At 57.0% G+C, this 454030-nt stretch carries 448 protein-coding genes, 10 tRNA genes and 12 other annotated features (2 of these 470 only partly in view); of the genes, 278 read left to right on the top strand and 180 right to left on the bottom strand.

The genetic code is table 11. The features are described from left to right. Positions 1-263, bottom strand: the 5' portion of a protein-coding gene (locus KPHS_35200) for a 4-oxalocrotonate tautomerase (protein YP_005227820.1). 127 nt of this gene lie to the left of the window's left edge; the window shows 263 of its 390 coding nt (coding positions 1-263); it begins with the start codon at positions 261-263; its stop codon lies beyond the left edge, outside the window. A 115-nt stretch (positions 264-378) separates the two neighbouring features. Between KPHS_35200 and KPHS_35190 the strand changes: the two genes are divergently transcribed. Then, positions 379-1335, top strand: a complete 957-nt coding sequence (locus KPHS_35190; RefSeq protein ID YP_005227819.1) for a putative LysR-family transcriptional regulator — start codon at positions 379-381, stop codon at positions 1333-1335. On the opposite strand, the gene KPHS_35180 is transcribed toward KPHS_35190, so the two are convergent. After that, the gene (locus tag KPHS_35180) at positions 1295-2035 is read right to left on the bottom strand and encodes a hypothetical protein (RefSeq protein YP_005227818.1); all 741 of its coding nucleotides are present in this window, start codon (positions 2033-2035) and stop codon (positions 1295-1297) included. The two genes, KPHS_35190 and KPHS_35180, sit on opposite strands and share 41 nt — an antisense overlap. 46 nt (positions 2036-2081) lie before the next feature. Continuing rightward, positions 2082-3401, bottom strand: a complete 1320-nt coding sequence (locus tag KPHS_35170; RefSeq protein ID YP_005227817.1) for a shikimate transporter — start codon at positions 3399-3401, stop codon at positions 2082-2084. A gap of 343 nt (positions 3402-3744) precedes the next feature. Between KPHS_35170 and KPHS_35160 the strand changes: the two genes are divergently transcribed. Continuing rightward, entirely contained in the window at positions 3745-4206 is a 462-nt protein-coding gene (locus tag KPHS_35160; RefSeq protein YP_005227816.1) for a molybdopterin-dependent oxidoreductase, read from the top strand. 10 nt (positions 4207-4216) lie between these two features. Next, a complete protein-coding gene (locus KPHS_35150; RefSeq protein YP_005227815.1) occupies positions 4217-6127 on the top strand; it encodes an EAL domain-containing protein in 1911 nt (636 codons plus the stop codon). Here KPHS_35150 and KPHS_35140 read toward each other — a convergent pair. After that, positions 6124-6252 (bottom strand): hypothetical protein, encoded by a 129-nt coding sequence (locus KPHS_35140; RefSeq protein ID YP_005227814.1) that lies wholly within the window; start codon positions 6250-6252, stop codon positions 6124-6126. The two genes, KPHS_35150 and KPHS_35140, sit on opposite strands and share 4 nt — an antisense overlap. A gap of 96 nt (positions 6253-6348) precedes the next feature. On the opposite strand from KPHS_35140, the gene KPHS_35130 reads away from it, so the two are divergent. Beyond that, a complete protein-coding gene (locus tag KPHS_35130) occupies positions 6349-6681 on the top strand; it encodes a putative tellurite resistance protein (protein ID YP_005227813.1) in 333 nt (110 codons plus the stop codon). A gap of 6 nt (positions 6682-6687) precedes the next feature. Further along, positions 6688-7023, top strand: a complete 336-nt coding sequence (locus KPHS_35120; protein ID YP_005227812.1) for a DUF1869 domain-containing protein — start codon at positions 6688-6690, stop codon at positions 7021-7023. Positions 7024-7028: 5 nt separating this feature from the next. Here the strand turns inward: KPHS_35120 and KPHS_35110 are convergent, their stop codons facing one another. Beyond that, the gene (locus KPHS_35110; RefSeq protein YP_005227811.1) at positions 7029-7943 is read right to left on the bottom strand and encodes a LysR family transcriptional regulator; all 915 of its coding nucleotides are present in this window, start codon (positions 7941-7943) and stop codon (positions 7029-7031) included. 131 nt (positions 7944-8074) lie between these two features. Between KPHS_35110 and KPHS_35100 the strand changes: the two genes are divergently transcribed. From KPHS_35100 to KPHS_35080, 3 genes are all read left to right on the top strand, one after another. Next, positions 8075-8650, top strand: a complete 576-nt coding sequence (locus KPHS_35100; protein ID YP_005227810.1) for a hypothetical protein — start codon at positions 8075-8077, stop codon at positions 8648-8650. A 192-nt stretch (positions 8651-8842) separates the two neighbouring features. Further along, entirely contained in the window at positions 8843-9679 is an 837-nt protein-coding gene (locus tag KPHS_35090) for a putative non-heme chloroperoxidase (RefSeq protein YP_005227809.1), read from the top strand. Between the two features lie 206 nt (positions 9680-9885). Continuing rightward, positions 9886-10857, top strand: a complete 972-nt coding sequence (locus tag KPHS_35080) for a sensor domain-containing diguanylate cyclase (RefSeq protein YP_005227808.1) — start codon at positions 9886-9888, stop codon at positions 10855-10857. Here KPHS_35080 and KPHS_35070 read toward each other — a convergent pair. Both KPHS_35070 and KPHS_t00440 read right to left on the bottom strand, forming a co-directional pair. Next, complete coding sequence (locus KPHS_35070; RefSeq protein ID YP_005227807.1) at positions 10854-11957, bottom strand: hypothetical protein; 1104 nt, start codon at positions 11955-11957, stop codon at positions 10854-10856. The genes KPHS_35080 and KPHS_35070 overlap by 4 nt on opposite strands. 280 nt (positions 11958-12237) lie before the next feature. Beyond that, positions 12238-12313: transfer RNA gene (locus tag KPHS_t00440), tRNA-Asn, on the bottom strand. Positions 12314-12318: 5 nt separating this feature from the next. Between KPHS_t00440 and KPHS_35050 the strand changes: the two genes are divergently transcribed. From KPHS_35050 to KPHS_t00690, 3 genes are all read left to right on the top strand, one after another. Further along, complete coding sequence (locus KPHS_35050; RefSeq protein ID YP_005227806.1) at positions 12319-12471, top strand: hypothetical protein; 153 nt, start codon at positions 12319-12321, stop codon at positions 12469-12471. A 34-nt stretch (positions 12472-12505) separates the two neighbouring features. After that, complete coding sequence (locus KPHS_35060; RefSeq protein YP_005227805.1) at positions 12506-13942, top strand: putative MATE family transport protein; 1437 nt, start codon at positions 12506-12508, stop codon at positions 13940-13942. A gap of 128 nt (positions 13943-14070) precedes the next feature. Then, positions 14071-14146: transfer RNA gene (locus KPHS_t00690), tRNA-Asn, on the top strand. 161 nt (positions 14147-14307) lie between these two features. Here KPHS_t00690 and KPHS_35040 read toward each other — a convergent pair. Both KPHS_35040 and KPHS_35030 read right to left on the bottom strand, forming a co-directional pair. Continuing rightward, positions 14308-15762 (bottom strand): AMP nucleosidase, encoded by a 1455-nt coding sequence (locus tag KPHS_35040; RefSeq protein YP_005227804.1) that lies wholly within the window; start codon positions 15760-15762, stop codon positions 14308-14310. A 129-nt stretch (positions 15763-15891) separates the two neighbouring features. Next, entirely contained in the window at positions 15892-16137 is a 246-nt protein-coding gene (locus KPHS_35030; protein ID YP_005227803.1) for a polymyxin resistance protein B, read from the bottom strand. A gap of 272 nt (positions 16138-16409) precedes the next feature. On the opposite strand from KPHS_35030, the gene KPHS_35020 reads away from it, so the two are divergent. Both KPHS_35020 and KPHS_35010 read left to right on the top strand, forming a co-directional pair. Next, positions 16410-18032: a putative lysophospholipase gene (locus KPHS_35020; protein ID YP_005227802.1), complete on the top strand. Its 1623-nt coding sequence runs from the start codon at positions 16410-16412 to the stop codon at positions 18030-18032. Positions 18033-18777: 745 nt separating this feature from the next. Next, positions 18778-18921, top strand: a complete 144-nt coding sequence (locus KPHS_35010) for a hypothetical protein (RefSeq protein ID YP_005227801.1) — start codon at positions 18778-18780, stop codon at positions 18919-18921. A 74-nt stretch (positions 18922-18995) separates the two neighbouring features. On the opposite strand, the gene KPHS_35000 is transcribed toward KPHS_35010, so the two are convergent. Beyond that, entirely contained in the window at positions 18996-19799 is an 804-nt protein-coding gene (locus KPHS_35000) for a putative dehydrogenase (protein YP_005227800.1), read from the bottom strand. 49 nt (positions 19800-19848) lie between these two features. Beyond that, positions 19849-20673, bottom strand: a complete 825-nt coding sequence (locus KPHS_34990) for a putative regulatory protein TetR (protein YP_005227799.1) — start codon at positions 20671-20673, stop codon at positions 19849-19851. Between the two features lie 591 nt (positions 20674-21264). Here KPHS_34990 and KPHS_34980 point away from each other — a divergent pair. Next, positions 21265-22899: a putative sodium:hydrogen antiporter gene (locus KPHS_34980; RefSeq protein YP_005227798.1), complete on the top strand. Its 1635-nt coding sequence runs from the start codon at positions 21265-21267 to the stop codon at positions 22897-22899. Positions 22900-22917: 18 nt separating this feature from the next. Then, entirely contained in the window at positions 22918-23061 is a 144-nt protein-coding gene (locus KPHS_34970) for a hypothetical protein (RefSeq protein YP_005227797.1), read from the top strand. Positions 23062-23270: 209 nt separating this feature from the next. On the opposite strand, the gene KPHS_34960 is transcribed toward KPHS_34970, so the two are convergent. Then, positions 23271-24371 (bottom strand): putative Retron-type reverse transcriptase, encoded by a 1101-nt coding sequence (locus KPHS_34960; RefSeq protein YP_005227796.1) that lies wholly within the window; start codon positions 24369-24371, stop codon positions 23271-23273. Positions 24372-24485: 114 nt separating this feature from the next. Next, positions 24486-26732 carry an ATP-binding protein gene (locus tag KPHS_34950; RefSeq protein ID YP_005227795.1) on the bottom strand — a complete coding sequence of 749 codons (2247 nt, stop codon included), beginning with the start codon at positions 26730-26732 and terminating at the stop codon, positions 24486-24488. 1398 nt (positions 26733-28130) lie between these two features. On the opposite strand from KPHS_34950, the gene KPHS_34940 reads away from it, so the two are divergent. Next, positions 28131-29150 (top strand): DUF4917 family protein, encoded by a 1020-nt coding sequence (locus KPHS_34940; RefSeq protein ID YP_005227794.1) that lies wholly within the window; start codon positions 28131-28133, stop codon positions 29148-29150. A 283-nt stretch (positions 29151-29433) separates the two neighbouring features. Here KPHS_34940 and KPHS_34930 read toward each other — a convergent pair whose 3' ends face one another. The 4 genes from KPHS_34930 to KPHS_34900 all read right to left on the bottom strand — a co-directional run bounded on the left by KPHS_34930 (position 29434) and on the right by KPHS_34900 (position 33882). Next, positions 29434-31314, bottom strand: coding sequence for an AAA family ATPase (locus KPHS_34930; protein ID YP_005227793.1), 1881 nt, complete (start codon positions 31312-31314; stop codon positions 29434-29436). Next, a complete protein-coding gene (locus KPHS_34920) occupies positions 31311-31565 on the bottom strand; it encodes a hypothetical protein (protein ID YP_005227792.1) in 255 nt (84 codons plus the stop codon). Before KPHS_34920 ends, KPHS_34930 begins: the two co-directional genes overlap by 4 nt. A gap of 236 nt (positions 31566-31801) precedes the next feature. After that, positions 31802-32890: a hypothetical protein gene (locus KPHS_34910; RefSeq protein YP_005227791.1), complete on the bottom strand. Its 1089-nt coding sequence runs from the start codon at positions 32888-32890 to the stop codon at positions 31802-31804. Next, positions 32887-33882 carry a restriction endonuclease gene (locus KPHS_34900; protein YP_005227790.1) on the bottom strand — a complete coding sequence of 332 codons (996 nt, stop codon included), beginning with the start codon at positions 33880-33882 and terminating at the stop codon, positions 32887-32889. The genes KPHS_34910 and KPHS_34900 overlap by 4 nt, the downstream gene beginning before the upstream one ends. 1005 nt (positions 33883-34887) lie before the next feature. Here KPHS_34900 and KPHS_34890 point away from each other — a divergent pair. After that, positions 34888-35832: a putative Antirestriction protein ardC gene (locus tag KPHS_34890; protein ID YP_005227789.1), complete on the top strand. Its 945-nt coding sequence runs from the start codon at positions 34888-34890 to the stop codon at positions 35830-35832. A 192-nt stretch (positions 35833-36024) separates the two neighbouring features. Here KPHS_34890 and KPHS_34880 read toward each other — a convergent pair whose 3' ends face one another. The 7 genes from KPHS_34880 to KPHS_34820 form a co-directional block, all read right to left on the bottom strand. Then, positions 36025-36771 (bottom strand): putative MobC mobilization protein, encoded by a 747-nt coding sequence (locus KPHS_34880; RefSeq protein YP_005227788.1) that lies wholly within the window; start codon positions 36769-36771, stop codon positions 36025-36027. 9 nt (positions 36772-36780) lie between these two features. After that, positions 36781-38640 (bottom strand): putative MobB mobilization protein, encoded by a 1860-nt coding sequence (locus KPHS_34870; RefSeq protein ID YP_005227787.1) that lies wholly within the window; start codon positions 38638-38640, stop codon positions 36781-36783. 709 nt (positions 38641-39349) lie between these two features. Then, the gene (locus KPHS_34860; RefSeq protein ID YP_005227786.1) at positions 39350-39505 is read right to left on the bottom strand and encodes a hypothetical protein; all 156 of its coding nucleotides are present in this window, start codon (positions 39503-39505) and stop codon (positions 39350-39352) included. 927 nt (positions 39506-40432) lie between these two features. Further along, positions 40433-41458: a type IV secretory pathway VirB11 component gene (locus KPHS_34850; RefSeq protein YP_005227785.1), complete on the bottom strand. Its 1026-nt coding sequence runs from the start codon at positions 41456-41458 to the stop codon at positions 40433-40435. Then, positions 41448-42698 (bottom strand): type IV secretory pathway VirB10 component, encoded by a 1251-nt coding sequence (locus tag KPHS_34840; protein YP_005227784.1) that lies wholly within the window; start codon positions 42696-42698, stop codon positions 41448-41450. Before KPHS_34840 ends, KPHS_34850 begins: the two co-directional genes overlap by 11 nt. 43 nt (positions 42699-42741) lie before the next feature. Continuing rightward, a complete protein-coding gene (locus KPHS_34830) occupies positions 42742-43650 on the bottom strand; it encodes a type IV secretory pathway VirB9 component (RefSeq protein ID YP_005227783.1) in 909 nt (302 codons plus the stop codon). Further along, complete coding sequence (locus KPHS_34820; RefSeq protein YP_005227782.1) at positions 43647-44330, bottom strand: type IV secretion system VirB8 component; 684 nt, start codon at positions 44328-44330, stop codon at positions 43647-43649. Before KPHS_34820 ends, KPHS_34830 begins: the two co-directional genes overlap by 4 nt. Positions 44331-44359: 29 nt before the next feature. Between KPHS_34820 and KPHS_34810 the strand changes: the two genes are divergently transcribed. After that, a complete protein-coding gene (locus KPHS_34810; protein ID YP_005227781.1) occupies positions 44360-44479 on the top strand; it encodes a hypothetical protein in 120 nt (39 codons plus the stop codon). A gap of 72 nt (positions 44480-44551) precedes the next feature. Here KPHS_34810 and KPHS_34800 read toward each other — a convergent pair whose 3' ends face one another. The 16 genes from KPHS_34800 to KPHS_34650 all read right to left on the bottom strand — a co-directional run bounded on the left by KPHS_34800 (position 44552) and on the right by KPHS_34650 (position 77162). Beyond that, positions 44552-45625 carry a type IV secretion system protein gene (locus KPHS_34800; protein ID YP_005227780.1) on the bottom strand — a complete coding sequence of 358 codons (1074 nt, stop codon included), beginning with the start codon at positions 45623-45625 and terminating at the stop codon, positions 44552-44554. Between the two features lie 253 nt (positions 45626-45878). Beyond that, on the bottom strand, positions 45879-46586 hold the full coding sequence (locus KPHS_34790) for a type IV secretion system protein (protein YP_005227779.1): 708 nt from the start codon (positions 46584-46586) through the stop codon (positions 45879-45881). Between the two features lie 17 nt (positions 46587-46603). Next, positions 46604-49342 (bottom strand): putative type IV secretory pathway VirB4 component, encoded by a 2739-nt coding sequence (locus KPHS_34780; RefSeq protein YP_005227778.1) that lies wholly within the window; start codon positions 49340-49342, stop codon positions 46604-46606. 12 nt (positions 49343-49354) lie between these two features. After that, positions 49355-49534: a TrbC/VirB2 family protein gene (locus KPHS_34770; protein ID YP_005227777.1), complete on the bottom strand. Its 180-nt coding sequence runs from the start codon at positions 49532-49534 to the stop codon at positions 49355-49357. A 113-nt stretch (positions 49535-49647) separates the two neighbouring features. After that, on the bottom strand, positions 49648-50358 hold the full coding sequence (locus tag KPHS_34760; RefSeq protein ID YP_005227776.1) for a putative type IV secretory pathway VirB1 component: 711 nt from the start codon (positions 50356-50358) through the stop codon (positions 49648-49650). Positions 50359-50430: 72 nt separating this feature from the next. Continuing rightward, positions 50431-50664, bottom strand: a complete 234-nt coding sequence (locus KPHS_34750; protein YP_005227775.1) for a hypothetical protein — start codon at positions 50662-50664, stop codon at positions 50431-50433. 568 nt (positions 50665-51232) lie between these two features. Then, complete coding sequence (locus tag KPHS_34740) at positions 51233-51361, bottom strand: hypothetical protein (RefSeq protein YP_005227774.1); 129 nt, start codon at positions 51359-51361, stop codon at positions 51233-51235. 441 nt (positions 51362-51802) lie between these two features. Continuing rightward, positions 51803-52384 carry a DUF2857 domain-containing protein gene (locus tag KPHS_34730; protein ID YP_005227773.1) on the bottom strand — a complete coding sequence of 194 codons (582 nt, stop codon included), beginning with the start codon at positions 52382-52384 and terminating at the stop codon, positions 51803-51805. Between the two features lie 513 nt (positions 52385-52897). Further along, positions 52898-53824, bottom strand: coding sequence for a hypothetical protein (locus tag KPHS_34720; RefSeq protein YP_005227772.1), 927 nt, complete (start codon positions 53822-53824; stop codon positions 52898-52900). 871 nt (positions 53825-54695) lie between these two features. Continuing rightward, positions 54696-56717, bottom strand: coding sequence for a pesticin/yersiniabactin TonB-dependent receptor (locus tag KPHS_34710; RefSeq protein ID YP_005227771.1), 2022 nt, complete (start codon positions 56715-56717; stop codon positions 54696-54698). A 130-nt stretch (positions 56718-56847) separates the two neighbouring features. Further along, a complete protein-coding gene (locus KPHS_34700) occupies positions 56848-58425 on the bottom strand; it encodes a yersiniabactin siderophore biosynthetic protein (protein YP_005227770.1) in 1578 nt (525 codons plus the stop codon). Between the two features lie 3 nt (positions 58426-58428). Then, positions 58429-59166, bottom strand: a complete 738-nt coding sequence (locus KPHS_34690; RefSeq protein YP_005227769.1) for a putative thioesterase YbtT — start codon at positions 59164-59166, stop codon at positions 58429-58431. 62 nt (positions 59167-59228) lie between these two features. Continuing rightward, positions 59229-60329 (bottom strand): irp3 protein, yersiniabactin siderophore biosynthetic protein, encoded by a 1101-nt coding sequence (locus tag KPHS_34680; RefSeq protein YP_005227768.1) that lies wholly within the window; start codon positions 60327-60329, stop codon positions 59229-59231. Beyond that, positions 60326-69817: a High-molecular-weight nonribosomal peptide/polyketide synthetase 1 (HMWP1) gene (locus KPHS_34670; RefSeq protein YP_005227767.1), complete on the bottom strand. Its 9492-nt coding sequence runs from the start codon at positions 69815-69817 to the stop codon at positions 60326-60328. Before KPHS_34670 ends, KPHS_34680 begins: the two co-directional genes overlap by 4 nt. 87 nt (positions 69818-69904) lie before the next feature. Beyond that, positions 69905-76012, bottom strand: a complete 6108-nt coding sequence (locus KPHS_34660; RefSeq protein YP_005227766.1) for a High-molecular-weight nonribosomal peptide/polyketide synthetase 2 (HMWP2) — start codon at positions 76010-76012, stop codon at positions 69905-69907. Positions 76013-76202: 190 nt separating this feature from the next. After that, positions 76203-77162 carry an AraC-type transcriptional regulator gene (locus tag KPHS_34650; RefSeq protein ID YP_005227765.1) on the bottom strand — a complete coding sequence of 320 codons (960 nt, stop codon included), beginning with the start codon at positions 77160-77162 and terminating at the stop codon, positions 76203-76205. A gap of 256 nt (positions 77163-77418) precedes the next feature. On the opposite strand from KPHS_34650, the gene KPHS_34640 reads away from it, so the two are divergent. Genes KPHS_34640 through KPHS_34610 form a run of 4 tightly spaced genes read left to right on the top strand, consistent with a single transcriptional unit; the run spans position 77419 to position 83525 of the window. After that, positions 77419-79131, top strand: a complete 1713-nt coding sequence (locus KPHS_34640) for a lipoprotein inner membrane ABC-transporter (protein YP_005227764.1) — start codon at positions 77419-77421, stop codon at positions 79129-79131. Next, complete coding sequence (locus KPHS_34630) at positions 79118-80920, top strand: permease and ATP-binding protein of yersiniabactin-iron ABC transporter YbtQ (RefSeq protein ID YP_005227763.1); 1803 nt, start codon at positions 79118-79120, stop codon at positions 80918-80920. The genes KPHS_34640 and KPHS_34630 overlap by 14 nt, the downstream gene beginning before the upstream one ends. Next, on the top strand, positions 80913-82193 hold the full coding sequence (locus KPHS_34620; protein YP_005227762.1) for an MFS superfamily transporter signal transducer: 1281 nt from the start codon (positions 80913-80915) through the stop codon (positions 82191-82193). Before KPHS_34630 ends, KPHS_34620 begins: the two co-directional genes overlap by 8 nt. 27 nt (positions 82194-82220) lie before the next feature. After that, positions 82221-83525 (top strand): salicylate synthase Irp9, encoded by a 1305-nt coding sequence (locus tag KPHS_34610; RefSeq protein ID YP_005227761.1) that lies wholly within the window; start codon positions 82221-82223, stop codon positions 83523-83525. A gap of 193 nt (positions 83526-83718) precedes the next feature. On the opposite strand, the gene KPHS_34600 is transcribed toward KPHS_34610, so the two are convergent. Further along, on the bottom strand, positions 83719-84981 hold the full coding sequence (locus KPHS_34600) for an integrase (protein YP_005227760.1): 1263 nt from the start codon (positions 84979-84981) through the stop codon (positions 83719-83721). Between the two features lie 161 nt (positions 84982-85142). Beyond that, positions 85143-85218, bottom strand: a tRNA-Asn gene (locus KPHS_t00430). A 330-nt stretch (positions 85219-85548) separates the two neighbouring features. Here KPHS_t00430 and KPHS_34590 point away from each other — a divergent pair. From KPHS_34590 to KPHS_34570, 3 genes are all read left to right on the top strand, one after another. Beyond that, the gene (locus KPHS_34590) at positions 85549-86466 is read left to right on the top strand and encodes a nitrogen assimilation transcriptional regulator (RefSeq protein ID YP_005227759.1); all 918 of its coding nucleotides are present in this window, start codon (positions 85549-85551) and stop codon (positions 86464-86466) included. 106 nt (positions 86467-86572) lie between these two features. Further along, positions 86573-87523: a transcriptional regulator Cbl gene (locus tag KPHS_34580; RefSeq protein YP_005227758.1), complete on the top strand. Its 951-nt coding sequence runs from the start codon at positions 86573-86575 to the stop codon at positions 87521-87523. Positions 87524-87601: 78 nt separating this feature from the next. After that, on the top strand, positions 87602-88543 hold the full coding sequence (locus tag KPHS_34570) for a L,D-transpeptidase (protein YP_005227757.1): 942 nt from the start codon (positions 87602-87604) through the stop codon (positions 88541-88543). Between the two features lie 384 nt (positions 88544-88927). Here the strand turns inward: KPHS_34570 and KPHS_34560 are convergent, their stop codons facing one another. Then, positions 88928-89848, bottom strand: a complete 921-nt coding sequence (locus tag KPHS_34560) for a LysR family transcriptional regulator (RefSeq protein YP_005227756.1) — start codon at positions 89846-89848, stop codon at positions 88928-88930. 140 nt (positions 89849-89988) lie between these two features. Here KPHS_34560 and KPHS_34550 point away from each other — a divergent pair, with 140 nt between their 5' ends. Further along, positions 89989-90378 (top strand): RidA family protein, encoded by a 390-nt coding sequence (locus KPHS_34550; protein ID YP_005227755.1) that lies wholly within the window; start codon positions 89989-89991, stop codon positions 90376-90378. A gap of 489 nt (positions 90379-90867) precedes the next feature. Here the strand turns inward: KPHS_34550 and KPHS_t00420 are convergent. Together KPHS_t00420 and KPHS_34540 are read right to left on the bottom strand one after the other, a co-directional pair. Further along, positions 90868-90943: transfer RNA gene (locus KPHS_t00420), tRNA-Asn, on the bottom strand. 100 nt (positions 90944-91043) lie between these two features. Continuing rightward, positions 91044-91844 carry a DgsA anti-repressor MtfA gene (locus tag KPHS_34540; RefSeq protein ID YP_005227754.1) on the bottom strand — a complete coding sequence of 267 codons (801 nt, stop codon included), beginning with the start codon at positions 91842-91844 and terminating at the stop codon, positions 91044-91046. A gap of 90 nt (positions 91845-91934) precedes the next feature. On the opposite strand from KPHS_34540, the gene KPHS_t00700 reads away from it, so the two are divergent. Further along, positions 91935-92024: transfer RNA gene (locus KPHS_t00700), tRNA-Ser, on the top strand. 272 nt (positions 92025-92296) lie between these two features. Here KPHS_t00700 and KPHS_34530 read toward each other — a convergent pair. Then, positions 92297-93442 carry an outer membrane pore protein S1 gene (locus KPHS_34530; protein ID YP_005227753.1) on the bottom strand — a complete coding sequence of 382 codons (1146 nt, stop codon included), beginning with the start codon at positions 93440-93442 and terminating at the stop codon, positions 92297-92299. A 391-nt stretch (positions 93443-93833) separates the two neighbouring features. After that, complete coding sequence (locus tag KPHS_34520) at positions 93834-94100, bottom strand: hypothetical protein (protein ID YP_005227752.1); 267 nt, start codon at positions 94098-94100, stop codon at positions 93834-93836. Here KPHS_34520 and KPHS_34510 point away from each other — a divergent pair. From KPHS_34510 to KPHS_34480, 4 genes are all read left to right on the top strand, one after another. Next, positions 94086-94262, top strand: a complete 177-nt coding sequence (locus tag KPHS_34510) for a putative outer membrane protein N precursor (RefSeq protein ID YP_005227751.1) — start codon at positions 94086-94088, stop codon at positions 94260-94262. The genes KPHS_34520 and KPHS_34510 overlap by 15 nt on opposite strands. Before the next feature lie 42 nt (positions 94263-94304). Next, positions 94305-95012, top strand: a complete 708-nt coding sequence (locus KPHS_34500) for a phosphohydrolase (RefSeq protein YP_005227750.1) — start codon at positions 94305-94307, stop codon at positions 95010-95012. A 76-nt stretch (positions 95013-95088) separates the two neighbouring features. After that, positions 95089-96489 (top strand): DNA cytosine methylase, encoded by a 1401-nt coding sequence (locus tag KPHS_34490; RefSeq protein YP_005227749.1) that lies wholly within the window; start codon positions 95089-95091, stop codon positions 96487-96489. After that, complete coding sequence (locus tag KPHS_34480) at positions 96470-96964, top strand: DNA mismatch endonuclease, patch repair protein (RefSeq protein ID YP_005227748.1); 495 nt, start codon at positions 96470-96472, stop codon at positions 96962-96964. Before KPHS_34490 ends, KPHS_34480 begins: the two co-directional genes overlap by 20 nt. On the opposite strand, the gene KPHS_34470 is transcribed toward KPHS_34480, so the two are convergent. After that, positions 96939-97850: a putative transmembrane protein gene (locus KPHS_34470; RefSeq protein YP_005227747.1), complete on the bottom strand. Its 912-nt coding sequence runs from the start codon at positions 97848-97850 to the stop codon at positions 96939-96941. The two genes, KPHS_34480 and KPHS_34470, sit on opposite strands and share 26 nt — an antisense overlap. Positions 97851-98033: 183 nt before the next feature. Here KPHS_34470 and KPHS_34460 point away from each other — a divergent pair, with 183 nt between their 5' ends. Next, entirely contained in the window at positions 98034-98945 is a 912-nt protein-coding gene (locus KPHS_34460; RefSeq protein YP_005227746.1) for a DUF808 domain-containing protein, read from the top strand. 354 nt (positions 98946-99299) lie between these two features. Continuing rightward, entirely contained in the window at positions 99300-100739 is a 1440-nt protein-coding gene (locus KPHS_34450; RefSeq protein YP_005227745.1) for a cellulose biosynthesis regulator YedQ, read from the top strand. Positions 100740-101038: 299 nt separating this feature from the next. On the opposite strand, the gene KPHS_34440 is transcribed toward KPHS_34450, so the two are convergent. After that, positions 101039-101260 (bottom strand): YodD family protein, encoded by a 222-nt coding sequence (locus tag KPHS_34440; protein ID YP_005227744.1) that lies wholly within the window; start codon positions 101258-101260, stop codon positions 101039-101041. Positions 101261-101393: 133 nt separating this feature from the next. Here KPHS_34440 and KPHS_34430 point away from each other — a divergent pair, with 133 nt between their 5' ends. Next, positions 101394-101585: a protein DsrB gene (locus KPHS_34430; RefSeq protein ID YP_005227743.1), complete on the top strand. Its 192-nt coding sequence runs from the start codon at positions 101394-101396 to the stop codon at positions 101583-101585. Between the two features lie 32 nt (positions 101586-101617). Here the strand turns inward: KPHS_34430 and KPHS_34420 are convergent, their stop codons facing one another. Then, positions 101618-102241 carry a positive regulator for ctr capsule biosynthesis, positive transcription factor gene (locus KPHS_34420; protein ID YP_005227742.1) on the bottom strand — a complete coding sequence of 208 codons (624 nt, stop codon included), beginning with the start codon at positions 102239-102241 and terminating at the stop codon, positions 101618-101620. Between the two features lie 372 nt (positions 102242-102613). On the opposite strand from KPHS_34420, the gene KPHS_34410 reads away from it, so the two are divergent. Next, positions 102614-103048, top strand: coding sequence for a lipoprotein (locus KPHS_34410; protein YP_005227741.1), 435 nt, complete (start codon positions 102614-102616; stop codon positions 103046-103048). A gap of 41 nt (positions 103049-103089) precedes the next feature. On the opposite strand, the gene KPHS_34400 is transcribed toward KPHS_34410, so the two are convergent. Next, a complete protein-coding gene (locus tag KPHS_34400) occupies positions 103090-104634 on the bottom strand; it encodes an alpha-amylase (RefSeq protein YP_005227740.1) in 1545 nt (514 codons plus the stop codon). A 143-nt stretch (positions 104635-104777) separates the two neighbouring features. Here KPHS_34400 and KPHS_34390 point away from each other — a divergent pair, with 143 nt between their 5' ends. From KPHS_34390 to KPHS_34350, 5 genes are all read left to right on the top strand, one after another. Next, complete coding sequence (locus KPHS_34390) at positions 104778-105578, top strand: cystine transporter subunit (protein ID YP_005227739.1); 801 nt, start codon at positions 104778-104780, stop codon at positions 105576-105578. Positions 105579-105673: 95 nt separating this feature from the next. After that, complete coding sequence (locus KPHS_34380; RefSeq protein ID YP_005227738.1) at positions 105674-106660, top strand: D-cysteine desulfhydrase; 987 nt, start codon at positions 105674-105676, stop codon at positions 106658-106660. 15 nt (positions 106661-106675) lie between these two features. Further along, the gene (locus KPHS_34370) at positions 106676-107344 is read left to right on the top strand and encodes an amino acid ABC transporter membrane protein (RefSeq protein ID YP_005227737.1); all 669 of its coding nucleotides are present in this window, start codon (positions 106676-106678) and stop codon (positions 107342-107344) included. A gap of 46 nt (positions 107345-107390) precedes the next feature. After that, positions 107391-108092 carry a putative amino-acid ABC transporter ATP-binding protein YecC gene (locus tag KPHS_34360; protein ID YP_005227736.1) on the top strand — a complete coding sequence of 234 codons (702 nt, stop codon included), beginning with the start codon at positions 107391-107393 and terminating at the stop codon, positions 108090-108092. A 317-nt stretch (positions 108093-108409) separates the two neighbouring features. Then, positions 108410-109132, top strand: a complete 723-nt coding sequence (locus KPHS_34350) for a LuxR/UhpA-family transcriptional activator for cell division (protein ID YP_005227735.1) — start codon at positions 108410-108412, stop codon at positions 109130-109132. Positions 109133-109199: 67 nt separating this feature from the next. On the opposite strand, the gene KPHS_34340 is transcribed toward KPHS_34350, so the two are convergent. Next, on the bottom strand, positions 109200-109424 hold the full coding sequence (locus tag KPHS_34340; RefSeq protein ID YP_005227734.1) for a DUF2594 family protein: 225 nt from the start codon (positions 109422-109424) through the stop codon (positions 109200-109202). 410 nt (positions 109425-109834) lie between these two features. On the opposite strand from KPHS_34340, the gene KPHS_34330 reads away from it, so the two are divergent. The 8 genes from KPHS_34330 (at position 109835) to KPHS_34290 (ending at position 115292) form a co-directional block, all read left to right on the top strand. Beyond that, positions 109835-110542: a response regulator gene (locus tag KPHS_34330; RefSeq protein YP_005227733.1), complete on the top strand. Its 708-nt coding sequence runs from the start codon at positions 109835-109837 to the stop codon at positions 110540-110542. Beyond that, positions 110539-112371 (top strand): excinuclease ABC subunit C, encoded by a 1833-nt coding sequence (locus tag KPHS_34320; protein ID YP_005227732.1) that lies wholly within the window; start codon positions 110539-110541, stop codon positions 112369-112371. Before KPHS_34330 ends, KPHS_34320 begins: the two co-directional genes overlap by 4 nt. 116 nt (positions 112372-112487) lie before the next feature. Further along, a complete protein-coding gene (locus KPHS_34310; RefSeq protein ID YP_005227731.1) occupies positions 112488-112976 on the top strand; it encodes a phosphatidylglycerophosphate synthetase in 489 nt (162 codons plus the stop codon). Between the two features lie 150 nt (positions 112977-113126). Further along, positions 113127-113202: transfer RNA gene (locus KPHS_t00710), tRNA-Gly, on the top strand. A 40-nt stretch (positions 113203-113242) separates the two neighbouring features. After that, a tRNA-Cys gene (locus tag KPHS_t00720) sits at positions 113243-113316 on the top strand. Positions 113317-113329: 13 nt separating this feature from the next. Further along, a tRNA-Leu gene (locus KPHS_t00730) sits at positions 113330-113416 on the top strand. Positions 113417-113643: 227 nt separating this feature from the next. Beyond that, positions 113644-114525 (top strand): dihydrodipicolinate synthase, encoded by an 882-nt coding sequence (locus KPHS_34300; protein YP_005227730.1) that lies wholly within the window; start codon positions 113644-113646, stop codon positions 114523-114525. A 113-nt stretch (positions 114526-114638) separates the two neighbouring features. Next, positions 114639-115292: a YecA family protein gene (locus tag KPHS_34290; RefSeq protein YP_005227729.1), complete on the top strand. Its 654-nt coding sequence runs from the start codon at positions 114639-114641 to the stop codon at positions 115290-115292. Between the two features lie 24 nt (positions 115293-115316). On the opposite strand, the gene KPHS_34280 is transcribed toward KPHS_34290, so the two are convergent. Next, complete coding sequence (locus KPHS_34280; protein ID YP_005227728.1) at positions 115317-116528, bottom strand: tyrosine-specific transport protein; 1212 nt, start codon at positions 116526-116528, stop codon at positions 115317-115319. A gap of 191 nt (positions 116529-116719) precedes the next feature. On the opposite strand from KPHS_34280, the gene KPHS_34270 reads away from it, so the two are divergent. Then, complete coding sequence (locus tag KPHS_34270; protein YP_005227727.1) at positions 116720-116959, top strand: YecH family protein; 240 nt, start codon at positions 116720-116722, stop codon at positions 116957-116959. A gap of 35 nt (positions 116960-116994) precedes the next feature. Here the strand turns inward: KPHS_34270 and KPHS_34260 are convergent, their stop codons facing one another. Further along, positions 116995-117492, bottom strand: a complete 498-nt coding sequence (locus tag KPHS_34260) for a ferritin (RefSeq protein ID YP_005227726.1) — start codon at positions 117490-117492, stop codon at positions 116995-116997. Positions 117493-117549: 57 nt separating this feature from the next. Beyond that, positions 117550-117729, bottom strand: a complete 180-nt coding sequence (locus KPHS_34250; RefSeq protein ID YP_005227725.1) for a hypothetical protein — start codon at positions 117727-117729, stop codon at positions 117550-117552. 171 nt (positions 117730-117900) lie between these two features. Between KPHS_34250 and KPHS_34240 the strand changes: the two genes are divergently transcribed. Continuing rightward, positions 117901-118539, top strand: a complete 639-nt coding sequence (locus KPHS_34240) for an RpiB/LacA/LacB family sugar-phosphate isomerase (protein ID YP_005227724.1) — start codon at positions 117901-117903, stop codon at positions 118537-118539. A gap of 49 nt (positions 118540-118588) precedes the next feature. On the opposite strand, the gene KPHS_34230 is transcribed toward KPHS_34240, so the two are convergent. Beyond that, complete coding sequence (locus KPHS_34230; RefSeq protein YP_005227723.1) at positions 118589-120010, bottom strand: MFS family transporter; 1422 nt, start codon at positions 120008-120010, stop codon at positions 118589-118591. A gap of 150 nt (positions 120011-120160) precedes the next feature. Here KPHS_34230 and KPHS_34220 point away from each other — a divergent pair, with 150 nt between their 5' ends. Continuing rightward, entirely contained in the window at positions 120161-120412 is a 252-nt protein-coding gene (locus KPHS_34220) for a DUF2766 domain-containing protein (protein YP_005227722.1), read from the top strand. Between the two features lie 37 nt (positions 120413-120449). Here the strand turns inward: KPHS_34220 and KPHS_34210 are convergent, their stop codons facing one another. Continuing rightward, positions 120450-121961, bottom strand: a complete 1512-nt coding sequence (locus KPHS_34210) for a putative oligogalacturonide transporter (RefSeq protein YP_005227721.1) — start codon at positions 121959-121961, stop codon at positions 120450-120452. Positions 121962-122025: 64 nt separating this feature from the next. Here KPHS_34210 and KPHS_34200 point away from each other — a divergent pair, with 64 nt between their 5' ends. Next, positions 122026-122184, top strand: a complete 159-nt coding sequence (locus KPHS_34200; protein ID YP_005227720.1) for a succinate dehydrogenase — start codon at positions 122026-122028, stop codon at positions 122182-122184. A gap of 70 nt (positions 122185-122254) precedes the next feature. Here the strand turns inward: KPHS_34200 and KPHS_34190 are convergent, their stop codons facing one another. Then, positions 122255-122764, bottom strand: a complete 510-nt coding sequence (locus tag KPHS_34190; protein ID YP_005227719.1) for a ferritin-like protein — start codon at positions 122762-122764, stop codon at positions 122255-122257. A gap of 386 nt (positions 122765-123150) precedes the next feature. After that, positions 123151-123294, bottom strand: coding sequence for a hypothetical protein (locus tag KPHS_34180; protein ID YP_005227718.1), 144 nt, complete (start codon positions 123292-123294; stop codon positions 123151-123153). A 361-nt stretch (positions 123295-123655) separates the two neighbouring features. Between KPHS_34180 and KPHS_34170 the strand changes: the two genes are divergently transcribed. The 5 genes from KPHS_34170 to KPHS_34130 all read left to right on the top strand — a co-directional run bounded on the left by KPHS_34170 (position 123656) and on the right by KPHS_34130 (position 129557). Beyond that, positions 123656-124636 (top strand): L-arabinose-binding periplasmic protein, encoded by a 981-nt coding sequence (locus KPHS_34170; RefSeq protein YP_005227717.1) that lies wholly within the window; start codon positions 123656-123658, stop codon positions 124634-124636. A 62-nt stretch (positions 124637-124698) separates the two neighbouring features. Next, a complete protein-coding gene (locus KPHS_34160) occupies positions 124699-126213 on the top strand; it encodes an L-arabinose transporter ATP-binding protein (protein ID YP_005227716.1) in 1515 nt (504 codons plus the stop codon). Positions 126214-126227: 14 nt separating this feature from the next. Beyond that, complete coding sequence (locus KPHS_34150) at positions 126228-127208, top strand: L-arabinose transport system permease component (protein YP_005227715.1); 981 nt, start codon at positions 126228-126230, stop codon at positions 127206-127208. A gap of 161 nt (positions 127209-127369) precedes the next feature. After that, positions 127370-128158 carry a trehalose-6-phosphate phosphatase gene (locus KPHS_34140; protein YP_005227714.1) on the top strand — a complete coding sequence of 263 codons (789 nt, stop codon included), beginning with the start codon at positions 127370-127372 and terminating at the stop codon, positions 128156-128158. After that, positions 128133-129557, top strand: a complete 1425-nt coding sequence (locus KPHS_34130) for an alpha,alpha-trehalose-phosphate synthase (protein ID YP_005227713.1) — start codon at positions 128133-128135, stop codon at positions 129555-129557. The genes KPHS_34140 and KPHS_34130 overlap by 26 nt, the downstream gene beginning before the upstream one ends. 23 nt (positions 129558-129580) lie before the next feature. Here KPHS_34130 and KPHS_34120 read toward each other — a convergent pair whose 3' ends face one another. Next, positions 129581-130009 (bottom strand): universal stress protein C, encoded by a 429-nt coding sequence (locus KPHS_34120; RefSeq protein YP_005227712.1) that lies wholly within the window; start codon positions 130007-130009, stop codon positions 129581-129583. A 352-nt stretch (positions 130010-130361) separates the two neighbouring features. Between KPHS_34120 and KPHS_34110 the strand changes: the two genes are divergently transcribed. Further along, positions 130362-131945 carry a putative oligogalacturonide transporter gene (locus tag KPHS_34110; RefSeq protein YP_005227711.1) on the top strand — a complete coding sequence of 528 codons (1584 nt, stop codon included), beginning with the start codon at positions 130362-130364 and terminating at the stop codon, positions 131943-131945. Between the two features lie 4 nt (positions 131946-131949). Further along, on the top strand, positions 131950-133089 hold the full coding sequence (locus KPHS_34100) for a putative cytoplasmic protein (RefSeq protein YP_005227710.1): 1140 nt from the start codon (positions 131950-131952) through the stop codon (positions 133087-133089). Positions 133090-133150: 61 nt separating this feature from the next. On the opposite strand, the gene KPHS_34090 is transcribed toward KPHS_34100, so the two are convergent. After that, positions 133151-134884, bottom strand: a complete 1734-nt coding sequence (locus KPHS_34090) for an arginyl-tRNA synthetase (RefSeq protein YP_005227709.1) — start codon at positions 134882-134884, stop codon at positions 133151-133153. 235 nt (positions 134885-135119) lie between these two features. Between KPHS_34090 and KPHS_34080 the strand changes: the two genes are divergently transcribed. Both KPHS_34080 and KPHS_34070 read left to right on the top strand, forming a co-directional pair. Next, complete coding sequence (locus KPHS_34080) at positions 135120-135689, top strand: VOC family protein (RefSeq protein YP_005227708.1); 570 nt, start codon at positions 135120-135122, stop codon at positions 135687-135689. Positions 135690-135765: 76 nt separating this feature from the next. Further along, a complete protein-coding gene (locus KPHS_34070; protein ID YP_005227707.1) occupies positions 135766-136509 on the top strand; it encodes a copper homeostasis protein in 744 nt (247 codons plus the stop codon). Between the two features lie 81 nt (positions 136510-136590). On the opposite strand, the gene KPHS_34060 is transcribed toward KPHS_34070, so the two are convergent. From KPHS_34060 to KPHS_34020, 5 genes are read right to left on the bottom strand one after another with little or no spacing between them, the layout of a single operon-like run. Continuing rightward, positions 136591-137595 (bottom strand): putative methyltransferase, encoded by a 1005-nt coding sequence (locus KPHS_34060; RefSeq protein ID YP_005227706.1) that lies wholly within the window; start codon positions 137593-137595, stop codon positions 136591-136593. Further along, complete coding sequence (locus tag KPHS_34050; RefSeq protein ID YP_005227705.1) at positions 137592-138335, bottom strand: putative methyltransferase; 744 nt, start codon at positions 138333-138335, stop codon at positions 137592-137594. The genes KPHS_34060 and KPHS_34050 overlap by 4 nt, the downstream gene beginning before the upstream one ends. Positions 138336-138374: 39 nt before the next feature. Beyond that, positions 138375-138770: an MAPEG family protein gene (locus KPHS_34040; protein ID YP_005227704.1), complete on the bottom strand. Its 396-nt coding sequence runs from the start codon at positions 138768-138770 to the stop codon at positions 138375-138377. Between the two features lie 52 nt (positions 138771-138822). Next, entirely contained in the window at positions 138823-139641 is an 819-nt protein-coding gene (locus KPHS_34030) for a DUF72 domain-containing protein (protein YP_005227703.1), read from the bottom strand. After that, positions 139638-140204, bottom strand: a complete 567-nt coding sequence (locus KPHS_34020) for a hydrolase (protein ID YP_005227702.1) — start codon at positions 140202-140204, stop codon at positions 139638-139640. Before KPHS_34020 ends, KPHS_34030 begins: the two co-directional genes overlap by 4 nt. Positions 140205-140471: 267 nt before the next feature. Between KPHS_34020 and KPHS_34010 the strand changes: the two genes are divergently transcribed. The 6 genes from KPHS_34010 to KPHS_33960 all read left to right on the top strand — a co-directional run bounded on the left by KPHS_34010 (position 140472) and on the right by KPHS_33960 (position 145738). Further along, positions 140472-142259 (top strand): aspartyl-tRNA synthetase, encoded by a 1788-nt coding sequence (locus KPHS_34010; protein YP_005227701.1) that lies wholly within the window; start codon positions 140472-140474, stop codon positions 142257-142259. A gap of 1 nt (position 142260) precedes the next feature. Continuing rightward, on the top strand, positions 142261-142704 hold the full coding sequence (locus KPHS_34000) for a dATP pyrophosphohydrolase (RefSeq protein ID YP_005227700.1): 444 nt from the start codon (positions 142261-142263) through the stop codon (positions 142702-142704). Between the two features lie 27 nt (positions 142705-142731). Beyond that, positions 142732-143472, top strand: coding sequence for a YebC/PmpR family DNA-binding transcriptional regulator (locus KPHS_33990; protein YP_005227699.1), 741 nt, complete (start codon positions 142732-142734; stop codon positions 143470-143472). Between the two features lie 34 nt (positions 143473-143506). Beyond that, the gene (locus KPHS_33980; RefSeq protein YP_005227698.1) at positions 143507-144028 is read left to right on the top strand and encodes a Holliday junction resolvase; all 522 of its coding nucleotides are present in this window, start codon (positions 143507-143509) and stop codon (positions 144026-144028) included. A 79-nt stretch (positions 144029-144107) separates the two neighbouring features. After that, entirely contained in the window at positions 144108-144719 is a 612-nt protein-coding gene (locus KPHS_33970; protein YP_005227697.1) for a Holliday junction DNA helicase motor protein, read from the top strand. Positions 144720-144727: 8 nt separating this feature from the next. Beyond that, on the top strand, positions 144728-145738 hold the full coding sequence (locus KPHS_33960) for a Holliday junction DNA helicase B (protein ID YP_005227696.1): 1011 nt from the start codon (positions 144728-144730) through the stop codon (positions 145736-145738). A gap of 63 nt (positions 145739-145801) precedes the next feature. Here the strand turns inward: KPHS_33960 and KPHS_33950 are convergent, their stop codons facing one another. Next, positions 145802-146587, bottom strand: coding sequence for a high-affinity zinc uptake system membrane protein (locus tag KPHS_33950; protein ID YP_005227695.1), 786 nt, complete (start codon positions 146585-146587; stop codon positions 145802-145804). Beyond that, positions 146587-147306, bottom strand: a complete 720-nt coding sequence (locus tag KPHS_33940; protein ID YP_005227694.1) for a high-affinity zinc transporter ATPase — start codon at positions 147304-147306, stop codon at positions 146587-146589. The genes KPHS_33950 and KPHS_33940 overlap by 1 nt, the downstream gene beginning before the upstream one ends. A gap of 111 nt (positions 147307-147417) precedes the next feature. Between KPHS_33940 and KPHS_33930 the strand changes: the two genes are divergently transcribed. The 3 genes from KPHS_33930 to KPHS_33910 all read left to right on the top strand — a co-directional run bounded on the left by KPHS_33930 (position 147418) and on the right by KPHS_33910 (position 150789). Continuing rightward, positions 147418-148362, top strand: coding sequence for a high-affinity zinc uptake system periplasmic protein (locus KPHS_33930; RefSeq protein YP_005227693.1), 945 nt, complete (start codon positions 147418-147420; stop codon positions 148360-148362). A 15-nt stretch (positions 148363-148377) separates the two neighbouring features. Beyond that, the gene (locus KPHS_33920) at positions 148378-149697 is read left to right on the top strand and encodes a murein DD-endopeptidase MepM (protein YP_005227692.1); all 1320 of its coding nucleotides are present in this window, start codon (positions 148378-148380) and stop codon (positions 149695-149697) included. Positions 149698-149814: 117 nt separating this feature from the next. Then, positions 149815-150789, top strand: a complete 975-nt coding sequence (locus KPHS_33910; RefSeq protein ID YP_005227691.1) for a lipid A biosynthesis (KDO)2-(lauroyl)-lipid IVA acyltransferase — start codon at positions 149815-149817, stop codon at positions 150787-150789. A gap of 39 nt (positions 150790-150828) precedes the next feature. Here KPHS_33910 and KPHS_33900 read toward each other — a convergent pair whose 3' ends face one another. Both KPHS_33900 and KPHS_33890 read right to left on the bottom strand, forming a co-directional pair. Continuing rightward, a complete protein-coding gene (locus KPHS_33900; protein YP_005227690.1) occupies positions 150829-152271 on the bottom strand; it encodes a pyruvate kinase in 1443 nt (480 codons plus the stop codon). 125 nt (positions 152272-152396) lie between these two features. Then, positions 152397-153302, bottom strand: coding sequence for a transcriptional regulator HexR (locus KPHS_33890; RefSeq protein YP_005227689.1), 906 nt, complete (start codon positions 153300-153302; stop codon positions 152397-152399). Positions 153303-153461: 159 nt separating this feature from the next. Between KPHS_33890 and KPHS_33880 the strand changes: the two genes are divergently transcribed. The 6 genes from KPHS_33880 (at position 153462) to KPHS_33830 (ending at position 157809) form a co-directional block, all read left to right on the top strand. Beyond that, positions 153462-153611: a hypothetical protein gene (locus KPHS_33880; protein YP_005227688.1), complete on the top strand. Its 150-nt coding sequence runs from the start codon at positions 153462-153464 to the stop codon at positions 153609-153611. Positions 153612-153621: 10 nt separating this feature from the next. After that, entirely contained in the window at positions 153622-155097 is a 1476-nt protein-coding gene (locus tag KPHS_33870; RefSeq protein YP_005227687.1) for a glucose-6-phosphate 1-dehydrogenase, read from the top strand. Between the two features lie 222 nt (positions 155098-155319). Then, positions 155320-156402, top strand: a complete 1083-nt coding sequence (locus KPHS_33860) for a phosphogluconate dehydratase (protein YP_005227686.1) — start codon at positions 155320-155322, stop codon at positions 156400-156402. Then, positions 155320-156587 (top strand) — a sequence feature (potential frameshift: common BLAST hit: gi|288934619|ref|YP_003438678.1| 6-phosphogluconate dehydratase). (Overlaps the previous gene by 1083 nt.) Next, complete coding sequence (locus KPHS_33850) at positions 156387-156587, top strand: phosphogluconate dehydratase (RefSeq protein ID YP_005227685.1); 201 nt, start codon at positions 156387-156389, stop codon at positions 156585-156587. It overlaps the preceding feature by 201 nt. The genes KPHS_33860 and KPHS_33850 overlap by 16 nt, the downstream gene beginning before the upstream one ends. Next, positions 156387-157129, top strand: a sequence feature (potential frameshift: common BLAST hit: gi|238895427|ref|YP_002920162.1| phosphogluconate dehydratase). It overlaps the preceding gene by 201 nt. Then, the gene (locus KPHS_33840) at positions 156581-157129 is read left to right on the top strand and encodes a phosphogluconate dehydratase (protein ID YP_005227684.1); all 549 of its coding nucleotides are present in this window, start codon (positions 156581-156583) and stop codon (positions 157127-157129) included. It overlaps the preceding feature by 549 nt. The genes KPHS_33850 and KPHS_33840 overlap by 7 nt, the downstream gene beginning before the upstream one ends. A gap of 38 nt (positions 157130-157167) precedes the next feature. Continuing rightward, entirely contained in the window at positions 157168-157809 is a 642-nt protein-coding gene (locus tag KPHS_33830) for a keto-hydroxyglutarate-aldolase/keto-deoxy-phosphogluconate aldolase (RefSeq protein YP_005227683.1), read from the top strand. A gap of 57 nt (positions 157810-157866) precedes the next feature. Here the strand turns inward: KPHS_33830 and KPHS_33820 are convergent, their stop codons facing one another. Beyond that, entirely contained in the window at positions 157867-159045 is a 1179-nt protein-coding gene (locus tag KPHS_33820; RefSeq protein YP_005227682.1) for a phosphoribosylglycinamide formyltransferase 2, read from the bottom strand. Positions 159046-159189: 144 nt separating this feature from the next. On the opposite strand from KPHS_33820, the gene KPHS_33810 reads away from it, so the two are divergent. From KPHS_33810 to KPHS_33780, 4 genes are all read left to right on the top strand, one after another. Then, complete coding sequence (locus tag KPHS_33810; RefSeq protein ID YP_005227681.1) at positions 159190-159537, top strand: SOS regulon DNA damage-inducible protein; 348 nt, start codon at positions 159190-159192, stop codon at positions 159535-159537. 139 nt (positions 159538-159676) lie between these two features. Further along, complete coding sequence (locus tag KPHS_33800; protein YP_005227680.1) at positions 159677-160336, top strand: tellurite resistance TerB family protein; 660 nt, start codon at positions 159677-159679, stop codon at positions 160334-160336. A gap of 153 nt (positions 160337-160489) precedes the next feature. After that, a complete protein-coding gene (locus KPHS_33790) occupies positions 160490-162067 on the top strand; it encodes a protease 2 (protein ID YP_005227679.1) in 1578 nt (525 codons plus the stop codon). Further along, positions 160490-162516 (top strand) — a sequence feature (potential frameshift: common BLAST hit: gi|152970908|ref|YP_001336017.1| protease 2). It overlaps the preceding gene by 1578 nt. Further along, positions 162067-162516, top strand: coding sequence for a protease 2 (locus tag KPHS_33780; protein YP_005227678.1), 450 nt, complete (start codon positions 162067-162069; stop codon positions 162514-162516). (Overlaps the previous feature by 450 nt.) Before KPHS_33790 ends, KPHS_33780 begins: the two co-directional genes overlap by 1 nt. Positions 162517-162519: 3 nt before the next feature. Here the strand turns inward: KPHS_33780 and KPHS_33770 are convergent, their stop codons facing one another. Together KPHS_33770 and KPHS_33760 are read right to left on the bottom strand one after the other, a co-directional pair. After that, positions 162520-163179: an exodeoxyribonuclease X gene (locus KPHS_33770; RefSeq protein ID YP_005227677.1), complete on the bottom strand. Its 660-nt coding sequence runs from the start codon at positions 163177-163179 to the stop codon at positions 162520-162522. Positions 163180-163257: 78 nt separating this feature from the next. Then, a complete protein-coding gene (locus tag KPHS_33760; RefSeq protein YP_005227676.1) occupies positions 163258-163488 on the bottom strand; it encodes a DNA polymerase III subunit theta in 231 nt (76 codons plus the stop codon). Positions 163489-163600: 112 nt separating this feature from the next. On the opposite strand from KPHS_33760, the gene KPHS_33750 reads away from it, so the two are divergent. Genes KPHS_33750 through KPHS_33730 form a run of 3 tightly spaced genes read left to right on the top strand, consistent with a single transcriptional unit; the run spans position 163601 to position 165203 of the window. Further along, a complete protein-coding gene (locus KPHS_33750; RefSeq protein ID YP_005227675.1) occupies positions 163601-163975 on the top strand; it encodes a CopC domain-containing protein YobA in 375 nt (124 codons plus the stop codon). 3 nt (positions 163976-163978) lie between these two features. Beyond that, the gene (locus KPHS_33740) at positions 163979-164848 is read left to right on the top strand and encodes a putative resistance protein (RefSeq protein ID YP_005227674.1); all 870 of its coding nucleotides are present in this window, start codon (positions 163979-163981) and stop codon (positions 164846-164848) included. Between the two features lie 16 nt (positions 164849-164864). Next, entirely contained in the window at positions 164865-165203 is a 339-nt protein-coding gene (locus KPHS_33730; protein YP_005227673.1) for a YebY family protein, read from the top strand. Positions 165204-165838: 635 nt separating this feature from the next. On the opposite strand, the gene KPHS_33720 is transcribed toward KPHS_33730, so the two are convergent. Together KPHS_33720 and KPHS_33710 are read right to left on the bottom strand one after the other, a co-directional pair. Beyond that, a complete protein-coding gene (locus KPHS_33720) occupies positions 165839-165982 on the bottom strand; it encodes an Ecr family regulatory small membrane protein (RefSeq protein YP_005227672.1) in 144 nt (47 codons plus the stop codon). Between the two features lie 104 nt (positions 165983-166086). Beyond that, on the bottom strand, positions 166087-167055 hold the full coding sequence (locus KPHS_33710) for a DUF535 domain-containing protein (protein ID YP_005227671.1): 969 nt from the start codon (positions 167053-167055) through the stop codon (positions 166087-166089). A gap of 156 nt (positions 167056-167211) precedes the next feature. On the opposite strand from KPHS_33710, the gene KPHS_33700 reads away from it, so the two are divergent. Further along, positions 167212-167865 (top strand): protein phosphatase 1, encoded by a 654-nt coding sequence (locus KPHS_33700; protein ID YP_005227670.1) that lies wholly within the window; start codon positions 167212-167214, stop codon positions 167863-167865. Here KPHS_33700 and KPHS_33690 read toward each other — a convergent pair. The 5 genes from KPHS_33690 to KPHS_33650 all read right to left on the bottom strand — a co-directional run bounded on the left by KPHS_33690 (position 167862) and on the right by KPHS_33650 (position 173948). After that, entirely contained in the window at positions 167862-168053 is a 192-nt protein-coding gene (locus tag KPHS_33690) for a YebW family protein (protein YP_005227669.1), read from the bottom strand. The two genes, KPHS_33700 and KPHS_33690, sit on opposite strands and share 4 nt — an antisense overlap. 97 nt (positions 168054-168150) lie before the next feature. Further along, the gene (locus KPHS_33680; protein ID YP_005227668.1) at positions 168151-168459 is read right to left on the bottom strand and encodes a YebV family protein; all 309 of its coding nucleotides are present in this window, start codon (positions 168457-168459) and stop codon (positions 168151-168153) included. Between the two features lie 46 nt (positions 168460-168505). Beyond that, the gene (locus KPHS_33670) at positions 168506-169939 is read right to left on the bottom strand and encodes a putative methyltransferase (protein YP_005227667.1); all 1434 of its coding nucleotides are present in this window, start codon (positions 169937-169939) and stop codon (positions 168506-168508) included. Positions 169940-170062: 123 nt separating this feature from the next. Then, positions 170063-172696, bottom strand: coding sequence for a PqiB family protein (locus KPHS_33660; RefSeq protein ID YP_005227666.1), 2634 nt, complete (start codon positions 172694-172696; stop codon positions 170063-170065). After that, positions 172665-173948: a membrane integrity lipid transport subunit YebS gene (locus KPHS_33650; protein YP_005227665.1), complete on the bottom strand. Its 1284-nt coding sequence runs from the start codon at positions 173946-173948 to the stop codon at positions 172665-172667. The genes KPHS_33660 and KPHS_33650 overlap by 32 nt, the downstream gene beginning before the upstream one ends. A 132-nt stretch (positions 173949-174080) precedes the next feature. Between KPHS_33650 and KPHS_33640 the strand changes: the two genes are divergently transcribed. From KPHS_33640 to KPHS_33610, 4 genes are all read left to right on the top strand, one after another. Beyond that, positions 174081-174593 (top strand): GAF domain-containing protein, encoded by a 513-nt coding sequence (locus KPHS_33640; protein YP_005227664.1) that lies wholly within the window; start codon positions 174081-174083, stop codon positions 174591-174593. 81 nt (positions 174594-174674) lie between these two features. Then, positions 174675-175352, top strand: a complete 678-nt coding sequence (locus tag KPHS_33630; protein ID YP_005227663.1) for a ProP effector protein — start codon at positions 174675-174677, stop codon at positions 175350-175352. A gap of 19 nt (positions 175353-175371) precedes the next feature. Continuing rightward, positions 175372-177420 carry a carboxy-terminal protease gene (locus KPHS_33620; RefSeq protein ID YP_005227662.1) on the top strand — a complete coding sequence of 683 codons (2049 nt, stop codon included), beginning with the start codon at positions 175372-175374 and terminating at the stop codon, positions 177418-177420. Positions 177421-177655: 235 nt separating this feature from the next. Continuing rightward, complete coding sequence (locus tag KPHS_33610; RefSeq protein ID YP_005227661.1) at positions 177656-178540, top strand: heat shock protein HtpX; 885 nt, start codon at positions 177656-177658, stop codon at positions 178538-178540. Positions 178541-178605: 65 nt separating this feature from the next. Here the strand turns inward: KPHS_33610 and KPHS_33600 are convergent, their stop codons facing one another. Beyond that, complete coding sequence (locus KPHS_33600; protein YP_005227660.1) at positions 178606-180027, bottom strand: putative transport protein; 1422 nt, start codon at positions 180025-180027, stop codon at positions 178606-178608. Positions 180028-180153: 126 nt separating this feature from the next. On the opposite strand from KPHS_33600, the gene KPHS_33590 reads away from it, so the two are divergent. Beyond that, positions 180154-180945 carry an IclR family transcriptional regulator gene (locus KPHS_33590; RefSeq protein ID YP_005227659.1) on the top strand — a complete coding sequence of 264 codons (792 nt, stop codon included), beginning with the start codon at positions 180154-180156 and terminating at the stop codon, positions 180943-180945. 56 nt (positions 180946-181001) lie between these two features. On the opposite strand, the gene KPHS_33580 is transcribed toward KPHS_33590, so the two are convergent. Both KPHS_33580 and KPHS_33570 read right to left on the bottom strand, forming a co-directional pair. Beyond that, positions 181002-181241, bottom strand: a complete 240-nt coding sequence (locus KPHS_33580) for a putative outer membrane or exported (protein ID YP_005227658.1) — start codon at positions 181239-181241, stop codon at positions 181002-181004. A gap of 180 nt (positions 181242-181421) precedes the next feature. Then, a complete protein-coding gene (locus KPHS_33570) occupies positions 181422-181658 on the bottom strand; it encodes a hypothetical protein (RefSeq protein YP_005227657.1) in 237 nt (78 codons plus the stop codon). Here KPHS_33570 and KPHS_33560 point away from each other — a divergent pair. From KPHS_33560 to KPHS_33520, 5 genes are all read left to right on the top strand, one after another. Then, complete coding sequence (locus KPHS_33560; RefSeq protein YP_005227656.1) at positions 181619-181909, top strand: YebO family protein; 291 nt, start codon at positions 181619-181621, stop codon at positions 181907-181909. The genes KPHS_33570 and KPHS_33560 overlap by 40 nt on opposite strands. Positions 181910-181935: 26 nt before the next feature. Then, complete coding sequence (locus KPHS_33550; RefSeq protein ID YP_005227655.1) at positions 181936-182061, top strand: succinate dehydrogenase; 126 nt, start codon at positions 181936-181938, stop codon at positions 182059-182061. Positions 182062-182656: 595 nt separating this feature from the next. After that, positions 182657-182866, top strand: a complete 210-nt coding sequence (locus tag KPHS_33540) for a cold-shock protein (RefSeq protein YP_005227654.1) — start codon at positions 182657-182659, stop codon at positions 182864-182866. A gap of 187 nt (positions 182867-183053) precedes the next feature. After that, positions 183054-184802, top strand: a complete 1749-nt coding sequence (locus tag KPHS_33530; RefSeq protein YP_005227653.1) for a division-specific transpeptidase — start codon at positions 183054-183056, stop codon at positions 184800-184802. A gap of 61 nt (positions 184803-184863) precedes the next feature. Further along, a complete protein-coding gene (locus tag KPHS_33520; protein YP_005227652.1) occupies positions 184864-185658 on the top strand; it encodes a ribosomal RNA large subunit methyltransferase A in 795 nt (264 codons plus the stop codon). A gap of 3 nt (positions 185659-185661) precedes the next feature. On the opposite strand, the gene KPHS_33510 is transcribed toward KPHS_33520, so the two are convergent. The 5 genes from KPHS_33510 to KPHS_33470 all read right to left on the bottom strand — a co-directional run bounded on the left by KPHS_33510 (position 185662) and on the right by KPHS_33470 (position 189860). Further along, positions 185662-186228: a manganese efflux pump MntP gene (locus KPHS_33510; RefSeq protein ID YP_005227651.1), complete on the bottom strand. Its 567-nt coding sequence runs from the start codon at positions 186226-186228 to the stop codon at positions 185662-185664. A gap of 418 nt (positions 186229-186646) precedes the next feature. Continuing rightward, positions 186647-187105 carry a DUF986 domain-containing protein gene (locus KPHS_33500; RefSeq protein ID YP_005227650.1) on the bottom strand — a complete coding sequence of 153 codons (459 nt, stop codon included), beginning with the start codon at positions 187103-187105 and terminating at the stop codon, positions 186647-186649. Between the two features lie 62 nt (positions 187106-187167). Next, a complete protein-coding gene (locus KPHS_33490; protein ID YP_005227649.1) occupies positions 187168-188019 on the bottom strand; it encodes a mannose-specific PTS system protein IID in 852 nt (283 codons plus the stop codon). Between the two features lie 12 nt (positions 188020-188031). After that, entirely contained in the window at positions 188032-188832 is an 801-nt protein-coding gene (locus KPHS_33480; RefSeq protein YP_005227648.1) for a PTS enzyme IIC, mannose-specific, read from the bottom strand. Between the two features lie 56 nt (positions 188833-188888). Continuing rightward, positions 188889-189860, bottom strand: a complete 972-nt coding sequence (locus KPHS_33470) for a PTS enzyme IIAB, mannose-specific (protein ID YP_005227647.1) — start codon at positions 189858-189860, stop codon at positions 188889-188891. Positions 189861-190318: 458 nt separating this feature from the next. Here KPHS_33470 and KPHS_33460 point away from each other — a divergent pair, with 458 nt between their 5' ends. Beyond that, positions 190319-191866 (top strand): putative transmembrane protein, encoded by a 1548-nt coding sequence (locus tag KPHS_33460; protein YP_005227646.1) that lies wholly within the window; start codon positions 190319-190321, stop codon positions 191864-191866. 33 nt (positions 191867-191899) lie between these two features. On the opposite strand, the gene KPHS_33450 is transcribed toward KPHS_33460, so the two are convergent. From KPHS_33450 to KPHS_33410, 5 genes are all read right to left on the bottom strand, one after another. Next, positions 191900-193477: an EAL domain-containing protein gene (locus tag KPHS_33450; protein ID YP_005227645.1), complete on the bottom strand. Its 1578-nt coding sequence runs from the start codon at positions 193475-193477 to the stop codon at positions 191900-191902. 40 nt (positions 193478-193517) lie between these two features. Further along, positions 193518-193652, bottom strand: a complete 135-nt coding sequence (locus KPHS_33440; RefSeq protein ID YP_005227644.1) for a hypothetical protein — start codon at positions 193650-193652, stop codon at positions 193518-193520. Between the two features lie 7 nt (positions 193653-193659). Then, the gene (locus tag KPHS_33430) at positions 193660-195024 is read right to left on the bottom strand and encodes an L-serine ammonia-lyase 1 (protein YP_005227643.1); all 1365 of its coding nucleotides are present in this window, start codon (positions 195022-195024) and stop codon (positions 193660-193662) included. 162 nt (positions 195025-195186) lie between these two features. Next, on the bottom strand, positions 195187-195765 hold the full coding sequence (locus tag KPHS_33420) for a CoA pyrophosphatase (RefSeq protein YP_005227642.1): 579 nt from the start codon (positions 195763-195765) through the stop codon (positions 195187-195189). A gap of 3 nt (positions 195766-195768) precedes the next feature. After that, positions 195769-197124, bottom strand: a complete 1356-nt coding sequence (locus KPHS_33410) for a para-aminobenzoate synthase (protein ID YP_005227641.1) — start codon at positions 197122-197124, stop codon at positions 195769-195771. A gap of 88 nt (positions 197125-197212) precedes the next feature. Between KPHS_33410 and KPHS_33400 the strand changes: the two genes are divergently transcribed. Beyond that, positions 197213-197398 (top strand): YoaH family protein, encoded by a 186-nt coding sequence (locus KPHS_33400; RefSeq protein YP_005227640.1) that lies wholly within the window; start codon positions 197213-197215, stop codon positions 197396-197398. Here KPHS_33400 and KPHS_33390 read toward each other — a convergent pair whose 3' ends face one another. Then, positions 197399-197743 (bottom strand): endoribonuclease L-PSP, encoded by a 345-nt coding sequence (locus KPHS_33390; RefSeq protein ID YP_005227639.1) that lies wholly within the window; start codon positions 197741-197743, stop codon positions 197399-197401. A gap of 131 nt (positions 197744-197874) precedes the next feature. On the opposite strand from KPHS_33390, the gene KPHS_33380 reads away from it, so the two are divergent. The 5 genes from KPHS_33380 (at position 197875) to KPHS_33340 (ending at position 204334) form a co-directional block, all read left to right on the top strand. Further along, positions 197875-199785 carry a putative ATP-dependent helicase gene (locus KPHS_33380; protein YP_005227638.1) on the top strand — a complete coding sequence of 637 codons (1911 nt, stop codon included), beginning with the start codon at positions 197875-197877 and terminating at the stop codon, positions 199783-199785. A 145-nt stretch (positions 199786-199930) separates the two neighbouring features. Next, positions 199931-200626 (top strand): putative glycoprotein endopeptidase, encoded by a 696-nt coding sequence (locus KPHS_33370; protein YP_005227637.1) that lies wholly within the window; start codon positions 199931-199933, stop codon positions 200624-200626. Between the two features lie 38 nt (positions 200627-200664). Then, complete coding sequence (locus KPHS_33360) at positions 200665-201246, top strand: Slp family lipoprotein (protein ID YP_005227636.1); 582 nt, start codon at positions 200665-200667, stop codon at positions 201244-201246. A 151-nt stretch (positions 201247-201397) separates the two neighbouring features. Then, entirely contained in the window at positions 201398-203137 is a 1740-nt protein-coding gene (locus tag KPHS_33350) for a long-chain-fatty-acid--CoA ligase (RefSeq protein YP_005227635.1), read from the top strand. Positions 203138-203218: 81 nt separating this feature from the next. Continuing rightward, complete coding sequence (locus tag KPHS_33340) at positions 203219-204334, top strand: ribonuclease D (protein ID YP_005227634.1); 1116 nt, start codon at positions 203219-203221, stop codon at positions 204332-204334. Positions 204335-204411: 77 nt separating this feature from the next. On the opposite strand, the gene KPHS_33330 is transcribed toward KPHS_33340, so the two are convergent. The 3 genes from KPHS_33330 to KPHS_33310 are packed head-to-tail and all read right to left on the bottom strand — an operon-like array spanning position 204412 to position 206219. Beyond that, the gene (locus KPHS_33330; RefSeq protein YP_005227633.1) at positions 204412-204681 is read right to left on the bottom strand and encodes a cell division topological specificity factor MinE; all 270 of its coding nucleotides are present in this window, start codon (positions 204679-204681) and stop codon (positions 204412-204414) included. Positions 204682-204684: 3 nt separating this feature from the next. After that, positions 204685-205497: a cell division inhibitor MinD gene (locus tag KPHS_33320; protein ID YP_005227632.1), complete on the bottom strand. Its 813-nt coding sequence runs from the start codon at positions 205495-205497 to the stop codon at positions 204685-204687. Between the two features lie 23 nt (positions 205498-205520). Further along, positions 205521-206219, bottom strand: a complete 699-nt coding sequence (locus tag KPHS_33310; RefSeq protein YP_005227631.1) for a septum site-determining protein MinC — start codon at positions 206217-206219, stop codon at positions 205521-205523. Between KPHS_33310 and KPHS_33300 the strand changes: the two genes are divergently transcribed. The 4 genes from KPHS_33300 to KPHS_33270 all read left to right on the top strand — a co-directional run bounded on the left by KPHS_33300 (position 206179) and on the right by KPHS_33270 (position 207844). Beyond that, positions 206179-206295 carry a hypothetical protein gene (locus tag KPHS_33300; RefSeq protein ID YP_005227630.1) on the top strand — a complete coding sequence of 39 codons (117 nt, stop codon included), beginning with the start codon at positions 206179-206181 and terminating at the stop codon, positions 206293-206295. The two genes, KPHS_33310 and KPHS_33300, sit on opposite strands and share 41 nt — an antisense overlap. 143 nt (positions 206296-206438) lie before the next feature. Continuing rightward, on the top strand, positions 206439-206627 hold the full coding sequence (locus KPHS_33290; protein ID YP_005227629.1) for a YcgL domain-containing protein: 189 nt from the start codon (positions 206439-206441) through the stop codon (positions 206625-206627). A 16-nt stretch (positions 206628-206643) separates the two neighbouring features. Continuing rightward, positions 206644-207303 (top strand): fumarylacetoacetate hydrolase family protein, encoded by a 660-nt coding sequence (locus KPHS_33280; RefSeq protein YP_005227628.1) that lies wholly within the window; start codon positions 206644-206646, stop codon positions 207301-207303. A gap of 94 nt (positions 207304-207397) precedes the next feature. Beyond that, positions 207398-207844, top strand: a complete 447-nt coding sequence (locus KPHS_33270; RefSeq protein YP_005227627.1) for a YcgN family cysteine cluster protein — start codon at positions 207398-207400, stop codon at positions 207842-207844. Positions 207845-207850: 6 nt separating this feature from the next. On the opposite strand, the gene KPHS_33260 is transcribed toward KPHS_33270, so the two are convergent. The 3 genes from KPHS_33260 to KPHS_33240 form a co-directional block, all read right to left on the bottom strand. Further along, positions 207851-208195 (bottom strand): DUF1971 domain-containing protein, encoded by a 345-nt coding sequence (locus KPHS_33260; RefSeq protein YP_005227626.1) that lies wholly within the window; start codon positions 208193-208195, stop codon positions 207851-207853. A 150-nt stretch (positions 208196-208345) separates the two neighbouring features. Beyond that, positions 208346-208876, bottom strand: coding sequence for a disulfide bond formation protein B (locus KPHS_33250; RefSeq protein YP_005227625.1), 531 nt, complete (start codon positions 208874-208876; stop codon positions 208346-208348). Positions 208877-209004: 128 nt separating this feature from the next. Next, entirely contained in the window at positions 209005-210555 is a 1551-nt protein-coding gene (locus KPHS_33240) for a sodium/proton antiporter (RefSeq protein YP_005227624.1), read from the bottom strand. A gap of 247 nt (positions 210556-210802) precedes the next feature. On the opposite strand from KPHS_33240, the gene KPHS_33230 reads away from it, so the two are divergent. Beyond that, a complete protein-coding gene (locus KPHS_33230) occupies positions 210803-211522 on the top strand; it encodes a fatty acid metabolism regulator (RefSeq protein ID YP_005227623.1) in 720 nt (239 codons plus the stop codon). A gap of 73 nt (positions 211523-211595) precedes the next feature. Here KPHS_33230 and KPHS_33220 read toward each other — a convergent pair whose 3' ends face one another. Further along, entirely contained in the window at positions 211596-213128 is a 1533-nt protein-coding gene (locus tag KPHS_33220; protein ID YP_005227622.1) for a SpoVR family protein, read from the bottom strand. A gap of 76 nt (positions 213129-213204) precedes the next feature. Between KPHS_33220 and KPHS_33210 the strand changes: the two genes are divergently transcribed. The 3 genes from KPHS_33210 to KPHS_33190 all read left to right on the top strand — a co-directional run bounded on the left by KPHS_33210 (position 213205) and on the right by KPHS_33190 (position 215828). After that, positions 213205-213351: a hypothetical protein gene (locus KPHS_33210; protein ID YP_005227621.1), complete on the top strand. Its 147-nt coding sequence runs from the start codon at positions 213205-213207 to the stop codon at positions 213349-213351. A 173-nt stretch (positions 213352-213524) separates the two neighbouring features. After that, a complete protein-coding gene (locus tag KPHS_33200) occupies positions 213525-214748 on the top strand; it encodes a D-amino acid dehydrogenase small subunit (RefSeq protein ID YP_005227620.1) in 1224 nt (407 codons plus the stop codon). Positions 214749-214757: 9 nt separating this feature from the next. Beyond that, positions 214758-215828, top strand: coding sequence for an alanine racemase (locus tag KPHS_33190; protein YP_005227619.1), 1071 nt, complete (start codon positions 214758-214760; stop codon positions 215826-215828). 16 nt (positions 215829-215844) lie between these two features. Here the strand turns inward: KPHS_33190 and KPHS_33180 are convergent, their stop codons facing one another. Together KPHS_33180 and KPHS_33170 are read right to left on the bottom strand one after the other, a co-directional pair. Continuing rightward, a complete protein-coding gene (locus tag KPHS_33180; protein ID YP_005227618.1) occupies positions 215845-217578 on the bottom strand; it encodes a potassium/proton antiporter in 1734 nt (577 codons plus the stop codon). Between the two features lie 92 nt (positions 217579-217670). Further along, complete coding sequence (locus KPHS_33170) at positions 217671-218051, bottom strand: muramoyltetrapeptide carboxypeptidase (protein YP_005227617.1); 381 nt, start codon at positions 218049-218051, stop codon at positions 217671-217673. Between the two features lie 100 nt (positions 218052-218151). Here KPHS_33170 and KPHS_33160 point away from each other — a divergent pair, with 100 nt between their 5' ends. Together KPHS_33160 and KPHS_33150 are read left to right on the top strand one after the other, a co-directional pair. Next, positions 218152-218604 (top strand): hypothetical protein, encoded by a 453-nt coding sequence (locus tag KPHS_33160; protein YP_005227616.1) that lies wholly within the window; start codon positions 218152-218154, stop codon positions 218602-218604. Positions 218605-218761: 157 nt separating this feature from the next. Further along, on the top strand, positions 218762-219373 hold the full coding sequence (locus KPHS_33150; protein YP_005227615.1) for a membrane-bound lytic murein transglycosylase E: 612 nt from the start codon (positions 218762-218764) through the stop codon (positions 219371-219373). Between the two features lie 41 nt (positions 219374-219414). Here KPHS_33150 and KPHS_33140 read toward each other — a convergent pair whose 3' ends face one another. Together KPHS_33140 and KPHS_33130 are read right to left on the bottom strand one after the other, a co-directional pair. Continuing rightward, entirely contained in the window at positions 219415-221535 is a 2121-nt protein-coding gene (locus KPHS_33140; protein ID YP_005227614.1) for a TonB-dependent siderophore receptor, read from the bottom strand. Positions 221536-221785: 250 nt separating this feature from the next. Next, positions 221786-223531, bottom strand: coding sequence for a periplasmic trehalase (locus KPHS_33130; protein ID YP_005227613.1), 1746 nt, complete (start codon positions 223529-223531; stop codon positions 221786-221788). Positions 223532-223915: 384 nt separating this feature from the next. On the opposite strand from KPHS_33130, the gene KPHS_33120 reads away from it, so the two are divergent. The 7 genes from KPHS_33120 (at position 223916) to KPHS_33060 (ending at position 231125) form a co-directional block, all read left to right on the top strand. After that, complete coding sequence (locus tag KPHS_33120; protein ID YP_005227612.1) at positions 223916-225355, top strand: circularly permuted type 2 ATP-grasp protein; 1440 nt, start codon at positions 223916-223918, stop codon at positions 225353-225355. Beyond that, positions 225349-226278, top strand: coding sequence for an alpha-E domain-containing protein (locus KPHS_33110; protein YP_005227611.1), 930 nt, complete (start codon positions 225349-225351; stop codon positions 226276-226278). The genes KPHS_33120 and KPHS_33110 overlap by 7 nt, the downstream gene beginning before the upstream one ends. After that, complete coding sequence (locus KPHS_33100; protein ID YP_005227610.1) at positions 226275-227090, top strand: transglutaminase family protein; 816 nt, start codon at positions 226275-226277, stop codon at positions 227088-227090. The genes KPHS_33110 and KPHS_33100 overlap by 4 nt, the downstream gene beginning before the upstream one ends. A 16-nt stretch (positions 227091-227106) precedes the next feature. Beyond that, entirely contained in the window at positions 227107-227853 is a 747-nt protein-coding gene (locus tag KPHS_33090; RefSeq protein ID YP_005227609.1) for a proteasome-type protease, read from the top strand. 479 nt (positions 227854-228332) lie between these two features. Further along, positions 228333-229190, top strand: a complete 858-nt coding sequence (locus tag KPHS_33080; RefSeq protein ID YP_005227608.1) for a GIY-YIG nuclease family protein — start codon at positions 228333-228335, stop codon at positions 229188-229190. Between the two features lie 155 nt (positions 229191-229345). Next, positions 229346-230332: a putative fatty acid desaturase gene (locus tag KPHS_33070; protein ID YP_005227607.1), complete on the top strand. Its 987-nt coding sequence runs from the start codon at positions 229346-229348 to the stop codon at positions 230330-230332. Continuing rightward, a complete protein-coding gene (locus KPHS_33060; RefSeq protein ID YP_005227606.1) occupies positions 230325-231125 on the top strand; it encodes a phosphate/phosphonate ABC superfamily ATP binding cassette transporter, binding protein in 801 nt (266 codons plus the stop codon). Before KPHS_33070 ends, KPHS_33060 begins: the two co-directional genes overlap by 8 nt. Before the next feature lie 37 nt (positions 231126-231162). On the opposite strand, the gene KPHS_33050 is transcribed toward KPHS_33060, so the two are convergent. Then, the gene (locus tag KPHS_33050) at positions 231163-231285 is read right to left on the bottom strand and encodes a putative nitrilotriacetate monooxygenase (protein ID YP_005227605.1); all 123 of its coding nucleotides are present in this window, start codon (positions 231283-231285) and stop codon (positions 231163-231165) included. 297 nt (positions 231286-231582) lie between these two features. Continuing rightward, a complete protein-coding gene (locus KPHS_33040; protein ID YP_005227604.1) occupies positions 231583-231726 on the bottom strand; it encodes a hypothetical protein in 144 nt (47 codons plus the stop codon). Positions 231727-231901: 175 nt separating this feature from the next. On the opposite strand from KPHS_33040, the gene KPHS_33030 reads away from it, so the two are divergent. From KPHS_33030 to KPHS_32980, 6 genes are all read left to right on the top strand, one after another. After that, a complete protein-coding gene (locus KPHS_33030) occupies positions 231902-232843 on the top strand; it encodes a DNA-binding transcriptional activator TdcA (protein ID YP_005227603.1) in 942 nt (313 codons plus the stop codon). A gap of 93 nt (positions 232844-232936) precedes the next feature. Then, positions 232937-233926 carry a threonine dehydratase gene (locus KPHS_33020; RefSeq protein ID YP_005227602.1) on the top strand — a complete coding sequence of 330 codons (990 nt, stop codon included), beginning with the start codon at positions 232937-232939 and terminating at the stop codon, positions 233924-233926. Positions 233927-233951: 25 nt separating this feature from the next. Next, a complete protein-coding gene (locus tag KPHS_33010; RefSeq protein ID YP_005227601.1) occupies positions 233952-235283 on the top strand; it encodes a threonine/serine transporter TdcC in 1332 nt (443 codons plus the stop codon). Positions 235284-235310: 27 nt separating this feature from the next. Continuing rightward, positions 235311-236519 carry a propionate kinase gene (locus tag KPHS_33000; protein YP_005227600.1) on the top strand — a complete coding sequence of 403 codons (1209 nt, stop codon included), beginning with the start codon at positions 235311-235313 and terminating at the stop codon, positions 236517-236519. A gap of 28 nt (positions 236520-236547) precedes the next feature. After that, complete coding sequence (locus KPHS_32990) at positions 236548-237834, top strand: formate C-acetyltransferase (RefSeq protein ID YP_005227599.1); 1287 nt, start codon at positions 236548-236550, stop codon at positions 237832-237834. Continuing rightward, positions 236548-238841 (top strand) — a sequence feature (potential frameshift: common BLAST hit: gi|288934785|ref|YP_003438844.1| formate acetyltransferase). (Overlaps the previous gene by 1287 nt.) After that, complete coding sequence (locus KPHS_32980; protein ID YP_005227598.1) at positions 237828-238841, top strand: putative formate acetyltransferase; 1014 nt, start codon at positions 237828-237830, stop codon at positions 238839-238841. It overlaps the preceding feature by 1014 nt. Before KPHS_32990 ends, KPHS_32980 begins: the two co-directional genes overlap by 7 nt. Positions 238842-238891: 50 nt before the next feature. On the opposite strand, the gene KPHS_32970 is transcribed toward KPHS_32980, so the two are convergent. Then, a complete protein-coding gene (locus KPHS_32970) occupies positions 238892-239038 on the bottom strand; it encodes a hypothetical protein (RefSeq protein YP_005227597.1) in 147 nt (48 codons plus the stop codon). 289 nt (positions 239039-239327) lie between these two features. Between KPHS_32970 and KPHS_32960 the strand changes: the two genes are divergently transcribed. The 6 genes from KPHS_32960 to KPHS_32910 all read left to right on the top strand — a co-directional run bounded on the left by KPHS_32960 (position 239328) and on the right by KPHS_32910 (position 244293). Then, the gene (locus tag KPHS_32960; RefSeq protein YP_005227596.1) at positions 239328-240386 is read left to right on the top strand and encodes a high-affinity branched-chain amino acid ABC transporter substrate-binding protein; all 1059 of its coding nucleotides are present in this window, start codon (positions 239328-239330) and stop codon (positions 240384-240386) included. A 109-nt stretch (positions 240387-240495) separates the two neighbouring features. Next, positions 240496-241410 (top strand): high-affinity branched-chain amino acid ABC transporter membrane protein, encoded by a 915-nt coding sequence (locus KPHS_32950; protein ID YP_005227595.1) that lies wholly within the window; start codon positions 240496-240498, stop codon positions 241408-241410. Between the two features lie 9 nt (positions 241411-241419). Beyond that, entirely contained in the window at positions 241420-241782 is a 363-nt protein-coding gene (locus KPHS_32940) for a high-affinity branched-chain amino acid transport (protein ID YP_005227594.1), read from the top strand. Next, positions 241420-242705, top strand: a sequence feature (potential frameshift: common BLAST hit: gi|238895343|ref|YP_002920078.1| ABC-type high-affinity branched-chain amino acid transport system). It overlaps the preceding gene by 363 nt. Next, positions 241785-242705, top strand: coding sequence for a high-affinity branched-chain amino acid transport (locus KPHS_32930; RefSeq protein YP_005227593.1), 921 nt, complete (start codon positions 241785-241787; stop codon positions 242703-242705). It overlaps the preceding feature by 921 nt. Continuing rightward, positions 242702-243577, top strand: a complete 876-nt coding sequence (locus KPHS_32920; protein ID YP_005227592.1) for an ATP-binding component of high-affinity branched-chain amino acid transport system — start codon at positions 242702-242704, stop codon at positions 243575-243577. The genes KPHS_32930 and KPHS_32920 overlap by 4 nt, the downstream gene beginning before the upstream one ends. Continuing rightward, positions 243574-244293 carry an ATP-binding component of leucine transport gene (locus tag KPHS_32910; protein YP_005227591.1) on the top strand — a complete coding sequence of 240 codons (720 nt, stop codon included), beginning with the start codon at positions 243574-243576 and terminating at the stop codon, positions 244291-244293. Before KPHS_32920 ends, KPHS_32910 begins: the two co-directional genes overlap by 4 nt. A gap of 5 nt (positions 244294-244298) precedes the next feature. Here the strand turns inward: KPHS_32910 and KPHS_32900 are convergent, their stop codons facing one another. Then, positions 244299-245192: a LysR family transcriptional regulator gene (locus KPHS_32900; protein YP_005227590.1), complete on the bottom strand. Its 894-nt coding sequence runs from the start codon at positions 245190-245192 to the stop codon at positions 244299-244301. A 283-nt stretch (positions 245193-245475) separates the two neighbouring features. On the opposite strand from KPHS_32900, the gene KPHS_32890 reads away from it, so the two are divergent. Further along, a complete protein-coding gene (locus KPHS_32890) occupies positions 245476-247119 on the top strand; it encodes a phosphoenolpyruvate carboxykinase (RefSeq protein ID YP_005227589.1) in 1644 nt (547 codons plus the stop codon). Between the two features lie 49 nt (positions 247120-247168). Here KPHS_32890 and KPHS_32880 read toward each other — a convergent pair whose 3' ends face one another. Then, the gene (locus tag KPHS_32880; RefSeq protein ID YP_005227588.1) at positions 247169-247645 is read right to left on the bottom strand and encodes a putative acetyltransferase; all 477 of its coding nucleotides are present in this window, start codon (positions 247643-247645) and stop codon (positions 247169-247171) included. 98 nt (positions 247646-247743) lie between these two features. On the opposite strand from KPHS_32880, the gene KPHS_32870 reads away from it, so the two are divergent. The 4 genes from KPHS_32870 (at position 247744) to KPHS_32840 (ending at position 251092) form a co-directional block, all read left to right on the top strand. Further along, positions 247744-248670 (top strand): transcriptional regulator LysR, encoded by a 927-nt coding sequence (locus KPHS_32870; RefSeq protein ID YP_005227587.1) that lies wholly within the window; start codon positions 247744-247746, stop codon positions 248668-248670. A 207-nt stretch (positions 248671-248877) separates the two neighbouring features. Then, on the top strand, positions 248878-249603 hold the full coding sequence (locus KPHS_32860; RefSeq protein YP_005227586.1) for a major facilitator superfamily permease: 726 nt from the start codon (positions 248878-248880) through the stop codon (positions 249601-249603). Then, positions 248878-250271, top strand: a sequence feature (potential frameshift: common BLAST hit: gi|152970829|ref|YP_001335938.1| major facilitator superfamily permease). It overlaps the preceding gene by 726 nt. After that, complete coding sequence (locus tag KPHS_32850) at positions 249651-250271, top strand: major facilitator superfamily permease (protein YP_005227585.1); 621 nt, start codon at positions 249651-249653, stop codon at positions 250269-250271. (Overlaps the previous feature by 621 nt.) Before the next feature lie 11 nt (positions 250272-250282). Further along, positions 250283-251092 (top strand): molybdate ABC transporter periplasmic substrate-binding protein, encoded by an 810-nt coding sequence (locus KPHS_32840; protein YP_005227584.1) that lies wholly within the window; start codon positions 250283-250285, stop codon positions 251090-251092. On the opposite strand, the gene KPHS_32830 is transcribed toward KPHS_32840, so the two are convergent. Then, positions 251067-251966: a LysR family transcriptional regulator gene (locus KPHS_32830; RefSeq protein ID YP_005227583.1), complete on the bottom strand. Its 900-nt coding sequence runs from the start codon at positions 251964-251966 to the stop codon at positions 251067-251069. The two genes, KPHS_32840 and KPHS_32830, sit on opposite strands and share 26 nt — an antisense overlap. Before the next feature lie 109 nt (positions 251967-252075). After that, a complete protein-coding gene (locus KPHS_32820; protein ID YP_005227582.1) occupies positions 252076-252558 on the bottom strand; it encodes a cold shock protein E in 483 nt (160 codons plus the stop codon). A 97-nt stretch (positions 252559-252655) separates the two neighbouring features. Between KPHS_32820 and KPHS_32810 the strand changes: the two genes are divergently transcribed. Then, the gene (locus KPHS_32810; protein ID YP_005227581.1) at positions 252656-253447 is read left to right on the top strand and encodes a putative ribosomal large subunit pseudouridine synthase A; all 792 of its coding nucleotides are present in this window, start codon (positions 252656-252658) and stop codon (positions 253445-253447) included. A gap of 25 nt (positions 253448-253472) precedes the next feature. On the opposite strand, the gene KPHS_32800 is transcribed toward KPHS_32810, so the two are convergent. Together KPHS_32800 and KPHS_32790 are read right to left on the bottom strand one after the other, a co-directional pair. Beyond that, on the bottom strand, positions 253473-254012 hold the full coding sequence (locus tag KPHS_32800) for a putative nucleoprotein/polynucleotide-associated enzyme (RefSeq protein ID YP_005227580.1): 540 nt from the start codon (positions 254010-254012) through the stop codon (positions 253473-253475). A 114-nt stretch (positions 254013-254126) separates the two neighbouring features. Then, positions 254127-254456 carry a gamma-glutamylcyclotransferase gene (locus KPHS_32790; protein ID YP_005227579.1) on the bottom strand — a complete coding sequence of 110 codons (330 nt, stop codon included), beginning with the start codon at positions 254454-254456 and terminating at the stop codon, positions 254127-254129. A 170-nt stretch (positions 254457-254626) separates the two neighbouring features. On the opposite strand from KPHS_32790, the gene KPHS_32780 reads away from it, so the two are divergent. The 17 genes from KPHS_32780 to KPHS_32620 all read left to right on the top strand — a co-directional run bounded on the left by KPHS_32780 (position 254627) and on the right by KPHS_32620 (position 269561). After that, the gene (locus tag KPHS_32780; protein YP_005227578.1) at positions 254627-254788 is read left to right on the top strand and encodes a hypothetical protein; all 162 of its coding nucleotides are present in this window, start codon (positions 254627-254629) and stop codon (positions 254786-254788) included. Between the two features lie 237 nt (positions 254789-255025). Then, entirely contained in the window at positions 255026-256366 is a 1341-nt protein-coding gene (locus KPHS_32770) for a type VI secretion system baseplate subunit TssK (protein ID YP_005227577.1), read from the top strand. Beyond that, positions 256363-257016 carry a membrane protein gene (locus KPHS_32760; RefSeq protein YP_005227576.1) on the top strand — a complete coding sequence of 218 codons (654 nt, stop codon included), beginning with the start codon at positions 256363-256365 and terminating at the stop codon, positions 257014-257016. Before KPHS_32770 ends, KPHS_32760 begins: the two co-directional genes overlap by 4 nt. 3 nt (positions 257017-257019) lie before the next feature. Further along, on the top strand, positions 257020-258717 hold the full coding sequence (locus KPHS_32750) for an OmpA family protein (RefSeq protein ID YP_005227575.1): 1698 nt from the start codon (positions 257020-257022) through the stop codon (positions 258715-258717). A gap of 183 nt (positions 258718-258900) precedes the next feature. Then, complete coding sequence (locus KPHS_32740) at positions 258901-259026, top strand: hypothetical protein (RefSeq protein YP_005227574.1); 126 nt, start codon at positions 258901-258903, stop codon at positions 259024-259026. A gap of 150 nt (positions 259027-259176) precedes the next feature. Further along, positions 259177-261663: a type VI secretion system tip protein VgrG gene (locus KPHS_32730; RefSeq protein ID YP_005227573.1), complete on the top strand. Its 2487-nt coding sequence runs from the start codon at positions 259177-259179 to the stop codon at positions 261661-261663. A 23-nt stretch (positions 261664-261686) separates the two neighbouring features. Beyond that, a complete protein-coding gene (locus KPHS_32720; RefSeq protein YP_005227572.1) occupies positions 261687-263042 on the top strand; it encodes an S-type pyocin domain-containing protein in 1356 nt (451 codons plus the stop codon). Then, positions 263043-263552, top strand: a complete 510-nt coding sequence (locus tag KPHS_32710) for a hypothetical protein (protein ID YP_005227571.1) — start codon at positions 263043-263045, stop codon at positions 263550-263552. Beyond that, entirely contained in the window at positions 263549-264145 is a 597-nt protein-coding gene (locus KPHS_32700; protein YP_005227570.1) for a hypothetical protein, read from the top strand. The genes KPHS_32710 and KPHS_32700 overlap by 4 nt, the downstream gene beginning before the upstream one ends. 76 nt (positions 264146-264221) lie before the next feature. Then, the gene (locus KPHS_32690; RefSeq protein YP_005227569.1) at positions 264222-264746 is read left to right on the top strand and encodes a hypothetical protein; all 525 of its coding nucleotides are present in this window, start codon (positions 264222-264224) and stop codon (positions 264744-264746) included. Between the two features lie 65 nt (positions 264747-264811). After that, entirely contained in the window at positions 264812-265339 is a 528-nt protein-coding gene (locus KPHS_32680) for a hypothetical protein (protein ID YP_005227568.1), read from the top strand. A gap of 364 nt (positions 265340-265703) precedes the next feature. Continuing rightward, a complete protein-coding gene (locus KPHS_32670) occupies positions 265704-266732 on the top strand; it encodes a hypothetical protein (protein ID YP_005227567.1) in 1029 nt (342 codons plus the stop codon). A 17-nt stretch (positions 266733-266749) separates the two neighbouring features. Beyond that, on the top strand, positions 266750-267061 hold the full coding sequence (locus tag KPHS_32660) for a hypothetical protein (RefSeq protein YP_005227566.1): 312 nt from the start codon (positions 266750-266752) through the stop codon (positions 267059-267061). A gap of 21 nt (positions 267062-267082) precedes the next feature. Beyond that, a complete protein-coding gene (locus KPHS_32650) occupies positions 267083-267976 on the top strand; it encodes a sulfatase modifying factor 1 -like protein (protein YP_005227565.1) in 894 nt (297 codons plus the stop codon). Positions 267977-268021: 45 nt separating this feature from the next. Continuing rightward, positions 268022-268138, top strand: a complete 117-nt coding sequence (locus tag KPHS_32640; RefSeq protein ID YP_005227564.1) for a hypothetical protein — start codon at positions 268022-268024, stop codon at positions 268136-268138. Positions 268139-268159: 21 nt separating this feature from the next. Then, positions 268160-269053 carry a sulfatase modifying factor 1 gene (locus KPHS_32630; RefSeq protein ID YP_005227563.1) on the top strand — a complete coding sequence of 298 codons (894 nt, stop codon included), beginning with the start codon at positions 268160-268162 and terminating at the stop codon, positions 269051-269053. Positions 269054-269348: 295 nt separating this feature from the next. Then, a complete protein-coding gene (locus tag KPHS_32620; RefSeq protein ID YP_005227562.1) occupies positions 269349-269561 on the top strand; it encodes an SUMF1/EgtB/PvdO family nonheme iron enzyme in 213 nt (70 codons plus the stop codon). 121 nt (positions 269562-269682) lie between these two features. Here KPHS_32620 and KPHS_32610 read toward each other — a convergent pair whose 3' ends face one another. Then, entirely contained in the window at positions 269683-270651 is a 969-nt protein-coding gene (locus tag KPHS_32610) for a transposase InsC for insertion sequence IS903 (protein ID YP_005227561.1), read from the bottom strand. 78 nt (positions 270652-270729) lie between these two features. On the opposite strand from KPHS_32610, the gene KPHS_32590 reads away from it, so the two are divergent. The 18 genes from KPHS_32590 (at position 270730) to KPHS_32430 (ending at position 285094) form a co-directional block, all read left to right on the top strand. Then, positions 270730-270852 carry a hypothetical protein gene (locus KPHS_32590; protein ID YP_005227560.1) on the top strand — a complete coding sequence of 41 codons (123 nt, stop codon included), beginning with the start codon at positions 270730-270732 and terminating at the stop codon, positions 270850-270852. Between the two features lie 77 nt (positions 270853-270929). Next, positions 270930-271187, top strand: coding sequence for a hypothetical protein (locus KPHS_32600; RefSeq protein YP_005227559.1), 258 nt, complete (start codon positions 270930-270932; stop codon positions 271185-271187). A gap of 175 nt (positions 271188-271362) precedes the next feature. Beyond that, positions 271363-271716: a sulfatase modifying factor 1 gene (locus tag KPHS_32580; protein ID YP_005227558.1), complete on the top strand. Its 354-nt coding sequence runs from the start codon at positions 271363-271365 to the stop codon at positions 271714-271716. Continuing rightward, positions 271363-272252: a sequence feature (potential frameshift: common BLAST hit: gi|238895322|ref|YP_002920057.1| sulfatase modifying factor 1 precursor-like protein), on the top strand. (Overlaps the previous gene by 354 nt.) Next, positions 271680-272252: a sulfatase modifying factor 1 gene (locus KPHS_32570; RefSeq protein YP_005227557.1), complete on the top strand. Its 573-nt coding sequence runs from the start codon at positions 271680-271682 to the stop codon at positions 272250-272252. (Overlaps the previous feature by 573 nt.) The genes KPHS_32580 and KPHS_32570 overlap by 37 nt, the downstream gene beginning before the upstream one ends. A gap of 133 nt (positions 272253-272385) precedes the next feature. Further along, positions 272386-272613 (top strand): hypothetical protein, encoded by a 228-nt coding sequence (locus KPHS_32560; protein ID YP_005227556.1) that lies wholly within the window; start codon positions 272386-272388, stop codon positions 272611-272613. Beyond that, a complete protein-coding gene (locus KPHS_32550; RefSeq protein ID YP_005227555.1) occupies positions 272597-272731 on the top strand; it encodes a hypothetical protein in 135 nt (44 codons plus the stop codon). The genes KPHS_32560 and KPHS_32550 overlap by 17 nt, the downstream gene beginning before the upstream one ends. A 19-nt stretch (positions 272732-272750) precedes the next feature. Next, positions 272751-272864 (top strand): hypothetical protein, encoded by a 114-nt coding sequence (locus tag KPHS_32540; protein ID YP_005227554.1) that lies wholly within the window; start codon positions 272751-272753, stop codon positions 272862-272864. Between the two features lie 68 nt (positions 272865-272932). After that, a complete protein-coding gene (locus tag KPHS_32530; RefSeq protein ID YP_005227553.1) occupies positions 272933-273175 on the top strand; it encodes a hypothetical protein in 243 nt (80 codons plus the stop codon). A gap of 297 nt (positions 273176-273472) precedes the next feature. After that, positions 273473-273739 carry a PAAR domain-containing protein gene (locus KPHS_32520; RefSeq protein ID YP_005227552.1) on the top strand — a complete coding sequence of 89 codons (267 nt, stop codon included), beginning with the start codon at positions 273473-273475 and terminating at the stop codon, positions 273737-273739. Positions 273740-273742: 3 nt separating this feature from the next. Beyond that, positions 273743-274900 carry a hypothetical protein gene (locus tag KPHS_32510; RefSeq protein YP_005227551.1) on the top strand — a complete coding sequence of 386 codons (1158 nt, stop codon included), beginning with the start codon at positions 273743-273745 and terminating at the stop codon, positions 274898-274900. After that, positions 274884-278294 (top strand): type VI secretion protein VasK, encoded by a 3411-nt coding sequence (locus tag KPHS_32500; RefSeq protein YP_005227550.1) that lies wholly within the window; start codon positions 274884-274886, stop codon positions 278292-278294. Before KPHS_32510 ends, KPHS_32500 begins: the two co-directional genes overlap by 17 nt. A gap of 133 nt (positions 278295-278427) precedes the next feature. After that, the gene (locus KPHS_32490) at positions 278428-280191 is read left to right on the top strand and encodes a type VI secretion system baseplate subunit TssF (RefSeq protein YP_005227549.1); all 1764 of its coding nucleotides are present in this window, start codon (positions 278428-278430) and stop codon (positions 280189-280191) included. Between the two features lie 29 nt (positions 280192-280220). Continuing rightward, complete coding sequence (locus tag KPHS_32480) at positions 280221-281237, top strand: type VI secretion system baseplate subunit TssG (RefSeq protein ID YP_005227548.1); 1017 nt, start codon at positions 280221-280223, stop codon at positions 281235-281237. A gap of 28 nt (positions 281238-281265) precedes the next feature. Continuing rightward, complete coding sequence (locus KPHS_32470; protein YP_005227547.1) at positions 281266-281754, top strand: type VI secretion system lipoprotein TssJ; 489 nt, start codon at positions 281266-281268, stop codon at positions 281752-281754. A 2-nt stretch (positions 281755-281756) separates the two neighbouring features. Then, a complete protein-coding gene (locus KPHS_32460; RefSeq protein ID YP_005227546.1) occupies positions 281757-282200 on the top strand; it encodes a type VI secretion system lysozyme-like protein in 444 nt (147 codons plus the stop codon). Between the two features lie 19 nt (positions 282201-282219). Beyond that, on the top strand, positions 282220-283635 hold the full coding sequence (locus KPHS_32450; RefSeq protein YP_005227545.1) for a type VI secretion system ImpA family N-terminal domain-containing protein: 1416 nt from the start codon (positions 282220-282222) through the stop codon (positions 283633-283635). A 131-nt stretch (positions 283636-283766) separates the two neighbouring features. Continuing rightward, entirely contained in the window at positions 283767-284681 is a 915-nt protein-coding gene (locus KPHS_32440) for a putative periplasmic sugar-binding protein (protein YP_005227544.1), read from the top strand. 83 nt (positions 284682-284764) lie between these two features. Beyond that, positions 284765-285094: a DUF1869 domain-containing protein gene (locus tag KPHS_32430; RefSeq protein ID YP_005227543.1), complete on the top strand. Its 330-nt coding sequence runs from the start codon at positions 284765-284767 to the stop codon at positions 285092-285094. Positions 285095-285177: 83 nt separating this feature from the next. On the opposite strand, the gene KPHS_32420 is transcribed toward KPHS_32430, so the two are convergent. Both KPHS_32420 and KPHS_32410 read right to left on the bottom strand, forming a co-directional pair. Next, the gene (locus KPHS_32420; RefSeq protein YP_005227542.1) at positions 285178-286269 is read right to left on the bottom strand and encodes a translation-associated GTPase; all 1092 of its coding nucleotides are present in this window, start codon (positions 286267-286269) and stop codon (positions 285178-285180) included. Positions 286270-286386: 117 nt separating this feature from the next. Beyond that, the gene (locus tag KPHS_32410; RefSeq protein YP_005227541.1) at positions 286387-286971 is read right to left on the bottom strand and encodes a peptidyl-tRNA hydrolase; all 585 of its coding nucleotides are present in this window, start codon (positions 286969-286971) and stop codon (positions 286387-286389) included. 272 nt (positions 286972-287243) lie between these two features. On the opposite strand from KPHS_32410, the gene KPHS_32400 reads away from it, so the two are divergent. Both KPHS_32400 and KPHS_32390 read left to right on the top strand, forming a co-directional pair. Then, positions 287244-287519, top strand: coding sequence for a stress-induced protein YchH (locus KPHS_32400; RefSeq protein ID YP_005227540.1), 276 nt, complete (start codon positions 287244-287246; stop codon positions 287517-287519). Positions 287520-287740: 221 nt separating this feature from the next. Next, the gene (locus KPHS_32390) at positions 287741-288787 is read left to right on the top strand and encodes a putative albicidin resistance protein (RefSeq protein ID YP_005227539.1); all 1047 of its coding nucleotides are present in this window, start codon (positions 287741-287743) and stop codon (positions 288785-288787) included. On the opposite strand, the gene KPHS_32380 is transcribed toward KPHS_32390, so the two are convergent. The 4 genes from KPHS_32380 to KPHS_32350 all read right to left on the bottom strand — a co-directional run bounded on the left by KPHS_32380 (position 288788) and on the right by KPHS_32350 (position 293182). After that, a complete protein-coding gene (locus tag KPHS_32380) occupies positions 288788-290467 on the bottom strand; it encodes a putative sulfate transporter (RefSeq protein YP_005227538.1) in 1680 nt (559 codons plus the stop codon). Positions 290468-290591: 124 nt separating this feature from the next. Next, complete coding sequence (locus KPHS_32370; RefSeq protein ID YP_005227537.1) at positions 290592-291539, bottom strand: ribose-phosphate pyrophosphokinase; 948 nt, start codon at positions 291537-291539, stop codon at positions 290592-290594. 183 nt (positions 291540-291722) lie between these two features. Continuing rightward, the gene (locus KPHS_32360) at positions 291723-292571 is read right to left on the bottom strand and encodes a 4-diphosphocytidyl-2-C-methyl-D-erythritol kinase (protein YP_005227536.1); all 849 of its coding nucleotides are present in this window, start codon (positions 292569-292571) and stop codon (positions 291723-291725) included. Further along, the gene (locus KPHS_32350) at positions 292571-293182 is read right to left on the bottom strand and encodes an outer membrane lipoprotein LolB (protein YP_005227535.1); all 612 of its coding nucleotides are present in this window, start codon (positions 293180-293182) and stop codon (positions 292571-292573) included. The genes KPHS_32360 and KPHS_32350 overlap by 1 nt, the downstream gene beginning before the upstream one ends. A 270-nt stretch (positions 293183-293452) precedes the next feature. Here KPHS_32350 and KPHS_32340 point away from each other — a divergent pair, with 270 nt between their 5' ends. Genes KPHS_32340 through KPHS_32290 form a run of 6 tightly spaced genes read left to right on the top strand, consistent with a single transcriptional unit; the run spans position 293453 to position 298784 of the window. Then, positions 293453-294709, top strand: coding sequence for a glutamyl-tRNA reductase (locus KPHS_32340; RefSeq protein ID YP_005227534.1), 1257 nt, complete (start codon positions 293453-293455; stop codon positions 294707-294709). A 42-nt stretch (positions 294710-294751) separates the two neighbouring features. Next, positions 294752-295834, top strand: coding sequence for a peptide chain release factor 1 (locus KPHS_32330; protein YP_005227533.1), 1083 nt, complete (start codon positions 294752-294754; stop codon positions 295832-295834). Then, positions 295834-296682, top strand: coding sequence for a N5-glutamine S-adenosyl-L-methionine-dependent methyltransferase (locus KPHS_32320; protein ID YP_005227532.1), 849 nt, complete (start codon positions 295834-295836; stop codon positions 296680-296682). Before KPHS_32330 ends, KPHS_32320 begins: the two co-directional genes overlap by 1 nt. After that, positions 296682-297074 (top strand): putative transcriptional regulator, encoded by a 393-nt coding sequence (locus KPHS_32310; protein YP_005227531.1) that lies wholly within the window; start codon positions 296682-296684, stop codon positions 297072-297074. Before KPHS_32320 ends, KPHS_32310 begins: the two co-directional genes overlap by 1 nt. 3 nt (positions 297075-297077) lie before the next feature. Beyond that, positions 297078-297890: a putative transcriptional regulator gene (locus KPHS_32300; RefSeq protein YP_005227530.1), complete on the top strand. Its 813-nt coding sequence runs from the start codon at positions 297078-297080 to the stop codon at positions 297888-297890. Positions 297891-297929: 39 nt separating this feature from the next. Further along, positions 297930-298784, top strand: coding sequence for a 2-dehydro-3-deoxyphosphooctonate aldolase (locus tag KPHS_32290; RefSeq protein ID YP_005227529.1), 855 nt, complete (start codon positions 297930-297932; stop codon positions 298782-298784). Between the two features lie 86 nt (positions 298785-298870). On the opposite strand, the gene KPHS_32280 is transcribed toward KPHS_32290, so the two are convergent. Next, complete coding sequence (locus KPHS_32280; RefSeq protein YP_005227528.1) at positions 298871-299971, bottom strand: calcium/sodium:proton antiporter; 1101 nt, start codon at positions 299969-299971, stop codon at positions 298871-298873. A 242-nt stretch (positions 299972-300213) separates the two neighbouring features. Here KPHS_32280 and KPHS_32270 point away from each other — a divergent pair, with 242 nt between their 5' ends. Both KPHS_32270 and KPHS_32260 read left to right on the top strand, forming a co-directional pair. Beyond that, complete coding sequence (locus KPHS_32270; RefSeq protein YP_005227527.1) at positions 300214-300465, top strand: cation transport regulator; 252 nt, start codon at positions 300214-300216, stop codon at positions 300463-300465. A 136-nt stretch (positions 300466-300601) separates the two neighbouring features. Next, positions 300602-301282, top strand: coding sequence for a cation transport regulator (locus tag KPHS_32260; protein ID YP_005227526.1), 681 nt, complete (start codon positions 300602-300604; stop codon positions 301280-301282). A 217-nt stretch (positions 301283-301499) separates the two neighbouring features. Here KPHS_32260 and KPHS_32250 read toward each other — a convergent pair whose 3' ends face one another. Together KPHS_32250 and KPHS_32240 are read right to left on the bottom strand one after the other, a co-directional pair. After that, complete coding sequence (locus tag KPHS_32250; RefSeq protein YP_005227525.1) at positions 301500-301742, bottom strand: DUF1883 domain-containing protein; 243 nt, start codon at positions 301740-301742, stop codon at positions 301500-301502. A gap of 236 nt (positions 301743-301978) precedes the next feature. After that, a complete protein-coding gene (locus KPHS_32240; protein ID YP_005227524.1) occupies positions 301979-302332 on the bottom strand; it encodes a putative phosphatase in 354 nt (117 codons plus the stop codon). A gap of 67 nt (positions 302333-302399) precedes the next feature. On the opposite strand from KPHS_32240, the gene KPHS_32230 reads away from it, so the two are divergent. From KPHS_32230 to KPHS_32140, 10 genes are all read left to right on the top strand, one after another. Continuing rightward, the gene (locus KPHS_32230) at positions 302400-303581 is read left to right on the top strand and encodes a nitrate regulatory protein (RefSeq protein ID YP_005227523.1); all 1182 of its coding nucleotides are present in this window, start codon (positions 302400-302402) and stop codon (positions 303579-303581) included. A 22-nt stretch (positions 303582-303603) separates the two neighbouring features. Continuing rightward, positions 303604-303717: a hypothetical protein gene (locus KPHS_32220; RefSeq protein ID YP_005227522.1), complete on the top strand. Its 114-nt coding sequence runs from the start codon at positions 303604-303606 to the stop codon at positions 303715-303717. A 107-nt stretch (positions 303718-303824) separates the two neighbouring features. Then, positions 303825-305081 carry a nitrate transporter component gene (locus tag KPHS_32210; RefSeq protein YP_005227521.1) on the top strand — a complete coding sequence of 419 codons (1257 nt, stop codon included), beginning with the start codon at positions 303825-303827 and terminating at the stop codon, positions 305079-305081. A gap of 1 nt (position 305082) precedes the next feature. Next, complete coding sequence (locus tag KPHS_32200) at positions 305083-305502, top strand: putative nitrate transporter component, NasE (protein ID YP_005227520.1); 420 nt, start codon at positions 305083-305085, stop codon at positions 305500-305502. Further along, positions 305083-305965, top strand: a sequence feature (potential frameshift: common BLAST hit: gi|238895282|ref|YP_002920017.1| nitrate transporter component). Its footprint overlaps the gene before it by 420 nt. Further along, on the top strand, positions 305615-305965 hold the full coding sequence (locus KPHS_32190) for a nitrate ABC transporter, inner membrane subunit (protein YP_005227519.1): 351 nt from the start codon (positions 305615-305617) through the stop codon (positions 305963-305965). (Overlaps the previous feature by 351 nt.) A 9-nt stretch (positions 305966-305974) precedes the next feature. Beyond that, a complete protein-coding gene (locus KPHS_32180) occupies positions 305975-306763 on the top strand; it encodes a putative nitrate transport protein nasD (protein YP_005227518.1) in 789 nt (262 codons plus the stop codon). Positions 306764-306773: 10 nt separating this feature from the next. Next, positions 306774-309248, top strand: a complete 2475-nt coding sequence (locus KPHS_32170; protein YP_005227517.1) for a putative nitrite reductase — start codon at positions 306774-306776, stop codon at positions 309246-309248. Then, positions 306774-310842, top strand: a sequence feature (potential frameshift: common BLAST hit: gi|238895280|ref|YP_002920015.1| putative nitrite reductase [NAD(P)H] large subunit). (Overlaps the previous gene by 2475 nt.) Next, positions 309298-310842, top strand: coding sequence for a putative nitrite reductase (locus tag KPHS_32160; protein ID YP_005227516.1), 1545 nt, complete (start codon positions 309298-309300; stop codon positions 310840-310842). Its footprint overlaps the feature before it by 1545 nt. Next, positions 310842-313442: a putative nitrate reductase gene (locus KPHS_32150; protein YP_005227515.1), complete on the top strand. Its 2601-nt coding sequence runs from the start codon at positions 310842-310844 to the stop codon at positions 313440-313442. Before KPHS_32160 ends, KPHS_32150 begins: the two co-directional genes overlap by 1 nt. A 181-nt stretch (positions 313443-313623) precedes the next feature. Beyond that, positions 313624-314976, top strand: coding sequence for a YchO/YchP family invasin (locus KPHS_32140; RefSeq protein YP_005227514.1), 1353 nt, complete (start codon positions 313624-313626; stop codon positions 314974-314976). Here the strand turns inward: KPHS_32140 and KPHS_32130 are convergent. Next, positions 314973-315623, bottom strand: a complete 651-nt coding sequence (locus KPHS_32130; protein ID YP_005227513.1) for a transcriptional regulator NarL — start codon at positions 315621-315623, stop codon at positions 314973-314975. The genes KPHS_32140 and KPHS_32130 overlap by 4 nt on opposite strands. A gap of 10 nt (positions 315624-315633) precedes the next feature. After that, complete coding sequence (locus KPHS_32120; RefSeq protein ID YP_005227512.1) at positions 315634-317412, bottom strand: two-component nitrate/nitrite sensory histidine protein kinase; 1779 nt, start codon at positions 317410-317412, stop codon at positions 315634-315636. Between the two features lie 311 nt (positions 317413-317723). Here KPHS_32120 and KPHS_32110 point away from each other — a divergent pair, with 311 nt between their 5' ends. The 6 genes from KPHS_32110 to KPHS_32060 all read left to right on the top strand — a co-directional run bounded on the left by KPHS_32110 (position 317724) and on the right by KPHS_32060 (position 326177). After that, positions 317724-319112, top strand: coding sequence for a nitrite extrusion protein (locus tag KPHS_32110; RefSeq protein YP_005227511.1), 1389 nt, complete (start codon positions 317724-317726; stop codon positions 319110-319112). A gap of 125 nt (positions 319113-319237) precedes the next feature. Next, positions 319238-319351 (top strand): hypothetical protein, encoded by a 114-nt coding sequence (locus tag KPHS_32100; protein ID YP_005227510.1) that lies wholly within the window; start codon positions 319238-319240, stop codon positions 319349-319351. 166 nt (positions 319352-319517) lie between these two features. Continuing rightward, entirely contained in the window at positions 319518-323261 is a 3744-nt protein-coding gene (locus tag KPHS_32090) for a nitrate reductase 1 subunit alpha (RefSeq protein ID YP_005227509.1), read from the top strand. Further along, entirely contained in the window at positions 323258-324793 is a 1536-nt protein-coding gene (locus KPHS_32080; RefSeq protein YP_005227508.1) for a nitrate reductase 1, Fe-S (beta) subunit, read from the top strand. The genes KPHS_32090 and KPHS_32080 overlap by 4 nt, the downstream gene beginning before the upstream one ends. Beyond that, a complete protein-coding gene (locus KPHS_32070; RefSeq protein ID YP_005227507.1) occupies positions 324790-325500 on the top strand; it encodes a nitrate reductase 1, delta subunit, assembly function in 711 nt (236 codons plus the stop codon). The genes KPHS_32080 and KPHS_32070 overlap by 4 nt, the downstream gene beginning before the upstream one ends. Then, positions 325500-326177, top strand: coding sequence for a nitrate reductase 1, cytochrome b(NR), gamma subunit (locus KPHS_32060; protein ID YP_005227506.1), 678 nt, complete (start codon positions 325500-325502; stop codon positions 326175-326177). Before KPHS_32070 ends, KPHS_32060 begins: the two co-directional genes overlap by 1 nt. On the opposite strand, the gene KPHS_32050 is transcribed toward KPHS_32060, so the two are convergent. Continuing rightward, the gene (locus KPHS_32050; protein ID YP_005227505.1) at positions 326174-327070 is read right to left on the bottom strand and encodes a DMT family transporter; all 897 of its coding nucleotides are present in this window, start codon (positions 327068-327070) and stop codon (positions 326174-326176) included. The genes KPHS_32060 and KPHS_32050 overlap by 4 nt on opposite strands. A 107-nt stretch (positions 327071-327177) precedes the next feature. Here KPHS_32050 and KPHS_32040 point away from each other — a divergent pair, with 107 nt between their 5' ends. Further along, complete coding sequence (locus tag KPHS_32040; protein ID YP_005227504.1) at positions 327178-327621, top strand: AsnC family transcriptional regulator; 444 nt, start codon at positions 327178-327180, stop codon at positions 327619-327621. Positions 327622-328263: 642 nt separating this feature from the next. On the opposite strand, the gene KPHS_t00410 is transcribed toward KPHS_32040, so the two are convergent. The 4 genes from KPHS_t00410 to KPHS_32020 form a co-directional block, all read right to left on the bottom strand. Further along, positions 328264-328348: transfer RNA gene (locus KPHS_t00410), tRNA-Tyr, on the bottom strand. A 215-nt stretch (positions 328349-328563) separates the two neighbouring features. Beyond that, positions 328564-328648 (bottom strand) — tRNA-Tyr (locus tag KPHS_t00400). Positions 328649-328807: 159 nt separating this feature from the next. Next, positions 328808-329650, bottom strand: a complete 843-nt coding sequence (locus tag KPHS_32030; protein YP_005227503.1) for a formyltetrahydrofolate deformylase — start codon at positions 329648-329650, stop codon at positions 328808-328810. A 42-nt stretch (positions 329651-329692) separates the two neighbouring features. Next, entirely contained in the window at positions 329693-330025 is a 333-nt protein-coding gene (locus KPHS_32020) for an SEC-C domain-containing protein (RefSeq protein YP_005227502.1), read from the bottom strand. A 238-nt stretch (positions 330026-330263) separates the two neighbouring features. On the opposite strand from KPHS_32020, the gene KPHS_32010 reads away from it, so the two are divergent. The 3 genes from KPHS_32010 (at position 330264) to KPHS_31990 (ending at position 333369) form a co-directional block, all read left to right on the top strand. Continuing rightward, complete coding sequence (locus tag KPHS_32010; protein ID YP_005227501.1) at positions 330264-331166, top strand: patatin-like phospholipase RssA; 903 nt, start codon at positions 330264-330266, stop codon at positions 331164-331166. 89 nt (positions 331167-331255) lie between these two features. Continuing rightward, positions 331256-332269, top strand: a complete 1014-nt coding sequence (locus KPHS_32000) for a response regulator of RpoS (RefSeq protein YP_005227500.1) — start codon at positions 331256-331258, stop codon at positions 332267-332269. Between the two features lie 197 nt (positions 332270-332466). Continuing rightward, positions 332467-333369, top strand: a complete 903-nt coding sequence (locus KPHS_31990) for a UTP--glucose-1-phosphate uridylyltransferase subunit GalU (RefSeq protein ID YP_005227499.1) — start codon at positions 332467-332469, stop codon at positions 333367-333369. Positions 333370-333490: 121 nt separating this feature from the next. Here KPHS_31990 and KPHS_31980 read toward each other — a convergent pair whose 3' ends face one another. Beyond that, positions 333491-333898 carry a global DNA-binding transcriptional dual regulator H-NS gene (locus KPHS_31980; RefSeq protein YP_005227498.1) on the bottom strand — a complete coding sequence of 136 codons (408 nt, stop codon included), beginning with the start codon at positions 333896-333898 and terminating at the stop codon, positions 333491-333493. Positions 333899-334320: 422 nt separating this feature from the next. Then, positions 334321-334452, bottom strand: coding sequence for a hypothetical protein (locus KPHS_31970; protein ID YP_005227497.1), 132 nt, complete (start codon positions 334450-334452; stop codon positions 334321-334323). A gap of 97 nt (positions 334453-334549) precedes the next feature. Here KPHS_31970 and KPHS_31960 point away from each other — a divergent pair, with 97 nt between their 5' ends. After that, a complete protein-coding gene (locus KPHS_31960) occupies positions 334550-335077 on the top strand; it encodes a thymidine kinase (RefSeq protein YP_005227496.1) in 528 nt (175 codons plus the stop codon). 147 nt (positions 335078-335224) lie between these two features. Here KPHS_31960 and KPHS_31950 read toward each other — a convergent pair whose 3' ends face one another. Continuing rightward, positions 335225-337900, bottom strand: a complete 2676-nt coding sequence (locus tag KPHS_31950) for a bifunctional acetaldehyde-CoA/alcohol dehydrogenase (RefSeq protein YP_005227495.1) — start codon at positions 337898-337900, stop codon at positions 335225-335227. Positions 337901-337977: 77 nt separating this feature from the next. Between KPHS_31950 and KPHS_31940 the strand changes: the two genes are divergently transcribed. Both KPHS_31940 and KPHS_31930 read left to right on the top strand, forming a co-directional pair. Further along, positions 337978-338193: a hypothetical protein gene (locus KPHS_31940; RefSeq protein YP_005227494.1), complete on the top strand. Its 216-nt coding sequence runs from the start codon at positions 337978-337980 to the stop codon at positions 338191-338193. A gap of 183 nt (positions 338194-338376) precedes the next feature. Then, entirely contained in the window at positions 338377-339024 is a 648-nt protein-coding gene (locus KPHS_31930) for a YchE family NAAT transporter (protein YP_005227493.1), read from the top strand. 46 nt (positions 339025-339070) lie between these two features. On the opposite strand, the gene KPHS_31920 is transcribed toward KPHS_31930, so the two are convergent. After that, positions 339071-339187 (bottom strand): hypothetical protein, encoded by a 117-nt coding sequence (locus tag KPHS_31920; protein ID YP_005227492.1) that lies wholly within the window; start codon positions 339185-339187, stop codon positions 339071-339073. A 574-nt stretch (positions 339188-339761) separates the two neighbouring features. Between KPHS_31920 and KPHS_31910 the strand changes: the two genes are divergently transcribed. The 6 genes from KPHS_31910 to KPHS_31860 all read left to right on the top strand — a co-directional run bounded on the left by KPHS_31910 (position 339762) and on the right by KPHS_31860 (position 346234). Continuing rightward, positions 339762-341396, top strand: coding sequence for an oligopeptide ABC transporter substrate-binding protein (locus KPHS_31910; protein YP_005227491.1), 1635 nt, complete (start codon positions 339762-339764; stop codon positions 341394-341396). An 85-nt stretch (positions 341397-341481) separates the two neighbouring features. Continuing rightward, positions 341482-342402 carry an oligopeptide transporter permease gene (locus tag KPHS_31900; RefSeq protein YP_005227490.1) on the top strand — a complete coding sequence of 307 codons (921 nt, stop codon included), beginning with the start codon at positions 341482-341484 and terminating at the stop codon, positions 342400-342402. A gap of 14 nt (positions 342403-342416) precedes the next feature. After that, positions 342417-343325 carry an oligopeptide transport permease gene (locus KPHS_31890; protein YP_005227489.1) on the top strand — a complete coding sequence of 303 codons (909 nt, stop codon included), beginning with the start codon at positions 342417-342419 and terminating at the stop codon, positions 343323-343325. A gap of 11 nt (positions 343326-343336) precedes the next feature. Beyond that, the gene (locus tag KPHS_31880) at positions 343337-344350 is read left to right on the top strand and encodes an oligopeptide ABC transporter ATP-binding protein (protein ID YP_005227488.1); all 1014 of its coding nucleotides are present in this window, start codon (positions 343337-343339) and stop codon (positions 344348-344350) included. Then, positions 344347-345351: an oligopeptide ABC transporter ATP-binding protein gene (locus tag KPHS_31870; protein YP_005227487.1), complete on the top strand. Its 1005-nt coding sequence runs from the start codon at positions 344347-344349 to the stop codon at positions 345349-345351. Before KPHS_31880 ends, KPHS_31870 begins: the two co-directional genes overlap by 4 nt. A gap of 55 nt (positions 345352-345406) precedes the next feature. Next, positions 345407-346234, top strand: coding sequence for a putative potassium channel protein (locus KPHS_31860; RefSeq protein ID YP_005227486.1), 828 nt, complete (start codon positions 345407-345409; stop codon positions 346232-346234). A gap of 62 nt (positions 346235-346296) precedes the next feature. Here KPHS_31860 and KPHS_31850 read toward each other — a convergent pair whose 3' ends face one another. Both KPHS_31850 and KPHS_31840 read right to left on the bottom strand, forming a co-directional pair. After that, positions 346297-346626, bottom strand: a complete 330-nt coding sequence (locus KPHS_31850; RefSeq protein YP_005227485.1) for a dsDNA-mimic protein — start codon at positions 346624-346626, stop codon at positions 346297-346299. Positions 346627-346660: 34 nt separating this feature from the next. Then, complete coding sequence (locus tag KPHS_31840; protein YP_005227484.1) at positions 346661-348121, bottom strand: cardiolipin synthetase; 1461 nt, start codon at positions 348119-348121, stop codon at positions 346661-346663. 179 nt (positions 348122-348300) lie between these two features. Between KPHS_31840 and KPHS_31830 the strand changes: the two genes are divergently transcribed. Next, entirely contained in the window at positions 348301-348438 is a 138-nt protein-coding gene (locus tag KPHS_31830; protein ID YP_005227483.1) for a YciY family protein, read from the top strand. A 165-nt stretch (positions 348439-348603) separates the two neighbouring features. Then, complete coding sequence (locus KPHS_31820) at positions 348604-348729, top strand: hypothetical protein (RefSeq protein ID YP_005227482.1); 126 nt, start codon at positions 348604-348606, stop codon at positions 348727-348729. Positions 348730-348941: 212 nt separating this feature from the next. On the opposite strand, the gene KPHS_31810 is transcribed toward KPHS_31820, so the two are convergent. The 3 genes from KPHS_31810 to KPHS_31790 form a co-directional block, all read right to left on the bottom strand. Then, positions 348942-349589, bottom strand: coding sequence for a polyisoprenoid-binding protein (locus tag KPHS_31810; protein ID YP_005227481.1), 648 nt, complete (start codon positions 349587-349589; stop codon positions 348942-348944). Positions 349590-350017: 428 nt separating this feature from the next. Then, positions 350018-350158, bottom strand: coding sequence for a hypothetical protein (locus tag KPHS_31800; protein YP_005227480.1), 141 nt, complete (start codon positions 350156-350158; stop codon positions 350018-350020). Positions 350159-350270: 112 nt separating this feature from the next. Further along, positions 350271-350567: a YciI domain protein gene (locus tag KPHS_31790; RefSeq protein ID YP_005227479.1), complete on the bottom strand. Its 297-nt coding sequence runs from the start codon at positions 350565-350567 to the stop codon at positions 350271-350273. A gap of 168 nt (positions 350568-350735) precedes the next feature. Between KPHS_31790 and KPHS_31780 the strand changes: the two genes are divergently transcribed. Further along, positions 350736-351524, top strand: coding sequence for a transporter (locus KPHS_31780; RefSeq protein ID YP_005227478.1), 789 nt, complete (start codon positions 350736-350738; stop codon positions 351522-351524). Between the two features lie 43 nt (positions 351525-351567). Here the strand turns inward: KPHS_31780 and KPHS_31770 are convergent, their stop codons facing one another. The 3 genes from KPHS_31770 to KPHS_31750 form a co-directional block, all read right to left on the bottom strand. Next, positions 351568-352440: a protein kinase-like protein gene (locus KPHS_31770; protein YP_005227477.1), complete on the bottom strand. Its 873-nt coding sequence runs from the start codon at positions 352438-352440 to the stop codon at positions 351568-351570. Positions 352441-352545: 105 nt separating this feature from the next. Next, complete coding sequence (locus KPHS_31760; protein YP_005227476.1) at positions 352546-352830, bottom strand: type V toxin-antitoxin system endoribonuclease antitoxin GhoS; 285 nt, start codon at positions 352828-352830, stop codon at positions 352546-352548. A gap of 94 nt (positions 352831-352924) precedes the next feature. Continuing rightward, entirely contained in the window at positions 352925-353857 is a 933-nt protein-coding gene (locus tag KPHS_31750; protein YP_005227475.1) for a 6-phosphofructokinase, read from the bottom strand. A 389-nt stretch (positions 353858-354246) separates the two neighbouring features. On the opposite strand from KPHS_31750, the gene KPHS_31740 reads away from it, so the two are divergent. The 8 genes from KPHS_31740 to KPHS_31670 all read left to right on the top strand — a co-directional run bounded on the left by KPHS_31740 (position 354247) and on the right by KPHS_31670 (position 363077). After that, a complete protein-coding gene (locus KPHS_31740; RefSeq protein ID YP_005227474.1) occupies positions 354247-354972 on the top strand; it encodes a YdiY family protein in 726 nt (241 codons plus the stop codon). A gap of 271 nt (positions 354973-355243) precedes the next feature. After that, positions 355244-355477: a hypothetical protein gene (locus KPHS_31730; RefSeq protein YP_005227473.1), complete on the top strand. Its 234-nt coding sequence runs from the start codon at positions 355244-355246 to the stop codon at positions 355475-355477. Positions 355478-355908: 431 nt separating this feature from the next. Then, positions 355909-357837 carry a threonyl-tRNA synthetase gene (locus tag KPHS_31720; protein YP_005227472.1) on the top strand — a complete coding sequence of 643 codons (1929 nt, stop codon included), beginning with the start codon at positions 355909-355911 and terminating at the stop codon, positions 357835-357837. 204 nt (positions 357838-358041) lie between these two features. After that, positions 358042-358383, top strand: coding sequence for a translation initiation factor IF-3 (locus tag KPHS_31710; protein ID YP_005227471.1), 342 nt, complete (start codon positions 358042-358044; stop codon positions 358381-358383). A 92-nt stretch (positions 358384-358475) separates the two neighbouring features. After that, the gene (locus KPHS_31700; RefSeq protein ID YP_005227470.1) at positions 358476-358673 is read left to right on the top strand and encodes a 50S ribosomal protein L35; all 198 of its coding nucleotides are present in this window, start codon (positions 358476-358478) and stop codon (positions 358671-358673) included. A gap of 713 nt (positions 358674-359386) precedes the next feature. Then, the gene (locus KPHS_31690) at positions 359387-360370 is read left to right on the top strand and encodes a phenylalanyl-tRNA synthetase subunit alpha (protein ID YP_005227469.1); all 984 of its coding nucleotides are present in this window, start codon (positions 359387-359389) and stop codon (positions 360368-360370) included. Between the two features lie 15 nt (positions 360371-360385). Then, complete coding sequence (locus KPHS_31680; protein YP_005227468.1) at positions 360386-362773, top strand: phenylalanyl-tRNA synthetase subunit beta; 2388 nt, start codon at positions 360386-360388, stop codon at positions 362771-362773. 4 nt (positions 362774-362777) lie between these two features. Continuing rightward, positions 362778-363077, top strand: coding sequence for an integration host factor subunit alpha (locus KPHS_31670; RefSeq protein YP_005227467.1), 300 nt, complete (start codon positions 362778-362780; stop codon positions 363075-363077). Positions 363078-363129: 52 nt separating this feature from the next. On the opposite strand, the gene KPHS_31660 is transcribed toward KPHS_31670, so the two are convergent. From KPHS_31660 to KPHS_31640, 3 genes are read right to left on the bottom strand one after another with little or no spacing between them, the layout of a single operon-like run. Further along, a complete protein-coding gene (locus KPHS_31660) occupies positions 363130-363483 on the bottom strand; it encodes a putative translation initiation inhibitor (RefSeq protein YP_005227466.1) in 354 nt (117 codons plus the stop codon). Then, positions 363480-364733: a putative glycine/D-amino acid oxidase gene (locus KPHS_31650; RefSeq protein YP_005227465.1), complete on the bottom strand. Its 1254-nt coding sequence runs from the start codon at positions 364731-364733 to the stop codon at positions 363480-363482. The genes KPHS_31660 and KPHS_31650 overlap by 4 nt, the downstream gene beginning before the upstream one ends. 49 nt (positions 364734-364782) lie before the next feature. After that, the gene (locus KPHS_31640) at positions 364783-365697 is read right to left on the bottom strand and encodes a LysR family transcriptional regulator (protein YP_005227464.1); all 915 of its coding nucleotides are present in this window, start codon (positions 365695-365697) and stop codon (positions 364783-364785) included. A gap of 280 nt (positions 365698-365977) precedes the next feature. Between KPHS_31640 and KPHS_31630 the strand changes: the two genes are divergently transcribed. After that, complete coding sequence (locus KPHS_31630) at positions 365978-367411, top strand: putative H+/gluconate symporter (protein ID YP_005227463.1); 1434 nt, start codon at positions 365978-365980, stop codon at positions 367409-367411. Between the two features lie 123 nt (positions 367412-367534). Further along, positions 367535-368521 (top strand): vitamin B12 ABC superfamily ATP binding cassette transporter, permease protein, encoded by a 987-nt coding sequence (locus tag KPHS_31620; protein ID YP_005227462.1) that lies wholly within the window; start codon positions 367535-367537, stop codon positions 368519-368521. A gap of 36 nt (positions 368522-368557) precedes the next feature. On the opposite strand, the gene KPHS_31610 is transcribed toward KPHS_31620, so the two are convergent. Beyond that, on the bottom strand, positions 368558-369349 hold the full coding sequence (locus KPHS_31610) for a putative outer membrane lipoprotein (RefSeq protein ID YP_005227461.1): 792 nt from the start codon (positions 369347-369349) through the stop codon (positions 368558-368560). Between the two features lie 245 nt (positions 369350-369594). On the opposite strand from KPHS_31610, the gene KPHS_31600 reads away from it, so the two are divergent. The 4 genes from KPHS_31600 to KPHS_31570 all read left to right on the top strand — a co-directional run bounded on the left by KPHS_31600 (position 369595) and on the right by KPHS_31570 (position 372995). Further along, positions 369595-370146, top strand: coding sequence for a vitamin B12 ABC transport system periplasmic component (locus KPHS_31600; RefSeq protein ID YP_005227460.1), 552 nt, complete (start codon positions 369595-369597; stop codon positions 370144-370146). Beyond that, positions 370146-370895, top strand: coding sequence for a vitamin B12 ABC transport system ATP-binding component (locus KPHS_31590; RefSeq protein ID YP_005227459.1), 750 nt, complete (start codon positions 370146-370148; stop codon positions 370893-370895). Before KPHS_31600 ends, KPHS_31590 begins: the two co-directional genes overlap by 1 nt. A gap of 79 nt (positions 370896-370974) precedes the next feature. Next, positions 370975-371439, top strand: a complete 465-nt coding sequence (locus KPHS_31580) for a lipoprotein (protein ID YP_005227458.1) — start codon at positions 370975-370977, stop codon at positions 371437-371439. Positions 371440-371552: 113 nt separating this feature from the next. Further along, positions 371553-372995, top strand: coding sequence for a YdiU family protein (locus KPHS_31570; protein ID YP_005227457.1), 1443 nt, complete (start codon positions 371553-371555; stop codon positions 372993-372995). Positions 372996-373024: 29 nt separating this feature from the next. Here the strand turns inward: KPHS_31570 and KPHS_31560 are convergent, their stop codons facing one another. From KPHS_31560 to KPHS_31530, 4 genes are all read right to left on the bottom strand, one after another. Further along, positions 373025-373204 carry a hemin uptake protein HemP gene (locus KPHS_31560; protein YP_005227456.1) on the bottom strand — a complete coding sequence of 60 codons (180 nt, stop codon included), beginning with the start codon at positions 373202-373204 and terminating at the stop codon, positions 373025-373027. 155 nt (positions 373205-373359) lie between these two features. Then, entirely contained in the window at positions 373360-374502 is a 1143-nt protein-coding gene (locus KPHS_31550; protein ID YP_005227455.1) for a phospho-2-dehydro-3-deoxyheptonate aldolase, read from the bottom strand. A gap of 58 nt (positions 374503-374560) precedes the next feature. Next, complete coding sequence (locus KPHS_31540; RefSeq protein ID YP_005227454.1) at positions 374561-375394, bottom strand: kinase/pyrophosphorylase; 834 nt, start codon at positions 375392-375394, stop codon at positions 374561-374563. A gap of 144 nt (positions 375395-375538) precedes the next feature. Next, positions 375539-375658, bottom strand: a complete 120-nt coding sequence (locus tag KPHS_31530; protein YP_005227453.1) for a hypothetical protein — start codon at positions 375656-375658, stop codon at positions 375539-375541. 75 nt (positions 375659-375733) lie between these two features. Between KPHS_31530 and KPHS_31520 the strand changes: the two genes are divergently transcribed. Beyond that, positions 375734-378112 (top strand): phosphoenolpyruvate synthase, encoded by a 2379-nt coding sequence (locus KPHS_31520; RefSeq protein YP_005227452.1) that lies wholly within the window; start codon positions 375734-375736, stop codon positions 378110-378112. A 382-nt stretch (positions 378113-378494) separates the two neighbouring features. Here KPHS_31520 and KPHS_31510 read toward each other — a convergent pair whose 3' ends face one another. Continuing rightward, positions 378495-379607, bottom strand: coding sequence for an inner membrane protein YdiK (locus KPHS_31510; protein YP_005227451.1), 1113 nt, complete (start codon positions 379605-379607; stop codon positions 378495-378497). 218 nt (positions 379608-379825) lie between these two features. Between KPHS_31510 and KPHS_31500 the strand changes: the two genes are divergently transcribed. The 4 genes from KPHS_31500 to KPHS_31470 all read left to right on the top strand — a co-directional run bounded on the left by KPHS_31500 (position 379826) and on the right by KPHS_31470 (position 383743). Next, complete coding sequence (locus KPHS_31500; RefSeq protein YP_005227450.1) at positions 379826-381421, top strand: putative oxidase; 1596 nt, start codon at positions 379826-379828, stop codon at positions 381419-381421. Beyond that, positions 379826-382883, top strand: a sequence feature (potential frameshift: common BLAST hit: gi|238895212|ref|YP_002919947.1| putative oxidase). It overlaps the preceding gene by 1596 nt. Continuing rightward, positions 381375-382883 carry a putative oxidase gene (locus KPHS_31490; protein ID YP_005227449.1) on the top strand — a complete coding sequence of 503 codons (1509 nt, stop codon included), beginning with the start codon at positions 381375-381377 and terminating at the stop codon, positions 382881-382883. It overlaps the preceding feature by 1509 nt. The genes KPHS_31500 and KPHS_31490 overlap by 47 nt, the downstream gene beginning before the upstream one ends. Next, on the top strand, positions 382880-383290 hold the full coding sequence (locus tag KPHS_31480; RefSeq protein ID YP_005227448.1) for a 1,4-dihydroxy-2-naphthoyl-CoA hydrolase: 411 nt from the start codon (positions 382880-382882) through the stop codon (positions 383288-383290). Before KPHS_31490 ends, KPHS_31480 begins: the two co-directional genes overlap by 4 nt. Positions 383291-383494: 204 nt before the next feature. Next, entirely contained in the window at positions 383495-383743 is a 249-nt protein-coding gene (locus KPHS_31470) for a GlsB/YeaQ/YmgE family stress response membrane protein (RefSeq protein YP_005227447.1), read from the top strand. A gap of 97 nt (positions 383744-383840) precedes the next feature. Here the strand turns inward: KPHS_31470 and KPHS_31460 are convergent, their stop codons facing one another. Continuing rightward, positions 383841-384161 carry a hypothetical protein gene (locus KPHS_31460; RefSeq protein ID YP_005227446.1) on the bottom strand — a complete coding sequence of 107 codons (321 nt, stop codon included), beginning with the start codon at positions 384159-384161 and terminating at the stop codon, positions 383841-383843. A gap of 569 nt (positions 384162-384730) precedes the next feature. On the opposite strand from KPHS_31460, the gene KPHS_31450 reads away from it, so the two are divergent. Beyond that, positions 384731-385711, top strand: a complete 981-nt coding sequence (locus KPHS_31450; protein YP_005227445.1) for a DUF1852 domain-containing protein — start codon at positions 384731-384733, stop codon at positions 385709-385711. A 23-nt stretch (positions 385712-385734) separates the two neighbouring features. Then, the gene (locus KPHS_31440) at positions 385735-386766 is read left to right on the top strand and encodes a 5-methyltetrahydropteroyltriglutamate/homocysteine S-methyltransferase (protein ID YP_005227444.1); all 1032 of its coding nucleotides are present in this window, start codon (positions 385735-385737) and stop codon (positions 386764-386766) included. A gap of 82 nt (positions 386767-386848) precedes the next feature. Here KPHS_31440 and KPHS_31430 read toward each other — a convergent pair whose 3' ends face one another. From KPHS_31430 to KPHS_31380, 6 genes are all read right to left on the bottom strand, one after another. Continuing rightward, positions 386849-388036, bottom strand: a complete 1188-nt coding sequence (locus tag KPHS_31430) for a permease protein (protein YP_005227443.1) — start codon at positions 388034-388036, stop codon at positions 386849-386851. A gap of 56 nt (positions 388037-388092) precedes the next feature. After that, complete coding sequence (locus KPHS_31420) at positions 388093-388416, bottom strand: iron ABC transporter ATP-binding protein (protein ID YP_005227442.1); 324 nt, start codon at positions 388414-388416, stop codon at positions 388093-388095. Beyond that, positions 388093-388853 (bottom strand) — a sequence feature (potential frameshift: common BLAST hit: gi|348589205|ref|YP_004870008.1| iron ABC transport system ATP-binding protein). Its footprint overlaps the gene before it by 324 nt. After that, positions 388443-388853 carry an iron(III) dicitrate transport ATP-binding protein gene (locus KPHS_31410; protein ID YP_005227441.1) on the bottom strand — a complete coding sequence of 137 codons (411 nt, stop codon included), beginning with the start codon at positions 388851-388853 and terminating at the stop codon, positions 388443-388445. Its footprint overlaps the feature before it by 411 nt. Then, complete coding sequence (locus KPHS_31400; RefSeq protein YP_005227440.1) at positions 388853-389890, bottom strand: iron compound ABC superfamily ATP binding cassette transporter, binding protein; 1038 nt, start codon at positions 389888-389890, stop codon at positions 388853-388855. The genes KPHS_31410 and KPHS_31400 overlap by 1 nt, the downstream gene beginning before the upstream one ends. Next, positions 389890-390888: an iron ABC transporter periplasmic iron-binding protein gene (locus KPHS_31390; RefSeq protein YP_005227439.1), complete on the bottom strand. Its 999-nt coding sequence runs from the start codon at positions 390886-390888 to the stop codon at positions 389890-389892. The genes KPHS_31400 and KPHS_31390 overlap by 1 nt, the downstream gene beginning before the upstream one ends. 158 nt (positions 390889-391046) lie before the next feature. Next, complete coding sequence (locus KPHS_31380; protein ID YP_005227438.1) at positions 391047-391958, bottom strand: LysR family transcriptional regulator; 912 nt, start codon at positions 391956-391958, stop codon at positions 391047-391049. Positions 391959-392054: 96 nt separating this feature from the next. Here KPHS_31380 and KPHS_31370 point away from each other — a divergent pair, with 96 nt between their 5' ends. The 4 genes from KPHS_31370 (at position 392055) to KPHS_31340 (ending at position 398033) form a co-directional block, all read left to right on the top strand. Further along, positions 392055-393050, top strand: coding sequence for an NAD dependent epimerase/dehydratase (locus tag KPHS_31370; RefSeq protein ID YP_005227437.1), 996 nt, complete (start codon positions 392055-392057; stop codon positions 393048-393050). 173 nt (positions 393051-393223) lie between these two features. Beyond that, complete coding sequence (locus tag KPHS_31360) at positions 393224-393760, top strand: putative TetR family transcriptional regulator (protein YP_005227436.1); 537 nt, start codon at positions 393224-393226, stop codon at positions 393758-393760. Between the two features lie 74 nt (positions 393761-393834). Beyond that, a complete protein-coding gene (locus KPHS_31350; RefSeq protein YP_005227435.1) occupies positions 393835-394944 on the top strand; it encodes an HlyD family secretion protein in 1110 nt (369 codons plus the stop codon). Beyond that, positions 394941-398033: a putative efflux protein gene (locus tag KPHS_31340; protein YP_005227434.1), complete on the top strand. Its 3093-nt coding sequence runs from the start codon at positions 394941-394943 to the stop codon at positions 398031-398033. The genes KPHS_31350 and KPHS_31340 overlap by 4 nt, the downstream gene beginning before the upstream one ends. 55 nt (positions 398034-398088) lie before the next feature. Here the strand turns inward: KPHS_31340 and KPHS_31330 are convergent, their stop codons facing one another. The 4 genes from KPHS_31330 to KPHS_31290 form a co-directional block, all read right to left on the bottom strand. Beyond that, a complete protein-coding gene (locus KPHS_31330) occupies positions 398089-399273 on the bottom strand; it encodes an L-lactate dehydrogenase (RefSeq protein YP_005227433.1) in 1185 nt (394 codons plus the stop codon). A gap of 254 nt (positions 399274-399527) precedes the next feature. After that, positions 399528-400160 carry a TetR/AcrR family transcriptional regulator gene (locus tag KPHS_31320; protein YP_005227432.1) on the bottom strand — a complete coding sequence of 211 codons (633 nt, stop codon included), beginning with the start codon at positions 400158-400160 and terminating at the stop codon, positions 399528-399530. Next, positions 400157-400552, bottom strand: a complete 396-nt coding sequence (locus KPHS_31310; protein YP_005227431.1) for a DoxX family protein — start codon at positions 400550-400552, stop codon at positions 400157-400159. The genes KPHS_31320 and KPHS_31310 overlap by 4 nt, the downstream gene beginning before the upstream one ends. 100 nt (positions 400553-400652) lie before the next feature. Beyond that, on the bottom strand, positions 400653-400790 hold the full coding sequence (locus KPHS_31290) for a hypothetical protein (protein ID YP_005227430.1): 138 nt from the start codon (positions 400788-400790) through the stop codon (positions 400653-400655). Here KPHS_31290 and KPHS_31300 point away from each other — a divergent pair. Further along, entirely contained in the window at positions 400789-400986 is a 198-nt protein-coding gene (locus KPHS_31300; protein ID YP_005227429.1) for a hypothetical protein, read from the top strand. The two genes, KPHS_31290 and KPHS_31300, sit on opposite strands and share 2 nt — an antisense overlap. Positions 400987-401520: 534 nt before the next feature. On the opposite strand, the gene KPHS_31280 is transcribed toward KPHS_31300, so the two are convergent. Both KPHS_31280 and KPHS_31270 read right to left on the bottom strand, forming a co-directional pair. After that, on the bottom strand, positions 401521-401643 hold the full coding sequence (locus KPHS_31280) for a hypothetical protein (RefSeq protein YP_005227428.1): 123 nt from the start codon (positions 401641-401643) through the stop codon (positions 401521-401523). Next, entirely contained in the window at positions 401624-402886 is a 1263-nt protein-coding gene (locus KPHS_31270; protein ID YP_005227427.1) for a transposase, read from the bottom strand. Before KPHS_31270 ends, KPHS_31280 begins: the two co-directional genes overlap by 20 nt. 243 nt (positions 402887-403129) lie before the next feature. Here KPHS_31270 and KPHS_31260 point away from each other — a divergent pair, with 243 nt between their 5' ends. The 7 genes from KPHS_31260 to KPHS_31200 all read left to right on the top strand — a co-directional run bounded on the left by KPHS_31260 (position 403130) and on the right by KPHS_31200 (position 409740). Beyond that, positions 403130-403507: an iron-sulfur cluster assembly scaffold protein gene (locus KPHS_31260; protein ID YP_005227426.1), complete on the top strand. Its 378-nt coding sequence runs from the start codon at positions 403130-403132 to the stop codon at positions 403505-403507. A 2-nt stretch (positions 403508-403509) separates the two neighbouring features. Further along, on the top strand, positions 403510-404997 hold the full coding sequence (locus KPHS_31250; protein ID YP_005227425.1) for a cysteine desulfurase activator complex subunit SufB: 1488 nt from the start codon (positions 403510-403512) through the stop codon (positions 404995-404997). 16 nt (positions 404998-405013) lie between these two features. After that, positions 405014-405760, top strand: a complete 747-nt coding sequence (locus KPHS_31240) for a cysteine desulfurase (RefSeq protein ID YP_005227424.1) — start codon at positions 405014-405016, stop codon at positions 405758-405760. Continuing rightward, a complete protein-coding gene (locus tag KPHS_31230; protein ID YP_005227423.1) occupies positions 405735-407009 on the top strand; it encodes a cysteine desulfurase activator complex subunit SufD in 1275 nt (424 codons plus the stop codon). Before KPHS_31240 ends, KPHS_31230 begins: the two co-directional genes overlap by 26 nt. Continuing rightward, positions 407006-408226 (top strand): selenocysteine lyase, encoded by a 1221-nt coding sequence (locus KPHS_31220; RefSeq protein YP_005227422.1) that lies wholly within the window; start codon positions 407006-407008, stop codon positions 408224-408226. The genes KPHS_31230 and KPHS_31220 overlap by 4 nt, the downstream gene beginning before the upstream one ends. Before the next feature lie 11 nt (positions 408227-408237). Beyond that, a complete protein-coding gene (locus KPHS_31210; protein ID YP_005227421.1) occupies positions 408238-408654 on the top strand; it encodes a cysteine desufuration protein in 417 nt (138 codons plus the stop codon). Between the two features lie 99 nt (positions 408655-408753). Continuing rightward, on the top strand, positions 408754-409740 hold the full coding sequence (locus KPHS_31200) for a putative ATP synthase subunit (protein YP_005227420.1): 987 nt from the start codon (positions 408754-408756) through the stop codon (positions 409738-409740). Positions 409741-409801: 61 nt separating this feature from the next. On the opposite strand, the gene KPHS_31190 is transcribed toward KPHS_31200, so the two are convergent. Both KPHS_31190 and KPHS_31180 read right to left on the bottom strand, forming a co-directional pair. Then, positions 409802-410038 (bottom strand): murein lipoprotein, encoded by a 237-nt coding sequence (locus KPHS_31190; protein ID YP_005227419.1) that lies wholly within the window; start codon positions 410036-410038, stop codon positions 409802-409804. 312 nt (positions 410039-410350) lie between these two features. Then, entirely contained in the window at positions 410351-411763 is a 1413-nt protein-coding gene (locus tag KPHS_31180) for a pyruvate kinase (protein YP_005227418.1), read from the bottom strand. A gap of 137 nt (positions 411764-411900) precedes the next feature. On the opposite strand from KPHS_31180, the gene KPHS_31170 reads away from it, so the two are divergent. The 3 genes from KPHS_31170 (at position 411901) to KPHS_31150 (ending at position 412481) form a co-directional block, all read left to right on the top strand. Further along, positions 411901-412032 (top strand): hypothetical protein, encoded by a 132-nt coding sequence (locus KPHS_31170; protein YP_005227417.1) that lies wholly within the window; start codon positions 411901-411903, stop codon positions 412030-412032. Between the two features lie 88 nt (positions 412033-412120). Further along, entirely contained in the window at positions 412121-412279 is a 159-nt protein-coding gene (locus KPHS_31160; protein ID YP_005227416.1) for a hypothetical protein, read from the top strand. Next, positions 412269-412481, top strand: a complete 213-nt coding sequence (locus KPHS_31150; protein ID YP_005227415.1) for a fumarate hydratase FumD — start codon at positions 412269-412271, stop codon at positions 412479-412481. The genes KPHS_31160 and KPHS_31150 overlap by 11 nt, the downstream gene beginning before the upstream one ends. A gap of 17 nt (positions 412482-412498) precedes the next feature. Here KPHS_31150 and KPHS_31140 read toward each other — a convergent pair whose 3' ends face one another. After that, the gene (locus tag KPHS_31140) at positions 412499-413137 is read right to left on the bottom strand and encodes a putative regulatory protein TetR (RefSeq protein ID YP_005227414.1); all 639 of its coding nucleotides are present in this window, start codon (positions 413135-413137) and stop codon (positions 412499-412501) included. A 126-nt stretch (positions 413138-413263) separates the two neighbouring features. Here KPHS_31140 and KPHS_31130 point away from each other — a divergent pair, with 126 nt between their 5' ends. The 4 genes from KPHS_31130 (at position 413264) to KPHS_31100 (ending at position 418163) form a co-directional block, all read left to right on the top strand. After that, a complete protein-coding gene (locus tag KPHS_31130; RefSeq protein YP_005227413.1) occupies positions 413264-415117 on the top strand; it encodes a putative 4-hydroxyphenylpyruvate dioxygenase in 1854 nt (617 codons plus the stop codon). Between the two features lie 71 nt (positions 415118-415188). Further along, entirely contained in the window at positions 415189-416511 is a 1323-nt protein-coding gene (locus KPHS_31120; RefSeq protein YP_005227412.1) for a major facilitator superfamily permease, read from the top strand. Positions 416512-416526: 15 nt separating this feature from the next. Beyond that, a complete protein-coding gene (locus tag KPHS_31110; RefSeq protein YP_005227411.1) occupies positions 416527-417363 on the top strand; it encodes a shikimate 5-dehydrogenase in 837 nt (278 codons plus the stop codon). 56 nt (positions 417364-417419) lie between these two features. Continuing rightward, on the top strand, positions 417420-418163 hold the full coding sequence (locus tag KPHS_31100; protein YP_005227410.1) for an ABC transporter substrate-binding protein: 744 nt from the start codon (positions 417420-417422) through the stop codon (positions 418161-418163). On the opposite strand, the gene KPHS_31090 is transcribed toward KPHS_31100, so the two are convergent. From KPHS_31090 to KPHS_31060, 4 genes are all read right to left on the bottom strand, one after another. After that, complete coding sequence (locus tag KPHS_31090) at positions 418147-418896, bottom strand: putative ABC transporter ATP-binding protein (protein YP_005227409.1); 750 nt, start codon at positions 418894-418896, stop codon at positions 418147-418149. The genes KPHS_31100 and KPHS_31090 overlap by 17 nt on opposite strands. Continuing rightward, a complete protein-coding gene (locus KPHS_31080) occupies positions 418893-419900 on the bottom strand; it encodes an ABC transporter permease (RefSeq protein ID YP_005227408.1) in 1008 nt (335 codons plus the stop codon). Before KPHS_31080 ends, KPHS_31090 begins: the two co-directional genes overlap by 4 nt. Further along, on the bottom strand, positions 419890-420948 hold the full coding sequence (locus KPHS_31070; RefSeq protein ID YP_005227407.1) for an ABC transporter substrate-binding protein: 1059 nt from the start codon (positions 420946-420948) through the stop codon (positions 419890-419892). Before KPHS_31070 ends, KPHS_31080 begins: the two co-directional genes overlap by 11 nt. 91 nt (positions 420949-421039) lie before the next feature. Further along, the gene (locus tag KPHS_31060; RefSeq protein YP_005227406.1) at positions 421040-421852 is read right to left on the bottom strand and encodes a DNA-binding transcriptional activator MhpR; all 813 of its coding nucleotides are present in this window, start codon (positions 421850-421852) and stop codon (positions 421040-421042) included. Positions 421853-422029: 177 nt separating this feature from the next. Here KPHS_31060 and KPHS_31050 point away from each other — a divergent pair, with 177 nt between their 5' ends. From KPHS_31050 to KPHS_30970, 9 genes are all read left to right on the top strand, one after another. Continuing rightward, positions 422030-423694, top strand: coding sequence for a 3-(3-hydroxyphenyl)propionate hydroxylase (locus KPHS_31050; RefSeq protein YP_005227405.1), 1665 nt, complete (start codon positions 422030-422032; stop codon positions 423692-423694). Between the two features lie 49 nt (positions 423695-423743). Beyond that, positions 423744-424205: a 3-(2,3-dihydroxyphenyl)propionate dioxygenase gene (locus KPHS_31040; protein ID YP_005227404.1), complete on the top strand. Its 462-nt coding sequence runs from the start codon at positions 423744-423746 to the stop codon at positions 424203-424205. Further along, positions 423744-424639: a sequence feature (potential frameshift: common BLAST hit: gi|152970670|ref|YP_001335779.1| 3-(2,3-dihydroxyphenyl)propionate dioxygenase), on the top strand. It overlaps the preceding gene by 462 nt. Further along, entirely contained in the window at positions 424166-424639 is a 474-nt protein-coding gene (locus KPHS_31030; protein ID YP_005227403.1) for a 3-(2,3-dihydroxyphenyl)propionate dioxygenase, read from the top strand. Its footprint overlaps the feature before it by 474 nt. The genes KPHS_31040 and KPHS_31030 overlap by 40 nt, the downstream gene beginning before the upstream one ends. A 17-nt stretch (positions 424640-424656) precedes the next feature. After that, complete coding sequence (locus KPHS_31020; protein YP_005227402.1) at positions 424657-425523, top strand: 2-hydroxy-6-oxononadienedioate; 867 nt, start codon at positions 424657-424659, stop codon at positions 425521-425523. A 10-nt stretch (positions 425524-425533) separates the two neighbouring features. Then, on the top strand, positions 425534-426340 hold the full coding sequence (locus KPHS_31010; protein ID YP_005227401.1) for a 2-keto-4-pentenoate hydratase: 807 nt from the start codon (positions 425534-425536) through the stop codon (positions 426338-426340). Then, positions 426333-427283, top strand: coding sequence for an acetaldehyde dehydrogenase (locus tag KPHS_31000; protein YP_005227400.1), 951 nt, complete (start codon positions 426333-426335; stop codon positions 427281-427283). The genes KPHS_31010 and KPHS_31000 overlap by 8 nt, the downstream gene beginning before the upstream one ends. 25 nt (positions 427284-427308) lie before the next feature. Next, positions 427309-428295: a 4-hydroxy-2-ketovalerate aldolase gene (locus KPHS_30990; RefSeq protein YP_005227399.1), complete on the top strand. Its 987-nt coding sequence runs from the start codon at positions 427309-427311 to the stop codon at positions 428293-428295. 75 nt (positions 428296-428370) lie between these two features. Then, positions 428371-429567 (top strand): putative 3-hydroxyphenylpropionic transporter MhpT, encoded by a 1197-nt coding sequence (locus KPHS_30980; protein YP_005227398.1) that lies wholly within the window; start codon positions 428371-428373, stop codon positions 429565-429567. A gap of 102 nt (positions 429568-429669) precedes the next feature. Further along, positions 429670-430395 (top strand): polyphenol oxidase family protein, encoded by a 726-nt coding sequence (locus tag KPHS_30970; protein ID YP_005227397.1) that lies wholly within the window; start codon positions 429670-429672, stop codon positions 430393-430395. Between the two features lie 12 nt (positions 430396-430407). On the opposite strand, the gene KPHS_30960 is transcribed toward KPHS_30970, so the two are convergent. Together KPHS_30960 and KPHS_30950 are read right to left on the bottom strand one after the other, a co-directional pair. Continuing rightward, positions 430408-431988 carry a putative rhodanese-related sulfurtransferase gene (locus KPHS_30960; protein ID YP_005227396.1) on the bottom strand — a complete coding sequence of 527 codons (1581 nt, stop codon included), beginning with the start codon at positions 431986-431988 and terminating at the stop codon, positions 430408-430410. A 5-nt stretch (positions 431989-431993) separates the two neighbouring features. After that, positions 431994-432335 carry a putative cysteine dioxygenase type I gene (locus tag KPHS_30950; protein YP_005227395.1) on the bottom strand — a complete coding sequence of 114 codons (342 nt, stop codon included), beginning with the start codon at positions 432333-432335 and terminating at the stop codon, positions 431994-431996. 368 nt (positions 432336-432703) lie between these two features. Here KPHS_30950 and KPHS_30940 point away from each other — a divergent pair, with 368 nt between their 5' ends. The 7 genes from KPHS_30940 (at position 432704) to KPHS_30880 (ending at position 439719) form a co-directional block, all read left to right on the top strand. Continuing rightward, positions 432704-433597 carry a putative LysR family regulatory protein gene (locus tag KPHS_30940; protein ID YP_005227394.1) on the top strand — a complete coding sequence of 298 codons (894 nt, stop codon included), beginning with the start codon at positions 432704-432706 and terminating at the stop codon, positions 433595-433597. A gap of 144 nt (positions 433598-433741) precedes the next feature. Continuing rightward, positions 433742-434836, top strand: a complete 1095-nt coding sequence (locus KPHS_30930; protein YP_005227393.1) for a putative lavin-dependent oxidoreductase — start codon at positions 433742-433744, stop codon at positions 434834-434836. Then, positions 434823-435974 carry a putative acyl-CoA dehydrogenase gene (locus KPHS_30920; RefSeq protein YP_005227392.1) on the top strand — a complete coding sequence of 384 codons (1152 nt, stop codon included), beginning with the start codon at positions 434823-434825 and terminating at the stop codon, positions 435972-435974. Before KPHS_30930 ends, KPHS_30920 begins: the two co-directional genes overlap by 14 nt. A gap of 5 nt (positions 435975-435979) precedes the next feature. Further along, positions 435980-436942: a putative ABC transporter periplasmic solute-binding protein gene (locus KPHS_30910; protein YP_005227391.1), complete on the top strand. Its 963-nt coding sequence runs from the start codon at positions 435980-435982 to the stop codon at positions 436940-436942. Continuing rightward, positions 436939-437976, top strand: a complete 1038-nt coding sequence (locus tag KPHS_30900; RefSeq protein YP_005227390.1) for a putative ABC-type taurine transport system periplasmic binding component — start codon at positions 436939-436941, stop codon at positions 437974-437976. The genes KPHS_30910 and KPHS_30900 overlap by 4 nt, the downstream gene beginning before the upstream one ends. Beyond that, the gene (locus tag KPHS_30890; protein ID YP_005227389.1) at positions 437957-438952 is read left to right on the top strand and encodes an ABC transporter permease; all 996 of its coding nucleotides are present in this window, start codon (positions 437957-437959) and stop codon (positions 438950-438952) included. The genes KPHS_30900 and KPHS_30890 overlap by 20 nt, the downstream gene beginning before the upstream one ends. Then, positions 438946-439719, top strand: a complete 774-nt coding sequence (locus KPHS_30880) for an ABC transporter ATPase (RefSeq protein YP_005227388.1) — start codon at positions 438946-438948, stop codon at positions 439717-439719. The genes KPHS_30890 and KPHS_30880 overlap by 7 nt, the downstream gene beginning before the upstream one ends. 227 nt (positions 439720-439946) lie before the next feature. On the opposite strand, the gene KPHS_30870 is transcribed toward KPHS_30880, so the two are convergent. Further along, positions 439947-442019, bottom strand: a complete 2073-nt coding sequence (locus KPHS_30870; RefSeq protein YP_005227387.1) for a TonB-dependent receptor — start codon at positions 442017-442019, stop codon at positions 439947-439949. Between the two features lie 505 nt (positions 442020-442524). On the opposite strand from KPHS_30870, the gene KPHS_30860 reads away from it, so the two are divergent. From KPHS_30860 to KPHS_30820, 5 genes are all read left to right on the top strand, one after another. Next, complete coding sequence (locus KPHS_30860; RefSeq protein YP_005227386.1) at positions 442525-443346, top strand: ferric enterobactin transporter ATP-binding protein; 822 nt, start codon at positions 442525-442527, stop codon at positions 443344-443346. Beyond that, positions 443343-444368, top strand: a complete 1026-nt coding sequence (locus KPHS_30850) for a putative iron compound ABC transport system permease component (RefSeq protein ID YP_005227385.1) — start codon at positions 443343-443345, stop codon at positions 444366-444368. The genes KPHS_30860 and KPHS_30850 overlap by 4 nt, the downstream gene beginning before the upstream one ends. 94 nt (positions 444369-444462) lie before the next feature. Continuing rightward, complete coding sequence (locus KPHS_30840; RefSeq protein YP_005227384.1) at positions 444463-445416, top strand: iron ABC transporter permease; 954 nt, start codon at positions 444463-444465, stop codon at positions 445414-445416. Next, positions 445406-446383, top strand: a complete 978-nt coding sequence (locus tag KPHS_30830) for a putative iron compound ABC transport system periplasmic binding component (protein YP_005227383.1) — start codon at positions 445406-445408, stop codon at positions 446381-446383. Before KPHS_30840 ends, KPHS_30830 begins: the two co-directional genes overlap by 11 nt. Then, positions 446349-447281: a putative transcriptional regulator gene (locus KPHS_30820; protein ID YP_005227382.1), complete on the top strand. Its 933-nt coding sequence runs from the start codon at positions 446349-446351 to the stop codon at positions 447279-447281. Before KPHS_30830 ends, KPHS_30820 begins: the two co-directional genes overlap by 35 nt. Here KPHS_30820 and KPHS_30810 read toward each other — a convergent pair. Beyond that, positions 447247-447375, bottom strand: a complete 129-nt coding sequence (locus tag KPHS_30810; protein YP_005227381.1) for a hypothetical protein — start codon at positions 447373-447375, stop codon at positions 447247-447249. The two genes, KPHS_30820 and KPHS_30810, sit on opposite strands and share 35 nt — an antisense overlap. On the opposite strand from KPHS_30810, the gene KPHS_30800 reads away from it, so the two are divergent. The 4 genes from KPHS_30800 (at position 447374) to KPHS_30770 (ending at position 450563) form a co-directional block, all read left to right on the top strand. Further along, complete coding sequence (locus KPHS_30800; RefSeq protein YP_005227380.1) at positions 447374-448141, top strand: amino acid ABC transport system periplasmic binding component; 768 nt, start codon at positions 447374-447376, stop codon at positions 448139-448141. The two genes, KPHS_30810 and KPHS_30800, sit on opposite strands and share 2 nt — an antisense overlap. A gap of 63 nt (positions 448142-448204) precedes the next feature. Continuing rightward, complete coding sequence (locus tag KPHS_30790) at positions 448205-448969, top strand: amino acid ABC transporter (protein ID YP_005227379.1); 765 nt, start codon at positions 448205-448207, stop codon at positions 448967-448969. Continuing rightward, positions 448956-449678, top strand: a complete 723-nt coding sequence (locus KPHS_30780; RefSeq protein YP_005227378.1) for a putative ABC transporter — start codon at positions 448956-448958, stop codon at positions 449676-449678. The genes KPHS_30790 and KPHS_30780 overlap by 14 nt, the downstream gene beginning before the upstream one ends. 297 nt (positions 449679-449975) lie before the next feature. Beyond that, positions 449976-450563 carry a DUF1062 domain-containing protein gene (locus KPHS_30770; RefSeq protein ID YP_005227377.1) on the top strand — a complete coding sequence of 196 codons (588 nt, stop codon included), beginning with the start codon at positions 449976-449978 and terminating at the stop codon, positions 450561-450563. A gap of 128 nt (positions 450564-450691) precedes the next feature. On the opposite strand, the gene KPHS_30760 is transcribed toward KPHS_30770, so the two are convergent. From KPHS_30760 to KPHS_30730, 4 genes are all read right to left on the bottom strand, one after another. Further along, positions 450692-451084 carry a glyoxalase I, nickel isomerase gene (locus KPHS_30760; RefSeq protein ID YP_005227376.1) on the bottom strand — a complete coding sequence of 131 codons (393 nt, stop codon included), beginning with the start codon at positions 451082-451084 and terminating at the stop codon, positions 450692-450694. A gap of 36 nt (positions 451085-451120) precedes the next feature. Beyond that, positions 451121-452353, bottom strand: a complete 1233-nt coding sequence (locus KPHS_30750) for a putative sugar transport protein (RefSeq protein YP_005227375.1) — start codon at positions 452351-452353, stop codon at positions 451121-451123. Between the two features lie 565 nt (positions 452354-452918). Next, a complete protein-coding gene (locus KPHS_30740) occupies positions 452919-453353 on the bottom strand; it encodes a glyoxalase I, nickel isomerase (protein YP_005227374.1) in 435 nt (144 codons plus the stop codon). A 115-nt stretch (positions 453354-453468) separates the two neighbouring features. Then, positions 453469-454030, bottom strand: the 3' portion of a protein-coding gene (locus KPHS_30730; RefSeq protein YP_005227373.1) for a putative transporter protein. 638 nt of this gene lie beyond the right edge of the window; the window shows 562 of its 1200 coding nt (coding positions 639-1200); the start codon falls outside the window, past its right edge; the stop codon is at positions 453469-453471.

Here is a 454030-nt window from a genome sequence, read left to right as displayed (position 1 = left end):
AAAATGGCGAAGAAGCGCTGCTTCTGCGCCTCGCTGCGCGGGCTGGTATAGACCCGCACCACCACCAGATCCCGCGTGCGGGTCAATCCGAGGCCGGTATCTTCAATCACCATATGGTGGGCTTTGTTTTCATGAACAATCTGGTAACGGTCGCGTTCTGGTACCTCGAAGGCGCGCAGCACGGCGCGATGGGCGGCATCCAGCAGGGTTTTGACCTCCTGTTCCGTACGGCCTTCAATCAGGTCAAATGTCAGTAATGGCATGCAGGTGCTCCTTATCGTTAGGGAATAATGATGGGCTCAACAAGATGCTAGCCGATGCCGCCGCCGGCAAAAACCGCTATAGTTGAATACATTGTTTTTACTGGTGAACAATCACATGAGCGAGAGTCGTCCGGAGAGTTACTGGCCCCATCTGTACTGGCTGACGGTGCTGGAAGAACAAAAAAGCTATACCCGGGCCGCGGAAAAGCTGGGGATCAGCAAGTCGGCTATCAGCCAGAAAATCAGCGAGCTGGAGCGGGTGACCGGTAAAACCCTCGTCCATCGCACCACCCGCAGCGTGAGCCTCAGCGACGACGGACTGCGGCTGGTGGCGGAGCTCAACGAGCCGTTTGGTCAGCTGCGGGATATTTTCACCGGCGCCTGCGATGAGGGCGGGCCGCTGCGGGGAACGCTGCGCCTGACCGCGCCGGTGGCCTTTTCCCGCCAGCAGCTGGTCCCGGCAATCGCGCCTTTTTTGCATCAGCATCCCCAGCTGCATCTGCAGCTTGAGGTCACCGACCGGCTGGTCTCTCTGGCCAGCGAAGGGTTCGATCTCGCCATCCGCCACTGTCGGCGCGAGGCGCTCCCCGATACCCACGTCGCCTGGCCGCTGTGTCACACCGCGACGCTTACCGTCGCGTCCGCAGACTATATTCGCCGCCATGGCCGCCCGGAGACCCCCGAAGATCTGCGCCACCACCAGTGCCTGACCTATCCCCGTGGGCCACAGCGCCCGCAGTGGACGTTCGCCTCCCGTCAGTCGCCCGATGCTCGGGTGACCATCAACGTGCAGGGGCCATTCGCCACCAATAACAGCGAGTCGCTACGTGATGCGGTGCTGGCGGGGCTTGGGGTGGCGCTGTTGCCGGATTTCAGCGCCCGGGAGGCCATTGGCCGCGGGCTGGTGCAGGAGCTGCTGCCGGCGTGGCAGCCGGTGGAGGTGTTTGCCGATCGGCTGTACGTCATCCGGCCCTATACCCCGCGCGTGTCGCGCGCGGTGGAAACCTTCAGCCGCTACCTGAAAGCGACCTTCAGCGAGCCGCGTCCAGCTCCTGCGCCAGCGTCTCGCTAAAGCGGGGCAGCAGATGGCGCTCGCCGGGAAGCAGCTGCGCGAGAGTAACGGTCTTGTCAGCGCAATAGACCCGCTCGCTGCCGAGCTGCGCTTCGAAGGCGTTCGCCGCCTGATGCGCCGCGCTCAGATCGGCGTCAATAAGGATCACCGCATGGGCCAGCACCACGTGGCCGCCGCCCGCCGCCAGCGGCCGCCAGTACTGGGCGGTACCGACAATCTTGCGCGCCTCCGCGCCTTCTCCACAGGCAAGATTATACCGGCCATCGCAAAAGGAACCGCTCACCGCCCGGGGGTGGCTGGCAACGCCGAAGCGCGCGAGGGTGCGCTGCAGCACAGCGCACAGCGAATGATAGATCGGTTCGGCGGCTTCGCCGAGCGGCTGCTGCACCGGCCAGGCGAGGCTAAGGTTGATAATGCCCGGCCCCTGGGGCACCAGACCGCCGCCGGAGCGGCGAAGCCATACCGGCCAGCCGCGCGCGGCAAAATGCGCGCTGATCGCCGGCAGATCCGTAAACTGACGATAGCTCCCCGGCACCACCAATCCCTGCGGCGCCTGCCAGAGCTGGGCGACGGCCTCGCCGGCGCTGGCTTTGGCAAACAGCGGCTGTTCGGCCTGGGTGGGATCCTCGCAAAACTGCAGCGCCAGCGAGGAGGGGGAAAAACGGCGAGGCCAGCAGTCGGCCAGAGTTAACTGAGACATGCATTCTCCTTACCGGAGGGCGCGGGTTACGCCCTCCGCTGGTGGGTCAGTCGACGGGGTGCTTTTTCATCAGCAGCGCGGTGAGCGCTGACAGCAGGCATCCTGCGGTCAGATAGAGGGCCACGCTGTGCCACGATCCGCCGGAGAAGGTGACCAGCGCCGCGGCAATAAACGGGGTAAAGCCGCCGCCGACCACGCTCGCCACCTGGTAGCCGACGCCGGCGCCGCTATAGCGATAGCTGGCGCCGAACAGCTCGGTAAACATCGGCTGCTGGACGCAGACCACCATATCATGGGCGATATTGGCCAGCATCAGGGCGAAGAACAGGATCCAGAAAACGGACTGACTCTCCAGCGCCATAAAAAACGGGAAACCGCTCAAAGTGCCGATCAGCGCCCCGGTGATATAGATCCGCCGACGGCCAAAGCGGTCTGCCAGCCAGGCGAAGCAGGGGATAGTCAGGCAGCTAAGACCGCCCACCAGCAGGCCAATGTTGAGAAACAGCTCGCGCGGCAGGCCGAGGTTTTGCGTGGAGTAGTTGAGGGCGAAGGCGGTGACGATATACATCGTCAGCAGTTCACACAGGCGCAGGGCGATAATCAGTAAAAACGCTCCCGGATGGCGAAGCAGCGCTTCCACTACCGGCAGCCGCTTTTTCATCTGCGGCGCGTTGTCCTGGCTCTGCTGCGCTTCAAACTCCTGCGATTCCGCCATGCCGTTACGGATCCACAGCGCAATAAGGACCAGCACCACGCTGAACAGGAACGGTACGCGCCAGCCCCAGCTGAGGAACTGCTGGTCGCTGGTCAGGCTGCTAATCAGCGATACCAGCCCGGTAGAGAGCAGGAGGCCGACGCCGTAGCCCACCTGCACCCCGCTGCTGTAAAAGGCTTTTTTCCCCTGTGGGGCATTCTCCACCGAGAGCAGCGCCGCGCCGCCCCATTCGCCGCCGACGGCGAATCCCTGAACCGCACGCAGGAACACCAGCAGCACCGGCGCCCACCAGCCGATCTGGTTGAACGAGGGGAGCAGGCCGATGCAGGCAGTGGCGATACCCATCATCCAGACGGTCATCATCAGCATCCGTTTCCGCCCGAGGCGATCGCCGAAGTGGCCAAAAATAATTCCGCCGAGCGGGCGAAAAAGAAACCCAACGCCGAAGGTGGCAAAGGCGGCAAGCGTTCCCATCGCCGGGCCGATTTGCGGGAAAAATTCGCGGTTGAACACCAGCGCGGCGGTAATGCCATAGAGAAGAAAATCGTACCAGTCGACCACCGCGCCGGCAAAACTACCCCAGGCCGCCCGCCGGGCCCGATGTAGTGAATCTGGCGCCTCGCCGGGCTGCACGCTTATTGTTGAATCCATACCCTGTCCTGTCAGTCACGTACTTCATTGTTATTGGAATGAGACGCTTTTACCGTTGCGTCTGCTCTGAGACTACCGCGCAGCGGCCGTGGAGGAAAGTAGTTTGCCTGCTAAGCGGGGGAGTTGGCGCAAAAAAGAATCGATGGGAAAGGCGGTCGAAATCACACCCTGGACTTAACATTCTGGCAATTTGCCATCGAGCTTATACTTTTAATTAAATCAACAGATAACAAAGATGGACACCTTTTAAGAATCGACGTAAATGGTTTACACTTAACGTGTCTCCCTCTCTGGAATGGTGAGTAAAATGCGTCTACTTCTTGCAGTTTTATTTTGTTCTGTCATGTTGCCTTCTGCTTATGCTGAAAAACTGCCTGCGCCGACAGGAAAACCTGTACTGACCATTTCCGGAAAAATCGGAAATATGAATGTCGGCGACAAGGCCGTTTTTGATCTCGCAATGCTGGAAAAACTGGGGATGAAGACGATAGAAACCACCACCCCCTGGTACACCGGCAAGGTTCGTTTTGACGGTATTCCCCTTAGTAAACTCATGGATTTAGTCGGCGCGAAAGGCACATCGGCCCGCGTGCTGGCGCTGAACGACTACACCACCATTATCCCGATTGATGATTTTTATAAATTCCCGGTCATTATGGCGTTAAAAATGAACGGTCAATATATGCGCATTCGTGATAAAGGCCCGTTATTTATTGTCTACCCTTACGACAGCAGTGCTGAATTACAGAACCAGATCTATTATTCCCGATCGGCCTGGCAAGTTTCAAAGATGATTATAGAATAAGGGTTGGATCTTGAATCGAATACTCACGGCTATTATTTTGTCGTTATTTGTTGTCACCGGATATATTACTTATCTGGTGCATGAGCGACAAAGTGAGTTGCAAAAATTTACCCGCTATACGGACTCGTGGTCAATGTCGCAGATGGTATCGGAATATATGCGGCTGGAGTCTCGTCTGGCGGGAATGGCGATTGGGGCCGAAGGGGCGGACCACGATGAGGTGCGCCTGCGTCTTGAGATCATGATGAGCCAGATCGAGCTTCTGCAGGAGGGCGATCTGGGTAAATTTATCAATAAAAGCGAGCAGCGGAAGACGGTGGTTGCGACGCTGATTCGTAATCTTCATCTGCTCGATAAACAAGTTGATACCATGACGCCGGAGCAGGTCAGACAGATCCTGCCGGTGTTAAGCGAGCTTGATGGTCCGCTGACCTCAATGGCCGCCGCCACCCTGACGCAAGATATCAATATCGTTAATATCACCCATGATAAAATCCAGCATCTCTATTATATCTACTCGGTGATCTCCATTCTGCTGATCGCCATGTGTATAACTCTCGGTCTGCTGATGCTCCGACAGAATAATAATCTGCGTCGCGCCCATGTTCGTATGAAAACGCTGGCCAACGATCTGCAGGCCTCGAAAGAGAAGCTGCAGGTGCAGAACCGCCGGCTGCAGTACGACGCCTACCATGATTCGCTGACCGGTATGCCCAACCGTCTCTCTTTCTGGCAGCGGCTGCAGGAGATCGTCAACCAGGTGCGTCCCTATAAGGGATGCGCCGTGGTGATGCTTTTCGACCTCGACAGCTTTAAGGATGTGAACGATACCCTTGGCCATGATGCTGGCGATAAGCTGCTGCAGGATCTGGCCAGTCGCCTCTCTTTTTTCCGCAAAACCTCCGAGACGCTGTATCGCCTTGGCGGTGATGAGTTTGCGATGCTCTCCTACGATCTCACTGAGGAGATGGCCCTTGAGCGGGCCAATGTTATCCGGGAGAAGATCAGCCAGCCCTATCAGATCTACGATGCGCAGATTAATATCGACGCCTGCATTGGGATCGTGATCTCGGACGGTGAAAGTCGTACCGATTATCTGTACAAGTGCGCCGACCTCGCGCTGTATGAGGCGAAAAAAGAGGGTAGCGGCCATGTGCAAATCTTCCGGCCGGGGATGCTGCAGCGCCTGCAGGAGAACAAATCGTTTGAAGACGATCTGCTGCAGGCCCTGGCCCATGACGAATTCAAAGTCTACTATCAGCCGATCGCCGATACCGTCACGCGCGAAATCTACGGCTATGAAGCGCTGGTTCGCTGGTTCCATCCGGTGCGCGGCGCCGTGCCGCCGACGGTGTTTATTCCGGTGGCAGAGAAAATCGGTCTTATTAATGCCCTTGGCGAATGGGTGCTGAAAACCGCCTGTGCCGAAGCGGCCAGCTGGGCGACGCCGCTGAAGGTCTCGGTCAACGTTTCACCAATTCAGTTGATGAATACATCGCTGACCGACACCATTATCGAGGTGCTGCATCAGACCGGCCTCGATCCGCGACGTCTTGATCTGGAGATCACCGAGTCGGACGTATTCAATGAGAACACCCGTTCGCTGGAAATTCTCAGCCAGCTGCGCGAGCAGGGCATTCAGATCTCCATCGATGACTTTGGTACCGGCTATTCTTCCCTGTCCCGTTTAAGCTACTTCCCGTTCGATAAAATTAAAATCGACCGCTCGTTTGTCATCAATATTCCGGAGCAAAAAGACGATCTGGATATCGTCCGCCTGATTATCAGCATGGGAAAGAGCCTGCATATGCGCATTGTGGCGGAAGGTGTAGAGACCGAAGAGCAGTTGGCTTCGCTGCAGGCGCTGGGATGTGACCTGGTTCAGGGATATTTAATCGGCAAACCGAGTCCGCTGCGCTAACAAATTTTTAACGTGTCTACTTTTATTCTCCCGGGCGATTTCAGGATCCTGAAATCGCCTTTTTTATTTTCTCTTAGCGCTAATCCCTGCGAGGTATAAAAAGGAGTAGGCGTAAAATTCCACAACAAAAAATATCCTTAACGTTTAAAAGGGGTATATGATATGCATCATATAGGCTATTTCTGAACGTCGCGTTTGAGACGGTAAAGTGAGGCACAATTATGCAGCGAATCATTATTCCCACCCATTACGTTCACACCCGCAGCACGCCGCTGTGGACCAAAGAGACCGCCCCGGCCTCTATCTGGCGCCGCCATCTGGATGCCGGCACCCGGCAGGGCGTCTACCCTCGTCTCTCGGTGATGCAGGGGGCGATCCGCTATCTCGGCTATGCCGATGAAACCAGCCCCGAGCCCGTTGAAACCCTGACTATTGAAGCCGGCCAGTTTGGCGTCTTTCCGCCGGAGAAGTGGCACTGTATTGAGGCCCTCTCAGAGGACACGGTTTTTAATGTCGACTTTTATGTTGATCCAAAAATTCTCATCGAGGGATAACAAGAGATGACCAGTGAAAATAAAGGTTATACCTTAGCGCTAGAGAATGGCCGACTTCACCAGAAGCAGGAAAAAATATTTCTCAAACCAATGGTGTTGTATATTCCACAGCAGGCGGTGGAGGCCGTTAATGACCTGCTGAGCAAGTTGCCGGACGACAGGGAAGAGGGGGAGTTTCTGTTGACGGTCACCAATAACAATAACGGCGTCTCGGTTGATAAAACCTTTTCCTCGCTGGCGGCGCTGCGAGACCCACTCACCGCGGCTGATGCGGTGAAGGATCTGATCAATATCGTTCGCGGCTACGAGTCCGATGAAGAGACCAACGTCTGCGGCTGGTAAGCCCGCTATCCCGCAGTCGGATGGCCGCCGTCGCCCGACGCCATCTGGCTGAGCAGCCACTCCCGCAGAGCGATAATATCCGCCCGCTGCGCTACCGCTTCGGTAGTGACCAGGTAGTAGCGGGCGCCAGGCAATGCGTTGCTGAACGGCGCGGACAATACCCCGCGCTGCAGCAGATCCCGCGCCAGCAGTTCGCTGGCGATCACCACTCCCTGACCGGCCACCGCCGCCTGCAGGGCATGCGTCTCATCGCTAAAGGTTAACCCCGCATCAATATTCAGCGTCGGCGGTCCATAGCGCCGACGCCAGTTCTCCCAGCTCGGCGAATCAGCTGGCACGCGCCGGTTGGCAACGTGAAACAGCGTCACCCGCTGCAGATCTTCAGGCCGGCTGAGGCCCAGAGTCGGGCTGGCGACCACGATAAAGCGATCCTCATACAGCAGCGTGCAGTACAGGTCCGGCTCCGACGTTTCACGATAGCGAATCGCGGCGTCTACCGTGCCCAGATGCAGATCCACTCGTTCGACGCTGGTGTGTAGCCGCAGGTCGATAGCCGGAAAGCGGGCGGTGAAATCCGCCAGCCGCGGCACCAGCCAGTGGGTGAGAAAATTGGAGGTGGTGGTGACGGTTAAGGATGGCGGCTGACGGGCATGAGCGATCTGGACGACGGCCTGTTCCAGGGCGCTAAAGGCGCGTTGGGTGGCGGCGTAAAGGATCTCGCCATCAGCTGTCAGACTGACGCCCTGCGCGCTGCGTTCGCAGACCCGGCACTCCAGCACCGACTCCAGCAGTTTAATCTGATGGCTGACCGCCGTCGCGCTGACGCCGAGCGCCTCGGCGGCCTGTTTAAAACTGCGGTGGCGGGCGACGGCATGAAAAGCGCGTAGCGCGACCAGCGGCGGCAGACGGGGCGGTCTCATGGCTGAGTTTTTCTCATCTATGGCTGAAAACTATGCGTTTGTGTAAAGCGATATTGTGGCGATAGGCTACGGGCATGTAAAGACAATGACATGAATTAAATTCATGTAGCTTCGCCTGTCAGGAGTCAACTATGCACGTTGTAAGCCGCTACACCGCCGCGGAAGCCGCGGCAACGATTGACCCCCGCGGCCGCGCTATCGCCCTTAGCGTGGTCATCGCCGCCGGGGCCTTGCTGTTAATCATGCCCCCGGTTATCGGGGTGACCGGCACGCTGAGTCTGCTGACGGCGCTGATTGTGGCCTTTGGCGTCGGGTGGGGATTTACACGCGGACAATCCTGGCTTTATCGCTCACCCCTGGCGGCGACGCGCTGGGCCTTTCTGCTGTCAGCGGCCGGCTGGCTGCTGGCGCTGGTGGCCTGGTATGGCGGGCAGGACTGGCCGGCACTGCTGCCGGGCGTGGCGTGCGGTGGGGCGGGAGCGGCTGTCGCCTGGCGCATTGCGGCGGGTAGGACGGCGCTGCCGGGGATGCGGGTCAGCGGCGCCACGGTGCTGAGCGTAGCTATCGCCATCGCGGCGACGCTGCTGACCTGGCATACTGCGGGAGGAGGACGCCATGGCGTCTGCTTTGCCTTCGCCGTGCTGCTTGACTGGGCGCTGCTCGGCGCGCTGATGGTGCGGATCCGCCAGCAGGAGAGTGCGGCCTGATACCAGACGCGGTCTGGTCCAGGATCGGCGAATCAAGCGAGACAGGGTAAGTTGTCCCGCCCGGCGTTAAATATCTTCTACACTGTTACAGGCATCACATTCCTGTGCGGTCGGCACTCCTGCCGGCCGCCGTCGGCGTTCAGCCCAGGCACGGGCCTGCAGGCTGGTTATCCTGAAAGAGGAGTCTGTAATATGGCATTTGTCACCACCCAAGACGGCGTCAACATTTACTTTAAAGACTGGGGACCAAAGGAAGCTCAGCCGATTGTCTTTCATCACGGCTGGCCGTTAAGCGCTGACGACTGGGATAACCAGATGTTATTTTTCCTTGCCGAAGGGTTCCGGGTCATCGCTATCGATCGTCGGGGTCATGGCCGCTCCGATCAGGTTAGCGAGGGGCACGATATGGACCATTACGCGGCGGACGTCTCGGCGGTGGTGGAGCATCTGGATCTGCACAATGTGGTCCACGTCGGGCACTCCACCGGCGGCGGCCAGGTCGCCCGCTACGTCGCCCGCTACGGTCAGCCGCAGGGGCGGGTGGCGAAGGCGGTGTTAATTAGCGCCGTCCCGCCGCTAATGGTGAAAACCGAGCAGAATCCGGGCGGGACGCCGATCGAGGTGTTTGACGGTTTCCGCAAAGCGCTGGCGGCGAACCGCGCCCAGTTCTATCTCGACGTCGCCTCTGGCCCGTTCTATGGCTTCAATCGTGATGGAGCAGAGATATCCCAGGGGACGATCCAGAACTGGTGGCGACAGGGGATAATCGGCAGCGCCAAAGCCCATTATGAAGGCATTAAGGCGTTTTCAGAGACCGACCAGACGGAAGACCTTAAGTCGATCACTTTGCCGGTGCTGGTGATGCAGGGAGATGACGACCAGGTGGTGCCCTATAAAAATGCGGCCATCCTGCAGGACAAGCTGCTGCCGAACAGCCAGCTGAAAATTTATCCTGGCTTCCCGCACGGGATGCATACCTCCCACGCCGATACTATCAACGCCGATCTGCTGGCGTTTATCCGCGCCTGATCTGCCCTATTTGCCGGGCAGAGTGCCGTTAATGGCATTCCGCCAGCGCCCTGGGCGCCAGTCGCCTGGGGCGCGCCGGTTGACGTGCAGAGGAAATCTGCTTAACTCATGGGGTACCTGACGACTATTTTCCCCTCGCAGGATAAAACGCCGGGTTTCTCTGCGGAAACCCGGCGGAATTCTGCGCAAGAGACAAGTGAGAGACAATGAAATTAGCCGGACTTCATCCCGACGAGCAGCGTCGCCTGCAATCGCTACGCTCTTCCGGGCTGTTGAATAGCGGAAAAGAAGAACGCTTCGATCGCCTGACCAGGCTTGCCCGTTCGCTGTATAACCTGCCGGTGGCGTCCATCAGTCTGGTGGGGGAAGATCTCCTGCATATCAAGTCCTGTGCCGGTCTCGATGTGGACACGGTGCCGAGAGATATTTCATTTTGCGCCCATACCATTCTGCAAACCGACCCGCTTATCGTCAACGACATGCAGCAGGACGAGCGCTTTCACGATAACCCGCTGGTTATTGAGGCGCCGTTTATCCGCTTTTACGCCGGGTATCCGGTGCAACTGCCGGATGGCGCGACCGTCGGGTCGTTCTGTCTGATGGATCACCAGCCGCGATCGTTTTCCGCCCATGAAATGCAGATCTTAAGCGATCTGGCGGCGATCGTGGAGGATGAGTTCAAGGTGCTGGATGCGGCAACCTCGGATGAGCTGACGGGACTGTTTAATCGCCGGGGGTTCCTCACCCTGGCAGAGTATGCCCTGCTGACGGCCCAGCGCCGCCATGAGCCGGTGAGCCTGGCGTTTGTCGACCTCGATCGCTTCAAGCACATCAATGATACCTGGGGGCATGAAGAGGGCGATCGCGCGCTGATCGCCATCGCCGACTTGATGAAAGCGGCCTTCCGCGAGTCCGATATCCTCGCGAGGCAGGGGGGGGACGAATTTATCATTCTGTTCGCCAATACCAGCCGCCACGATGCCGCGACGGCGATGGAGACGCTCAGCCACAACGTGGCGCGTTTCAACCAGCAGGCGGCCAATCCCTGGCAGCTGGCGTTCTCCTGGGGCTGCGTCGAATACGATCCCGCCAGCCATCCCAGTCTCAACGCGCTGGTGGCCACCGCTGACCGCCTGATGTACCAGGCGAAGCAGAAGCAGGGACGCGAGCGCCGTTAATCCTTCGCGGCGGTGGCCTTCAACATGTACTGCTGCGCCTGCTGCCGCTTCTGCGCATAGCTGCTGAGCAGCGCCTGCTGCGATTTCCCTTCGTTATCGTAAAACAGGCCGCCTTCGTCGGCGATAAAGCGATAATGCTGTTCCAGCTGGTTTATCACCCAGTCAATGTGTTGCAGGGTGAGTAAGGTACAGGACTGACCATGCAGGTCGTCTTCAATATCCAGCACATGTGAGCGAAAGGCCTCTACGGCAAACAGCCGGCTCAGCGCGGCAGGGTCCGCCAGCGCCGACTCCCAGCGCGCCGTCAACTGCTGAAAGTGAGCCAGCACCTGCGGGTCAGCGCGCCGGGCGCGAAGCCAGACGAGCTTCCGGCGGTAGCTTTCGACCGCCAGCCGCTTCATCTCGCGATAGTGCGCCAGCTGCTGTTCGGCGCCAGGGATCCGGGTCATCAGCCAGCTAAAAAAAAAGCGAGTCTCAAAACGTTCGACAAAGTGGAACAGCGGGTCGGCCAGACCATTGCTGTTGAATTCTCTCAGCGGGTCGAAGGGATACATATAGCCAAAATCGAACAGCCACAGCTGCTCCTGCCGGTCCACCAGCAGATTCCCGCTACAGAGATCCCACTCCATCAGCCCCTGCTCTTCGCAGGCTTCCAGAGTAGTAAATAGCTGGGCGATCAGCGGCGGGGTCAACTGGTGTATCGGCTCGCCGTCGATCCAGGGGGAGAGCAGGATGCCGAGGCGATAATCGGCATACAGCGTTGGGACGATGTGGGTGAAGCGCGGCGCGGTGACCGGGTCATCCTTCAGCTGTTGCAATGCCTGCCGACGCTGTACCTCGTTTAAAAACGACAGCTGGCCGTTGAGGTTGGCAACGCCGGCGACGGCGCGACGTTTCTTTAAATTGTACTCCTTGCCGGCGATGCGCAGACGATAAACCTCGCCGGTCAGGCCTGAGCCGTATACCTGCACCACATAGGGGGAATCGGGGCCCAGTGCGGCGAGGGTCTCCGGCGGCAGCGGGCAGTGGCTGACGTTGCCGACGATAAGAGGTTCTCCGCTGCGATCGAACGCCTGCTGTTGCTGTTGTCTGAGGTTCATGGTGCCTCCGGGTATAACGTTAGACAGAGTGGATAATCCACGCTATCTCACCCGCAAACGGTAGTGAATTCATCCTACTGGCAGGCGCTTTTTCAGGCTGAGCTGGGGTGCGTTCACGGAGGACACGCGGGGCGTAGGGAGGCGGTAGGGAAAGGCAAGCGTCTGGAACGCATACCTGACGCCGTTGTCAATGAGGTGCTTGCCAGGCTGGATGCGATGCTGAGTTAACGTCAGCGACGCAAAAAGCAAAAAGCCTGCTCGAAAGCAGGCTTCTTAAATTTGGCTCCTCTGACTGGACTCGAACCAGTGACATACGGATTAACAGTCCGCCGTTCTACCGACTGAACTACAGAGGAATCGTGTGGAGTCGTATCTTAGCGGCGAAAAAACTTTTGTCAAACATCAATTCGCCTGTTCAGGTGCAACTGCCGCTTCCATCGACAATTTGTTGTCATTTCCGACAATTATTACGGAAAATACTTTGCAGGATATCCATTTCTCAATCATCATTTGAAATGTTGTTTCAACATCTCTCACTAAGGTCTCTCTTGAACGTCACCTCCGCCGTACGCCAGGCTGTCGAACGGACATCCTGGTTTAAAAAACGTCAGCGTTATCGTGTGCTGTACTGGCGCGAAATCAGCCCTCTCGCTGTGCCCATTCTGCTGGAAAATGCCTGTGTGCTGCTGATGGGGGTGTTGAGCACCTTCCTTGTCAGCTGGCTGGGAAAAGAGGCCATGGCCGGTGTGGGGCTGGCCGATAGCTTTAACATGGTCATCATGTCCTTCTTTGCCGCCATCGACCTGGGCACCACGGTGGTGGTGGCCTTTAGCCTCGGCAAGCGCGATCGGCGGCGGGCGAGGGCGGCCGCGCGCCAGTCGCTGGCCATTATGACCCTGTTTTCCATTTTGCTGGCGGGGGTGATCCATGCCTTTGGCCAGGAGATTATTGATTTTGTCGCCGGCGATGCCACCGCCCAGGTCAAGGACCTGGCGCTGACCTATCTGGAACTGACGGCGCTGAGCTACCCGGCGGCGGCGATTGCGCTGATCGGCAGCGGGGCGCTGCGCGGCGCCGGCACCACCAAAATCCCGCTGCTGATCAACGGCGGGATGAATATCCTCAATATCTTAATCAGCAGCGTGCTCATCTACGGCATCTTCTCCTGGCCGGGGCTGGGGTTTGTCGGCGCCGGGCTTGGGCTGACCATTGCCCGCTATATTGGCGCGATAGCCACGATCTGGGTGCTGATGGTGGGCCTCAATCCGGCGCTGCGGCTGTCGCTGAAGGGTTACTTCAAACCCTTTAACTTCGCCATTATCTGGGAGGTGATGGGGATCGGCATCCCGGCCAGTATCGAATCTGTCCTCTTCAATGGCGGCAAGCTGCTGACCCAGATGTTTGTCGCCGGGATGGGCACCAACGTTATCGCCGGCAACTTTATCGCCTTTTCGGTGGCCTCGCTAATTAACCTGCCGGGCAACGCCCTCGGCTCCGCCTCGACGATCATTACCGGCAAGCGGCTGGGAAAAGGGCAGATTGGTCAGGCTGAATTCCAGGCCTGGCACGTATTTTGGCTGTCGACGATTATTCTGACGCTGATCGCCTGGGGCAGCGCCCCCTTCGCCGGCTTTATCGCCTCGTTCTACACCCATGAAGAAGATGTAAAAGAAGTGGTTAAACAGCTGCTGTGGCTCAACGCCCTGTTTATGCCGATCTGGTCGCTGTCGTGGACTTTACCCTGCGCTTTTAAAGGCGCCCGTGACGTACGCTACACCATGTGGGTGTCGATGCTCGGCATGTGGGGCTGCCGGGTGGTGGCGGGCTATACCCTGGGCATCGTGCTGGGGATGGGGGTGATTGGCGTCTGGTTAGGGATGGTGCTCGACTGGGCGGTGCGCGGCGTGCTGTTTTATTTCCGCATGGTGAGCGGCCGCTGGCTGTGGAAATACCCGCGCGTGAAGGCTTCGTCGGAGGAAAGCTGAGCCGTATGCGAGGCTAAACGCCATTTTTTGCGCAAAGTGAAGAATAATTCGGCAAACGATTCATTTTATTGAAAACAGGCTTTGACAGCGCCGGGCGTCATCGATAATATGCGCCCCGTTCACACGATTCCTCTGTAGTTCAGTCGGTAGAACGGCGGACTGTTAATCCGTATGTCACTGGTTCGAGTCCAGTCAGAGGAGCCAAATTTAAGAAGCCTGCTTTCGAGCAGGCTTTTTGCTTTTCTGTCTACCACCTTTCTTCCGTGGACAAACACCGCCGGGTCGTTTGTTTCGCTTATCCGGACGCTGACGCTCCCCAGCGGGTAACGTCAGCGTTTATCTCACGATTCCCACGTCATCGACGATTAACGGAACGGCGGCTCGTTGAAGGTGCGCAGCTTACGCGAGTGCATGTGATCTCCCTCGGCGCGCAGCAGGTCAATCGCCCGGATGCCTATCTGCAGATGCTCGGAGATAGCGCCCTCGTAAAAGCGGTTAGCCTGGCCGGGGAGCTTGATTTCACCGTGCAGCGGCTTGTCCGAGACGCAGAGCAGCGTGCCGTAGGGGACGCGGAAGCGATAGCCCTGGGCGGCGATGGTCGCGCTCTCCATATCGATAGCTACCGCCCGGCTGAGATTAAAGCGCAGCGCCGAAGCGGAATAGCGCAACTCCCAGTTACGGTCGTCGGTGGTGACCACCGTCCCGGTACGCAGCCGCTGCTTAACCTCTTCGCCGGGCATCCCGCTCACCTGCTTGGTGGCGTCGTAGAGGGCGCGCTGCACTTCGGCAATGCTGGGGATCGGAATATCTGGCGGCAGCACCGCATCCAGTACATGATCGTCACGCAGATAGGCGTGGGCCAGCACATAGTCGCCGATGGCCTGGCTTTCGCGCAGGCCGCCGCAGTGGCCGATCATTAACCAGACGTCCGGCCGCAGTACCGCGAGATGATCGCAGATGGTTTTGGCATTGGCCGGGCCGACGCCAATGTTAATCAGGGTGATCCCTTTGCCGTCGTGGGTGATCAGATGCCAGGCCGGCATCTGGTGCTTCTTCCACGCCAGATCGGAAATGGCCTGTTCCGGCGCTTCGGTCTCGGCGGTGATCCAGATCCCGCCGGCGCAGGAGAGAGCGATATAGGGGCTGTCGGGATCGAGGATCTGGCTGCAGCCCCAGCTGACGAACTCATCCACGTAGCGGGTATAGTTGGTGAACAGCACGTAGGGCTGGAAGTGTTCCGCCGGCGTGCCGGTGTAGTGACGCAGACGCGCCAGCGAAAAATCGACGCGGCGGGCGTCAAAGTGCGACAGCGGATAGAACTCGGTGGGATGGAACAGGCCATCCGCGGTCTCATCGCCAATTTGTGACAGCTCGGTGGTAGGGAAATAGCGCGTCAGACCGGCGCTCATCGAGCGGTCGAGTGTCAGGGTGGAACCATCTATCACGTAAGGATAGGGGATCTCATGCTGCGACAGCTCGACGCTGATATGTGCGCCATAGTCCTGATACAGCAGGGTCAGCTGTTCCAGCAAATAGTTGCGGAACAGTTTCGGATTCGTAATGGTGGTGGTATAGCAACCGGCATGGGTGAAACGTCCCCAGGCGCGCGTTTTGAGGGCTTTATGATCGGCGCCGTCCCAGGAGACCGACAGCTGCGGATAGACAAAAAGGCCTTCCGCGCGGGCTTCGGTATCGGGGAGCGTATTATGGTCGATATAGTCGCCGATGGCTTTGCGTAACGCCGTGACCGAGGCTTCATAGCGCGCTTCCAGCTCGGCAAGCGCTTGTTCCGGGGTCAGACTGGCGGCCTTGATATTCATGATTCGCTCCTTGTTTCAGGTCTGCTGACATTCCCGATAGTATGTCACAGCGGGAAAATGGCGAAGGAGAATTTATCTGTCAAATGCGACGATACTCAGACCATAACCAGTAAAGGAAGCGGGTTTGTGTTATTTGCCGGCGTTTGTCCAACGCTCGCTGCTATAATGAGTGGCGTTGCGGATCTTCAAAGTTTGCGTCGGATTATTATTCAGACAATAGCGCGCATCGGCCAGCGGAGTGAGTTTATCCCCTTCCCGCAGGCGGAGGCGACAGGCTTCAATCTCTGCGATCATCTCCAGCGCACCGCTCTGAAGCACGACGCGGCAGAGGCTGGCCGAAGCGTTGTCCTGTACTTTTTTTACCCACCACTCCATCTGTTTTTTATCCTCTCATAGCGACATGTGCGTCGATAATTCATGTTTCTTAAAAATCTGACAATAAGATTATCCCCTTGGTTTATGCAGTGTTTAAAAATACGCAACCGATTGTTGATCTGTGCGCTAGGTTTTTTTATGCCGGGGGGCAATGATCTGCCGGGTTTAATTTGCAGGAAGCGATGACTATGCTGAAAAGCAGACCGTGAGAATAGCCTGTCAGGAAGAGGGCTGATAAGTCCGGCTACGCAATAAATATAAGAGAGAGCGTCATGAAGCATCTATTTCGACACTGGCGAACGTCCGGCGCCGTTATCGGCTCACTGCTGAAAAAAGGGAGCATTGCGGTACTGGCGCTGCTGGTGGTCTTTCTCGCCGGGCGGATCTATGAGTCCCAGCGCGGCCCGGCCCTGCATCGCTGGCATACCTGGAGTGGCAACGAGATGTCGGCCGAAGAGATCGACCAGGCGACCTTTGCCCAGTATCTGGCGCGGGAGAAGACGATTTTCGCCGATCTCCAGCGTGAGGTGACAGAGGCTTTGCCGGAGGAAGATAAAACCCCGGTCAACCGCTTTTATCGTCACAGCCGGGTCTGGCCGGGGCAGTTTCAGCAGGACTGGAACCGTTCTTTTGTGCTGCTGCCGCTGGGCAAGCCGCGCGGCAGCGTGGTGCTCCTCCATGGCCTGACCGATTCGCCCTACAGCGTGCGCTATCTGGCGCAACTCTGGCAGCAGCGGGGTTATGTGGCGGTGGCGCCGCGTTTGCCGGGACACGGCACCGCGCCGGGGGCGTTAACGGCGGTTGACTGGGAGACCTGGCTGGCGGCGACGCGTCTGGCGGTACGCGAAGCGACCCGCCTTGCCGGGGCGGACGTGCCGCTGCATCTGGTCGGCTACTCTAACGGCGGCGCGCTGGCGCTCAAGTATGCCCTCGATAGCCTGGAGGATAGCCACCTGCGTCAGCCGCAGCAGATTATTCTGCTGTCGCCGATGATCGGCGTGACCGCGTTTGCCCGTTTCGCCGGCCTCGCCGGGCTACCGTCTGTCTTCCCGGCGTTCGCCCGCGCGGCCTGGCTGAACGTGGCGCCTGAGTTTAATCCGTTCAAGTACAACTCCTTTCCGGTCAAGGCGGCGAGACAATCGTGGTTATTGAGCCAGGCGCTGCAGCAGCAGATTATCCGCGCGGCCCGGCAGGGCGAGCTGAAAGCGCTGCCGCCGATCCTCACCTTTCAGTCGGTGATGGATTCCACGGTCAGCACCCGCGCGGTGGTGGAGTCCCTGTATCGCTATCTGCCGGATAACGGCAGCGAGCTGGTGGTGTTCGATATTAACCAGGCGGCGGATCTCCGGGTCCTGTTTCGCCCTGCGCTCTATGCGGCGGTGAATACGCTGCTGCCCCCGGCGCCGCGGGCCTATACCACCACGGTGGTGACCAACGCGACGGCGCACACGCTGCAGACCGTCGCCCGGACCACGCTGGCCCAGGAACGGGAAGAGCATCGTTATCCTTTACACCTGGCCTGGCCGGCGGATATGTACTCTTTGTCGCATGTGGCGGTGCCGTTTCCCCTGAGCGACTCGCTGTATGGTCGCGAGCCGGACGAGAAGAACCGCTACGGCATTAGCCTGGGCACCATTTCACTGCGCGGAGAGACCGGGACGCTGAGCGTGGGGCTGGAGACGTTAATGCGCGTCACCTCCAATCCATTCTTTCCATGGATGATGACGCGCGTCGATGAGCGCATCGCCTGCGGCGAACAGGCGGCGGTGGCGGCCTGCCTGAAAGCGCAGGCCAGAGCAGAGGCGTTAAAACAGGATCAGGTGCAGAACGGTACGCAGCAGGATACCGACGATCGCCGCGGGAGCCACGAAGCGGAACAGGCGGACAAACCGTGAGCTGATGCCAAGAAAAATGCCGATACCGGGAAGATCAAAGGTCTGGATCAGTAGACCTGCCGAGGCGTTGACCTGGTCCACGGTGACTTTGCCCTGCTGGATCAGCTCGGAAATGACGCCAAAGTAGGCGGTGCCCCCGGCAACGCACTTCACCAGCGCCGGCAGCACAAAGTTCTGGGGGATGTGCAGCCAGCTGAGAAGCGGCTTCAGCAGCTGCTGCAGCAGGTCGATAGCCCCGGCGCCCTGCAGCAGCCCGACGATGGTTAACGACAGGATCAGCATTGGCACCGCGCCGAGCGCCAGGCGGATGGCGTCGGAGCCGGCGCTATTAATCACGGCCAGAATTCCCTGGCTGTTCTGCTCGGCGTTCGGCAGCGCTTCCGCGCGGGGGTTCTCGGCGACCGATAAGCGCCGTCCGGTGACGTGCCAGGCGACGGCGGCCGCGCACAGGCCGCCGACCACCGAGATAACGATCGAGGCCAGCCAGTGCAGACCAAAAGGGGTAAGAGGATAAAAGACGTTGCCTTGCCCCATGGCGAACACCATGGCCAGCGTGGCGGCCATTTGTCGGTCCGAGACGCCGCGTTTATCCATAATCGACAGCGTGGCGAGCGGGGCGGCAAAGCTGACAAAATTAATCTGGATCAGGGCGAAGGCGCTCATCCCGGTTAAGCCGAAGGGCTTCAGCAGCGGGGCCACCCAGCGAACAATCACATCGAGGATACCGCGGACCTCAAGGTATTTCATGATGATCAGCATGATCACCATGATCGGCAACAGCGTATACAGCGCGACGTCAACGGACGACTTGCCCGCCGCCATAATGATGCTTATGACATCCATTTACTTTTTTTACCACTCGCAGAGCTATTCGTTCGCGTCATCATAATCCCGTGGGGAAGGAAATGATATGCCTTGATCCCTCTCGGGATCCGGCGCCGCACGGGCGCCGGGAGAAGAGGATTACTGGCCGATATTGACCAGCGTCCGACCATGAATATTATTGCTGAGGAAATCTGCGGCATACGCTGGCGCCTGCTCCAGCGTGATTTCAGTGGCCGCCTGCTGGTAGTAGCTCTCCGGCAGAAGCTGGGCCAGACGCAGCCAGACGGCGTCGCGTTCAGCGGTCGGCACCATCACCGAATCCACCCCCTGCAGACGCACATTGCGCAGAATAAACGGCATCACGGTGGTCGGCAGATCGAAGCCCCCGGCCAGACCGCAGGCGGCGACGCAGCCGCGATATTGCGTTTGCGCCAGCACTTTGGCCAACACCGGGCCGCCAACGGTATCCACCGCGCCCGCCCACAGCTGTTTCTCCAGCGGACGGGTCTCCGCGAAGTCGCTGCGCGGCAGGATCGTATCGGCGCCCAGCTGGCGAAGGTAATCGTGTGTCGATTCCCGGCCCGATACGGCCGTCACCCGGTAGCCAAGGGCTTTCAGCAACACCACGGCGGTGCTGCCGACCCCGCCGCTGGCGCCGGTGACCAGGATATCCCCGCTATCAGGGGTGACACCCGCACTAACGAGAGCATCAACGCATAGCATCGCGGTAAAGCCGGCGGTGCCAATGATCATTGCCTGGCGCGCGCTGAGCGTCTCCGGCAGAGCAACCAGCCAGTCGCCTTTAACGCAGGCTTCGGTGGCCAGGCCACCCCAGTGGTTTTCGCCCACGCCCCAGCCGGTGAGGATCACGGCCTGGCCGGGAACAAAGCGCGGATCGCGGCTTTCTTTCACCTGACCGGCAAAATCAATGCCCGGCACCATCGGAAACTGACGGATAATTTTGCCTTTGCCGGTGATCGCCAGAGCGTCTTTATAATTGAGACTCGACCAGTCGATGGCGACCCGGACGTCGCCTTCGGCAAGAGCGGGCAGGTCGATATCTTTGACAGTGGCGACGGTGCGGTTGTCGATCTGGTCCAGAACTAATGCTTTCATGACAGAGTATTCCTCGTCTGAAGGGGGTTATCGGCGCTAGCGCCGTCCTGTGCAGGTGTTTTGTTGTCATACTGTGCGCAAAAAAATCCCAGTACTGGTTAAGCGGTGCGGCAGACTGGACCAGCCTGGCGCGCATCACCGCGCCTTCCCAGCCGATCCAGAACACCTGGGCCAGCGCCTGCGGTGAGGCGTCGCTGGCGATGGCCCCGGCTGCCTGCGCTTCGCGCAGGCAGCGCGCCACGCGCGACTCCCATGCCGCCAGGATAGCCATCAACCGTTGGGGAAACGTCTCGGGTAACAACGGGGCTTCCTGCAGCAGGTTGCCCACCAGGCAGCCGCGGCGAAACTGGAATTTCTCCATTCCCTGACCGGCATGACGCACAAAGGCCGCCATTCGTTCCAGCGGCGGCACGGCGTCGTCCAGCAGGAATTTATCTAATTTATGCGCAAAGAAGTCGCCATAGGCGGCAAGCACGGCGAGGCCAAAAGCCTCTTTGCTTTTAAAGCAATGATAAAACGACCCCTTTGGCACGGCGATATTCTTGATCACCGCATCAATACCCGCCGCGAGATAGCCCGTTTCGGTCAGCACTTCAAGGCCTGAGCGAATCAGCGCCTGACGCGTATCGTCAAACTGGCGATCGACCTTGGGTGGACGGCCGCGGCGGGGCTTCAGGACGGTGGAGGTATTGGGATTCATGATTTAGACCGTGTGGTTTAATTGTTTGTCAGGGTACGCCCAATTCAGGGGGAGGGCAAGCATTGCGCGTAGCGTAAGGCTGGCTGTCCAATCATCCTGAAATGGGGGGGCGTTAAGAATTATTTATCGCAAATACGTGGTTCGCACTGCCGGCGGGGGCACGAAATATAACTCTGCCGGGTATATTAGACTGGTCATTAATATCCATATTCACAATGCATAATACGAATTAATAATATTGGGAATATATAAACAGCGGAGGGCTGGAGCGGTTGAGTGGTTTTGTCCATGTGAAGAGGCTAATTTGCGAAGTCCCCGGTCGACAGTCCTGTGAGGACTTCTCCCCGGAATGCCGGCCGGCGATGATTTGCAGACGATAGCGGATTGACAAACGCGGCTTGATAAAAGACATTGTCACCCCTGATCCGGCACCGCTTGCCACCTCAGTTTAAATATTATCGCCGGCAGACAATGACGTCTGTCTTAAATTATCGGTGACTGGGTAAATAATCTGTTACCGAAACAACACCTGCGAAAAAGGATTAACAGTCTGATGTACAGAATGAATATTGCCGTCAGAGGAGGGGATGAATGTCGCTAATTGCTATCGTGCTGGTCTTTATCATGGCCATCGTGGTGACCGTGTTCCTGTCCCATCTTCTGCCCGTTAAAGTGCCGCTACCGCTGATCCAAATCGCCGCGGGCGCCGCGCTGGCCGCCAGTGGCTTTCAGGTCGATTTTGACCCGCATATTTTTTTACTGCTGTTTATCCCGCCGCTGCTGTTCCTCGATGGCTGGCGCATCCCCAAAGACGCTTTTTTCCGCGATATGAAGCCGATTTTATCGCTGGCGATAGGCCTGGTGATGGTGACTATTCTCGGTATTGGCCTGTTTATTCACTGGCTGATCCCGGCTATCACCGTGGCGGCAGGGTTCGCTCTCGCGGCTATTCTGTCGCCTACCGATCCGGTGGCGGTATCGGCAATGACCGCCAGCTCGCCGCTTCCCTCAAGGATGGCGCATATTCTCGAAGGGGAGTCGCTGTTAAATGATGCTTCAGGGCTCGTCGCCTTTAATTTCGCCATCGCCGCGGTGCTGACCGGCAGCTTCTCCCCGGGAGACGCGGTGGTGAAATTTTTCCTGATGGCCTTCGGGGGCATCCTCAGTGGCCTCGTGGTGGTGTGGGTCACCGGCAAATGTAATAACTTTCTGGTTCGGCGCACCCGCGAGGAGCCAGCCATCCAGATCCTGATCAGCCTGCTTATCCCTTTCGCCGCCTACCTGCTGGCCGAGGCGTTCCATGTCTCGGGCATTCTTGCCGCCGTCGCCGCCGGCATTGCGATGCATTATGAGCAGCTGTCGGGGCCCCGGCTTCCGGCGACGCGCATGAAAAGCAGCGCGGTATGGTCCATGCTGCAGACCACCCTCAACGGGATGATCTTTCTGATGCTGGGCGAGCAGCTGCCGCGCATGCTCAGGACGCTGCCGGCGGTAGCCAGCCAGGCCGGCGTCTCTTCGCCCTGGTATCTGCTGCTGTACGCCGTGGCCATCACCCTGGCGCTCGGTCTGATGCGCTTCGTCTGGGTATGGCTGTCGATGAAGCTGACAATTTTTCGCCGTAAACGTCGGGGCAAGGCCATCACCGTCCGTCCACGATTCAGTATCCTCGCCGTCATGGCGCTGGCGGGAGTGAAGGGCTCTGTGACCCTCGCCGGTATTCTGACGCTGCCGGTGGTGCTGGCCGATGGTTCGCCGTTCCCGGGCCGTGAACTACTGATCTTTCTTTCGATGGCAGTGATCCTGATGTCGCTGGTGGTGGCGGCTATCGGTTTGCCGTTTATGACCCGTTATCTTGCCGATGATCTACCGCATGACACCGGTAAGGACGACATTGGCGCCGTGATGACCGAGGTGGCCATTAACCGTCTTAACGCGCTACTGGACGAACCGGTGGAGGATCCCAGTGAGCAGGCCCTGCGGGCCGATGCCGGCAATATGCTGCTCGAGACCTATCAGCGGCGGCTTCACTATAACGACAATGACGAGGGGCAGGATGTCGGGCTGGAGCTGGCTAAGCGCGCCAGGCTGGAGAAATATATGCAACGAGAGGTCATTATCGCCCAGCGTCAGGAGCTGTTCCGGCTGCGCCGCGCCCATAACATCAGCGATATCACTTTTTATGAGGTGCTGCGGGAGATAGATCTGAAGGAAGAGAGTTTACGCTAAAGCCGCAACCGCCGGAGGGTGGCCATTCGCCTTCCGGCAGAAGTACCGGCGCTGAAAAGCAAAAAGCCTGCTCGAAAGCAGGCTTTTTTAAATTTGGCTCCTCTGACTGGGATCGCCATTGCCAGTAACTGGCTAATAAGTAAGCTAAACCTGAATTGCTAGTCCGTCAAGACCACCAGAATGACCACCATTAAACGCTGTACTGTGGATCACGTGGATGTATTGCTCTGTGAATTCACGGAGCTAAATTGATATAAAAAATTAGTCGAATATTACTAACATCATGGCCACAATGATCATTGTGGCTGATTGTTTATGGTATGAGATTTTTAATTATGACATAGGTAGTGTTAATAAGTTCTTGCTGTTTTTTAAAACTTCCTGTTCATTATAGATTCAATTTCACTTATAAGAAATACGCATTTCTCTAAAAAAATAGGATTAATGCATTTGTATTTTTTATGGAATATTACGAAGGAAAGCAGATAAGAACGATATCCCAAGAGTTTATTTTTCAGTTGCGATGAGTAGAACTTGGCTTCAAATTTTTCTTTATTTTTTTTATATATAAATCTTTTGAGTTTTAGGTTAAATACTTTAATGCATATATGCTTTGAAGAGCTACCTTTCTTGATTTCATATAGTGCTTTATATAAGGGGTTTAATTTTGAAGACGACAATCTAATATTTCCACTGCTGTTATCTTTTAAAATATTTTCAATGACGTATCCACCTAAAGAAATAGTCCCTTCTTTATATAAATACTTCGATTTATTTAACTTGAATTTATTAATGGAGAGAATGGATGAAATCTCATTTATAAAAAAAGTGCTGCTTAATATATTGTTTTCTTTTTTTGTTGAGAACAAAAGATCATCTGCATATCGTGTATAAGTAATTTTATTCTTATCACAAAATTTTTGTATTAAAATGTCAATTTTTCTAAAAATAATATTAGATATTGATGGGGAAGATTTAAATCCCATCGGAATGAATGTTTTTTCGACCCCGTCTAACTCCGCAGTCAGAGTCACACTAGCCATGAATGCATCTAATAAGGATTGTTTCTCTTTTACCAAAAACTCATCGGAAAAGTATACCGAAAAAGTATCACGTACAATATTTACGTCTATGCTATGAAAGAATGAAACAATGTCAAGATGACAATATTTGACATTTTGGGTATGAGGCTCTAAATAATGCAAGTATGAGCGCTCTTTTCTGAATGCAAAACTCGATGCACTTAAAGGTATATTTTTAAGTAAGAATTTTTCAATTCTGGTTTGAATAGAGTAGTGTGGGGATGAGTGAGCTAGAGAATAGAATGTTTTATTTTTGTTACTGATTGTTGATACTTGATTCTTGGCAATTGGTGGTATAACTCCCCCTGCCTCGAATTCATTTTGAAATGATGTTTTAATAAAAATGTCAGTATAGAAATTTTTATCAATCTTGCTTATTTTTTCTTTCATAAAGCTTCTTCTCCGATACCAAGACCATCTTTACACCCCGTGAGGCTTAAAGCGGCCATCGCGACAATTGGCGGCGGCAAACTAGTGTTTGCAGGGGCTAGGAACGACAATCGTTCAGTGAAACTCCCCTATATCTATCGAAGAAGAAGCTTGCTCTATTATAGATATAATTTCAGGGAAAAGGAAGCGTAAATTCTCGGCTATCTTATCAGCATTTTCTTGCTCTAACTTAGCTATCGTAAAATCCAAAAAACTGGTAACCCAGCCACTAGTTTTTGTGGTATAGGGGAGTAAGAATTTAAGCTCATTGCTTTTATATTTCTTTATTGTGGCTGTAATAGATGGGTCTATTCTTTGACAGCTTTTTTTCAGATTCATTTCTAAACTTATAAGTGTGGCAGTTTTTCCTCCAAAAAGAAGTCTAAATAGGGTTGTAATTTCTTTATTGTTTTTAAAATCTCCTTTAATGCTTTTTTTAATTAAAAAAAGAGCCCTTTTTTTAACCTTGAATACCAGCTTTTGCTCCACTGGATCTAATATACTTAAATGAGTTGAGAGAACAAAAGCCGAATTTAATATACTTATAGCTCCATCTTTAAGATTGTACGTTCTCATTAAGCCAGCAAACATTTTTTTAGGGTTTTCATTATTGACGTCTAGCTGGTTAAAAACGATATGACAAATCCATCTGTAAAAGTATTTTAAAGAATGCTCATTTATTAATGCACCCTCTATTGTAGTTGTCATATAATTAAGGTTAAATGATTTTAACAGTTTATTGAAATCCCTCACAAAATTTTCAATTTTAAATGTTTTGAAAAACAAGCCATCAACCGACATTTCCTTCTTAGACTTATCCGCTCTTATTATTTCCTTTGCGCTGTCAATTTTTTTTATTAAGGATGGATTATAAAACTTTAAACTGCCTTTTCGTATTAGTTTATTAACTAGAGAAACATCACCATCCAGACTTAATATTTCATTTTTATAGTCAAGCTTAATCACCTTGTCTATATCTTTAACAATTAAAAAAGGAATTGCTGCTTGAGAATAAGTTGGGTTTATATTTCTCAACATAACATCATCACTGGCGTATATGTCAATCCTGCCTAAATCAGGATAAATTCTAGCTAAAGAACTATTTTGGAAGACTTCCATTTCAGTGGAACCTTCTACGAAAAGAATATACTCACTGAAAAAAAGTCTAGCTTCATTATCGCTAAACATATTTATAAAACGCAAATCACTATATTGTGAGTTTAATTTAGATATCTTTGTGGAGTGTTTATTCTTTTTAGAAAAATGCAAAATCTGCTGATCTGTTGAAAAAAGTTTAATAGTTTGCTTTAAAATATTTGGTGCATGGGTGCTGAAAATTAAACAAGGATAAGGTGTTGAGTATTTTCCTGATTCCTTTTCGGGAACGCTTTTTTTATATCTATTATAAGTTGTGTGAATTGTTGTAATAAATTGCTCGCCAAGTTTTGGATGTAGTCCTATCTCGGGTTCGTCTATATATATGGTAGGTGTTATGAACTCGGTTCGTGATAACGAAATGAGCAACTTAATAATTGTTTCAATATATTTATGTGAATTTGTTCCATCAGACTGATGAAGGATATCTTCACCTGAGTTCGTGAAAATATGACCTTTCAATGCTATCTTAATATAATTAATTACTTTCTCTTTATAGGTGTATGGTTTTGTGTCAATTACATCAGTAATGCGAGTGATGTATTTTTTGTAGTCGCCATCTCTAGATGAAATATTTTCATCTAAAAATTTCAGGATTTCATCTTCGCTTATTTTCTGAAAGTTGAAGGAGTTAATGCTACTTATTATTCTCCATATGTCTTCCCAGTTGTATAAATCCATTCTACGTGTGTCTATATAAAAAAAAGGGAAGATAATTTTAATTAGGGATAAAAGTTTTTTATCTTTCGTAGACCATGATATTGAGTCATCATTTGATATTGTAAGTGTTAAGGAATATTCGCTATTTTGTTTTTTTCTTTCGGGTGCGAAAAGTGCGGTGAATTTATTTTTATTTGGTTCTTTAAAAAGAGTGTTGTATATATGTTTATGAAATCGAGAGTTATTATTAGTGCTGGTTACTATTTTCTTTATCCGGGTTGTATCATATGTAATTGTTATTATTCCAGAGGGCGTGTAATTCGAATTTAGAGTAAGAGGAATGCTCCGTTGCTCGTCTAATTTTTCATAAAAGTATTTAAATACTTTTAAAAGATTTGATTTTCCAGAGTTATTTCTACCAATAATCAAATTAAAATCTTCAAAGCTATCAATATATACGTCATCAAAGGAGAGTATGTTTTTAATCCGTATACTTTTTATTCCCATAAGTAATATACCTGCGGTATTATCATGCATATGTGTATAAGTATTAACTTAATTGATTTTTGAAAAAATAATTCAGTTAATAGGTGAATAGAACCCCCTCTGTTATAAATAAGTCTTATTAGCAAGAGAGGGAGAGATTTTACGTTGGTAATAGATATAACAACTAATTTTTATATAAGTACGCTACCGCCCATAGACCTTATTGTTAATGGCCATGAATATAATAATTAATTTTCTTATTGTACCATGTTATCGCTAATGATTTCAACCAAATTTTTAATATATATTTGATTGTATATATAACACCGATAGTATCTTTGTGTTTGTTCTACATAATTACTAAAAAAAGCAAAACTTCAAAGTGAAGAGTTTTTTATTATTACCTATAAAGGATGAACAAAACTATAAGACCATTTTGAATTTACTATAGTAAATTTTTGGGGGCTCCGTATCATTGAGGTATTATTAAATATGGTCGAATTACGATGTTAATCCAAAAATAACTTTTAATGATGGCGGTGTATGTTTCTAATAACCAATCGCTCTATGATATTACTCCTGTTTGTCGTTAAAAGCAGGCTAACATCTTAGATATGAACTAACGCCTCTAGATCCTACCACAACCTATTTCACCACAGCGGAGCAAGGGGCTCCATGTCCAGCTATACAGAGGCAGATTTTTTCTCCTGTATGCTTTCCATTTTCCATATCAGCTTCTGGTAAATCGTGGATTGACCCCACGATAGTAGATATTTCCTGCCCTCATAACTGGACCTGTTCGAAGTCCTTCGGGATGAAATGGCTTAGATGGCTGTGGTGCCGTTCCAGGTTGTAGAAGACCTCAATGTAATCGAGTATATCAGCGCATACAGCACCAGCTCTCATAAAAATATTGGTTTTATTGCCAGCCCTTCACGTTGTGGACATAGAGGTCGATAACCGACTCTTTAACGTGTCACTGCATCCCGCTACATTACATAGATGCTTGAGACGGGCAGAATGATCTGGCCCAGAGCTTCGCCAACACTTAAAATCCAACATCTGCATTATGAGGAAAAGTGGCTCCCCATCTAATAGGCTGTAGCCCAGAGGCGGACGGACCAGCCGGTATTTTATCTGGATGAAGCCGATATCGATCTGAATCCGAAAATTGGCGTGGACTGGATGCGCAAAGGATAACAGAAGCGTATTACGACGCCGGGACAGAACCAAAAACATTATGTGGCGGTATGATGCATTCGGATATGAGGCAAGTCCATTACGTCGGTGGCGTACCGCGCCGACATGTACAGAAAGGCCTTAAACTCGACCAAAAAGATTTATCCTTAAGAAATTGTGGAAAATGGCTTATCAGTGCTATTTCATAATAAACTGCCAAGGAAAAAGAGAGAATAAGATATGCCACACGCTATTATGCCTTGGGCTCAAATTGCACCTAACTATCATCGGAATACGATATTGTTGGGTAATGGTGCAAGCATTGCTGTTTCACCGGTCCTTGACTACGGTTCTCTACTGGCTTACGCCCACAGGGCAGGTCTGCTTACACATGATATGAATCGACTCTTCCAATTTTTCAGAACATCCGATTTCGAGATGATTCTTCGGCTAGTTTGGCAGGCATCCAACGTAAACAGATCACTTCAAATACCAGACAATCGCACACATCAAGCCTACCTGAATGTCAGAAATTGTTTGATTCAGGCCGTTCGTGATATACACCCTGAATATGAGCAAGTTAGCGATAAATTGCCTAATATGTACCAGTTCCTCAAAGGGTTCGATACCGTTTTATCGTTGAATTACGACTTGTTGATCTACTGGACGATGACCTATGGATTCGACATCCAAGATGGTCATTTATTCAAGGATTGTTTCTTGTGGAACGGCATCTTCGACGATGCTTGGTGGAGATTTCGTGATACTTTTAGAGAGCGTACTAACACCTTGGTTTTCTACCCGCATGGAAGCTTGGCCCTGTGCAGAAATGTTGTGGAGCAGGAGTTCAAGATCCACAACGCTGGAGAAGGCTTGCTTGAGGCAATTCTTGAAGAGTGGCGCAGCGAGCAAGCGGTGCCGCTGTTTGTTAGCGAAGGAACGATGCAGCAGAAAGTATCTTCTATCCAGAATAGCTACTATCTGTCCACCGTGTACCGGGAGGTACTTACGTCGCAGCGACCCTCCTTAACGATACTTGGTTGGGGGCTTGGAGAACATGACCGTCATATTCTGAAGCGGATGCGCGGAACCGGCATCCAACGTGTAGCGGTTTCCGTTTATCGCTGGAATCAGGTCTATTGCAACCATGCGTATCAGGTTATTCAGGACGATCTAGGGCCTGTTCGTGTTGATTTTTTTGACAGTGAAAGTCCTGGATGTTGGGTTCATCCGGTGCAGCCAATTTTGCCCCGATTTTAGACAACTCGCGGGATTAACGTGGTTGCCTGAGCGAGGACAGCTACGGAGATTGAAACTGGGCGCGGCGAATCACAACATCGCCCAGTTTTTTTAAAGCCACCCCGTGGGCAATCTGACGTCGGGCCGGAGGTGTCAGGATACGGAAAACTGGCTAAGCCTGTCAGGGATAAGCGAATAGCAAATCTGGAGCAACCAGACCCGCGAAGGGGAGGTACATATACTATTCGATAAAAAACGCTGGATCGTCACCAAGTCATTGGTGACTTCCCATTTGTATACACATTTATTGTGCAGGGTCGGCTATAAAAGGGAACAAACCGTAACGGCCATGATGCGGATTCTTGCCAAACATAAGAGACTGCTCACGCTTCATGATTGCATCAGGCGGGTCGGTGTTCTCAACAACGATGACTTGGGTGTCCTCAGGCAGCGCTTCAAGGTACGCGTAAAACTGATCTTTAAGGTCAGTACCGGTCAAATCATATTCTGTTCCATCTGGCTCTCTGTATGCCAGCAATGGAGAATCGAGTACAACGAATCCCGTGTGTGGTGTGTGGCGCTCACGGCAGAAAGCAAGCAGCCCGAGGGTGAAAGCTGCATGCGTAATGGCGCGAAGGCCCTTACCAAAAGCACTACGCGACTTTCCAGCAATTACAAGATCTCGAGACTTGGAATCGAAGTACACATCCCCAACCTCTGGGAAGTGCCAACCAGTCAGTATGCCTTCAACAGTCTTAGCAAAACTATGGGCCACAGTGCTTGAGAGATCTGCGTTAGTAACCACCCCAGCCTTCTCGTCCTCAGTGCCCTTCTCAAGATCAGCCCGACGGCGCTCCATGTCTTGAACAGTGGCATAGAGTGCCAGCGCTTCGCGTACCTCGGCCCGCTTGTCGGCAAAGTCTGAATAGGACTTGCGAAGGGTCGAGAGCTTGGGAGCGAGGAATTCTTCAACTGACTCCGAAATCGACTCTAATTCTCGAACAACAGTGGGTATTCTGCGATCAAAGTTGGCGCCTTCGCGCTCAAGGCTTTGGACGGTAGCTACAAGTTCCGTGCGCAAAACTTCGATCTTGGCAATCTCCACACGTGCAGCCTGAACGACGGCATCAGTATCTCCATTACACCCAGTATCGGGGGGATGATGATCGGGGGCCGCTCCGCAAAGAGGACAATGCCCGGCACTCAGTACGCTAAAGAGCGTCCCGCCTTCTTCAATGGCACGTAGCCTTTCAATATCGGACAAGTAGTGTCTATCAAGCAGCCTGAATCGCTCAAGCATCGCACTTACCTCTGCACGTCGCTCTCGGCTTTCTTCCAGTTTTTTGCGTAATTCTCGTCGCTTCCCGGCAGCCTCCTGAAACTCATCTTCGGTGGTGTTTACCTGGGCCGCCTGTTGACGAAGTGAGGTGTTAATCTTCTCTAGCTGCTCCTTGAGTTCCTTAGGACTCTTTGTCAACTCCTTGAGCCGGTCACCATAGTCTTCAAGAAGCTGATCGAGAAGACGCAATTGTGCCTTGCGCGATAACTCTTCCGGCTCACTCTTATTACTGGTGGCGACCAATGCGGAGTCGTCTGCTCCGGTTAAAAGTAACTTGAATGTGGCCAAGTTCGGCGTGTTGGCGGTGGGATTGCCATCAATAAGCGGTGAGCTTTGTTGTGTGATCTCCGTCTCATCGACGATCATCAAACGCGCAATGTTGCGAAAGCTTAAACTGAGGGTTTCGTTCCGGGAATTTTTGCGAACACGCTTGCCACCAAGGCTACATAGATCCAGCAAGAATGATGAAAGGTTCGTATTGTTCTTATCGCTGTGTTTTTCGTCAAGCTGCGTATACGGAATTTCGTTTGTTGGTGGCGTCTGGTGCAAGTCTTCGTAGAGCCGAAAACCACCGCCATCTATGCTGCGCCAGAGTGTAAATGACTTCCCATCAAGGGTTTCAAGCCCCAATAGAACAAGGTCGTAGCCAACGCGCTCAGGGATATCACGCAGAGGCGGCTTTCCACCGAGCATGAAGTCGATGGCTTCGACAATGAAAGATTTTCCAGTGTTTGATGCGCCGTAAATGACATTGAGGCCAGTACCGAAGGTCACTGTAGCGGGTGGCTTTTGTGGCCCAAAAAAACCGAGAAAGCGCAAGCGTAAGCCGGGAGTTACTGTCGTCATGCATCACCTCCTAAGCTTTGCTCAATGCTCTGAAACTGTTCGACCCATTTATCGAAGAAACGGCGCATCATGGCTTTGAACTGTTCATCCGTCAGATCACCAATAGTTTCGACAAGCCATACAGCGCGATCCTTCAGGGACAGCAAATAGTTGGAAGATACTGATGACAGGAACGTTGCAGCATTTTCACCCGCGCCGTACTTGATTCCCTCGGATGTGACTTCGCGCTCAACTAGGTCACGGGTCATCATCAGAAGCAGTGATTGCTCAACTAACTTGCGGCGCACGAGCAATTCAGCAGAGCGCATTGGCGTCGGTGGGTGCAAATTGTCTGGTCCACCAATATCGCCCGTGTGAACAAGAAGGTAGTCAAAGGCCACAAGCCGCTGGAGGTCGTAGGTTTGCGGATAGGCAGCACCCAGAATCGAGACCGCACGTATACCCGCCTCAAGTGGGCTATTGAAGGTAATTGGCTTATGTTCTTGGCTCATGATCGTGTCCACCGAAGGCGCTCTTCGTTCACAAGTTGGTGGCAGATTCCGTCTCTATCCTTGGGGTTAGTACAAATGATGAGGGCGTTTGCCGTAATTTGCATGTCGCGGGCAGCCTTGGTGACAGCGCAGACCTTTTCGTAGCCGTCAGCATGGTTCCCGTCATGTGTATCAATAACGCCATCATGAATGTCATCCAGCAAAGCTTCGAACGTGCCTGGCGGGACACTATCACGTGCGAAGACGCGCAGTGACTCAGCCTCATAGAACGCCTCGCGCTGGCGACGGAAATGATCCTTGAGTTTCGGCAAGGGCAAGGCCGAAGGGTCAGTCACTATTGTTCCTGTGTGTTCGCTGTATGCGCCGAACAACTGCGTCACATAGCGGCTCTCGGTGGCGGCAACTTCTTGGGGCGGCTTTTCAGATGCAGGCCGCGTTGGTAGTCCACCACCAAAGCGCGCTGTGTGAACCGGTGTGGCTCTGTGATCGTCAACAAGCTGAAGCGCAGTCTTGGCGTCGAAGATGGTAAAATCGAATGAGTCTACATAGGCACGAAGCTTCGCGTCGAGTAACACTTCTTGTGTGCTAGTGATTGCATTTTTCACATGCTTATCCCAGTTAGCTAACAATTCCTCACGCAACTTCGTGTCATTCGAAAATAGGCGGCTAAGCGACGTACCAGCACCTCGTGGCGAAACAAAGTAGTAGCGACGAGGGACCGTATATTCACCTTTGTACGAGTACCAGATGATCTTCCCGAACTCAACCCAAACATCACTAGGCCTGATGGCATTGCCGTAGTGCTTGCATTGGAAATTGTCCCAAACCCCCAGCAGGCGTTCATCACCAACGAACCCGGCGACATCAATACCCATATCACCAGCACCAGAGAAACGCAGGACGTGTTCATACTTCGTCGTGAGGCAGTAATAAGCCCATTCCTCGACGAATCCCTCCCACTCGTCTGGTGAGTAGGTCAGTAGTCTTTGCTGCGGTGGAAAAATGGGGCCGTTCGCCACCTGAGCTGCCGTAACAGCGGTTGCTGGGCTCGGCGGCTTATTGATGTCCATCCAACTCGCAGTCATAACGCACCTTGTGCTTGGCTATCGTGTGGGCAGAAATACGGGTTTTTGTGTATCTGCGCAGCCTGGACTTTCTTTGTGAAGAACTCTGAAAGGTCGTCTTGCTGCTCAAGCAGACGGACGATCTCATGAAGCGTGGATAGGACTACAACTTTGTGTTGCAGAAATTCACGTGCCGTAAGAATGGCTGGTTCTGTATAGTCACTGGCAGAAATGAAGATACCTCGAACCTCGGCACGCGACATGAGGCGAACAAGATGCTCTGAAATCTCAGGCTTACCCACCGGATTGCGATACCATTTCATTTCAACGAAATACAGAACACCACTGAGTTCAATGATCCCATCAATCTGCTCGACGATCCCTTCACCAGCCTCACCAACCAAATGAAAGGATTTACGAATGAGAACACCGTAGGCTTGAAAAAGATTGTTGAGAGCCGTCTCCAGCAATTTTCCTCTTTCCTGTGCAGTCGCAGTAGTGCCAAATAATTTATATAAACCCTGCTTGGCATTCTCGATTCTATAACTACGATCACGTTTTTCTGCTGCGATCCGCTGTGACTCAGCGAGGCGGGTTTGCCGTTCTTCTTCGCGGGCATTGTTCATGCGCGTGAAAGCGTCTTTTTGGTTGACGACTTCGCGGATACTGGCGACAAGACCTTTGGCCTTAAGTTGGTCTGCGGGCCAGCACGAATCAAAGTTCGCAAAGTCCACCACGCGCCGCAGCACCTCGCGCCGTTCACGGAGAGCGTGTTCCCCCTTCGCGTTGAGGCGTTCAAGTACCGTGCGAACCATCTGGTACTTGTTGACATCCTTTGGTGCAGCCCTCAAGTGAACTGCAATGTCAGAAGTTATGTTGTCAGGTACTCCTGCGCCCCGGAAGAAAACCAGCACATCCTGCTTAGAGCGATTGAGCAACGGCACAACATCCACCAGGAGATTGAACAGCTCCGGTGGATAGTGAAATATGATGTCTGAAGGTGCATCATTCATGCGCTACTTCCCTCCAAATACACTCATCAATGTAAGCCCTTCCGTCATAAATCTTCCCAATTCAGGCTTCGTATGCTTGTTAATCTTACAATAGTAAACAGTTAGGCCAGTAGGGAGCGATCTGATAGCCATTCCTGATTCAGTTTCGACAAACTCCAAATCGTACAGTGCCTACAAGTGCATCCAGAACTGCGAGTAATCGCTGAACCAATGAGCAAGCCGTAGTGCTTAGTCGCTGGTAATACTGCGTTTGCCGATGATGATCTGGGTGTTCCATTGGCTGGGACACCAAGTTGGCGCGCTAGCTCAATCGTTAACACACCACCAGCCTCATGCCATTGTGTGAGAACTTCATTTGGGTGACGGGCAGCTGCGGTCATATTATGCCACAAAAAGGACAGGCTATTACTCAACGGTAAGGGTTTTGAGGATGTACGTCAATCGTACATAAATTGAGTATAATCAAATACAATAAAAGTAAGCAGCGCATACAGTCGGTATTCCAAAGCGTAGGGAACATGCTGCCACGGAGAATTCAACATAGATCACAGCAAAATGGGGGCCGAAGCTCCCTGCGATCAAAATAACCCCCATTCAGCGAAGGACACCGTGGACTCACCTCCGAAGTAAAGTGAGCCAATGTACGCATGTCGACTATTCCCAATCCTTTTTTAATCTGCACCCTCATCACCTTGCCAGCATGACTGGGCTCAGAGATACCACTCGGATGATTATTTGCAAGTATCACCGCTGCAGTGTTAACCCCCAAACCATTTCACCGCTGCGAACTAAGGGGCGCTAAGTCCGGCTATGCAGGGGCATAGTTTTTCCTCCTGTGTACTTTTCGTTCTTCATATCAGCTTCCGGTTAATCGTTTCCCAACACAACCCGTCCAGCAAGGGTAAATGGCACGCATGCTGCGCCCTTGCTGGACGGAACGATGCCGGGAAAGCGAACCGTCAGGCGATACGAAGACGAAAATCACACACTGACGGAGAAAAAACCATGACGATTTCCCTGCATACCCAGACTAGCGCCCCTAACATCACAGCGGCGACCAGCGTATCCCCGCTGGACCCGTCAGGCTCCTCAAAAACGAAATTTTCTAAAACCAGAGCCGACATTTATCAGACCGTTACCAACAACATCATTGCAGCACTTGAAGGCGGTGTAAAACCGTGGTCCTGCCCGTGGCAACGCGTATCCGGCATATCTGGTCTGCCATCGAATTACGCCACCGGCGTAGCCTACAGCGGTATGAACATCATGTTACTGTGGTGCAGCGCATCTAAGCAGGGTTTCAGCGATTCACGCTGGATGACCTACAAACAGGCACAGGTAGCAGGTGGACAGGTTCGCAAGGGGGAACATGGTACAACAGCTATTTTTTACACCACGCTGGAGAAGGAAAACGACGCCGGAGAAGTTGAACATATCCCGATGCTGAAAACCTTCACCGTGTTTAACGTTCAGCAAATCGACGGCCTGTCCCTGACAACTGAAACTGTCAGCCCGGAAGCAACCTTTGACCCGTTGCCGCAGGCTGAGAACCTGTTGCGGAAGAGTGGCGCAAACATCATCGAGAAAGGACAAAACGCCTTTTTCAGCCCATCAACAGATGAAGTCTGGCTACCGGAGCGCCATCTGTTTTCGGATGCGGCTAATTTCTACGCTACAGGTCTGCATGAGCTGGTTCACTGGAGTGGTGGCAAAAAACGTCTGAACCGTGAAATGAAAGGGAAGTTTGGCAGTGCGGATTATGCAGAGGAAGAACTGGTAGCAGAGCTGGGAAGTGCCTTTCTGATGGCGGATCTTGGGATTGAGGGAGAGGTACAACATGGAAGCTATATTGCTTCCTGGCTGAAAGCGCTAAAAAACGACAAGCGTTATATTTTCAAAGCGGCCAGCGCAGCCTCTAAAGCACATCGTTACCTGATGGATAAACTCTGAGACCGGAATCAGACACCGCAAGGGAATGCGGTTACATGGCTTTTAACCGGCAACGCTGCAAGGCGCAGACTGAGGCGGAACGCAGCACAGCGAGTACCGAACAGTCTGCGGCTCGCAGTGGAATAAAAAATTTCCGGCCTGGCGGTATCGCCGCCAGGCCGGTGAGGCCATCACGATGGCCTGAGTAAAAGCTTACGTATAGCTGCCTAATGACAGGTGTTTCAGTTCATCAAAGGTATAAATGCGAAACACCCTACGGTGGCGTTCTTCCAGCGGGATGTGCTGATGGTTGATGATGACATGCCTGATACTGTCAAACAGCAGTTCAAGCGCACGCTTCTTCTGTGGATCGGGCACAACATAAAAAATGTAAATCCAGTACTTGTTTGTTCGGGCCAGCAGGTGGCTGGCGATAATCGACTGGTAGCGGGCTCGGGTTTTCAGGCGGCGCTCGGTTTCAATGGCAATAACGTTACCGTCAGGCAGGGTCAGTAACCCGTCCGGGCGATGTTTTACCTGATACTGGCTGAGAAAGCTGGCACGGTCGCCGTTAATCCATCCCGAAGCACCTTTCTTCTCCAGAATAAGCCTGGCGGCCTGATTATCAAGATGGTGCTCCAGTGTCCAGCCGGTGATTTTTGATGGTTCAAACCGCGCAGGAAAGATTTTATCATTCGGGGTTAAGACCGCCGCCAGCCCGTCGCTGGTGATCCCCCATAATGAAATCTTGATTGTCCGTGATTCAAGCATATGCTTCTGGATTAACCCCATTCGCTCCATTTTTGCAAGCAGCGAATAAAGCGACTTATGATCTCGGAAGCTAAATAACTGCATCAGCGTTTTAAAATCACTGTAGGTTTCTTCTTTCAGGAAGTTCAGCAGTTGTCTTATTTTCTCGCTGTTGCGCGTCTGGCGCTCGTGATATGACGAAATCAGCATAACCACTCCTTAAAAATCCAGTGGGGAGAAGTGTTCTTCATCATCAGATTGGGACTTTGCCGGTTTTACTTCGCTTTCGTCGAAGAAAAGAGCCGGATGGGTTGTCATCACATCCGGCATGGCTGGTTTATCATCCTCGCCAAAATCCAGCATGATCTTCACCGGGGCTGCCGCTGCGGCAATATCAGGGGAAACCGAGAAGATTTTTAGCTGACGCTTTCTGACCTTTATCGGTGAAATCAAGGAGGCAGAAGGTAGCGTTTTTGTCGTAAAGATAAAGCTGACAAAATCGGGCAGGTTCAGGATCATATTGCTGTCAATAAAGAAACGTTCGGCCTGGCGGATTGTGCGCTCACTGTCGATGGTTTCTGTCAGCATATTATCCGTCTTAGCCTTGCGGAGTTCGTCATCCACCAGAATCGTGCCTGACATTCTTGCCACCCAGCCTGCCGTATCCGGATCCATAACCCGGTAAACCAGTTTGAATTTGGCATTTTCAACGACCGCACCGACAACGGCGTCACCTTTCAAATCTGCCGGGCAGTCTTTTAAATCGGCGATGGACTGGTGGTCCATAATAATGTGTACGCCTTTATCCCGCGCCGCGCCTAAACCTTCCAGCGCTGGCCTGGATAAATGGTATTTCAGTTCGGAAAGATAAACAGCAATGGGGCGGGGTACGTCTGTTACACGGTCGCGCCTTTCTGCTAACTGGTAAAGGCGAACCAGCAGCATGCGCTGGGCGGTAATAATTTTGCTGTTTCGCATGGAGCCGACTACATAACAGCAGCCGCCCTCATCAAATATGTGCTTAAGCGAAAAGCCTTCTGGTGAGTTAATGGCATTGAGTAATGCCAGTTCCTCAATCTTCCCAAAGAACGCTTTGATTTTTTCGGCAATACCCTGAACGTAATCACCGTTATAAATATCACGGAGAGTTGCCGATGGGTTATCACTGACAAATTGCGCGGCCATACGGGCGGCTTTTCGGTCATCAATACGATAGAAGTCCGATTCCTGCCCTTTTTCTGCCAGGCTGAAACCGGCAACGAACAATTCTTCCAGTTCATCTGGCGTAATATCTTCAATCAGGTTTAGCTGGTATTGCTGTTTTCGCAGGTCAATTAAGGCAAAGGGTTTTCCTGCATCCTCGCAGGCTTTGCGGTAAAGGTGTGGTGCCCATTCATCGTCTTTGGGGTCCATAACAAAAACGCCTTCACCGGCAATAATACTTTGATATAGCAATATCCCGGCAGCTACCCCTTTACCGGCTCCGGTGGTGCCAATAATATCCGCGTGCTGTTTCTGCCAGTCTTTTAACGGGAGATACATTGGTTCGTTCTTCCTGTCCATGCCAGTAAAAATGCCTTTATTCAGGTCGATATAATCCAGCGGATCATAATGCAGTGTTTCGGGCAGCAGGGACTTTACGGTGCGGACATCGGTGCGCAATTCCCGTTCAAGGGTGGTTTTTTTAACAAGGCGTTTCTTTATTTTGTCCAGTTCCGGCGTGAATATCCGGCGAAGCATAATATGAAAAATAACCCCGGTTACAGTGAATGCAATCCGTACTGACCAAGCCAGTACCGTATTATCACTGCTGGGTCTGATCTTATACAACCACTGAAAGGGTCCGATAACGACCGGAGCCAGTGTGCCGGAGAGAAAACACAGCAGGGAAAAAGCGATAATCAGCTTTTTCCATAACGGGGCTTTCTGCCGTTCATCGCTTTTCATCGACGCAAAAAACGGCATCGTCAGCCCCGCTAATAACGCCAGCACCAGTTGTTGCTGTTGCACAAAAGCGAGCAGCGCCAGCATCCCGTTCACTATCGGCGACAGTGAAGCGGCAAGCTTATTTAAAATCATGATACCTCCCTCGTCAGCTATTCACCCCATAACATCGCCCCATCAATTCGCCCCACGGTGTCGGGCGAAAAGGCGGGGCGAGCGTATGGGGTAAAGAAGGTGGCCGCTGTGCGGCCATGTGCAGGAAAGCATGCTTTCCTGCACGACACGGCGTGCGCCAGTACATGCGGGCTGGACGCCCTTATTGCCTGTCGCATGGGGGTAATGTCGCGGCTGAACGTCGCGTCAAAACCCCCGGGGTCAACGGCGGCACACCGTCGCACGCTACGCGCGACCAACCCCTTTAAGACGCGCGTTTAGCCTATTTTTTCTTCGCAAGCTCGAAAAAATGGGAACGCTGCTTTAAAGGGGTTGGTCGCGCCTAATCGGCATATTCCCCGCCGGGGCGGGAAATATAGCCTGGCTGCGACGGTGTGCGGGGCAAGCCCCCCACAAAAACCGGCACGTGGGCGTGCCTTATTGCTCGCTGGGGCGGCAAAATTTTTGCGGCTCCCCCCGGCCCGCTTCAATTCGCTGGGGCGAATGTTCGCGGGTGGACGTGGATCCTGAAAATTAGCAATTTCTCCGAAATTGAATTTTCTGTCCACGTTCCACTTCATTATTTTTCGTCTTAACAATTTCTTCGAAATTGAAGCCAAAAATAATGAAGCCTTAAAAACCCGCCGCCTGTCAGCCTGTGTGTTGCACAATACATTTTTGTTCTGTGTGATTACATCTGTTCGCGGTATATTTCAGCCCTGCACTCCCTTTCAGCTTCCAGTGCTTCACTGTAGGACGCATCATCAATTTTCGTGCCTTTGCTTTCGGCATAGCGTCGTAATTTATTTGCGTCAGCTTCATTAAGTTCTAAAAGATGATCGCGCAAAAGACCGATAAGCCTGCTTTCGTATATCTCATAATACAGCCCACAACCACTGTGGGCTTCTTTAGATAACGTGTCATATATCAGGGCTACCGATATCCTGTCCTGATTACGAGAATGTATATTTCGGATAAATAAGTCTTCTTTTTGCATGTTGCACCTTTTACAGTAAACAGGGGGTGTTATGCGGATTATTACTATCCTCTGACCTTGCCGAACTTAGATAGTATTTTATTTACTGCCTCCGGGTCTGCGCTGGGACATTCACCAAGAAATGCTTTTCTCGCATTCAACGTATGGTTAGGTAAGAAACCATGTTTATTCTTTTTGCCTATATTAAAGAAAGCCTTTTCTGCTGAGCGGCATTCACTTCCACCACTATTACCCGTTGCTTTTCCGTACATGCAAAGAACAACTTCGCACGGGTCAGCGGCAAAGGAATAAATCGGCGTTCCTGCGGTCAGGCATAATACAGCCGCCGCGATAACGGTTTTTTTCATGATAAATCCTTATTAGATTGTGTTGCTTAAATGGATTAGCGAGAGAAATAAATAGTGGTTTCTCTGCACGTCAGACAATTAAAGACAGGCTGGTATTCAATAACACCTTTTGCTCCATTCTGCCGAAGCCAGTTTTTGGCATTAAAGAAATCAGTGCCGGATTGTGCAGTGACGACAATTCGTGTTGAATGGGCGACTGCGTAAAATACTGCTGGAGTCCATATTGTATCGTAGAAACTTTGTGCGCTGATTGATGATGTCCATTTACCGTTAACTGTCGGGGAAGGGACTATGACGTTATTGTCACTCCATTGCGGTAAACTGGTATTTAATGGTTCAGCGGCTTTATCCCATTCGACAGGAACGGGAGGCGGCGGCGATGAACATCCGGTAACTATTGCCGCCAACATGATTACTTTAAGTTTCTTTATCATGCTTTCATTTCCTCAAAATACTGGTTTCGATGAATTGGACGAAAATAAATGTCATTCATACGGCGGACATTTCCGTCTAAATCAATGCTCACAATCACGTCCAGGCTATCCAGAACCTTACGTAACATAAATGTATAGGGGAGCTGGGCGCACTGTGGATTTTCATAGCAACGGGTAATAAACCCATCTATAGCTTCTTTCGCTGATCCTGCATGAATGGAGGTCATACTCCCTTCATGGCCGGAACCTGTTATTTTAAGGAAGTCCCAGGCTTCCGCACCGCGAACCTCTGTTAATAAAATGCGGTCAGGGTTCATACGGTAATTCCAGCGTAAAAGGCTCGCCGGGGTAACGATAGAACCTTTTTCATCTGATGATTCTGACGGATAAAAAAGATGGACGTAGTTTTTATGGATAAAGAACGTGATTTCCGGGTTGTCCTCAATGGTTGATATCCGAAGATGTACAGGAATGTACCCTATCAACATTTTCATATAGGTGGTTTTCCCGGTACTTGTTTCCCCGGCGACCGCGAGAGTTTTACCGTACTCGACGCATTTCTCCATAAACAGAGGAATATTTTTTGTATTGTACAATGCAATTAATTCCTCGTCGTGCGTCTCCGTTTTTTCCTCGCCTGTTACCCGGTTATAAAATCCCGCATCGATATACGACTGATGCGGGATTTGTACCTTTGATGGCTTACGGATGGTGATAGACACCGTATCGCGCTCACAGGCCGGGGGAACAATCACCTGGCACCGTTCGCCAGATTCCAGCGTGGCTGACAGCCCCGGCTTAATATCTTCGATATTGTCGCCGTGGTGCTTTGCCAGGCACCGGGCAAAGTTGTAGCAATCCTCATAGGACAAAGGAACGGCGTGCTGCTCCCATACGCCGTTGATTTTGGTATACAGCTCACCTGGACGGTTGACGGCGATCTCCGTCAGGCCGGGAAGCTCCAGAAAGTCGCCAAAGAAACGCTGTTTATAGCGGTCGAGGGAAATATTCTTAGCGGTCATTTTTCAACCTCAGTGTATAGATGTTGGAAAAATCAATATCCTCGCCTGTGATCAGGTTGATGATCTCGCCCTGATTCTTATAGAGCGTTGGGGGAATATTGATGCTGTTCTCCAGCGTAGTACGCGCCATATCTGCCATAGCCTGGCGGCTGTTTTCCGTATAGTCCGTATTGCGGTCTTTTTTACCCGCACTGTTGGATGCCCATGCGCCAATATCGGGGATCATGCCGACCATTAACGCGCCGCCGAACCGTTCCCAGAAGTGCGAATCTATCCAGCCATCAACGCCAGCCTCGCCCAGCTCGCCAGCCGCGCCGGTATCAACCAGCGGGATATCGAGATAAGGCGGCTGGCGGGTGCGTAGCTTCGTCGCAATGATGAATGCCCGCCCTTGCCCGTGCTTCATACCTTCTTCCGCTATGGCGCGGTAAAGTAATGATGCGGTGGTGCCTTTCTCTATCAGCTTCGTGTTGCCGCTGGCGCTCCAGATGTCAGTAGTGACCGTGCAGCGAAGTTTCCCCGCCCGGTCAGATACAAAGCGGCGATCCAGTGAGCAGGGGATCGAGGTATTTTCTGGGATGTATAGGTCAGGGTTATAGGGTATGCGGCGCACTGGTGCGGGGCTTTGTCCCGGCGATGGTGCGGCGGTATTTGTGGCCGCGCTGCTGTCCTGTTGTCCGGTGGTCGTTGCCGATGTCAGCGTCATTTCCTGCTGCCGGGTTTTTACCTGGTTCTGTGTGGTGGCTGAACCATCACGGCGAATAAGGAAGCTGGCTTTGTTGAGTTCTGGCGGGGCGGCCGGAGCCGCCTGCCCTGTTCCCCCCGTGCTGCTCTGGCCGTTATCCTGTTGCTCTGGCTCTTCTTCGGCTGTATCGGTGGACATACCGAGATCGTTACGCTGCCGGTAATCGGTTTTGTTCGTCTGCGGGGCTGTGTCCTGTTTCTTCTCTTCCGTAGGCTGCCACAGGATATTGCGATAAACCCAGTTCCCCCCCCATGCCAGGAAGATAAGCGCGACCGCGACAATGGCAAGAAAGGCGGTTGCTTTGCCCCGTTTGCGCTTTTTCAGCTTGTTAACGGCGGGTTGTACCGGGTCTTTCTCTTCGTCGTCCTGCGCATTGAGAAGCTCGGCTTCCCTTTTAGCGCGGGCTTCCCGCTCAAGCGTGGCAATATCATCCTCAGCGTGTGCCGGGGATGCCTGCGCTTCATCCGGCACAGGCACTTTGTTTTCGTCGTTCATATGCGCGTTTCCTTTTATAAAAATATAAAACTATTTTTATAGGTTAATTGGGTTCCGGTTTTTCCACTCTTTCCACCTGCCGGGATACAGTGGATCCATCGGCGGCGTGTACCTTGCCAAATCCGCTATTTTCCAGACCCACAACGGTATAGCCGGAACGCAGTACCAGGCGTGGCGTCACTTCCTGAATCACCAGTACGGTGAAGTTGCCTTTTTTCTGGATACTGCTGTTAACCACATGCTCTTTACCGTTCAGCTCTTTGGTGACGGAAGGAATGGACTTAGACGGGGAGAAGCCCACGAACGTAAAACGGCCATCGTCGTAAGCAAAATCGGGATCAATGTAGAAACTGCCTTTGCCCGGATATTTGGTGTAATTCCAGTTGCGGGGCGTCTGCGCCGAGTTCAGCGCTTTCTGGACGCTGGCATGTTGCTGCTTCTGCTCCCACTCGCGCTGTCTGGCCGTCGCCTCCCGGCTAGCTTTGTCCCGTTCTTCGCCCGGATAGCGGTAGCTCACCTGGAAAGCGGGTTGCTGTGCCGATTTATCATCGATGACGTTCAGCTCGACGTTGTACAGGCGCTTACTGGTGACAACCAGCATATTGGTATGCCAGTCCCGGCTGTTCGGGGGGATCACGACCTGCGTTGTGTTACCATCTTCTCCGGGCGCTCCCTGCGTGAGCGCGACCGGGCGAACGTTGACTCGGTTTGCATCCGGCGTGGCTTCCCACGCCTCATCAAAGCCGGGTCTGGCGCTTATGACCGCCTCATCGTTATCAAATACCAGCGTTGTCATAAAGCCGGGTTTGGTGTTAACGACGGTGACGTTCTGCGGGTTATAGATAACCTGCTGCACGCGGGAGTCATAGCGGCTTGCCTGCGGTATGGCCGCACCCCATGCCGCGCCGCACATCATCAGTGCCAGTGCGGTAAACGTTAACTTTTTCATCATTCACCTCCCCGGATTTCGCGGTCGGTCTGCCAACTGGTGACGGTAAAGCCGAAGTAGTTGATCTCGCGTTCCGCATCGCTCATTTCCTTGTCAGGGTCAGAATGGAACGTGAACCGGGCATCCCAATATTCGTTGCGGGTGCTGTTATCAGCCAGACGGCGGATAATCTTCTTGTAGCGGATGGTGGCGACCCTATCAGGGGCTGTCGCATCGGTGATCTGGTTGGACAAGATCTCCACTTTCACGGTGTGCGCCCCGTTCTTATAAACCTTGTCCGGGGCGTTTTTCCCGGCGTAAAGCGCCAGGTAGTCATCGTTTACCTGGGGAGCGTTGTAGACCTGTACCGTCTCGTAGTCGTCCTGCAAAGAGGGATAGACATACCGCTCACGCACTTTGACGTAGTTTGCGGCCATCGCCTTTTGATAGGCTTCTGTTGCAGTCAGGCTGGTTTTCGATGTCCGGGTAACGTGTTCCACCCGTCCAGTGTGGTTATCCACGGTATACAGCTCAACGTCCGTCTGTTTCAGCGGCAACATCACGACCACGGCGACGAGCGCCAGTACCGCAATCAGCAGACCCACACCGCCAACAACAAAACCGGCTTTTGTGGCGCGTTTATCCCGCTCAATCATTTGCTGCTCAAAAGTGCGGGATTCAGCTATTAATTTCTGTTCACTCATGACTGTTTAACTCCGCCATAATTTGAGGGGTGTTTACGGGTTCTCCCTTACCGCTAAAGGCAGAGGGAGGCGTGTTCTGGGCGCAGCCAGAAAGCGCGCACAGCAAAGCCAGCGCAATCAAGCGTTTCATCAAAGATTTCCTCAACTGAATTAGGAATATGAAAATATAATTATATTTTCATAGGTTGGTGTTTCGTGGGGATGGACTGGAGACGTCTGGCCTAGCTGTTGAACTTCTTAACCGCGGAATCTCTCGACTGTGCCAGCCTCCGCGCTTCGTTCCGGGCTATCATCTGCTCAATCGCGTACTTCCGCGCTTTAGATGCGTTATAGCCTAACTCACCTCCGGGCTTGCCGGGCTTACCTGCATTCGCATCCTTCCAGCCCTGAATGTTGTCCTGGGCGGAGCGTGTGGTATTCCTTCCGGCACTCGCGGCCAGTTTCCCGGCACCAAAAGCAGCAGCACCGATACCTACAGCGGCCAGCCCCTGCATGGATACGGTAGCGCTTGCCCCGGCCAGAGCTGCGGCTACCTTAGCGGAAATATACACCAGTATTGCAGCGAAAATACCTGCAAGGCAGACTTGAGCACCAAGTTCAACAATTGTTGAACTGTCTGCTACCTTCGTCGCCTTATTAAGAACGAGATTCAAGTAATTCACTACAATTCTCAATGAGAGAGCGGCAAATAGAATTGTTAATATTCCTGCAAATATATTTTGCAACCAGTTATTGAACATGGGGCGGAGGAAACCATACATAAGGCAGAATATGAAAATAGGTGCAGTTATTCCTAATAGTAGAATCATTACTTCGGCAACCATTGAAACAAAGCCCGCTAGAATCATAAGTGCGAATATTCCAAGCCATACACAAAATTGAGCAGTCATCCCCTCATCTTTTACATATGTAGAATTATCCATATCATGTAGCGTTTTCCCTAACACTTTAGCCTTATTCCATAGGGTGTCTAATAACTGCCATATATTATCACTACCAGAAAAACCCTCCTTTATTCCGTTTATGACATCAATAACGCCATCGAGGTAGCCGCCTAAATTAGCCACAAAGGACAGGATGATCGCCATCCTCATGATGTCCCACATCGTGTCTTCCATAGGCGTAGATAGCTTACCAGCCAAAGTCTGGTATCCACGCCACATGATGTAGATGGTAGCTGACGCTGCTGCCAGCCCCATCATCATAGAAGAGTACGACATCATCAATCCCTTTGTGGCGTCTGTAATTCCTCCTATCAGGTATTTCTCAACCCCAACAAAAAGACCGCCACTCATATATTACTCCTCTAAATTATTTAAGTCTGGAGTTGGTGCGTTTAGCTGCTTGATTTGATAGTGGGCTTCATTTGCATTCTTGCAATTTTCAGAAGCGTCACCACTCTTTTGGCACTTTTCATAAACTAGTTTTAATTCGTCAGGGTGATCCCTATACCATTTTGTTGTTTTAGCTTCCTCTTTGCATCCAACAATAGAAAAGCACAGGGTGAGCGTCGAAATTAAAATGACTTTTTTTGATAACATAAACACCTCATAAATTATTAAGGTCAGCAGTTGGCGCGTTTAACTGCTGCTGATTCCACTGCTTAACACGCTCCGCTTCAAGCGCATTTTCGCGCTTCTCTGCTGCTTTCACGCTCATTTCCCATTGGGTGGTAAGCGTGTTCAGCATGACAGATTTTAGCTGAATACTGTTTGCAAGGTCTTGAGATTCTTTTGAATCTTTGGCTAACGCTACCCTGTTGGAGAGACTGTTTATTTCCCCAAGAGTCTGGCTTACCTGGTTCTGAACCTCGTCGGTTTGCTCAAGCTGGATAGCCTTGTTGATGACCTGCTGCTTGCATACGTTGGCATAACTCCCCGATTGCGCAGTGTTGCAGGTGTCGAAAATTTTATACTTCTCGTACAACGCATCGAACTGCCCGGATGAACCGCCGGAGAGAAGTAAATCATTCAGCGCCTGTCCGGGCTTACGCAGCTTTTCAAGGTCAGCTTTCAGGCCTTTGGCCTGGTCAACAAAATCAGCAATATCACGAACGCCAGTGGCCGTCGCCAGTTGGTCTTTATATGCCTGTATTTGTGACTGGTAGTGTCTGGCCGTTTCCATCCAGCGTTTTAACTCCTGCGCCCACTGCACGTCCCGCATAGGGTCAGCATCAACAGCGACGGGAATACCAGCATGAGCCAGTGGGCTTGCAATGACGCAAGCCAGAATAAGAGTACGAAAGCGAGTTTTCATCGTATATCTCCTTTGGGTCAGAGCGCTTTAGCCAGGTAGGTATCGAGCCATTCATGAGGCTGCATTCCTTCCCGGTAAATCGATTCGAATATTTCGAGGTTGGGGGCATCGCCGCTCATGACTTTGGTGTATCTGCCGATACCTGACAGGTCGAGCGTGACGCGAGCGGCAAAACGTTTGGTATCGCCGCGCTTGAACTGATTTTTCACCACAACATACTGGCGGGCTTGCGGGTCAAGCCCTTTCACCACGTCGAACACTTCCGGTTCAAACTTCATGTCGTCAACATAGTGTGCGCGGTCGGCGTTGGGGTTCGCCGCCAGAATCTGTGTCCCGCACTGCTCAATCACTGCCGGGGCGATATCATCTTTGATGATCTCAGCCGGGGATTGAGTGCCGACGACCAGCATCCCGTTCAGCTTACGGATGGTTTTCAGCTTGTTATAAGCAAAGTCCTTAAACACCGGGTCGCGTAACCACTTCCAGAATTCATCCATGAAAATGACCAGGCGTCGCCCGTCAAGCAGGCTGGTAATGCGGTACAGCAGATAAAACGAGATTGGCGCACATACGCTTGCATCGTCCAGGAACTCCGTTCCGTCGATGCCGAAGTTATCGCAGTTGCTGATATCGAACGTGTCAGACTCGTTATCAAACACCCAGCCGAACTCACCGCCCTGCGCCCACTGTGACAACCGAATGCTAAGGCCGTTTTCCTGGGCTTCTTTCGTAGCCGGCTCAGGCAAATTCTCCAGCATTCGGGTAATGCCGTAGACGCGATATTGTGGCTCGTCATTCATCACAGCATTAACCGCATCACTCAGACGGCGTTCATCGCGTGGGAAGATCGTCGAGCCGTTGCGGGTACAAAGGATTTTCATCAGTTGCTTGATGAAATTGATATTGCGTTTGGTTGCTGGCAACGAGAACGGGTTCCACCCTGTAGACTCACCACTGATAACCCGATAGTAACGGCCACCCAGCGCCCGGATGTTCATCTCTGCGCCCCGGTCTTTATCGAGGTAAACGGTTGTCAGCCGTTTGGTTTTGGCATCCGGGGAGAAGCTATCCTCACGCCCGTATTTCTGCTGCATGATCTCAAAGAACGTCATCAACATGGTTTTACCCGAACCGTTCGTACCGAGGATGCAGGTACTGGCCGGGTTCTTTTCGTTGAATTCGTCCTTATCTGCCAGTGTGTTATGCAGGTTGATATAGTAGCCATCTCCTGACGGGGTGCGCAGTAAAGCCATAGCATCCCCCCAGGGGGCTTTATCGCGCTTGCCCGGATAGAAATTATGGAGTGCGGCCAGCTCCACAAAGTTTTGGCTACTTAGCTCCCCTTTACGTGGCCGCAGGTTGTAGTTGCCTGGCAGTTGCGCCATATACGCCGCTGAAAGCGATATTTCTGCCGGAACAGGCGTTATCCCGATGTTGTTCAGCGCATTACTGATTTCGTTAGTATCAGCCACTAGGTTTTCCAGCGACGGGGAATACACCATGATGGAAAAATGGTGCTTTCCGTAAGCGATTTTCCCCGATGTCAGCAGGTCAAGCGCCACATCCAGATCCAGCCGCTGGGAAACAGCATCGTCATCGGCACTCATCAAAAGGCGACGGGTACGCTTAATGGCTTTCTTCGCTTCCTCGCGTGACATGCAGGTATAGGACTGCGTGATCACGTAATCGCAGGGGGCATAAAGAAGGGAGTCCATCATCCCCGTGGCGGTTTCTTCGGAGAACTCTTTAACCTCCAGCCCCCGGAAATATTGCGTACCGTTGGCGTGGTTTATCTGCCCGGATTCAGCCGAAAAGAACAACGCCGCCGCTCCCATCACGTCATAGGCCGGGGTGCGGGTGACGCGCACCTTTCGCCACTGGTGCGTTAACAGATATTCATAGAAAGCCAGTTGCGACGAAAACACCGTGCTTCCTTCGGTAAACGTACCGAGAGGCCGCGCACCATAGCGCGACAGCGCGGTATCGAGCGTGCTTTTTATTTCCAGCATTTCCAGCAAAGCACCGTCCAGTTCCTTTAGTTTCTGGCTGTCTTTCATCCGTTTGCGTTCTGCTTTTTCAAGGCTGACAAACGGGCGATAGCAGACTGTCAGGAACAGGCGGTTACGCCGGAACACCCCGACAGAAGCGTAGTAAAGACGGCTAACTTCATCGGCATACGGGTTGCCGGAATCTTTATGAAGATTGTCGGTAAACGTATTGCGGTCGTTATGGATATAGAAAGTGACGGGCATACCTTCGAATGAGTGGATTAGCCCGTGTAACTGGTTCGTCCCGAACTGGAGTGATTCGTCAGACTCGCAGTCGAACGGCGTTCCCATCAATTCCCAGGTGCAGTACAGATCGCTTTTAGGTGAGCGAACCACATGCTGATGAATGTGCGATGAGTACGGAATATACTTCTTGATGGTGGCACAATGATTTAGTTTCATGGCGTCGAGAAACTCCTTGATATCAACAGCCTCATGCTCAACGGGCATAAGTGTTGTTGCGCCAAATAAACGGTTTGCTACCGGTTTTCCCTTCACTCTCAGCCAAACGGCAATCAGATTGAACCGCATTGGTTCATTTCTGGTGAGGGATTTCATCACCAGAAATTCGACGGGAAGTAAGAACAGGAGTGCGACGGAAGTCCAGACAGCAACGATGATGGTTACACCCGTGACAGCCAGCAGGGGCACCATAGGCACCCCCCACAGCGCCGCCGGGCGTTTCATTGCCTTGAGCAGCTTTGCCATATGTTCAGCCTCTTAGCTCATCAGCAGAGCGCCGATTTCACTGCCTCCGCCAATTAAAATGCCGCCAATGATGATGTAGCCGCACTGCGACAGGCTCTCGCCTTTCCACAGGGTCTTATAGCCAATCCAGATCACGGCCACGGTGATCGTGATTGCCGCCAGACCATGCAGCCCGGTTGACACTTTTTGCATGACAGTATTTGCCCGCTGAAATCCGTCGGCCAGTGCCGGGGTTGCAGAAAAAGTCGTCAGCGTACAGGCCGAAACGGGGGGGACCACAGCTTTTAGCTTGCGGAAAAGTATCATTATTCCTCCTCCTCACGGGGTGACAGGGAGAAACTCCGGCGCACTGACGGCGCGGAGAACGGTGCGATGAAGATTTTTTCTTGGCGGAGTTTCGCAGGGACGCCACGGACGACGACTCCGGGCCAGATCTCGTGGTGACGGGATGAGTCACTGGCAGGGGCGGTTTTCAGGGGAACGGCAACTGATGATTTGTCCTCACGGGTTCCGGGGACCGCATAGCGGGATGATCCCGGCGGATAACCGATTCGCTGGATATAGCTCGTTCCGGAAAACGCCGTTTCAGGTTGTTGCCCGGTACTGAAATTGCCGGAATAATAACAACTCAGCGCCCTTTTCAGCGTGCCGCCGCGCCGGTAGCAGTCTCTGAGAATGTGTTCGAAGACGGACAGATTGGTACAGGGATCAAGTAGCTCTGTGGCGGACACACCATAATGGCGGAAATTGGTGCTGGTGATTTGCATCAGCCCGACAGAGTAACGGCGATCCTGTGCTGTCAGGCGGCGGAGAATATGCTCTGCATCTCCCCGGCTGGCTGGCAGGTGAGAAATAATGTGTTGATCGCCGAAAGAGGGGCCGGCCTTCGGGACAATCTCAGCGATGGCATAAGGGTTAAAACCGGATTCCACCCGTGCCACGTCGAATGCCGTGGACGGATGAATGCTGGCGGCGCACTGCATGGCTATCGCCAGAAAGGCTGTGGTGGAAAGCATGGTGACCTCAGTAAACAAGTGACATGCAGGGTCTGCTGATACTGCATGCTGTGGGAACAGAATTAAGGGTGGTTACGACACGGTTTCGATGGGGCCCGTATTCTGTGGTGGATTATTTTCCTCCCGGGGCTCAAGCAGGACCAGTTTGCCGGAAACGGCAATACCGGGCGTCAGGACAATATTCAGACCGGATTTACCGTGGTGGGGAAAGGCGACTCCGACCTTTGTCCACCAGGTATTTTTCTCACCCTGAGAGTCCGGATGACTTTCCTGGGCAACATACGCGTAATAAACAGGCTTTCTCATAGTGTCCTCGTTTAATTAAAATTGTTGAAGATGATCTCTTCGATCACATTCCGATCCTGCATTCCGGTTTTAACGGGTCAGCGAGAACATTCAGCGGCACCCTGAATTATGGTTGTGTGACAGCCCGCTCCATATTGTTAAAGAGCATGGTCAGGATGCAGGAGGGGGAATGAAATTTTAACGGGAAAATAAATACCGGAAGGAATGATAAAAAAGTATTTGAAATTAACGTATTACTGGCACGGTGTGTGTGTGCATGAATGATGACGGGCGGGCTGATAATAATATTTGTTGATTATTATCAGGTTAAATTAAACATCCGGAGGAAGACTTTCTTTATATGTCAGATGGGGTTGTATGCTGTCTCTGTGGCTGAATTTGGTAACGACAATAATGTGTAAGGCGTGAAAGACAGGAATACAGTAGTCCCTTTTGTTGTAAGGGACGGTCTTTAATCTGGTTAAACGTTTCCCGGCCACTTAGGCCGATACTTACCGGGCCGGGTGGTGAAATTCGTTTTCATGCCGCAGTGGTATCCGTCTGTACCTGTTGCATAAAAAACACAGAGTTATCTGACATATTTCCAGACATTACCGGGAACCTTATCAAAGTACTGGTTTATTACAATCTCTGCGCGGCGATAATCTGCTGCGGCATAAAGCATTTCAAGCTCATTCCCTGTGAGCTTTTCTTCCATATGCCCGACAACCTTTTCCAGCAGGCTGCCGTCATTTATTTACCGCAGTTTTCTGACGAATTCCATCTTGTTTGCCGGTTTGTTCATGTCTGACCTCTGGTGTACTGACTGTAAAAAAGGATTGCCACAGCAGGAGATGTGAGCAGGTTATTCATCCATGACATGGAGGCACGGGAACCTGAAAACAAGCCGGCTGGTGCATATTAAAATGTGCGGAGCTATTCTCCTCCGCACATACAGATTTAACGTCTGCGTTTCTCCAGTATCGACTGACAGTCAGTACAGGTTGTTACACCCGGCAGCGTCTGACGGCGTTTTTCCGGAATAGCCTTGCCGCAAAATCGACAGTGCTGCAGGGAAGGTGTCGGTGTGGGTCTTAACCGGCTTTGTTCAATCAGTGCTTCTAGGCACCGTTCATTAAACGCCTGATCGCGATCGATTTCATCTGGCACGTTGTATTCTCCTTACCGTGTTCTTTCTTTCGCAATGCGTGATGCAGTTCCAGACAACGGTCAGCGAGGGGGCAGTACACGATGAAAGGTTTTCTGTAACCTGCATCATGGCGTCCAGCGCCTCCGGGGAATCAATGTTTTCGACCCGATATTTTTGCCACTGATGCCAGATTGCAGCATCGGTTTCTTCATCCGGAATGGGTGTTCTCCCGTTTGGAACGGAGACACCGAGTAACCGGCGGCGTGCACAGGTTTCTCTGGAGCCAACCCCGAAATAACGGTTCATCAGTGCGATTGAGCCCCCCAGCCTGACAGCTCTGTTCAGTTGTTCCTGACGCCTGTTTTCCTCGTGGGATGATGCCAGTAATTTTTGCAGGACATCATGGCGGATAGTAATATCGACAAGCGGTAAAGGTGCCTGACTGAGGGTGATAAGATCGTTTATTGATAAGCAACCGAGCAAATTCATTTCATCGTAAGTGAATCCCATAGTTTCGCAGTGATGAATATTTCCTTCCCGTAGCGCCTGAAGAGCAACGGTTAATATAATATGATTTAGGGATGGAAGCATGAAATTGACTCCTTAACTGAATAAGTGCTCAGTAATTCAGCTGAATATTCAGTGAATGGTATAGTTTCATATAGCACAATACCGGGCAGGTCTGAAATATACATGCAGGTGCTTTTTTTTATACCTGCAGGATCGAAGTTTATGAGTGCAGGGATATTAATGTTCATCATCTTCTCCTCATTGCGTCTTTATCGGTCAGATAACTTTTTGTTGATCCACTCGTCAATCTCAGACTCGAGCCAGGCAACACTAGCAGGGCCTATTTTTATTGAACGGGGAAATGCACCCTCTTTCATATAAAGGTATATCTGTGAACGCTTCAGCCCTGTTTTTTGCTCAACCTGTCTGAGGCGTAGTAACTGATAAGATGTCATATATCCTCCTGTGACTGAAATAAACGGTGGCCGGAGAATAAAAAAACACAGTGGAAGCCTGAGAGAAAGCTGGTGAGCCCTAAATAAGGGATGCAAAACCCTTATTTAGGGTTGTCGGCCATTACAAATGGGGATGGTATTAGCCGGATAAGGATGTCGAAGATGGCGAACCACGCTTCAGCGCATTTTTCAGTGTTTCAGCGTCCAGTTTTTCCCCGATGCCATCGTCTGATGCCCATTGTTCAAAAATAGAAAGGAGCTTATAGGGATGATTCAGCAGTGGGCTGATAGTATCATTGTGCTTGCAGGCCAGCCAAAACAGGCGTGATAACGGTGTTGTCATACGGGAAGGTGAAATGGGATGACTCTCCCTTTTTTTGTATAAATTAATTAGTCTTTCGACTTCGGTGTGGCGAATAACAAAACAGGCATCAGGCGGTAATGTATAAAGAGGAAAACACCCATTGTGATTATATTTTATGGTCGTCACTTCTGTTAGTTTTTTTATGACATCTAATGCTGTGTTTTTAGGTAGTCTGGAAATTTGTTTTTCTACGCGTTCTTTCCAACTCATCGTTTCGAAAATTTGAAAAAGCTCCTCTGAAAATCTTACTATAATACCATGGTTAGTTTTTCTTGCCCCCACAATTGGGGAGGGAAATTTAAGTTCACGTGCCAGTATGCGCTGAATCAAAACATATTCATAGCCTATCAGGGGGGTATCTATAATTTGTTGCACAGGACAAACATATCTGGCTTCTGTACAGAGTCTTAAATTTTGACCATAAATAAAACCGTCCCTGTCAAGCATGCATAGTTTATCAAGTAGGTCTCCCTCAAACTGCCTGAATTTTATTTTTCCATTAAAAGTTTGTATCTTCTTAAGTATCACAGGAGACTGGAAATAGACCGATAGTAGGATGTTGCCACTCAAGGCATGACGATAAATATCGCTAGGAGTAATTTTTTGTTTTATGGTTTTGGTAGTGATCTCAACTGCTTCCGTTATAGTGACCCATGTTGACATATAATGAGTTATAAGCAATGGCTGATATTTTTTTGACATAATATTATCTCCTTCTACACAACAATTCGTTCCGTTAAGGAAAAAGATTGGTGTCACAAGTATTTATTTATGATTAATCAGAGGGTTTATGACAGAGAAAAGGATGTATATTTCTGAGTGAACATGTACAGGCCTATGGGGTGACTATTTAATGAGTAAATGCCGAATGATTTTCGGGGTGATGATTATAACTTGAGGAAAAATCCCAGCGTGGTTTGAGTAGTGTACCTGAGTGATATTTGTGTTATGTATGCATTGATTGCAGCAGAATAAATATAGTTCAGGCTAGTATAGTTTGTGGTAGCTATGAGAATATATAATCTATTTTACCTATAAAATAATTTATATGTATGGGGTGGTTTTTTTTGTGGCGAATTGGTTTTACTGAACCCTAACTTTTGATTTTTAAGTTTGCACTTATTGATATGTTAATATGATAAATGCTTTATATCAGTTTTACTCTACAGAATTTCAAAAAAATAGATGTGTTAATGACTGTTTTTGCCGATGAAATCTTTGAGTTTTCGAAATTGTTTTGAGTTGAGGGTGTGTAATTGTAAAGGTTTATTAATTCGGGTTGTTTTTTTTAGGTTGTTTGTCTGTGCTTTTATATTCTGGAGATGTGCCTTGTATATAGGATTGTTTGTTGGTTGTATTTTTAATGTTGCACTGTTGTGAATTTTTATTTTGATATGATTATTTCTTTAGTATAAGGAGAGAAAGGAACGAGAAAGTTAAATCTATTTGTCCTAATCGCAATTTCATTGTTTAAATAATCACTATGGATTAATATTTTTTGCGACTCTGCTGAGTTACTGGTTTTAACTAGTGGTGTAAAAGGGATACCTTTTCGGTATCCCTTTTACAATAATCAGAAGAAATCAATTCGCGTATTGATACCGACGGTGCGACCCATATTGACCTGCGCGACGGCGCTGCTGCCGTTCATGTAGCCATAGGTACGGTAACGACGGTCGAACAGGTTATCGACATAGACGGAAATGTTCATCCGTTCAGTCGCCTGCCAGCCCAGGCTGCTGTCCAGGGTGGCATAGGTGCCTTGCCGCAACTGGTTGTCGCCATCGAAATAATGCGGCCCGACCAGATTAACCGCCAGTCGGGGCATCAGTGCGCCATAGCGCGTATCAATCACGCCGTTCACGCTGCTTCCCGCGCCATAACGTGGTACGAACGGCACCCGGTTACCGTGATACAACTCACTGTCATTGGTGAATTCGGAACGGATCACGTTGCCATTGATATCCCATGACCAGCCTGGCGCAAACCGCCACTTCGCTTCAAGCTCAACGCCGGTGGCGTCGGCTTTACCCGCATTGCTTAATGTCTGCATCCCGACCGGGCCAGAGTAAAGCTGCATGTCTTTGGTGTGGGTATAAAACGTCGCGGCTTGCAGCGTGACGTCAGCGGTTTCGTAGCGGGTGCCAAGTTCATAGTTGATGGATTTCTCGGCGACGAACGGTTTGGCATCAAGACCCGCAGTAGGCACGATGTTGTACCCGGAAGGTTTATATCCCTGGGCTACACGGGTATACACTCTCCAGTCATCGGTCAGCATATAGCCTGCGGATAGCTGCCCGAGCACCTGATCGTCATTGCTCTTACCCTGGTCGCCAAACGGGTTGCCGAGCATGCTGCCGTGATATTGTGTACTGGATTTATCATGCGAGAAGCGCACGCCGCCGCCGATATCAAAACGATCGGTTAAATGCCAGGTCAGGTCACTGTATGCGGCCAGCGTTTCAGCGGTGGTATAGCCGGTACTGCTTAAATAAGGCATTGTCGGCATGTCGTAGGCTGAATTTAACTTCTCGCGGGTGTTCTGCCGGTACAGCCCAAACACCATATCAACGGTACGCGCATCGCCCAGGGTTGCGGCGCGCAGCTCCTGCACATCCTGATTCCAGCGCTGAGGCATATTGACGATTAACGAACCGGAAGGGAAGGTGCGCGAATAATGCTGCTGCTGCCAGGCGCTGATCAGGTTGAAAACCCAGTCATCGGTGGTGTATTTCCCACTCAGGGTCTGGCTGTCAGTGCAGCGCCGCATGTACGGGTCTGGTGAACCATCGCTGATCGACAGCTTACGGCCCTTAATATCATTCCATCCCACATAGGCGTCCTGGGTGGCGCGGGTACATTCGCGTGAGGCGGCAAAGCCCATTTCCCAGGGCTGATCGTCCGGCGCCAGACGCAGTTTCACATTCCCTATGCTGGCGCGGGTGCCGCCTAAGTCATCGCTTCCCGTCGCGGGGTTAATCATGTCGCCGTCATCAACCTGGCGTAACAGGGTGACGCTGCCGTACAGCAGGCCATCCTGAATGGGGCCGCTCAGGTTGAACTTACTTCGATAACTGTCGCGGCTACTGACGCCGCCTTCAATATAGCCGCGCGGCGTGCTGTCCGGCTGCTGGGTGACGATGTTGATGATCCCGCCCTGAGCGCTTTTGCCATATAACGTTCCCTGTGGGCCTCGCAGCAACTCCACGCTTTGCACATCGGTAAGCGCCTGGATGGTGTTGGTGGAAAGCTGAGGGACGCCATCGACATACAGGGTGACGGCGGGGTTATAGAAGTCCTGCGCTGAAGAGACGCCGCGTAGCGAGATCGTCGAAAAAAGCATGTTGCCGCTATTTTCAATATTGAGCCCGGGCAAGACTCTGGGGAGTTTGTCGCTGGCGGTGACGCCGGCGTCGCTTAATTCCGGCGCGCTGACAACAGTAGACGAGACGTTGTTGGCTGATGCCGAGCGGGAAGATTGTTTACTGGCGGTAACCACCAGCGTGCTTTCGTCTTGCTGTGAAGTTTGGGCATTAGCAATGGCGGGGAGCAATAATCCCCCCAAGGCCAGAGGATAAAGCCGTGTCATTTTCATTGTTGTGAGTCCCTGTAAGACGGCGAAACGCCAAAAATACCGACAATGGTGAATTGAAAATGATAACTATTTCTAATAGTGGTGCTACCCGAAACGGGTTTATTTCAACCTGTTTCGGGTCGGTTTGCGCTTATTGGGCAGAATGGCGATAACGGTCGACGGCGAGAGCCGTCAGGCGTTTTTTGTCTATCTTGCCGACGGCGGTGAGCGGCCAGTGGTCCAGAAACTCGATTTGGTCAGGAATTTTCCACGCGCTGAGCCCCATACGGGTCAGTTGTTGACGCAACTGCTGATAGTCAGTTGGCACCTGCTGCGCGATGATAAACGCGCAAATCCGCTCGCCAAGCAGCGTGTCCGGCGCGGCGACCACCGCGCAATCTTGCACTTCCGCTAAACGCAGCAGTGCCGATTCCACTTCAGCCGCGGCTATTTTTTCTCCGGCGCGGTTGATCTGCTCTTTTATGCGTCCCTCAACATGCAGGTTTCCCACCTCATCCAGCCTGACATTGTCGCCTGTGCGGTAAAACCCTTGCGCGGTAAAGGCCTGCGCGTTGTGGGCAGGGGCGCGGTAATAGCCCGAAATGGTATAAGGGCCGCGCGTTAACAATTGCCCGGTTTCGCCCGGCGCGACGTCGTTCTCGTCTTGATCAACGATGCGGATTTCATCCAGAGGGGACAACGGGCGCCCCTGGCTGTGGAGAATGGTGGCATGCGGATCGTCCAGCCGGGTAAAACAGAGCAGGCCTTCCGCCATACCGAAAACCTGTTGCAGGGTACAGTCAAAGGTGGCGATAACCTGCTCAGCAAGCGTCGGGTCGAGCCGGGCGCCGCCTGCCTGAATGACGCGCAGCGACGAAAGGTCGCTGTCTTCCCACTCCCTGGCCTGCACCCATAATTGCGCCAGCGCCGGAACCAGGGCGACGTGAGTCACTCTTTCCTGCGCGATTAAAGGCATCACCTCATCACAGCTGGCGCTGTCGGTCAGCACCACTTTTCCGCCGCAGGCAAGCGTTCCCAGAATACCGGGGCAGGCCAGCGGAAAGTTATGCGCCACCGGGAGGACGGCGAGATACACGCTCTGTTGGCTGATGCCGCACAGTTCAGCAGAAGCGCTGAAGTTATAGCTATAGTCGGCATGTCGGCGCGGGATGAGTTTGGGCGTGCCGGTTGTGCCGCCTGAGAGCAACAACAACGCGGTGGCGGAAACATCAGGCTGCGGCCATGCCTGTCGCTCACCGTGAAGGGAGAAGAGCGGCGTAAAATCGTCGCTCACGGTCTCTCCAGCGACCAGAACATGACGCAAGCAGGCGTGTTTGTGCGCCATCTGTCGGGCCAGCTCTGCGTGGTTTTCCCCGTGAATAACGTAAGCGACGGGTTGCGCCAGCTCAATCAGCGCGTCGATATCCAGCGCCCGTTGCGAGGGCATCGCCAGCACGGGGATAACGCCCAGTCTTAACAAGGCGAACAGCAGGGTAACAAACGCGTTGTCGTTGGGAAGCTGCACAATTACATGCTCCCCCGAACGCAAACCCAGTGATGACAGACCTGCGGCAAGTTCGTCAACTTGTGCATCAAGCGCGCTGTAGGTTAACGACCCCTTTGCATCAACGACGGCAATTCGCGAGGCATAACGGGCCGCCCAGTGGCGCAACTGTTCGGCAATGGGTAAGGGATACTGTTCAATCAGAGATTCAAAGGAAGAATTCATGCGTCACCTTTCTGAAGTACTGGGCTGTTTTTGCAACGCGGTCATTGCAGAAAATGCGTGGGGAAAATGGCGGACAATCTGCGTAAAAAAGGACCGGGCTTGTTGAATGGGATAGAAATGATCGCCGTCAATCACCACCGGGCCTGTAACGGGGCTCAGCCACTGACGCCAGGCATCGACCTGCTGCCAGGAGGCTTCGCGATCGTGGCTGCCGCACAATAACAGCGCAGGCGTGCGCAGCGGCGGACAGACGTCGGGCGAGTCGTAGTGATAGCTCTCGGTGGCGTAAAAATCAGCGCGCAGAAGAGGAAGAAACAGCGACATTAATTCCTGGTTTTCCCGCAGTTCAGGAGAACATCCGCCAATGTCTATCAGCTCAGCGATAAAGTCGGCATCATCGCGATGGCTGAGCTGGCGTTCAGAATGCAGATGCGGGGCATGGCACCCGGAAATAATCAGTCCTTGTGGCGCAAGCCCCCGTTGCTCCAGAAGTCGGCAGGTTTCAAACGCCACCTGTGCCCCCATGCTGTGCCCGGCGAGTAAAAGCGGCGTGTCAGGCGATACGGATGCTTCCAGCTCGTTCGCCAGCAGTGCCGCCAGTTGTGTAATGCTTCTGAGCGGTTCCAGATGGCGAAGGCGATCGCGCCCCGGCCAGGTCACCAGAGAAAGCGCGCAATCAGCCAGTTGCTCAGCTTGCCAGTGGCGAAACGCGCTACTGCTGCCGCCAGCGAAAGGGCACATGACTAGATGCGCAGTATTACCGTTTCGGGCGGGCCACAGCGGGATGCACATTGCAGATTGCGTCACAGCGCCTCCTTATCATCATCGTTGTAGAAACCGGCTAACCGGTCGTGGTGTGGCGGCGTCAGGCGTCTGATCTCCGCATTGCCGGTCTTACGTAAAATCTGCTGCCATAAACGTGATAACGCGATCTGATGTACGCTTTGGCAGGCCGCTGGTGGATGTTCGCCCGCCAGATGGCTGCGCAACTGGTGTAGCAACCAGCTGACGCCCTCCGGCCCGACGGTTTCGCAGCAGTCGCGCCAGCTCAGGGGCGCCGCGCTGCGCGTCAGACCCGGCAGATCGCGCAGGATCTCCGGTCTGCGGTAGAGGCTGTGGGCGTTCTCCTGATGGTCTGCGACAAACAGGCTGGATGACCAGATGACGGGGCCGTAGCTCGCCTCCAGCGAAAGATGACCTTCCGGCCAGCCCAGCAGCAGGCGGTGCATGATAAGGCTATGCATATCTGGATCGTCAGGATCGAGATAGCGCTGAAGCAGCAGGCAGGCTTCTCCCTCCGGCCAGAAGAGTCTCAGACAGTGAAAATCGCTAAAGCTGCCAACCACGTCGCACTCCACGGCGGCGGCATCAACGCCCAGAGCCAGCAACAACAAATCCAGAGTGGAGTAGAGCAACTGTCGGCTGGTGGTGGCGTGGACTACCGGCGGCGTCTTAGCCAGGCAGCGACGCAGCTGCTGCGCATCGCGAAGCCATGTGCGTCCCGCGCGCGTATGCGGATAAAACGTGTTTACCCAATAGCAGCAGCCCTGTTCCTGCGCCAGCGTTTGTAAGGAACTGATGTCATCCGGGTGGAGGGGATGCTCCTGAATGACGTGTACGCCGCGCGTCAGAAAGTGTCTGGCAAGCTGCGTACCGGTTCCTCCGGCGACGGTCGAACGCACGACAATACAGGCGATATCCGGCATCCTGGTTATCTGTTCCGGCGAGGTATACAGCGGAATGCCAAACGCATGAGCCAGCTCTCTTGAACGGGCGCTTCCCTGCGCCAGCAGGCCGACCAGTTCCAGCCCCTCCGGGGGCTGCATAAAGGCATTCAGGTACATTTCGCCAAATTTGGCGCCCACAATCAGTACGCGTTGTTTTGGGGAGGCGGACGGCATCATAACGTGTTCTCCGGTTGCGTTGAGGTTGCGCAAAGCCAGCGCGTAATGTGTTGCGCACAAGCCTGAACGTGGGGGGCTTCCATCATGATTTGCCAGTGGCTGGCTTCAATCACAGCGTCGTCGGCGTTGTTTATCCAGCCCTGCCACTCGGTTTCTGCTGGCGTCCAGCGCGCGGGTCTCCCGGCGGCATACACCATGAGACAGGGGACCGGAACGCTTTCGCCCGGCGTATGCTCAGTCAGTAAACGCAGCAGATGCGCGATGTTGTCGAGCCACGTTTCTGCCGCTTGCAGCGTCAGGTTTTGCGGCACCATACCGGCCGTTTTAGCGAGGCTGATAAAGTCGGCAAGCTGGCTGTCGGGCGTCTGCTGGTCGAAATGTTCGGGCAGTGCCAGAGGCGTTTGTCCTTCGGCTAACAGGCGCAGCAGGGCCGCCCGGTTTTCGCAACAGAAATCCTGTCGGCACACGGGATCGATTAACACCATCCGAACCTGCTCGCCTTTGGCGTACAGGCGCTTTGCGGCGCCCGCCGCAAGAAACGCGCCATACGACCAACCCGCCAGCACATAAGGGCCGTGAGGCTGCTGACGACGGATGCACCCGACATACTCATCGATCATCTGGTCGAGCGTGGCAAAGCGCTGCGGCGATTTTGCTTGCAGGCCGAAAACGCGCCTGTTCAACGCGCTAGCGAGCGGCAGCCAGGCGCTGATATCGCCGTCTGAAGCGTGGAAGACAAACAGGGTTTCCTCACCGTCGCCCTGGCAAAGGGGTATCGGGTTGTCCTCTCCTGACGTAGCCGCCTGTAGATGGGCGCAGAAGTCGCTCAGCGTCGAATGGCTGAACAGATCCTGAAGGTTAGCCCTGGCAATCCCTCTCCGGTTTAGCTGCGCGACCATCCTTGTCGCCATCAGGCTGTCGCCGCCCAGTTCGAAAAAGTCGTGATGCCTTGCCACGGGGCGAGACAGCAGCGATTGCCAGAGTTCAGCCACCTGTTTTTCCAGCGCCGGATTCCCCCCGGCAACTGGCGTGGGTTTGGCTGGCTCAGTCGGCGCATCAGACGGGGCATGCAGCGGCGTAAATAACGCTTCTCTTTGCCGGATCTGTAAAATGGGCAGACCGGTGCCAAAGCGCTGCTGTAAATAGCGGCTCACGGCTTTTTTATCCGGGCGATTTACGCCAGGCGAACGCGCCACCAGCAGATGCTGGCGCAGCGGCGACGATTCCTGCGCGGGCCACGCCAGCTCGTTTGCAAACCCGGCCTGAACGAGAACCTCCTGCCATGCGGAGCGGGTGAGCATCGGTTTCTCATCCCGGCGGCGGAAATCGCGGTATCCGCTTAATCCCTCAATAAAGCCCACGCTCGCCAGCTGGAATACGCTGTTTCGCTCCGTCGCTTCAACGATCATCAAAAGTCCGCCGGCTTTCAGCAACAGTTTTAATCTGCGCAACGTCTGGACGACATGGCTGGCGTCGTGGAGCACATTGACGGCAACGATCAGGTCGTAACCCGCCTCCGGGTGGGCGGTGAAATCCAGCGGCTGGTTGATGTCGAACAAGGCATAAGACACCTGCGATTCATCATGGAAACGGGCTCTGGCGTCATTGAGGAACTGCGCGGAGACGTCCGTGAAGTGGTACGACTGCCGCGTGTTCCGCGTGGCCTTCAGCACCGGCGCGGTAGTGGCTGCGGTTCCGGCGCCAACCTCCAGAATCCGTTCTGCGCTGCACAAGGCGGCAATCTGCGCGGTATAGCGATTCAGACAGGCGCTGGCGGGGTTGTCGCGATACAGCGCGTCGGTAACGCGATGCTGCTCGTTGAACAGCAATTCCAGCGGAGAACACTGCCCGGAGAAGAGGGCGTCGTGCCGGGCGATGCAGGTTTCCAGATACTGCGCCAGCGCCTGGCTCCATTGGCTTTGCGGGCACGCTTCCTGAGGCTCAGGAATCTCGCAGAGCGGAATGCGGCAGCGCCAGCTTTCACCTTCGCGGATTAACCACTCTCTTTCCGTCAGACACTGTAGCCACTGGCGCAGCAGACGCTGGTGAGACGCTTGCGCGGACAGCGCCTGTACTATTGCGCTAAAGCGATGGGCGATCTCCGGCGTGGTAAACAGGCCGTGACGATTTAGCGTAGCCGCGATCCCCTGTAGCGCACGCGCCTCCAGCCAGCGCCAGGTCGCCTCCAGCTCATCAAGCTGCGCCTGCTCAGGCAACGGCAGCGCCAGTTGGGTAAGTTCGTGCTCATCAGGCATCGCCGCTGATGGCGACGGATCGTCGGCCATCACGATATCCAGCGTCAACGCGCCCTGTTCGGTTATTTCCGCTCTGGCCTGCCGGATGCCGGGGTATTCGAGCGTCGCCTGCTCAATATCCCGCAGGTCGTAGTCCGCCTGCGCGTTCAGCGGCCAGCGTCGGCGGGGAATGTGCCCGGCGATGCCGCTGGCGAGAGTCTTCAGGCTTTCAGGGGCGGCGATGACGGCTTGCAGGATGGCGCAATAGTCATTAAACATCGCCTCGGCAGCGCCGGGTTCCAGCACGTTGTCCATGCAGTACCAGCTAAACATCAACTCGCCGTCGCTCTCCATGACCTGATGATCCAGCCAGACCTGCGGCGTTTGCGTGAATACATAGCAGGGTTCGCCGAACAGATGGCTCATCGCCTGATCGATAGTCATGCCTTCCAGCGTCATCCCCAGCATACTGGTAAACACTACCGGCATCAGCGGTTGACGTTGTGATCCGCGCAGGCGGCCCAGCTCACGGATCACCTCAACACCGTTCATTTCACTGTGCGCCATGTTTTGCCAGAGGCGCTGTTGGGTCTGTTGCATCTGCTCTTGCAACGTCACCGGCGCTGAGAAGTTAAAATCAACCAGCGTGACGGAGGTAAAATCACCAATCAACTGGTTGATTTGCGGATGGATCGGCTGGCGATTGAAGAACGTCAGGTTCAGCGTAAATGTTGTGGTACGGCTCCAGCGCTCAAGGGTGGCGGCAAACAGCGTGAGCAGCGCGGCAGACGGTGTGACGCCTTGCTGCTGCCAGCGCTGTTTCACGGCCTGCCATTCTGTCTTGCCGATCGTCGATTTGAAGGTGGTGAAGTGTGGCGTTTCCGGGGGCGTCTCAACCACCGGCAGCTCTGGCGCTAAGGGCAGTTGCGGCAGTTTTTCCTGCCAGTAATCCCAGGCATCGTGCCATGCCGATGTCTGTCGGCGCGCCTGTTCAGCCATCACATAATCACGGAAGGTAATAGCGAGCGGCGCCAGCGTTTCACCGCGCCAGACCTGCGCCAGGTCGTCCATCATGACTTTAAAACTCTGCACATCAAACTGCAAAAGGTCGAGGTTCATATGCAGACGGTAATGGCAATCGTCGATTTCGCTGACCACCAGCTCAAAAAGAGGCCACTGGTCGGCAGGCAAAACGCGATAGCTCAGTTCATGCCGCCGTTTTTCCAGCGCGATGCGCTGTTCTTCCGGGGAAAGCGCGCGCAGATCGTCACGCGGGATGTGATACTCCGGCGTTGTCGCCAGGATTCGCTGCTGCCCGTCGGCATCAACCACCATACGCAACATATCGTGGCGTGCGATGAGCTGGTTCCATGCTTTCTCCAGTATGGCGAGATTGAACTCATCGTGGCGTTTATCCCACTCAAACAGGACGTGACAGGCGACGCCGCCATAGCCAATGAGGTGGGTTCGCCCCAGCCAGTAGGCGTGCTGAATGGGCGTCAAAGGGAAGGGCGCATAACGCTCGTCGGCGTCGTGCCGCAACACTTCCGGCTGCGAAGCGGCAGGCGTCGCCTCTGGCTTAGAACAGATAAGCTGCGTGAGTCCATGAGGAGACAGATCCTGCCACGCCCGTTCCGCATTGATGCGTACGCCCAGGTAGTGCTGAATATCGCTACTGAGTTCAAGGAAGAGCAGCGAGTCCATGCCGAGTTGCAACAGATCCTGGTTTGGATGCAGTGACGCCGGATCGCTCAGCCTTAGCTGAACCGCAATCCGCTTTTTCAGCCATGCCATCACCGCTGTTTCATCGCTCAGGCTGCCGTTAAAGGCGTTGTCATCAGCAGGAGGAATGACCGGCGTTGCGGCTTTTTCTGTGGCGCTGATGTTAAACAGAGCCTGTTGTAACGGGGGCATTTTGTCGGTAAAAACGCGCATCGCCAGTCGCCACGGGGCGCCGCGCATCACCGCCTGTTCCAGGTGCCAGCAGCCTTCGGCATCGCTTAACGCGCCCATACCTCGGCTGGCGAGCGTCGCCAGCATTTCCGGCGTGGCCGCCCGACCGCTTTCTCCCCATGCGCCCCAGGCGACAGAGAGCGTTTTCGGCGCATCAAGGGTGGAAAACTGCTGGGCCAGCCCGTCCAGGTAGCCGCAGGCCAGCGCATGGGCGCTCTGACCCGGCGCGCCGAGGGTGGCGGCAGCGGAAGAGTAGAGAATAAGATAGCGTCCGTCGTGGTTGCGCAGGGTTTGCAACAGCTGGCTTGCCGCCTGCGCTTTTACCGCGAAAACGGCAGCCAACTGGTGGTCATCAAGCTCCTGCAAGGGCGCGTCAGCCAATACGCCAGCGGCATGAATCGCTCCGGCAATGCCGCCGTTGGCCGCCAGATCGTCAAGAACCGTGGCCAGTTGCCCGGCATCGCCCACATCACAACGGCAGACGCGCGTCTGCCCGCCCTCCACGTCGCGTAGCCATGACTCATCCACGCGCGGCGCCAGCAGGGCGATGCGTCGCGCCCCTTTTTCTCTGAGCCAGTTCACGGCAAGGCGGCCTAATCCGCCAAACGCTCCGGTCACCAGATGCCAGCGGCTATCGCCGGTAAACACGTTTGCCGGTAATTCAGCGGCGCATCCCGTATTGGGCGCCAGTGAAGGGAGCCAAAGGGTGTCACCCCGTGCGGCGAGCCAGCGCTGTGATAGTGAGACTGCGCTCAACCCTTGATGCAGCGTTTCCCACGGGGTGTTTTCGGCGAGATCGATGGCGGCAAGCAACCGTTCCGGCTGTTCGTTGGCCGCGACGCGAAGCAAGGCCCATAGCGCGTGATGGGATGCAGAGAGTGCTTCATTTTCCTCGACTCGCCACGCGCGGCGAGTAACCACAATCAATCCGGCTGCGCTGGCGGTGAGCGCTGCTATCACTTTCTCCGCTAAGGCCAGCGTATCCTCGCTCTCCTCAACAATCATCAGTCGCGAAGAGGCGTGCGGATCGTGAATGATGCCGTATTGCGCCAGCTCGTCGCTGCGCGCAAGCGTACCGGCGCTGAAGCTAAAGGTAAGCGGATGGTCAATGCTGGCGACGTTGAGGGGCGTCCAGCGCCATTGATAATGCGTCTGCGGCGCAGGAAGAGGCGCGGCGGGCGATAGCGGCAGCCACTCGCCAGCAGGATGACGGGCTTCAACGCGCATCTGACCGCGGGAAAAGGCTTCGTTTTGCCAGCTTAAGCGAACCTTCCCCAGCCACTCCGGGGCGGCGACGGGGGGCGGTTCCACAGGTAGAGCGTCGCCATGACGCTGTGAAAGCAGACGCCAGGCCTCCTGCCAGCGGGCGTTAAACCGTTCGGGCTGACCTGCGCAATCAGACCAGTCGGCGAGATAATCACCGTTATCCGTCAGCGCCTGCCCCAACACGGGTTCTGATGGCGCGGTGAATGTTACGGCGCTAACCGCCTGACCGGGCAGCGTGGCGAGAATGATATGTTCGCTCATCCCGGCGGTCGGGCTGCCATCCTGCGGTAGCCACGCCACTTTGCTGAATCCGGCGTGGCGGCACTGTTGTTGCCACTGAGCGGTGGTGAGGAATAACTCACCTTCGCGGGCGTCGAGATCCTGTAGCGGAAGAACCAGCGGGCCGAAAACGAAGTCAAACAGACGCATTGGCTGGGTGATTTCGCGCATCAGCAGGCGCCCGCCCGGCTTGAGCAGGGGGCGCAGATTATCGAGCGTGCGGCCAATATGGCGGGTGGCGTGAATCACGTTCGCTGCCACGATAAGATCGTAAGACTGTGCCTGGAAACCCTGAGACTGCGCCTCTTTTTCGAGATCCAGCTCGCTATACTTCACAAAATCATAGTCGGCGAATTTCTGCTGGGCGCGACGGGTGAACAGCGCCGAGATATCGGTGAAATGGTACTCCAGTGCCGGAACGCCGTTGAGTTCCGGCAGCAGCCACGCGGTGGTGCCGCCGGTTCCGCCGCCAACTTCAAGAATACGCAACGGCTGGCGGGGCTGACGCGTCTGGACAATGCCGCGTAATACCCCGGCGGCGATTTGGTTGAAATAGCGGCCAAAGCTGAATTCCTGATACAGCACTTCCACGCCGTCGGAGGCGCTTTGCGGGAAGATAATCGCCACCGGTTCTTCCGCGCCGCTCATCATTTCATATAACCGATCGCCGGCACGGGCGATGGTGTCGGGAATAGCCTGAAAACCTTCACAATAACCGGCAAGTTCCGTCAGCAGTGATTCCCGCTGTTGATGTTCAATGGGGCGGGCGCGGACGTATCGCCCGTCGGTGCAGCGGTAATCGCCGTCGACCACGCAGTTATTCAGCAGGCGCTGGAGTAGCTGCTGGTAGCGGGGCAGCAGACGTCCACGGCGCATGATGGTCATGGCGTCCACGCCGTTCTCAATGGCATCGCCGGTACAGCGTTGTACCAGTTGATCGACGTAGATGGCGTGCAGTCGCGTGGCGCACTGTTTAAGCGCTTCCAGGCGAGGGAGATCGAGCGCTGTCGCGGCGCGACTCGCCACCTCCAGCCCGGCAGACAGCGCTGCGTCGGCAGGCTCGCAGGCCGGGGAGACGCGCTCTTTCCAGTAACGCTCAGTATCAAACGGATAACATGGCGCAGCGATACGTTGTCCATCGCCCGCCAGCAGGTCGGCCCACGGTAGGGCGACGCCGGCAGCGTAAAGCTGGAGCAGGGCCTGATTGAGGACATCGCTCGCCTCTTTGTTACGCCGGGCGCTGGCTATCCAGTATGCGTTATCGCGGTATTCGCGCTGCCCGCAAGCAACCAACTGGGCATCGGGCCCCATCTCCAGAAAAACGCGGGCGCCGAGCTGATGCGCCACCTGAATACTCTGGATAAAACGCACCGGCTGGCGCATGTGTCGGCGCCAGTAATCCGCCTGGTTGAGCGTTGACTCATCAATGACGTCGGCGGTGAGCGTGGAAATAATCGGTATTTGCCCCGGCTCCGCGTGCAGTCCCGCGCAGGCTTCCTGGAACCGATCGAGTATCGGCTCCAGTAAAGCGGAGTGCGCCGCACCGGTTACGCTCAGGCGACGATAGTTAATGTCATGCTGCGAGAGCGTGGCGCAAAATACCGCGAGACGGGCTTCCGGCCCGGAAAATACCGTATGTTGCGTACCGTTGTTGGCGGCGAGATCCAGCTCAAACTGGCGAGCCAGCGGCATCAGCGTGTCTTCGTCTGCAAATACCGCCACCATCGCGCCGCTTGCGCACTGCTGCATTAGCGCGCCGCGCCGACAAACCAGTGGCATGACCTGTTCAATCGTATAGTGTCCGCAGACAACGGCAGCGGCAAATTCACCGACGGAATGCCCAATGGCGAAGTCTGGCTTCAGTCCTTCAGCACGCCAGTGCGCCGCCATCGCGATTTCAAACGCGACAATCGCCGGCTGCGCCCAGGCCATATTGTCCAGCTGCGCCGAATCGGGGTTAAACATCGCTTCGCGCAGTGACGGCGTGAGCATTTCGCTACAGGCGGAAAAACAGCGATCCAGCGTGTCGGCAAACGCCGTTGAGTGCTGGTACATCGTTTGACCCATAGTGCGCCAGTGCGAGCCCTGGCCGGTAAACAGCCACACCTGCTTGCCGCTGGCGCCGTGGCCGCTGTAAACCAGCGCCCCCGATTTCTCACCGGCCCAGGCGCTGAGCGCCTCGGCGGTTTCACGGTTTAATGGCGCCGCCAGGCGGAAGGGGAGATCGAGACGGCGCGCGTGCAGGGCTGTGAAGGCCAGAGAGCTGGCATCCGCATCCTCTCTCAGCGCCCCGGCATAATCCGTCGCCAGCCGCCGCAACGCGCTGTCGCTGGCGGCGCTGAGCAGCAGCGCGATACTTTTTCTGCCGCTATCCGTATCGGGGAGGCGCGCGTTGAGCGCGTCGGGCAGCGAGGCGACGATCATATGGCAGTTGGTGCCGCCAATACCAAAGGAGGAGACGCCCGCATAGCGCATTTCGTCCTGCCATGCCTGTGCCGACACCGGTATGGTAAAGGGGCTCTCTTCAAGTTTCAGCGCCGGGTTGGGGGTGTGAAAATTCAGTAAGGGAGGAATTTGCCCGCGACTGACTGCCAGAACGGTTTTCAGCAGTCCGGCAATGCCCGCCGCGGTATCCAGATGGCCCATGTTACTTTTCACGGAACCGAGCGCACAGCGCTGATCCTGCGGGCGAGGCGCATAGACGTTGCGTAACGCTTCAATTTCAATCGCGTCGCCCAGCGGTGTGCCGGTGCCGTGGGTTTCAATGTAACCTACCTGCCTGTCGTCGATGGCCGCCAGCATTAACGCCTCTTCGATGACTGCCTGTTGCCCTGCGACGGAAGGGGCGGTATAGCCGACCTTTCTGTTGCCGTCGTTGTTGACCGCGCTGGAGAGGATCACCGAGATAATCGGATCGCCTGACAGCAGCGCGTCTCTCAGGCGACGCAGCACCACGCAGCCGAGACCGTTACCGGCCCAGGTGCCCTCAGCCGAGGCGTCAAAGGGACGACAGTGACCATCAGGAGAGAAAATCATTCCGGGCTGGTAGCGGTAGCCTGCCTGCTGGGGGAAAGAGAGCGCCACGCCGCCGGCAACCGCCATATCGGATTCGCCTGCGCGCAGGCTTTCACAGGCCAGATGCACTGCAACCAGCGAGCTGGAGCAGGCGGTCTGTACCGATAACGCCGGGCCGTGCAGGTTGAGTTTGTACGCGGCGCGGGTGGCAATATAGTCTTTATCATTGCCCATCAGAGATTGCAGACCTTTTACCTGCGCGACTTCTGTCACGTTCAATGCTTCGCGACCGGGGTAGGTACTCATCCGGGAAGAGGCGAAAACGCCGGTCTTATGGGGGACGGCGCCGGGGGCATAACCGGCATGTTCCAGCGCATGCCAGACCGCCTGCAAAAATAGGCGCTGCTGCGGGTCCATCGACTCCGCTTCCTGTCGCGAATAGCCAAACAGGGTGGCGTCGAAGCAGTCGGCGTTGTCTAACACCGTACCGATATTGACATAATGAGGATCGTCAATGATGGCGGCATCCAGACCGACGGCCAGAAGCTCTTCGCGCGTAAAGCGTCGGCTGCATTCACGACCTTCCAGCAGATTTTGCCAGAACGTTTCGCCATCCGGCGATTCAGGAAAATGGCAGGCGTAGCCGATAACCGCGACAGGTTCGCAGTCCGGGTAGTGTTGAGCGATCGATGCATCAATGGAATCTGCTGTCGGCGCAGAAGAGAAGCGCAAGTTATCCATAATCGGTCCCGTTTCCTAAGATTCACAAAGTCAATGGAACGCCATGCGTTCGCGATGGCGTTCCGGGGAAAATCAGTTTGCTTCGCGCTATATCCGCCGCTGACGACGGCGAACAGGGCGAGGTCGTTTTGTTTTCTCCACCGTGGCGACGCCGGCCAGATAATCGGCCAGGGCAGCAGGAGAAGGGTGGGTGAAGAGGTCAAGCAACGTCAGGGTGGAAAATTCGTGACGTTGTAACAAAACGTGCAGTTGCACCAGATTCAGCGACGTTGCGCCCGCCTCAAAGAAGTTTTCTGCGGGCGTGACAGACTCGCCAACCACCTCGCGGAAGGCGTCGCAAATCAGGCTGACGGTGCTCTCGTCCGCCGCAATGTGTGGCTGAGAGTGCTCAGGGCATACGCGCGGTGAGCGCTCTGCGCATTGCCCTGCGTGTTTAACGGGAGGCACCAGCGCGGCGAGCGGCAGTTGCCAGCCGCTTTCATCCTCGGCCATTCGGTTTAGCAATGCGCAATACTGTTCAAACTGGCGCTCCACCTGCCCGGCAGGAAACAGCGCGGCGACAAAATCCCAGTTAAAGCGCAGTTCGCCTTCGGATTCATAAATCTGGTGATCGAGCCAGACCTGCGGCGTCTGGGAGATGCCCCAGACCGGTTTGAGCAGATTACGCCGGGCGAGGAAGTTATCCTGCTCAAAGCCCAGCGCGCTGGTAAAGACGACGGGCATCGGAACGGCAGGCACGTTTTGCCGTTGCGCCAGTTGACGCATCACGCGGATGGCTGACACATCGCGGTGGTTGAGGTTCTGGCTCAGCCGCTGCTGTAGTGACTGCGCGCTGTGCAGCCAGCTTTCGCCGGGATGCCAGCTCAGCAGCATCAGCGAGGTGAAATCGCCCAGAATCTGGTTGATTTGCGGGTGCAGCGGTCGCCTGTCGAAAAGCGTAAGGTTAAGCGTGAACTCAGGCTGTGCACTCCATGCAGAGAGAACCGTTGACCACACCGACAACAGTACGGCCGACGGAGTGAGATGGGCGTCAGCCGCCCGTTTTTTCAGCCGATGCCAGCGCGTGCTGTCCAGCGCGCCGTTCAGGCGGGCGAAGCGCGGTGTTTCAACCTCCTGAGGCAAGCAGCGCAGCGGCAACGCAGGCGCCGGAGGAATATCATCAAGCTGCGCCTGCCACCATGCCAGAGAATCTGGATTGGGCGACTGTAGCGAGGGTTGTTGCAGATAATCCCTGAAGGTGACGGGCAGCGGCGGAAGCAGCTGTTGCGGGTAGCGGTAGCCGTGCTCCAGCTCCGCCAGCAGGATCTGCATGCTCAGACCGTCAAGCAACAGGTTATCCAGACACAGCCACAGGCGGGCAGGCATCCCGTCCACGTATCCGACCTGGAGATCGAATACCGGCCACACTTCGGGGTTGAGTACCTGATGCGCCAGTTTTTCGCGCACCCGCAACGCCTCTTCAGGCGTATGGAGGGTGTGTGTGGGTATCACCCAGGGGGGCGTCTGTTCGAGCACCTGTTGCTGTCCATCACGCACGATGGCGCGCAGCATATCGTGGCGGGCGATTAATCGGTTCCAGACCGTCTCCAGCCGGGTGAGGTCCAGATCGGCAATTTCAAATTCAACAAAGAAATGTGAGCCGACGCCGCCCAGGGCAAAGCCCGGCTGACGCCCCACCAGGTAAGCCTGCTGCACGTCGGTAAGCGCAAAGGGCTGGTAGCGTTCTTCAGGGGAGTGGACGAATGGTTGTTCGACCGGGACGTCGGTTTTCCGCAGCGTGGCGGCAAAATCCGCCAGCCGGGGATGATTAAACAGGTCGCTTAATTGCGCTTCATAACCTGCCTGATGAAGTTGCCCGGTCAGACGGGTCGCCAGCAGGCTATCGCCGCCTTGCTGGAAGAAGTCGGTTTCTCTGGTGACATTGCCAGTTGATAAGAGTTGCTGCCAGAGGGCGGCAACCTGTTTTTCAATGTCGCCCTGGGGTAAATCCGCTTCGGCCGGGTTTTCCGCTTCAGGGGTATGACGACGCTTCAGCGCCTGGTAGTCAATTTTCCCGTTAGCCGTCAGCGGTAAGGCGTCGAGGAAGACGATCCGTTGCGGCACCATCCACCCCGGCAGACGTCCGGCGAGGGCGGCCTGAAGTTGACGGGGATCGCGGCGCACCTGCCTGTCAGGACATTGTACGAGGAAGCGTTGTAACCCCGCGACCTCATCGCCATGCTGACAGTTGAAGGCGGCCGCGCTAAATAATGCCGCCCAGTCGGCGCTGTTATGCAGCAAGGCCTCCGGCTGCCCATTGGTTAACAGGAGCGTGCTGAGCAGGGCGGACGGCGTTAACTGGCGAAACTCCATCACGTAGAGCAGCGCGCCGGGAACGGCAAGATGTTGTAATGTCGCAAGGAGCCCGGGATCTTCCGGCAGCAGACGATGCAGGGCGTTATTAAGCCAGATAATGTCCGCCGAGTGAGCGTGCGCCGCCAGCGTGTCTGCATTCCAGAGGGACAGACGGGCGCCAGGCCAGGGGGCGAGCCTCTGCCGGGCGCTCAGCAGCATCTCCTGGCTCTGCTCAAGCCCGACATACTCAATCTGTCCGGCGTTGAGCTGTGCTAACAGCGATTCTGCGGCGCGGCCAGTGCGGGTTCCCACATCAAGCAGGCGTACCGGGCGCTGTAAGCGCTGTGCAAGCTGTTGGCAAATTGTCGCCAGTTCCTGAATATACGGGGCGCTGGCCGGATGGTTAAAGGCCAGGCTTTCCGGCGACCACTGCGCGTCGTTCAGTAACGACAGTTCGTTACGGGCACCGCGAAGAATTTGCGATAACGTTAAATCATGTCCGCTGAAGTGCGGGTGCTCATCCTCGTGTTCTTCACCAGCGCAGACCTGATAACCTTCAGCAGCGGGCTTCAGTCGCCGTTGTGTCACCAGAAATGCTAACCAGAGTTCCACCACGGCCTGCCAGCGCGGCTGGATAGCGAGTGAGTTCATCAGGGGGAGAGGATCGGCGCCAGCGGTGTGACCCGGCTTCAGTTTTAGCAGGCGATGCTGAAGGAAATCGGCTACCTGTTCTGCGGAGATCTCTGGCGAGATGGCGCAACAGGGCAACGTTCCCGCAAGCGTGTGCCACGCCTGCGGCAGTGCCGGGTTCCGATGATCGGTAACGCAAAAAGCCTCGCCCTGAGGAACAACGTATGCCGCCAGCGTTTTTTCTTTTTCGCCGATCGCCAGAACGGTTGCTTGTTTCACCCCCGCCAGCTGGCTGAGCGCGCTTTCGATTTCGCCCAGCTCGATGCGATATCCTCCGACTTTGACCTGCTTGTCGCGACGACCGAGGAACTCGATTGTGCCATCTGGCCAGTAGCAGCCGAGATCGCCGGTGCGATACCAGCGCTCGTCCGGGAGCGTCAAAAATTGCTGCTCGCTACGCAGGGGATCGTTGAAATAGCCTTCCGCGACCCCAATGCCGCCAATCCATAATTCACCCGGCACCCAGTCAGGGCAGTCCCGGCCCTGTTCATCCACCACCCGGTAGCGTTGGTTGGTTAGCGGAAAACCGTAAGGGATGGAGCGCCAGTGGGCGGGGACGTCGTGAATTTCGCAGGCGTTAGACCAGATAGACGCCTCGGTGGCGCCGCCCATCGCGATAAATTGTCCTTGTGGCCGGAAGGCCCGATAACGGGCGGGGAGGTCAAGCCCGATCCAGTCGCCGGAAAGCATCACTGCGCGCAGGTTTTCCGGCGTGGCGTCGGCGAAACCTTCACACCAGGTCAGCAGCATATCGAACAGCGCCGGGACGCTGTTCCAGAGCGTGACCTGATGGCGCTGGATCAGCTCACACCATGCGTGAGGATCGCGCCGTTGATTTTCCATCACCATCACCAGCGCGCCGCCCGCGCGCAGTACGCCAAAAATGTCGTAAACCGATAAATCAAAATGTAGGGCGGAGAGGGCCAGCACCCTGTCATGCGGGCCAACCTGATAGCGGGTATTGATATCGCAACAGGTGTTAAGCGCTCCCCGGTGAGAAATGACTACCCCTTTCGGCGTACCGGTAGAGCCGGAGGTGTAGATAATGTAGGCCGGTTGCGTGGGGGCGCGTACTACCGGGTTGGCGATCGGCTCCGCCTCAATGGCCTGCTGCCAGGCAAGGACGGGAATATCGTCTGACCCGGCGCTGGTGTCGTGCTGACAAATGAGCACCAGCCGGACGCTGGCGTCAGCGTAGATTTTCTCGCGCCGTGCGGCAGGCTGATCCAGCGAAACCGGAACGTAAACCGCCCCGGCCAGCAGGACGGCCAGAACCGCAACAAGTTGTCCTGCGCCTTTCGACATCGTGATAGCCACATTATCGCCGGGCTGAACCCCGCACTCGATTAACCTGCCCGCGCAACGGCGGGCATAGTCTGTCAGCTCATGATAATTCCACTGATAACGCATGTCCGTTACCGCCAGCGCCTGCGGCTGTTGCAGAGCGATACGGAAAATGCCTTCATGCAGCAAGCCTTCGGGAATGGGGGCGCCGGTGGCGTTGACCCGTTCGCGTATCGCGCGCTGGCTGGCGGGCATCATATCTGCGAACGGCTTTTGCCAGGCGCTTTCGTCATCGCAGAGTTGGTTAATCAACTGGCAGTAGGCGTCGAACAATGTTTCGACTAACGCCGGAGGGAACAGCGCGTCGTTGCTGTCCCATTGTAGCCAGACCTCGCCGTGATGCTCGAACGCCAGATGATCTATCCAGACCTGCGGCGTTTGCGAGATGCCCCATTCCGGCTCGCCCAACGGCGATTCTGCGCGGCTGCTGTAGAGGGAACGCCCCAGATTGCTGGTAAATACCACCGGGGCGCCGTGGGGGTAGCGCTGCTGGCGTTTGAGTTCACGGAGTAATTCGACGCCGGACCAGTGGCGATGCTCCCAGTCCTCCGTAAACGTGAGCTGGTTTTTACGCGCCAGGTTGCTGACGGTATCGCCATCGCAGGCGGTATCCAGCAGAAGAATATTGGTGAAGTCGGCAAGCATCGCGCCAACCGCCGGGTGCAGCGGCTGGCGGTCGAATAAGGTGATGTTAAGCAGCAGACGCGTCAGGCCGCCCCAGCGAGCCAGCACGGCAGAAAAACAGGTCGCCAGCGCCATTGTCGGCGTCACGCCATACTCGCCGGCCCGGTTGCTAAAGGCGTGCCAGCGTGTTGCCGGGACAATCATGCGGCGTCGGGTATTACGGACTTCACGTAGCGTGGCGGGTTCGCAGGCCAGCGGCAAGACGGGCGCGGGGGGAAGCGTCGATGCTTTCGCCAGCCAGTAAGCGCGCGCGTCGTCTCTCAGTGTTTGATTGATCTTCTGCTGGTGCAGCAAATACGAGCGGAAATCATAGCGGGTGTCGATAGCCGGCAGCGATTCTCCGGCCAGCAGGGCGTTAAGCTCATCGAAGAAAAGCGTAAAGCTGGAGGCATCCATAATCAGCAGGTCAATATTGACATGGAGGCGGTGGCGATTGTCCGGCAAGAGCGTCAGCTGAAAATCAAACGTTTCGCCGATTTCCACGCGTAAAAGACGGTGGCTCAGGCGCTGGCGCAGTGCGTCCAGATAGGCCTGGCGGCTTTCAGCGTCGTTATGGCTTAAATCATGAACGGTGACGCCGTTCCAGTAAGGTTGCGGTAGCCAGACCTGCTGCCCGTCGGGGCGAAAGGCGATATGCAGCATTGGGTGGCGTTGCAGCAAGGTCGTGATGGCCTGCTCCAACTGCGACGCCGTCAGACAATGGCCTTCAAACTCCTGATACAGGTGGCAACCCACGCCGCCAAGCGTCTGCCCCGGCATGCGGCCCGTCAGGTAGGCGTGCTGTACTGGCGTCAATGGGAAGGGGGTACTTTCGGTCATGTTCGGCCAGGATGATTCGTCGGGCGGCGTTTCTTCTTCCGCGTTCTCAGGCGACCGGCTGAGCATTAACTGGTTCCATGCCGCCAGCGTGGGGGCGGCATACAGCTCGCGAAGGGTAAGGCGGTAGCCATTTTTACGAAACCAGTGTAACCATCTCATCAATCTTATGGAATCCAGGCCGGCCTGGATCAGGTTGCTCTCTTCATGTAACTGCTGCGGCGTTAAATTCAGTTCCTGTATGAGCCGCTCGCGTAATTGTTGGTAATCAGCCGCGTGGCGGTTGTCCGGTAACAGCGAATCCTGAGATGGTGCGCCAGAAATCATTCTTCCTCCTGATGGCACGTCTTACCGAAAAGCATTGCTCATATGAGAATAATAATTATTAACAATTGGATGCTACCCGAAACGGGTTTATTTATGCCCGTTTCGGGTTGGTAACAGGCGGAAAGAACAGAGGCCCGGATGGGGTATCCGGGCCTCTGTCAGGGAGGAGTTTAGGGGGGCGCGACCCCGGTTACATCACGCGTTTAAAGGTCGAAGGGGTTACGCCAAACTGTTTCTGGAAGGCGGCAGAGAAATGGCTGGCGTTGGCATAGCCCAGATCGGCCGCCACCGTCATGACGGAGGTATTGCCGTTGGCCAGGCGTCTTCTGGCTTCCTGCATTCGTTCAGCCTGAAACAGGCCATAGACGCTGTTGTTGAACAGAACGCGGAAGCCTCGCTTAATTTTGAGAACGCTCAGACCGGACTCTCTGGCCAGCTCCGCGACGCCCGGCGCTTGCGTCAGATCAGCCAGCAGCAGATCCTTCGCCCGCAGCAGTTTCTGGCGTTCCATCGGGTTGAAGTGGCAGGAGAGGCAACTGGCGTCTTCGCGATGTTCATCCAGCACCAGACTGAGCATGACCAGACTTTGCCCCTGCAACCATAGCGTCGACGGCTTTTGTTCATGACTGAAGCTGCCGTGCATGCGCATCAGCGCGTGACGCAAGGCCTGAGCCGTTAAGTGGGTTTCAGCATTACAACGCTGCTGCTGGCAACAGCAGTGGGAGTCGATCTTATTCTTAATGACCGCGCTAATATCCGGCACCCACAGCGCGAGGGTTTCAGGGCTGAAGGAGAGGGTAATGCTCTCGAATCGGCCACAATAGGAGGCGCTGCCGCGACAGTCTGGCGTATGGGTAATGTAATGGCGATTGCGCGCAAGCTCCCAGTCGGTGTGGCGCCGGAGTCCCTGAATCGCAAAGCGCGATGTGCCTTCCAGGATGCACGAGAAGTTAATCCTGCCCAGATCGTCGTGTAGCTGCAACGTCTCAGGCCGCGCAAAATGGCCCCTCCAGAGCAAAATATCCATACCTTCCTGCAACGAACAGCGCAGCAGTTCACACTGAGCAGGAATATTGCCATCGTTTGCAGGTTTCCCGACCACCAACTGGTGAATAGAGATTTCAGATTGCGTTTGCGGTGACTCCGTCATGACCTGGTTATCTCCCTGTGGCTTAGACCAATGCGGGTATAAATAGAACCGAATGGGGTAGATGAGTTATTGATAATGGTTATTATTCACATTAATTCTCAGAACGCCACCCTGAATTGTCGTTTTTGGCGTCCGTAAAAATTCATCAGGAAATTCAGTTACTCCCATGTCATCTCAATCATCCAATACTGAATCGCTGTCCCGATTTCCTCTCTGGCAGGTGATTACACCGGTTCGCAGGAAGGTTATTTTAGCTATGGCGCTGGCGGGGCTGGCGGCATTAACCAGCCTGGGGGCGCTCCTTTTTCTGGCGTGGAGCCTGCGTGACATTCGCGCGACGCCTGACGCTATTCCGGCCTGGCCGCTGGGCGGCGTGATCGGCTGCGTGGTCTTAACTTTTGTTCTGCGCTTACAGGCGTTCAACACCTCTCATTACGCGGCTTTTCATCTGGAGAACATTCTGCGCAGCAGGTTAGCCCGTAAAGCATTGCAGCTTCCGCCTGGCGTGTTACAGCAAATGGGCAGCGGGTCAGTGGCGAAAGTGATGCTGGATGACGTGAAGTCGTTACATATTTTTGTGGCCGACAGCACGCCGCTCTATGCCCGCGCGATCATCATGCCGCTGGCGACAATCGTTATCTTGTTCTGGCTGGACTGGCGGCTGGCAATCGCGACGCTGGGGGTACTGGCGTTTGGATCGGTTGTTCTCGTGCTCGCCCGCCAGCGTTCGGAAGATATGGCTCAGCGTTATCATAAGGCGCGCGAGCAGGTTAGCGCGGCGGTTATTGAGTTCGTGCAGGCCATGCCCGTGGTGAGAACGTTTGATAGCGGCAGCACCAGTTTTCTGCGCTATCAACGCGCCCTTGAAGAGTGGGTCGATGTGCTCAAAACCTGGTATCGCAAAGCCGGTTTTTCAGCGCGTTTTTCCTTCTCGATTCTGAATCCTCTCCCGACCCTGTTTGTCCTGATCTGGTCGGGATACGGCCTGTTGCACTATGGCAGTTTCGATTTTATCGCGTGGGTGGCCGTTTTACTGCTGGGCAGCGGAATGGCCGAAGCCGTAATGCCAATGATGATGCTCAATAACCTGGTCGCGCAAACGCGTTTAAGCATTCAGCGTATTTATCAGGTTCTCGCGATGCCGGAGTTATCGCTGCCGCAGTCTGACCAGCAGCCGCAAGAGGCGAGCATTACCTTTGAGCAGGTGAGCTTTCATTATCCGCAAGCGCGTACTGGCGCCGCGTTGCAGGAGGTGAGCTTTCATGTGCCTGCCGGGCAAATTGTGGCGCTGGTCGGGCCAAGCGGCGCCGGAAAAAGCACCGTGGCGCGCTTGCTGCTGCGTTACGCCGACCCGGACAAAGGCCATATCCGTATTGGCGGCGTGGATCTGCGTGATATGCAGACGGACACCCTGATGAAGCAACTCTCGTTTGTGTTTCAGGACAACTTCCTTTTTGCCGACACGATAGCCAATAACATTCGTCTGGGCGCGCCGGATACGCCGCTGGAGGCGGTAATAGCGGCGGCCAGAGTGGCGCAGGCCCATGATTTTATTAGCGCTCTGCCAGAAGGTTACAACACACGAGTCGGGGAACGTGGGGTATTTCTCTCCGGCGGCCAGCGGCAGCGCATTACTATCGCCCGGGCGCTTTTGCAGGATCGCCCCATCCTGGTGCTCGATGAGGCGACGGCGTTTGCTGACCCGGAAAACGAAGCGGCGCTTATCAAGGCGCTCGCGGCGGCCATGCGTGGCCGGACGGTCATCATGGTCGCGCATCGTCTCTCAATGGTGACTCAGGCCGATGTGATATTGCTGTTTTCCGACGGACAGCTCAGGGAAATGGGGAACCATACGCAACTGTTGGCGCAGGGCGGCCTGTATCAACGGCTCTGGCAACACTATCAGCAGGCGCAGCATTGGGTGCCGGGTGGAACACAGGAAGAGGTGGTGGAAAATGAAAGACAATAATCCTGCGGATAACCTGGCCTGGCGCGTCATCTGGCGCCAGCTTATCTCCAGCGTTGGCAGTCAGGCCAGGATGCTGCGACGCAGTATGCTGGCGCTGTTGCTGGCGGCATTCATGCAGGGGATCGCCTTTGCCTGTCTTTATCCGATCATTGATGCGCTGTTACGGGGAGACGCGCCGCAACTTCTTAACTGGGCTATGGCCTTCAGCGTCGCCGCAATTGTGACGCTGGTGCTACGCTGGTATGGCCTGGGCTTTGAATACCGTGGTCATCTGGCGCAGGCCACCCATGAGTTGCGCCTGCGACTTGGCGAGCAGTTACGCCGCGTGCCGCTGGAGAAGCTCCAGCGCGGCAGGGCGGGTGAAATGAACGCCTTGCTGCTGGGCAACGTGGATGAAAACCTCAATTATGTTATTGCGATAGCCAATATTTTGCTGCTCACCATTGTCACGCCGCTGACGGCGTCGCTGGCGACATTGTGGATAGACTGGCGGCTGGGGCTGGTGATGTTGCTGATCTTCCCTCTGCTGGTGCCGTTTTATTACTGGCGCCGCCCGGCGATGCGGCGACAAATGCAGACGCTGGGGGAAGCGCACCAGCGTCTGAGCGGCGATATCGTTGAATTTGCTCAGGGGATGATGGTATTGCGCACCTGCGGCAGCGATGCCGATAAAAGCCGGGCGCTGCTGGCGCATTTCAATGCGCTGGAAAACTTACAGACCCGCACTCACCGTCAGGGCGCTGGCGCGACGATGCTGATCGCCAGCGTCGTGGAGTTGGGCCTACAGGTGGTGGTGTTATCCGGGATCGTCTGGGTAGTGACGGGCACTCTGAACCTCGCCTTTTTGATTGCCGCCGTCGCGATGATTATGCGCTTCGCAGAACCGATGGCGATGTTTATCAGCTACACCTCGGTTGTGGAACTGATCGCCAGCGCCCTGCAACGGATTGAGCGGTTTATGGCGATAGCACCGCTTCCCGTCGCAGAGCAAAGCGAGATGCCGGAACGTTACGATATCCGCTTTGACAACGTCAGCTATCGCTACGAAGAAGGCGACGGCCACGCGCTTAATCATGTTTCTTTGACGTTCCCGGCAGCCAGTATGAGCGCGCTGGTGGGTGCCTCCGGCGCAGGCAAAACTACGGTCACCAAACTGTTAATGCGCTATGCCGATCCGCAGCAAGGGCAGATTTCTATTGGCGGCGTCGATATTCGCCGCCTGACGCCGGAACAGCTCAATAGCCTGATTTCTGTTGTTTTCCAGGATGTCTGGCTGTTTGATGACACGCTGCTGGCGAATATCCGTATCGCGCGCCCACAGGCGACGCGGCAGGAGGTAGAAGAGGCCGCCCGAGCGGCGCAGTGCCTTGAGTTTATTTCCCGTCTTCCGCAAGGCTGGCTGACGCCAATGGGAGAGATGGGCGGCCAGCTATCGGGCGGCGAGCGCCAGCGGATTTCCATTGCCAGAGCGTTATTGAAAAACGCGCCGGTCGTCATTCTCGATGAACCGACTGCCGCGCTGGATATTGAAAGCGAGCTGGCGGTGCAAAAAGCGATCGATAACCTGGTTCACAACCGGACGGTGATTATCATCGCTCACCGTTTATCCACCATCGCCGGGGCCGGAAACATTCTGGTGATGGAAGAGGGACAGGTGGTTGAGCAGGGTACTCATGCGCAATTGCTCTCACATCATGGACGTTATCAGGCGCTGTGGCAGGCGCAAATGGCCGCGCGCGTGTGGCGCGACGACGGGGTTTCCGCGTCTGGAGAGTGGGTGCATGAGTGATGTTCAGTCGAATGTGAAACCGCTGACGTTGACGACCGGGCGGGTGATTTTTGCTATTGCCGGCGTCTATGTGACGCAGAGTCTGGTATCGGCGCTGTCTATGCAGTCCTTACCCGCGCTGGTGCGCGCTGCTGGCGGTTCGCTGGCGCTTGCCGGTGCGACAACCCTGTTTATGCTGCCCTGGGCGCTGAAGTTTATTTGGGCGCCATGGATCGAGCGCTGGCGGCTTCCGCCCGGTAGCCAGGAACGCCGTTCCCGCATGTTAATCCTGCGTGGTCAGGTCGCGCTAGCGGCGATCCTGACTATTGCCGCAGCGATTGGCTGGTTTGGGCGAGAAGGGGGATTCCCCGATACGCAAATCGTCGCGTTATTTGTTCTGTTTATGGTGGCAGGCACGGTCGCCTCCACCATTGATATCGCCAGCGACGGCTTTTGCGTCGATCAACTGACCCGCACGGGTTACGGCTGGGGAAACAGCGTGCAGGTCGGCGGCAGCTATCTGGGAATGATGTGCGGCGGCGGGGTGTTCCTGATGCTGTCGGCGGCATCCGGCTGGCCTGTCGCCATGCTGATGATGGCGGTGCTGATTATGGCGCTGTCACTCCCGCTGTGGCGCATTACGGAGCCGACGCGAACAGCGACTATCCCGCATGTTCCGGCGTTAGGTTATGCGCTAAGGAGGAAGCAGGCGCGCCTGGGCTTACTGCTGGTATTGATGCTGAATTCAGGCATGCGGTTTGTGCTGCCTCTTCTGGCACCGCTGTTGTTGGATCATGGGTTGAGCATGTCCGCATTGGGCGCGCTGTTCAGCGGCGGCAATATTGCAGCGGGCATAGCAGGAACGCTGGCCGGCGGATTGCTGATGAAATACACCTCACCCGGCAGAGCGCTGTTGACGGCTTATGGCGTCCAGGGGATCGCGCTGCTGGCGGTGGTGATGACGCTCATGATGGCGCCGGGTCATCTGCTGCTGCCGATTCTCCAGTGTCTGGTCATTGTCCAGTCCATTTCGCTGGCCTGCGCGCTGGTCTGTCTTTACGCCACGCTGATGTCGCTTTCATCGCCTTTGCAGGCCGGTGTCGACTTCACCCTCTTTCAATGTACTGACGCGGCAATCGCCATTCTGGCAGGCGTTATCGGTGGCGTTGTTGCTCAACATTTTGGCTATGCGGCCTGCTTCCTGTTTGCCGGGGCATTCACGTTGCTGGCGGCGTGGGTTGCTTATATCCGGCTGCATTCGGCAAGAGAACTGATGACAAGCGCAATTGATTGATCCGGGAATAACACAGAGAGGTAAGGGATGAAAATCAGTGAATTTCTACATCTGGCGTTACCAGAGGAACAATGGCTACCGACGATTTCTGGCGTTTTACGCCAGTTCGCAGAAGAAGAGTGTTATGTCTATGAGCGTCAACCCTGTTGGTATTTAGGCAAAGGGTGCCAGGCACGGCTGCACATTAATGCCGACGGAACGCAGGCGACATTTATTGATGATGCCGGGGAGCAAAAATGGGCGGTGGATTCCATTGCCGACTGCGCGCGTCGTTTTATGGCGCATCCTCAGGTGAAAGGACGTCGGGTATATGGACAGGTTGGGTTCAACTTTGCGGCGCATGCGCGGGGGATTGCCTTTAACGCCGGGGAGTGGCCGCTGCTGACGTTAACCGTTCCCCGTGAAGAACTTATTTTTGAAAAGGGAAATGTCACCGTTTATGCGGACTCCGCCGACGGGTGCCGACGTTTGTGCGAGTGGGTAAAAGAGGCCGGTACAACGACGCAGAACGCACCACTGGCGGTGGATACCGCCCTCAATGGTGAGGCATATAAACAACAGGTTGCGCGCGCCGTTGCGGAGATCCGCCGTGGCGAGTATGTCAAAGTGATTGTCTCGCGCGCCATTCCCCTGCCATCGCGGATTGATATGCCCGCCACGCTGTTATACGGGCGGCAGGCAAACACACCTGTGCGCTCGTTTATGTTCCGTCAGGAAGGACGCGAAGCGCTGGGCTTTAGCCCGGAACTGGTGATGTCAGTGACGGGCAATAAAGTGGTCACTGAACCGCTTGCGGGCACCCGCGATCGCATGGGAAACCCGGAGCATAATAAGGCGAAAGAGGCAGAACTGCTGCACGACAGTAAAGAGGTGCTTGAGCATATCCTTTCTGTCAAAGAAGCTATTGCTGAACTGGAGGCCGTTTGCCAGCCGGGCAGCGTGGTGGTTGAAGATTTAATGTCGGTTCGCCAGCGCGGCAGCGTTCAGCATCTGGGGTCTGGCGTGAGCGGTCAGCTTGCGGAAAACAAGGATGCCTGGGATGCGTTTACCGTGCTGTTTCCGTCGATTACCGCCTCAGGTATCCCTAAAAATGCTGCTCTGAACGCGATTATGCAAATTGAGAAGACGCCGCGAGAGCTTTATTCCGGCGCAATCCTGCTGCTGGACGATACGCGCTTTGATGCAGCGCTAGTTCTGCGTTCCGTATTTCAGGATAGCCAGCGCTGCTGGATACAGGCGGGGGCGGGAATCATCGCGCAATCTATGCCGGAACGCGAACTGACAGAAACCCGGGAGAAATTAGCGAGCATTGCGCCCTATTTAATGGTGTAGGAGTAACTGTTTTCTAACCTCACAACCAGACTGTCCAAAGACAATTGAGTCGCTCTTTGATTCCTCTGTGACTCTATTGTCTTCTTTTGGGATAAAATAGGTGTTTTTCGTCATGAAGTTGATAAAAGTCTATATAGAACCACCTCCTGTGGAGGTGGTGGTAATTTGCCAGAGTGTGGGATTCGTTAGTATATTATGGGATAAACTTATTTTTACCAATTGTATAAGGCGGTGCATAAGATTCTCGGCATGCTTCCAGATAATCCGACCACCACTGCATCATCGCTTTGCGGGCTTCTAGGTGCTCTGCCTTATGAATATAAGCCATGCGCACGGTATTGCGCTCCTGATGACTCATCTGGCGTTCTACTGCGTCCTTTGCCCATAAACCCGATTCCATCAGCGCACTGCATGCCATTGCCCGGAAGCCGTGACCGCAGATATCCTTTTTCGTGTCGTAACCCATCACCCGCAGTGCCTTATTGACCGTGTTTTCAGACATTGGCTTATACGGGTTATGGTCGCCGGGGAAGATCAGTTCATTATTACCGGTGATATCCTTAATCTGTTTCAGAATGGCGATGGACTGTTCTGAGAGGGGGACGATATGCGGCATTCGCATTTTTGCCCCGCGGCCGGAATAACGCACGCCAATAATGGGTTCTCGCGTCGCGGGTATCGTCCAGACTCGGTTTGTGAAATCAATCTCTGACCAGCGGGCGAAACGCAGTTCACTGGAGCGAATGAACACATGCAGCATCAGCAGAACGGCATGCCGGGTCAGTTCACGGCCCTGATGATATGCCCCAATACGTTCAAGCAGTTCAGGCAGCCGCTCCAGCGGCAGGGCAGGATAGTGCCGTCTGACAGGAGGTGTGGTCACGCCGCCAAGGTTTGCTGCAGGGTTCGTATCGATTAACTCCTGATGGACCGCATGGCGCATTATGTTACTCAGGTGCTGCCGTGTGCGGGACGCAACCTCCAGCAGACCTTTTTCCTCGATCCCTTTCAGCAGGTCAATGAAATGACGGGGTTTAAGTTCTGATACAGGTAGGTTCCCGATGACCGGAAAGATGTGATTGTTCAGGCTGGCAAGCAGACGGTCGGCGGTGTTCTGCGACCATTTCCTGTTACTTTTATGCCACGCCAGCGCCACGTTTTTAAAAACTTTCTCCGGTGTTCGTGAGCCACGTTCAGCAGCCCGCTGCTGTACCGGGTTGATATTCAGCGCCAGCATTTTACGGATACCTTCACGTTGCTGTCGCGCATCAGACAGGGAGATGGCTGGATAGGCACCCAGCGCAATGCGGGATTCTTTACCGCTAATACGGTATTTGAGATACCAGTGGCGGGAGCCACCCGGCTTAACCAGCAGATACAGACCGTGAGAATCGGAGACTTTAAAGGGTTTATCAGAAGGCTTGAGGGTGCGGATTTTTGCGTCGGTAAGGGACATATGGGGGTCACTCCATTATCGAACTAACCTGACCCCAGATTTGACCACCAATTTTTCCCGATGCGTAGGGTAAAATCAAAATGCACCGAGAAGAGTTTTCACACTAACCTGTTGAATCAACATCAGATAAAGATTCGCAAGGATGCATGAAAACAGAAAATTGGCTCCTCTGACTGGACTCGAACCAGTGACATACGGATTAACAGTCCGCCGTTCTACCGACTGAACTACAGAGGAATCGTGTGAACGGGGCGCATATTAACGATGCCATCCGGCCTTGTCAAAGCCTGATTCAAAGAATTGCGTTCGACTGCTGACAATTTCAGCAATCGCCACCCGCGCGCTGTTTTTTTCACCATGTTGCACCGTTGTAGTGCGAATGTACCCCTAATGGGGCATACCACAATCTGCTTACCGGGCAAATAAAAACCGAATTGCTATCACTATCCCTTATAACACTGCCTGCGGCGGGCGACAGCCGAGGAAATGCAAAGCTGGCAAGCAAATTGCAAAAGCCAGTGCATCATACTCCCAGCGTTGACGCTGGCGTTCCTTACAGGAGGCAAAATGAACTTAAGACGACTGAAATATTTTGTGAAAATCGTCGATATCGGCAGTCTGACCCAGGCCGCTGAAGTCTTGCATATCGCCCAACCGGCCCTTAGCCAACAGGTCGCGACCCTGGAAGGTGAAATGGACCAGCAGTTGCTGATACGCACCAAGCGAGGGGTCACGCCAACGGAAGCCGGTAAAATTCTCTACACCCATGCGCGCACTATCCTGCGCCAGTGCGAGCAGGCGCAGCTGGCGGTCAATAACGTCGGCCAGACGCTGCGTGGTCAGGTGTCGATCGGCCTGGCGCCGGGCACCGCGGCCTCCGCCATTACCATGCCGTTGCTGCAAACGGTACGCAATGAGTTGCCCGAGGTGATGGTCTATCTGCAGGAGAGCAGCGGCACAGCGCTGAATGACAAGCTGCTGGCGGGCCAGCTGGATATGGCGGTGCTCTATGAGCGTTCGCCGGTGGCAGGCATCGTCAGCCAGCCGCTGCTGAAAGAAGACCTTTACCTGGTCGGCACCCGCGACTGCCCGGGGCAGAGCGTGGATCTCACGGCGGTGGCGGAGATGAACCTGTTCCTGCCGCGCGATTACAGCGCAGTGCGGGCGCGGGTCACCGAGGCATTCACCCTGCGTCGTCTGTCGGCGAAAATTATCGGCGAGATCGAATCCATTACCACCCTGACCGCGGCCATCGCCAGCGGCATGGGGGCGACGGTGTTACCGGAATCCGCTGCCCGTTCCCTGTGCGGGGCGGCGAACGGCTGGATGGCGCGGATCAGCACGCCTTCAATGAGCCTGTCGCTGTCGCTGAACATGTCGGCTCGCGGCAGTCTGTCGCCGCAGGCGCAGGCGGTGAAAGAGATCCTGCTGTCTCTGGTGAGCCGCCCATCGCTGGAAAACCGTGAACTGCAGCTGGTCAGTTAGGGTATATTCTCTTAAGGAATAAGTTGCTGGTTTTTATTATTTGTTACCTGGGACAACAGACTTTAACAATAGCAGATACGTTAAGTCCATTGGCCCGGAGGAAAGGGTGAACTTCCAGCAGCTGAAAATTATCCGTGAGGCGGCCCGTCAGGATTACAACCTGACGGAAGTCGCGAATATGCTCTATACCTCGCAGTCAGGCGTCAGTCGCCATATCCGGGAACTGGAAGAGGAGCTGGGGATTGAGATCTTTATCCGCCGCGGCAAACGCCTGTTAGGCATGACCGAGCCGGGTAAAGCGCTGTTATCGATTGCCGAGCGGATCCTCAATGAAGCCAGTAACGTTCGGCGACTGGCGGATCTCTTCACTAACGATGCGTCAGGCGTCTTAACTATCGCCACCACCCATACTCAGGCGCGCTACAGCCTGCCGCCGGTCATTAAAGCTTTCCGCGAGCTGTTCTCAGATGTTCGCGTCGAGCTGGTGCAGGGTACCCCGCAGGAAATCGAAGCGCTGCTGCATAACGGCGGAGCGGATATCGGCATCGCCAGCGAGCGCCTGAGCAACGATCCGACGCTGGCGGCTTTCCCCTGGTTCCGCTGGCATCACAGCCTGCTGGTGCCGAAGGATCATCCTTTGACGCAGGTTTCTCCCCTGACGCTGGAGGCGATCGCCCGCTGGCCGTTAATCACCTACCGCCAGGGGATCACTGGCCGTTCGCGCATTGATGAGGCATTCAACCGCAAGGGGTTGATGCCGGATATCGTGCTGAGCGCGCAGGATTCCGATGTGATCAAGACCTACGTGGAGCTGGGGCTGGGCGTCGGGCTGGTCGCCGAGCAGTCCGGTGATGCCCGGGAAGCGGACACCTTTACGCGTCTTGATACCCGCCATCTGTTCGATGCCAATACCGTGTGGTTGGGACTGAAGCGGGGCCAGCTGCAGCGGAATTACGTTTGGCGCTTTATCGAATTGTGCAATGCCGGACTGTCGCTGGATGAGATTAAGCGTCAGGCGATGGAGCCGGAAGAGGCCGCAATCGACTATCAGATTTAAGGAAATGCTGGCCAGCGGGTCGGGGAGTGGAAATAACGCTATAATTCACACACGTGAGTCGCGACTGAGGAAGGGAAAATGACGATGCGGCGTGTGAAATTAGTTTGTTCTGCGCTGATGCTGCTCGCCAGCCACGGCGCGCTGGCCGTCAGCTATCCGCTGCCGCCGGAGGGGAGCCGTTTGGTGGGCAGCGCATTTACCATTGCCGTTCCGGACAATAACACCCAGCCGCTGGAAAGTTTTGCCGCCCAGTACGGCCAGGGGTTAAGCAATATGCTGGAAGCCAACCCCGGGGTCGATGTCTATTTGCCACGCTCCGGTTCGACGCTGACTATTCCGCAACAGCTGATCCTGCCCGACACCGTGCGCGAAGGGATCGTGATCAACGTTGCCGAAATGCGTCTCTATTATTACCCGCCGCTGGGCAATAGCGTCGAAGTCCTGCCAATCGGCATTGGTCAGGCGGGACGCGAAACGCCGCGTAACTGGGTGACGGCAGTAGAGCGTAAGCAGGAAGGCCCCACCTGGGTGCCAACCGCCAATACCCGCCGCGAGTATGCGAAAGAGGGCAAAACGCTGCCGGCGATGGTGCCCCCCGGGCCCGATAATCCGATGGGGCTGTATGCGATCTACATCGGCAGGCTCTACGCCATCCACGGTACCAATGCCAACTTTGGTATCGGGCTGCGCGTCAGCCAGGGATGCATCCGCCTGCGCAATGACGATATTAAATTCCTGTTTGATAACGTGCCGGTTGGGACGCGGGTTCAGCTGATCGATCAGCCGGTGAAGTACAGCGTGGAGCCGGACGGCAGTCACTGGCTGGAGGTGCACGAGCCGCTGTCGCGCAACCGCGCGGAGTTTGAATCCGACAGAAAAGTCCCCTTGCCGATGACCTCGGCGCTGCGCGACTTTACCCAGGGGCCGGGAGTGAGCCCTGCCCAGGTCGAGCAGACCCTGCAGCGCCGCTCCGGCATGCCGGTGAATATCAGCGCCACAGCGGCGCAGGGAAGTTTGTAGCGGGTCGTTTAGTCTGATTAACGGCTATTGTAAGAAGGCTCTTTTGCTGTCGATGCATTCAACGTTGTTGGGAATAAGGATCGGGAAACCGATCCTTAACTTATCAGCAGTGGCGGTGATGGCGTTTTAATGAGGGCGCCAGGAGATGCTCAGGAGGGGATGATAAAGTCTGCAAATATATCTATGGACTTAATATTGTTACTGAGGATCTTTTTTTTGGCTGCCATTGTCCATGAAAGCGAAGATCCCCTTTATGATAGCCATTATCCAGAATATAAGACGGATGAGTTCTGCTGAATCCCTATTGTCAAAACACGCCTGACCACAGTCACTACCGCTGAACCCCATCGTCGTTGATAAGCGAATCAGGGAGCTGGGATGTCGTTACTTATTGTTGGTAATGGGGACATGCTGCTGCATCAATTCAACGATCCAGTCAATAAAAACGCGCAGCTTGGCGTTGACATGGCGGTTCGGTGGAAACGCCAGGTACAGAGGCATTGGGCTAATCCGCCATTGTGTAAATAATGGAATCAAAGCGCCAACGGCCTGATGCGCTGCCGCCATATAGTTGGGCAGCGCAATCACGCCTAAGCCAACTAACCCAGCTTCGAGGTAAGCATTGCCATCATCCACGGCAAGTACGTAGTTGCCCGTGATTTCAATACGTTCATTCTCACTGCACAGTACCAAAGGATCAATCTTACTGGTGCGCGAGGACAAGAATCCCACTATGCAATGGTCAGTATTTTGCAGCTCGCGCGGGTGTGCGGGAGCGCCAAGGCGTTCCACATAGCTGGGGGCGACGTAGACGCCGATTTGCAAATCGCCGACATGGCGTGCGATTAGGGACTGGTCGGTGATTTGACCACCGCGCAGAACGCAATCCACGTTGTCGCCGATCAGATCCACTTCCCGGTCGCTCACACCCATGTCGATCTGGATATCAGGGTAGCGGGCGTGGAAAGCCGGTAGCGCCGGCACCAGAATAAGACGGGCCAGCGGACTCGGTACATCCACCCGTAGCCGTCCCCTGGGCGTCATCGCCGCACTGGACAGGCTGTTTTCAGCATCCTCCATGTCCGCCAGCAGACGAATGACGCGTTCGTAGTAGACCGCGCCATCGGGAGTCACACCGAGCTTGCGGGTGGTGCGATGGAGCAATCTGACGCGCAGGCGCGATTCCAGCTGCTGAATGAGTTGCGTCACCGTGGTTTTGCTCATATGAAGCGTTTGGGCAGCCTTCGTGAAGCTCCCTGCCTCTACCACCCGAGCAAAGGCGCGCATTGCATCGAAACGATCCATTTCTTATCCTGTCTTTCATCGATTGTTTGGATATTACAAACAATGAGGGACAAAGTCGCTTGTTTATCCGCCCGATCTCGTCGTTGTACAGTGTCTTTACATTCACCGGGCTGATTTCGCCCCAGCATAAAGGTACAAACATGACAGCACGCGAAGCCGTTTTTCCCTTCGGTCGTCAGGCGCTCTATGAGCGCAATCGTTATTCACCGGCCATCAAATCCAATGGTTTCTTGTTTGTTTCGGGGCAGGTGGGTAGCCACGAGGATGGTTCGCCTGAGCACGATCTGAAAGCACAGGTCAGGCTGGCGTTCAAAAATCTTAATGCTGTGCTCGCAGCGGCGGGCTGCACGTTTGAGGGCGTGGTTGATGTTACCCTCTTTGTCGTCGATCCTGAGTCAAATCTCGACGCTATCTGGAGTATCCTGCCAGAATATTGGGGAGAAGCGCCTTACCCTACGCTGACCGGGATCGGCGTGACGTGGCTTTATGGATTTAAGTTCGAGATTAAGGTTATTGCCAGGCTACCCTAAGCGTTACGGGTCTTTCCGCCAGTGGAAAATGCATTTGGGCAGCCCGCGCTGTCTGTAAAGATAACTGCCGGATCGGGATCGTCTGCTACGCAGCGGCAGACCCAGCGGTTACCGCCGGATCGAAAGTCTGTAGCCATAAGGTTGGGAGCAGCATCGCTGCTTTTCACCTGCGGGGATCACATACGGAACCTTGGACGGTACCTACGGTACGATGCTGCTTATACCCGCTGGCGGAGAGATGTCAGAAGCGGCGGTGTTGCCGATCTTTTTTGGAACCGCGCATTATTGCCTTACACCCAGGTATGGTCCGGCACGGTTAAACCGCCTTTATTTAAGCCTTTGCGGGAGCGTGGGGCTCACGGCCGTTCAGCTTGCCTCATAGCAAGAAAATAGCACCTACACCAGGATAAGATTGCATGCTTGGGGAGCGGAGAGGAGCACGGAAAGCAAAAATCCCGCTCAGGTTTCCCTGAGCGGGATTTTTAAATTTGGCTCCTCTGACTGGACTCGAACCAGTGACATACGGATTAACAGTCCGCCGTTCTACCGACTGAACTACAGAGGAATCGTGTGAACGAGGCGCATACTACTGGCCTCGCATTTTTGTGTCAACACTAAAATTAAACTGCTGATTCAAATGGCTAAATTTAGCTCAACACGTTGTTTTAGTGAACAATGCGCCGATCGCCTTCGTCCTGCAGGCCATTCTCACGTCTACGCGCCAGCGGATCCTGGCGGTAAAAGTGGCAAAAACGCTGCCACAGGGCCGGGAAGCGAGGCGCGAACAGTTCAGGCGCACTGAAAAAATATTCCGAGAGGACAGCAAAGCATTCTGCGGGATCGGTGGCGGCATAGGCGTCAATACTGGCGGCGCTTTCGCCTACCAGATCGATCTCATCCTGAATGTTGTTCATCGCGGCGTGGAGATCATGCTCCCAGCCGGCAACTTCACGCAACGGGATAAGCGGCACGCCGCTGGCCCGGTCGCCGTTCCGCGTATCAAGCTTATGCGCCACTTCATGCACCACAAGGTTAAAGCCTGACGCATCAAAAGAGTCTTGAATATCCAGCCAGTTCAGCACTACAGGACCCTGTTGCCAGCTTTGTCCCGACTGTACCACCCGCTGGTTGTGGACCAGACCAATATCATCCTCCCATTCATCATCGACGATGAAAGGGGCAGGGTAGATCAGCACTTCATGGAAGCCATCCAGCCACTCAATGCCCAGCTCAAGCACCGGCAGACAAAAGAGCATAGCAATGCGCGCCTGATGCAGCGGGGTCAGCTCCAGCCCCTGCAATGCCACCAACCGCTTTTGCTGTAAAAAACGGGCAGCCATCTGCGTGAGCTTGTGCTGCTCAGTGGACGAAAGATGGGCTAAAACCGGAATGGCAAGCGCTTGCTCCCAGGGCATCTCTGCGTTGCCGGACTCATCATCTGCTTTCCAGGGCCATTTAAACATCATATTGCTCGCAAAGTCGTCACTTGAACACAATTACCGAAACGGGAGCTATTAAAATGCCAAAGATCCTGGCATTATAGCAACCATCACAGCGGAGAGATGCCGGAGCGGCTGAACGGACCGGTCTCGAAAACCGGAGTAGGGGCAACTCTACCGGGGGTTCAAATCCCCCTCTCTCCGCCACTTTTCTTGCTCTAACCTTCCCTTCAATAACACCGTTAGCTTCAGGTATAACGCCTGCGCTGGGGTATCACCATCATCATCGTCCTGGTTTCAGCGTAGAGTCGCGGTAGCGCGCTTTATCCTTTTGGCACCTTATCGCCGCTTTTAGCCCGAACGAGCTTAAACGCATCATAAAGAGGGAAGGTACGCCTGGAAAGCGGCAATGTCGAAAAGAGTGATCTCAACGGAGCGGGAACATAAAAAAGCCCGCTGAACGCGGGCTTTGACGGGGATCAGAACTGATAGACCAGGCCGAGGGCGACGATATCATCGGTCGCGATACCGCTGTTTTTGTAGAAGCGGTCGTCTTCATCCAGCAGGTTGATTTTATAATCCACATAGGTGGACATATTTTTGTTGAAGTAGTAGGTCATGCCCACGTCGACATACTTGACCAGATCCTTGTCGCCGTAGCGAGAATAGGCGTAGAGATCTTTACCCTTCGACTGCAGATAGGCGACGGACGGACGCAGCGGTAAATTAAAGTCGTCGAACTGATACTGCGCGACCACTTCGAAGTTCTGCGTTTTGTTGGCAATTCCGCCAAAACTATCGTTGCCATAGAAGGTCATGTTGCGGGTCTCAGCATACATGGCGGCCAGATAGATGTTATTGGCGTCATATTTCGCGCCGACGGTCCAGGCATCGGCTTTATCGCCGTTGGCATAACGCTGGCTGCTACGCGCGGCCGCCAGCTGGTTATGGGTACGGTCAGAAGACGAATACGCTGCCCCGAAGCTGATGCCCATATCGAGATCGTAGTAGCTGGAGATACCAAAACCGTCGCCATTTTCCCGCGCCAGCTTACGTTTCCCACCGTTATTAGTGCCTTCGCCAGAACCGGCGTTTTCATTATTACCCTGATACTGCAGGGCGAAATGCAGGCCGTCGACGAGGCCGAAGAAATCGCTGTTACGGTAGGTGGCCACGCCGTTAGTACGGCCGGTCATGTAAACGTCGGTCTGGGTGTAGGTATCGCCGCCGAATTCCGGCAGCATATCGGTCCAGGATTCAATGTCGTAGACCACGCCGTAGTTACGGCCATAGTCCAGCGACCCGCAGTCGGCAAACTTCAGGCCGGCAAAGCCGAGACGGGTCCAGGAGTTCGCGCCTTCTTTTTCGCTGGTGTTCGCCTGAATGTTGTATTCCCACTGACCGTAGCCGGTTAACTCGGAAGTAATCTGCGTTTCGCCTTTCAGACCAAAGCGAACATAGGTCTGGTCGCCGTCTTCTGAAGCGTCGTCAGAGAAGTAATGCAGGCCGTCAACTTTCCCGTAGAGGTCCAGTTTATTACCGTTTTTGTTATAGATTTCGGCGGCATTAGCGGCGCTAGCCATTAATAATGCCGGAACCATGAGTGCCAGTACTTTTCTTTTCATTATATATTCCCTTTTAATAATAATTACTATGAATTATGACAATCCCTCCGGAATGACGATCCGATACTAACGACTAAGTTCATCTTTATTTAAAATAAAATATGTAAATAAATAATGTTAAACATTTCAAAATATTTCTAAGTGGTTCTTTATATTAAATTTGGATGTTTGTGCAAAATTTATTATTTTCTTATATAGCAATACCTTATTCTATCTTTGGTTGGTCGTTGTTAATTTTATGAAATAAATTGTACAAATAATAATCAGACGCATTATTCATTATGGAAATTTATTTTTTGTGAATGTAAATATCCAGGGAATTATCAACCCAGCTTGCGATAATTAAGGAATGAATAGCTTTAAGCGTACGGGAGATAATAAGGACATCTCTTCAGCCTGTGCGCATTGGCAGCATAAGTCGCGAGAAGGCGCAGAAGACGAAGATGAAACTGCTGCCTGTGACGCAGGTTAGCGGTATAATGTGATGCGTGTCACGTTTTGAGTGACAGTAGTCTGTTGTGTCACGGAGAGGAATGAGATGGAAGTGCAGGCAAAACGCAGCCCGGGAGGGAAACTTGCGCTCTGGGCGTTGTATGCTTTTTGCGGATATTGTGTCTGGGTCATTGTGCGTTACTGGTGGGTAGTGGGAAAAATTCACAGCGTTCCCGGCGCCAGCGTGGAGGGTGATTTTGGAACAACGGCCGGGAAATGGCTTGGCGCCCTGTTGGGCATGCTGGTCCTCGGCGGCATTGGCTCTATTCTCGGCGCGGTCGTCTGGTATACGCGTCCATCCCGCGGCGAGCAGGATCATCAGCGCTAAAATTGCTATGCTCGAGGCTGACCCGCAGATAAAGGAAAGCCTATGGACCTGGTTGACTGGCAGCAACGATTTGAGCGCTGGATACTGACGCACCATGCGCAGGATGACGCCGCACACGATCTGTCCCATTTTCGTCGCGTCTGGGCGACCGCCACTCAGCTGGCCGCGGGGGAGGAAGTCGACCGGCTGGTACTCCTCACGGCCTGCTATTTTCATGACATCGTCAGCTTGCCAAAAAATCATCCGGAGCGAAGTCGATCCTCGATGATGGCCGCCGAGAAAACCCTCGCCATTCTGCAGTCGGCCTTTGCTGATTTTCCTGCGGATCGTTACCCGGCGGTCAGCCATGCCATCGAGGCGCACAGCTTCAGCGCGGCGATCCCACCGCGCACGCTGGAGGCGAAAATAGTTCAGGATGCCGATCGACTCGAGTCGCTGGGAGCCATTGGTCTGGCGAGGGTCTTCGCTGTCGCCGGCGCTCTGAATACCATCTTGTTTGATGCCGAAGATCCTTTTGCTGATCGGCGGGCGCTGGATGACCGCAAATATGCCCTCGACCATTTCCAGTGCAAACTTCTGCGCCTGCCGGAAACCATGCAAACTGACAAGGGGAAAGCGATGGCGCAGCATAATGCCCGTTTTCTCGTCGAATTTATGGCTAAGCTCAGCGCGGAGCTGCAGGGGGAGCCGCTGGCGCTGGATGAAGCGGTTTTGCGCCGCTTTGCACCGCAGGCGTCAACCGACCGGTGATTTATGGTACTCTCTGCCAAAATCGTCCGCGTTGGTTGAGGATATGCCGCAAAAGTTAAGCAAGGAACACAGGTCGTTGTCGTTGGCTGAACAGGCCGGGGAAGACGCTGAGGCGCTGCTGCGTCAGCTGATGACGATCTACGATGTAAAAACGCTGGTTGCCGAACTGGTGAGCGTCGGCGAACAGCACTGGAGCGCGGCGATCCTCAAGCGCGTGGCGGCGCTTGGCCGCGCGGCGGAGCGTTTGCGCCCGCAGGAAGTTGCTCATCTGGCGACGCTCCTGCCTTCGCCGCCGGCCCATCATCCGCACTATGGGTTCCGTTTTATCGATCTGTTTGCCGGTATTGGCGGGATCCGCAGTGGTTTTGAAGCCATCGGCGGACAGTGCGTTTTCACCAGCGAGTGGAACAAGCACGCGGTACGCACCTATAAGGCCAACTGGTACTGTGATCCGCAGCAGCACCGTTTTAATGAAGATATCCGCGATATTACCCTCAGCCAACGCTCTGACGTTAGCGACGAGGAGGCGGCGCGGCATATTCGCGAATCTATCCCTCAGCATGATGTGCTGCTGGCTGGCTTCCCCTGCCAGCCTTTCTCGCTTGCCGGCGTCTCTAAGAAAAATGCGATGGGCCGTGCGCATGGCTTTGCCTGCGAAACCCAGGGAACGCTGTTTTTTGACGTGGTGAGAATTATCGCGGCTCGTCAGCCAGCGATTTTTGTGCTGGAGAATGTCAAAAACCTCAAAAGCCACGATCAGGGGCGCACCTTCCGTATCATCATGCAGACGCTGGATGAGCTGGGATATGAAGTAGCTGACGCGGGGCATACCGGGCCGGATGACCCAAAGGTGATTGACGGGCGCCATTTCTTGCCTCAGCACCGGGAGCGCATCGTGCTGGTGGGTTTCCGTCGCGATCTGCAGCTGCATGCTGGATTTACGCTGCGCGACATCGCGGCGCAGTACCCGGCGGTGCGGCCAACATTTGGCGAGCTACTGGAGCCGACGGTCGATGCGAAATTTATTCTTACGCCGGTGCTGTGGAAATATCTTTATCGTTATGCCCGCAAGCATCAGGCGCGGGGCAATGGCTTTGGTTATGGCCTGGTTGACCCCGCCAATCCCCACAGCGTGGCCCGGACGCTTTCTGCCCGCTACTATAAAGATGGTGCCGAAATTCTCGTCGATCGCGGCTGGGACCGGCCGCTCGGTGAGAAGCATTTTGACGATCCGCTGAATCAACAGCGGCGCCCTCGCCGGTTAACGCCGCGCGAATGCGCCCGGCTGATGGGCTTTGAATCCCCGCAGGGGGCGCGTTTTCGCATCCCGGTATCGGATACGCAGGCCTATCGTCAGTTTGGCAACTCGGTGGTGGTTCCGGTCTTCGCCGCGGTGGCGAAACTCCTGGCGCCGCGCATCGCTCAGGCGGTGGCGCGCCGCGAAGCGGATGATAATGATGGCGGATGTTCACGATAAAGCGACGCGCAGTAAAAATATGCGGGCGATCGCCACGCGCGATACGGCGATTGAAAAGCGGATAGCGGCGCTGCTGACCGGGGCGGGATTCACCTTTGTCGCCCAGGATCGCGCGCTGCCGGGACGTCCCGATTTCACTTTACCCGACTACCGTTGCGTTATCTTTACTCACGGCTGTTTCTGGCATCACCATGACTGCTATCTGTTTAAGGTGCCGGCCACCCGCACGGCATTCTGGCTGGACAAAATCGCCGGTAACGTGGCGCGCGACGCCCGCGACCGGCAAAAGCTGGCCGAAGAGGGCTGGCGGGTATTAATCATCTGGGAATGCGCCCTGCGCGGGCGCCTTAGGCTGAGTGATGCGGCGCTCACCGAACGTCTGGAAGAGTGGATCTGCGGCGCCGGACACGACGCGCAGATCGATACGCAGGGGATCCGCGAACTGACGACTACTTCGACACCTTACAAGGAGTAGCCTCGCTGCGGACGGGGAAGAGATATTTCCCCAGCGTCACCAGCACTACGGCGAAAATAATCACCGCCAGCGCCAGCCACTCAATGAGCGACAGGCTCTCGCCGCCGAACCCAGTACCGAGGAGCACCGCGACCACCGGATTAACATAGGCGTAGCTGGTGGCGACCGCCGGGGTGACATTGCGGATTAAAAACATGTAGGCGTTAATGGCGATCAGCGAGCCAAAGATGGCCAGATAGGCCAGGGCGGCGATCCCGGACCAGGAAGGGACGCGGGTTAAGGTTTCACCGCTCAGCCATGAGGCCGCCAGCAGGACGATCCCGGCGGCGAGCATCTCGAATGCCCCCGCCATCATGCCGGTCGGCAGTACGATTCGCGAACCGTAAACCGAGCCGAAGGCCCAGCTTAGGGAACCAATCAGGATCAGCAGTGCGCCCCAGGGGTTGCCGTTCAGGTTGCCTCCGCTGTTGAGCATCACGATACCCGCAAGGCCAATGGCAATGCCCAGCCACTCCAGTTTACGGGTGGCGATGCCGAAAAAGCGGCTGAAGCATAAGGTGAACAGCGGTACGGTGGCGACCATCACCGCCGCGATGCCGGAGGGGACGTGCTGATGTTCAGCCAGCGTCACGAAGCCGTTGCCAACCGCAAGCAGCAACACGCCGATCAGCGCAGCGTTAAGCAGCGGACGACGCGCGGGTAGCTTATGGCCGGTGGCCAGTAGCCACCCCAGCAACAGCACGCCGGCAGCGAGAAAACGAATGCCGGCCATCATTAGCGGCGGCCAGCTGGCGACCCCGACGGCGATAGCGAAATAGGTAGAGCCCCAGATGATATACAGCGCAAACAGCGCCCCGATAAGCGGTAAAAGCTGACGGGTAGACATACTTCCTCACGACGGTGCAGAGATAGAAAGGGGACATATAGTAAACGTGAAAACTATCGTGCTGGCGAGTGGTTAATTTGCGTCAGGTTGTTAAATTTATATTGACTAATTGTACCTTGGGCACCGGCCGTTTTTTAACGCATACTCGAGGGAGACATTGATGAAAAGAGAAGGAAAATCATTTTGGCAGGAAGTAGTCTTTTAACATTACTTGATGATATCGCCACGCTGCTGGACGATATTTCCGTGATGGGCAAGGTAGCGGCGAAAAAAACGGCGGGGGTGCTGGGCGACGATTTGTCTCTCAATGCCCAACAGGTTACCGGCGTGCGGGCGAATCGCGAGTTGCCCGTGGTCTGGGGAGTGGCGAAAGGGTCGTTCGTTAATAAGGTGATCCTCGTGCCACTGGCTTTGTTGATCAGCGCCTTCATCCCCTGGGCGATTACGCCATTGTTGATGCTGGGCGGCGCGTTTCTCTGTTTCGAAGGGGTGGAGAAGGTACTGCACAGTCTGGAAGCGCGGAAACACAAAGAGGATCCTGAACGGCGGCAGCAGCGTCTCGCGGCGCTGGCGGAGCGCGATCCGCTGGCCTTTGAGCGTGACAAAGTAAAAGGCGCGATTCGCACCGATTTTATTTTGTCCGCGGAAATTGTCGCCATTACCCTCGGCATCGTGGCGGAAGCTCCGCTGCTTAACCAGATCCTTATTCTCTCGGGGATTGCGATTCTGGTCACTATCGGGGTGTATGGCCTGGTGGGGGTGATCGTCAAGCTGGACGACATGGGTTACTGGCTGGCGGAAAAACGTAGTGCGCTGGCGCAGTGGCTGGGTAAAGGGCTCCTGGCCGTCGCTCCCCGCCTGATGAAGGTGTTGTCCATCGTCGGGACGCTGGCCATGTTCCTCGTCGGCGGGGGGATAGTCGTTCACGGTATTGCGCCGCTGCATCATGCCATCGAGCACTGGAGCGCGGGGTTGGGTGGGGTGATGGCCTCCACGCTGCCGGTCGTCGCCAACCTGGTGCTGGGTTTTATCATCGGCGCGGTGGTGCTGGCGGGCGTTAAGGCGGTGAGCAGCCTGCGTGGCGCTGGAAAGTAGCATGGCGAAACGCAGCGTAACGGCGCCGCGTGTTCTACCCTGAAAACGCCCCGGGTATCGACAGAGACCGGGGCGCTGACGCCGCGAGGTTTGCGCAACGTACTGCGAGAGAAAGATGGATAAGCCACTGCGGTTGAAGTTAAAAAAGTGCTACCACCTGGCTCGCCCGGCGCATGTGGTTAACGCTTGTTTTATCGCAGTGCTGTTTTTCTCCACGTTGCTGATCTGGCGTGAAATCAATGTCCTGGAAGAGGCCTACGTGGCCAACCAGCGTAACAATCTGGCTAACGTCGCTCATGAAATGGATGGGCTGTTGCAGTTCAACATCGACAGAATGATGTTTTTCGCCATGGGATGCAGGCGGCGCTCGAACAGCCGCTCGATATCGATGTATTGCGTAAGGCCAGCCAACGCTATCTGAGCCAGCGCCATCAGCAGGCCTGGCGGGTGGCGCTACCGAATCGGCGTACGCTGCCGGTGTTTGGCATCTCGGGCAGCGTCGCTGGCCACAACCCTATCCTGCTGGTGGACGATCCGCTGGCGGCTGATGAACTAATGGCGACGCTCGAGCTGGGCTATCTGCTAAATCTGACGCAGCACGATCGCGATTTCGCCGAGCGGATGCAGTATATCTCTCGTAGCGGCTTTTTTACCTCGACCCTGCCGCTGCGGGATGAGTCGCAGGTGATAACGCACTATTCCCAAGCCCTCGGCGCTCCGTGGTTTACCCGCCAGACCCAACGAAATAATCCGGGGCGAGGCGTTATCTGGCAAACCTTTCCTGACGATGACCCGCAGCTGGAAGAGCAGGTGGTCACCGCTTCGATACCGTTGGATTTTGCCGGTTACTGGCGCGGCGTGCTGGCGATGGATTTCTCAGTCAGTGAAATCAAAGCGTTTTTGGTTAGCGCCATGCAGGGGGGACAAGAGGGAGAGTACCAACTTTATGATAGCCATTTGAACCTGCTGGCTTCTTCCGCGCCGGGGAATGTCCTGACCCTGCTGTCGCCGCGCGAGCAGGAGCTGCTGAGCCGCGCGTTTGTCCATGATAACCAGGGAGGGCTGCGTCTGCTGACGCGCTATATCAGCTGGGCCAAACTGCGCAATTTTGACGGCGTGCTGCTGCGGATCCACACTCTGCGGGAAGGCGTCCGCGGGAACTTTGGCACCATCACCATCGCCCTGACCCTGATGTGGGTCCTCTTCACCTTGATGCTGTTGCTCTCCTGGCTGGTGATCCGCCGCATGGTCCGCAACATGAGCGTTCTGCAAACCTCTCTGGAGTGGCAGGCATGGCACGATGCCTTGACTCGCCTGCTCAATCGCGGGGCGCTGTTTGAACAGGCGATGGCGGTAGCCAGCGACTGCCAGCGCAGCGGACGGCCGCTGGCGGTGATCCAGCTCGATCTGGATCATTTTAAGCACATCAACGATCGCTATGGTCATCAGGCGGGGGACAGGGTGCTGTCGATGGTGGCCAGTACGCTGTCCAGCGCGGTTCGGCAGGGCGATCTGCTGGGCAGAGTGGGCGGAGAAGAGTTTTGTATCGTGATGCCGAATACCACCCTGCAGGAAGCAGCGGCGGTGGCGGAGCGATTGCGCCAGCGTATCCAGGGACGGGAAGTCTTTTTGCATAACAACGTGACGCTGCGGGTTAGCGCCTCGTTAGGGGTGAGCGCCAGCGAAGAGCGGGGGGAGTATCAGTTTGAAGCGCTGCAGTCGGTGGCCGATGGGCGACTCTATCTGGCCAAGCAAAATGGGCGTAACCAGGTCTGTTTTCGCAGCGCAGCGTGAGTAAAACGTTTCGATGTCGATTGGCAAAATGAGAATTATCTTAAAGTGATCGCAGGCGATCGCGCTATCGAATGAAACCGGTTTGCGGCTAAGCCTTCTCACATCAGCCTTGCAGCCCGGTCAGTCACCAGGCGCCAACATTCTCAATATTTTGCGTCATGAATATCTCTTGTCATGCAAAATAATTGAGGATAATGTTTCAACGCATCGGATTTCCCGGTGTAACGAATTTTCAAGTGCTTCTTGCATTAGCAAGTTTGATCCCGACTCCTGCGAGTCGGGATTTTTTTCGCCTGCCGCTAACGGTTGGCTTCACTGGCGCTGAAATCGTGAATATCGAGTTCGAATGCCTCCGCCAGCTCACGCCAGGTATGTGACCCGCGGCCATCGATGCTGGCGCGCTGCGGGTCGTCCAGCGTGCGATGGACTTCGCTTTCGCTGATCTCATTTATCGCCGCCAGCAGGGCATCTACGTTGACGTCAAGGTCGTCCCCGGTCTGGCCTGTTAATTGGTGCTTCATCATTACCCCCTCGCTGAGCGTTGCTCAAGCCTCTCTAAGTATAGCCGGTCTAAAAAAGCGCCAGTCACGTGCCGCGACGCTGCGAGTTGCGTGGTTTTGTTCTACACTGGCTGAAAATATAGAGGAGATGATTATGCAGGTGAACGATCGTGTCACGGTGAAGACCGACGGTGGCCCACGTCGATCGGGGGTAGTGCTGGCGATTGAGTCGTTTAGTGAAGGAACGATGTATCTGGTTTCACTGGAAGACTATCCTCTGGGGATCTGGTTTTTTAATGAAATAGGCCACCCGGATGGGATTTTCGTGGAAAAAGAGGTCTCGTAAAACTGAACTGGCGGGAGCGCCGCCAGTTTGTTTCAGCGCATATTTACCTGAATACCGGAGGTGATGTTTTCGGTCAGCCGAACGATATGATAAATCACCTGCTTATTATGCGTTTGTATTTTCTTTTTAATATTGCCTTTATGCGACGATACCGTCTTCGCTTTGATGTTCATTTGCGTTGAGATTTGCGAAGTACCATGCCCGGCCATCCACATTTGCAGCATATTTGATTCTGTTTTACTCAGTGACAATGTCGGTAAAGTTAACTGCCCTACACTGGTGTTTTTGTATTTAAGATAATTAACCAGAATAACATCAAGGTCTTTTGGGGTTATCGATTTTGAACTGATTAGCAGATTCTTCCGTACCCGCAAATAGCGGTCAAAATGGATGTTCGCCAGCGACATAAAGATAACAAACAGCGTCGCCGGGTTTTGCGTAATGATCTGGCGAATAATGCCATTACTTTCATCATCATGCACGAAACAGTCTTCATTCAGAAACACCACCGCCGGGCAACACGACGTACAGTGTTTCTGCAGATCCGCAGCACTGTTGACCTCAACGATTTCCTGTTTTTTAATTCCCCGACTGGTCAGATATCCCGTCAATCCCAACCGGGTATAGCTGCACAAATCCATAATCATCGTTGACATGACCCATCCTCAATCAACACGTAACGATATACACTTCGCACTGGCTGTGCGAAGCAGTCCTTGCGGGCGATAATAATAGTAGGTTTAGAAAGAACCCATTAGCTCCATTAAACTATTCCGCATCTGTGCATATAATTTGCCAGGAAAACTCTTAAAGTAAAGTCAAGAACCGGTAGTGTGACCGAATTAAAAACAAAAAGTGCCCGTAGATGCTATGGTTACGCGCCCAGTATTCTTTTACTTTCTGAATTTCCTTACTTCAAATGAAACCCACGTTAGCGGTTGCTAGCTTGCTCGCTTATCCCTTTGCGGTGGGGGTGGAAGGCTTAACGCTTTAATGCCACAATACTTTTTTATCGGCTTGTGGGATGAATGATGAAAAAGTTATTTTTTGCTGGCATGGTGGTGGCGCTGGCCGGTTGCGTACAGGTTGATCGTTATGAGGACGTCGTTAAAGCGCCGGCGCCGGCTGGCCTTGCAGGTTTTTGGCAAACGAAAGGGCCGCAGAGCGCGATGATGAGTCCTGACGCCATTGCCAGCCTGATTGTCACCAAAGAAGGGGACACCTTCGACTGCCGCCAGTGGCAGCGCGTGATTGCGCAGCCGGGGAAACTGATGAATCGTGACAGTGAGATCTACAACGTGACCGCTTCCCTGGACATCTATCCTGTCGAGCGCGAGGGCAACACGATCTCCTACGATCGGATGACGTTGTCCCGTGTTGAACGTCTCACTCCGGAGTGCGAGAAGGCGTGGGCCAAAGCGCGAGCGACGGGGCCCGTTAGCGCGCCGGCCTCCACGCGCTGAGATTTTGGCGGGCCATAGCTGGCCCGCCCGGCGTCAGGGAACTACAGCACCTCCTCTAACACCCACACGCTCACGCTCCCCCCGTTACATGTAAAGGTCGCGCAGCCTTCGCCATCGGTTTCGACAATCTCTTCCCGGTTACCGAGAAAATCCCGCCAGCGTTTGTTGCCATAGTTTTCGCCCAGCGTCAGCGTCTTTTCGCCTTCATCGCCATTGGACATGATCACCACGCAGCCTGGATCGTCGTCAGTACCGCTACGACTAAAGGCGATGCAGTTAGGATGATCGAACCAAAGGGTTTGCACGCCATGGGCAAAACGCTGACGGGCGTCGATCAGCTCGTGGAGTTGTTCGATAACGGGCATCTCAATGGCATATGTCTCTCCGTCGCCGCCGGTATCCTCATAGGAAGCGCCGAAGAGATCGGCATAAAAGACCGAGGGCACGCCATTCTCCCGCAGCAGGATCAGCGCATAGGCGAGGGGCTTGAACCAGGGTTCAACCGGCGCCTCGAGGGCCTGCAGCGGCTGCGTATCATGATTGGTGACCAGAGTGACGGCATGGAAAGGGTCGGCTTCCACCAGCGTCCCGCTGAAAATCTGGCTCATGTCATAATCGCGGCCCTGGCGTGACGCTTCATGAAATTTCATCTGCAGTGGGGCATCAAACAGCATCGTTTTGCCCTCGACCAGGTCGATATACTGCTGGAGCTTCTCCACTTCATGGGACCAGTATTCCGCTACAATAAACAGCGGCTGCGGGGCCACCTCCTGAACATGCTCGATCCACGCTTTATAAAACCAGGCGGGGATATGCTTGACCGCGTCAAGACGAAAACCGTCGCAGCCGGTCTGCTCCATTACCCAGCGCGCCCAGTATTTGATCTCCTCGGTCACTGCATGATTGCGGAAATCGATATTGGCGCCCATCAGATAGTCAAAGTTGCCGAGCTCATCATCGACCTGTTCATTCCAGCCTTCGCCGGTGTAATCGTTGACGATTTTAAACACACCGTCTTCCGTCGGGTTCTCGATGTGGTCAATGCCGCTAAAACATTTGTAGTCCCAGACAAACTGCGAATACTGTCCGGCGCGCACCGGGAAGGTGTAGCGCGTCCATGCCTCGCACTCAATGATCTCCTCGTCAATTTGCGTACGATCCTGCTCATCGACGCGCTGAACGCGCAGAGCCTCTTTTTCATCAGCGCCCATTTTATGGTTGACAACCACATCCAGCAGTACGGCGATATTGTGCTCCTTCAGGGCGTTGATCGCCGCCAGCAACTGCGCTTTGTCGCCATATTTGGTGGCGACAGACCCTTTTTGATCAAACTCGCCGAGGTCAAAGAGATCGTAGGTATCATAGCCGACGGAGTAACCGCCCGAGGCGCCTTTGTAGGCGGGTGGCAACCAGACCATATTGATGCCGATTTCATTCAGGCTGGGCGCCAGCGCTTCGACCTCAGGCCACAGCTCGCCGCCGGTGGGGTAGTACCAGTGAAAACATTGCAATAAGGTGGGGTTTTTCATCTTCCATGCTCCAGACGTCAACAGGCTGACCTTTGCAGTATGGGAGATATCCAGCAAAAAGGGTGAGGAAAGCCCTGATTTTCGCTATACCCTAAAGCGGATCATATATAATAAATTTGCATAAGATGTAGCGTAACGATGTTGGTGTCAGGGCATTAAGCGCCTTACACTACAGGAAAATCCTAACCTTCGGGGTATCTATGAAATTAGCACTTCTGGGTCGTCAGGCGATGATGGGCGCGATGGCCGTTGTTTTGATGGCTGGCGTCAGCGTGAAAACTTTTGCGGCGGAAAACCTGCTCAATCAGATTAAAGAGCGCGGCACCCTACGCGTGGGCCTCGAAGGCACCTACCCTCCCTTTAGTTTCCAGGGGGATGACGGCAAGCTGACCGGGTTTGAAGTGGAATTCGCTAACGAACTGGCGAAACATCTTGGCGTGAAGGCCGATCTCAAACCGACCAAGTGGGATGGTATGCTGGCCTCGCTGGACTCCAAGCGTATCGACGTGGTGATTAACCAGGTCACTATCTCTGACGAACGTAAGAAGAAATACGATTTCTCCACCCCATATACCGTCTCCGGCGTGCAGGCGCTGGTGAAGAAGGGTAACGAAGGCGTGATTAAAACCGCGGCGGATCTGAAAGGCAAGAAAGTCGGCGTCGGACTGGGCACTAACTATGAAGAGTGGCTGCGTCAGAATGTCCAGGGCGTGGACGTCCGTACCTATGATGACGATCCCACCAAATACCAGGATCTGCGTGTAGGTCGTATTGACGCCATTCTGGTAGACCGTCTGGCGGCGTTGGATCTGGTGAAGAAAACCAACAATACGCTGGCGGTAACCGGCGAAGCCTTCTCTCGTCAGGAAGCTGGCGTTGCGCTGCGTAAAGGCAACGACGACCTGCTGAAAGCGGTAGATGGCGCGATTGCAGACATGCAGAAAGATGGCAGCCTGAAGGCGCTGTCCGAGAAATGGTTTGGCGCTGACGTGACGAAATAACGGACAGCGGTGAAAAAAGGCGCTCCTGGAAGCGCCTTTTTTTATTTAGCGCGTAACTGTGTGCATAATGAAGCATAACTGAGTCAGGAGGGGCCATGTCACTGCAAAACTTAACCCGCTTTCCGCGCCTGGAATTGATCGGCGCGCCGACGCCGCTGGAGTATCTCCCGCGTCTGTCCGATCACCTTGGGCGCGAAATTTTTATTAAACGTGATGATACGACGCCGCTGGCGATGGGGGGCAACAAACTGCGTAAGCTGGAGTTTCTCGCCGCCGATGCGCTGCGCGAGGGCGCGGATACCTTAATCACCGCCGGCGCGATCCAGTCTAACCATGTGCGTCAGACGGCGGCAGTCGCTGCGAAACTGGGACTGCATTGCGTGGCGCTACTGGAAAATCCCATCGGCACCAGGGCGGAGAACTATCTGAGCAATGGCAACCGTCTGCTGCTGGATCTCTTTAACACCCAGGTTGAGATGTGTGATGCCCTGACCGATCCCGCCGCCCAGCTCGATGAGCTGGCGACCCGCATTGAGGCGCAGGGGTATCGTCCGTATGTTATTCCGGTCGGCGGCTCCAATGCCCTCGGCGCGTTAGGCTATGTGGAAAGCGCACTGGAAATCAGCCAGCAGTGCGAAGACGCGGTGGCGATCTCGTCAGTCGTGGTCGCCTCCGGCAGCGCCGGCACCCATGCCGGATTGGCGGTCGGCCTTGAACAGCTGATGCCGCAGGCGGAACTGATTGGGGTGACCGTGTCGCGCTCGGTCGCTGACCAGTTGCCGAAAGTGGTGGCGCTGCAGCAGGCCGTGGCCAACAGTCTCGAGCTACAGGCGAAGGCTGAAATTATACTGTGGGATGACTACTTTGCCCCAGGATACGGTACGCCAAACGAAGATGGGATGGCCGCTGTGAAGCTGCTGGCGCAGCTGGAAGGTATTTTGCTCGACCCGGTCTATACCGGCAAAGCGATGGCCGGGCTTATCGACGGCATCACGCAGAAGCGCTTTAAGGATGAAGGGCCGATACTGTTCGTCCACACCGGCGGAGCGCCGGCGCTGTTTGCCTATCATCCTCACCTCTAATACAGAAACGACAGCATGCAAGAAAGTATCCAACTGGTCATTGATTCCGCCCCTTTTCTGCTGAAAGGGGCCGTCTTTACGCTGCAGCTGAGCATTGGCGGGATGTTTTTCGGCCTGGTGCTGGGCTTTATCCTGGCGCTGATGCGCATGTCGCCAGTCTGGCCGGTAAAATGGCTGGCGCGCATGTATATCTCCATTTTCCGCGGCACGCCGCTTATCGCCCAGCTGTTTATGATCTACTACGGCTTGCCGCAGTTCGGCATTGAGCTTGACCCGATCCCGGCGGCGATGATCGGCCTGTCGTTGAATACTGCGGCCTATGCGGCGGAAACGCTGCGCGCGGCCATCGCCTCGATTGATAAAGGGCAATGGGAAGCGGCGGCCAGTATCGGTATGACGCCCTGGCAGACGATGCGTCGGGCCATTTTACCCCAGGCGGCGCGGGTCGCTTTGCCGCCGCTGTCGAACAGTTTTATCAGCCTGGTAAAAGATACCTCGCTGGCGGCAACGATCCAGGTGCCGGAGCTGTTTCGTCAGGCGCAGCTAATCACCTCGCGAACCCTGGAGGTCTTCACCATGTATCTGGCGGCCTCCCTGATCTACTGGGTAATGGCGACAGTGCTCTCCTCGCTGCAGAATTATTTTGAAAACCAGCTGAACCGCCAGGAGCGTGATCCGAAATGAGTGCGATAGAAGTGAAAAGCCTGGTAAAAAATTCCATGGCCAGACGGTGCTCCATGGTATCGACCTGGAGGTACAGAAAGGGGAAGTGGTGGCGATCATCGGCCCCAGCGGCTCGGGCAAAACCACCCTGCTGCGTAGCATCAACCTGCTGGAGCAACCGGAGAGCGGCACTATCCGCGTCGGCGATGTGACGATCGACGCCGGTCGCAGCCTCGGGCCGCAGAAAGGGCTCATTCGCCAGCTGCGCCAGCACGTCGGCTTTGTCTTCCAGAACTTTAATCTGTTTCCCCACCGTACGGTGCTGGAGAACATTATTGAAGGGCCGGTCATCGTAAAAGGTGAAGATAAGCAGGAGTCCATGGCGCGGGCGCGCGAATTGCTGGCGAAGGTGGGGCTCAGCGGAAAAGAGAATAGCTATCCGCGCCGTCTCTCCGGCGGGCAGCAGCAGCGAGTGGCTATTGCCCGCGCGCTGGCTATGCGTCCGGACGTGATCCTGTTTGATGAACCCACCTCGGCCCTCGATCCTGAGCTGGTGGGGGAGGTGCTCAACACCATCCGTCAGCTGGCGCAGGAAAAACGCACCATGGTGATCGTGACCCATGAAATGAGTTTCGCCCGCGACGTAGCCGATCGGGCGATATTTATGGATCAGGGACGCATTGTCGAACAAGGCGAGGCAAAAGCGTTGTTCGCTTCGCCCCAGCAGCCGCGTACCCGTCAGTTCCTTGAAAAATTCCTGATGCAGTAAAGCATGGGCTGGCGCGGCGGCTCAGCTTCGCGGGAGCCGCCGCGTTTAGCCCACTCTCGCGGCGGGGTAACTCCCCCGCGACATGTCTTTGCGCTATTGACTCCCACGGCCGTATACACCGCTTCCCATCGCCCTTGGCAGGGTGTAGAACATGATGGGAGAAAAACGCTATGTTTCTGTGCGGCGAGCGGGAAAATGGCAAGCCTTCAGACTAATAAATGCGACAGCTACGATATTTTATACATATAAATAAGATTTATGTGTTAGTTTTCTGTATTTATAATAATGATTATCAATCAGGAGTTATATGCACAGCTATGAGGGACAATGATTTTTTCAGCTGGCGGCGGGATATGCTGCACCAATTTCAGTCCATGGCCACCGGCGAGGAGGTTTATAATCTCCTGCAACGTGAAACCGAAGCGCTGGAATATGATTACTACACGCTTTGTGTGCGCCACCCGGTGCCTTTCACCCGCCCCCGCGTTACGTTCCAGTCGACTTACCCCCGCGCATGGATGTCGCACTATCAGGCAGAAAATTATTTCGCGATAGATCCTGTGTTACGGCCGGAGAATTTTATGCGTGGCCATCTGCCATGGAACGACAGCCTGTTTCGTGATGCGCCGGCATTGTGGGACGGGGCGCGTGACCATGGTCTGCAAAAGGGCGTGACGCAGTGCCTGACGTTGCCAAACCATGCTCAGGGATTTCTCTCTGTCTCCGCGAACAATCGTCTGCCGGGCGGTTACCCTGAAGATGAGCTTGAGCTGCGTCTGCGAACGCTGACTGAACTAAGCTTGCTGACGCTGCTGCGTCTGGAAGATGAGATGGTGATGCCGCCGGAGATGAAGTTCAGCCGCCGCGAACTGGAAATCCTCAAATGGACGGCGGAAGGAAAGACTTCGGCGGAGGTGGCGATGATTCTCTCGATTTCGGAAAATACGGTGAATTTCCATCAGAAGAATATGCAGCGGAAATTTAATGCGCCGAATAAAACGCAAATTGCCTGCTACGCCGTGGCGACTGGGCTAATCTGAATGCGCCTGCCGTTCTGCGTGTCAGACGTGATACCGGCTGTCAGTGATACTTTCAGCCGGCACAGGATTACTGCCGATAGGCTTGTTTAATCTGCTTAACGGTGCTGGAGAATACGGCGGCCTGAGCCTCATCTTCCATCTGTGAAATCTGCTTTTCCATTTTAATAATCACGCGCCCCGCATCCGCCTGGCCCATCGCCTGCAGCATCAGCGTAATCATCGCTTTCAGGCAGGAGACTTCCTGCGCCAGTTCCTGCTTATTTTCTGCAGTGGAAAAATCTGGTGTGCTCATCGATATCCTCGTTTACTCGCTGCGCTATTGCGCTCTACTCAATGTGAAGGCCGCGCATTATACCACAAGCGACAGAAAAAAAAGGTGTGCTTAATTTCTGTTCTCTCATCTGAGCTGTGAATGTTTTGATGCTTCGGATAATACGTAATAGCCGTCGGCAAGCCAATAATTTCCCCCATCTATTTAGCTCGTTAATAATTGTTACATATTTTGCTTCGTATTTATGCGCTACGTAATCTGTTGTGTTTTTTGTGCCTTCTGTATGAGTATTGTTAAAAAATAAGAGCCGGGCAACTGACTGTTCTCAATGACTTTCCACTTAGTGTGCACAGACATTGCCATAAATGAGAGCCAAATCGAGGCGAGGGCATTTTTTTGCCTTTTAAAATAGCAATAAAACCCGGTAATATGTGGGAGATAAAGTATCAGTAGCGTTATCCCTCATTCTGGAGATTATTCCTTTGATCAACGTTCTTCTTGTTGATGACCACGAACTGGTGCGCGCAGGGATACGACGCATTCTGGAAGATATAAAAGGGATTAAAGTCGCTGGCGAAGCCTGCTGCGGCGAGGACGCCGTCAAGTGGTGCCGGGCTAATTCCGCAGATGTCGTCCTGATGGACATGAACATGCCTGGGATCGGTGGTCTTGAAGCGACGCGCAAAATCGCGCGCTCCGTGGCGGGCACCAAAGTGATCATGTTGACCGTGCATACCGAGAATCCTTTACCTGCCAAGGTCATGCAGGCGGGCGCGGCGGGCTATCTCAGTAAAGGCGCCGCGCCGCAGGAAGTGGTGAATGCCATCCGCTGCGTCGCGTCCGGGCAGCGCTATATTGCCTCCGATATTGCCCAGCAAATGGCGTTAAGTCAGATTGAACCCGAAAAGACAGAATCGCCGTTTGCCAGTTTGTCTGAACGCGAATTGCAGATTATGCTGATGATCACCAAAGGTCAGAAGGTGAATGAGATCTCAGAGCAGCTAAATCTGAGTCCTAAAACGGTTAACAGCTACCGCTATCGGATGTTCAGTAAATTAAACATTCATGGCGATGTCGAGCTGACCCACCTGGCAATTCGCCATGGCCTGTGTAATGCGGAGTCGTTAGCAAGCCAGTGAGTGATGTTTTTGACGCAAAAGCTTTCCTGAAAACGGTGACCAGCCAGCCCGGTGTGTATCGGATGTATGATGCTGGCGGAACCGTCATCTATGTTGGCAAAGCCAAAGATCTGAAAAAGCGGCTCAGTAGCTACTTCCGCAGCAACCTTGCGTCGCGTAAAACGGAAGCGCTGGTAGCGCTGATCGCGCAAATCGACGTGACCGTCACCCACACCGAGACGGAAGCGCTGCTGCTTGAGCACAACTATATTAAGCTGTACCAGCCACGTTACAACGTGCTGTTACGCGACGATAAATCGTATCCTTTTATTTTTCTCAGCGGCGATACTCATCCGCGTCTGGCGATGCATCGCGGCGCCAAACATGCGAAGGGCGAATATTTTGGTCCTTTTCCCAACGGCTATGCCGTGCGCGAGACCCTGGCGCTGCTGCAGAAAATCTTTCCCATCCGTCAGTGTGAAAACAGCGTCTACCGCAATCGCTCCCGCCCCTGTCTGCAGTATCAGATTGGTCGCTGCCTGGGGCCGTGCGTGGCCGGGCTGGTCAGCGAAGAAGAGTATGCTCAGCAGGTAGAGTATGTGCGGCTGTTTCTCGCCGGCAAGGATGACCAGGTGCTGACCCAGCTCATCGCGCGGATGGAGAAGGCGAGCCAGAACCTGGAGTTCGAAGAGGCCGCGCGCATCCGCGACCAGATTCAGGCCGTCCGCCGCGTGACGGAGAAACAGTTTGTCTCCAACACCGGTGACGACCTCGACGTGATCGGCGTCGCCTTCGATGCCGGCATGGCCTGCGTGCATGTGCTGTTTATCCGTCAGGGCAAAGTGCTGGGCAGCCGAAGCTACTTCCCGAAAGTGCCGGGCGGCACCGAGCTGGGAGAGGTCGTGGAGACCTTTGTCGGCCAGTTCTACCTGCAGGGCAGCCAAATGCGCACGCTGCCGGGGGAGATTTTGCTCGACTTTAACCTTGGGGATAAGACGCTGCTGGCCGACTCGCTGTCGGAGCTGGCGGGTCGTCGAATCAATGTGCAGACTAAGCCGCGCGGCGACAGAGCGCGTTATCTTAAGCTGGCGCGGACCAACGCCGCGACAGCGTTAACGACCAAATTGTCTCAGCAATCGACCATTCATCAGCGTTTGCAGGCGCTGGCCAGCGTACTGGAGCTGCCGGCCGTCAAGCGAATGGAGTGTTTTGACATCAGCCACACCATGGGCGAACAGACCGTAGCATCCTGTGTGGTGTTTGACAGCAATGGCCCACTGCGCGCGGAGTATCGGCGCTACAACATCACCGGCATTACCCCTGGCGATGACTATGCGGCGATGAATCAGGTCCTGCGCCGTCGCTATGGTAAAGCGATTGATGACAACAAGATCCCGGATGTGATCCTGATAGACGGCGGCAAGGGACAGCTGGCCCAGGCGAAAGCCGTGTTTGCTGAACTGGACGTCCCCTGGGATAAACATCATCCGCTGCTGCTGGGCGTGGCGAAAGGTAGCGATCGAAAAGCGGGTCTGGAAACGTTATTCTTTGAGCCGGAAGGGGAAGGGTTTAGCCTGCCGCCGGATTCGCCGGCCCTGCATGTGATCCAGCATATTCGCGATGAATCGCACGATCATGCGATCTCCGGGCATCGCAAAAAACGGGCGAAAGTGAAGAGCACCAGCTCGCTTGAGACTATCGAGGGGGTGGGGCCGAAGCGTCGTCAGATGCTGCTGAAGTATATGGGTGGGCTGCAGGGGCTACAGCAGGCCAGCGTCGAAGAAATTGCTAAAGTACCGGGCATCTCTCACGCTCTGGCAGAAAAGATCTTCTACTCGTTGAAACATTAGGGGCTCTGTAGCAACATAGGGCTAATTTTTACTTACAACAGATAGTTACCCGTCACTATGCAATTTAATATCCCTACGTTGCTTACTCTGTTTCGCGTCATCCTGATCCCGTTTTTGTGCTGGCGTTTTATCTGCCCTTTAGCTGGGCGCCGTTTGCCTGCGCGCTGATATTCTTTGTTGCCGCGGTAACCGACTGGTTTGATGGTTTCCTCGCTCGTCGCTGGAATCAGAGCACCCGTTTTGGCGCCTTCCTCGACCCGGTTGCCGATAAAGTCATGGTGGCTATCGCCATGGTGCTGGTTGCCGAACACTATCACACCTGGTGGGTCACGCTACCGGCGGCGACCATGATTGCCCGTGAGATCATTATCTCCGCGCTGCGTGAGTGGATGGCGGAGCTGGGGAAACGCAGCAGCGTGGCGGTCTCATGGATTGGCAAAGTGAAAACGACCGCCCAGATGACCGCCCTGGTATGGATGCTGTGGCGTCCTTATCCGTGGGTGGAGTGGGCCGGGATCGTGCTTTTCCTCGTGGCGGCGGTGCTGACGCTGTGGTCGATGCTGCAGTATTTGAACGCGGCGCGCGGCGATTTGCTTGATCAGTGATCGTTTCGCCGTTATTTTCAGCAAACGATACAAAGTTGCGAAAAATACCGTTGACTCACCGCGAGAGATAAGTAGAATGCAACGCATCGAACGGCGGCACAGTCTTCCAGACGATAACAAAATCAAGTGATTAGCAAATAACTTGATGATGCGGGAATAGCTCAGTTGGTAGAGCACGACCTTGCCAAGGTCGGGGTCGCGAGTTCGAGTCTCGTTTCCCGCTCCAGATTAACAGCATCGGCAGTTGCGGGTGCTTCAGTATTAAAGGCGCGTTAGCAAAGCGGTTATGTAGCGGATTGCAAATCCGTCTAGTCCGGTTCGACTCCGGAACGCGCCTCCACTTTATATCCCGAGCCCGGATGGTGGAATCGGTAGACACAAGGGATTTAAAATCCCTCGGCGTTCGCGCTGTGCGGGTTCAAGTCCCGCTCCGGGTACCATTGGGAAATACAGAATAATCAAAGCAATAAGCAGTGTCGTGAAACCACCTACGGGTGGTTTTTTTGTTTCTGTACTTTCGCTTTCTGATACCTTTCCCGCCAGCCTGACGCCACGGCGTTTTTCGGTTAACTCTTGCCTTACAGTCAATTTCTCATTTGTCCCAGGACAAAACGATCGCGCCTTGCTACTATCAAACGGACTCTCAGCCCAGCCTGCCGGAGGCAGCATGTTCAGTGGACTTTGCGCATTTCCTTTGACACCTTTGCATCAGCAAAATTTTGATGAAAAAGCGTTTATTCGTATTCTCGCCCGTCTTACCGATGCCGGAGTCGACTCTCTGGGCATCTTAGGTTCAACAGGTAGCTACGCTTATCTCAGCCGTGAGCAGCGCAGACGAGTGGTGCAGGTGGCGAAGGCGCATGCGGGGTCGATCCCGATGATGGTCGGCGTCGGCGCCATTGCGACTAACGAGGTGCTACGCCTGGTGGAGGATGCTCAGGAGGCAGGGGCGGATGCGTTATTACTGCCGATGATGTCCTATCAGCCGCTTTCCGCGGAGGAGATCTTTGCCTTTTACGAAGAAGTTTGCCGGCATGTCTCGGTGCCGGTTTGCCTGTATGACAATCCCCGCACTACCCACGTAATGCTGGCGGATGAGCTGCAGGGGCGCATCGCCGCCTTGCCGGCCATTGCCTCGATTAAAATTCCCGGCCTGTCCGCGCCACAGGCGAGCGAACGTGTAGCGGCCCTGCGTCAGCATCTTCCCTCTCGCGTTACGCTTGGCGTTAGCGGCGATGCGTGGGCCACTGCCGGGTTGCAGGCCGGCTGCGAAGCCTGGTATTCGGTCTGCGGCGGACTCTTTCCCCGCTGCTCACTGGCGCTGGTAAGAGCGATACGTAGCGGCGATGTGGCGCAGACTGCGGCACTGAATGAGCAGCTGGCCCCCCTATGGCGATGCTTTGATCGCTATGGTGGTAGCCTGCGAGTGATAGCCAGCGCCGCAGCGATGCTCGGACTCTGCGATCCAGACTCGCTTCCCCGTCCTTTGCTTTCGTTAGGGGAGGAGGCCTGTCGTGAGGTGGCGTCGGCGCTGCGCGGCCTGGCCTGATCGCGTATCGTTGACACCGGCGCAATAGGTATCGCCGGGTGGCTTTCTGTCGGCAATTCGGCTACTGTAGGCCCGATTTTTACCATGCGAGCCTGTGAATGAATACCGGACCTTTGAACGAAAACGAACTGGAATGGCTGGATGACACTCTGGCGAAATACGCCGCCGAAGGCGCCATTCTGGATGTCTCTGAACTGGATGGCCTGCTGACGGCGATCCTCTCTGCGCCGACCGACATCGAACCCGCTCAGTGGCTGCTGGCGATTTGGGGCGGGGCGGATAATGTCCCGCGCTGGGCCAACGATCGCGAGCGCGATCGCTTTGTCAATCTGACGCTGCAGCATATGAGCGATATCGCCGAACGCCTGGAGTCTTATCCCGATCAGTTCGAACCGCTGTTCGGCACCCGCGAAGCGGAAGGTCATGAGCTGACCATAGTTGAGGAGTGGTGCTTTGGCTATCTGCGCGGCGTGGCGCTGAGCGACTTGTCGACGTTGCCCGCTGAACTCCAGCCGGAGCTGGACGCTATCGCGCTCCACGGCAGCGAAGAACAGTTTAGCGCGCTGGATAATCTGACGGCGGATGAATTTATCGCCAGCATCGAGCGTATCACGCCGGCGGCGCTGGCGCTTTACCAGTACTGGATAGCGAATCCGCAGCCGGTGGAGGCCCCGCAGCCAATAAGAAATGAAGCGAAAGTCGGACGCAACGATCCCTGCCCATGCGGCAGCGGTAAAAAGTATAAGCAGTGTTGCTTAGCGAAATGAACAAGGGGCCAGCAGGCCCCTTTTTTATCCCACCGCGGGCAACAACCCGGCAGCGATGCTGAACTGAATAGCCACGATGCCGATCCCGCACAGCAGAACCAGCCATAGCGTCGGTGCGCCGCCGGCGACCCGCCAGGTAGCCTGCGGATGCTCTCGGCGACTCTTCATGACCAGCAGGGCCGGCATTATCAGCGCCAGCACGGCTAATGCCACCCCGGCGTAGCCGAGGGCCATGACGAAACCGCGGGGATAGAACAGGGCGAACGCCAGCGGCGGCAGGAAGGTGATTATCCCGCTCTGCAGACGCCCGCCGACGCTGTTTTTACGCTGAAACATATCCGCCAGATAATCAAACAGGCCGAGCGAGACGCCGAGGAATGACGTCGCCAGCGCAAGGTCGGCAAACAGGTGAACGGCCAGCTCCACATGCGGTGACGCCACCACTTCGCGGATCGCCTCCAGCAGGCCGTTCAGACCAGCGTTATTTGCCAGCAGGGCGGTAAAGGCCGGGGCGTCGATACTGCCCAGCGTCGCCAGCTGCCAGAAAATATAGGCCACCAGAGGAATAAAGCTGCCGATGATAAATACCCGGCGCAATTTGCGAATATCCCCCCCCAGATAGCTGACGATGCTCGGGACGCTGCCGTGAAAACCAAAGGAGGTGAAAATCACCGGAATGGCCGACAGGGCCAGGCCTTGCTCAACCGGCAGCGTCAGCAGGTTCACCTGATGAATGTGCGGCATCAGCAGGGCCAGCATAATCACCAGGAAGACGATTTTGGCGCTAAACAGGAAGCGATTGAACAGATCCACCAGCGCGGTGCCAATGCACACTACCGCCCCGCCGAGGAGGGTGAAGATCAGTACGCCTGCGGCCGGTGGTAGCTGCCAGTCCAGCCACTGGTTGAGGCTGGAAGCGAGTAATTCACCGGCGCCACTGATATAGGCTGCCGTGAGGGCGTACAGCAGAAACAGCATACAGAATCCGGTAACCCACTGCCCATAACGGCCCAGATAGCGCGCCGCCAGAGAACCGAGCCCCATATCGGCAGGGACATGCTGGTAGACTTCCAGCAGCAAAAGGGCGGTATAGCACATCAATGCCCACAGGGTGAAAAGTAAACCCAACGTGACGGTAAAGCCGACGCCTGCGGCGGCCAATGGCATTGCCAACATTCCTGCACCGATGGTGGTGCCAGCTACGATTAAAATACTGCCCAGAGTGCGGTTTTTCACGCTTTTCGCTATCCCTACAGCAAATAACAATAAATTATGCCGCGCAGATTAGGGGATATTACGGCTTTCGTCAAATCGGGATTACAAGTTGTGTAATGAAATGTTTACATAATAAGAGGGCGAAAGCCTGCGCTGGCGCAAGGCGCGGGTTGTCGGTCTGGCCTAAGCTGGCGGTTTTTGCAGGAGGGGTTATGTCTTCTATTCATGGTCATGAAGTTTTACAGATGATGCTCGCCTCGGGTGAATCCTGGACGGTCGCCTCGCTGGAGGCCGCCATTCGCCGCCGCTTTGGCGAAGAGGCGCGGTTTCACACCTGTTCAGCAGAGAATCTAAGCGCCGCACAGCTGGTGGCGTTTTTAGAGAAAAAAGGCAAATTTATTGCCAGAGAGGAAGGTTTTACTACCGCAGAAAATAAGATCTGCCGACATTAAGAGGGCCGCGACACGGACTGTCGCGGCGCGGGGGATTAATTCTGCGCGTCGAGGGTAGCCAGCTCTTTATCGATAAAGTACAGACCTTCGCCGCTTTTTCCAGCGAGGGTCAGTTTATCGATCACCGATTTAAATAATTTCTCTTCTTCATGCTGTTCAGCAACATACCACTGCAGGAAATTAAAGGTCGGGTAATCCTGGCTGGTCATGGCCGCGTGCGCCAGTTCATTTATTTTTTGCGTGATCAGCTGCTCATGCTCGTAGGTCTGGCGGAACAGCTCGTCGAGTGAGGCATATTCGGCAAACGGGGAGGCGATAGCGTTGATCCGCGGCAGGCTGCCGGTGTCGGTTAGATAGTCGAACAGGCGCTGCATATGGGTCATCTCTTCCTGAGCATGGCGACGCAGGAAGGCCGCGGCGCCTTCAAAACTGTGGTAACTGCACCAGGCGCTCATCTGCTGATAAAGAAGAGAAGAATAGAGTTCAAGATTCATCTGTTCATTCAGTTTGTCAATCATGTCCGTTTTCAGCATCGTTGCACTCCTGGAATTAAATAATAGATGTTATTGGCTGCCACTATAATTTGTTATTTAATTATTTGCAAAAAGTAAATTTAAAAATGTTTTATTTAAAATGCTAATGGGAATAACACGCATTGGCAGTTTAATAATAAATGAGAATGCTTTTAATTTATTATTCATTATTGCCTGGGCGGTCAGGATTTTGTCGCCGGCGGGTGGTAAGGGAGGACGAAGCGGATACGCCAGCATGCAGAGGGCTGAGGTCAACAGACAAAGGGAGCCTGCGAAAGTGTGAAGCACTGCGTAAATTTTAAAACAACTTTTCATAAAATTTGAAAGTTTGTTTTCAAGGTAGTAGAGTGCAGTCAACGCCAATGACATTCTGCGGGCAGGCCCGCACAGCATTCAGGAGAGTAAACCATGAAGATTGCACTGATGATGGAGAACAGCCAGGCGAACAAAAACGCCATCATCCTCAAGGAGCTTAACGCGGTTGCCGACGAAAAAGGATTCCCGGTCTATAACGTCGGCATGAGCGATGAGAACGATCATCATCTGACCTACATCCATCTTGGGATCATGGCCAGTATTCTGCTGAATTCGAAAGCAGTTGACTTCGTGGTCACCGGCTGCGGTACCGGTCAGGGGGCGCTGATGTCGCTGAACATCCATCCGGGCGTGGTCTGCGGCTACTGTATCGATCCGGCGGATGCGTTCCTGTTTGCCCAGATCAACAACGGTAATGCGCTGTCGCTGCCGTTTGCCAAAGGCTTCGGCTGGGGCGCCGAACTGAATGTGCGGTTTATCTTTGAAAAAGCCTTTACCGGCCGCAACGGCGAAGGCTATCCGCCGGAGCGCAAAGAACCGCAGGTGCGCAATGCCGGGATCCTCAACCAGGTCAAAGCAGCAGTAGTAAAAGAGAACTACCTCGATACCCTGCGCGCCATCGATCCGCAGCTGGTGAAAACCGCAGTCTCCGGCCCACGCTTCCAGCAGTGCTTCTTCGAAAACTGCCAGGATAAAGCAATCGAAGACTTTGTTCGCCAGATCGTCGCTTAACCGTCATCAGGGCCAGCGCCGCTGGCCCTTCCGTCGTTTATTTTTTCTTCTATTTCTTCTTCTCCGACACGCTGCTGCCGGCCGTTTTGGCCAGATGCAGGCTGTCGATCATCCCTACCAGACATATCAAGGCGATAAACACAAACGACAGGCGGAAGCTGATCCCCGGTAGTTCAGTAAGATGCAGCCAGTCGCCGACCTGCTCGCCCAGGCGAATGCCAATCGCCCCGAGCGTGATCCCCAGCCCTACCGCCAGCTGCGACGCGGTACTGAACAGCGTATTAGCATCGCTCATCTGCGCGGCGGGGACATCGGCGAAGGCCAGCGTGCTTACACCGGTAAACTGGATTGAGCGAAACACCCCGCCGAGATAAAGGATCAGCATGATGGCCCAGACCGGCGTCTGCGGCGTAAGCAGCGCGCAAGCCAGCAGCGAACAGACGTTCAACGCGCCATTGATCAGCAGTAGCCGACGAAAGCCCAGCCAGCGAATGAGCGGTGTGGTGGCGGGTTTAATGGTTAAATTACCGACAAACACCGCCAGCACCAGCAGGCCGGAATGAAAAGGATCCATACCGAATCCCACCTGGAACAGCAGGGGGAGCAGAAAAGGCACCGCGCTGATGGAGGCCCGGAACAACGAGCCGCCGTACATTGTCACCCGGAACGTCGGCACCTGCAGGGCGTCGAGACGAACCATAGGCGCCGCCGCCCGGCGGAAATGACGAATGGAATATAACAGACAGCCGAAGCCAAGCGCGGCGAGAGCCAGCGTCGGCCAGATCTGCGGCTGGCGATCGCCGAGCCGCTCCATCGCGGTCACCAGACTGACCATCGCGACCGAGGTAGTGATAAATCCGCTGAGATCGAAGGAGCGCCGTTCCGTTTCGCGAATATCAGGGATAATGCGCAGCGAAAGGATGATGGCGGCAAGGCCCAGCGGGACATTGATAAAGAATATCCAGTGCCAGCTGGCGTAGCGGGTTATAAAGCCGCCCAAAGGCGGGCCGATAATGGGGGCCACCAGCGCCGGCCAGGTCAGGGTGGCGATGGCCTTGATCAGCTGGTGTTTCGGCGTGGTGCGTAGCACCGCAAGGCGACCAACGGGGACCATCAGCGCGCCGCCGACGCCCTGAAGGATACGCATGGCGACAAAGATATGCACCTCGGTGGAGAGGCCGCAGAAGACCGAGGCAAGGGTAAAGATCGCCAGGGCGAGAGTAAAAATAGCCCGGGCGCCGAAGCGATCGGCGATCCAGCCGCTGGCCGGGATCAGGACCGCAAGGGTAATCAGATAGGCGCTGATGCCGATATTCAGTTCGACCGCGGTGACGCCAAAATCCCTCGCCATATCGGGCAGGGCGGTGGCGATCACCGTCCCGTCGAGAAACTCCATAAAAAAGGCACCTGCCACCAGCAGCGCCGGCGCTGAAAAAGCACGTTCATCGCGGGAAGAGATCGCGGTATTCATGTTGTCACTGCCATCAAGAGTGTGATCCTGTGCAAAGCGGCAGGAGACGACCCGCCAGCCAGTAGGGTAGATAAAAAAACCTGCGACGGCAGGTTTTATTATCGTTAACGATTTAGGGTACTATTACGCTCCTGAAAAAAGGAGTAATTAATGTCTCAACATCTTACCGAACACGACGAGCTGGTTTCCGATGTGGTTGCCTGCCAGCTGGTTATCAAACAGATCCTCGATGTCATTGACGTCATTGCGCCGGTGGAAGTGCGTGAAAAAATGACCACTCAGCTGAAAGCTATCGACTTCGCCAGCCATCCGGCCTCTGCCGATCCGGTGACCCTTCGCGCGGTGCAAAAAGCGATCGCGTTGATTGAGCTGAAGTTTACTCCACAGGAAGAAACGCATTAATACCAGGCCTCGCCGGATACCGGCGGGGCCTTCTTCTTTAATGGGAAACGACGGTCTGCGCAGGCGCAGAGGCAGCATCTTTGAACAATTTGCTGTTGCCCCAGCACTCCTCGTAGCGATGGCCGACCAGATCCTCCACGATAACCCGCACGTCCGGCGCAATATCGCTAATTTTGCCGCCCGCTTTTATCCGCGCGACTTCCTGCAGCACCACCAGATGGGCCTTCCGGTCCAGCTTCATCTGCTTGCTGAAGACGATGGCGGCCAGGGCTAATGCGATCACCCCGACGCAGAATACCACTGCGATAGCGGTCACCGCGCTTTCCGGTTGGCTGTGCGCTTTTGACTGGAAACCGTAGAAGCTCAGGATCGCCCCCATCGAGAACACCACAATCGAGCGCAGAATTTTTCCTGAGAAGGTCATGGCGCCGGCATAGATCCCTTCCCGCCGGCGTCCGGTGTAGATCTCATCGACATCGGCCAGGAAGGTGTAAACGGTCCAGGGTATATAGTAAACCCCGCCGGTACCCAGGCCGAACAGCACGGTAATGCCGAACATCAGCACTGTCGCCAGGCCGGACGGTAGATGGAAAAACCACAGCGAGGTATACAGCAGAACCGCGAAAATCACGATCCCCAGCGCCAGGATATAGGGTTTGCTGAAGCCCTTTTTCACGCACAGGCCGATAAACAGCGCCGTAGAGATCAGCTGCAGAATCGAGTTCAGGCTGTTCAGCCCGGCCACCATCGCTGGATCGTGTTGTAGAACGAAGATCACGAAATAGGTGAAGATGGAGGCAAACAGCCATTCCGCGCCAAAGCCGCACAGGTACATACCAAGATGTTTGCGGAATACGCGTAGATAAAAAGTCGAACGCATATCTTTCGCCAGCGACAGCAGGGTGCTCAGCAGTCCTTTTTTCGCGCTGGTTTCCACCTCTTCCCCGCGCTCACGCTCCCAGCTGCACAACCACAGGCAGGAAATAGCGACGATCAGGATCGCGCCATAGGTCAGACCGGTGAGGAAGAAAGGGGTGGCAGAATCTTTGCCATACAGCAGAATGAACTGGCCGGGAATAAACGCCGCGAGGAAGTTGGCCAGCTTACCAAAGATAGCTTTATAGCCGGTCAGTTTTGAACGCAGTGAGAAATCATCGGTCATCTCTGTCGCCAGCGTTTCATAAGGCACCATGATAGAGGTGTAGATGATCTCAAACACCACATAGGTGCTAAGGTAGTACCAGAAACTCAGGCCTTCCACCCACAGCAGCGGGTAGAACATCATCAGCGGAATACCGATTAGCAGAAAGAAACGCCGGCGGCCGAAGCGCTTGCCCAAGCGCGTTTTGCCAAAATTATCCGTCAGATAGCCCATCAGCGGGTTGCTGATAGCGTCAATGATGCTGGCGACGGAGAAGATAAATGAGGCCTCGATCAGCGTCAGGCCGCAAAAGGTCGTATAAAAATAGAGTAGCCATGCGCCGCTTATCGCCAGTGCGCCGCTCCCTAACAGATTTCCGCCGCCGTAGGCTAACTGATGGCGTAACAAGATCGGTCTTCCCTGCAGCCCTTCAGAGGCTGAAGCCGTGTATCTAGCCATAAAAATAAACCTCGTGTTTTATATTTTTGAAACACTGTTTTTATATTTCTTTATGGTTCGTCAAAAAGTGACCGCGCTCACTAATCCCCCTTATGGGGTAACGGTGATGAGGGAATGGGATCGAGTTAAAACTTTTTTATTCTTGAAAGGAATAATAGGGGAGAAAAAATAGACGTAATGGATTAATAAACCGGGCGGGGCAGCGCAGACGCGCTCCCCCTGGCAGAGCGATAAAGGCTTGATTAATGCGCTTTCTGCGCTTCTCCAACGATAGCCATCAGACGCCGATCGGTCTGCTCCATCCCGAGACCGGCTTTATCGGCATTACGAATTTCCTCAAGCACGCTTTGCAATAGCAGGCCATCCTGCTGCTGCTCTTCCGCCAACAGCGTGAGAAACCGCCAGGTGCTGTCATCGCTTTGCGCTTTGGCTTCCTGAGCGAGACCGCTCAGCAGACGACTGCGCTGTTGGTAATCGCTCAGGGTTTGGGTAAACAGATCTTCCAGCGAGGTGCACTCAGGGTTACAGGCGTGGTCGGGATTGACGATCGGCCAGCTGCCGGCTTTTTTCAGGTAGTCAAATACGCGCATAGTGAGGGTGATGCTGCTTTGCGCGCGGGTGCGCAGAAACGTCGCGGCGCCGTCGAAGCGATGTCGGGCGCACCACTCACTTAAGTTCAGGTAAACGTTAGAGGCGTGAAACTCAAGATTCATTTGGGTGTTTAGCTTTTGTGCCATTCCTGGAACTGCCATAAAAAATATCCTTATTAATCGGGAAGGGGTTACTGGTGCGCGTCAGCGGATCCTGCGGATAACTACAAGATAAAATAGTGACACGCGGCACTGTTGCAGAATAATAAAACTCTACACATTCCGTATGAGTCGGGTATTTTTTCCATTTGCCGACGATTTAAGAATACTCGCTCAACGAAATTAAGAAAACTCTCAAGCGCGGTAATTTACGTTTTGTTACACCATTATTTGTGCAAACTACCAGGGCTGAGATTGTGCGCCGTTGGCAGGGGCTCGCTGGTTTCAGATTGGTTATAAGATATAAGTATTTGACTACGAGATTCGTCGTAGAAGAGAACGGAATAAGTTATTTCATTAGTAATGTTTCAGGTTGATGATCATTATTTTTATTTTTTGTTGCAGGCGCTTTTATCAAGAGGAATATATTTTTTCTTTTCGCAATAAATTACGCCAAAGATCCGTTTTTTCGCGATATTAAGCGGGCCATGTGGCTCAGCGGTGCGAGGTGGGTTGCCATTTGAGTGGCGCACAGGCGATCGCCCGTAGCAGCGCCGTCAATCGCTGATGATAACAGTGCTTTAACCCACCGTTAAACATCCTCTGACAACACAAGGATAAGCCTGCTGATGGTATAGATGATCCTGCTATGCCCCGGTAAAATTGTATGACAATTGTGTCATTTTTTATGTCATTTTTTGCTAAATGTATGTACGCAATTACTGTAATTCCGCGATGTGATAATGCTCTCGTATGGAGAAATAATTTCCGGGTATTACTACTCTAACAACGGCAGTGGGGAATGCGATTTTTCTAATGCCTTGTTTTGATGCCGATTAAATTGTTAATTCCGATTTTTCCCTACATGAAAGCGAATTAAAGCTGGAGTTTACCATGCACAAATTTACTAAAGCGCTGGCGGCCATTGGTCTCGCTGCGGTTATGTCACAATCAGCTATGGCGGAAAATCTTAAACTGGGTTTTCTGGTGAAACAGCCGGAAGAGCCATGGTTTCAGACTGAGTGGAAATTTGCTGATAAAGCAGGAAAAGATTTAGGCTTTGACGTTATTAAAATTGCGGTCCCGGATGGGGAGAAAACCCTGAATGCCATTGACAGCCTGGCGGCCAGCGGCGCGAAGGGCTTTGTCATCTGTACCCCCGATCCCAAGCTCGGGTCGGCGATTGTCGCCAAAGCGCGTGGCTATGACATGAAGGTGATTACCGTCGATGACCAGTTCGTCAATGCGAAAGGCAAACCGATGGAGAGCGTACCGCTGGTGATGATGGCGGCGAGCGAAATTGGCGCCCGTCAGGGGCAGGAACTCTATAAAGAGATGCAAAAGCGCGGCTGGGATGTCAAAGACACCGCCGTAATGGCGATCACCGCCGATGAGCTGGATACCGCGCGCCGTCGCACCACCGGCTCCATCGATGCCCTGAAGGCGGCCGGCTTCCCGGACGCGCAAATCTACCGCGTGCCGACAAAATCCAACGATATCCCGGGAGCGTTCGACGCCGGTAACTCGATGCTGGTCCAGCATCCGCAGGTTAAACACTGGCTGATCGTCGGGATGAACGACAACACCGTCCTCGGCGGCGTGCGCGCGACCGAAGGTCAGGGCTTTAAAGCTCCCGATGTGATTGGCATCGGCATCAACGGCGTGGATGCCGTCAACGAACTGTCGAAGGCGCAGCCGACCGGCTTCTATGGTTCTCTGCTGCCAAGCCCGGATATCCACGGCTACAAAACCAGCGAAATGCTCTACAACTGGGTCACCAAGGGCGTCGAGCCGCCGAAGTTCACGGCGGTGACCGATGTGGTGCTGATTACCCGCGATAACTTCAAAGAAGAGCTGGCGAAAAAAGGGCTGTAACAGCCTGATTAAACTGGCCCCCGCCGCGGCGCGGGGGCTGAGTGCAGAAGAGCGGAGTCGTTATGCAACAGTCTACCCCTTATCTCTCATTTCGCGGCATCACCATGACGTTCCCTGGCGTAAAGGCCTTGTCCGATATCAGTTTTGACTGCTACCCAGGACAGATCCACGCGCTGATGGGCGAAAATGGCGCAGGCAAATCGACGCTGTTGAAAATTCTCAGCGGCAACTATATCCCGACCGCGGGCCATCTGCAGATCGGCGGCCAGCAGATGGCATTCGCCAATACCATGGAGGCGCTGAATGCCGGCGTGGCAATTATCTACCAGGAGCTGCATCTGATCCCGGAGATGACCGTCGCCGAAAATATCTATCTCGGTCAGCTGCCGCACAGAGGCGGCATCGTCAATCGCTCGCTGCTCAACTATGAGGCCCGCCTGCAGCTGGAGCATCTGGGTCTGGATATCGACCCGGAGACGCCGCTGAAATATCTCTCCATTGGTCAATGGCAGATGGTGGAGATTGCCAAAGCGCTGGCGCGTAACGCCAAGATTATCGCGTTCGATGAGCCGACCAGCTCGCTCTCCGCCAGAGAGATCGACAACCTGTTTCGCGTCATCCGCGAGTTGCGGGAGGAGGGAAGGGTCATCATCTATGTTTCACACCGGATGGAAGAGATTTTTGCCCTCAGCGATGCCATCACCGTCTTTAAAGATGGCCGCTACGTTTGCACCTTTGACGATATGCCGAGCGTCAGCCACGACGCCCTGGTCCAGGCAATGGTAGGCCGCAATCTGGGCGATATTTATGGCTGGAAGCCTCGCCCCTATGGCGAGGAGCGGCTGCGCCTGGAGGCGGTCAAAGCGCCGGGCGTGCGCACGCCGGTTAGTCTCTCGGTGCGCAGCGGTGAAATTGTCGGTTTGTTCGGACTGGTAGGTGCCGGGCGCAGCGAACTAATGAAAGGCCTGTTTGGCGGCACGCAGATAACCGGCGGTCAGGTGTATATCGATGGCCAGCCCGTCTCCATTCGCAAACCGGCCCAGGCCATCCAGGCCGGGATGATGCTGTGCCCGGAGGATCGTAAAGCGGAGGGGATTATTCCGGTGCATTCCGTGCGCGATAACATCAATATCAGCGCCCGGCGCAAGCATATTCACGCTGGCTGCCTGATCAACAACGCCTGGGAGGCGGACAACGCCGATCAACATATCCAGTCGCTGAATATTAAAACGCCGGGCCCGGAACAGCTGATTATGAACCTGTCGGGCGGCAACCAGCAGAAAGCGATCCTTGGCCGCTGGCTGTCGGAAGAGATGAAGGTGATCCTGCTTGATGAGCCAACCCGCGGCATCGACGTCGGCGCCAAACATGAAATTTACAATGTGATCTATGGCCTCGCCGCCTCCGGTGTCGCCGTGGTGTTTGCCTCCAGCGACCTGCCGGAAGTGCTGGGCGTCGCTGACCGCATCGTGGTGATGCGCGAAGGACAAATCGCCGGCGAACTGCTGCATGAAGAAGCCAATGAACAGCAGGCGTTAAGCCTTGCGATGCCAACAGTGAGCCAGGCTGTCGCCTGAGTAAGGAGTAAATGATGTCATCAGTGACTACGTCCGGGGCTACCCGCTCAACCTTTAGCTTTGCCCGCATCTGGGATCAGTTTGGCATGCTGGTGGTGTTTGCGGTGCTGTTTATCGGCTGTGTGATTTTTGTGCCCAACTTTGCTTCATTCGTCAATATGAAAGGGCTGGGGCTGGCGATCTCGATGTCCGGGATGGTGGCCTGCGGCATGCTGTTTTGCCTGGCCTCCGGCGATTTTGACCTGTCGGTGGCGTCGGTTATCGCCTGCGCCGGGGTCACCACCGCGGTGGTGATTAATCTCAGCGAAAGCCTGTGGCTGGGGATCGCCGCAGGCCTGTTGCTGGGGGCGCTTAGTGGCCTGGTTAACGGCTTTGTCATTGCGCGCCTTAAGATCAACGCGCTGATCACCACGCTGGCCACCATGCAGATTGTCCGCGGCCTGGCCTATATTATCTCCGACGGCAAAGCGGTGGGGATCGAAGATGAACGTTTCTTCACCCTCGGCTATGCCAACTGGTTTGGTTTGCCGGCGCCGATCTGGCTGACCGTCGCCTGCCTGGTGGTTTTCGGATTATTACTAAACAAAACCACCTTTGGCCGTAATACGCTGGCTATTGGCGGCAATGAAGAGGCGGCGCGCCTGGCCGGCGTCCCGGTGGTGCGCACCAAGATTATTATCTTTGTGCTCTCCGGTCTGGTATCGGCCGCAGCGGGTATCATTCTGGCGTCGCGGATGACCAGCGGCCAGCCGATGACCTCGATTGGCTATGAGCTGATTGTTATTTCGGCCTGCGTGCTGGGCGGGGTGTCGCTGAAGGGCGGGATCGGCAAGATCTCCTACGTGGTGGCCGGGATCCTGATCCTCGGAACCGTGGAAAATGCGATGAACCTGCTGAATATCTCGCCATTCTCACAATACGTCGTGCGCGGGGTGATCCTGCTGGCGGCGGTGATCTTCGACCGCTACAAACAAAAAGCCAAACGTGCGGCCTGAATTTAAACCGAACTTTTTAGTTTACAGAGTAATTGCCGCCAGCGCCCGTTTCGCTGGCGGTAACTATCAAAAATGGCGAGGTTGGTCACACTGTCTATACTTACATGGCTCACATATAATTAACAACCAGCTTCGGCTGGCCATGATAAGGAGGAAACAGGGTGGATAACCAGATATCTGTACCGCCTGCGCTAACCGGAAACTACGCTTTTTTCTTTGACCTCGACGGTACTCTTGCCGATATCCAACCGCACCCCGATCAGGTGGTGATACCCGACAGCACGCTGCAGGCGCTCAATGCGCTGGCCCAGCAGCAGGGGGGCGCGGTGGCATTGATTTCAGGGCGCTCAATGGCTGAACTTGACGCGCTAACCCATCCCTGGCGGCTACCGCTGGCCGGCGTTCACGGGGCCGAGCGCCGTGATATCAATGGTAAAACCTACATCGTCTCTCTGCCGACAGCGCTGCGCGATGAGATCGCGGCTGAGCTGACGTCGGCGCTGGAAGCGCTCCCGGGATGTGAGCTGGAGAGTAAAGAGATGGCTTTCGCGCTCCACTATCGCCAGGCCCCGCAGCAGCAGAGCGCCGTGCTGGAGCTGGCGCAGCGGATTGTTCAGCGCTATCCGCTGCTGGCGTTACAGCTTGGCAAGTGCGTGGTGGAGATTAAACCCCGCGGCGTCAACAAAGGGGAGGCGATTACCGCGTTCATGCAGGAGGCGCCATTCGCCGGCCGCGAACCGGTTTTTGTCGGCGATGATTTGACCGACGAGGCGGGATTCAGCGTCGTTAATCAACTGCAGGGAATGTCGGTAAAAGTTGGCGCCGGGGAAACTCAGGCGCACTGGCGGTTGGCGGATGCCGCCGCTGTAAGGACGTGGTTGCAACATCTGGCGTATGACGCGCAAACCGAAAGGAGGGATGACCATGAGTCGTTTAGTCGTAGTCTCTAACCGTATCGCCTTACCGGACGATAAAAAATCGAGCGCTGGCGGTCTGGCCGTCGGCATCCTGGGGGCACTGAGAGCGGCGGGGGGTCTGTGGTTTGGCTGGAGCGGCGAGATTGGCGATGACCAGCAGCCGCTCAAGCAGGTATCCCGCGGGAATATTTCCTGGGCGTCGTTCAACCTTAATGAACGGGACCATGATGAATACTACAACCAGTTCTCTAACGCCGTGCTGTGGCCGGCTTTCCACTATCGTCTTGATCTGGTCAGCTTTCAGCGCGAAGCCTGGGAGGGATATCTGCGGGTTAACGCCATGCTGGCGGACAAGCTTCTGCCGCTGATTGAGCCAGACGATACGCTGTGGATCCATGATTACCATCTTCTGCCCTTCGCCAGCGAGCTGCGTAAGCGCGGAGTGAACAATCGCATCGGGTTTTTCTTACACATTCCGTTCCCGACGCCGGAGATTTTTAACGCTCTGCCGCCGCACGCTGAGCTGCTGGAGCAACTGTGCGATTACGATCTGCTGGGCTTCCAGACCGAAAGCGACAGAACCGCTTTTCTCGACAGCATTGCTATGCAGACTCGCCTATCCGACCTCGGCGATAAACGCTATCAGGCATGGGGTAAGGCGTTCAGTACCGAGGTTTATCCGATAGGGATCGATCCGGACGAAATTACGCGCAACGCTAAAGGTCCGCTGCCGCCGAAGCTGGCCCAGCTGAAGAACGAGCTGAAAAATGTGAAGAATATCTTCTCCGTGGAGCGTCTTGACTATTCGAAAGGGTTGCCGGAGCGATTCCTCGCCTACGAGACGCTGCTCGAGAAGTACCCTCAGCACCACGGCAAAATCCGTTATACCCAGATCGCGCCGACCTCCCGCGGCGATGTGCAGGCCTATCAGGATATCCGCCACCAGCTGGAAACCGCAGCCGGACGCATCAACGGACAGTTTGGTCAGCTTGGCTGGACACCGCTCTACTATCTGAACCAGCATTTTGATCGTAAGCTGCTGATGAAGGTCTTCCGCTACTCTGACGTCGGGCTGGTGACTCCGCTACGCGATGGTATGAACCTGGTGGCGAAGGAGTACGTCGCGGCGCAGGATCCGGATAACCCTGGCGTACTGGTCCTGTCGCAGTTTGCCGGGGCGGCGCAGGAGCTGACCAGCGCCCTGATCGTCAATCCTTACGATCGCGACGAGGTTGCCGCCGCGCTGGATCGCGCGCTCAGCATGCCGCTGGCGGAACGTATCGCCCGTCATTCAGCGATGCTGGACGTGATCAGAGAAAATGATATTCATAACTGGCAGGCGCGCTTTGTCGAGGATCTGCAGCATATTTCACCGCGCAGCGAGGAGAGCCGTCTGCGGGGGAAGATAGCCACCTTCCCTAAACTGGCCTAGTTCAGGAAAAGGGCTAACCGGCGTTAGCCCTTTTCAAGGGAAACCAACAGGACATCAACGCCGCAGCTGCCGACGATACTTTTCGCCGAGCAGGTGGCGCGTGAAAAGAGGGAATGGTTGTGATTGCCGCAGATCACCAGATCAACACGGTGCGACCGGCAGAAGTCCTTAATATGATGGCCTAGCTCGCCGCAGGCGATGGTCATTCTTTCTATTGGGTAGTCCGCGTGGCGAGCCAGCTCATTGAGAAACTCCCGCGTCTCTTCCTGCATCACTTCGCGCAGATTTTCCATCATCGGTGCGGCGAACTGGTTATACAGCTCCGGATCCGTAGCGAGAGTGATTAAGCTCACTTTCGCGTTAACGGGGCGGGCTATCGACACCGCTTTTTTAATTAACACCTGACTCTCCGGCGTTGGCGCGACGGCAACCAGCAGATGGGTATAAGGCATCTGGCCTCCTTGAGATACGCGGAATAACCCTTTCTTCCATTCTTTACTCCTGTTTCCCCGACTGCGCAAGGGCCGATCCCGGGATTTGCGAGCCTGTTCGTCAGTCGGCGACCTTCCAGCCAGATCACATCAGTGAACCTGTCTTTTGATTAAAAAGAAATGCCGTTTTATAAATGAGTGAAGTGGCGACGTCATCTCTTTGTCATTTTGCCACCGGCGACTGTTCCGTGGCAAAAGTACAAAGGTAACCTCCTTTCACAGCTTTTAGTGTAGCCAGGTACCCACTCCCTTCCGGTGGCAAATCCGGAACGATTGTCGGCGTTCTTTTAAAAAAAGACACAGGATCACGGCGATGAAAACACGAAAAATTGGACTGGCTAACTATCTGGCCTACGGCGCGGGCGATTTTCTCGGCGCCGGCACGACGGCGTTAACCGCCGCATGGCTGCTCTACTTTTACACGACCTTTTGCGGACTGACCCCGATTGAGGCCACGCTTATTTTTGCTGCCGCCCGCGTGCTGGACGCGGTGGTAAGCCCGCTGATGGGCTTTCTCACCGATAACTTTGGCACCACCTGGCTTGGTAAGCGCTTCGGCCGCAGAAAATTCTTTATTCTGCTCGGCATCCCCTGCGTATTCAGCTATTCAGCGATGTGGGTCGGCGAGATGGGCTTCTGGTACTACCTGGCGACCTATCTGCTGTTTGATATGGTCTATACCATGATTCTGGTGCCCTATGAGACGCTGGTGCCGGAGATGACCGATGACTTTAAACAGAAAACCAAATTCTCCGGCGCGCGCATTTCGATGGCGCAGATGTCGGCGATTTTAGCCTCCTTCCTGCCGGGGATCCTTCTCTCCTGGCTCGGCAAAGATAATGCCAGCTCGTTCTTCTATGCCAGTCTGGTGTTCTCGGTGCTGTGCGCGGTGATGCTGACTCTGGTCTGGTGTTTCACCTGGGAACGACCCCGGGAGGCGTGGTCGGAAGCGGCCCTGCGGGCGGAAGCGGAAAAACAAAACTTAACCCTTGCTCAGAGCCTCAATCGCCTGGTGATTGAGCTGAGTTCTACGCTGCGGATAAAAATTTTCCGCCAGCACCTCGGCATGTATCTGGGGGGCTATATCGCCCAGGACGTCTTCAATGCCGTGTTTACCTATTACGTAGTCTTTGTTCTGATGCAGGAAGCCGCCGTCGCCTCGAACCTGCTGGGGACGATGGCCATCTTCCAGTTTATTGCAGTAATCGCCATGATCCCGCTGTGCATTCGTTTTGGCCCCGCGCCGTCGTACCGCATGGTGGTGGTCCTGTTTGGCCTGAGCTCACTCTCCTACGCGCTGCTCTATTACGCCGGACTGAGCGACGTCTATTCCTTATTGCTGCTCATCTCTGCTGTCGCCGGACTGGGACGCGGCGGGATAAATTACGTACCGTGGAATACTTACACCTATATTGCCGACGTCGACGAAGCGATCACCGGCCAGCGCCGGGAGGGGATTTTTGCCGGCATCATGACCCTGACCCGCAAAGCCTCGCAGGCGGGGGCGGTGATGCTGGTGGGGATCATTATGCAGTTGTCGGGGTTTGTTTCCGGGCAAAAAATACAGCCTGAAGGGGTCAGCCATACCATTCTGCTGATCCTCAGCGTCGGCACTCTGGTGGTGTTAGCCTGCGGCTTCCTCGTCTCGCTGCGCTTCAAGCTCAACCTGCACACCCACAGCGTCCTGCGCAGCGAGACCCTCAGAATGCGCGAGCTCGGCTACGCTCAGTCGGAACAGACCAGTGCGGAACACCGTGCGGTGGTCGAGCTGCTGGCGGGGATGCCTTACGACTGTCTGTGGGGCAATAACAATATTGGCTATCTGAATCGTCATAAACCTGCTGCCCCGGCGCTCATTAAGGGCGGCGCTTTGAATTCGACATATACCCGAGGTTAACAACATGAAAGTTTGGCCGGTCAAACATAGCCCATTACTGCGTCAGCCTGAGCGTTTTATCGCCCGCAGCGAACTGCAGGCGCTGATCCGCAACGTGACGCAAAACCTGGTGAATATTAAGGATGAGAGCGGGCAATTTTTACTACGCCTGGATGACGGGCGCGTGATCGATACCAAAGGCTGGGCCGGCTGGGAGTGGACCCACGGCGTTGGGCTGTACGGCATCTATCAGTATTACCAGCAAACCGGCGATATCGAGATGCGTGATATCATCGATCGCTGGTTTGCCGACCGCTTCGCCGAGGGGGCAACGACCAAAAACGTCAATACTATGGCCCCGTTTCTGACCCTGGCTTACCGCTTTGAAGAGACCGGCCGTATGGCGTATCTGCCGTGGCTGGAGAGCTGGGCGGAGTGGGCGATGCACGAGATGCCGCGCACCGAGCAGGGCGGTATGCAGCACATGACTCTGGCGGAGGAGAACCATCAGCAAATGTGGGATGACACGCTGATGATGACCGTGTTGCCGTTAGCCAAAATTGGCAAGCTGCTTAACCGCCCGCAGTATGTGGAGGAGGCAACCTACCAGTTCCTGCTCCATGTGCAGAACCTGATGGACCGGGAGACCGGGCTGTGGTTTCACGGCTGGAACTATGAGGGGCGGCATAACTTTGCCCGGGCGCGTTGGGCGCGGGGCAACAGCTGGCTCACCATGGTGATCCCGGATTTTCTGGAACTGGTGGATCTCCCCGAGGGGAACGCGGTACGGCGCTATCTGATTACAGTCCTCGACGCACAGATTGCCGCCTTGGCAAAATGCCAGGACGACAGCGGCCTGTGGCATACCTTGCTGGACGACCCGCACTCTTATCTTGAGGCCTCGGCGACCGCCGGCTTTGCCTACGGGATTCTCAAAGCGGTGCGCAAGCGTTACGTCGGGCAGCACTACGCCGGGGTGGCTGAAAAAGCGATTCGCGGGATTGTGCAGAATATTTCGCCGCAGGGGGAGCTGCTGCAGACCTCATTTGGCACCGGGATGGGGTCAGACCTCGACTTTTATCGCCAGATCCCGCTTACCTCGATGCCCTACGGTCAGGCGATGGCGATCCTTTGTCTGACGGAGTATCTACGCAAGTACTTCTGAGCAGGGCGCCCCGCTGGCGAGGCGCCGAATAAAACTAACCCGGCTTTCGCCGGGTTGCTTGTTACATACGCTCGACGGTTTCGATACCGAGGGTATCAAGACCCAGCTTGAGGGTTTTCGCCGTGAGCAGCGCCAGCTTCAGACGGCTGTTGCGGGTCTCTTCGCTTTCCGCGCTGAGGATCGGGCAGTGCTCGTAGAAGCCGGAGAACAGGCCCGCCAGATCGTAGAGGTAGGCGCACATCACGTGCGGCGTCCCTTCGCGAGCGACCACGGAGAGGGTCTCTTCAAACTGCAGCAGGCGCGCGGCCAGCTGAGCTTCGCGATCTTCGGCGATGACCACCGGCGCGTCGATCATCGCGTTTTCGTCGATGCCGGCTTTGCGGAACACGGAGAGCACGCGGGTATAGGCATACTGCATATACGGCGCGGTGTTGCCTTCGAACGCCAGCATATTATCCCAGTCGAAGACGTAGTCGGTGGTGCGGTTTTTCGACAGGTCGGCATATTTAACCGCGCCGATACCCACCACTTTCGCCAGATTTTCCAGCTCGTCAGCCGACATATCCGGGTTCTTCTCGGCCACCAGGCGACGGGCGCGCTCCAGCGCTTCGTCCAGCAGATCCGCCAGCTTCACGGTACCGCCGGCGCGGGTTTTAAACGGCTTGCCGTCTTTCCCCAGCATCATACCGAACATATGGTGCTCCAGCGGCACGGAGTCCGGCACGTAGCCTGCCTTGCGCACGATGGTCCACGCCTGCATCAGGTGCTGGTGCTGACGAGAGTCGATGTAGTAGAGCACGCGGTCGGCGTGCAGCGTTTCATAGCGATACTTCGCACAGGCGATATCGGTGGTGGTATAGAGGTAGCCGCCATCCTTTTTCTGGATGATGACGCCCATCGGTTCGCCTTCCTTGTTTTTGTACTCATCAAGGAAGACCACGGTAGCGCCTTCGCTCTCAACCGCCAGCCCTTTGGCTTTCAGATCGGCGACGATCCCCGGCAGCATCGGGTTGTACAGGCTCTCACCCATCACGTCATCGCGGGTCAGGGTGACGTTCAGGCGATCGTAGGTGATCTGGTTTTGCGACATGGTGATGTCGACCAGCTTACGCCACATCTGCAGGAAGTACTCATCACCGCCCTGCAGCTTAACCACGTAGCTGCGCGCGCGCTCGGCGAAGGCTTCGTCTTCGTCATAGTGCTTTTTCGCTTCGCGATAGAAACCTTCGAGGTCGGCCAGGGCCATCTCGCCGGCGTTTTCCTGCTGCTGTTTTTCCAGATACGCGATCAGCATCCCGAACTGGGTGCCCCAGTCGCCGACGTGGTTGGCGCGGATCACCTTATGACCCAGGAACTCCAGGGTACGGACTGAAGCATCGCCAATGATGGTCGAACGCAGATGGCCGACGTGCATCTCTTTCGCTACGTTGGGTGCCGAGTAGTCGACGACGATAGTCTGCGCCTGCGGTTTCGTGACGCCCAGGCGCTCAGACTGCAGCGCGCGGTTGACGTTGTCCGCCAGAAACGCGGGGTCGAGGAAAATATTGATAAAGCCCGGCCCGGCGATTTCAACCTTGTTGGCAATGCCGTTGAGGTCAAGATGAGACAGTACCTGCTCTGCAAGTTGTCGCGGCGCCATACCCAGCTTTTTGGCGACAGCCATCACGCCGTTGGCCTGATAGTCGCCGAACTGAACTTTTGCTGACTGGCGGACCTGGGGTTCGCAATCGGCAGGCGCGCCTGCCGCGATCAGGGCCTGGCTGACTTTTTCTGAGAGAAGAGCCTGAATATTCACCGGAATACCTTACGTGTAATGCGCCTGCCCCCGAGGGAGGCGGCGCCATAATGTGGACAAATTAGGGCGGGAGTATACTGCATTTGTCCCCGTCCGTCAGCATTGCGCGCGGCGCGCTGGCGTGCGCAATCCATCGCCGGTCAGTTGCCCATCAGCGGGGCGGCGGTTGGTCCGCAGGCCGAAACACGGTAAATTACCTTTTCATTACTGACGAGCATTATTGACGAGCAAACCCATGGCAAACTGGCAGCAAAATGAACAACTGGCCGATATTACGGCGGATCTCCCGCGATTTTCCGATGCGCTTCAGCGCTTCACTGCGCGACTGGGACTGGAGATCGCCGGGCTCGACGCCGACCATATCTCCCTGCGCTGTCATCAGAATACCACTGCGGAACGCTGGCGCCGCGGTCTGGAGCAGTGCGGCACCCTGCTGTCGGAGAATATGATCAACGGCCGGCCCATTTGCCTGTTCAAACTGGCGGAGCCGGTCTGCGTGGCGCACTGGCGCTTCCATATCGTTGAGCTGCCGTGGCCGGGTGAAAAGCGTTATCCCCATGAAGGCTGGGAGCATATCGAAATCGTCCTGCCCGGCGATCCGGCAACCTTAAATGCCCGCGCGCTGGCGCTGCTGGCCGATGACGGACTCAGCCAGCCGGGGATCGTGGTCAAAACCAGCTCGCCGAAAGGGGAGCATGAGCGCCTGCCGAACCCCACCCTGGCGGTGACCGACGGCAGCGTGACGGTCAAATTTCATCCATGGTCTATTGAACAAATCGTCGCCAGCGAGCAAGCCGATACGTAACAGTGTGAAGCCGCGCGGCGTCTGCCGCGTGAAATTGTGACATGCTGCAAAGGTTGTCTGGATCAGGGAGAGAGGAATGGCGGTACTGGAAGTGTGTTGCTACAGCATGGCGTGCGCCCGGGAGGCTGAGCGCTGCGGCGCCGATCGTATTGAGCTCTGCGCCGCGCCGCAGGAAGGGGGATTAACCCCCTCTTATGGGGTGCTGGTCTCGGCCCGCGAGGCGATTACTCTCCCGGTGCATCCGATCGTTCGCCCGCGCGGCGGCGATTTCTGCTACACCGAGGAAGAGTTCGCCGCGATGCTTAACGATATTCGCATGGTGCGGGATCTGGGCTTTCCCGGGCTGGTGACCGGCGTGCTGGATGCTGATGGCCAGGTCGATATCCCGCGGATGAAAAAAATAATGGCCGCGGCGGGGCCGCTGGCGGTGACCTTTCATCGCGCGTTCGATCTGTGCGCCGACCCGCGTCAGGCCTGGAAAACGCTGGGTGAGCTGGGGGTCAAACGTATCCTGACTTCCGGTCAGCAATCCTCGGCGGAGAAAGGTATTTCATTAATTACGGAACTTATTGCCGCAGGGGATACTCCAATCATTATGGCCGGTGCGGGAGTCCGCGCCGCGAACCTGCCGCTGTTTCTGCAGGCGGGGGTGAAAGAGGTCCATAGCTCGGCTGGCCACTGGTTGCCGTCGGAAATGCGCTTTCGTCATCCGGGCGTTTCGATGTCAGCCGATCCCGATGCCGATGAATACAGACGCTACGCCGTGAATGGCGCAGCGGTGGCGGAGATGAAAAGGATTATCTCCGCCAGGAGAAGTTAAACGGTTTTTTGCTGCACATCATGTCGCCCAATATGATGATTGCCCGTACCAGGCCCCTGCCCATTAAACAGGGGCCTTTTTTTATCTCGCTTTTTTCGCCAGCGACTGCTGGGTTTCCGGTTTGGTGGCAATGATCACAGCCCGTAATGGCGCCGGATAGCCTTCCACCGTTTTGCGCTGATCCTGTGGGTCGAGGAAATCGGCCAGCGATTCGGTCGTCATCCATTCGGTGCGTCGCTGCTCCTCTGTCGAGGTGACGCAGGCGTCGACGATGCGCACGTCAATAAACCCGCACTTCTCCAGCCACATTTTCAGGGCCGCCGCCGAGGGGATAAAATAGACGTTGCGCATTTGCGCATAGCGGTCGCCCGGTACCAGCACCGTATTTTCATCTCCTTCAACCACCAGCGTCTCCAGCACCAGCTCGCCCCCTGGCGCCAGCTGATCTTTCAGCTGCCACAGATGGTCCAGCGGCGAGCGGCGGTGGTAGAGCACCCCCATCGAGAACACGGTGTCGAAGGCCTCCAGCGCCGGCAGCTGCTCGATGCCCAGCGGCAGCAAATGCGCCCGCTGGTCGTTACCGAGCAGCTTACGCACCGCTTCAAACTGGCACAGGAACAGCTGGGTGGGATCGATACCGACCGCCAGATGTGCGCCGGCGCCGATCATCCGCCACATGTGATAGCCGCTGCCGCAGCCCACGTCGAGGATAGTCCGGCCAGTGAGATCGGACAGGTGCGGCAGGACGCGCTCCCATTTCCAGTCGGATCGCCATTCGGTATCGATATTGATGCCGTACAGCGAATAAGGGCCTTTGCGCCACGGCATCAGGTTTTTAAGCAGATTTTCGATCCGCCGCTGATGGCCTTCGCTGAGCGGCGTTTCGCTCTCGGCGGTAACGCTGTGCAGAAGATCCAGACGCCAGGGCGTTAGCTCCGGCAGAAATTCTACGGCGCGCTCCCATTCACGAAACTTGCCGTGCAGCGCATCGCGCTGCCAGGCGGCTACCTGGGCAGGCAGCGTCTCCAGCCAGTGAGACAGCGGGCTTTTGGCGATCAGTTGATAGAAGTTACTGAAGTCGATCATGCCTGCTCCCCGGCTTTAACAGCCACCAGCGAGCCAAAGTTAAAGCACTGGAACCACAGTTCGGCATGTTCAAACCCAGCCTGACGCAGGCGGGCTTTATGGGTTTCGACAGAGTCCGTCAGCATCACATTTTCCAGCATGCTGCGTTTCTGGCTGATCTCCAGTTCGCTGTAGCCGTTGGCGCGCTTAAAGTCATGATGCATATTGAACAACAGTTCGCCAACGTGGGCGTCTTCGAAGCTGAATTTTTCCGAGAGCACCAGCGCGCCGCCCCGATTCAGCCCCTGATAGACTTTATTGAGGATCGCCTGGCGATCGCCCGGCTCAAGGAACTGAATAGTAAAGTTCAGGATCACCAGCGAGGCGTTTTCAATGGTCACGTCGCGGATATCCCCTTCAATCACTTCGACCGGCGTCGGCGCTTTATAAGCGTCAATATGGCGACGGCAGCGCTCCACCATCGCGGGCGAGTTATCGATGGCGATAATACGACAGCCCGGATGGCTAATATTGCGGCGCACGGAGAGGGTGGCGGCGCCCAGCGAACAGCCAAGATCGTAAACCTGAGTGTTGGGCTGAACGAAGCGCTCGGCCAGCATGCCGATCATCGAGATGATATTGGAGTAGCCGGGCACAGAACGCTGGATCATATCGGGGAAGACTTCAGCAACCCGTTCATCAAAGGTCCAGTCGCCGAGGCTGGCAATCGGCGCGGAAAAAAGCGTATCGCGGTGAGACATAACGTTAAACCCGAAAAAACGAAAACGGCGTATTGTGCGCTAACGGAGGGAGAAAACCAACTCCCAGGGCATATACCAAAGATTGGCCAGCACCATTAGCAACAACGCGCACCAGGTGGCGCTCATGCCGGAGCGGCGCCAGTAGTAGACGCGGTGATGAAAACCCCAGGAGTGCATCAGTCGCCCGACAATCAATAAAATCCCGCAAACGTGCACCATCCAGGTCTGAGCGCCGTTCATCTCCATAAATAACAGCAAAATGAGGCCAATCGGCACATATTCGACGGCATTGCCGTGAACGCGGATGGCAACCTGCAGCTCGCTAAAGCCGCCGTCACCGTAGCCTACATGGTATTGGGTGCGCAGACGCACCACGTCAAATGAGAACTTCACTAACAATAACGCACCTAAAACGGCATACAGCGCGCTGACCATACGAAAACTCCCTTTAACTCTGGCAGATGGCTCCGGATATGATAGCAGGATATCAGAAAAGAGAAGATTGCTGCGGAATCGACGGCGCATTTCCTGCCGCCGGCAGGGCAGCGCGCAGGTCACCCCACAGGGTATCCACCAGCGCCGGGGCGAAAGCAATGTCCGGGGTATGCAGGAACAACCACGGGGTCCCCGACTGATGCCACTTCGCCAGGGTCTGAAGCCAGACGCGAAACAGTTCCCGGTTATGGACCATATCGTCACCGCCGATAAACCGCACCATTGGCTGTCGGGCGGTCATCACCGCATGTACCGGCACCTTCGGTTTCTTTTGTTGGGCATCGATCATCGCCGGACTGGTGGCCGCAGCGCTATGGACCGGGCGGCTGTCGAGGATCACGCGGTTGACGTTACGCTCGTGCAGCCCGCGGTTGAGCTGCTGTTCCGCTTCCCCTTTGGCGAAAAACTCGGGATGACGAACTTCGACGCCGTAGGTGAAATCCTTCGGCAGTCCGTCGAGAAAATGCCATAGCGCGGGGAGATCGCGTGGACCGAACGTCGCCGGCAGCTGCAGCCAGTACTGGCCGATGCGCGAAGCCAGCGGCGCCAGGCGGGCAAAAAATTCGCTGCTTAACTCGTCGCAATGGCGCAGGGCGGCCTGGTGCGAGATGGTGGCCGGAAATTTGAAGCAGAAGCGGAAGTCATCGTGAGTCTGTTCGTACCAGCGGGCGACAATCTCCGGCTTTGGTAGCGCATACAGGGTGGTGTTGCCCTCCACGCAGTTAAAATGGCGGGCGTACTCTTCAAGGCTGGTGATGCCAAGGCGCACCCATTTCGGGTGCGACCACTGGGGAAGCCCAATATAAATCATAGCGCCGTGAGGATCTCCTCGGTACTGCGCACCCGGCCGATGCGCGGGAAAATATGCGTCATGCTGCCCTGATGCTGTTCGGCGGAGGCGGCGCTGCAGGCATCTTCAGCGATGACCAGGTTAAAACCCAGCTCCCAGGCATTGCGGGCGGTGGATTCGACGCCGATGTTGGTGGAGATGCCGCAGAGAATAATGGTGTCGATCCCGCGGCGGCGCAGCTGAAGCTCAAGGTCGGTGCCATAGAACGCGCCCCACTGGCGTTTGGTCACTTCGATATCGCTCTCCTGCTTACCCAGCGTGGCCGGGTAGGTCCACCAGTTTTCGGGCAGCGTATGCGCCCCGGCCTGAGCGTCGACAGGCTGTTTCAGCGCTTCGGCGAAATCGGCCGACCAGCCCACGCGGACCATGATGACCGGCGAACCCTGTTGCCGGCACTTGTCTGCCAGGCGAGCGGCGCGCGCCACCACCTCGTCAGCCCGATGCGGGCCGCCGGCGAAAGGCAGAATGCCTTCCTGCAGATCGATTACCACCAGCGCCGTGTTTTTTGCATTGAGTTCTAACATGGTATCCCCGTATCTTCATCTGTTGTCAGGCGGCTACAATACCTTTGCGGCTTCAGCAAAAGAGTAACAAATTTTGTTAATTTATGTGAGTGTGGACGTTAAGCGCGCAGCAAAGCAGCGTACATCGTGCGTCGGACTTATCGAACGACAGAATTTCCAGTATAATAGCCGCCTTTTTTCATTCAGTTGTGACATCAGCTAAAGCTGCGACCTCGTCGCCTGCAGGGCAGACGACAATCCGCCGACGGCTAAGTTAAGGGATATCTCATGCGTACAGAATATTGCGGACAGCTTCGACAGTCCCACGTTGGGCAGCAGGTGACTCTGTGTGGTTGGGTCAACCGCCGTCGCGATCTCGGTAGCCTCATTTTTATCGATATGCGCGACCGCGAAGGCATCGTTCAGGTGTTTTTCGATCCGGATCGTGCGGATGCGTTGAAGTTAGCCTCTGAACTGCGTAATGAGTTCTGCATTCAGGTCACTGGCACCGTTCGCGCGCGTGAAGAGAAAAACATCAACGCGGACATGGCCACCGGCGCTATCGAAGTGCTGGCTTCCGATCTGACGATCATTAACCGCTCAGAATCGCTGCCGCTGGACTCCAATCACGTCAACACCGAAGAAGCGCGTCTGAAATACCGCTACCTCGACCTGCGTCGTCCGGAGATGGCGCAGCGCCTGAAAACCCGCGCGAAAATTACCAGCTTTGTGCGCCGCTTTATGGACGACCATGGCTTCCTCGACATCGAAACCCCGATGCTGACTAAAGCCACCCCGGAAGGCGCCCGCGATTACCTCGTGCCTTCCCGCGTGCACAAAGGCAAATTCTACGCGCTGCCGCAGTCGCCGCAGCTGTTCAAACAGCTGCTGATGATGTCCGGCTTCGACCGCTACTATCAGATCGTCAAATGCTTCCGCGATGAAGACCTGCGTGCCGACCGTCAGCCTGAATTCACCCAGATCGACGTGGAAACCTCCTTTATGACCGCGCCGCAGGTGCGTGAGATCATGGAGGCGATGGTGCGTCAGCTGTGGCTGGAAGTGAAAGGCGTCGACCTGGGCGAGTTCCCGATCATGACCTTCGCCGAAGCCGAACGTCGCTATGGCTCCGATAAACCGGATCTGCGTAACCCGATGGAGCTGGTGGACGTCGCCGACCTGCTGAAGTCTGTGGAATTCGCGGTCTTTGCCGGCCCGGCCAACGATCCGAAAGGGCGCGTGGCGGCCCTGCGCGTCCCGGGCGGGGCCTCTCTGACCCGCAAGCTGATTGACGAATACGGCAACTTTGTGAAGATCTACGGCGCGAAAGGGCTGGCCTATATTAAAGTGACCGAGCGTGCCAAAGGCATGGACGGGATCAACAGCCCGGTGGCCAAATTCCTGACCGCTGAAATCGTGGAAGCGATCCTTGACCGCACCGGCGCGCAGGATGGAGACATGATCTTCTTCGGCGCCGACAACAAGAAAGTAGTGGCCGACGCGCTGGGCGCGCTGCGTCTGAAGCTGGGTAAAGACCTGAGTCTGACTGACGAGAGCAAATGGGCGCCGCTGTGGGTGATCGACTTCCCGATGTTCGAAGACGACGGCGAAGGCGGCCTGACGGCGATGCACCATCCGTTCACCTCGCCGAAAGATATGACCGCGGATGAGCTGAAAGCCGCCCCGGAAGAGGCTGTAGCCAACGCCTACGATATGGTTATTAACGGTTATGAAGTCGGCGGCGGTTCGGTGCGAATCCACCGCGGCGAGATGCAGCAGACCGTATTTGGTATTCTGGGCATTAACGAACAGGAACAGCGTGAGAAATTCGGCTTCCTGCTGGATGCGCTGAAGTACGGTACGCCGCCGCATGCAGGTCTGGCCTTCGGTCTTGACCGTCTGACCATGCTGCTGACCGGTACCGATAACATCCGCGACGTTATCGCTTTCCCGAAAACCACCGCGGCCGCCTGCCTGATGACCGAAGCGCCAAGCTTCGCCAATCCGGCGGCGCTCGGTGAGCTGGGTATTCAGGTTGTGGAGAAAGAGGCAAAAGCGTCTCTGGAGAACAAGTAATATGTCATTTAAGCTGCCCGTTTCGGTGCTGGTGGTCATTTACGCCGAAGATACGAAACGGGTGCTGATGTTGCAGCGGCGCGACGATCCCGCGTTCTGGCAGTCGGTCACCGGCAGCCTGGAAGCTGGAGAGACCGCGCTGCAGGCCGCCGCGCGTGAAGTAAAGGAAGAGGTCGCCATTGACGTTGCCTGCGAGCAACTGACCTTAATCGACTGTCAGCGCACGGTGGAGTTCGAGATATTTTCTCATTTGCGTCATCGCTATGCGCCGGGTGTAGAGCGCAATACGGAATTCTGGTTCTGTCTTGCGCTGCCTCATGAGCGGGAGATTACTTTCACCGAACATCTGGCCTATCGCTGGGTCAGCGCGACGGAAGCCGCTGCGCTGACCAAGTCGTGGAGCAACCGGCAGGCGATTGAAGAATTTGTAATTAACGCCGCCTGAAAGGGCGCGCTTTTTGGAGAGTTTTTTATGGCAGGTCATAGTAAATGGGCCAACACCAAACACCGCAAAGCGGCACAGGATGCCAAACGCGGTAAAATCTTTACGAAAATCATTCGCGAGCTGGTCACCGCCGCGCGTCTGGGCGGCGGCGATCCGGCTTCCAACCCGCGTCTGCGTGCGGCCGTTGATAAAGCGCTGTCTAACAACATGACTCGCGACACCCTGAACCGCGCCATCGCGCGCGGCGTCGGCGGCGATGAAGACGCGAACATGGAAACCATCATTTATGAAGGTTACGGCCCTGGCGGCACCGCGGTGATGGTGGAATGTCTGTCCGACAACCGTAACCGTACCGTTGCGGAAGTGCGTCACGCCTTCACCAAAACCGGGGGTAACCTCGGCACCGACGGTTCCGTCTCCTACCTGTTCAGCAAGAAAGGCGTTATCTCCTTCGAGAAAGGCGATGAAGACACTATCATGGAAGCGGCGCTGGAAGCAGGCGCAGAAGACGTGGTGACCTATGACGACGGCGCCATCGACGTCTACACCGCCTGGGAAGAGATGGGCGCTGTGCGCGACGCGCTGGAAGCCGCCGGCCTGAAAGCCGACGCTGCCGAAGTCTCAATGATTCCGTCCACCAAAGCGGATATGGATGCCGAGACGGCGCCGAAGCTGCTGCGTCTGATCGATATGCTGGAAGACTGCGACGACGTGCAGGAAGTGTACCATAACGGCGAGATCTCCGACGAGGTCGCAGCCACCCTGTGATGCAGCCGCATCCACGGTTAACCGGAGGCGCGTGATGGCTATTATTCTCGGCATTGACCCGGGGTCGCGCGTTACCGGTTATGGCGTGATCCGCCAGGTTGGGCGGCAGCTGAGCTATCTGGGCAGCGGATGCATCCGCACCAAAGTGGACGATCTGCCGTCGCGGCTGAAGCTGATCTACGCCGGGGTGACGGAGATCATCACCCAGTTCCAGCCCGACTATTTCGCCATTGAGCAGGTCTTTATGGCCAAGAATGCCGACTCGGCGTTAAAGCTCGGGCAGGCGCGCGGGGTGGCGATCGTCGCAGCGACCAATCAGGCGCTGCCGGTGTTTGAATACGCCGCCCGTCAGGTCAAGCAGACCGTTGTCGGGATTGGCAGCGCCGAAAAGAGCCAGGTCCAGCATATGGTGCGCACCTTGCTCAAGCTGCCCGCCAATCCGCAGGCGGATGCGGCGGATGCGCTGGCGATCGCCATCACCCATTGCCATGTCAGCCAGAATGCCGCTCAGATCAGCGAGACCCGGCTCAATCTGGCGCGGGGGCGCTTACGATAATCGCAAATCAGGCTGGATATCTATCCAGCCTTTTTTTATGATACCGCCTGATACTTAGACCATAACGCAGGAGCCCCACGTGATAGGCAGACTCAGAGGCATCATTCTCGAAAAACAACCCCCGCTGGTGTTGCTGGAAACGGCGGGCGTCGGCTATGAAGTGCATATGCCAATGACCTGCTTCTATGAGCTGCCGGAGGCCGGGCAGGAGGCGATCGTCTTCACCCACTTTGTGGTGCGTGAAGATGCCCAGCTGCTGTATGGGTTTAACAACAAACAGGAACGTACCCTGTTTAAAGAGCTGATTAAAACCAACGGCGTGGGGCCCAAGCTGGCGCTGGCGATCCTCTCCGGCATGTCGGCGCAGCAGTTCGTCAACGCCGTTGAACGGGAAGAGGTCGCCTCGCTGGTGAAGCTGCCGGGGATTGGCAAAAAAACCGCTGAACGTCTGATCGTTGAGATGAAAGACCGCTTCAAAGGGCTGCACGGCGACCTGTTCACCCCGGCGGCCGATCTGGTGCTGGCCTCGCCGGCAGGCCCAACGGCGGACGATGCCGAGCAGGAAGCGGTTGCCGCGCTGGTCGCGCTGGGCTATAAACCGCAGGAGGCCAGCCGGATGGTCAGCAAGATCGCGCGTCCGGACGCCAACAGTGAAACGCTAATTCGCGAAGCGCTGCGCGCTGCGTTGTGAGGTAAGGGATGATTGAAGCAGACCGGCTGGTATCGGCAGACAGCAGCGGCTTTGAAGAGGCCGCTGACCGCGCCATCCGCCCAAAATTGCTGGCAGAGTATGTCGGCCAGCCGCAGGTGAGTTCGCAGATGGAGATCTTTATCCAGGCGGCGAAGCTGCGCGGCGACGCCCTCGATCACCTGCTGATTTTTGGCCCGCCAGGGTTGGGGAAAACCACCCTGGCCAATATCGTCGCCAATGAAATGGGGGTGAATCTGCGTACCACCTCCGGCCCGGTGCTGGAGAAGGCGGGCGATCTCGCCGCGATGCTCACCAACCTCGAACCGCACGATGTTCTGTTTATCGATGAGATCCATCGCCTCTCGCCGGTGGTGGAAGAGGTGCTCTATCCGGCAATGGAAGACTACCAGCTGGATATTATGATTGGCGAAGGTCCCGCGGCGCGTTCCATCAAGATCGATCTGCCGCCGTTTACCCTGATCGGCGCCACCACCCGCGCCGGTTCGTTGACCTCGCCGCTGCGCGACCGCTTTGGCATCGTGCAGCGTCTGGAGTTCTATCAGATCCCCGATCTGCAGCATATTGTCAGCCGCAGCGCCCGCCATATGGGGCTGGAGATGAGCGACGAGGGCGCGCTGGAAGTAGCCCGCCGTTCACGCGGCACGCCGCGTATTGCCAACCGTCTGCTGCGCCGGGTGCGTGACTTTGCGGAAGTGCGCCACGACGGCACCATCTCCGCCGATATTGCCGCCCAGGCGCTGGATATGCTTAACGTCGATGCGGAAGGGTTCGACTATATGGACCGTAAGCTGCTGCTGGCGGTGATAGATAAGTTCTTTGGCGGCCCGGTGGGGCTGGATAACCTCGCCGCCGCGATTGGCGAAGAGCGGGAAACCATTGAAGATGTACTGGAGCCCTACTTAATTCAGCAGGGCTTTCTGCAGCGTACGCCGCGGGGAAGAATGGCGACGGTGCGCGCCTGGAATCATTTCGGGATTACGCCGCCGGAAATGCCGTAGCGCGTTGCGGTTGAGCAGTTCATGGTGAAGCCCGGTCAGCAGCGTGACCGGGCTTTTTCATTTTCAGCTGGCGGCTTTTTTCGTCATGCTGAGAATAAACAGCACCGCGGCGCAGAGCACCACCGACGGCCCGGCCGGGGTATCATAGAAAGCCGAGAAGGTTAACCCGCCGGTAACGGCCAGCATGCCCACGCCCACCGCCACGGCGGCCATCTGCTCCGGCGTACGGGCAAAACGGCGGGCGGTGGCGGCCGGGATAATCAGCAGGGAAGTAATGATCAGCGCCCCGACGAACTTCATCGCCACGCCGATAGTCAGGGCGGTGACCAGCATCAACAGCAGCTTGACCCGCTGCAGCTTCACGCCGTCGACAAACGCCAGGTCCGGACTGATGGTCATCGCCAGCAGATTCCGCCACTGCCAGAGCAGAATGCCAATCACAATCACCACGCCAGTGGCAATGGCGATCAGGTCCTGCGGCGTAACCGCCAGCAGATCGCCGAACAGGTACGCCATCAGATCGACGCGGACGTTAGACATCAGACTGACCACCACCAGCCCCAGGGACAGCGCGCTGTGCGCCATGATGCCCAGCAGGGTATCGATCGCCAGATGCGGTCGTTTTTCCAGCCACACCAGCCCGCCGGCCAGCAGCAGGGTCACGACGATCACCGCATAGAACGGATTGACGTTAAGCAATAAACCGAAAGCGACGCCGAGCAGAGACGCATGCGCCAGCGTGTCGCCGAAATAAGACATGCGGCGCCAGACCACAAAGGAGCCCAGCGGACCAGCGGCGCAGGCCAGCATCATCCCGGCAAGCCAGCCAGGTAACAGAAGTTCAATCATTAGCGGCTGTTTCCCCGACGCAGTACAATTCGCCCCTGAAGGTCGTGGCGGTGATTATGGTGGTGGCGGTATATCCCCAGCTGTTCCGCGCCGCGCGGTCCGAACATGGAGATAAACTCCGGGTGCATGGAGACCACCTCCGGTGCGCCAGAGCAGCAGATATGCTGGTTCAGGCACAAAACTTCGTCGGTTTTGGCCATCACCAGATGCAGATCGTGGGATACCATTAGCACCGCGCAGTCCAGTTCATGGCGCAGCTGGTTGATAAGATCGTAGAGCGCCACCTGGCCGTTGACGTCAACACCCTGGGTCGGTTCATCCAGCACCAGCAGCTGCGGACGGTTGAGCAGGGCGCGGGCCAGCAGTACGCGCTGCGTTTCGCCGCCTGAGAGCTTTTGCATCGGCGCATCGATCAGATGCCCCGCCTGCACGCGCTTCAGCGCCGGCAGGATGTCGTCTTTACGGGTGCCCGGGCGCAAACGCAGGAAGCGGCTAACGGTCAGCGGCAGCGTGGCGTCCAGATGCAGTTTCTGCGGCACATAGCCGATGCGCAGGCGTGCGTCACGCTTGATAACACCCTCTGTCGGTGCTACCAGCCCGAGAACCACCCGCACAAGGGTCGATTTGCCGGCGCCGTTGGGGCCCAGCAGGGTTAAGATTTTGCCTGGCGTGAGAGCCAGCGAGATGTCAGACAACACGCGGCGTTGGCCAAAGGCCACCGAGACATTTTCCAGCGTTACAAGGTTTGTCATAGTAATTTAGGGGTTGCACAAGCTAGTGAATGTTATAATATCACATCACACTCACTTATTTCGATGACTAGACGCATTATGTTACATAAAAATACGCTTCTTTGCGCTGGACTTGGCGCTGTTTTTTTGTTCGCGCAGGTACCGCTGGCCAGCGCCGCCGTGGTGACTTCTATGAAACCGCTGGGCTTTATCGCGGCGGCCATCGCCGATGGGGTGACCGAGACCCAGGTGCTGCTGCCCGATGGCGCCTCCGAGCATGATTATTCCCTCCGTCCTTCTGATGTAAAACGCTTACAGAACGCAGACTTAGTGGTGTGGATTGGTCCGGAAATGGAAGCCTTTATGGATAAGTCGACGCAAAGCATTGCGGCGAATAAAAAGGTGACGATTGCCGAGCTGGATGGGGTCAAACCGCTGCTCATCACCGGGGCGGACGACGATGACGATCACCATGGTCATGGCCATGGCGCAGCAGAAAAAGGTGACGGCGATCACCATCACGGTATTTACAATATGCATCTGTGGTTATCCCCAGAGATAGCGCGGCTTTCGGCGGTTGCAATCCACGATAAATTATTGGAACTTATGCCGCAGAGTCGAGCCAAACTCGACAGCAACCTGCAGCAGTTCGAGACCGCGCTGGCGGCGACCGACAAGCAGGTGAGCAATGAGCTGGCACCGCTGAAAGGGAAGGGCTATTTCGTTTTTCATGACGCCTACGGTTACTTTGAAAAACACTACGGTTTGACCTCGCTGGGGCACTTTACCGTCAACCCTGAAATACAGCCCGGTGCGCAGCGTTTACACGAAATCAGAACACAACTGGTTGAGCAGAAAGCCACTTGCGTTTTTGCTGAGCCACAGTTCAGGCCAGCGGTTATCGAAGCTGTTGCCCGGGGCACGTCTGTGCGCATGGGGACCCTGGATCCACTGGGGACAGGAATTACGCTGGGTAAAACGAGTTACCCGCAATTCCTCACCCAACTGGCGAATCAGTATTCGAGCTGCCTGAAAGGAGATTAACGAGGAAGTGAATACGTGCAACAGATAGCCCGCGCTGTCACTCAGGCATTCAACAATCTGCCACGACCTCATCGCGTCATGCTGGGGTCGCTTAGCGTTCTTACCTTAGCGGTCGCCGTCTGGCGACCCTACATTTACCACCCGGAATCCGCCCCCATCGTCAGAACCATTGAACTGGAAAAAAGCGAGATCCGTTCCCTGCTGCCGGAAGCCTCCGAGCCGATCGACCAGGCCCCGCAGGAAGAAGAAGCCATTCCTCAGGATGAGCTCGACGAAAAAGCCGATAGCGATGCCGGCGGGCACGAATACGTGGTGTCGACCGGCGATACGCTCAGCAGCATCCTGAACCAGTACGGTATCGATATGGGCGATATCGCCCAGCTTTCCTCCGCCGATAAAGAGCTGCGCAACCTGAAGATTGGCCAGCAGCTCTCCTGGACCCTGACCGCCGACGGCGATCTGCAGAGCCTGACCTGGGAGATGTCCCGCCGCGAGACCCGCACCTATACCCGTGTGGATAACGGTTTTAAAATGAGCAGCGAGCTGCAGAAAGGCGATTGGGTCAACAGCGTGCTGAAGGGCACCGTCGGCGCCAGCTTTGTCTCCAGCGCGCGTGATGCCGGGCTGACCAGCACGGAAATCAGCGCGGTGATCAAGGCCATGCAGTGGCAGATGGATTTCCGTAAGCTGAAGAAAGGCGACGAATTCTCGGTATTGATGTCGCGCGAAATGCTCGACGGCAAACGTGAGCAAAGCCAGTTACTCGGCGTGCGTCTTCGCTCTGACGGTAAGGATTACTATGCCATCCGCGCCGAAGACGGCAAATTCTACGACCGCAACGGTACGGGTCTGGCGAAGGGCTTTATGCGCTTCCCAACGGCGCGTCAGTTCCGCGTCTCCTCTAACTTTAATCCGCGTCGTCTGAACCCGGTCACCGGCCGCGTCGCACCGCACCGTGGCGTCGATTTCGCGATGCCGCAGGGAACGCCAGTGCTGGCGGTGGGCGATGGTGAAGTAGTCGTGGCCAAACGCAGCGGCGCTGCCGGGTATTACGTCGCGATCCGCCACGGCCGCACCTATACCACTCGCTACATGCACCTGCGTAAGCTGTTAGTGAAGCCGGGGCAGAAAGTGAAGCGCGGGGATCGCATTGCGCTGTCGGGGAATACCGGACGCTCTACCGGGCCACACCTGCACTACGAAGTGTGGATCAACCAGCAGGCGGTCAACCCGCTGACGGCTAAGCTGCCGCGTACCGAAGGGCTGAGCGGTTCCGACCGGACCGACTATCTGGCGCAGGTCAAAGAGGTCGTTCCGCAGCTGCGGTTTGACTAACCACCGGTCAGTGGAAAGCCGGTGCCCCAGGGCGCCGGCTTTTTCTTTTGTAGGATACCCGACGTCTCGCTACACTATCCCATTATCTTGATTAAGCAGTCGATCTGCGGATTGGGCATGGAAACGAAAAAAAATAATATTGAGTTTATCCCTAAGTTTGAAAAATCCTTTTTACTGCCGCGCTACTGGGGCGCCTGGCTGGGGGTCTTTGCCTTCGCCGGTATTGCGCTGACGCCGCCATCCTTTCGCGATCCGCTCCTCGGCAAACTCGGTCGTCTGGTGGGGCGTCTGGCGAAAAGCTCGCGCCGCCGGGCGCAGATTAATTTGCTGTACTGCTTCCCGGAAAAAAGCGAGTACGAACGGGAAGCGATTATCGACGCCATGTATGCCTCGGCGCCGCAGGCGATGGTGATGATGGCCGAGCTGGGCCTGCGCGATCCGCAGAAAATCCTTGCCCGCGTCGACTGGCAGGGGAAAGCGATCATCGACGAGATGCAGCGCAATAATGAGAAGGTGATTTTTCTCGTTCCGCATGCATGGGGTGTGGATATCCCGGCGATGCTGATGGCCTCCGGCGGGCAGAAGATGGCGGCGATGTTCCATAACCAGGGTAACCCGGTGTTCGATTACGTATGGAATACCGTGCGTCGTCGTTTTGGCGGGCGTATGCACGCGCGCAACGATGGGATCAAACCGTTTATTCAGTCGGTGCGCCAGGGCTACTGGGGCTACTATCTGCCCGATCAGGATCACGGCGCCGAACACAGCGAGTTTGTGGATTTCTTTGCCACCTACAAGGCCACGCTGCCGGCGATTGGCCGCTTAATGAAAGTATGCCGCGCCCGCGTCGTACCGCTGTTCCCGGTCTACGATGGCAAGACGCATCGCCTGACGGTGCTGGTGCGCCCGCCGATGGACGATCTGCTGGACGCTGACGATACGACCATCGCCCGGCGGATGAACGAAGAAGTGGAAGTGTTTGTTAAGCCGCACACCGAGCAGTATACCTGGATCCTGAAGCTGCTGAAAACGCGCAAGCCGGGTGAAATCGAGCCCTATAAACGCAAAGAGCTGTTCCCGAAAAAGAAATAAAAAAAGCCTCCGTCAGGAGGCTTTTTATCTCTACCGTGCTTACTCGACGGTGAGGATACGGGTGGTGTTGGTGCTGCCGATGGTGCTCATCACGTCACCCTGGGTAACGACCACGAGGTCGCCGGAGACCAGATAGCCTTTGTCCCGCAGCAGATTGACGGCGTCGTGCGCGGCGGCCACCCCGTCATTCTGGCTGTCGAAGAACACCGGCGTCACCCCGCGGTAGAGGGCGGTCAGGTTCAGGGTGCGCTCGTGGCGGGAGAGGGCGAAAATCGGCAGACCGGAGCTAATGCGCGAAGTCATCAGCGCGGTACGGCCCGATTCGGTCATGGTGATGATGGCGGTAATGCCTTTCAGGTGGTTGGCGGCATACATCGCCGACATGGCAATCGCTTCTTCCACGTTGTCGAACTGGACGTCCAGACGGTGTTTGGAGACGTTGAGGCTAGGGATTTTTTCCGCGCCCAGACACACGCGCGCCATCGCGGCCACGGTTTCCGAAGGATACTGACCGGCAGCGGTCTCCGCGGAGAGCATCACCGCATCGGTACCATCCAGCACGGCGTTGGCCACGTCCATCACTTCCGCGCGAGTCGGCATCGGGTTGGTGATCATCGACTCCATCATCTGGGTGGCGGTAATGACGGAACGGTTCAGCTGACGGGCACGACGGATCAGCGCTTTCTGGATGCCCACCAGCTCAGGATCACCGATCTCGACGCCGAGGTCGCCACGGGCAACCATTACCACATCGGAGGCGAGGATCACGTCGTCCATCGCATCCTGATCGCAAACCGCTTCGGCACGCTCAACTTTGGCGACGATTTTCGCATCGCAGCCGGCATCGCGCGCCAGGCGACGGGCGTAGTTCAGGTCTTCGCCGCAGCGCGGGAAAGAGACGGCCAGGTAGTCGACGCCGATTTTAGCGGCGGTGACGATATCAGCTTTATCTTTGTCGGTCAGCGCTTCGGCAGACAGGCCGCCGCCCAGCTTGTTGATCCCTTTGTTGTTGGACAACGGGCCGCCGACGGTCACTTCAGTGAACACTTTCATCCCCTGAACTTCGAGGACTTTCAGCTGCACGCGACCATCGTCGAGCAATAAGATATCGCCCGGCACGACGTCCGCCGGCAGGCCTTTATAGTCGATCCCGACTTTCTCTTTGTCGCCTTCGCCTTTGCCAAGGTTTGCGTCGAGCAGGAATTTATCGCCGACGTTGAGGAAAATTTTGCCTTCTTTGAAGGTCGATACGCGAATTTTTGGTCCCTGGAGGTCGCCGAGGATGGCCACATGACGGCCCAGTTTTGCCGCAATCTCACGCACTTTGTCGGCACGGAGCTGATGATCTTCCGGGGTGCCGTGAGAGAAGTTCATACGTACTACGTTTGCGCCCGCGGCGATAACCTTTTCCAGGTTGTTATCGCGGTCAGTTGCCGGGCCTAAGGTAGTAACGATTTTGGTTCTGCGAAGCCTTCTGGACATGTAATACTCCGTTGACTGATACAACTTTGGTGTTGCGTGAACATGGATTCGGTAGCGCCAGCCTGCAACGTCGCACAGCCGGATCGTTATCGAAGGTGTAATGGGGTACTGCTTGTTATCAACTTTTATTGATTATCACTGGGTACGAATGGTTCTTTATCAAAACGCGATTCCTTCAGCGCTTCCTTGACCCTCTTCAAGTTATCTCTGAATTTTGCCCCCCGACGCAAGGTAAAGCCAGTCGCCAACACGTCAATGACGGTCAACTGGGCCAAACGGGAGACCATCGGCATATAGATGTCGGTATCTTCCGGCACATCAAGGGTAATGGCGAGCGTGGCTTCCCTGGCTAGCGGCGTACCGGCGGAGGTGAGCGCGATCACCATGGCATCGTTTTCACGAGCCAGCTGCGCCAGCTCCACCAGGCTCTTGGTTCTTCCGGTATGCGAGATAATCACCACCACATCATCGTCATCGCAATTCATACAGCTCATCCGTTGCAGGACAATGTCGTCGGAATAGATGACCGGCACGTTAAAGCGGAAAAATTTGTTCATCGCGTCGTGAGCGACCGCCGCTGAGGAGCCGAGGCCGAAAAAGGCGATTTTTTTGGCCTGAGTCAGCAGATCCACCGCGCGATTTACCGCCGACATGTCGAGAGAATGGTGCACCTGATCTAAACTCGCCATGGCCGATTCGAATATTTTTCCCGTGTATGACTCAACGCTGTCGTCTTCATCGACATTCCGGTTAACATAGAGCGTGCCGTGCGCAAGGCTCTGGGCCAGATGCAGTTTGAAGTCAGGGAATCCGCGGGTTTCGAGACTACGGCAGAAGCGATTGACGGTCGGTTCGCTAACCCCGGCCTCAAGGGCGAGGGCGGCGATGCTCGAATGAATGGCCTGCTCGGGGGTGGCGAGGATCACTTCCGCCACTTTGCGTTCAGATTTGCTAAGGTGTTCCAGTCGGGACTGGATTTTTTCCAGCATGTTCATTAGTAACAGGGCGCTCATCAATGGAAACGATTTCATTAATGGGTGAAATCATTGGGCGTTTTAGCAAGAATATACCCCTCCGCAAGCGCAAGCGGTGAGGAATGACGTGAAATGATGTTGTTTTTTTTCATTACATGATCAGGGTCGTATTTTACTGACCGGAACCAGGTACAAACAACGAACAATAACGGCCGAATGCCCAAATCATCGCCGAATGTTTTCACCCTGTGCGGTTTTACCGCCGCAAACGAAGGGGAAGGCTTTCGGGAAATACGTAAACACAGTACAGTGCAGTGTAAGAAAATTACAAATATAGCCTGGCAAAAGCACCAGACTATCAACTGAGGAGAATGACATGGCGGTAACGCAAACGGCCCAGGCATGCGACCTGGTCATTTTCGGCGCGAAGGGCGACCTGGCGCGGCGTAAATTGTTGCCTTCCCTGTATCAGCTTGAAAAGGCGGGCCAGATCCACGCTGACACCAGAATCATTGGCGTCGGCCGTGCCGACTGGGATAAAGCGGCTTATACCAAAGTCGTGCGCGAAGCGCTGGAAACCTTCATGAAGGAAAAAATTGATGAAGGTTTGTGGGATACCCTGAGCGGACGCCTGGAGTTCTGTAATCTTGACGTCAATGACACCAGCGGCTTCACCCGCCTGGGTGAGATGCTGGATCAAAAGAACCGTGTCACCATCAACTATTTCGCTATGCCGCCGAGCACCTTTGGCGCGATCTGTAAAGGGCTGGGCGAAGCGAAGCTTAATGCCAAGCCTGCGCGCGTGGTCATGGAAAAACCGCTCGGCACCTCGCTGGAAACCTCCCGTGAAATCAACGACCAGGTCGGCGAGTTTTTTGAAGAGTGTCAGGTCTACCGTATCGACCACTATCTCGGTAAAGAGACGGTCCTCAACCTGCTGGCGCTGCGCTTCGCCAACTCCCTGTTCGTCAATAACTGGGACTGCCGCACCATCGATCACGTCGAAATCACCGTCGCGGAAGAGGTGGGTATTGAAGGGCGCTGGGGTTACTTCGACCAGGCCGGGCAGATGCGCGACATGATCCAGAACCACCTGCTGCAGATCCTGTGCATGATTGCCATGTCGCCGCCGTCCGATCTCAGCGCCGACAGCATCCGTGATGAAAAGGTCAAGGTGCTGAAATCCCTGCGCCGTATTGACCGCTCCAACGTGCGCGAGAAAACCGTTCGCGGCCAGTATACCGCCGGCTTTGCCCAGGGCAAAAAAGTGCCTGGCTATCTCGAAGAGGAGGGGGCCAACAAGACCAGCAACACCGAAACCTTCGTGGCGATCCGCGTCGATATCGATAACTGGCGCTGGGCTGGCGTACCGTTCTATCTGCGCACCGGCAAACGTCTGCCGACCAAATGCTCAGAGGTAGTGGTTTACTTCAAAACCCCGGAACTGAATCTGTTTAAAGAGACCTGGCAGGAGCTGCCGCAGAACAAGCTGACCATTCGCCTGCAGCCGGACGAAGGGGTAGATATCCAGGTACTGAACAAAGTGCCGGGCCTCGATCATAAACATAACCTGCAGATCACTAAACTGGATCTGAGCTACTCCGAAACCTTCAACCAGACGCATCTGGCCGATGCCTATGAACGTCTGCTGCTGGAAACCATGCGTGGTATTCAGGCGCTGTTCGTTCGCCGCGACGAAGTAGAAGAGGCGTGGAAATGGGTTGACTCCATTACCGAAGCCTGGGCAGCCGACCGCGATGCGCCGAAACCGTATCAGGCCGGGACCTGGGGACCGGTTGCGTCGGTGGCCATGATCACTCGCGACGGTCGTTCATGGAACGAGTTCGAGTAAGGCTGGAGGCTAATCCGTCAGGGTTATTTTACCGGTAACATGATCTGACGCAGAAAGTCGCACGCTTTTTAATCTTTTAAGCCCCGTGAGGATTCACCCACGGGGCTTTTTTTATTACACTGCCTGCAGACATTTTGCCCCTGAGCGCTGGTGTTTGTGGCCTTTACCACGTCAACACGTCATCACGCAGCGGCCGGACAGATAAAAATTTGAGGAGCCTTTATGAATTCGACAATGTTACGGGTAACAAATCGCATTATCGAACGGTCGCGTGACACCCGCGCGGCTTACCTCGCAAGGATTAACCAGGCCAAAACCGACACCGTGCATCGTGCGCAACTGGCCTGCGGCAATCTGGCTCACGGATTCGCGGCCTGCCAGGCTGACGACAAAGCCTCCCTGAAGAGCATGTTGCGCAACAACATTGCCATCATCACCTCCTACAACGACATGTTGTCCGCTCACCAGCCCTATGAACACTACCCGGAGATCATCCGCAAAGCGCTGCACAGCGCCAATGCGGTCGGCCAGGTCGCCGGCGGCGTGCCGGCGATGTGCGACGGCGTAACGCAGGGGCAGGACGGGATGGAGCTTTCACTCCTGAGCCGCGAGGTGATCGCTATGTCCGCCGCCATCGGCCTGTCGCATAACATGTTCGACGGGGCCCTGTATCTCGGGGTCTGCGATAAAATTGTTCCCGGTCTGACCATGGCGGCGCTCTCATTTGGCCATCTGCCGTCGGTCTTTATTCCCTCCGGTCCGATGGCCAGCGGCCTGCCGAATAAAGAGAAGGTTCGCATTCGCCAGCTGTATGCAGAAGGGAAAGTTGACCGTATGGCGCTCCTGGAGTCCGAAGCCGCCTCTTATCACGCGCCGGGGACCTGTACTTTCTACGGAACGGCGAACACCAACCAGATGGTGGTCGAATTTATGGGCATGCAGCTGCCGGGCTCGTCCTTTGTCCATCCGGATGCTCCGCTGCGGGAAGCACTGACCGCCGCCGCCGCGCGCCAGGTCACCCGCATGACCGGCAACGGCAATGAGTGGATGCCGCTGGGCAAAATGTTTGACGAAAAGTGGTGGTCAACGGCATCGTGGCGCTGCTGGCGACCGGTGGCTCCACCAACCACACTATGCACCTGGTGGCGATGGCCCGCGCGGCGGGAATTATCATTAACTGGGACGATTTCTCCGACCTGTCAGACGTGGTGCCGCTGCTGGCGCGCCTCTATCCCAACGGCCCGGCGGATATCAACCACTTCCAGGCGGCAGGCGGCGTTCCGGTACTGGTGCGCGAGCTGCTGAAAGGCGGCCTGCTGCATGAGGATGTTCACACCGTGGCCGGCTTTGGCCTGTCGCGCTACACCCTGGAGCCATGGCTGAATAACGGCGAGCTGGACTGGCGCGAAGGGGCGACAGCGCCATTGGACGACCAGGTCATCGCGACCTTTGAAAACCATTCTCCCGCCACGGCGGCACCAAGGTGCTGAGCGGCAACCTGGGACGCGCGGTGATGAAAACTTCGGCGGTCCCGGTGGAGAACCAGGTGATTGAAGCGCCGGCGGTGGTATTTGAGAGCCAGCACGACGTGTTGCCGGCCTTTGAAGCGGGGCTGCTGGACAAAGACTGCGTGGTGGTGGTCCGTCATCAGGGGCCAAAAGCGAACGGGATGCCAGAATTACATAAACTTATGCCGCCACTTGGTGTATTATTGGACCGCCGTTTCAAAATAGCGCTGGTGACCGATGGCCGACTCTCTGGCGCCTCCGGTAAAGTTCCGTCAGCCATTCACGTCACGCCTGAAGCGTATGATGGCGGCTTGCTGGCGAAAGTGCGCGATGGCGATCTTATTCGCGTGAACGGACAGACGGGGGAACTGACGCTGCTGGTGGATGAGGCCGAACTGGCGGCGCGTCAGCCGCATATCCCTGACCTCAGCGCGTCGCGCGTGGGAACCGGTCGGGAGATGTTTGGGGCGCTGCGTGAGAAGCTCTCTGGCGCGGAGCAGGGCGCAACCTGCATCACTTTTTAAGACGATTTAATTTCTAGATCTGGCGAGAGAAAATCCTGATGAAAAACTGGAAAACAACAGCAGAAGCAATCCTCACCTCCGGTCCGGTTGTCCCGGTTATCGTAGTGAAAAAGCTGGAACACGCGGTACCGATGGCGAAAGCGCTGGTGGCGGGCGGCGTTCGCGTGCTGGAAGTTACCCTGCGCACCGAGTGCGCCCTGGAGGCGATCCGCGCGATTGCCAAAGAAGTTCCGGACGCGATTGTCGGCGCGGGCACGGTTACCAACGTTGAGCAGTTGAAAGCGGTAACGGAAGCCGGCGCGCAGTTCGCTATCAGCCCGGGTCTTACCGAATCCCTGCTGAAAGCGGCGACCGAAGACGGCACCATCCCGCTGATCCCGGGGATCAGCACGGTATCTGAGCTGATGCTGGGTATGCAGTATGGCCTGAAAGAGTTTAAATTCTTCCCGGCGGAAGCCAACGGCGGCGTGAAAGCCCTGCAGGCGATTGCGGGTCCGTTCGGCCACATTCGTTTCTGCCCGACCGGCGGTATCTCTCCGGCCAACTACCGTGACTACCTGGCGCTGAACAGCGTACTGTGCATCGGCGGTTCCTGGCTGGTGCCAGCCGACGCCCTCGAAGCCGGCGACTACGATCGCATCACCACCCTCGCGCGAGAAGCGGTGGAAGGCGCGAAATAAACCACGCCTCCAGGTCAACAACCCGGTCTGCGGCAACGCGACCGGGTTTTTTTGTCTTTACCCTTCGACGATGACCGCCGCGGCGGCGGCTTTAGCCCGCGCCACGGCTTCCTCAACCGAATCGGCGACGGCGAGGGTTACCCCCAGGCGGCGGGTACCGTCAATCTCCGGCTTGCCGAACAGACGCAGCTGCAGGCCAGCCCCGACGGCCGACTGCAGCTGGCCAAAGCTGACGTTCTGGCTGGACAACTGCGGAAGGATCACCGCGGAGGCGGCCGGACCATACTGGCGGATAGCGCCGACGGGTAGCCCGAGGAAGGCGCGAACGTGCAGGGCGAATTCCGAGAGATCCTGGGAGATAAGCGTCACCATCCCGGTGTCGTGTGGTCGCGGGGAGACTTCGCTGAAGATCACCTCGTCGCCGCATACGAACAGCTCCACGCCAAACAGACCATAACCTCCCAGCGCCAGCACCACCTCGCGGGCGATGGCCTGGGCACGCTCGAGGGCCAGGTCGCTCATCTGCTGCGGCTGCCAGGACTCGCGGTAATCGCCGTCTTCCTGACGATGGCCAACCGGAGCGCAGAAATGCACGCCATCGACAGCGCTGACGGTGAGCAGGGTGATTTCGAAATCGAAGTTCACCACCCCCTCGACGATCACCCGTCCGGCGCCAGCGCGGCCGCCCTGCTGCGCATAGCGCCAGGCTTCGCTGAGCTGGTCAGCCGAGCGGATAAAGCTCTGGCCTTTGCCGGAGGAGCTCATCACCGGTTTAACGATGCATGGCAAACCGATCTCGGTAACCGCCGCGCGGAAGCCTTCTTCGCTGTCGGCAAAACGATAGCGGGAGGTGGGAAGCTGCAGCTCTTCCGCCGCCAGGCGGCGAATGCCTTCGCGGTTCATGGTGAGCTTTGCCGCCCGCGCCGTGGGGACCACTTTCTGCCCGGCCTGTTCCAGTTCGACCAGGGTGTCGGTAGCGATAGCTTCGATCTCCGGCACGATGTAATCGGGTTTTTCCTGTTCAATCAGGGCGCGCAGGCTCTCGCCGTGCAGCATATTGATGACGTGGGCGCGGTGGGCGACCTGCATCGCCGGGGCATCGGGGTAGCGGTCTACGGCGATGGTTTCAATGCCCAGACGCTGACATTCAATAGCGACTTCTTTACCCAACTCGCCGGAACCTAACAGCATAACTTTGGTGGCTGCCGGGCGCAGCGCGGTGCCTAATACAGTCATAACTCTCATCCGCAGTAAAAAAAGATGGCAGCGATTATAAACGAAAACGTTTGCGTATGTCTTTACGCGCGTAACGCGCGTGAGTTGAGTCCGGGAGGGAAATTTGCTATACTGTATAAAAATACAGTGTTGAGAGGCTGCAGTATGGCGGTTGAAATTAAATATGTGGTGATCCGCGAAGGTGAGGAAAAAATGTCTTTTGCCAGCAAAAAAGAGGCCGACGCTTACGACAAAATGCTCGATCTGGCAGAGGTGCTGAATGACTGGCTGGTGGCATCGCCGCTGGAGATGGATGACGTCCAGCGCGATACCATGGCGATGTGGCTGGCGGAGCGTAAAGAAGCGCTGCAGCATATCCTGCGAGTTGGCCGACTGCCGGAGCAAGAGACGCCCGCACAGGACGCCTCCGCGCCGTCGGCTACCGCCGAAACTTCTCCGGCGGGTGATGACGCCGTGCCGGCGGCCAAAGCGCGCAAAGCCAGGGCAGCCTGAACGCTGGCGGTCAGTCACTGGTCGGTCGGCCCCGATGCTGCCGTCGCACGTACCTTTGCGCATCTTTAGCCATATCTAACATTTCCTGACATCGCGTCGTTTAGGCTGATAACAGTGTTTGTCACCTGAGAGGAAAACCATGGCTAACTGGCTACATCAACTGCAGTCGCTGCTCGGGCAGCAGGGTGCGTCACCGTCCGGCGAGTCGTCAAAAGGGAGCGGCCTGCTGCCCGGCGCCATCGGTGGGCTGGCCGGATTGCTGGTGGCCAGCAAATCGTCACGCAAATTGTTGGCAAAATATGGCACTAGCGCGCTGCTGGCAGGCGGCGGGGCGGTGGCGGGCACGGTGTTATGGAACAAGTATCAGCAGAAAATGCGCGCGCAGAATACGTCCGCCCAGGCGCCTGAGACGGCAGCGGCGCCGTCGGATGTCGATCCGCGTAGCGTGCGGCTGATCACGGCCCTGGTATTTGCCGCGAAAAGCGACGGTCATATTGATGACCACGAGCGGGCGAATATTGAAACTCAGCTGCGGGCGGCCAATATTGACGTTCAGGCCCGGGTGCTAATTGACCAGGCGCTGGCCCAGCCGCTGGATCCGCAGCGTCTCGCCGAGGGCATCATCGACCCGCAGGAGGCGCTGGAGATCTACTACGTCAGCTGCGCGGTGATTGATATCGACCATTTTATGGAGCGTAGCTATCTTAATGCGCTGGGAGACGCCCTGGCGCTGCCGAAAGATGTCCGGGCCGATATAGAACAGGATATCCAGTCACAAAAACAAGCGCTAAGCGTCTAAATCATCACGTTTCGCTTGCATCGCTCGCGTCTTTTGCCACCCTTATAGACACGTCATCATTCAGGCGCCACCCTGCGGCCTGAATGCTCTTGTGTCACGATAAAGCAGCAGAAGAATAACATGCCACCTAAAGCTAAACGGATCCCTCACGCCATGACCTTGCATGGCGATACACGCATCGATAATTATTACTGGCTGCGCGACGATGAGCGCGCGCGACCTGACGTGCTGGAGTATCTGCACGCGGAGAACGCTTACGGCAAGCAAGTGATGGATTCGCAGCTCAGCCTGCAGGAGCGTCTGCTGAAGGAGATTATCGACCGCATTCCGCAGCGGGAAGTCTCTGCCCCCTACAGTAAAAACGGCTTTCGCTACCGTCAGGTGTATGAGCCGGGCTGCGAATACGCTATCTACCAGCGGCAGTCGGTGCTGAAAGAAGAGTGGGATGAGTGGGAGATCCTGCTCGATGCCAACCAGCGGGCGGCGAAGAGCGAGTTCTACACCCTGGGCGGACTGGGCATTGCGCCCAACAACCAGCTAATGGCGGTGGCGGAAGATTACCTTTCCCGCCGCCAGTACGGCCTGCGCTTTTGCGACCTCAGCAACGGCGAGTGGTACCCGGAAATCCTCGAAAATGTCACCTCCGGCTTTGCCTGGAGCAACGATTCACGCTTTGTTTGGTATGTGCGTAAACATCCCACCACGTTGCTCCCTTATCAGGTCTGGCGCCACACCGTCGGGACACCGGCGCAGAGCGACGTGCTGGTCTACGAGGAAAAAGATGAGACCTTCTACGTCAGCGTGCATAAAACCACCTCCCAGCAGTTCGTGGTAATTTATCTCTCCAGCGCCACCACCAGCGAAGTGCTGCTGCTCAACGCCGAACTGCCAGACGCCGAGCCGGTCTGCTTTCTGCCACGGCGTAAAGATCATGAATACAGTCTTGATCACTATCAGCACGCTTTCTATCTTCGTTCCAACCGGGAGGGGAAGAATTTCGGCCTCTACCGTACCGTGCTGCGTGATGAAGAACAGTGGACCACGCTGATCCCGCCGCGTCACGACGTGATGCTCGAAGGATTTACCCTGTTTACCGACTGGCTGGTTGTGGAAGAGCGTCAGCGTGGCCTGACCAGTCTGCGGCAAATTAACCGCAAGACCCGGGAGGTGGTGGGGATCGCTTTTGACGATCCGGCCTATGTCACCTGGCTTGCCTATAATCCGGAGCCCGAAACGTCGCGACTGCGCTACGGCTATTCCTCCATGACTACGCCGGATACGCTGTTTGAACTGGATATGGATACCGGCGAACGAAGAGTGATCAAACAGCAGGAGGTAAAGGGGCTGGATACGAGCTGCTACCAGAGCGAACACCTGTGGGTGACCGCCCGCGATGGCGTCGAAGTCCCGGTCTCTCTGGTCTACCATCGCGAACATTTTCGCAAAGGGAGCAACCCGCTGCTGGTCTATGGCTATGGCTCATATGGCGAGAGTATCGATGCCGATTTCAGCGCCAGCCGGCTGAGCCTGCTCAACCGCGGCTTTGTCTACGCCATCGCCCACGTCCGCGGCGGCGGCGAGCTGGGTCAGCAATGGTATGAAGACGGTAAATTCCTGTGTAAGAAAATACCTTCAACGACTATCTGGACGTCTGTGACGCGCTGCTTGCCCAGGGGTACGGCGATCCGCGGCTTTGCTACGGCATGGGGGGCAGCGCCGGCGGAATGCTGATGGGCGTGGCCGTGAATGAACGGCCAGAGCTGTTCCATGGTGTGATAGCCCAGGTGCCGTTCGTCGATGTGGTGACCACCATGCTGGATGAAACTATTCCGCTGACCACCGGTGAATTTGAAGAGTGGGGAAATCCGCAGGATGAAACCTATTATCACTATATGAAAAGCTACAGTCCCTATGACGGCGTGAGGGCGCAGGCCTATCCCCACATGCTGGTGACTACCGGTCTGCATGATTCCCAGGTGCAATACTGGGAGCCGGCTAAATGGGTGGCGAAACTGCGGGAACTGAAAACCGACGATAACCTGCTGCTGCTCTGCACCGATATGGATTCCGGACATGGCGGAAAATCCGGGCGCTTTAAAAGCTATGAAGGGGTGGCGCTGGAGTACGCCTTTTTCATCGCCCTGGCGCAGGGGACACTGCCGGGAAAAGCGGCAGTGTAGGCGCTATTCCCCGAGGTAATGCCTGAGCGTCAGGCGCAGTTCGGGGCTCATGCGGTCGAGATTGTTGAATAACCAGCGTAGATAGCCTGGATCGTTTTCAGCAATCTCGGCGACGGCCTTACCCCGGTATTTGCCGAAGGTAAAAGTAGTCAGCAGCGCCGGCCGACCGGTGATATCGGCCATTTCGTCAGGGGTCCAGCCGGAAACATTGATGATATCCAGCAGTAGCGCGGCGGTGATATAGCAGTCATACAGCGCCCGGTGGTGATGCAGTCCAGGCGGCGTAGTCACGTTCAGCTTACGTGACTTATATAACCCCATATTGCTGTATTTGATTCCCGGCCACAGGCGTCGGGCCAGCTTCATCGTACAGATCCACTCGCCGTGCATCTCCGGCAACACCCGGCGATCGAAGCTGGCGTTATGCGCGACGTACCACGGGCTGCCATGATAGTGCGGAATAATCTCCTCAATCCACGGCTTATCGGCGACCATCTCTTCCGTGATCCGGTGGATAGCCATCGCCTGCGGGCTGATGGGCCGATCGGGACGCACCAGATGGCTCATGGGATTGGTAATTTGCCCGTCGACTATATCGACCGAGGCGATTTCAACGATGCCCCCCTGCAGGCCGCAGGTTTCGGTATCAATGACGCGCAGCATGGCTCGCTCCAGAGCAAAACAATAAGCGTAATGGAATTGGCCGGGCTTGCCAACCGACGGGGAGGAGGCGAGCGCGCATTATTTCTGTTTCGGCTCCCACGGTAGCCGCGAAAGGGAGACGGAGGCCAACCGATGGGCGATCAGTCGTTCACGGAACCAGTCGCGTAGATGTGCAGGCTGTTCACGCTCGACTAAATCAGCGACCACCGGCATATTGTACCGCTCCTTAAAAGCAACGCCGGCGGCGGCGAGATCGACATTGACTTTATCCATCTCATCTTGCGAAATTTTGGCCAGATTTCTTTCCATCATCCACTCCACTCTGCTTATAAATCCGGTCAGGGCCAGATGCCTGGCTCGACTCTGGCATTATACAGGGTTATTCTCTGTGCTACAGACATAACAAAAGGGAATGACGAATATGCGACTTCTTGCTGGACGCGCGTTGCGTCTCTCCGTTGCGCTTGCCGGGATGTTAACCGCGGCGGGCGCCTTCGCCCACGCTCACCTGCAGCAGCAGATCCCGACCGCCGGGGCGCAGCTTTCAGCTTCCCCACAGACGCTGACGCTCAGTTTTTCCGAAGGTATTGAACCCGCATTCAGCGGCGTGACCGTCACCGGTCCGCAGCAGCATGCGGTGGCTACCGGAAAACTGACCCGCAGCGCCGATAATCCGGCCCAGGTCACGTTACCTTTGGCGGAAGCCTTGCCGCCGGGAGAGTACACCGTGGCATGGCATGTGGTCTCGGTGGATGGTCATAAAACCAAAGGGCAATATACCTTTAGCGTGAAGTAAGCGATGCTGACCGGGCTCTATATTACCCTGCGCTTTGGGCACTTTATCTCCCTGATGCTGGCTTTTGGCTGCGTGCTGTATGGCGCCTGGTGGGCGCCGGTACCGCTGAGACGCGTGCTGATGCTGCGCTTTTATCCACTACTGCGCCCGCTGCTACTGATCGGCGCGATCTCTACGCTGGCGCTGTATCTCCTGCAGGGAGGAATAATGGGCGAGGGCTGGACGGATGTCTGGCGACCCGCCGTCTGGCAGGCGGTGGCCGGGACCCGCTTTGGTGGAGTGTGGATCTGGCAGATCCTACTGGCGTGGATCGCGCTTGCGGTAGTGTGGATCCGTCCCCGTCACGGCGCCCGCCAGCTGGTGGCCCTGCTGGCGGCACAGCTGCTGCTTTCCGCCGGGGTAGGGCACGCCGCTATGCACGATGGTCTCACCGGCGTGCTGCAGCGGACAAACCACGCTGTGCATCTCTTCTGCGTCGCCAGCTGGTTCGGCGGTCTGTTGCCCTTTATCTATTGCCTGCGCCTGGCGCAGGGGCGCTGGCGGCCGGCCGCGGTCAATACCATGGCGCGCTTTTCACGTTACGGGCATCTGGCCGTCGCCGGCACGATTGCCAGCGGAGCGCTCAATGCGCTGTTGATCCAGGGAGGATTGATTGGCGCATCGCCGTGGGGACGCATGTTGTTGATCAAATGTGCGCTGGTCGCCGGGATGGTGGTAATTGCGTTAGTGAACAGGTATGTTCTGGTACCGCGCATGTCGGCAAGCGGTTCGCAGGCGGAAAGCCTGATCCTGCGAACCACGCAGGCTGAAATAGGGCTGGGCGCGCTGGCGCTGCTGGCCGTCAGTCTGTTTGCCACCTGGGAACCTTATTGAATTAACTGGCAAAATCATGAAAAAAATTGTTCTGACCATGTTGTTACTGGCAAGCTCCGGGGCTGCTCTGGCAGCGCCACAAATTATCACCGTGAGCCGTTTTGAGGTGGGGAAGGAGAGCTGGGCGTTCAACCGGGAAGAGGTTATGTTGACCTGTCGACCGGGTAACGCGCTTTACGCCATCAACCCGAGCACGCTGGTTCAGTATCCGCTCAATGAGGTGGCTGAGCAGCAGGTCAAAGCCGGCAAAACCACCGCGCAGCCGATCTCAGTGATCCAGATCGACGATCCGCAGCATCCGGGACAAAAAATGAGCCTCGCGCCCTTTATCGAGCGAGCGCAGAAGCTCTGCTAAACTTTCTCGCTATCCTGCTGTAATAACATTAAAAAAACCGCCCTTGCCGGACAACGGCAGTGGCGGTTTTTTCGCTGGCAGGGGCCCCCTTTCCAGGAATTATGCAGCCACTTTGGCCGCGGACTGGAAAAGCTGACGCGTTAAACTATTCTTATAGTGCAAGGCGACTTAGCCTGCATTAATGCCAACTTTTAGCGCACGGCTCTCTCCCAAGAGCCATTTCCCTGGACCGAATACAGGAATCGTATTCGGTCTCTTTTTATCTTTATCTGTCTTCTTTCCCAAGAGCCAGCGACATCCTGTCAGTCAAACACCCGCTGGCCTCTGGATGTCCCGTTATAGCACACCGTTTTTAGCATACACAATTCATTTACACATAAATCGCATCCTGTGGAAGGGGAGGTGGCAAAGGTGGAACCGTAAACGAGGGCGGAGAAAAGAAAAAACCTGCACCTAAACAGGCCCGGCGTGCAGGTTAACTGGCGGGCCAACATCGGAAGCCTGCTAGTATACATATTTGTATGATAAATAAAATAAGCAAAATCTAAACGATTTGGCAATTCATGCGATTACACCTCGCCGGCTGACGAGGTGGCATAAATAATAAGCACGAGCACTTTTGCGGGCGGAAAATATTATTGCGGAACGCTGAATGTAGGGTATATCTGGCTTTCCAGATAGCAGAGCAATAGCCAAATTTCATCGCTGAAAATAAACCATATGCTCCCGAGCAGAATGACCGCCAGAATAATCAGCAGAAAAATTTCGGTTTTACTCATTATGCAAGCGACTATCCGGTGGCCTTCGGGGACCCTGATAGTAGCGAAATATTGACATAATAAGCAAACGCCATGTTGTAATTCGGCTTCACCGACAGTGCAATTTAGTCACCGGCATGCCGCTGCGTCAATATTGCCACCTGCTCCGTCAGCTGATCCAGCAGCTGGAATCGCCGCCGATATTCAGCCCGTTTTTTACTGGCGATACTCTCCAGCGATTTTCTTTCCAGACATAGCGGTAGCCGCCAGCGCCATGGGCTTTCCGGCTGGCCGTCGATAGACTGCCAGAACTCGTCGTAGCTGGCGTGGAAATGGCGGCCTTTGCTCAGGCGATAGCGCAGGGCGCGGAACACGTGACCGTTATCGCTGACGCCGTAAATAGCCGCGATTTGGCTGCGAGCGGCCAGCTGCCAGATAAACTCCAGCAGCAGGCGCTTCGGAAACAGGCCGTAGCAGGCGCGAGTCGCCTGCTTAATCACCTCATGAGAAACGTGACGTCGTGGCCCCTGCAGACCGCCGATAACCAGCTGCCAGGCATCGTGATCACGGGTTACGCTGAAGGTGGCGCTGGCCAGCAGGGTGTGGTCGCTGTCGCGCAGCCACAGAGTGGTTTCACCCTCACGTTCGGCTTTGCCTGCCGAGGAGGCATAAAGAGTAAACCGGCGGTCCTCTTTTCCGTTTAACGTCAGCAGCGGGACCTCAGACACCGCGGTCATAGCGTGCGCCAGCCGCGATCCGCGTAGGGTGTCGATATAACGATAATGGTTGATTACCGCCACCGCCCGCTGCCAGGCGTTGAGATCGCGGGTCAGATATTGACGGTGTACTTTGCCCGGCAGCGTAGCCTGCGCGGCCAGCAGCTGATTAAAATCATCCCGAGCGCTGAGCGCTTCCAGCATCGCTCTGGTGGCGTTATAAAATAAGGCCGTGCGCAGCAAAAACTTAAAGCGGTAATTTTTTTGCCGCCAGATGGGGGCAGGTGTCAATCTGCCCATCACCAGATCGGCAATAAGATGCGAGCGCGGCGCTAGCACGCCGGATGAATGCAGGCTATTGTCTGTCACGATAAACACCTCGTTGTGATTTCCCCCTATTTTAAAGCGAGCCACTGACAAGCTTAATCCTCTGGCGGACTATATTTGCCGTCTGTTTAAAATTGATTGAGGTGTAAATTAAATTCCGTGGACCTTTGCTGGAATTACCTATAATTACCGCTGAGAGGTAATTATATGTATCAACGTATTAACGGCAGCGACTGGCGTAATATCTGGCTGATGGGCGATCTGCATGGCTGCTTTGTGCTGCTGATGAATCGCCTGCGTCAGTTGCGCTTTGATCCCTGGGCCGATCTGCTGATCTCGGTGGGCGATCTGATCGATCGCGGGCCGCAGAGCGCCGATTGTCTTGGCCTGTTGCGCTGTCGCTGGTTCAGGGCCGTTCGGGGGAATCATGAGCAGATGGCGCTGGAGGCGCTGGAGAGCGGAGATATGCGGCTCTGGCAGATGAACGGTGGCGACTGGTACGTCAAGGGCGATGCGCGGCAGCGGGCCGACGTCGATCGTCTGCTGGCGCACTGTCGGCGGCTACCGTTGATTATTGAAGTGCAATGCGGGAAAGCGCGGCATGTGATCGCCCACGCCGATTACCCGGCGCCGGTCTATCGCTGGCAGCAGCCGGTGGATCCCCAACGGGTACTATGGAGCCGCTATCGTCTGAGTGAACACCTGGCGGGGCGCCATGGCGCTATTGCCGGCGCGGACCATTTCTGGTTTGGCCATACGCCGCTTCAGGCGCGTTATGACCACGATAATCAACACTATATTGATACGGGCGCTGTGTTTGGTGGGACGCTGACGCTGGTGGCGCTGCAGTCGGTAGGCTAAAAGTCGCTGTATTCGCTGGCGGGTTGCCAGAAGCCATCAATAAAATCTTCTATCGGGTAGCAGCCACCGTGGCGGATTCGCTGATCCTCCATCGCCACTAAGCACTGCGTTTCCTCGCGGTAGACGTCAACCACAATGTCCTCGCAGCCGCCATCCAGATAGCAAATAAACAACACTAAGGCAAACATCCTGGCCTCATGCTCGGGTTCACATACTATTTAGTGTAGGGGATGACGGCGGGACGGGGAAATAAATAACCCGTCTCAGGCGACGGGTTCATTGGTGTCAGGCAAGGCGCATGACCCAGGCATCGGACTGGCGGTCGTAATGTTTACGGTAGAGAACGGAATGTTCGCCATTGAGAATCGCGGGCACGCTGGTGTCGGCATCCCAGGCGTCAAGCTGCATACATAAGTCTGGATCGGATTTGCAGGGTATGCTTAACGTTCGCTCACCCTGATGCTCACCGTGCAGTTCGGCATCGTCTATTTCGAACGCGCCGATGCGGACATTGGTTTTACTCATCGCTTCACCCCATTTTTCAGCTGAGTTGTGGTACGACCAGTTATGGCCGTTATTTTTCAGCGTAGTCAATGGGGCGAAAAGCGCCAGTCAAAAAGTGCGCATTTTTTGCGCGGCCTCACACCTTGCCGGCAAAAAGTTTTCCATCGCGCACCAGTTCGCGCGGATAGCTGTTCTTCAGTCGGGAGCCGACGCGCTTCGCCAGGCCCAGCGGAACGCCCTGGAAGGTCACAATGGTTTCATCCTGCCCAGGCGCGGTTTGCGGATAGACGTCGCGCCCGCGATACCATTCCTCCGCTTCCTCCTGCGACAGCTCGAAGGCGCGCTGCGGCGCGGCAAAGGCGATAACCGCCTCATGCTGCCAGCGGTACCCCTTATTGTGCAGTTCCGCCAGGCGCACGCCGATGCGAGAAAAGCGCACCTTGCCGAACAGGGGCTCCAAAGCCAGCGGAAACAGCCACAGCTCTTTATCCCGCTGCCACAGCGTATGGCCTGCGTCCCACTCCAGGCCAACAGCCCTGGCGGCGGCAGTTACCGCGGCGGCCTCCCGGTCCTTCAGCGGCGTAAACGGGAATTTACCGACCTTATAGCCTGGCGCCGGGAGCGGATCGATCGCCGCAGTTTTGCGCAACCTCGCGACAAAGAAGCCTTCGCAATCGTAAATTTGCGGAAAAACGTGCAGAAAACCTTCCGCGGTTAAGGCGTCGGCTGCGCCGGGAAACAACTCTCCCAGCGGCAGGATCTCCACCGCTTGCGGATAGCGGGACAGCAGCCACTCAATGACCGATTGATTTTCTTCACGATTCAGGGTGCAGGTGGAATACACCAGCGTCCCGCCAGGGCGCAGAGCATGGAAGGCGCTGTCGATAAGCTCGCGCTGAGTGGCGGCGATGTCGAGGTTGCTCTCCGGCGACCAGTTTTTCAGCGCGTCGGCGTCTTTACGTACAACCCCTTCGCCGGAGCAGGGGGCGTCAAGCAGGATGGCATCGAAGGTTTCGGGCAAGGCCGCGCCAAAAACCCGGCCGTCGAAGTGGGTCAGAGCGACGTTGCTGATGCCGCAGCGGCTGATGTTAGCATGCAGCACCTTCACCCGGCTGGCGGAGAATTCATTGGCGAGAATGCCGCCCGCGTTGCCCATTCGGGCTGCAATTTGGGTGGTTTTCGATCCCGGGGCGGCGGCAACGTCCATCACCCGTTCGGGCTGCCGGTTATCGGCGAACAGGGCGGCGACCGGCAGCATCGAACTGGCTTCCTGAATATAGAACAGTCCGCTGAGATGTTCGGCGGTACTGCCCAGCGGCAGCGCGTCGTCATCCTCTCGCTCGATCCAGAATCCCTCTGCGCACCAGGGCACCGGCGCGAGCTGCCAGCCGTAGGGGGCAACCAGAGAGAGGAAATCATCGACGCTAATCTTCAGCGTATTGACGCGAATACTGCGGCGTAGCGGGCGCTGACAGGCGGCGATAAAGTCGTCGAAAGAGAGATGCGCTGGCATCGCCGCGCGCATTTGAGCGAGAAACGCTTCAGGGAAATAGACAGTATTTTCAGCCACGGGCAGCGCACCACAGAAAAAAAGGGTGCGCAGTTTAGCACAAACGCCCCGGCGCGTGACACCGGGGCGTGCGGTTTACCCTCTCCCCGCGCCCGGCGTTGCCCGGGGCGGGAGAAGGGGGCATTACTGCGGCAGAGCGGTGCCCCACTCCCGCCACTCTTTCGGCTCGCTCTCCTGCAGCAGGAAGTGCTTGCCATCCTGGGCCTTCGGCGCCAGCGGCGTGCCCGGCGGCGTGGCAAAGGCGATCCCGCCGCGGATAAACTGATTGAAGGTACCGGTTTTCACCACCCCGCCAATCAGGCCGAAGTCGAGGCTGTAACCCGAGGCCAGCCAGAACACCGAGCTATTACGTACCAGGTACTGGTAGCGCTTACTGATGCGCAGCTTAACCATCACCCGGTCAGACATCGACCCCAGCGACAGTCCGGTAACCGTCCCGACTTCCAGTCCGCGGAACAGGACCGGCGTACCGATGCCAAGCGACCCCGCCTCCGGCGCTTCCACCACGATGTTCAGGCCGTCGATATAACGCGAATCGCTGATCGTCGTATCCTGGATCTCAAAATCGCGTCGTGCCGGGCCGCGGCCGGGCTCAACGTTGATGTAGGCCTGGAACAGGGTGTCGAGATGTTCCACGCCCGCGGCGGAGATTTGCGGAGTGATCACCGAGAAGCGGGTCCCGGCGCGGGCGAAGGTGCCGACGTATTCCGGATAGAGCACCGCTTTCGCCTGCACTTCGTTTTTGGCGGTGATTAGCTCCAGCGACTGGATTTGACCGATGTCGATGCCGAGATAACGAATCGGCATCCCGGCCGCCATCTTCCCGGCGTCGTACGCGTGCAGGGTGATTTGGCCGCCCACGGCGCGCGCCGCCGTTTCAGATGCATAAAGGATACGTTTGTTATTCAGCCGTGCTCCGGCGCTGCTGCCATTGAGGTTATCGAAACTGATCGCCCCTTTGATCGCGCGCGCCAGCGGCGAGGCCTGCACGGTGAGTCCGTTACCGTCAAGCTTGACCTTCGCACCGCCTTCCGCCCAGAAGACGCTGTTGTTGGTCAGCAGGTAGCGGTACTCCGGCTTGATATGCAGATCGATATCGAATGCATCCTTGCGCGGTTTGACGGCGATGATCTCGCCGACGGCGAATTTACGATACAGCACCACCGAGCCGGCCTGAACGTCAGGCAGCGTCTCAGCAGACAGGCTCAGGGTAGTGGTCGGCACTTCGCTCAGGCTATTTTCCTGCGCCTTTTCAAGGTTAGCGTACAGCGGATAGCTGCTTTGCATTTTGCCTTTTTCGCCGGGGATCACCCTGATCCCGCCGTTCACCCATTCGCTGGCGCTGGCGCCCAGCACCTGCACGCCGTCGAGCCCCACTTTGACGTCCAGACGACTGTTAACCACAAATTTGCTGTCGCCGTGAATTAGATCGCGGTATTCAGGGTCAATGGCAACCTGAAAGGTTACCCCTTTGGCCGTCAGTTTACGCTCCAGCACCTGGCCGACTTTTACTCCGTGCAGCACCAGCGGCTGACCGCCGTCGATGCCGTAGCTCTCCGGCGCCGAGAGAGTAACGGTGGCGACGTTGGGCTCATCCAGCAGCGCTTTATCCGCCGGCATTACCGAGAAGTGATTGCGTGGCTCGCCTTCGCCGGGCACCAGCTCAAAGGTATTGCCGGTGAGCAGGGTGCTAATGCTGGGGTTATCGAGGGAGAGCTTCGGCTTCTTCATCTGAATCAGCGTTTTCTCCCGCAGCAGCGTCACCACGCTCGGGTCGACGGTCATCTCGCCAGTAACTTTGCCGCCGGGGTTTAGATTCAGTTTGCTTAACTGGCCCACCTCCAGCCCCTGATACATGAGCGGCGTCGAGCCCGCTTTCAGTCCATCGCCATCAGGCAGATCGAGGGTCACTACCACGCCGCGCTGGCTATGCGCCAGATCTTCATACAGGTGATATTCATCGTTTTGCGAGGCGACATGCGAATCGGCGGGGGAGTCGAAGGCGATGGCGCCGTTCACCAGCGCGGACAGGTTCTCCAGTTGCACTTTGGCCCCGCTCAGGCCGACGTCGGCCTTGACGCCTGAGACGTTCCAGAAGCGGCTGCCTTTTTTCACCAGATTGGTAAACCGGCGCTCAATTAGCACATCGATGGTCACCCCCTGATTATTGGCATTCAGGGAATAGTCATACACCCGCCCGACCGGGATTTTTCGGAAGTAGACCAGCGAGCCGCTGTTCAGAGAGCCAAGATCCGGCGCCTGCAGGTGGATCATTAGCTCGCCGTTGTTGATGCGGTATTTAGGTTGGGTGTCGAGGGCGACAAAGTGATCTTCGGGTTCACCCTTGCCCGGCATCATGCCGATGTAGTTCCCGCCCACCAGCGCATCGAGGCCCGATACGCCGGCCAGAGAGGCTTTCGGCGTGACCAGCCAGAACTGGGTCTCTTTGCGCAGCGCATCTTTCATATCGCGTTTGATGCTGGCCGAAACCTCAATCTTACTCAGATCTTTACTGAGGCTAATATCCTGGACGGTGCCGACTTCAACCCCCTGATAGCGGATCGGCGTCCGTCCCGGCACGATGCCGTTCGCGGACTGGAAATCAATCGTAATCGTCGATCCGCGATCGTCAAAGCTGGTCCAGATTAGCCAGGCGGCAATCAGCAACGCGATGACCGGCAGCAGCCAGAATGGCGAAATACGGCGTTTGGTTTTTATTCTGGCTTCAGTCTGCGAAGCGGGCGTTTCCTGACTCATGTGCGTCCCAAAGTAAGCGGCTGTCCAGCCATTCAACTGCAAGAATAGTTAAAATTACCGCGCCGCCAAAGTAAACCGCAGCCGGCCCCATGGTGAAGGCGAGGAGCTGATCGCGATTTATTAGCGACATGGTGAGTGAGATAACAAACAGATCCAGCATCGACCAACGGCCAATCCAGGTGATTAGCCGCAGCAGCAGGATGCGGGTGCGCAATCCCTGCTCGCACTTGAATTGTATGCTGAGCAGCAGGGTAAATAACACTATAACTTTGGTGAATGGCACCAAAATACTGGCGATAAACACGACCCCGGCAATGGCGATATTGCTGCTGGCCAGGGAGATGATCCCCGAGAGGATCGTGTCGTCCTGGCGCGCGCCGTTGACGTAGATGATGGAGATTGGCAACAGGTTGGCCGGAAAGAGGAAAACCAGCGAGGCAATCAGCGCCGCCCAGCTGCGCTGCAGGCTCTGCGGTCGGCGATGATGCAGCGGCGTGTGGCAGCGTCGGCAGCGGCCGCGCGCGTCGCGATAGCCGGTGTAATGACAGCCGGTGCACACCTGCAGATTATTATCGGCGCGGGTCGCCGGACGCTCGGGATAGAAACGCTCCCATAGCTCTTCGACGTTCATATGAATAAGCGTCAGGATGCTCAACAACGTCAGGGAGATAAACGCCACCAGACCGATGCCCGGCTGCAGGAAGGCGTAATCCTGCACCTTGATGGAGGCGACGCCGATGCCCACCAGATAGATATCCAGCATCACCCACTCTTTAAGCTTGCCGAGCATCAGCAGCACCGGCCGCAGGTTCATCCCCAGCACATTGCCCAGCCAGAGATAGCTGATGGAGACCACCAGCAGCACCGGGGCGACCACCGCGCAAAACAGTACCATGGCGGCGGTAATCGGATCGCCCTGCGCGGTCATCTGCCAGATCCCCTGCAGGACGTTGGCGTCGATGCGTACGCCCAACAGATGCAGGCGCAGCAGAGGTTCAGACCAGGCGAAAGGCATGAGCAATAGCATCGCGAGGGCCATGCTGCCCAGGCGGGTCAGCGACCAGTCGCGACCATCGCGCACCTTCGCGTTACAGCGCGGACACCAGGCGCTTTGGTTGCGTTTGAGCACCGGTAAGCGGAAGAGCATGTCACACTGCGTACAGCGCTGATAATGCGCATAGGGAAGCGGCGTGCTGACGGTATGCACGACCATCTTTTTCGCAGGTTTGAGGGTGGGTGTTTTTATCGGCATTTATTACGTACAGGAATGAATGTATCTCACTATCTTAACCTATGAATGAATTCATCTTGAGCCCAAGCGCATTTAATGCTTATTTTAGTAGGCTGTACGTATCAGGCAGTAAGACAACAAAGTGAAGATATAATGAGCAAAACAGAATTTTACGCGGATCTGAACCGCGATTTCCAGGCATTAATGGCAGGTGAAACCAGTTTTCTGGCGATGATCGCCAATACCAGCGCGCTGCTGTTCGAGCGGCTGAGCGAGGTCAACTGGGCCGGTTTCTACCTTCTGGAAGGCGATACCCTGGTGTTGGGACCGTTCCAGGGCAAACTGGCCTGCGTGCGGATCCCGGTCGGGCGAGGCGTATGCGGCGCGGCGGTGGCGCAGGCTCAGGTCCAGCGTGTCGAGGACGTCCACGCCTTTGACGGCCACATTGCCTGTGATGCCGCCAGTAATTCGGAAATTGTCTTCCCTCTGCGCGTGAATGGCCAGATTATCGGCGTGCTGGATATCGATAGTCCGGCTTACGGGCGCTTCACCGCTGAAGATGAGCAGGGGTTGCGCACGCTGGTCGAGCATCTGGAAAAACTCATTGCGGCCACGGATTATCAAAAATCTTTACCCGTGTCGTGGGATAATCAACGGATAACGTAGCATTTAGCGAGGACGTCATTATAATGTCGCCTGTTCATGCCTGCGGCTTGTTGGCTACGTCCGTTGTAATCAGGAAATTTCATGGAAAATCAACCTAAGTTGAATAGCAGTAAAGAAGTTATCGCCTTTCTGGCCGAACGTTTCCCGCAGTGCTTTAGCGCTGAAGGTGAAGCGCGCCCCCTGAAAATCGGAATTTTTCAGGATCTCGTTGAGCGAGTGGGTGGTGAGATGAATCTCAGCAAGACCCAGCTTCGCGCTGCATTACGTCTCTACACGTCCAGCTGGCGTTATCTGTACGGCGTAAAAGCCGGCGCTATTCGCGTTGACCTGGATGGCAATCCGTGCGGCGAACTGGAAGAGCAGCACATTGCCCATGCGCGTCAGCAGCTGGAAGAAGCGAAAGCTCGCGTTCAGGCGCAGCGCGCAGCCCAGCAGGCGAAAAAACGCGAAGCCGCTGCGGCCGCAGGCCAGCAGGATGAAGGCGTTCGCCGCGAGCGTAAACCGCGTCCTCAGCAGCCGCGTCGTAAAGAAGGCGCTGAACAGCGTAAACCGCGTCCTGTTGCGGCCAAAGCCCCGCGTGAAGAGCGTCTTACTCCGGTATCGGATGTTTCCGTTCTGACCGTCGGCCAGGCGCTGAAGGTAAAAGCAGGCAATAACGCCATGGACGCCACCGTTCTGGAAATCACCAAAGATGGCGTTCGTGTACAGCTGACTTCTGGTATGTCAATGATTGTACGCGCAGAACACCTGGTGTTCTGAAACGGAGGCCGGGCCAGGCATGAACACATTTTTTAAAATCACCGCGCTTGCGGGCCTGCTGGCAATAGCAGGCCATGCATTCGCTGTTGATGACATAACCCGCGCAGATCAAATCCCCGTGCTGAAAGAAGAGCCGCAGCACGCGACGGTAAGCGAGCGCGTGACGTCGCGCTTTACCCGCTCTCATTACCGTCAGTTTGATCTCGACAACGCCTTCTCGGCAAAGATTTTTGACCGTTACCTGAACCTGCTGGACTACAGCCACAATGTGCTGCTGGCCAGCGATGTGGCGAAGTTTGCGGCTAAAAAAGACCAAATTGGCGATGAGCTGCGCAGCGGGAAACTGGACGTCTTTTACGACCTCTACAACCTGGGGCAGCAGCGCCGCTTCGAGCGCTATCAGTATGCGCTGAAGGTGCTTGAACGTCCGATGGACTTTACCGGCAATGATAATTTCAACCTTGACCGCTCCAAAGCGCCGTGGCCAAAAGACGAGGCCGAGCTGAACAAGCTGTGGGACGCTAAGGTTAAGTTTGACCAGTTAAGCCTGAAGCTGGCGGGTAAAGACGATAAAGAGATCCGCGACACCTTAACCCGTCGCTATAAGTTTGCTATCCGTCGCCTGGCGCAAACCAACAGCGAAGATGTCTTCTCGCTGGCGATGACCGCCTTCGCTCGCGAAATCGATCCGCACACAAATTATCTGTCGCCGCGTAATACCGAGCAGTTCAACACCGAAATGAGCCTCTCACTCGAGGGGATCGGCGCCGTGCTGCAGATGGATGATGACTATACCGTCATTAATTCGCTGGTGGCGGGCGGTCCAGCCGCGAAAAGCAAAGCGATCAGCGTCGGCGATCGCATCGTTGGCGTTGGCCAGACCGGGAAGTCGATGGTTGATGTCATCGGCTGGCGTCTGGATGACGTCGTGGCGCTGATTAAAGGGCCGAAGGGCAGCAAGGTTCGTCTTGAAATCCTGCCGGCCGGTAAAGGAGCCAAGACGCGTATTGTAACGCTGACCCGCGAGCGCATTCGTCTGGAAGACCGTGCGGTGAAGATGTCGGTGAAAACCGTCGGGAAAGAAAAAGTCGGCGTGCTGGATATTCCAGGCTTTTACGTTGGCCTGACCGATGACGTGAAAGTGCAGCTGCAGAAGCTGGAAAAACAGAACGTCAGCAGCATCATCATTGACCTGCGCAGCAACGGCGGCGGAGCGCTGACAGAGGCGGTATCGCTCTCGGGTCTGTTTATTCCGTCCGGTCCGGTGGTGCAGGTGCGGGATAATAATGGTAAAGTGCGCGAAGACAGCGACAACGATGGCGTGGTTTATTACAAAGGGCCGCTGGTGGTGCTGGTTGACCGCTTTAGCGCCTCGGCGTCTGAGATCTTCGCCGCAGCGATGCAGGACTATGGCCGCGCGCTGATCGTTGGCGAACCGACCTTCGGTAAAGGGACGGTACAGCAGTATCGCTCGTTGAATCGTATTTACGATCAAATGCTGCGTCCGGAGTGGCCGGCGTTGGGTTCCGTCCAGTACACCATCCAGAAGTTCTATCGTATTAACGGCGGCAGTACGCAGCGCAAAGGCGTGACGCCGGATATCATGATGCCAACCGGCAATGAAGATCGCGAAACCGGCGAGCAGTATGAAGACAACGCGCTGCCGTGGGATAGCATCAACGCGGCCACCTATGTGAAGTCCGGGGATCTGACCCCGTTTGGACCGGAGCTGCTCAAGCGCCACGACGAGCGTATTGCGCAGGATCCTGAATTCCAGTACATCATGAAGGATATTGCCCGTTATAACGCGATGAAGGACAAACGTAACATCGTCTCTCTGAACTACGCCCAGCGTGAGAAAGAGAACGAAGAAGATGATGCGATTCGTCTGGCGCGGATTAACGATCGCCTGAAACGCGAAGGCAAGCCGCCGCTGAAAAAACTGGACGATCTGCCGAAGGATTACCAGGAGCCGGATCCGTATCTTGATGAAACGGTCCATATCGCGGTAGACCTGGCGCATCTGGAAAAAGCGCGCCCGGCGGTGGAACCGCCGGCCAGCAAATAAGTTGCTAACGGGCACCCTGAGAGGTGCCCGTTTTTTTTGTGCGCGTTGTCATCGCCATTCAGCTCATCTAACAAAATGTCAACCTGCGCTGCCGCTGTCAGCAAGATGCTACAAAATGTAAAGTTGTGTTTTTATCGTGACTTAGCGGGGGCTGATGGTTGAAAATTGCAGCCTGACCCATACGATGTGGGTAATCGCATAGTGCGTTTTGTTAAATTGAGGTAAAAAGAAAATTATGATGCGAATCGCGCTTTTCCTGCTGACGAACCTGGCAGTGATGGTCGTGTTCGGGCTGGTGTTAAGCCTCACGGGGATCCAATCCAGCAGCATGACCGGTCTTCTGATTATGGCCCTGCTGTTCGGCTTCGGTGGTTCTATCGTTTCGCTGATGATGTCGAAGTGGATGGCGCTGAAGTCAGTGGGTGGGGAAGTGATCGAGCAGCCGCGCAACGAAACGGAACGCTGGCTGATGAATACCGTTGCGCAGCAGGCGCAGCAGGTAGGTATTGCCATGCCGCAGGTAGCTATCTATCACGCGCCTGACATTAACGCCTTCGCCACCGGCGCGCGTCGTGACGCCTCGCTGGTCGCCGTCAGCACCGGGCTGTTGCAAAACATGAGCCGTGATGAAGCGGAAGCGGTCATTGCCCATGAAATCAGCCACATCGCCAATGGCGATATGGTTACCATGACCCTGATCCAGGGGGTGGTGAACACCTTCGTTATCTTTATCTCCCGCGTTATCGCGCAGATTGCGGCCGGTTTCCTCGGCGGCAACCGGGAAGATGAAGGGGAGAGCAGCAATGGCAACCCGCTGATCTACTTCGCGGTCGCTACGGTGCTTGAGCTGGTGTTCGGTATTCTGGCCAGCATAATCACCATGTGGTTCTCGCGTTACCGTGAGTTCCATGCTGACGCCGGCTCGGCGCGTCTGGTAGGCCGCGAGAAGATGATTGCAGCCCTGCAGCGTCTGAAAACCAGCTATGAGCCGCAGGAAGCCAGCAGCATGATGGCGTTCTGCATTAACGGTAAAGCGAAATCCATGAGCGAACTGTTTATGACTCACCCGCCGCTGGATAAGCGTATTGAAGCCCTGCGTAGCGGTGAATATCTGAAATAATCCATCTTCTGACGCTGAAAACGACAATCCGCAGCCCGCAAGCTGCGGATTTTTTTTACCGTCCGTCAGGCTGCGCGCGGCTGAGTGACCCGCAGACCGCTAATTAGCGCGGCGACGATAGCCAGGGTGCCGGCCAGCAGCAGGGCGGTGTGGGTGCCGTTGTTACCGAGCAAATTGAATAGCAGCGCCACCAGCGCCGCGCCGGTGCTCTGTCCGAGCAGGCGAGCGGTGCCCAGCATGCCGCTGGCGCCGCCGCTACGATGGCTCGGAGCCGAGGCGACGATGGTATGGTTGTTCGGCGACTGAAACAGCCCGAAGCCGGCGCCGCACAGCGCCATGCGCCAGATGATATCCAGATCGGAGGGCGACGAGGGCAGCAGCGCCAGGCCGAACAGGCCGCAGGCCATAATCAGCAAACCGATAGCCCCCAGCAGCCCGGCATGACATTTCTCGATCAAATAGCCGGCCAGCGGCGCCATCACCATGGTCGCTAACGGCCACGGCGTTAGCAGCAGACCGGTCTCCACTTCGCTGCGCCCCATCATCGACTGCAGAAAAAAGGGCAGAGAGACCATCGCCAGCATCTGCGCGCAGAAGGAGCAGATGGAAGTGCAGATAGAGAGAGAAAAGAGTGGGATACGCAGCAGGTCGACCGGCAGCAGGGGGACGGGCATCGTGAGCTGGCGGCGAACGAAGAAGAACCCCACCACCAGCATAGCGGCGACCTCCGCCAGCACCAGCTGAGTGGACTGCCCCTGGGCGAAACCGCTCAGGGCGGTGATCAGCAGCCCGAAGGTAAGGGCGTTCATAATGGCGCTCGGCAGATCGAAGCGGATGATTTTGCTGCGCGCGCTGTTGGGCGGCAGAAAGCGCATGGCCAGAACAAAGGCGACGATGCCGAGAGGCACGTTAATTAAAAACAGCCATTGCCATGAGGCGAGGGAGAGGATCGCTGCGGCGATAGTCGGGCCTGCCGCCGAAGAGACGGCAACGACAAAGGAGTTAATGCCCATGCCGCGACCAAGAAAGCGCTGCGGATAAATCAGACGGATCAGCGCGGTGTTGACGCTCATCAGCGCGGCGCCGCCCAATCCCTGCGCGACGCGGGCGAAGGTTAGCATTTCGAGGCTACGCGACAGCGCGCAGGCCAGCGAGGTAAAGATAAACACCACCAGGCCTATCTTATAGATACGCCGATAGCCGACCATGTCGCCGAGGAAGGAGAGCGGCAGCAGGGCGATGACAATGGCGATTTGGTAGGCGTTAACGATCCAGATTGAAGCCGCCGGTGAGGCGTTGAGATCGCTGGCGATAGTCGGCAGCGCGACGTTGGCGATAGCCCCGTCAAGCACGGCCATGGTCAGCCCAAGCACGATGGTCAGAATGGCGCCATAGCGTTGCGGCAACGGCACGCCATCAGAAGAATTTTTATCCATGGTGAATATGAGTCTTAAATGAAACGGTTTTTTGAATGATGAGTTTAGCATTGATTAATTCGCAGTATGTCGCAGATTTGTAACGAAGTGGCAGAAGAATGATTGCGGCTCAGAGGCGGCGAATTTATAATAAAAACCGGTTCTAATTTTTATAAAACAGTTACGACGAGGTGATAAATGGCAGGTGCAGATTTGGATAAACAGCCAGATTCTGTCTCTTCGGTATTGAAGGTTTTCGGCATCCTACAGGCGCTGGGTGAAGAGCGTGAAATTGGCATTACCGAACTGTCCCAGCGCGTCATGATGTCGAAAAGCACCGTTTATCGCTTTTTACAGACCATGAAATCACTGGGCTATGTGGCACAGGAAGGAGAGTCTGAGAAATACTCTCTCACCCTCAAGCTGTTCGAACTGGGCGCGCGCGCGCTGCAGAACGTCGACCTGGTGCGCAGCGCCGATATTCAGATGCGCGAACTTTCGCGACTGACGAAAGAGACCATCCATCTTGGGGCGCTGGATGAAGACAGTATCGTCTACATCCATAAAATTGACTCGATGTATAACCTGCGGATGTACTCGCGTATTGGCCGCCGCAACCCGCTGTACAGTACCGCGATTGGCAAGGTGCTGCTGGCATGGCGCGATCGCAGCGAAGTGGAGCAGATCCTCGACGGCGTGGAGTATAAGCGCAGCACCGAGCGGACCATTACCAGCACCGAGGAGTTGCTAAAAGTGCTGGATGGCGTTCGCGAGCAGGGCTATGGCGAGGATAATGAGGAACAGGAAGAGGGGCTGCGCTGCATTGGCGTGCCGGTGTTTGACCGTTTCGGCGTGGTCATCGCCGGGCTGAGCATCTCTTTCCCAACGCTACGTTTCTCTGAAGAACGCTTGCATGAATACGTGGCGATGCTCCACCAGGCGGCGCGTAAGATTTCTGAACAAATGGGATACAACGACTATCCGTTCTGAGGCGGCGGATACCGGGTTGGCGACCGCGGCGCTACGTCGCGATCGCCGGTTCGATGTTAGCCGTTATCAACCACGGTTGTGCTTTTACGCAGCAGAGGGCAACTGCTGACGCCGATCACTCCGCTGTCGGAATGAACATAAAGTGCGGTGCTGACTCCGCGGGCGGTGAGGTATTGGCACTTAAGACCCAGACCGCCGACGTTTTCCTCACTGTGGAATAACACCCCATAACCGCTCAATAATACGCCAATCCATAAGATAGCCACCAAGATAATAGTACGAATGATTAATCGCATTGATGCCTCATTATTTGTATGATCCCTGGCGTGATTTTGACACGAACACGTTTTGAAACAAGTCGATGATTCCTAAACTTACCTTTCGTAATACAGTTAGCCGCGGTTTAAGAAGGCCGTGCTATCCTGGCGACATTGCGTACTGATGCGGAGAGTGGAGTGAAAAAATTACGGTGGGTTTTACTGATAGTCATCATAGCAGGCTGCCTGTTGCTGTGGACTCAGATGCTTAACGTAATGTGCGACCAGGATGTTCAGTTTTTCAGCGGCATTTGCACTATTAATAAATTTATTCCGTGGTAAGACATTTTTCTGCCGACTGATTTCCTTCTGCGCCGCGGGTGGTAGAATGAACGCCTTCTCTTTGAGGTGGTGAAATGAGTGAGTTACTAAATCCTGGGATTTTAAATCTGGCATCGCTGGCTGTGTCCGTGGCGCTGCTGCTTGTTGGTCTGTTGTTATGGTTCTTCGTCAACCGCGCCAGTTCGCGGGCGAATGAGCAGATAGAGCTGCTGCAAGCGCTGCTGGATCAGCAAAAGCGGCAGAATGCGCTGTTACGTCGCCTGTGCGAAGCTAATGCGCCAGAGAAAGAGGATGTGGCTGAGCCGACCGTCGCCGGCAAGGCGAAAGGGGAGGATGAGTTTATCCGCCTGGTAGCTGAACGTTAAGGCGCCCGACAGGTGTGCATCATAAGATGCGCACCTGCATGATAGCGGGCGGTAATATCTTATTCTTATTCCATTATTCCTTTCTTAGTGCAATATCCTCTTTATTACACGCTGTAAATAAAGTCATTCTCGCCGCGTTTATTGTTGGGTAACGTGACACTGTCATCTTTTTTTCATTATTAAGGTGCAGAATTAGCACTATTTTTAGCGTGACGACTAACAGGTTTTATTATCACTACACTGGCACGGCTTAGCGATTTTTAGTCTGGAGTTATAACGAATTATGCGCATCAATATTCACCGTTGCCCACCAGACGCTTACATCACAGCAGTTCGTGTACGGACATACCTGGACGAAGCGAAGTTGTTGAGCTATGGTAAAAAAGTTGCAGTAATGAGGCAGCGAATGGGCGATATTGGCTGATGCTGTAGCGCCTTGCCAGGGGCGGCAAAGACGCATAAATGTGCAGGCGATCAAATGATTACCTTATAATTTGTGCGAACGATCGAGACACGTTTAAAAATGGCTTGCCATTATTTACGTAGTGTGTGATAACACGTTTCGGGTTAAACGAGGTACAGTTCTGTTTATGTGTGGCATTTTCAGTAAAGAAGTCCTGAGTAAACACGTTGTCGTTGAATACCGCTTCTCTGCCGAACCTTAAATTAGTGCCTCATGCAGTTATGTGTCAGTTTTATCTAGGTAAACGCCAGCAGGCGAAGAAAACAGTCTAAGGAATTTTGCAAATGGCAAAGATTAAAGGTCAAGTTAAGTGGTTCAACGAGTCTAAAGGTTTTGGTTTCATTACTCCGGCTGATGGCAGCAAAGACGTGTTCGTACACTTCTCCGCTATCCAGGGTAACGGCTTCAAAACTCTGGCTGAAGGCCAGAACGTTGAGTTCGAAATTCAGGACGGCCAGAAAGGTCCGGCTGCAGTTAACGTAACTGCTATCTGATACAAGACCACTCTTCTTGTATAAAAGCCTCGCCTGCGCGGGGCTTTTGCATTTTTATTGCAAAGCATGTCATTTTTCCCCCTCCCGTCGCGTCTTGTTGCAAATACTCAACTTTATTAGCATTGTGTAGCAGTCTGTTTTGCTAATTTTCTGTTAAATCAGTTGGTTGCAAAACAATGCCGGAGCTATGGTGCTAAAGAAAAAAACGAAGTCCGCCGCCAGTTTCACCCCGATTCGCTTCGGGTTACTGTGTGTGGCCATTCTCGGTTGTCTGGGGCTGCTGCTGGTCCGCGTGGGCTGGCTACAAATTATCTCCCCCGATAACCTGGTAAAACAAGAAGATATGCGCTCCCTGCGCGAAGAACCCGTAGCGGTTGAGCGGGGGATGATCAGCGACCGGGAAGGACGGCCGCTGGCGGTGAGCGTTCCGGTCAGTGCTATCTGGATCGACCCGCAGACCACTATGGAAAAGGGCGGTGTGGGCTATGGGCCCCGCTGGCAGGCGATGGCCGAAGCGCTGCACCTCAACCTCGGAGAGCTGGCCCAGCGGGTACAGAGTCATCCCCACGCTCGCTTTCTCTATCTGGCGCGTCAGATCAATCCCGAGCAGGCAGAGTGGATCGATAAACTGCATCTGCCGGGCGTCTACCTGCGCGATGAATCGCGACGGTTCTACCCGGCGGGCCACGTGGCTGCCAATCTGCTGGGCTTTACCAATGTTGATAATCAGGGCATCGAAGGGGTGGAGAAAAGCTTTAACGCCCAGTTGACCGGTAAACCCGGGCGACGTCTGGTGCGTAAAGATAAACATGGTAATGTCATTGAGAACATTACCGAAGTGCCGCCGGTACCGGCGCATAATCTGCAGCTGAGTATTGATGAACGCCTGCAGACGGTGACGGAAGACGCCCTCGACAACGCCGTCCGCTGGAACAAAGCAGAGTCCGGGGCGGCGGTATTGATCAAAATTGATACCGGCGAGATCCTGGCGATGGCCAGCTATCCGGACTTCAATCCGAACAATCGCGATAGCGCGACGCTGGATGATTTTCGCAACCGGGCCATCAGCGACACCTTCGAGCCCGGGTCGACGGTCAAACCGCTGGTGATCATGACTGCGCTACAGCAGGGGATTGTCCAGCCAGACAGCGTGGTGGATACCCATCCGTTCGTCCTCGATGGCCATCGTATTCGCGATGTGGGCTATTATCCGGAGCTGAGCCTGACCGGGATCCTGCAGAAATCCAGCGATACCGGCGTGTCCCATCTCTCGCTCGCCATGCCGGTGCAGCATCTGATCGATACCTATAAAGCTTTCGGCTTTGGCGAACCGACGGGGCTGGGGTTGACCGGCGAAAGCGCCGGGCTGATGCCGCATCGCCGCTACTGGGGGCAACTGGATCGCGCCACCTTCGCCTTCGGCTATGGTTTGATGGTCACCCCGCTCCAGCTCGCCCACGTCTACGCCACCATCGGCGGCTTCGGCATTGCGCGACCACTGTCGATTACCCGCATCGATCCGCCGGTGATGGGCACGCGGGTGATGCCGGAGAGTATTGTGCATAGCGTGGAACATATGATGGAGAGCGTGGCGCTCCCGGGCGGGGGCGGTACCAAAGCGGCGGTACGCGACTACCGGGTGGCGGTAAAAACCGGCACGGCGAAGAAAATCGGCCCGGACGGCAAATATATCGATAAGTATGTGGCCTATACCGCCGGCGTGGCGCCCGCCAGTCGACCACAGTTCGCGCTGGTGGTGGTGATGAACGATCCGAGCAATGGTTCCTATTACGGCGGCGCTGTGTCCGCGCCGGTCTTCAGCCAGATCATGGGCGATGTCCTGCGGCTGGAGAACGTCATGCCGGACGGCATGCCGCAAGGGGCGGAGAATCTGATCGTAATGCACGATAGCCACCCACAGGGGCCGGCGCTGTAACAGTGGTCTGCAGGGGCGAATAGCGCTACACTTTCGCCCTTTCAGCAACACCGGAGCCGTCATGTCATACAGTTGCCCCCTTTGTCACGCGCCGCTCAGCCGTAGCGACAACCACTATTCCTGCCCGCAGCGGCACCAGTTCGATCTGGCGAAAGAGGGGTACGTCAATCTGCTACCGGTGCAGTTCAAGCGGTCGCGCGATCCCGGCGATAGCGCCGAAATGATGCAGGCCCGGCGGGCGTTCCTCGACGCCGGACATTATCAGCCGCTACGGGATGCTATCGCTGAGCGGCTGCGACATTACGCCCCTACGGATTTACTGGATATCGGCTGTGGCGAGGGGTATTACACCCACGCGTTTGCCGCCATCGCCAGCCGCAGCTGGGGGCTGGACGTGTCGAAGCCGGCGATCCGCGCGGCGGCAAAACGCTACCCGCAGGTGAATTTTTGCGTGGCCTCCAGCCAGCGCCTGCCATTTTCCGACGCTAGCTTCGACGCGGTAGTGCGCATTTACGCGCCCTGCAACGCCGAAGAGCTGGCGCGGGTGGTGCGTCCCGGTGGTTGGGTGATCACCGCCACGCCGGGTCCCCGTCACCTACTGGAGCTGAAAGGGCTGATTTACGATGAAGTTCGCCTGCATGAGCTGAAGACGGAAGCGATGCTGGGGTTCCGCCTGGAGGCTCAGCAGCAGCTGGCTTATCCGATGATCCTGACGGGAAGTGAAGCGCAGGCCCTGCTGCAGATGACGCCGTTCGCATGGCGGGCTAAAGCCGAAGTGCACGCCGCGCTGCGTCAGCAGCCGACCTTTGGTTGCCAGACCGATTTTATGATCCACTGCTGGCAGCGCGAAGCGTAAAGCTTAACCGGCGAAATGGCTCCAGAGGATTTCGCTGCCGATGCCAATCAGCACGATACCGCCGAGAATTTCGGCTCGTTTGCCAAGCAGCGGGCCGATAAAGCGACCGACCATCATCCCCAGCGTCGACATGATAAAGGTGGCGCAGCCGATCGCCAGCGCGGTGGTCACAATGCTGACCTGCAGGAAGGCCAGACCGACGCCGACGGCCATCGCGTCAAGGCTGGTGGCGAAGGCGGTGGTGACCAGAAGCCAGAAACCATGTCGGTGAGGCGCCTCGCACGCCTCGTCGCTGTCGCCGCGAAAACCTTCGACGATCATTCGCCCGCCGAGAAACACCAGTAAAATAAAGGCAATCCAGTGATTCCACTCGAGGATAAACTGGCTGGCCAGCATGCCAAGCCCCCAGCCGACCAGCGGTGTCAGGGTTTCAATGGCGCCAAAAATCAGCCCGGTGCGTACTGCCTCTGAAAATTTGGGTTTATGCAGGGTGGCGCCTTTGCCGATGGAGGCTGCGAAGGCGTCCATGGACATGCCGAAAGCGAGAAGAATGGTAGCGGATAAATTCATGTGCGTGTCCTGACCGGGGATAATCCATATGACACATCGCTGCCCCCAGTAAACATACGCGGAGCCGCTCAATGGCTGAGCAATACGTACAGCAGTGATGTATCTATGGTCTCGCCTGATTGAATCTCTTCAACCCGTACGTGCCACGTTTTGCAACGAGTATGTTGACACGTACATTTCCTGGCGGGCAGGAAATCGGCTACTCCCCAACGACGGGCGCAACCTTAACATATTTTTAGAATATAAAACAATAACAGAAGAGGGCTATTTTAATAATCAAATGATAACGATTTTCATTTAAATTTATAAGTGAAAAAATAGTTAATAAAAAAGATAAGGTTAGGCGGGAAATATAGCCGTGGCTATAATATTTCTCCGCTGCTAACGGGAATAATATAGCGCTGGCTATATTTTTAAGTCATTGAGTTGTAATGAGAAGTTTGTATATCTTCTCCAGATCGTCGATATTTCGTACGCGTATCAGCAGCCGCCGTTGCTCTAATTGCATCACCAGCACACCGTCCTCGGATAAATTCATCTCTTTAATCCGCTGATATTCTATCCACACGTTGGCGAAGAAAAAGCCGCGCGGTTTAAAAATGATTTTCGGCGTACGGATCCAGAATAAATAGAGCCCCATCAGCGCCAGCGCAGATAATAGCCAGGTGGTGATCGCCGTGCCGTGCTGGGTGATGTTGTTATAGATCAGAATGGCGGTGAGGCCGACAAAGATCATGCCGTCAACGCGACTGCGGCGAAGCAGGGGGATGGCCAGCAGTACCGGGCCGTTTCGCCTCGGCATAATAAACTGGTCATATATCGCGTAGGCCAGTAGCGCAAGGATAAACAGGATGATCACCAGGTCCGTGAAGGTCATTGCTTTGCGTTTCTCCTGATAAAAAAAAGCCGGGGGCAAGCCCCCGGCGTACAGCCTGGAAATTACAGACCCAGCAGGCCGACCGCGTAGCCGGCGATACCGATGACGAAGAAGCCAACGATGATCCACAGCGGGTTAACTTTCTTACGCAGCAGCCACATACAGGCGAAGGTCAACAGCAGCGGCACCAGACCAGGCATCAGCTGATCAAGGATAGTCTGCACCGTGGTGACGTGAACCTGTCCGTCAGAGCCGGTGATTTTTGACACCACCATCGGAATGTTCACATGCGTCCACTTGTTAACCAGCGCCCCCATGACAAACAGGCCGAGGATTGACGCCCCCTCAGTCAGTTTCTGCAGGAAGCCGCCGCCCATATCTTTAACGATATCCACGCCTTTGCGATAACCATAGGCGACACCGTAGTAACGGGTCAGCAGACGCACCGCGTTGAACAGGATAAAGAACAGCAGAGGACCGAGCAGGCTACCGCTCATCGCGATCCCGGCGCCTAAGGCTGCAAACACCGGACGCACGGTACCCCAGAAGATCGGGTCGCCAACGCCGGCCAGCGGTCCCATCAGACCGACTTTGATGCCGTTGATAGCGCCATCGTCAATCTCTGCGCCATTGGCGCGCTGCTCTTCCATCGCCAGGGTTACGCCCAGTACCGGAGCGGCAACGTAAGGGTGGGTGTTGAAAAACTCAAGGTGACGCTTAATCGCCTGCTTACGCGCATCGTTGTTCTCCGGGTACAGACGACGAATCGCCGGAACCATAGAGAAGCAGAACCCCAGCGCCTGCATACGTTCGAAGTTCCATGAACCCTGGAACAGGTTAGAACGAATGAACACGCCACGAATATCACTCTGTGTGAGTTTTTTCTCGGTGGTATTTTTAGTCATATCAACCATTTCGCTCACCTGTTAGTCCAGTTCGTTATCGAGATCGTTGTTACCAGCCGCCTGAGCCGGCGCACCGGCGACGCGGTTATATTTCGGGCTCAGCTGGATGTAGAGGATTGCCATGACCGCACCAATCACACCCAGGGCCACCAGGTTGAAGTTGGTGAAGGCGGCGGTGACGAAGCCGAGGTAGAAGAACGGCATCAGATAGCCTGCGCGCATCATGTTGATGACCATTGCATAACCGACAACCACGATCATACCGCCGGCGATGTTCAGACCGCTGGTGACCACTTCCGGGATAGCATTCAGCAGGCCCTGAACTTCGCTGGTGCCGACGGAAATCGCCACGATAACGGCCGGGATAGCGATACGCATCGCCTGCAGGAACAGGGACGAGACGTGCAGCCACGACAGGGCAGTCAGGTTGCCATTCTCCGCCGCTTTATCCGCCGCGTGCTGGAAGGCCACGGTGATGGTGCGCACGATGATGGTCAGCACCTGGCCTGCCGCCGCCAGCGGGATAGCCAGCGCGATACCGGCGCCGATACTCTGATGGCCGGCAATAACCAGGACGGTGGAAATAATGGACGCCAGCGCGGCATCAGGGGCTACCGCCGCACCGATGTTCATCCAGCCCAGGGCTATCATCTCCAGCGTACCGCCGATGATAATACCGGTTTTCATATCGCCGAGAACGGCGCCGATCAGCGTACAGGCGATCAGGGGACGGTGGAACTGAAATTCATCAAGTACCGACTCCATACCCGCAATACACGCGACGATGAACACCAGCACAATCTGAAGAAGGGTAATCTCCATTGTACTTCTCCTGTTGATTAAGTCTTAAAGTGAAAACTGGGGCGCGATCCGCCGGGTTATTTATCAACCTTAGCGATCAGATCCATCATTTTCAGTTTCGGGTCGGTGGACACTTTACGTGCCTCCAGCTCGATACCGCGGGCGTTCAGCTTTTTAAACGCCTCAATATCTTTGGCATCGACTGAAATCGCGTTGTTAACCTGGGTTTTACCCTGGCGGAACGCCATACCGCCGATGTTGACGCTGGTGATTTTCACGCCGCCCTCGACGATACGTTCAACGTCGGTCGGGTTAGTAAACAGCAGCATAACGCGCTGTCCGGCATACTTGGGGTTGTTGTAGACGCGGATCATTTTGGCCACATCCACCACGTGAGCGGTGACGCCCGGCGGCGCAACCTGGGTCAGCAGAGTTTTACGCACGGTATCCGCGGCCACTTCATCACTGACAACGATGATGCGGGTAACGTTGGTCTCTTTGGTCCAGCGGGTGGCGACCTGACCATGGATCAGACGGTCGTCTATACGCGCAAGGCCAATTACCATGTAGTCGTTCGGGCCCATGGGTTTGGCCGGTGCGGCGGCTTTTGGCGCTGCGGCAGGCGCGGGCGCAGGGGCCGCTTTTTCCACCGGTTTGGCTTTAAGCGCTTTCACGCCTTCGCTGCCGGTTTCAACCGCTAAGGCGACCAGTTCATCAAAGGAAGGATCGTCGTCGCGGGCCATGAAGGTTTCCACCAGCATCGGGATATTGACGCCGGCGATAACTTCGTAATGCTCTTTATCGACGACAATGCGGCTCGCAGCGTTGAAAGGGCTGCCTCCCCATGTATCGACGAGAAATAGCACGCCTTTACTGGTATCCAGTTTTGCCAACTGGGCGTTGTATTTCTCGATCAACGTTTCGGCATTTTCACCCGGAACGAAATCGATCCAGCCAACGTTTTCCTGCTCGCCCAACAGCATTTCTGCTGTTTTCAGCAGCTGTTCTGCAGCCCAACCATGTGTGCCTATTACAATAGCAATCGTCACTTGCTACCTCCTTTATTATCGTGAATGCATCATCTGCTTTGATACATCCTGAATCACTCTTGAGGACAAAATCGATTCAGTTAGGGTGTAAGATAGAAAATAGTTACTACCGCGAATTATTTTAGACAGTGAAAAAATAATTAATGTGATGAAGATCCGTTAATCACGTATCGTCTGCGAATAATTTTGCAGCGCAAAAAATAGCCTTAGTTATTGCAAATTCAGGTAAATTATTTCCAATTTCGATCTATATTTTGCTATGTTTAACTTCCGTTTAATTACTCAGGAGTATAGGGCATAGCCCGCAGTATGGACCGTCATCGACGTCTTTTCACTTTCTGGCATCTGATTGCCACCTCTACGTATCCCGCATTTCTTTCAGCACCTGGTGTCGCGCCCCTGCATGGCATGGCGATGACTGACCTTGCCGCAAACCGGAGTCGTACATGGAATTGTTAATGGATCCCTCAATCTGGGCCGGCCTGTTGACGCTTATCGTTCTGGAAATTGTGCTCGGTATCGACAACCTGGTGTTTATTGCCATCCTGGCGGACAAACTGCCGCCGAAGCAGCGCGATAAAGCGCGTCTGATCGGCCTGTCACTGGCGCTGGTGATGCGCCTGGGGCTGCTGTCGGTCATCTCCTGGATGGTGACGCTGACGAAACCACTGATTACCATCGCCGATTTCTCCTTTTCCGGGCGCGATCTCATCATGCTGCTCGGCGGGATCTTCTTGTTGTTTAAGGCGACAACCGAGCTGCATGAACGGCTGGAAAACCGCCAGCACGATGCCGGTCACGGTAAAGGCTATGCCAGTTTCTGGGTAGTAGTATTGCAGATAGTGGTGCTGGATGCCGTCTTCTCCCTGGACGCCGTGATCACGGCGGTCGGGATGGTTAACCATCTGCCGGTGATGATGGCGGCGGTGGTGATCGCGATGATCTTGATGCTGCTGGCCTCCAAGCCGTTGACGCGCTTTGTCAACCAGCACCCGACGGTGGTCGTGCTCTGTCTGAGCTTCCTGTTGATGATTGGCCTTAGCCTGGTGGCGGAAGGGTTTGGCTTCCATATTCCAAAAGGGTATCTGTACGCGGCGATCGGTTTCTCGATCATTATCGAGTTCTTTAACCAGGTGGCGCGCCGTAACTTTGTTCGCCACCAGTCGACGCTGCCGCTGCGCGCTCGGACCGCGGATGCCATCCTGCGCCTGATGGGCGGCCGCAAACAGGCCTCCGTCAGCCATGACGCAGACAGTCCAGCCGCGGTGCCCGTTCCTGAGGGCGCCTTTGCGGAAGAAGAGCGCTACATGATTAACGGCGTGCTGACCCTGGCCCAGCGCTCCCTGCGCAGCATCATGACCCCGCGCGGAGAAATCAGCTGGGTCGACGCTGAGCAGAGTGAAGATGAAATTCGTCGTCAGCTGCTGTCGTCGCCGCACAGCCTCTTCCCGGTCTGCCGCGGAGAGCTGGATGAAATCATTGGTATCGTGCGGGCGAAAGAGATGCTGGTGGCCCTGGAGTCGGGGGAAAACGTCGCGGCGCTGGCTTCTGCCTCCCCGGCAATTGTCGTTCCGGAAACGCTGGACCCGATCAATCTGCTCGGGGTCCTGCGTCGGGCGCGCGGCAGCTTCGTCATCGTAACTAATGAATTTGGCGTGGTGCAGGGGCTGGTCACGCCGCTGGACGTCCTTGAAGCCATTGCCGGTGAATTCCCGGACGCTGATGAGACGCCAGAGATTGTCATCGATGGCGATGGCTGGCTTATTAAGGGGTCGACCGACCTGCATGCGCTGCAGCAGGCGCTGGGGCTGGATCCACTGATCAATGACGATGAGGATATTGCCACCGTTGCCGGGCTGGTGATCTCCGCCAATGGTCATATCCCGCGCATTGGCGACGTCGTGTCGCTTCCGCCGCTGCATTTTACCGTAGTGGAAGCGAATGATTACCGGGTGGATCTGGTGCGCGCGGTGGTCACTCGTCCGCCGAGCGACGAAGAAGAGTAATCGCCAGGCTCGCCGGCCGCTGCGGCCGGCGAGTTATTCTGTCGTCTCGCTCTCACCCTCACTCTCCTCCCTGCTGGCCAGCCACGCCGGGAACGCCTCCACCGGCATCGGCCGCGCATAATAAAACCCCTGCAGCACATCGACGCCGTGGCTACGCAGGTAGTTTTCCTGCTCCAGCGTCTCCACCCCTTCGGCAACGGTAACAATATGCAGGCGGTTGGCGAGGGCGATAATAATATCTGTCACCGTCGCGTTCACGCTATCTATGCCGACCGAGCTGGTGAACGAGCGGTCGATCTTCAAAACATCCGGGCGCAGCTTTTCCAGCCATGAGAGCGAAGTATTGCCGGTACCAAAATCATCGATCGCCAGCTGTACGCCCTTAAAGTGCAGATGTTCGGCCATATGCTGGTCGCCATCCTGCAGGACATCGCGTTCGGTTAGCTCGACCACCAGCTGCTGCACCGGATCCACGCTGAACCAGTAATTGTGCAGGTCGCGCAGCAGGAGTCCGTTAGCGAAATGGCGCGCGGCGACATTGATCGCGATGTGAAAATGGCGGTCGCGAGGAAAAGCGTCCAGGCGGCGAGCGGTTTCGGCAATCACATAGCGGGTGAGAGGGATGATCAGATTATTGCCTTCGGCGATGGGGATAAATACCTCCGGCGAAATCGTCCCACGGCGGGGATTATTCCAGCGCAGCAGGATCTCCACCCCGCAGCAGAGGCCGCTGCGCGCATCCTGCAGCGGCTGGCACCAGAGGGCAAACTCCCGGGCCGAAATGCCAAGGCTTATTTCCCGCGAGAAACTCATTCTGCCGGCGGTGGCCAGCCAGGCGATGCCGGTCATTAGCAGGCTAAAAATCAGCGCCAGCGGCAGCTCGCCGGGCAGCTCCTCAAGCGCAATCGCCGAGGCGCCAGGGCCGTTAATATTGACAGTAAACGGAAACTCCGTAGAGCGCTGGCGATAAATCACCGTGCCCTGCGGGACATGCGCTTTTTCGAGAAGCCCATGGCGGCTGCTAAAATAACGATCGCCAACCTGCAGGCTGACGTCGCTGATCAGGGCCGATTTTTCATTAAGAATTAAGGTTCCCAGCAGCTCAATATTCACCACCAGCATCACGCCGTCCAGGCCGCTCTCCGCGGCTGGATACCATTGGATCAGTACCGGCGAGCCTTTGAGCAAGGAGCTGTCGTTCGAGAAGAGCAGCAGAGGGCGGGGCGCAGGAAGCGCGGGCTGCAGGCGATGTAAGTCTGCCTGTCGCGGGCCAAAAATACTGGAACAGTAAACGATACCTGACGTGACGAGGGCGACGGAACGAATGGTTTGCAACGAGGCCGCCATTTTGCGCAGCGTCAGATGGATATCAGGGCAGGGTTTGCCCACCAGAGGGAGCAGGGTGGCTCGCTGCGCGCTTAGCGGGCGCAATATGTCATTGAGCGCCGCCACCCGTTGGCTGGCGGCCGTGCGAATATAATCTTCATTTACGCTGCGCTGCGAAATAAATCGGATGGCTAATGTGGCGCCCAGGGTCGCCAGGGCTACCAGCAGGCAGACAATAATGCGTTTGTGACGATAGGCAGTAATGACTTTTTGTGCAGTCTGCATGTGCGACACCCTGTCGACAGGACGAGTGGTTAAGCGTGGCTTATTTGATAGAGCAAGTGTAGTGGCAGAATATCGCCAGGTATAGAAAAAAGAAAATGCGCCGTTGAAGGCGCATCAGGGAGATTTCAGTCACCAGGGTTAACCCCCTGCGCGCTTTGCGGGCGCAGAGGGGCACGAAAAGTTTAGTCACACTGAACTTTAATCGCCAGGCCGCCGCGCGAGGTTTCGCGGTACTTGGCGTTCATGTCTTTACCGGTTTCATACATGGTCTCGATCACCTTATCGAGCGAGACGCGCGGTTCGCTGGTGCGGCGCATCGCCATTCGCGCGGCGTTGATCGCCTTGACGGAGGCGATGGCGTTACGTTCAATGCATGGCACCTGCACCTGGCCGGCGACCGGATCACAGGTCAGGCCGAGGTTGTGTTCCATGCCGATCTCCGCTGCCACGCAAACCTGTTCCGGGCTGGCGCCGAGCAGTTCAGCCAGGCCCGCCGCCGCCATCGAGCAGGCGACGCCCACCTCGCCCTGACAGCCGACTTCCGCGCCGGAAATGGACGCATTCATCTTGTACAGCGCGCCGATCGCCCCGCAGGCCATAAAGTAGCGAATATAAATCTCCGGGCTGACGGACTCGATAAAGTGATCGTAATAGGCGAGTACCGCCGGAACGATGCCGCAGGCGCCGTTGGTCGGCGCGGTTACCACGCGACCGCCGGCGGCGTTCTCTTCATTGACCGCCAGCGCGAACATATTGACCCAGTCAACAACGTTCATTGGATCGCTGGAGAGCTTATCGCTGGCCACCAGCAGACGACGCAGCGCCGAGGCGCGACGCGGTACGCGCAGCGGGCCAGGCAGCACGCCCTCGGTGTTCATCCCGCGGTCGATACAGGCGCGCATGGTCTGCCAAACGTTGGCGAAATAATCCTCGATCTCTTTTTTGCTGTGCAGAGCCAGCTCGTTCTGCATCACCATCCCGGAGAGCGACAGGCCAGTCTCTTTGCAGTAGGCCAGCATTTCCTGCGCCGATTTAAATGGGTAGGGCACCTGCAGTTCGTTGGCGTTTTCCTTACCGAAGTGCTCTTCGTCGACAATAAAGCCGCCGCCGATCGAGTAGTAGGTCTTGCAGTAGATCTCTTTCTCGCCGGCCCAGGCGTGAATGGTCATGCCGTTTTCGTGCAGCGGCAGGTTGTCGCTGCGAAAACGCATGCCGTCATCCGCCGGGAAGTCGACCTCATGCTGGCCGTTGGCCAGCAGCAGACGACCGCGCGCTTCGACGTCACGGATAAAAGCCGGGATCGCGTCAATATCGACCGTATCGGGCTGATTGCCCGCCAGTCCCATGATAATGGCGATGTCCGTATGGTGGCCTTTGCCGGTTAATGACAGTGAACCGTAGACGTCAACCGCCACACGAGTCACTGCATTAAGCAATCCTTTTTCGACCAGGTCATCGACGAACTGTTTTCCGGCCTTCATCGGGCCAACAGTGTGGGAAGATGAGGGACCAATCCCCACCTTGAACATGTCGAATAGACTAATCACGATAATACTCCTGACAGGGTTACCGCGGGTGCGGTAACGATGTAATAACTGCGCATAGTGTAAGAGGGAAGCGCCCTGTCAGTTCAACTATTCACATGAATTAAACTAATGGCTAACCGCGATTTTACTAATAATGAGAGCGCCCTCTCATTATCAGTATAGCTAAGGACGTGCGCCAATTTGCAGCGCCAGCTCGCGAATGATCCCGGCGGTCATTCCCCAGACAAAATAATGCTGGTACCAGGAGAGCCAGACGCGGTGGTCGTTGCCCCGGCGGTGGATATCGAGCGGATGGTAGCGCCCAAGGCGCAGGGCTTCGGCGAGCGGCATTTCAAATACCGCGGAAACTTCGTCCTGGCTGGCGTGATAGTGCAGATCCGGGGGAATAATGCCCACCACCGGCGTCACCTGAAAGCCGGTGACGCTGTCCACCGGCGGCAGGACGCCGATCACCTCGACCGCCTCCGGCGGGATCGCCACCTCTTCCTGAGCTTCGCGCAGGGCGGCGGCGATAAGCGTCGCGTCGGTATTATCTACTGCGCCGCCGGGAAAGGCGACCTGGCCGGCGTGCTTGCGCAGCAGCGGCGAACGCTGGGTCAGCAGCAGGCCGGGCTGCGGCCGGCGCACGATCGGCACCAGCACCGCCGCCTGCCGCTGATTGAGCGCATGGCGCGAAGGCTGCGGGCGCAGAAGCTGAAAGCGGGACAGAAAATCATCCAGATTAAGGGCGCGATCCGCCATGGTCTAGTTCTCCAGTTGCTGCAGGATACGATTAACTTTATCAAAAGTTTCCTGATATTCCGCCGCTTCCTCGCTATCCGCCACAATTCCGCCGCCGGCGGAGCAGTACAGCTGTCCCTGCCATGCCGTCAGGGTGCGAATGGTGATGCTGGTATCCATATTGCCGCAATAGCTCAGGTAGCCAATGCTCCCACACCAGGCGTTGCGACGCTGGGGCTCCAGTTCATCGATAATCTCCATCGCCCGCACTTTCGGCGCGCCGGTGATCGAGCCGCCGGGAAAGGCGGCGCGCAGCAGGTCGCTGGCGTGCAGCGTCATTGGCAGGCGGGCGGTGATGGTGCTGACCAGATGATGGACCGCCGGGAACGGCTCCACCACGAACAGCTCGGGGACCCGCACGCTGCCCGGGACGGCGACGCGGCCGATGTCGTTGCGCATCAGGTCGACAATCATTAAATTCTCGGCGCGATCTTTCGGCGAATTCGCCAGCTTCTCAGCCTGCTGCGCATCTGCCAGCGGCGAATCGAGCCGCGGCAGGGTGCCTTTTATCGGCCGCGTCTGGATCTCCCACTGGCGCAGCTGGATAAAGCGCTCCGGCGACAGGCTTAAAATCGCCCCTTCATCGAGGCGAATAAAGGCGCTAAAGGGGGCGCGGTTGACGGCGTTCAGCTGGCGGAAGGCCTGCCATTCATCACCGACGTAGCTGGCCTGAAAACGCTGGGCGAGGTTGACCTGATAGCAGTCGCCGCTGTGCAGATAGGCCTGTACCTGGCGAAATTTTTCGCCGTACTGCTGGCGGCTCATATTTGACTGCCAGGCAGAGGTCAGGGCGAAGGTTTCACCCGGCGTCGGCGTTTGCGCCTCCAGCCACTGTAGACGCTGCTGCGGGTCGTCATAGCTGAGCAGCGATATCTGTTGGCGCTGGTGGTCGACGATAAGCGCCCAGTCATAGATCCCCACCGCCATATCCGCCAGCGCGATATCGGCCTGCGCGTGCGAAGGGAGACGCTCAAAGCGACGGCCCAGGTCGTAACCGAATAATCCCAGCGCGCCGCCGAGAAACGGCAGATCGTCATGGGGTTGCGGCGTGAACGGCTGACGATCCAACTGCTGCTGCAGGAGCTGCAGCGGATCTTCCGCTGAGACAACAACGGTTTCGCCGTCGTCGACCCACGTCTGTTCACCGCGCGTCAGCAGCGTGGCGCGCGGGGCAGCCACCAGAATATCAAAGCGGTTATGCGGATGGTCGGCAAAGCCGGAATGCAGCAGCATCGCCCAGGGCAGGGCGCTTAACGGCGCAAAATAGTGTTCGGCCGCATCCGGGCGCCAGGGCAGGGTAATAATCGCGGGGGACAACATCTTTCTCGATCCTGAACGTTGCCGCCCCTCTGGCGTAGTTGGGGACGGCGTGAAATAATTACGCCCCACAATGTAGCAGGAGTAAAAGATGTTTGCAGGTTTACCTTCGCTGAGCCACGAGCAACAGCAAAAAGCGGTCGAACGTATCCATGAGCTAATGGCTCAGGGGATAAGCAGCGGCCAGGCGATTGCCCTGGTGGCGGAAGAGCTGCGCGCAACGCATACCGGCGAGCAGATCGTTGCGCGCTTTGAAGATGAGGATGAGGACGAGTAATTACACCGCGGCGATAATTTTGATCTCAACTTTATACTGCGGGTTCATCAGCGTCGCTTCCACCGTGCAGCGTACCGGGGCGTGACCAGCCACCACCCACGCGTCCCAGGCTTTATTCATCGCCGCAAAGTCGCTTTTATCGGCGAGGAAGATGGTGGCGTCAAGAATACGCGACTTGTCGCTGCCCTGTTTTTCCAGCACCGCGTCAATCTGCGCCAGGGTATTGGCGGTCTGCTCGAAAGCGTCGGCATCGAGATTTGCCGGCACGCCGGTGTAGTACAGGGTCTGGTTGTGGATCACCACGTCTGACCAACGGGCTTCGGCATCAATACGCGTAATTGTCATTGCTTTTTCCTCTTTAAGCATTCCATTCGGCTGCGGCAAGACTGCCATAATGTGCCGCTCGCGTCACTACCCGGACTGGCGAAACGCCGTCCTCCCTGACATAATCACTGTCCAAATAACCAGGGGGCAATGTGATCGACGATTTTGCAGCAGACGGCCAGCTAGCCAAAGCCATACCGGGATTTAAACCGCGCGAGCCGCAGCGCCAGATGGCGGTGGCGGTCAGCGAAGCGATTGAGGCCTCCCGGCCGCTGGTGGTGGAAGCGGGGACCGGAACCGGTAAAACCTACGCTTACCTGGCGCCTGCGCTGCGGGCGAAAAAAAAGGTGATTATCTCCACCGGCTCGAAAGCGCTGCAGGATCAGCTTTACAGCCGCGATCTGCCCACCGTCGCCAAAGCGCTCAAATTCACCGGGAAACTGGCGCTGCTCAAAGGGCGCTCCAACTACCTGTGTCTCGAACGTCTTGAGCAGCAGGCGCTGGCGGGCGGCGATCTGCCGGTGCAAACCCTCAGCGATGTGATCCTCCTGCGCTCCTGGTCGAATCAAACCCAGGATGGCGATATCAGCACCTGCGCCAGCGTCGCGGAAGACTCTCAGGCCTGGCCGCTGGTCACCAGCACCAACGATAACTGTCTCGGTAGCGACTGCCCACTGTATAAAGATTGCTTCGTGGTGAAGGCGCGTAAAAAAGCGATGGACGCCGACGTGGTGGTGGTCAACCATCACCTGTTTCTGGCCGATATGGTGGTCAAAGAGAGCGGCTTTGCCGAGCTGATCCCCGAGGCGGAAGTGATGATCTTCGATGAAGCCCATCAGCTGCCGGATATCGCCAGTCAGTACTTTGGCCAGTCGCTCTCCAGCCGCCAGCTGCTGGACCTGGCGAAAGACATCACCATTGCCTACCGCACCGAACTGAAAGACACTCAGCAGCTGCAAAAATGCGCCGACCGCCTGGCGCAAAGCGCGCAGGATTTCCGCCTGCAGCTGGGAGACCCGGGCTACCGCGGCAATCTGCGCGAGCTGCTGGCGGACAGCCACATTCAGCGAGCGCTGCTGCTGCTCGATGACGCGCTCGAGCTATGCTATGACGTCGCCAAACTTTCGCTGGGTCGCTCGGCGCTGCTCGACGCCGCTTTTGAGCGCGCCACCCTCTATCGCGGGCGCCTGAAGCGGTTGAAAGAGATCAACCAGCCGGGCTACAGCTACTGGTATGAGTGTACCTCGCGCCACTTTACTCTCGCGCTGACGCCGCTGACCGTGGCCGAGAAGTTTAAAGAGGTGATGGCGCAGAAGTCGGGGAGTTGGATCTTTACCTCGGCGACGCTGTCGGTGAACGACGATCTGCATCACTTTACCGCCCGGCTGGGGATCGACGAGGCGCAGACTCTGCTGCTGCCGAGTCCCTTTGACTATCAGCACCAGGCGCTGCTCTGTGTGCCGCGCAACCTACCCCTGCCGAACCAGCCCGGCGCAGCGCGACACCTGGCGGCGATGCTCAAGCCGCTGATCGAGGCCAACGATGGTCGCTGCTTTATGTTGTGCACCTCGCACGCCATGATGCGCGATCTGGCGGAGCAGTTCCGCGCCACCATGACGCTACCGGTGCTGCTGCAGGGCGAGACCAGCAAAGGCCAGCTGCTGCAGCAGTTTGTCAGCGCCGGCAACGCGCTGCTGGTGGCTACCAGCAGCTTCTGGGAGGGAGTCGATGTGCGCGGCGACGCGCTGTCGCTGGTGATTATCGATAAGCTACCGTTCACCTCGCCGGACGATCCGCTGCTAAAAGCGCGGATGGAAGATTGCCGGCTGCGCGGCGGCGATCCCTTCGATGAAGTGCAGCTCCCGGATGCGGTGATCACCCTCAAGCAGGGGGTGGGTCGCCTGATCCGCGATATCGACGATCGCGGGGTGCTGGTGATCTGCGACAACCGGCTGGTGATGCGCCCCTACGGCGCGGTGTTCCTGGCCAGTCTGCCGCCGGCGCCGCGAACCCGCGATATCCGTCGAGCGGTGCGCTTTCTCGCCGTACCGCCGGCAAGGTAATCCGCACTAAAATGTGTTAAGCTGCGCGCCATTTTGTTAATTAGCGGTTCCCAATAGACTTCGGGCGGCATGGCGGCGGGTTGGCCGTTTGCCGGAAATCAGGCTGCCTGAAGGCCTGAACTATGTAACGAGAGCGTGACCACCCATGCGAATTTTGGCTATCGATACCGCCACAGAGGCCTGCTCCGCGGCTCTGTGGAATGATGGCACCCTTAGTGCTCATTTCGAAATTTGTCCCCGCGAACATACCCAACGTATCCTGCCGCTGGTGCAGGAGGTCCTCACCGAGAGCGGCACCACGCTGAGCGAGCTGGACGCGCTGGCCTTTGGCCGCGGTCCGGGCAGCTTTACCGGCGTGCGCATCGGCATCGGTATCGCCCAGGGGCTGGCGCTGGGCGCCGAACTGCCAATGATTGGCGTTTCCACGCTGGCCACCATGGCGCAGGGCGCCTGGCGCAAAACCGGCGCCACCCGTGTGCTGGCGGCCATTGATGCGCGTATGGGCGAAGTCTACTGGGCCGAGTACCAGCGCGACGAGCAGGGCGTCTGGCATGGCGAAGAGACGGAAGCGGTGCTCAAACCGGACGCGGTAGCCGAACGGCTGGCACAGCTTTCCGGCGAATGGGCCACCGTCGGCACCGGCTGGCAGGCGTGGCCGGATCTGGCGAAAGCGAGCGGACTGACCTTGAGCAGCGGCGAAATTGAATTGCCGGCGGCGGAGGATATGCTGCCGTTAGCCTGTTACCTGCTGGCGGCGGGGAAAACCGTGGCCGTGGAGAAAGCGGAGCCGGTTTATTTGCGAAACGAGGTGGCGTGGAAGAAACTTCCAGGCCGCGAGTGAATCTCAGTAACAAGAAGACTGAGAAAAGGAGTCGCATCATGGCGGGTCAAAAACAGGGCGTTCGCTGGCTGTTAGCCGCAGCGGTTGCCGTTGCGCTAAGCGGTTGCGTATCGGTGCCGGATGCCATCAAAGGCACCAGCCCGACGCCGCAGCAGGATTTAGTGCGGGTGATGAACGCCCCGCAGCTGTACGTTGGCCAGGAAGCGCGCTTTGGCGGTAAGGTGGTCAATGTGCAAAACCAGCAGGGGAAAACCCGCTTAGAAATCGCCACCGTACCGCTGGACAGCGGCGCGCGGCCAGTGCTGGGCGAGCCGTCCCGCGGAAGGATTTTTGCTGACGTCAATGGCTTCCTCGATCCGGTGGATTTCCGCGGTCAACTAGTGACCGTGGTCGGACCGATCGCCGGGGTGGTTGACGGCAAGGTGGGCAGCACGCCGTATAAATTTATGCTGATGAACGCCACCGGCTACAAGCGCTGGAACGTAGTGCAGCAGGTGGTGATGCCTCCGCAACCTATCGACCCGTGGATGCTGGGTCCGCGCCCCTGGGGCTACGGCTATGGCGGCTGGGGCTGGTACAATCCCGGCCCTGCTGAAGTGAGAAACGTTGTAACCGAATGATTTTGTTGTTTATGTTAGTTCAAAGAAACAGCGGCCGGTCCGCTGTTTCTTTGTTTTCAGTCGAATAAGAAAAAAAATAGTGACGCGCTTCGCAACCTGCTCATTGCCTAATTAATAAACTGGTACGCTGAGTTAATATAATGTTAACAAAATGTATTATCCAGGGGCTGTGATGACGACGAATAACTATTTCAGAGGTGATGCAGTGAAAAAGGTTTGGCTAAACCGTTATCCCGCAGATGTTCCGGCGGAGATAAATCCTGACCGCTATCAATCCCTGGTTGAACTGTTTGAACATGCCACCACCCGTTACGCCGACCAACCGGCGTTTATCAATATGGGTGAAGTGATGACCTACCGTAAGCTGGAGGAGCGTAGTCGCGCCTTCGCCGCTTATCTTCAGGAGGGGTTGGGGTTACAGAAGGGCGATCGCGTGGCCCTGATGATGCCTAACCTGCTGCAGTATCCGGTGGCTCTGTTTGGCATCCTGCGCGCCGGGATGATCGTGGTTAACGTCAACCCCTTATATACCCCGCGCGAACTGGAGCATCAGCTCAACGACAGCGGCGCGGCGGCGATCGTCATAGTCTCCAACTTTGCCCATACCCTGGAAAAAGTGGTGGCGAAAACTCAGGTCCAGCATGTGATCCTGACGCGCATGGGCGACCAGCTTTCCACCGCCAAAGGCACGCTGGTGAACTTTGTGGTCAAGTACATTAAGCGCCTGGTGCCGAAGTACCACCTGCCGGACGCCATCTCGTTTCGCAGCGCGTTGCAGCACGGCTATCGCATGCAGTACGTCAAGCCGGAGATCGTTGCGGAAGATCTGGCGTTTCTGCAGTACACCGGGGGCACCACCGGCGTGGCCAAAGGTGCGATGCTCACCCACCGCAATATGCTGGCTAACCTCGAGCAGGTCAATGCCACCTACGGCCCGCTGCTGCATCGCGGCAAAGAGTTCGTGGTGACCGCGCTGCCGCTGTATCACATTTTCGCCCTGACCATGAACTGCCTGCTGTTTATCGAACTGGGCGGGCAAAATTTGCTGATCACCAACCCACGCGATATCCCCGGGCTGGTGAAGGAGCTGGCGAAGTATCCTTTTACCGCCATGACCGGGGTCAATACCCTGTTCAACGCCTTGCTGAACAACAAAGAGTTCCAGCAGCTTGATTTCTCCTCGCTGCATTTGTCCGCTGGCGGTGGGATGCCGGTGCAGCAGGCGGTGGCCGAGCGCTGGGTAAAACTGACCGGGCAATATCTGCTGGAGGGCTACGGCCTGACAGAGTGTTCCCCGCTGGTCAGCGTTAACCCGCACGATATTGACTACCACAGCGGCAGCATTGGCCTGCCGGTGCCTTCCACCGAAGCCAAACTGGTGGATGATGATGATAACGAAGTGGCGCCGGGTCAGCCGGGCGAGCTCTGTATTAAAGGGCCGCAGGTGATGCTGGGCTACTGGCAGCGCCCTGACGCGACGGATGAGATTATCAAAGACGGCTGGCTGCACACCGGGGATATCGCGGTGATGGATGAAGAGGGGTTCCTGCGCATCGTCGATCGCAAAAAAGATATGATCCTGGTGTCGGGTTTTAACGTCTATCCGAACGAAATCGAAGATGTGGTCATGCAGCATAGCGGGGTGCTGGAAGTGGCGGCCATCGGCGTGCCGTCCGGCAGCAGCGGCGAAGCGGTGAAGATTTTCGTAGTCAAGAAAGATGCTGCGTTAACCGAAGAGGCGCTGATTACGTTCTGCCGTCGCCATTTGACCGGATACAAGGTGCCGAAGCTGGTGGAATTCCGTGACGAACTGCCGAAATCCAACGTCGGGAAAATTTTGCGGCGAGAACTGCGTGACGAAGCGCGCGCTAAAGTGGACAATAAAGGCTAAGTAACGAATGAGTCGCCTGACGCCGGCTACGCCGGCGTTTTTTATGGGCGCAAGTTAAGAGAGTATGCTTTGAACTATCAGATGATCACCACCGACGATGGCCTGCGCGCTGTCTGCGAAGCGGCAAGCACGGCCTCCGCCGTCGCTCTGGATACGGAATTTGTCCGCACCCGCACCTATTACCCGCAGCTGGGCCTGCTGCAGCTGTTCGACGGCCAGCAGGTCTCTCTGATCGATCCCTTGACGATTAACGACTGGGCGCCGATGCGCGACCTGCTGCTCAACCAGGATGTGACTAAATACCTGCATGCCGGCAGCGAAGATTTAGAAGTCTTCCTTAATGCATTTAACCTGATGCCGCAGCCGCTGATTGACACCCAGATTCTGGCGGCCTTCTGCGGCCGCCCAATGTCCTGGGGCTTCGCCTCGATGGTGGAAGAGTATTCCGGGGTAGCGCTGGATAAAAGCGAATCCCGCACCGACTGGCTGGCGCGCCCGCTGACTGAGCGTCAGTGTGAATATGCCGCGGCCGACGTCTGGTATCTGCTGCCGATCGCCAGCCAGTTAATGGCGGAGACCGATCGCGCTGGCTGGCTGCCGGCGGCGCTCGACGAGTGCCGCGTGATGCAGCAGCGTCGTCAGGAGGTGGTCGACCCGGCCGAGGCCTGGCGCGATATCGGCAACGCCTGGCAGCTGCGTACCCGCCAGCTGGGTTGTCTGCAGCTGTTGGCGGAGTGGCGCCTGCGCAAAGCGCGCGAGCGCGACCTGGCGGTAAACTTTGTGGTGCGGGAAGAGCATCTGTGGAGCGTGGCGCGCTATATGCCCACCAGCCTGGGCGAGCTTGACAGCCTCGGGTTGTCCGGTAGCGAAATTCGCTTCCACGGCAAAACGCTGATTAGCCTGGTCGAAAAAGCGCAGGCGCTGCCGGAGTCGGCCCTGCCGGCGCCGCTGCAGAACCTGATCGACATGCCGGGCTACCGCAAAGCCTTTAAAGATATTAAAGCGCTGGTGCAGGAAGTGAGCACGGAGAAGGGCGTAAGCGCGGAGCTGCTGGCGTCGCGTCGGCAGATCAACCAGCTGCTGAACTGGCACTGGCAGCTGAAAACGCAAGCCGGTGAACCTGAGCTGATTTCCGGTTGGCGCGGGGAGCTGATGGCCGAGCGGCTGAAGAGGCTGTTAAACGACTATCCGCGCTAGTTCGCGGCCAGGTTCAGACCATTAAAAAACCGGCGGCGCGTGGCGTAGCCGGTTTTTTTTCGCGATAGCGCGACAGGTCAGGATTTCGACTCTTCCGTTTCGGGTAGGGTCACGTTCAGCTCAAGAATGGATATATCCCCGTCCCGCTGCTCCAGCTGCACGCTGACCATCTCCGGGTCGATCTGTACGTATTTACAGATCACTTCCAGGATATCTTTGCGTAACTGCGGCAGGTAATGCGGCTCCGCGTCTCCGCGGCGGCGCTCGGCGACGATGATTTGCAGGCGTTCTTTCGCAATATTAGCCGTGTTCTTTTTTCGCGAGAGAAAAAAGTCGAGTAAAGCCATAATTTATCCTCCGAACAGGCGTTTGAGGAATCCTTTCTTCTCTTCTTCAATGAAGCGGAAAGGGCGTTCTTCTCCGAGCAGACGTTCAACGGTATCGGCATAGGCTTTGCCTGCGTCCGAGGCGGCATCTAGGATCACCGGCTCACCCTGGTTGGATGCGCGCAGGACTGACTGGTCTTCCGGGATCACGCCTACCAGGTTGATGCGCAGGATTTCCAGCACGTCTTCCATGCTCAGCATATCGCCTTTATTAACGCGGCCTGGATTGTAGCGGGTCAGCAGCAGATGCTCTTTGATTGGCTCTTCGCCATTTTCCGCGCGGCGGGATTTAGAGGCGAGAATGCCAAGGATACGGTCGGAGTCGCGAACGGAGGAGACTTCCGGGTTAGTGGTGATGATGGCTTCATCAGCAAAGTAAAGCGCCATCAGCGCACCGGTTTCAATGCCTGCCGGGGAATCACAGACGATGAAATCGAATTCCATTTTCTTCAGTTCTTCGAGAACCTTGTCGACGCCTTCGCGGGTCAGAGCGTCTTTATCCCGGGTCTGGGAAGCCGGGAGAATGTAGAGATTTTCCGTGCGCTTATCTTTAATCAGCGCTTGGTTCAGTGTGGCATCGCCCTGAATGACGTTGACGAAATCATAAACGACGCGACGTTCGCAGCCCATAATCAGGTCGAGGTTACGCAGGCCGATGTCGAAGTCGATAACGACGGTTTTCTTTCCCTTCTGGGCCAAACCTGTAGCGATGGCCGCGCTGGAGGTGGTCTTGCCAACGCCCCCTTTACCCGAAGTCACAACAATAATGCGTGCCATAGAAATTCCTTGTTAAAAAGGGATTAATTTAACGGTTGAATTGCCAAAGCGCTTTCACCTAAACGCAGGCGCGCCGCTTTGCCATAAAATTCGGCCGGGATGTTATCGCTCAGCCAATATTCCCCGGCGATGGAGACCAGCTCCGCCGCAAGGTGGGTACAAAATATCTGGGCGTCTCTGTCGCCACCGGCGCCTGCCAGCGCGCGTCCTCGCATCATGCCATATACATGGATATTTCCGTCAGCGATAAGTTCCGCACCGGCACTCACATGATTTGTAACAATAAGATCACAGTGTGGCGCATAAATGCGCTGACCGGAACGTACCGGCTGATCAATCAAACGCGTTTTTGTGATCTGACTAGCAACTGGCGGCGGCGGGGTGGGGTCGGACGGTGCCGGACGAGAGGCTTTTTCTTTCCCTTCGGTTAATAACGGGATGCCGGCGCGGTCGATTTCGGTTTTCAGGCGCGGAATTTTGCATCCGCTAACGCCCATAATACGTAAACCGGTCGCGGCGATAGCCTCGTTGATGGCGCGCCATTCTACCTCCTCCTCGATGCTGGCGATATTCACCACCACCGGAGCATGACGTAAAAAGGCGGGAGCCTGGGCGATTTTGTCTTCTAACGCCTGACGAATAACCTCGGGATTTGCATCGTGCAAATGAACGACAGATAACGTGAAGCTACTGCCTTTAAGTTCGATTGGCGTATTTGACATCCTGGCCTTACTCAATTTGCTGTTTATCAACCGCCGAAGTGCGGTGATATTCCGAAGACTAAAAGGCATGTTATAGTCACTCATATATTGAGGCAAGTGACCACGGGTCTAATTCCGAGTAAAACTATGTTTTGTGTGATCTATCGAAGTACTAAACGTGAACAAACCTATTTATACGTCGAAAAAAAGGACGATTTCTCGCGCGTTCCTGACGAGCTAATGCGCAGCTTTGGCACGCCGCAAATGGCGATGCTGCTGCCGCTGGATGGGCGCAAAAAACTGGTTAACGCCGATCTGGAAAAAGTGAAACAGGCGTTAAGCGAACAGGGCTATTACCTGCAACTGCCTCCGCCGTCTGAAAATCTACTAAAGAAACACCTGGCGGAACAGGGGAAACAATCCGATTAACCCACGAGGGAAAATAATGTACCAACATCATAACTGGCAGGGTGCGCTTCTGGATTATCCAGTAAGCAAAGTAGTGTGCGTCGGCAGTAATTATGCGAAACACATCAAGGAAATGGGCAGTGCGACGCCGGAAGAGCCGGTGCTGTTTATTAAACCTGAGACTGCGCTGTGCGATCTTCGTCAGCCGTTGGTGCTTCCTGAGGGGCTGGGCTCGGTGCATCACGAAGTCGAGCTGGCGGTGCTTATCGGCAGCACGCTGCGTCAGGCGACGGAAGAGCATGTGCTGAAAGGGATTGCCGGCTATGGCGTCGCGCTGGATCTCACGCTGCGCGACCTGCAGGCGAAAATGAAAAAAGCGGGACAACCCTGGGAGAAGGCCAAAGGCTTCGATAACGCCTGTCCGATCTCCGGCTTTATCCCGGCCGCTGAGTTCCACGGCGACCCGCAGAATACGTCGTTAAGTCTGAAGATTAATGGCGAAGTGCGCCAGCAGGGCACCACTGCCGACATGATCCATAGGATTGTGCCGCTGATCGCCTATATGTCGCGCTTCTTTACCCTCAAAGCCGGGGATGTGATCCTCACCGGCACCCCGGAAGGCGTGGGGCCGCTGCACAGCGGTGACGAGCTGGAGGTCGGCTTCAACGGCCTGGCGCTCACTACCCGCGTGCTGTAAGCGCTATTTGCCGCCTTTTGGGGCGGCAAAACTTGCATCGGCGTGCCAGACTGGTTATAAGGTGCACCCTTAACTGGCAACGACGGACACTCCGATGAGCGAACAACCTTTCTGGCAACAAAAAACACTGGATGACATGAGCGACGCGGAGTGGGAATCGCTGTGTGACGGCTGCGGCCAGTGCTGCCTGCACAAGCTGATGGATGAAGACACTGACGAGATCTACTTCACCAACGTCGCCTGTCGTCAGCTCAATATCAAAACCTGCCAGTGTCGTAACTACGCGCGTCGCTTTGAGTATGAGCCGGACTGCATCAAGCTTACCCGCGAAAATCTGCCGACCTTCGAATGGCTGCCGCCGACCTGTGCCTATCGCCTGCTGGCGGAAGGCAAGCCTCTGCCGGCCTGGCACCCGCTGCTGACTGGCTCAAAAGCGGCGATGCACGGCGAACGCATCTCCGTTCGCCATATTGCGGTGCCTGAGTCCACGGTGGTCGACTGGCAGGACCATATCCTTAATCTGCCTGACAGGGCGCGCTAAGCGCCGTCACGCTTTCTTCGCGTGGAACAGCCCGTTTTCACCGTCGGTTTCTTCCGCCACCCAGAAGTGAATATTGAAGCGGGCGTCGTCACTGAGTTCGACGCGGTGCCAGTACTGCGGCGGACTGGTAGCAAACTGCCCGGCATGAATCACGACTTTTTTCTCCGGCTCCGTCGCTTGTTCATTGGCAAAACCGTAATAGGTGACCGTGCCCTCCATGACGCACAGCTGGCCGAAGACGCCAGCCGCGGTGTTGTGGTGGCTCAGCAGGGCGGCAGGGACATTCTCTTTGGTAAAGAATGGGGTGGAGCGTTTAACTTTCCAGTCTGCGGGGATCAGTAAAGATGACATGTGAGCTCCTGTGGGGTTTTAAAAGATGTATTTAATATGCACCTTTTGGCAGCTGTGGTCAACCATAGACATGAAACGATTCAGTGATGCGCAGGAGGCATAAAAAAACGCCCCGCAGGGCGTTTCATTGTGGGCTGTACTCGCCGCGGCTTAACGACCAAACAGATCGCGTTTTTTCGCTTTGAAAGGCTGAGCAACGATCACCAGAATAGCGACCAGCAGATAGGCGGCGAAAATCCCCACCAGCCATTGCGGCATCTCCAGCGACAGGAACTGCCACTGACGTACTGAACAGTCTCCGGACGCAACGAAAACCTGCGGCAGCCATTTATCCAGCGGCAGCCAGGTTGGGAAGCGGGCGGCGAAATCGCAGGTCTGGAACGGTGAAGGGTGCAGCTGGATCATCGTATGCTCCCACGCCAGCTGTAGTCCGCGTATCGCGCTGTACAACCAGATTGCCATGGCGACATAGCGCAGCGGCGTTTTGGGGGCGATAGCGCCCACCAGTCCCGCGCCCATGATGCCGAACAGCGCGCAGCGTTCGTAAATACACATGACACACGGCTGCAGCAGCATCACGTGCTGGAACCACAGCGCGACAAGTTCGAGAATAAAAGCGGTCAACGCCATCAGGAGCCAGGCACCGCGTCCTCTTGAGCACTGGTTTAAATATTGCAACATAATCATTTCCCTGGAAGATGCTAAATCATGGCAGTGTAAACGAAAACCGAACCGACGCCAGAGGCGCGGCGGAAAATATTCCGTAACGGGTTATTGATGCGCCCGGGCGAACCCGGGCAAAAACTGACTCAGGGCAGGGTGGGCGTCACCAGCCAGCCGTGCGCCAGCAGCCAGTCGGTGACTGGCATCAGGGTGAACTCGACGCATAACAGGCCGACCAGCGTCAGTACGATGGTGTAGGGCAGCGCCATCCACACCATACGGCCATAGGAGAGCCTAATAAGCGGTGCCAGGGCGGAAGTCAGCAGGAAGAGAAACGCCGCCTGGCCGTTCGGGGTGGCCACCGAGGGCAGGTTGGTGCCGGTGTTGATCGCTACCGCCAGCATCTCAAACTGGGGCAGGCTGATGGCGCCATGTTCGAGCGCCGCTTTCGCTTCGTTGATGTAGACCGTGCCGACAAACACGTTATCCGAAATGGACGACAGCAGGCCGTTGAACAGATAAAACAGCGACAGCTGCGCGTGCGGCGAGGCCTGCAGGACAAACTCGATCACCGGCGTGAACAGCTGCTGATCGATGATAACCGCGACGATGGAGAAGAAGACCGTCAGCAGCGCGGTAAAGGGCAGCGCCTCGGTGAACGCCTTGCCAATGGCGTGCTCATCGGTAACGCCGGTAAAGGTGGTGGCGAGGATGATCACCGACAGGCCAATCAGGCCGACCTCAGCCAGGTGAAAAGCCAGGGCCACGATCAGCCAAACGCCAATGAGCGCCTGGGCAATCAGCCGCAGTCGCTCCTGACGGCTGCGCTGGGCGCGGCTGCGATCGTCAAACTCCTGCAGCACCTTGCGCACCGTCGGCGGTAGCGGTTCGCCGTAGCCAAACAGGCGATACTTTTCGACCAGCAGACAGGTTAACAGACCGCAGACCATCACCGGCAGGGTCACGGGCGCCATGCGAAGAAAGAACTCGCCAAAATGCCAGCCCGCGGCTTTGGCGATAATCAGGTTTTGCGGCTCGCCGACCATGGTCATGACGCCGCCGAGCGCGGTCCCGACGCCGGCGTGCATCATCAGGCTGCGCAGAAAGCCGCGGAACTGCTCCAGCACCTCACGGTAGTGCTGCTCGATATGGCTGTCATCGAGCAGGTCGCTATCGTCCGGGCGCGCCGAGGCGACGCGGTGATAGATGCCGTAGAACCCGACGGCGACGCTGATCACTACCGCCACCACCGTCAGCGCATCGAGAAAGGCCGAGAGGAAGGCTGCCGCCAGGCAGAAGGCCAGCGATAGCAGCATTTTGCTACGGATCCCCAGCAGCAGGCGCGTAAACACGAACAGCAAAAGCTGTTTCATAAAGTAGATACCCGCCACCATGAACATCAGCAGGAGCAGCACCTCCAGATTGCCGGCGATCTCTTCCCGGACGTGCGCCGGGCTGGTCATGCCGATCAGCAGCGCCTCGATAGCCAGCAGACCCCCCGGCAGCAGCGGATAGCACTTCAGCGCCATGGCGAGGGTAAAGATAAACTCAACCACCAGCAGCCAGCCGGCGACAAACGGCGCCACGGCGAACACCAGCGGATTTACGATTAAGAAAATGATTAATGCCAGCTTGTACCAGTCCGGCGACTGGCCAAGAAAATTGCGCCACAGCGCGCGGCCATAAGAAATTTCCACGACAGAATCCTTCCCCGTCAATGAGTGCATGGTTTTGTGCATAACGATTGGCAAGAGTACCAGTTGAGCAAAATGAGAAGCAACTTTCTTCGCGCCGCGCTGGCGGTTTGTCAAGATAAGGAAAAGCGCAAAGTAAAGCGGAAAATGAAACGGCGATCCCTTTTTAATTCACTTGCCATGCTATCTGCGCTATAGCGGCTCTGGTATGATGAGTGCAATTGTAACGCTGTGTAATGGAAATCTTACTATGGTCATTAAGGCGCAGAGCCCTGCGGGTTTCGCGGAAGAGTACATCATTGAGAGTATCTGGAATAACCGCTTCCCTCCCGGATCGATTCTCCCCGCTGAACGCGAGCTTTCTGAGCTGATCGGTGTCACCCGCACAACCCTGCGCGAAGTATTGCAGCGTCTGGCCCGTGACGGCTGGCTGACCATTCAGCATGGTAAGCCCACTAAAGTGAATAACTTTTGGGAAACCTCCGGCCTGAATATCCTCGAAACGCTGGCGCGCCTCGATCACGACAGCGTGCCGCAGCTGATTGATAATCTGCTCTCCGTGCGCACCAACATTTCCACGATTTTTATCCGCACCGCGTTTCGCCAGCATCCGGATAAAGCGCTGGCGGTCCTGGACAGCGCCCGGGAGGTGGAGGATCACGCCGACGCCTTCGCCGAGCTTGATTATAATATTTTCCGTGGTCTGGCGTTCGCCTCCGGCAACCCGATCTACGGTCTGATCCTCAACGGCATGAAGGGGTTGTATACCCGCATCGGCCGCCACTATTTCTCCAGCCCGGAAGCGCGCAGCCTGGCGCTCGGTTTCTATCATCAGCTGGCGAAAGTGTGTGAGGCTGGCCTGCATGACCAGGTTTACGAGCTGGTTCGTCGCTACGGCCATGACAGCGGCGAAATCTGGCACCGGATGCAGAAATCGCTGCCCGGTGATTTAGCCATGAATATGCGTTAAGCAGGCTTTTCGCGATCGATAAACAGAACAAGGGGGCCAATGGCCCCCTTGTTATTTTACTCGCCCCGCAATGTTATAGCGCGTTCGGCCGCGCCGGGCAGCGGTCCAACAGCTCAATGCTGCCGTCGGCGTTCTGCTGCTCCAGCAGCACATCGAACCCCCACAGACGATGCACATGCTTCAGCACTTCGCGCCGGCCTTTGTCCAGCGGGACGCGGTTGTGCGGCACATAGCGCAAGGTCAGCGATCGGTCGCCGCGCAGGTCAACGTTCCACACCTGGATGTTCGGCTCAAGATTGCTGAGGTTATACTGCGCGGAGAGCTTATTGCGGATCTCGCGATAACCCTCTTCGTTGTGAATCGCCGAGATCTCCAGATAATTGTTGTGATCGTCGTCGAGCACGGTAAAGAAGCGGAAATCGCGCATGATCTTCGGCGACAGGAACTGACTGATAAAGCTTTCATCCTTAAAGTCGCGCATGGCGAAATGCAGCGTTTCCAGCCAGTCAGAACCGGCGATATCGGGGAACCAGTACTTATCCTCTTCCGTGGGCGACTGACAGATGCGCTTGATGTCCTGGAACATGGCGAAGCCCAGCGCGTAGGGGTTAATCCCGCTGTACCACGGACTGTTGTACGGCGGCTGGAACACTACGTTGGTATGGCTGTGGAGAAACTCCAGCATAAAGCGCTCAGTCACTTTCCCTTCATCGTAGAGATGGTTGAGGATGGTGTAGTGCCAGAAGGTGGCCCACCCCTCGTTCATCACCTGGGTCTGTTTCTGCGGGTAGAAATACTGGCTGACTTTACGCACGATGCGCAGGATCTCGCGCTGCCACGGTTCGAGCAGCGGGGCGTTCTTCTCCATAAAGTACAGCAGGTTCTCCTGCGGTTCGGAAGGGTAGCGACGAGCGGATTCAATCGCTTTTTCCTCTTCGCGCTTCGGCAGGGTGCGCCACAGCATATTCACCTGGCTTTGCAGATACTCTTCCCGGCTTTTCTGCCGCGCTTTCTCCTCCTGCAGAGAGATTTTTTGCGGACGTTTATAGCGGTCGACGCCGTAGTTCATCAGCGCGTGGCAGGAGTCGAGCAGTTTCTCTACTTCGTCGACGCCATAGCGCTCTTCGCACTCGGTGATGTACTTACGGGCAAAGATCAGATAGTCGATGATCGAGCTGGCGTCGGTCCAGCTGCGAAACAGATAGTTATTTTTAAAAAACGAGTTATGCCCGTAGCAGGCATGGGCCATCACCAGCGCCTGCATGGTGATGGTGTTTTCCTCCATCAGGTAGGCGATACAGGGGTTGGAGTTGATGACTATCTCATACGCCAGACCCTGCTGACCGTGCTTATAGGCCTGCTCGGTCTCAATAAATTTTTTGCCAAACGACCAGTGCGGATAGTTGATGGGCATGCCGACGCTGGAGTAGGCGTCCATCATCTGCTCGGAAGTAATGACTTCGATCTGGTGCGGGTAGGTGTCAAGACGATAGAGCTTGGCGACCCGGTCCACTTCGGCCAGGTAGGTTTCCAGTAACTCGAACGTCCAGTCGGGTCCATCGCTTAAACGGGTGGTGTCCCTGTTCATGGAGTCAATCGTAGCCATTAGCGCGCCCTCGTTGTTGTTGGTTTTCTCTGAACGGAAAACCTCTAAACAAGCATAGAACACGGTGCAGCAAACTGTGCTGTACGCCAATCGCTTTTCTTCGCGATTTCCCCATCTCAAAGCCGTTTTTTTGCCTTGTTTGCAGAATTTAATGCTGGGTAAAAATAAAGCGCAGCATGAGATCGTAAATCTCACAGCGCAGGGCTGGTGCGGTTTGCTGTGAGTTAAGTCACCATAAATAAAGCGTATGTTGAATAATATTTTCAACTGAGTTATCAATTTGTAATTAGATGATTGTTCTTTAACTGTTACGGAGTCGCTATGCGTGTCGTCATACTGGGAAGTGGGGTGGTTGGGGTAGCCAGCGCGTGGTATTTGAGTCAGGCGGGTCATGACGTGACGGTCATCGACCGTCAGCCCGGTCCGGCAGAGGAGACCAGCGCGGCCAACGCCGGGCAGATTTCTCCCGGCTATGCGGCGCCCTGGGCGGCGCCGGGGGTGCCGCTGAAGGCGATCAAATGGATGTTTCAGCGCCATGCGCCGCTGGCGATCGGTCTTGACGGCACCTCGTTCCAGTTGAAGTGGATGTGGCAGATGCTGCGCAACTGCGACACCCGCCACTATATGGAGAACAAAGGCCGTATGGTGCGCCTGGCGGAGTACAGCCGCGACTGCCTAAAGGCGCTGCGCGACACCACCGGCATTCAGTATGAAGGGCGCCAGGGCGGGACGCTGCAGCTGTTCCGTACCGCCAAACAGTATGAAAATGCCACCCGCGACATCGCGGTGCTGGAGGACGCCGGCGTGCCGTATCAGCTGCTGGAAGCGAAGCGGTTGGCGGAGGTGGAGCCGGCGCTGGCGGAGGTCAGCCACAAACTGACCGGCGGCCTGCGTCTGCCAAATGATGAAACCGGCGACTGCCAGCTGTTTACCACCCGTTTGGCGGCAATGGCGGAACAGGCCGGCGTGACCTTCCGCTTCAACACCGCAGTGGATGCGCTGCTGCACGAGGGCGATCGCATTGCCGGGGTGAAATGCGGCGATGAGATTATCAAGGGCGACGCCTATGTGATGGCCTTCGGCTCCTACTCGACGGCGATGCTTAAAGGGCTGGTGGATATACCGGTCTACCCGCTGAAAGGCTACTCATTAACTATTCCGATCGCTCAGGAGGACGGCGCGCCGGTTTCAACTATCCTTGATGAGACTTACAAAATCGCCATCACCCGCTTCGATCAGCGCATTCGGGTCGGCGGCATGGCGGAGATCGTCGGTTTTAACAAAGCGCTGCTGCAGCCGCGTCGCGAAACCCTGGAGATGGTGGTGCGCGATCTGTTCCCGCGCGGCGGCCACGTGGAGCAGGCGACGTTCTGGACGGGCCTGCGGCCGATGACGCCGGACGGCACGCCGGTGGTCGGCCGCACAGCGTATAAAAATCTGTGGCTCAACACCGGCCACGGCACGCTTGGCTGGACCATGGCCTGCGGCTCCGGGCAGCTTATCAGCGATCTGATCTCCGGCCGCACGCCGGCGATCCCTTACGACGATCTGGCGGTTGCCCGCTACAGCCCCGGTTTTACCCCGGCGCGCCCGCAGCACCTGCACGGCGCACACAACTAAGGAGCTTGCATGACCCGTCCGGTAGTGGCCAGCATCGACCTGCTGGCCTTGCGGCAGAATTTACAGATAGTGCGTCGCGCGGCCCCCGGGTCGCGCCTGTGGGCGGTGGTCAAGGCCAACGCCTACGGCCACGGCGTGGCGCGCGTATGGAGTGCGTTAAGCGCGGCGGATGGTTTCGCCTTGCTCAACCTGGAAGAGGCGATCCTGCTGCGCGAGCAGGGCTGGAAAGGCCCGATCCTGCTGCTGGAGGGCTTCTTCCATGCCGATGAGCTGGCGGTGCTGGATCAATATCGTTTAACCACCAGCGTCCACAGCAACTGGCAGATTAAGGCCCTGCAGCAGGCGAAGCTGCGCGCGCCGCTGGATATCTATCTCAAGGTGAACAGCGGCATGAACCGGCTGGGCTTTATGCCTGAGCGGGTCCACACCGTCTGGCAGCAGCTGCGGGCGATAAGCAACGTCGGCGAGATGACGCTGATGTCGCACTTCGCGGAGGCGGAGAACCCGCAGGGAATTGTCGAGCCGATGCGCCGTATCGAACAGGCGGCGGAGGGGCTGGATTGCCCGCGCTCGCTGGCCAACTCGGCGGCGACCCTCTGGCATCCGGAAGCGCATTTTGACTGGGTTCGTCCAGGCATCGTGCTGTATGGCGCGTCGCCTTCCGGGCAGTGGCAGGACATCGCCAACACCGGGCTGAAGCCGGTCATGACGCTGCGCAGCGAGATCATCGGCGTGCAGAACCTGCGTCCCGGCGAGGCGATTGGCTATGGCGGCCTGTACCGCACCACCCAGGAGCAGCGGATCGGCATCGTCGCCTGCGGCTATGCCGACGGCTATCCGCGGGTGGCGCCGAGCGGCACGCCGGTGCTGGTGGATGGCGTACGCACCACTACCGTTGGACGCGTATCGATGGATATGCTGGCGGTCGATTTAACGCCTTGTCCGCAGGCCGGGATCGGCGCGCCGGTCGAGCTGTGGGGCAAAGAGATTAAAATCGACGACGTGGCGGCCAGCAGCGGCACCGTCGGCTATGAGCTGATGTGCGCCCTGGCGCCGCGGGTGCCAGTTGTGACCCTGTAACCTATTCCGGGGCGGATCACTCCGCCTCGTCTTCCGCGACCCGCACCCCAACCTTCAGCACGTGATCGTTCTCTTTTTCAGCTACCGTCCACACCATCCCGGCGAACTCCACCTGGTCGCCCACCACCGGCGCGGCGCCCAGCAGCTGCTGCACCACTTCCCCGAGCGACTGCTGATGCTCGCGGAACTCCTCACCGCCGTCGAGACCGTAGATTTGCGCCACATCGGCGAAGCGGGCCTCAGCATCAAGAATGAAGTCGCCGAAAAAGCGCTGATCGAGCGCCACCGGCGGCGACTGGCTGAACATTTTGCCCAGCGCCGGCAGGTCGTGCTCCCGACCAATAACGCACAGGATATCGCCTTCCCGCAGGCGGGTGCTGCCGGTGGGGTGCAGCAGGACATTGTTGCGAAACAGCGCGGCAATCCGCGTCTCCGGTGGCATGTGCAAGTCGCGCAGCGCCGCGCCGATGCACCACTTATCGGCCCCCAGCTGGTAGACAAACTGCTCCCACGGGTTTTCCGGGTGAATATCCAGCCCGACGCGGGAGATGGGCCAGCTGATGGGCGGCACCACCACTTTGGCTTTTTTCGCCGCCCACGACAGCGAAGTGCCCTGCAGCAGCAGCGACACCAGCACCACGAAGAAGGCGACATTGAAGAACAGGCGGGCGTTGTCCAGGCCGGCCATCATCGGGAACACCGCGAGAATAATGGGCACCGCGCCGCGCAGGCCAACCCAGCTGATAAACACCCGTTCGCGCAGGTTAAAGCCGCGAAACGGCAGCAGGCCGGCAAACACCGACAGGGGCCGGGCAATGAATATCATCCACATCGACAGCAGCAGCGCCGGGATAGCGATCGGCAGCAGGTCGGAGGGCGTCACCAGCAGGCCCAGCACCAGGAACATGGCGATCTGCGCCAGCCACGCCAGGCCGTCGAAGTTCTGCAGGATGCCGTGCCGGTTGCGGATCGGCCGGTTGCCCAGCAGAAAGCCGCAGAGATAGACGGCGAGGATACCACTGCCGTCGAGGGAGGTGGTGACGGCAAAAATCATGATCCCGCCGCTCAGCGCCAGCAGCGGATAGAGGCCGGCGGGCAGCACGATGCGGTTAATCATCTGCAGCAGCAGGTAGCCGCCGCCGAGGCCGATGGCGATCCCGAGGCCGAACTGCTGAATGATATGCACGGCGAACATCCAGCTGAGGCCGGTTTGGTGCTGCTGGATCATTTCGATCAGGGTGATGGTCAGGAAGACCGCCATCGGGTCGTTACTGCCTGACTCTATCTCCAGCGTCGAGCCGACGCGCTCGTTGAGCCCCTTGCCGCCGAGCAGCGAGAAGACCGCCGCGGCGTCGGTGGAGCCGACAATGGCGCCGATCAGCAGGCCTTCGATCAGATCCAGCTTGAACAACCAGGCCGCCATCATCCCGGTCAGCGCCGAGGTGATCAGCACCCCAACCGTCGCCAGCGATAGCGCGGGCCACAGCGCGACGCGAAAGGAGCTGGCCTGGGTGCGCATCCCGCCATCCAGCAGGATCACCGCCAGCGCCAGGTTACTCACCATATAGGCGAAGGGGTAGTTGTCGAAGGGGATGCCGCCGATGCCGTCAATGCCTGCCAGCATCCCGATGGCCAGAAATATGACCAGAATCGGGATGCCAAGGCGCGAAGAAAAGGAGCTCAATAAGATACTGCAGGTTACTAAAACAGAACCCAGAATAAACAGACTAATGACCGCAGCGGCGTCCAATGTTCACGTACTCCCTGACTGGCGTGAAAAAATGGCTAAAAGTGACACTATTTTAACAATTCGCAGGGGATCCGCCTATGCGTTCGGGAAATTTATTCTGTCAGCACCGGATGGCCGCCGATCGTCAGGGTGGTGGCCGTCGCCTGATTCACCAGGCGCGCGCGGGCGCCCAGCGGCAGGGTCACCGTGCGCTGCTCGTGGCCAAACTCCAGTCCGCTAATCAGCGGCAGGGGGAGCTGCTGGCGCAGATAATCAAAGACCTGCGGCAAATCGTATCCCGCGTCATAGTCGTTCGGCGCGCTGCCGGTGAAGCTGCCGAAGATCACCGCTTTCTGCGCCGCCAGCACGCCGCTGTGCAACAGCTGAAGCAGCATGCGCTCGACGCGGAACGGGTGCTCGTTGATATCCTCCACCACCAGGATGCCGTCGCGGATCGCCGGCAGCCACGGCGTGCCGATAAGCGAGGTCAGCATCGCCAGATTTCCCCCCCCACAGGGTGCCTTCCACCCGGCAGTTCGGCCCTTCGCCCGGCCATTCGAGGGTGAATTCCGGCTGGCGTAGCGCCTGCCAGAAATGGTGCTCGGTAAACGGGTCGAGTGTCTCCGCGCCGAAGTTGCCGGCGAGCATTGGCCCGCTGAAGGTGATGACGTTGCCCATGGCCAGCAGGCCCGACTGGATAGCGGTGAAATCGCTGTGGCCGCAAATCAGCAGCGGGTCGCGCTGCTGGCGGGCAACCAGTCCCTGCCAGTCGATATGCGGCAGCAGGCGACTGGCGCCGTAGCCGCCGCGCACGGCGAGGACGATCCGGTTGCGGCCGGGCAACTGGGCCAGCTGGTTAATATCGGCCAGCCGTTCATGTTCAGTCCCGGCGAAACGCTGCTGCCGGCGGGGAATGACCTGCTGGTGGGCCACCTCGTGTCCGGCCTGCTGCAGACGCTCGACGCCGCGGGCTGCCGCCTGCTGGTTGATGCAATACCCGGATGGCGCGACCAGATAAAACTGAGACATGATAATTCCTTGCTATGAATGAAAGGGTTATGATGCCGCCTGGAATGGCGATTGTCATCTCCAGGTGGCTAACTTCAGTCCGCACCCGTCATCCTTCAGGTTGTCGGCAGGCGGGAGACGTACCGCGGCCGTCGTTCTGTAGCATGATGGCGTTTGGGTAGATAAGGATAGATGTGTGAAATTGAGATGGTTGCTTATTTTAGTCGTTTTTCTGGCCGGTTGTAGTTCGAAACATGATTACACTAACCCGCCGTGGAACCCCGAGGTCCCGGTGAAGCGGGCGATGCAGTGGATGCCGATCAGTGAAAAAGCCGGCGCCGCCTGGGGCGTGGATCCGCAGCTGATCACGGCGATCATCGCCATCGAGTCGGGCGGTAATCCTGCGGTGGTGAGTAAATCCGGCGCCGTCGGGCTGATGCAGCTCAAGCCGTCGACCTCCGGACGCGATGTCTATCGGCGGATGGGGTGGCGCGGCGAGCCGTCGGTCAGTGAGCTGAAAAACCCGGAACGTAATATCTCGATGGGGGCCGCCTATCTGAGCATTCTGGAGAACGGTCCGCTGGCGGGGATCAAAGACCCGCAGGTGATGCGCTATGCGGTGGTGGTCTCCTATGCCAACGGCGCTGGCGCGCTGCTGCGTACCTTCTCCTCGAACCGCCAGGACGCCATCGAGGAGATTAACGATCTCGACGCCGATGAGTTCTTCGAACATGTGGTGAAAAAACACCCGGCACCGCAGGCGCCGCGCTATATCTGGAAACTACAGAAAGCGCTGGACGCCATGTAATCCCTCGTTTGGCCTCCGGTAGTCTCCCGGAGGCCACGTCCTCAGAAATCGTAGCCCACGGTGGCTATAACGCTGCGCTCTGCTCCCCAGTAACAGTTGCCGGTGCCATAGCAGCCGGAAATATACTCGCGGTCGCCGATATTGTTGGCGTTAACCTGCACATATGCGCCTTTCAGCGTTGGCGACCAAACGCCGAGGTCGGCCCGCATCATGGCGTCCATCAGCGTGACCGACGGCAGCCGCGCGGTGTTGGCATCATCCGCCCACTGTTTACCGATGTAGCGGACGCCGGCGCCAACGGAGATCCCCGCCGGGAACTGATAGCGCGCCCAGAAGGAGGCCATCTGATCCGGGGTCAGCTGCGGCGTGTTATTGTCGGTCCCATCTTGGGTGTCCTGGAAACGCAGACGATTCCAGGTATACGAGGCGATAGTACTCAGCTGCGGGGTGATCTGGTGGTGCGCTTCCAGCTCAACGCCCTGGGAATGGACCTTACCCGCCGGAATATAGGTGGCGGTGGCGATGTTCGGGTCGCGAGTGGCGACATCCTTTTGCGTCAGGTCGTAAATCGCGATGCTATAGAGATCGCTGCTGCCCGGCGGCTGGAACTTCAGGCCGGCTTCAACCTGTTCGGCGGTGGTCGGTTTCAACGGTTTGCCGTCCGCGCCCGGCAGCATCGCCGGAGTGATCGCCTGGCTGTAGCTCAGGTAGGGCGACAGACCGTTGTCCAGGGCGTACAACAGCGAGGCGCGGCCGCTGATATGGTCGTCTGAACGGCGGTTTGAGGTCCCCTGGGTATCGCTGACCTGCTGGGAAACGATGCGGTCGTAGCGGGCGGAAACATCCACATGCCAGCGGTTCCAGACCATCTCATCCTGCAGATACAGCCCGGTCTGGTAATAGCGGCGATTATTGTCGTCGCTGTAGGTAACGGTATGTCCGGTCTGCGCGGTATAGCCGCTAAACGGGTTAAGGGGCGCCGCGCCGCCGGCGCCGGTCCACAGGTCGTTACGGAAGCGATGATATTCGGCGCCGAGGATCAGGGTGTGCGCCAGGTCGCCTGTATTGAAATCGGCGCGCAGGCGGTTATCGGTTGACCAGCCGTCCAGCGAACCGCGCGAACCGCTGTAGCCGCGGGCCAGCATGTCGCTGTCATCTATCCAGCCGACCTGGTAGACCTGATCGAGGGAGACGTTGGTATGGGTGTAGCTCCCGGCGGAATAGACCGACCAGACGTCGGTGAACTGGTGGTCAAACTCATAGCTGTAGATCTGCTGGCGGCGCTGATAGCCATCTCCCGGATCGCCTTCGTTGGTGCTGGGGGAGAGCTTACGGCCATTGTGCGCGTAGCGGGTGCCGTCCAGCGGCAAAGAGCCGTGGTAGCCGCCGGAAGGATCTTTTTGCAGATAGGCGCGCAGCAGCAGCGAGGTGTCGCTGTCCGGCTGCCACAGCAGGGAAGGCGAAATCGCGTAGCGCTCTTCGCGGGTATGGTCATACTGCGTATCGCTGCTGCGGGTCATCCCGATCAGCCGCCATGCCCACTGGTCATTGATGGCGTCGGTGTAATCGAAGGCCGCGCCTTTGGTATTTTGCGTGCCGCCGGTCAGGCGGATGTGGCCCTGCTGACTGAACTGCGGACGTTTGGAAGTCAGGTTGACCACGCCGCCCGGCACGCTCTGCCCGTAGAGCGCGGAGGAGGGGCCGCGGATCACATCCACGCGTTCGATAAACCACGGGTCGATTTGCAGTACGTTATGGCTGCCGCCGTCGCTCATCAGGCGCATGCCGTCGAGGAACAGGTTATCGACGTCGCCGCCGTGGTAGCCGCGCAGGGAGATGGCGTCGAACCGGGTGGCGCCGCCGCCGAAGCTGGAGTAGACCCCCGGGGTATATTCCAGCGCCTGGCTGATGGTATTCGCCCCCTGATCCGCCATCTGCTGGCGGGTGACCACCGACACCGACTGGGCGGTAGTGATTAACGGCTGGTCGGTTTTCGTCGCCCCGAGCGAGGTGCTGGCGCTGTAGCCCTCCGTCGGCGCGCTGGCGGACGCCGGCGGGGTGGCAGTGACCACCACCGTCTCTTCGGCTTGCGCGGTGAAGGGGAGTGTGACCGCAAGGGCATACAGCAGCCCCGGGCGTTTTCGAGAAATAGCCACGTTCATAAGATCATCCTGAACCAACGCGGTCTGGTACTCCTGTACGCCGCCGCGTGAAAAACGAATCTGTCATTATTCGTTAAAAAGTAATGCGAATTATTATTGTTTGTATTTGTGCGATCAAGCGAAAAGGTGACCTGTTCAACGCGAGGGGGTGGGGAAGTGTTTCCCGCGAGCCGCAGAATGGGTCTGCACGGGACGGTAGTACCAGGGAGACCGCTTCCCCCTACCGATTTTGGTAGGGGGCGGCAAAGCGTCAGGAGCCGGTCTTTTGCGGTTCCGCAGGGGCGGGGTCGTTAGCCGCGGGCGCCGCAACAGGTTTGTCCTGCGGTGAAGGGGTTGTCGCCGGACGGGTAGCGGGCAGCGCATCGCAGGGTTTCTCCTGCGGGCAGATCAGATCCAACATCTTCAGGGTGACGCCGTTGGTCCAGCCAAAGCCGTCCTGCAGCGGATATTCCCCGCCGCCGCCGCCGGTGCCGGTCGAACTCACGTCATACTTCTCCACCAGCTTTTGCTTACTGTCATAGGTATGCTGCACGTTGGTCAGGAAGCGCCAGGTGACCTCCATGGCGATCTTCTGCTGACCATAGTTTTGCAGCCCCTCGACCGCCACCCACTGCAGCGGCGCCCAGCCGTTGGGAGCGTCCCACTGCTGGCCGCTGTTGACGGTGGTGGTGGTCAGCCCGCCGGGTTTAAGCAGGCGCGACTCGGCGGCGGCGGCCACTTTCGTCGCCCGCTCGCGTGACGCGGCATTGACGTACAGCGGGAACAGCGCCGCCGCTGTCAGTTGATTGCGCACCTTGTGGGTTTTCAGATCGTAGTCGGCGTACCATCCCTCTTTATCATTCCACAGGTATTTCTCGATGGCCTGCTGGCGGGCGTTAGCCAGCGCATCGTACTGCGTAGCGCCAGCGCTGTCCCCGGATGCCTTGCTGGCGCGGGCGAGGGTTTTCTCCAGATGGAACATCAGGGCATTGAGATCGACCGGGACAATCGAGGTGGTGCGAATGGTGGCGAGCTGCTGCGGATTGTCCATCCAGCGGGAGCTGAAATCCCAGCCGGAGGCAGCGGCGGAGCGCAGATCGCGATAGATCTCGGTTGCCGGACGATTCGGGTTGCTTTTGGCGGTTTTGACGTCGTCAAGCCAGGACTCGGGACGCGGGGTGTCGTTATCGTCCCAGTAGCGGTTGAGCAGCGCGCCGTCCGCCATCCGCACCGCCCGTTTGTCGGCGCTGCCGGGAGCCAGCGCGTCCGCTCCGGCCATCCAGTAGCGATACTCTTTCTCCAGCTGCGGCTGGTAGGTTTTCAGCACCTGGTCGCCATCGTGCGTCGCCAGCAGGCTCACCATAAAGGAGAAGAAGGGGGGCTGCGAACGGCTGAGATAATAGGTGCGGTTGCCGTTGGGGATATGGCCCCAGGCGTCAATTTCCGCGGCGAAGTTGGCGACCATATCCTCGACTTTATCCCAGTGACCGCTTTCGGCAAGACCCAGCATGGTGAAATAGCTGTCCCAGTAATAGACTTCGCGGAAACGTCCTCCGGGCACCACGTAGGGCTTAGGCAGCGGCAGCAGCGAGTCCCATTTTTCCACCTCGACGGTGCTGCGGGTCAGGACCGGCCACAGGCCATCGATATGTTGACGCAGAGTTTGCCCTTTGGGCGGCACATAGGTGTCGTTCTCTTTCGGCAGCGTGAAGTTCAGTTCGACGAAGTGGCGCAGGTCGAAGCTGGCCTGGTTTTTTTGCATCCGGTAATCGGCAAGGATCATCAGCGGATCGCTGTTAGGGATAGCGTCGGCGAAGGTTTTCTGATCGGCAAACAGCTTCGCGCTCTGGACATCATTGAACAGCGGGCCCAGCAGAATATCCGGCGAGGGGGGCGGCGCGGTTTTGCCGTCTTCCGCCTGAGCGTTCAGGCTCATCAGGGCGATCAGAGCGCCGCCGATCGCCAGGCGCAGGGAACAGGGCAAAGCAGCGGGACGACGTGCATCAGTACTCGTCATGGGGAGTTCTCCTTATCATTATCGACTGCGGGCCACGACGTTTGGCCATCCAAAAACCTTAGACGAATATCTGCCGCTGCGCGTGTCAGGGGTAACATTTTGCGCGAAAACAGAGGATTTACCTGCCAGGTCTCCTGAGACCGCCGCGGGCTGGGCCGCCTGGCTGAGGGCGCTGGCGTCCACGATGGCGCAAAAAACGTCGCCCTGCCTCACGACGGTGCAGCCGCCGCCGGGCGCGGGCGGCTGTTTTGGCGATTTTTTGCACAACCAGACGGCGGGGCTGAACCGATTTGCACAACGCCGCGGCGGCAGAGGACCTGGCATAATTAATGCTTATCTCTTGGCGGGATTACCACAAAGTGAGTACAACCGGAGGGGATAGCCATGATTAAAATTACGCTACCTGACGGGCATTATTATGACGAGATGCTGACCGCGCAGGGTGAACAGCGGCCGCACTATAATGCCTGGTGGCAATGGTTTCGCAATACCGATCAATTCTCTATCCGGCAGAAAAAAGCGCAAGCGGAACTGCTTTTTCACCGTATCGGCATCACCTTTAACGTGTACGGCGAGGATGAGGGGACCGAGCGGCTGATCCCGTTTGACAGCGTGCCGCGGATCATACCCGCCGGGGAGTGGCAGCGCATTGACCGCGGCATACGCCAGCGGGTGAAAGCGCTGAACGCCTTCCTCTATGACATCTATCATGAGCAGAATATCCTGCGCGCGGGGCTGATCCCGGCCGAGCAGGTGCTGGCCAACGAGCAGTATCAGCCGTGCATGCAGGGCATCAACCTGCCAAACAATACCTATGCCCATATCACCGGCGTCGATATGGTGCGCAATAACGACGGTCAGTACTACGTGCTGGAGGATAATCTGCGCACGCCGTCCGGCGTCTCCTACATGCTCGAAAACCGTAAGATGATGATGCGTCTCTATCCGGAGATGTTCGAGCAGCATCACATTGCGCCGGTGGAGCGCTACCCGAGCTACCTCCTGCAGACCCTGCGCGAAAGCTCGCTGGTGGATGATCCCTGCGTCGTGGTGATGACCCCGGGTCGCTTCAACAGCGCCTACTTCGAGCACAGCTTCCTGGCGCAGCAGATGGGGGTCGAGCTGGTGGAGAGCGCCGATCTGTTTATTAAAAACGGCGCGGTGTATATGCGCACCACCGAGGGGCCGCGGCGGGTGGATGTGATTTATCGCCGCATCGACGACGCCTGGCTCGACCCGCTGGCCTTCCGCGCCGATTCGATGCTCGGCGTCCCGGGGCTGCTGTCCGTCTATCGCGCCGGCGGCGTAGTGCTGGCCAACGCCATCGGCACCGGGGTGGCTGACGACAAATCGATCTATCCGTACGTCCCGGAGATGATCCGCTTTTACCTCGGCGAACAGCCGATCCTCAGCAATATCCCCACCTGGCAGTGCCGGAAAGCGGAGGATCTGCGCTACGTGCTGAGCAATCTCGAGCTGATGGTGGTCAAGGAGGTCCATGGCGCCGGGGGCTACGGCATGCTGGTCGGCCCGCGTTCCACCAAAGAGGAGCGGGAGGCCTTCCGCCAGCGCCTGCTGGCCAATCCGGCCAACTATATCGCCCAGGACACCCTCGCGCTGTCGACCTGCCCCACCTTCGTTGATGAAGGGCTGTCGCCGCGACATATCGATTTACGCCCCTACGTGCTGTCCGGGCAGGAGATGCGGCTGGTGCCCGGCGGCCTGACCCGCGTGGCCCTCACCGAAGGGTCGCTGGTGGTCAACTCGTCGCAGGGCGGCGGAACCAAGGATACCTGGGTGATGGAGGATGACGCATCATGCTAAGTCGTACGGCGAGTGAACTGTTCTGGATGGCCCGCTATCTCGAGCGGGCGGAGAGCTACGCCCGGGTGCTGGACGTGACCTGGAAATTATCGATGATCCCCCGTCACAGCCAGCAGTCGCGGGATCTGGCTCTGCCGCTGAATTTGTCGATGACCCACGAGTTGTTTCAGGCGCGCCATGCCCGCTTTACCATGAGCAATCTGCTCAACTTTTTTGCCCTTGATGGCAACAACCCCAGCAGTATTTACAGCTGCGTGGAGATGGCGTGGAACAATGCGCACGCCGTGCGCGGCAGTCTGTCGGCCGAAGTGTGGGAGAGCATCAATGCCACCCGCATTGAGCTGCGAAGCCTGCGCCAGCAGGGGCTGGGCGAGCTGGGGAGCGACGGCTTTTTTGAGTGGGTGAAAGAGCGGGTGCATCTGTTTCGCGGGGCAGTGATCGGCACGCTGCTGCGTAACGACGCCCTGAGTTTTATCGGTATCGGCACGCTGATCGAGCGCGCGTTCGCCACCACCCAGCTGCTGCTGATTAAGGATCAACAGCTGACCAACGACCCGGATCCGGTGCGGGAATACTACCGGCTGGATACCCTGCTCAATGCGGTCAGCGCCCGCGAAGCCTACAACAGCCTCTACCGCCAGCCGGTCAGTCGTGAAACGGTGATGGAGCTGCTGATCCTGCGCAACGATATTCCGCGTTCGCTGCGCGCCAGCATTGCCGACCTGGTGGGCGAACTGGAGAAGATCGCCAACGATCGCTCCTATCAACCGTTGCGCCTCGCCCATCAGCTCAACGTTGACCTGCGCTTCAGCACCCGTGACGACCTGGCGCAGGCGGACCTGCAGACCACCCTTAACGGGCTGCTGGCGAGAATTAACGCGCTGTCCGACAGCATCAGACAAACCTACCTGGAGGCCTTATGAAACTGGTCATCGATCATCTCACCCGCTATGGCTACGATGAAGAAGTGAAGTTTTCCACCCAGTATCTGCGCCTGACGCCGCGCAGTACCGCCCGGCAGACGATCACCGCCTGGACGCTGACCCTGCCGGACGGCGCGGCGGTGACCACTACCGACGGCTGGGGCAATGTGCTGCATGTGCTGACGCTGGATAACCCGCACAAGGAGATCACCATCCGCGCCAGCGGGATTGTCGATATCGCCGACGAAGGGGAGGAGACGTGTGATGAAGAGGCCGAGCTGCTGTCGCCGCTGGTTTTTCTGCGCTGTACGCCGCTAACCCGCGCCGATACGGCGATCCGTGAGTTTGCCCAGCGCCTCTATCGTCCCGATGCGGCGGAAGAGAGTCTGAATCAACTGATGGCGGATCTGCTGTTAAGAATGCCATACTCCCCCGGCGCGACCCAGGTGCAGGACTCCGCCGCCGACGCCTTCGCCCGCGCGAAGGGGGTGTGCCAGGATCATACCCATGTTTTTCTCGCCTGCTGCCGCGCGCTGGAGATCCCGGCGCGCTACGTCAGCGGCTATGTCTACAGCGATAACGCCCAGCATGTGGCGATGCATGCCTGGGCGGAAGTCTGGCTCGACGGCCGCTGGCTGTCGTTTGATATCACCAATAATACCCGTCGCCTGAATCAGCATTTACGGCTGGCGACCGGGCTGGATTATCTCGACGCCTGCCCGGTACGGGGCACCCGGCTGGGCGGCGGCGGGGAGATTATGTTAACTAACGCTGAAGTGCGCGAACACAGCCAGCAGGCGCAGCAGCAATAATACGGGAATAACCGCAATGACCTACTGTGTGGCCATGTGCCTGGCGGATGGACTGGTGTTTGCTTCCGACTCCCGCACCAACGCGGGCGTCGACCATATTGCCACTTTTAAAAAGCTGCACGTTTTCCATCAGGAGGGGGAACGGGTGCTGGTGCTGCAATCCGCCGGCAATCTGGCCACCACCCAGAGCGTGATAAGCCTGCTCAGCGCGCGCATCCGTACCCAGCAGGAGCCGAATCTGATGCAGGTCACTTCCCTCTACGACGCCGCGATGCTGATCGGTAAAACGCTGCTGGAGGTGATCCAGCGCGACAGCAGCAACCAGCAGACCTGCAGTAACACCAACTTCAACTGCAACCTGCTGCTTGGCGGCCAGATCGCCGGCGAAACCCATCGTCTGTTCCATATTTATCCGGAGGGCAACTTTATTGAAGCCACCCGCGACACGCCTTATTTCCAGATTGGCGAAAGCAAATACGGCAAACCGATCATCGATCGGGTGCTGACCATCGACACGCCGCTGGAGCAGGCGATGTGCTGCGCGTTGATCTCCATTGACTCGACGCTGCGCAGTAATCTGTCCGTCGGCCTGCCGCTGGATACGCTGCTCTACCGCAGCGGCAGCTTCAGCAGTGCCGGGCAGCATCGCATCACCGACAGTGATCCCTACTTCAACCGCATTCGCAAGGCGTGGTCCGAAGGGCTGTTGCACACCTTCCAGACTCTGCCGACCTGGGCGCCAGCGGAGCGGGAAGAGGAGTAGTCGCTGTGACGCTCCGCCGGTATCGTCGGCGCGAAGGCGGGTAAGGCGCTGGAGTCCTTAAGTATCCTCGACCTGGCGGTAAAGTATCAGTGGTGTTGAGACCGACTACAGCGAGTTTCAGCAACAGCGGTAAAAAAATTAACGACAGGCAGCACGGATCGTAGGCCGGGCAAGGCGCAGCCGCCGCCCGGCACAAAAGCGACGCCGCTGTTCTTGTCCGGCCTGGGAAAGGGGCTTTCGGGCTGTACTAAGTATTTTCCTGCGTTGTATCTGAGTACGTTGCACGTCTGGCGAGGTTCTCTGCATTTAATTGTGGTGCGAAGGCCAACAGGAGGTCAGCCCGCGAACGAAACGTGATATACAACCGAAACGCAGGTTCGGTGAAACGTAATAAGAAATATGTGATACCAGGATAATTAAAGCATTCATGCCATACCGTATTCTGTTGTAACTGAGGAGAATATGTTGCAGGAGGCAGTATGAATAATGAAAATACGTATGGCTACGTATATATACTGGTATCAGATAAAACACCGTATATTAAAATTGGTGGCACGGATTATTTGCCAGAGAAGCGGTGTAAGGAGATTAATACCCAGCCACCCTATTGTTTATATGCCCCATGGCGGGTAGCAGACTACCGTAGCGTACCTGACTGGCATAATGTCGAAACCTGGCTGCACTATCTTTTTCGCGATTCTCGCGTGCGGACTATTGCAAATCAGAAAGAGCTATTTAATGTCACGCCTGAACTGGCTGCCCATCATCTTGCCAGCCTTGATCAACAACCGTTGACGACTAAACCTAAAATCGACCGACTTTTTCATCACCAGGGGTTGAGAGATTACCTGGTAAAACTATTCGCTATCGCCGGTTGTGAGAAATGGCGACATAAAGAAGGGGTTTGGGTGTTTAGTCTATTCCCAGGGGCGCATAGCGGATGGTCCCGGTATTTTACGCTTAGTATCCATAGCCACGAAGTCGCTTTTTCAACGCGGTCCCGCGATTGTCAAATTCATATGTTATTAGCAGATGAGCTTATCATGGACTATCCCGATATTGTTCAGTGGGTAACGGACCATAAAGGAGGGTTTGAAAAACCAATTTATAAAACAGCCTTATCGCACGCGCAGCAAATCTGGTTTGAGGGTGAGTTTGAAGTGGGTCTTCAGTTACTCTCGTTCCCTGAAGTCCAGCAGGCTGTTGCCACCTACTGGGACCGCGCATTAACAAAATACGATTATAGTCTTCAGGCGAAGTATCATAACCGGATGGCAGTTGAGGAGATCTTCAAACAGTTACAAGTACAACGGCAGCGAGAATCGAGCGCAATGTAAACACCGCCAACCTGTTGCGCCATGGACGGTATTCTCTTTGTCCTGCTGAATACAAACGCGCTTTTTGGCAAAGCTAAGTCAATTAAATACTTTGTTATTTAACGTGTTATCTCACATCTTCGGTGGGAATGAGGCAACACGGCAAGGTATCGGAAGTGACGGAAAAGAAGACGGCTGTCTATGTGGATGACCAACAGCGCATCCTGATCCGCCAGCTGGCGCGCAGCTGGCTGTGGCGCAGCGAGCTGCCGACCTGGCTGCTGATTGTGACGGTTTACGGCGGCTGGTTTGCCTGCGTGGCGGGCTGGCGGACGCTGGGACTGTTTCCGGCCACGCTGCTGTTGATCTGGTTTACCGCCTGGTATATGTCCTTACAGCATGAGCTGATCCATGGGCATCCCACCCGGCTGGCATGGTTTAACCAGCTGTTGGGGACGCTGCCGCTGGCGGTCTGGTATCCCTATGGCGTCTACCGCGACAGCCACCTGGCGCACCATCGCAACCATCTGCTGACGCACCCTGAGGATGACCCCGAATCGTACTACGTAACGGCGGAAAGCTGGCAGCGCTTCTCAGCCTGGCAGCGCCGCCTTATCCACCTGCGCAACACCTTCTGGGGGCGTCTGCTGCTGGCGCCGATGATGGATATTATTCACACCCTGAACAGCGCGCTGCGGGCTTTCCGCGAGGGCGACCGCCGCGCTATCGCCATGTGGAGTCTGCATCTGTTGCTGCTGACGGGCCTGCTGACCTGGATGGCGGCGCAGGGTTTTTCTCCGCTGTGGTTTGTGCTGGCGGTGAGCTACCCGGCGCTGGCCCTGACCAAAGTACGCTCTTTTCTCGAACACCGCGCCGCGGATGACCCGCTGGCCCGCTCGGTGATCAACGAGGCCGGGCTCCCCTGGCGGGCGCTGTTCCTCAATCTCAACTACCATGCGGTGCATCATGATCTGCCAGGGGTCCCCTGGTACGCTTTACGTCAACTGTATCTGCATCGCCAGGCGGCGTATCTGCAGCGTAATCAGGGGTTCCTGGTGCGCGGGTACGGCGAGTGGCGACGCCATTTTAGCCGCCGGGCGGTGGCGGTGAACGCCCATCCGGGCTTTGGCGAGCAGGCGCAGGCGGGAGGAGAATATGGCTGAACGCATGACTTTTCCGATGTATGCCATCCACCGTCAACAGACCCAGGCCCTGTGGCAGGCGGTGCAGTCGCTGCTGGACGAACGCGGCGTGATGGTGGCGGGGGACCCTCCGGCGGCTGACCCCGGGGATCTGCTGGCTCACTGGCGCCAGCCGACGCTGTTGCTGAGCCAGACCTGTGGCTACCCGCTGGTGACCCAATTGCCGGAGGTGCAGACGGTGGGCTGCTTCCACTACGCTGCGCCCGGTTGCGAAGGGCGCCGCTATCGCAGCCTGCTGGTGGTCCGCGAAGCGGATAGCCACCGGATGCTGGGGGACTTTTTGGGCCGTCGGGCGGTGTGCAATGCCGAGCACTCGCAGTCCGGCTACAACGTACTGCGTAAAATGGTCGCGCCGCTCTCCCGGGAGGGGCGTTTTTTTTCAGCGGTGATGTTCAGCGGCAGCCATCGGCAGTCGCTGCGCGAGCTGCAGCAGGAAAACGCCGATATCGCCGCCATCGACTGCGTGACCTACGCTCTGCTGCAGCGCTATCAGCCGCAGGCTCTGGCAGGCCTGGTGGCGATCGGCTGGAGCCCGGCCGCGCCAGGGCTGCCGCTGATCACCGCCGGCGCCACCCCGGCGGCAACGCTGAATAGCCTGCGCGAGGCGCTCCAGCAGCTGGTAAGCGATGATAGCTATCGTTCCCTGTGCGACGCCTTGCTGATCTGCGGCTATAGCGATATGTCGCGGGAGGCCTATGCGCCGCTGCTGGCGTGGCGGGATGAAGCCGCGGCGCTGGGGGTCAGCCAGCTATAGGCGAAATGCCCGGGCCAGCGATCTGCGCCGGGGCGGGCTATAGCGGCTGGTCCCACGGCTGGGCGCTGAGATCCATTCGCAGATAGGAAGAGAGCAGGTCGACAGCCAGCTGGTCGCTCATCAGCTGCTCGTTAAGCTGCTGGCGCAGCCGCGGGATCATCTCTTCACGATAGGCCGGGTCGTTGTTTTATGGATTTGTGATCGGCAACACAAATGACTCTCCAATGGCCGTCGTAAAAGATAAATTACCAGGGTTGATTTTAATCAAAGTATGACCAACTGCGCTATGGCGGAAAAAAGATCGCTGCCTATCGCGACCCAAAAGAAAAATTGTGAATTTAATGTTTCTTTGGTGTAAATAATGACCGTGCATTTTCCCCAACCGCCGGGGATAAAATGTGATGCCCGACCGGCTTGTCGTTAAATAATGGCGTTTATTACGTCTGCTTTTTATTCTTTACAGCATTAATTTAATTTTCGGCTTTCTTCTCAACCTGATAGCGCGGGTCGAATAACGTACAAAAGACGTATTTTTTATCGCCATTTCGCCGTCGATGTTATCGCCATCAATTATTTTTATCCCCGCATTCGGCCACGGCAAAAGGCGCGCAAATAGCGTTCATGATGCTTGTAATGTATTGATTTTAATTTGCTTATTCTGGCTCGTGGATCCTGCTTATCCGCCGCGCGGAGCCTTTGTGAGAGCTCTCACATAACCCGGCAATTGCGATTTGTTACACTTTCCGCCGTCAACAAAGGAATGAAAGTGAGACGCGATGAATACTTTTTCTCTGCCTAAAACACAGCATCTGGTAGTTTTCCAGGAAGTGATCCGCAGCGGGTCAATCGGGGCCGGAGCAAAAGCGTTAGGACTCACTCAGCCGGCGGTCAGTAAAATTATTGGCGACATGGAGAGTTATTTTGGCAGCGAATTAATCGTCCGGCGAAATACCGGCGTCTCGCTCACCGAGGCCGGGCAGGTATTTCTCAACTGGTCAGAAGCGATCACCCGTGAAATGAAAAATATGGTCAATGAAATGAATGCTCTGACCAACAGCGCGGTGGTGGATGTCTCCTTTGGTTTCCCTTCGCTGGTCGGGTTTACCTTTATGTCGGAGATGGTGCATCAGTTTAAAATGACTTTCCCCAAGGCGCGGGTCTCGATGTATGAGGCGCAGCTCTCCGCCTTTTTGCCGGCAATCCGCGACGGGCGCCTCGACTTCGCCATCGGGACGCTGAGCGATGAGATGAAACTGCAGGACCTGCACGTCGAGCCGCTGTTTGAGTCTGAGTTTGTGCTGGTGGCGAACCGGGCGCGGATCGGCAACGGCACCGTCCGCCTGGCCTCGCTCCAGCACGAGCAGTGGGTGCTGCCGGAGACCAATATGGGCTACTACAGCGAACTGCTGACCACCCTGCAGCGCAGCGGTATCCGCCGTGAAAATATCGTTAATACCGATTCGGTGGTGACGATCTATAACCTGGTGCTCAATGCCGATTTTCTGACGGTGATCCCCTGCGACATGACCACGCCGTTTGGCTCGAGCCAGTTTGTCACCATCCCCATTAAAGAGGCCTTGCCGGTGGCGCGCTATGCGGCGGTATGGTCGAAAAATTACCGGTTAAAAACCGCCGCGGCGTCGCTGGTGGAGATGGCGAAACACTATTCCTCGGGGCAGGGCAACCGCCACTGGCAGCCATTACAAATTATTGCGTAACTGAAAGTCGTTAAATAATCCAACACACGTCCTCGCTGTTATCAGCAGGATGACGCCCGGTCATTGACTTTATATTAAGATACAGAGGCCATAATGCATATTACCTACGATCTTCCGGTATCTATTGACGATATTCTCGAAGCGAAACAACGCCTCGCGGGAAAAATATATAAAACAGGCATGCCCCGTTCGAATTATTTTAGCGAGCGCTGCCAGGGCGAAATATTTCTTAAATTCGAAAATATGCAGCGCACGGGTTCATTTAAAATTCGCGGCGCCTTTAATAAACTGTGCGGTTTAACCGCGGCGGAAAAACGCAAAGGGGTGGTGGCCTGCTCAGCGGGCAACCACGCCCAGGGCGTCTCGCTCTCCTGCGCCATGCTCGGCATTGACGGGAAAGTAGTGATGCCGAAAGGGGCGCCGAAATCGAAAGTTGCCGCCACCTGTGATTATTCGGCGGAAGTGGTGCTACATGGCGATAACTTTAACGATACCCTCGCCAAAGCCAGCGATATTGTTGAACTTGAGGGCCGCATTTTTATTCCCCCCTATGACGACCCGCAGGTTATCGCCGGGCAGGGGACGATTGGACTCGAAATATTAGAAGATCTGTATGACGTGGATAATGTCATCGTGCCCATTGGCGGCGGCGGCTTAATTGCCGGTATCGCGATTGCGATTAAATCCATTAACCCGACAATCCGCATTATCGGCGTGCAGTCGGAGAATGTTCACGGCATGGCCGCCTCCTGGTATGCCGGGGAAATCACCAGCCATCGCCACGCCGGCACCTTAGCCGATGGTTGCGACGTCGCCCGCCCGGGGAAACTGACCTATGAAATCGCCCGCCAGCTGGTGGATGACATCGTCCTGGTGAGTGAGGACGACATTCGCCAGAGCATGGTCGCCTTAATTCAGCGCAATAAAGTGATCACCGAAGGGGCCGGGGCGTTAGCCTGCGCCGCGTTATTAAGCGGCAAACTCGACAGCTATATCCAGAACCGCAAAACGGTCAGCCTGATTTCCGGGGGCAATATCGATCTCTCCCGGGTATCGCAAATTACCGGTTTTGTTGACGCTTAATTCAATACATAAGTGAGGACAGGATATGAGTACGACTGAGAGCATTGCATCCAGCCAGACAAGCCTTTCGTCCTGGCGTAAATCTGACACCACCTGGACCCTGGGCCTGTTTGGCACAGCTATCGGCGCCGGGGTGCTGTTTTTCCCGATCCGCGCCGGCTTCGGCGGGCTGATCCCGATCCTGGTGATGCTGGTGCTGGCCTATCCCATCGCCTTTTATTGCCATCGGGCCCTGGCCCGGCTATGCCTGTCGGGGGCTAACCCCTCCGGCAATATCACCGAAACGGTGGAAGAGCATTTTGGCAAAACCGGCGGGGTGGTGATCACCTTTCTGTACTTCTTCGCCATCTGCCCACTGCTGTGGATTTATGGCGTCACGATCACCAATACCTTTATGACTTTCTGGGAGAACCAGCTGCAGATGCCGGCTCTCAACCGCGGGGTGGTGGCGCTGCTCCTGCTGCTGCTGATGGCGTTTGTCATCTGGTTTGGTAAAGACCTGATGGTCAAGGTGATGAGCTATCTGGTGTGGCCGTTTATCGCCAGCCTGGTGGTGATCTCCCTGTCCCTGATCCCCTACTGGAATAGCGCGGTGATTGACCAGGTCAACCTCAGCGATATCGCCTTAACCGGTCACGACGGCATTCTGGTGACGGTATGGCTGGGCATCTCCATCATGGTGTTCTCCTTCAACTTCTCGCCGATCGTCTCCTCGTTTGTGGTCTCCAAACGCGAAGAGTATGAAGCGCAGTTTGGCCGCGAGTATACCGAACGCAAATGCTCCCAGATCATCTCCCGGGCCAGCATGCTGATGGTGGCGGTGGTGATGTTCTTCGCCTTCAGCTGCCTGTTTACCCTCTCACCGCAGAACATGGCGGACGCCAAGGCGCAGAATATCCCGGTGCTCTCCTATCTGGCGAACCACTTTGCCTCGATGTCGGGCACCAAATCCACCTTTGCCACCCTGCTGGAGTATGGCGCGTCGATCATCGCCCTGGTGGCCATCTTCAAATCGTTTTTCGGCCACTATCTCGGCACGCTCGAGGGGCTGAACGGTCTGATCCTGCGCTTTGGCTATAAAGGGGATAAAACCCGGGTCTCCAGCGGCAAGCTCAATACCCTGAGCATGGTGTTCATCATGGGCTCGACCTGGGTGGTGGCCTATGCTAACCCCAATATCCTCGACCTGATTGAGGCCATGGGCGCGCCGATTATCGCCTCGCTGCTGTGCCTGCTGCCGATGTACGCCATTCGTAAAGCGCCTTCGCTGGCCAAATACCGTGGCCGTCTCGATAACCTCTTTGTGACCGCCATTGGTCTGCTGACCATCCTCAACATCGTTTACAAACTGTTCTAATCCGGCTCAGGCCACGCGGAGTACAACATGACTGAATTTCCGGTAGTACTGGTGATTAACTGCGGCTCGTCGTCAATCAAATTTTCCGTCCTGGACGCCGCCAGCTGCGACTGCCTGCTCAACGGCGTGGCCGAGGGCATCAACGCGGAACGGGCGTCTCTCTCGCTCAACGGCGGCGAGCCGGTGGCGCTGGCGCAGCGCGGCTACGAAGGCGCCCTGCAGGCGATTGCCGGAGCATTAGCCCAACGCGACCTCATCGACAGCGTGGCCCTGATTGGCCACCGCGTCGCCCACGGCGGCGACCTGTTCACCGAGTCGGTCATTATTAGCGAGGAGGTTATCAATAACATTCGCCAGGTATCGTCCCTGGCCCCGCTGCATAACTACGCCAGTCTCAGCGGCATCGCCTCGGCGCAGCGGCTGTTCCCGGAGGTGATGCAGGTGGCGGTCTTTGATACCAGCTTTCACCAGACCCTGGCCCCGGAAGCTTTTCTCTATGGTCTGCCGTGGGAGTATTACCAGAATCTCGGGGTACGCCGCTACGGTTTCCACGGCACCTCGCACCGCTATGTGTCCCAGCGCGCCCTGGCGCTGCTCGGGTTGCCGGAGCAGGAGAGCGGCCTGGTGATCGCCCACCTGGGCAATGGCGCCTCGATCTGCGCGGTGCGTAACGGCCGCAGCGTGGACACCTCGATGGGGATGACGCCGCTGGAGGGGCTGATGATGGGCACCCGCAGCGGCGATGTCGACTTCGGCGCCATGGCGTGGATTGCCGGGGAAACCCGGCAGACCCTCAGCGACCTGGAGCGGGTAGCCAACACCGCCTCCGGCCTGCTGGGGATCTCCGGTCTTTCCTCCGACCTGCGGGTGCTGGAGCAGGCGTGGCATGAGGGCCATGCCCGCGCCCGCCTGGCGATTAAAACCTTTGTCCATCGTATCGCCCGCCATATTGCCGGCCACGCCGCGGCGCTGCAGCGTCTCGACGGCATTATTTTCACCGGCGGGATTGGCGAGAACTCGGTGCTGATCCGTCGGCTGGTGAGCGAGCGGCTGACGGTCTTTGGCCTTGCGATGGACGCCGCCCGCAATCAGCAGCCCAATTCGGCCGGCGAGCGCCTGATCTCCGCCGACGGCAGCCGGGTGCGCTGCGCGGTTATTCCTACCAATGAAGAGCGCATGATTGCCCTCGATGCGATCCGCTTAGGCCGGATCCACACCGCGGCGGCGCTGGCCTGACTTTTTATTCTGTAGAGAGACGATGTTCATGAAAGTAGATATCGATACCCAGGATGTACGATACGCTGACGCCTGGCTGGGCTTTCGCGGTACGGCGTGGCAAACGCAGATCGACGTTCGCGACTTTATTCAGCATAACTACACCCCTTACGAGGGCGATGAGTCTTTCCTCGCCGACGCGACGCCAGCGACCACCGCCCTCTGGGAGCAGGTGATGGCCGGGATCCGCGTCGAGAACGCCACCCATGCGCCGGTGGATTTCGACACCAATGTCGCCACCTCCATCACCGCCCACGCGGCGGGCTATATCAACCAGCCGCTGGAAAAGATCGTCGGCCTGCAAACGGACCAGCCGCTGAAGCGCGCCCTGCATCCTTTTGGCGGCATCAAGATGATCAAAAGCGCCTTCGAGGCCTATGGTCGCGAAATGGATCCTGACTTTGAGTATCAGTTTACGGCGCTGCGTAAGACCCACAATCAGGGCGTTTTTGACGTCTATTCCCCGGATATGCTGCGCTGCCGCAAATCCGGGGTGCTGACCGGGCTACCGGACGGCTATGGCCGCGGACGGATCATCGGCGATTACCGCCGCGTGGCGCTGTACGGCATTCGCTATCTGGTCCGCGAACGTGAGCTGCAGTTTGCCGACCTGCAGCCGGCCCTTGAGCGCGGCGAGGCGCTGGAGGCCACCCTGCGCCTGCGCGAAGAGCTGGCCGAACAGCGGCGCGCGCTGCTGCAGATGCAGGAGATGGCGGCCCGCTACGGCTGCGATATCTCTCACCCGGCGCGCACTGCCCGGGAGGCGGTGCAGTGGCTCTACTTCGCCTACCTGGCGGCGGTGAAGTCGCAGAACGGCGGCGCCATGTCGCTGGGGCGCACGGCCACCTTCCTCGACATCTATATCGAACGCGATCTGCGCGCCGGTTTATTGAATGAGGAGCAGGCCCAGGAGCTCATTGATCACTTCATCATGAAGATCCGCATGGTGCGTTTCCTGCGCACCCCGGAATTTGATTCGCTGTTCTCCGGGGATCCCATCTGGGCGACGGAGGTGCTGGGCGGCATGGGGCTGGATGGTCGCACCCTGGTCAGCAAAACCACCTTCCGCTATCTGCATACTCTGCACACCATGGGCCCGGCGCCGGAGCCGAACCTGACCGTGCTCTGGTCGCAAGCGCTGCCGGCGGCGTTTAAAAAATATGCCGCCCGGGTCTCTATCGCCACCTCGTCGCTGCAGTATGAGAACGACGATCTGATGCGCAGCGATTTCACAGCGACGACTACGCCATCGCCTGCTGCGTCAGCCCGATGGTGATCGGCAAGCAGATGCAGTTCTTCGGCGCCCGCGCCAATCTCGCCAAAACGCTGCTCTACGCGATTAACGGCGGGGTGGATGAGAAACTGAAGATCCAGGTGGGGCCGAAAACCGACCCTCTGCGTGATGAGGTGCTGGACTACGACACCGTGATGGCCAGCCTCGACCACTTTATGGACTGGCTGGCGGTGCAGTACATCAGCGCGCTGAACATCATCCATTGCATGCATGATAAGTACAGCTACGAGGCGGCGCTGATGGCCCTGCACGACCGCGACGTCTACCGCACGATGGCCTGCGGCATCGCCGGCCTGTCGGTGGCGGCGGATTCGTTGTCGGCGATAAAGTACGCCCGGGTGAAGCCGGTGCGCGATCACCACGGGCTGGCGGTGGACTTTGTCATTGAAGGCGACTATCCGCAGTACGGCAACAACGACGATCGGGTTGATGCCATCGCCTGCGACCTGGTGGAGCGCTTTATGCGCAAAATTCAGGCGCTCCCCACCTGGCGTCAGGCGGTGCCGACCCAGTCGATCCTGACCATCACCTCCAACGTGGTATACGGCCAGAAAACCGGCAACACCCCGGACGGACGTCGGGCGGGGACGCCGTTCGCTCCGGGGGCCAATCCGATGCATGGCCGCGACCGGAAAGGGGCGGTGGCGTCGCTGACCTCGGTGGCGAAACTGCCGTTTACCTACGCCAAAGATGGCATCTCGTATACCTTCTCCATCGTGCCGGCGGCGCTCGGCAAAGCCCCGTCAGCTCAGGAAAACAACCTGGTGGGCCTGCTGGATGGCTACTTCCACCACGAGGAGACGGTGGAGGGGGGACAGCATCTCAACGTCAATGTGCTGAACCGGGAAAAGCTGCTCGATGCGATAGAACACCCGGAGCAGTATCCGAATCTGACGATCCGCGTCTCCGGCTATGCGGTCCGCTTTAACGCGCTGACCCGCGAACAGCAGCAGGATGTGATCTCCCGAACGTTCACCAGCCAACTCTGAGCGGCCACCGGGTCACAGGAGAGCCTTTACGGGCTCTCCTGTTATCATCTTCACATTACCGCAACAAAAAAATCACCACTGTTGATCATATTCGCATTTTTGCACCACGCCGGCGCGCAGCGACCGCTAACTGCATCTATGTTTAGCTCACGGGCCGGTACGGATACCGCGTTGTCCGGCTCGCCACGTGATGGCAACCGATCTCCTGACCTGAAAGGGAATGCGCCCTTGCCGGATGCGGCACGGGTTGCCGTCGCGTGCGTACCGACCGGGGCGACTGTTCTCCGGTGTTCCACTCCTTCCTGGCGGGATTTTTGCTTCTTCCACCCTGGCCGTCCTGGCGCTGCGCCAACGTCGGCACCACACGGTAAGTGATATTTTCTGCGTCATTCCATGACGCCAGGCTTTACATCGCTGAGGAATATCCGAATGTCTTTGAAACTGAAAACAATGACGCTTCATGTTGTGATAGCAGGTTGTATGAGCATGGCCTTTTACGCCCAGGCAGACGTGAAGATCGGCGTCGCCGGGCCCTTTACCGGCCCCAACGCCACCTACGGCGCCCAGTACTGGAAGGGGGCCTCGCAGGCGGTGGCTGATATCAATGCCGCCGGCGGCATCAAAGGCGAAAAGATTGTGCTGGTGCAGGGGGATGACGCGTGCGAACCGAAGCAGGCGGTGGCGGTGGCCAACCGGCTGGTGGATGAAGCGAAAGTCTCCGCCGTGGTGGGGCACTTTTGCTCTTCCTCAACGATGCCGGCCTCCGAGGTATATGACGAAGCCGGGATCCTGACCATTACCCCCGGCTCGACCAACCCGCAGATCACCGAGCGCGGCATGAAAGATCTCTTCCGCATGTGTGGTCGTGACGATCAGCAGGGGGCGATCGCCGCCAACTATATGCTGGACGTGCTGAAGGCGAAGAAAATCGCCGTCATCCACGATAAAGACACCTATGGTCAGGGGCTGGCCGATGCCACCCGCGCGGCGCTGGCGAAGCGGGGTACCAAAGAAGTGTTGTACGAAGGCCTTTCCCGCGGTGAAAAAGACTTTAACGCCCTGGTGACCAAGATCGGCGCCCTCAAGCCGGACGTGGTCTACTTTGGCGGCTGCCATCCGGAAGCGGGCCCGCTGGTGCGCCAGATGCGCGAGCAGGGGGTGCAGGCCAAATTCTTCTCCGGCGACTGTATCGTCACCGAGGAGCTGGTCACGGCCGCCGGCGGGCCGCAGTTCACCAACGGCGTGCTGATGACCTTTGGTCAGGATCCGCGCACCCTCCCGGACGGCAAAGCGGTGATCGAGAAGTTCCGCGCCAGCGGCTTTGAGCCGGAAGGTTATACCCTCTACGCCTACGCCTCCATTCAGGCTATCGCCGCGGCCTGGAACGCCGTCGGTACCGATAACGCCAAAGCCAGCGACTGGCTGAAGAGCCACGACGTCGAGACGGTGATGGGCAAGAAAGCCTGGGATGGCAAAGGCGACCTCAAGGTGTCCGACTACGTGGTCTATCAGTGGGACGACAAGGGCAAATATCACCAGCTCTGATCGGCCACGACCTGAGGACGCTCTGTCCTTTTGACTTGCGAATTGTCACATGACGGCGGTTGACCGGGAACGGAACCCGGCGGCCGTCTGCCTGGCGGCTGGAGGGGCTATGACGGCGTTTTTTCTGCAACAACTGATCAATGGGCTGACGCTGGGCGCAGTGTACGGCTTAATCGCCATCGGCTACACCATGGTGTATGGGATCATCGGCATGATCAACTTCGCCCACGGCGAGGTGTATATGGTCTCCGCCTACCTGTGCGCCATCGGCCTGGCGCTGCTCTCTTTCTTCGGGATCCACTCCTTTCCGCTGCTGATTTTCGCCACCCTGGTGTTCACCATCGTGGTCACCGGCGTATACGGCTGGGCGATCGAGCGCATCGCCTACCGGCCGCTGCGCAACTCGACGCGGCTGGCGCCGCTGATCTCGACTATCGGGATGTCGCTGATCCTGCAGAACTATGTCCAGCTGAGCCAGGGGCCGAACCAGCAGGGGATCCCGACGCTGCTTAGCGGCGCGTTGCGCATGACGGTGGGCGATGGGGTAGTGCAGATCACCTGGACCAAGGTGTTTATTCTCGTCGCGGCGCTGGTGGGGATGCTTATCCTGACCTGGATTATTCAGTATACCCGGCTGGGGCGCATCTGCCGCGCCACCCAGCAGGACCGGCGCATGGCGGCGATCCTTGGCATCAATACCGACCGGGTGATCTCCCTGGTGTTTGTCATCGGCGCGGCGATGGCCGGTCTGGCCGGCGTGCTGGTGACCATGAACTACGGCACCTTCGACTTCTATATCGGATTTATTATCGGCATCAAAGCCTTCACCGCCGCGGTGCTGGGCGGGATCGGCTCGCTGCCTGGCGCGATGCTGGGTGGTCTGCTGCTTGGGGTGGCCGAAGCCCAGTTCGCCGGGCTGGTGAATTCGGATTACAAAGATGTCTTTTCCTTTGCGCTGCTGGTGGCGATCCTGATTTTTCGCCCGCAGGGGCTGCTGGGACGTCCGCTGGTGGCCAAGGTCTAAGGAGGCTTTATGGGTGAAATTACGCGCCAGCCTGCGCGGGCTATCCAAAACGCGCTGATCGACAGCGTACTGGCCGGCCTTTGCGCGTTAATTGTCTTTGGCCCGATCGTCGGCGTGGTGCTCAAAGGGTATGGTTTTACCCTCGCGCCTGCGCGGGTGGCGATTCTGGTGGCGGTGGTGATGGCCGGCAGGCTGGCGCTCAGTCTGCTGCTGCAGAGCCACAGGGGAAAAGCCTTTATTGCCCGCTTTGAGGGGGCGGATGACGGGGTGTACGTCCGGCCGCCGGGCTACCGCTCGCGGCTGCGCTGGATAATACCGCTGCTGGTGGGGCTGGCCATTGTCTTTCCGTTTCTCGCCACAAATATCTGCTGACCGTGGCCATTCTTGGGCTGATCTACGTTCTGCTTGGCCTGGGGTTGAATATTGTGGTGGGCCTCGCGGGCCTGCTCGATCTGGGCTATGTGGCGTTTTACGCCATCGGCGCCTACGGCCTGGCGCTGGGCTACCAGTACCTGGGACTTGGCTTCTGGGCGATGCTGCCGCTGGGGGCGGTGATGGCGGCTCTCGCCGGGGCGTTGCTGGGCTTTCCGGTGCTGCGTATGCATGGCGACTATCTGGCCATCGTCACCCTCGGCTTTGGCGAAATTATCCGCCTGGTGCTCAACAACTGGGTGAGCTTCACCGGCGGCCCTAACGGCGTACCGGTACCATCCCCCACGCTGTTTGGCCTCGAGTTTACCCGCCGGGCGAAAGATGGCGGCATCCCCATCCATGAGTTTTTCCACGTCAGCTACAACCCCAACCTGAAATTCATCTTTCTCTACGCCGTGCTGTGTCTGGTGGTGATGCTGGTGCTGCTGGTGAAGCATCGCCTGACGCGGATGCCCATCGGCCGCGCCTGGGAGGCGCTGCGCGAGGATGAGATCGCCTGTCGGGCGATGGGGCTCAACCACGTGCTGGTGAAGCTCTCGGCGTTTATGCTCGGCGCGTCGACGGCCGGCATCGCCGGGGTGTTCTTCGCCAGCTATCAGGGGTTTGTTAACCCGACGTCGTTCACCTTTTTTGAGTCGGCGCTGATCCTGGCGATTGTGGTGCTCGGGGGAATGGGGTCCACCCTGGGAGTGGTACTGGCGGCGTTTGTTCTGACGGTCACCCCGGAGCTGCTGCGCGGTTTTGACGAATATCGGGTGCTGCTGTTCGGCGTGCTGATGGTGATGATGATGATCTGGCGGCCGCGCGGCCTGGTGCGCACCAGCCGCAGCGGGGTTGCGTTGCGAAAAGGAGTCGCGCCATGACCGACAGCATCTTACGCGTTGAGCATCTGATGATGCATTTCGGTGGCATCAAAGCGCTGAATGATGTCAATCTGGAGGTGGAGCGGGGGTCGATCACCGCCCTGATAGGCCCCAACGGCGCGGGCAAGACCACGGTGTTTAACTGCCTGACCGGTTTTTATCGGGCGACGGGGGGCAGTATCGTGCTGCGGGCGCGGGAAAAGGTCACCGATGTTATTCAGGTGCTGGGGCAGAAGCTTCACCCGGACGATTTTCTCCACCCGGCGCAGCTGGGGAGGCGGATCTATTACAAGATGTTCGGTGGCACCCATCTGGTGAACCGCGCTGGCCTGGCGCGCACCTTCCAGAATATACGTTTATTCCGCGAGATGTCGGTGATCGAGAACCTGCTGGTGGCCCAGCATACCCAGGTCAACCGCCATCTGCTGGCCGGGATCCTCAATACCCGTGGGTATCGGCAGGCGGAGAGTCAGGCGCTGGATCGCGCTTTTTACTGGCTGGAGGTGGTGGAGATGGTGGACTGCGCCAACCGTCTGGCGGGGACCCTCTCCTACGGACAGCAGCGGCGGCTGGAGATCGCCCGCGCCATGTGCACCCGTCCGGAGATGATCTGTCTGGACGAGCCGGCCGCCGGTCTCAACCCGGTGGAAACCCAGGCGCTGAGCCGGATTATTCGCTTTCTGCGCCAGCAGCACGGCATCACGGTGCTACTGATCGAGCATGATATGGGGATGGTGATGGAGATTTCGGATCATATCATCGTCCTCGATCACGGGGACGTCATCGCCCGCGGCGCGCCGCAGGCGATCCAGGCCAACGCCAGCGTGATTGCCGCCTATCTAGGCGCTGAGGAAGAGGAGACGCGCCGATGAGCCAGCCTTTGCTTACCTTTAATGAGGTGGATGTCTTCTACGGGCCGATCCAGGCCCTGAAGCAGGTCTCCCTCACCGTCAACGAGGGGGAGACGGTGGCGCTGATCGGCGCCAACGGCGCCGGTAAATCAACGCTGCTGATGTCGGTCTTCGGCCAGCCGCGCATTGCCGGCGGGGAGATTTTCTATCGCGGGGAGGCGATCAGCCGGAAGTCGACCCACTTTATCGCCAGCAACGGCATCGCCCAGGCCCCGGAAGGGCGGCGCATCTTTCCCGATATGACCGTCGAGGAGAATCTGCTGATGGGGACCATTGCCATTGGCAACCGCTATCAGGCCGAGGACAAGGCGCGAATGTACCAGCTGTTCCCCCGGCTGGAAGAGCGGCGGGGACAGCGGGCGATGACCCTCTCCGGCGGCGAGCAGCAGATGCTGGCCATCGCCCGGGCGCTGATGAGCCGACCGCGCCTGCTGCTGCTGGATGAGCCGAGCCTGGGGCTGGCGCCGCTGGTGGTGAAGCAGATTTTTCAGATCCTGCGCGAGCTGACGGCCCAGGGGATGACGCTGTTTCTGGTGGAGCAGAATGCCCGCCATGCCCTCAACCTGTCGGACCGCGCCTACGTGATGGTGAACGGCCAGATCCGCCTGAGTGGTAGCGGCCAGACGCTGCTCAACGACCCGGAGGTGCGTAAGGCATATCTGGGGATCAGCGGCTGAGGGGGTTATTCCCGCAGTTCGTTACGGGTTTTAATGTGCTGCCAGAAACGTTCGGCGGCCTGGTTAAGCCGCGAGCCGGAGCGGTAGAGCCAGGCGCCGATCGGCAGCGACAGGCTCTCATCGAGGATCGTCAGCCGGCCTTCGTCCAGCTCGCGCTGAATGGAGTACTGCGGTAGCCAGCCCACGCCGTCGCCATTGAGGATCATGCGCTTGAGCAGCTCGCTCATGGAAGAGACAAACGTAAGGGAGAAGGTGATCTCCGGCGTACGGTCGATGACCTGGTTCACCTGGCGCCCCATATAGCTGTCGTTGGCGTATTTCATCAGCGGCAGCACGCCGCGATGTAAATGAAACAGCGGGCGGCCATGTTCGTCGCAGGGGGAGACCAGGTGCAGGTAAGAATCAAAAATTTTATGATTAATAAACGGATAGTTCATTAATTCTTCATTATAGAAGGAGAGGATAAAATCGCTTTTTCCCTCTTTCAGGTTAAATACGGCGTCGTTGACGTTAATCGATTCAACATGAAAAGTCTTATTTTTACGGTCGGTGTAACCGGCGATGATCTCCGGCAGTAATAACACCGACAGCGAAGGGGCGGCGTCGATTCTTATTTTCTGGGTAGTGTTATTTAAGCCTTTAATACGGCTGATCTGAAAATCCATGTCATCGAGCATATTTCGCGCATAGCCGACAAAAATTTTCCCGCGGTTGGTCAGCTGCAGGGGGTTGGCGCTACGATCGAAGATGCTGAATCCGAGGGAGGCCTCCAGCGACTGGATGCGTCGGCTGAACGAGGACTGAGAGATGTTGCGGGCTTTGGCCGCCAGGGTAAAGCTGCGCGACTCCTCAAGGGCAATCACATCATACAGCCATTTTACTTCCAGATTTGCCAACACCGATCCAGTCCTCAAAAACGCAATAAAGGCTATGCAATTTTAGCATAGCGCATAGAAACTATGCAATTAACATAATTATCGACAGGTGTTAACATTTTTTGGAAAGTTGAGATTTATGAATGCATATCGGCGACCCTACATGAGCACGATATGAAATCGCGACTCACGGTTATTTATTGCTTTATTTCATTGTCCAGGACTTATCTTATTAAATAGCCGGCGACGATGACGAAAGCAATGAATAACCCAGGCCTCTTACCTTAAATAGTTTGTCAGGAGTTCCATGTCACAACAAATTGAATCAGTAAAAATGGCTCTGCAGGAGCTGGGGATTAATGCAAGCGGCGAATTCTTTTACAACCCTGATTACGATTTGCTTATTGCACATGAAACCTCTCCTGAGCTGACCGGCGCGGCCCGCGGCGTGATGACCGACTCTGGCGCTGTGGCTGTTGATACCGGGATCTTCACCGGCCGTTCGCCGCGCGATAAATACATCGTCCGCGACGAACAGACTCGCGACACCGTCTGGTGGGCAGACTCCGGCCTCGGCCGTAATGACAATAAGCCGTTATCGCCAGACGTGTGGCGTAGCCTGAAAAGCCTGGTCGCGGGCCAGCTGAGCGGCAAAAAACTGTACGTCATCGACGCCTGGTGCGGCGCCAGCCCGGACACCCGTCTTGGCGTACGCTTCGTCACCGAGGTGGCGTGGCAGGCCCACTTTGTCAAAAACATGTTCATCGTGCCAAGCGCCGACGAGCTGGCCAGCTTTACGCCAGACTTCGTGGTGCTCAACGGCGCGGGCTGCACCAATGCCAACTGGCAGGCGCAGGGGATGAACTCCGAGAACTTTGTCGCCTTTAATCTGAGCGAGCGTATTCAGCTCATCGGCGGTACCTGGTACGGCGGCGAAATGAAGAAAGGGCTGTTCTCGGTCATGAACTACCTGCTGCCGCAGAAAGGCATCGCGTCGATGCACTGCTCGGCCAACCGTGGCGAAGCAGGGGACGTGGCGCTGTTCTTCGGCCTCTCCGGGACCGGGAAAACCACCCTGTCGACCGATCCGCATCGTCAGCTGATTGGCGATGATGAGCACGGTTGGGACGATGACGGCGTGTTTAACTTCGAAGGCGGCTGCTACGCTAAGACCATCAATCTCGATCCGCAGGCGGAGCCGGAGATTTATGGCGCCATCCGCCGCAATGCGCTGCTGGAAAACGTGGTAGTGCGCGCTGACGGCAGCGTGGATTATGCCGACGGCAGCAAAACCGAAAACACCCGCGTCTCCTATCCGCTGTCGCATATCGACAATATCGTCAAGCCGGTGTCCCGCGCGGGCCATCCGTCGAAGGTGATTTTCCTTGCCGCCGATGCGTTTGGCGTCCTGCCGCCGGTCTCCCGTCTGACCACCGAGCAGATGCAGTACCATTTCCTGTCGGGTTTCACCTCGAAGCTGGCGGGTACCGAGCGCGGCATTACCCAGCCGACGCCGACCTTCTCCGCCTGCTATGGCGCGGCGTTCCTGCTGCTTCACCCGACCCAGTACGCCAGCGTCCTGGCGGCGAAGATGGCGGAATCCGGTGCCGAAGCCTGGCTGGTCAACACCGGCTGGAACGGCGAGGGCAAACGCCTGTCGCTGCGCGATACCCGCAGCATCATTAGCGCGATCCTCAACGGCACTACCGGCCCGCTGCGCGAGGAGACCATCCCGGTGTTCGGTCTTGCGATCCCGCAGAGCATTCCAGGGGTAGACAGCGCGGTGCTGGATCCGCGTAATGGCTGGAGTTCAGCGGATAAATGGCAGGAGAAGGCCGAGAGCCTGGCTCAGCTGTTTATGGATAACTTCAAGCAGTACAGCGATACCGAAGCGGGCGCGCGTCTGGCGCTGGCCGGTCCGCAGCTGCAGAAGAGCGCGGTCGAAGCCTGATCCGCGGCCAGCAGGTCGACGCCTGGCGCCGACCTGCTGGCGAGCCGCTTTACTCCGCAAAGGCCCGCAGCGCATCGCCAGTGAGGCGATAACGCACCCACTCATCCTGCGGCTGCGCGCCAATGCTCAGATAGAAATCAATCGCCGGCTGGTTCCAGTCGAGCACGCTCCACTCCAGACGCCCGCACTGACGTTGTACAGCATATTGCGCGATGGTTTTCAGCAGCGCTTTTCCGGCGCCGATCCCGCGATAGTCGGGGGTGACGTACAGATCCTCCATATAGATACCATTGCGTCCAAGCCAGGTGGAGTAGCTGGTGAAGAACACCGCGTAGCCCACCGCTTTGCCCGCCACCTCGCAGATCAGCGCTTCGGTTTTGCTGCCGCTGGCAAACAGCGTCTCTCTGATCTCCTCTGGCGTCGTCACTACCTCTTCGGGGGCTTTCTCGTAGACCGCGAGTTCATAAATCATGTCGTAGATAGCGGTGGCGTCGTCCGGGGTGGCCTGGCGGATTGTGATGCTCATGGGGTGTCCTGTATCCATAGTCAAAAGAGAGCAAAATTGCTGACCCTGAGGATAAGCGGTATTGTGAAAAGAATTAAGTGCAATGAAATCAGCAAACGATGAATATTATGCATCCTGTCCTGCGCCGGATTGACCTCAACCTGTTGCCGGTCTTTGACGCGGTCTATCGCTCCCGCTCGGTACGCCTGGCGGCGGAAGAGCTGGCGATGAGCACCTCGGCGCTGAGCCATGCGCTTTCCCGGCTGCGCAGCGCCCTCAACGATCCGCTGTTCTACCGCGAAGGCCACCGGATGTGCCCCAGCGTCTATGCCAGCCAGCTGGCGCCCTCTATCGCTTCGGCGCTGAAGTTTCTCAACCAGGAGCTGACGCCGCCGGCGGCGTTTGTGCCGGCCGCCAGCACCGACTGCATGCAGATTGCGATCACCGATTTCACCGCGTTCTGCGTCTTTCCGACGCTGATGCATCACCTGCAGCGTGAGGCGCCCGGGCTGCGGTTTGAGCTCCGTTATCTGCCCCACAGCCCGGCGCTGACCGAGCTGCTGGCGGGCGAGGTCGACCTGGCCCTCGGGTTCAATACCCCTGACGAGCCAGCCCATCCCGATCTTGAGGAGATTAACTGGCTGCGGGACGAATATGTGGTCATCAGCCAGGCCAACCGGACGGCGCTGACCCTGGACGCCTACCTTGCGGCCCGTCATCTGGTGGTGACCCCGTGGAATGAGCGGCAGGGGGTGCTGGACTGTGAGCTGGAGCGACAGGGCTATTCGCGGCAGGTGGCGATGAAAACCCCCTCGATGCTGAGCGCGCCCTTTATTATTGAGCAGAGCGACCTGTTGATGGCGCTGCCCCGGCGGGCGGCGGAGACGATGGCCCGCGCCGCCCGGCTGACCATTTTCCCGCTGCCGTTTCCGGTTCCGCCGTTTGACGTCAAGATTTACGCCCACCAACGCAGCGGGAAACGCGAGGCTACCCGCTGGCTTATCTCCCTGTTGCAGACGCTGGTGGGGGAGTCCACCGCTTCCTGACGCGCTTTCCAGCCGGCAGGGTATTTCGTTACCCCAGGCCAGGTTTTATGCCTTCAACCCACGGCGACATATCCTGGCCCCGGTCACAAAACGGAAAACTGACTTTTTCGCCGTCACCCGCGGCGTGGTTAGGATGGTGTGTGTTAAATGATTGTATGTAAAAGTAATGTTAATTAGTTAAATGTTATTCATGCGTAAAATGCATTAGTGGATGCGTTTATTACGCTTATTTCGTTCCCGGTTCTGTTTCAGTCTTCAGCGACAGGCGCGCGACAACGCGTGGATAACAAACTGGAGACCTGCATGCATTCAACAACCTCACAGATGAGTACCCGTGACCGGATCGGCGCCATTCTGCGCGTCACGTCCGGTAACTTTCTCGAACAGTTCGACTTTTTTCTGTTCGGGTTTTATGCCACCTACATCGCCCATACCTTTTTTCCGGCGAGCAGTGAATTCGCCTCGCTGATGATGACCTTCGCAGTCTTTGGCGCCGGCTTTTTGATGCGCCCCATCGGCGCTATCGTACTTGGCGCCTATATCGACAAGGTGGGGCGGCGCAAGGGGCTGATCGTCACCCTGTCGATCATGGCCACCGGCACCTTCCTGATCGTGCTGATCCCCTCTTATCAGACCATTGGCCTGTGGGCGCCGCTGCTGGTGCTGATCGGCCGTCTGCTGCAGGGCTTTTCCGCAGGCGCCGAGCTGGGCGGGGTGTCGGTCTATCTGGCCGAGATCGCCACCTCGGGCCGCAAAGGCTTTTACACCAGCTGGCAGTCGGGCAGTCAGCAGGTTGCCATCATGGTGGCAGCCGCGATGGGCTTTGCCCTCAACGCGGTACTGGAGCCGAGCGCTATCAGCGACTGGGGCTGGCGTATTCCGTTCCTTTTCGGCTGCCTGATTGTTCCGTTCATTTTTTATCCTGCGCCGTAAGCTGGAGGAGACCCAGGAGTTTTACTGCCCGCCGCCATCATCTGGCGATGCGCCAGGTATTCGCCACCCTGCTGGCGAACTGGCAGGTGGTTATCGCCGGGATGATGATGGTGGCGATGACCACCACCGCGTTCTACCTGATCACCGTCTATGCCCCGACCTTTGGTAAAAAGGTGCTGATGCTCAGTGCCTCTGACAGCCTGCTGGTCACGCTGCTGGTGGCGATTTCCAACTTCTTCTGGCTGCCGGTGGGCGGGGCGCTGTCCGACCGCTTTGGCCGCCGGTCGGTGCTGATCGCCATGACCCTGCTGGCGCTGGCTACCGCCTGGCCTGCGCTGACCATGCTGGCGAACGCCCCGAGCTTTTTGATGATGCTGAGCGTGCTGCTGTGGCTGTCGTTTATCTACGGCATGTACAACGGGGCGATGATCCCGGCGCTGACCGAAATTATGCCCGCCGAAGTGCGCGTGGCAGGTTTCTCGCTGGCCTACAGCCTGGCGACCGCGGTGTTTGGCGGCTTCACGCCGGTGATTTCCACGGCGCTGATTGAGTATACCGGTGATAAAGCGTCTCCCGGCTACTGGATGAGCTTTGCCGCCATCTGCGGCCTGCTGGCCACTTGCTACCTCTATCGCCGTAGCGCCGTTGCGCTGCAGACGGCACGTTAATCAGGGAGAAGATGATGCGTAAAACGACAGGAACCCTGCTAGCCACGCTGCTGCTGGCCGCCACCGGCGGCAGCGCGTTGTCCGCTGAGGTCACCGTGATGATCTCCGGCGGCTTCAAAGCGGCGCTGGAAAAGCTGGCCCCGGCGTGGGAAAAACAAACCGGCAACCACCTCGTGGTGATCCCTGGCCCGTCGATGGGAAAAACGCCGCAGGCGATCCCTAACCGTCTGGCGCGCGGCGAACACGCGGACGTGGTGATCATGGTCGGGGACGCGCTGACCAGCCTCGAGAAAGCGGGCCGTACGCAACCGGATTCGCGCCGGGAGCTGGCCGACTCGCCGATCGGCGTGGTGGTGAAGGCGGGGGCGCCGCTGCCGGCTATCCACAACGCAGACCAGCTGCGGGCGACGCTGCTGGCGGCGCCATCGGTCGCGTACTCCGACAGCGCCAGCGGACGCTATGTCAGCTCGACGCTGTTCCACACCCTGGGCATTGATGACGCGATGCAGAGTAAAGCGCAGATGGTGGAGCGCATTCCGGTGGCCTCGGAAGTGGCCAAGGGACGGTATGCGATCGGTTTTCAGCAGGTGAGCGAACTGCTGCCGGTGCCCGGCGTAACCTTCGTCGGCGAACTGCCGGATAACCTGCAGTACATCACCCGCTTTGCCGGGGCGGTGACCATCAGCGCCGACCACCCGCAGGAAGGCAAGGCGCTGCTGACGTATCTGGCGTCACCGGCGGCGCAGGAGACCATCCACGCCACCGGTATGCGAAGCGTAGCCGCCGCCGCGCCGGTCAGCCAGAAGGATACTGTTCAATAATCAGCTTCTCCAGCTCTGCCGCCACGTAGGACTGAATACGGCCGCTGAGGCGGATCAGGCCTACCGTACGCGTGACCACCGGGTCGGTGAGCGGCACAGCGCGGAGAACGGAATGCTCCCCGGCGGGCATCGACATCGCGGGCACGGCGGCAATGCCGATGCCCGCTTCCACCATCCCCAGCATCGTGGTGACGTGGCGGGTTTCGCAGATACTTGGCCGCGCCGGCGTCAGATGCGCCAGCTCCCGGTCAAGCAGCGTCCGGTTGCCGGAGACCCGATCCAGGCCAATATAATCCTGTTCAAAATACGCCTGCCAGCTTAGGTGCGTCTTGCGCGCCAGCGGATGATCGTGCCGACAGGCGGCCACATAGCGGTCGTCGGCAAGAGGGGTGAATTCGATACTGGCTGGCAGGTTTTTGGCAAAGCAGAGGCCAAAGTCAGCCTGTCCGCTGCTGACCGCCTCGATCACATTCCCGACGCTGCTGTCAATCAACCGGATGCGCACCTGGGGATAACGCGCCTGAAAGCTGCGGATGATTTCCGGCATAAAGTAGTAGGCGGCGGAAGGCACTGTCGCCACCGTCACCAGCCCGGTGCGCGCCTTGCTGACCTGGCTGATATCCGCCAGCACCGTCTCGACATGGGCCAGCAGCTGCTCCGAACGTTCGGCAAAATTTTGTCCATACAGCGTGAGGGTCACCCGCCGGGTGGTGCGATCGAACAGCCGGTTGCCCAGCGCCGTCTCCAGCTTTTCGATGCGTCGGCTAAGGGCCGACTGCGACAGGCAGATGGATTCGGCCGCCAGCCGAAAACTGCCATATTCCATCAGGGCGCGAAAGGCGTAGAGATCGTTGAAGTCAAAATTTACGGGCATGGCGGCATCCTTATCGGCTCTCTGGCGCCATCGCCCCGTCCGGCGAGGGGCGATGGCGGGTAGCATATCGGGCAGGACTTCGGGCGCGCGGGAAACCGCGCGCCAGGGCTTACACCTTAAGCAGTTTTACCGTGGCATCGATATCGATTTCGTCTTCCGAAAAGATCAGGGTTGTCCCCTGAAAGGTGGTGATCGCCAGCTTTTTCACCGAGCGCATCTCTCCCGGCTGCACCGTGGCTTTTGGCCGGATGCTGTTCATCAGCAGCCCGACCGACAGCACGGCGTTTTCTTTATCGACGCGGGTCTCGACCGGCTCTTCTTCCCGGTACACCACATAGGATTTGATGGAGGTCAGCTTCAACCGCTCGCCGGCAATATAGATATATTTGCTTTCCGGAATGACCTTCACCGCGTAGGCCGACAGCCCTTTATTGTTGGTGGTAGGTTCGAAAGTCACCGCCGCGTCTTTCTTGATAAGATCAGGATTGGCGACCTTAATCACGTGAAAATAACGATTTTCGCCGTTTTCATCTTTGATAAATCCAAAACCTTTATCTTTAAACCACGTTGTGATTGTTCCGTTCATCGCCATTACCGTATTACTCGTTGGTTAACACAAATTTTGCAGCGCGCAGTGTAAAGCACATTGCCTGTACAGGCCATGCCTTTGCGATAAGTGTGGGTGATAAATGACGCCGCCGCGAGGGCGGATTGTGCGCCAGCATCGTGCCGGCGGCCAAAATGAGGTACTATCGCCAGCCACTCCTTCTTCGGGCCGCCTGATGTCCACCATTATCGATACCTTTGTCGCGCCGCCGTGTCGCGAACAGATCACCCTCTTGTATCAGGACGAACACCTGCTGCTGATCAATAAGCCCGCCGGGCTGCTGAGCCTGTCGGGCAAAGATCCGCGCAACCTCGACTCCGTGCATCATCGGCTGGTACAGCGCTTTCCGGGCTGCACCCTGGTGCACCGCCTGGACTTCGGCACCTCCGGCCTGATGGTGATCGCCCGCAACAAGGGCATTAACGCCTTGCTGTGCCAGCAGTTCAGCCAGCGCACGGTGGACAAGGTCTATACGGCGCTGCTGTGCGGCCACCTGGCGGAAGACGAGGGGATAGTGGAGGCGGCAATCGCCAAAGATCCGGCCCGTTTCCCGCGCATGGCGCTCTGCGCCCGCCACGGCAAACCGGCGCGTTCGCGCTATCGGGTCATAGACCGCCTGTATCAGGCGCGAGAAGGCGAGAGGGCGCTGGCGTTAACCCGGGTGACGCTCACCCCGGAGACCGGACGGACCCATCAGCTGCGTATTCACTGCCAGCTGCTGGGCTATCCGATCCTTGGCTGCGATCTGTACGGTGGCCGGGAGCTGCCCGGCACGGAACAGGCTCCGCGGCTGATGCTGCACGCCAGCGAACTGCGCTTTGTCCACCCCGTCAGCCATGAGCCGATGCATATCCAGCAGGCGAGCCCGTTTTGATCGCCCGCGGCGGGAAAGCCCGGGGTTACCACATCAGATCGTCGGGCACCTTAAAGTCGGCGTACGGATCGTCTTCATCCTGCTCATCCTGACTCAGGGCGCTGTGCAACACGATGCTGCTGGCGTCGCGCTGGGCAATTTTCTCAGCCACTACCGCCGGAATAATCGCATATTCACCTTCGGGCTTGTTATCCACCGCCAGGCGGGCAATCGCCAGACGGCCGTTGATCAGCTGGGTCTGGGTGGGCTTGTCGACCATGATTTTTTTGATCAGATTATTATCGGTAAAGTTAAAGCCGATATCGCCCCGGGCGACCGTAATGCGGTTCATCTCGATCAGCTGCTTTACCTGGGCTTTATACTCTTTCGCCAGCACCGCCTGCTTTTGCTGCTCGCTAAGCTGTTTATCACGCTCCAGCTGGGCTTTTTTATTTTCTTCCACCGCTTCCCGGGCCTCACGGGCCTGAACGCGGGATTTTTTCGCCGTTCTCTGGACTTTAGCCATTTTTTTGCTGCTGACCAGGCCGGCTTTGAGCATCTGCTCTTGTAAGGTGAGTTTTGTCATCTGCGTGTCTGAAACTGAGGAAACATCTGGCAAGTATACCTGCATTGGCAGAAACGACGCCAGACTCGCGATCGCGCTGGGCTGCTGTACCATGCCGCGCAGCGCGGCGGGGGATTACCCCCGGGGCTGAAGCTGATAAATCCAGGCGCTGATCTGCTGTCCATCGTCGGTGGTCACTTCCACCGGCACCCGATCGTACCCTTCCTCAAAGTCGTCCAGCATGGGCCAGTGCGCCGCCAGCCGATCGGACAGGAACAGATAGCCGTTGACCCGTGGGCCGTGAGCGTCGAGGACGATCCCCGGGAAATCGGCGGCTGCGCCCCAGCCGCGCGCGTAAAAGGTGCCGGTGACGTAGCCGGGACGCCACTCGCCCCCGATCGCCTCCAGAATATGCGCATTGCTGCGACCGGGACAGAGCGTCCCATAGACAAATAGCGGTTTCATTTTCTCTCTCTCGTTCGCCCTGATACCCGCCTACAGCGGAGCGGGAAACCAAAATACGGGGTAATGCAGCGCCTGGCAATGGCCGGGTGGGGGCGGGGCGCTCCTCCGGGCATCTGGCAGTTGCCGGGGGAGACTCTGGACTCAGCGCTACTGAGGGGATATCGATTGCGGTGATATTTTTATTATTATTTATATTTAAGGTAAATATAAATATTCCTGACGGAGGGATTAATTCGCTAATTAATATTCAACAGGAAAATAATAAAAGGGTCGCTTATGGAATATTCCTTCTACATGTGATGACCGAGAGCAATAAAGCTACCTTGGGTTGAATTCAGATATTATTTAGGGCCAGGCGTTACCTCCCCCTGACTCTTTCGCTTTATGATAAACATCCCTTGACTAAAAAATACCATCTAACTTCGAAACTCTCGCGGGCAGGGGAGATATTTCCTTTCCCTGAAGCGGCAGGTAATAAATCCAGCCGAACACACGGCGGATGAGGGATATCCGTCCGGGCATTTGGTCCTGTCTGCAGACCAATGAAAGCGAAAGGCACAGGAGGTGCAATGAAGATTTTCCGCCCATTATGGCGCGACGGGGCTTTTCTGGTCCCGCAGCAGTTTCAGCAACAGGCCCGCTGGGACGCGCACGTCGCCGATACGGTCTCCCGCATGGCGCTCGCCCACCCGTGGGGGGTATTGCGCGCGGAGTTTGACGCGAGCGCGCTCACCCTTTCCCGGCTCAACGCTACCCGGCTGATCGTGCGTTTCACCGACGGAACGCTGATTGACACCGAGCTGGCGGATATTTTGCCACCGGTCCGCGATGTATCGGACGTGATGCAGGACAGCGTGGAGGTTCTGCTCGCTCTGCCGCTGCTCAGCGCCAGCGGCGGCAATCTTGATGACGGCCAGGAGAGCGCCCGCCCGCGCCGCTGGCGCGCCGAGCAGGTGACCGTCCAGGAGCTGGCCGGCCATGAACGCAGCGAGCTGGCCGTTCTGCGGCACGCGCTAACGCTGCGTCTCTCCACCGAGGAAAATGCAGCCTTCCTCACCTGCCCGGTAGCGCGTCTGGTGCGCGACGCCCAGGGGCAGTGGATCGTTGACCCGGAATTCATCCCGCCGCTGCTGTCGCTGGCGGCAAGCCCGACGCTGGTCAGCGAGCTGGGCGAGCTGTTACATCGCCTGCAGGCCCGACGCAGACGCCTGATGGCCATGCGTCGTGAAAGCAATGCGCGGATGGCTGATTTTGCCGTGGCGGATGTTTCCCTGTTCTGGCTGCTCAACGCGCTGAACAGCGCTGAACCGGTGCTCAGCGAGCTGCATCTGGATCCCTCGCGCCATCCGGAGCTGCTTTATCGCGAACTGGCCAGGCTGGCCGGCAGTCTGCTGACTTTCTCCCTTGAACATCATCTGGAAGCAATCCCCCGCTACCGGCATGCCTCGCCAGAGCAGGTATTCCCACCGCTGTTTGCCCTGCTGGATACGCTGCTCGAAGTCAGCCTGCCCTCAAGGGTGATCGCCATCGTTCTGGAGCAGGGCGCCGACCGGGAGATCTGGCGGGGCAGGCTGCACGATGCGCGGCTGCGCGAGGGGGCGGATTTTTATCTGTCGGTGCGCTCTTCACTCCCCCCTCACCAGCTACAGAGCCGCTTTCCGCAGCTCTGTAAGGCGGGTAGCCATGATGATGTCGCCGAGGTCGTCAATATTGCCCTCAGCGGCATCGCGATCAAACCGCTGAGCCATGTGCCGGCGGCCATTCCGCTACGTCTGGAAAACCAATATTTCGCTCTGGATCTCTCCACCGATGCCGCCCGCGCGATGCTGGAGGCCGGCAACTGCACCTTCTATACCCCGGAATCGCTTGGCGACGTGAAACTTGAACTCTTTGCGGTACTGCGCTCATGAATACCTCTGAAAGCGATCTGATCAACAAAACTTTTTACCCGGGCTGGCTGATGGTCAGCCAGTTACGCTGCGGCCAGCCGGTGACGGATGGCGAGGCGCTCTATCGCCAGGCCTGTCGATGGGTGACCGAGGCGCGCGAGGCGCTGACGGCGGGGGGAGTCAGTGAAGCCAGCGCTGAGCAGATGCTCTATGCCTACTGCGCGCTGCTCGATGAGAGCGTCCTCAACCGCGCCAGTCAGGATGATGGCTACCGCAGGTGGCGCAAGGATCCGCTGCAGGCGCGCTTTTTCAGCACTCTCAACGCCGGGGAAGAGCTCTGGGAACGGATCCGCCAGCTGCTGCGAGAGCCCACGGCGGATGCGGCAGTGCTGACTTGTTTCTATCGTACTTTGCAACTGGGGTTTGTCGGACAGTACCGCGCCGAGGATGACGAACGGCGTGAGGACGTGGCGCAAGCGCTTGGCGCGCGGGTCCCGCCGTTCAGCATGACCCAGGAGGCGCCGGTGGTGGTTCGTGCCTCCCGGCTGCGCAGCGGACGGCGGATGTACTGGTGCGGCTGGGCGGCCGGCATTGTGGCGCTGGCGGCGCTGTGGTTGACCTGCTCCGCCATGCTGTCACAGATGGTGGCGCAGATAGCAGGGCAGGGATAAGAGATGCGTGATAACGCTCGTCGTCTGCTTACGATACTGACCGTCATCCTGGCCCTGTGGCTAGTGCTGGGCTTCTGGCCGCTGTCCATCGGCAACCAGGTGATCTTCAGTCTGTGCATCCTGCTGGCGGGCGGCGCGGCGCTCTGGCGTCAGCGTCGCCGGGCAGTCAGCCGTCAGCGATCGGAAATCGTCCTGCCGCCCGAGGATTTTCAGGGGGCAGTGGTTCTGGTCTGCGGGGATACCGACGGTCTGTTTCCCGGGCGTTCGGCGCACGGCGAAACCCGTCACGGCTGGTATCTACGGGGAGACAGCGCGGAGCAGTTGCCGCGGCTGGCGCAGTACCTGGCGGCGGCGCGTCCGGCACTGGTATCGCAGGTTTCCGTGCTGCTGGCGGTGGTACCGGAGCACCACCCCTCCGGGGAGCATCTGGCGCAGTCGCTGCGCGACTGGCGGCGGAGTATCGTTCAGTGCCGAACCTGGCTAAACGGTCTGCCGCCGGTGTGGAGCGTGTTCTGGGTGACGCCGCCAGGCGGCCAGGCCGTGGAAAGCCGCTGGTTTACCGTCACGCCGGAGAGGCCTGGTCTCCAGGTGCAGCAGAAGGGACAAGCGCCCCAGGCGGTTGCCGGGTGGCAGCGGGAGGGCAGCCCTGCCTCACGCCTGCATCAGACGCTGTGGCTGGAGAGCATTCTGACCTTGGCCGAAAACGCTCTTTTCCGGCCATTCCGCGCCCGGCAGGCAGAACTTCCTCCGCTGAACCTGTGTGCCGCGGGCATCTGCCTTACGCCGGTGGCGGCGGTGGCGAATAACCTCTGGCAACAGCAAATCGCCGGGATCACCACGCTCTCCCCGGGCAACGACGCGGCGCCAGGTCCTCACCCGCTGCCGGATCTTCTTCTGTCGTCACTGCCGCACCGCCACGGGGTCAGCCGCCGGATGCGCGATGCCGGTCTTGCCGCTGGGGTGGGCTTCCTCTTTCTGGCGCTGGCGATGCTGGCTTCCTTTATCAACAACCAGCGCCTGGTGCGCAGCGTCGGCGATCATCTGGCGGTGTATCACCGCCTCAGCGGCACGCCGCCGACGCCGAAGCTGCAGGCGCAGCAGCGTCTGCGTGCCGACAGCCGCCTGCTGGATGACTGGTTGCGCCGGGGGGAGCCGCTGCGTTATCGGCTGGGGCTGTATCAGGGGGGGCGGCTGATCCCCTTCGTTGAAGCCGCTATCAATGACTGGGCGCCGCCCCCGCCGCCGCGTCCGGTCATTAAGCAGGTTGTGCAGGGGCCGCAGACGATCCGCCTCGATAGCATGGCGCTGTTCGATACCGGCAAATCGGCGCTGAAACCGGGTTCGACAAAGCTGCTGGTGAACTCGCTGCTGGGCATTAAGGCCAAACCCGGCTGGCTGATCGTGGTGGCAGGCCATACCGACAGCATCGGCAACGATAGATCCAATCAACAACTCTCCCTGAAGCGTGCCGAGGCGGTCCGCGACTGGATGCGCGATACCGGCGATGTTCCGGAGAGCTGTTTTGCGGTGCAGGGCTACGGCGCAAGCCGTCCTGTCGCCAGCAACGAGACGCCAGAGGGACGGGCGCAAAATCGCCGGGTGGAGATCAGTCTGGTCCCGCAGAAGGACGCCTGTCTGACGCCGGGCACGGCCAATACCTCAGGAGCAGAGACTAACGGATTAAAAAGCGAAACCGAGTAATCAGCGACCCCGATCGCGGAGGTTGAACAACAATCTGCCTGCCTGACCCTGTGCGCTACGGGTCCCTGATAAACAGGAAACAGCGATGGGCGGTAGCGTGCCTGCAGCCAGTCAATCTTGTCGGCTAAGCGAAGCCTCTGCGGGGATGAAGCTCGGGAAAGGGGATGGATAAAGGAGAACAGTATGGATAGCGCTAAAGACAGTGCCAGAGAAATACTGGCGGCGATAAACGTTGAAGGCTCCGGTTTCTGGCTGCTTTTTTTATTTTCTCAGTCAGTGAATATAAATATCCCTGGGGTTACCTTTTAGTTACGAAACTCCTGGTGGGGTATCTGATATATCGATATGCACATAAATATATTTATGATGAATGAGATGATTGTCATTAAACAAAATTAAACAGGGCGTCCTGTGAATTGATTTTTGATAGTCATTACAGCGGAGTAAAACAGGAATATAATGGATACCTCTTCAATAATTACCGGCACCACCCTTAACCGTTACCAGCTGGATATTCCTTCATGTACCGCATCGCTGGATGTGGAAGAATTCAGTGGGGCAGAAAAACTGAGTGAACTTTATTATTACACTATTACGTTTACCAGCGCAGAGAAAAATATTGATGCCGCACAGCTCCTGAGCAAACCCGCCATGCTGACGATGGGCGGCGGCGCACTGCAGCAGTTGGCGGACTGCAAACGCGTCCATGGCGTGGTGACTGCCTTCCGGCGTATCAGCAGTTCAGAAGATCAGTCGAAATATCAGATAACCCTCGAACCCTTCCTCTCCTTACTGGATAAACAGTTTCGCAGCCACCGTTTTTTCGTGAATAAATCGGTGCCGGAGGTGGTGGAGCAGGTATTGCAGGAACATCACCTGCATGACTGGGAGTATGAGTTTTATCTCAAGCAACACTATCCACGGCGCGAGCAAATTAATCAGTATCAGGAGAGCGACCTGGCGTTTATCCAGCGCCTGCTGGCAGAGGTAGGGATATTTTATTTCTTCACCCTGCAGGAAGAGGCGCAGAGCGAAGTGGTCCACTTCGCCGACGCGCAGCGGGCGCTGACGTTTGATAAGACACTCCCTGTAAACAGCCCGTCGGGGATGAGCGACAGCGGTGCGGAATCGATATGGGGTCTGAGCATCACCCACAACGTCGTAGAGGCGAACGTTACTACCCGGGATTATAACCCCCGCGATGCGCAGAGCGTTCTCCAGTCGGCAACAGCGGATATGACCCGGGGAAATGGTGAAGGCATCACTTACGGTGAGGTATACCACTATAAGCTTCGCCACCGGGAGCGTGGCGATAAAATCGACCCGCAGACGGAGACCGCCAACTTCTATGCCCGCCTCGACCATGAGCGTTTTCTGGCTCACCAGACGCTTATTACCGCGATCAGTACTGCAGCCTGGCTGGCGCCGGCCCAGGTGCTGACCGTTACCGACAGCCTGCCGTCGACCCTGCCTGCGCCCGTACAGGATCCGCTGTTAATCACCGGCACCGGTTTTACCGCCAGCCGCCGGGAGGCGCTGCGGGTGTCCCTGCTGGCGGTGCCCTACAGCGAAACATTGTGCTGGCGTCCGCCGCTGCTGCCGCGCCCGAAGGTGACTGGCACCATGACGGCGCGGGTGACCAGCGCGAAGGCGAATGATATCTATGCCTGGCAAGATGCGTCCGGCCTGTACCGGGTGAAATTTGACGCTGACAGAGAGGATAAAGGGCAGGGTCAGGAAAGCATGCCGGTGCGTCTCGCCAAACCCTACGGCGGCGACGTGTACGGCTTTCACTTCCCGCTGATCCAGGGCACGGAGGTGGCGATTGCTTTCCACGAAGGCGATCCCGACCGGCCGTATATTGCGCATGCGCTGCATGACTCGCGGCATGTCGACCCTGTGACGGAGAAAAACAGCACCCGCAATGTGATTCGTACTCCGGCCAATAATAAGCTGCGAATGGAGGACAAGCGCGGCGAGGAGCATATCAAGCTCAGCACCGAGTACGGCGGCAAGACGCAGCTGAACCTGGGGCATAACGTGAATGCGCAAAGGGAGTTGCGGGGCGAGGGTGCGGAACTGCGTACGGATAAATGGGTGAGCATCCGGGGCGGTGCGGGAGTGTTTATCAGTGCGGATAAACAGCCTTCGGCAGGCGACAGGATGCTGGCAATGGAGGAGGCGATTGCGCAGCTTGAAAATGCCCTGGGTATTGCGAAAAGCCTGGCGTCGGCAGCGGAATCGGCTCAGGCCCTGCCATCGGATACCGGCAACCAGCAGACGCTGAACGATGCGCTGAAAGAGCTGGCGCAGCCGGGGATAGTGCTGAATGCGCCGCAGGGCGTGAGCATCAGCAGTCCGCAGGCGGTACGGTTGTCTTCGGGTAGCGCCAGCGTGGGGATTGTGTCACAGCAGAATACGGACATCAGTGCGCTGAAACGTTTTACGGTGGCGGCGGGAGAAGCCGTCAGCCTGCTGGCGCGAAAGGCGGGGATGAAGCTGTTTGCGGCGAAGGGAAAGATGGAAATCCAGGCGCAGGATGATGCGCTGGAGGCGACGGCGAAAAAGGATATCACAGTTACCAGCGTGGAAGGCCGGGTGGAAATCACGGCGGCGAAGGAACTGGTGGTGAACTGTGCGGGAGCGTATATCAGGCTAAGTGGTGGCAATATCGAGCTGGGCTGCCCGGGGAATATTCTGCTGAAATCGGCCAATGTGCAGAAAATGGGTAAGGCGGATTTTCGGGTGCCTCCGCTGGAATTGCCTAAAGGGTTCGAAGAGCGTTTTACTGTCAAAGATCAGAAGACCGGTGAAATTGTTCCGTTTGCCCGTTACCGCATCACCACTGAAAAAGGCCAGGTATTCGAAGGCCGGGCAGATGCTGATGGGAAAACGGCCAGCGTTTATACCGCATTGCCTGAATCAATAAAAATAGAGCTACTGTGAGCCATGGACAGGAGAAAGCCGGGATGACACAAATACTGGGAACCGGAGAGGGAAAAACATCATCAGCCGGAAAAGAGCCGGTTGTTGAACGTAAACCCGCACAGGTGTTTTTTGAATCAATGGCGCTGGCTGCCTCAATGAGTGGTTATTATGCAGGGCCAACAGCCACAACGCTGGGAAATTCGCTTTCATTAGGGGCGGGGACTGCGGCAGGTGTCGGAGAAGGCGTCGCGGGCGCACGGGTGCTGGCTGCGCCTAATCCTCTCACCGTTGCTCTGCTGGCTATCTTCTATTCTCCGTCACTGAATGAAGGTGAGACGGAAACGCTACAAAATATACGTGGCGACCAGCTCTATCAGAATCTGATCCATGGCCAGATGATGGTGGGCGCTTTTACCCGTGTAAACTCAACGGTCATTCAGGGGGATTATGTCCCGGAATATGAACTCCGGGAAATAGCCCGACAAAACGGCACAGTGCGCACGAGGGTACGCTTTCGTATTGAAGAAGATCCTGAGTCAGGGGAACTGGTTTCCCGCAGCTATGAGGTGGGGGAAAAAAGCGGGCTGGATCGGGTCCGGGTGCGGTTTGCAAAACAGCTGGATAAAGAGACATGGGGTTTTGAAGATCCTTCAATTAAAGGAACATTTGTCTGGTCCCGGTCTGCTGGGCAGGGGCGATTTGAGTGGGGAGCCAGCCAGACGACTGTTCATGACGGGAGCGCTGGCGGCTCTACCACACCGCCTACACCCATTCCGGAACCGCGGAGCGTCTGGGGATTGCCTAACCCGGCCCCGGCATCGTTACCGCCCGTACCGGGAACGCCGATCCCGGAGGAACAGGGACCAAATATTGAAACATTGCCCATCGAAGACCGGGATTTCAATGACTTTATTATTGTTGACCCGATGGGGGGTGTCCCGGCAATCTATGTTTATTTTCAGAAAGCTTCAGTTAGAGATTTAGAGGTTGACTATTACGGAAATTTTGAAGGTCGTTCAAGGCAGGGCCTATATGAAGTGGATCATATTCCTTCAAAGGAAGCTGTTAGGATATATTTGAAAGGGACATATCCAAACCTGAAAGATGACATTATAGAACAAATGACTGACAGAGTGGCTGCTGTCGCTATACCGATAGAAGTACACCGGCAATGTAGTGAAACCTATGGTGGGAAAAACAATAGTAAATTTAGAACACAAGACGGAGGATTAGTCACTCAAAAAGTTCTAGATGCCAGTAATTTAGAAGCTGCAGTTGATGCTAACTGGGATGCCAATGCTGAGTGCCTTAGGAATGAATATGGTGTAAGTGATGAAAAAATTGAAGAGATCAGGGCCAAACTACATGAGTTAAACCGGAAAGCGGGGTTATATTAAATGAGCTTGAATGTTGAGAAGTTGATAAAGAACCTTGGGAAATCGTATCTGGATATTTATGAGCAAGGATTGATCCCCTACAAAACAAAACCAAGTGGTACGGTTAGTGATGACATTTATAGATTAGATATGAAACGAGAGGGGGTATTTTTATCATTTTTTAATAATCAAGATAAAAATCTTAAGGAGGTGACCTTAAGGTTAGAGGATGAGAATAAAACTGACTGGTTATTTCCTAACTTGCTACCATTTGGTCTTGAACCAGTAATGACACAGCGATGGGTACGAGACCGATTTGGTCATCCGATTACTTACGTTGATGCCTGCGTGATTATGACTATTTATGTCGGGGTGGAGGAAACATATATTTTACCGACTCCGAATCAAAATATTGCAGCGGCATTTTCTTACAATAAAGATTTTTTTGTTAACAGGATCACATTTATTCCGGTTGAACAGGCGAAAGAAATCCAGTCTGCACTTGAGAAAAAACGACTTGGTGGCAAATGATCATTGACGTCGAAAAACTGGTAAAACAACTGGGTAAGCCTTATCATGAAATTTACAGTCACGGGTTGATTCCTTATAAAACAAAGCCTTACGGTCCTATTGATGAAGATGAAGATGAAGATGAAGATGAAGATGAAGATGAAGATGAAGATGAAGATGAAGATGAAGATGAAGATGAAGATGAAGATGAAGATGAAGATGAAGCTGAATTAGATATGAAACGAGAAGGAATTCTTTTGGTTTTCACCAATAATTCTGAGAAAAATCTTACTGAAATTACATTAAGGTTAGAAGATAAAGGCAAAACAGACTGGGTATTCCCCAATCCGATGCCATTTGGTATGGAACCGGTGATGACCCAATTGTGGGTTAGAGAGCGCTTTGGGTTGCCCATGATTTATGCTGATGTGGAAATCATCATGACTATTTATATGGGGGTGAAAGAGGTCTATGCTCTGCCTGCTCCTCATCAATATATCGCTGCCGTGTTTACCTATAACAAAGATTTATTTGTAGAAACCGTGACTTTTTACCCACTGGAACGGGCCAAAGAGATTCAGGCAGTACTGGAGAAAAAACGATTAGAGAGTTAATGGATCCTTAATGGTCCGGTCATGGTTGGACCATTTCCTTGCTCCATGAAGATAGTATTTAGCCGGATGTCGGGACGTGTGGTGTATTTATCAAATGAGTATTGATGTCGAAACACTTGTGAAGCAATTAGGTAAACCTTATCAGGATATTTATGATCAAGGTTTAATTCCCTACAAAACAAAACCAACGGGTACTGTTAGTGATGATATTGCCAGGTTGACTATGAGGCGAGAAGGAATATTTTTATCTTTTATCAATAACCGGGAAAAAAATCTTGAAGAAGTGACTTTGCGGTTAGAAGATGAAAATAAAACGGATTGGTTATTTCCTAATCCGCTGCCATTTGGTCTTGAACCTGTAATAACCCAGAAATGGGTAAGGGACAAACTTGGCCATCCAATGATTTACACTGATGCGCAGATAATCATGACTATTTATGTTGGTGTGAAGGAATTTTATACTTTGCCGGCCCCTCATCAATATATCGCTGCCGCATTTACCTATAACAAAGATTCTTTTGTACAAAAAGTCACATTTTATTCAATTGAGCGAGCCAAAGAAATACAAGCCGCGTTAGAGAAAAAACGGTTGGGTGGGTAATGGTTCGCTCACAGTTGGACCATTTCCTTGCGCAATGAAGATAGTATTTAGCCGGATGTCGGGACGTGTGGTGTATTTATCAAATGAGTATTGATGTTGAAACACTTGTGAAACAATTAGGTAAACCTTATCAGGATATTTATAAGCAAGGATTAGTCCCCTACGAAACAAAACCAAGTGTTACGGTTAGTGATGATATTTATAGATTAGATATGAAACGAGAGGGGGTGTTTTTATCGTTTTTTAATAATCAAGATAAAAATCTTAAGGAAGTGGCCTTAAGGTTAGAGGATGAGAATAAAACTGACTGGTTATTTCCTAACTTGCTGCCATTTGGTCTTGAACCAGTAATGACACAGAGATGGGTACGAAACCGATTTGGTCATCCGATTACTTACGTTGCTGCCAACGTGATTATGACTATCTATGTCGGGGTGGAGCAAACATATATTTTACCAACTCCAAATCAAAATATTGCAGCGGCATTTTCTTACAATAATGTTCTTTTTGTCAACAGGATCACATTTATTCCGGTGGAACGGGCGAAAGAAATTCAGTCTGCACTTGAGAAAAAAAGACTTGGTGGCAAATGAATATTGACGTCGAAACATTGGTGAAACAATTAGGCAAACCATACCAAGCGATTTTTGAACAAGGTTTGATTCCTTATAAAACTAAGCCTTATGATTCTGTTGGCGATAGCACTGCTAGATTAGATATGAAACGTGAGGGAATATATCTAGCGTTTATTAATGATCTGGAAAAAAACTTAAAGAAGTGACGCTGACATTCGAGGATGAAAGTAAAACCAACTGGCTATTTCCTAATCCATCAGTATATTGACATTAGCGCACTGGCCCAACTGATGCGCTACAGCCATGGAGCGGGTGCATCAGCGGAATATAATCCGTCAGAAAAAAACTGGAGGGCAAAATTGAAGGTCATGCCAGTTTTGCAATGGGGGAGGCGAAGGCCGAAACGGCCCTGTACCTGCCGGACAGGTTAGGTGTCAGCCTTTTATTTCCGGCGAAAAAAGTGACGCCACAGACACCGGATGGTGTCTGTAATATGGGAGCGCTGCGTTTTGCCATGAAACTGGTATTGTCAGGTAGCGTTGGTGCCAGTGCTGCAATTGAATTAGGGGTGACAGTAGACTGGAGTGGAGAAATGGGAAAGGGCTATGGCATTAAAGGCCGTCCTGCAACCCTGACTGCTCCACCGTTGCCAGGACAGCAGCAGGTGAATTTAAAGACCTCAACGATACCTGAAGCACAGGGGGGAGGTGAAATTGGTGTTTTTGTTGGTGCTCAGGCGGGAGGTAATATCAGTGGTGCCATTGAGTGGTTTGACCCGCATCCTGATGATACGCCAGTAGCTATAGGTGTCGAGAAAGATAACAAACCCATTGTCAATAAAGAGAAGAAGTTTGCCGCGATAGCCAAACTGGAAGCGGGGATGACGGTGCAGGCAGGCGCTGGGGGAAGTGGGGTTTTTTATATCACCTATATTCAGGGACGTTTTCGTATTTACTGTAAAGCGGCTTTATGTTGGGGAGTGGGGGCCAAAGGGGAAGTCGGTTTTGAAGTTGATGGCAGCAGCTTTGCGGCTTTTATGAAGAGCTTTATGTATATGCAGAGGAATGTGGATTATCAGAAGCTTGAGCAGATGATGGCAGGGGATGCCTTTCGATCTTTATGTGCAATTCCTATTATTATGGCGGCGCAAGGGATACAGGTGGGTGAGGCCATGCTTAAGAATATGGTCGTAATATTGCAACAAATTAGAGCAGATCTTAAGGATGAAAACAAACGCGTTAATTTGATGGACAGTATTTTGTCTAATCCTGATCAGCTTAAATATACCCCTCCGGAAACAAAAGGGGCAGTGATTGCCACATTAATTGATCAGAACTGGGCGGACTGGCTTGATCCACGAAATCAGAATAATGATTTTTTTCCGTTAACAGCTGGAAGCTCGGTCCTTTAAAGAGACGAAAACAAGCGGTGTTTATGGCATTGAAGTGGGTACAAAGTCAGGCAGATTATAACAATATCATGCAGCATTTGACGTTGTCGCCAGGGGAGAAGAAAGGCAGTAAAGAACTGAATGAAAAAGATGTGATTAAGTTTTTAGGCATTGGAGAACGAAAATTGTTTTTCTATACCAATTATGGCGAAAAGCTCACCTTATTGCATAATAACCTTCCGGTTTCCGTTGGCCCGGATGAACCATTTAGACCTATTCCAGACATCCTGATGTCAGAATATCTTGCCATGGTTGACGAGCAGCATCCAACTAATACAATGATTGCTTGATTAAATTACTGAGGCATTGAAATGGAAAATAACATTATAGCTATTTCAGTTACTGTATGCTTACTGGTCGGGTGCGATCAGGGAAATGCTGCCAGGAGTGAAAAAGCGGCTAAAGAGCTTGTGGGTAAGTCGCTCTCTAACATGATTCCCGTTCAGGGCGGTGAGTTTTTAATGGGCGATTTTGGACCGTTAGTCGGTGAAAAACTGCCTTTCAGCATAAACCAGGATGACAAGGTATTACATAAGGTTGTATTAAGCGATTTTTCAATATCAAAATACAAAGTCACCAATGATGATTATAATAAATATCTGCGGATAACAGGAGTAAAAAAACCACCCATTAATATTCTGCTAAAAGATTACCCATCATTGCAAAAAGGTGATTATTCTGTTGGCATCACCTGGCAACAGGCAAAAGACTATTGTCAGTGGTTAGGTAAGGAGTCTGGTAAAAAATTTGATTTACCAACAGAGGCGCAATGGGAATATGCAGCAAGATCCAGAGGGCAATACATTCCGTTTGCAACGAATAATGGTGAGTTCCTGCCCGGTAAAAACATCCCCAGCCAGGATGAGCTGAGTGAATATACTGATGGAGCAGGTATTCCTATTTATCCAGTGGGGAAATATCCCCCAAACCCCCTGGGTCTGTATGATATGGGACTTAGTGGCTCAGAATGGACCAATGACTGGTATGCGTCAGATTATTACTCTCATTCTCCGGTAAACGATCCTCAGGGACCCGTAAAGGGGACCGAAAAAGTCCTGCGCGGGAATGTTGGCGGTGACAGACAATACGCTTTAACCGTGTTCAGACAATCAGATTTGCCAGTTCCAAAGATCAATAAAGACGATGATTATGAAAAATATGGTGTTGGTCCGCAGTATGTTTTCCGTTGCGTCATCAATAAATAATGTCGTTTGGTGGTGACATATATCATTTTAACCGGAGCAACAACGTTGAATGAATGTTCCAATAAACCGGAGAGACTATTAAAACCTGTCCCGGATAGCCTGATGTCAGAATATCTTGCCATGATCGACGACCAGCACCCGACGGGGACAATGACTGCCTGATGCAAAGGCTTAGGTGATAAGATGAGAAAATTAATCGTAGTTGCTTCTGTTGCCGCCAGTTTACTGCTCGGGTGTGACCAGAAAAGTACTGGCAAGCGTGAAACCTTGTCTGAAGCGCTTGTTGCTAAGTCGCTCTCTAACATGGTTCCCGTTCAGGGCGGCGAGTTTTTAATGGGGGATTTTGGCCCATTAGTCGGTGAAAAACTGCCTTTCAGCATAAACCAGGATGATAAGGTATTACATAAGGTTGTATTAAGCGATTTTTCGATATCAAAGTTTAAAGTTACCAACGATGATTATAATAAATATCTGCAGATAACAGGAATAAAAAAACCTCCCATTAATATTCTGGTAAAAGAGTACCCATCCTTGCAAAAAGGTGATTACTCTGTTGGTGTGACCTGGCAACAGGCAAAAGATTATTGTCAGTGGCTAGGTAAGGAGTCCGATAAAAATATTGATTTACCGACAGAAGCACAATGGGAATATGCGGCAAGGTCAAGAGGGCAGTATCTTCCTTTTGCGACTAATAATGGAAATTTCGAGCTTGGTTCTAATATACCTGAACAAAAGAAATTAGATGAATACACAGATGGTTATGGTTTTCCTATTTATCCAATTGGGAAATATCCTCCGAATCCGCTAGGTTTATACGATATGGGGCTAAGTGGAGCCGAATGGAGTAATGATTGGTATTCAACTGATTATTATTCCCACTCCCCTGTTTATGATCCTCAAGGTCCAGTTAAGGGTAATGAAAAAGTTTTAAGGGGGTATGTTGGCGGAGATCGTCAGTATGCCTTGACTATATTCAGGCAATCGTCACAACCTGTGCCAAAATTTGCTGGGCGTGATGATTATCAAAAGTTTGGAGTTAGTCCTCTTTTTGTATTTCGTTGCGTTATTAATAAATAATATCGTTTGACTGTAATACTATATTATAGTCGGAACGCTCAATGAATATAATATTCCGCTGGACAGCCTGTTTAAACCTGTCCCGGATAGCCTGATGTCAGAATATCTTGCCATGATCGACGACCAGCACCCGACGGGGACAATGACTGCCTGATGCAAAGGCTTAGGTGATAAGATGAGAAAATTAATCGTAGTTGCTTCTGTTGCTGCCAGTTTACTGCTCGGGTGTGACCAGAAGAGTACTGACAAGCGTGAAACCCTGTCTGAAGCGCTTGTTGCTAAGTCACTCTCTAACATGGTTCCCGTTCAGGGCGGCGAGTTTTTAATGGGGGATTTTGGACCATTAGTCGGTCAAAAACTACCTTTCAGCATAAACCAGGATGATAAGGTATTACATAAAGTTGTATTAAGTGATTTTTCGATATCAAAGTTTAAAGTTACCAACGATGATTATAATAAATATCTGCAAATAACAGGGGTAAAAAAGCGCCCATCCATATTTTTTTAAAAAATTATCCATCCTTGCAAAAAGGAGATTATTCTGTTGGTGTTACCTGGCAACAGGCAAAAGACGGCTTTGTTGAATAAATCAGATTTCGGGTAAGTCTCCCCCGTAGCGGGTTGTGTTTTCAGGCAATACGCACGCTTTCAGGCATACCTGCTTTCGTCATTTTGTTCAGCGCTCGTACCAGGGCCATAGCCTCCGCAACCTGACCATCGTAGTCACGCAGCGTCAGTGAACCCCCGAACAGCTGTTTTACCCGGTACATCGCCGTTTCCGCTATCGAGCGACGGTTGTAATCTGTTGTCCATTTCCACCGCGCATTACTCCCGGTCATTCGCTGATTAGCCACTGCACGGTTACGGTCTGCATATTCACCGGGCCAGTAACCCGCACCTTTTCGGGGCGGGATAAGCGCGCTGATTTTCTTACGCCGCAGTTCATCGTGACAGAGCCGGGTATCGTAAGCTCCATCGGCGGCGGCTGACCTGATTTTCCGGTGGGTTTGCCGGATTAACCCGGGGAAGGCCTCTGAGTCCGTAACGTTGTTCAGCGACAGGTCAGCGCAGATGATTTCATGTGTTTTACTGTCAACTGCCAGATGCAGCTTACGCCATATACGACGGCGTTCCTGGCCATGCTTTTTGACTTTCCACTCGCCTTCACCGAAGACCTTCAGCCCGGTGGAATCAATTACCAGGTGTGCGATTTCACCCCGGGTGGGCGTTTTGAAACTGATATTAACCGACTTTGCCCGCCTGCTGACACAGCTGTAATCCGGGCAGCGTAGCGGAACGTTCATCAGAGAAAAAATGGAATCAATAAAGCCCTGCGCAGCGCGCAGGGTCAGCCTGAATACGCGTTTAATGACCAGCACAGTCGTGATGGCAAGGTCAGAATAGCGCTGAGGTCTGCCTCGTGAAGAAGGTGTTGCTGACTCATACCAGGCCTGAATAGCTTCATCATCCAGCCAGAAAGTTATGGAGCCACGGTTGATGAGGGCTTTATTGTAGGTGGGCCAGTTGGTGATTTTGAACTTTTGCTTTGCCACGGAACGGTCTGCGTTGTCGGGAAGATACGTGATCTGATCCTTCAACTCAGCAAAAGTTCGATTTATTCAACAAAACCGCAAAAGACTATTGTCAGTGGTTAGGTAAGGAGTCTGGTAACAAGATTGATTTACCAACAGAGGCGCAATGGGAATATGCAGCAAGATCCAGAGGTCAATATTTTCAGTTTCCAACAAATAATGGTGAGTATTTACCTGGAAAAAATGTTCCGGGTAAAGATGAATTAGATAAATATACAGATGGTTTTGGTTTCCCATTTTACCCAGTAGGCAAATATCCCCCAAATCCCCTGGGTCTGTATGACATGGGACTTAGTGGCTCAGAATGGACCAATGACTGGTATGCGTCAGATTATTACTCTCATTCTCCGGTAAACGATCCCCAGGGACCTGCGCAGGGTACTAAAAAAGTCCTGCGTGGATATATTGGCGGCGACAGACAGTACGCTTTAACCATGTTCAGGCAATCAAAATTGCCAGTTCCGAAGATCGATAAAGACGATGACTATGAAAAATATGGTGTTGGCCCGCAGTATGTCTTTCGTTGTGTCGTTAATAAATAATGTGTGATGCTATCTCTTATTTTAACCGAATCAGAATGCTCAACGAATATTCGGCTGAACCGGATAGGATATTTAATCTACGCCGGATTTCCTGATGTCAGAATATCTTGCCATGATTGATGACCAGCACCCGACGGGGATAATGACTGCCTGATGCAATGGCTGAGGTGATAAGATGATAAAATTAATCGTAGTTGCTTCTGTTGCCGCCAGTTTACTGCTCGGGTGCGATCAGGGAAATACCACCGGGAGTGAAAAAGCAGCTAAAGCACTTGTGGATAAATCGGTCTCTAATATGGTCCCTGTTCAGGGTGGTGAGTTTTTAATGGGTGATTTTGGTCCATTAGTTGGTGAAAAATTACTTTTCAGCATACAACAGGATGATAAAACTTTACATAAGGTTATTTTAAGTGATTTTTCGATATCAAAATATAAAGTCACCAACGATGATTTTAATGTTTATTTGAAAGTAACAGATAAAAAAATCCACCTGTGGATATACTGGCAAAACGTCATCCTTCTCTGCTAAAGGGGGATTATCCTGCAGGTGTTATCTGGCAACAGGCAAAAGATTATTGTCAGTGGTTAGGTAAAAAATCCGGTAAAAAAATTGATTTGCCGACAGAGGCACAATGGGAGTTTGCAGCAAGATCCAGAGGTCAGTATCTTCCGTTTGCTACTAACAATGGTGAGTTTTCACCAGGAAAAAATGTCCCCAGCCAGGATGAACTGAATAAATACACTGATGGGATGGGGCTTCCCATTTATCCAGTAGGTAAATACCCATCAAATCCCTTAGGCCTGTATGATATGGGACTGAGTGGTTCAGAATGGACCAATGACTGGTATGCAGAAGATTATTACTCCCACTCTCCGGTAAAGAATCCTCAGGGACCAGAGCAAGGGACCAAGAAAGTGTTGCGTGGGAATGTTGGCGGCGACAGACAGTACGCATTGACTATGTTTAGACAATCTGCTTCACCACTCCCAGAAGAAGTTGATGGTGACTATGAAAAATATGGTGTTGGTCCGCAGTATGTATTTCGTTGTGTCGTTAATAAATAATGTGTGATGCTATATCTTATTTTAAAAAATCGGTGGCGTTCAACATATAAGGTTTTTTTCTAATGCATGGTAAAATCATGTACAGTAGTGAAATTATTTCATCGTCATCAACGATGATTGTCAACGGAAAAAAGTGGTGCTCATTAAAAATCTGAAAGAAGAGATGTTAAGGTTTGAAGATGAAGCCAAAACTGACTGGCTGTTTCCTAATCCTATGCCGTTTGGTCTGGAACGAGTTATGATTCACCAGTGGGTGCGGGCTTATCTAGGATTTCCGATGGTTTACGTTGAAGCAAAAATTGTTATGACTGCTTATAGGGGGGGAAGAGATATATACCTTACCTATGCCTCATCAAAATAGTTCTGTCGGATTTACCTATAACAAGGATTTATTTTCAGAAACCGTGACTTTTTATCCACTGGAGCGAGCAAAGGAGATTCATATTGCGCTGGAGAAAAAGCGACTTGGTGGCAAATGAATATTGATATCGAACACTTGTGAAGCAATTAGGTAAACCTTATCAGGATATTTATGAACAAGGTTTAATTCCCTACAAAATAAAACCAACGATTACTGTTAGTGATGATATTTTCAGGCTGGATATGAGGTGAGAAGGAATATTTTCATCTTTTATAAATAACCAGAAAAAATCTTGAGGAAGTGACTTTGTGGTTAGAAGATGAAAAAAACGGCTTGGTTATTTCCTAATCCGCTGCCTTTTAGTCTTGAGCCAGTAATGACGCAGCGATGGATGCGCGAACGCTTTGGATTTCCCATAGGTTATGGCGAACGCAAAATGATAGGGAGCAATAATCGTCATATTAGCGAGGTATACCCACTGTTGCCACCTAATCAGAAAATGTCTGTTTTATTTCCTTATAATTCTGATTATTTTGTTGTTAGTGTATTTTTTATTGTATAGAGCATGCAATAGAAATTAAGGCGACTTTCGCGAGTATAAGGTCGTCTGGCAATTGGCGTTCGAAGTGAAAAATTATTAATGTAGGGGATATCACCTGGGGGAAGAAGTATGTATTAAGTAAAGAGAGGTGTGCAGATATTCCAGATATTATTTTATGTTTATTATTCTTCCTTTGACAGGAGTCGCCGGTTTTTATCTGTTATTAAATGTTATTGCCTCACTCTTTAGGTTGAAATAGATGCGATTGAGTATTCTAATTAATAATTACTGTATCGCTGATATATAAAAGGAAATTCAATGTCCAAAGGTTTTGTATTACTCGGCGATAAAACCACGCACGGCGGTGCTGTTATTTCCGCATCCTCCACCATGATTGTAAATGGAAAGCCCGTAGCGCTGGTGGGGGATAAAGTCAGCTGCCCGATTCCGGGACATGGCACTAATGCCATTATTGAGGGAGCGCCGGAATGGTCTTCCGATGGTAAAGCCATCGTGGTCGATGGCTGCAAATGTCAGTGCGGTTGCCAGGTGATTTCCGGCGCGCCGGAATGCGCGATAGGATAAAAAATGGGCTGGGTACGAACAAAAGCATTGACCATGGAGCAGCCATCGGCTCCTTCACTGACCCGATGGCTGTTTGCCGGTGTACTGATGGCGATTATCGGTGTCCTGCTCTTTACCCTCCATGCTTCCGGCACCGTAAAAATTCTCTCAGTGATAAATATCTGGTGGGTATCCCTGATGCCTGCAGGATGCTGGTTGCTGATTTTTTGCCTGCGTTGCTATCTGTGGGACAGGGATCTGAAAGCGCATCAGTTCTTGCTGAAAGAGGCGGAATACGGACAGCAGAGGTGGGAAGACTGGGCAGGGCGCTGGCTGGCCGTTCTGGGCAGTGCAGTGCTGTTGCCGGATCATATTTCTGCGGCGCATTGGGGGAGTGAGCGGCCTCAGCAATACGGACTTACCCGCCGGATTAATTACCTTCCGGCAGAAGAGCCCGTGCAGCTGAGTGCGATGCATGCGCTGCTGACCAGTATAGAAGAGCGCGTGCAGTGCCTGCCGGAAGAGCTACCGCTGTATGTCACCCTGATCACGGATAATCCCTCGCCTGAGCTGACCAGCAGTTTCAGTAATCTCTGGAAAGAACACATTCCTGGCCGCGCCGTGCCTGATGATATTACCGTTACCGGCTCATTCTCACTGTCGGAAGTGGAGGAGCGCCTGAAGCAGCCTGTACTGACGGTCAATTTACTCCTGGTCATCCAGCTCAACGGTGGTACAGCATACTCCGACGGGCTGGCCGTGCTGCTGCTGACCAGCGATGATGTGGCGCAAAAATACCATCTGCCGCACTCATCACGGCTGTTACGTCCTATGCCCTTAGATATGACGAACTTTGAAGACGATATCACCCTGTTTCTGGAAACCCAGACTGTCGCCTGCCAGACGCCCTCCGTTATCGGGGACGCAAAAAAATGGACGGAAAGAAGCGCCGCGCTTATCACGCAGGGCGGCAAAATGCATACCCCATGGAAAGCTGAAGATATCGCGCTGCTGGAAAAATGGTGCGGTATTCCGGGACCCGCAGCGCCCTGGCTCCTGACCGCGCTGGCAGCCGATCTGGTCAGCCTCCGTAAACAGCCCCTGCTGGCGTTATTTTCCAGCGAACAGGAACATTTTATCAGTACCATCACCCCAGGGAGTGAAGATGAATATACCGGGTAATGGCCTGGGCCGGTTTGGCCTGGCCGGGCTTACGTTGGCCGGGATGGCTGCAATATGGTGGGGGATCACCCGCTATGGCGGCATGCTGAATATCAATACGCGGGGCGAGCAGGTACTGGCGTTTGTCCAGGTCTGTATGGCGTTGGTATTTGTTTTTTACCTTCCTGCAATGTCCCGCCGTGTGAAGGAGAGTTTATATCGCCGGCAGTCGCAGCAGGACAGCGTCTTACCCGGCGAAGAAGGGCGCGTGGCGCTGACACCTCCCCATCATATTACGGTGGGGGAAATTCGCCAGACTCTACGCTATCAGTATGGACGCGCCTGGTCCCGCAAAGTCCGTATTCTGCTGATAATTGGCTCAGTCAGAGACGTAGAACAACTGACCCCAAAGCTCACGCAGGAACTCTGGCAGGAAGATCAGGGTACATTATTGCTGTGGGGTGGAGACCCTGGGGCAGCGGTAGATAACGCCTGGTTCACAGCGCTGCGTAAACTGCGTTATCGCCCGGCTGATGGTATGGTGTGGGTAACATCGGGCTTTGACGGCGTTTTGACAACGATGAACAGAACGAAGCCCAGGCTCACGCCAGATGAAATGGACAGTGTGTCTCACTCTCTAAAGCTACGCTTCGAAGCTCTTGGCTGGAAACTACCCCTATACGTCTGGTCGCTGTATGAGGGGGGCAACGAAAAAAATGGACGTATCACTCAGCCTGTAGGCTGCCTGTTACCTGCAGGTTGTACGCCGCAAATAGTTGCCGAACAGTTCACTGCCCTGGCGTCGTTACTGATAGAGCAGGGCATCCAGCAGATATGCGGGCAACCACAGCACAATTTTTTACTCGCGCTGGCCGATCAGTTGACCCGTAAACCGGAAACGGTGACGGAGCCGTTATCGGTATTGCTTAATCCTTACCGCCCGCAGCCGCTGGCCGGGGTGGTATTTAGTGAGGCGTCAGTAGAGGCTGGTCGCAGTGTCCGTCATCACTGGGGACGGGATAACCGCTGGGAAACGATACCAGACTCAGTGCTGTGGTTGCCAGCCGGTCTACGTCCGCGCAAACAGGGAGTCAACTGGATGCGTGGGATGAGCGTGGCCGCCGCCGCCCTGATGTTACTCTGGGCCGCCTCAATGACAGTCTCTTTTATCTCCAACCGCCACCTGGTGGCGATCGCACAGCAGCAGGTGCAGCAGGCCTCGGCGGGAAAACAGCCGCTGGCCGTACGCCTGTATGCGCTCTCCGCGTTACAGAAAACGCTTTCTCAACTGGAATACCGCTCGCAGCACGGAGCGCCGTGGTACCTCCGCGCTGGCCTCAGTCAGAACGATGACCTGCTGGCGGCGCTGTTCCCGCGCTACGGGGAGATGGCGCAACCGCTGCTGCGCGATGCGGCGGCGCATCATCTGGAAGAGCAGCTCACCGCCTTCGTGCAGCTGCCGCCGGACAGCCCACTGCGTGAGAAGATGACGAAGACCGCTTACGGACAACTGAAACAATATCTGATGTTGACCCGCCCGGAAAAAATGGACGCCGCGTGGTTCGCCACTACGCTAATGCAGGACTGGCCGCAGCGCTCAGGCATCGCCGACGCCGTCTGGCAGGGCAGCGGCCCTTCGCTGCTGGCATTTTATGCCGCCAGCCTGGCATCGCATCCGCAGTGGCGTCTGCCTGTCGATGACGGTCTGGTCAGCCAGGTGCGCACACGGTTAATTCGCCAACTGGGCCAGCGCAACAGTGAGTCCACGCTTTACCAGAAGATGCTCGCGCAGGTGGCGAATCAGTATGCCGATATGCGCCTGGCGGATATGACTGCCGACACCGATGCTTCGCGTCTGTTCAGCACTGATGAGGTGGTGCCGGGAATGTTTACCCGTCAGGCCTGGGAGCAGGCCGTGCAGCCGGCCATTGAGAAAGTGGTCGCGGAACGCCGCGATGAAATGGACTGGGTGCTGAGCGATACGAAGCAGACTGCCGCGCAGTCGACGTCGCCGGAAGCTCTGCGAGCCAGGCTGGCGGAGCGTTATTTCGCTGATTTCAGCGGCGCCTGGCTGGATTTCCTCAACAGTCTGCGCTGGCAGCGCGCGGCGACCCTCTCCGATGCTATCGACCAGCTGACCCTGATGGCCGATGTGCGCCAGTCGCCGCTGGTGGCGCTGATGAACACCCTGAGCGTGCAGGGGCGAACCGGCCAGACCGGGGAAGCCATCGCCGATTCGCTGGTCAAATCGGCCAGGCAGCTGTTCAACCGTGACAACCCGCCCGTCATCGATCAACGGTCCGGCGCGCGCGGTCCTCTGGATGCCACCTTCGGCCCCGTACTGGCGCTGCTGGACAATCGCGACGGCGGGACCCCCACCAGCCGTCTTAGCCTGCAGACCTTCCTGACCCGCGTCACCCAGGTGCGTCTGCGCCTGCAGCAGGTCACCAACGCCACCGATCCGCAGGCGATGACCCGCCTGCTTGCGCAGACGGTATTCCAGGGCAAGGCCGTGGATTTAACCGAAACGCGCGACTACGGCAGCCTGGTGGCGGCGGGGCTGGGCCAGGAGTGGAGTGGATTTGGGCAAACGCTGTTTGTTCGCCCGATGGAACAGGCCTGGCAGCAGGTGCTGACCCCGGCGGCGGAAAGTCTCAACGCCCAGTGGCGCAGCGCGGTGGTGGAGGACTGGAATAGCGCTTTTGGCGGTCGCTACCCCTTTAAAAATACCAGCAGTGAAGTCTCTCTGCCGCTGCTGGCAAAATACCTCAACAGCGAGACCGGGCGCATCGCCCGCTTTCTGCAGACCCGGCTGAACGGCGTACTGCATAAAGAGGGGAGCCGCTGGATGGCGGACAGTATCAATGCCCAGGGGCTGACGTTTAACCCGGCCTTTCTGCAGGCGATGAATACCCTGAGTCATCTCTCTGACGTCGCGTTCGCCAACGGCGAAGCGGGATTGCATTTTGCGCTACGTCCCGGCACCGCGGACGGCGTGATGCAGACGGAGCTGGTCATCGACAGTCAGAAACTTGTCTATATGAACCAGATGCCGGTCTGGCGGCGGTTCAGCTGGCCCGCTGACACCGAAGCGCCGGGCGCCAGTCTGAGCTGGGTCAGTACCCGGGCGGGCACCCGCCAGTATGGCGATTTCCCGGGCGCCTGGGGGTGGATCCGTCTGCTGGATAAGGCGGTGGTCAGCGCTTATCCCGGAACGAGCAGCAGCTGGAGCCTGAGCTGGAAAGCGCCGGATGGTCTGTTGCTGAACTACACGCTGCGTACCGAGGCGGGGGAAGGACCGCTGGCGCTGCTGGCGCTGCGAAACTTTACGCTACCGGAGACGATATTCAGCGTGCGCGCGTCTGCTGAACGTGTTCCGCTGACCGACGATATACCCGGCGAAGAGGGATACTGAACCTTCTCCCTCACTGATTGGCGTTGACCTGCAACGCCAGGCCTCCTTCGCTCATGGCCGCCCGACGGCCAACTAATCTGACCGCGCAGCCATGCTGCGTGTCTCCCTGTAGACGAATAAGGGAATATTCATAATGGACGATTTAACCCTGCGATATTTTGATGCTGAAATGCGCTACCTGCGCGAGGCGGCAAAAGCGTTCGCGCAGGCTCACCCCGATCGGGCGGCGATGCTGGATCTCGATAAAGCCGGTACGCCGGACCCTTATGTAGAGCGCCTGTTTGAAGGCTTTGCCTTTTCCGTAGGTCGCTTGCGCGAAAAAATTGATGATGATCTGCCGGAGCTGACCGAGGGGCTGGTCAGCATGCTGTGGCCGCACTATTTGCGCACTATTCCATCGCTATCGATCGTGGCGCTGACCCCAACGCTGCCGGCGATGAAGATAGCGGAAACGGTGCCCGCCGGGTTTGAGATTAGCTCCCGCCCACTGGGGCCGAAAAATACCGTGTGCCGGTACCGAACCACCCGCGATCTGACGCTTAACCCGCTGGCGATAGAGGAGGCGGTGATGACGGCGGAGCCGGACGGACGTTCGGCCCTGCGACTACGATTCGCCTGTAGCGAGCTGGCTGACTGGTCGCAGACCGATCTCCGCCACCTGGCGCTGTACCTGGGGGAAGACGCTGTTACCGGCAGCGCCCTCCATCTGTGGCTGACCCGACGCCAGGCCGCGCTGTACCTGCGTCTGCCGGGTCAGACAGAGCGGGTAAGCCTCGACGGCTATTTTTCCCCGGGGGGATTCAGCGAGGAGGATCGTTTATGGCCGAAGGGGGAGAGTGCTTTCAGCGGCTATCAGCTGCTGCTCGAGTATTTCACCTTTCGCGAAAAATTTATGTTCGTGCAGCTAAATGGCCTGGAAAACATCACCCTGCCGGCGGGGATATCGCATTTCACGCTTGAGGTGGTGTTCAGCGAGGTCTGGCAAAGTGATTTACCCGTCAGCGCAAGCAGCCTACGCCTGCACTGTGTGCCGGTGATTAACCTGTTTACCCTTGAGGCCGATCCGTTGACCATCAGCGGCCTGGAGAACGAATACCTCCTGCGTCCGAAGCGCCTGCAGGACGGGCATACCGAAATCTATTCTGTTGACAGCGTGACCGGCTCCGGGCGCACCGGGGAGGCACGCTATGTGCCTTTCACCCGCTTTCGTCACCAGGGGGGAATGATGCGTCGCCATGCGCCGGAGCGCTACTACCACACCCGCGTAAAACGGGGCGTAACCGGCATGCACGATACCTGGCTTATCCTCGGCGGACAGCAATGGGAGGCTGACCGGGAGCTGGCGCGGGAAACGGTCTCCTTGCGCATCACCGGCACTAACGGCCAGCTGCCGCGCCGGGCGCTACAGAGCACGCTGCTGGATCGCTGTGAGTCGATATCAGCCACGCCGCTTACCGTCCGCAATCTCTGTAAGCCCACGCTGCCGGCCTATCCCCCGGCGGAAGACCGCTACCACTGGCGGGTCATGAGCCATCTGGGCACCCGTTTTCTCAACATGATGAGCAGCGCCGAGGTGCTGCGCGGCACGCTGTCGCTCTACAACTGGCGGGAGGATGAGCTCAATAATCGCCGTCTGGACGCCATTCTGGCGGTCAGCCATCACCGAATTCAGCGTTTCGAGCAGGGTTTCCTGCTGCGCGGGCTGGATATTGAAGTGACGCTCGACGGTAGCGGATTTACCGGTGCGGGCGATGTCCACCTGTTTGGCGATATGCTCAACCGCTTTTTCGCACTGTATGCCGATATGAATCAGTTCAACCAGCTGACGCTCATTGTTCAACCTGAAGGGAAATGTATCCGGTGGAAAGAGAATCACAGTCTGCGCCTGCCCGGCTGATGGCGCAGCTCCGGCCTCAGTTGCCGTACATGAATTTTTACCGCTTCTGCCAGTTGCTGGAGAAGAACCATCCGAAGGCGCCGATCATCGGCAGCGGCTGGCTAGTAGGTGATGAACCCATACGCTTTCGCCCGCATCCGGGGATGGGCTTTCCGGCTGGCGAAATCCGTGCAATGGACGATCCTGAACCGCCCCGTCCGCCGGCGGTTCGCGTGACTTTTATGGGACTCTACGGCGTGGAATCCCCGCTGCCGACCCACTATAGCGATGACATTGCGCAACGGCGGGAAGGCGTCGAGGCCACCGAGGATTTCCTCGATATCTTTAACCATCGGCTGATCGCCCAGTATTACCGTATCTGGCGCAAATATTCCTACCCGGCAACCTTTCGGGCGGGCGGCACGGACAACATCTCGCAGTATCTGCTGGGCCTGGCGGGGCTGGGCATACCGGGATGTGCCGCCGTTGCCGCAGCGCCGCTGTCGCGATTTCTGGCGCTGCTGCCGGTGATGATGCTGCCGGGGAGATCCGGGGAAGGCATGGAGGCGCTGGTGGCGCTCCTGGCCCCGGGGACCCGGGCGACGGTGTACCACCACGATCCCTGCCGGATCCCCTTGTCGCAGCCGTTAACGATGAGCGTCCGTCAGCCGGTTAGCCTGCAACATAGGCCAGTGATGGGAACCCACGCCACGGATGTGAACGGTCAGGTATTGCTGCAGCTGGCCACGGAAAAGCCTGATGAGGTTCGCGGCTGGCTGCCCGGCGGCGAACTGTTCAGCGACCTGATGGCGCTTCTGCACGTCTGGCTCGGATCTCATCTTGACGTGCGGCTGCAGCTTTGCGTCGCCCGCCATTTACTGCCGGATGCGCAACTTTGCTGCCAGCAGGAGCATGCCGTCCAGCTCGGCCGTACCGCTGTGCTGCGTCCGCTGGATGCGCAGAAACAGGCTGACGACAGAGTCACGATTTATCTGGGGCGCTATCAGCGCGTCCGGGAAAATATCCACCGCAGGGAGAGCGATGAAGATGGCGATTACCGCAGTTAAACCCTCCGCCAGGTTGCTGGCATTCCTCATGGTTACCGTCTTAACCGGCTGCGGACTGACGCAGACCGTGAAAGACGGCGCCGTTTCCGTGACCCAGTCCATTTTTTACCCCCAGGTGAAAACCCTGCATCTGGATCTTCGCGCCCGGGAAGGCGTGAATAACAACGCCAAAGGCGCCTCCCTGGCGACGGTGGTGCGTATTTATCAGCTGAAGGACCGGCAAGCGTTCGACAATACTGACTACCCGTCGCTGTTTGCCGGCGATGGCCAGGCGCTGCAGGCGGACCGGGTGGCGGAAAAAGATGTTCGCCTGCGTCCGGGCGAATCGGTGACCGTCGATATGCCCATGGAAACCAGCGCGCAGTTTGTGGCGGTGGCGGCCATGTTTATCGATCCAGACCTGACGCAAAACAGCTGGCGGCTGGTACTCACCCGGGACGAACTTGATCCGGCGAGGCCGCGCATTATCGAAGCCAGCCAAAATCAACTGACGCTGCACCCGTTTAAGGAGAAGTGAAAATGCCTCGTCCCTCCCTGTATGACATCCTGTACGGCAATTTCGCCGGCGGGCTTGACCTGAATACCGTCAGCGAAACGGATCAGGTCATCCTGTCGGTGCTCGATAACATGCAGCGCATCCTCAACTGTCGGGCCGGAACGCTGGCGCATCTGCCGGACTACGGCCTGCCGGATATGACCGCTATCCTCCAGGGGATGCCAGCGTCGGCGCACCAGCTGATGAGCACGTTGTCTGCGGTGTTGCTGAAATACGAACCGCGTCTGCAGCGGATCGCGGTGGTGATGCTCGATCAGCATGCGCCCGGCGAACTGCGCTATGCCATTGATGCGGAGCTGAAGGATATTGGCCTGGTGCGTTACGGCACGGAGTTTATGCCCGAGGGCAGGGTGTTGATCCGCCACCTCAAACGTCAGCAGTACCTTGACGCCCGCTCCGCCCTCTAATCTCTCGCTGAAAGACATCATGATGACAACACACCACGACCGTCACTATAAAGCCGGTGGCGACCCGCGCACGCTGGCTGATTTTATGGCCCTGCGTGCGGAAATGAACAAGCTCAGCCACCCGGCGCGGCCGGATATTAACTGGCCGTATGCCGAGCAGCTTGCCCGCGGGCTGTTGGAGCATCACGGCGCGGACCTGCAGACTGTCGCCTGGTATACCCTGGCCCGCGCCCGGCTGGGCGGGGTGGCAGGGATCAATGAGGGGCTGACGCTGATGGAGTCGCTGCTGGTTCGTCAGGGGAAAAACCTGTGGCCACAGGCGCTCCCGGCCCGGACAGAGATCTTCCGCACCCTGAGCAAGCGGCTGCGGCAGGTGATCCGTACCCTGAATCTTACCCCAGAGGATGTTGAGTCGCTTGAGCAGGCTGAACGTTCGCTGCAAAGCTTCGACGCAGTGCTCCAGCGCCTTGAGATCGCTCCTGAAAACCAGCTGAGCGACCTGCGGGCGCTACTGCACAGCACGGCAACTCGCTTCGAGAGCCTCGACCCTGCGCCAGCGCTTCCCACCGCGCCGCCGGTGGCGGTGTCTGACGCGGAACTTCCCGGCACTCTGGTCAGCGAAGAGGATGCGGCGAAGGTTGAGCCAGTGCCAGACCTAAAACGTAGACCAAAGGCTGAGCCGCTGGCTCCGCCTTCACCTGCAAAGCGGCCCGCGCCGGTGGCGGCGTCTACTCCGGCAGCCGCGCCGCGCTGGAAGCCGTTTATCGCCGGGATGGTTACCATGCTGGCGGTAACGGGTATCGCCGTCGGCGGATGGCTGGCGCTGCGTCAGTCCGACTTGCCGCCCATTTCAGTCACCCAAAATGCCGGACCGATACCGGGCCTGCCGGCGACAACGCCCCCGGGGCCGGTTGATCTGCCACAGACGCAGCGCCAGCTTGGCGAGCTTGCCCGCCTGGCGCCGGACTGGGCGGTCAGCTACGGCGACCAGCTGGTCCACCAGGCCCTGATCCGCTGGCCGGATCAGGCGCAACCGCTGGCGCAGCAGTGGCGGCAGCAGCTGAGTGCTGGCGCATTGCCCGCGGAAAACCTTACCGGCTGGTCGGAGGGCATGCAGCAGCTGCAGCGGCTCGCCGACCAGCTCAATGCCCTCGACGAGCAGAAGGGGAAGTACCTGACGGTGAGCGAACTGAAAACCGCAGTATTTGCCATCACACAGTCGTTTAACCGCGCTGTTCCGCTGGAGGAGCAGCTGCGCCAGCTGGCCGCGCTTCCCGTTGATCAACCCTGGCCAGCCGCGCGGGGAAGCCTCGCGGAGCTGCATCTGCAACAGCTGATAGTGGAGTATGCCCTGCTGAAGCGAAAACAGCCGGCGTCGCCGACCGCTGCGCTCCCCGCAACCGGTGAGCCCTCGGTGAGTGAGGCGGTGAAATAAAGTGTGCGCATGGCAACATTTTCTTTACATCAATATTGCAAGAACCGAACGCCCTTCGTAGTCTGAAAATGATTTAAATATACCGTTTGTAGTTGTATTGAAAATTTTATTTCGATCTCTGAGGGCATACTATGAAGCACTGTAAAATCATCCTGTTAGTAGGCCTTCTGGCCAGTTCCGCTTCGGCATTAGCAGAGAAGATCGGCGTCTCAATGGCCTACTTCGATCAAAACTTTCTCACTATTATCCGCCAGTCCATTGAGAAAGAAGCTCAAGCCCGCCACGTCGACGTACAGTTTGAAGACGCCCGCGGCGACACCGGACGCCAGGCCGATCAGGTGCAGAGCTTCATCGCCTCCGGCGTGGACGCGATCATCGTCGACCCGGTGGACTCCGCCAGCACCCCGCAGCTGACGAAGATGGCGCAGCAGGCCAAAATGCCGCTGGTGTATGTGAACCGGACGCCGGGGGATAAAACGTTACCGCCCGGCGTGGTGTTTGTCGGTTCGGACGAGCGGGAGTCTGGCACATTGCAGATGGAGGCGCTGGCGAAGCTGGCGAACTACAAAGGCAACGTCGCCATCATGATCGGCAATCTCACCGACGCCGGCGCGCTGCAGCGTACCAAAGATGTGGAGCAGGTGGTGGCCAAGTATCCGGCAATGAAAGTGGTGCAGAAACAGCCGGCCAACTATTCCCGCAGCGAGGGCATGGATCTGATGCAGAACTGGACGGGCAACGGAGAAGCGATTGATATTGTGGCGGCGAACAACGATGAGATGGCGATTGGCGCGGCGATGGCGCTGGAGAAAAGCCAGAAGAAGCTGCTGATCGGCGGGATCGACGCCACCCCGGACGGGCTGAAAGCCCTGGCCAGCGATAAGATTCAGGTGACGGTTTTCCAGGACGCCGTCGGTCAGGGCAAAACGGCCTTAGCGGTAGCGCTGAAGCTGATTAAAGGAGAAAAGGTCGAGTCTCATGTCTGGATCCCGTTTGAGTTAGTGACCAAAGAAAACATGCAGACCTATGTGGAAAAGAGTCATTAACGGCAAGGCGCAGGTGCGCGAACCTGGCTGATAAAACCGGGCTGATAATGTGACGCCCGGGCAACTAAATCGGAGGAAAAGGCATGGCAACGGCAAGAAGCGGCTATACGCTGCAGGTGATAAAGGCAGGGCAGCAGGGGCATGTTGAAATGAGATGGGGGCATCTCGCAGACGTTGATACGCGCGCGGCGGCGGCGGCTATCATGCAGCATATCGGGCGTTCTTCGTCCTCGCGGGGCCAGCAGGAGATCAGCCTGTCGCTGACCAATGCCGCCAGCGGTATCTCGGTGGAGCTTCATCACCCGGCCTCAGGGGAAAGCGCTACCCCGGCTTTTATTGAGGCTGAGTTAAAGAAAATTGTGCAGATCGTTGATGGCTACGAGGCGGCAGAAGATACCCATATTGTGGAGTAGCGTGTCGCCTAGGGTAAAAAAAAATCCACGCCGCTGCGTGGATTTTTTTTGCGCGGTGGCGGCGAAAACGCCAGCCAGTGGGATTAGACGTTGAACAGGAAGTTCATCACATCGCCATCTTTCACGATGTAGTCTTTACCTTCAGCACGCATTTTACCCGCTTCTTTCGCGCCCTGTTCGCCTTTGTAGGCAATGAAGTCTTCATAAGCGATGGTCTGCGCGCGGATAAAGCCTTTTTCGAAGTCGGTGTGGATCTTACCGGCTGCCTGCGGCGCGGTCGCTCCCACCGGGATGGTCCATGCGCGAACTTCTTTCACGCCCGCGGTGAAGTAGGTCTGCAGGTTCAGCAGAGCGTAACCGGCGCGGATCACGCGGTTCAGGCCCGGCTCTTCGAGGCCCAGCTCAGCCATGAACTCGTCACGCTCTTCATCGTCCAGCTCGGCGATGTCCGCTTCAACGGCGGCGCACACCGGCACCACCACAGACCCTTCCTGCTCGGCGATGGCGCGAACCTGATCGAGGTACGGGTTGTTCTCGAAACCGTCTTCATTGACGTTCGCGATGTACATGGTCGGCTTCAGGGTCAGGAAGCTCAGATAGCGGATGGCCTCTTTCTCTTCTTTGGTCAGATCCAGCGCACGCAGCATACCGGCGTTTTCCAGCTGCGGCAGGCATTTTTCCAGCGCGGCCAGCTCAACCTTCGCGTCTTTATCGCCGCCTTTGGCTTTTTTGGAGACGCGGTGAATCGCGCGTTCGCAGGTATCAAGGTCAGACAGCGCCAGTTCGGTATTGATAACGTCGATATCTTCCGCCGGGTTCACTTTCCCCGCGACGTGAATAATATTATCGTTTTCAAAGCAGCGAACCACATGGCCGATGGCTTCGGTTTCACGGATGTTGGTCAGAAACTGGTTGCCAAGACCTTCACCTTTGGACGCGCCTTTCACCAGGCCCGCGATATCCACGAACTCCATGGTGGTCGGCAGGATGCGCTGCGGTTTGACGATTTCAGCCAGCTTGTCCAGACGCGGATCGGGCATCGGTACGACACCGGTGTTCGGCTCAATGGTACAGAAGGGGAAGTTGGCCGCTTCAATACCCGCTTTGGTGAGCGCATTGAACAGGGTGGATTTGCCGACGTTAGGCAAACCGACGATACCGCATTTGAATCCCATGATTTAAATCACCTTAATCTTTGGATAATCAATCTGTTACAAGGAACAGATTGCAGAAAATTGAATAGCTTTGCCTATTATACACGGTGCGCGGCAAAAATGCCGCACGACAACGGCTTATTGCGCCTTAAAGGCGTGCAAACGGTTGGTCGCTTTGGTCAGCCCGTCCTTTAACCAGATTTCGGTACAGCGCGCCGCTTCGTCGACAGCGTCATCGATCAGTTTCTGCTCGCTGGCCGGTGGTTTGCCAAGCACAAAGCCGACAACCTTGTTTTTGTCGCCCGGATGGCCGATTCCGACGCGTAAACGGTGAAAGTTCGGGTTATTGCCGAGCTTACTGATGATATCCTTCAGGCCATTGTGGCCGCCATGGCCACCGCCAAGCTTAAATTTCGCCACGCCCGGCGGTAAATCCAGCTCGTCATGGGCGACCAGAATTTCATCCGGGTTGATGCGATAAAAGGTCGCCATCGCGGCCACGGCTTTACCGCTGAGGTTCATAAAGGTAGTGGGGACCAGCAGGCGGACGTCCTCGCCCGCCAGGTTGATGCGCGAGGTGTAGCCGAAGAATTTGCTCTCTTCGCGCAGCGGCGCACGATGGCGATCCGCCAGTAAATCCACATACCAGGCGCCAGCGTTGTGCCGGGTAGCGGCATATTCCGCACCGGGGTTGGCCAGGCCGACAATCAGTTTAATGGTCACGTTTTCTATCCTGCATGGGGCATTCTCTGCCGCGTAGTGTACTGTCTGCGGGCGCGCTTGACAAAATTCTGGCTATTAGACAATACCCGCATTGATGATTTACCCACTAAATCATTAGAATTTGATATGGTTCATAGACTTATTTGTAAATTTTTGTCTATTCGCTGTTCACTAATGTGATCGTGGACGCACTCCGCAGAAGAGACCTTGTCTATACTACACCTATAAGATTTGGGGACATTCCCTGGCAACCCAAAGTCCGGAGGTGACACATGAAACGCAAAAACGCTTCGTTACTCGGTAACGTACTCATGGGGTTAGGGTTGGTGGTGATGGTTGTGGGGGTAGGTTACTCCATTCTGAACCAGCTTCCGCAGCTTAACCTGCCACAATTCTTTGCGCATGGCGCAATCCTAAGCATCTTCGTTGGCGCAGTGCTCTGGCTGGCCGGTGCCCGTATTGGCGGCCACGAGCAGGTCAGCGACCGCTACTGGTGGGTGCGCCACTACGATAAACGCTGCCGTCGTAACCAGCATCGTCACAGCTAACCGTAGCATGATTTCGCGCATCGGCCGCTGAAGGCCGATGCGCTTTTCTGTGTCTCACTTTATCTCTTCCTCTTTTTCCCGCCATATTACGCCCCCATTCCGTCCTGGCCTTCGTGCTGCTATGGTTGCCAGCAAAAATGAATAGCAACCGCGGTTTTTGCTTGACCCTGACGTTACGTCAGGCTGCAGAGTAGCGGACCTGGCCACAGAGAGGAGCAGTCATGTTAATTCAGGTGGGAGAGCTGGCGAAGCGTGCCGGACTGACGGTACGTACGCTGCATCATTATGAACAGACGGGGCTGTTAACGCCTTCGGCCAGAAGCGAGGCGGGCTATCGGCTCTATAACCTGTCCGCGGTTCAGCGCCTGCATATGATAAAGGCGCTGGCGCAGGCCGGGCTAACGCTCGCCACAATCAAGGACTATCTCGATCGGCAAACGCTGTCGCTGCCCGAGCTGCTGACGCAGCAGATAGATATGCTCAACGCCCAGCTACGCGATGTTGGCAGGCTGCGCGACCGACTATTGGTGCTGCGCGAGGCGCTGGCGAGCGGCAATGAACCCGATCTGGAGTCCTGGCTACAGACGCTGGAGTTAATGAAAATGTACGATCGTTGGTTTAGTCAACAGGAGTTAGCCGCGCTGCCGTTTGCGGCACAGGATGAACAGAGGGCGCAGGCGTGGCGCGAGCTAACGGAGGAGGTGCAGACGCTGATGGCGAGCGGCTGCCCGACGGACAGTCCGCAGGCGATGCGTCTGGCGACGCGCTGGATGGAGCGCCTGGAGCAGGATACGGCCGGGCGTCCGGAGTTTCTGACCCGCCTGAACGAGATGCATGCCGCCGAGCCGCAGATGGTTGAACAGACCGGCGTCACGCCGGCAATCATCGCCTATATCACCGAGGCCTTTGCCGAAAGCAAACTGGCCATCTGGGCGCGGTACCTTGACGAAGAAGAGATGGCGTTCACCCGCCAGCACTATTTTGACCGGCTACAGGAGTGGCCTGCGCTGGTGGCGAAGCTGCATCAGGCGTGCCGGGAGGGCGTAGCGCCGGACTCGGCGTCGGGTCAGGCGCTGGCCCGGGCGTGGCTTGAACTGTTTCAGTCCTACGCCGGTACCCGGCCGCAGACGTTGCAGAAGTTTCGTCGGGCAATGGAGCAGGAGCCGCATTTGATGAAGGGCACCTGGATGACGCCGGCGGTGCTGAGCTGGCTGCAGCAGGCGACCGGATCCTTGATGCGGCAGGCGCAGGGACCTGCCGCCGGGTGATCACAGGTCAGCCAGCGCGGCCTGACGATCGGGGTAGAAGCTCAGGCGTCCGGGCAGCGGCTTGACGCCGGCGCGCGCTAGCGTGCGTAGCGGCTGAAACTCGAGGTTAGATACGCGCAATTCACAGCCTTCCGGCAGCTTGTTCACAAAGCGCTGGAAGGCATCCAGGCCACCGGCGTCGAGAACCGGCACCGCGTCCCATTTCAGCACCACGATGCGCTTGCCGGCGATCCGGGTCTCCAGATCGTTGAACAAGCCTTCGGCGGCGGCAAAGAACAGCGGCCCAATTACCCGCAGCACCAGCACATCGTCTGGCACCTCGACGTTGACCGGCGCCAGATGAGTCATGCGTGCGATACGGCGCATAAACAACAGCGAAGCCAGCACGATCCCGACGCTGATAGCGATCACCATGTCAAACAGCACCGTCAGCGACATGCACATCAGCATCACCACGATGTCGTCCTTCGGCGCGTGGCGCAGCAGATTGATGACTTTATGCGCCTCGCTCATATTCCATGCCACCATCAGCAGCAGGGCGGCCATCGCCGACAGTGGCAGCCAGGAGAGCAGTGGGGCGAGGATCAGCAGCGCCAGGATCACCAGCAGGGCGTGGATCACGGCGGCAACCGGCGATGTGGCGCCGGCGCGGACGTTCGCCGCCGAGCGGGCAATCGCCGCGGTGGCAGTGATCCCGCCGAAGAACGGCGCGACAATGTTGCCCAGCCCCTGGCCAATCAGCTCGCTATTGGCTTTGTGCTTGGTGCCGGTCATGCCATCAAGCACCACCGCGCACAGCAGAGATTCAATGGCGCCGAGCATCGCCATTGAGAAGGCGGCAGGCAGCAGAGCCTGCAGCGAGGCCCAGCTCAGGGTAAAGTTTGAGCCCGGCATATCCCAGGGCAATACCAGCTGCGGCAGCAGCTGCGGAATGCCATTGCCCTGAGTGCCGTCCGCCAGCTGATAATGGAACTGCGAGCCGATCGTCGCGACATCGCCGCCGAGCAAGTTGACCACCAGCATGACCGCACAGCCGCCCAGCAGCGCCGGGAGGTGGCCCGGCAGGCGGATACCCAGCCGCGGCCAGAGGATCAGAATGCCAAGAGTAACGACGCCGATGGCGGCATCGCCAACGTTAATGGTCGGTAGGGCCATCGCCAGCGCCGCCACTTTCTGCAGATAATGCTCCGGCACATGGGGCATCTGCAGGCCGAGGAAATCTTTAATCTGCATGGTGCCGATGGTGATACCGATCCCCGAGGTGAAGCCGAGGGTGACTGACAGCGGGATGTATTCGATCAGGCGGCCAAAGCGCGCCAGGCCGAAGAGGATTAAAAAGATCCCCGACATCAGCGTCGCCACCAGCAGTCCCGCCAGACCAAACTGCTGGGAAACCGGATAGAGGATCACCACAAAGGCGGCGGTCGGCCCGGAAACGCTAAAGCGTGACCCGCCGGTCAAGGCGATCACAATCCCTGCCACCGCTGAGGTATAGAGGCCGTACTGCGGCGGCACGCCGCTGCCAATCGCCAGCGCCATCGCCAGCGGAATCGCAATGATCCCGACGGTGATCCCGGCGATCAGGTCACGCGTGAAGCGGGCGGTGGTGTACTTTTCTTTCCAACAAGCGTCGATGAGGGCGCGGAAAGGCATCACATGTGAGGAAAATAATCTGTTCACAATAATGTTTCATCCATGAGCGCATCATCTGTCAACTAAATGGCAGGTGAAGGAGGCATTGATCATACAAATAAGGTGCGGAGACAAAAAAACCCGCCGCAGCGGGTTTTTGTGCTGGGCTCGATTAATGTTCGAACATAGCAGAGATAGATTCTTCATTGCTGATACGGCGAATAGCTTCAGCCAGCATACCGGAGAGCGTCAGAGTACGCACTTTATCCAGCGCTTTAATTTCTGGTGCCAGCGGAATGGTATCGCAGACGACAAATTCATCAATGACAGAGTTTTTGATGTTCTGGATAGCGTTGCCGGAGAAGATTGGGTGCGTCGCGTAAGCGAATACGCGTTTCGCGCCACGCTCTTTCAGCGCTTCTGCCGCTTTACACAGGGTGCCGCCGGTGTCGATCATATCGTCGACCATCACGCAGTCACGACCGGCAACGTCGCCGATGATGTGCATCACCTGGGAGACGTTGGCGCGCGGACGGCGCTTGTCGATGATAGCCATATCGGTATCATTCAGCAGTTTAGCGATAGCGCGGGCACGCACGACGCCGCCGATGTCCGGAGAAACCGCAATCGGGTTGTCCAGGTTCAGCTGCAGCATATCTTCCAGCAGGATTGGGCTGCCGAACACGTTATCGACTGGCACATCGAAGAAGCCCTGGATCTGTTCTGCGTGCAGGTCAACGGTCAGCACGCGGTCAACGCCGACGCTGGACAGAAAATCCGCCACCACTTTTGCGGTGATTGGCACACGAGCAGAACGAACACGACGGTCCTGACGAGCATAACCGAAGTAAGGGATAACGGCGGTGATACGACCTGCCGAAGCACGACGCAGAGCATCAACCATAACAACCAGTTCCATCAGGTTGTCATTGGTGGGAGCACAAGTGGACTGGATGATGAAAATATCACCACCGCGTACGTTTTCATTGATTTGTACGCTGACTTCGCCGTCGCTAAAACGACCTACAGCGGCGTCGCCAAGAGAAGTGTACAGGCGGTTGGCAATACGTTGTGCTAGTTCCGGGGTGGCGTTACCAGCAAAAAGCTTCATATCAGGCACGAGAAGAACCTCAGGCATGCGTCCAGTGGTGGATGAATGGGCCAATAATGTGCGGGATGGCGCCATTCGATCCAGTCGGTGTATTTAAAGAGCACGATGCAACGTCTGGAACAGGGTGACGTTGTCACCGTAACTCAATTTCCCCGGCTGACTCATTATCAATGTGCCATCACGGCGCAGGATTCAGAGCAGGGCCTGCTTGAGCGGCGAAAGGTTAACTCCGCGCGCCACAAAGCCATTTAGCCATGCCGGGGCAGTGTCCAGCACCTGACGGGCAGCGGATTCGGTGTTAAATTCAGCAAACACACAGGCCCCTGTGCCGGTCAGGCGTGACGGCGCATATTCTAACAGCCAGGAAAGCGCGGCATCAACCTCGCGAAAACGTTTTCTTGCGATAAGCTCGCAATCGTTGCTGAATTCACAATTTAATAACGTATTAATTGACCGGCGCGGGGTATTTCGTGGTAGCTCCGGATCGCGAAAAATGATCGGCGTCGGAATACTGACCCCCGGGTGGGCCACCAGGTACCATTTTTCCTCGGGTTCTACCGGCGTCAGTATTTCACCCACCCCCTCGGCGAAGGCGGCATGGCCGCGTACGAAAACCGGCACATCGGCCCCCAGCTGAAGGCCAAGAGTCGCCAGCTCATCTTCCGAGAGACCGCAGCCCCACAGATGGTTGAGCGCCACCAGCACGGTGGCGGCATTGGAGGAGCCACCGCCCAGGCCGCCGCCCATCGGCAGGCGCTTATCGATACTGATATCGGCGCCGCTGCCCGCCGGCAGGCGATCGCTTTCGCTGGCGGCATGCATCAGCAGACGCGCGGCGCGAACGATCAGATTCTCCTCGTCCGGCACGCCGGCCACCGGCGTCAGCAGGCGCAGTTGGCCGTCACTACGCGGTTCGATGGTCAACGTATCGCCGTAATCGAGAAACTGAAACAGCGTTTGCAGGGTATGGTAACCATCGGCCCGCTGGCCGGTGATATATAAAAACAGATTCAGTTTTGCAGGAGAGGGCCAGCGGGTCATCATTTCACGATCCAGTTATCCATCTTCAGCTTGATGCGCTGAGCGCCATTGTTCAGCTCGACATTGGACGGTAGGGCTGGCTGGGTATCGCTGGTATAGCCGCCGTAGGTCACGTGCCAGGTTTTGCCGTTTTGCGTATAGTTCAGTTCACGCAGACGGTACCGATCGTCCAGCGAATAGTCGGTGGCGTCGCCCGGCAGGCCGATGATCCACTGGCGCAGGCTGTTCAACGGGATCGGCATCCCGGTCAGACGGCCAATCATCTCTTCGGCATCAGTGGCGGTATAGGTCTGGCCTTTGTTATCGATCAGCTGCACGCTGCCCGGCTGCGCGGTCAGCGACAGCTCGGTGCTGCCCAGCGGGTTGGTCAGCAGCAGGCGATAGCGGTCCTGGCCGGTTTGCTGCCAGAAGAAGCGGGCATAGACTTTTTGCTCATCGGAAAGATAGGCAAACGCCCCGCGGGTCTGGAACTGATTGAGGCTGCGGACAGCCTGCTGGTGCTGACGCCACTGCGGCGAATCCGGGCTTTTGCCAGGCCCTTGCGGCGTATGAAGAGAACAGGCGGTGAGGACGAGGCTGGCCAGCGGCAGCAGGCGGAACAGTCGATTCATAATGATGACAAATCCTTGATGTCTACAGGGAAAAACGGCGACAGGGAACAGCGGGCCGATTTGTGTAGCAGGTTACATTTATAACCCTTAATGCTAGCGTCGCCGGGCGATAGCGTCTACGTTCAAGTTGTCTGAAATCAAAAAATTAACCTTAATGGCGGTCTTGCTTTAACTATTACTCCAAAAGGGGAGCCTCTCTTTTATTGATTACGCGCATCCTGTATGATGCACTCAGACTAACCTTAGCAACGCTGGTACTACTCCCTCACAATGACCCTTTTAGCTCTTGGCATCAATCACAAAACAGCTCCGGTCGCCCTGCGAGAACGCGTCACGTTTTCGCCGGAAACGCTCGATAAGGCGCTGGAGAGCTTGCTGGCTCAGCCGATGGTGCAGGGTGGGGTGGTGCTGTCGACCTGCAACCGCACGGAACTCTATCTCAGCGTCGAAGAGCAGGATAACCTGCAGGAAGCGCTGATCCGCTGGCTGTGCAACTACCACGGCCTCAACGAAGAAGACCTGCGAAAAAGCCTTTACTGGCATCAGGATAATGACGCCGTCAGCCATCTGATGCGCGTCGCCAGCGGCCTCGATTCGCTGGTGCTGGGCGAGCCGCAGATCCTCGGCCAGGTGAAAAAAGCCTTCGCCGACTCCAGCCGCGGCCATCTTAACGTCAGCGAGCTGGAGCGGATGTTCCAGAAATCCTTTTCAGTGGCTAAGCGCGTGCGTACCGAAACCGATATCGGCGCCAGCGCGGTCTCTGTGGCTTTCGCCGCCTGTACCCTGGCGCGGCAAATCTTTGAATCGCTCTCCAGCGTCACCGTGTTACTGGTCGGCGCCGGTGAAACCATTGAGCTGGTAGCGCGCCATCTTCGCGAACATCACGTGCGCAAAATGGTGATCGCCAACCGCACCCGTGAACGCGCCCAGGCGCTGGCGGAGGAAGTGGGCGCCGAGGTGATAGCCCTCAGCGATATCGACGAACGGCTGAAAGAGGCCGACATCATTATCAGCTCCACCGCCAGCCCGCTGCCGATCATCGGCAAAGGCATGGTGGAGCGTGCGCTTAAGGCGCGGCGTAACCAGCCGATGCTGCTGGTGGATATCGCCGTCCCGCGCGACGTTGAACCAGAGGTCGGCAAACTGGCTAACGCCTACCTCTACAGCGTCGACGATTTGCAAAACATCATTCAGCATAACCTGGCGCAGCGTAAGGCTGCCGCGGTGCAGGCGGAATCGATCGTCGAGCAGGAAACCAGCGAATTTATGGCCTGGCTGCGCGCGCAGAGCGCCAGCGAGACCATTCGCGAATACCGTTCTCAGTCTGAGCAGGTCCGTGAGGAGCTGACGGCGAAAGCGCTGGCCGCGCTGGAGCAGGGCGGTGATGCCCAGGAAATTATGCAGGATCTGGCGCGCAAGCTCACTAACCGCCTGATCCACGCGCCAACCAAATCTCTTCAGCAGGCCGCCCGTGACGGGGACGACGAACGTCTGCATATTCTGCGCAACAGCCTCGGGCTGGAATAGCGCACCTTTCTCTTATTTTCAGGACAGGGTGAATTCACGCCTATGAAGTCTTCTATTGTTGCCAAACTGGAAGCGTTGTACGAGCGCCATGAAGAAGTGCAGGCGCTGCTCGGCGATGCCGCGACGATTGCCGATCAGGATAAATTCCGCGCGCTGTCGCGGGAGTATGCTCAACTGAGCGATGTGGCGCGCTGCTATACCGACTGGCGTCAGGTGCAGGAGGATATTGAAACCGCGCAGATGATGCTCGACGATCCGGAAATGCGCGAAATGGCGCAGGAAGAGCTGCGTGACGCCAAAGAAAAAGGCGACCAGCTGGAGCAACAGCTGCAGGTTCTCCTCCTGCCGAAAGATCCTGATGACGAGCGTAACGCCTTCGTGGAAGTGCGCGCCGGGACCGGCGGCGACGAAGCAGCGCTGTTTGCCGGCGATCTGTTCCGCATGTACACCCGTTACGCAGAATCGCGCCGCTGGCAGGTAGAGATCCTCAGCGCCAACGAAGGTGAGCACGGCGGCTTTAAAGAGGTGATCGCCAAGATCAGCGGCGACGGCGTTTACGGTCGGCTGAAATTTGAATCCGGCGGCCATCGCGTGCAGCGTGTGCCGGCCACCGAATCGCAGGGGCGGATCCACACCTCCGCCTGTACGGTGGCGGTGATGCCGGAGCTGCCGGAAGCCGAAATGCCGGACATTAACCCGGCGGATCTGCGCATCGATACCTTCCGTTCCTCCGGGGCAGGCGGTCAGCACGTTAACACCACCGACTCGGCTATCCGCATTACCCACCTGCCCACCGGCATCGTGGTGGAGTGCCAGGACGAGCGTTCTCAGCATAAAAACAAAGCCAAGGCGCTGTCGGTGCTGGGCGCGCGCATCCGCGCCGCCGAAGTGGCCAAACGTCAGCAGGCGGAAGCCTCCACGCGCCGCAACCTGCTGGGCAGCGGCGACCGCAGCGACCGCAATCGCACCTATAACTTCCCGCAGGGCCGCGTGACCGACCACCGCATCAACCTGACGCTCTACCGTCTGGATGAGGCGATGGAGGGCAAACTCGACATGCTGATTGAGCCGATTGTCCAGGAACATCAGGCCGATCAGCTGGCGGCGCTGTCCGAGCAGGAATGATGACCTTTCAGGCCTGGCTGCAGCAGGCGATCGCCCGCCTGGCGGAGAGCGACAGCCCGAGACGCGACGCCGAGATCTTGCTGGGACACGTTACCGGCCGGGCGCGAACCTGGATTTTGGCCTTCGGTGAAACGACGCTCTCTGCTGACGAGGCGGCGAGGCTGGAGGCGCTCCTGGTGCGACGCCAGCGCGGGGAACCTATTGCTCATCTGGTCGGGCAGCGCGAGTTTTGGTCGCTGCCGCTGTTCGTCTCCCCGGCGACGCTGATCCCCCGCCCGGATACCGAATGTCTGGTAGAGCAGGCGCTGGCGCGTCTGCCAACCGCGCCGTGCCGTATTCTCGACCTCGGCACCGGGACCGGCGCCATTGCCCTGGCGCTGGCCAGCGAACGTCCGGACTGTGAGGTCACCGCGGTGGACGTGATGCCGGACGCCGTGGCGCTGGCGTTGCGCAATGCCGAACATCTGGGCATCGCTAACGTGACGATAAGTCAAAGCGACTGGTTTAGCGCGCTGGCCGGGCAGCGCTTCGCCACGATCGTCAGCAATCCCCCCTATATCGACGCCGCCGACCCGCATCTCGCCGAAGGCGATGTGCGCTTTGAGCCGTTGACGGCGCTGGTCGCAGGCGACCAGGGGCTGGCCGATCTGGCGCATATCATCCGCGAGGGACGGCAGTATCTGCAGCCCGGCGGTTGGATGCTGCTGGAGCATGGCTGGACTCAGGGCGAGGCGGTTCGCGCGCTGTTCCGCGAAGCGGGCTATCTGGACGTCGCGACCTGTCGCGACTATGGCGACAATGAGCGTCTGACCCTCGGACGTTTACCCGACATGGAGAATGTTGGCTGATGAACTTATTCACGGCTGTCCTCTACCTGCACATTGCCACAGTGGCGGTGTCGGTAGGATTGTTCGTTTTACGTTACTGGTGGATGTATCACCAGAGCCCGCTGCTGAACCAGCGGTGGGTGCGAATTGCGCCGCACTGCAGCGATACGCTGCTGTTTCTCAGCGGCGCAGGGTTAATGGCGATAACGCACTACCTGCCGTTCACAGAAGACGGCGCATGGCTGACTGAAAAGCTGTTTGGCGTTATCATTTACATCGCATTAGGTTTTATCGCGTTGGGCCGTCGTCGTCCGCGCAGCCAGCAGAGCCGCTTTATCGCGTTCCTGCTGGCGCTGGTGGTGTTGTTTATCATCATTCAACTCGCCATCACAAGAATACCGATACTGGGGTAGGTCATGGGGTCATTAGCGGATTTCGAATTTAACAAAGCGCCATTGTGTGATGGCATGGTCCTCATTTCTGAACAGGTCCGCGACGATTTTCCGTCGCGTTTTGTCGAGGAAGAGCTGCAGCGATTGCTGCGCCTCGCGCAGGAGGAGATTGCGCCGTCGTGGGACCAGGAGCGCCAGATAGAACGATTGCTGGAGCTGTTTTATGACGAGTGGGGCTTTGGCGCCTCGCAGGGCGTGTATCGTCTTTCCGACGCGCTATGGCTGGATAAAGTGCTGGTTAACCGCCAGGGGAGCGCGGTGTCGTTAGGCGCGATCCTGCTGTGGATCGCCCAGCGCCTGGCGCTGCCGGTGGTGCCGGTGATCTTCCCGACCCAGATGCTGCTGCGTGCGGACCCGGAAACCAGCGAAGAGATGTGGCTGATTAATCCGTTTAACGGCGAGACCCTCGACGAGCATACCCTGGAGGTATGGCTGAAGGGCAACATCGGGCCGGTGGCGGAACTGTTTAATGAAGATCTCGACGAAGCGGATAACGCCGAGGTGATCCGCAAGCTGCTGGACACCCTGAAGTCGGCGCTGATGGAAGAGCGGCAGATGGAGCTGGCCCTGCGCGCCAGCGAAGCGCTGCTGCAGTTTAATCCGGAAGATCCGTATGAGATCCGCGACCGCGGGCTGATATACGCCCAGCTGGACTGCGATCACGTGGCGCTGTTGGATCTGAGCTATTTCGTTGAGCAGTGCCCGGAGGATCCGATCAGCGAGATGATCCGCGCGCAGATCAACACGATTTCGCATAAACAAATTACATTGCATTAGTCTGGAACCATTCCGGTTACACCCTGATAAGGCGAACTTATGAAACAAAAAGTGGTTAGCATTGGTGATATCAACGTAGCGAACGACCTGCCGTTCGTGCTGTTCGGCGGGATGAACGTGCTGGAGTCGCGCGACCTGGCGATGCGTATCTGCGAACATTATGTCACCGTTACGCAGAAGCTTGGTATTCCCTACGTATTCAAAGCCTCCTTTGATAAAGCCAACCGTTCCTCCATCCACTCCTATCGTGGGCCGGGTCTGGAAGAAGGGATGAAGATTTTCCAGGAGCTGAAGCAGACCTTTGGCGTGAAAATCATCACCGACGTTCATGAAGCCAGCCAGGCGCAGCCGGTAGCTGACGTGGTGGACGTGATCCAGCTTCCGGCTTTCCTCGCGCGCCAGACTGACCTGGTGGAAGCGATGGCGAAGACCGGGGCGGTGATCAACGTCAAGAAGCCGCAGTTCGTCAGCCCGGGTCAGATGGGCAACATCGTCGATAAGTTTATCGAAGGGGGTAACGACAAAGTAATCCTCTGCGACCGCGGCGCGAACTTCGGTTACGACAACCTGGTCGTGGATATGCTTGGCTTCGGCGTGATGAAGAAAGCCTCCAACAACTCGCCGGTCATTTTCGACGTCACCCACGCGCTGCAGTGCCGCGACCCGTTTGGCGCAGCCTCCGGCGGTCGTCGTGCGCAGGTGAGCGAGCTGGCCCGCGCCGGTATGGCGGTAGGTATCGCCGGTCTGTTTATTGAAGCGCATCCGGATCCGGACCACGCGAAATGCGACGGCCCGTCCGCGCTGCCGCTGGATAAACTGGAGCCGTTCCTCAAACAGATGAAAGCGATTGACGATCTGGTGAAAAGCTTCGACGAGCTGGATACCAGCAAGTAAGCCTGACTGCATCAGTAAAAAAGCCTGCCGGCGTCAAAACCGGCAGGCTTTTTTTCGCCCGGACTCCGCCGGGTGGGAAAACGGGGTCAGGCGAAAATGGTCATCAGATAGGCGGCGAACAGCGCCATGTGGGCCGCGCCGTTCAGCACATTGGTGCGTCCGGTGGAGAAGGAGATATGGCACAGCACCAGCGAGGCGACCATCACCACCATCTCCGGGGCGCCAAGGCCAAAGCGCAGCTCATTGCCGGTCAGGAAGGCGATGAGGGTGACCACCGGGACCGTCAGCGAGATGGTGGCCAGCACAGAGCCGAAAAACAGATTCATCGCCCGCTGTACCTGATTGTTGAGCACCGCTTTCAGGGCGCCAAGGCCTTCCGGCGACAGGATCAGCAGAGCCACCAGGAAGCCGGTAAAGGCCACCGGGGCATTCATGCTGGTCAACAGCGTTTCCAGCGGGTTAGCGTTCATTTTGGTAACCGCGATCACTGCCACCAGGTGCACCAGCAGCCAGGCGGTATGCCACCCGCTGCTGTGGGCGGACGGTTTACCGTGGTGCGGGTCGTCATCGTCGCTGTCGTCTTCATGCTCATAAACAAACAGGCTCTGATGGGTTTTGGTCTGAATAAGCAGGAAAACGCCGTACATGGCCGCCGAAATTACCGCCACCAGCAGCGATTGCCCGGTGCTGAAGTTCGCGCCCGGCAGCGCCATCGGAAAGACCAGCACGATAATCGCTAGCGGAAACAGGGCGATAAGATACTGCTTAATGCCGAACAGATTCATATATTGGGTGGCGAATTTACGCCCGCCCAGCAGCAGAGAGAAACCGACCAGACCGCCGGTGACGATCATAATAATGGAGTAGAGGGTATCCCGCATCAAGGTCGGCGCGGCGTCGCCGGTGGCCATTAAGGCAGAGATCAAACTGACCTCAAGGATAACCACCGACAGGCTTAAAATCAGGGAGCCATAGGGTTCGCCCAGGCGGTGGGCGAGGACGTCGGCGTGGCGGACCACGCTGAAGGCGCTGCTCAAAATGCCGACCAGCGCGAGGATATTGATCGCGATAACCACTGGCAGTGACTGGCTGCTGCCCCAGAAAAACAGCACCGCCAGCGCCAGCACCGGAAAGACGAGGGAAGACTCCTTATGGCGGGTTTTTACCGCCTCATGTGCATGGGTCATGAACCATCTCCATTTATGCAGGTGTTATAATTATAAAAACGTAGGGCGGTAAAGTAACAGATCTTGCTAAATTACCGCTGGTTTTTTACTTAAATTTACGGGTATCGATGGATATCTTGATTAGTTTATTATAATTTATGTTTACTTATATTTAGTTCTTATTATTCAAATAATTACTAAAATAATTTTTCTACTCATTTTGACCTTGATAGCCAGCCGAATGCGTACCAGGCTTAAACTTAATGCTCAAACAGGAGGTCAGTATGCCCTATCGCAGTAAACAAGAACTCCCCGACAGCGTTCAGCATGTACTGCCTGCCCATGCGCAGGAAATTTATAAAGAAGCGTTTAACAGCGCCTGGGATCAATATAAAGATAAAGACGAGCGGCGCGATGACGCCAGCCGCGAAGAGACGGCGCACAAAGTCGCCTGGGCGGCGGTGAAGAACAGCTATGAGAAAGGCGATGATGATAAGTGGCATAAGAAAAAATAATCGCTGACGCCGCTTTTTCGCTTGCCAGCGCCCCGCTGATTGCTTATTGAAAGATAAAGCTGGATAATATTTCAGCAATATTGACGGATGCATGAGACGAACGCCGGGAAGCGGGCAGTGGCGGAGGTAGTAAACAGTGTTAACTCGTGATTTCTTAATGAATGCGGATTGTAAGACAGCGTTTGGCGCTATTGAGGAATCGCTACTCTGGTCGGCAGAACAACGTGCAGCCTCGCTGGCGGCGACGCTGGCCTGCCGCCCGGATGATGGCTCAGTATGGATCTTTGGCTACGGTTCGCTTATCTGGAACCCGGCGCTCAATTATCGCGAGTCCTGCACCGGCACGCTGCCGGGCTGGCACCGCGCGTTTTGCCTGCGGTTGACCGCCGGGCGCGGTAGTGCCTGCCAGCCGGGACGCATGCTGGCTCTCAAAGAGGGCGGCCGAACCACCGGCGTCGCCTATCGTCTGCCTGACGACACGCTGGAGGAGGAGCTGACCCTGCTGTGGAAGCGGGAGATGATCACCGGCTGCTATCTGCCCACCTGGTGCAAGCTGGAGCTGGACGACGGACGGACGGTGAATGCCCTGGTGTTTATTATGGATCCGCGCCATCCACTGTTTGAACCGGATACCAGTGCCCAGGTTATCGCCCCGCTGATCGCCCGGGCCAGCGGGCCGCTCGGCACCAACGCCCAGTATCTGTTTTCGCTTGAGCAGGCGCTGCGCAAGCTGGGCATGCACGATGCCAGTCTCGATGACCTGGTGGCCAGCGTCCGCGCGCTGTTGGGCGAGAGTCCGACGCCGGGCCTGGCCTGAGCGCGCGCAAAAGAAAACGCCCGGCATGACTGGGCGTCCGATTGCTGACCAGTAAGGAAAAAGCGTGATTTTTCCTTACTGGTGGTTATCAGCCGAAAATCAATAAATTGATTTTCCTTGTTATTTTTCTGGTGCAATCTGCAAGTACAATGATTGCATGAGGTTTGTCATGAATCTCACGCCCGGCATGACCGGGCGTGTGTTCTGGCAGTGACGGTCAGGCCGGCACGTAGCTGATGGAGTGCTCCAGCGACTGGCTGTGACTGTCGATAAGCACGTTCCAGGTGCCGCTGTAGGGCACCGTCAGATACGCGCTGTCCCGATCCTGCACGCTCAGAATATCCGCATGACTGTCGCCCGGGACCTTCGCGCTCATCAGATGAATATGGCAGCGCTCTGAGCACCGCACCACCAGCGTGTCACCACCAAATAACGTCAAACTTGCTTTAACCATCGCCATTTTATACCCCGTTTCTGTCCCGCTACAGCATCCTGCCCACCCAGTCCTCGCGTGATATTGTTCACACTTTGCTCTGTGCATCACACCAAACGGCGCGGGTCGGGATGCTGATTTTGATCAAAAAAAGGGATAAAGATTAAACAAAAATGACGTTGTTCCTGAAAGCATTCAGCTAACGTTTTTTTACCTCTGCAGGCGGCGAAACCTGATATTTCCTGCCGTTTGGCGCCCCAGATTCAGAAGGTCAGCACTTTATCTGCCGCCAGGGTCCACTGGGCCAGCTCAACGAGAGTGCCAACCTCCACGCCGTCAACCAGCGGCAGTGCGCTGACCCCGCGGCCGTCCGCGCAGGTTTTACACAGCTTCACGGGAACCTGCTGGGCGGTGAGGATCTCCAGCATCTGCTGCACATTATACCCTTCTGCCGGCTTCTGCCCCCGCAGCCCGGCGGTGACGGCGTCGGACATCAGAAACAGCTTGAGATCGAGGTCGGACTGCTGCTCGCGCAGGGCAATGGCCAGGCGCAGGCTGTTGAACAGGGATTCGCTGCCGTAGGCGGCGCCGTTGGCGATGATCACAATACGTTGCATACAAACTCCTTCTTAAAGGCACGGTTATTGCTTTAGGCAGTATAAAGCGTTAACCCGGAGGAGGGGTATGAATAATACGACTGGTCATGCGCACGATGCGACGGCCTGGCTGCAGCTGGCGCGTCGCCTGCAAAAACAACAGCTTCAGCAGCTTAGCCAACTGGGGGAACTGGCCAGCCAGCTCAGCGCGCTGGTGCATATGCTGCAGTGTGAGCGCGGGGCGTCGAATATCTATCTTTGCTCGGGCGGCTTGCTGTATACAGCGGAGTGTCGGGCGGGAGGGGCGCTGGTTGACGAGCGGCTAGCCCTGTTTTATGCCAGCCTCGAACGGGCGCGCGCGGTAGCCGGCAGCGCGCTGTGCTGGCGTATCGCCAGAGCGCTTGACGAGCTGGCGCAGCTCCCGGCACTACGCGCGCAGATCGGCCGCCGGCAAATTGCCGCTGAAGCCGCGACGGAGCAGTTCAGCCGCGTCATCCGCCATCTGCTGAACATCGCCCCGCAGCTCAATGACAGCATTGACGATCCGCCGGTGGCTGGTCGGATGGTCGCCCTGTACAGCTTTATGCAGGGAAAAGAGCTGGTGGGCCAGGAGCGCGCGCTGGGAGCATTGGGCTTTACCCGCGGCGAGTTCAGCGACAGCCTGCGCCAGCAGCTGGTGGACCGTATTGACGGTCAGCAGCCCTGCTTCGACAGCTTTCAGGCGCTGGGCAGCCCGGCGACCGTCCAGTTGTTCAGAACCCAGTGCCACGCCGGTCTGGATATTGAACAGCTGCGGCGGATCGCCTGTACCCGCCAGCCGGCTGCCGACGGCGGGGAAACGGCGCTGCGCTGGTTTGGTCTGCAAACCCAACGGCTTGAGCAACTGCGCGAAGTGGAAGAGCAACTGATCGACGATCTGCTGGATGCCACCGACGCGCTGTTAGCAGACGACGCGCCTGGCTGGCAGGCCGGAGAGGAAGACGATAGCGTGACGCCACGGCTCGATAAACAGCTACTGCCGCTGGTGCGCCAGCAGGCCTATGAGCTGCAGCAGCTCTCCAGCCAGCTGGCCTCGCTGAAAGACGCGCTCGAAGAGCGCAAGCTGATCGAAAAAGCGAAAAGTCTGCTGATGACGCACCAGGGAATGCAGGAGGAGCAGGCCTGGCAGACGCTGCGCAAGATGGCCATGGACAAAAATCAGCGCATGGTTGAGATAGCCCGCGCGCTGCTGATGGTGAAGGCGATTTGGCCGCTAACACCAAAGGAGTAGATGCACAATCGATGGGCATTCTTTGCCTGCCGGCGGTGCACTTTTAGGTGAAAAACCGGCCAGCGTTGGGAAAAAGCCCGCCAGCGCGCTATTGCCAAAGCTGGCATCCCGTTTGCATTACTTATTAAGTGAATAAAAGTCCGGGCAACGAACCAATGGCGGTTCGGGTGTCCGTGGATAAAGGCGTCCTGCAGTGCGTATGCACTGTCGGGCGCTTTTTTTTTTGCGCATGGTGGAGCGGATATGGGCGACAAATTTTCAATTTCCCGGCGGCGCTTGCTGCAGGCAGGGGCCGCGCTGGGCGGCGCGATGCTGCTGCCGGGCGTGATGCAGGCCGCCTGGGCCGGCGGCTCGGACAAACCGGAGCAAACCCGCGTGCGGGTCGGATTTATTCCGCTGACCGATTGCGCGCCGCTGGCCATCGCCGCGGCGAAGGGGTTTGACCAAAAATATGGCATCACCCTGGTGGCGAGTAAGGAAGCCAGCTGGGCGGCGGTGCGCGACAAGCTGGTGGCCGGCGAGCTGGACGCGGCGCATATTCTCTATGGCCTGCTGTACGGCCTCGAACTGGGGATCGCCAGCAAGCCGCAGGCGATGGCCAATCTGATGACCCTCAACCGCAATGGCCAGGCGATTACCCTCTCCAGCGAGCTGCAGGAGAAAGGGGTGACCGACCTCGGCGGGCTGAAGCGGCTGATCGACCGCAGCGCGCCGGGCAGTTACACCTTCGCCCATACCTTTCCTACCGGCACCCATGCCATGTGGCTTTACTACTGGCTGGCGAGCGCCGGCATCGATCCCTTCAACGATGTGCGCACCGTCGTGGTGCCGCCGCCGCAGATGGTGATGAACATGCGCATCGGCAATATGAGCGGCTTTTGTGTCGGCGAGCCGTGGAACGCCCGCGCTATTAACGACCGTATCGGCTTCACCGCGGCCACTTCCCAGGATATCTGGCCCGAGCATCCGGAAAAGGTGCTGGGCACCCGTCGCGACTGGGTGGAACGCAACCCGAACACCGCCCGCGCGCTGGTGGCGGCCCTGATGGAGGCGCAGCGCTGGATCGCCGCCTCGCCGGAGAACACCCGGGAGACGGCCCGCCTGCTCGCCAGACGCGGCTGGCTCAATACCAAGGAGCAATACCTCACCGGCCGGATGCTTGGAGAGTATGACAACGGCCTTGGCCGCCGCTGGCAGGATGCCCATCCGATGCGCTTCTGGGCCGGGGGCGAGGTGAGTTTCCCGTGGCTGTCGGACGGGATGTGGTTCCTCACCCAGTTCCGCCGCTGGGGGTTGCTGAAGCAGGCTCCGGATTACCTCGCGGTGGCGTCGCGCATTAACCGCATCGATGTCTGGCAGGCTGCCGCCCAGGCGGTAGGAGGGATCAGCGCGCCGGCAGCCAGGATGCGCAGCAGCACACTAATGGACGGGACGGTCTGGAACGGGTCCGACCCGGAAGGCTACGCCCGCCATTTCTCTATTCAACGTAAGGGGGCATGAGATGAAGCAGGCACAACGTAAGCAACCGGTCGTCAGCGTGGACAACGCACCTGGCGAAGTGATTATCCTGCCGCCGGTGCAGGTCCGGCGCACCACGCCGACCGTCACGCGCTGGCTGCGTGAGCTCACCCAGCGCCTGCTGCCCCCGCTGTTGGGGCTGGGAGTGCTGCTGCTGGCCTGGCAGCTGGCGGCGATGCATAGCAAAGGCTTTCCCACGCCGCTGAGCACGCTGGACTCGGCGCTGACCCTGTTTGCCGATCCGTTCTATCAGGACGGGCCCAATGACATGGGCATCGGCTGGAACGTGCTGGCCTCCCTGCAGCGCGTGGCGGTGGGCTTCGGCCTGGCGGCGCTGGCGGGCATTCCGCTGGGGTTTTTGATCGGCCGTTCGCTGTTCTTCGCCCGCATGTTTATCCGCTGATTGCTCTGCTGCGCCCGGTCAGCCCGCTAGCCTGGCTGCCGATTGGCCTGCTGCTGTTCCAGAAGGCGGAGCCGGCTTCCAGCTGGACCATTTTATCTGCTCCATCTGGCCGATGGTGATCAACACCGCGGAGGGTGTGCGGCGGATCCCGCAGGACTATCTCAACGTCGCCCGCGTCCTCCAGCTCTCGGAGTGGACGGTGATGCGCAAAATCCTCTTTCCGGCGGTGCTGCCGGCGGTGCTTACCGGCGTGCGCCTCTCCATCGGCATCGCCTGGCTGGTGATCGTGGCGGCGGAAATGCTTACCGGCGGGCTGGGGATCGGCTTCTGGATCTGGAACGAGTGGAACAACCTCAATGTGGAAAACATCATCATCGCCATCGTCATTATCGGCGTCGTCGGCCTGCTGCTGGAGCAGGGCCTGATGCTGCTCGCTCGCCGCTTTAGCTGGCAGGAAAAATAAGGAGCCAACATGAAACCATTAATTCAGGTGCAGGCCGTCAGCCAACGCTTCAACACCGCCAGCGGCGAGTTCCTGGCGCTGCAGAATGTCTCCTTCGATATCGTCGAAGGGGAGACCATTAGCCTTATCGGCCACTCGGGTTGCGGAAAATCGACCCTGCTGAACCTGATCGCCGGGATCACCACCCCTACCGAGGGCGGACTACTGTGTGATAACCGGGAAATCGCCGGTCCCGGGCCGGAGCGGGCGGTGGTTTTCCAGAACCACTCGCTGCTGCCGTGGCTGAGCTGTTTCGACAATGTGGCGCTGGCGGTGGATCAGGTGTTCCGTCGCACCATGAGCAAGAGTGAGCGCCGGGAGTGGATCGAACACAACCTGGCGCGCGTACAGATGGGTCATGCGCTGCACAAACGTCCCGGGGAGATCTCCGGCGGCATGAAGCAGCGGGTGGGTATCGCCCGGGCGCTGGCGATGAAGCCGAAAGTGCTGCTGCTTGATGAGCCCTTCGGCGCCCTGGACGCGCTGACCCGCGCCCACCTCCAGGACACGGTGATGCATATCCAGCAGGAGCTCAATACCACCATCGTCATGATCACCCACGACGTTGATGAAGCGGTGCTGCTCTCGGATCGGGTGCTGATGATGACCAACGGTCCGGCGGCGACGGTCGGCGAGATCCTCTCGGTCGATCTGCCGCGTCCGCGCCACCGCGTTCAGCTGGCGGACGACAGCCGGTATCACCATCTGCGCCAGCAGATCCTCCATTTCCTGTATGAAAAACAGCCGAAAGCGGCGTAAGGAGGCGGTCATGACGCGGCGACTGGTGGTGATCGGTAACGGCATGGCGGCCACCCGGCTGGTGCAGCGGCTGGTTGAGCGCGACCCCGCGCGGTTTGCCATTACCGTCGTCGGCGACGAGCCGCACCCGGCCTATAACCGCATTCAGCTCTCGCCGCTGCTGGCAGGTGAAAAAACGGCGGCGCAGATCCCGTTGCTGCCGGCGGAGTGGTACACCCGGCACGGGGTGTGCCTGCGGTCTGGCGAGGCGGTCGATGAAGTCGATATTCAGCAACGGCGGCTGCGCATCGCGGAAACCTGGCTGCCGTGGGATGAGCTGGTGTTCGCCACCGGTTCGCGGCCCTTTATCCCGCCGCTGCCGGGCATTGATCGTCCGCAGGTTATGCCCTTCCGCACCCTGGCGGACGTGGAACGTATTCTGGCGATACCCGGCCCGGCGGTGGTGATTGGCGGTGGGGTGCTGGGGGTGGAAGCGGCGGCGGCGCTGCGTCGTCACGGCGGAGAGGTCACTCTTCTGCATCGCGGCAGCGGATTAATGGCGCCGCTGACCGACGCTTTTGCCGCCGATGAGCTCAGGCAGCAGCTTGAAGCGCGCGGCATTCGCTGCGTGCTGGAGTGCAGCATCGCCGCCATCGACGCCGATGGCGTGCGGCTGGCGGACGGGCGCGTATTCCGCGCCGCCAGAGTGGTGCTGGCTACCGGCGTGCAGCCCGACAGCCGTCTGGCGGCGCAGTCCGGCGTGCTGTGCCAGCGGGGGATCGTGGTCGACCGTCAGATGGCCTCCTCGCTGCCGGGGATCAGCGCCATCGGCGAATGTTGCGAAATTGACGGCCAGACCTGGGGGCTGGTGGCTCCCTGCCTGCGTCAGGCCGAGGTGCTGGCGGATCGCCTGTGCGGCGCCCCCGGCGAGGGCTTTGTCTGGCAGGACGCCGGGACCCGCCTGAAGGTCACCGGCATTGAATTCTTTTGCGCTGGCGAGCAGCAGGCCGGCGAACAGGATGACATTTATACCAGCTGGGACCCCATCGACCGCCACTATCGCCGCCTGCTGCTGCGCGATGGCCGCCTGCGCGGCGTGCTGCTGATGGGCGACTGCACCGCCGCCGCCGCGCTCACCGCGCGCCTGGAAAGCGATGAGCCTGCCACCGTGGACTGGCTTTTTGACCCCTCTTCAACGCAGCCGCAGGCTGCAGGAATAATGACGATGACGAAACCTGTATTAGTGCTGGTGGGACATGGCATGGTCGGCCACCATTTTCTCGAGCAATGCGTGAGCCGCAATCTGCATCAGCAATATCGAATCGTGGTGTTTGGCGAAGAGCGTTATCCCGCCTACGACCGGGTACATCTCTCCGAGTATTTTGCCGGACGCAGCGCCGAGTCGCTGTCGCTGGCGGCCGGGGACTTCTTTATTGAACATGGTATTGAACTCCGCCTCGGCGAGGCGGTGGCGACCATCGACCGCGAAGCACGGCTGGTACGGGACGCCGAGGGGCATGAAATCCACTGGGATAAACTGGTGCTGGCGACCGGCTCGTATCCCTTTGTTCCGCCAATCCCCGGTAACGATCTCGCGGGGTGTTTTGTCTACCGCACTCTTGACGATCTCGACCGTATCGCCGCCCATGCCGCCGCGGCGAAGAGCGGGGTGGTTATCGGCGGCGGGCTGCTCGGGCTGGAGGCGGCCAACGCCCTGAAACAGCTGGGGCTGGAGACGCAGGTGGTGGAGTTTGCCCCGAACCTGATGGCCGTCCAGCTGGATAACGGCGGGGCGGCGATGCTCCGGGAGAAGATCGTCGCCCTCGGCGTGGGGGTGCATACCAGCAAAGCGACCACCGCCATCGTGCGCGAGGCCGACGGCCTGCGGCTGAACTTTGCCGACGGCGGCGCGTTGCGGACCGACATGGTGGTCTTCTCGGCGGGGATCCGCCCGCAGGACGCGCTGGCCCGCGGCTGCGCGCTGCAGGTGGGCGAACGCGGGGGAATTCACATCGACGGCCAGTGCCGCACCTCTGACCCGGACGTGCTGGCGATAGGCGAATGCGCCCTGTGGGACAATAAAATTTACGGTCTGGTGGCGCCGGGCTATCAGATGGCGCGCATCGCCGCGGCCACTCTCGCAGGAGAGGACGCCTGCTTTAGCGGCGCCGACATGAGCACCAAACTGAAGCTGCTGGGAGTCGACGTGGCCTCGTTTGGCGATGCGCAGGGGCGCACGCCGGGCTGTCAGAGCTATCAATGGACCGACGGTCCGCAGCAGATTTACAAAAAAAATCGTCGTCAGTCAGGACGGCAAAGCCCTGCTTGGCGGCGTGCTGGTGGGGGATGCCAGCGACTATGCCACGCTGCTGCAGATGATGCTGAACGGCATGGCGCTGCCGCCGCGTCCGGAGAGTCTGATCCTGCCCGCGCTGGAGGGAGCCGCGCCGAAGGCGCTCGGCGTCGCGGCGCTGCCGGACAGCGCGCCGATCTGCTCCTGCCATAACGTCAGCAAAGGCGATATCTGCCAGGCGGTGAACAATGGGGCGAGGGATATGTCGGCGATAAAAAGCTGCACCAGAGCGGCTACCGGCTGCGGCGGCTGCAGCGCGCTGGTGAAACAGGTGATGGAGTATCAGCTGGCGGAGCAGGGCGTCGAAGTGAAAAAAGACGTCTGCGAACATTTCCCGTGGTCGCGCCAGGAGATCTACCACCTGGTGCGGGTTAACCATATCCATACCTTCGAGCAGTTGATTAGCCGCTACGGCCAGGGGCACGGCTGCGATGTCTGCAAACCGCTGGTGGCCTCGGTGCTGGCCTCCTGCTGGAACGAGTACCTGCTGAAGCCGGCGCACCTGCCGCTGCAGGATACCAACGACCGCTATTTCGCCAATATCCAGAAGGACGGGAGCTATTCGGTGGTGCCGCGGATGGCGGCAGGGGAAGTGACGCCGGACGGACTGATCGCCATCGGGCAGATCGCCAAACGTTACCAGCTCTACAGCAAAGTGACCGGCGGCCAGCGCATCGACCTGTTTGGCGCGCGGCTGGAACAGCTGCCGGCTATCTGGCGCGAGCTGGCCGACGCCGGGTTTGAAACCGGCCACGCCTACGGCAAGTCGCTGCGCACGGTGAAATCCTGCGTCGGCTCAACCTGGTGTCGCTACGGCGTGCAAGACTCCACCGGGCTCGCGGTACGGCTCGAGCATCGCTATAAAGGGCTACGCGCCCCGCACAAAATCAAGATGGCGGTCTCCGGATGCACCCGCGAATGCGCTGAAGCCCAGGGGAAAGATATCGGGGTGATTGCCACCGACAAAGGCTGGAATCTGTACGTCTGCGGCAACGGCGGGATGAAACCGCGTCACGCCGACCTGTTTGCCAGCGATCTCGACGAAGCGACGCTGATCCGCAGCATCGATCGTCTGCTGATGTTCTATATCCGTACCGCCGATCGCCTGCAGCGAACCAGCACCTGGATGGATAACCTGGAGGGCGGCGTCGCCTATCTGCGGCAGGTGGTGCTGGAAGATAGTCTTGGCATTGGCGAGGAGCTGGAGCAGGAGATGGCCCGGATCGTCGACAGCTACCAGTGCGAGTGGCAGACCACCCTCAACGATCCGCAGCGTCTGGCGCTGTTCCGCTCCTTCGTTAATAGCGACCAGCCCGACGAGGCTGTGCAGCGCCGCGATCTGCGCGGTCAGCCGCAGCCGCTGCTGACTGAGACGTTGCCCGAAGGCGAACTCCCATCCCGACCGTGGCAGGCGGTATGCGATCTTGACGCCATTCCGGCGCAGGCGGGGATCGGCGCCCGCTTAGGGGAGCGGCAGATTGCCCTGTTCCGCTTCGGCGAGCGGGTCTACGCCCTCGACAACCGCGAGCCGGGCAGCGCGGCCAACGTGCTGTCGCGTGGGCTGTTAGGGGACGTCGGCGGCGAGCCGGTGGTGATCTCCCCGCTGTACAAACAGCGGATACGCCTGCGCGACGGCTGGCCGTGCGACGGCGACGAACAGGCGGTACGCGCCTGGCCGGTGAAAGTAGAAAACGGCAAAGTGTGGGTGGGCAACCAGCAGCTGCTGGCCCGCGCGGAGGCCTCCTGATGAAGACCATCCGAACGACCTGCCCCTACTGCGGCGTAGGCTGCGGGGTGCTGGCGAGCGTGGACGACGCGGGGCAGGTGAGCGTGCGTGGCGACGATCAGCACCCGGCGAACCTCGGCCGTCTGTGCGTCAAAGGGGCCGCCTTAGGGGAGACCACGGGCCTGGCGGGGCGGCTGCTGACGCCGGAGGTCGACGGCCAGCAGGTAGCCTGGCCTCAGGCGCTGGCGGAAACCGCTGCGCGCCTGAGACAGATTATCGACCAGCACGGACCGCAAGCGGTGGCCTTTTACGCCTCCGGCCAGCTGTTAACCGAGGATTACTATGCCGCCAATAAGCTGATGAAAGGGTTTATCGGCGCGGCGAACATCGATACCAATTCACGGCTGTGCATGTCGTCAGCGGTCACTGGCTACAAGCGGGCCTTTGGCGCCGACGTGGTGCCCTGCAGCTACGATGATGTGGAAAACAGCGATCTGGTGGTGCTGGTCGGCTCGAACGCCGCCTGGGCGCATCCGGTGCTGTTCCAGCGGCTGGCGCAGGCGAAGCGGGATAATCCCCGATTGCGGATCGTGGCGATCGACCCCCGACGCACCGCTACCTGCGAGATCGCCGACCGCCATCTGGCGCTGGCCCCGGGAAGCGACGGCGGGTTGTTTGCGGGGCTGCTTAACGCCCTGGCTGAGGCAGGAGCCTGCGTCGATGGCTTTCGCGACGGCCCGCAGGCGCTGGCCGCCGCCCGCGGCTGGGACGTGGCGAGGGTGGCGGCCTTTTGCGGTCTGCCTGCCGATGAGGTGGCGGGATTCTATCGCGAGTTCATCGCCGCCCCGCGGGCGATCACCCTCTACACCATGGGAATCAATCAATCCGCCAGCGGCAGCGACAAATGTAACGCCATCATCAACGTCCATCTGGCCAGCGGGAAGTATGGCCGCCGCGGCTGCGGCCCCTTTTCGCTGACCGGTCAACCCAACGCCATGGGCGGCCGCGAAGTCGGCGGGCTGGCGACGATGCTGGCGGCGCACATGGATTTTGTGCCAGACGATCTGCAGCGGCTGGCCCGCTTCTGGGGGACGGAACGGCTGGCGCAGACCCCCGGGCTGACCGCCGTGGAGCTGTTTGCCGCCATTGGCCGCGGCGAGGTCAAAGCGGTCTGGATCATGGGTACCAACCCGGTGGTGTCGCTCCCTGACAGCCACGCGGTGAGCCAGGCGCTGGCCGCCTGTCCGCTGGTGATCGTCTCGGATGTCGCCGCCCAGACCGATACCGGACGTTTCGCCCACATCCGCTTTCCGGCGCTGGCCTGGGGCGAGAAGAATGGCACGGTCACCAACTCGGAGCGGCGGATATCCCGTCAGCGCAGCTTTCTGCCGCCGCCGGGGGAGGCGAAAGCGGACTGGTGGATCATCGCCAGAGTGGGCCAGGCGCTGGGGTATCGCGAGGCGTTTGCCTGGCAGCATCCGCATGACGTCTTCCGCGAGCATGCGGCGCTGTCCGGTTTCGAAAACGACGGCCAGCGGGCGTTTGATATCGGCGCGCTGGCGGATCTCAGCCGTGAGGCGTGGGACGCCATGCCGCCGGTGCGCTGGCCGGTCAGCCGCAGCGAGGTCGCCTGGGATATCACGCGCGGCTGGCATGGCGATGGCAGGCTGCGGATGGTGCCGGTGACGCCTCAACCGACCCGGGCGACAACCGATGCCTTTTATCCGCTGATCCTCAACAGCGGGCGGATCCGCGATCAGTGGCACACCATGACCCGTACCGGCGCAGTGCCGCGGCTGATGCAGCATATCGCGGAGCCAATGGTGGAGGTGGCGCCGCAGGATGCCGTTCGCTATCAGCTTCCCGCTGACGGGCTGGCGCGGATCTGGTCGCGGCATGGGGTGATGGTGGCGAAAGTGGCGATCAGCGAAGGGCAGCGCCCCGGCTCGCTGTTTGTTCCGATGCACTGGAACAACCAGTTTGCCCGTCAGGGGCGGGTGAATAACCTGCTGGCCGCCGTCACGGACCCGTATTCCGGCCAGCCGGAAAGTAAACAGGCGGCGGTGGCGATCGCCGCCTGGCAACCGGCCTGGCACAGCGAGCTTTTTTGCCGCGAACCGCTACCATTTCCTGCGGCCTGGCACTGGCGGCGGCGGGCGACGCCAGGCGTGCTGCACTACTCGCTGGCCGGGGAGGCATCTGCCCGACAGTGGCTCAGCGCGTGGTGCGCCCGGCGCGGCTGGCAGTTACAGGTGGCTGACGGCGGCGCGGTGTGGAACCTGCTGGCCTGGCATCAGGGAAGGCTGATGCTCGGCTGGTGGAGCGATGCGCGCGAGCCGGCGGTGGATTGCGCATGGATAAGCGCTGCCTTTGCCGCGCCGCCGTCCGATGCTGCCCAACGACATGCCTTGCTTAGCGGCCGACCGGGCGCCGCAGTCGCGCCGCGGGGGCGGATCGTCTGCAGCTGCTTTGGGGTGGGGGAATGGTCAATTAACGAGGCCATCGCCAGCGGCTGCGCCAGCGTCGGGGCGCTGGGTGGGAAGCTGAAATGCGGGACCAACTGCGGCTCTTGCGTGCCGGAGCTCAACGCGCTGCTGGCGGCGCAACGAACCCGGGCGTAACGGTGGCGCGCAGCGACGCCTCCGGTTGGGCGGCACCTTACCCAACCGGTTTCAGCTTATTCCTGGAATTGCCCACAGGGCTGCGGGAGCAGGGAAAAAACGATAAACTAACACTTCTATCCATTTTTGTGAGCTTGCGCAAACTCTGTTAATGCCTGTGTCGTTCCGTTTGTTGCCAACGTTGACCTTTCTCCTGCTGTTGCCGGGCGTTCCCGTCTGGGCGCTGACCGCCAGCGACACCACCCGCCCTGCGCAAGCGCAAGATCCGCTGCCCGATATGGGGATTGCTCCCCAGGTTGATGACGACGCCCGGCACTTTGCCGAAGTGGCGAAGAAGTTTGGCGAGGCCAGCATGAGCGACAATGGTCTGACGGCGGGTGAACAGGCGCAGCTGTTTGCCATCAGTAAAATCGGCAATGAAGTGAGTCATCAGCTGGAGAGTTGGCTCTCGCCGTGGGGCAACGCCAATGTCGACCTGCTGGTCGATAAAGAGGGGAAATTCACCGGCAGTAAAGGGAGCTGGTTCGTGCCGTTGCAGGATAACGACCGTTACCTGACCTGGAACCAGTACTCGGTGACCCGGCGCGAGCACGATCTGGTGGGCAACATCGGGCTTGGCCAGCGTTGGCGGGTCGGCGGTTGGCTGCTGGGCTATAACTCGTTTTACGATAAAGTGCTGAGCGAAAGCCTGGCGCGCGGCAGCGTTGGCGCCGAAGCGTGGGGAGAATATCTCCGCCTGTCGGCAAACTATTACCATCCGCTGGGCGACTGGCAGCTACGCGATAATCAGACTCAGGAGCAACGGATGGCCGCAGGGTATGACGTCACCGCCCAGGCGCGGCTGCCGTTCTACCAGCACATCAACACCAGCGTCAGCGTCGAACAATATTTCGGCGATAGCGTCGATCTGTTTCACTCCGGCACCGGCTACCATAATCCGGTGGCCGTCTCCGTTGGGCTCAATTACACCCCGGTCCCGCTGGTCACGGTGACCGCTAAGCATAAGCAGGGGGAAAATGGCGTCAGCCAGAACAATGTGGGCCTGAAGCTAAACTACCGCTTTGGCGTACCCCTTAAGCAGCAGCTTGCGGCAGACGAGGTGGCGATCAGCAACTCGCTGCGCGGGAGCCGCTTCGATAGTCCGGAGCGGGATAATCTGCCGGTGGTGGAGTATCGTCAGCGCAAAAATCTGACGGTCTATCTGGCCACGCCGCCCTGGGATCTGCAGTCCGGGGAGACGGTGCAGTTGAAGCTGCAGATCCATAGTCTGCATGGCATCAAGGCGCTGCACTGGCAGGGAGACACCCAGGCCCTCAGCCTGACGCCGCCGGTAGATGCCAGCAGCCCCGATGGCTGGAGCATCATTATGCCGGTGTGGAACAGTGAACCGGGCGCCGCGAACCGCTGGCGCCTGTCGGTGGTGGTGGAGGATAAACAGGGGCAGCGCGTCTCCTCCAATGAGATCGCCCTGGCGCTGACCGAGCCGCTGGTCAAGTTTACCACGCCAGGCGTCTCCTGGACGGACTCGCCTTAGAAGATTCGCTCCTGGTGGACCCACACCGCCGCTTCCACGCGGGATTTGAGCTTCATTTTCTTCAGCATGTGTTTTACGTGTACTTTGACGGTGCTTTCGGTGATATCCAGGCGACGGGCGATCATTTTGTTCGGCAGTCCCTGGGCTATCAGCTTGAGAATGTCGCGCTCGCGCGGGGTCAGCTGGCTGATGTCCCGATCGGAGGTGGCGCGGTTGGCGCGCAGGCTGGCGGCCAGCACCGGCGTTAACGCTTCGCTTAATACCATCTCTCCGGCGGCCGCCTGCTGCAGCGCTTTCAGCAGATCTTCCGGTTCCATGTCCTTCAGCAAATAGCCATCGGCGCCGCGCTTCAGGGCGGTGACAACGTCCTCTTCATGGTTGGAGACGCTGAAGACCACTACCCGGCCAGAAAGGGATTTCTCACGCAGCTTATCCAGCGTCTCCAGACCGTTCATGCCCGGCATATTAAGGTCCAGCAGGATCAGGTCAGGATCCAGCGACTCGGCCAGCTCAATACCTTGCGCGCCATTGCTGGCCTCGCCAATCACCTGGATGTCCGGCGCCATGCTGATCAACTGTTTCACGCCGGTGCGCAGCATCGGATGGTCGTCAATGAGAAGGATAGTTGCCCGTTCCTGTTGACTCATGAGGGTCTCCTTATTGGATGGAAAACGTTTTTTCCGGGATAAACGTGACGATCACTTCGGTTCCACCGGTTTCCCGGCGTCGTACCTGACAGTCACCGCGCAAGCTCTGGGCGCGATCCCGCATAATAATTAAACCGTAATGGTTACTCCGTTCGGCGTGGTCCGGTACGCCGCGGCCGTTATCCGCTACCACCAGACGAACCTGATTATCGCGTTGTGACACCGTCACGGTCACTTCGGTCGCGCTGGCATGCTTCAGAGCGTTGCTCAACGCTTCGCGAGCGATCTGCAGCAGGTGGATCGCCTGATGCGAGGGCACAAAGCGCGGCGGGAGCTGGTAATCAAGCTGCACCGTAAAGCCGAAGTGGGCGCTGTACTCCTGACAGCTGGACTCCAGCGCCGGGCGCAGCCCCGGCTCGGTCAACTGCAGGCGGAAGGTGGTTAACAGCTCCCGCAGCTGGGCCCACGAGGTATTCAGTTCGTTACGGATCTGCCCCAGCAGCTGGCGGCTTTCCGTCGGCAAGGCGTCGCCTTGCATCTGCAGACAGCTAACCTGCATCTTCATACAGGATAGCGACTGGGCGATGGAGTCGTGCAGCTCGCGGGCGATAGTGGCCCGTTCTTCCATGACGATCAGCTGCTGCTGCTTCTCCTGATGGCGGTCCAGCGCCAGGGTGCTGGTCAGCTGTTCCACCAGGGTATCCACCAGCTGCTGCTGATCGTGGCTGAGATGGCGGCCAACCGGCAGCGTCGCCAGCAGGATGCCGTACTGACTATGCGCATCTGACAGCCGCCACTTCAGCGTTGTTCCCCCATCCGGCAGCGGCGGCAGATTGCGTGGACAGAGGTAGCAGCCTTTATCATCACAGTCATCATCCGAGTGGCAGGTAAACTCCTGGTGATTATCTTCGTCTTCCAGGTCGTAAACCCGTACCTCGATATCGCGCAGCAGCGTCAGCCCCTGCAGGCCATTCAGTACCGGCGAAATACGTTCGCAGAGCGGGGCGCTGGAGTGCAGCCGGCGGTTGGCCTGCCATAAGAAAGCGAGGATCTCGTTCTTCTGCTCCAGTCCGGCAGTCTTCTCCTGCACCCGCCGCTCGAGCACGGCGTAGCTTTCCGCCAGCTCTTCCGACATGTTATTCAGCGCCATGCCCAGGGTCGCCATTTCGTTGCGGCCGCTGATGTGCGCCCGCTGGGTGAAATCACGCTGACTCACCGCGCGCGCCATGCTCAGCAGCTGTTTCCACGGCCGCAGCAGACGGGCGCGTAGCCAGATGATAGTGAAGATCAGCAGCAGCGCCATACCAATGGCGAGGATGCGATGGATCCAGACCACCCGTTCGATACGCTGCTCGGTGGTGTGGTCGAATGCGGTGACCAACTGGTCGATACGATCGACAAAGTCGGCGACATCCTGGGCCACTTCCGCCTGATTGACTGCGCGCTGCATGCCGGGGGCCAGCGCCAGCTGCCAGTACTGCTGCAGGGCTTTAAGCTGGATTTCCTGGCCGTCGCGGCGGGCGGAATTTTGCAGCTCCGGGCTGAAGACGGTGGCGGTCATGTCCGCCACCAGTTTTTGATCGTTTTCATTCAGCGGGATCGCCGCCAGCAGCCGGTAGCTTTGCATACGCAATGAACCGGCCTTGTTAATGGCGTGCGCGCTGCCCTGCACGCCGTTCACCAGGCGCGCGGAGATCGCCATGCCGGCGACGCCAATAATCGTGGCGAGCAGCACGATTAACGCCAGTTGATTGACCAGCGTCAGCGGGGTAAAAAGACGTTTTAACATGGAATGCGTGGCTCCTGACCGGTCATGTCTCCGGGAGTGGCGCTTATTCTCGACTATCCCCTGGAGTATACCCATACCCCCAAAGAGTTACTCCTTAATTGTCGGTGGTAGGCGATGTTAGGGGGGGGATTATACGCAACCCGGCAGCAGCGTGAAAAACCACACTTTTTTCCCCACCATTCTCTACTCACTTGGAGGCATGGTTTATTTTTGCACAAATTAGCTCGCGCTTTTCCTTTGATTTATATCAACTTACCGCCCCGGGTAACCCCTAAGGTAGCGGCAGGAAATATGAATAATCAGAGGTATCTATGAGTCAATCTTCCCTCCCGGAGAAGGCTAACCGCTCGGTCATAACCGACTGGCGGCCTGAAGATCCTGAATTCTGGCAACAGCGCGGCCATCGTGTGGCAAGCCGCAATTTATGGATCTCCGTTCCCTGTCTGTTACTGGCGTTCTGCGTTTGGATGTTGTTCAGCGCGGTTGCCGTTAACCTCAACAAAGTAGGCTTTCAGTTTACAACCGATCAGCTGTTTATGCTGACCGCGCTGCCGGCGCTGTCAGGCGCCTTATTACGCGTGCCTTACGCCTTTATGGTGCCGCTGTTCGGCGGCCGTCGCTGGACGGCGTTCAGCACCGGGATCATGATTGTGCCATGCGTCTGGCTGGGCTTCGCGGTCCAGGATACCTCTACGCCGTTTAGCATCTTCGTGATTATCTCTCTGCTGTGCGGCTTCGCCGGAGCCAACTTTGCCTCCAGTATGGCCAACATCAGCTTCTTCTTCCCGAAAGCGAAGCAGGGCGGGGCGCTCGGCGTTAACGGCGGACTTGGCAATATGGGCGTCAGCGTGATGCAGCTGGTCGCGCCGCTGGTGGTCTCGATCTCTATCTTTGCCGTTTTTGGCGGTAACGGTAGCGAGCAACCGGACGGCTCGATGCTGTATCTGGAAAACGCCGCGTGGATCTGGGTACCTTTCCTGATTATTTTCACTCTGGCGGCGTGGTTCTTTATGAACGACCTGTCGGCTTCGAAAGCGTCGCTGAGCGAGCAGTTGCCGGTACTTAAGCGCCTGCATCTGTGGATTATGGCGCTGCTCTATCTCGCGACCTTCGGCTCCTTTATCGGCTTTTCCGCCGGGTTCGCGATGCTGTCAAAAACTCAGTTCCCGGATGTGCAGATCCTGCATTACGCCTTCTTCGGCCCGTTCATTGGCGCGCTGGCGCGTTCGATGGGCGGGGCGATCTCCGACCGCCTCGGTGGGACCCGCGTAACGCTGGTCAACTTTGTGGTGATGGCTGTCTTCTGCGCGCTGCTGTTCCTGACCCTGCCGACCAACGGCCAGGGCGGTAACTTTATCGCCTTCTTCGCGGTGTTTATGGTGCTGTTCCTGACCGCCGGGCTGGGGAGCGCCTCCACCTTCCAGATGATCTCCGTGATCTTCCGTAAGCTGACTATGGACCGCGTGAAGGCCCAGGGCGGCAGCGAAGCGCAGGCGATGCGCGAGGCGGCGACCGATACCGCGGCGGCGCTGGGCTTTATCTCCGCCATTGGCGCTATCGGCGGCTTCTTTATTCCGAAAGCGTTCGGTATCTCGCTGGATCTGACCGGCTCGCCGGCCGGGGCGATGAAAGTGTTCCTCGTGTTCTATATTGCCTGCGTGGTGATCACCTGGGCGGTATACGGTCGTAAGCGTCAGTAATCGGCCGCGGTAACGTTGGCGTATAAAAAGGCGCGCTCCCCACGGAGGCGCCTTTTTTAACCGCTCAATTAGTTACAACATACTATGGGAGAATATTGTCCGCATCGACCGCTGAGCCAGAACAGGTGGGCTTGCCAGTGAAATGGCTCTACCCCTTAATACCTCCGTTGTTAACAAATCCCGGTGAGGCGCCGCTTTTTGAGGTGAAAACCATTAAAAAACAACAAGTTAAAAAATAACATCTTATACCACCTTGGTGGTAATCGAGGTTTTGCTGCGCAGTAACAAGACAGTTCGGATTGATCGCTATCAATTCTCGCCCTCTTTCATAGCGTTACCTTCGCTGCAAATCCAGCAATGTCGATTTATCAGAGAGCCGTCAGGCTCCATATCAGGAGAAACCCGATGAGTAAATTCCTGGACCGGTTTCGCTACTTCAAACAGAAGGGTGAAACCTTTGCCGATGGGCACGGCCAGCTTCTAAACACCAACCGGGACTGGGAGGATGGATACCGTCAACGTTGGCAGCATGACAAAATTGTGCGTTCCACTCACGGTGTCAACTGCACCGGCTCATGCAGCTGGAAGATTTATGTCAAAAACGGTCTGGTGACCTGGGAAACGCAGCAGACTGACTATCCGCGCACCCGCCCGGACCTGCCGAACCACGAACCACGCGGTTGCCCGCGCGGCGCCAGCTACTCCTGGTATCTGTACAGCGCTAACCGCCTGAAATACCCGCTGATGCGTAAACGCCTGATGAAGATGTGGCGGGAAGCGAAAGTTCAGCATAGCGATCCGGTTGAGGCATGGGCGTCGATTATCGAAGACGCCGACAAAGCTAAAAGCTTCAAACAGGCCCGCGGTCGCGGCGGTTTTGTACGTTCCTCCTGGCAGGAAGTGAATGAGCTGATTGCCGCCTCCAACGTCTATACCGTCAAAACCTACGGTCCGGACCGCGTGGCTGGCTTCTCGCCGATCCCGGCGATGTCGATGGTCTCCTACGCGTCCGGCGCCCGTTATCTGTCGCTGATCGGCGGCACCTGCCTGAGCTTCTACGACTGGTACTGCGACCTGCCGCCGGCTTCGCCGATGACCTGGGGCGAGCAGACCGATGTGCCGGAATCCGCCGACTGGTATAACTCCAGCTATATCATCGCCTGGGGCTCCAACGTGCCGCAGACCCGCACCCCGGATGCGCACTTCTTTACCGAAGTCCGCTATAAAGGGACCAAAACCGTAGCCATCACTCCGGACTACGCCGAAATCGCCAAACTCTGCGATCTGTGGCTGGCGCCGAAGCAGGGTACCGATGCCGCGATGGCGCTGGCGATGGGCCATGTGATGCTGCGTGAATTCCACCTCGATAAGCCGAGCCAGTATTTCACCGACTATGTGCGCCGCTATACCGACATGCCGATGCTGGTGATGCTCGAGGAGCGCGACGGTTATTATGCCGCCGGCCGTACGCTGCGCGCATCCGACCTCGTGGATTCCCTTGGTCAGGAGAATAATCCGGAATGGAAAACCGTCGCCTTTGACGAGAAGGGCGACATGACCGTACCGAACGGTTCCCTCGGATTCCGCTGGGGCGACAAAGGCAAATGGAACCTCGAACAGCGCGACGGTAAAACTGGCGAAGAGATTGAGCTACGTCTGAGCCTGCTGGGCAGCCATGATGAAGTGGCGAACGTCGGCTTCCCGTACTTCGGCGGCGAAGGGTCTGAGCACTTTAACAAAGTCGATCTGGAAAACATTCTGCTGCACAAACTGCCGGCCAAACGCCTGCAGCTGGCCGACGGCTCTACCGCCCTGGTCACCACCGTGTATGACCTGACCATGGCTAACTACGGCCTGGAGCGCGGTCTGAACGATGACAACTGCGCCGCCGGCTACGATGAAGTGAAAGCCTACACCCCGGCGTGGGCGGAGAAGATCACCGGCGTCTCCCGCGCGCATATCATCCGTACCGCCCGTGAATTTGCCGATAACGCCGATAAAACTCACGGTCGTTCGATGATTATCGTCGGGGCGGGCCTCAACCACTGGTTCCACCTCGACATGAACTACCGTGGCCTGATCAATATGCTGATCTTCTGCGGCTGCGTCGGTCAGAGCGGCGGCGGTTGGGCGCACTATGTGGGCCAGGAAAAACTGCGTCCGCAGACCGGCTGGCAGCCGCTGGCGTTCGCCCTTGACTGGCAGCGTCCGGCACGTCACATGAATAGTACCTCGTACTTCTATAACCACTCCAGCCAGTGGCGCTATGAAACGGTGACCGCGCAGGAACTGCTGTCGCCGATGGCGGATAAATCCCGTTACAGCGGCCACCTGATCGACTTTAACGTGCGCGCAGAGCGGATGGGCTGGCTGCCGTCGGCGCCGCAGCTTGGCGTCAACCCGCTGCGTATCGCTGACGAAGCGAAAAAAGCCGGCATGACCCCGGTGGATTACACCGTGAAGTCGCTGAAAGAGGGCTCGATTCGCTTTGCGGCCGAGCAGCCGGAAAATGGCAAAAACCACCCGCGTAACCTGTTTATCTGGCGTTCCAACCTGCTGGGCTCCTCCGGTAAAGGCCATGAATACATGCTCAAGTACCTGCTGGGTACCGAGAACGGCATTCAGGGCAAAGACCTGGGCAAGCAGGGCGGCGTGAAGCCGGAAGAAGTCGAATGGCGGGATAACGGCCTCGACGGCAAACTGGATCTGGTGGTGACCCTCGATTTCCGTCTGTCGAGCACCTGTCTCTACTCCGACATCGTGCTGCCGACCGCCACCTGGTACGAAAAAGACGACATGAATACCTCGGATATGCATCCGTTTATTCACCCGCTGTCGGCCGCCGTTGATCCAGCCTGGGAATCGAAGAGCGACTGGGAGATCTATAAAGGTATCGCGAAGAAATTCTCTGAAGTGTGCGTGGGCCACCTCGGTAAAGAAACCGACGTGGTGACCCTGCCGATCCAGCACGACTCCGCCGCGGAAATGGCGCAGCCGCTGGATGTCAAAGACTGGAAAAAAGGCGAATGCGATCTCATCCCCGGGAAAACCGCGCCGCATATTATTCCGGTTGAGCGTGATTACCCGGCGACCTACGAGCGTTTCACCTCGATCGGCCCGCTGCTGGAAACCATCGGCAACGGCGGGAAAGGCATCGCCTGGAACACCCAGAGCGAGATGGATCTGCTGCGTAAGCTCAACTACACCAAGGCGGAAGGCCCGGCGAAAGGCCAGCCGAAGCTGGAAACGGCCATCGACGCCGCGGAAATGATCCTCACCCTGGCCCCGGAAACCAACGGTCAGGTGGCGGTGAAAGCGTGGCAAGCGCTGAGCGAGATCACCGGTCGCGAGCATACGCATCTGGCGCTGAACAAAGAAGACGAGAAGATCCGCTTCCGCGATATTCAGGCGCAGCCGCGGAAGATTATCTCCAGCCCGACCTGGTCTGGCCTGGAAGATGAGCATGTCTCCTATAACGCCGGTTACACCAACGTTCACGAGCTGATCCCGTGGCGCACGCTGACCGGACGTCAGTCGCTGTATCAGGATCACCAGTGGATGCGCGACTTCGGCGAAAGCCTGCTGGTCTATCGGCCGCCGATCGACACCCGTTCGGTGAAAGCGGTGATGGGCGAGAAGTCCAACGGCAACCCGGAAAAGGCGCTGAACTTCCTGACCCCGCACCAGAAATGGGGTATCCACTCGACCTACAGCGATAACCTGCTGATGCTGACCCTGTCGCGCGGTGGGCCGATTGTCTGGATGAGCGAAGCGGATGCGAAAGATCTGGGTATCGAAGATAACGACTGGATCGAAGTGTTCAACGCCAACGGCGCCCTGACGGCGCGTGCGGTGGTGAGTCAGCGCGTTCCAGCCGGGATGACCATGATGTATCACGCGCAGGAACGTATCGTGAACCTGCCGGGCTCTGAAATCACCGGTCAGCGCGGGGGGATCCATAACTCCGTCACCCGTATTACGCCGAAACCGACCCACATGATCGGCGGCTACGGCCACCTGGCCTATGGCTTTAACTACTACGGCACCGTCGGCTCCAACCGCGATGAGTTTGTGGTGGTACGTAAGATGAAGAACATTAACTGGTTAGACGGCGAAGGCAACGACCAGGTACAGGAGAGCGTAAAATGAAAATTCGTTCACAAGTCGGCATGGTGCTGAATCTCGATAAGTGCATCGGCTGCCACACCTGCTCGGTGACCTGTAAAAACGTCTGGACCAGCCGGGAAGGGATGGAATACGCCTGGTTCAACAACGTGGAAAGTAAGCCGGGCGTCGGTTTCCCGAACGACTGGGAAAACCAGGAAAAATGGAAGGGCGGCTGGATCCGCAAAATCAACGGTAAACTGCAGCCGCGCATGGGCAATCGCGCGATGCTGTTGGGAAAAATCTTCGCCAACCCGCATCTGCCGGGCATCGATGATTACTACGAGCCGTTTGATTATGACTACCAGAATCTGCATAACGCGCCGGAGAGCAAACATCAGCCGATCGCCCGTCCGCGCTCGCTGATCACCGGTCAGCGGATGGACAAGATCACCAGCGGTCCGAACTGGGAAGAGATCCTCGGCGGCGAGTTTGAAAAACGCGCCAAAGATCAGAACTTCGACAACATGCAGAAGGCGATGTACGGCCAGTTCGAAAACACCTTCATGATGTATCTGCCGCGCCTGTGCGAGCACTGCCTGAACCCGGCCTGCGTCGCGACCTGCCCGAGCGGCGCCATCTATAAGCGTGAAGAAGACGGCATTGTACTGATCGACCAGGACAAGTGCCGCGGCTGGCGGATGTGTATCACCGGCTGTCCGTACAAGAAGATCTATTTCAACTGGAAGAGCGGGAAATCCGAGAAATGCATCTTCTGCTACCCGCGTATTGAATCCGGGATGCCGACGGTGTGCTCCGAAACCTGCGTGGGCCGTATCCGCTATCTCGGCGTCCTGCTATACGACGCGGACGCGATTGAAAACGCCGCCAGCACCGAGAACGAGAAAGATCTGTATCAGCGTCAGCTGGACGTGTTCCTCGATCCCAACGATCCGAAAGTGATCGAGCAGGCGCTGAAAGATGGCGTACCGCAGGGGGTCATTGAAGCTGCGCAGCAGTCGCCGGTTTACAAAATGGCGATGGACTGGAAGCTGGCCCTGCCGCTGCACCCGGAATATCGCACCTTGCCAATGGTCTGGTACGTGCCGCCGCTGTCGCCGATTCAGTCCGCCGCCGATGCGGGTGAACTGGGTAGCAACGGGATCCTGCCGGACGTGGAAAGCCTGCGTATTCCGGTGCAATATCTGGCGAACCTGCTGACCGCGGGCGATACCCAGCCGGTACTGCTGGCGCTGAAACGAATGCTGGCGATGCGCCACTATAAGCGTGCGGAAACCGTTGACGGCGTCGTCGATACCCGCGCGCTGGAAGAGGTGGGGCTGAGCGAAGCGCAGGCCCAGGAAATGTATCGCTATCTGGCGATCGCCAACTACGAAGATCGTTTCGTGGTGCCGAGCAGCCATCGTGAACAGGCGCGAGAAGCGTTTCCGGAGAAAAACGGCTGCGGCTTTAGCTTTGGCGATGGCTGCCACGGCTCTGACAGTCAGTTCAACCTGTTCAACAGCCGTCGCATCGACGCCATCGACGTGACCAGCAAAACGGAGCCGCACGCATGATTGAACTCGTGATTGTATCGCGTCTGCTCGAATATCCTGACGCTGCCTTATGGCAGCATCAGCAGGAGATGTTCGAGGCGCTCGCGTCATCAGAGAAACTCAGCAAAGAGGATGCCCACGCGCTGGGCGTTTTCCTGCGCGATTTAGTGGCTCAGGATCCGCTGGATGCCCAGGCGGCCTATAGCGAACTGTTTGACCGCGGCCGGGCCACCTCGCTGCTGCTGTTTGAACATGTCCACGGCGAATCCCGCGACCGCGGGCAGGCGATGGTCGACCTGATGGCGCAGTACGAGCGCCACGGTCTGCTGCTGGATAGCCATGAGCTGCCGGATCATCTGCCGCTATATCTGGAGTATCTGGCGCAGCTGCCGGAAGAGGAAGCGCTTGGCGGCCTGCGGGACGTCGCGCCGATCCTCGGTCTGCTCAGCGCGCGCCTGCAGCAGCGCGAAAGTCGCTATGCGGTGCTGTTCGAGCTATTGCTGAAGCTGGCCAATACGCAGGTCGACAGCCAGAAGGTGGCGGAGAAGATTGCCGACGAAGCGCGCGACGATACGCCGCAGGCGCTGGACGCCGTCTGGGAAGAAGAACAGGTCAAATTCTTTGCCGACCAGGGCTGCGGCGAGTCGGAAATTTCCGCTCACCAGCGTCGTTTTGCCGGAGCCGTGGCCCCGCAATATCTGAATATCTCTAACGGAGGACAGCAATAATGCACTTCCTGAATATGTTCTTCTTTGACATTTATCCGTACATTGCGGGTTCGGTGTTCCTGATTGGCAGCTGGTTGCGCTATGACTATGGCCAGTACACCTGGCGCGCCGCCTCCAGCCAGATGCTGGACCGTAAGGGGATGAACCTGGCGTCGAACCTGTTCCATATCGGCATCCTGGGTATTTTCGCCGGCCACTTCCTCGGCATGCTGACCCCGCACTGGATGTATGAGTCCTTCCTGCCGATCGACGTCAAGCAGAAGATGGCGATGATCGCCGGCGGCGCCTGCGGCGTGATGACCCTGGTGGGCGGGTTACTGCTGCTCAAGCGTCGTCTGCTGAGCCCGCGCGTTCGCGCCACCACCACCGGAGCGGATATTCTGATCCTCTCGTTGCTGATGGTGCAGTGTGCGCTCGGCCTGCTGACGATCCCGTTCTCCGCTCAGCATATGGACGGCAGTGAAATGATGAAACTGGTCGGCTGGGCGCAGTCGGTGGTGACGTTCCACGGCGGCGCGTCACAGCATCTGGATGGCGTGGCGTTTATTTTCCGCGTTCACCTGGTGCTGGGCATGACCCTGTTCCTGCTGTTCCCGTTCTCCCGTCTGGTTCATATCTGGAGCGCGCCGGTCGAATACCTGACGCGCAAATACCAGATTGTCCGCGCCCGTCGCTAACTGGCCCGCGACTGCTCACTGACCCCGCCGCGGCGGGGTTTTTTTTCGCCCCAGCCGAGATTATTCCCTGCGGCGGCAAACAGAATAAGCATCCCACCGAGCAATTGCACCGCGGATAACGCATGGTGGAAGACCAGATAGTCAACCACCATCGCCACCAGCGGATAAATAAAGGAGAGCGAACCGGTAACGGGCGTCGGCAGTTTCTGTATCGCGCTATATAAAAGCTGATACATGATCCCGGTATGGACGATGCCGAGGATCAGCAGATAGCGCCAGGGGAAGCTGGCCGTCAATTCTGGGGCATGCACCAGCGGCAGCAGCATCACGACGCCGACGAGAACCTGAATGAAGGCGATATGCTGCGCGGGGAGCGGATGCAGTTTGCGCGCGATGATGGCGGTCAGGGCATAGAAGAATGCCGCGCCCAGCGCCAGCAACACGCCGGTGGTAAGCCCCTCTTCGTGTGCAGGCGTCAGCTCGCTCGACAGCAGGATCACTACGCCGCCAAAGGCCAGCAGTAACCATCCCCATTTCACGGCGCTGACCCGTTCCCCCAGCACCATCCCCATCAGTACCAGCATAAACGGCTGGGTGTTATAGACCACGGTGGCCATACCGATTGAGATCCGCGAATAGGCGGCAAACAGCAGCAGCCAGTTGACGACCAGCGCCGCGCCGCCAATCACCGCCAGAGCGAGAGTGAAACGCGTTAGCCGGCTGAAGGGCTGGCGGCTTAACACGATAAACACCAGCAGGGTTAGCGCGCCAATCAGGCAGCGCCAGAACACCACATCAGTCACCGGCAAACCAGAGAGCAGCACGAACGCGCCGATCGAGCCGGAGATTATCATTGCCAGGCTCATCTGCCAGACGCCGCGGGTAAGTTGCATTTTTCACCTCCACCATTTTTTAGTTATTGTGCGAAAAACCCTGACAGGGTGATATGGCTGAATTAAGGTAGAAGGGGGAAAATGCCTTTTATAATTAGGTGAAATATATGAATGACGTACTTGATGAAATTGACCGGGCGATCCTCACCTGCCTGACTCAGGATGCCAGAGTTTCGCTCAAGGTCCTGAGCGCGCGGGTGGGGCTGACCTCGCCGAGCACCGCCGAGCGGGTGAAGCGCCTGGAGGAGCGGGGTGTCATTCAGGGCTATGGGGCGCGGGTAAATCTCGCCGCGCTGGGCTATAGCCTGCAGGCGCTGGTGCGGGTCCGTCCGCTGCCTGGGCTGCTGCAGAAGGTGGATAAATATATCCAGGCGATGCCGGAATGTATTGAAAGTGACAAGGTGACCGGGGAAGATTGTTTTGTGATGCGTCTCGTGGTGCGCGATATTGCCCAGCTGGATACCCTGCTGGACGGTCTGGCGGAGTATGCGCAGTGTAACACCTCGGTGGTGAAAAGCTCGCCGGTAAAAAGGCGGTTGCCACCGCTGTGAGTTTTTCCGGAGGCGGTGCTGCGCACCTGTCCGGGCTACCAGACGGCACCACTTGTAGCCTCGCTAAGCGAAGCGCGAGCGATGAGACAGCAGGACCGGTCGCTGAGAGTACAACAGTGGTGGGGGAAGGATTACTCGGCGCTAAAGCGCCTCGCCTTCGGGCCATTGCCAGCGGCAACGTTCTCTCGCTTCGCTCGAGTCGAACCTTAGTCGAAGCTTCTCATCCTTCCCCGTGGGGCAGAATATAGCGTATCGCAGGTGGAATAAGCTGGGCAATACATGAAGAGATGGTGGTGGGGGAAGGATTACTCGGCGCTAAAGCGCCTCGCCCTTCGGGCCGTTGCCTGCGGCAACGTTCTCTCGCTTCGCTCGAGTCGAACCTTAGTCGAAGCTTCTCATCCTTCCCCATGGGGCAGAATATAGAATATCGTAGAGTAATTGGATTGAGGTGTTTTTTAAGAAGATGGTGGTGGGGGAAGGATTACTCGGCGCTAAAGCGCCTCGCCCTTCGGGCCGTTGCCTGTGGCAACGTTCTCTCGCTGGCGCTCGAGTCGAACCTTAGTCGAAGCTTCTCATCCTTTCCCCATGGGGCAGAATATAGAATATCGTAGAGTAATTGGATTGAGGTGTTTTTTAAGAAGATGGTGGTGGGGGAAGGATTCGAACCTTCGAAGTCGATGACGGCAGATTTACAGTCTGCTCCCTTTGGCCGCTCGGGAACCCCACCAGGGGTAAAATCACATTGTAGGCTATTCAGCAAAATGAATGGTGGTGGGGGAAGGATAACTCGTCGCTATCTCTCCTCGCCCTTCGGGCCGTTGCCTGTGGCAACGTTCTCTCGCTGGCGCTCGAGTCGAACCTTAGTCGAAGGTTCTTACCCTTCCCGCTAAGTGCAAACATCGTTTACGCTTGTCGGGGAAACCATATCACTGTAGTGAATAATGGTGGTGGGGGAAGGATTCGAACCTTCGAAGTCGATGACGGCAGATTTACAGTCTGCTCCCTTTGGCCGCTCGGGAACCCCACCACGGGGTAATGCTTGGTACTGGCCTGCTTCCTTCTCGGGAAGCGGGGCGCATCATACCAAATGATGCGCCCCTGTAAAGCATTCGTTTGACAAAAATAAACTGGTTGCCTGATTTTTACACGTAACGCCGTAAAGCTAACCAATTCATTTCTCAGTCGATTAAAGAATAATCGTCCGGTTACCGTAAACGAAGACGCGCTGCGCCAGTACCTGATACAGCGCCCGGCTCAAGACGTTTTTTTCAACATCGCGCCCAGCGCGCATCATATCTTCTGCGGTATAAGTATGATCGACGTGAATCACGTCCTGCATGATGATCGGGCCTTCATCCAGATTGTCATTCACGTAGTGGGCGGTAGCGCCAATGATTTTCACGCCGCGCTCATAGGCCTGATGATAGGGACGGGCGCCGATAAACGCCGGCAAAAACGAATGGTGGATATTGATGATTTTGTTCGGGAAGCGGGCGACAAACTCTGGCGTCAGGACGCGCATATACTTGGCCAGCACCACGTAATCCGGTTCGTGGGCGGCGATAGCATCGCCCATCCGCTGATCGTGTTCTTCGCGGCTCAGTCCTTCATGGCTGACCAGCTCAAACGGAATACCAAAGCGCTCCACCAACGAGCGCAGGGTGTCATGGTTGCCGATAACCGCGGCAATATCGACATCCAGCCCGCCGTAGTTGGCTTTCATCAGCAGATCGCCCAGACAGTGCGCCTCTTTCGTCACCAGAATCACCACCCGGCGACGGCCTGCCGGATTTAGTTCGCGGATGGAGCCTTCAGGCAGGGCGCTGTCGAGATCGGCCAGCAGAGTAGCGTCGTTAAAAATGCCTTCCAGTTCGGTGCGCATAAAGAAACGACCGGTACGGTGGTCAACAAACTCATTGTTCTGCACAATGTTGAGTTCATGCTTGTAGCAGATATTGGTGATACGCGCGATGAGGCCTTTCTGATCAGGGCAAATAGTGCGTAGTACTTTACGTTGTAATGAATGCATCGCGAGGAAAATCCTGTAATGTTTGCAAGCGCTGCGCCAGCGTTACTGGCCGCAGCATTTTTTAAATTTTTTACCTGAGCCGCAGGGGCAGGGGTCGTTACGGCCAATCAGCGGTCGTGTCCCGTCGATATAGTACCACTGTCCATTTTCTTTTAAGAATCTGGAACGTTCAATAATGGCGCCAGGGCGGTTATTGTCATTAAAGCGGGCGACAAAGCTGACAAAACCTTCATTTGGAGCTCGCCCCTCATCACTGGCGAACAGGGTTAAGCCCAGCCATTCGGTCTGGGAAAACCCTTTCTCCAGCTCGGCGCGAAATTGCTGCGCCTGACAGGACGGGTGCCAGGTTTTGATTAGATAGTCAGCGTCTTTCATGACGAACGCGCTATAACGGGAGCGCATAAGCTGTGACGGGCCCGGCGCAAGCTCAGCGCCGGACAGATATCGCTGGCAACATGAGCTATACTCCAGTGCGCTGCCACAGGGGCATAATTGCGACAAAACTGCCTCCATGGAAGAAAGAGTAACGGCGCTTCTACGCCAAAGGGCATTATGTTAACTGAGCCGTGACAATGTTGCCACGCTCAGAGTGGAAGGATAGTTATTAGTACTAATGAGAAAGCTTAAAATTGGTCTGGCGCTAGGTGCGGGAGCCGCTCGCGGATGGTCGCACATTGGCGTCATCAACGCCCTCCAGCGGGCCGGTATTGAGATTGATATCGTAGCCGGTTGTTCTATCGGTTCGCTGGTAGGGGCGGCGTATGCCTGTAACCGACTCCCGGCACTCGAATCATGGGTCTGCTCATTCAGCAACTGGGATGTCCTGAAGCTGATGGATCTCTCCTGGCGCCGGGGGGGACTGCTGCGGGGGGAAAAGGTATTCAATCATTACCGCCGCATTATGCCCGTCACCGAGATTGAACGCTGCGAGCGCCGGTTTGCTGCTGTTGCCACCAATTTAAGCACCGGTAGGGAGCTGTGGTTTACCGAAGGCGATCTACATTTAGCCATTCGCGCCTCCTGTAGTATGCCGGGGTTAATGTCGCCAGTAAGGCATAATGGTTACTGGCTGGTCGATGGCGCGGTGGTCAATCCGGTTCCTGTGTCGCTCACCCGGGCAATGGGAGCGGATATTGTGATTGCCGTCGACCTGCAACATGATGCCCATCTTATGCAGCAGGATTTGTTCTCCCTTGAAACGCCGCGGCAGGAAGCGGAAGAGAAGGAGGGGCCATGGCATACTCGTCTGCGCGCTCGCTTGACGCGAATGAGTTCCCGCCGTACGGCCGTGACGCCGACGGCGATGGAGATCATGACCACCTCTATCCAGGTACTGGAAAACCGTCTTAAACGCAATCGTATGGCGGGTGACCCGCCGGATATCCTGTTGCAGCCATACTGTCCGCAAGTTTCGACGCTTGATTTTCATCGCGCCGGAGAGGCGATTGCCGCGGGGCAACTGGCGGTAGAAAAGAAAATGGATGAATTATTACCCTTAGTGCGTACAGCCGTTTGACGTACGAGTTACTGACTTAAGCAAATTCTGACAGGCGATAGTGAGAATAGCGTGCCACTATTGAATTATCGTCAGCCAGGGGAGATATCATGACGCAGCCATTGGCGGGAAAACAGATTCTGATAGTTGAAGACGAACCCGTTTTCCGCTCACTCTTGCATGGATGGCTGACCTCGCTGGGAGCAACAACCTTCCAGGCGGAAGATGGCAAGGATGCCCTGCATAAAATGACGGAGGTGCATCCGGACCTGATGATTTGCGACATTTCTATGCCGAGAATGAACGGTCTGGAGCTGGTGGAAACGCTGCGTAACCGCGGCGAACAGTTACCGATCCTGATGATCTCCGCCACCGAAAACATGGCGGATATAGCTAAAGCGTTGCGACTTGGCGTCCAGGACGTGCTGTTAAAGCCAGTAAAAGATTTCGATCGCCTGCGCGAGACCGTTTACGCCTGTCTCTATCCCGCGATGTTCAGTTCGCGCGTGGAAGAGGAAGAGCGTTTATTTGAGGACTGGGATGCGCTGGTCAGTAATCCCATCGCCGCTTCAAGACTATTGCAGGAATTACAGCCGCCGGTGCAACAGGAAATGTCGCACTGCCGCGTTCATTATCGACAACTGGTGTCGGCAGACAAGCCCGGTCTGGTACTCGATATCGCGCCGCTTTCGGAAAATGATTTGGCTTTCTATTGTCTGGATGTCACACGCGCAGGCGATAATGGCGTGTTGGCAGCATTATTGCTGCGCGCGTTGTTTAATGGTCTGCTGCAGGAGCAACTGGCGCACCAGGGACAACGGCTACCAGAAATGGGAAGTTTGTTAAAACAGGTGAATCAACTGCTGCGTCAGGCAAATCTTCCGGGCCAGTTCCCTCTGTTAGTAGGGTATTACCACAGCGGGCTGAAAAATTTAATTCTGGTGTCAGCGGGACTTAATGGCACGCTGAATACAGGGGAGCATCAAATTCAGATTAGTAATGGCGTTCCTTTGGGGACGCTGGGTGATGCTTATCTTAACCAAATTAGCCAACGCTGCACCTCGTGGCAGTGCCAAATTTGGGGGGCTGGCGGTCGTTTACGCTTAATGTTGTCTGCGGAATGAGCAATTGCGTTTATATCTAAGCAGACGGGATTACCTGTTGCCCTTTAGCGGTGGTAACATCGAGCAGTTTTATGCGTAAAAGTCCTAATTCGAGGCTATCGGCAGCTTTTCAGACCAGTAAATACGCGGTTGACTGATATACTCGACACGTTATTTGTAACGAGAAGTTTAAAAAACAAACAGTCCAGGAGATTTCAATGGCTGCCCTTAATTCTAAAGTCAGAAAAGCGGTTATCCCGGTTGCGGGATTAGGCACCAGGATGCTGCCGGCCACCAAAGCGATTCCAAAAGAAATGCTGCCGCTGGTAGATAAGCCGTTAATTCAGTACGTTGTTAATGAATGTATCGCTGCAGGAATTACTGAAATTGTTCTGGTAACGCACTCGTCGAAAAACTCTATCGAAAACCATTTCGATACCAGTTTTGAGCTGGAAGCGATGCTGGAAAAACGTGTAAAACGCCAGCTGCTGGAAGAAGTGCAGTCTATTTGCCCGCCGCACGTGACTATTATGCAAGTTCGTCAGGGCCTGGCGAAAGGTCTGGGTCACGCGGTGCTGTGCGCCCATCCGGTAGTGGGAGATGAGCCGGTCGCGGTTATTCTGCCAGACGTTATTCTGGATGAATATGAATCCGATCTGAGCCGCGATAACCTCGCTGAGATGATCTCTCGCTTCGATGAGACTGGCGCCAGCCAGATTATGGTTGAACCTGTCGAAGACGTAACCGCTTATGGCGTGGTTGACTGCAAAGGCGAATCCCTGAAGCCGGGCGAAAGCGTACCGATGGTGGGCGTGGTTGAGAAGCCAAAAGCTGACGTTGCGCCGTCCAACCTGGCGGTGGTGGGGCGTTATGTCCTCAGCGCTGATATCTGGCCGCTGCTGGCGAAAACCCCTCCGGGCGCTGGTGATGAAATTCAGCTGACTGACGCCATTGATATGCTGATCGAGAAAGAAACGGTTGAAGCTTATCATATGAAAGGCAAGAGCCATGACTGCGGTAATAAGCTTGGCTACATGCAGGCGTTTGTCGAATATGGTATTCGTCACAAAACGCTGGGCGACGATTTTAAAGCCTGGCTGGAAACGGCGGTAGCGAAGTAATCCGCCGCGCGGTTGAAAGCACAAACCGGGAGCGCATCTGCGACTCCCGGTTTTTTTATATCGGCCCTGAGGGCAAAAAAAATCCCGCCGCAGCGGGATTTTTTATAGCGATCAACGGAGATTAGATCAGGAAATCGTCCAGTGATTTACCTTGCTCATCCATTGCTTTTTTGATCACAGCCGGGGTACGGCCCTGACCGGTCCAGGTTTTGGTTTCACCATTTTCGTCAACATAGCTATATTTAGCCGGACGTGCAGCACGCTTGGTTTTGGTACCGGCTTTAACGGCAGCCATGGTGCTCAGCAGTTCATTCGGATCAATACCGTCAGCAATCAGCATTTCACGGTATTGCTGCAGCTTACGCGTACGCTCTTCAATTTCTGCCGCGGCAGCGTTTTCTTCTTCACGGCGCTCGTTAACGACGACTTCTAATTTTTCCAGCATTTCTTCGAGCGTTTCCAGGGTGCATTCTCTTGCCTGCGCACGAAGAGTACGGATGTTGTTCAAAATTTTAAGTGCTTCGCTCATTGTAGTAATCTCAAACTTATATTGTGGGGTGGTTTGTTGAACTAATAATAGAGCGATAAAATGCGTTGTGCAATAGGGGGGAATGTAAGGAATTCAAAATTACTGGTTATTTGTCGCGAGAATTAATTAATTTAAGTTAAAATTCCCGTGCCGCTTCACATCTTTCATCGCTTATAGCGATGAGGCGAAGGCAAGCTAAAACATTGAGACGGTATGCTTTTTGAGAGGTTCAGTGAGAGAAATGATCCTTTACATGGGTAAATAACCCTCGTCAGTATTAGCGCATTTTTGGTTACAAGGCTTAATATAAAACAACCGGCAGCCCTGCTTATAGCCCTTGGGCAACCGGTCTATAAGCACGAAAAGACAATGGTTACCGCGCCAGTAGCGTAACGGGGCGTACAAATAGTGGCCCTGAAAATTCAATTCATCTTCTTAATCCTTTCGGTTTGCAGGCCCTTCAGCTTCGCGACAATACCCCTGCTGAAAGCGCGGCTGTGCGCATAAAATATGGTACAATCGTCGCCGCGATAAAACACTTTGATTGGGGTCACGCAGCCGATGGCACAACTTTATTTCTACTACTCTGCAATGAATGCAGGTAAGTCGACCGCTCTGTTGCAATCTTCGTACAATTACCAGGAGCGGGGGATGCGTACCGTCGTTTATACCGCTGAGATTGATGACCGCTTTGGCGCCGGAAAAGTCAGTTCGCGTATCGGGCTCTCCTCGCCGGCCCGATTGTATAATCCACAGACCTCGTTATTTGACGATATTGCGGCGGAGCACCAGCTAAAGCCGATTCACTGCGTGCTGGTGGATGAAAGCCAGTTTCTGACGCGTGAACAGGTTCATGAGCTGTCCGAAGTTGTCGATACGCTGGATATTCCGGTGCTTTGCTATGGGTTGCGGACGGACTTTCGCGGTGAGCTCTTTACCGGCAGCCAGTATTTACTGGCCTGGTCAGATAAGCTGGTTGAGCTGAAAACGATCTGCTTCTGCGGCCGCAAGGCCAGCATGGTATTGCGCCTCGATCAGGAGGGGCGTCCTTATAATGAGGGTGAGCAGGTCGTCATCGGCGGTAATGAGCGGTACGTATCGGTCTGCCGTAAGCATTATAAAGAGGCGCTGAGCGTCGGTTCGTTAACCAAGGTACAAAACCAGCACCGTCCCTGCTGATACGCTCAGAAGCTCGTACAGGCGCCTGTGGGCGCCTTTTTAATGTCTGCTATAGGTTGGCGGAGCTGGCGATAAAGAATGGCTGATAGCGGGGATAAAAAAAGCCCCGTCAGGTGACGGGGCTTGTCGCGATGCTATCGCTGTTGGTTAAGCGGATTTTTTCGCTTTTTTCTCAGCCTTTACCGGAGCAACTTCGGCTTTCGCACCGGCTTCGCCTTCGACGAATTCGCGGCCGTAGTAGGTATCCAGCAGGATCTGTTTCAGTTCGGAGATCAGCGGGTAGCGCGGGTTAGCGCCGGTGCACTGGTCATCGAATGCATCTTCAGACAGTTTATCAACGTGGGCCAGGAAGTCAGCTTCCTGAACGCCAGCTTCGCGGATAGATTTCGGAATACCCAGCTCAGCTTTAATGCTTTCCAGCCATGCCAGCAGTTTCTCGATTTTCGCTGCGGTGCGGTCGCCTGGTGCGGAGAGGCCCAGGTGATCGGCGATTTCAGCGTAACGACGACGAGCCTGCGGACGGTCGTACTGGCTGAACGCGGTCTGCTTGGTCGGGTTGTCATTCGCGTTATAGCGGATAACGTTGCAGATCAGCAGGGCGTTGGCCAGACCGTGCGGAATATGGAACTGGGAACCCAGTTTGTGCGCCATCGAGTGACACACGCCGAGGAAGGCGTTAGCGAACGCGATACCGGCGATAGTCGCGGCACTGTGTACGCGCTCACGGGCAACCGGGTTCTTGGAACCTTCGTGATAGGAAGCCGGCAGGTACTCTTTCAGCAGTTTCAGCGCCTGCAGCGCCTGGCCGTCAGAGAACTCAGAAGCCAGTACGGAAACGTAAGCTTCCAGGGCGTGAGTCACCGCATCCAGACCACCGAACGCACACAGCGATTTCGGCATATCCATCACCAGGTTGGCATCGACAATGGCCATATCCGGGGTCAGCGCGTAGTCTGCCAGCGGGTATTTCTGACCGGTCGCGTCATCGGTCACCACGGCGAACGGCGTCACTTCAGAACCGGTACCGGAAGTGGTAGTGATCGCCACCATCTTGGCTTTGACTCCCATTTTCGGGAACTTGTAGATACGTTTACGGATATCCATAAAGCGCAGCGCCAGTTCTTCGAAGTGGGTTTCCGGATGTTCGTACATGACCCACATGATTTTCGCCGCATCCATCGGGGAACCGCCGCCCAGGGCGATGATCACGTCTGGTTTAAAGGAGTTCGCCAGGTCGGCACCTTTACGTACGATGGTCAGCGTCGGGTCAGCTTCAACTTCGAAGAAGACTTCCGTCTCAACACCCGCAGCTTTCAGTACGGAAGTGATCTGATCGGCATAGCCGTTGTTGAACAGGAAGCGGTCAGTCACGATCAGCGCGCGTTTGTGACCATCGGTAATCACTTCATCCAGTGCGATTGGCAGGGAGCCACGACGGAAGTAGATAGATTTCGGAAGTTTGTGCCACAACATGTTTTCAGCTCGCTTAGCAACGGTTTTCTTGTTGATCAGGTGTTTCGGACCAACGTTTTCAGAGATGGAGTTACCACCCCAGGAACCACAACCCAGAGTCAGGGAAGGCGCGAGTTTGAAGTTGTACAGGTCACCGATACCACCCTGAGAAGCCGGGGTGTTGATCAGGATACGCGCGGTTTTCATCATTTGGCCGAAGTAAGCCACGCGAGCCGGCTGGTTGTCCTGGTCGGTGTACAGGCAAGAGGTGTGGCCGATACCGCCCATGGCGACCAGTTTTTCTGCTTTGGCTACCGCGTCTTCGAAATCTTTTGCACGGTACATAGCCAGCGTCGGAGACAGTTTTTCGTGAGCAAACGGCTCGCTCTCGTCAACGTTGGTCACTTCACCAATCAGAATTTTGGTGGTGGCCGGCACGGTGAAGCCTGCCAGTTCAGCGATTTTGGCCGCTGGCTGACCAACGATAGCCGCGTTCAGCGCGCCATTTTTCAGGATAATGTCCTGAACGGCTTTCAGCTCTTTACCCTGCAGCAGATAGCCGCCGTGGCTGGCGAAACGTTCGCGAACCGCGTCATAGACTGAATCAACCACCACAACGGACTGCTCAGAAGCACAGATCACGCCGTTATCGAAGGTTTTAGACATCAGTACGGACGCTACGGCACGTTTGATGTCGGCGGTTTCATCAATGACTACCGGGGTGTTACCGGCGCCGACGCCGATAGCAGGTTTACCGGAGCTGTATGCTGCTTTCACCATGCCTGGACCACCGGTCGCCAGGATCAGGTTGATGTCCGGGTGATGCATCAGCGCGTTAGACAGTTCTACAGACGGCTGATCGATCCAGCCAATCAGGTCCTTCGGCGCGCCGGCCGCGATGGCAGCCTGCAGCACGATATCAGCCGCTTTGTTGGTGGCTTCTTTTGCACGCGGGTGCGGAGAGAAAATGATGGCGTTACGCGTTTTCAGACTGATGAGCGATTTGAAAATGGCTGTTGAAGTCGGGTTAGTGGTCGGTACGATACCGCAGATGATGCCGATAGGCTCAGCAATAGTGATGGTGCCAAAGGTGTCGTCTTCTGACAGAACGCCACAGGTTTTTTCGTCTTTATAAGCGTTGTAAATGTATTCGGAAGCGAAGTGGTTTTTGATCACTTTGTCTTCAACGATACCCATGCCGGATTCGGCTACGGCCATTTTGGCGAGAGGGATTCGAGCATCTGCAGCGGCCAGAGCGGCGGCGCGGAAGATTTTGTCGACTTGTTCTTGAGTGAAACTGGCATATTCACGCTGGGCTTTCTTGACACGCTCAACAAGCGCGTTCAGTTCAGCGATATTAGTAACAGCCATAATGCTCTCCTGATAATGTTAAACTTTTTTAGTAAATCAGTCGCTCGATTCGACATTATAGACAGGCCGTTAACAGCTTGCATGTAAATGTTTATGTAGAAAAATCAGGGCGCTGTTTCACCGATTTACTAAAAAAGCTTTATCTCTTTCGCTTTCAGGTACTGCTGCCTTCCACTCTGTTGGTGTCATCAAGATTACTCACTTCTGAGTACAAATTACGTGATTTAGATCAAGTATTGTCGCTGCTGATACCTTTCAGCTGGCTGCTTTTTGACCGGTTCGATCAAGTGTGATGGGAGGGTTTTGAAATTAAAAAAACGATTAGCATTAAATATACAAATGGCTAACATTCGATACATATCACCGGGTTATGCATATTTATAATGAATATTGCAGGTAAAAAGCGTATGTTTCGCGCAGTTATTTTATGCTGTTAACAGTCAACCGCCAATTTTGATGATGCTGCGGAGCCCAATGTGACTCAATCACTGTTCGATTTTTCTGCATATTTCAAGTTTTTCATCGGCTTATTTGCCCTGGTTAACCCGGTTGGCATTATTCCGGTATTCATCAGTATGACCAGCTATCAGCCGGCTGCGGTGCGTAATAAGACCAACCTCACCGCCAACCTGTCGGTGGCGATCATCCTCCTGACGTCGCTGTTCCTCGGCGATGGCATTCTGCAGATTTTCGGTATCTCCATTGACTCCTTCCGTATCGCCGGCGGCATCCTGGTGGTGACCATCGCGATGTCGATGATCAGCGGTAAGCTCGGCGAAGATAAGCAGAACAAGCAGGAAAAGTCGGAGACGGCGGTCCGGGAGAGCATCGGCGTCGTTCCTCTCGCGCTACCATTAATGGCCGGGCCAGGGGCAATCAGTTCAACTATCGTCTGGGGGACCCGGTACCACTCCTGGGTGCATCTGGTCGGGTTCTCACTGGCGATAGCGGTATTTGCCCTCTGCTGCTGGGGGATTTTCCGTATGGCGCCGTGGCTGGTCCGTTTGCTGGGGCAGACGGGAATCAACGTCATCACCCGTATTATGGGCCTGTTGCTGATGGCCCTCGGCATTGAGTTTATTGTGACCGGGATTAAAGCGCTTTTCCCAGGGCTGCTGAGTTAGTTCGTCGCCAGCAGGCGGGGAGTCTCGCTTCACGCCTGCGCGATTATTAGCAAAACCTATTAGCCAGCGCGGAGCTGGCGGTAGGAATAATATTTTGCGATATCGCTATTAATTTCATGTTTTTCATTAAGATATGAAATATTTCTCTTAACATTCTCCTCACGCCTCCCCCTCCTGTGATGTTATTTTCTTCACATCATTCTCTGGTACTTGCTGTCGGATCATCGAAATGATATTAGTAATTTTAACAAGGCGGCAGATGAATGTGCTAAAAAGTAATCTATTGTTAAATTTTTGTACAAAAAACCATCTTGTGGTCGCTGCTCAGTATGCTGGCTGATGAAATTATCGTAATGCTCTGATAAATAATAATATTTTTACATCGACGTTTTATGGCAAACGCTTGTCACGCTGGCAAAACCGGCAATAAAAGAGAATTCGGTAACATATTTGCAAATTGCATTGGCGGAGGTGTTTACCTTTTGGTACTTTCCGCCGTTATCGTCTGCTGAATTATGTACGCAAATGAGAATTATTTTTAATTAACTCATTTCGCCAGAACGACCCTCCAGCGAGGGCAACGAATCGACGTTAAGACTGCCGTTCGAGCGGTCGTAATAAATAAGTCGGTGATAGCAATCTGCCAATCGCAAACTCCTGCGTTGGACAGAACCCGAAAACGGGAAAAACAGGCTGGTTAAAAAACCAGTAATTATAATGACTGGAGTTACAACACAATGACCATCATCACTAAAAAGCGTTTAATCGCCGCGGGAGTGCTATCCGCACTGATCGCCGGCAATATGGCAATGGCAGCGGATGTCCCGGCTGGTGTGCAGCTGGCAGAGAAGCAAACCCTGGTACGTAATAGCGGCGCCGAGCCGCAATCGCTGGACCCAAATAAAATCGAAGGGGTGCCAGAGGCCAATATTAGCCGCGACCTGTTCGAAGGTTTGCTGAATACTTCGCCGAAAGATGGCCACCCGATCCCTGGCGTGGCGGAGAGCTGGGATAATAAAGATTTTAAAGTCTGGACCTTCCATCTGCGTAAAGATGCAAAATGGTCTAACGGCGAGCCGGTTACCGCCCAGGACTTCGTATACAGCTGGCAGCGTCTGGTGGATCCGAAAACCGCGTCTCCTTATGCCAGCTATCCGCAATATGGTCATATCGTTAACGTCGACGAAATCATTGACGGCAAGAAAGCGCCGAGCGAGCTGGGCGTAAAAGCCATTGACGACCACACGCTGGAAGTCACCCTCAGCGAACCGGTACCCTATTTTTATAAACTGCTGGTTAACCCGGCGATGTCTCCCGTCTACAAACCGGCCATCGAAAAATTTGGCGAAAAGTGGACGCAGCCTGGCAATATCGTTACCAACGGCGCGTATACTCTGAAAGACTGGGTGGTCAACGAGCGGATCGTGATGGAGCGTAACCCGCACTATTGGGATAATGCTAAAACCGTCATTAACACCGTTACCTGGCTGCCGACCTCTTCCGAAGTGACCTATGTTAACCGCTACCGCAGCGGTGAACTGGACATGACTTATAACCAGCTGCCGATCGAACTCTTCCAGAAGCTGAAAAAAGAGATCCCCAACGAGCTGCACGTTGACCCCTATCTGTGTACCTATTATTACGAAATCAACAACCAGAAGGCCCCGTTCACCGACGTGCGCGTGCGTACCGCGCTGAAGCTGGGTCTGGATCGCGATATTATTGCTAATAAGGTGAAAGGACAGGGCGATCTGCCGGCCTACGGCTACACCCCACCGTATACCGATGGCGCGAAGCTGAGCGAGCCGGAATGGTTTACCTGGTCGCAGGAAAAACGCAACGAAGAAGCGAAGAAACTGCTGGCCGAAGCCGGCTATAGCGCCGATAAACCGTTGACCTTCAACCTGCTGTATAACACCTCTGATTTGCACAAGAAGCTGGCGATTGCCGCCGCCTCGCTGTGGCGTAAAAACCTGGGCATTGACGTGAAGCTGGTCAACCAGGAGTGGAAAACGTTCCTCGATACCCGTCATCAGGGCACCTATGACGTGGCGCGTGCGGGCTGGTGCGCCGACTATAACGAGCCAACCTCTTTCCTGAACACCATGCTCTCTGACAGTTCAATGAACACCGCGCACTATAAGAGCCCGGCGTTCGACAAGATTATGGCTGAATCCGTAAAAGCATCCGATGAAGCGCAGCGCACGGCGGCCTATGCGAAAGCAGAGCAGCAGCTGGACAAAGACAGCGCGATCGTACCGGTCTATTACTACGTTAACGCCCGCCTGGTGAAACCATGGGTCGGTGGCTATACCGGTAAAGACCCGATGGATAACGTCTATACCAAAGACCTCTACGTTATCAAACATTAATGGCAATACGTGGAGCGGGTCTCGGCTCGCTCCATCGTGTCTTATTTGAGAGCAGTGCAAAGGCACACGCCAGAAGGTACGGGCAATGTTAAAATTTATCTTACGTCGCTGTCTGGAAGCGATTCCGACGCTATTTATTCTTATCACCATCTCATTCTTCATGATGCGTCTGGCGCCGGGAAGTCCTTTTACCGGGGAACGCACGCTACCGCCGGAAGTCATGGCGAATATTGAAGCAAAATACCATTTAAACGACCCTATCATGACGCAGTACTTCAATTATCTGAAGCAGCTGGCGCATGGCGATTTTGGTCCCTCTTTTAAATACAAAGATTATTCCGTCAACGATCTGGTGGCCGCCAGCTTCCCGGTTTCAGCGAAACTGGGCTTCGCCGCCTTTTTACTGGCGGTGGTGATCGGCGTTGCCGCCGGGGTGATAGCCGCCCTGAAGCAAAATACCCGCTGGGACTACGCGGTGATGGGGGTAGCCATGACCGGCGTGGTTATTCCGAGCTTTGTGGTCGCGCCGCTGCTGGTGATGATCTTTGCCATTACCCTGCACTGGCTGCCGGGCGGCGGCTGGAACGGCGGGGCGCTGAAATTTATGATCCTGCCGATGGTGGCGCTTTCCCTGGCCTATATCGCCAGCATCGCGCGTATCACCCGCGGCTCAATGATTGAAGTGCTGCACTCTAACTTTATCCGCACCGCGCGGGCGAAGGGGCTGCCGATGCGTCGCATTATTCTGCGCCATGCGCTGAAGCCGGCGCTGCTGCCGGTGCTCTCCTATATGGGGCCAGCTTTCGTGGGCATTATCACCGGCTCAATGGTCATTGAAACCATTTACGGCCTGCCGGGGATCGGCCAGCTGTTCGTTAACGGGGCGCTTAACCGCGACTACTCGCTGGTGCTCAGCCTGACGATCCTCGTTGGCGCCCTGACTATCCTGTTCAACGCCATCGTTGACGTGCTGTACGCCGTTATCGATCCGAAGATTCGCTACTGAAGCCGGAGTTCGCCATGATGTTAAGTAAGAAAAATAGCGAGGCGCTGGAAAACTTCAGTGAGAAGCTGGAAGTGGAGGGGCGTAGCCTCTGGCAGGATGCGCGTCGTCGCTTTATGCATAACCGCGCCGCGGTGACCAGCCTGATTATGCTGGTGCTTATTGCGCTGTTCGTTACCTTCGCGCCGATGGTGTCGTCGTTCTCCTACTTCGATACCGACTGGGGCATGATGTCCAATGCTCCGGATATGGCCTCCGGCCACTACTTCGGAACCGACTCCTCCGGGCGCGATCTGCTGGTGCGCGTAGCGATCGGCGGGCGCATTTCGCTGATGGTCGGGGTGGCGGCGGCGCTGGTGGCGGTGATCCTCGGCACGCTGTACGGTTCGCTCTCCGGTTATCTCGGCGGCAAAGTGGATTCGGTGATGATGCGTCTGCTGGAGATCCTCAACTCCTTCCCGTTTATGTTCTTCGTCATCCTGCTGGTGACCTTTTTTGGTCAGAATATCCTGCTGATCTTTGTCGCCATCGGTATGGTGTCCTGGCTGGATATGGCGCGTATCGTGCGCGGGCAGACGCTGAGCCTGAAGCGCAAAGAGTTTATCGAAGCCGCGCAGGTCGGCGGGGTCTCGACGGCGAGCATCGTTCTGCGCCATATCGTCCCCAACGTGCTGGGGGTGGTGGTGGTGTATGCCTCGCTGCTGGTCCCCAGCATGATCCTCTTCGAATCCTTCCTCAGTTTCCTGGGACTGGGGACGCAGGAGCCGCTCAGCAGCTGGGGGGCATTGCTCAGCGATGGCGCCAACTCAATGGAAGTTTCGCCCTGGCTACTGTTGTTCCCGGCGGGTTTCCTGGTGGTGACCCTGTTCTGTTTCAACTTTATCGGCGATGGTCTGCGTGATGCCCTCGACCCGAAAGACCGCTAAGGAGCGCTGCCATGACCATGATTGAAACGGCAAAAGCGCCGCAAGCGCAGAGCCACAGCGGGCTACTGCTGGACGTGAAAGATCTTCGCGTCACCTTTAAAACGCCGGATGGCGACGTCACCGCCGTCAATGATCTGAACTTCACCCTGCAGGCGGGCGAGACGCTCGGCATTGTGGGCGAATCCGGCTCCGGTAAATCGCAAACCGCCTTCGCCCTGATGGGACTGCTGGCGGCCAACGGTCGCATCGGGGGTTCCGCCACCTTTAACGGTCGGCAAATCCTCAATTTGCCCGAGCGTGAGCTGAACAAACTGCGCGCTGAACAAATCTCAATGATTTTCCAGGATCCGATGACCTCTCTTAACCCCTATATGCGGGTGGGCGAGCAGTTAATGGAAGTCCTGATGCTGCATAAAGGGCTGAGTAAAGCCGAAGCGTTTGAAGAGTCGGTGAAGATGCTCGACGCGGTAAAAATGCCGGAAGCGCGTAAGCGCATGAAAATGTTCCCGCACGAGTTCTCCGGGGGCATGCGTCAGCGCGTGATGATTGCCATGGCGCTGCTGTGCCGGCCCCGGCTGCTGATTGCGGATGAACCGACCACTGCCCTGGACGTTACCGTGCAGGCGCAGATCATGACGCTGTTGAATGAGCTTAAACGCGAATTCAACACGGCCATTATCATGATCACCCACGACCTTGGGGTGGTGGCAGGTATCTGCGATAAAGTGCTGGTGATGTACGCCGGGCGCACCATGGAGTACGGTCAGGCGCGCGATGTCTTCTATCAACCGTCGCACCCATACTCTATTGGGCTGTTGAATGCGGTTCCACGTCTGGATGCGGAAGGCGATGCGTTGTTGACCATTCCCGGCAACCCACCGAACCTGCTGCGATTGCCGAAAGGCTGTCCATTCCAGCCGCGTTGCCCGCATGCCATGGAGCAGTGCAGCAGCGCGCCGCCGCTGGAATCGTTCGCGCCAGGCTGCCTGCGCGCCTGCTTTAAACCGGTGGGGGATCTGCTATGAACGCCGTAACTGAACAACGAAAAGTCCTGCTCGAAATTGCCGACCTGAAGGTGCACTTCGATATCAAAGATGGCAAGCAGTGGTTCTGGCAGCCGTCGAAAACGCTGAAAGCGGTGGATGGCGTGACGCTGCGCCTTTACGAGGGTGAAACCCTCGGTGTGGTAGGGGAGTCGGGCTGCGGCAAATCGACCTTCGCCCGCGCCATTATTGGTCTGGTGAAAGCGACCGATGGCAAAGTGGCCTGGCTGGGTAAAGATCTGCTGGGCATGAAGCAGGAAGAGTGGCGCGACGTGCGCAGCGATATCCAGATGATCTTCCAGGATCCGCTGGCCTCGCTGAACCCGCGCATGACCATCGGAGAAATTATCGCCGAACCGCTGCGTACCTATCATCCGAAGATGCCCCGTCAGGAAGTGCGCGATCGCGTCAAAGCGATGATGATGAAAGTTGGATTGCTGCCCAACCTGATCAACCGCTATCCGCACGAGTTCTCCGGCGGTCAGTGTCAGCGTATCGGCATCGCGCGGGCGCTGATCCTTGAGCCAAAGCTGATTATCTGCGATGAGCCGGTCTCCGCGCTTGACGTGTCGATTCAGGCGCAGGTCGTCAACCTGCTGCAGCAACTGCAGCGTGAGATGGGGCTATCGCTGATATTTATCGCTCACGATCTGGCGGTGGTTAAGCATATCTCCGATCGGGTTCTGGTAATGTATCTGGGCCATGCGGTGGAGCTGGGGACCTACGACGAGGTGTACCATAATCCGCTGCATCCCTATACCAAAGCGCTGATGTCGGCGGTGCCGATCCCCGATCCTGATCTCGAGAAAACGAAAACTATCCAACTGCTGGAAGGCGAATTACCCTCGCCGATTAATCCGCCCTCAGGCTGCGTATTCCGCACCCGCTGTCCGCTTGCCGGACCGGAGTGCGCCAAAACCCGCCCGGTGCTGGAAGGCAGTTTCCGCCATGCGGTTTCCTGCCTTAAGGTAGACCCGTTATAATCTCAGGGGCTGACGCAGGTCAGCCCTTTTTTTTTGCGAGGTTAACGAAGTGGGTATGCTTTCTGCCGCTCGTCTGCGGCTTTATCATTTACTTTTCGATCAGAACCGACGTTCCGGCCGCCGCTTTGAAGGGCTGTGCGGACTTTTCGCCCTGCTCAGCGTACTGGTGATATTTATCGAGTCGGGACTGGGCACGCAATATCACCTGACATTAGATGAATGGCATATTTTCGTCTGGCTGGAGCTGCTGGTGACCGCGGTCTTTACCCTGGAATACCTGCTGCGTATCGCTACCTGGCCCAATCCGCTCCACTATATTTTCAGCTTTTGGGGGCTGATTGACCTGGCGACGATTTTACCGCTGTATGTGATGTGGCTATGGCCGGAAATTAGCCTCAATTATGTATTCGCCTGGCGGGCAATGCGGGCGATCCGCGCGCTGCGTATTCTCAAACTACTGCGCTTTATGCCTTCGCTCAACGTGTTCTGGCGAGCGATTGTCAGCGCGCGCCATCAGCTGATCCTGTTTTATTCGTTTATCGCCATTGTGATGGTGATTTTCGGCTCGTTAATGTATCTGATTGAGGGGCCGGAATACGGCTTTACCACGCTTAACGCCTCGGTCTATTGGGCCATCGTGACCATCACCACCGTCGGCTACGGAGACATCACGCCGCACACGCCGTTGGGTCGCATCCTGGCCTCCATTCTTATCCTGATCGGCTACTCCATTATTGCCATACCGACCGGACTTATCACCACGCATATGACCAGCGCCCTGAATCGTCGACGACAGCAGCGCCTGTGTCCGCAGTGTCAGCAGGGCGACCATGACGATAACGCCCGTTTCTGCCATGCCTGCGGTCATGCCTTGCCGAAGTAAGCTGGCGACGTAAAAAAGCCTGCCGGGAGAACCGCGGCAGGCTTTTTACTGGATGTTAAAGGTTATTCACGCCACAGAATATGGCACAGCTTATGATCTTTCTCGCGGCACAGCAGAACGCGGGCGAAGATATCATTGATTTCCCCGCCGTCGGTATCCGCCAGACCAATCACCACTTCGGCGAAGAAATCCGGGTTGAGATCGTAATCCACATGCTCTTCCCAGTCTGCCGAAGGGTCGAACAGTTCGGCGCCGCCGCGCTCCTCAAACTGCAGGTTAAACAGAATGATGTCCGCCGGGTCGAGATTGTCGGCCGCCAGTTCGAGGAAGATATCGTAAGCCTGCTCGAGCGTTTCGTCTTCGGTCAGGCGGTTGTTTAAATCCATATCCATGATTGCTACTCATTCGGTATCTGATGGGCACGTTTTACAGCAACGGGCTGAAGAAGTAAAACAGTCGCTCGGCGATCCGCTGCCACAGCGGACGTTTTAACCAGAGACGGGCATCCAGCAGGCGCGAGCGCGAGATATAATCATCCTGAACCGCCGCCAGATCGCTGCCGAAACCGGCGTCATCGATGACCAGGGTAATCTCGAAGTTGAGCCACAGGCTGCGCATATCCAGGTTGACGGTCCCCACGAGACTTAGCTCGCCATCGACCAGCACGCTCTTGGTATGCAACAGTCCGCCCTCAAACTGATAGATTTTGACCCCGGCCGCCAGCAGCTCGGTGAAGAAGGCCCGGCTGGCCCAGCCTACCAGCAGCGAATCGTTCTTGCGCGGTAAAATAATGCTCACGTCAACGCCGCGCTGGGCGGCGGTACAGATCGCATGCAGCAGGTCGTCGCTGGGTACGAAGTAGGGGGTGGTCATGATCAGATGCTCTTTCGCCGCATAGGCGGCGGTGAGGAGAGCCTGATGAATCAGATCTTCCGGAAAGCCCGGTCCGGAGGCGATCGTGTGAATAGTATGTCCGCTGGCCTCTTCGAACGGCATGATATTGACGTCCGGGGGCGGCGGCAGAATGCGCTTGCCGGTCTCTATTTCCCAGTCGCAGGAGTAGACGATGCCCATCGAGGTCGCCACCGGGCCTTCCATTCGCGCCATCAGATCAATCCACTGTCCGACTCCTGAGTCCTGTTTAAAGTAGCGCGGATCGACCATATTCATGCTGCCGGTGTAGGCGATATAGTTATCGATCATCACCATTTTACGATGCTGACGCAGGTCCATCCGGCGCAGGAATACGCGCATCAGGTTAACCTTAAGAGCTTCGACGACTTCAATACCGGCGTTACGCATCATCGCCGCCCATGGGCTGCGGAAAAAGGCCACGCTGCCCGCGGAGTCAAGCATTAGCCGACAGTGAACCCCGCGGCGAGCGGCGGCCATCAGCGATTCAGCGACGCTGTCGGCCATGCCGCCGGGCTGCCAGATATAAAAGACCATCTCTATGTTGTGACGGGCCAGCTGAATATCGCGGATCAGGGCCTGCATCACGTCGTCAGATTCCGTCAGCAGCTGTAGCTGGTTGCCTTTTACGCCGCCAATGCCCTGACGCCGTTCGCACAGCTTGAACAGGGATTCGGCCACCGGGCTGTTATCTTCCGCGAAGATATGTTTGCAGGCTTTGAGGTCGTTTAACCACTTGGCCGTCGAGGGCCACATCGCCCTGGCGCGCTCGGCCCGACGCTTGCCGAGATGCAGCTCGCCAAAGGAGAGATAGGCGATGATCCCCACCAGCGGCAGGATATAAATGATCAGCAACCATGCCATGGCGGACGGGACAGCGCGGCGTTTCATTAGAATTCGTAATGTTACACCGGCGATCAACAGCCAGTACCCCAGAATGACCAGCCAGTTCACCACCGTGTAAAAGGTTGTCATAGATGTAAAATCCTTTTGAATGACGATATGTGATGAGTTTACGCATCAGTATTTTTCTGGCAAATAAAAACGCAGCGAAAGCGGTAGTCAGTTGCTGGCAGAGGTTTATAATGGGGGCTGTTTTCACTCGTAGAGTCGTTGCAATGAAGCGTAGTAGAACGGAAGTAGGGCGCTGGCGCATGCTGAGACAGGTGAATCGCCGTAAAGCGCGCTGGCTGGAAGCCCAATCGCGCCGCAATATGCGGATCCTCGCTATCAGGAAGGGGCTGGTGAAACGGCAGCGTCATGCCCTGCTGTTTATCTTCCCTGACAGCTAAGCGAGCAGGCAAACGGCACCGTACGCGGTGCCGTTGTCGTTTTTCTCTCTGCGCTAAATTCCCGTTGCTCATCGCCATAGGGCAATGATGGTTTTTCATGCTGCGATGCGACGACAAAACAGAGCTCCCGCCTCAGTGAAAGAGAGATGCTACGCCTGGCTTGTAATGACGGACGACAAGATCCAGAGCCAAGTCGTTTGCGGCGCGACAGGAATTAACCGTCAGATAGCATTTATTGCCGCTCAGGGTTTATTGCCGCTCAGGAAGGGCATGGCGTTGTTAAATGCTTAATGATATGACCGGCCAGCTGCGGTAACCAGGCGGGAGCTGAGGGAATGAGAAAACAGACTCAGACAGGCAAGGGGGTTATTAAGCGGTCCAGCGCGTTGAAGCTAAATGAACCGACCGATCCTGACCATGAATAATCTGAGCCTGTTATATTATTCAGAGAGGCCATGCAATAAGCATCCTGAATAAAACGCAATCGTTGCGCCAGCTTTTACTTATTTTGCATAGGCTTCCGTGGATAACGTGATGGTGACGTTATCACTTACCGCCGGCACATATTTATCAAGCTTAAAGTCTGAACGTTTTATCACCCCGGTGGCATCAAATCCAATGGCCTCTTTTTTCACCATTGGGTGCATATCCTGCTTATTCAGGACGGCATGCAGGACCACCGGTTTGGTGATGCCTTTAATGGTCAAATTACCTTCCACATCATATTTATTGTCGCCTTTGCTTTCCACTTTGGTACTCTGGAAAGTGGCGTCGGGAAACGTTTTAACATCAAAATACTCTTTGCCTAAAAACTCATCCGTTAACGCCTTGACGTGAGCGTCAATGGTTTTCACTGGCAGCGTGACGTTCACCGAGGATTTCTCCGGATTCTCTTTATCAAAGGCCAGTTTCCCTGAAACATCAGAGATATAGGCGGTAGGGTTTGAGAAGCCGAAATGGTTCCAGGAGATCACAACCGAGGTATGCTGTGGATCAAGACTGTATTCCTTAGCCGCGGCTTGCGACACAGGAATATATAAGGCAAGTACAGAAAGCAATGCGGTTTTTTTCAGGGTATTCACACAATAATCCTCAAAATCGGCAGGTACATAAATGTTAGCCCAAAAAAATACAGGGCTTATTGAAAACATTTGTTATTCCCTTTCAAATTTTTTAATCAAGCAGTGATGCCCCTACTATCACTCTGCGTGAAGTTTACGCAACGAAATTAATAGGCTTTAAAAATGATGCTCAGCAACTTAACGCTGGCAGCGTAGTTAATATCCCTTTATGCCTGCCAGGTAAACCTTTGTCTACAGGGGGGTTATTTCCACGTGCTTTCAAGCGGCTACGGTCCTGAATATAGCAAGATGGGCTACGTTCGGTTCCGCGGCATCCGCAGTGGATGCCCAATAATATTTTTTTCGGGCTTTCATGTCTGTCGTTAAGCAACTATCTTTCAGTTATTTTTTTTCATTCTATTGCACTGTAGATTTATAGGGCTATATCAGGATGTGCTGACATTAAATGCAAGCGCTAAATAACAACGCGATCCTCCCTAACAGCCTTACACAAGGTATTAGTAATTCACTATCACGCGCGGCGTCGATGTTTTGTCAGCATTTTCCATTGCCGAAAAAAGCGAGGCGATGGTCGATGATGGGGTAGCAGGAGAAAGTGCGTGCTCATCTTCCAGGCTTCTCAGGCGGATAACAGTCAACGCTTTCGCGAGGTTAAAAAGGGCGACACTTCAATGTCGTGTACCAAAATGCGCCCTTCATTCTGATGACCTGGGTGTTTTTGTGGTTAGCCAGAAAAAGGAAAGGGTATTTTCAAAAAACCTTCTTATACGGCTTAACTGAGACCTGGCGGTAAACCCCGGCGGCGATATACGGATCGTCATTAGCCCAGGCCTGGGCCGCTTCCAGCGATTCAAACTCGGCAATCACCGTTGAGCCGCTGAATCCTGCTGCGCCCGGTTCGTTACTGTCAACGGCCGGCATTGGCCCGGCGGTAAGCAGTCGGCCTTCATCGTGTAAGAGTTGTAAACGCGCGAGATGCGCGGGGCGAACCGACAGCCGCTTTTCCAGAGAATCGGCGATATCTTCAGCGTAGATAACGTAAAGCACGGCAAAGCTCCTTATCAATAATCAGGCGAATTACGTTAAGTTAAACAGCGATGGACTGCAATGCAAAGATGCGCTCTGGAGTGGAAAGCACTGCCGACGCAGCTTTTTTCTGCAAATGGCGGCAAAAATTGACTCAGGTTAAGACGCCTTATTGAATATGATTGCTATTTGCATTTAAAATCGGAGCATCATTTTTCAACAGAAACGACTATGAGCGCAATGACCCTTGATTTACCTCGCCGCTTTCCGTGGCCAACGCTGCTGTCCGTGGCTATCCACGGTGCCGTTGTGGCGGGGCTGCTTTATACCTCGGTACATCAGGTTATTGAACAGCCTTCTCCGACGCAGCCGATAGAGATCACAATGGTGGCGCCGGCCGATCTTGAGCCGCCTCCGGCGGCGCAGCCTGTCGTGGAGCCCGTTGTTGAACCCGAACCTGAGCCGGAGCCAGAGGTAGCGCCTGAACCGCCGAAAGAGGCGCCGGTGGTGATCCATAAACCGGAACCTAAGCCGAAGCCCAAACCTAAACCCAAGCCTAAGCCGGAGAAAAAGGTTGAACAGCCGAAGCGGGAAGTGAAGCCGGCAGCAGAGCCGCGTCCGGCCTCGCCGTTTGAAAACAACAATACGGCGCCGGCGCGTACAGCGCCAAGTACCTCGACCGCAGCGGCTAAACCCACCGTTACTGCTCCGAGCGGCCCGCGGGCGATCAGCCGCGTTCAGCCGTCCTATCCGCCGCGCGCTCAGGCGCTGCGCATTGAAGGGACGGTACGGGTGAAGTTTGACGTTTCGCCTGATGGCCGCATTGATAATCTGCAGATCCTCTCTGCTCAGCCGGCGAATATGTTCGAACGCGAGGTGAAAAGCGCGATGCGCAGATGGCGTTATGAGCAGGGAAGACCGGGTACCGGCGTAACGATGACCATCAAATTCCGCCTGAACGGCGTCGAGATTAACTGATAAAACGCTGCGGCGGACCGGCAAGGTCCGCCGTGAAGCTTGTTTAACGCATTTTCTCCATCAATACATCATCCAGCGCCTGCTGGGCCGTTACCAGGTGCTGGCCGCCAAACAAAATCGCTCTGTTCAGCAGAGTATAAAGCTGATAAATCGGCTGACGATCGAGAAAACCCGACGGCAGAGGCGAAACGGACTGATAGCCGTCATAGATTTGCGGGGGCTGTTCCGGATGCATCGGCAGCATGGCTAAATCGCACTCGCGGTCGCCCCAGTAGCAGGCGGGATCGAATATATAGGGGCCATCCGGCCCTAAAGCGCAGTTGCCGGACCACAGATCCCCGTGCAACAGCGAAGGCTGCGGCTGATGGTTGGCCAGTCGCTGCTGTACCATATCGACTAAGGTATCGATATCGCCAAAGTGCAATCCCTTCTCCGCCGCGAGCTCCAGCTGCCAGCCGATACGCTGCTCGGCAAAAAAAACCGACCAGCGACGCTGCCAGGCGTTGGGCTGCGGCGTGGTGGAAAGATCGTTATCAAAATCCAGACCGAACTGCGGCTGATCGCTCCACTGATGGAGGTGGGCTAGCTGCTGGCCAAGCAGAAACGCATTGTGCGCATCCAGCGGACGGGGAGGGAGGTACTCCATGACCACGAAGCTATAGTCGCGATCGCTGCCGACGGCAAAGACCTGCGGTACGCGAACGGTTTTGCTTCGCGACAGCAGCTCCAGCTGATCGGACTCGGCGGTGAAGATAGGCAGAAGTTCCCGTTCGTCGCATTTCACGAAGTAATCTTTCCCGCCGAAGCGTAAATGCCAGGCGGAATGGATCTCTCCACCGGGCAGCTCGGTTTTCAGTTCGATTTCAGCGTCTTCGGTATGCCAATCGCGTAAAAGAGTACTGATTGCTTGCCACATGCTGTCTCTCCCCATGTTTTCCACCATATCATAAGGTTAGCGCATTACTACCGGGTAAACCTGGAACTGACGCACAACTGACGCTTTCCGTTGCGCTAAACGCACTTATTGAGCTTTTAACCACTCGGCGAATGTGGCCACAGCGATTTCCGCCGGGCGGCCAAGGGCCGCTTCCGCCAGGCCGGCGCTGAGGGCCTTAACTTCCTCGGCCGTCTGGCCGCTCAGCAGGCCGAAGGTGTTGGTACCCAGCTCATGGGGCGAGCCCTCTTCATCATTGAGCGTCAGTACAAACCCGGCACGGGTAAAATGGTTGCTGACCTCATTGATCTCCGTCAGCGCCTGTTCATGGAAGGTCACGCTGACGACCCAGGCGGTAATCTCATTACTCATCTCTACACCCCGTTGTTATGCATGGCCTTTCCAGCATAGACCATCCTGCTTATATTGTGATTCCCCTCCGCCGGCGCGGAGGGGGCAGGGAAGATCAACGCCCGCAGAGATAATCATAGATTTTTTGCGTATTGGCCCGCGAGCAGAGGCGGGTGCCCTGGTTGATGGTCGCGGCGCTACCGGCGGCGACGCCAAAGCGTACCATGTCTTCAAGGCTGGCGTTTTCCGCCAGACGCAAGGTCATGGCGCCCACCATGCTGTCGCCAGCGCCGACGGTGCTCTGGCTTTTCATCGGTGGCGGCACTACCTGAACGCTGCCGCTGGCGTCCACGCCTAATGCCCCCTGCGGACCCAGGGAGACCACCACCCGGCGCACTTTACCGGACTGGATCAACGACTGAGCGGCAAGGCGCACGTCATCGGGTTGGCTGAGATCGCGCTGCACGAGGGCGCTAAGCTCTTTCTGGTTCGGTTTCACCAGCTCAATATTGCCGACGTCCAGCGCGGCGGCCAGCGCATCGCCGGAACTGTCAATGATGCAGCGCAGTCCCTGCTGTTGCGCATTTTTCACCAGCTGCATCAGGTTATCGACGCTAATACCTGGCGGCAGGCTGCCGCTGACCACCAGCAGAGAGCCGGGTTCGATAGTCAGAACCTTCTCTTCCAGACGGCGGAATTCATCGTCCGTCAGTGCCGCGCCGGGCATAACGAAGCGATACTGTTCGCCGCTGGCGGCCACGTGGACGTGCAGGTTTTGCCGCGTCCAGTCGCGGGTTTCGACGGTCTCGACCGGCACCTGCTCATCGGCCAGCAGGGCGGCAAGATGCTCGCCGGTAGCGCCACCGACCGGGAAAATGGCGGTGGCTTTGCCGCCGAGAAAGGTCACGGCGCGGGCCACGTTGATCCCGCCGCCGCCAGGTTCAAATACCGGCGCGCTGCAGCGAAGTTTGCCTTCCGGGTAGATCTGTGGGGTTTGCGTGGCGCTATCCAGCGAGGGGGCCAGCGTGAGCGTGTAAATTTTGGTCATTCCTTCTCCTCCTTAATACGGCGACTGTCGTTAATTTAAGCATGGCACGATGACTCGGGGAGGGAAAGTCCAGTTCCTGACAGTTTTGCAAAGATGCCTCTATTTTCATTATGAAATAAAGATTGTTTCCGGAGCTGTCTTATTCAAAAAACGAAAGAGTAAGTGATTGCTATGTTATTCGTGCTTTTTTATAATTTGCTACCTTTCTTAGGACCTGCACTCCGCGATCCTCGCGAAAGTTTCCGGGACCCTCAGGTCTCTTTTATGTTGTACGGACGCTAAATTCAATGAGCCGGCGAGATTATGCCTGTTCATCATTTGTACTGTCCTAAAAAAATGTATTTTAGAGAGTTATAATGAAGCTTTTAAAGACAGTACCCGCAGCGGTTATGCTGGCGGGGGGGCTTTTTGCGTCTGTTGGCGCAATGGCCGATGATTCTGTATTTACCGTCATGGATGACCCTTCCGCTGCCAAAAAACCGTTCGAAGGGGTGGTTAACGCAGGCTACCTGGCGCAGTCCGGCAACACCAAGAGCTCTTCGATGACGGCGGATTCCACCCTGACCTGGTATGGTAATACCACCGCCTGGTCGCTGTGGGGCAACGCCAGCAACACGTCGTCCAATGATGAGCGATCCTCAGAAAAATATGCTGTCGGCGGACGTAGCCGCTACAACCTGACCGATATGAACTATGTCTTTGGTCAGGGTAGCTGGCTAACAGACCGCTACAACGGCTATCAACAGCGCGATGTTGTGACGGCGGGCTATGGTCGTCAGATCCTCAACGGGCCGGTGCACAGTCTGCGGTTTGAATTCGGTCCTGGCGTTCGCTATGACGAATATACCGACGGGGATACTGATACCCAGCCGCTGGGTTATGCTTCGGGTACATGGGCCTGGCAGATGACCGATAACGCCAAATTTTCGCAAGGGGTATCGGTGTTCGGCGCCGAGGACACCACGGTCAACTCAGAGAGCGCGTTAAACGTGGCGATTAACGCCCATTTCGCCCTGAAGGTCGCCTACAACGTGACCTGGAACTCTGAGCCGCCTGCGTCCGCGCCGGAGCATACCGATCGCCGGACCTCGCTCTCCCTCGGGTATAAGATGTAATATTTCAGGCCGGGTTTTCCCCGGCCTGTTCGTTTTGGTTTTAGCAATTAGTGATATTATTTTTTCTGGCCGTTCGTTTTACTTTTTGTAAAAAGGAAATAGCCCTCCATTTTTTCTCCATTATTCACGAGCGCCTGACAAATATTCATTCTATTTGACACAAATAGCTAAATATTCGACGGACAAATATGTGATCTGGATCTATACTAACAACCACTGACCGGAGGGCGACATTGCCCGGTCTGTTTTCCGTAATAAGAGAATTAACATCATGAAAAACAATCGTTATACCATCGCAGCCCTGGCGCTGTGCGTGCTTTCTTTTGGCGCATCAGCCGCCACGCCCGTTCCGCCATCGGGTCATCAGGATCATACCCAGGTAGGTATCGCCAAAGCCTCTGACGTTGAGGCTGGTTCGAATATTGCGCCCGGCGCCCCTACCACCGGAAAATCCATGAACGACGCCTTTAATGTGCATACGCTGGTGGCCGGCGAGTGGTCTTAATATTGCAGGCTATCGTTTCGCGAGCGGTCTAATAAGCCGGGTTAAGTGGTACCGGTTTAATGGCCCGCGGTATACATTCAGCAGGCAATATCTCCACGTCTCTTTTATCATGTCCGAATAATATCGTCCGGCGCCATTGGCCAATATTACCGCGCCACATCGCTTATATTCTGCTTTTTATCCGTGGCCCTCTTGTTTTCTCCGCATTCCGCCATCATTTATGCTGTTGCGGCTTTAATCACGTACCAATGATGTGTAAACTACTCCCCGGTGTTATCAGCAGGCGGCTGCAGGGGGGAGCGATCGTTCCGGTCGTGCTCCTATTTTCGCAGAGTGAAGCGGGAACTGCGCCTTAACCTGATGATAATTATGATTATATAGTTTTGTATGTGCTCTTTCGTGCGGGGCACCACTGCAAATAAGGACATAAAATGCCTGTAATTACGCTTCCTGATGGCAGCCAACGCCATTTTGACCACGCAGTTAGTCCGATGGATGTCGCGCTGGATATCGGTCCAGGCCTGGCGAAAGCCACCATTGCCGGGCGGGTAAATGGTGAACTGGTAGACGCCTGTGACCCGATCGAATCCGATTCCACTCTCTCTATCATCACCGCGAAAGATGAAGAAGGGCTGGAGATCATTCGTCACTCCTGCGCGCACCTGTTAGGCCATGCCATCAAACAGCTGTGGCCCAACACCAAAATGGCTATCGGTCCGGTTGTCGATAATGGTTTCTACTATGACGTAGACCTCGACCACACCCTGACCCAGGAAGATATCGACGCGCTCGAAAAACGTATGCATGAGCTCGCCGAGAAAAACTACGACGTTATCAAGAAGAAAGTGAGCTGGCATGAAGCGCGTGAAACCTTCGTGAAACGCGGCGAAAGCTATAAAGTTTCTATTCTTGATGAAAACATTGCCCATGATGACAAGCCTGGCCTGTATCATCATGAAGAATATATCGATATGTGCCGCGGTCCGCACGTACCGAACATGCGCTTCTGCCATCACTTTAAGCTGATGAAAACCGCCGGAGCCTACTGGCGCGGCGACAGCAACAATAAAATGTTGCAGCGTATCTACGGCACCGCGTGGGCAGATAAAAAAGCGCTGAATGCCTACCTGCAGCGTCTGGAAGAAGCCGCCAAGCGTGACCACCGTAAAATCGGTAAGCAGCTCGACCTGTATCACATGCAGGAAGAGGCGCCGGGGATGGTGTTCTGGCACAATGACGGCTGGACCATCTTCCGTGAACTGGAAACGTTTGTTCGTTCTAAACTGAAAGAGTACCAGTATCAGGAAGTAAAAGGTCCGTTCATGATGGACCGTGTGCTGTGGGAAAAAACCGGCCACTGGGACAACTACAAAGATGCGATGTTCACCACCTCTTCTGAGAACCGTGAATACTGTATCAAGCCGATGAACTGCCCGGGTCACGTGCAGATCTTCAACCAGGGGCTGAAATCCTACCGCGACCTGCCGCTGCGTATGGCGGAATTCGGTAGCTGCCACCGTAACGAACCGTCTGGCGCGCTGCATGGTCTGATGCGCGTGCGCGGCTTTACCCAGGATGATGCGCATATCTTCTGTACTGAAGATCAGGTTCGCGATGAAGTGAACGCCTGTATTCGTATGGTCTACGATATGTATAGCACCTTTGGCTTCGAGAAGATCGTCGTCAAACTGTCGACTCGCCCGGAAAAACGTATCGGTAGCGACGAGACCTGGGATCGCGCGGAAGCGGATCTGGCGGTGGCGCTGGAAGAAAATAACATCCCATTTGAATATCAACTGGGTGAAGGGGCGTTCTACGGCCCGAAAATTGAATTTACCCTGTATGACTGCCTCGATCGTGCATGGCAGTGCGGTACCGTACAGCTGGACTTCTCTCTGCCGCAGCGTTTAAGCGCCTCCTATGTGGGCGAAAACAACGAGCGTCAGGTGCCGGTCATGATTCACCGTGCGATTCTCGGTTCTCTGGAGCGCTTCATTGGCATCCTGACCGAAGAGTTCGCAGGCTTCTTCCCAACCTGGATTGCACCAGTGCAGGTAGTGGTCATGAATATTACCGATTCTCAGGCTGAATACGTTAACGAATTGACGCGTAAACTACAAAATGCGGGCATTCGTGTAAAAGCAGACTTGAGAAATGAGAAGATTGGCTTTAAAATCCGCGAGCACACTTTACGTCGTGTCCCGTATATGTTGGTCTGTGGCGACAAAGAAGTCGAAGCCGGCAAAGTGGCCGTGCGCACCCGTCGCGGGAAAGACCTCGGCAGCATGGACGTAAATGAAGTGATCGAGAAGCTGCAACAAGAGATTCGCAGCCGCAGTCTTCAACAACTGGAGGAATAAGGTATTAAAGGCGGAAAACGAGTTCAAACGGCACGTCCGAATCGTATTAATGGCGAGATTCGCGCCCAGGAAGTTCGCTTAACAGGTCTGGAAGGTGAGCAGCTGGGAATTGTGAGTCTGAGAGAAGCTATCGAAAAGGCTGAAGAGGCTGGAGTAGATTTAGTTGAAATCAGCCCTAACGCCGAGCCGCCAGTTTGTCGTATCATGGACTACGGCAAGTTCCTTTATGAAAAGAGTAAGTCTTCTAAGGAACAGAAGAAGAAGCAGAAAGTTATCCAGGTTAAGGAAATTAAATTCCGCCCTGGTACTGATGAAGGTGACTATCAGGTAAAACTCCGCAGCCTGATTCGCTTTCTCGAAGATGGCGATAAGGCCAAGATCACGCTGCGTTTCCGCGGTCGTGAGATGGCCCACCAGCAGATCGGTATGGAAGTGCTTAACCGCGTGAAAGACGATCTGGTTGAACTGGCAGTAGTCGAATCCTTCCCAACGAAGATCGAAGGCCGCCAGATGATCATGGTGCTCGCTCCTAAGAAGAAACAGTAAGGCCATCAAGAAACATTTCCGGTGGGCTTCGGCTCACTGGTTTTGTTCGCCTTTGTTTCGTTTATTAACAATGCGAAGTGGAAGTTATTAAAATGCCAAAAATTAAGACCGTACGCGGTGCTGCTAAGCGCTTCAAAAAAACCGGTAAAGGTGGTTTTAAGCACAAGCACGCTAACCTGCGTCACATTCTGACTAAAAAAGCTACCAAGCGTAAACGTCACCTGCGTCCGAAAGCCATGGTTTCCAAAGGCGATCTGGGCCTGGTTATCGCGTGCCTGCCGTACGCATAAGTCGTTAACGTTTAACTTTTTTAACTTAGAATAGATACAGGAGAGCACACATGGCTCGCGTAAAACGTGGTGTAATTGCACGTGCACGTCACAAGAAAATTTTGAAACAAGCTAAAGGCTACTACGGTGCGCGTTCTCGCGTATACCGCGTTGCCTTCCAGGCTGTTATCAAAGCTGGTCAGTACGCTTACCGTGACCGTCGTCAACGTAAACGTCAGTTCCGTCAACTGTGGATTGCACGTATCAACGCAGCAGCACGTCAGAACGGTATTTCTTACAGCAAATTCATCAATGGCCTGAAAAAAGCCTCTGTTGAAATCGACCGTAAGATCCTGGCTGACATCGCTGTATTCGACAAAGTAGCGTTCACCGCTCTGGTCGAAAAAGCGAAAGCAGCTCTGGCATAAGCCAGTTGAAAGAGGGAGCTTGTCTCCCTCTTTTCGTTTCAACACCATCAATACATTGACTTTTATCGGCGCAGGCTTTTCAATACAGCTCTGACGTTTCTTACCAGACAAGGTAATGCAAGCATGAATGCTGCTATTTTCCGCTTCTTTTTTTACTTCAGCACCTGAACTCAGGGGGCTTGCGCGTGAAAGAAGAAACGGAAAACAGCGCCAGAAAGCCTCCCCTGTGGAGGCTTTTTTCGTATATGGATTCGGAATATTAATTTCACTATAACCGGTGTCTGCACCGACATAATGAGGAAAACCATGTCACATCTCGCAGAGCTGGTTGCCAGTGCCAAGGCAGCCATTAACGAGGCATCAGATGTTGCTGCGCTGGACAACGTCCGCGTGGAATACCTGGGTAAAAAAGGGCATCTGACCCTGCAAATGACCACCCTGCGTGAGCTGCCGCCGGAAGAGCGTCCGGCAGCCGGTGCGGTCATCAACGAGGCGAAAGAGCAGGTGCAGCAGGCGCTGAACGCGCGTAAAGCTGAACTGGAAGGCGCAGCGCTGAATGCGCGTCTGGCCGCAGAGACCATTGACGTCTCGCTGCCGGGTCGCCGCATTGAAAACGGCGGCCTGCATCCGGTTACTCGCACCATCGACCGTATTGAAAGTTTCTTCGGTGAGCTCGGCTTTACCGTGGCGACGGGCCCGGAAATCGAAGACGATTACCACAACTTCGATGCGCTGAATATTCCGGGTCACCATCCGGCGCGCGCTGACCACGACACTTTCTGGTTCGATGCCACTCGCCTGCTGCGTACGCAGACCTCCGGCGTGCAGATCCGCACCATGGAAAACCAGCAGCCGCCTATCCGTATTATCGCGCCGGGCCGCGTCTATCGTAACGACTACGATCAGACCCACACCCCGATGTTCCATCAGATGGAAGGTCTGATCGTTGATAAAAATATCAGCTTCACCAACCTGAAAGGGACGCTGCACGACTTCCTGAACAACTTCTTTGAAGAAGATCTGCAGGTCCGCTTCCGTCCGTCCTACTTCCCGTTCACCGAACCGTCTGCGGAAGTTGACGTGATGGGTAAAAACGGCAAATGGCTGGAAGTGCTGGGCTGCGGGATGGTGCACCCGAACGTGCTGCGTAACGTGGGTATCGATCCGGAAGTCTACTCCGGCTTCGCCTTCGGCATGGGCATGGAGCGTCTGACCATGCTGCGCTATGGCGTCACCGATCTGCGCGCGTTCTTCGAAAACGATCTGCGTTTCCTCAAACAGTTTAAATAAGGGCAGGACAGAACAATGAAATTCAGTGAACTGTGGTTACGCGAATGGGTTAACCCGGCGATCGACAGCGAAGCGCTTTCCGATCAGATCACCATGGCGGGCCTCGAAGTAGATGGCGTTGAGCCGGTCGCCGGCAGCTTCAACGGCGTCGTTGTCGGTGAAGTGGTGGAGTGCGGTCAGCACCCGAACGCCGATAAACTGCGCGTCACCAAAGTCAACGTCGGCGGCGAACGCCTGCTGGACATCGTCTGCGGCGCGCCAAACTGCCGTCAGGGGCTAAAGGTCGCGGTAGCCACCATCGGCGCCGTGCTGCCGGGCGATTTCAAAATCAAGGCCGCGAAGCTGCGCGGCGAGCCGTCTGAGGGGATGCTGTGCTCCTTCTCCGAGCTGGGTATTTCCGACGACCATAGCGGTATCATCGAGCTGCCGGCAGATGCGCCCATCGGCACCGATATTCGCGAATATCTCAAGCTTGACGATAACACCATCGAAATCAGCGTCACGCCAAACCGCGCCGACTGCCTGGGCATCATTGGCGTGGCGCGCGATGTCGCTGTCCTGAACAAAGCGCCGCTGAACGCGCCGGAAATCACGCCGGTTGCCGCGACGATTGACGACGTGCTGCCGATTCAGGTTGACGCGCCGCAGGCTTGCCCGCGCTATCTGGGGCGCGTGGTGAAAGGTATCAACGTCAAAGCGCCGACGCCGCTGTGGATGAAAGAGAAGCTGCGCCGCTGCGGGATCCGCTCCATCGACGCGGTGGTTGACGTGACCAACTATGTGCTGCTTGAGCTGGGTCAGCCGATGCACGCCTTTGACCGCGACCGTATTGAAGGCGGGATCGTGGTGCGCATGGCGAAAGAAGGGGAAACCCTGGTCCTGCTCGATGGCTCTGAAGCAAAGCTCGACAGCGACACTCTGGTCATTGCAGACCATAACAAAGCGCTGGCGATGGGGGGGATCTTCGGCGGGGAACACTCCGGCGTTAACGACGAAACCCAGAACGTGCTGCTGGAATGCGCGTTCTTCAGCCCGCTGTCCATTACCGGCCGCGCGCGCCGTCATGGCCTGCACACCGATGCCTCTCACCGCTATGAGCGCGGCGTCGATCCGGCCCTGCAGTATAAAGCGCTGGAGCGTGCAACCCGTCTGCTGATCGACCTCTGCGGCGGTGAAGCCGGCCCGGTCATTGACGTTACCAGCAAAGAGAATCTACCAACACGCGCCACCATTACGCTGCGTCGCAGCAAGCTGGATCGCCTGATTGGCCACCATATCGCTGACGCGCAGGTCACCGACATTCTGCAGCGCCTCGGCTGCGAAGTGACGGTTGGCGAGGGCGAATGGCAGGCGGTTGCGCCGAGCTGGCGTTTCGACATGGAGATCGAAGAAGATCTGGTTGAAGAAGTGGCTCGCGTTTACGGCTACAACAACATTCCTGACGAGCCGGTGCAGGCGGGTCTGATCATGGGAACCCACCGCGAAGCGGACCTGTCGCTGAAGCGCGTGAAAACGCTGCTGAACGACAAAGGCTATCAGGAAGTGATCACCTACAGCTTCGTCGACCCGAAAGTCCAGCAGCTGATCCACGCCGGGGAAGAGGCGCTGATCCTGCCAAGCCCGATCTCCAGCGAAATGTCGGCGATGCGCCTGTCGCTGTGGACCGGCCTGCTGGGCACCGTGGTCTACAACCAGAACCGTCAGCAGAGCCGGGTGCGCATCTTTGAGAGCGGCCTGCGCTTTGTGCCGGACACCAATGCGCCGCTGGGCATTCGTCAGGATGTGATGCTGGCCGGGGCGATCTGCGGCAACCGCTACGAAGAGCACTGGACACTGGCGAAAGAGACGGTCGATTTCTATGATCTGAAAGGCGATCTGGAAGCCGTTCTGGATTTAACCGGAAAATTAGCGGATATCGAATTCCGTGCTGAAGCGACCACCGCGCTGCATCCGGGACAATCCGCAGCGATTTATCTTAAAGGTGAACGCATTGGTTTCATTGGGGTTGTTCATCCTGAGCTGGAACGTAAACTGGATCTGAACGGTCGCACTCTGGTGTTCGAACTGGAGTGGAACAAGCTCGCAGACCGCGTGGTGCCTCAGGCGCGCGATATTTCCCGCTTCCCGGCGAACCGTCGCGACATCGCGGTGCTGGTCGCGGAAAACGTGGCTGCCGCCGATGTTTTAGCCGAATGTAAGAAAGTTGGCGTAAATCAGGTAGTTGGCGTAAACTTATTTGACGTGTACCGTGGTAAGGGTGTGGCGGAAGGGTATAAGAGCCTTGCGATTAGCCTGATCCTGCAGGATACCAGCCGTACACTCGAAGAAGAGGAGATTGCCGCTACCGTTGCCAGATGTGTAGAGGCATTAAAAGAGCGATTCCAGGCATCATTGAGGGATTGAACCTATGGCGCTTACAAAAGCTGAAATGTCAGAATATCTGTTTGATAAGCTTGGGCTTAGCAAGCGGGATGCCAAAGAACTGGTCGAGTTGTTTTTCGAAGAGATCCGTCGTGCTCTGGAAAACGGAGAACAGGTCAAACTCTCCGGGTTCGGCAACTTCGATTTGCGGGATAAAAACCAACGCCCGGGACGTAACCCGAAGACGGGGGAGGATATTCCCATTACAGCCCGGCGCGTGGTGACCTTCAGACCCGGTCAGAAGCTGAAAAGCCGTGTCGAAAACGCGTCGCCGAAAGACAAATAATCTGAACTAATTAAAAAGGCCGCATTGCGGCCTTTTTCTTTTCTGTCAATCTTTACGCTTTGACGGCGGTGAGCATGATCTCCACCAGGATTTCTGGTCGCGCCATCTCCGCCTGCACGGCCGCTCGCGCCGGGCTATAGCCTTCCGGCATCCATTGCACCCACACCTCATTGAATGCGGCAAAGTCACGCTCGATATTTTTCAACCAGATCTGCGCGGAGAGAATGTGCTGCTTATCGCTCCCGGCCGCGGCCAGCAGCGCGTCGATCTTCTCCAGTACTTCACGGGTTTGTAAAACGATATCGTCTTCATTGCTTTTTGGCGTCTGCCCGGAGAGGAACAGCAGATCGCCATACGCAACGCTGGCGGCAAGACGAGGTTGTGGATTATTGCGAATAATTGTCATGCGGTTTGTTTCCATGTGAGACCTTCTAAAGAAATGTCTGGCATCTGATTGTCGATTAACGCGCCCAGCACCACCGCGCTGCCGGCGGCGAGAGTAAAGCCGAGGCTACCCTGGCCGAGGTTCATCCACAGGTTGGGGTATCCGGCGCGCCCCAGCATCGGCGGGCCAGCTGGCGTTGACGGGCGCATGCCGGTCCAGACTTCGGCCTCGTCCAGCCCCTCCAGTTCAGGAAAGCTGCGGGCGACGATGTTTTTCAGCGCCTGAATGCGGCTTTCGCGCAGTTCGTCGCCGTCGTAGCCGATGTCCACCATCGCCGCGATACGCAGCTGTTGGCCAAGGCGGGCATAAACGATTTTGTGCCCGTAGTCGGTGACGCTGATGTCAGGGGCAATACCTGCTTTTTCAGGATAGGGCAGGGTCAGGCTGTACCCCTTCAGGGCGCACAGCGGCACGCGAACCCCCAGATGCCCAAGCAGAGAACCACTGCCGTTACCGGCGGCGACGACATACTCATCGCCGGTGAGGGTCCCCTGACTGGTCTCCAGGCTGCTGATGCGTCCCCCGCGCTTATTGAGTCGCCGCACCTCACACTGGGTCAGCAGGCTAAAGTCGCTGCTGGCATTGAGCTTGTCGAGCAGGGCAAGGCAGAACTGATGACAATCTGCCGTTTCATCGCCTGGCGAATAGATTCCGCCCTGCAGAGAAGGACTAATATGTTTGAGCGCCGGCTCCAGCTGCAGGCAGGCTTCAGCATTCAGCGCCTGCTGATACTGAGGATCAATCCCTTTTGCTGCTTTATTAAAATCATATTCGCGACGATGGATAATTAATTTTCCGCTGCGCCGCCAGTGGAAATCGGCAAGATTATCCTCATCCCGCCACGCCTGCATGACCTGACGGCTGAGCAACGACAGGCGTAAAATATGGTCGCCATTCATTTTATTGGTCTGGTTATTACAGGCGCGCAGAAACTGCAGCAGCCAGCGCCACTGCTGGAGAGACATCCTGAGACGCATATTCAGCGGCGAATCGGCTTTGCCCATCCATTTCATTCCCTGCAGGGGAACGCCGCTGTCGGCAAGGGGGGCGACGTAGCGGTAACTTAATTGTCCGCCGTTGGCAAAACTGGTGGCGCTGCCCGGTTCGGCATTGCGCTCCAGTAATTGCACCTGATGGCCGCGCTTGATCAGTTCCCAGGCCGTGGCCAGACCGACCACGCCGCCGCCGATAATGACAATGCGTTTGTTCATAACCCGATATATCCACCGCTGATAAATTTATCGGGTTATGTCAAAGCATTTACCCCAGCGGCGCAATTGACTTTTTATGGTCAGGGTATAACCGCAGGTTAATCTCCTTGAGCTGCTGGCGCAGACGCTGGCAGAGAAAATCGACGAACTTTTGCGCCATCGGGCTCAGGGAAACGTCGGCCCGGCGTAACAGACAGAGGTTAATCGCCATCGGCGGCGTAATGGGATGGATCATCTCCGGGGCCAGGTTGTGCTGGGCGGAGAAGATATCAGTGATGCTGCAGCCCATGCCGCGCTTCACGAACTCGGTGGCCATATAGTAGGTCTGGACGTTTAGCCGGGTGGTGGAAAAGTCGCGACGGGTGGCGATGGCGGCAGAGAGCGAGTGCGGTCCCGGCGAGATCCAGCGCTGCTGGTCGATCTGATCGATCTCCACCGCCCCCTGACGATAATGACGGTCGATGTACACCAGCGGTACTTCGGCAATCAGGGTGGTCAGGATCTCTCCCTGCTGCACCGGCTGTAGCGTCAGCGCCAAATCTATCTCGCGCAAATCCAGTTTTTTGACCAGCGTCTCGGTGTGCTCGGTAGTGAGCGTCATCACCACGTTGCTGTTTTGCTGATAAAAGTCGGTCACCAGCTCCGGCACCAGGCTTAACCCCAGGCTTGGCAGACAGCCTAAAGTGATCTTGGCGCGCGGATCGCGAGCCAGGTTGTCGGCCAGCAGGCGCAGGTTGTCCAGGTCCTGATAAATGCTCTGCGCTTTTTCGAAAAGTGTGATCGCCTCGCTGGTCGGCAGCAGCTTGCCGCGCACCCGCTGAAACAGGGTAAAACCCAGCTTCATTTCGGCGCTTTTTAACGCTTTGCTGGCCGCGGGCTGGGAGATATTGAGCGCTTCCGCCGCCCGCGATAAAGAGCCGCAGGTCATGACGGCATAGAAGATTTCCAGATGACGCAGTTTCATGAACAGTTAACTCAGGGTTATAGCCTACCGATAAAAAGTCATTTTCTACTAACACTAAGTTAACATAGATTTAATCACCAATCAGCGCATTGGTTACATCTTGTGCTGTAGACCCCGCCCAATGGCGGCATATTACGCTCTCAGAATCGTTTCCTTTGTACCCAAACAAACCCTCAGGCCGCGGCCAATCAATAATGAAAAAGAGGGAGGATATTTTCTGAGCAGGCCCCCATACACCACCTGACCATCATGGTCGGATTGATTGGCATTAAGGAGTGTTATGAGTGACTCAACGCTCACAGGCAATGCGCCTGTCAGACAAAATATCACGCGGAAAAACGTTATTATTGGTCTGTTATTGCTGCTGTTCGTGTTGATCGCGCTGTGGTGCCACGGTCGACCAGGCAGCGAGCTTGGTCTGCTGGGATTTACGCCGCTGGTGGCGCTAGCGATATTATCGCTGATCGGCGTTGATATTGTGCTGGCGGTCATCTCCTCGATTATTATCGCCATGATAATGACCTCGACCGGCCTGCCGGAAATGGGCACGATGCTGGCGAAATCCACCGGGTCATTTATTGCCACCGTTGGGCTTATCATTATGCTCGGCGCCGGCGTGGGGGAAGTGGCCACCCGCACCGGCGCAGCGGTTGAGCTGGTAAAATTTGTCGTCCATCGCATCGGGTTGTCGAGTCAGACGCGGGTGAAATTCGGCATTGTGGCGTCATCGATTTTAATTTGCGGTTCGCTGGGCACTATGGCCGGTGGCAATGCCATTATCGTGGCAGTAATCATTCCGGTGGCGGCAGCGGTACGCTTGACGCCGCCAACGGTCGCCGCGCTGATGATGACCGCCGGTTCCGTTGGGCTGTTTACCGGGCCTTTCACCCCCAGTACCGTGACGATCCTCAGCCTCGGTGGGTTGAGCTATCCGGACTATCTGCTGTACGTTGGTCTGCCGATGAGCGCGGTCACGCTGCTGGCCGGCTGGGTAATGGCGGGACGGATCCAGAAGATGACCGAAGGCAAACTGCGCTATGACGTCGATCTCGCGGAAAAGCCGCAAGAGGATCTCAGCGCCGCGCAGCAGCGTCGGCGTAAATTAAGCGCGCTGGCCTTCGCGGCGACCATCATCGTGATGGCGATCGTTGGCGTGGTGATTAAAGCCGGCTTCAGCTTCGCGATAATCGTGATGCTGCTGGTGGCCCTGATGACCGGCCTGGTAGGCGGCCTGCGACCGACGCAGATCCTTCAGGCACTGTATCACGGCTGCGGCCGTCTGGTGTGGATGTTTATTCTCTACTGGCTGTACAACCCGATCCTTGAGCTGATGGATGGCCTGCACGCCTATCAGGGGCTGCTGGAGTATACCCAACCGCTGCTGGAGGGGATCTCCCCGGCCTGGCTGTGCTTTAGCATCTTCGCGTTCAATATTATCGGCCATGTGCCCGGTGCGGCGGTGGCCCAGATGACCTTTACTCATAAAATCTTTGGCCCGATGCTGATGGCCGCCGGCGTGCCGCCCCAGGGGACCACCGCCGTGCTGCTGGCCTCATCCCAGGTGGACTGGTTCGGGCCGTTTCCCTCATCAGATATGTTCGGCCAGATGGGGCTGGCGCAGTCTACTCATCTGAAATATATGCTCTATAACGGCTGGGCAATCGTGGTGGCGAACATCATTCTCTTTGCGCTGCTGTTTCAGATTCTGGTGTGACGAACGACCGCAGACGCGGAGGAGATTTTCCTTCGCGTCGACGAACGGGCGCGAGGTTTTCCTTTTCTCACCGCGACAGCCACCGTAAAATCAGCCTCTTGTTCCCCCTGCGTAATGGAATCTATGCTGACTCTCGCCCATCTTCAACAGCGCCGCAGCCGGCGTTGGCTCTTCGGATTAACGCTGTTGCTGCTGGTCACCCTGCTGATCAGCCTGTGCGCGGGGGAGCAATGGATCCCGCCCGGCGAGTGGCTCAGCGCCAAAGGTCAGCTGTTTATCTGGCAGATCCGCCTGCCGCGAACCCTGGCGGTGCTGCTGGTGGGGGCGGCGCTGGCGCTCTCCGGGGCGATTATGCAGGCGTTGTTTGAAAATCCTCTGGCGGAGCCGGGGCTGCTGGGGGTCTCCAACGGCGCGGGCGTCGGGCTGATTGCCGCCGTCCTGCTGGGCAAAGGAGTCTTGCCCGGCTGGGCGCTCGGCCTGTGTGCCATCTTTGGCGCGCTGCTGATCACTTTTATTCTGCTGCGTTTTGCCCGCCGCCATCTGTCTACCAGCCGTCTGCTGCTGGCGGGGGTGGCGCTGGGGATCATCTGCAGCGCCCTGATGACCTGGGCAGTCTACTTCTCCACCTCTTTTGACCTGCGTCAGCTAATGTACTGGATGATGGGCGGGTTTGGCGGCGTCGACTGGCAACAGCTGTGGCTGATGATAGCCCTCCTGCCGGTGCTCTGCTGGGCCTGTCTGCAGTCGCAACCCCTGAATTTACTGGCGCTGGGCGAAGTCTCCGCTCGTCAGCTTGGGCTGCCGCTGTGGCTGTGGCGCAAATTACTGGTGGTGGCGACCGGCTGGATGGTCGGCGTTAGCGTGGCGCTGGCGGGGGCGATTGGCTTTATCGGTCTGGTGATCCCGCATATTCTGCGGCTATGCGGCTTGAGCGATCACCGGGTGTTGCTCCCGGCCTGTATGCTGGCCGGGGCAAGCGCCTTGCTGGGGGCGGATATCATTGCCCGGCTGGCGCTTTCCGCCGCAGAGCTGCCGATTGGCGTGGTGACGGCGACCCTGGGCGCGCCGGTCTTTATCTGGTTGCTGCTGCGTTCGCGGGGGCGGGGATAGCGCGGCGCCGTCGGCAGGGACGGCGCCGGTTCAGGCTTACCAGCCTTTGATCGCGTCGCCTTTGTAGACTTCCTTCGCTTTTTCCGCGACTTCGCTGGTCTGGAAGGCGGCTTTTAATTCCTGAATTTTCTTGCTGTCCTTATTATCCTCGCGGGCGACTATCGCATTCACGTATGGGGAATCCGGCCCCTCCATAAACAGACCGTCGCGGGCGGCCGACAGGCCCGCCTGGGCGGAGAAGTTGGTGTTAATGATTGACAGGCTGACGTTCGGATCGTCAAGGGTACGGGTCAGCTGCGGGGTATCCACTTCAACAATTTTCAGCTGTTTCGGATTGTCGATGATATCCAGCGTGGTGGGTAAATAGCCGACGCCCGGTTTCAGCTTGAGTAACCCCTGCGCCTGAAGCAGCAGCAGGCTGCGGCCCAGGGTGGTGGTTTCATTAGAGATGGTCACCGTCGCCCCTTCGGGCAGTTCGCTGATATTTTTGATCCGGTGAGAATAGGCGGCGATAGGGAAGACAAAGGTTTTACCGACCACCGCAAATTTATAGCCGCGTTCTTTCGACTGCGCCTCAAGGTACGGCAGGGTCTGGAAGGCGTTGGCATCGACATCTTTGTTGTTCAGCGCTTCGTTGGGCAGCACATAATCATTGAAGGAGACCACTTCGACGTCGAGGTGGTATTTATCCTTCGCCACCTGCTCCACCACTTTCCAGATGGCTTCGTCCGGCCCGGTATTGATAGCGACTTTTACTTTATTATCTTCATCCGGGGAGCAGGCGCTCAGCAGGGCGACAGAGGTGGCGATTAACGCCAGGCTAAACAACTTCTTCATCACTAAAACTCTCTTAAATTAACAAGTAACGAAACCATATTACATTCATGGAACACTGTACACGGAAATGGTCGACGGCCCAATTGAGAGGATTTCATGTTGCCGGCGGCCAGCGAAGCGCTGTTACATCATGCGACAACTCGGGGGGAATGGCAGTAGAATGGCGGGCGCTGAATCCGCTACAGTAGAAAGGGATCACCTTCACCGGAAACCGGTTTATCCATTGAGGACAGGCTATGCAACATGACATTCTGAATACCGAAGTGACGACCATTGATGGCGAGAAAACCACCCTGGCATCCTTTGCCGGCAAGGTGCTGCTGATCGTCAATGTGGCCTCGAAATGCGGCCTGACGCCGCAGTATGAGCAACTCGAGGATCTGCAAAAGCAGTTTGCCGCCGAGGGCTTCAGCGTGCTGGGGTTCCCCTGCAACCAGTTCCTCGGCCAGGAGCCGGGCAGTGAAGAGGAGATTAAGACCTTCTGCAGCACCACCTACGGCGTCACCTTCCCGCTGTTTAGCAAAATTGACGTCAACGGTGAACATCGCGCGCCGCTCTATCAAAAACTGATTGCCGCCGCGCCGAAAGCGGTGGCCCCGGAAGGCAGCGGTTTTTATGAGCGGATGGCCAGCAAAGGCCGGGCGCCGCTGTATGTGGACGACATTCTGTGGAACTTCGAAAAATTCCTCATCGATCGCCAGGGCAACGTCATTCAGCGCTTCTCGCCGGATATGACGCCGGATGATCCGCAGCTGGTGGCGGCGATTAAAGGAGCGCTGGCGCAATAATGTCGTTTCTGATGCAGCTACAGGATGTAGAAGCGGCGGGGCGCCTGGCCCCGTTTTCTGCGGCCTTTCGCGCCGGGGAGATTGTCCATCTGGTGGGGCCGAACGGCGCAGGGAAGAGCACGCTGCTGACCCGCATGGCGGGGCTGTCCGACGGCCCCGGCACGGTTCATTTTAACGGCCGGCTGCTTGACGAGTGGCCGGCGAGGGAGCTGGCGCGCCGTCGCGGATATCTGTGTCAACACCAGACCCCGCCGTTCGCCATGCCGGTATGGCACTACCTGGCGCTGCATATGCAGCAGCAGGGTGATAGCGCCCGTCTGAGCGATATCGCGGCCAGGCTTGGTCTGGACAATAAGCTGGGCCGTCCGGTCAATCAGCTGTCGGGCGGCGAGTGGCAGCGCGTGCGGCTGGCGGCAGTGCTCCTGCAGATCGATCCCTTGAGTAATTCCGCGTGTCAGCTGCTGCTGCTGGATGAGCCGATGAACAGTCTGGATGTGGCCCAGCAGGCGGCGCTGGATCGGCTGTTACACGAGCTGAGCGCGGCGGGGATTGCGGTGGTGATGAGCAGCCACGATCTCAACCATACCCTGCGCCACGCCGGTCAGAGCTGGCTGCTCTGCCAGGGGGAAGCCATCGCCTGCGGGGAGACCGCCGAGGTGCTGAATGAGGAAAATTTAACCGCCGCCTATGCGATCCCGTTCCAGCGCGTTGAGGTGGCCGGTCATATTATGCTCATCGCGTCACAGTAGCACGCAGTTATCTTGTCACTATATTGATAAACAAGCTAAATTATTGCGATAGAGACTAGGGACAGAGGGATCATCTGAAATGCGCTTCTGGTTCATGTTGGCGGCGGCGTTAATTTTAGCCGGCTGCAGCAGCCATCGGGCACCGCCGCCGAATCCTCGGCTGGCAGACTCCATTACGGTGGTGGCGAATCTGAACGAGCAGCTGCGCAGCTGGCGCGGCGCGCCGTATCGCTACGGCGGCATGACGCCGCGCGGCGTTGACTGCTCCGGCTTCGTGGTGCGCACGTTTCGCGATAAATTTGCCCTCCAGCTGCCGCGTGAAACCCGCGAGCAGGCGGAGATCGGCACCCGCATCGATAAGCGCGATCTGCTGCCCGGCGATCTGGTGTTCTTCAAAACCGGCTCAGGGGAGAGCGGTTTGCACGTTGGCATCTACGATACCGACAACCAGTTTATTCACGCCTCCACCAGCCAGGGCGTCACCCGTTCCTCGCTGGATAACGTCTACTGGAACAAAAAGTTCTGGCAGGCGCGGCGAATCTGACGTCATTCAGAAGCAAGAGGGAAGCGAACGCTTCCCTTTTTTATGCCGATAACCCTGCACTCCGCCCGTGTTAATCCGCTGTTCCAGGCACTACACTGGAGAGAGGAGGAACCATGACCCTTTCTTTTACCACCCACTGGCGGGATGAACTGCCGGACTTTTACACTTCCCTGTCACCAACGCCGTTGGATAACGCCCGACTCATCTGGCGCAACGCCCCGCTGGCGCAACAGCTGGGGGTGCCCGACGCCCTGTTTGCGCCTGAAAGCGGGGCCGGTGTCTGGGGCGGCGAAGCGCTGCTTCCGGGCATGTCGCCGCTGGCGCAGGTATACAGCGGCCATCAGTTTGGCGCCTGGGCCGGCCAGCTGGGCGACGGACGCGGGATCCTGCTCGGCGAGCAGCAGCTGGCGGATGGCCGCCGTTACGACTGGCATCTGAAAGGCGCCGGCCTGACTCCTTATTCGCGGATGGGGGACGGCCGCGCCGTGCTGCGCTCGACGATCCGGGAAAGTCTGGCGTCGGAGGCGATGCATGCTCTGGGGATCCCGACGACGCGCGCCCTGGCGATGGTGACCAGCGATACCCCGGTCTACCGCGAGCGCGTGGAGCCCGGCGCGATGCTGATGCGGGTGGCCGAGAGCCATGTCCGCTTCGGCCATTTCGAACATTTTTACTATCGCCGTGAGCCGCAGAAGGTCCAGCAACTGGCCGACTATGTTATTCGCCACCACTGGCCGCAGCTGCAGGATGAGGCGGATAAGTACCTGTTATGGTTCCGTGACATTGTCATGCGTACCGCGCAGACTATCGCCAGCTGGCAAACCGTGGGCTTTGCCCATGGGGTGATGAATACCGACAACATGTCGATTCTCGGTCTGACCATCGACTACGGCCCGTATGGCTTCCTTGACGATTTTCAACCGGACTTCATCTGCAACCACTCCGATTATCAGGGGCGCTACAGTTTTGAAAACCAGCCGGCGGTGGGGCTGTGGAATCTGCAGCGTCTCGCCCAATCGCTGTCGCCGTTTATCAGCGCTGAAGCGTTAAACGCGGCGCTGGATGAGTATCAGCACGCCTTGCTGACCGCTTATGGCCAGCGGATGCGCGATAAACTCGGCCTGTTCAGCCAGCAGAAAGGGGATAACGACCTGCTGGACGGGCTGTTTGCCCTGATGATCCGCGAGAAGAGCGACTATACCCGGACGTTCCGCCTGCTGAGCCACAGCGAACAGCTCAGCGCCGCTTCGCCGCTGCGCGATGAGTTTATCGACCGCGCGGCCTTTGACAGCTGGTTTGCCGGGTATCGTGCGCGGCTGCGTGATGAACAGGTGGACGACGCGCAGCGCCAGCAGAGGATGCAGGGCGTGAATCCGGCGCTGGTGTTACGTAACTGGCTGGCGCAGCGGGCGATCGAGCAGGCTGAGGCGGGCGATATGGGCGAGCTGGAGCGCTTGCATGCCGCGCTGGCAGACCCCTTTACCGATCGCGAGGACGACTACGTCCGCCGCCCGCCGGACTGGGGGAAACGTCTGGAAGTCAGCTGCTCGAGCTAACTTGCCTCGCCCCGCGTTCAGCGGGGCGCTTACTTGGTCAGAATTAACTTCCCGGCGTGGGTCTGGCGCAGCAGATAGCGCTGGCCGCCATGCTCAATCACTACTCGTCCTTCGCTGCCTAACAGAACCCGACTGCTGATCTCTCTGTCCGTCGCCACGGGATAAGGGGCATTGTCTTTTGGTTTTTCAGCTGTGGCAGTGTTATCCATACGCGTCATAGCTCTCAGAATAAAAATCAAGGCAACAATGATAATCATTATCAATAATGTTGTTTTTGACGGCAAGCGTTATTTATCGTGTTACCGGATTTGGTAGGGGAGTCAGCGAAGAGAATTGCCCGCCGCAGGCGCGGCGGGCGGAGCGGTTACAGGCGGGTGGCGGTGGCCGCAGCCAGCTCGCTCAATAATCTTTCGCTGTCTTCCCAGCTCAGGCAGGGGTCGGTGATCGACTGGCCCCAGGTCAACGGCTGGCCGGGGACCACTTTCTGAGTGCCTTCCTGCAGGAAGCTTTCGGCCATAATCCCGGCGATGGCGGTGGAGCCCGCGCGAATTTGCTGACAGATATCGGCGCACACCTCCAGCTGACGGCGGTGCTGCTTCTGGCAGTTGCCATGGCTGAAATCAACGACCAGCTGTTCCGGCAGATCGTATTCACGCAGCGCCTCGCCGGCGGCGGCGATATCCTCGGCGTGATAGTTTGGCCGTTTGCCGCCGCGCATAATAATATGCCCATACGGATTGCCGCTGGTCTGGTAAATCGTCATCTGACCCTGCTTGTCCGGAGAGAGGAACATATGGCTGGCGCGGGAGGCGCGGATGGCGTCCACCGCGATGCGCGTATTGCCGTCGGTGCCGTTTTTAAATCCAACCGGGCAGGAGAGCGCTGAGGCCATTTCACGGTGGATCTGGCTTTCTGTGGTGCGCGCCCCGATGGCTCCCCAGCTGATGAGATCGGCGATAAACTGACCGGTCACCATATCGAGAAACTCGGTGGCCGTCGGTACCCCCAGCTCATTAACCTGCAGCAGCAGGCGCCGCGCCAGCTCAATTCCGTGGTTGACCCGGTAGCTGCCGTTGAGGTCGGGATCGGAGATTAAGCCTTTCCAGCCCACCACGGTGCGCGGTTTTTCAAAATAGGTGCGCATCACGATCTCCAGCTGCGGCTGGTAGCGCTCGCGCATGCCCTGCAGGCGGCGGGCATACTCCAGCGCCGCGTCGGTGTCGTGAATGGAGCAGGGGCCGATAATCACCAGCAGTCGGCGGTCTTCGCCGTTGAGGATTTTTTCAATTCGGCGGCGGGAGGCCGAGACGTGGGCAGCCACGTCGGCCGTCACGGGATGGCGCTGGGCCAGCTCCGCGGGCGTTACCAGGCTCTCAATGCGCGCGGTACGCAATTCGTCTGTTTTATTCATTGGGGTCTCAAAAATCTGTTTCTTCCGCGGCGAAAATGCCGGGAAGTGATGCGCATCACGATAAACCAATCCCTGCTTATTGCAAGAGCAGGGCATGATCCTGTATAGGCCACGGGTGATAGCATAAACAAATTTTTAATAATGTACTAGTGTATTAGTACATTCTGCGATTCAGCCCCATGATGTCCATGATTTTTGTCGCTATTTCCTCAACGGAATAGTTGGTGCTGTTCAGGCAGGGGATTTTATTCTTGCGATACAGGGCCTCCACTTCGGTCACTTCCATCCGACACTGGCGCAGGGAGGCGTAGCGGCTGTTCTCCCGGCGCTCCTCGCGGATCGCCGCCAGACGCTCCGGATTGATGGTCAGGCCGAACATCTTATGCTGCAGGGGTTTCAGCGAGGCCGGCAGAACCAGATTGTCCATATCGTCGGCGATAAACGGATAGTTGGCGGCGCGAATACCGTACTGCATGGCGAGATACAGACTGGTGGGTGTTTTGCCGCAGCGCGAGACGCCGAGGAGGATCACCTGCGCCTGGTCAAGGTTGCGCAGCGAGATGCCATCGTCATGGGCAAGGGTATAATCGATAGCGGCGATACGCGCATCGTATTTAATCAGGTTGCCGGGGTTGAGGCCGTGGGTACGGTGGGCCACCGGCGTCGGGTCGAGGTTGAGCTCCTGCTGCAGCGGGGCCACCAGCGCCTGCACGATATCCTGACAAAAGCCTTCACTTTGCAGAATAATGTCGCGTATTTCCGGGATGACGATGGAGTAGAACACCAGCGGGCGAATACCCGTTTGCTGATAGATGGCGTCGATCTGCTCCTTTACCGCCCGCGCGCGGCTGATGTTTTCCACAAACGGCAGGGTTACGCTGCTGATGGCGACCGGGAATTGCGACATCACGGCATGCCCCAGCACCTCCGCCGTGATGGCGGTACCGTCAGAAATATAAAATACGTGGCGATCTACAGCACTTTCCATTTTGACCATCCGGTATAATGAGTTTAATTGCCTGAAAGCGGATATTAAATTTAAGCATATCCCTGTTTGATTTGTCTCTTGTTAAAATTGAAACGCTATTTTTGTTTTTTATGAAAAGGGTAGTTCATTTTCTTTTTGTCGCCGTTATTTCCAGCGTTTTTCATCAGAATTCCTAAAAATCATCAAGTTAGCAATATCGGGGGAACAGTCCGAAAAATGAAAAAATAATTTGCTTGAACGATTCACCGTTTTTTTCAGCTTCATAAATATGTCAGGATAATCCTGCAGTCGATCGTGAAATTTTTTTCACTGGTATTAAATCACAAAAGGATTGTCTCGATGTCCAACAATGGCTCGTCACCGCTGGTGCTTTGGTATAACCAACTCGGCATGAATGATGTAGACAGAGTTGGGGGCAAAAATGCCTCCCTTGGTGAAATGATTACGAATCTGTCCGGTATGGGTGTTTCCGTACCTAACGGGTTTGCCACCACCGCTGATGCTTTCAATCAGTTCCTGGACCAAAGCGGTGTTAACCAGCGCATCTATGCGCTGCTGGATGAAACCGACATTGACGACGTTTCCGCATTAGCGAAAGCGGGCGCGCAGATCCGACAGTGGATCATCGATACCCCCTTCCAGAGCGAACTGGAAAACGCGATTCGCGATGCTTATGACCTGCTGTCCGCCGATGACGCCGAGGCCTCATTCGCCGTGCGCTCTTCCGCCACCGCGGAAGATATGCCGGACGCCTCCTTCGCCGGACAGCAAGAGACATTCCTCAACGTGCAGGGCTTTGACGCCGTGCTCGTTGCCGTGAAGCACGTGTTTGCTTCGCTGTTTAACGATCGCGCAATCTCCTATCGCGTGCATCAGGGTTACGATCACCGCGGCGTGGCGCTCTCCGCCGGGGTGCAGAGGATGGTCCGCTCCGATCTGGCCTCCTCCGGCGTCATGTTCTCCATCGATACCGAATCCGGCTTTGACCAGGTGGTGTTTATCACCTCGGCGTGGGGTTTGGGCGAGATGGTGGTGCAGGGCGCGGTGAACCCGGACGAATTCTACGTCCACAAACCGACGCTGGCCGCTGGCCGTCCGGCGATCGTGCGCCGCACCATGGGGTCGAAAAAGATCCGTATGGTTTACGCGCCGACCCAGGAGCACGGTAAACAGGTGCGTATCGAAGATGTGCCGCAGGCGCAGCGCGATATTTTCTCGTTAAGCAACGAGGAGGTGCAGGAGCTGGCGAAGCAGGCGGTGCAGATCGAGAAGCACTACGGCCGTCCGATGGATATCGAGTGGGCGAAAGATGGCCACACTGGTAAGCTATTTATCGTCCAGGCGCGTCCTGAAACCGTGCGTTCCCGCGGCCAGGTGATGGAGCGTTATACCCTCCACGCTCAGGGGCAGATCATCGCCGAAGGGCGCGCCATCGGCCACCGCATTGGCGCCGGTCCGGTCAAGGTGATCCACGATATCAGCGAGATGAATCGCATTGAGCCAGGCGACGTACTGGTTACCGACATGACCGACCCGGACTGGGAACCGATCATGAAAAAAGCCTCGGCGATTGTCACCAACCGCGGCGGGCGTACCTGTCACGCGGCGATTATCGCCCGTGAGCTGGGGATCCCGGCGGTGGTCGGCTGCGGCGATGCTACCGATCGCATTCAGGAAAATCAGAATGTCACCGTCTCCTGCGCCGAAGGCGACACCGGCTATGTCTACGCCGAGCTGCTCGACTTCAGCGTCAAGAGCTCCAGCGTCGGCGACATGCCGGATCTGCCGCTGAAGGTGATGATGAACGTCGGCAACCCGGATCGCGCGTTCGACTTCGCCTGCCTGCCGAACGAAGGCGTCGGTCTGGCGCGGCTGGAATTTATCATCAACCGTATGATTGGCGTTCATCCGCGCGCGCTGCTGGAGTTTGACGACCAGGAGCCGGGCCTGCAGAACGAAATCCGCGAGCTGATGAAAGGCTACGATTCGCCGAGAGAGTTCTACGTTGGCCGCCTGACCGAAGGGATCGCCACCCTCGGCGCCGCTTTCTATCCGAAACGGGTGATCGTGCGTCTGTCGGACTTCAAATCGAACGAATACGCCAACCTGGTGGGCGGCGAGCGCTATGAGCCGGAAGAAGAGAACCCGATGCTCGGCTTCCGCGGCGCCGGACGCTACGTTTCCGAAAGCTTCCGCGACTGTTTCGCCCTTGAATGCGAAGCGATGAAGCGCGTGCGTAACGACATGGGACTGACCAACGTTGAAGTGATGGTCCCGTTCGTCCGTACCGTCGCCCAGGCGAAAGCGGTGGTCGAAGAGCTGGAGCGTCAGGGGCTGAAGCGCGGCGAGAACGGGCTGAAGATCATTATGATGTGCGAGATCCCGTCGAACGCCTTGCTGGCGGAGCAGTTCCTCGAGTACTTCGACGGCTTCTCCATCGGTTCGAACGACATGACCCAACTGGCGCTCGGTCTGGACCGCGATTCCGGTGTGGTTTCTGAGCTGTTTGATGAACGCAATGACGCGGTGAAAGCCCTGCTGTCGATGGCCATCCGCGCGGCGAAGAAACAGGGTAAATACGTCGGCATCTGCGGCCAGGGGCCGTCTGACCATGAGGATTTCGCCGCCTGGCTGATGGAAGAGGGGATTGATAGCTTGTCCCTGAACCCGGATACCGTGGTACAAACCTGGTTAGGTCTGGCGGAACTGAAAAAATAAGTTCGCCCTGACAGGACCGATCCCCGGCAGCGATGCCGGGGATTTTTTTTACCGGTGTCAGGCTATCTGGTGTCGTGATGCGCAGGGCAAAAAAAAGCCCATCGTGGGAGATGGGCAAAGACTACACACAGCAATTCGTTGTTTCACTCAGGGGATTTCCATGCTTATAAATCAAGGTGTTGATTTATAACCGTGAGCTAATAGTAGGCAGCGGGGCCTTTGCCGTCGATCAGATTCCTCTCAATAGTTAAATTGTTGTGAAGGACCGGGGGAGGAAAGCGAGGTGAAGGGCGCGCGGGGCCAGCGCATTGCCGGCGATCAATAAATTTTGCTTAACAATATGCGGGCAAAGAAACAGGCGGGTCTCCCCGCCTGCCAGGCATTACTTGCGACCGGCCTCCAGCTCACTGAGCTCTTCAAGGACGACGTCAGGGTCTTTCGGCGGCGGCGGCACCTCATGCACCCAGGCGTCATACAGTCGCCAGGAGACGGCGAGCAGCACCGGACCGATAAACAGGCCGATCATGCCGAAGGCGATCAGGCCGCCAATGACGCCGGTGAGGATAAGGATCATTGGCAGGTCGGCGCCCATGCGGATGAGCACCGGACGAATAACGTTGTCCATGGTGCCGACTACGCAGCTCCAGACCAGCAGCACGGTGCCCCAGGTGGTGTCCCCGCTCCAGTAAAGCCAGATAATCGACGGCACCAAAACCAGTAAAGGGCCGAGCTGAACCAGACAGGTAAAGATCATCACCACGGTCAGCAGAGCGGCGTAGGGCACGCCGGAGACGGCAAGGCCAATCCCGCCCAGTACCGCCTGAGTGAGGGCAGTGACCACCACGCCCAGCGCCACGGCGCGCACGGCCTGGCCGGCCAGCAGCACCGCGGCGTCGCCGCGTTTGGCCGCGAGGCGCGTGGCGAAGTAGCGGAAACCATAGGCCACCTGCTCGCCGCGCCAGTAGAGCAGCGCGCTGAACAGCAGCATCAAACCGCAGTAGACCAGCAGCTTGCCGATGTGCGCCGCCTGACCGACAAACCAGCTGGTGGTGGTGCCAATATAGGGACGAACCTTGGCCATAATCGCCGAGCCGCCCATATCCAGCAGACCGTGCCAGGCGGAGTACAGTTTATCGCCGACCAGCGGTACGCTGTTGAGCCAGGCGAAATCCGGCAGCGTCACATTTCCGCTGCTGATGAGTTTGATCAGCGGAACGCTGTTATCCACCAGGCTGTTGACCAGCAGAGCGATAGGAATAACGAATAGCAGAAACAGCAACAGGGTCATCGCCAGCACCGCCAGCAGTCGTTTGCCGAACAGCACACGCTGCAGACGCAGCAGCACCGGCCAGGTGGCGATCACCACCGTACCGGCCCAGGCGAAGGACAGAATAAACGGCTGCACAACCCACAGGCAGGATATGATAATCAGGGCCAGGAACAGCACCGACAGCAGTATTTGCGGAATGTCCCGAGGCTGATGGGGATTAATCATAGAGAAATTTTACCTTTCCAGTCGCGCCAAACAGCTGGCGCCGCGTAAATCCATATACTGATAATAATATCAATAATTTTGCCGGGCTGATTTTGCACAGAAAACACGTGGGCGCATATGAAAAAAATGTGATAAAAAGTTGAATGCGCTACGCAAACGTTTAGTTAGCACCAACACAATATTTTCAAACACAACATAGTCAGGCAGGGTCAAGCGTGATGATCCCACAAATTTCTCAGGCGCCAGGGGTAGTTCAACTGGTGCTGAATTTTTTGCAGGTACTGGAGCAACAGGGTTTTACCGGCGATACCGCCACCAGCTATGCCGACAGGCTAACGATGGCCACCGACAACAGCGTCTATCAGCTGCTGCCGGATGCGGTCATTTTTCCACGATCCACGGCGGACGTGGCGCTGCTGGCGCGCGTCGCCGCCGAACCGCGTTTTAAATCGCTGATTTTCACCCCGCGTGGCGGCGGCACCGGCACTAACGGCCAGGCGCTGAACGGCGGGATTATCGTTGATATGTCCCGCTATATGAATCGCATCATCGAGATTAACCCTGACGAGGGCTGGGTGCGCGTTGAAGCCGGGGTCATCAAAGATCAGCTGAACCAGTTTCTTAAACCCTATGGTTACTTTTTTGCGCCTGAGCTATCCACCAGCAACCGCGCCACGCTGGGGGGGATGATTAACACCGACGCGTCCGGCCAGGGATCGCTGGTGTACGGCAAAACGTCGGATCACGTGCTCGGCCTGCGGGCGGTGCTGATGGGCGGGGATATCCTCGATACCCAGGCGGTGCCGGTGGCGCTGGCGGAGACGCTGGGCAATACCCCCTCGACGGTTGGCCGGATCTACAACACGGTCTACCAGCGCTGCAAGGCGCAGCGTGACCTGATCATTGATAAGTTTCCCAAACTCAACCGCTTCCTCACCGGATACGATCTGCGTCACGTCTTTAACGATGAGATGAGCGAGTTCGATCTGACCCGTATTTTAACCGGTTCGGAAGGGACGCTGGCGTTTATTACCGAAGCGCGGCTGGATATCACCCGCCTGCCGAAGGTGCGCCGTCTGGTCAACGTCAAATATGACTCCTTCGACTCTGCGCTGCGCAATGCGCCCTTTATGGTCGAAGCGAAAGCCCTGTCGGTGGAGACCGTCGATTCTAAAGTTCTCAATCTGGCGCGCGAGGATATCGTCTGGCACTCGGTAAGCGAACTGATCACCGACGTACCGGATAAAGAGATGCTCGGGCTCAATATCGTCGAATTCGCCGGCGATGACGCGGCGCTGATTGACCAGCAGGTTACTACCCTGTGCCAGCGGCTGGACGAGCTGATGGCCGCCAGCGAGGCGGGCGTCATTGGCTGGCAGGTCTGTCACGATCTTGAAGGCGTGGAGCGCATCTATGCCATGCGCAAGAAGGCCGTCGGCCTGTTGGGCAATGCCAAAGGCGCCGCCAAGCCTATTCCTTTCGCCGAGGACACCTGCGTACCGCCCGAACATCTGGCGGATTACATCGTCGAGTTCCGCGCGCTGCTCGACAGCCACGGCCTGAGCTATGGCATGTTTGGCCACGTTGATGCCGGGGTGCTGCACGTGCGCCCGGCGGCTGGACATGTGCGATCCGCAGCAGGAGGTGCTGATGAAGCAGATCTCCGACGATGTGGTGGCGCTGACGGCGAAGTATGGCGGCCTGCTGTGGGGCGAACATGGCAAAGGGTTCCGCGCGGAGTACAGCCCGGCCTTCTTTGGCGAGACGTTGTATGCCGAGCTGCGCAAGATCAAAGCGGTCTTCGATCCCGATAACCGCCTGAATCCGGGTAAAATCTGTCCTCCGGAAGGTATCGACGCGCCGATGATGAAAGTCGATGCGGCGAAGCGCGGCACCTGGGATCGGCAGATCCCCATCGCGGTGCGCAGCAGCTGGCGTGGGGCGATGGAGTGTAATGGCAACGGGCTGTGCTTCAACTTTGACGTCAAGAGCCCGATGTGTCCGTCGATGAAAGTCAGCAACCAGCGCATCCACTCGCCGAAAGGGCGGGCGACGCTGGTGCGGGAATGGCTGCGCCTGCTGGCCGACCGCGGCGTCGATCCCAACCAGCTGGAGAAGGCGCTGCCGGAGCAGGGCGTCAGCCTGCGCTCGCTGGTCGCGCGCACGCGCAACAGCTGGCATGCGCGCAAAGGCGAATATGACTTCTCGCATGAGGTCAAAGAGGCGATGTCCGGCTGTCTGGCCTGTAAAGCCTGTTCGACCCAGTGCCCGATCAAAATCGATGTTCCCGAGTTCCGCTCGCGCTTCCTGCAGCTGTACCACAGCCGCTATCTGCGGCCGGTGCGCGATCATCTGGTGGCCTCGGTCGAATCTTATGCGCCGCTGATGGCGCAGGCGCCGAAGACCTTTAACTTTTTTATTAACCAGCCTTGGCTGAAAAAGCTGTCGGAGAAGCATATCGGGATGGTCGATCTGCCGCTGCTCTCGGCGCCGTCGCTGAAGCAGCAGATGGCCGGCCACCGCTCCGCCAATATGACCCTTGAGCAGCTCGAAGCGCTGAGCGCCGAGCAGAAAGCGAAGATGGTGCTGGTGGTGCAGGATCCCTTCACCAGCTACTACGACGCCCAGGTGGTGGCCGACTTTATCCGTCTGGTCGAGGCCTTAGGCTATCAGCCGGTGCTCCTGCCGTTCTCGCCGAACGGCAAGGCGCAGCATATCAAAGGCTTCCTCACCCGCTTCGCGCGCACCGCGCAGAAGACGGCGGACTTCCTCAACCGCGTGGCGCAGCTGGGCATGCCGCTGGTGGGCGTCGATCCGGCGCTGGTGCTCTGCTACCGCGATGAGTACAAGCAGACGCTCGGCGACAAGCGCGGCGATTTCCAGGTGCTGTTAGTCCATGAGTGGTTGCCGAAGGCCCTAACCAGCGACGCCCGTCCCGATCTGGGCGGTGAGCCCTGGTACCTGTTCGGTCACTGTACCGAAGTGACCGCGCTACCGGCGGCGACAAAGCAGTGGGCAGATATTTTTGCCCACTTCGGCGCGAAGCTGGAAAACGTCAGCGTTGGGTGTTGCGGGATGGCTGGCACCTATGGTCATGAAGTGAAAAACCACGCCAACTCGTTGGCCATTTACGCGCTCTCCTGGCAGCAGGCGATGCAGCGGCTGCCGCGAAACCGCTGTCTGGTGACGGGCTACTCCTGCCGCAGTCAGGTGAAGCGTATTGAAGGCAGCGGCGTTCGCCACCCGCTGCAGGCGTTACTGGAGATAATCGGATGATTTGGAAACGTCAGGCCACGCTGGAGCAGCTCAACCGGCTCGGTGAGGGGAACATGGTAGGGCTGCTCGATATTCGCTTTGAGACCGTTACCGACGATACGCTGGAGGCCACTATGCCGGTCGATAGCCGCACACAGCAGCCGTTTGGCCTGCTGCACGGCGGAGCGTCGGTGGTGCTGGCGGAGACCCTGGGGTCGGTGGCAGGCTATCTGTGCAGCGAAGGCGAACAAAAGGTGGTGGGGCTGGAGGTTAACGCCAACCACATCCGTTCGGCGCGCGGGGGCCGGGTGCGCGGCGTCTGCAAAGCGCTGCACGTCGGGACGCGCCATCAGGTCTGGCAAATTGAAATCTTCGACGAACAGTCGCGGTTATGTTGTTCATCACGACTAACCACCGCGGTAATATAAGCCGCATGGCGGGAGGCGAATAGCCTCCCTTTTTTTAAGGTAATAAGCGAGAGCCGGCCTGCCAGAGCCAGAGAGGTTGTCACAAGATCAGCCGGGCGTCGGCAGGGAATTATCTAATATTTATATTATTACCGATCCACTCTCGTTATTTATGCTACTCTTTTCAATACTAAATGCTTAAAGGTAACAAGAGGACGGTTAACCATGGGTATTCTTTCCTGGATCATTTTTGGACTTATTGCCGGTATTTTAGCCAAGTGGATTATGCCGGGAAAAGATGGCGGCGGATTTATCGTGACCGTTATTTTGGGGATCATCGGCGCCGTGGTCGGCGGCTGGATCAGTACCCTGTTTGGTTTTGGCAAGGTCGATGGGTTTAATTTCGGCAGCTTCGTGGTAGCGGTTATCGGTGCGCTGGTGGTACTGTTTATCTACCGGAAAGTGCGTAGCTAATTTTCAGCTGCTCAGCTGTAAATAAGTACATAAAAGCTGCCGCGATATGCGGCAGCTTTTTTATTGCTGACAGATGACAGCGTAGATCTCCCCTGGGCTATTGTCTGTCGGTTCCCTCGCCAACCGGCACCACCTCAACGTGCACTTCGTAGTGTTTCGCCTGGCCGGCGGGGATCAGCGCGGTCAGTTTGTTAATGGTTTCCGCTGGCGTATCGGTTGCTACCGTGGCTGAAAACAGCACCGGTCTGTGCGGCGGAAGCTGCGGCGGGAACGGCGGCAGGGGGCCACGATCCCTCTCCATCGGCGGGCGGACTCCGTTATCGACGACAGGCGCCGGGACGTCGGTTTTATCAGCCGCAAAGGCGCTGGCGGCGGTAACGGTGGCGATAGCGAACAGGGCAAGCAGAGCTTTTTTCATCCGGGATTCCTCAATAAGCAAGTCCCAAAAGAGTAGAGGGTGCCGGCAGGCGGAACAATCCCAGGCGGCGCGAATCCTCTGAATCTTCTTTTTTCCTCGCGAATGTGGAGGTCAGATGAGAGCGAGTGTCATTGCGTTCGGGAGCCTCTTAATTCAGCAGTACGCTCATAATCAGCAGTACGGCCATGCACATCGACATAATACTGATATCAACAATCATTCTGTACGACAAAAGCTCCAGCTAAACGGGTACGGCGGGCAGGTAAAAGCCCATCTTATAGTGGTTAAAGAGTGTACCCTGCCTACATCCATTGAACAAACGTTTATTGACTAATATTGTCGGCCTGCGTCGGCCATCGGCCACCGCCTGGAGCAACATGAGGATGGCTCATGTTGCATTGAATTTAAGTCGCTTTCCCTCCAGCGCTGACTCTGGCAAAAATAGGTTCATTAACGAATCAACAACATTTACCGGTTGAAGCGCGCCCGGCCTGACTCCGCGTCGCCAGGCTGGTGGAGAGTATTCCGCCGGGTTCGCTTTATGCCCGCCATCAGGATGGACAATCGCCATGAATAATAAATTTACCTATACGATTAAGCGCACCCGGTTTGATGAAAACTATAACCCTGCGGAAAATACGCGTATTACCACCAACTTCGCTAATTTAGCCAGAGGGGTGAACCGTGAGGAAAATCTGCGCAATACGTTAATCATGATGAATAACCGTTTTAATAGCCTGGCCCACTGGGATAATCCCCATAACGATCGCTATGCGGTGGAACTGGATATTATTTCTGTCGAGATGAATATTGCTCAGGATAGCGCCAGCTTCCCGGTGATTGAGATCCTGCAAACGCATATTGTCGATAAAAAGAGCGGGGAGCGTCATGCCGGTATCGTCGGCAATAACTTCTCCTCCTATGTGCGGGATTACGATTTTAGCGTACTGCTTCTGGAACATAATAAGGACCAGAGTCGCTTCAGCGTACCGGAAAACTTTGGCGAGCTGCACGGCAATATCTTTAAGGATTTTGTGCAATCCAGCGCCTGGCGCGCCAACTTCAGCAAGGCGCCGGTGATTTGCCTGAGCGTCTCCAGTAAAGATGTTTACCATCGCACCGGTAACGAACATCCGGTCCTCGGCATTGAATATGCTCAGGAAGGCGTCTCGCTGACCGAGCGCTATTTCAGCAAAATGGGTCTGCAGGTACGCTATTTTATGCCAAAAAACAGCGTCGCGCCGTTGGCCTTTTATTTTACCGGCGATCTGCTCAGCGATTACACCAGCCTGGAACTGATCGCCACCATCAGCACGATGGAGACGTTTCAGAAAATATATCGCCCGGAGATCTACAATGCCAACTCCCCGGCGGGGCAATACTATCAGCCCAATCTCAGCCACCTGGATCATTCATTAACAAAAATCGTCTATGACCGGGAAGAGCGCAGCCTGTTGGCGATTGAGCAGGGGAAATTTACACAACAACATTTTATCAACCCGCACAAGACGTTGCTTGAGCAATGGTCTGCTAATTTCGCGCTTTGCTAAACCCATATAAAAGGCTAATGACTATGAAAACATGGCTTCCGACATCGACCGCCGGCAGTTTACCGAAACCTTCCTGGCTGGCGCAGCCAGAGACTCTGTGGTCGCCCTGGAAACTGTCCAGCGAAGAATTACTGGCCGGCAAGCGCGACGCCTTGCGGTTATCCCTCGACGACCAGCTGCGGGCCGGGATCGATATTGTCAGCGACGGCGAGCAAACGCGGCAGCACTTTGTCACCACCTTCATCGAGCACCTCAGCGGGGTGGATTTTGCCAAACGCGAGATCGTGAAAATTCGTAACCGCTATGAGGCCAGTGTTCCAACGGTGGTGGGCGCCGTGGAGCGCCAGAAACCGGTCTTCGTGGAGGACGCTCGCTATCTACGGCAGCTCACCAGTCAGCCGATCAAATGGGCGCTTCCGGGCCCGATGACCATGATCGACACGCTGTATGACAACCACTATAAAAGCCGGGAAAAGCTGGCCTGGGAATTTGCTAAAATCCTCAATCAGGAAGCGAAAGAGTTAGAGGCTGCGGGGGTTGATATTATTCAGTTCGATGAGCCGGCCTTTAACGTCTTCTTCGATGAGGTCAACGACTGGGGGATCGCCGCCTTAGAACGAGCCACCGAAGGGCTGAAGTGTGAGACAGCGGTGCATATCTGCTACGGCTATGGCATCAAGGCCAATACCGACTGGAAAAAGACGCTGGGCTCCGAGTGGCGACAGTATGAAGAGGCTTTCCCGCAACTGCAGAAATCGTCCCTTGATATTATCTCTCTCGAGTGCCACAACTCGCGCGTGCCGATGGATCTGCTGGAGTTGATCCGCGGTAAAAAGGTGATGGTCGGGGCGATCGATGTCGCCAGCCATGCTATCGAAACCCCGGAAGAGGTGGCTGGAACCCTGCGCAAGGCGCTGGCGTTCGTCGATGCCGACAAACTCTACCCGTCCACCAACTGCGGTATGGCGCCGCTGCCGCGCCATGTCGCGACCGGCAAACTGCACGCCCTGAGCGCCGGCGCCGAGATTATTCGTCGCGAGCTGGCGGCAAAGTAAGGCGGGGCGCGCCCGTTATCTTCCCCAGGCGGTGTACTTTATCGTCGGTTCACTTCCAGAGCGGGCTGTCGCCCGCTCTGCGTCATGTTGCCGCCAGCGGGCGACAGATTGCCCGCAGGGCGACGGCGCTGCACAGCGGAAACAGCGCCAGCAAAAGCCAGGGATAAACCGCCTGCGGCGACGGAATGAGCGCCAGGTCAAGCAAATGACCGAGCAGTAAATTCCCGGCTAACACCGCGCACCCTCCTGCGGTGGCGAGCGCTCCGTAGTGGGCGCCCAGCGTCGACTCCTCGGCGAACAGCGGGATCAGATCCTTGGCTGCGGGCACTAACAGCATCTGGCCGAGGGTGAGCAGCGTGACAAAACCAGCCGCCGGCATTAACCGCAGCCAACCTTCGGCGGGTGGGGCGGCGGCGAATAACGCCACGCTGGCAAAGGAAGCCGACAGCAGCAGAAAGCCCACCGGCAGGATGCGCACGGCGCCCATTCGCCGGGCGAAGCGGGCGAGAGGGAGCTGGAGGGTGATAATCAACAGCGAGGCCAGCATAAAGAGCGGCGCCAGATCCTGCTCGCGGCCGCCGGAACGTTGGATCTCCACCGGCAGGGCGAGGTACAGTTGGTTGTAGCTCAACAGCCATGAGCTGTAGGCGAGAATAAACGCGACAAAGCGCGGCTGGCGCAAAGGCGTCCACCATGGGACTCGTCTGCGCGTTGTTGTCGTGTGCCCGTCGGCGGGCAGACAGAAAAAGAGCACCGCCAGCGCCAGAAGAAATATTCCCGCGCCGGCGAGGGCGATATGCCGAAAGCCGATCCCGCTCAGCACGCCTCCGGCCACCGGGCCGATCACCGCTCCCAGTTCACCGCATACCGCAAACAGCGCAAACCACTCGGCGCGACTGCGTTTCCCGTTGGCCTGGCTGTGGGTACCGGCCCGCGCCAGCAGGGCCTCTATCGACGGGGAGAACAGGGCGCCGCCGACGCCGGTCAGGCAGGCGCCGAGGATAATGGGCCACAGCGACGCCCCGCACGCCAGCAGGAGAAAACCGGCGACGCGAACGACGCAGCCGGCGAGAATGATCGCCTTAGCGCCATAGCGGTCGGCCAGCGTCCCGCCGAGGATAAACATGCCCTGCTGAGAGAAGGTACGCAGCCCGAGGATCAGGCCGATAAGTCCGCCTGAGAGCAGCATGTCGTCGCGCAGGAAGAGGGCGAGGAAAGGAACGACCGCGTAAAAGCCAATATTAAAAACGAACTGGCTTCCCAGTAACACCGGAGGCCAGAGGGTTGCCGCAGGGCGCAGGGAGAAAAGAGGCATATCCGCCCAACCTAAATGATGAAATGAATGTGCTTTTTGCCGTGGTAAGGGGAGATCTCGATTTTGGTTTTCACCCGGAAAACGTCCCACAGCAGCGCTTCGGACAAAATCTCCTCCGGCGTCCCGCTGGCGAGGATCTGCCCCTGCTGCATCACGATCAGCGAATCGCAGAACATCGCGGCATGGTTAAGATCGTGAATGGCCACAATGCTGGTTACCGGCAGCTCGCTGATCAACTGCATTAACTGCATCTGATGGTGTATATCCAGATGGTTGGTCGGCTCATCCAGCAGGATTTCGCTCGGACTCTGCGCCAGCGCGCGGGCGATATGCACCCGCTGCCGCTCGCCGCCGGAGAGGCTTAACCATCCCTGTTCGCTTTCTCCAGCATCGCTACCCGCTGCAGCGCGGCGGCAATCGCCTCGTCATCCTGAGCGCTCCAGTTTGAGAACGGAGAGTGGTGGGGAATGCGTCCCAGGCGCACGACGTCGCGCACCCGCATATTGGCCTCGGTCATGCCGTGTTGCTCGACGAAAGCCACGCGGCGGGCGAGCTGCTTTTTCGACATCCGGGCGATATCCTGGCCGTCGAGGGTGACGCGACCTGCATCCGGGCGGCGCAGTCCCGCCAGAACGCGCAGCAGCGAGGATTTGCCGCAGCCGTTGGGCCCCAGCAGTCCGACCGTTTCGCCTCGCGGCACCCGCAGCGAGACATTATTGACGATGACCTTTTTGCCTGCCTTCCAGGTGATATTTTCAGCGCAAATACTCATCACTTATTCCTTGAGCGGTAGATAATCACGGCAAAGAAAGGCACCCCAACCAGGGCGGTTACTACCCCAACGGGCAGACTTTGCGGGGCAATCAGCAGGCGCGACGCAATGTCCGCCAGTACCATCAATATCGCCCCTGCCAGCGCGCTGGCGATCAGCAACGTTCGGTGCAGCGGGCCAAAGAAGAAACGCATCACGTGGGGCACCACCAGGCCAACAAAGCCGATTGAGCCGGCCATGCTGACGATGGTGGCGGTGATCAGCGCCGCAGTGGTGAAGAGGATCAGGCGCACGCGCGGCACAGCAATCCCCAGCGAGGCGGCGGCATCGTCGCCGAAGGTGAACGCGTCCAGCGCCCGGGCATACCACAGGCAGACCGCCAGACCCGCGAGCACCACCACGATGACCAACTGGAATTCGGGCCAGCGAACGCCGCTGAAGCTGCCCAGCAGCCAGAACATCACATCGCGCGCCTGCTGCGCGCTGGCGGAGGTGCTGATGGTATAGGCCGTGATGGCGTTAAATAACTGCGAGGCGGCGACGCCCGCCAGAATGGTTCGCTCATTACCGCCGCGCGCACCGTTAGTCAGCAAGGCGACAAAGGCGAAGGCGGCGAAGGCCCCGGCAAAGGCCCCGGCCGAGAGGGAAATCGCACCGGCGCCAAGGCCCAGCACCACGATCGACACCGCGCCGGTGGAGGCCCCGGCGGAGACGCCGAGGACGTAGGGTTCGGCGAGGGCATTCTTCAGCAAGCTTTGCAGCACGACGCCGCAGATAGCGAGGCCGGCGCCGCAGCAGGCGGCGACCAGCGCGCGGCTGAGGCGGAAATCCCAGATTACGCTCTCATAGATACGGTTGAGCGGCTCAGCGGTTAAGCCGGTTCTGTTGCTGATAGCGTAAAAGACATTCTGCAGCGGGATGGCCAGCTCGCCGACGCTGACGCCCACCGCTATCACCAGCGCCAGCACGATCGCTGCCAGTACACACCAGCCGGTGAGCAGTATGCTGCGGCGCGTCTCAATCGCGGCGACGCTCATCAGTTCAGCCCCATTTTTCTCAGCTGCTCGCCCACCTGTTCCGCGCCGTAAAGCGTGCGAATGGTCGGATTCATCGCCTGACCGTCCATGACCACGATATGGCCTTTTTTCACCGCCTCCAGCTGGCTGACGGCGGGATCGCTTTTGAGGAATTTGATCTTCTCCTCGGCCTTATCCAGCGCCCAGCGGTTACGATCCAGGCTGGCGACCACGATCACATCCGGGTTGGCGGCAATAATGCTCTCCCAGCTCACCGTGGGCCACTCGGTCTCGGAGGTTATCGCATTATGACCGCCCAGCACGCTGGCGATAAAGCCGGAGGCGCTGTTTTTACCGCCGACATAGGCATCGGCCGAAGGCGAGGCGCTGGAGAACCAGAAGACGAAGGAGAGATCCTTTTTGCTTTTACCAAACTCCTGGCGCAGGTCGGCTTCACGTTTTTTGAAATCGGCAATTAGCGCCTGACCACGATCTTCGACGTTGAAAATGCGGGCGAAATCGCTAATCTCCTGATACAGCCAGGTCATATCCCACAGCTTTTGCCGGCTGCCGTACATATCGCCGGTGGCCTTTTTAGTGGCGCACATCCCCGGTGAAACGTAGCTGTTCACGCCGACGGTGGCGAGATCTTCACGCCTGGCGACTTTGCTTTCCGGCCCCAGCAGCAGCGGCAACTGGGCGGGAACGAAATCAGGATTTTGCGCCAGCACCGATTCCAGGCTCGGAATTTCCACCGTCAAGGTTTTAATCTTCGCGTTTTGCTCAGCCAGCTGCGGTAAAACGCTGGTCGGCCAGAAGGCGCTGGCGACCACCTGCTTTTGCAGCCCGAGCAGCAGCAGAATTTCGACCGTATTTTGCCCCAGCGCGACCACGCGCTCCGGCGGCCGGGTGAAGGTCTCCTGATAGCCGCAGTTTTCAATCGTCAGGGGGTAGGTTGTTGCCAGCGCGGAACTGACGGCGGTGAACATCAAGCCTAACGCGCAAAGGACCTTCTTCATTAAACGCTATCCTTGTAAACAGGCGAGTGGATGACCAGCAAATGGGAGTAATGCAAATGAAACTCATTATTGGGGCGGGGTTTTATACAATGCCATATTTACAGTGTCAATGAGTGACTATTTCCGCAGGCAATGAAATGCCCGCGCGATGGGGCGGGTCAGCTCGCCAGTGGGCCACGAATATACGCCTGCAACCCCTGGGCGAGAAAATCAAATACCCGCTTACAGGCAGGGCTGTGACGCAGATCCTCATGCATTACCAGCCAGGTATCAAGATACAGAGAAAAGTCGGCCGCCAGCACTCGCTGCAGGGGAATAATGCCATCCGCAAGGGGCACCTGGCAGATGCCGATCCCCGCTCCGGCGCGAATCAGGCTCAACTGGGCGAGGTCGCTATCGGTCCGCATCGCGAAGGCCTCACGCTGAAAACGAGGGTAAGCCTGCAGCGCCCGGCGAACAAGTGGGGTGGCGCTATCGAAACCAATCAGCGCGTGGCTGGCCAGATCGTCGAGGGTCGTGGGCAGGCCCTGGCGCGTCAGGTAGGCGGCGGTGGCATGTAACCCAAGCTCAATCCTGCCGAGACGGCGGGCGATAAGCTGCTCCTGCTGCGGGGCGACCATCCGCACCGCGATATCCGCCTCCCGGTGAAGCAGATCCTGAAATCGATTGGAGAGCATCAGTTCGATGACGATATTCGGGCACGCCTGCCTGAGCCGGGCAACCAGCGGCGGCAGCACCTCGGCGCCGACCACCTCGCTGGCGGCCACCCGCACCACGCCACGCAGATCGGCTCTGTCGCGACTAAAGTTGGCCGCCGTGCGTTCCAGCGCCCGGGCGGTGTTGTCCATCGCCTCGGCATGCACCCGCAGCGCCAGCGCCGCGTCGGTCGCCAGCAGGCCGGTTTGCGAGCGGGTAAATAAGGCCTGGCCGAGGGCGGTTTCCAGCCCGGCAATATGGCGCCCCGCCGTCGGCTGAGTGATGTTCAGGGTGCGCGATGCGCCCGATAAAGAGCCTTCCTGCAGGACGGCGAGAAAGGTTCGGTACCACTCCCAGGGAATAGAGGTATTCATACAAATATGTATAGCCGTTCGACGATGGTATGCAATTTCATTTGATATGAGCCGCAGGTAGGCTGTCAAGCATCCATTAGCGAACGGGGAAAGAGGATGAACAGCAGCGGCAAGGTACTTATTCTGGGAGCAAGCGGGGGCATCGGCGGGGAAGTGGCGCGCCGGCTGGTGGCAGACAACTGGCAGGTTCGGGCGCTGAAGCGCGGCGCCCAGATGCGTGATCCCGAAGATGGCATACAGTGGATAGCCGGCGACGCGCTGGATGGCGGCCAGGTCGCGGCGGCGGCTGCCGGTTGCGACGTCATCGTCCATGCGGTGAATCCGCCGGGCTACCGGCACTGGCGGCAACAGGTACTGCCTATGCTGCGCAACACCCTGCAGGCTGCCGAACGGCAGCGGGCGCTTGTAGTCCTGCCCGGCACGGTCTACAACTATGGACCGGATGCCTTTCCGCTGATTGCTGAAGAGGCCGCACAACAGCCGGTGACCCGCAAAGGCGCCATCCGGGTGGCGATGGAGCTGGCGCTGAAGGATTACGTGCAGCGCGGCGGCCGGGCGTTGATTGTTCGGGCGGGCGATTTTTTTGGCCCGCGCGCCGGAAATAACTGGTTTTCTCAGGGGCTGGTCAAGCCTGGTCAGCTTCCCCGCATCATTAGCTACCCGGGGGCGATCGGCGTGGGGCATCAGTGGGCCTGGCTGCCCGACGTGGCCGCCACCATCGCCGCGCTGCTCGCCCGCAGGCGCGAGCTTGAGCCGTTCGCCCGCTTTCATATGCAGGGCCACTGGGACCCGGACGGCAGCGAAATGAGTCAGGCGATCCAGCGGGTGGTCGCCCGCTATGGCGGCAGGGCGGTAGTGAAGTCCTTTCCCTGGTGGCTGGTGAAGATGGCGGCGCCCTTCAACGCCACCCTGCGCGAAATGGTCGAGATGCACTATCTCTGGCGTCTGCCGGTACGCCTGCGCAACGATAAACTGGTTGATTTTTTAGGCGCGGAACCGCATACCCCGCTCGACAGCGCGGTTTATCAGACGCTGCAAGGCCTGGGTTGTCTGCCCGCCGGCGCGATAAACCAAGAGGCGGGTGAGGCGTAACGCGGCAAGAGGATCACAGAGCGGGGCGTTATTGTGACCAAATCATAATAACGTCACTCGTTGTCAAACGATAGCGATCGCATTAAGCTAAACGGATGACGAAAAATACCCCCACCCCTGCAAGCCGTGGTCCCCATGACCACAGCGTTCGGGACCAGATTCTTGACGCGGCCATGGCGCACTTTAGTCGCTATGGCTATGAGAAAACGACGGTCACCGATCTCGCCAAAGCGATAGGCTTTTCCAAAGCCTATATCTATAAATTCTTTGACTCCAAGCAGGCGATTGGCGAGGCGATTTGCGCCAGCCGGCTGGAGAAGATCATGGTGGCCGTCAGCGAGGCCATCGCCGATGCGCCGTCCGCCAGCGAGAAACTGCGCCGCCTGTTCCGGGCGCTGACCGAGGCCGGCAGTGAACTGTTTTTCGAGGATCGCAAACTGTACGACATCGCCGCCGTCGCGGCGCGCGATAAATGGCCTTCAACGGAACAGTATGCCGGTCATCTGCAGCAGCTGATTGGTCAAATCCTTGTCGAAGGCCGCCAGGCGGGTGAGTTCGAGCGCAAAACCCCGCTGGATGAAGCGACCCTGGCGGTGTATATGGTGATGTGTCCTTTCATCAACCCGGTGCAGTTGCAATACAATCTCGACACCGCGCCCACCGCGGCGGTGCTGCTTGCCTCCCTGATCCTGAGAAGTCTCTCCCCCTGATTGGTGACTATTGACTTTATTGGTCACTGGTCTGAGAATGCGGTCACCATCCGGTCTTTTCATTAAGGTGACCCATGCTCAGGCTCAACGCCGTCCATCTTGCCGTCTGCCTCCTGCCGCTGGCCCTCGCGGGCTGCGGCGAACCTGCCGATCATGACGACCCCCGCATCCGGCCGCCGCTGGTCCGGGTGGCGACCGTCGAGCGCGCGGAGGCCGGCTCGCGGGCCTTTACCGGCGTGGTAGTGGCCCGAACCCAAAGCGACCTCGGCTTCAGGGTGGCGGGAAAAGTGCTTGAACGGCGGGTGGAAACCGGGCAGAGCGTCAAGCGCGGTCAGCTGCTGCTGCGCCTGGATCCGGCTGATCTAGCCTTGCAGGCGCAGTCCCAACAGCGGGCCGTAGATGCCGCGCGGGCGCGAGCCAAAAAGGCGGCCAACGATCTGGCCCGCTATCGCGGCCTGGTGGCGAGCGGCGCCATCTCGGCCGCGGAATTCGACCAGATTAACGCGGCAGCAGAGGCGGCGAGAGCCGACCTCAGCGCGGCCCAGGCGCAGGCCAATGTGGCGCAAAACGCCACCGGCTATGCCGGACTGCTGGCGGATGCTGACGGCGTGGTGGTGGAAACCCTCGCTGAGCCGGGGCAGGTGGTCAGCGCCGGGCAGGTGGTGATCCGCCTGGCGCGGGCGGGGCAGCGCGAAGCGCGGGTGCAACTGCCGGAGACGCTGCGCCCGGCGGTCGGCAGCGAGGCGCTGGCGACACGCTATGGCAGCGAATCTCAGCCGGTCACGGCGACCCTGCGCCTGCTTTCGGACGCGGCTGACGCCACCACCCGCACCTTTGAAGCGCGCTATGTACTGAACGGCGCGCTGGCGAATGCCCCGCTGGGGTCTACCGTGACCCTGCGCATCGGCAACGACCAGGCGCCAGGCCAGGTGCTGGCGGTGCCCCTGGCGTCGGTCTACGATCCGGGTAACGGCCCTGGCGTCTGGCGCATTGCCTCTCGTCCGGCCACCGTCTCCTGGCAACCGGTGACCGTGCTCGGCCTGGATGATGAAACCGCGCGGGTGACCGGCCCGCTGAAGCCCGGCGAGCCGATCGTCGCCCTGGGCGCCCATCTTCTGCACCAGGGCGAGGCGGTACGTCTGGCGGAACGACGCGAGCATAATGCCGCCGGGAGCCAGCCATGAGCGCCGGGCGTTTTAATCTCTCCGCGCTGGCCGTCCGCGAGCGGTCGGTGACCCTGTTTTTGATTATCCTTATCTCCGTCGCCGGGCTGGTGGCGTTCTTCGGACTCGGGCGAGCGGAAGATCCGCCCTTTACGGTCAAGCAAATGACGGTCATTACCGTCTGGCCCGGCGCCACCGCGCAGGAGATGCAGGATCAGGTCGCCGAGCCGCTGGAAAAACGGCTCCAGGAGCTAAAGTGGTACGATCGCACGGAGACCTATACCCGCCCTGGCATGGCGTTGATCACCCTGTCGCTGCAGGATCAGACCCCGCCTTCCGAGGTGCCGGAGCAGTTTTATCAGGCGCGCAAAAAGCTCGGCGACGAGGCGAAAAATCTGCCTGCCGGCGTCTCCGGCCCGATGATGAATGACGAATTCGCCGATGTCACCTTTGCCCTCTTTGCCCTGAAAGCACGGGGAGAACCGCCGCGGCAGCTGGTGCGTGACGCCGAAGCCCTGCGCCAGCAGCTGCTGCATGTTCCCGGGGTGAAAAAAGTGAATATCCTCGGCGAACAGGCGGAGCGCATTTATCTCTCGTTTTCTCATGACCGTCTCGCCACCCTGGGCCTTTCACCAGAGGCGATTTTTGCCGCGCTGAACAGCCAGAATGTGCTGACCGCCGCCGGGGCTATCGAGACGCGGGGCGGGCAGATCTTTATCCGCCTCGACGGGGCGTTCGACCGCCTGCAGCAGATCCGCGACACGCCGATTATTGCCGGGGGCAGAACGCTGAAACTGGCCGATGTCGCCACGGTTGAGCGGGGATATGAAGATCCCGCGACCTTCCTGATCCGCAATCAGGGCGAACCGGCGCTGCTGCTGGGCGTGGTGATGCGCGAGGGCTGGAATGGTCTGGCGCTGGGGAAAGCGCTGGACGCCGAAACGACCAGCATCAATCAGAGCCTGCCGCTCGGCATGTCGTTGACCAAGGTGACCGATCAGTCGGTGAATATCAGCGCCGCGGTCGATGAGTTCATGATCAAATTCTTTGTCGCCCTGCTGGTGGTGATGTCGGTGTGCTTTGTCAGCATGGGGTGGCGCGTGGGCGTGGTGGTCGCGGCGGCGGTGCCTTTAACCCTCGCCGTGGTGTTTGTGGTGATGGAGGCGACCGGCAAAAACTTCGACCGCATCACTCTCGGCTCGCTGATCCTCGCCCTGGGGCTGCTGGTGGATGATGCCATCATTGCCATCGAAATGATGGTGGTCAAAATGGAGGAGGGGTACGACCGCCTCAAAGCCTCGGCCTATGCCTGGAGCCATACCGCGGCGCCTATGCTGGCCGGTACCCTGGTGACGGCCGTGGGCTTTATGCCTAATGGATTTGCGCAGTCCACCGCCGGGGAGTACGCCAGCAATGTGTTCTGGATCGTCGGTATCGCGCTGATTGCCTCCTGGATTGTGGCGGTGATTTTTACCCCCTGGCTGGGGGTGCACCTGTTGCCGAACAGAAAGCCCGCGGCGGCCGGCCACGCCGCGCTGTATGACACCCCGCGCTATCAGCACTTCCGTCGGCTGCTGACCCGGGTTATTGCTCACAAATGGCGCGTGGCCGCCGGGGTGGTGGCGCTGTTTATCGTGGCGATCCTGGGCATGAGCGTGGTGAAAAAGCAGTTTTTCCCCACCTCCGATCGTCCGGAAGTGCTGGTTGAAGTGCAGCTGCCTTACGGGTCGTCGATTAGCCAGACCAGCGCCGCGGCGGCGAAAATTGAGCACTGGCTGCACCTGCAGCCGGAGGTGAAGATTGTCACCAGCTATATCGGCCAGGGCGCGCCGCGCTTTTACCTGGCGATGGCTCCGGAATTGCCCGATCCCTCCTTCGCCAAACTGATGGTGTTGACCGACGGGCAGGGTGCCCGCGAGGCGCTCAAGCGGCGGCTGCGGGAGGCGGTGGCCAATGGCCTGGCGCCGGAGGCGCGGGTGCGCGTCACTCAGCTGGTGTTTGGCCCTTATTCGCCTTATCCGGTCGCCTGGCGGGTGATGGGGCCCGATCCGCACGCTCTGCTCGACATCGCCGAGCGGGTTAAATCGGTGCTGCAGGCCAGTCCGCTGATGCGCACCGTCAATACCGACTGGGGTTCGCGGGTACCGGTGATGCATTTCAGCCTCAATCAGGACCGGCTGCAGGCGAGCGGACTCAGCTCCCAGTCCGTCGCCCAGCAGCTGCAGTTCCTGCTGTCAGGGATCCCGATCACCACCGTCCGGGAAGATATTCGCGCCGTGCAGGTGATCGGCCGCGCGGCGGGCGACATCCGTCTGGATCCGGCGAAAATCGCCGACTTCACCCTGGTGGGCAGCGGCGGGCAGCGGGTTCCCTTGTCACAGATTGGCGACGTGTCGATCAGGATGGAGGACCCGCTGCTTCGCCGTCGCGACCGCACGCCGACCATCACCGTCCGCGGAGATGTTGCGGAGAACCTGCAGCCGCCGGATGTCTCCACCGCGCTGATGAAGCCGCTGCAGCCCATTATCGACTCGCTGCCGCCTGGCTATCGCATCGAGACGGCGGGGTCGATTGAGGAATCCGGCAAGGCCACCCGGGCGATGGTGCCGTTATTTCCGATAATGATCGCCCTCACGCTGCTGATCATTATCCTGCAGGTGCGTTCGCTGTCGGCGATGGTCATGGTTTTCCTGACCGCGCCGCTGGGGCTGATTGGCGTGGTCCCGACGCTGCTGCTGTTCAATCAGCCGTTTGGCATCAATGCCCTGGTGGGCCTGATCGCCCTGTCGGGGATCCTGATGCGCAATACGCTGATCCTGATTGGCCAAATCCATCATAACCAACAGGCGGGGCTCGATCCGTTCCACGCGGTGGTGGAGGCGACGGTGCAGCGCGCCCGCCCGGTTCTGCTGACCGCGCTGGCGGCGATCCTGGCGTTCATTCCGCTCACTCATTCGGTCTTCTGGGGAACGCTCGCCTATACGCTGATTGGCGGGACGCTGGGGGGAACCATCATGACCCTTATCTTCCTGCCGGCCATGTACGCGATCTGGTTCCGCATCCGTCCGGAGAACACGGTACAACAGACAGAGTTGCACCTTCAGAGGTAATTCCACTTTGCCGGACCTGGGCGAGGCACATGGCCAGGCCAGGTCCCGGGCAGCGTCAGGCGGGTAAGGATACCGGCACCGCATGAGTGCGGTGTTGATCCTGTTCGAGGCGATCAAGGCAATCGAGGCTGATGGCCGATGGCGAGGTCGCGCCGGTGAGGGTCATGGTAACCTTCATATCCTCGGCAAATAAGCGCAGCAGATGCGCCACGCCCGCTTCGCCCGCCGCGGCCAGGGCATAAATATAGGCCCGACCGAGCAGCACGCCTTTCGCGCCGAGGGCCAGCAGACGTATAACGTCCACGCCGGAGCGCACCCCGGAATCGGCAAGCACTGTCAGATCGTCGCCGACCGCATCCACCACCCTGGGCAGCGCCCGGGCGGTGGGGATGGCGCCATCGAGCTGTCTGCCGCCATGATTCGACACCACAATACCATCGGCGCCCAGCCGCACGGCATTGCGCGCATCGTCGGCATCGAGGATCCCTTTGATGATTAATTTTCCTTGCCAGCTGTCGCGGATCCACTCCAGATCGTGCCAGGCGATGGACGGGTCGAAGTTGTTGCTGATGAACCCCATATAGTCGTCCATGGTCATTTTGTGGCCGGTGTAGGCTTCGATATTACCAAACGACAGGGGTCTGCCCGCCAGCCCGACGTTCATCGCCCAGCGCGGATGGGTGCAAGCCTGGAGATATTGTCGCAGGGTGGCGTGCGGCCCGGACATCCCTGAGCGGTTATCGCGATACCGCGAGCCGGGGATTGGCATATCGACGGTAAATACCAGGGTTTTCATGCCAGCGGCCCAGGCGCGCTCCAGCGCGTTACGCATATAGCCGCGATCTTTGAGTACGTACAGCTGGGACCAGAGCGCGCCGCTGGCGTGGCTCGCCACCTCTTCAATCGAGCAGACCGACACGGTGGATAAGGTGTACGGGATCCCGGCGCGGGAGGCGGCGCGGGCCGCCTGGACTTCGCCGCGGCGGGCGTACATCCCGGTGGCGCCGACGGGCCCCAGCGCCACGGGCATCGCCCATGGGGCATCAAGGATCGTGGTCGCCAGCGTCGGTTCGCCGGCCCCGCACAGTACGCGCTGGCGAAGAGCTACCGAGGCAAGCTCGGCGGCGTTGGCGTTCATGGTGTTTTCCGCCACCGCGCCACCGTCAATATAATCGAAAAGGAAGCGGGGCAGACGACGACGAGCGGCTTCGCGATAATCGCTGGGGGCTGAAACAATCATTATTATGTCCTTATGTTTTTTAACCTTAGTGGATGTTCTGCAGGTAAAAAAACTATAGGCCTCTAAAAACCGGCGAGGAAATGAAATATTAGCATTCCCACTATTCCCTCATGGAATAATCTGCGTTGCACTCTGTGGTTGTTATTTTCTTTTAATGCTAACCGGTAAGGACATTATTTTTTGCGCCGGGCGCGGATTGGGCACAATAAATCAGCCTTGCGTCAGGCCACAGCACTGAAAAGGGGAAGGAGAGATCAGCCCGGCGCCAGGGAATACGCGCGCAGAAAGACGTCCAGGGCGCGCTCAACCCGCTGTTTGATTTCGTCGTCGGACAGCGGAGGTCTTGCGCCAAGTTTTATCGCCAGGCTGGTCATTCCCAGCCATAAACCGGCCAGTTCGTCGGCAGCCTCCTGCGGATCGCAGGCTCGTAAAGTACCGGCTTCGATCGCCTCGGCGATGATCGCTTCCAGCATCTGCTGCGCGCGCCCCGGCCCGGCGGCGTAAAAGCGGCCGGGGAGATCGGGGTGACGCACGGCAGCCGAGGCGATCAGTCGGTCCCAGCCGGTCAGTTCCCGCTGGTTGATAAAGCGGACAAAGCGATAACCAAACGCCGTCAGTACCTCGATCAGCGGCAGATGATGGCGCTGGGCGAAATCATGGTCGCTGATGGTGAGATCCGATTCCTGGCGTAAGACCGCCTCTATCAGATGTTCTTTATCGCTGAAATTGGCATACAGGGTGGCTTTCGCCACCCCGGCTACGCGGGCGATTTCGGCCGTTGTCACCTCCAGGCCCTGTTCCAGAAACAGCTTACGGGCGGCCTGAAGTATCGCCTGCGTTTTCAACGGATCTTTTGGCCGACCTTTCTGACGAGGGGTTTCGCTCATCGCCGATAGCCTGCAAACAGCGCGCTCATAATTAATCCTCCGACCACGGTAATGTGTTCAAGCGCAATATGGAATTCCCCAGTGCGCCGGGGTTCACTGAAGGCCCAGAAGGCGTGTCCCAGCGGAATAGTGAGTAATGTAAACACAATCAGCATCCCCGATCCAATCCAGCCGTAGCCGGCAGGATTAAAAACGATCAGCGCCGAACCCGCCAGCTGGCAAAAAATCGTGCCCGCCGCGAACAAGACCGGCCACGGCAGGCCGACGGTCACCATCTCCTGAACGATCTCCGCGAAATGAAAGACGCCGTAGATGCCTGCCATCCAGAAGAAGAAGGTCACCAGGACGCGAGAGAAACAAAGGGTGATGAAAAATAAGGTCGAATTAGGCATAAGATTTTACGCAATTGATAATTAACAGACCAATGAGTCTAAAAAATAATTTCAAGACTCACAAGTCTGTTAATTGTTCATTAGTGTTATGCCATTGCAATCAGCCGCTTAGTTTGTTTTTCTCCTGCCAGGTGCCCTGCCGCAGGCTTTGCGTCAGACGTAAAGAAGGTGAATTTGAAATTGAGCAGATGGTATCTTTTGCTAGCCTTTCTGAGGAGGACAGACGGAGCGACACCATGAAAGATAAAGATGAACAAACGGCATTGATTGGCATGGCCATCGGCGCGGCGGTCATTAGCTTAGTGGCTACACAAAAGCAGATTAATCAGGGGAGTATCGTGGATGAACTGGTGAGGCTGGGCAGACAGAAGGGGGACGGGGTAGAGGATGAGGTCTTTGTCCAGGCCGCCCGGCTGGTGAGTAAAGGCACCTAGCCAGCCGGTATCCCGCCTGGCAGCCCCGTGTGCCCGTTTTATTTTGGTTTTTATTCCCCGAATGCGGCCGGCGAGCGGCGCTTATTCCTTTCCTGAAGCGTTACCGGCGGGCGCTTTCACTACCCGCTTTTTTCTAGCGCATGGCCGGGGCCGCGCCCCGCGCTGGCATGGTCTTTCTGTTACGTTGTCACTTTATGCTCGCCTGCAAGCGATAACCAGCAAGGTGGTCTGCCGCTATTGCATAAATCGGTATTTTCGATACATCTTTGCCATTGCGTGCGGAGATAGAATGATTTCAAAATAACATATTATAAATCAATCCATTAAGTTCTATTTGCACACCCTGATAATCCCTGGGCGAGGGTCTATGCTTATAAAAAGCACTAAATGAGGCAATACCCCTGCTGCAGAAGGGTTGAAGTGATAATCACCTAAATTCCACGTGTGTTTTTTATTAGCTTCAAAAATCACTATTTCACGAAGAATTTAGACTGCTTCTCACACATTGTAACATTATTTACAACCACCTTTCAATCATTTTTGATAAATCATTGATTTCATCTTTGCTGCAATGATACTTAATAAACTCTGCAAGTTATCCACAGAGCAACACTCAATTTTATTGATGATATTCTTATTATACCAGACATTTTTCATACACTCCCTTGTACGGATAGTTTTCCGACAACTTCATGATTACATATCTTGCGGTTTTGATTATTTTTGCTGCAAGAAATACATACTTCAAACGAAAGGTCTTTATTTGCTGTCTGTATTCTGAAGAGTCCAAGGAATCAAACTTGAACAACAAAAATAGGTTATATGAAAGCATCATCATTTGAAACACGGCTTCATTCGCCCAAAATGACTTTAGCAAGAGATGACCCACCGCCATGTCGTATTTGGCTTCTTTGATATAGTTTTCAGCATTACCACGCTTTTCATAGTATATAACTACTTTTTCAGAAAGCAAGGTAGTATTTGTTACAAAGAAAAAGTAGTCGTATTCGGAACCTTCTAAAAGTGATAATTGTGCTCTTTCTTTTTCTGGTTTCAGTACGCGAGATACGACAAATCTTCTGTCTTTTTCCCATTTAACTAATTTTGTATACAGTTCTGTAGTTTCTCTACCTTCTTCTCCTTTAACGAATACAATTGATGAATTCGTTGCTTGTGAGGTGAGTGTAGAATAACTTTTGGCTTTAATTAAATATTTGCATCCAAGAGATTCTATCGTTTCGATAATTTTTTCATCAAAGTAGCCACTATCCATTCGAAATAAAATTTCTAAATCGTCTGATTTGATGTTAGCAACAATTTCTTTGATCATTTCCGCAGCACCGTTTGCAGTGTAAGTATTGCCACTTCTTACAAATCCGGTAACATATGCTTTTAATTCGTCGCAAAATGCAAATTGGATATTGTAGCATCGGTTTCCCAGTTTCTTAGGATTATATCCTTTTGACGCACCTTCTTGATGACCTTCTACGTTAATTACACTACTATCAATATCAATCGTAATGGATGTCAATTTACTTTTAGTGAGCAGTTTTTTAAAGACTTTAAAATTAATGTCTCTAAACATTTGGGTTGTCTTGAAGTTGAAGTTTCCTAGAAACCGTGACACTGTTTCAGGTTCTTTTACGGAAATATCAAACTCGTTGACGAGGGGATCATTTTGAAGTAGCTTTAGACGTTCTAACTTATCAATGCCAATGAAGTGACCGCAGAGCATGGTCTTTATATGATTCATCTTGATTTTATTTGTTGAGTCATTATCAAATACGAGGTCATTTTCAATAAAATCAAAAATCCCATTGCTTTTTGCATTCTCAAGGAGCAGAAAAAGACCTGCATTTGATGTTAGATTCTTAGCTTTGAAATCAATTTTATTAATCATAATTAGAACCCCTTTTTACTACTTTTCTTACTATTATTTTACCATATATCGAGTCATAAAAGCTGATAATTTAACATATTTTTGAGCACTTTTCTTTCACCCAATGGGTGAAAGCTGAATTTCGAAGGAATGCATATTTATCAAGGCTTTGATTATGCTTTTTGAAGTACTGACGTAGAATCTAGGAATCATTATCACTAACATGGCGGTATGCCTTGATGGCGCCAACCTGGAGGTCTATCGATGGAAGTACAAGCAGGAACTTTTAATCCCGCCGATTTCAGCTGGCAGGGACTGACCATGACGCCGGCCGCTGCCGCGCATATCCGCGATCTGATGCGCAAGCAGCCGGATAAGAAAGGGCTGCGGCTGGGCATTAAAACCAGCGGCTGCGCCGGTTTTGGCTATGTGCTCGAAATGATTGCCGAGCCGGCGCCCGACGATCTGCTCTTTGAATCTGACGGGGCGAAGCTGTTTGCGCCGCTGCAGGCGATGCCGTTCATCGACGGCACCGAGCTGGATTATGTCCGGGAAGGTTTAAATGAAATCTTTAAATTTCATAACCCGAAAGCGCAGCATGAGTGCGGCTGCGGCGAAAGTTTTGGGGTGCAGGCGGAGTAACTATGTCGCGTAATACTGAAGCAACTGACGATGTCAAAACCTGGACCGGCGGCCCGCTCAACTACAAAGAGGGCTTTTTTACTCGCCTGCAAACCGATGAGCTGGCCAAAGGCATTAATGAAGAAGTCGTTCGGGCTATCTCGGCTCGCCGCAATGAGCCGCAGTGGATGTTGGAGTTTCGTCTGAATGCCTACCGGGCGTGGCTGGAAATGGAGGAGCCGCACTGGCTGAAAGCGCATTACGATAAGCTGAATTATCAGGATTACAGCTACTATTCCGCGCCCTCCTGCGGCAACTGCGATGAGACCTGCGCCTCCGAGCCTGGCGCGGTGCAGCAGACCGGGGCCAATACCTTTCTGACCAGCGAGGTGGAAGAAGCCTTTAACCAGCTGGGCGTGCCGGTACGCGAAGGGCGCGAGGTGGCGGTGGACGCGATATTTGACTCGGTGTCGGTGGCGACCACCTACCGAGAAAAGCTGGCCGAGCAGGGGATCATCTTCTGTTCTTTCGGCGAGGCGATCCACGATCATCCGGAACTGGTGAAAAAGTATCTGGGCACCGTAGTGCCGGGGAATGACAACTTCTTTGCCGCGCTGAACGCCGCGGTGGCTTCGGACGGCACCTTTATCTATGTGCCGAAGGGCGTCCGCTGCCCGATGGAGCTGTCGACCTATTTCCGCATCAACGCCGAAAAGACCGGGCAGTTTGAACGCACCATTCTGGTGGCTGATGAAGGCAGCTACGTCAGCTATATTGAAGGCTGCTCGGCGCCGGTGCGCGACAGCTATCAGCTGCATGCCGCGGTCGTTGAAGTCATCATCCATAAAGACGCGGAAGTGAAATACTCCACGGTGCAGAACTGGTTCCCCGGCGATAACAACACCGGCGGGATCCTCAACTTCGTCACCAAGCGCGCCCTGTGCGAAGGGGAGAACAGCAAAATGTCATGGACCCAGTCGGAAACCGGCTCGGCCATCACCTGGAAATACCCCAGCTGCATCCTGCGCGGCGATAACTCGATCGGCGAATTCTTTTCGGTGGCGCTGACCAGCGGCCATCAGCAGGCGGACACCGGCACCAAAATGATCCATATCGGCAAGAACACCCGCTCGACCATCATCTCGAAAGGGATCTCCGCCGGACACAGTCAGAACAGCTATCGCGGGCTGGTCAAAATCATGCCGACCGCCACCAACGCCCGCAACTATACCCAGTGCGATTCGATGCTGATCGGCCCGGACTGCGGGGCGCATACCTTCCCGTATGTTGAATGCCGCAACAACAGCGCCCAGCTGGAGCACGAGGCGACCACCTCGCGGATTGGCGAAGATCAATTGTTCTACTGCCTGCAGCGCGGGATCAGCGAAGACGATGCCATCTCGATGATCGTCAACGGTTTCTGTAAAGACGTCTTCTCCGAGCTGCCGCTGGAGTTCGCTGTAGAGGCGCAAAAATTGCTGGCCATTAGCCTTGAACATAGCGTCGGCTGATAATTAAGGAAAAAAGATGTTAAGTATTCAAGATTTACACGTCGCCGTCGAAGATAAAGCGATCCTGCGCGGGCTGAACCTTGAGGTGCGCCCGGGAGAGGTCCACGCCATTATGGGGCCGAACGGCTCAGGCAAAAGTACGCTTTCGGCCACCCTGGCCGGGCGTGAAGATTATGAGGTGACTGGCGGTCGCGTTGAATTTAAGGGCAAAAACCTGCTCGAACTCGCTGCGGAAGATCGCGCCGGGGAAGGTATCTTTATGGCCTTCCAGTATCCGGTAGAGATCCCCGGCGTCAGCAACCAGTTTTTCCTGCAGACTGCGCTGAATGCCGTGCGCAACTATCGTGGCCAGGAGGCGCTGGATCGTTTCGATTTCCAGGACTTAATGGAAGAAAAGATCAAGCTGCTGCAGATGCCGGAAGATCTCCTGACCCGCTCGGTGAACGTTGGCTTCTCCGGCGGTGAGAAAAAGCGCAACGATATTCTGCAAATGGCGGTGCTTGAGCCGGAGCTGTGCATTCTCGATGAATCGGATTCGGGGTTGGATATCGATGCCCTGAAAATCGTCTCCCAGGGAGTGAATGCCCTGCGCGACGGCAAACGCGCCTTTATCATTGTCACCCACTATCAGCGCATCCTTGACTATATCAAGCCGGACTATGTCCATGTGTTGTATCAGGGGCGGATTGTGAAGTCGGGCGATTTCTCTCTGGTCAAACAGCTGGAGGAGCAGGGCTATGGCTGGCTTACCGAACAGCAGTAACGCGCTGCAGCAGTGGCACCATCTGTTTGAAGCGCAGGGCGGCCCGCGTACCCCGGAGGCCAGTCAGCATCTGCAGCAGCTGCTGCGCCTTGGGCTGCCGACGCGCAAGCACGAGGACTGGAAATACACTCCGCTGGATGCCCTACTTAACGGTCGCTTTGTCGCCGATGAGGGGGCCTCTCTCAGTGCTGAACAGCGTGATGCGCTGGCGCTGCCGCTGGACGCCTGGCGGCTGGTGTTTATCGATGGCCGCTATCATCCTCAGCTGAGCGACGATCTTGCCGCCAGCGGCGTGGAGGTCAGTGTCGATAATCAGCGCCAGCATCTGCCGGATGCCCTGCAGCCGGAGGTGTTTCTCCATCTGACCGAAAGCCTGGCCCAGACGGTGACCCGCATTCGCGTGCCGCGCAACCGCCGCCTGGATAAACCGCTGCTGCTGATGCATATCACTAGTGGCCTGGCCGGCGATGCGCTGAATACCGCCCACTATCGCCATCACCTGGCGCTGGAGAGCGGGGCGGAGGCGACGATTGTCGAGCATTACCTGAGCCTCAATGAGCAGCCGCATTTCACCGGCGGGCGATTGACCATGACGGTGGCCGATAACGCGCACCTCCAGCATATCAAGCTGGCATTTGAGAATGCCCGCAGCTATCACTTCGCCCATAACGACCTGCTGCTGGGCCGCGACGCCTCGGCCTTCAGCAGCAGTTTCCTGCTTGGCGGCCAGGTGCTGCGTCACCAGACCAGCACCCGCCTGGGCGGCGAAAACAGCAACCTGCGCCTCAATTCGCTGGCGATGCCGGTGAAAAATGAGGTCTGCGATAGCCGCACCTGGCTCGACCATCAGGTCGGCTACTGCACCAGCCGCCAGCTGCACAAAACCATCGTCAGCGATAAGGGGCGGGCGGTGTTTAACGGGCTGATCAACGTCGCGCCGCTCGCGCTGAAAACCGACGGTCAGATGACCAACAATAATCTGCTGCTCGGGCGGCTGGCGGAGGTCGACACCAAACCGCAGCTGGAAATTTACGCCGATGACGTGAAATGCAGCCACGGGGCGACGGTGGGGCGCATTGACGAAGAGCAGCTGTTCTATCTGCGCTCGCGAGGTATCGAACAGCAGGCGGCGCAGCAGATGATCCTCTACGCCTTCGCCGCCGAGCTCACCGAGGCTATCCGCAGCGACGCGCTCAGAGAGCAGGTGCTGGCGCGTATTGGACAGCGTTTGCCGGGAGGCACTGTATGACATTTTCAGTAGAACAGGTTCGCGCCGATTTTCCGGTACTGAACCGGGAGGTCAACGGTCAGCCGCTGGTCTATCTCGACAGCGCCGCCAGCGCCCAGAAGCCGGAGGCAGTGATCGGCGCCGAAGCGGAATTCTATCGCCACGGCTACGCGGCGGTGCACCGCGGCATCCATACCCTCAGCGCGGAAGCCACCGCGCGGATGGAAGCCGTGCGTCAGCAGGCGGCCACCTTCCTTAACGCCGGGTCGGCGGAGGAAGTGGTGTTCGTCCGCGGCACCACCGAGGGTATCAACCTGGTGGCCAACAGCTGGGGAAACGCCAACGTCGGCGCCGGGGATAACATCATCATCAGCGAAATGGAGCACCACGCCAATATTGTGCCGTGGCAGATGCTGTGCGCCCGCGTCGGGGCTGAGCTGCGGGTGATCCCCCTGAACCCGGACGGTACGCTGCAACTGGATGTTGTCCCGGGACTGTTTGACCCGCGCACCCGCCTGCTGGCGATAACCGAGGTCTCCAACGTGCTGGGGACGGAAAACCCGCTGGCGGCGCTGATTGCTCTTGCGCATCAGCATGGCGCGAAAGTGCTGGTGGATGGCGCCCAGGCGGTGATGCACCACCCGGTGGACGTCCAGGCGCTGGGCTGCGATTTTTATGTTTTCTCCGCCCACAAGCTGTATGGGCCGACCGGGATCGGCGTGCTCTACGCCCGGTCCGAGCTGCTGCAGACGATGGCGCCTTGGGAAGGGGGCGGGTCGATGATCGCCACCGTCAGCCTGACGGAGGGCACCACCTGGAATCAGGCGCCGTGGCGCTTTGAGGCCGGCACGCCGAATACCGGGGGGATCATTGGCCTCGGCGCGGCGCTGACCTACGTCAGCCAGCTGGGACTGACGCAGATTGCCGAGTATGAGCAGACGCTGATGCGCTACGCGCTCGATGCCCTGCGCGCGGTACCGGATCTGATCCTTTACGGCCCGGCGCAGCGTAAAGGGGTAATTGCTTTCAACCTCGGTCAGCATCACGCCTATGACGTCGGCAGCTTCCTCGATAACTACGGGATCGCCGTGCGGACCGGACACCACTGCGCGATGCCGTTGATGGCCCGGTATCAGGTACCGGCTATGTGTCGGGCATCGCTGGCGATGTACAATACCACGGAAGAGGTGGACCGCCTGGTGGCCGGCCTCCAGCGGATCCGCAAACTGTTAGGGTAAAGGACGGGACAATGGCGGCACTACCGGACAAAGACAAACTGTTGCGTAACTTTAGCCGTTGCGCCAACTGGGAAGAGAAGTATCTCTATATCATCGAGCTTGGCCAGCGTCTGGCGCCGCTAAGCCCGGAAGAACATAGCGTGCAGAACATTATTCAGGGCTGTCAAAGCCAGGTCTGGATCGTGATGGACCAGGATCCCACAGGCGTGATCACCCTGCGCGGCGATAGCGATGCGGCGATCGTCAAGGGTCTGATAGCGGTGGTGTTTATCCTCTATGACCGGATGACCGCTCAGGACATCACCGAGTTCGACGTGCGTCCGTGGTTTGAAAAAATGGCGCTCACCCAGCATCTCACCCCCTCCCGCTCGCAAGGCCTCGAAGCCATGATCCGCGCGATACGCGCGAAAGCGGCAAATATTAGCTAGAATAAACAGGTCGATTTCATTCTGTTACGTCCGGCAGGGCGCTGACCCTGCCGCCGTTCAGTCTCCTGGCGTTTTATCAGCGAAAGAAGGAATCTCAGTATGAAACGCAAAACGATGATCACCTTAGCCCTTCTCAGCGCCCTTGGCGCCTCCTCGGCCGCCTGGGCCGTTGATTATCCGCTTCCTCCCGCCAACAGTCGGCTGATTGGTCAGAATCAGTACTGGACGGTCCAGGAGGGAGATCGCAACCTGCAGGCGATTGCGCGCCATTTCGATACCGCGGCGATGCTGATCCTCGAAGCCAACGATACGATTGCGCCGGTGCAGCCGAAGCCCGGCACTCAGGTCCTTATCCCTTCTCAGATGCTGCTGCCCGACGTGCCGAGGGAGGGCATTGTCGTCAACCTCGCCGAACTGCGGCTGTATTACTTCCCGCCGGGAGAGAATCAGGTGCAGGTCTATCCGCTGGGCATTGGCCAGTTAGGTCTGGAAACGCCGGAGATGACCACCCGCGTGGGGCAGAAGATCCCTAACCCTACCTGGACGCCTACCGCCGGCATCCGCGCGCGCTCGCTGGAGAAAGGGCTGACGCTGCCAGCGGTGGTCCCGGCCGGACCGAACAATCCCCTGGGCCGCTATGCGCTGCGTCTGGCCTACGGTAACGGTGAATATCTCATCCACGGAACTAACGCCCCAGACAGCGTTGGTCTGCGCGTCAGCTCGGGCTGTATGCGGATGAACGCTGATGACATCAAAGCGCTGTTCAGCCAGGTGAAAACCGGGACGCCGGTACGGATTATCAATCAGCCGGTGAAGTTTGCCGTCGAGCCGGATGGTAAACGCTATGTCGAAGTCCACAGGCCGCTTTCGCAGACCGAAGGGGAAAACACCCGGACCATCGCTTACACGCTGCCAGCGGCGTTTCACGCCTTCGCAGAGGATAAAGCAGTGGATGACCTGCAGTTGAAAAAAGCGATGTCGAGAAGGGCGGGGTATCCGGTGGTGGTGTCGGCGGGGGCAGGTAGCACGGCGACGTCGCTGTCGGCGCAGAATAGTTCGTCTGACAACGGTCTGCTTACCCAATAGCCCTCATGCTGAGGGCAAAAAAAATGGCGCACAGAGTGCGCCATTTTTATTACCAGAACTCTTACTTACGGTAAGAGTGAGCCTGGTTGTCCAGACGCTGGTTAGCGCGAGCTGCGTCGTCTTTAGCAGCCTGAACGTCGGAACGCATTGCGTTCACGTCGTTGCTCAGCTGGTCAACTTTAGCGTTCAGAGTCTGAACGTCAGAAGACAGCTGATCGATTTTAGCATTGCTGGAGCAACCAGCCAGCAGAGTAGAACCCAGGATTACCGCGCCCAGTACCAGTTTAGTACGATTCATTATTAATACCCTCTAGATTGAGTTAATCTCCATGTAGCGTTACAAGTATTACACAAAGTTTTTTGGGATGAGAATATTTTTTTTACCTGAACGCACTTATTTTTGATCGTTCGCTCAAAGAAGCATCGAATTGCTCAGAATCGCTGAAAAAGGCGAGTGAAAACAGCGCGCTTCCATCGGATTCATCTTAGATAATCCCTTATTAAATAGTAAATTCCGATTTGCATTTTTAATAGGAAGAGCTAATCAATGAATAAAAAAAAGCGCCCCGCGAGGCGCTTTATTAAAAAAAACCAATTAACCTGTAAATTATTACAGCACGTGTACGGAAGCGGTATTAGTCGTGCCGCTCGGCACTAATGCGCCGGAAACCATCACCACTACGTCGCCTTTACGCGCGAGGCCGCTCTTCAGCGCCAGGTCTTTGCCCAGATGATAGAAATCATCGGTAGAGGCAATCTCTTCCACCAGCTGCGGTACCACGCCTTTGCTCAGCACCAGCTGACGAGCGGTGGTTTCGTTGGTGGTCAGCGCCAGGATGGTGGCATCCGGGAAGTATTTGCGCACAGCGCGTGCGGATTTACCGCCCTGGGTGGCGACCACGATCAGCGGCGCTTCCAGTTTCTCAGCGGTTTCTACCGCGCCGCGGCACACCGCTTCGGTGATGCGCAGTTTACGGTTGTCGTTGTTGAAGTCCAGACGGCTGGTCATCACGCGGTCGGTACGTTCGCAAATGGTCGCCATGATGGTGACCGCTTCCAGCGGGTATTTACCTTTCGCGGATTCGCCGGACAGCATCACCGCATCGGTGCCGTCGAGGATGGCGTTAGCCACGTCGCCGGCTTCAGCGCGGGTCGGACGCGGATTCTTGATCATGGAGTCCAGCATCTGGGTGGCGGTGATAACCACTTTACGCGCGCGGATACATTTTTCGATGATCATTTTCTGGGCGAAGATAACTTCTTCAACCGGGATCTCCACGCCCATGTCGCCACGCGCAACCATGATGCCGTCAGACGCTTCGAGGATTTCGTCGAAGTTGTTCAGGCCTTCCTGGTTTTCGATTTTGGAGATGATCTGGATGTTTTCGCCGCCGTGGGCTTTCAGGTGCTCACGGATCTCGACGACGTCGGAACGTTTACGGATGAAGGAGGCCGCGACGAAGTCCACGCCCTGTTCGCAACCGAAGATCAGATCCTGTTTGTCTTTCTCAGCCAGCGCCGGCAGGGCGATGGAGACGCCCGGCAGGTTAACGCCTTTGTTCTCGCCGAGGTCGCCATTGTTCAGCACTTTACAGATAACTTTGTTGCCTTCGATAGCCGTGACTTCCATACCGATCAGGCCATCGTCCACCAGGACGGTGTTGCCGACGGCGAGGTCGGAGGTGAAGCCTTCATAGGTTACCGCAACGATTTCGTTGTTGCCGATGACGGATTTATCGGTAGTGAAGGTGAAGGTCTGGCCTGCTTTCAGGGAGACGTCGTTGCCGCCTTCCAGCTTGATGGTACGAATTTCCGGCCCTTTGGTGTCCAGCAGAATAGCGGCTTTCTTACCGGTTTTGCTCATCACATTGCGCAGGTTCTGGATGCGCTGACCGTGTTCCGCATAGTCACCGTGGGAGAAGTTCAGACGCATCACATTCATGCCGGCTTCCAACATTTTGGTCAGCATCTCTTCAGATTCGGTTTTCGGACCGATGGTGCAAACAATTTTGGTCTTTTTCATGACAGTTTTAGTCTTTAAGTTGTGAAGGATATGGAATTCTCGCTCCGCGGGCGCACTGCCGGGGAGCCAAACCTGTATTACGAAAGTTGCTAAGCCACGCCCTAAGGATAGGTGACAACCCTGAAGCGTGCAGAAGAATGTGTGCTGGCGGTTCAGCCCATGAAATGTGGCAAGGTGTTATGCGTTTTATCATGCAGTCCAATGCGCTGAAACCATTCAAGAAAGAATCGAAGCGCATTATACGCTGCCGAAATCAAAAAGGAAAATAAAAACCTCGTTTCAAATTATGGACAAAACGCGTAACAAAACCGGCACGTTATGCAAAAATCTACGCAACACACTTTTTCGTCACCGGCTATGAAAAAGAGTAAAAGAAATGGATTATTTCGCCATCATGAGCCGGTAAAATGCGTCATTGAACCTTTAAAGTGGCGATGGTTTGCGTTGTGCGGGAAATCTATCAATAATGATTTGATTGATAATGATAAAATACGAGCCAAATTCTATGGGAAATAAAGCGAAAGACGACGACCTGTACCAGGAAATGTGCCGCGTGGTGGGTAAAGTCGTGCTGGAAATGCGTGACCTGGGTCAGGAGCCGAAACACATTGTCATTGCCGGTGTGCTGCGCACCTCGCTGGCGAACCGCAAAATCCAGCGTTCGCCGCTCACCGTGGAGGCTATGGAGAAAGTCATTCATGCGCTTTCCGGGCACTGATCCCTTACGCCGGCGGGTCAGGAAATCACGAAGCGGATCACCGCCCTGACGGCAATGTCACAATGGTGAGCCACCATCGCTTCATCGTCGATGGCGGGTAGCGGATCGTCAAGATACAGGCTGCTGAAGGTGTAGAAGTTCGACACCTGATAAAAGCTGAAGCTGCTGATTAACCGGTGGACATCGCGCGCGTCGAGCCCCGCCTGAAAGACGCCCTGCTGCTGGCCGCGCAGTAAAATGTCTTCCAGAATCGACAGGGCGGTACGATTCAGCGGCTTCAGTTCACCCGAGCTTTTTAACCACTTGCCGCGCTGCATATTCTCCATGCAAATGACGCGCATATAGTCCGCATGGGTGGCGTGATAGCGCACGCTCCAGCGCACCAGCCGCACCAGCGCCTCCACCGGCGGCACATTCTCCAGCCCCAGCTGCTGCTCGGTTTCGCGGATCCGCGCATACACATGCTGCAGCACCTCCTGATAGAGCTGTTCTTTGCTTTTGAAGTAGTAAACCACCATGCGTTTGGTGGTCTGCGCCTCGGTGGCGATCTGCTCCATGCGGGCGCCTGACAGCCCGTGTTCAGCAAAGACAGCGATAGCGGCGCTGAAGATCCGCGCCTTCAGGGATTGTGCTTCATCATGGGCAACGACGGTCATGGCAACTCCTTTTTCTTGGGTGACAAAAAATACACATAATGATCACAATTTGGCAACCTAGTATGGCGCAAATGAACCAAATGATACATATTCAAGGCTTACGTCAGCTGTTGACCCGAGGACCTTATGCTGCGCTCTATCGCCACCGTTTCGATTTCCGGCACCCTGCCTGAGAAGCTGCACGCTATTGCGGCGGCGGGGTATCAGGGGGTGGAAATTTTCGAGAACGATCTGCTCTATTATACGGGGACGCCGGCGGAAATCCGCCAGCTTGCCGCCGATTTAGGGTTAAAAATCACGCTTTTTCAACCCTTTCGCGATTTTGAAGGCGCCAGTCGGGCGCAGTTTGCGGCGAATATGGCCCGCGCTCGGCGCAAGTTTGCTCTGATGCGCGAGCTGGGCTGCGAGACGCTGCTGCTGTGCAGCAATGTGCAGCCGGACTGCTCGGCGGATAGCGAATTGCAGGTCGCGGACCTGCGGGCGCTGGCCACGCTGGCGGAAGAGGAGGGGATCGCTATCGGCTATGAGGCCCTGGCCTGGGGAACCCATGTGAACCGCTGGCAGCAGGCCTGGGAGCGGGTGCGGCGGGTGGACAGCCCGGCGTTGGGCCTGGTGCTCGACAGCTTCCATATTCTGGCCCGCGGCGACACGCTGGACGCGCTACCGTCGGTGCCGGTGGAGAAAATCACCTTTGTACAGCTCGCCGATGCGCCGTATATGAAAATGGATTTGCTGGAGTGGAGCCGCCACTTCCGCTGCTTTCCCGGACAGGGGGAGCTGCCGCTGGAGGCGTTTGCCGAGCAGATCACCCGCTGTGGCTACCGCGGCCCCTGGTCGCTGGAGATCTTCAATGACGGTTTTCGCGCCTCGCCGAACGGTGCGACGGCCAAAGATGGTTATCGTTCGCTGCTGTGGCTGGAGGAGCAAACCCGCCGTCGGCTCCCGACGTGCGATGCCTATCTGTTTTCACCGCCGCCGCTGCCGGTCTATCACGGGCTGGAGTTTATCGAGTTTGCCGCCAGCGCCGCCGAGGCGCAGCGCCTGGGGCAACATCTGCAGGCGCTGGGTTTTCAGCACGAGGGAAGCCACCGCTCCAGACAGGTGACGCTGTGGCGCAACGGCGGGGCGCGGATCGTCATCAACCATCAGCCGCACAGCTGGGCCGACCATTTTTATCAACGCCACGGGGTATCGCTCTGCGCGATGGCGCTGCGGGTCGAGCACAGCGCGTCGCTTGTCGCCCGCGCCCGCGCGCTGGGGTATGCCACCTGGCAGGGCGACGCCGGGCCGAACGAAACGCCGATCCCGGCGATCTGCGCCCCCGACGGCAGCCTTATCTATCTCATCGACGCCGGGGAGGCTATCTACGAGCGCGATTTTCATCTGCGTGATGGCGTGACGGTGCGCGAGGACTATCTCGGTATCGATCATCTGGCGCTGGGAATGGAGGCCGACAGCCGCGATAACTGGGTGATGTTCTTCCGTACGGTGTTTGGTTTTTCCCTTGAGCATGAGCAGACGCTGCCGGACCCGTATGGACTGGTGCGCAGCCTGGCGGTGCGCAGCCCGCAGGGCGATATCCGTCTGGCGCTGAATATTTCGCAGAGCCGGGCGACGCAGATCGCCCGCTCCGTTGCCTGCTACCAGGGGGCGGGGCTGCAGCATGCCGCCTTTGCCTGCCGCGATCTGCCGGCCGCCTGCGACCAGCTTGCCGAGGTTGCCCGCCATACGCTGCCGATCCCGGCCAATTATTATGACGATTTGCTGGCGCGCTTTGGCGGAGAGTTGGACGTCGGGCAGCTTCAGCGCCAGCAGCTCCTCTATGACCGCGATCCGCAGGGGGGAGATTTCCTGCATCTTTACACCCGGCCCTTTACCGCCGGCCGCTTTTTCTTTGAGTTAACCGAGCGCCGGGCTGGCTATGCGCTCTATGGCGCAGCGAATGCGGCCGTCCGTCTGGCGGCGATGCAGTATTGTTAGCCTGAATCAAATGGTTCATTATGCGTTAAACACAATAACAACACCCTCTGTACCCGAGACAGGAACCGACTATGAGCTCATATAGCCCTAACCCGACGGCTGCCGCCCAGCCAGCCGTTACCGTGCGCCGTTCCCGGCGGCGTATCGGCATTCTTGCGCTGTTGGCCATTGGCACCATGATCAACTATCTCGATCGCACCGTACTGGGGATCGCCGCCCCAAAGCTCACCGCTGAGCTGGGGATCGACCCGGCGATCATGGGAATCCTCTTCTCCGCCTTCGCCTGGACCTATGCTCTGGCGCAGATACCCGGCGGATTATTTCTCGACCGCTTTGGCAACAAAGTGACCTACTTTTTGTCACTGACCCTGTGGTCGCTGTTTACCCTGTTCCACGGCATGGCGGTGGGACTGAAGACGCTGCTGCTGTGCCGCTTCGGGCTCGGCATTAGCGAAGCGCCGTGCTTTCCGGTCAACAGCCGGGTGGTCAGCGCCTGGTTCCCACAGCAGGAGCGGGCGAAGGCCACGGCGGTGTACACCGTGGGGGAGTATCTCGGGCTGGCCTGCTTTGCGCCGCTGCTGTTCTGGATCATGGACGGTTTCGGCTGGCGGGTGCTGTTCGTCAGCGTTGGCGCCGTCGGCATTCTGTTTGCCCTGGTGTGGTGGCGCTGCTACCGCGAACCGCATGAAGATCCGCGCCTTAGCCAGCAGGAGCGCGAGCATATCGAAAACGGCGGCGGCCTCAGCGCCCCGACCGACCAGCAGGTGGCGTTCAGCTGGCCGCTGGTCCGCCAGCTGCTGAGCAAACGGCAGATCATCGGCGCCAGTATCGGCCAGTTTGCCGGCAATACCGTGCTGGTGTTCTTTCTCACCTGGTTCCCCACCTGGCTGGCCACCGAGCGGCATATGCCCTGGCTGAAGGTTGGCTTCTTCTCCATCCTGCCGTTTGTCGCCGCCGCCGGCGGGGTGATGTTTGGCGGCTGGCTCTCCGACAAGTTGCTGAAAGCTACCGGGTCAGCCAACCTCGGTCGTAAGCTGCCGATCGTTGCCGGCCTGCTGATGGCCAGCTGCATCATTACCGCCAACTGGCTGGAGAGCGACCTGGCGGTGATCCTGGTGATGTCGTTTGCCTTTTTTGGCCAGGGGATGGTGGGTCTCGGCTGGACGCTGATCTCCGATATCGCCCCGAAGGGGCTGGGCGGCCTGACCGGCGGCCTGTTTAACTTCTGCGCCAACCTCGCGGGGATCCTCACCCCGCTGGTGATCGGCTTTATCGTTGCCGGGTTCGGCAATTTCTTCTACGCCTTGATCTACATCGGCGGCGCCGCGCTGCTGGGCGTGGTGGCCTATCTGTTTATCCTCGGCGACGTCAAACGTATCGAGTTATCGCAGTAAGCAAAGGAGCAAGGCATGGTGATTAGTGGGAATACGCGGCTGATAGCGCACCTTGGCTATCCGACCGCCAGTTTTAAGGCGCCGATGATCTACAACCCGTGGTTCGTTGACCAGCAGGTGGACGTGAAGGTGGTGCCGATGGGGGTCAGGCCGGAGGACTACGCCGCGTTTATTCCGCCGCTGTTTACGATGACCAACATCATCGGCGCGCTGGTGACGATGCCGCATAAAATCGCCACCTGCGATCTGGTGCAGCGCCTGAGCCCGACGGCGGCCATCGCTGGCGCCTGCAATGCCATCCGCCGCGAGGCTGACGGTAGCCTGAGCGGAGACATGTTCGATGGCGAGGGATTTGTGCTGGGCCTGCGTCGTAAAGGGTTTAACCCGCAGGGGACGCGGGCGCTGGTGGTTGGCAGCGGCGGGGTGGGATCGGCTATCGCCGCCTCCCTCGCGGCGGCGGGGGTCAGCGCCCTGACCCTGTACGATACCCGGCCCGGGGTGGCGCACGCCCTCGCCGGGCGGCTGCATCAGCACTATCCGCAGCTCGATATCACCCTGATGCAGCCCGATCCTGCCGGACACGAGCTGGTGGTCAATGCCACCCCGCTGGGGATGAAGGCCAGCGATCCGCTGCCGCTGGACGTTGACCGTCTGGCGCCAGGCGCCTGGGTGGGGGAAGTCGTCATGACTCAGGAGTACACCCCGCTGCTGAGGGCCGCTCAGGCACGACAGTGCCACATCCAGCGCGGGACCGACATGCTGTTTGAAATGATCCCTGCCTATCTGCGCTTTTTTGACCTACCGGTAGCCACCCCCGAGCAGCTGCGGACCCTGGCAGAAATTCGCTACTGACGCGACGGCAAACCGGGTAATATAGCGCTATATTATCCGGTTTATAGCGATATCCTATGGCAAATACCACTCTCACGCTGCTGGCGGCGGGAAGCCTGAGAAGCGCCTTCCTGCCGCTGGTGGCGCACTTTCGGCAGCACACTGGCCTGGCGGTCGATGCGCAGTTTGGCCCTGCCGGCCTGCTGCGCGAGCGGATCGAAGCCGGGTCGCCGTGCGCGGTTTTTGCTTCCGCCAACGCGGCGCACCCGCAGGCGCTGCTGCAGGCGGGTCTGGCGCAGGAATGCCAGGGATTTGCCAGCAACCAGCTGATGCTGACCGCCCGGCGGTCGCCGGACAACGATGGCCTGGACTGGCTGGCGCTGCTCAGCACGCCCCGCCTGCGGTTGGCGACCTCCACGCCGGGCTGCGATCCGTCGGGAGATTATACCTGGCAGCTGTTCGCCCGAATTGAGGCACGCTATCCAGGGTTGGGCAACGCGATGGCCGGGCGGGCGCAGCAGCTGGTCGGCGGCAGAGACTCACTGAGCGTGCCGCCGGGAGAGATAGCCGGCGCGTGGCTTATTCGCCAGAATCTGGCGGATCTGTTTATCGGCTATGCGCACTATGGCCCCGCGCTGGCCACCTGCGACGATCTGCGTACCCTGACCATCCCGGCGCCGTGGAATATTCGCTGCGATTACCAGCTGGCGCGTCTCAGGGCCGATCCCGCCGCGCTGGCCCTGTATCGCTTTATCCTCGACGACGTTGGCCAGGGGTATCTCCGGCAGGCGGGTTTTATGCCGTTCAGCGACGCAGCGTAAACCCCGGCGCCAGCAGAGGGAACGCGGAGGCGGCATGGCGGATCAGGCGTACCGGCAGGCCGTACGCTTGCCGGAGATGCGTTTCGCTCAGCACGTCGGCGGTCTCGCCCGCCAGCCACCGGCCCTCCGGCAGCAGAAGCAGCGTATGGCTGGCCACCTGTAGGGCGTGGTTGGGATCATGGGTGGTGAACAGGACGGTGCGCGCCTGGCGGTGGGCGAGGTCGCCGATCAGCTGCAATACCACCTGCTGGTTACCGAGGTCCAGCGCCGAGCAGGGCTCATCCAGCAGGATATTCTGGCTGGCGCTGACCAGCGCGCGGGCAATCAACACCAGCTGCTGCTGGCCGCCGGAGAGGGCGCCGAAGTCATCTTCGGCCAGGGCGGCAATCCCCAGCTGCGCCAGCGCCTGCTCAACCCGCCGGGCATTCTCCTCGTCCGGCTGGGCAAAGAGATCCACGTGACGGGCCCGGCCCATCAGCACCACATCGCTCACGCGCCAGCGAAAAGCGGGACGAAACGACTGCGGAACCAGGGCCACGCCGCCCTCGCACTGCATCTCGCCGCCCAGCGGCGGCAGCACGCCGGTCAGGGTATCCAGCAGGGTACTTTTTCCCCGGCCATTGGCGCCCAGCACCGCCCAGATCTCACCGGGCCGGCAGGCCAGCGTGAGCGGGGCGAAGAGCGGCTGACGGTGGCCGTAGCGTAGCGCTTGCAGCGATAATGAGCTGTTCATCGGGTCGTACTCCGGCGTCGGGATTGCACCAGCAACACGGTAAACAGCGGCGCCCCGAGCAGGGCGGTGATGATCCCGATCGGGATCTCCGCCTGGGTCAGCGTACGCGCCAGATCGTCCACCACCAGCATCAGCGCGGCGCCGAGCCAGAAGGCGGTGGGCAGCAGGCGACGATGGTCAGCCCCTACCAGCAGACGGGCGAGGTGCGGGACCACCAGACCCATCCAGGCGATGCTGCCGCTGACCGCCACCTGGGCTGCCACCAGCACCGCGCAGCAAACCAGCACGCCGCGACGCAGCGCGGCCACCGGAATGCCAAGACTGCGGGCATCGCGTTCCTCCAGGGCCAGCAGGTTGATACGCCAGCGCAGCTTCCACAGCGCCCCGGCAGCCACCGCCAGGGGCAGGGACATAAGCAGTACCTTATGCCAGCTGGCGGTCGCGAAGCTGCCGAGCAGCCAGAAAACGATGTTCGGTAACGTCTCTTCGCTGTCGGCGAGGTACTGCATCAGGCTGACCAGCGCGGCGAAGAAGCCGCTGAGAATGATCCCGGACAGAATCAGCCCCAGCGTGCTGTCCCGCCCCTGCAGGGCGGCGAGGGCGTAAATCAGCCCCAGCGCGACGAGGCCGAAGAAAAAGGTCGAGGCCATCATCAGCAGACTGCCGACGCCCAACAGGATCGCCAGCGTGCCGCCAAAGGCGGAGCCGGCGGTCACCCCGATGATGTGCGGGTCCACCAGCGGGTTCTGGAACACGCCCTGCAAGGTGGCGCCGCACAGCCCCAGCGCGCCCCCGGCCAGCAGGGCCATCACCACGCGTGGCAGGCGAACCGACCAGACGATCTGCCCGATCACCCCTTCACCTGGCGGCAGATGGACCAGGGTGTGGCCAACGGCGCTCAGGCTTAACGGGTACTGGCCGAAACAGAGCGAGGCGACCGCGATCCCCAGCGTCGCCAGCGCCAGGCTTCCCTGCACCAGCCAGGGCTGAGAGTTAGCGGGCATCTGGCGTCCACGCCACGCGGTAAAAACGCTGATAATAATCCCTGGCTTTACTGTCCACATCGATGCTCTGGTAGCGCGCAGGATAGAGTTTTTTCGCCATCCACAGCTCACCCAGCGCCAGGGCCTCCGGCATCGGGTAACCCCAGGCTTTGGCATACTCCGGCATCAGCCACACGCGGTGATGTTTCACCGCATCGATCGTCTGCCACTGCGGGTCGTTCTCTATCTGTTTGACCACCTGCGGATAACGGTCCTGGACGAAGATCACCTGGGGGTTCCACTCCAGCACCTGCTCCAGCGACACCTGGCGGGCGCCTTTTACGCTGGCGGCCGCCACGTTCAGCGCCCCGGCGTGCGCCATCATCAGCCCGGTGTATTTGCCAGCGCCATAGGTATTCAGATCGGGGTTGGCCATGTACACCCGCACCCGCTGGTTCTGGGGAATATCGGCCACCGGCGCATTGGCTTGCTTGCGCGCCTCGAAGGTGTAGTGAATCAGCGCCTCGGCCTCGGGCTGGCGCTCGACCACCTCGCCGATAAGGCGGATCCCCTCCATCAGCCCGGCGTTATAGGCCTGCTCTTCGTCAGCCATGGTGGGGTTCATTTTATTTTTTTCCCCGGCGGCATCGTGGCGCAGCGAGATGGCCACCACCGGGATCCCGGCCTGTTGGATCTGCGCGATCATCGCCGGCGGCGCATAGTTGGCGACGAAAACCACCTGCGGACGCAGCGCCAGCAGGCTTTCAATATTGACCTGGGTGAGATCGCCCGGGGTCGCCAGTTGCCCGATCTCGGGCATAAAGCGGGCGAACTGCGGCCCGAGCTGTTTCTTCCAGCTGCTTAAGACGCCGACGATATCCTCGGCGGCATGCAGTTGTACCAGCAGGTTGAGCGTCTGATGCTGCAGAACCACAACGCGGGTGACGTGGTCGGGGAGGGTGACCTGGCGACCCAGCTGGTCGGTGACGGTGCGGTCGGCGAAGGTCTGGCCGGTGAACAGGCTGGCGCTGAGCAGCGTCAGGCCCAGCAGTAAGGGGTGTTTTGACATGGTGTGGCCCGAATGGCGTGAAAATTCGTTGTGTATTAAATTATATAACGAAGCCGGGCGCAATGGGCGATCGCATTTATCCTCATCGCGATCAGGGCATTTCGTACCACACTTCTTCCTCTTCCATGCGGGCTTCTATCTGCCTCGCCACCCTCTGCAGTGCAGGGAGATGCTTCTGCGCCGCCTGCTCAATGGTCATTGCGCTGGCGATATAGACCAGGTTCAGGCAGCCGATAACCCGCTGCTGACTGCAGACCGGCACGGCGATCGAGGCGATTTTCTCCTCCTGCCGCCAGCCGCGGAAGTTTTCGCCATAGCCGTTCTGGCGGGTGCGGGCGAGGATCGCCGCCAGCCGTTCCGGTTCGCGGGCCAACTGATACTCAGCTTCCGGACGGGCGGCCAGCATGCTGACGATGGCGTCGCGTTCCGCGTCGGGGGCAAAGGCCAGCCACGTCAGTCCGGAGGCGGTGAGCAGCAGCGGCAGCCGCCGTCCGACCATCGCGCGGTGAAACGACAGTCGGCTGAAGCGGTGGGTAGTCTCGCGCACCACCATGGCGTCGACGTCGAGGGTGGTGATGTCCGTTGGCCACTGCACCTCGCGCAGCAGCTCGCCGAGCAGCGGCGTGGCGAGGGCAGAAATCCAATGTTCGTCACGAAATCCATCGCTCAGCTGGCGGACGTTAATGGTCAACCGGAAGCTGTCATCGGAGCGGCTGCGGCGGACAAAACCCTCCTCCTGTAGCGTCTCCAGCAGCCGGCGCACGGTGGTGCGATGCAGGCCGCTAAACTCCGCCAGCAGGCCCGGCGTCGCGCCGCCGTCGAATTTATTTAACAATTTTAATAACAATAAACCCCGGCTTAATCCGCGCACCGTTTTGTACGCTGCGGACTCATCGTCACGCATAAATCCTCCATTAAAATGCTTTAAAAACAGTGCTGTGCACCTGGTGCACATTCGATGATGTTTTGATTGTAGCCGAAAACCCCCGCCCTATACTCAGCCCATTATAAAAATACGTTTACACATGATTAACAAATTGCCTGTCAGCCGGGCAGTTTCCGAGTCGTGAGGTCGCTGAGAATGACAACATCTACACCCGATATTCAACCCGCCGTGCAGCATACCGCTCAGGTCGCCATCGTTGGCGCCGGTCCGGTTGGTCTGATGATGGCCAACTACCTTGGCCAGATGGGCATCAGCGTGCTGGTGGTGGAAAAGCTCGCCACACTGATCGATTACCCGCGGGCCATCGGCATTGACGATGAATCCCTGCGGGCGATGCAGGCGGTGGGGCTGGTGAATGACGTGCTGCCGCATACCACGCCGTGGCACGCCATGCGTTTTCTCACCCCAAAAGGCCGCTGCTTTGCCGATATCCAGCCGATGACCGATGAGTTTGGCTGGTCGCGGCGCAACGCCTTCATTCAGCCGCAGGTCGATGCGGTGATGTATCACGGTCTGCAGCGTTTCCCGCAGGTCCGCTGCCTCTTCTCCCGCGAAGTGGAAGCCTTTAGCCAGACCGGTGACGGTGTCACGTTAAATCTTAAAGGACCGGACGGCGAGCGGGAGACGGTGCGCGCGGACTGGCTGGTGGCCTGCGACGGCGGCGCCAGCTTTATTCGCCGTACGCTGAACATCCCCTTCGAAGGTAAAACCGCGCCGAATCAGTGGATCGTCATCGATATCGCTAACGACCCGCTGGCCACCCCGCACGTTTACCTGTGCTGCGACCCGGTGCGACCCTACGTTTCCGCCGCGCTGCCCCACGGCGTGCGCCGCTTTGAATTTATGGTGATGCCCGGCGAAACCGAAGCTCAGCTCAGCGAACCGCACAATATGCGCCGCCTGCTGAGCAAAGTGCTGCCGGACCCGGATCGCGTCGAGCTGATCCGCCAGCGGGTCTATACGCATAACGCCCGCCTTGCCGAGCGCTTTCGCATCGACCGCGTGCTGCTGGCCGGCGACGCGGCGCACATCATGCCGGTCTGGCAGGGGCAGGGATATAACAGCGGCATGCGCGACGCCTTCAACCTGGCGTGGAAGCTGGCGCTGGTGGTCAATGGCAAAGCGGGAGAGACGCTGCTCGACAGCTACCAGCAGGAGCGCCGCGACCACGCGAAAGCGATGATTGACCTGTCGGTTACCGCCGGCCATGTGCTGGCGCCGCCGAAGCGCTGGCAGGGGGCCGCGCGCGACGGCCTCTCCTGGCTGCTGAATTACCTGCCGCCGGTGAAACGCTACTTCCTCGAGATGCGCTTTAAGCCGATGCCGCAGTACCGCGAGGGGGCGCTGCTGACCGACGGCGCCGGCAAAACCTCGCCGGTGGGCAAAATGTTTATTCAACCGCAGGTGACGCTGGAGAGCGGCGAGAGCGTGCTGCTCGACGAGGTTATCGGGGCGAATTTCGCCATTATCGGCTGGGGCTGCAACCCGCAGTGGGGGCTCGACGCCGGGCAGATCGCCCGCTGGCGCGCGATTGGCGTGCGCTTTATCCAGGTGGTGCCCGAGGTGCAGATCCATCGCGAGCAGGATAACGCCCCCGGCACGCTGCGGGTGGGCGATACGCAAAACCGCCTCAAAAGCTGGTTTGCACTGCATAACACCGCCATCGCCGTGGTCAGGCCGGACCGCTTTGTCGCCGCTCTCGCCATCCCGCAAACCCTCGGCGCGCAGCTGACCGCTCTGGCGGAAAAAATGGCCCTCGCAACCGGGGATACCGCCCACGCTGAAGAGAAGGTGGCCTGATATGCATGCCTATTTGCACTGTCTCTCCCACACTCCGCTGGTAGGATTCGTGGACCCGGAGCAGGCGGTCCTCGATGAAGTGAACCGGGTGATTGCCGACGCCCGGCGGCGGATCGCTGAATTCGATCCCGAGCTGGTAGTGCTCTTCGCTCCCGATCACTACAACGGTTTTTTCTATGACATGATGCCGCCGTTCTGCCTCGGCGTCGGCGCCACCGCGATTGGCGACTTCGCCAGCGCCGCCGGCGACCTGCCGGTGCCCGCCGAGCTGGCGGAAGCCTGCGCCCACGCCATCCTCAACAGCGGTATCGACCTGGCGGTGTCGTACAACATGCAGGTGGACCATGGCTTCGCCCAGCCGCTGGAGTTTCTGCTTGGTGGCCTGGACCGCGTGCCGGTGCTGCCGGTGTTTATTAACGGCGTCGCCGCGCCGCTGCCGGGTTTCAACGCACCCGGCTGCTGGGCGAGGCGATGGGCCGCTTTCTCAATACCCTCAATAAGCGGGTGCTGATCCTCGGCTCGGGCGGACTCTCGCACCAGCCGCCGGTGCCGGAGCTGGCGAAGGCCGACGCCCATCTGCGTGACCGTCTGCTCGGCGGCGGCAAACAGCTGCCGCCGGACGAACGTGCGCTGCGCCAGCAGCGGGTGATCAGCGCCGCCCGACTGTTTACCGAAGACCCGCACTCGCTCCATCCCCTCAACCCGGTCTGGGACAACCGCTTTATGAGCCTGCTGGAGCAGGGGCGGCTGAGCGAACTGGACGCGATCGGCAATGACGAGCTGTCGGCGATGGCCGGCAAATCGACGCACGAAATTAAGACCTGGGTGGCCGCTTTTGCCGCGCTATCCGCTTTTGGCCGCTGGCGCAGTGAAGGCCGCTATTACCGGCCGATCCCCGAGTGGATCGCCGGATTCGGCTCGCTGAGCGCCACCACCGAGATTTGATTAACCGGGAGACTAACATGAGCTATCAACCGCAAACTGAAGCCGCCACCAGCCGATTCCTCAATGTCGACGAGGGGGGCCGCACGCTGCGCATCCATATCAATGACTGCGGCGACGGGAAAGAGACCGTGGTCATGCTGCACGGCTCCGGGCCGGGGGCCACCGGCTGGGCCAACTTCAGCCGCAATATTGACCCGCTGGTCGAGGCGGGCTATCGCGTGCTGCTCCTCGACTGTCCGGGGTGGGGCAAAAGCGATGCTATCGTCAACAGCGGCTCGCGTTCGGATCTCAACGCCCGCATTCTGAAAAGCGTGGTCGATCAGCTGGGGATCGATAAAGTCCATCTGCTGGGCAACTCGATGGGCGGCCATAGCGCGGTGGCCTTCACCCTGAGCTGGCCGGAGCGGGTGGCTAAGCTGGTGCTGATGGGCGGGGGGACCGGCGGCATGAGCCTGTTCACGCCGATGCCGACCGAGGGCATCAAGCTGCTGAACGCCCTGTACCGCGAGCCGACCATTGAAAACCTCAAAAAGATGATGAGCATCTTCGTCTTCGACACCCGCGACCTCACCGAGGCGCTGTTCGAGGCGCGTCTCAACAATATGCTGTCGCGCCGCGACCATCTGGACAACTTCGTCAAGAGCCTCGAAGCCAACCCGAAGCAGTTTCCTGACTTTGGCCCGCGGCTGGGCGAAATCAGCGCGCCAACTCTGATCGTCTGGGGACGCAATGACCGCTTCGTGCCGATGGACGCCGGGTTGCGCCTGCTCGCCGGGATCGCCGGTTCGGAACTGCATATTTACCGCGACTGCGGCCACTGGGCGCAGTGGGAACATGCCGACAGTTTTAATCAGCTGGTGCTCAATTTCCTCGCACGGGCTTAAGGAGTAAATGATGACTTTTTCTCTTGACGCGCTGGCCCGGCAGCTCCGCGACGCGGAACAGAGCGGCCAGGCGATCGCCCCGCTGCGCGATATTCTCGGCGTCGACAATGCCGACGCCGCCTATGCCATCCAGCGTCTGAACGTCCAGCACCACGTGGCCCATGGCCGGCGGGTGGTGGGCCGCAAGGTGGGCCTGACCCATCCCAAAGTGCAGCAGCAGCTGGGCGTCAATCAGCCGGACTTCGGCACCCTGTTTGCCGACATGTGCTACGGCGACAACGCCGAGGTGCCGTTTGGCCGCGTGCTGCAGCCCAAGGTGGAGGCCGAGATCGCCCTGGTGCTGAAGCAGGATCTGCCGCATGCCGATACCACTTTTGATGAACTGTATAACGCCATCGAATGGGTATTGCCGGCGCTTGAGGTGGTGGGCAGCCGCATTCGCGACTGGTCAATCGGCTTTGTCGACACCGTCGCCGATAACGCCTCCTGCGGCCTGTACGTCATTGGCGGCCCGGCGCAGCGTCCGGCGGGACTGGATCTGAAGCAGTGCGCCATGCACATGACCCGCAACCAGGAGCTGGTCTCCAGCGGCCGCGGCAGCGAGTGTCTGGGGCATCCGCTGAACGCCGCAGTCTGGCTGGCGCGCAAGCTGGCGAGTCTCGGCGAACCGCTGCGGGCGGGGGATATCGTGCTGACCGGGGCGTTAGGCCCGATGGTGACGATTAACGAGGGGGACAGCTTTGTCGCCCATATCGAAGGTATTGGCTCAGTCGCGGCACGCTTCGTTGCCGCCGGAGAAGGAGATCGTGATGCGTAAACGTAAAGTCGCCATTATCGGCTCCGGGAATATCGGCACCGATTTAATGATTAAAATCCTGCGCCACGGCCAGCATCTGGAGATGGCGGTGATGGTCGGCATCGACCCGCAGTCGGATGGCCTGGCCCGCGCCCGGCGCCTGGGCGTTGCGACCACTCACGAAGGGGTGGGCGGCCTGATGCAGATGGCGGAATTTGCCGACATCGATTTTGTTTTTGACGCCACCAGCGCCGGGGCGCACATCAAAAACGATGCCGCGCTGCGCGAAGCGAAGCCGGGGATCCGCGTTATCGACCTGACGCCGGCGGCGATTGGCCCGTACTGCGTACCGGTGGTCAACCTCGCGGACAATCTCCATCAGGGCAACGTCAATATGGTGACCTGCGGCGGGCAAGCGACCATCCCGATGATCGCCGCGGTCTCGCGAGTGGCGAAGGTGCATTACGCGGAGATTGTGGCCTCGATCGCCAGTCAATCCGCCGGGCCGGGCACGCGGGCCAATATTGACGAATTCACCGAAACCACCTCGCAGGCGATTGAAAAAGTCGGCGGGGCGGGCAAGGGCAAAGCGATTATTGTACTGAACCCGGCGGAGCCGCCGCTGATGATGCGCGATACCGTCTACGTCCTGAGCGAGCTGGCGTCGCAGGAGGCCATTGCCGCCTCGATCGTCGAAATGGCGGCGGCAGTGCAGGCTTACGTCCCAGGCTACCGGCTGAAGCAGCAGGTGCAGTTTGAGGTTATCCCCGAGGACAGGCCGGTCAACCTGCCCGGCGTCGGCTGTTTTTCCGGCCTGAAAACCGCGGTTTACCTCGAAGTGGAAGGGGCGGCGCACTATCTGCCAGCGTACGCGGGCAACCTCGATATTATGACCTCGGCGGCGCTGGCGACGGCGGAGCAAATGGCCGGGGCAATGCACAGCGCGGCGGGAGCGACAGCATGAACGGTAAAAACTTTATATCTCGGACGTGACGCTGCGCGATGGTATGCACGCTATTCGTCACCAGTATTCCCTGGCGCAGGTGCAGCAGATCGCCAGCGCGCTGGATAAGGCCGGGGTCGACTCCATCGAAGTGGCCCATGGCGATGGCCTACAGGGATCCAGCTTCAACTACGGCTTTGGCGCCCACAGCGACATCGCCTGGATTGAAGCGGCGGCGGCGGCGGCCAGCCAGGCGAAAATCGCCACCTTACTGCTGCCGGGCATCGGCACGCTGCACGATCTGAAAGCGGCGTATCAGGCCGGGGCGCGGGTGGTGCGGGTCGCCACCCACTGCAGCGAAGCGGACGTCGCCGCGCAGCATATTGCCTTTGCCCGCGAGCTGGGGATGGACACCGTCGGTTTTCTGATGATGAGCCATATGATCTCCCCGCAGGCGCTGGCGCAGCAGGCGCTGAAGATGGAATCTTATGGCGCGACCTGTATCTATGTGGTGGATTCCGGCGGGGCGATGAACATGAACGACATTCGCGACCGTTTCCGTGCCCTGAAGGCGGTGCTGAAGCCGGAGACCGCCACCGGGATGCATGCCCATCATAATCTGAGCCTCGGGGTGGCGAACTCGATCGTCGCGGTGGAAGAGGGGTGCGATCGCATTGACGCCAGCCTGGCCGGGATGGGGGCGGGGGCGGGCAATGCGCCGCTGGAGGTGTTTATTGCCGCCGCCGACAAGCTCGGCTGGCAGCATGGCACCGATCTCTACGCCCTGATGAACGCGGCCGATGAGCTGGTACGGCCGCTGCAGGATCGCCCGGTGCGTGTCGACCGCGAAACGCTGGCGCTGGGCTACGCCGGAGTCTACTCCAGCTTCCTGCGCCACAGCGAAGCGGCGGCCAAGCGCTATGGCCTCAGCGCGGTGGATATTCTCGTCGAGCTGGGCAAGCGGCGGATGGTCGGCGGCCAGGAGGATATGATCGTCGACGTCGCGCTGGATCTGCTTAACCGCAATAAATAACTAAGAACGTGCGGCTGACAAAGCATCAGCCGCCAGTCACCTGCTCCGTTTGTTCGGCTATCGCCAAGGTACCCTATGACCAAGATAACGACTGCAACCCCCTCGCGCCTGGTGGTCACCATCGGGCTCTGTTTTATGGTGGCCCTGATGGAAGGGCTGGATCTGCAGGCGGCGGGGATCGCCGCCGTCGGCATGGCGCAGGCCTTTGCGCTGGATAAAATGCAGATGGGCTGGATCTTCAGCGCCGGGATCCTCGGCCTGCTGCCCGGCGCGCTGGTGGGCGGCATGCTGGCGGACCGCCACGGGCGTAAGCGCATTCTGTTGGGGTCGGTGCTGCTGTTTGGCCTGTTCTCGCTGGCCACCGCGCTGGCATGGAGCTTCCCGACGCTGCTGCTGGCGCGCCTGCTCACCGGCGTCGGGCTCGGGGCGGCATTGCCGAACCTGATTGCCTTAACCTCGGAAGCCGCTGGCTCACGCTTCCGCGGCCGGGCGGTAAGCCTGATGTACTGCGGTGTACCCATTGGCGCCGCGCTGGCGGCAGCGCTGGGCTTTTCCGGTTTCGCCGCGGCCTGGCAGATTATTTTCTGGATTGGCGGCGTGGTCCCGCTGCTGCTGATCCCGTTGCTGATGCGCTGGCTGCCGGAGTCGCAGGCGTTTCAGCGCGCGGAGGCCAGCGTGCCGCTGCGCACCCTGTTTGCCCCAGGCCAGGCCGCCGCTACGCTGCTGCTGTGGCTGGGTTATTTTTTCACCCTGCTGGTGGTCTATATGCTGATCAACTGGCTGCCTATGCTGCTGGTGGGCCAGGGATTCCGCGCCAGCCAGGCGGCCGGGGTGATGTTCTCTCTGCAGATCGGCGCCGCCTGCGGCACGCTGCTGCTGGGGGCGCTAATGGATAAGCTCACCCCGCTGCGGATGTCGCTCCTGATCTACAGCGGCATTCTGGCGTCGCTGCTGGCGCTGGGCAGCGCGTCGTCGCTGACTGGCATGCTGCTGGCGGGGTTTGTCGCCGGGCTGTTCGCCACCGGCGGACAAAGTGTGCTTTACGCTCTGGCGCCGCTTTTTTATCCCGCGGCCATCCGCGCCACCGGGGTGGGCACCGCCGTGGCGGTGGGGCGTCTTGGGGCGATGAGCGGCCCGCTGCTGGCCGGCAAGATGCTGGCCCTCGGCACCGGCACCGTCGGGGTGATGGCGGCCTCGGCGCCGGGCATTGTGCTGGCCGGCGTGGCGGTGTTCTGGCTGATGCATCGCCAGCAGCGCGCGGCCATGGTCTGATATGCATCCGGCGGTCTGGTAAAAAAATGCCGGGCCGCCGCCTTGCCTGTCCGCGTCCCCTGGCCTAAGGTAAGACATCATTCCCTGACGCTTATCGTCCCTATGGCTTACACCTCCCGTTTGCTCAATGCGATCCCTGGCATCCGCCACGCTTTTCTCGATGTCCATGAAACCGCCGCCTTTCCCTATGCCGAGCTGGCTCCGGTGAAGCTGGTGCATGGTAATGAGGTTCATCATTATCAGCAGCCGCTGCCGACGCGCCCGCACGCCGACGCGGTGTTTACCGCGGTAGCCGGGCAAAAGGTGGGGGTGGTGACCGCCGACTGTCTGCCGCTGCTGATCGCCTCGCGCGACGGTCGCTACGTCTGCAGCGTGCATGCCGGCTGGCAGGGGCTGGTCAGCGGTATTGTCGACAACAGTCTGGCCTGTTTTCGCCAGCAGGGGGTGGCATTGGCCGATCTGGTCATCGCCGTGGGGCCGTATATTCACCCCTGCTGTTACGAAGTCTCCGCCGGATTCTATCAGCAACTGCTGGACCAGCCCGGCGGTGACCGGGTGGCCCGCCATCGCCAGCGGCTGTTCCACTCCCGTTCGGGCCCGGTCAGCGATCCGCTCAAAGCCGCCGCACGCGGCAGCGATAATCTGTGGTTTGATCTGCGCGCCTTTGCCGAAGCGATCTTCGCAGAGGCGGGGGTGGCGCCGGCGAGCGTTGAATGGCTGGGGAGTTGTACCTACTGCACCCCGCAGTCGCTGGGCTCCTACCGGCGCCGGACCCATTTTCCGGCGCCGAAGAGCTTTCAGTATTCGTGGATCATGCGCGAAGCCTGAGGCGGGCTCGCGCTAGAGCACCCGAAAACCGTGGGTGCCGTCGCGGGCCAGCTGATCCACCAGGCCATACTCCCACTCCAGATAGGCCTGCATGGCCTCGGCGGAATTATCGGTTCCTTCGTACGGACGACGATAGCGGTCACGGCGCTCGACGGCGAGGCCGCTGTCGCCATGCGCCAGCGGCAGACCGGCGGCGATCCACGCCAGCGTCCCGCCGGTAAGCAACTGCACCGGTTTACCGGTCAAGGCCGCCACCTCCGGCACCGCGTAGCGGGCCAGCAGACTGCTGCCGCAGGTCACCACGTAACGTTGGGCGGGAGGGATCACGTCCAGGGCCTGGCGCAGCTGCGAGCGCGTTAGCCACCACGCGCCGGGGATATGGCGAGCGACAAAGTTGGCGCTGGTGGTAAAATCGAGCACCACCGTACCGGGTTCTTCCAGCTGTTGCGCCAGCTGCGCCGGGCTTATCTCCTCCGCCTGCGGGCCGGGCGGCACCTCGGCGGCTGGCACCCCGCGTTCGCTCAACTGGCTGGTCGACAGCGCGCTCAGCCGCGCCGTCTCCCAGCCCATCTGCGCCAGCCACGAGCCGGTTATCGCCGCCCGGATGCCATCGTCATCCAGCAGCACAATGCGCGCACCTCGAACGCTGGCGAAGTGGTCGGTCTCCTGCACCAGCTGGCCGCCTGGCGCGCTCAGGCTGCCGGGATAGTGACCCGCCGCGTACTCTTCGGGGCTGCGGACATCAAACAGGAAGGTGGTGCGGTCGCTCTGCTGCTGCCAGCGTTGCAGCGTGGCCTCATCGATGACCGCCACCCCGGCCCGTTCGGCAAAATGCGCCACCTCAGCGGCCCGGGCGCCGGAGGCGCGGGCGGAGGGATCGTATTGCCGCTGTTGCTGGTGCGCCAGCGTCTGGCCGGCCAGCGTCCAGCCGATAGTGCCATTGCGCAGGGCATGGACCGGGTTTGGCACGCCGGCGTTGATCAGCGACTGGGTGCCGATGATGCTGCGGGTGCGTCCGGCGCAGTTGACGATAACCGGCGTCTGCGGGGAGGGCGTCAGGCTCTCTACCCGCAGGGCCAGCTCGCCGCCGGGCACGCTGATGCTGCCGGGGATGCTCATGGTCTGGTACTCATCGAAGCGCCGGGCGTCGACGATCACCACCTCCTGCCGGCTGTCGATGAGCGCCTGAACCTCCTGGGCGCTGAGCGACGGTGTGTGACGCACGCTTTCCACCAGCTCGCCAAAGGCTTTACTGGCGGAGTTGACGTCCTGAAACAGCTCGCCGCCGCTGCGGCGCCAGCCGGCGAGACCCTCGGCCAGCAGGGCCACATCCTGATAGCCCCAGGACCGCAGCCGTTCGACGGCGATCTCCGCCAGACCCTCGCCGTTGTCGTAGACGGTGAGCGGGGTGGTGAAGCGCGGTATCCGCCGGCGGACCTCGAGCTCCAGTTTGCTGAGCGGCAGATTGACGGCAAACAGCGGATGAGCGGTGGCGAAATCGGCCTCTACACGGACGTCGATCAGCGCCAGTTCACGACGGTCGAGCAGCGCCTGGCGGATCCCGGCGGCCTGGCGATAAGCGTAGGTGGACATAGTGGTTATCCTTGATGTTCGCGGGAGGAATCCCAGATATTGGGTAAATGGCGGTTAGAGTAGCCGGAGATAAACGGTTTCTGCTGCCCTTCCGGGGTATACACGGCGCGCTTCACCGCGCCGATATTGCCGCCGTAGACATGAATACTGATAGAGACGCGATCCGCCAGCGCATTGCTGACGCGATGAATATCGCCATCGTCAGCGGAGACTTTCTCCACCTGGCCTGCTTCCAGAAGCGTGGCGGCGCCCAGCGCGCGCGGTATGCCATCGGCATCCAGCTGGTAGCGCTGGTTTTCCTCCGCGCCGCGCAGCATCCCAATGGCCCCCCACACCCCGGTGGTCATGGATCGGCGTCGCTTGCCCCGGTCCCCAGACGAAGCTGACAATCGAGAAGCGCTCCCCGGAGTCGGCATGCAGCAGATACTGCTGGTAATGGTGCGGATGCGGCAGGGTGTACTCTTCCGGCAGCCAGTCGTCGTAACGCACCAGCGCCGCCAGCCGCTGCGCCACGGCGTCAAGCAGCGGGGCGGTCTGGTGGTGTTCGCGGTGCAGGCGGTCTACCTCATGAATGAAATGGCGTAATTTTTCCAGTCGTGGTGCAGTCATGTGCGGTTCCTGTCAGAGGGACTGGTCAAAACGCTAACAGAGGCGTTAATATTATTTAAATGCAATTTACGCATATATTAATATGCAAATTTCACATAAGGTTCCTATGCGCATTGACGATATCGACGCTTTGCTGGCCACGGTGCAGTTTTCCTCCCTCAATCAGGCCGCGGAATATCTGGGGATCACCCAGTCGGCCATCACCCGGCGCCTGCAGCGTCTGGAACAGGAGCTGAACGTCACGCTGTTAGAGCGCCAGACCCGCCCGCTGACCCTGACCGCCGCCGGACACCGGGTGTACGAGCAGTGTCTGAGCATTAAGCGTGAGACGAAAAAACTCTACAGCCTGTTGGATCCGCAAGGCGAGCCGCGCGGCGCGCTGCGTCTCGGCGTGCCGCAGAGTCTCAGCGAGATTGCCCTGCCGGCGGCGCTGTCGGCGCTGAGCCAGCAGTTTCCCGGACTGTCGCCGCAGATCACCTGCGGCTGGAGCGGACAGCTGCAGCGCCGGCTGGAAAACGGCGAGCTGGACGGCATGCTGGCGATGGGGCCCGCCCAGCAAAGCTTCGCCGAGGGCTACAGCGGGCGCCTGCTGTGTCCCCTGGAGGTGGTGCCGATCGTCGGCCGGCGTTTGAATTTGCGCGCGTCATCCCTGCGGGAGTGCGCCGAACGGGGCTGGATCCTTAACCCCGACGGCTGTGGCCTGCGCGCCGGGCTCATTCGCGAGCTGCAGAGCCAGGGATTGCGGTTGACGCTCAACGTCGAGAGCGCGGGCGCGCAGCTGCAGATAGCGCTGGTGGCGCAGGGGCTGGGGCTGGGTCTGGTGCCGAGGGCGGCGCTGGCCAGCAGCCCGTGGCGGGATGAGGTCGCGGTCCTCAGCCTCAGCGATTTTCAGCCTGCGGTCTCACTGTGGCTGATCCACGCCCAGTATCTGGCGAACCTGCAGCCGCCGCTGACCTTTTTTGCCAGCAAAGTGGTTCAGCAGCTGACCGTATCCGACTGAAAGCACTATGCATTTTTGTTTAATGCTAATTAAGCATATTAAGATATGATAAAAATGCATTTTGCTCATTAACACGCTCTGTATAGGGTAATGACCAGCGCCGCTGTCGCGGCCACTCCATTACCCTGACGCAAGGAGTTGTTCATGAGCATTCAGTTTCTCGGCATGATTGGCCACCGCCTCTCTTCCGAAACGATTGCCCCGGTGGGGCCGATCTTTGACCGCGACTATATCGTTCGCTTTGCGCAAACCCATGAAGCCGCCGGGTTTGATCGTCTGCTGGTCGGCCACTGGTCCGATCAACCCGACGGCTTTCTGGTGACGGCCCTGGCGGGACTGTCGACGCAGAAAATTCAGTACCTGCTGGCCCATCGTCCCGGTTTTGTTTCCCCAACCCTTGCCGCGCGCAAATTCGCTACCCTTGAGCACCTGCTGGGGGGCCGCTTGGCGGTGCATATCATCAGCGGCGGCAACGATGCCGAGCAGCGCCGGGATGGCGATTATCTCGACCACGACCAGCGCTACGCTCGCACCGACGCCTTCCTCGACATCGTGCGCCAGGTGTGGACCAGCGAGCAGCCGGTGGATATTCACAACGATTTCTATCAGGCCGAGCAGGCCTGGTCCGCCATTCGCCCGCTGCAAAAGCCGCATCTTCCCATCTACTTCGGCGGCTCGTCGGAAGCGGCCATCGCCGTCGCCGGCAAACATGCCGACGTCTTCGCGCTGTGGGGCGAGTCGCTGGCGCAAACCGGCGAGACCATCCAGCGCGTACGCGCCGAAGCGGCGAAACACCAGCGTGATATCGGCTTCAGCGTCTCGTTCCGGCCGATTATCGCCGACAGCGAAGCCGAAGCCTGGGAGAAAGCCGAGCATATCCTGCACGTCGCCACCGAGCAGGCGGCGCAGCGCGGGGGCGGGTTCAAAGCCAAACCGGACAGCATCGGCGCCCAGCGGCTGCGGGCTACCGCGGCGCAGGGCAGAGTGGTGGACAAACGCCTGTGGACCGGCATCGCCCAGCTGGTGGGCGGCGGACATAACTCCACCGCGCTGGTGGGCACCCCGGAGCAGGTGGCGGATGCGCTGCTCGATTACTACGACCTCGGGGTGCGTAACTTCCTGATCCGCGGCTTCGATCCGCTGAACGACGCGGCCGACTATGGCCGGGCGCTGCTGCCGATCGCCCGGGAAAAGCCGCCCGGCGTGCAGTGGCGGAGCGCGCATCGTGATCCATCCTGAGCGCGACGACTGGGCCCGGCAGCTGACGGCGCTCCGCCAGCAGATGGCGGAGCAGGCGGCCAGCCTTGACGCCAGCGGCGAGTTTCCCTGGCGTAATATCGACCATCTGCGTGCGGGGGGCTGGTTAAGTCTCGCCGTGCCGCCATCCTGCGGCGGCGCGGGCGCCAGTCTGGCCCAGCTGCAGCAGGTCATCGCCGCCATCGCCTGGGGAGAGCCGGCGACAGCGCTGATTGTCTGCATGCAGTATCTCCACCATTTGCGGCTGGCGGAAAACGACGCCTGGCACGCGCCGCTGCGCCAGCAGGTTTTTCACGATGCTGTCGAACACGGTGGCCTCATCAACAGCCTGCGCGTCGAGCCGGAGCTGGGCTCCCCGGCGCGGGGCGGCCTGCCGGACACCGTGGCGACCCGTCGCGCGGAGGGCTGGGACATCAGCGGCCATAAAATTTATACCACCGGCATTGAAGGGCTGCGCTGGCTGGCGGTGTGGGCCAGAAGCGATGATAACCCGCCGCTGGTGGGCACCTGGCTGGTGCCTGGCGACAGCCCGGGCATCAGCGTGGTGAAAAGCTGGGATCACGCCGGGATGCGGGCCACCGGCAGCCATGAAGTTATTTTTAACCACGTGCGGGTGGCGGCAGAGCACGCGGTGGATGTCTGGCCGGCCGATGCGCCACCCGCCGCCCAGGCCGAACCGTTTCGCCTGTTCGCCAACCGGCAGACGGCGCTGCTGGCGGCGATCTATGACAGCATTGCCCACGCCGCTCACGACTGGCTGGTGAGATGGCTGGCGGGGCGGGTGCCCGCCGGTCTCGGCCATCCGCTCTCTCGTCTGCCACGGGTGCAGGAGAAAGTCGGGCAGATCGCCGGGCTGCTGCTGGTCAACCGCAGCCTGCTGGAGCAGGCCGCCGCGCTGCGCTTTTCCGCCATCGAGGCCAATCTGGCGAAAGTCACCATCACCGACAACGCCATTCAGGCGGTGAATATCGCGCTCGAGCTGACCGGCAATCATGGTCTCAGCCGACAAAACCCGCTGGAACGCCACTACCGCAATGTGCTCTGCGGACGGGTACATACCCCACAGAGCGACAGCGCCTGGCTGGCAGCTGGCAACTTCGTCTTTCAATCACAAGGATAATCACGATGCGTCTATCATTTTCAGGCCGGGTGGCGGCCGCGCTGATGCTGCTGGCGCTGGGCGGCTACGCGACAGCGCAGGAGCGGCTTACCCTGCGTATCGCCGATCAAAAAGGCGGCATGCGTTCGCAGCTGGAGGCGGCCAACGCCCTGCAAAATCTCCCTTACGACATTAAGTGGGCCGAGTTCCCGGCCGCCGCGCCGCTGGCGGAAGCCCTCAACGCGGGCGCCGTGGACGCGGGGATCATCGGCGATGCGCCGTTGCTCTTCGCCCTGGCCAACGGTGCGCCGGTCAAAGCTATTGCCGTGGATAAAAGCAACCCGGCGGGGACCGCGGTGCTGGTATCACCCGGCAGCACGTTAAAAAGCGGCGCTGATTTAAAAGGCAAACGCATCGCCACCGGTAAAGGGTCGATTGGTCATTTCGTGGCGCTGAAAGCGCTGGAGCAGGCGGGGATTTCACCGAAGGAGGTGCAGTGGGTGTTCCTCGGCCCGGTGGACGCCAAAGTGGCGTTGCTAAACGGTTCGGTGGACGCCTGGGCGACCTGGGAGCCCTACACCACCCAAATGGTGAAGACCAACGAGGGGCAGATCCTGGTGAGCGGCAAAGGGCTGCTGCCGGGGAATACCTTCCTCGCGGCAACGGATTCCGCGCTTAACGATCCGCAAAAACGCGCCGCGCTGCAGGATTATCTCCAGCGCCTGGCCGGCGCCGAGCGCTGGGCCTACGCCAATCTCGACAGCTACGGCAAAACGTTGGGGGAGATCATCCGCTTCCCGGCGGAGATCGCCCGCGCGCAGTTTGCCAACCGCCAGTCGCAGTGGCAGCCGCTGGCCGAGGAAACAGTGGCCCAGCAGCAGGCAACGGCGGACTTTTATCTCGCCAACGGCCTGATCCGCACCCGGCTGGACGTGAAGCCGACCTTTGACCGCCGTTTTAGCGTGCCCGCCGCCGAGGTGACACCATGACCAGAACCCCTTTTTCCCGCCGCCGTTTTTTACAGCTCAGCGGCGGCCTGGCGCTGGCCGGGGTCTCTCTGCCGCTGTGGGCTCATGATATGGCGGACATGGCCGGCGGCGATGCCCATCCGGCGCTGCGCCTGCCAGAGCCCTACAAGATCAAGCTGGCGATCAACAAAAGCGCGGTATGCCTCGCGCCGGTCGCCGTCGCCGAGCAGCAGAAGATATTCAGTAAATACAACCTCGACGTTGAGTTTGTTAACTTCGGCAGCTCCACCGATGTGCTGCTGGAGGCGATCGCCACCGGTAAGGCCGACGCCGGGGTGGGGATGGCGCTGCGCTGGCTGAAGGCGCTGGAGCAGGGCTTTGACGTCAAGCTCACCGCCGGGACCCACGGCGGCTGTCTGAACCTGCTGACGGCTAAAGACTCGCCGTTCGGCGGCCTCGAGAGCCTGAAGGGTCAAACCATCGGCGTCACCGACATGGCCGGACCGGATAAAAACTTCTTCGCCATTCTGCTTAAGCGCCACGGTATCGACCCGATCAGCGACGTGCAGTGGAAAGTCTACCCGGCGGATCTGCTCAGCGTGGCGCTGGACAAGCGCGAGATCGCCGCCATCAGCGGCAGCGAGCCGTTTAGCTATCGTCTGCTGGAGACCGGCAAGTATCAGCTGATCGCCAGCAATATGACCGGGGATTATGCCAACCTCAGCTGCTGCGTGCTGGGGGTGAGCGGGAGACTGGCGCGGGACCATAAACCGGCCGCCGCGGCGCTCACCCAGGCGATCCTTGAGGCGCACAGCTATGCCGCTGCGCATCCGGAAAGCGTGGCGCAATTCTTCCTCGCCCATGCCCTGAATACCAGTGAAGCGGAGGTGAGCGGCATCCTGCACGGGCAGGGCCACGGCCATCACGCGGTGGGCGAAGCGTTCGTGAAAGAGCTGACGCAGTATGCGGTCGACCTGCAGCGGGTACAGGTGATCAAGCCGGGTACCGATCCCCATCAGTTCGCGGAGAGTATCTATGCCAACGTATTCGCCTGAGCAGGCTCTGGCGCGCCCCACCGGCCGTGCGCCGCTGTGGGGAGAAGGGCTGCTGGCCGCCGCGCTGTGGCTGCTGGGCGGTCTGTTTACTCTGACCTGGCCCGACGCCGGGCGGCGCTGGCCGTTTAGCGAAGGCTGGGCGCTGGCGCAATTCACCCTCGGCGGCGGCTTGCTGCTGCTGGCGCTGAGCTATCGCTACTGGCGGGCGCGCGGCGCGCGTGTGCTGCATGCCGGCAAGTGGCTGGCGCTGCTGCCGGTGCTGTTTGCTGTCTGGGAAGGGCTGACCGCCAAAACTGCCGTGTTGCCGGTACCATTCTTCGCGCCGCCGCAGGCGCTGATCGAGGTGCTGCACGACGACTGGCCGCGCCTGCTCGACAGCCTGCTGCACTCCCTGGGGCTGCTGGGGCTCGGTGTGCTGCTGGGTACCAGCAGCGGGTTCATCACCGGTCTGGCCATCGGCTGGTCGCAACGGATTGGCTACTGGGTGCATCCGGTGTTACGTCTGCTGGGGCCGGTGCCGTCCACCGCGCTGCTGCCGCTGTGCCTGTTTATTTTTCCCTCGAGTTTCGGCGCCAGCGTGTTTTTGATCGCGCTGAGCACCTGGTTCCCGGTCACGGTGCTGACCTGGTCCGGAGTGATGGGCATTGATAAGGCGTGGTACGACGTGGCGCGGACCCTCGGCGCCAGCCAGCGTTTCCTGATCCTGCGGGTGGCGATCCCCGCCGCGTTGCCGAACGTCTTTGTCGGCCTGTTTATGGGGCTCGGCGCGTCGTTTTCGGTGCTGATTGTCGCCGAAATGGTCGGGGTGAAGTCGGGGATCGGCTTTTACCTCCAGTGGGCCCAGGGCTGGGCGGCCTATCCTAATATGTATGCCGCGCTGCTGGTGATGGCCTTGTTATGCTCCGGCCTGATAAGCGGATTATTTATGCTGCGTGACCGTCTGCTGAGCTGGCAGCGAGGAGGGATGCAATGGTAACCGAGACGATAGCGCGCGGCGCGGCGGTATCCATCAGCCATCTTCATCATGCGTTTACGCTTGGCAAACAGACGGTACCGGTGCTGGAGAATATTAGCCTGCAGCTGCGCCCGGGGGAAAGCGTGGCGCTGCTGGGCCCTTCCGGCTGCGGTAAATCAACCCTGCTGCGGCTGCTGGCGGGGCTGGAAGCGCCGCAGAGCGGACAGATGCAGATCGACGGCGCGGCGCTCGGCGCCCCGGGGCCGGAGCGAATTCTGGTGTTTCAGGATCCGACGCTCTATCCGTGGCTGACGGTGCGGCAGAACGTGCTGCTGGGCCCGCAGGCGCAGGGGAAAAAGGGGCTGGAGGCGAAGGCAGACGCGTTGATTGACCGCATCGGGCTGCAGGCCTTCAGCGAGGCGTGGCCGCGGCAGCTGTCCGGAGGGATGGCACAGCGTGCGGCGCTGGCGCGCGCCTTGTTGAACGAACCGCGTCTGCTGCTGCTCGACGAGCCGTTGGGCAAACTCGATTCGCTGACCCGCATCAGTATGCAGCGGGAGCTGATCGCCCTCTGGCAGCAGCAGGGGTATACCAGCCTGCTGGTGACCCACGATATCGAAGAGGCGCTGCTGCTGTGCGAGCGGGTGCTGGTGATGTCGCCACGTCCAGGGCGGATTATTGCCGAGTTTGCGCTGCCGCTGGCTTTTCCCCGTCATCGCGATAACCCGCAGCTGCTGCAGCATCGTCAGGATATATTGCGCATCCTCGGCCAGGAGGCGGACTGGTAAGCTGAACGCATTCCCCGGTGGCGCTGCGACAAATGTCACGGAAAGGTAGGCCGGCGCAAGCGCAGCGCCGCCCGGCAATGGGCATCCGGCGCCAGGCGCCTGTTTTTGCCCGGTGGCGGCTGCGCCTTACCGGGCCTACGAACTGCGACAAATGGCACGGAAAGGTAGGCCGGCGCAAGCGCAGCGCCGCCCGGCAATGAATATCCGGCGCGACGCCATGGTCCGGCTTAAAAATCCATCTTCACCGTGAACTGCACTTCGCGCGGGTCGCCAATCTGGTTGCCGAGGTTATTGGTGCCGATCGAGGAAGTGTAATAGGTCTTATCAAACAGGTTCTTCACATTCACCTGCAGTGTCACCGGATACTGCAGCTTCATCTTATAGGCAGCAAACACATCCGCCACCGCATACCCCTGCAGATAATAATCCGCGCCGTTGGTGCCGGAACGCTTGCTGACCGCGTGGCCGCCGCCGCCGACGGTCAGGGTGTTGCTGTTATAGACGTTATGAATGTCATAGGTCAGGAACAGCGAACCGGTATGTTTCGGTACGTTTGGCAGCGGTTTCCCGGCGTAATCCGGATCTTCCAGCACTTTGGCGTCGGTGTAGCCGTAGCTGGCGATCACGCTGAGGTTATCGGTGATGGACCCCGCCAGATCCACTTCCACGCCCTGGGAACGCACTTTGCCCGCCGTTTTGGCCACCGTCTCATCGCCAATGCTCTCGGTGTACAGCACGTTACGCTTATGAATATCAAACAGCGCGATATTGGCGGTAATGCCGTTTAACAGGTCGAATTTGGCGCCCACTTCGTAAGAGGTGGACTCTTCCGGCGGCAGCTCGCCGATATAGCTGGCGATCGACGACTGCGGCATAAACGACTGGGCGACGTTGGCGAACAGGGAGACGTTCGGCGTGACCTTGTAGACCAGGCCGGCTTTCGGCGTCCATTTCTCATCGCGGCTGTCGGTATTGACGTTAAACGGTCGGCCTTTACCGGCGTACTGGGTGTAGTACTGGTAGCGCACGCCGGCGACGGCGATCCAGTTGTCGGTCAGGTACAGCGCGTCCTGCACGTATGCGGCATAGCTCTCCTGCTGGATCCGCTGGTCGCTGTCGGAGGCGGAGACGGTATTACAGGTGTCGAGAGTGCCGTAGACCGGATGATAGATGTTAAAGCCTTTGACGTTCTTACAGCGCAGCATATCGGTGCGCAGCAGATCGTAATTCTCATAGGCGACGCCGGTCAGCAGCTCGTTATAAAAGCCGCCCACTACCACGTTGCCCTGCAGGTCGGCGCGGGTGGAGTGCTTCTTCTGCGTTGAACCGTGGGTACCATCGACCCGGCGGGTGAGGTTGCCGGTCGCCGAATCATAGGCCATCACCCGCGCCTGGTTATCGTTATAGTGATCCTGGCTGTAGCTGTAATCGAAGCGCGCGGTCCAGGCGTCGTTAAGGCGATACTCGGCGTTGAGCTGAGCGAGATCGGAATAGCCATCGGTAATATTAAACGCTTCATCGAAGCGGGTTTTGCGATCGACGTTAACCGCATGGCCGGTATTCAGATCGAAGATAGTGCCGCGATCAAAGGGGGCGCTGTAGTCGCGGTGCGAATAGGACGCGGTCACCGTTGCCCGCTCGCCAAACCAGGTCAGGGAAGGGGCGATAAAGCTGCTTTTGTTTTTACCGAAATTGCGCCAGTAATCCTCATTCTGATATTCGCCGATCAGTCGGTACGCCAGATTTGTGCCTTCGATGGGGCCGGTGATGTCGACGCTGCCGGTGCCGCCGCCAAAGCTGGTGGAGGTCCCGGAAACCGAACCGGAGAACTGCCGCTCCGGCCGTTTAGTGATGACGTTGATCAGCCCGCCGGGGTCGAGGATACCGTACAGCGTCGAGGCGGGCCCCTTCAGGACTTCCACCCGTTCGGTGGCGGCGTTAAAGCTGCGCGGCAGCACGGTGCGCAGGCCGTTGGTCATGATCGAGCCGTCGCGGTTGGCGCCGAAGCCGCGGCGGGTAAAGGCGTCCTGGGTACCGCCGAGGGTGTTGGTCTGCACCACGTTGGCGACGTTATACAGCGCCTCATCGAGTGAGGTGGCGTGCTGATCTTCGAGAACCCGATCGCTCACGGTATTGACCACCTGGGGAATATCCAGCAGCGGCATCGAGGTTAGCGTCGCGGTGGCGGAGCTGAGCGGCTGATAGCCGCTGGTGGCGCTTTGCTGCGCGCCGTCGGCCACTACGGTGATAGTCTCTTCCGCGTCGTTAGTACTTTTCGCCGCGCGATTGTCGGCGGCCATTAATCCCGGTGAGGCTAAAAAAAGAAGCGAAAAAAGCGCGCGCCCTGGCAACGTTCTGCAGGCGACATGGGGTTGAGTCATTATCTGTTTCTCGTGAACGAATCTGCCTTTGCGGTCAGATTAAGCCAATAAAATCATTGCCCTGAATAATAAAAGCACTCTGTTTAGCGTCTGAATGCGCCTTCAGATGTGTAATTGAGAATCATTCAATCATGAAGGGATGTAGTAGTAAACGTTATGCAAGATAAAAATTCAGCGGCGAGGAACAGGACGTTTTAAACACCTCCAGTAGGGAATGTTCTGTAGTTATCTAGCTGATATTATTTTATTTTAATTATATTGCATTGGCACAGCCTCGCTGTAGCCAGCGTCCCCGTCTGAAGACGATGGCGAGTATTGACTACTACATTCATCCCCGTCATGATCAAAAGAGAATGAGATTTATTTTGATTTGACTGCAGAATGTCCAGCTATCGCCTGGAACGCTGCGGCGCAGGAGCGAGTTATGCCACAGCGGGTGACACCTGCAGAGCAGGGGATCGTACTGGATGCCCTGTCGGCCGGCTACGGCCAGACCCTGATCGTTGACGATATCAACCTGACCATTCCCACCGGCAAAATGACGGTGCTGGCCGGGGCGAACGGATCCGGCAAATCCACGCTGCTCTCGACCATCGCCAGAATGCTGAAACCGCTCGGCGGCTGCGTGCGTCTGGACGGGCAAGCCATTCACCAGATGCCGACGAAAGCCGTCTCGCGCCAGCTGGGCATCCTCCCGCAATCGCCGTTGACCCCGGAAGGATTGACCGTTTTCGAGCTGGTCTCGCGCGGGCGCTACCCGTGGCAGGGGCTGATGCGCCAGTGGTCCGAGGCCGATGAGCTGGCGGTAGAGGAGGCGCTGCGCTTAACCGGTACCGCCGAATTCGCCCATCTGCCGGTGGACAGCCTCTCCGGCGGCCAGCGTCAGCGCTGCTGGATCGCCATGGCGCTGGCCCAGCAAACGGCCACCATTCTGCTCGATGAGCCGACCACCTGGCTCGATCTGCGCTATCAGGTCGATATCCTTGAGCTGCTCCAGACCCTCACCCGCGAACATGGCCGCACGGTGGTGACAGTGCTCCATGACCTTAACTTTGCGGTGAACTACGCCGATCTGCTGGTATTCCTTAAACAGGGGCGCATCGCTGGCACGATTAGCGACAACGATGTCTGTAGCCCTGAGCTGATTAAACGCGTGTTTGACGTTGACGTGCAGATGTCGATTAACCCGCAAACCGGCAAACCCTTCTTTATGCCGTTTCGCGCCCGCCAGGCAGCGGCACAATGAGCGTGGCCATCCTGCTTTCCGCGCGGCGTCGCCCCCGCCCCCGGCTGGCGCTGCTTCTGCTAACGCTGCTGCTTATCGCCGCCTCGCTGGTGCATCTTGGCTTAGGCGCCCGCTGGATCGCCCCGCAGACGGTGCTGCGAGCGCTGCTGGAGTACGATCCGCGCAACTTTGAGCAGCGGATTATCATCGATCTGCGTCTGGTGCGGCTGGCGGCGGCGCTGCTGACCGGCGCGGCGCTCGGCGTCGCCGGGCTGCTGCTGCAGACGGTGATCCGTAACCCGCTTGGCGAGCCGCATATTCTCGGGCTTAACGCCGGCGCCTCGCTGGCGGTGGTGGCGACCTCGGCGCTGGGCCTGTCTCTCGGCGCTTTCCCCGCCGGGCGCCCGCTGACCGCCGCCTGCGGCGCGGGGCTGCTGTTTGGTGGCGTGATGGCGCTGGCCTCTGCCGGGCGCGGCGGGGCGACGCCGCTGCGCATCACGTTGTGCGGAGTGGCGCTGTCAGGGTTTGCGTCGGCGGTGACGGCGGCGATATTGATTCTCGATGAACAGACGCTGCTGGCGATGCGCACCTGGCTGGCCGGCGACCTGGCCGGAATGAACTGGAGCACGCTGCAGACGGCGCTGGTCCCGGCGCTGATCGGCCTTGGCGTCGCGTTGCTCATTGCCCCACGCCTCAACGTGCTGGCGCTGGGGGATAAGGTGGCGCTGGGCCTTGGCGTTAATCTCGTCCAGACGCGGCTGCTGGGCCTGCTGGCGATTGCGCTGCTCTGCGGCGCGGCGGTGGCGGTGGCCGGGCCGATCGGCTTCGTCGGGCTGGTGGTGCCGCACGTGGTGCGCCGTCTGGTGACGGAAGATATCCGCCTGGCGCTGCCGCTCGCGGCGCCGGTGGGGGCGCTGGCGCTGGTGCTGGCGGACATCGCCGCCCGGACGCTGGTCGCGCCGCAGGAGCTGGCCACCGGAGCGATGACCGCCCTGGTGGGCGCGCCGTTGTTTATCTTTATCGCCGCGAGGTTTTTTAAATGACGCGCGCCGTTCACCGGGCCGGTTTTCGGCCGCTGGCTTTCGCCTCCCGTCATCTGCTGCTGCGCCCGGCGGCGTTAAAATTGCCGCCAGCATAGTGCTGACGCTGCTGGCGCTGGGGCTGTACAGCCTTAGCCGCGGCAGCTATCCGCTGCCCGCGTCGACGCTGGCGCGGGCCCTGCTGGCGCCCCAGGAGATGGGCGAGCAGCCGCGCTTTATTCTGTTTGATATCCGCCTGCCGCGGATCCTGATGGCGCTGCTGTGCGGGGCCATGCTGGGGCTGGCCGGCGCGGCGATGCAGAGCATCACCCGTAACGGGCTGGCCGACCCGGGGCTGATCGGCGTCAAAGAGGGGGCCAGCATCGTGGTCCTGGCGCTGGTGCTGTTTTTCCCGGCGGTAGGCCTGGTCTGGCGGCCGCTGGCGGGGATGGTCGGCGGCATAGCGGTGGCCCTGCTGGTCCTGACGCTGGCCCGCGACTGTTCGCGGCCGCGCTTTATTTTAATTGGCATCGGCGTCTCCTGGAGCCTGGCGGCCGCGGTCGGCATCTTTATGACCACCGCCGACGTACGCGACGTGCAGACGGCGATGATCTGGCTGGCGGGCAGCCTGCAGGCCGCCACCTGGCCGCTGCTGGCGGTGGCTTTTTGCTGGGCGCTGCCCGGGGCCATCATCCTGTTCTGTACCGCCCGGGCGGCGGACGTGGCGCTGCTGGGCGACCGGACCGCCATCGGCCTCGGCGTACGTCTGCAGCAGCTGACGGTGCTGCGCTTTTTTGCGCCGGTGCTGCTGACCTCGGCCAGCGTCTCCTGCGTCGGCAGCCTGGGCTTTGTGGGCCTGATGGCGCCGCATATGGCGCGTTTCGTGCTGCGCGGCGGCCAGGTATCGCTGCTGTGCGGCAGCGCGCTGATTGGCGCCTTGCTGGTGCTGGCGACCGATACCCTTGGCCGGCTGGCGTTTGCCCCGCTGCAGATCCCGGCGGGGATTGTCATTGCCCTGGTGGGCTGCCCGTTCTTCGTTGTCTTGCTCTGGCGTCGCCGTGATGCCCTTTAACCAGGAAGGTCGTATGCGTTGGTTCGTCTCATTGCTGCTGTTGCTGACGGGGGCCGTCAGCGCCGCCGCCCCACAAACTCAAACTTTCGCCGATGATTTAGGCCGCACCGTCACCGTCCCGCTGCATCCGCAGCGCATTGTTTCGATGCACGATCTCGATATTACCATTCCGCTGATTGAGCTCGGGGCGCCGCCGATCGCCAGCCACGGCCGGACGCGCCCGGACGGCAGCCACTACCTGCGATCCAGCGCCCAGCTCACCGGCGTCGATTTCGACAACAGCGATATCCGCTTTATTGGCACCGCCGATATCGATCTGGAAGCGGTAGCCGCCGCCAGGCCGGATCTGATCATCACTGAGCCCAGCCGCCACGTGTCAGTGGAGCAACTGGAGAAGATTGCCCCGACGGTGAGCATCGACCATCTGCAGGGCAGCGCCCCGGAGATTTACCGCAAGCTGGCGCAGCTGACCGGCACCCAGCCGCGGCTGGCGATCCTCGAGCGCCGCTATCAGGAGCAAATCAAGCAGCTGAAAGCGATGGTCAACCCACCGCAGTACAGCGTCTCAGTGATCCAGGCGAACAACGGCAAGGTCACGGTGCATCATTCGTATCATGCGCTGGGCCGGGTGCTGCGCGACGCCGGGTTCCGCTTTCCGCCGCTGATTGAGCGGATCCCCGACGGCCAGCGCATTGACGTCAGCGCGGAACAGCTGCCGGAGCTGGACGCTGATTTTGTCTTCGCTACCTGGCGGTCGGATACTGGCGGTAAGCCGCAGGATGAGCTGCAGGCGATGGAAGGCGTGATGCCCGGCTGGTGCGACTTTATGCGCGCCTGCCGCACCGGGCACTATATTTTACTGCCGCGGGAAGAGGTGATCTCTAACTCCTACGCCGCGCTGTCCCTGATGGTGGCCCAGGTGCAGTCGCATATTGCCGGCAGGCCGATCCCGGCGGAGGCCAAATGAAAAGCGCGGTAAAAAAGAGAAGGGCAAAGTCGATCTGTTCGGCGAACGCTATCGCGCCCGGGCGCACCAGCTCTCCCCCCGGCTGCGGGCGGTGGTCAGCTATATCAACGACAACCGCGAGGTGGTGCTGGAGCATACGGCGATGGAGATCGCCACCGCGACCCAGACCTCCGACGCCACGGTGGTGCGTGCCATCCAGGCGCTGGGCTTCGCCGGGCTGCGCGAGCTTAAGCAGACCATGGAGCGCTGGTTCGGCACCTCGGTCACCTCGGCGGAAAAGATGCGCTCGACGGTTACCGCGCTCTCCAGCGACGTCAACTCCAGTATTGATTTTGTGCTTGAAGGCCATCAGCGGGTGTGCGAGGTCCTGTCGCGGGCCGACAACCGCGCGGCGGTGGCTCAGGCGGTGGCATTGCTCAGCGACGCGCGCCAGGTGGGGATCTTCGGTATCGGCGCCTCGGGGATCCTCGCCGAATACACCGCCCGGTTGTTCAGCCGTATTGGCCTGCCGGCGTACGTGATGAACCGCACGGGCTTTAGCCTTGCCGAACAGCTTATCGGCCTGCAGCGCGGCGATGTGCTGATCATGATGGGGCAAAAATCTCCCCATCGCGAAGGATTGACCACCCTGCGCGAGGCGAAGCGGCTGGGTATTCCGACCATCCTGCTGACCCAGGCGGTGGACTCGCGCTTCAGCCAGGAGGCGCAGGTGGTGATCGACGTCCCGCGCGGCGGGGACAGTAGCCGGATGCCGCTGCACGGTACGGTGCTGGTCTGTCTCGAGATGATTGTCCTGTCGGTGGCCTCTACCACGCCACAAAAAACGGTGAAATCCCTGAAACGAATCAACGATCTGCATCGGGCTATCGGTAAATCCGGCGGTAAACGGGGCCATTGAGAAGATAATTCACCAGCGGGAAGGTTTCCGGTTGCATATAAAAGTGAGCGTGTGTATTTTTATGCAAAATAAATGCATAAAAAGGAAATCTCATGGTCAAGAATTTGCTCAAAGTGTGTTGCATGATAGCCGCGCTGACGGCTGCCGGACAGGCGGCTGCGGAAACCTATACCGTCGGCTCCGGCGGCACCTACCGGCCGTTTGAATTTGAAAACAGCCAGAAACAGCTGGAAGGTTTCGACATCGACATCATCAAAGCCATCGCCAAAGCCGAAGGCTTTGACGTTAAGCTGGTCAATACCCCATGGGAAGGCATCTTCGCCACGCTGAACACCGGCGACCGCGACATCATCATCTCCGGGATCACCATCACCGATAAACGCAAACAGATGGTCGATTTCTCCGCGCCGTACTTCCCGGCCGAACAGTCTATCGTCGTCGCTCAGGACTCGCAGGTGGATTCGCTGGCGGCCCTGAAAAACGAGAAGGTCGGGGTGGTGAACTCCAGCACCGGCGATATCGTGGTTTCTGAGGTGCTGGGTAAAAACAGCACCGCGATCAAGCGCTTCGACAATACCCCGCTGATGCTCCAGGAGCTGTTTGAGGACGGCGTCAGCGCCGCGGTTGGCGACGTCGGGGTGGTGAAGTACTACATCAAACAGCACCCGGAGAAGCAGTTCAAGCTGGTGCCGGATGCCAAATTTGAGCGTCAGTATTTCGGTATTGCGGTGGCGAAAGGCAACAGCGAACTGCTGGGCAAAATCAACGCCGGGCTGCAAAAGATCGTTGCCGACGGGACTTACGCCAAAATCTATAAAACCTGGTTCGACGACAACGTGCCGACGCTGCCAGCGCAATAATCCACCTTTTTCAGTGACCACGGCTATCGCCCAGGCGATAGCCGTATTTTTTAGGGAAGGACTATGACGGGATTCCGTTGGGAGATCATCGAGGAGTACGGCCCGCTGTTTGTGGACGGCGCCCTGATGACGATTAAATGTACCATTATCTGCGTGATCCTCGGGACGCTGTGGGGGTTAACTCTCGGTCTCGGGCGGATGGCGAAGGCCGAGCACGGGCCGTGGAAATATATTCTCCGCTACCTGGTGCAGTTTCCGGTGCGCTTTTACGTCAGCGCCTTCCGCGGCACGCCGCTGTTCGTGCAGATTATGGTGGTGCACTTTGCGCTGGTGCCGCTGTTTATCAACCCGCGCGACGGCCTGCTGGTGACCAGCGGCCTGATGAGCGCCGACTTTGCCCGCGAGCTGCGCGCCAGCTACGGGGCGTTCCTCTCCTGCATCGTGGCGATCACCCTTAACGCCGGGGCCTATGTGTCGGAGATTTTCCGCGCCGGCATCCAGTCGATCGACAAAGGGCAGATGGAGGCCTCCCGCGCGCTGGGCATGCCGTGGTGGAAAACCATGCGCAAGGTGATCCTGCCGCAGGCGTTTCGCCGTATTCTGCCGCCGCTGGGCAATAACGCCATCGCCATTGTCAAAGACTCGTCGCTGGCCTCGGCGATTGGCCTGGCCGATCTGGCCTATGCCGCGCGCACCGTCTCCGGCGCCTACGCCACCTACTGGGAACCCTACCTGACCATCTCCCTGGTCTACTGGGTGATCACCTTCCTGCTGGCGCAGCTGGTTAACCGTCTGGAAAAGAGGTTTGGCAAAAGTGATTCACATTAATAACTTACATAAGCGCTTCGGCGACAGCCACGTGCTGCGCGGCATCAGCTGCGATATTAAACCGCAGGAAGTGGTGTGCATCATCGGCCCATCCGGCTCGGGGAAAAGCACCTTCCTGCGCTGCATGAACGCCCTGGAGACGGTCAGCGAAGGCGAGGTGGTGGTTAACGGCTTTGCCGCCCACGACCGGACCACCGACCTCAACAAGATGCGCGAAAGCGTCGGCATGGTGTTCCAGCGCTTTAACCTGTTCCCGCACATGACGGTGCTGGAAAACCTGATCATGGCGCCGATGAATCTGCGCAATATGCCGCGCCAGCAGGCGGTCGACCTGGCGGAAGCCTTGCTGGCGAAGGTGGGCTTAAGCGATAAGCGCGACGCCTGGCCCTCGAGCCTGTCCGGCGGCCAGCAGCAGCGGGTAGCCATCGCCCGCGCACTGGCGATGAAGCCGTCGATAATGCTGTTCGATGAGCCCACTTCGGCGCTGGACCCGGAGCTGGTGGGCGACGTGCTGGAGGTGATGAAAAACCTCGCCAGCGAGGGGATGACCATGGTGATCGTGACCCACGAAATGGGCTTTGCCCGCGAAGTGGCCGACCGGGTGATCTTCATCGACCAGGGCGTGATTCAGGAAGAGGGCAAGCCGGGGCAGATCTTTAGCGCGCCGACCAACCCACGCACCGCCGCGTTCCTCAGCAAGGTGCTGTAAACCGGGCGGGCTGGCGCGATGCCAGCCCGCTGAGCATTCCGGGTGTATTGACGAAGCTTTTAATCATCCGCGCAAACATTGACAGGGCTCATATATCCGCGATAACCCCTTTGTTAATCTCAGGGTGTCGATTAGGACTTCTCCAGGAAAATAACGTTGGAAATCTTTTTTTAACCCACTGAAAAATAGCGATTAACTATTTTTCATACGCCAAAAATCATGGTCCGTTAATGACGGACTCGGTTTCGTATGGGTTAAAAAAGGTACGTTATGACAGTTACATGGACGGTCACGCCCGTGGGGTATCAGCACATTGCCAAACGCTGCCCCGCCTGCAATGTAAAACGCGACTTTGCGCCTTCCGGCGCCATCCGGGTGAATTCGCAAAAGAAGCTGCTGGATATCTGGAGCATCTATAAATGCACGCACTGCGATTACACCTGGAATATCGCCCTGTTTTCCAGGCTGCACGTCAGCAAGATAAACCGCGAACTGCTTCAGCGCCTGCTGAAGAACGATGCAGCCATGGTTCACTATTATGCCGCTGACCTCGCGACGCTGAAGCGCAACCGCGCCGAGCCGTCGGGGCAACCTGATTTTCGTATTCACGAGCAATGGTCGGTTACGTTGATGGCATGTCAGCGGATAACGGTGCGCGTCAGAGTCAGTCAGCCATTTCGCATCAGCCTGCTATCAATACTGAAAAAACAGCTCAAGCTGAGTACGGCTGAAATCCGGTGGTTGGTCGCGACAGGGCATATCGAGGGTATTCCACTAAAACAGCTCAAGACGAAAAAGCTGAAGGCGATGGAATATGATTTTCAGCTGGCGGCGGAAACGCTGTATGCGCGACGCCGGATTACGTTATCACTTTGCGGTAGATAACTTGCCGGGAAGATAAGCCGCAGCGCTTGAGCTGCTGGCTTTTTTATTCCTCGGTGAATAAGGACGGCGAAGTTGGCCGTCCTGACTCCCTTATCTCCGCCTGCAAAAGCCACCTCCGCTGCAGCCATTCAATCTGCAGACGCATAGTAAACAAACGCCAGCTTATTGCCGTCGGGATCGCGGACGTAGGCGCTGTGAAAACCGTCGCCATACTGCGGCCGGTGACCGGGACCGCCTTCGTCACGTCCGCCGAGTTGCAGGGCGAGGGCATGCAGTTCCGCAATATGTGCGACGGAGCGGGCGTTAAGCGCCACCATCGTTCCATTACCCACCCCGGCAGGCTGCTGGTCAAAAGGAACACCCACGCACAGCCCGCAGGTGTGATTGCCGTTGAAGGTGCCCCAGGACGCCCCCTGTTCGTTACGGCCGGCTTTGACGTGTCCCAGCAGCGCCATTAACGGGTCATAGAACTTGATGGCGCGTGGCAGATCGTTCGTTCCCAGCATAATGTATGAAAACATAGTGTTCTCCTGTTGCGGGCAAAAAGGCCTAAACCTTCAGGCTGGCTGAAGGAGATGTTGCTGACGGAGTTTTAACAAGCGCGAGACCAGCATGATGACGACGATTCCTGCTATCAGCGCCAGGCAGTGAAAAGCAATTCTGCCGCCAGCCTGGAAGTAAACCCAGCGCGCTACTTCCACCGAGGCCGCCATAAAACTGAGCGCCACAATGTTGATGGTGGCTGAAACCGTCCCTTTCGGCAGGGAGTGGGAAAAAAGCGCAAAACGGAATAATACGGGGAACAACAGGCCTGTTCCGAGGGCATAGAGACTTGTTCCTGAAACGGACCACCACCAGGTATGGGGCCATGCAATATTTCCCGCCAGTAATACCAACAACCCGGTCAGCTGTATCGGGATAGTGCGCCAGATAAAGCGGGGAGAGGTCGGATCCTTGATAAAACGGGCCACGATGATGCTGGCAATAATAACGCCGCCAAAGACAGGCACCTGGGTCCAGGCATAGGCGCCGCGCGACATCCCGCCGTCATCGATCAGGATCACCGGAGAGAGTGCTACCCAGGTGATTATCGGCAGGTTACTGAATGACAACGCCAGCGCGCCCGTGAGCACCACCGGCTGTTTAAAGGCGCGGACAAACTCGGAAAATACCTCTCCCGGACGAAACCCCCGGCCCTGAGAGGTGACCGTTTCTGGCATGTTAAAAATCAGTAACGCCCAGGCCAGCAAGCTCATGGCGCCGATGATCGCAAACAATAACTTCCAGTGCAGGAAATTCATCAGGCCAGCGCCCGCCAGGGGCCCGATTACCGGCGCCAGCAAAACGATGGATGTCAGCGCCGCCATAATGCGGATAGACTCTTTTTCATCAAAAGCCTCCTGGATGGAGACATAACCGACTGTCGAAATGAAGCAGATACTGGTTCCCTGGATAAAACGGGCGATAAGATATTGATCAATCGACGTGACAAAGATCATGCTGAAGCAGGCCAAAGCAAAGATGATGGCTCCGGTCAGTAGTACGGGGCGGCGACCAATGCGGTCGGAGAGCGGCCCCAGCAGCCACTGTAATGCCAGCCCCCCGGCTAAATAGAGGCTGACAGAGGCCGGGGCTAACGCAACATCAGCCTCAAATTCCCGGATGATGTGGATAATACCCGGCTGAATGAGATCGGTAGTCAGATAAGCAGAAAAATCATAGATAATCATCGCCAGCGGAAATAACAAGATTCTGCTAAAACGGATGTACGGTCCCAACGCTAATTTCATACGCGAAGACTCCCTGGTCGGTGACGGTTTCCCTGGTATCGGGGCCTGGTTGATGTGGATCCCTTGCGGCTGTCGTCACAGGCTGTCCGCGGAATGACAAACCGAAAGATAAAATTCGCCCGGCGACTGTCATTGGGTAAGGCAACGCAACGGCATGCAGAGGGAGTGATCGAGCATGGCAGAGGGATAACGCACCGGGTTAACTGGCTGGGGGTGACGTTTCTTATGCGAGGGAGTGGTCTCGCTGCCATCGCGTGGATGTGGAGCGTTTGTCCGCAGGGGACGAGAATGAATAAAGTCGCTTGCTCCTGAGGGGAAACATTCATACCGGGAAACCTGTGTCATCATCATGGGCAAAATAGGCGAACACTCGCCAGTGTCCGCATTCGATTTCAGCGCAGTGATAATCAGTCCGGCCAGTGATGGTCGGAAGTCTGATTATCAGATGATTAGGTTTTCCAGCATCGACGCCTCAGCTATGGGTATGAATTATTCATTAAGGAAATGATAACACCCACATTTATTATGGGAATTGCGCAGGTAAGGAAATGTGACTTTCGCCCGCTTACTGCGTGAAGCTGATCGCAACAGACCCGGCGCTGCGCTCAGCCTTGCCATGGTACACCGCCTCAATATTATTCCCCTGCGGATCCAGCACAAAAGCGGCATAGTAACCAGGATGATAGTGTCGTTCGCCAGGCGCGCCGTTATCACGTCCGCCATGGGTCAGCGCCGCATGGTAAAAAGCGTCCACCATGTCACGATCTCTGGCCTGGAATGCCAGGTGGTGGCGCCCAGTCAGTTTCCCGGCAGCCTCCGGGCTGTGGCGTGAGGCCACCACCAGTTCGTCGGCCAGCAAGTATTCATTGGCGGTGGTGATAACCGGGATCTCCAGCGCCGACAGTACGGCGGTATAGAAGTTTTTGCTTGCCTCAAAGTCTTCGACAACCAGCAGAATATGATCGATCAATCTGCCACGATGTAAGGTATTACTTTCCATGGGATTTCCTCTCGGCTGGGGGCCGGCAATGGTTAACAGCAGTGAGCCAGCAAGAACAGGATACCCTCCGGTGAGGGCCATAAAAAAGGGCTGGCGCCAGGCCAGCCCGTGAGGACTACCGTGCGGACTCCGTCGCCTCGTCCATGTCATCTTCCTGCTCACTGGCAAGCAGGGTTTTCTCGTTTTTGCACAGACACTGAATCAACAGGAACAGTACGCCGCTGGCCACCAGGGTGACGATCAGGCCATCGTAACCAGTGATGCCGATCAGCATGCCGCTGACTACCGGCCCGGCAACGCTGCCGGCGGACCAGAAAAAGCCGAACAGGGCGTTAATCATAATCAGCTTCTGCCCATTGAAGGTTTTCCCCGCCCGCACCAGCGACAGGGTATAAAGTGCGCCCGCCGCGGCGCCCAGCAGCAGACAAATGGCCATCAGCTGAATGCGCGAGCCGAGCATCAGCGGCAGGGCCAGCAGCGACAGGCTGAAAACCACCGCGCAGCTCAGATGCACGCGGCGAATCCCGACCCGGTCGGCCAGCCAGCCGAGCGGGGTCTGGAACATCGCATCTCCGGTAAGCACCACGGTGACCAGCAGCACCGCCAGCCCTTCATTCAGCCCTTTGTCCATGCCGTACAGCGGCAGCAGGGCGAGGATGCTGGCGTCAAAGAAGGCG

The sequence above is a fragment of the Klebsiella pneumoniae subsp. pneumoniae HS11286 genome (assembly GCF_000240185.1).
Lineage (GTDB): Bacteria > Pseudomonadota > Gammaproteobacteria > Enterobacterales > Enterobacteriaceae > Klebsiella > Klebsiella pneumoniae.
This window is presented reverse-complemented; position numbering and strand designations above follow the sequence as displayed.

Excerpts from the sequence above, each read along its gene's own strand:
- KPHS_33800 (YP_005227680.1), top strand. The coding sequence starts at position 159,677 with ATGGCTAACTGGCTACATCAACTGCAGTCGCTGCTCGGGCAGCAGGGT.
- KPHS_32820 (YP_005227582.1), bottom strand. The coding sequence starts at position 252,558 with ATGGCGATGAACGGAACAATCACAACGTGGTTTAAAGATAAAGGTTTT.
- KPHS_34480 (YP_005227748.1), top strand. The coding sequence starts at position 96,470 with ATGGCGGATGTTCACGATAAAGCGACGCGCAGTAAAAATATGCGGGCG.
- KPHS_32580 (YP_005227558.1), top strand. The coding sequence starts at position 271,363 with ATGATAAAATTAATCGTAGTTGCTTCTGTTGCCGCCAGTTTACTGCTC.
- KPHS_31750 (YP_005227475.1), bottom strand. The coding sequence starts at position 353,857 with ATGACCAAAATTTACACGCTCACGCTGGCCCCCTCGCTGGATAGCGCC.
- KPHS_33630 (YP_005227663.1), top strand. The coding sequence starts at position 174,675 with ATGGAAAATCAACCTAAGTTGAATAGCAGTAAAGAAGTTATCGCCTTT.
- KPHS_31370 (YP_005227437.1), top strand. The coding sequence starts at position 392,055 with ATGAACAGCAGCGGCAAGGTACTTATTCTGGGAGCAAGCGGGGGCATC.
- KPHS_34770 (YP_005227777.1), bottom strand. The coding sequence starts at position 49,534 with ATGCAAAAAGTGTCAACCGGGCTGCATGGTCTGGCGGCAATCACGATC.
- KPHS_30860 (YP_005227386.1), top strand. The coding sequence starts at position 442,525 with ATGCCACAGCGGGTGACACCTGCAGAGCAGGGGATCGTACTGGATGCC.
- KPHS_31720 (YP_005227472.1), top strand. The coding sequence starts at position 355,909 with ATGCCTGTAATTACGCTTCCTGATGGCAGCCAACGCCATTTTGACCAC.
- KPHS_33010 (YP_005227601.1), top strand. The coding sequence starts at position 233,952 with ATGAGTACGACTGAGAGCATTGCATCCAGCCAGACAAGCCTTTCGTCC.
- KPHS_34430 (YP_005227743.1), top strand. The coding sequence starts at position 101,394 with ATGCAGGTGAACGATCGTGTCACGGTGAAGACCGACGGTGGCCCACGT.
- KPHS_31950 (YP_005227495.1), bottom strand. The coding sequence starts at position 337,900 with ATGGCTGTTACTAATATCGCTGAACTGAACGCGCTTGTTGAGCGTGTC.
- KPHS_33310 (YP_005227631.1), bottom strand. The coding sequence starts at position 206,219 with ATGTCAAATACGCCAATCGAACTTAAAGGCAGTAGCTTCACGTTATCT.
- KPHS_33390 (YP_005227639.1), bottom strand. The coding sequence starts at position 197,743 with ATGACAATTACGCGTATTGATGCCGAAGCCCGTTGGTCAGACGTGGTG.
- KPHS_32130 (YP_005227513.1), bottom strand. The coding sequence starts at position 315,623 with ATGAGTCAACAGGAACGGGCAACTATCCTTCTCATTGACGACCATCCG.
- KPHS_31980 (YP_005227498.1), bottom strand. The coding sequence starts at position 333,898 with ATGAGCGAAGCACTTAAAATTTTGAACAACATCCGTACTCTTCGTGCG.
- KPHS_31390 (YP_005227439.1), bottom strand. The coding sequence starts at position 390,888 with ATGAAGAAGGTCCTTTGCGCGTTAGGCTTGATGTTCACCGCCGTCAGT.
- KPHS_34750 (YP_005227775.1), bottom strand. The coding sequence starts at position 50,664 with ATGAGAAAGCCTGTTTATTACGCGTATGTTGCCCAGGAAAGTCATCCG.
- KPHS_31570 (YP_005227457.1), top strand. The coding sequence starts at position 371,553 with ATGACCCTTTCTTTTACCACCCACTGGCGGGATGAACTGCCGGACTTT.
- KPHS_34590 (YP_005227759.1), top strand. The coding sequence starts at position 85,549 with ATGAACTTAAGACGACTGAAATATTTTGTGAAAATCGTCGATATCGGC.
- KPHS_32020 (YP_005227502.1), bottom strand. The coding sequence starts at position 330,025 with ATGAAAGACGCTGACTATCTAATCAAAACCTGGCACCCGTCCTGTCAG.
- KPHS_35110 (YP_005227811.1), bottom strand. The coding sequence starts at position 7,943 with ATGAGACCGCCCCGTCTGCCGCCGCTGGTCGCGCTACGCGCTTTTCAT.
- KPHS_34760 (YP_005227776.1), bottom strand. The coding sequence starts at position 50,358 with ATGCTTTCCACCACAGCCTTTCTGGCGATAGCCATGCAGTGCGCCGCC.
- KPHS_34220 (YP_005227722.1), top strand. The coding sequence starts at position 120,161 with ATGTCTCAACATCTTACCGAACACGACGAGCTGGTTTCCGATGTGGTT.
- KPHS_32150 (YP_005227515.1), top strand. The coding sequence starts at position 310,842 with ATGAAGACCATCCGAACGACCTGCCCCTACTGCGGCGTAGGCTGCGGG.
- KPHS_31740 (YP_005227474.1), top strand. The coding sequence starts at position 354,247 with ATGCTGGCGGGGGGGCTTTTTGCGTCTGTTGGCGCAATGGCCGATGAT.
- KPHS_31660 (YP_005227466.1), bottom strand. The coding sequence starts at position 363,483 with ATGACAATTATTCGCAATAATCCACAACCTCGTCTTGCCGCCAGCGTT.
- KPHS_33890 (YP_005227689.1), bottom strand. The coding sequence starts at position 153,302 with ATGAAATCGTTTCCATTGATGAGCGCCCTGTTACTAATGAACATGCTG.
- KPHS_33830 (YP_005227683.1), top strand. The coding sequence starts at position 157,168 with ATGAAAAACTGGAAAACAACAGCAGAAGCAATCCTCACCTCCGGTCCG.
- KPHS_33740 (YP_005227674.1), top strand. The coding sequence starts at position 163,979 with ATGCTGACCGGGCTCTATATTACCCTGCGCTTTGGGCACTTTATCTCC.
- KPHS_31140 (YP_005227414.1), bottom strand. The coding sequence starts at position 413,137 with ATGACCGTCGTTGCCCATGATGAAGCACAATCCCTGAAGGCGCGGATC.
- KPHS_31840 (YP_005227484.1), bottom strand. The coding sequence starts at position 348,121 with ATGACAACCTTTTACACGGTGGTGAACTGGCTGGTCATTCTGGGGTAC.
- KPHS_34260 (YP_005227726.1), bottom strand. The coding sequence starts at position 117,492 with ATGCTGAAAACGGACATGATTGACAAACTGAATGAACAGATGAATCTT.
- KPHS_34790 (YP_005227779.1), bottom strand. The coding sequence starts at position 46,586 with ATGAAAACTCGCTTTCGTACTCTTATTCTGGCTTGCGTCATTGCAAGC.
- KPHS_32470 (YP_005227547.1), top strand. The coding sequence starts at position 281,266 with ATGGTTACCGTCTTAACCGGCTGCGGACTGACGCAGACCGTGAAAGAC.
- KPHS_33330 (YP_005227633.1), bottom strand. The coding sequence starts at position 204,681 with ATGGCTTTACTCGACTTTTTTCTCTCGCGAAAAAAGAACACGGCTAAT.
- KPHS_34710 (YP_005227771.1), bottom strand. The coding sequence starts at position 56,717 with ATGAAAATGACACGGCTTTATCCTCTGGCCTTGGGGGGATTATTGCTC.
- KPHS_30950 (YP_005227395.1), bottom strand. The coding sequence starts at position 432,335 with ATGACCACCGGGGTGTGGGGGGCCATTGGGATGCTGCGCGGCGCGGAG.
- KPHS_32350 (YP_005227535.1), bottom strand. The coding sequence starts at position 293,182 with ATGAATCGACTGTTCCGCCTGCTGCCGCTGGCCAGCCTCGTCCTCACC.
- KPHS_34730 (YP_005227773.1), bottom strand. The coding sequence starts at position 52,384 with ATGCTTCCATCCCTAAATCATATTATATTAACCGTTGCTCTTCAGGCG.
- KPHS_32480 (YP_005227548.1), top strand. The coding sequence starts at position 280,221 with ATGAATTTTTACCGCTTCTGCCAGTTGCTGGAGAAGAACCATCCGAAG.
- KPHS_31260 (YP_005227426.1), top strand. The coding sequence starts at position 403,130 with ATGGAAGTACAAGCAGGAACTTTTAATCCCGCCGATTTCAGCTGGCAG.
- KPHS_31900 (YP_005227490.1), top strand. The coding sequence starts at position 341,482 with ATGTTAAAATTTATCTTACGTCGCTGTCTGGAAGCGATTCCGACGCTA.
- KPHS_35070 (YP_005227807.1), bottom strand. The coding sequence starts at position 11,957 with ATGAACCTCAGACAACAGCAACAGCAGGCGTTCGATCGCAGCGGAGAA.
- KPHS_31550 (YP_005227455.1), bottom strand. The coding sequence starts at position 374,502 with ATGCCCTGCTCTTGCAATAAGCAGGGATTGGTTTATCGTGATGCGCAT.
- KPHS_34170 (YP_005227717.1), top strand. The coding sequence starts at position 123,656 with ATGCACAAATTTACTAAAGCGCTGGCGGCCATTGGTCTCGCTGCGGTT.
- KPHS_31640 (YP_005227464.1), bottom strand. The coding sequence starts at position 365,697 with ATGAAACTGCGTCATCTGGAAATCTTCTATGCCGTCATGACCTGCGGC.
- KPHS_32950 (YP_005227595.1), top strand. The coding sequence starts at position 240,496 with ATGACGGCGTTTTTTCTGCAACAACTGATCAATGGGCTGACGCTGGGC.
- KPHS_33400 (YP_005227640.1), top strand. The coding sequence starts at position 197,213 with ATGTTTGCAGGTTTACCTTCGCTGAGCCACGAGCAACAGCAAAAAGCG.
- KPHS_35020 (YP_005227802.1), top strand. The coding sequence starts at position 16,410 with ATGAAGCATCTATTTCGACACTGGCGAACGTCCGGCGCCGTTATCGGC.
- KPHS_32920 (YP_005227592.1), top strand. The coding sequence starts at position 242,702 with ATGACCGACAGCATCTTACGCGTTGAGCATCTGATGATGCATTTCGGT.
- KPHS_34410 (YP_005227741.1), top strand. The coding sequence starts at position 102,614 with ATGATGAAAAAGTTATTTTTTGCTGGCATGGTGGTGGCGCTGGCCGGT.
- KPHS_34610 (YP_005227761.1), top strand. The coding sequence starts at position 82,221 with ATGAAAATCAGTGAATTTCTACATCTGGCGTTACCAGAGGAACAATGG.
- KPHS_31120 (YP_005227412.1), top strand. The coding sequence starts at position 415,189 with ATGAGCTCATATAGCCCTAACCCGACGGCTGCCGCCCAGCCAGCCGTT.
- KPHS_32420 (YP_005227542.1), bottom strand. The coding sequence starts at position 286,269 with ATGGGATTCAAATGCGGTATCGTCGGTTTGCCTAACGTCGGCAAATCC.
- KPHS_34040 (YP_005227704.1), bottom strand. The coding sequence starts at position 138,770 with ATGGTCAGCGCGCTGTATGCCGTTTTAGGTGCGTTATTGTTAGTGAAG.
- KPHS_33620 (YP_005227662.1), top strand. The coding sequence starts at position 175,372 with ATGAACACATTTTTTAAAATCACCGCGCTTGCGGGCCTGCTGGCAATA.
- KPHS_30790 (YP_005227379.1), top strand. The coding sequence starts at position 448,205 with ATGACGGGATTCCGTTGGGAGATCATCGAGGAGTACGGCCCGCTGTTT.
- KPHS_33600 (YP_005227660.1), bottom strand. The coding sequence starts at position 180,027 with ATGCTAAACTCATCATTCAAAAAACCGTTTCATTTAAGACTCATATTC.
- KPHS_33260 (YP_005227626.1), bottom strand. The coding sequence starts at position 208,195 with ATGTCATCTTTACTGATCCCCGCAGACTGGAAAGTTAAACGCTCCACC.
- KPHS_32730 (YP_005227573.1), top strand. The coding sequence starts at position 259,177 with ATGGATACCTCTTCAATAATTACCGGCACCACCCTTAACCGTTACCAG.
- KPHS_33690 (YP_005227669.1), bottom strand. The coding sequence starts at position 168,053 with ATGTTTGCCTTAGTGTTGTTTATTTGCTATCTGGATGGCGGCTGCGAG.
- KPHS_31290 (YP_005227430.1), bottom strand. The coding sequence starts at position 400,790 with ATGGTGTCGCTCCGTCTGTCCTCCTCAGAAAGGCTAGCAAAAGATACC.
- KPHS_33520 (YP_005227652.1), top strand. The coding sequence starts at position 184,864 with ATGTCATACAGTTGCCCCCTTTGTCACGCGCCGCTCAGCCGTAGCGAC.
- KPHS_31380 (YP_005227438.1), bottom strand. The coding sequence starts at position 391,958 with ATGAATACCTCTATTCCCTGGGAGTGGTACCGAACCTTTCTCGCCGTC.
- KPHS_33350 (YP_005227635.1), top strand. The coding sequence starts at position 201,398 with ATGTATTATCCAGGGGCTGTGATGACGACGAATAACTATTTCAGAGGT.
- KPHS_32160 (YP_005227516.1), top strand. The coding sequence starts at position 309,298 with ATGTCGGCGATAAAAAGCTGCACCAGAGCGGCTACCGGCTGCGGCGGC.
- KPHS_34950 (YP_005227795.1), bottom strand. The coding sequence starts at position 26,732 with ATGGGAATAAAAAGTATACGGATTAAAAACATACTCTCCTTTGATGAC.
- KPHS_32840 (YP_005227584.1), top strand. The coding sequence starts at position 250,283 with ATGATGCGTAAAACGACAGGAACCCTGCTAGCCACGCTGCTGCTGGCC.
- KPHS_34920 (YP_005227792.1), bottom strand. The coding sequence starts at position 31,565 with ATGATGACCCGTGACCTAGTTGAGCGCGAAGTCACATCCGAGGGAATC.
- KPHS_34500 (YP_005227750.1), top strand. The coding sequence starts at position 94,305 with ATGGACCTGGTTGACTGGCAGCAACGATTTGAGCGCTGGATACTGACG.
- KPHS_31000 (YP_005227400.1), top strand. The coding sequence starts at position 426,333 with ATGCGTAAACGTAAAGTCGCCATTATCGGCTCCGGGAATATCGGCACC.
- KPHS_34080 (YP_005227708.1), top strand. The coding sequence starts at position 135,120 with ATGGCAAACTGGCAGCAAAATGAACAACTGGCCGATATTACGGCGGAT.
- KPHS_34230 (YP_005227723.1), bottom strand. The coding sequence starts at position 120,010 with ATGAATACCGCGATCTCTTCCCGCGATGAACGTGCTTTTTCAGCGCCG.
- KPHS_34600 (YP_005227760.1), bottom strand. The coding sequence starts at position 84,981 with ATGTCCCTTACCGACGCAAAAATCCGCACCCTCAAGCCTTCTGATAAA.
- KPHS_31530 (YP_005227453.1), bottom strand. The coding sequence starts at position 375,658 with ATGAAGCTGAAAAAAACGGTGAATCGTTCAAGCAAATTATTTTTTCAT.
- KPHS_31340 (YP_005227434.1), top strand. The coding sequence starts at position 394,941 with ATGAGCGCCGGGCGTTTTAATCTCTCCGCGCTGGCCGTCCGCGAGCGG.
- KPHS_32940 (YP_005227594.1), top strand. The coding sequence starts at position 241,420 with ATGGGTGAAATTACGCGCCAGCCTGCGCGGGCTATCCAAAACGCGCTG.
- KPHS_31470 (YP_005227447.1), top strand. The coding sequence starts at position 383,495 with ATGGGTATTCTTTCCTGGATCATTTTTGGACTTATTGCCGGTATTTTA.
- KPHS_35010 (YP_005227801.1), top strand. The coding sequence starts at position 18,778 with ATGATGATCAGCATGATCACCATGATCGGCAACAGCGTATACAGCGCG.
- KPHS_32050 (YP_005227505.1), bottom strand. The coding sequence starts at position 327,070 with ATGCAACTTACCCGCGGCGTCTGGCAGATGAGCCTGGCAATGATAATC.
- KPHS_33650 (YP_005227665.1), bottom strand. The coding sequence starts at position 173,948 with ATGCCGATAAAAACACCCACCCTCAAACCTGCGAAAAAGATGGTCGTG.
- KPHS_31440 (YP_005227444.1), top strand. The coding sequence starts at position 385,735 with ATGAAAACATGGCTTCCGACATCGACCGCCGGCAGTTTACCGAAACCT.
- KPHS_32620 (YP_005227562.1), top strand. The coding sequence starts at position 269,349 with ATGGTTCCCGTTCAGGGCGGCGAGTTTTTAATGGGGGATTTTGGACCA.
- KPHS_33050 (YP_005227605.1), bottom strand. The coding sequence starts at position 231,285 with ATGATCCCGCGGCTGCGCCAGCAGCTTAACGAGCAGCTGATGAGCGAC.
- KPHS_33720 (YP_005227672.1), bottom strand. The coding sequence starts at position 165,982 with ATGAGTAAAACCGAAATTTTTCTGCTGATTATTCTGGCGGTCATTCTG.
- KPHS_31330 (YP_005227433.1), bottom strand. The coding sequence starts at position 399,273 with ATGATTGTTTCAGCCCCCAGCGATTATCGCGAAGCCGCTCGTCGTCGT.
- KPHS_33030 (YP_005227603.1), top strand. The coding sequence starts at position 231,902 with ATGAATACTTTTTCTCTGCCTAAAACACAGCATCTGGTAGTTTTCCAG.
- KPHS_34540 (YP_005227754.1), bottom strand. The coding sequence starts at position 91,844 with ATGATGTTTAAATGGCCCTGGAAAGCAGATGATGAGTCCGGCAACGCA.
- KPHS_34000 (YP_005227700.1), top strand. The coding sequence starts at position 142,261 with ATGTCATTTAAGCTGCCCGTTTCGGTGCTGGTGGTCATTTACGCCGAA.
- KPHS_32750 (YP_005227575.1), top strand. The coding sequence starts at position 257,020 with ATGCGTGATAACGCTCGTCGTCTGCTTACGATACTGACCGTCATCCTG.
- KPHS_32500 (YP_005227550.1), top strand. The coding sequence starts at position 274,884 with ATGAATATACCGGGTAATGGCCTGGGCCGGTTTGGCCTGGCCGGGCTT.
- KPHS_34870 (YP_005227787.1), bottom strand. The coding sequence starts at position 38,640 with ATGATTTTAAATAAGCTTGCCGCTTCACTGTCGCCGATAGTGAACGGG.
- KPHS_33130 (YP_005227613.1), bottom strand. The coding sequence starts at position 223,531 with ATGACGAGTACTGATGCACGTCGTCCCGCTGCTTTGCCCTGTTCCCTG.
- KPHS_32180 (YP_005227518.1), top strand. The coding sequence starts at position 305,975 with ATGAAACCATTAATTCAGGTGCAGGCCGTCAGCCAACGCTTCAACACC.
- KPHS_31990 (YP_005227499.1), top strand. The coding sequence starts at position 332,467 with ATGGCTGCCCTTAATTCTAAAGTCAGAAAAGCGGTTATCCCGGTTGCG.
- KPHS_33660 (YP_005227666.1), bottom strand. The coding sequence starts at position 172,696 with ATGAGTCAGGAAACGCCCGCTTCGCAGACTGAAGCCAGAATAAAAACC.
- KPHS_34650 (YP_005227765.1), bottom strand. The coding sequence starts at position 77,162 with ATGACGGAGTCACCGCAAACGCAATCTGAAATCTCTATTCACCAGTTG.
- KPHS_34740 (YP_005227774.1), bottom strand. The coding sequence starts at position 51,361 with ATGGAAGAAAAGCTCACAGGGAATGAGCTTGAAATGCTTTATGCCGCA.
- KPHS_32760 (YP_005227576.1), top strand. The coding sequence starts at position 256,363 with ATGAATACCTCTGAAAGCGATCTGATCAACAAAACTTTTTACCCGGGC.
- KPHS_33190 (YP_005227619.1), top strand. The coding sequence starts at position 214,758 with ATGACCCGTCCGGTAGTGGCCAGCATCGACCTGCTGGCCTTGCGGCAG.
- KPHS_33460 (YP_005227646.1), top strand. The coding sequence starts at position 190,319 with ATGGATCCCTCAATCTGGGCCGGCCTGTTGACGCTTATCGTTCTGGAA.
- KPHS_32600 (YP_005227559.1), top strand. The coding sequence starts at position 270,930 with ATGGGACTTAGTGGCTCAGAATGGACCAATGACTGGTATGCGTCAGAT.
- KPHS_34930 (YP_005227793.1), bottom strand. The coding sequence starts at position 31,314 with ATGACGACAGTAACTCCCGGCTTACGCTTGCGCTTTCTCGGTTTTTTT.
- KPHS_31890 (YP_005227489.1), top strand. The coding sequence starts at position 342,417 with ATGATGTTAAGTAAGAAAAATAGCGAGGCGCTGGAAAACTTCAGTGAG.
- KPHS_32000 (YP_005227500.1), top strand. The coding sequence starts at position 331,256 with ATGACGCAGCCATTGGCGGGAAAACAGATTCTGATAGTTGAAGACGAA.
- KPHS_31680 (YP_005227468.1), top strand. The coding sequence starts at position 360,386 with ATGAAATTCAGTGAACTGTGGTTACGCGAATGGGTTAACCCGGCGATC.
- KPHS_33580 (YP_005227658.1), bottom strand. The coding sequence starts at position 181,241 with ATGCGATTAATCATTCGTACTATTATCTTGGTGGCTATCTTATGGATT.
- KPHS_31070 (YP_005227407.1), bottom strand. The coding sequence starts at position 420,948 with ATGTCAAAACACCCCTTACTGCTGGGCCTGACGCTGCTCAGCGCCAGC.
- KPHS_33420 (YP_005227642.1), bottom strand. The coding sequence starts at position 195,765 with ATGGCGGATCGCGCCCTTAATCTGGATGATTTTCTGTCCCGCTTTCAG.
- KPHS_34840 (YP_005227784.1), bottom strand. The coding sequence starts at position 42,698 with ATGAACGACGAAAACAAAGTGCCTGTGCCGGATGAAGCGCAGGCATCC.
- KPHS_35040 (YP_005227804.1), bottom strand. The coding sequence starts at position 15,762 with ATGAATATCAAGGCCGCCAGTCTGACCCCGGAACAAGCGCTTGCCGAG.
- KPHS_30910 (YP_005227391.1), top strand. The coding sequence starts at position 435,980 with ATGCGTCTATCATTTTCAGGCCGGGTGGCGGCCGCGCTGATGCTGCTG.
- KPHS_32460 (YP_005227546.1), top strand. The coding sequence starts at position 281,757 with ATGCCTCGTCCCTCCCTGTATGACATCCTGTACGGCAATTTCGCCGGC.
- KPHS_32300 (YP_005227530.1), top strand. The coding sequence starts at position 297,078 with ATGGGGTCATTAGCGGATTTCGAATTTAACAAAGCGCCATTGTGTGAT.
- KPHS_30970 (YP_005227397.1), top strand. The coding sequence starts at position 429,670 with ATGGCTTACACCTCCCGTTTGCTCAATGCGATCCCTGGCATCCGCCAC.
- KPHS_33160 (YP_005227616.1), top strand. The coding sequence starts at position 218,152 with ATGGTGCTCGGTAAACGGGTCGAGTGTCTCCGCGCCGAAGTTGCCGGC.
- KPHS_34420 (YP_005227742.1), bottom strand. The coding sequence starts at position 102,241 with ATGTCAACGATGATTATGGATTTGTGCAGCTATACCCGGTTGGGATTG.
- KPHS_31670 (YP_005227467.1), top strand. The coding sequence starts at position 362,778 with ATGGCGCTTACAAAAGCTGAAATGTCAGAATATCTGTTTGATAAGCTT.
- KPHS_31360 (YP_005227436.1), top strand. The coding sequence starts at position 393,224 with ATGGCGCACTTTAGTCGCTATGGCTATGAGAAAACGACGGTCACCGAT.
- KPHS_31090 (YP_005227409.1), bottom strand. The coding sequence starts at position 418,896 with ATGAACAGCTCATTATCGCTGCAAGCGCTACGCTACGGCCACCGTCAG.
- KPHS_32700 (YP_005227570.1), top strand. The coding sequence starts at position 263,549 with ATGATCATTGACGTCGAAAAACTGGTAAAACAACTGGGTAAGCCTTAT.
- KPHS_34830 (YP_005227783.1), bottom strand. The coding sequence starts at position 43,650 with ATGATGAAAAAGTTAACGTTTACCGCACTGGCACTGATGATGTGCGGC.
- KPHS_30800 (YP_005227380.1), top strand. The coding sequence starts at position 447,374 with ATGGTCAAGAATTTGCTCAAAGTGTGTTGCATGATAGCCGCGCTGACG.
- KPHS_34450 (YP_005227745.1), top strand. The coding sequence starts at position 99,300 with ATGCAGGCGGCGCTCGAACAGCCGCTCGATATCGATGTATTGCGTAAG.
- KPHS_32210 (YP_005227521.1), top strand. The coding sequence starts at position 303,825 with ATGGGCGACAAATTTTCAATTTCCCGGCGGCGCTTGCTGCAGGCAGGG.
- KPHS_32670 (YP_005227567.1), top strand. The coding sequence starts at position 265,704 with ATGGGGGAGGCGAAGGCCGAAACGGCCCTGTACCTGCCGGACAGGTTA.
- KPHS_32280 (YP_005227528.1), bottom strand. The coding sequence starts at position 299,971 with ATGACCCATGCACATGAGGCGGTAAAAACCCGCCATAAGGAGTCTTCC.
- KPHS_35090 (YP_005227809.1), top strand. The coding sequence starts at position 8,843 with ATGGCATTTGTCACCACCCAAGACGGCGTCAACATTTACTTTAAAGAC.
- KPHS_31540 (YP_005227454.1), bottom strand. The coding sequence starts at position 375,394 with ATGGAAAGTGCTGTAGATCGCCACGTATTTTATATTTCTGACGGTACC.
- KPHS_32190 (YP_005227519.1), top strand. The coding sequence starts at position 305,615 with ATGGTGATCAACACCGCGGAGGGTGTGCGGCGGATCCCGCAGGACTAT.
- KPHS_33870 (YP_005227687.1), top strand. The coding sequence starts at position 153,622 with ATGGCGGTAACGCAAACGGCCCAGGCATGCGACCTGGTCATTTTCGGC.
- KPHS_34380 (YP_005227738.1), top strand. The coding sequence starts at position 105,674 with ATGTCACTGCAAAACTTAACCCGCTTTCCGCGCCTGGAATTGATCGGC.
- KPHS_33590 (YP_005227659.1), top strand. The coding sequence starts at position 180,154 with ATGGCAGGTGCAGATTTGGATAAACAGCCAGATTCTGTCTCTTCGGTA.
- KPHS_33410 (YP_005227641.1), bottom strand. The coding sequence starts at position 197,124 with ATGTTGTCCCCCGCGATTATTACCCTGCCCTGGCGCCCGGATGCGGCC.
- KPHS_34700 (YP_005227770.1), bottom strand. The coding sequence starts at position 58,425 with ATGAATTCTTCCTTTGAATCTCTGATTGAACAGTATCCCTTACCCATT.
- KPHS_30740 (YP_005227374.1), bottom strand. The coding sequence starts at position 453,353 with ATGGAAAGTAATACCTTACATCGTGGCAGATTGATCGATCATATTCTG.
- KPHS_35080 (YP_005227808.1), top strand. The coding sequence starts at position 9,886 with ATGAAATTAGCCGGACTTCATCCCGACGAGCAGCGTCGCCTGCAATCG.
- KPHS_32400 (YP_005227540.1), top strand. The coding sequence starts at position 287,244 with ATGAAACGCAAAAACGCTTCGTTACTCGGTAACGTACTCATGGGGTTA.
- KPHS_34120 (YP_005227712.1), bottom strand. The coding sequence starts at position 130,009 with ATGCCTTATACCCATCTGCTGGTTGCCGTCGCGCCAACGCCGGAGAGT.
- KPHS_34670 (YP_005227767.1), bottom strand. The coding sequence starts at position 69,817 with ATGGATAACTTGCGCTTCTCTTCTGCGCCGACAGCAGATTCCATTGAT.
- KPHS_34900 (YP_005227790.1), bottom strand. The coding sequence starts at position 33,882 with ATGAATGATGCACCTTCAGACATCATATTTCACTATCCACCGGAGCTG.
- KPHS_33750 (YP_005227675.1), top strand. The coding sequence starts at position 163,601 with ATGCGACTTCTTGCTGGACGCGCGTTGCGTCTCTCCGTTGCGCTTGCC.
- KPHS_30880 (YP_005227388.1), top strand. The coding sequence starts at position 438,946 with ATGGTAACCGAGACGATAGCGCGCGGCGCGGCGGTATCCATCAGCCAT.
- KPHS_32830 (YP_005227583.1), bottom strand. The coding sequence starts at position 251,966 with ATGCCCGTAAATTTTGACTTCAACGATCTCTACGCCTTTCGCGCCCTG.
- KPHS_32120 (YP_005227512.1), bottom strand. The coding sequence starts at position 317,412 with ATGTTAAAACGTCTTTTTACCCCGCTGACGCTGGTCAATCAACTGGCG.
- KPHS_32360 (YP_005227536.1), bottom strand. The coding sequence starts at position 292,571 with ATGACCCGCTGGCCCTCTCCTGCAAAACTGAATCTGTTTTTATATATC.
- KPHS_34680 (YP_005227768.1), bottom strand. The coding sequence starts at position 60,329 with ATGATGCCGTCCGCCTCCCCAAAACAACGCGTACTGATTGTGGGCGCC.
- KPHS_32450 (YP_005227545.1), top strand. The coding sequence starts at position 282,220 with ATGATGACAACACACCACGACCGTCACTATAAAGCCGGTGGCGACCCG.
- KPHS_33570 (YP_005227657.1), bottom strand. The coding sequence starts at position 181,658 with ATGCCAGATTTAAAATCCCAGGATTTAGTAACTCACTCATTTCACCAC.
- KPHS_31030 (YP_005227403.1), top strand. The coding sequence starts at position 424,166 with ATGGGCCGCTTTCTCAATACCCTCAATAAGCGGGTGCTGATCCTCGGC.
- KPHS_32010 (YP_005227501.1), top strand. The coding sequence starts at position 330,264 with ATGAGAAAGCTTAAAATTGGTCTGGCGCTAGGTGCGGGAGCCGCTCGC.
- KPHS_34470 (YP_005227747.1), bottom strand. The coding sequence starts at position 97,850 with ATGTCTACCCGTCAGCTTTTACCGCTTATCGGGGCGCTGTTTGCGCTG.
- KPHS_32850 (YP_005227585.1), top strand. The coding sequence starts at position 249,651 with ATGCGCCAGGTATTCGCCACCCTGCTGGCGAACTGGCAGGTGGTTATC.
- KPHS_33110 (YP_005227611.1), top strand. The coding sequence starts at position 225,349 with ATGCTAAGTCGTACGGCGAGTGAACTGTTCTGGATGGCCCGCTATCTC.
- KPHS_31650 (YP_005227465.1), bottom strand. The coding sequence starts at position 364,733 with ATGAACAAACGCATTGTCATTATCGGCGGCGGCGTGGTCGGTCTGGCC.
- KPHS_33700 (YP_005227670.1), top strand. The coding sequence starts at position 167,212 with ATGTATCAACGTATTAACGGCAGCGACTGGCGTAATATCTGGCTGATG.
- KPHS_32090 (YP_005227509.1), top strand. The coding sequence starts at position 319,518 with ATGAGTAAATTCCTGGACCGGTTTCGCTACTTCAAACAGAAGGGTGAA.
- KPHS_31310 (YP_005227431.1), bottom strand. The coding sequence starts at position 400,552 with ATGCCTAATTCGACCTTATTTTTCATCACCCTTTGTTTCTCTCGCGTC.
- KPHS_31830 (YP_005227483.1), top strand. The coding sequence starts at position 348,301 with ATGCTGAGACAGGTGAATCGCCGTAAAGCGCGCTGGCTGGAAGCCCAA.
- KPHS_31630 (YP_005227463.1), top strand. The coding sequence starts at position 365,978 with ATGAGTGACTCAACGCTCACAGGCAATGCGCCTGTCAGACAAAATATC.
- KPHS_33250 (YP_005227625.1), bottom strand. The coding sequence starts at position 208,876 with ATGTTGCAATATTTAAACCAGTGCTCAAGAGGACGCGGTGCCTGGCTC.
- KPHS_33860 (YP_005227686.1), top strand. The coding sequence starts at position 155,320 with ATGAATTCGACAATGTTACGGGTAACAAATCGCATTATCGAACGGTCG.
- KPHS_34980 (YP_005227798.1), top strand. The coding sequence starts at position 21,265 with ATGTCGCTAATTGCTATCGTGCTGGTCTTTATCATGGCCATCGTGGTG.
- KPHS_34070 (YP_005227707.1), top strand. The coding sequence starts at position 135,766 with ATGGCGGTACTGGAAGTGTGTTGCTACAGCATGGCGTGCGCCCGGGAG.
- KPHS_35100 (YP_005227810.1), top strand. The coding sequence starts at position 8,075 with ATGCACGTTGTAAGCCGCTACACCGCCGCGGAAGCCGCGGCAACGATT.
- KPHS_34100 (YP_005227710.1), top strand. The coding sequence starts at position 131,950 with ATGAAAGTTTGGCCGGTCAAACATAGCCCATTACTGCGTCAGCCTGAG.
- KPHS_30850 (YP_005227385.1), top strand. The coding sequence starts at position 443,343 with ATGAGCGTGGCCATCCTGCTTTCCGCGCGGCGTCGCCCCCGCCCCCGG.
- KPHS_33090 (YP_005227609.1), top strand. The coding sequence starts at position 227,107 with ATGACCTACTGTGTGGCCATGTGCCTGGCGGATGGACTGGTGTTTGCT.
- KPHS_31870 (YP_005227487.1), top strand. The coding sequence starts at position 344,347 with ATGAACGCCGTAACTGAACAACGAAAAGTCCTGCTCGAAATTGCCGAC.
- KPHS_30960 (YP_005227396.1), bottom strand. The coding sequence starts at position 431,988 with ATGTCCACCTACGCTTATCGCCAGGCCGCCGGGATCCGCCAGGCGCTG.
- KPHS_30890 (YP_005227389.1), top strand. The coding sequence starts at position 437,957 with ATGCCAACGTATTCGCCTGAGCAGGCTCTGGCGCGCCCCACCGGCCGT.
- KPHS_33120 (YP_005227612.1), top strand. The coding sequence starts at position 223,916 with ATGATTAAAATTACGCTACCTGACGGGCATTATTATGACGAGATGCTG.
- KPHS_34390 (YP_005227739.1), top strand. The coding sequence starts at position 104,778 with ATGAAATTAGCACTTCTGGGTCGTCAGGCGATGATGGGCGCGATGGCC.
- KPHS_33950 (YP_005227695.1), bottom strand. The coding sequence starts at position 146,587 with ATGATTGAACTTCTGTTACCTGGCTGGCTTGCCGGGATGATGCTGGCC.
- KPHS_31580 (YP_005227458.1), top strand. The coding sequence starts at position 370,975 with ATGCGCTTCTGGTTCATGTTGGCGGCGGCGTTAATTTTAGCCGGCTGC.
- KPHS_31280 (YP_005227428.1), bottom strand. The coding sequence starts at position 401,643 with ATGAAAAATGTCTGGTATAATAAGAATATCATCAATAAAATTGAGTGT.
- KPHS_31180 (YP_005227418.1), bottom strand. The coding sequence starts at position 411,763 with ATGAAAAAGACCAAAATTGTTTGCACCATCGGTCCGAAAACCGAATCT.
- KPHS_31210 (YP_005227421.1), top strand. The coding sequence starts at position 408,238 with ATGGCGGCACTACCGGACAAAGACAAACTGTTGCGTAACTTTAGCCGT.
- KPHS_33760 (YP_005227676.1), bottom strand. The coding sequence starts at position 163,488 with ATGGAAAGAAATCTGGCCAAAATTTCGCAAGATGAGATGGATAAAGTC.
- KPHS_33000 (YP_005227600.1), top strand. The coding sequence starts at position 235,311 with ATGACTGAATTTCCGGTAGTACTGGTGATTAACTGCGGCTCGTCGTCA.
- KPHS_32310 (YP_005227531.1), top strand. The coding sequence starts at position 296,682 with ATGAACTTATTCACGGCTGTCCTCTACCTGCACATTGCCACAGTGGCG.
- KPHS_33610 (YP_005227661.1), top strand. The coding sequence starts at position 177,656 with ATGATGCGAATCGCGCTTTTCCTGCTGACGAACCTGGCAGTGATGGTC.
- KPHS_34240 (YP_005227724.1), top strand. The coding sequence starts at position 117,901 with ATGAAGATTGCACTGATGATGGAGAACAGCCAGGCGAACAAAAACGCC.
- KPHS_31960 (YP_005227496.1), top strand. The coding sequence starts at position 334,550 with ATGCGTACCGTCGTTTATACCGCTGAGATTGATGACCGCTTTGGCGCC.
- KPHS_35160 (YP_005227816.1), top strand. The coding sequence starts at position 3,745 with ATGTTGCCTTCTGCTTATGCTGAAAAACTGCCTGCGCCGACAGGAAAA.
- KPHS_33540 (YP_005227654.1), top strand. The coding sequence starts at position 182,657 with ATGGCAAAGATTAAAGGTCAAGTTAAGTGGTTCAACGAGTCTAAAGGT.
- KPHS_34160 (YP_005227716.1), top strand. The coding sequence starts at position 124,699 with ATGCAACAGTCTACCCCTTATCTCTCATTTCGCGGCATCACCATGACG.
- KPHS_35170 (YP_005227817.1), bottom strand. The coding sequence starts at position 3,401 with ATGGATTCAACAATAAGCGTGCAGCCCGGCGAGGCGCCAGATTCACTA.
- KPHS_31690 (YP_005227469.1), top strand. The coding sequence starts at position 359,387 with ATGTCACATCTCGCAGAGCTGGTTGCCAGTGCCAAGGCAGCCATTAAC.
- KPHS_31480 (YP_005227448.1), top strand. The coding sequence starts at position 382,880 with ATGATTTGGAAACGTCAGGCCACGCTGGAGCAGCTCAACCGGCTCGGT.
- KPHS_31010 (YP_005227401.1), top strand. The coding sequence starts at position 425,534 with ATGACTTTTTCTCTTGACGCGCTGGCCCGGCAGCTCCGCGACGCGGAA.
- KPHS_33730 (YP_005227673.1), top strand. The coding sequence starts at position 164,865 with ATGAAAAAAATTGTTCTGACCATGTTGTTACTGGCAAGCTCCGGGGCT.
- KPHS_31820 (YP_005227482.1), top strand. The coding sequence starts at position 348,604 with ATGACGGACGACAAGATCCAGAGCCAAGTCGTTTGCGGCGCGACAGGA.
- KPHS_33450 (YP_005227645.1), bottom strand. The coding sequence starts at position 193,477 with ATGCAGACTGCACAAAAAGTCATTACTGCCTATCGTCACAAACGCATT.
- KPHS_35130 (YP_005227813.1), top strand. The coding sequence starts at position 6,349 with ATGCAGCGAATCATTATTCCCACCCATTACGTTCACACCCGCAGCACG.
- KPHS_33220 (YP_005227622.1), bottom strand. The coding sequence starts at position 213,128 with ATGGCTACGATTGACTCCATGAACAGGGACACCACCCGTTTAAGCGAT.
- KPHS_32060 (YP_005227506.1), top strand. The coding sequence starts at position 325,500 with ATGCACTTCCTGAATATGTTCTTCTTTGACATTTATCCGTACATTGCG.
- KPHS_30870 (YP_005227387.1), bottom strand. The coding sequence starts at position 442,019 with ATGGCCGCCGACAATCGCGCGGCGAAAAGTACTAACGACGCGGAAGAG.
- KPHS_31060 (YP_005227406.1), bottom strand. The coding sequence starts at position 421,852 with ATGCGTGACGATGAGTCCGCAGCGTACAAAACGGTGCGCGGATTAAGC.
- KPHS_34800 (YP_005227780.1), bottom strand. The coding sequence starts at position 45,625 with ATGAGTGGCGGTCTTTTTGTTGGGGTTGAGAAATACCTGATAGGAGGA.
- KPHS_32330 (YP_005227533.1), top strand. The coding sequence starts at position 294,752 with ATGAAGTCTTCTATTGTTGCCAAACTGGAAGCGTTGTACGAGCGCCAT.
- KPHS_31190 (YP_005227419.1), bottom strand. The coding sequence starts at position 410,038 with ATGAATCGTACTAAACTGGTACTGGGCGCGGTAATCCTGGGTTCTACT.
- KPHS_33560 (YP_005227656.1), top strand. The coding sequence starts at position 181,619 with ATGAGTGAGTTACTAAATCCTGGGATTTTAAATCTGGCATCGCTGGCT.
- KPHS_33100 (YP_005227610.1), top strand. The coding sequence starts at position 226,275 with ATGAAACTGGTCATCGATCATCTCACCCGCTATGGCTACGATGAAGAA.
- KPHS_33320 (YP_005227632.1), bottom strand. The coding sequence starts at position 205,497 with ATGGCACGCATTATTGTTGTGACTTCGGGTAAAGGGGGCGTTGGCAAG.
- KPHS_35120 (YP_005227812.1), top strand. The coding sequence starts at position 6,688 with ATGACCAGTGAAAATAAAGGTTATACCTTAGCGCTAGAGAATGGCCGA.
- KPHS_33880 (YP_005227688.1), top strand. The coding sequence starts at position 153,462 with ATGCCCAAATCATCGCCGAATGTTTTCACCCTGTGCGGTTTTACCGCC.
- KPHS_31700 (YP_005227470.1), top strand. The coding sequence starts at position 358,476 with ATGCCAAAAATTAAGACCGTACGCGGTGCTGCTAAGCGCTTCAAAAAA.
- KPHS_33170 (YP_005227617.1), bottom strand. The coding sequence starts at position 218,051 with ATGCTGACCTCGCTTATCGGCACGCCGTGGCTGCCGGCGATCCGCGAC.
- KPHS_32980 (YP_005227598.1), top strand. The coding sequence starts at position 237,828 with ATGGTGATCGGCAAGCAGATGCAGTTCTTCGGCGCCCGCGCCAATCTC.
- KPHS_32030 (YP_005227503.1), bottom strand. The coding sequence starts at position 329,650 with ATGCATTCATTACAACGTAAAGTACTACGCACTATTTGCCCTGATCAG.
- KPHS_32510 (YP_005227551.1), top strand. The coding sequence starts at position 273,743 with ATGGGCTGGGTACGAACAAAAGCATTGACCATGGAGCAGCCATCGGCT.
- KPHS_32070 (YP_005227507.1), top strand. The coding sequence starts at position 324,790 with ATGATTGAACTCGTGATTGTATCGCGTCTGCTCGAATATCCTGACGCT.
- KPHS_31450 (YP_005227445.1), top strand. The coding sequence starts at position 384,731 with ATGAATAATAAATTTACCTATACGATTAAGCGCACCCGGTTTGATGAA.
- KPHS_33900 (YP_005227690.1), bottom strand. The coding sequence starts at position 152,271 with ATGTCCAGAAGGCTTCGCAGAACCAAAATCGTTACTACCTTAGGCCCG.
- KPHS_31810 (YP_005227481.1), bottom strand. The coding sequence starts at position 349,589 with ATGTTTTCAATAAGCCCTGTATTTTTTTGGGCTAACATTTATGTACCT.
- KPHS_34550 (YP_005227755.1), top strand. The coding sequence starts at position 89,989 with ATGACAGCACGCGAAGCCGTTTTTCCCTTCGGTCGTCAGGCGCTCTAT.
- KPHS_33340 (YP_005227634.1), top strand. The coding sequence starts at position 203,219 with ATGATCACCACCGACGATGGCCTGCGCGCTGTCTGCGAAGCGGCAAGC.
- KPHS_31230 (YP_005227423.1), top strand. The coding sequence starts at position 405,735 with ATGGCTGGCTTACCGAACAGCAGTAACGCGCTGCAGCAGTGGCACCAT.
- KPHS_32110 (YP_005227511.1), top strand. The coding sequence starts at position 317,724 with ATGAGTCAATCTTCCCTCCCGGAGAAGGCTAACCGCTCGGTCATAACC.
- KPHS_30930 (YP_005227393.1), top strand. The coding sequence starts at position 433,742 with ATGAGCATTCAGTTTCTCGGCATGATTGGCCACCGCCTCTCTTCCGAA.
- KPHS_32810 (YP_005227581.1), top strand. The coding sequence starts at position 252,656 with ATGACGCCGCCGCGAGGGCGGATTGTGCGCCAGCATCGTGCCGGCGGC.
- KPHS_33530 (YP_005227653.1), top strand. The coding sequence starts at position 183,054 with ATGGTGCTAAAGAAAAAAACGAAGTCCGCCGCCAGTTTCACCCCGATT.
- KPHS_31320 (YP_005227432.1), bottom strand. The coding sequence starts at position 400,160 with ATGAGCGAAACCCCTCGTCAGAAAGGTCGGCCAAAAGATCCGTTGAAA.
- KPHS_34050 (YP_005227705.1), bottom strand. The coding sequence starts at position 138,335 with ATGTCTCACCGCGATACGCTTTTTTCCGCGCCGATTGCCAGCCTCGGC.
- KPHS_33640 (YP_005227664.1), top strand. The coding sequence starts at position 174,081 with ATGAGCAAAACAGAATTTTACGCGGATCTGAACCGCGATTTCCAGGCA.
- KPHS_31760 (YP_005227476.1), bottom strand. The coding sequence starts at position 352,830 with ATGAGTAATGAGATTACCGCCTGGGTCGTCAGCGTGACCTTCCATGAA.
- KPHS_32800 (YP_005227580.1), bottom strand. The coding sequence starts at position 254,012 with ATGACAAAACTCACCTTACAAGAGCAGATGCTCAAAGCCGGCCTGGTC.
- KPHS_30760 (YP_005227376.1), bottom strand. The coding sequence starts at position 451,084 with ATGTTTTCATACATTATGCTGGGAACGAACGATCTGCCACGCGCCATC.
- KPHS_33080 (YP_005227608.1), top strand. The coding sequence starts at position 228,333 with ATGAATAATGAAAATACGTATGGCTACGTATATATACTGGTATCAGAT.
- KPHS_34530 (YP_005227753.1), bottom strand. The coding sequence starts at position 93,442 with ATGAAAAGAAAAGTACTGGCACTCATGGTTCCGGCATTATTAATGGCT.
- KPHS_31460 (YP_005227446.1), bottom strand. The coding sequence starts at position 384,161 with ATGAAAAAAGCTCTGCTTGCCCTGTTCGCTATCGCCACCGTTACCGCC.
- KPHS_33810 (YP_005227681.1), top strand. The coding sequence starts at position 159,190 with ATGGCGGTTGAAATTAAATATGTGGTGATCCGCGAAGGTGAGGAAAAA.
- KPHS_34370 (YP_005227737.1), top strand. The coding sequence starts at position 106,676 with ATGCAAGAAAGTATCCAACTGGTCATTGATTCCGCCCCTTTTCTGCTG.
- KPHS_34690 (YP_005227769.1), bottom strand. The coding sequence starts at position 59,166 with ATGTGCCCTTTCGCTGGCGGCAGCAGTAGCGCGTTTCGCCACTGGCAA.
- KPHS_31270 (YP_005227427.1), bottom strand. The coding sequence starts at position 402,886 with ATGATTAATAAAATTGATTTCAAAGCTAAGAATCTAACATCAAATGCA.
- KPHS_31080 (YP_005227408.1), bottom strand. The coding sequence starts at position 419,900 with ATGCCCGCTAACTCTCAGCCCTGGCTGGTGCAGGGAAGCCTGGCGCTG.
- KPHS_31050 (YP_005227405.1), top strand. The coding sequence starts at position 422,030 with ATGACAACATCTACACCCGATATTCAACCCGCCGTGCAGCATACCGCT.
- KPHS_30810 (YP_005227381.1), bottom strand. The coding sequence starts at position 447,375 with ATGAGATTTCCTTTTTATGCATTTATTTTGCATAAAAATACACACGCT.
- KPHS_31510 (YP_005227451.1), bottom strand. The coding sequence starts at position 379,607 with ATGATTAATCCCCATCAGCCTCGGGACATTCCGCAAATACTGCTGTCG.
- KPHS_31170 (YP_005227417.1), top strand. The coding sequence starts at position 411,901 with ATGTGTGCTGGCGGTTCAGCCCATGAAATGTGGCAAGGTGTTATGCGT.
- KPHS_34960 (YP_005227796.1), bottom strand. The coding sequence starts at position 24,371 with ATGAAAGAAAAAATAAGCAAGATTGATAAAAATTTCTATACTGACATT.
- KPHS_30830 (YP_005227383.1), top strand. The coding sequence starts at position 445,406 with ATGCCCTTTAACCAGGAAGGTCGTATGCGTTGGTTCGTCTCATTGCTG.
- KPHS_34560 (YP_005227756.1), bottom strand. The coding sequence starts at position 89,848 with ATGGATCGTTTCGATGCAATGCGCGCCTTTGCTCGGGTGGTAGAGGCA.
- KPHS_30900 (YP_005227390.1), top strand. The coding sequence starts at position 436,939 with ATGACCAGAACCCCTTTTTCCCGCCGCCGTTTTTTACAGCTCAGCGGC.
- KPHS_32710 (YP_005227571.1), top strand. The coding sequence starts at position 263,043 with ATGAGCTTGAATGTTGAGAAGTTGATAAAGAACCTTGGGAAATCGTAT.
- KPHS_33510 (YP_005227651.1), bottom strand. The coding sequence starts at position 186,228 with ATGAATTTATCCGCTACCATTCTTCTCGCTTTCGGCATGTCCATGGAC.
- KPHS_31910 (YP_005227491.1), top strand. The coding sequence starts at position 339,762 with ATGACCATCATCACTAAAAAGCGTTTAATCGCCGCGGGAGTGCTATCC.
- KPHS_31880 (YP_005227488.1), top strand. The coding sequence starts at position 343,337 with ATGACCATGATTGAAACGGCAAAAGCGCCGCAAGCGCAGAGCCACAGC.
- KPHS_33550 (YP_005227655.1), top strand. The coding sequence starts at position 181,936 with ATGCGCACCTGCATGATAGCGGGCGGTAATATCTTATTCTTATTCCAT.
- KPHS_33280 (YP_005227628.1), top strand. The coding sequence starts at position 206,644 with ATGTACCAACATCATAACTGGCAGGGTGCGCTTCTGGATTATCCAGTA.
- KPHS_33060 (YP_005227606.1), top strand. The coding sequence starts at position 230,325 with ATGGCTGAACGCATGACTTTTCCGATGTATGCCATCCACCGTCAACAG.
- KPHS_31160 (YP_005227416.1), top strand. The coding sequence starts at position 412,121 with ATGAAAAAGAGTAAAAGAAATGGATTATTTCGCCATCATGAGCCGGTA.
- KPHS_34820 (YP_005227782.1), bottom strand. The coding sequence starts at position 44,330 with ATGAGTGAACAGAAATTAATAGCTGAATCCCGCACTTTTGAGCAGCAA.
- KPHS_31400 (YP_005227440.1), bottom strand. The coding sequence starts at position 389,890 with ATGAGCGTCGCCGCGATTGAGACGCGCCGCAGCATACTGCTCACCGGC.
- KPHS_33480 (YP_005227648.1), bottom strand. The coding sequence starts at position 188,832 with ATGGAGATTACCCTTCTTCAGATTGTGCTGGTGTTCATCGTCGCGTGT.
- KPHS_34640 (YP_005227764.1), top strand. The coding sequence starts at position 77,419 with ATGGCGCTGGCGGGGCTGGCGGCATTAACCAGCCTGGGGGCGCTCCTT.
- KPHS_31300 (YP_005227429.1), top strand. The coding sequence starts at position 400,789 with ATGAAAGATAAAGATGAACAAACGGCATTGATTGGCATGGCCATCGGC.
- KPHS_34850 (YP_005227785.1), bottom strand. The coding sequence starts at position 41,458 with ATGACCGCTAAGAATATTTCCCTCGACCGCTATAAACAGCGTTTCTTT.
- KPHS_34110 (YP_005227711.1), top strand. The coding sequence starts at position 130,362 with ATGAAAACACGAAAAATTGGACTGGCTAACTATCTGGCCTACGGCGCG.
- KPHS_32250 (YP_005227525.1), bottom strand. The coding sequence starts at position 301,742 with ATGGCGATGGTTAAAGCAAGTTTGACGTTATTTGGTGGTGACACGCTG.
- KPHS_35190 (YP_005227819.1), top strand. The coding sequence starts at position 379 with ATGAGCGAGAGTCGTCCGGAGAGTTACTGGCCCCATCTGTACTGGCTG.
- KPHS_34300 (YP_005227730.1), top strand. The coding sequence starts at position 113,644 with ATGTTCAGTGGACTTTGCGCATTTCCTTTGACACCTTTGCATCAGCAA.
- KPHS_34130 (YP_005227713.1), top strand. The coding sequence starts at position 128,133 with ATGAGTCGTTTAGTCGTAGTCTCTAACCGTATCGCCTTACCGGACGAT.
- KPHS_34350 (YP_005227735.1), top strand. The coding sequence starts at position 108,410 with ATGAGGGACAATGATTTTTTCAGCTGGCGGCGGGATATGCTGCACCAA.
- KPHS_32890 (YP_005227589.1), top strand. The coding sequence starts at position 245,476 with ATGTCACAACAAATTGAATCAGTAAAAATGGCTCTGCAGGAGCTGGGG.
- KPHS_33360 (YP_005227636.1), top strand. The coding sequence starts at position 200,665 with ATGGCGGGTCAAAAACAGGGCGTTCGCTGGCTGTTAGCCGCAGCGGTT.
- KPHS_30750 (YP_005227375.1), bottom strand. The coding sequence starts at position 452,353 with ATGAAATTAGCGTTGGGACCGTACATCCGTTTTAGCAGAATCTTGTTA.
- KPHS_33780 (YP_005227678.1), top strand. The coding sequence starts at position 162,067 with ATGGGCGTGGCCGTGAATGAACGGCCAGAGCTGTTCCATGGTGTGATA.
- KPHS_32390 (YP_005227539.1), top strand. The coding sequence starts at position 287,741 with ATGTTAATTCAGGTGGGAGAGCTGGCGAAGCGTGCCGGACTGACGGTA.
- KPHS_33980 (YP_005227698.1), top strand. The coding sequence starts at position 143,507 with ATGGCTATTATTCTCGGCATTGACCCGGGGTCGCGCGTTACCGGTTAT.
- KPHS_34150 (YP_005227715.1), top strand. The coding sequence starts at position 126,228 with ATGTCATCAGTGACTACGTCCGGGGCTACCCGCTCAACCTTTAGCTTT.
- KPHS_34720 (YP_005227772.1), bottom strand. The coding sequence starts at position 53,824 with ATGTCAAAAAAATATCAGCCATTGCTTATAACTCATTATATGTCAACA.
- KPHS_32790 (YP_005227579.1), bottom strand. The coding sequence starts at position 254,456 with ATGAAACCGCTATTTGTCTATGGGACGCTCTGTCCCGGTCGCAGCAAT.
- KPHS_35180 (YP_005227818.1), bottom strand. The coding sequence starts at position 2,035 with ATGTCTCAGTTAACTCTGGCCGACTGCTGGCCTCGCCGTTTTTCCCCC.
- KPHS_31620 (YP_005227462.1), top strand. The coding sequence starts at position 367,535 with ATGCTGACTCTCGCCCATCTTCAACAGCGCCGCAGCCGGCGTTGGCTC.
- KPHS_34990 (YP_005227799.1), bottom strand. The coding sequence starts at position 20,673 with ATGAATCCCAATACCTCCACCGTCCTGAAGCCCCGCCGCGGCCGTCCA.
- KPHS_32320 (YP_005227532.1), top strand. The coding sequence starts at position 295,834 with ATGACCTTTCAGGCCTGGCTGCAGCAGGCGATCGCCCGCCTGGCGGAG.
- KPHS_32290 (YP_005227529.1), top strand. The coding sequence starts at position 297,930 with ATGAAACAAAAAGTGGTTAGCATTGGTGATATCAACGTAGCGAACGAC.
- KPHS_33270 (YP_005227627.1), top strand. The coding sequence starts at position 207,398 with ATGAGCGAACAACCTTTCTGGCAACAAAAAACACTGGATGACATGAGC.
- KPHS_31560 (YP_005227456.1), bottom strand. The coding sequence starts at position 373,204 with ATGGATAACACTGCCACAGCTGAAAAACCAAAAGACAATGCCCCTTAT.
- KPHS_32200 (YP_005227520.1), top strand. The coding sequence starts at position 305,083 with ATGAAGCAGGCACAACGTAAGCAACCGGTCGTCAGCGTGGACAACGCA.
- KPHS_32880 (YP_005227588.1), bottom strand. The coding sequence starts at position 247,645 with ATGAGCATCACAATCCGCCAGGCCACCCCGGACGACGCCACCGCTATC.
- KPHS_32270 (YP_005227527.1), top strand. The coding sequence starts at position 300,214 with ATGCTCAAACAGGAGGTCAGTATGCCCTATCGCAGTAAACAAGAACTC.
- KPHS_31130 (YP_005227413.1), top strand. The coding sequence starts at position 413,264 with ATGCTGCGCTCTATCGCCACCGTTTCGATTTCCGGCACCCTGCCTGAG.
- KPHS_31020 (YP_005227402.1), top strand. The coding sequence starts at position 424,657 with ATGAGCTATCAACCGCAAACTGAAGCCGCCACCAGCCGATTCCTCAAT.
- KPHS_34030 (YP_005227703.1), bottom strand. The coding sequence starts at position 139,641 with ATGATTTATATTGGGCTTCCCCAGTGGTCGCACCCGAAATGGGTGCGC.
- KPHS_34010 (YP_005227701.1), top strand. The coding sequence starts at position 140,472 with ATGCGTACAGAATATTGCGGACAGCTTCGACAGTCCCACGTTGGGCAG.
- KPHS_33820 (YP_005227682.1), bottom strand. The coding sequence starts at position 159,045 with ATGACTGTATTAGGCACCGCGCTGCGCCCGGCAGCCACCAAAGTTATG.
- KPHS_34190 (YP_005227719.1), bottom strand. The coding sequence starts at position 122,764 with ATGGCAGTTCCAGGAATGGCACAAAAGCTAAACACCCAAATGAATCTT.
- KPHS_31150 (YP_005227415.1), top strand. The coding sequence starts at position 412,269 with ATGGGAAATAAAGCGAAAGACGACGACCTGTACCAGGAAATGTGCCGC.
- KPHS_32520 (YP_005227552.1), top strand. The coding sequence starts at position 273,473 with ATGTCCAAAGGTTTTGTATTACTCGGCGATAAAACCACGCACGGCGGT.
- KPHS_31240 (YP_005227424.1), top strand. The coding sequence starts at position 405,014 with ATGTTAAGTATTCAAGATTTACACGTCGCCGTCGAAGATAAAGCGATC.
- KPHS_32340 (YP_005227534.1), top strand. The coding sequence starts at position 293,453 with ATGACCCTTTTAGCTCTTGGCATCAATCACAAAACAGCTCCGGTCGCC.
- KPHS_34440 (YP_005227744.1), bottom strand. The coding sequence starts at position 101,260 with ATGAAGCACCAATTAACAGGCCAGACCGGGGACGACCTTGACGTCAAC.
- KPHS_32080 (YP_005227508.1), top strand. The coding sequence starts at position 323,258 with ATGAAAATTCGTTCACAAGTCGGCATGGTGCTGAATCTCGATAAGTGC.
- KPHS_31200 (YP_005227420.1), top strand. The coding sequence starts at position 408,754 with ATGAAACGCAAAACGATGATCACCTTAGCCCTTCTCAGCGCCCTTGGC.
- KPHS_33140 (YP_005227614.1), bottom strand. The coding sequence starts at position 221,535 with ATGAACGTGGCTATTTCTCGAAAACGCCCGGGGCTGCTGTATGCCCTT.
- KPHS_31350 (YP_005227435.1), top strand. The coding sequence starts at position 393,835 with ATGCTCAGGCTCAACGCCGTCCATCTTGCCGTCTGCCTCCTGCCGCTG.
- KPHS_32440 (YP_005227544.1), top strand. The coding sequence starts at position 283,767 with ATGAAGCACTGTAAAATCATCCTGTTAGTAGGCCTTCTGGCCAGTTCC.
- KPHS_32770 (YP_005227577.1), top strand. The coding sequence starts at position 255,026 with ATGAAGATTTTCCGCCCATTATGGCGCGACGGGGCTTTTCTGGTCCCG.
- KPHS_32170 (YP_005227517.1), top strand. The coding sequence starts at position 306,774 with ATGACGCGGCGACTGGTGGTGATCGGTAACGGCATGGCGGCCACCCGG.
- KPHS_32870 (YP_005227587.1), top strand. The coding sequence starts at position 247,744 with ATGAATATTATGCATCCTGTCCTGCGCCGGATTGACCTCAACCTGTTG.
- KPHS_34890 (YP_005227789.1), top strand. The coding sequence starts at position 34,888 with ATGACGATTTCCCTGCATACCCAGACTAGCGCCCCTAACATCACAGCG.
- KPHS_31500 (YP_005227450.1), top strand. The coding sequence starts at position 379,826 with ATGATCCCACAAATTTCTCAGGCGCCAGGGGTAGTTCAACTGGTGCTG.
- KPHS_31590 (YP_005227459.1), top strand. The coding sequence starts at position 370,146 with ATGTCGTTTCTGATGCAGCTACAGGATGTAGAAGCGGCGGGGCGCCTG.
- KPHS_33490 (YP_005227649.1), bottom strand. The coding sequence starts at position 188,019 with ATGGTTGATATGACTAAAAATACCACCGAGAAAAAACTCACACAGAGT.
- KPHS_31710 (YP_005227471.1), top strand. The coding sequence starts at position 358,042 with ATGGACTACGGCAAGTTCCTTTATGAAAAGAGTAAGTCTTCTAAGGAA.
- KPHS_32910 (YP_005227591.1), top strand. The coding sequence starts at position 243,574 with ATGAGCCAGCCTTTGCTTACCTTTAATGAGGTGGATGTCTTCTACGGG.
- KPHS_34910 (YP_005227791.1), bottom strand. The coding sequence starts at position 32,890 with ATGACTGCGAGTTGGATGGACATCAATAAGCCGCCGAGCCCAGCAACC.
- KPHS_35000 (YP_005227800.1), bottom strand. The coding sequence starts at position 19,799 with ATGGTGCCGGGCATTGATTTTGCCGGTCAGGTGAAAGAAAGCCGCGAT.
- KPHS_34630 (YP_005227763.1), top strand. The coding sequence starts at position 79,118 with ATGAAAGACAATAATCCTGCGGATAACCTGGCCTGGCGCGTCATCTGG.
- KPHS_33290 (YP_005227629.1), top strand. The coding sequence starts at position 206,439 with ATGCGCAGCTTTGGCACGCCGCAAATGGCGATGCTGCTGCCGCTGGAT.
- KPHS_32040 (YP_005227504.1), top strand. The coding sequence starts at position 327,178 with ATGAATGACGTACTTGATGAAATTGACCGGGCGATCCTCACCTGCCTG.
- KPHS_32630 (YP_005227563.1), top strand. The coding sequence starts at position 268,160 with ATGAGAAAATTAATCGTAGTTGCTTCTGTTGCCGCCAGTTTACTGCTC.
- KPHS_34340 (YP_005227734.1), bottom strand. The coding sequence starts at position 109,424 with ATGAGCACACCAGATTTTTCCACTGCAGAAAATAAGCAGGAACTGGCG.
- KPHS_30940 (YP_005227394.1), top strand. The coding sequence starts at position 432,704 with ATGCGCATTGACGATATCGACGCTTTGCTGGCCACGGTGCAGTTTTCC.
- KPHS_31730 (YP_005227473.1), top strand. The coding sequence starts at position 355,244 with ATGAAAAACAATCGTTATACCATCGCAGCCCTGGCGCTGTGCGTGCTT.
- KPHS_31220 (YP_005227422.1), top strand. The coding sequence starts at position 407,006 with ATGACATTTTCAGTAGAACAGGTTCGCGCCGATTTTCCGGTACTGAAC.
- KPHS_34250 (YP_005227725.1), bottom strand. The coding sequence starts at position 117,729 with ATGCTGGCGTATCCGCTTCGTCCTCCCTTACCACCCGCCGGCGACAAA.
- KPHS_31410 (YP_005227441.1), bottom strand. The coding sequence starts at position 388,853 with ATGAGTATTTGCGCTGAAAATATCACCTGGAAGGCAGGCAAAAAGGTC.
- KPHS_32960 (YP_005227596.1), top strand. The coding sequence starts at position 239,328 with ATGGCCTTTTACGCCCAGGCAGACGTGAAGATCGGCGTCGCCGGGCCC.
- KPHS_31100 (YP_005227410.1), top strand. The coding sequence starts at position 417,420 with ATGGCAAATACCACTCTCACGCTGCTGGCGGCGGGAAGCCTGAGAAGC.
- KPHS_31110 (YP_005227411.1), top strand. The coding sequence starts at position 416,527 with ATGGTGATTAGTGGGAATACGCGGCTGATAGCGCACCTTGGCTATCCG.
- KPHS_32430 (YP_005227543.1), top strand. The coding sequence starts at position 284,765 with ATGGCAACGGCAAGAAGCGGCTATACGCTGCAGGTGATAAAGGCAGGG.
- KPHS_33370 (YP_005227637.1), top strand. The coding sequence starts at position 199,931 with ATGCGAATTTTGGCTATCGATACCGCCACAGAGGCCTGCTCCGCGGCT.
- KPHS_31600 (YP_005227460.1), top strand. The coding sequence starts at position 369,595 with ATGCAACATGACATTCTGAATACCGAAGTGACGACCATTGATGGCGAG.
- KPHS_34880 (YP_005227788.1), bottom strand. The coding sequence starts at position 36,771 with ATGCTGATTTCGTCATATCACGAGCGCCAGACGCGCAACAGCGAGAAA.
- KPHS_33500 (YP_005227650.1), bottom strand. The coding sequence starts at position 187,105 with ATGACCTTCACGGACCTGGTGATCATCCTGTTTATCCTTGCGCTACTG.
- KPHS_32650 (YP_005227565.1), top strand. The coding sequence starts at position 267,083 with ATGGAAAATAACATTATAGCTATTTCAGTTACTGTATGCTTACTGGTC.
- KPHS_33020 (YP_005227602.1), top strand. The coding sequence starts at position 232,937 with ATGCATATTACCTACGATCTTCCGGTATCTATTGACGATATTCTCGAA.
- KPHS_32230 (YP_005227523.1), top strand. The coding sequence starts at position 302,400 with ATGAATAATACGACTGGTCATGCGCACGATGCGACGGCCTGGCTGCAG.
- KPHS_31250 (YP_005227425.1), top strand. The coding sequence starts at position 403,510 with ATGTCGCGTAATACTGAAGCAACTGACGATGTCAAAACCTGGACCGGC.
- KPHS_35030 (YP_005227803.1), bottom strand. The coding sequence starts at position 16,137 with ATGGAGTGGTGGGTAAAAAAAGTACAGGACAACGCTTCGGCCAGCCTC.
- KPHS_32490 (YP_005227549.1), top strand. The coding sequence starts at position 278,428 with ATGGACGATTTAACCCTGCGATATTTTGATGCTGAAATGCGCTACCTG.
- KPHS_33230 (YP_005227623.1), top strand. The coding sequence starts at position 210,803 with ATGGTCATTAAGGCGCAGAGCCCTGCGGGTTTCGCGGAAGAGTACATC.
- KPHS_32240 (YP_005227524.1), bottom strand. The coding sequence starts at position 302,332 with ATGCAACGTATTGTGATCATCGCCAACGGCGCCGCCTACGGCAGCGAA.
- KPHS_32740 (YP_005227574.1), top strand. The coding sequence starts at position 258,901 with ATGGATAGCGCTAAAGACAGTGCCAGAGAAATACTGGCGGCGATAAAC.
- KPHS_31520 (YP_005227452.1), top strand. The coding sequence starts at position 375,734 with ATGTCCAACAATGGCTCGTCACCGCTGGTGCTTTGGTATAACCAACTC.
- KPHS_32990 (YP_005227599.1), top strand. The coding sequence starts at position 236,548 with ATGAAAGTAGATATCGATACCCAGGATGTACGATACGCTGACGCCTGG.
- KPHS_33960 (YP_005227696.1), top strand. The coding sequence starts at position 144,728 with ATGATTGAAGCAGACCGGCTGGTATCGGCAGACAGCAGCGGCTTTGAA.
- KPHS_32720 (YP_005227572.1), top strand. The coding sequence starts at position 261,687 with ATGACACAAATACTGGGAACCGGAGAGGGAAAAACATCATCAGCCGGA.
- KPHS_33910 (YP_005227691.1), top strand. The coding sequence starts at position 149,815 with ATGGAAACGAAAAAAAATAATATTGAGTTTATCCCTAAGTTTGAAAAA.
- KPHS_32530 (YP_005227553.1), top strand. The coding sequence starts at position 272,933 with ATGAAAAAAACGGCTTGGTTATTTCCTAATCCGCTGCCTTTTAGTCTT.
- KPHS_33990 (YP_005227699.1), top strand. The coding sequence starts at position 142,732 with ATGGCAGGTCATAGTAAATGGGCCAACACCAAACACCGCAAAGCGGCA.
- KPHS_31860 (YP_005227486.1), top strand. The coding sequence starts at position 345,407 with ATGCTTTCTGCCGCTCGTCTGCGGCTTTATCATTTACTTTTCGATCAG.
- KPHS_31770 (YP_005227477.1), bottom strand. The coding sequence starts at position 352,440 with ATGTGGCAAGCAATCAGTACTCTTTTACGCGATTGGCATACCGAAGAC.
- KPHS_32550 (YP_005227555.1), top strand. The coding sequence starts at position 272,597 with ATGCCTCATCAAAATAGTTCTGTCGGATTTACCTATAACAAGGATTTA.
- KPHS_31850 (YP_005227485.1), bottom strand. The coding sequence starts at position 346,626 with ATGGATATGGATTTAAACAACCGCCTGACCGAAGACGAAACGCTCGAG.
- KPHS_33930 (YP_005227693.1), top strand. The coding sequence starts at position 147,418 with ATGTTACATAAAAATACGCTTCTTTGCGCTGGACTTGGCGCTGTTTTT.
- KPHS_34620 (YP_005227762.1), top strand. The coding sequence starts at position 80,913 with ATGAGTGATGTTCAGTCGAATGTGAAACCGCTGACGTTGACGACCGGG.
- KPHS_34020 (YP_005227702.1), bottom strand. The coding sequence starts at position 140,204 with ATGTTAGAACTCAATGCAAAAAACACGGCGCTGGTGGTAATCGATCTG.
- KPHS_34780 (YP_005227778.1), bottom strand. The coding sequence starts at position 49,342 with ATGGCAAAGCTGCTCAAGGCAATGAAACGCCCGGCGGCGCTGTGGGGG.
- KPHS_33790 (YP_005227679.1), top strand. The coding sequence starts at position 160,490 with ATGACCTTGCATGGCGATACACGCATCGATAATTATTACTGGCTGCGC.
- KPHS_34570 (YP_005227757.1), top strand. The coding sequence starts at position 87,602 with ATGACGATGCGGCGTGTGAAATTAGTTTGTTCTGCGCTGATGCTGCTC.
- KPHS_34060 (YP_005227706.1), bottom strand. The coding sequence starts at position 137,595 with ATGATCGACTTCAGTAACTTCTATCAACTGATCGCCAAAAGCCCGCTG.
- KPHS_34940 (YP_005227794.1), top strand. The coding sequence starts at position 28,131 with ATGCCACACGCTATTATGCCTTGGGCTCAAATTGCACCTAACTATCAT.
- KPHS_33770 (YP_005227677.1), bottom strand. The coding sequence starts at position 163,179 with ATGCTGCGCGTCATTGATACCGAAACCTGCGGCCTGCAGGGGGGCATC.
- KPHS_30980 (YP_005227398.1), top strand. The coding sequence starts at position 428,371 with ATGACCAAGATAACGACTGCAACCCCCTCGCGCCTGGTGGTCACCATC.
- KPHS_34660 (YP_005227766.1), bottom strand. The coding sequence starts at position 76,012 with ATGATTTCTGGCGCACCATCTCAGGATTCGCTGTTACCGGACAACCGC.
- KPHS_34270 (YP_005227727.1), top strand. The coding sequence starts at position 116,720 with ATGTCTTCTATTCATGGTCATGAAGTTTTACAGATGATGCTCGCCTCG.